Source organism: Corynebacterium poyangense, assembly GCF_014522205.1.
Taxonomy (GTDB): Bacteria; Actinomycetota; Actinomycetes; order Mycobacteriales; family Mycobacteriaceae; genus Corynebacterium; species Corynebacterium poyangense.
On the sequence record NZ_CP046884.1, the window covers coordinates 691,025 to 1,152,397 of the forward strand.

A 461,373-nucleotide genomic window follows, 5' to 3' on the forward strand; every position below is an offset into this window, starting at 1 on the left:
GAGCTGATGATCTTCAATATAAGAAAGGGTGGCGAGGGCTGCCGCGCAGGCGATGGGGTTACCGGCATAGGTGCCTCCTAGAGAACCGGGGCCTGGGGCGTCCATGACCTCTTTGGTTCCGGTGACGGCAGAAAGTGGCATTCCTCCACCCACACCCTTAGCAATGGTGATGAGATCAGGCTCGAGTTCCTCATGATTGGAGGCAAACCATTGCCCGGTTCGTGCAATGCCGGCCTGAATCTCATCAAGGATAAAGAGGACATCATTATCTTTGCACCATTTTTGGAGCGTCGGGAGGAAGCCGGGTGCAGGTACCACGAATCCGCCTTCGCCCTGGATAGGCTCGATGACAATGCAGGCGAGGTCTTCAGTGCCAATATTTTGTTCGATGTGGCGGATGGACTTTTCCGCAGCTTCTTCACCGCTTAATTGGTCACGCAAGGGGTAAGAACCGGCGATTCGATAAACATCGCCAGCAAGCCGGCCAAATCCTGCCTTATAGGGCTTGTGCTTTGCCGTCATGGACATGGTGAGATTGGTACGGCCATGGAATGCGCGGTCAAAAACCACTACCCGATTTTTGCCCGTGTAATTGCGGGCAATTTTAATGGCGTTTTCAATAGCCTCGGCCCCAGTGGAGAATAGGGCGCTATGCTTTTCCGATGCGCCGGGAGCAATAGCATTGAGTTTTTCGCACACGTCAACAAAGCCCTGGTAGGGAACGTTGAGGAAACAGGTGTGGGTGAAATGATCAGCCGCCTCCTTGATGGCTTTATTCACCTGAGGATTCCGGTTGCCCACATTGGTCACGCCAATGCCGGAGGCAAAATCAATCAGCTGATTGTCATCCGCGTCAACTAAGATGGCGCCATCGCCAGAAACAATATATGCGGGAAGGCCGGGCTTTAAGGCCTGAGCGCAATTGGCTTCTCGATGCTTCTCCAGTTCAAGGCTGTGAGGGCCTGGAATAGTAGTGCGGACTATCCGCTTCTGTTCAATGGGATTCTCTTGCGAATGCATAACTCTCCCTCTTCGGAATTCTGTGGCAAAGATCATTATTTGATAGAAGGTGACCTAAGTTATAGCGACATTGTGGTTAAATTTCTTCAGAGGAAACGACAGAATGGACCCTAGAGATGCGCTCACAATCCTTGGTAAAGCCCCAGTTCATGGACTCGGATCATGCAGCGGTGACTCTCAAGTGGTTAGCGAGTAGACGTGAATTGGGGATCACCATTCACCATGATGAAGGTCAAGAGTTTTCGGTCATTCATCCGTGTGAGCTTGAAGAGCCGGGGGAGTTTCTCGTTGGTGGATGCGTTGTCCTCTTTACCGGAATTGCTTACCGATCCAGGCCAGAGGCGCTGGCTGACCATGTTCGGAAACTCGCCCGTGCCGGGGTATCAGGTATCGGATTTGGGGTGGAGGTAGTTTTTCCCTCAGTTCCGGAATCAATGCGGGAAGCAGCTGCAGAGGAAGGTGTAGCGCTCTTCTCTATCTCTCTCGAAGTTCCTTTTATTAAGGTCCTTCATGAAGTCCAAGAGGAATTGTCCCGCCAGCGTAATCAGCGCCGAGAGCTTCTCCTTGAAGCCCAACGGCAGTTAAATACCGCAGCCAATAGCGGTGGTTTGGAGAACCTCCTCAAGGTAGGTGCCCAAAATCTTCATGCTCACCTGGTGCTGATGGACAATGACGGACGGGTTAGTGCTGAAGTCCGCAATAACCAGGTCCCGGAATTTTCTATGGATCAGCTTCGACACTGGATCCAAGAGTCGCCCGGGGATATGGCTAAACGCGTCGGACCTTTGACGGTAATAGGGCAGAAGATTGATGCCTTTGGAGAACGCTCACTCATGCTCATTGCAGTATCTACTCAGGCTTTTGCGACGGAAAGCCGTGCGCTATTGCGGCATTGTGCGGGACTAGCTGAGTTAATTGTGGCTCGGCCTCAACGGTATAGGGCAATTCACCAAGAGTTAAATTCCTTAGCGTTAGCCCTGCAACTGGGTTTCAATGTGGAGCCAGGGCAGGTGCGAACTAAGATTTTTCACAGTGTGGCCGATAGCGAGGGGAAGGTTAGGCCTGCACTTCTTAAGGGAAGATCCGCCCGAGGGGTGTCTCGAATCATGAAGACGGTAGATCAGTCCCTAGAGCGCGCCGGGCGGTTGCTGTTCTCCCTGGATATTGATGATTGTTCTGTCTTTATGATTTTCCGGGGGGATCGAACTCCTGAGGAGATCATTGATCTCTTTCAATCCGTATTAGGGGATGCGCGTTTAGCTGTGGGCGGGCAGCTGAATTGGGATGAATTGGAGATTGATGTTCTGCATCAATTAGAGCGCATTATTTTGAGGGCTCGAATAGGTGGGTGCATTGGTCCCAAGGAATCAGGTCTTGATTGGTTGCAGGAAAGGCCAGTTCAACATGCCATGAAAAAACGTAATGAAGAGACCTGGGGCAGGTTGGATGGTGCGGGGGAGGATTTGGGGTGCACCCTGGAGGCCTATTTGCGCAATGTTGGCAATCTTAGCCACACCGCGCGGGAATTGAAGATTCACCGACATACGGTGTCAAAGCGGTTGGCGAAGATTGAGGAGCTCATTGAGGTTGATTTAGAGGATCCAGTCACGCGTGCAGAATTGCTCATAGTGGCGCACTCCTGTGAGTGTGCTTAAGCCTATGTCTGGGGGGGGGTGATTTTTTTCGAGGATGGCACTCGACAATTTTACCTACGTTAGCGTAAGCTACCAAACCGTAAGCACATTTTCTTCTCATGTTTGAAAGGGGCTTTCGCCACCTATGAGCGCAAAAACTCGCGATGGATTAGCCCATGTCCGAGGGGTACTTCGTCGTTTTACCTCGCCCCTCTTGCCGGATGATTACACGCAATTACTCAATCCCTTATGGTCAAAACGGGAACTGCGGGGCCAGATAATCTCAGTTGATCGTGGACATGCCGATACCGTGCATCTGGTGATCAAGCCGGGGTGGGGCGTCCCGGTTGATTTTCATGCAGGACAATACATCGGAATTGGCGTTCCAGTAAATGGTCGATTCGTTTGGCGAAGTTATTCCTTGACCTCATCTCCAGAAACGGCCAAGGGGTTATTTGCTATCACCGTCCGAGCTGTGGAACGTGGAAAATTATCTAACCATTTAGTGAATTCGGTACGTCCGGGACAAGCTATCCGGCTTGCGGCTCCGGCTGGCGATTTCCACCTTAGTGATCCTCTTCCGGCCAAAATAGCTTTTATTACTGCTGGGTCCGGGGTGACCCCGGTGGTCTCTATGTTGCGTACTATCAAAGACCGGGGACTTCACTCTGATGTGGTGATTGTGCATTCAGCCCACAGTGCCGAGGATGTGCTCTTTGAGGATGTTCTTCATGACTGGGGTGCTACCATCCATATCACCGGTGAGCAGGGGCGATTATCGCCGGAGAGCATTCATGATCTCATTCCGGACTTAACCGAACGGGTTATCTACGCCTGTGGGCCGGAACAAATGCTGGTAGACCTGGAAAACTGGGCGAAAGCAGAGGGAGTTGAGATCAGGACCGAGCATTTCACCCTAAATAGAGAAAGCGATGCTGAAGGTGGGGAAATCACTTTCCTCAAAGGCGGAGCTGAAGAATGTGGCAGTATCAAGGTCGACGGTGCGACCACCTTATTGGAGGCAGGCGAGTCAGCCGGAGTGCAGATGCCATTTGGCTGCCGGATGGGGATTTGCCAAACCTGTGTCCGCCAAGTTCATGAAGGTACGGTCAGGAATCTCCGAACCGGTGAACATCATGGTGCTGGGGAAAGAATCAGGACGTGCGTCTGCGTAGCTGCGGGCGATGTCAGCATTGACGTATAGGGGAGAAATAGATAATGGCTATTGACAATATTCGAGCATATTCCCATTTAACCGATGACGATATTCGAGAAATCGGGAAGCGGTTGGATGAGATTGAGGCCGAGGTAAACGCTGATCTTGGTGAGCGCGACGCAAAATATATCCGGAACCTGATTAGGTTCCAACGAAGCTTAGAGATAGCAGGACGCATCAGTCTCCTTTTTTCTTCTAAGCGCCCAGCATGGATTGCGGGTGTCGGGCTACTGAGCTTCTCAAAGATTTTGGAAAACCTCGAAATTGGCCACAACGTCATGCACGGCCAATGGGATTGGATGAATGACCCGGAAATTCATTCCTCCACCTGGGAGTGGGATAATGTGTGTCCCTCGTCCCAGTGGATGCATACCCACAATTTCGTTCATCACAAATTCACCAACATCCTGGGAATGGATGATGACGTGGGATATGGGATTTTGCGGGTCACGAGAGATCGGAAATGGGCAAAATTCCATGCCCTCCAGCCGCTAACAAACGTCACTCTCGCGGCACTCTTCCAGTGGGCTGTGGGATTCTATGATGTCCAATTCGGTCGGTTCTTCACCGGCCGTGCGCAGTGGAAAGACATTTCACCGAAGTTCTTTGAAACGCTCTCTAAGGTAGGGCGCCAAACAGTGCGCGACTACGTCCTCTATCCCTTGCTTTCCGGGCCTAATTTCCGGCACACCATCACTGCTAACCTCACCGCCAACTTTATTCGCAGTGTTTGGGCATACTCGGTGATTTTCTGCGGACATTTCCCAGATGAGGCGGAGACTTTCACCAAGGAGCAGTATCAGGAAGAAACCCATGATGAGTGGTATTTGCGCCAGATGCTTGGTTCGGCGAACTTCACCGGTGGGAAGATCCTGACTATCCTCTCCGGAAATCTCAATTATCAGATTGAGCATCACCTTTACCCGGATATGCCGTCTAATCGCTTAGCTGAGGTGGCAAAAAAGGTGCAGGTCCTCTGTGCCGAGTATGACCTTCCTTATAATGTGGATTCCTTCCCGAAGCAGCTACTCAAAGTACAGCGGACACTGTTAAAACTCACTCTTCCTAACCGCTTCTTAGTAGCAGATCCGGATAATGCGCCGGAAGTGCGAACCAATCGAGCTTTTGAGAAGTTCGGGGTGGAGCCAAAGCTTCATATCGGTGCTGATGAGCATGGCGTACGAGCCGGCCTGAAAACCGGTTTGGGGATGTTGGCGAAACTTCGCCCCTCGGTCAAAGACGTGGTCTTGAACTTTTCTGGCCGAACTCCACAACGTCGGCTGGGGAACTAAACTCCATCGCGCATGAGGTGAACGACATCCCGGTGACCGCACTATCAGGTCATGGTGGGAGCAGAACTAATGTTCCCGCTCCCACTCCGGGGTGGAGCGAAGTGACACGAGGAGGCGTCGGACTGCGCGTACTCGCCGGCCGCTGGGCGAATCTGGATTGATGGTGTCGAGGCCACATTCTGGGTCCGCTGGTGGGCCGAGATGGCTGCAACCTCGAGGACACTGCTGAATCGCCTCATGGAGGTCATCAAAAACGCGGAGGACAACTTCTGCATCAACATGCGCTAGTCCGAAGGATCGGATACCGGGGGTGTCAATGATCCAACCATCATTAAAGGGGATGGCTACTGACTGTGTCGAGGTATGGCGTCCTTTGCCCACCCCGGAAACCTCTCCGGTAGCCCGGTGTGCGTCGGGGATAAGACGGTTAACCAGTGTAGATTTCCCTACTCCAGAATGGCCTATCAAGCAGCACACCTTCTGATGGGTAAGTTCCATAAGTGGTCCTAAATCATCCCCAATACCGCAGGTCACCACGGGGATAGCTAGGTCGTGAAACTCCCCGGCAAAATCTTGCGGATCAGCTAAGTCTGACTTAGTCAAACACAGCACTGGCTGAAGCCCGCCTACGAAAGCGGCGATGAGGGAGCGCTCAACAAATCCGGTTCGCGGCGGAGGATCGGCAACTGCACACACAATCAATAACGTGTCTGCATTGGCCACCACAATGCGCTCATAGGGGTCATTATCATCAGCTGTCCTACGTAGAACTGATCGCCGTTCCTGGACAATGACAATTCGCCCTAAGGTGCCAGGGCGCCCAGAAGTATCACCCACAATGCCAACTCGATCTCCTACTTCAATGGATGTTCTCCCCAGTTGGCGGGCGCGAACACACACCACTCGGTGATCGGCGGAGTCAGCTGAGTCTAAAACCACACCCCAACGGCCACGATCTTTTGTCACCACCATTCCAAATTTGGCGTCCTGGTAACGAGGCCGGTCCTTTGTGCGTGGGCGGGATCGTCCCCGAGCCCGGATTTTGACATCAGAGTCATCCCAGTGCCGACGTGCCCTAGCCACGAATCATCTGCTCCCACAAGTGAGCGAATCCGGGCAGAGTTTTAGCGGTGGTTTCGATGTTTTCTACCTTTACTCCGGGGGTAACAAGGCCTAGGATAGCCCCCGCCGTCGCCATCCGGTGATCGGCATAGGTGTGCCACACGCCGCCGTGGAGTTGGGCGGGTTTTATTACTAACCCGTCCTTTAGCTCTTCACACTGACCACCAAGTCGGGTAATTTCGGTGCTCAGTGCGGCTAGTCGGTCGGTTTCATGACCCCGGAGATGAGCAATCCCGGTGATTCTTGACTCGCTGCGAGCCAAAGCACACAAGGCGACCACGGTAGGTGCTAACTCGCCGATATCCGACATGTCGAGGTGAATGCCAGAAAGCCCCTGACTTGGGGGAGGTCCAGTGACCACCAAACGGTAATCTGCTCCAGTGGCTTCTAACTCCACGCGACAGCCCATGTGCTCGAGGATGCTTCGAATAACATCTCCAGGCTGAGTAGTTCTCAGCGGCCACTGAGGAATAGTGATTCTTCCCCCGGTGATAGCCGCTGCCGCCAGGAAGGGAGTGGCATTAGAGAGATCGGGTTCCACCCGCCAGGTGCGGCCTTCTAATTCGCCGGGCTCTACCCGCCATTGATGAGGTTCCACGTGTACTGTTGCCCCGGCTTGACACAGCATGTCAACAGTCATCTCAATATGCGGCATACTAGGTAATTTGGGTCCGACGTGCCGGACAGTCATGCCGTAGCGGAAGCGGGGGGCGGCAAGTAATAATCCAGAAACAAATTGGCTAGAAGCGCTTGCGTCGATACTCACCATGCCGCCGTCGGGTATGCCTTGGGCATAGACCGTAAAGGGAAGCTGTTCTCCAACCACGCTGGCACCGAGTTCGCGCAGAGCGTCCAGCATGGTGGACATTGGTCGGGTTCGAGCTTGAAGATCGCCATCAAACACCACGGTGCCCGTAGTCAAGCAGGCGACGGGTGGAACAAAGCGCATCACTGTTCCCGCAAGACCACAGTCGATCGTGGCGGAGTGAAAAGGCGCTGGCTTAACCCGGATATCCATCCCAGCAGCAGAGGACTCAGTGACATCAACGTGGGTTCCTAATTCTTGCAGAGCCCCTATCATTAACCGGGTGTCTCGGCTATCGAGTGCCCCATATATATGGCTTTCCCGGTTAGCTAGGGCTGAGAGAATCAAAGCCCGGTTCGTTATGGATTTGGAACCTGGGATCTCCTGGGTCCACGACAGCGGTCCCTGTGCTTGGGGAGCGTCCCATAACGAAATAGGGGTTGAGTCTGGTTGTTGAGTGGCGGGGGGTTGCTGCATATCCACACCCCTCATCATAGGTGGAGAACAGCAGGAATAATGGGAACCATGTGCGGTCGTTTCACTTTATTTCGTCCCGTTGAAAAGCTACGGGAAAGCGTGCTTTCAGTACCGGGGGTACGTGAGGTACTTTTCCCGGAGGGGCCACCGCCACCGCGATATAACTGTGCTCCTAGCTCAACTATTGCAGCAGTTGATTTAGGACAGTCTGGTCAAGCAGTAGTAGCTCCTGCTCGATGGGGTCTTATCCCGCCTTGGAAAAGAGACCTCCTAGGACCTCCGCTTTTTAATGCTCGGGCTGAAACAGTGCGCGAAAAGCCGTCGTTTCGTGAGGCCTTTGCAACCCAGCGTTGTGTCATCCCCATGGATGGCTATTACGAATGGAAAGATAAAAAGCCGTATTTCATTAGCTATGCAGATGGTGAGTTAATGTGGGCGGCGGCACTATTTTCTACCGCTCTCCAGCAACTATCGGTGACCATCATAACCACCGCCGCCATGCCACCCATGGAATGGCTACATCACCGTATGCCCCGCTTGTTGACGCAGGAGGAACTCTTGCCCTGGACCCAGGGGTCCGCCTCCGAAGCAACACAGATGTTGCACCCCAGTCCGGAAGGGTTAAGGGAAAAGATGGAGGCTCGACGCGTTTCTTCAGCGGTCGGGAAGGTTTCTCATGATGACCCCAGCCTTATTCAGCCTGTAAGTCACTAAACTGCGCGCCGAGGACGTGCGCTAAATCTTGGGGATTGACCGCAATATCTAGTCCTCTTTTCCCGCCCGATACCCAAATCTTTTCAGCCTTCGCCACCGAGCTATCGATGCGTGTTTCTACGGGATTCTTTTGTCCAAGAGGAGAAATCCCGCCTGGCACATATCCCGATGATCGCTGCGCAGCCGCTGGCGAAGCCATATCCGCTTTTGGCACCCCAAAGCTCCGGGCCGCTTTCTTCAAACTCAGCTTGGCGGTCACCGGAATACAACACACCCCCAAGTGCTTACCCGCCCGACGAGGATCAAGGTCCACCATGAGAGTCTTTAAAATCACAGCCGGATCACCGCCTAGTGCCTTAGCCGCCTGCTCCCCAAAATGCTCTGTCCCTCCGTCGAAAGTGTCAAGGTGATGCGCTATTTTCTGGTCGATAAGAATCTGAATCGCTGGAGTGGCGGCGGCCCTGTTCTTCTTTTTCGCCATGGCCAGGATTATCCCACAACAGCTCTGACAACTGCACTAAACTAAATGAGCATTGTCAGCAAAGAAAGGGTGTGGGAGGTACATGTCCGAAAAGACTGCTGCCGCTGAGCAAGGTGGGGTCGACGACGACTTAGCCCAACGCTTTGAGGAAGAAGCCTTACCGTTGCTTGACCAGCTCTATGGGGGAGCATTGCGGATGACGCGAAACCCGGCCGATGCCGAAGACTTGGTCCAAGAAACCTATATGAAAGCGTTTCAGGCTTTTCATAGTTTCAAGAAAGGCACCAATTTAAAGGCTTGGCTGTACCGGATTATGACGAATGCTTATATCAATTCTTATCGGAAAAAGCAGCGTCGGCCGGTGCATACCAGCGCGGAAGAGATTACCGATTATCAGTTGTATTCTTCTTCCTCGCATGATTCCACGGGCTTGCAATCTGCTGAAGTTGAAGCCTTAGAGCGGCTTCCTGATAAAGAAATTGCAGAAGCTATGAACCAGCTGGCCGAGGAATACCGGATGGTGGTTTATTATGCCGACGTTGAGGGAATGCCCTATAAGGAAATCGCTGACATCATGGGCACTCCCATTGGGACGGTGATGAGCCGGTTGCATCGGGGAAGAAAACAGCTGCGAGGTTTGTTGAAAGAAGTGGCTCAGGCGCATGGTATTGGCACGGATCAGGAAGGGAGTTAAGAATGAACCAGGATTGTGGGTGTAATGATTACACAGAATCACTCTGGGAATTACTTGACGCCGGCCGGAGTGAAAGCGAATGCCAGCGGTTAAGAGAGCATATTCAACAGTGTCCGGAATGCTATGCCCAATTGCTTACTGAAGAGCAGGTGAGGGAATTAGTGAGACGCTGTTGTTGCACACCAGCTCCGGTAGAGCTTCGACAACGAATAAGTATGCAGATCAGAGTGACGAGGATTAGTCGTCGACAATAAGAATTCCCCTAAGATGCTCCTGTTAGGGTAAGAGCACCTTAGGGGATTATTAGTTTCGCCGGTGGTGATCCGAAATCACAAAAGTTTCGAAGATCTTAGGCGTTTGGGCGACGGCCGTGGTTGGCCTTCTTCTTCCGGCGGTCCTTGCGCTTGCGGCCACGCTTACTCATAGCGTCTCCTCCCAGGATGGTCGATTACATTCCGGTTGATTTTACATTCTGCGATGTTGCTTAGGAAATTCAGGTCTGGTCGAGACTATTAAAGCTCGATCTACAGGTGGGATTAGACGCTAAGCCGAGACCGGGTACGGTTACGATTCTTGCGACGCTTCAGGGCCCGACGCTCATCCTCGCTCATTCCACCCCAGACGCCGGCATCTTGGCCGGTTTCGAGGGCCCAACGAAGGCACTGGGAGGTGACCGGGCAACGGTTACAGACGATCTTTGCTTTGGCAATTTGCGCTAGGGCGGGGCCGGAATTCCCAACCGGGAAGAATAACTCGGGATCTTCAGAACGGCAGACGGCCTCGTGACGCCAGTCCATATTTCTAGGTCTCCTTTTATTGAAGTCTATTCGCGGGCAGCATAGGGGTGCGACTAGCATGCCAAGGCCAACCCTAGGGTAGAGGGTTGATCAGGAAAGAAAAGCATTCAAACGCGGGCGGTTACCCCTCCGCAGAGGTGGAATGCTTCTAACGGCATGATCCAGCCGAGGATCGAGCGGTTGTCGATCTCTCTGTTACGAAAAGATCATGACACGTCTGCCAAAAGTTTTCTAGAGTTTTACCTAAAACTGAGATCTAATTCACAGGGCATGGATAATCGTAAGCCGTGCACGCTAGCTAAGCTTATCCTAATATTCTTGATATTTTTGAGAAGAAGAGTGACGTCACCAGCACTTATTCTCGGAGGCGCTGAGAACACGTTTGCCTAAGCCTGTCAAATTGGTGGCCGGTGTACTCCCTGGATCTTACACTTCTTATCCGGCGCCGATTAGGATAGGGGAACGTGAGCACCAACAATCTCCGTCCGCCTGCTCCCATCCGTTGGGCCGGGTTCATAGCGATCACTCAATCCTTGATCGGCATCGGTTATGCGGTGCTTCTTATCATCCGCCAAATTCTCGGCTATCGTGATCCCGCAATTGTGAGCGAACAAGGATCAGCGGCCTCCTGGGTAGGCACCGGCACCGCCATATACTTTCTCGTTATTTTCGGCATTGTCATAATCGCCGCAATCAGAATGATTCGCGGTCGCACCTGGGGGCGTGGTCTAGTGGTAATGCTCCAAATGATCTTGCTCCCCATCGCCTGGTACATGGGTAGTTCTCACGCCTTTATACTGTGCGCTGTCACCGGGTTATCCGCCATCGCTGGGCTGGTTTTGCTCTTCCACCCGGTATCGGTGAAGTGGGTGACAGAGAGGTATTAGCTACCCGCTGACCTGGAGCCCCACGAGGGTGCCACCACGTTGTTCAACCACAACATCCCCAGCAAGTTTGAGGGAGACAGGTCCGGTCCACCCCTGACGGTCAACTGGGATGATGCGATCAATATGGCCATCTTCCCACCGGGCAACAGCTAATCCTTGAGCAACGGGGTACACCAGACGTTGCCCAAGAGCAACACCGGTACCTAAGGCATCATCAAAATGTTGGGTTTCATGAAGGTTGGTAGGGTCAAAAAGTCTTAAGCTGTGGCCGTCGAACCACGTCATATGGTGGGGTAAATCAGCTGTTGCTAGCCGCACCGGGGCAGTAAAAACAGCGGGATCAACGTTGGGTATGGCTGCGCGTGATAACTCCTGGCCGGCGAAACTATAAGACTGGATAACCCCATCGTTATAAAGGGACAGAGATTTTTCCCCCAACGCCACAATCACCGGCTGAGGGCCGCCTACCTGAAAACTCTGTTGCACCTCCGGGGCGCGAGAATCCTTCGGAGTAGTTTTCATGACCCGAACCCAATATTGCTCATCAGGGCATTGCTCCACAATCACGAGGTTATTGGTGCGGGTCATAGCCGAGGTAGGGGTGCATTCCGGATGCGGCTGGAGATCTGGTTCTTGAGGAGCTGGAATGTCGCCATATTCGATGGTGCGAACTAAATCGCTGCGCCACAGCTCAACGCGTTGTGGGCCAATGACACCGACTCGGTCATTTGATTGCAGCAACCCGACCGGGTTTTCGGAGATAGCGCTTCGGCTGGCTCCATAAGTTCCCGTAGTAGGTTCAATCTGAATCACATCATCGCAGCCAAAACCAGCATCGAAAATAGCTGTCACCTTGGACCAGGTAGAAGCCACCGCGCATAGAGATTCGGCCCGATCATAGCGCCATAATTCTTCTCCGGTGCGCGGATCCACACCGTGGACTCCATGGTTGTTCGGAACAACAACCACACCTTGAGCAATTACCGGGGACGGAGAAATTGATTGCTGTCCGGGAGCTGGTTGGGCGTCGGGGATGGACCACAGTTGACGTACTGCCTGGGGAGTAACGTCCGGTACTGGTGCGGATTCAAAAACCTGGTGCGAAGAATCCAGGTGGCTGTGTCGGATAGGTGCCAGATACCAGGTCCCTAGAATAGCGGCTAGGCAGATAAGGCTGATAACTGCGGTTGCGATGAGATCGCCTTGAGTGCGACGTAGTGGTTTCACCGGCGTGTCCTACGGCGACTACGGGAGCGGGAAGATGAGCGTCGGGCTGGGCTGTGGCTACGGTCGGCAGGGGAGCGCCCGCCAAAAACGCGACGGGGGGCAGCTATTCGATCTTGAGCTCCTTCGGGGATGTTGAGTGCAGCAAAAAGCTCCGGTGAATTAGAGAACCATTGGGGAGGCTCTGGCATATTAAGATCCAGCTCAGAATTAATAGCTGACCATTTATTGAGCTCATCGTAGCCGACTAAGGTAATAGCTGTGCCAGAATGTCCAGCTCGCCCAGTGCGGCCAATCCGATGAACATAGGTCATGGGGTCTTCGGGGGTTTGATAGTTGATGACGTGTGTGACGTCGTCGATATCTATTCCTCGGGCCGCGACATCGGTAGCTACCAGGATATCGATGGTAGCTTCACGAAAGGCTTCCAAGGAACGTTCTCGGGCGGGTTGCCCCATATTGCCGTGCACCGCACCTACCCGGAAACCTCGAGTAGCTAGCCCCTCGGCAACTAATTGGGCGCTTCTCTTTGTCCGGGTAAACACAATGCAGCGCCCACGGCCTCGGCATTGCATAATCCGGGCTAGCACAGCTTCTTTATCCATCCTATGAGCCTGGAAAATTACCTGTTCAGTGGTGGTGTGAGTAGCTGCGGCATCGGGTTCTTCAGCCCGGATATGCACTGGCTTCGTTAAGAAACTTCGGGCAAGATTCACAATGGGGCCCGGCATGGTTGCGGAAAACAGCATTGTTTGGTGCGGGTGGGTGAGTGCTTCCAGAATGCTTTCAATATCTGGTAAGAAGCCTAGGTCAAGCATTTCATCAGCTTCGTCAAGAACAAGCACTGCTACGTGTTCGAGAACGAGGCACCCGCGCTGGTAGAGATCCAGGAGCCGACCGGGTGTTCCCACCACCACATCAATGCCAGATTCGAGGGCATTAATTTGCTCTTCGTAGGGGCGTCCGCCATAAATAGTCACGAGGCGGAGTGGCAGCTTTTTTGCAGCTTGGGTTAAATCTTCACCGACTTGGATCGCTAACTCGCGAGTGGGTACGACGACTAAAGCCCGAGGTGTTCCATCTATTTCAGCAACATCGGCTGAATCAAAAACGCGATCTAAAAGCGGGACACCGAATCCGAGTGTTTTCCCCATTCCGGTGCGTGCTTGGCCAATTATATCGGTGCCCTGGAGCGCCAGGGGTAAAGTGAGTTCTTGGATAGCGAAGGTTCGGGTGATGCCGCGCTCGGCGAGAGCCTCGGTGATTTCTACAGCAACACCCAGGTCAGCAAAGGTGGGGGATAAACTCGATGAAGACACATCTTAGATACTATCCATTCCCCGCTATGATGGGTCAAAGCTAGTAATGACTTAAGAATCACAGACACGTTAGGAGAGCTTCGGTGTCGGTAGATATCAAGATCGGGTTTGTTGGTAGCCAGCGAGAGCTAGCAATTGCCAGTCGCGAAGAGCGTGATGCCCTCAACAACAAGATCTCCGCCGCCCTGACAGCTGACGGGGAATCCGTTTTAGAACTTGATGACACCGTCGGGCATCGATATTTAATCCGCACTTCCCGCATTGCTTGGGTAGAGGTCGGGGAAGGCCACTCTCGACAAGTGGGCTTTATCGGTAATTAAGGGCACCGACAATCATGAGCCACCATCGTCCCTCCACCCCATCCCGCTTTCGCGGCGGGTCCCAGTGGCAACCGGGATCGGTGGGGATAGTGGCTCTGACCGTGGTACTCGGGGTACTAAGTATCGGGATTGTGGCCCAAGTTCTTCGTGAAACCTGGACCGGTCAGAGCTCCACGGAGACCACAGCTCAAGGTTCAGCTTCTGCTTTAGGCCCACAACCTGAAACTGGGCTTCAGCCTGAGCTTGATAGAGACGGGCGCAAACTGCCCCCGGGGGGACGCTATAGCGAAGCTGGAGACAAAACTTTCCGAGTGGTTGGGCAGCCAGGGCTTCGCGTCGGAGAGGGGAAAGAGCGCACCTATAAATACGTGGTCGAGATAGAAAATGGCGTCGATACTGCGTCTACCGGTGGCGATGATGCGTTCTCGGCCATCGTGGACGCTACCTTAAGTGATCCTCGTGGGTGGATTGCTGACCCTAAATATCGTTTTGAGCATGTCACCCCGGATGCCGACCCGGATCTCAGAATCCAACTTTCCTCCTTAGCCACCACCCATGAGGCCTGCGGTAATGAGCTGGAATTAGAAACCAGCTGCTTTACCTCCGATGGAAATCGAGTGGTAGTGAACCATTCTCGTTGGGTCCGAGGTACAAGCACCTATCAGGGAGATTTAGGGGCATACCGGCAATACGTGATTAATCATGAAGTTGGCCACGGGATTGGCTTTGCCCAGCACGAGGCGTGTCGAGGTACGGGACAATTAGCCCCTATTATGATGCAGCAGACTTTATCCCTAGGGAACGCGGAACTGCACCGGATTGATCCGCAGGAAGTCTATCCTGATAATGATGCCCACTGCATCGCGAACCCGTGGCCCTATCCTTTCCCGGAGAATCAACGATGAGTGAAACTTTCCCGGAACACGTCCAAGCGGCCTTCCACGCTGATCGTGGTCCTATTGAAAGGCTGGATGCGGCGTGGGGCTATGGCTGGCGAGTTGGCCAGGTGTGTGTATCGCGAGCTTTGGCTACCGATGCCGCAGGGTGGTCAGCGCGAGTGCGAGAAAAACTCAAAGTAGAGGGATTAAGAATAGCCCGGCCCCTACGCTCCACAGATGGTCGATATGTGGTGTCTGGCTGGCGAGCTTCTAGCTGGATTGAAGGTAAACCAGCGCGTCGGGTTGATGAAGCCGTGGCAGCGGCACTGCGCTTAGATGCTGAATTATCCACCCTTTCTGTGGCGCTTCCAGAAGCCAAGGGCAAAGGCACGGTTTTTGACCAAGCTGATCGCAGTGCCACGGCGGGCGAAGATCACGGCGACGCTTTAGCTGCCCGGCTCATTCGTAACACCCCCTTCTGTGATGCCCCAGACCAAATTTGCCACGCAGACATGCTGGGAACAACCATTTTCCATCAGGGCAACATCCCAGCTCTCACGGACATTGTTGGTACTCGACGCCCACGTGGCTACACCGCTGCGCTCTGCATGATTGACGGGCTCATTACCGGGGCTGTTGATCCAGGCATTATCCACCGCTGGCGGCATATCCCCCATCTTGAACATCTGCTCTTTTCCGCTCTGACCTACCGGGTGCTCGTGGAGGTTATCGATGAGCACCGAGATAGCGCCTTAGCTACAGATCTGCACCGGGTAGCCGATATCCTCTTGGCGGAAAAATAGCCCTTGTCCTCGGCGGATGCCGTTTGTTTCAGTCATGTCCACTGGAGATGACAGACTAGAGAACATGAACTCACCACAGGGCGCCCCAGCAACTGAACCTCAAGGGTGGTTTTATCTACCTAACCCGCAGGTCAAGCTCAGTCATCCGGATCGTGAACTCCGGCAGCGCCAGTGGGAGGGGAAAGCCTTAGAGTTACTTCACACCGGTAGCGGTGTGTGGCGCCTGAGCGGCACCGCAGGAAGTGGTGTGAGTTCGCTGTTGGTGGATACCGTGGTGCACCGGATTCAAACTGGCGTAGATCCCGCCAATATTATGGTGCTGACTGGCTCTAAAGAGTCAGCTCAACGGTTACGCAGGATGGTTTATGAGGCATTAGTTGATGATGAACAAACTGCTACTGATGCCACGTTGGTTCGGTCTATCCATTCCTTGGCTTTTGCGGTTCTTCACGCCACATCATCTGAGGCAATAGAACTTATTCCCGGTGCTGAACAAGACGCAGTATTTAGAGAACTCCTTGCCGGGCACGCTGAAGATGGCGGCGCCTATTGGCCACCTGAGTTTCACGACGCCCTCACCATGTTGGGTTTTGCCCGGCAACTTCGAGATTTTCTCCTCCGCGCAGTAGAACGTGGTCTCAGCCCTGAACGCCTACACGAACTCGGTCAGTTTTATCACCGACCCATGTGGACTGCCGCTGGACAATTTCTAGCAGAATACCGGCAGGTCATGGCGCTTAGACAGCATCCGGGTTATAGCGCTTCAGAGTTGCTAGGGGCAGCGCTACATGCCGTCGAGCATTGTCCTGAGGTGGTAGAACGCCCCCTTGAATTACTTGCAGTTGATGATGCTCAACTTCTTGATCCGATGGCTGGGAAACTCATTGATGCATTTATCCCCCACGCCAGGTTAACTATTTTGGCCGGAGATCCAGATCAAGCGGTGTTCGGATTCCGAGGAGCAGAGCCTGAGTATTTTCTGGGACATTCGGTTGACAAAGAGTTGGTTTTGTCCGAATCATTAAGGACACCGCGCCGGGAGATCGCTATTGTCAAGACACTGTCTCAGCAGTGGGAAAAAGTGACGGGGGATATTCGCCGTGCGCATCTTAGTGATGGTGTGCCCTGGGGTGATATGGCGGTGATTGTGCGTTCACAGGCGCAGCTCAATCCCACCCGCCGGGCGTTAATGTTGGCTGATATTCCAGTGCATGTTGATCCCACAGACGTGGTGCTTGCGCAGCAACCCATAGTGGCAGGGATCATTTTGGTGGTGCGAGCCTTATATGAACCGCTTAGTTCGAGTGAATGGGAAAGACTTTTGCTCGGCCCCTTTGGTGGCGCTGACCCAGTGACGCTGAGAAGACTGCTTCGGGGCCTGCGACGGTTCGATATGCAACAGCGAGCCATGGACACCTTAGCCTGGCTGGTTGATCCCCGAAACCGAGACGATGTGGCTGAAGAGGATACCGTCTTAAAAGGGCTGTTAACGAGTCGAGAATATGACGTTCTGCAGCGAGTCCAGTCAGTGCTATGGGCGGGATACCAATCCATTCAGCGTGGGGATTCCGTGGAATTAGTGTTGTGGGAATTGTGGGATGCTGCCGGCAAGGACCCAGCGGATCCGCAATCTAAAGGCCTCGCTGAACATCTCCAGACAACAGCTTTACGCGGCGGAACTCCAGGCTCTCAAGCTCACCGAGACTTAGATAGCATGATGGCTCTTTTCGACCTGGCTGGGGATCTTGTGGAGCGAATCCCGGAAGCGAGCATTCGTTCATTCATTGCCGAAATAGCTGAACAAGAGTTACCTACCGGGGTGCGGGATCGACGTAATCTTCGCCCTGAGGCAGTGAATCTCCTGACCGCTCATGGGGCCAGCGGACAGGAATGGTCCAGGGTCATTGTGGTGGGGGCGCAAGAGGGGACCTGGCCTGCGCTCGGGGAAATCGGAACAATTTTCGAACAGAATGACATGATTGACGCGGTAAGTCGAGGGATTTCTCCCGATCTCCCGATTTTGCGGACCCGGGAACAACTGCGAGAAGAGCGTCGGTTATTTCATCTAGCGACAACGCGCGCGACAGAACAGCTGCTGATCTGCGCGGTAGAAAACTCCGAGGGGGATGAGGAAATGGAGCCTTCCCGTTTCCTCGGGGAGTTTGCAGAACGTGTGCCCGGTATCCACGTCACGATAGCGGAACCCGGCACAATGGCGTCTGACTGTATCGAAGAAGCTGCGGGACAACGCTATACCTCGCTGAGCCCTAGCGATTTTATTGCTGAACTCCGGCGCTGTCTTAAGGACCCAGAAAGCTCTCACGATGACAAGAACCAAGCTCTTCGGCAAATAGTTCGGCTAGTGAAAGCTGGAGTTCCAGGGGCTGATCCGGAACTATGGTGGGATACCACGACACCCAGCACTGAAGCCCCAGTTGTTCAGCACCAGTCAGTGGCATTATCGCCCTCACGAATTGACAGTATTATCACCTGCCCACTACATGCGGTGTTATCTCGAATTGAAAATCCTGAGCAAGATACCACCGCTATGTTGGGCGGGACACTAATACACAATTTCGCTGAAGCCATAGTGAAGGGGGCGGATCCTCAGGAAGCGAAGGATCTTGTGTTAACGGCTTTAGTGGAATTTATTCCGGTTCCTCGGTGGCAAACAGAGACTCAACGAGAAGAGTGGAAGAAAACACTGGAGCAGGTTGTGGCTTGGGTGGCTAATGCCGGGGCGCAGGCAGAAGTCCTGGGAGCTGAGGTGGAGTTCGGGGTGGCACTTAATTCTGATCTGAGGTTGGCAGGAAGAATTGACTATTTGGCTCAGTTTCCGGATGGGAGCACCCGCATCGTTGATATAAAGACTAGCAACTCACCTGTCTCTGTGGCAGACGCCAAAGAACATCCTCAGCTCAAGGCATATCAATTAGCAGTGAGCCGAGGGGTGTGGGATCAAGGAAAAATTAGGGAAGCACGCGAGGGAGAAGAAGCGCTTCAGGTGGGCGAGGCGAAACTGTTCTACCCGAAGTCATCATCGCGAACCCCTTTTCGAGAACAGCCGGTTCTGGATGAACATCAACTCCAGGAGTTTGAAGATCAACTACCTGAGCTAGCTTCCCAGATCCGCGGTCCGGTATTCGTGGCGCGTGCGGGGAAACATTGTCAGTACTGTCAGCTACGCCAAATCTGTCCAGTCCAACCCGAGGGAAGGAGTACTTTGGATGTCTCCTCATAACCGAATCTCAGCAACGGACCTAGCTGCGGCACTTAGCCAGCATTTTCCCCCGACACCACAGCAGGCGGAAGTTATTGAAAGCCCCTTAGGTCCGACCTTGGTGGTGGCCGGGGCAGGGGCCGGGAAAACAGAAACGATGTCGGCTAGAGTGGTGTGGCTGGTGGCCAACGGATTAGTGGAACCGGACCAAGTTCTCGGGCTTACCTTTACCCGCAAAGCAGCCCAGCAGCTCAATCAGCGGATTCGGCGTCGCCTCCAAACGTTGGCGCAACCGGAGTTACTTCGCCAACTAGATCCCAGTGGGAAGTTGAAGAAAACTCTCGAAGCTATAGCTCCATCAATTTCCACCTATGATTCTTTTGCGGGGAATATCATCCGCGAGTTTGGGTTACTTGCCCCGGTGGAACCTGATGCCCGACTAATTAACACGAGTGAATACATTCAGTTAGCTCAGGAAGTTGTGGCTGACTATCACGGTGACTTACCGGATCAGGATTCCTTAGCCAGAGTAGTGAATAAGGTCATCACCTTAGATAGTGAATTGACCCAGCAGGTACTTAGCTGCGCAGAAGTGCGTGAAGAAAGTGAGAGTTTTCGTCGGATTATCGAGGAAGCGCCTAAAGCGGCACGTCAACGGGATAATCTCAATCAGACCATGCAGAAAGCCTACGACGCTCAACAGCATCGGGTGATGTACCTGGAGTTAGTGGAGCGGCTACGAGCAGAATTACATCGTCGACGTCTGAGTACTTTTGGGCTACAGATGGCGACTGCTGCAGATTTAGCGAAAAGATATCCGGTAGTCGGCACGACGTTGCGTCGACGCTATCGGGTTGTGATGCTCGATGAATATCAAGATACTAGCCACGCGCAGCGGGTACTGCTATCGCATCTTTTTGGGCAAGGACAAGATGAGGACTTGTCGGTAACTGCGGTGGGGGATCCCATGCAGGCTATTTATGGGTGGCGGGGAGCTACCGCCGCGAACTTGAACCAGTTCATTACTGATTTCCCTCACGGTGATGGTTCCGATGCGGAGAAAAAACAACTCACGGTGTCCTGGCGTAATCCTGGAAAGGTGCTTGAGCTCGCTAACCGAATATCTGATGATGTTTTTGCTAGCTCCCCGCAGGGGAGAACAGTCAACCGCCTAGAATCTGGGTCCGCAGAGGACGGGGGGCTGCAATTTGGTTTTTATCGAACGTTTGGGGAAGAGCGTGAAGCTGTTGCGGATTTCATGGAGGAGAAATATCGTGCTGCGCAACGCTGCGATAGTTCTTTTAGCGCAGCGGTTTTAGTGAGGAAAAACGCTCATATTGCGCCTATTGCCGATGTGTTGCGTCAGCGGGGAATTCCGGTTGAAGTGGTTGGTTTAGGTGGGTTGTTGAGTATCCCGGAAATTGAGGACCTGCTGGGATTAGCGAACTTGCTGGTAAATCCGGGGGATAGTCCGAGTGCGTTGAGGGTTTTAGCTGGACCCATGGTGGGGCTAGGGGCAGCAGATATCTTGGCGTTGTCACGTCGGGCGAAGAACCTCTCGGCGCGGGCGCAGGGAGAAACTGATTACTTGTCAAAACCGGAAGGTGATGGTGATGATTCCGCTATCAAGCGGCTAAGAGAAAATATCGAACACGCCAGACCAACAGATCCTATGCTCGCAGCCGGGCTCGGAGACGCCCTTGCCGACCTTGGAGAGAAGGAACGTTATAGCGAGGAAGGGTATCGACGCCTGGCGAAATTCTCCGCGCTTCTTCGACATCTTCGCAGCCGGGGATTGGGCCGCAACGTTACTGATATTTTTGCCGACATCATTCAATTAACCGGGCTAAGAACAGAACTCCTCAGCCGCGAAAATCCCCGAGCCGAAGGAGCAACCGGTACAGTGCACCTACAACGCTTCATGGACGAGGTGGGAAACTTCAGCGATATTCCCGGAGCTCATCTCGGATCATTCTTGAACTACTGCCGTCTGGCGAAGGAATATGACCGGGGTCTTAACCCAGGGGAGGTCATCTCTCGAAGCGATAGGGTTCAAATCCTCACAGTGCATAAAGCGAAAGGCTTAGAGTGGCACCATGTTGCGGTGCTTCATGCTGATAGCAGAAACTACGGTGTTAATCAGGTCTCAACGTGGGTGAAGGCTGCGGACAAGGTTCCCACTATTGAACGTCCAGGAGAGCCACTACCTAAAGGCACTCCGGTTTTGGGTGATACCAGCGGCAACCGCAAGGAGATTGAGGACGCCATCAATGCTTTTACCGACGAGGTCAAAGAAGCCGAACAACAAGAAAACGATCGGTTATTTTACGTCGCCGTCACGCGGGCGGAACAGAGCTTAAGTGTCAGCGCGGCGGCCTGGGACGAACATGCTAGACGTGCTAAACCTGGAACTCCACATCGATTTTTAGAGATCCTGCAACACCACTTCCCAGAAGCTCAAAAGAGTTGGTATCAGGGTGGTGAGCAGGAAAGCGAGGTAGAAACCCCTCCGGAACTTGTTGAGGAAGGGGTATTCCCCCAACTTCAGGTGGACGATTCTCATCAGAGGGTTTGGGCTGATGTCCGTGCTGCCCTTGAGGGGAATCTGCCAGAGCTCGGTTCCCAAGAACTTCATCGCCAGTGGGAAGCCGATGCTGAGGCACTCATCGAAGAATATCGGCAGCAGCAGCAACCAGTGGTGGATGTGCCCTTGAATATTGAGCTCACCGCCAGTGATTTGGTCAATATGCGTCGAAACTCAGAGTGGTTTGCCCGACGTCTACTTCGCCCTGTCCCCTTTAAACCGCAAAGTTTCGCCAAACGGGGAACTCAATTTCACCAGTGGATAGAGAATTTCTTCGGTTCTACCGCCTTAATCGATGAGACCGAATTACCTGGAGCAGATGAACTGATCGATGGTTCAACTTTTCCGGAACTACGCGACGCCTTTATCCACAGCCGGTGGGCATCACTCCAACCGGCCTATGTGGAACAGGCATTTGATCTCTACCTCGGTCAGCACATTATCCACGGCCGGATGGATGCAGTCTTTCACAACTCAGATGGTTCTTGGACAATAGTCGACTGGAAAACCGGGCATATTCCTCAAGGAGATGAGATGAAATCTGCATCCATCCAGCTTGCTGTCTATAAGCTTGCCTGGGAAGAAATATGTCAGCGCCGAGGTGAAAAGAACCCTGATGTCAGCGCTATTTTTCACTATGTCAAACCTAACCGCAGTATTGAGCCAGATCGTTTATATAGCCGGAGCGATCTAGAAAGAATGCTCGGTGACTAGGATCCTAGGCAAAGAATGAAACTATCCTTTGCCCCTCCCAAGAGATAGGACAACACCATGCCGAATCGCTTCCGGGAACGCTTCCGCAATTCCGGTGAGCTCACCACCTTGCCGGATCATGCGCTGCTGGGAGTGATTCGATTACCCGCCGGAGCAGTACTCAGTCCGTGGTGGCTGATTTTGCGTCGGGTTTTTTATGCTCTCATTCTGCTGTTCGGGGTAGCCGCGCTGGTGTATTTTGATACTGACGGCTACAGTGAGCCGCTCACCTTTGTCGATGCTTTCTACTACTCGGCGGTTTCCCTATCCACCACGGGCTATGGTGACATAACTCCGGTAACGCAATCAGCGCGACTGATTAACATTATTATTATCACCCCTATCCGGATCGCTTTCGTTATTCTCCTGGTTGGTACCACGTTGTCGGTTCTTACCGAAGAATCACGGCGATCTATCCTGATCAAACGCTGGAGGAAACGAGTGCGTAACCACACTATTGTCGTTGGCTATGGGACTAAGGGACGTTCCGCAGTAGCAGCGTTGCTTGCTGATGGGGTAGCCCCCGACAACATTGTGGTGGTGGATACTGATCGGGCAGCGTTGTCTGCGGCCGAAAATCAAGGGTTGGTCACAGTTCATGGATCGGCTACTAAAGCCGATGTGTTGAAAATTGCGGGGGTGACTAGAGCTAAGGCAGTAGTTGTGGCGCCTAATCTTGATGACACTGCGGTGTTAGTTACCCTTTCGGTTCGAGAAATTGCCCCTAGTGCCACGATCGTCGCTAGTGTCCGGGAATCTGAAAACCAGCATCTTTTAGAGCAATCGGGAGCAGACTCAGTAGTTATTTCCTCAGAAACTGCTGGCCGGATGCTTGGTCTTGCTACGGTAACCCCATCCGTGGTGGAGATGATGGAAGATCTCCTATCGCCGGATGAAGGGTTTTCTATTGCTGAACGTCCCGTGACCGAGGAAGAAGTTGGTGCTAATCCTCGACACCTTGCTGACATTGTGTTAGGGGTTGTGCGCTCCGGTGAGCTTTATCGGATTGATTCTCCAGAAGCAGAAAGCGTGGAGCCAGGTGACCGGCTGTTGTATGTGCGACGAGTGTTTAGCGAGGAGGTGCGACGTCCATGAAATACCTCTGCATTGATCCTCACGGTCGATTAGCCGCCCACACCACTAAGGATCACCGGGTTCGTCCGGTGGTGCTTGATGCCATCCCGGCAGGTGCTATTAGCAGTACTCGCGTTCAGATCGATGCGGATTTAAGTGCTCTTCGTGTTGATGAGCGCACCGTGATGACAGTGGCTAACCAGTATGAAGCTCAGGTTATTGGTCCGCGAGGATATGCCAACAACCCCCAACTAGCACGCGCTTTAGCATTAATCCGAAATCGGGAACGTCTCCGGTTTGATCCGGTTGATGGTTACCCCGTGGATTTTGATGACGCAGGGATTATTGGGCATGGTCTGAACGGTCCGATCTTTCCTCGCATTGATCCCGCAGTCATCGGCATCATCGAGTTGGTGGGGGAAGAAAAAATTCTGTTGGCTAAGAATTCTCAGCGTCCTGAGTATTATTCGCTGGTTGCGGGGTATGTGGAGGCTGGAGAAAGCTTTGAATCTGCTTTCATCCGGGAAGCCGCGGAGGAAACCGGCCGCACAGTTCACTCGTTGACGTATCAAGGAAGCCAGCCCTGGCCGGCGACAAGTTCATTGATGGTGGGTTTCCATGCTTTTACCGCTGAGGTTGAACCGAGCTTGCCCACTGACGGTGAGATTGCTCATACCGTGTGGTTGGGGGCTGAGGAAATCAGCCAGGTTCCCCTTCCTATGCCGGGATCAATTGCCTACCGGCTAATCGACGGTTGGGTTCGCACCCATAGGGGAGGACCACTTGGTTAGTCTCGGGGATCTTGATCCAGATCAGCAAGTTGCTGCTAGCGCTCCGCGAGGCCCGGTATGTATCTTAGCGGGAGCTGGCACCGGGAAAACCCGAACCATCACCTACCGAATAGCTCACCTGATAGAACGCGGATTTTTTAATCCCAACCGAGTGTTAGCAGTTACTTTCACTACGCGGGCAGCTCAAGAGATGCGAGTCCGGCTTGAATCCATGGGAATAGGCGGTGTTCATGCTCGGACTTTCCATTCTGCGGCCTACCGCCAACTGTCCTACTTTTGGCGGCAGGTTGCTGGAGACATGGAATGGGGCATTGTAGAAAAGAAATTCTCCTACGCTGCCCAAGCAATGAAGAAAGCGGGACTTCCTCAGAATCGCGAACGTGTTCGTGACATTCTGCATGAAATTGAGTGGGCCAAGGCGTCTCTGATAACCCCTGAGAAATATCCAGAGATCGTTTCTCAGATTCAACGTGATATTCCCGCTGAGGCGGAGCAGATTTCTAGTGTTTACCGCCTATATGAAGAGTTAAAATGCTCTCCGAGCAGGATGCTGCTGGATTATGATGACCTGATTTTGTATATGGCAGCAGCTATTGAAAATAATCCGGCGGTCGCTGCAGAGTTCCGCTCTCAATACCGTAGTTTTGTGGTTGATGAATACCAGGACGTCACCCCCTTGCAACAGCGACTTTTGGATGCCTGGTTAGGGGATCGGGACGATCTCACCGTCGTCGGAGATGCTAACCAGACTATTTATTCCTTTAATGGAGCTACGCCGCGGTATCTTCTTGATTTTTCACGAAAGTATCCACACGCCACCGTGGTGAAGTTGCAGCGAGATTATCGGTCCACGCCACAGATTGTAAAACTCGCGAATACTGTTATTTCACATGCTCGTGGTCGGGTAGCAGGTACTCGCCTGGAACTGCAAGGGATGCGAGCTCACGGTCCGCAACCCCAGTTCCGGGAATATGATGATGAGCCTGCGGAGGCTCGTGATATTGCTAAACACATTCGCGCTCTTCTTGCTTCTGGAACCCCGGCGCAGGACATCGCTATTTTGTACCGCATCAACGCCCAGTCTGAAAGCTATGAACGGGCGCTAAGCGAAGCCGGCATCCCCTACCATGTTCACGGCGGAGAGGGCTTTTTTCAGCGTCCAGAGATTAAAGAAGCTCTCCGCGCTCTCGTCAGAGCAAGTCAATCCGGTGACTTGCCGGAAGAACTGCACGGGGTAGGCTTAGCGCAACTTGTCCGGGAAATCCTAGCCCCGCTGGGCTACTCCAGCGTCGAACCAGAAGGTAGCGAATCCCGAGACCGTTGGTATTCCCTCAAAGCTTTGGTGGAGTTGACTGAAGAGTTGGGGCAAACTATCCCGGATTTGGATCTCGTGGGGCTGTTGCTCCGGCTCAAAGAACGCCAGCAATCTCAGCTTCCGCCCACGATGGAAGAAATAACCCTAGCTAGTATGCACGCCGCCAAAGGCCTGGAATGGGATGTGGTTTTCCTGGCCGGACTGAGCGATAACATGCTGCCGTTTCACTATGTTCACAATAAAGGCATAGAAAAAATTGAAGAGGAACGTCGACTCTTTTATGTGGGGATTACCAGGGCGCGAGAAGTATTGAATTGTTCTTGGGCTTTGGCTCGCCAGGAGGGCGGCAGAAAAAACCGGAAGCGATCTCGTTTTTTCGATGATCTTTTCCCGGAGGTTGAGCAGCGCACTATCCCGCCTCGATCCGGACGCTCCCATTGTTGTCGAGAGTGCGGCAAGAAATTATCGACCCCGCAGGAGCGGGTTCTTGGCCGGTGTTTACACTGCCCGAGTAACGCCCAACCGGGAGTTTTTGCGGCTCTGCGACAGTGGCGCAGTGATATTGCTCGAGAAAATAAAATTCCGGCCTATATTGTCTTTACTGATGCAACGTTATTGGCCATCGCGGAAAGTATGCCGAAAACTCCAGCTGATCTCTTAGATATTTCCGGTATTGGGCCGGTCAAGGTTGAGAACTACGGCGCGGATCTTCTCCGGATCTTAGCTGATTTTCGCGATTAGTATGCGACGTCGACTCTGCGTTGTCCTTTGCTAAACCCCTTAGGACAGGCGTTGAAAACAACTGGGACAGCCGTGGTGAACAGGGAGCATACGGTGATTGAGCTGTGGTGAGAATGGGTCGATGTGAAGAAATAATCCTGGTTCTGGTTGAAGGTGCGGAGTTGCTGGTCTAGGGCTAAGAAAAGCTGGTGGTTCGAGGAGTTGCCGGGTAAGGCCGAGGACCCGCGCCGCGGTGCTGGCGGCACTGAGAGGGTCATCTAAAAACCCCATGCGTGCTGCTTGTGCTCCTAGATGCGGCAGGTGTGGATCCCAGTGATGGAAATAGAGATCGGCGCACAGCGGACACGGGCCGGAACCGCGGATGTGCAGCGGGCCAATAAAACCTTGACCATCCCAGGTAGAAACCGGGATCCAGGTGCGACCGCGGGTTGCCCAATGGCGATGAAATTTTCGGGCTTGACCGATGGTATTTTCGAGAATGATGGGCACTTGTGCGGGCAGGTGCGCTAAAAATTGTTGCGGTGTTTCTTGGGATAGGGGGCGGTGCACCCGGTATCCGATCTCCAAGAACAAGGAAGTAAGTAGTTTCGATACTCGAGATTTCCCGAGCAGTGCGACGCGGTGAGTTTGCCCGCTCACCTGGGCTAGCACCTGGAACTCTTTGAGCTCAGCGATAATGGTGTTGCTAAATACGGGATCAAAACCGTGATCAATGAAGTCTTGAATGAGGTCACTTTCCAACCGTGGTGCCCGGGCGGTAAGCAGAAGACGGACGAGGACACGCGCCCGAGGATGTTCAATAACTCCGCAGTGCCGCGCATCCACACCGCATTGCAGTGAGCCGGCGTCTCTGAGGAAAATGTGGCTGGTAGGTCTAAGTTGGATATGACTCATAGCTGGTTAGACTGGGCGCACTATGGTTGTGGATCCCAAGGTTGAGATTATTCGATCACCGAAGCGCAAAAAAACTATTTCTGGCCGGTGGCAGGATGGTCGGATTGTCGTGCGCGTTCCGGCACGGCTAACAAGGTCCCAGGAAGATCGCCTCGTAGCGGACCTGGTGAACAAGATGAAAGCAAAAGCGCACCACGCTCAATCCTGGTCAGATGAGCACTTGGAGCGTCGTGCTCGGGCGCTTAACCAAACGTACCTGGAATCCCGCGCCCATTTCTCAGGCATCCGCTGGGCAGATAACCAGAAACATCGCTGGGGGTCCTGTACCCCCGATACCGGCAGCATTCGGATTAGTTCTCAGTTGAAAACTGTGCCGGGGTATGTACTAGACGCGGTGATTGTGCACGAGCTGGTCCATACGTTCATTCCGCATCATGGGCCTGAGTTTTATCAGTGGGCAAATAAAGTACCCCACGCCGAGCGGGCGCAGGGTTATTTGGAGGCGTACCAACAGTGGGGGATTAGGAATCAATCTCTTTAGGGGTATCGGTACGGCTGACCTGGATTTTGCGGGCCTTAGCGCGCTCTGCCAGGGGCAGGGTTAGGCGCAAAACACCATCGGCATACTCCGCAGATATCCGTTCCGTGTCTACGGAATCACTGAGCGTTAGTTGGCGTCGATATGACCCGGTGGCACGTTCATTGAGAACCCACTGAATATCATCATTTTCCGGTGACGTAGTGCGCTGGGCGGAAATAGTCAGCACACCGTTATCAATGTCAATGTCGATACTGTCTGGGTTCACTCCTGGAAGATCAGCACTCAAAATATAGGAGCTGTCCACCTTATACAGGTCCATGGGCATAAAGCGGGGAGCGCGGCCCTGACCGTTTCCAGCTCCAAAAAGCTGACGAGCCAAGGAATCGAATTGGGTGAAAGGATCGGTGTTGAAGGAACTCATGATGTCCTCTTTTCTCTGTCGTAGAAAGTTGCTTACACCAGACTCAACCCAAGAAGCCCAAACTTTATTCCACCAGACTCAACTTTATTTTTCTTCCTCCTCTTTCCCCTGTTCATCGCCCTCATTCTTTTCTCGCTCTAGGCGCTCGATCTCACCTATCGGATCAAACTCTACCCCATCGTTTTCGCCGAGAAGCCCATCAATAAACTCCGCAGAGTTCTCTAGATCTTCAGCGGAGGGCATGAAATCCGGGTGTTCCCACACGGCATCTCGCCTTTGAGTTCCGACGGCAACCTCAACCCGGCTCCACAGTTCCATGGCTTCAGCCACCTTGGGGGCATTAAATTCGATGCCGACGACTTTCGCGAAAGCTTGCTCCGCTGAACCACCTGTTGCTCGTCGACGTCGCCACGCTTCGTTTAAGGCCGCGGTGGCCGGAATGCGGTTCCCCATGGCTTGGGTAACTACAAACTCTACCCATCCTTCAACTAATGCCAGGAGCGTTTCGAGGCGTGATACCGCTGCGGCGTTTCGAGAGGTGATCTTAGGAGAAAGATCCATATTCTGCAGCTGTTGCATTGCTTCTTGGATCTGTGCGGGATCTCCTGATTCTAAGTTCAAGCCTCGCGCTGCTTCTTCAATATGCGAGGTATCAATAACCAAACCAGCAGCATATTCTTCTACTGAGGAGACGAGTCTTTCCACCAGCCACGGCACATGTCGGAACAGCCGTTGGCGAGCAGCTTCCCGGGCGCTGATATACACCATAACGTCGCGAGAATTAATTTCGAGATCGTTCGCTATTTTCTGGATATGCGCGGGCAGTAGTGCAATTACTCCCTCTGGCGCTACCGGTAACCCAAAATCAGAACCGGTCAACGCCTGAGTAGATATTTCACCGAGGGCATGCCCCAACTGCATCCCAAAGTTCATCCCGGACATGTGATTCATCATGGATAACATCGGGCCCATCATTTCGCGGGCTTCTTCCGGCAAAGACGCGAGCTGGGCCTCGTTCATATTCTTCGCCACCGGGGTCACCATGCGTTTCCACATCGGTAAGGTGCGCTCTAAATAGTCGGCAGCGTTCCATGCCTCGATACTGCCGCCAGAAGTCGGTAATTCGGTAAATTCATCCAGCCACAACTCCGCCAGACGCACAGAATCTTCCACCGCGGCTTTTTCCTGGGAATTTATTGAGGCAGCTTTCCCGGTTTGTTGCTTAGCTATTCGCTCAGCCATGTCATAGTTCACCGGCGGATTGGGTTCGCGAGAATTCATCGACGACCCCATCCCAGACAACATCTGCCCAAATTGATTAAGAATATCGCCTAACCCCCCGGCGCCCCCAGTGGAAAATCCGAACGCTCCGAAGGGATTCTGGTTCTGGTTTTCGCGATGCTCGCGGTCATCGTCGTCATCATTATTGCCAAAGGAGAATCCGAATCCATGGGTACTCATGCCTTTACAGTACCGACCAAAACATCAAAATAGCTATGGCGGCGGCTATGCTCTCAGCGAACAGCCGGGTAGTGTGATTGTTCGTGTCACGTCGATTGAGAACCATCATCTGTGGAGCCATCCCGGTAGTTGTGCTTGGTGCCCTCGTGGGAATGGATCATATTCCTGGGACAAATATTTCTTTAACCGTGCCCTATGCGGCGGAAGGGCCGGGCCCGAGTTTTAATACGCTGGGAGAAATTGAGGGGAAAGAAGTAGTGGAGATTGATGGGGAAAACACCGATCCCACTAGCGGGAATCTCAATATGACAACCGTGTCGGTGCGAACCGGGATGACCGTACCGCAGGTGGTGTCTCGGTGGGCTCAAGGCGACAGTATCGTCCCGCTCGATACCATTTTCCAACCCGGCGAGAGTCAAGAAGACGTCCAAGAGCGGAATAAGGCAGCTTTCGCAAATTCCGAGACAGCTGCCACGTTGGCGGCTATGAACTATTTGCATCGTAAGGTTGAGGTGCAGGTTGTTGAGGTCAAACCTGATTCTGCGGCAGAGGGGCAGCTAGTATCCGGGGACCGCATCATCAGCATCAACGGCACCCCAGTTGCCACTCCCGCAGAGGCGCAAGAACAAGTTTCGCACTACCAGCCGGGTGAGAAAATCACCCTGGATATTAAGCATCAAGATCAGAGCCGAGCTACGTTGACTCTGAACTTGGGAGAAAACCCTGACTCTCCGGGGAAGCCTTTACTGGGAATAACGATGGTGTCGGTTCCGGCCGATGGGGTGCGCATTCATTACAACCTTAATGAAGTAGGTGGGCCCAGTGCCGGGATGATGTTTTCCCTGGCAGTTGTGGATAAGCTCAGCCCGGGGTTACTTAATGGAGGAAAGTTTGTGGCCGGAACCGGAACGATTTCCGCAGATGGTTCCGTGGGGCCCATTGGGGGTATCACCCACAAGATGAAAGCAGCTGAGGATCTGGGGGCTGAACTTTTCTTGGCCCCGAAGGATAATTGTGCAGAGGCTATGAGCCAGGATCACGGCACCATGGTGGTAGCAGAAGTCACTAGTCTCAGCGATGCAATCCAGCAGATGAAAGCCTATTCCGAGGGAGGCGACGTCCGCACCTGCCAGAGTCGCTAACTCTTCGGCTCCGAGGGAGCGCTGCTGCGCTGTGACTTATCTGCGTTATGGGGTCTTAAGGTAGATGCATCCCCTTCTTTGACAAGACCTAATTCTTTGATCCTTGCCTCGGGGTCTACTTGATCGGAAGACACCATTTGCTGCATCACCAGGCCTTTATTGTTATCGACTACGGTGATAACTGCCGTGGTGCCCAAAGTGGACCATCCCACCACCCTGGAGCCACTATCTTCTACTACCCGAGAAGACCTCAACTCCGTTAAGAGTTGAGTGGTAGACGCGGCTTTAGCGGAGGACTTAAAAAACTGGAATTGCCCGATTTCCGGTCCCGAACACTGGAAAGATTCGTTGATTCCGCTGGCGCTGCAGCTTTCAAATTTGTCGAACACGCTCGCCGGGGCGAGGGAAGAAAAAACCTCGCGGACGTGTGATACCTGAGATTCAGCGTCAGAGGCGCTGCTGGTAGTGGTGCTAGGGGACGTGCTCGTCGATACTTGGCTAGTGGTGTTGGGTGAATCTTCTTGGGGGTTGTCTGGCCCGTGGGGGTCAGGACCTGCGTGGCAGGCGCTAAGTGCGAAAGCAGGTAGCACAGCAACAATCGCCGCTTTCCGCAAGGAATATAAGGTCCGACGGATACTAATGCGGCCGGGCGGCGACGTAGGCACAGGGACTCCTTCATTGGGGGTAGGGGAGGACCAATATCAATAATCTATAGTCAAGCTTAACTGCCGTGGGGTAGGGGGCAACAACTCCAATTAGCTGTCATCTCCGAAGTTGGGGTCTTGTTCCAAGCTATAGCGCAAAGCAGCAATAACTTCCGGGGCTATTTCTGAGCCACCTCGCAGTTCTACTTTGTCCTCGGCAAAAGGACCTTCGTTAGCTACCTCCTCCTCGGTGGGTTTTAGCTGCAACAAGGTAAGTTCTGGGCCGGACCGGAGAACTCCAGAGAAAAGCCGCGCCGGGCGAGGTTCGGTCATGGTGGCGTCGGACGCATCACGATAACGGATTTCTTGGGAAAGGATGATTCCTGAAATAGTTTTTGGCCACACGGTGCGGCTGAGGTAGTCAGCTAACTCGGGAGAGCTGTGGTTGATGTGGGACGGCAAGGCGTCTTGAACCACCAAACTCAGCGGTGAGACGTCATCGTCGGGATGATAAAAATCAGCGCCGAGCAACTCTGAGCGCACTAACGCAAAAAGCGTTGGGGTGGCAGCATCCCACCCTTCGGCGTGGATGAAGTCTACCGCCTCAAGCATCGCTCTATTTAAGGCTTGAGGAGAGTCGGCATCGCCGTGGGGGTTCATCCCGTTCACGTAATCCTCCTTAGTGAAAACAAAACTAGAAATAAGTTTCCCAATGCCCGTAAAGTAAGGAGAATACACCCGTTTCCTCGATAAAGGAGCCTGACGTTGGCGACAGAAATGCCGCAGCCGTCCCCCCGTCTCAAGCGTCCCCCTCGCATCTTGGCTTGGATCATCGGCGTTATCGCTGTGCTTTTGATTCTTGGCCCGGTTCTCATAGGCGCGTACACCGACTGGTTATGGTTCGGAGAAGTGGACTATCGCGAGGTGTTTACGAAAACACTCTTCACTCGCATAGCCCTCTTCTTCATCTTTGCCGTCGTATCCGGGGGTGTGATCTTCCTCGCGTGTTTGTTGACGTGGAAGGTTCGGCCGCGTGATATTAACCACCTTGATCCTCGGTCACCCATCCATCACTACCGAACCGCCATCGAGCGCAGTCTTCATTCCGTTCTCGTTGTGCTCCCAGCCTTAATTGGCTTTTTTGCCGGTTTTGTCGGACAAGCCCAATGGCGCACGGTATTGATGTTCCTAGAAGGTGGAGATTTCGGTACCACCGACGCTCAATTTGGCAACGACCTTGGTTTCTACGCCTTCCGTCTGCCGATGTGGCGCATTATCGTCGACGGTTTCTCGATGCTTCTCATCGTGGCTTTCTTGATCGCTTTAGTGGGGCACTACCTTACCGGTGGCATCCAAATCGGGAACAAAATGGCCGGAATCAACGGCTACGTTAGCCCCGCTGCCCGGATGCAATTAGCTCTAACCGGTGGGCTATGGATGCTGCTTCGGGTAGCTTCCTATTGGCTTGACCGCTATGACCTGCTCAACCGTAAGCATGACATCTTCACCGGAGCAGCCTACACCGATATTAATGCCGTACTCCCAGCAAAGATCATCATGATGATTATTGCGGCATTAGTAGCTGTAGCTTTCTTCAGCGCTATCGTGTTCCGCGATCTTCGTATCCCAGCTTTGGCAACAGTCCTGCTGGTTCTCAGCTCCCTGGTGGTGGGCTCAGCTTGGCCCATGTTGCTGGAGCGATTCTCGGTCAGCCCCAACCGCGCTGAAAAGGAATCGCAGTATATTGCCCGCAATATCGACGCGACGCGCCAGGCCTATGGGTTGACTGATGACAAAGTGGAATACCAAGACAATTGGGGTGCTAAGAGTAACTCCGCTCAAGAAAACCCGGATCAGGTGAAACGTGCGGTAGCTAATGATGTTGCAACGATCTCCAATATCCGGTTGCTCGATCCAGAGATTTTGACCCCAACCTTTACCCAGCAGCAACAGCTGCGAAACTTCTATGGTTTCCCGGATACTTTATCTATAGACCGTTACCAAGTTGATGGGCAGTTGCGGGACTTCGTGGTGGCTGCGAGGGAATTGGACCCGAACGCCTTGCAGGAGAACCAGTCTGGATGGATTAATCGCCACACGGTCTACACTCACGGGAACGGGTTTATTGCTGCCCCGGCTAACCAGGTAGATGAAGTGGCCCGAGATGTAGGATCCACCCGCGGCGGATACCCGGTTTACACAGTTTCTGATCTTCAATCAAATGAATCTGGTGCGCAGAGCCGTCAATCAGAACAATTGGGCATTAAGGTTGATCAGCCCCGAATCTACTATGGACCGGTTATTGCTGGTGCTAAGGACCGAGCCGACTATGCAGTTGTTGGCGGAGATACCCCAGTTGAGTACGACACCGATACATCTAACTACACCTACAGTGGGCGCGGTGGGGTAGACGTCGGCAACTTCTTTAATCGTGCGGTTTTTGCCATGAAGTATCAGGAACTCAACCTGATTTTGTCAGAACGAGTTCACTCTGATTCCAAGATCCTCTTTGACCGTGACCCCCGGCAGCGGGTGGAAAAAGTCGCGCCGTGGCTAACAACGGATTCTAAGACCTATCCGGCGGTTATTGACGGGCGAATTAAATGGATTGTGGATGGTTATACCACCCTGGATGCGTTGCCCTACTCGGAGCAAACGTCATTAACCCAGGCTACCGAGGATGCTCTCAACCCCGATGGCACCAACCAGAGGCTGATTACTGACAGTGTGGGATATATCCGAAACTCCGTGAAAGCCACCGTGGATGCCTACGACGGCACGGTAGAACTCTATGAGTTTGATACCGAAGATCCCGTGCTCAAGGCCTGGGAAGCAGTGTATCCCGGTACGGTCAAACCGGAATCTGAGATCTCTAAGGAGCTGAGGGAGCACCTACGCTACCCCGAAGATTTATTTAAAGTTCAGCGCAAACTCTTAGCCCGCTACCATGTCAATGATCCAGGGACATTCTTTACCAACGATGCATTCTGGTCAGTACCCGCAGACCCAACAGCCACAGACAACCGATCCCAGTTAGACCAACCCCCGTATTATGTGGTGGCCGCAGACCCGAAGACCGGGAAACCAAGCTTCCAGCTGATTACCCCCTTCCGTGGTTTGCAGCGCGACTTCCTCTCGGCACACATGGCGGTATCCTCCGATCCCGACAACTACGGCAAGATCACAGTTCGTGTGCTACCCACCAACACTCAGACCCAAGGCCCACGGCAAGCCCAGGACACCATGATGTCCTCGGACCAAATTGCCCGTGACCGAACACTCTGGGAAGGGACTAATCAGCTGCATAATGGTAATCTTCTGACGCTTCCCGTAGGGGACGGGCAAATCCTATATGTTGAGCCGGTGTACTCTCAGCGCGCCAACCAGCAGTCTGCTTTCCCGAAACTGTTGCGCGTCTTAGTGTCCTATAACGGGCAGGTGGGCTATGCCCCAACAATTTCCGAGGCGTTAAGCCAGGTGGGGTTAGATCCTAAAGCTGCCCAGGACATTAATGAAGTACCTGGTGGTGACGCTAATAAGGATAAGAACAAAGAAGAAACAAAGACGCAACAACCCAGCGCTCCGGCAACAGGAACGGGTGCTCAGGGACAAGCTATCGAGCGAATTAATACCGCACTCGATAATCTGGAAAAGGCGCGAAACGGCAGTTTCGAAGAGTATGGCAAAGCCCTTGATGAGTTAGACAAGGCAGTAGACGCGTACCGAGCCGCGGAAGGAAAATAGTTCCTCGCTTGAGGAGCGAGGGGTTCGATGTTATGTTGTCCACTATATGCCCCGTACCCTGCTGATTTGGTGTTAGTAGGGGAGGGGCGGTACAGTATCACCCGTTGCACCCAGTGATTCTGGAAAGAAACACAAGAGTGTGACTATGACCCACGGTCATACGACGCGGGGTGGAGCAGCTCGGTAGCTCGCTGGGCTCATAACCCAGAGGTCGTTGGTTCGAATCCAGCCCCCGCTACTAAGAAAGGCCCTGGCCGGCAGAAACACTGGTCAGGGTCTTTTGCTTTTCACACATCACATCGCTTTTGGGACTGAAATTGGGATTAAAGTCGTCACAAACTGTAGCCGTCGCCCACCCGTGGCCTGATGGCGCGGATGCTGGCGCACCCGCCCGCACCCCTAAGGAGAGACCCACAGGGCTCAATAAGCAAAGCCGTCGTGCTGCTTGTCCCGCATACCGAATCCGGTGGTGTGGTACCGAGCCGGCGCGACGCCGTGTCCAGTCAATCTGGCCAAGTGTGACGTTCTGCTCTGTGTGGTCCGTGATGATATTCGTGTTGCGTGCCACTTGCTTCGCCGACTACTTCGCGCCCACACTGCGCGCCGCCTCCTGAAGAAGTTTGCGGCGCGTATGCTTTCCAACGTCCCCGTGACACCAGTGGCGCACGTTGACTCCTGCCCTGCTCGCCGTATCAGTCATCTCTGCCTCCTGAAGCTTCTATCCGAGCGAGTAGAAGGGCTTTTAGCTAAGTAAACGTGGTCCTCACAAGCAAAATGTCTAGTGAGCCGCTGATTCGCGTGCAAATTAACTGCGTTCGGTAGGCCGGTTTTCTACTAGCATGACGTAGTCGGATTTTCGATTGCTGTAAAAAACAGACTGTGGAAAAGGCAAATGAAGATTGGTAGGGGGTAGTCAAATGATCTCCTCGGGAGTATAGTCCTGAAGAAATACCTTTGATAGGAAAATGATTTTCCGATCAAAGGTAGCTGTCGGTAAATATCCTAGAAAGGACCCGAGATGAGTGGGAGGAAACAATTTACTGGTACCGGCAGGACTAGCAGTCGGGGCTGCTCTCGGTAATGCTTCGACCGAGACGGCAGCGTCTGTGGGAGTACTCAGATACTTCATCTTTGCTATTGTCGTCTATTTCAAAGCGAATTTCCTAAAGCAAGCGTTTTGGGTCAATTGCCTTGGCATGACCGTTCTGAGCGGTGCGGTTCTCGCTCTTAATGTATCGGCGCTGTGTTGAGTTCGACATTGAAGATGAGGCGGAATTTTAGGCTCTACTTAAGCAACCCGTTTGACTCCGATTATCCCAGTAACGCACAGCTTTCTTAGCGGACTTGACTACAAGTTTACGGCTAAAGCGAAAATCGTCGATACAACGTAGATCTAGGAATAAAATGTCTAAAACAAGTTACTCGGAAAGAGAAGTTGAATCTCCATACATGGATGTTGCCCCTCAAAGGGCTTGTCCATTTTCCCCTCCAGCGGAGTTTATTGACGCGTCTAAAAATGCGCCTATTGTTCCATGGAACTTCCATGCAGGGCATCGAGGGTGGTTGGTCACCGGAAATATAGCTGCAAAGCAAATTCTAGCAGACAAACGATTTTCGGTGAGAGTGGATTTAGCCAATACGCCAGGCGCCCAAACGCTCCGGCACTTCGATGCACCCGGGCTATTCCATATGAAAGACGACCCGGACCATTCTAGATTGCGAAAGGCAGTGAACCGCGAATTTGCGCCGGCTCGAATTCGGGCATTCGAGCCGACAATGGAAGCCATCGCTGAAGAACGGTTGGAATGGCTTTTGGCAAGCGGATCTGGTTCAGATTTTATAACTTCAGTTTCCATTCCATACTCGATAGGTGTAGTTTGCAGTTATCTTGAGATCCCTGAATCAGTTAGCTCATTGCTTGTCCAGCACGCAGCGGTGGCTTTTCGCAAGCAGGAAAAAGATGATAAGCGTATCGCAGCTTTGCAACAGGTCTACGAAGTTCTTAGTGGTCTCGTTTCGGAACGGTATCAACTGCCGACTGGCGACATGATTTCGCGCTTACTGAAAGATGAGAGCATCAAAGCTGAAGAAGTGGTGGGCATTGTCGCTCAAGTGCTCATTGCCGGCTTTACAGTCCCCGCCGCGATGTTCGGGTTCGCTATGTACGCAATCATGGAACGTCCAAATGGAATCACTGAACTCATTGGAAAGGGAAAAACTGAGGCGACTGTCAATGAGCTCTTCAGGTATGTCAGTTTTGAAGCGCAGCCAAGAATCAGAGTTGCGACCGAGGATGTTGAAGTGTGCGGAATTACTATTCAAGAAGGGCAGCTTGTGGCCATCGCCATTGACGTGGCGAATCGTGATTCCTCTATCTACCAAGATCCCGATTGTCTGCTGCCAGAGCGGAGTGTTAAGTCACACCTCGCTTTCAGTTGGGGACCGCACCAGTGCTTGGGGCGAAGTTTAGCCGTCAGCGAATTAACAGTATTGCTGAACTCTATTACTAATAAGGTCCCTGCAATTCGTATCGCGGAGGGTACCACACCGATCGTGACTGACGATGGGATTGTCAGAGCAATAGTGAGGATGCAGGTCGAGTGGTAAGTAGCTCTGCTTTTCAAAATTTTAGTTCTCGGAGATTGGGAACCCTTTTTGGTGCATCTTGGCAGTTGGCACGTCCAAGAACTTGTTTAGTGGGTATACTTGCCTATGGCTTCGGTATCGAACTGCTCGGAACGCACTGGCGTCTAGCCATTATTGCGGGTTCAATGGCCATGTTTATCATGCCGGTGGTAGCCAACCTGCACAATTCCTACACCGACCTAGAGGAAGATGCTCGTAACCTTCCCGGACGTATCTCTCTTGTCTATGCGGTTGGTGTTAAGAATCTCAAGAGGATGGTCAGGTATGGGCTGGCATTGGTAGTTATATTGTGTGCGTCCATTGGGTGGCTTGCGTTCATCCTGGCTGTGGTGGGAGTACTGTTGTTGCTCTCTTACTCAGCGCCACCATTACGTTTGAAAGCGCGACCATTCTCTGGCTTATTGATCTTCTCCTTAGTTATCGCCTATCCGTTTCTCATTGCCGTGACCGCTGGCGAGACCTGGGCGAAATGGAACTCACCGCTAGAGGAGCACAGGTGGATTTGGCTTGCCTACCTTGTTCTTCTTTTTATGGCCAAGGGTTGTGTGAAAAACGTACCTGATTACGAGGGTGACATGATTGCCAGCATTCGTAACTCAGCTACAAGGTTTGGAAGCATCCAAAAGGCCTCAATGTTCGCCGTGTGCGCTACATGGATTTGCTATTCGCTCTTCCCTTTTGTTGTGTTCTTGACGCAGGCTCCGGCAAATCTCTACTTAGCTATCCCATGGGTATTGGTAGCCATGCTGCATGTTGCCAGGTTACTGAGAAGCGATTCTCCGGCGTATCTTAACTCAGTTCTGAAATGGGACATGGCTGTTTCAGTGGTATTTCTCGCGCACCTGGTGGTGCTTGTTGATCTCTCCACCAGCGGGTGGACGTTGGCGCTGTGCTGCATATTCATCATCATTTTCGCTGACGCGATTGGAGCCGATTCGCGCGCCAATAACCACCTTCCTCAACAAGCTGACGAAACACCGATTGACGACACTAGGTTAGGAAGGCACTGCAATGAAAGTTGAGCTTGATCCAGGAGGCTTCTTGGCAACCAGCTCCGAAGAGCTCAAGAGCGAACTCAGCAACATAAATCCGAAGCTTGAACAAAGCGCAGCGGTTCAATACGCGCTCACCCCGCACGGAAAACTGATTCGTCCGCTGACGCTCTTCGCTATCGCCAATGCACTTGGTCTAAGTGTGAGTAGAGCGCTAGTCACCATTGCTGCCAGCATCGAAAAGCTTCACATCGCGACGTTGGTTCATGACGACATTATCGACAACGATCAATGGCGCAGGGGGCGTCCTACCCTTCACACTCAATTTGATCTGGGTACGGCAATAGTCGTCGGAGACTCTCTTATTTTTGAAACCACAGCCTGGGTAAAAGATACTGTCAATCTAGGAATCGAGCCTCGCAGTGCGCTGGAAATTCTCAGCCAGTTTGCTACTGCTGGGCAGCAGCTGTGCTCTGGACAGCAACTGGAGTCGCAGATGACCTCGAGTTTGAACTTCAGCTACACAAGATACATCCAAATGATTGAGGGAAAAACCAGTTCGCTCTTCGAGCTCGCAGCTGTGTGTGGAGCAATCCTTGCGAATGCTAGTAGAGAGGAAAGGCAAAGATTCTTCACTGTCGGCCAGAAATTTGGCATCGCTTTTCAAATGCAGGATGATCTCTTGCCATTCTTCAGTGACCGAGAAGCAGCTGGCAAAGACCTTTTAAGCGATTTGAGAAACAGACGACCGAGCTTTCCTCTGGTTGTCGCAGTTGAGTTGCTCGAGGGAGTAAATCGGACAAACTTGCTCTCCTTTCTCGCATCTGATACACCAGCTGGTTCTGAATCATTCTCGATGCTTACAGAACTTCTTGTTAGTGCAGGGGTCCTGCAGAAATGTCAAGACTTGCTGCGCCAAACACTCGAAGAGGCAAAAGCGCTGTTAGAACCGTATCACGAAACTGAGGGTGGGAAGTTCCTGGTTCAACTCTTACACCAGTCAACAAGGAGGAAGCTATGAGTAAATCCAATCGGCCTCCTACACCCCAGTCGCTATTTACCCGCATTGCTCCCTGGTATGACTTTGTTAACTCGATCGCCAGCGCAGGTAACGTCGGCCGATGGCGGCGGGAAACTGCTGAACTAATTCCGCATAATGAAGTACAGAGCATTCTTGACATCGCCTGTGGAACCGGCGGGATGGGAGTTGCGCTTCGACGGTATCATCCTCGTGCTGAGATAGTTGGATTGGACTCGAATCAGGCAATGCTTGAAGTTGCACGAAAGCGAAGAAGCAGCATCTATGATCTTCTGATTCAAGGGGAAGTAGAAGCTCTCCCATTTGAGGACGCAAGCTTTGATGCTGTGGTGGTTGCATTCGCATTTCATGACTTTCACTGCTCTTTGCAATCGCTAACTGAGGTCTGCAGAATACTTCGTCCAAATGGAATATTCGCATGTATGGAACTTTCACTCCCAACTGATGCAACAACTCGTATTTGGTACAAACGATTCCTAAAAACGCTCGTAGCAGTACGCAACAGCCTGGGGTTACGGAATCAAGGTCACGTGCTCGACGAAATCCTTAACAGCCCTCATTCATCATATCTCGCCGATTTGGTCACCGCTAGCGACTTTGAAGCTTTATCGCAAAGCGAATTAAGTAAGGGGATCGTCACTAACTACTCGTTCCTAAAAGGAGGGGCAGAATGAAGCTTCGCAAAGCATTAACTGACGCCAGTGGCCCTGACACTTCTGAATGGGGCCGGTTCAGAAATGAGCTTGTTGGAGGTCGACGAGGAGCTGACTATGTTTTAGGAGCTTTAGCTCAAGACGGCGTTTCTGTGATGTTTGGTTTGCCTGCGGATTCCATTAACTCACTATTTGATGCTGCTCGGAAACACAGTGGGATACGGGTCGTTACATGTCACCACGAAACACATGGCACGCTGATGGCCTCTGCTTTTGGTAAACTATCTGGGACACCAGCCATTATGACGGCCACGAATGGACCTGGCGTAGGCCACCTACCAGTAGGTGCACGAGACGCCTTTCTTGACGAGGCTCCGCTGGTTTTGCTGCCCGGAACGGTCCCACATTCGATGGCTGGGATGCGTGGCTTCCAAGACCTCAATGGCGAAAAGTTGTTGGAACCCTGGGCTGATGGGATATTTCGTTGTGAAAGTATTGCGGGTCTAAGCCGAATCAAAGTGGTGGCTCCTCGCGCCAAGCACTCTAAGCGCCCAGTTGTTTTTATTTCGGCCCCCGACGTGCTAATGGATCCGTGCTCTATCGCCGTTGATCAAACTCCCACCCTGCATCCAGCCTCACAATGGTCGTCCAATTGTGCTGCTGTCGAACGTGCCGCTTCGATAATTGACGAGGCCGTAAGTAGCGTAATCCTTCTCGGAGACTCTAGAAATAGTCCAACTGAGCTCCCCGAGAGTGTTTACTCCATGGCATACATTTCCCCATCATCCTTGCAAGGATCAGGTTGGGGGAAAATTCCAACCTGTCGGAGAATTCTGCCGAGTGCCACCTATCTTCCTTGGTCTGGTGACGAAGTCGCAGTAATTGTAGTGGGTGACTGGCCTAATGAACTGGAAAATCAGCTTACCAATATCGCGGTAATCCACTTGACAAAGACCCCATCTTGGAGGGTTGAAACTGGGAAGTACATCAACCTTTGCGGTACTATCGCGTCCGACTTTCTAGAAAAGCACATGAAACAGGCAAAAGTGGAGTTCTCGCCTCCTGCTAGTAACGACTTGTTTAGCGATGTAGTTCCGTTGATTAATCGGGTGAGTGGGGAGGCTGACTTGATCTCCTGCGAACCCGGAACAGTTTTGGAGAGCGTATTCCTCCATTTGGAGGAACGCAACCGCACTTTCACGAGCTCTTTCGCCGCGGCAACTAAGGGATACGGTATTCCTGGAGCAATCGCTGGCGCGATTCTTGACAATACGAGGCTCAATATTGCCGTTGTCGACGAGGCAGGGTGGGTTGAGAGTCAGATTGAGGTGACAACTGCATTGAAACATGGTTGCCACATCGCTGTGATTTACTTAGCAATTGATGAGGAGGAAGTCCAGCGCTGTTGTTTGGAAGGTAAGGCACTCGGGCTGAATGTCCGAGTGATTGAAGGATTGCACACTCCGGACGAACTCCGCCCCTTTGAGATGCTGATTCTCAGGACTCATCGTTCCTCTTCGCGGTCCCCCGAGGAATTGCAGTTCTCCGGTCGACAACGGTGGCAATTAGCAAGCTCGTGCACTTCAACTTCTCGTCTTGAAAGCCAGGAATCTTTCGCGATGCAAGCTGTTGCTGCAGCAAAGACGCTTGGCGAAGTTAGTATTATTGAAGTGCGCGATGAGTGCACTTTGTTGCGAATCTTGAATCCTCTAGCAGATGCTGCTATGGACGGCGCGGCGGTCGTTCTCGTGGCTCATGAAGAAGCTTGGAATGTTAGTGCTGATCGCATTCTTCCTGAATTGGCACATTCAAACTTCTGTGGTTCGTTTGAAGAGCGTGAGACGCTGGTCGAGATGGCAAAGGTAGCGTCGAGCACATCTAGCACAGTAAGCCTCGTTCGTATTCAATCGGGCGCCACGGTATCACGAATAGAGAGACGGACTCACCGGACACAGAATTGCTCTCAGTTAGCGCTGCCTCAGCCCAGCTCGATTGAACAATGCAAAGCGATCCTCGAAAGCGCTCAGAATGCGGTCATTCTAGTTGGTGGAGGCGCTAAAGATAGGGAGCGAATCGCTTTACTTGCTACCAAACTAGATGCACCGATTCTAGCGACCATGGCGGGTGCGCAATTTGATTCACTTTCCTGCTTTGGTGGTTATGTCGGAAGTTCAGGGCAAAGGCACTCTAACACTTCGTTACGGGAAGCCGAGGTAGTGTTGATGTTGGGAGTTTCTAATCGAGGTGCTGCTTTCGAGCTTGTTGGTAATAGCAAGGTTGTGCTCGATGTCAATAGCGATTTGGAAACTCTAGCTTCTAGAAAATTTGATTCCTTAAGTATACATTCAGACTCATCCACGTTTGTCACCGCACTTTTGAAGAGCGAAATCAAGAAAGCAAGCGACAATTCTCATCAACTCAGCTACATGCGGAGCACCTGGTGGGATAACGCCGGGCAGGTCGACACTTTAGCAGGTAAGCTTCGACCCTCGTATGTGGTGCGGCAGCTCGATGAGAGCTTACCGGCTGACCGTGGATTCGCTTTCACCGGAGATGTGGGAATTAACACCCTGTGGCTGTTCCGCTTTCGCAAGCATCATGCATCGACTATTTGGTCCCGGAATTTCGCAACAATGGGCTTCGGACTACCAGCAGCTTTGGCTAGAGTAAAGTTTACGGGTCAGCCCACGGTTGCCGTCGTCGGAGATGGTGGCATGGGAATGTCTATTGGCGCGATTACTCCAGACTGTGAATCTCCAGTATTGTGTGTGGTCCTGAACAATCGCGGTCTTGCTGCAATCCGGTATGAGCAAGAATTCTTCGGATGGCCCGAATTTGAGTCCGGATACATTAACCCCGATTTTGCCGCATTTGCTCGCTCTCGCTCTTGGGATGGTCGCACAATTACCACGAAACAAGAGTTGCGAAAGGCCATAAACGATTTTGTCGTGGAACCATCTCCGATGCTGTTGGATGTCGTATGTACGGAAAACGAACCACCGATGCCTGCTCTGATCCCTAAACCCGTCCGCGTTGCTTCAGCGTTGTTTGCTTGGGCAAGACAAGGCAGAAAAGGGTTGGTATCTGCAAGGACGGCACTGAGCGCGATGATTTTCTTCCGTTAGAGACGTAGCCAAAAGAGATGAAAGAAATGAGTTAACAATGATTTATTGGTTTAATCAGGTAGGCGCGGAAGACATCGGCGTAGTCGGTGGCAAAGGCGCAAATCTAGGAGAGTGCTTCAATGCTGGGCTGCCAGTTCCTCCTGGCTTTGTGGTGGGAACAGAAGCTTACGTTCTTGCTTCGAAGGACGTGAGCGAAGCAGTCATTCGAGCTGCGGAGGCTAGAGATTATGGACAGGCGCAGAAAATAATTCGTTGTCTTGAAATTCCCGCAGACTTGATGATCGCGGTTGAGGCAGCCTATGCGGAACTCGGTGAACCTGTTGTAGCAGTACGTTCATCAGCCACTGCCGAGGACTTGGCACAAGCCAGCTTCGCCGGGCAGCAGGACAGCATTCTGGGAGTAAGTGGAATCAACGCACTTTGGTACGCAATTCGGGAATGTTGGGCTTCGCTATGGAATGAGCGAGCTATCGAGTACCGTGCTAAACAAGGCATTGAGAATAGTGGTCTCGCACTCGCTGTAGTGGTCCAGGAGATGGTCGACGCGGACATAGCCGGTGTGTTGTTCACACAAAATCCAATGACCAACGACGATCATATGCTCGTGAGTGCTTCATATGGTTTGGGCGAAAGCGTTGTCGCCGCTACCGTCACGCCGGACACGCTCGAGTTGTCGCGGGTAACTCATGAGATTGTTTCTTCGACCGTGGGGTCCAAAGAAACACGCATCGACATGGTGGCAGGTGGCACTGAAGTCTCCGATGTTCCCACCGAGCTTAGGGGACGGCTGTCACTTGACGACGATCAAATTGTCGTTCTGGCTGAGCTTGGACGTAAGGTTGAGCAATATTACGGATCACCGCAAGATATCGAGTGGGCTTTCAGCGGTGAAGAATTGTTCTTGCTCCAATCACGTCCGATCACTACTGTAGTGTCTAAGGTTAAGCCTCATTTTGACACGAAAAACCGCATGGAGAAGGTGCTTCAGGAGGATCTGATCGAGCATTACCCTGCCCCTTATCCAATTGATCTCGTGGCCGTGCACGTTTTGCAAAATGCAGTCCAGAGGATGATGAGGAAGCTAGGTCTAAAGGCTGCAACGGCTGAATCACTTATCCTTGGTGATACGGATGGCATCATCCGCGTGCATGCGGTCGCGCCAAAGATTACGCCCTCCCTTTTGATTAAGCTCCCTTTTATGTTCAGAAAGGGTATGTCTCACAACCCAGAAGCATGGGACGCCGAGGAAGCGGCGGCAGCCTCGAGAAGGAGTGAGCTGTTAGCACGGGCGAATCAATCTGCCGAGCTTGACAATGATGAGCTTGATGAACTACTGAGGGATATTCTTGCTGAAGCATCTACACTCATGTGTGATCGATTTCTGTACTACTTGGCACCAATGATAGTCTGGCGTGGAGTTGCTGAACGCCAGATCTGGCTCGCTAAGCTAAAAGGAACAATATCTGTAGAGGATCTTTATGAGGATCTGGACTATGTAACTGCTGATATCTCTTCTTCTATTTCTGTCTTAGCTGATTCTGCTCGTGACCAGGGGCTCGATGAGATCATTTCGGAGTCACCTCCGGAAGATGTCATCAGCACACTTATTTCTCACCCATCAGGTTCAGCGCTTGCATTCGAAATCCGGCAGTTTCTGGAGCGAAGAGGCGCTAGGACATCGAGGATGTACTTGCCGTTTTCTAATCAGTCGTGGCGCGAGAAGCCTGAGCAATTCCTCGAGCTACTTGCTGTCTCGCTCCGATCAGAGACCAATCCAAAAAAAGGTAAGGTCCCAGCTGATGCATTGGTGAGGGACTCGCTTCCTGGTCCTCTACGGTCCTTTTGGGGCAAGACCGTTCGAAAGCTTCGCGCTCTTCATGTGGGACGCGAAGGAACTCTGTACCAGATTGAGGAGCTGTTCGTTGTCGCACGAATAGTCATGAAAGAGATTTCTGGGAGACTGATCCGAAATGGCTCGATCAAGCGGTTAGCAGACACCCGATTCCTATACTACGAAGAGGTTCTCGAAGGTCTCAAGCATCCGGATCCTGCTTTGCAAGAAACAGTTGCTAAACGGTGCTCTAAGCGTGGTACTGCAGAAGCAGTTTGGTGGAGCCGAAAGGATGGCTTCACCGGAACTGAAACCGTCTCCGGCACTCCAGGGAGTCCCGGTCAGGTGGTGGGAACTGCTCGAGTGATTCACACACCAGCTGAGTTCTCAAGGTTGGAAAAGGGAGACATCCTGGTTTGTCCTTTCACCGATCCAACATGGACTCCACTTTTTAGTGTTGCTGGCGGTGTCGTGGCGGATATAGGCGGTCCGCTTTCTCACGCAGCAATCGTTGCAAGAGAGTATGGTATCCCGGCAGTTCTCGGTACTGGAAACGCAACGAGCCAGATTAAGGACGGAACGAGTATTCTAGTTGATGGTGAGCAGGGTCTGGTGAGCCCCGTTGACTAGAACCCGGCAATCGAGATGCGAGTCATGCGCAAGAGCCTAGCACTGGCCACCGTCTTATGTGGAACGATCGCCGCTGATCCAATGCAGACTCTACTGACGATGAATCTTCCAGAAATCTCATCTGAGATAAATGCAGGGCGATGGTACGGGTGGATTTCAGACGGAAACTCGGTCATCGGTGGGGGATGTTGAAGCTCGTTAAACGTGGCTGTTGCCTCGTTTAACGAGCTTCTGTTTCAGTTCCAATTCAGGGATTGAAGAAGGTGTCATCTTTTCGAGGGAGGGGAGCCCAGGGGGCAACCTCAACCCAATGTCACAAAAAATTTCTTTACTATTTATTTTATCGGACTCAACCTGTAACCTTGGGCTCCTAAAACTACTTCCATGAGTAACATCTCCTTAACTCGAAAGTCTAAATCCCAGCGCTCAGCTGTGCCCATCAAGCAGGCGTCGCCCCAAGTGTCACATTCCCAGCTCAACCGCGGATACGTGGTGGTGCTGATCGCGATCCTAGTCCTCATGGCCGCATTCACCTGGACTGAACAGGGTTTTTCGGCACGCTTCGCTAATCAGAACAGTGTTTTCGGGACTTTCTTCCAAACGTTCGGAGAGTTTCCGCCGGTCATCATTTCTGCAATTGCCCTAAATATACTCATCCATTATCTCTTCAGGAAGTCATCGCTATCTCCTCGGGGGATAACCCAGTTCTTCTCCTGGCTCGCTTGTCTCCTTCTCACCTGGGGCGCATTTCTCATCCTCTTGGACTGGTCAGAGCAAATGATGAACTACCTAAGGAGTTGGCGTAAAAACGCTGCAGAAGGTGTGGCCATCGGAGTGGCGAACAATGACTCAGGATCACAGCAGACTTGGGAACAGATTCTGCCTGCCGTCATGGTTGCTTTGGTGCTGACGGCTGTCGTCTGTTGCCTTACTCATCTGCTGCTCACGAAGATGTCCGACGCCACTCTGAAAGCCTTCACCATAGCGGCGATCTGTACCTTGATTGTGATCTGGCTAGGGCATGAAATCAACACGGGTATGAAGGATCTTTGGGGACGATTCCGGCCTTATGAAGTTGCCGCAGGTAAAGGCGAATTTACGCTCTGGTGGGATATTAATCTTCCCAACGGGCATCGTTCATTCCCCTCGGGGCATACGGAAGAAGGAACTATTCTGGCGGCGCTAGGAATACTTCTTCGGCCACTAGGTCAAAAAATTGCTTATAGTTTTTTGTGGATCGGCGCTGCGTATGGCGTCATTATGGGGATAAGCAGAGTGGCGGTAGCTGCGCACTATCCAACAGATACCATCGCAAGTTTTGGGCTTACATTTGCGATAATCGCCATAGGGTTATTCATCTATGAATCCCTTGTAGGTTCTGAAGAAGAACACCGGGTATTAGAGCAGCAATAGAGCAACTATCGGGGGAGGGGAATTGTCCCCTAGACTTCTCCACGAATCTTGGCACAATGACTTCTAGAAATTAAGCAATTATCTAGAAGCTAGGGGAACCTAAAATCCGATGAGTATATTAGAAATGATGGAGAAGTTTCCAGATAATAGATCTCCTCAATTAAAAGAGTTAGTTTATCAGTGGAGCTGTCAATATAGAGGTTTTAGTGCTGATACAATTGCCCACATTGTATCCCAAATACCTGATGAAGTTTTATCTTTAGGTAATAATAAAATTTTTGCCTATCCAGTAGAAGATTGTGAGATTTGGAACCTTAAAGTTCATCCGGATGCTCAAGTAATGAGGGCAGGAGGGAGAGAATTCTATGGTTCATGGGATATAGACACTAGTACAGTGCAATATTCCTGGAGAAATCTACGTTCTTCATACACTAGGAGGCGTGGGCCAAAATCAGAGGTGGCTGAAAAGGCCCCACAGCTCATCTTGTACTACAAGGATCTTTTTCCTGACTTTAATGAAGCTCAAATCCACTGCCTAGCCAACCTTTGGTTGTGTGGAGCAGTGGTAGTTAGTGGGGAATACTACTCATTTACTCAAGATGGAGTAGTAGGTGCTCCACGTCTGTACCTGGGGCCACGGATGGTGGAAGAACCAGATCCAACAGCATTAGGGCCCTTGAATTGTTGGTACCGATTTGAGCTTAACCCTAATTTCCTCAAATCAGAATATGCCTTCTTCTACATCATTGAATTCTTGGCAAACCTCCTTATGGATGACGGCTACACAGTGGTGTGGAATGAAAATTCTCAAGTTAATCAGATTTTTAATGCCTTAGTGGGAGATAGAGTTTCTGAAGAGACTTTTTACCTAGAATGTGAAGCTATATCTATTTTGGCGGCAAGCAGGCTGCCTTGTGATGCAGTTCCATCAGGTTTAAGTTTTGATGAAATGTCATGGGAAGAACTTGAAGAAAACACTTCCATTAACTGGGATAAAGTCTATTATCTTGCAGATAAAGTTGAAAACATTTTTATTGGTGACCACCCACCGATGGTGAGCAAAAGATGGTGGATTTCTAATAAAAGCTGATCTCTTACTTCTGAGAAAGAGATTTCATGGCAATAATAAATTTGTATAAAAAGTCTTTTATTTTTATAGGTAATTAACCATGAGAGGAAAAGATATGGACTAACCCTATAGAGGTGTACTTAAGTAGCATCTCGTTAACGCTATTGACATTATTTAAGAATATTGAGAATGCAAAAAGGGGTGCCAACTATGGCTTCTAATGAAAATTCTATAGCGAAGAGTAGTGGAGAATCTATCCAGAGTCTCTTGGAGGATATCCAGAATGGAAAACTTGTTCTTCCTGAGATGCAACGTGGATACGTATGGGATAAGGAAAGGATAATCAGTTTCCTAGACTCCCTGTATCGAGGTTATCCTATTGGCTCTTTGATGTTGTGGAAATTATCTGATGGAAATGATGGTGTAGCCTCCCGGCAAAGGGATTTTGCGGTAGAGATTGATCAGCCTGGCTCTGGAATGGCTGAGAGGATGCTTCTCGATGGTCAGCAACGCTTGACTTCTTTGATGCGAGTTCTTGAGGGTAAGGATCTAAAAGTAAAGGGCCGTGTCAGGCCTCTGAAGGTATTCTTTAATCTGGATCATGATAAAGACTCACAGGATGATGGTGCTGAAACAGATCTTCCTGACTCACTTTCTCAAAGAAAGAAGATATTTTCTATCGGGAGAGATAAGGATTTTCAAAATTCTCCACATTGGATTCCATTAAAAACTGCTTTAAATCCCGACGCAGCAATGGAATATATCGATGACAGTTTGCCTATCTCTGACTCTAATTCACGTCGTAGATATTATAAAAAAATCTTTGATCTGGATAAGTTACGTAAAACCGAGTTTAGCTGCATCGTTCTTGATAGCGGGCTGTCCTACGAAGAAGTCACCGAGATTTTTATTCGGGTAAATTCTGGTGGGTAAAGCTAAAAAGCGAGGATCTTGCATTGGCCCTGATCACTGCAAAATGGGGTAATTCTCTTGAGAAGTTTGAAGATCTTCAGGAGCAGCTAGTTACGAAAATTGAGGTTGACCTCAACCCTATCCTTCGGACAAAGACGGCGCTTATCACCGGTTCAGTGCACTATAAGAATCTGAACCACGTTTCCGGTAAGCAACTGGAAGAAACCTGGCCACGTGCGAAGAAGTATCTAGAGAAGGCGGTGGATCGCCTCTCTGGGTGGGGCTTCAGCGGCAAAAAGTGCATGTCATCTGACTATATAGTGGTCATTATGGCTTATTGCCATTACCTTGAGGAAGAAAAGAAAGCTTCCCTGGATTGGGGAAAGCTTAAGTACTGGGCTCGCATAGTCAACGCGAACGGTCATTTTGGAAGCGGTAGTAATACCGTCGCTGATCTTGATCTTAAGACTCTTAGAGACAACGGGGTCTCAGGACTATTTGATAGATTGGGGGATTTAAATAAGCTCCGGTATTCCAAAAAGGACATTATTGGTGTTCAGCGCAGCTCCGGGATTTACAAAACATTGTTCATGGCGCTACTCGAAGACAATATTGGTGATTGGGAAGGTAATGGGCGACGAATCATGTCAAGGACGCTTAATCGCGCCAATGAGATAGACGAACACCATATTTTCCCGAAAGCATTGCTAAAAGAAATGCGCCCTGATCTCAAGGATGATGAGATTAATCAAATAGCAAACATTGCTCCAATTCATAAGGATACCAATTTAGGGATTGGCAAAAAACGTCCTTCGGAGTATCGCCACGCCATGAGCGAAGCGGATTTGAAAGCCCACTTGGTGGACTTTTCTGATGGGAAAGATCTAGAAGAAAATTACGAACAGTTTATTGATGTTCGAGCACAAGCCATAGCTGACAGGCTTAATGCTTTCCTTGGCCTGGGGTCAGATAACTCTGATTCGCCATTGACCCCCTAGATCTGGCCCAAAGACATCGCCGCCCCACGGTATCGCCTAGGTGCATGGGGGCGGCTGCTTTTCTGCCATCCATGAGCATTTTCTCTCCCCAGGGAAAGGTCACGATCACGCCCATCCGTCGGACATTTTTCACCAAAAAGAGATTGTATATATGTTTTGGCAGTGTTGATATATGCTAGAGCTATGAGGTTGTTCAGGAAAAATTATCTTCACCACAGTTCTATCATCATGTTGGTGCAGATTCCTCTCCAGAATTTCCTCAGTTCGCCTACAAAGAGGACTGGATCAAAACACTGGTTGTGGTGTTGATCTTGCTCCAGGCCAAGAACGATTTGGCCGGAGAGAAAGCACGATCATTCCGGACCGTGTGGGGTAAGGAGTAGAAAGACAGTGCCCGACGCAATCTCATACACGGAAATCAACCCTGATAAGTCACCCACCATTGTGTTGCTGCATGCGCTCTGCCATTCGCGTCATGCGTGGGAGGAGGTCGTTCCGATCTTGAGGAAAGATTATCGACTGCTCGTAGTGGATTTACCAGGCCACGGGAAGTCTCCGATGTCGGATTTATCTCACCAGGATTATATTCAGGCTTTGGTTGATGATCTCGACAAGCTTATAGATCAGACCTGCGCTCAGGAATCACCCTGGGTGGTAGGGAATTCCTTGGGGGGGATTTTTAGCAATACAGTTGGCGCTGCAAGGTAAGGCGGCCGTTGCCATAAACCTTTAACCCAGGGGGATTCTTTAAAAACGGCCTTGATCTTCGCCGAATTGCATGGCAATTTCTTGCGATGCAAAGCCTCGCCAAAAGAATTGATCTATTACTACCGTGGTTATCTCGATCAAGTATCGGGCGAGTCTTAATGCTGGGTACTGTTTCCGCAAAACCGTGGCGAATTCCAGCAGAGGTGGCGTTAAGAGATGCAAGAGCGATGGCCGCCGTTGAGTGTGCGGAAGCAGCTCGTAAATCTCGATGGGAATTCACTAAGGATCTTTGTCACCATCCAATAATTTGCTTTTGGGGTACAAGGGACTTACCTCTAATATGCGGATGGAAGCAGCAGAAGAGTCTACTTCCTCAAGCAGAGTTGCGACTACTTCCTGGACTGGGTCATGTGCCTATGTTTGATAACCCTTCAACAGTGGCTCGGTGCATTATGGGTACTTTTGAACAAAAATAATGATTTAGCTGTTAAAGAGAAACTCGTTGCGGTAAAGGTTTAAGTATGCCTAATAGTCAGAATTCAGAACAGACATGGAACCCTGGAGATGCAACTTTTAATGGTGTAAGTTCTGGCGATGGGGCAGGTTTTTTACAAAGCGGTCCTTATTTTCAGCCGTCAATGCAGAATAATTCTAAAAACAATAATATCGTCATTGTTCTTCTGTGTTTAATAATTATATTGCTCACGATTATTGGTGTTAGCATATATTTTATTGGAAATAATAAAAAAGACACCGCATCTAGCGCGGAGTCTCACTCAACTATTGAATATATAAATTAGAATGGCGATTTATTAAAACCCTGTCAAGAAGGTCAAAAACCGCAGACGAGCGGGTGTGCTGCAACATCAAACCAAACCATTCCTGATGGAGTAGAGTCTGTTGCCCAAGGTTTGTCAGTTTCCAATATGAGCTGTGGGCAAGCAGACACGATGTGTTTTGATGTTACTCACGCTCTCATCGGCGATGTTGCGAAATATGCCGCTGCACATCCAGAGGAATCGGCTATCCCCAGGGAATTCAAGGACATTAAAGTTACCTATAAAGATGCTTCTCAAGGGGAGGATACGTACAACTGTCAGCTGGGTACCTACTCCACTCAGAGTTCCGACAGTTCCACTCAAACGTCGGGAGAACCCAGTATCTGGGAATGCCGCAGCCAGGAAAATCCCCGTCAGTTGTGGTGCGGCGGACACTGCTTTTCAGCCGCAGTTCCTAATAAAGGTACGGTTGTTCCACCTCAACAACAAATGAGCGCTAATGATCCCTATTGGAAAGAACGTGCTCAGATAGCGCAAGAAAAAATTGCTGCCACCTCGAATTGATAATAACGAGGCCGCGCATGTCCGACGTTTCTCCTTTTCTTAGAATCAGCCAGCATCTGGACGACTATGAGGTAGATATTCTGTTATACCTAGCCCCTACGGTTCAGGTGTATTTAGTGTGGAACACAATTCTGGACCGCTACGAGTGCCTCAAACTCCTTACTCCACAGGGACACTTGTCACTGGACCGAATGTGGGCGGAGGCTCGACAAGTTTCCCGTAGCGGTTTGCCAGGGGTTGTACCGGTCTACAGCAGTGGGTTCTATCACCACTCCGATTCTCGTTCCTACCCATGGTTCACCATGGCTTATGGTGAAATGGGTGATCTTGCCACCTTCGTCCGGCGGATGTCAGACAACGGCTGGTCCAGGGAAGAACAGCTCACGGTGCTCTGGGACCTCTTTCGCCAAGTAGGGCACACCCTTGATGAGCTTCATCATCGTAGTCCTCCCATCATTCACGGTGATATCAAGCCAGCGAACATCGTCGTATCTGGACTCGGGGCCGGAAAATACCGTGCCTTAATTTCTGATTTTGGGCTTGATCTCCGGAGCGGTCAGACGACGTCACCACGCGGCACACCGCACTATATGTCGCCGGAGTCTTTTGGCCCACATTCCGCCAACCCGGCACGTGACAGATACGTTTTCGCGGTCCTTGTTTTTGAATTTCTCAGTGGTTCCCGCCCTTTTCATCTCAATAAGAAGTTAAAAAATAGTAGTTCGCCGTTGGCGGAGTATCAGCGCATTCAGTCCTCGGAAGTTCGGCCGCAATTCTCCAGGGTATGTTCACTTCCAGGCGCACGAAATGCCGACAATGTGTTTTATCGCGCCCTAAGTGTAGACCCAGAGCGCAGATATAGCTCTAATGCAGAATTCCTGGATCAGCTAGAGAAGTGTCTTCAGCTTTTCAGAGCAGTCAAGACAACGGCGAACATGGTTGACGGTAGCAGGTGTCGTGGTTCTGCTCTCAGGGTTAACAGTTTTTCCTTATACCAAAAATCTCAAAATTCCCTTCCCGAGGGCTCCTTATCGCTACCTGGAGACTGTCCAAGCACGGAGGTTCTTTCTGCTCTGAACTCCGAGCAAAATGAATTTGGCACCTATAATTTTGCGGAATTCCCCGCCGAGGAATCATTTCCCGATGACATCTCCGTCGACGAAGGTTGTTCTCTTTCGATCAATCTGGAAAATCCAGGTCTTAATCAAGAAGATGGGATGCTTTATATCTTTAACCCGCCGGGATCAAGGGACAAAGCTCAGGTAACGCAAAACAAGTCTGAGGCACAGGAGAAGTTTCTCGGGAAAGGTTCATTTATTCGCGGAGAATATGTCTTAACTCCGGAAGTCACTCTTCAAATAACAATTACTCAGGACTATTGGGATAAAGCCAATAAAAGGTCGACGGTATGTTCTATCCAAGACAAAGCAAACAATGTCCTTATCTTGCAAGTAAATAGAGGAGCTACGCTAGAACAATTAAGTGGAACAGGAAGCGGAATTAGTTCGCTTCAACTTCGGTGTGGTGCCGGAATTGTATTACTCAGAAACTGGCAATCTTCATAAAGGGAACACAAGATAATGAGCACAGAGTCACGAAGGAATCTTCCGAAATTTGAGATTGGCACCGTGACGCAATTGCACGAGGTGCCCGATTCAGGTGTTTTTAGCATAGGCAGACTGGGAGATCTGGCAATTGGCGAAGATGATCGCCTCATGCATCGCACCTTATTAGAAATCACTGCAGTAGGAGACGATTGGCAAATCACAAATTGTTCACCGCATTACCGAGTGAACATCTTGGGAGATAATGACCTAGTTCTACATTCGCTCCTGCCGCAAACTGCTACCAGGGTCCGCTGGGAAGATTTTCTAATTTCAGTCAGCGTAGGCGGGAAAACCTATGTCATGGATGCGCATGTGGACTACTTGGATGTTGAGGACATCCCTGAGGACGAAGATGACGAATCCTCCCTCAGTCCGGTGGAGACCACAGACCTTGATCCGCTAGATGCTCCACAGCGAATGATCATCGCTGCCTTGGCTTCAAAGGTCTTTCAATCCGGGGATTATGGGCAGATTCTCAAAACCTCCGAAGCCTCACAGTTGCTGGGGTGGAGTGCTAACCCCAAGCGATTAGAACGGAAATTAGACCGGCTTTGTCATCATCTTCGGGATCTCGTTCCGGGATTAGTGGGCTCTAAAGAAAACCTTCCACGCAATCGGAAGGTTACCTTGGTTCAGTTTTGTTTAGACTCCAATTTAGTAACCATTGATGACCTGAAATTGGTGGAGGCGGAACGTAAATCCTGCATGGCGAATAAAAAAGATTCTTGATATCTCCCTTTGACTACCCGCAAAAGAGGGGAGAACGTATCATGGCGGTCTGCTTCTAGCTGTGCCAATTCAACTGTGACCAAATTGTAATTCTTCTCAGCCTTAGAATTACCTCCGTGAGCAGTGCTTTTCCTGGATGGTGCCGCTAGTTTCTATGCCAAGATAATTGATGTCAATTAATTTCTTCGCGGACACCGCAGTAGCCATCGGGAAAGTGTGAAACATGCGCTCAATAGTCAGGAAAACAGCAATTGCAATGATCGGTCTAGGGGTTGCTGGTCTCTTACCCGGACTACCGCTCCACCAAGCTTCTGCGAGTGAGCTGGATTCTTTATCAGCTCAGGCACAAAAGACACTTTCCACACCCGCGGTACAGCAGGCTGTTTCTGCCGCTATTCCCCAAGAATTCCGACCCCTGATTCCTGACTTTGTTCCGGAACTAGTGGAGGCACCGACACCCGCAGTAACCTCCCCAGCGCCACAACCTTTCAGCGCTCAGGCGCCCATGGCTCAACCTACGAATCCGGGTCCCCAGGACCGAAATTATCACTGGACGAATGACCTCCTGTCTCGTGTTTTGGCAGGCAAGCCTCTCGATCCTCTAGTGCTGCACCGGGTTAATGGAAGCTACTTTGATGCCCCCGATATTCCGCCAGAATCTCATGCCGCAGAGCAACAAGGTAAATCACTGTACGGGCCGGGAACCCCCATCTATGTGGGGAACTCTAACCTCTGCACGTTAACTGCAGCAGGCTATGACGCCCAAGGAAGGATGATCGGTATCACTGCGGGCCACTGTGGTAACCAGGGTGATTCAGTAAGCTCTGCAGATTCCTGGCGAGTTGGCCCCAGCGGCACAGTTGTTGCAAGTAACCCAGCTGCGAATTATTCCCTCATCCAGTTTCATGACAATGCTGAAGTTACCCGGAGCTATAACGGGTTAACGGTCAATACGGTTGGTGGTGCTCCTCACCCGGGGGAACAAGTTTGTAAAACCGGAGTTGCCACGGGGACCACCTGCGGGATCACACTCAACACAGACTCCGATGTGTTCCTCACTCAAGTGTGTGCCATGCAAGGTGATTCCGGGGCGCCGGTATGGCAAGGTGATCGGCTGGTGGGGTGGGTATCTGGCGGCGTGTACCCGGACTACAGTCTTGCCTGCCACACCCCACTTCAAGGAATGCTCTTCATGCCCACGGTGGTTCGCCGGGCTGATAGTGGCCTAGCAGACATCAACGGTCGTGGGGCAGCAGGGTCCGGGTTCCGCTTAGCAAATTAGATTGACATTCTTTCTGCCAGGGGCTTCTGGCAGAAAGCTCAGGGTTTTTAGTTGTCCTTGCGCAGTGTGCTCAACACTAGGTCATGGAGATGCCCATTGCTGGCGACGGCGTCGCCTCCGTGGGGTCCCTCTTCGCCAGCTAGGGATGTAAAACGTCCGCCGGCTTCGCTCACGAGGATAGAAAGGGCGGCTAAATCCCAGAGGGATACTTCCGGTTCACCGGCAATATCCACCGCTCCTTCGGCAACGAGACAGTAAGAGAAGAAATCCCCATAGCCGCGAAGTCGCCAGCATTTATCGCTGAGTGCTATAAATTCTTCGCGTAATTCGCGGTCTTTCCAGCCGCTGAGCGAGGAAAAGGATAGGGAGGCGTCGGCAATATCGGTGACGCCGGAAACCTCCAGGCGCTTGGGGGAACCTCCCTGGATGACGCGCCAGGAGCCGCCGCCTACGGCGCTGTACCACCGCCGCCCTAAAGCAGGGGCAGATACCACACCCACCACGGGTTTCCCGTTGTCCAAGAGAGAAATCAGGGTTGCCCACACAGGGACACCACGAACGAAATTCTTTGTTCCGTCAATGGGATCAATGACCCATTGGCGACCGTGAAACTCTACCTCGCCACCGAATTCTTCACCAATAACGGTGTCAAAGGGGCGAGCTTCCTTGATCCTTGAACGCAGGTCTTCTTCTACTGCCAAATCAGCATCAGATACCGGAGTCATATCTGGTTTTGAGTCCACTTTTAAATCGCTGGCTTCAAAACGGTCTAAGGTCAGTGAATCTGCGGCGTCTGCTAATTCCAAGGCAAAAGCAAGATCATCGGCATAGGAAGTCATGGTGCCGATTGTACGGTCTATGAGCTTTGCTAGCTGATCAGTAGGCGTGAGATATCAGAAACTACTCCTGAGGTTCCGGCGATTTTCCAGGTGACTCCGCCGGCCTCAACTGCGGCGGTTGTTCCACCGACACCACTGACCAAAGCCGCGCCGGGAAGCCAGTCCCAATCTTTAACGCTGTGTTGTAACCAACCGCCAAGGGTGCCCGACGCTAGCAAGGCGAGATCCACCGAGGCTGCCCCAAACATGCGGATAGTTGCTGGAACTTTGGCTACCGATAGCCAGGCTTTGAGCACCTCTTCGCGTTGCATCCAACTGGGGTGGAGATAAGTTCCCAAACTCACCTCAGCTAAGCCGGGAAGGGGAGCATCCGCGGTTGGATTCCCGTCCTGCGCAAGGGGGTTCAGCGGTGCGCCATTACAAGTGGTGGGGAGCTCAGGGCCGCCAATCCAGGTCTGATCTGTGGTGGGGCGATGAACTGCGCCAAGTTCAATGCGGTCAGGCGCAGAGGTGTCCCCGTGAACCAGCGCCACAGCGGAACACCAATAATCCGACCCAGAGGTGAAATTATAGGTTCCGTCTACCGGGTCAATGACCCATGTTCGCCCTGACTGACTAGCCCGTTGGGTGCCTTCTTCGCCCAGGATGCCGTCGTCGGGCCTTAATGCGGCGAGGGCCTTGGATACCAGGTTCTCTGCTGCTTTATCAGCGTCGGTGACCACATCAGAAATAGAGGTCTTGTACTCTGTGGTGATTCCTTCTTGGCGCATCTGCAACGCCAGTTGACCTGCTGTGCGGACTAAATCGTGGGCGATCTGAGCATCATCGGAGTGGCGGTGGGTATCGAGAAAAAGGCTGAGAGAGTCCTGCATGAGGCTATTGTGCCCTGCCTTGGTGTCGGGTGCTGAAGTGAACGGCTAAACTGCGAAGACATGCGACCGGAAATCAGCTCTTCAATTGATGATATTGGGACCACGTTGACCACCATTGAAAAGGTCATGAACCCAGGTGAGATGGCTGATCGGGTACGTGAATTAGAAGCCCAGGCAGCTGACCCAAGTTTGTGGGATGATCCTGATCACGCGCAACAAGTGACAACTGAGCTTTCCAATGTTCAAAGCCGGCTGAAGAAGCTGCGCAACCTCCGTCAGCGCTTGGATGATCTGCCCGTACTTTTTGAACTTGCTGAAGAAGAAGCCGAAGGCGAAGATCTGGCCCAGTCTGAATTGGCGGAACTTCGTGCTGAGGTGGAAGCCCTTGAAGTAAAAACGATGCTCTCCGGGGAGTATGACCAGCGTGAAGCGGTTCTTAATATTCGCTCTGGGGCTGGAGGCGTAGACGCCTCCGATTGGGCTGAAATGCTCATGCGCATGTATATCCGATGGGCAGAAAAGAACAACCACAAAGTAGATATTTATGACACCTCCTATGCCGAGGAGGCGGGAATTAAATCCGCCACGTTAGTGGTACACGGGGAATATATGTATGGCACGTTGTCGGTGGAACAAGGAGCACACCGACTTGTGCGCATTAGTCCTTTTGATAATCAGGCTCGACGTCAAACTTCCTTCGCTGAAGTTGAGGTGCTGCCGGTGGTTGAGCAGACAGATCACATTGATATTCCGGATTCAGAAATTAAAGTGGATGTCTTTCGTTCTTCCGGCCCTGGTGGTCAGTCAGTCAACACCACCGATTCAGCGGTGCGGATTACCCATGAGCCGACCGGGATTGTGGTGACGTGTCAGAATGAGAAGTCTCAGCTGCAAAATCGGGCCTCTGCGATGCGGGTGCTCCAAGCCCGTCTCTTAGAGCGCAAAAGAGCCGAGGAACGCGCTGAGCTTGACGCTTTGGGTGCAGGAGGTAATGCTTCCTGGGGGAATCAGATGCGATCATACGTCCTTCATCCTTATCAAATGGTCAAGGATCTGCGGACTAATTATGAGGTAGGGGACCCGCAAAAAGTGCTCGACGGTGATCTTGATGGCTTCTTAGAGGCGGGCATCCGGTGGCGGGTTGCTGAGCAGCGAAAGAACGAAACCTAAGTCACATCTGTTTCACCTGTCCCACTAGTCACGCTATGGTAGTGGGGTGATCACGTTTGACAAGGTAACCAAGACCTACCGCACTTCGACGCGGCCGGCGCTCGATGATATCTCGCTGACCATTGACAAAGGCGAGTTTGTCTTCTTAATCGGCCCCTCTGGATCAGGGAAGTCTACTTTCCTTCAATTATTGATCCGCGAGGAAAACGTCACATCCGGAGATGTGTGGATGTCCGATTTCCACGTCAACAAGCTTCGCGGCCGGCAGGTCAATAAACTGCGGCAGCGGATTGGCTATGTTTTCCAGGACTTCCGCCTTCTCCCCAAGCTCAATGTTTATGACAATGTTGCTTTTGCGCTGGAAGTCATCGGTAAGAAGAAGAACCAAATCAAATCTATTGTTCCAGAAACCCTGGAACTCGTCGGGCTAGAGGCAAAAGCTAACCGTTTGCCCCATGAGCTTTCCGGTGGTGAGCAACAGCGTGTTGCCATAGCCCGTGCCTTTGTGAACCGGCCGTTACTCCTCTTAGCTGATGAGCCTACGGGAAACTTAGATCCAGAGACCGCAGACGGAATTATGAACCTGCTCAGCCGAATTCACCGGACCGGAACCACAGTTATTATGTCTACGCATAATCAACGCGCGGTGGATGACATGAGAGAAAGAGTCATTGAACTGAATCTGGGACGCCTGGTCCGAGATGATGTCCGTGGCGTCTATGGGGAATCTCGCTAGCCGGGGAAGGAGTACTAGGCATGAAACTAAGTTTTATTCTCAGAGAGGCCTTCCGTGGCTTGGGCCGAAATATCACCATGACCATTGCTCTGGTGATTACTACGGCTATTTCCCTAGCTCTCTTGGCTACCGGTATCCTCGTGACAAAAATGTCCGAGGGGACAAAAGAGATTTACTTGGACCGCGTGGAAGTCATGGTGCAGCTCGATGAAGATATCTCCGCCAAGGACAAAGACTGTTCCTCCGATGCTTGCCGGGAAGTCATGGATAAACTCGACGGAGTAGACGGGATTGAAAGCCTCACTTACCGTTCTCGTGAAGCTAGTTGGAACCGTTTTGTGGAAATCTTCCAACACACTGATCCTCAGCTAGTGAAGGAAACGTCTCCGGATGCGCTTCCGGCGGCTATCCACGTACGGCTTAAAGATCCTCTTGATTCCTCACCTTTGGATCCGGTGCGGAATATGAAGCAAGTCAGTGCGGTTGTTGATCAAGGTGATGATCTACGCGGAGCGGTAGAGAACCTGGATGCTGTGCGTAACGCCACTTTCCTGATCGCGGCTATCCAGGCTGTGGCGGCGGTCTTCCTTATCGCAAATATGGTGCAAATCGCGGCTTTTAATAGGCGCAATGAAATGTCGATCATGCGAATGGTCGGTGCGTCGCGCTGGTACACCCAAGCACCGTTTGTTCTTGAAGCCGCGGTGGCTGCTCTTATTGGTGCGGTGTTTGCGGGTTTCGGGTTATTCCTAGGCAAACACTTTGTGGTAGATAAAGCCTTATCAGGGCTCTACGATTCCCGCCTTATTGCGCCTATTACCACCGGGCAAATTTGGGAAGTCATTCCCATTGTGCTGGTTATTGGTTTGGTGTTTGCGGCCGTCACCGCTCAAGTAACTCTGCGCGCTTATGTAAGGAAATAGCGTTTCCCGATCTGCCTCTACTGTGCCGAGGGGCTTCTTAACAAATGACCCAGAACTCGGTAGGGTAGGGGCATTATGGCTAAAAAGAAAAAGAAGAAAAGTCCTCCTGGTGGGGAAATTATCGCGAGTAATCGGCGGGCGCGGCACGACTATAATATTTTGGATACCTATGAATGCGGCATTGTTTTAGTAGGTCCGGAAATTAAGTCTCTTCGGGCGGGGAGAGCGTCCCTAGCAGAAGCCTTCGCCACCATTGATGAGGGCGAGGTGTGGCTACGGCAATTGCATATTCCCGAATATGCCATGGCATCCTGGACAAATCACTCACCACGGCGCACCCGGAAATTGTTATTACACCGGCGTGAAATCGACAGCCTTTATGGAAAAGTGCGCGACGGAAACCGCACTCTTGTCCCCTTGTCGCTATATCTGAAAAACGGCCGGGTCAAAGTGGAACTTGGATTGGCTCAAGGTAAGCAAGATTATGATAAGCGTAATGCCATTAAGCGTCGGACTGAAGAACGCGAAGTAGTTAAGGAGTTGGGGCGTCGGATTAAGGGCATGAGCGGATAAATCATGTTGTTATTGCCAAGAATCAAGGTTGTTAAAGTTCATGATTACCTCAAAGATCGCTCATTGGCTGAGGGGACAACAGTGCTGGTGGACCGGCTCTGGCCACGGGGAGTGAAAAAGAGTGAACTTCATCTTGATTGTTGGCTAAAAGAAGTTGCTCCGAGCCCCGAATTAAGAGCATGGTTTCACCACGACCCAGAGAAGTTTTCAGAATTTAGCCAGAAATACCGTGTAGAGTTAGCTGCTTTGGCTGATGGGGGAGACGACGATACCAGGATCCTTATGGAGCTAGTAGAAAAATCCCCAATTACTATGCTGTATGCTGCTCGGGATCGGAGTGTTAACCACGCTCACGTGTTGGCGCAGTGGTTAGCGGAGCAGTGCGCTCGATCGTAGCGGGCGTACCGTGACGTGGCAGAAAAGGTTGGGCGCACAGGCTCTCGTAGCTTCACAGACCCACTAGCGGGAATACATTCAAGTTTTTAAGAGTGCCGCGGGAATAGGGGACATGGAACGCGGGATCAGGCAGCGGATGCACTGAGCGTCCCACATCTATCCGAGCACTGTGGGGGATACGGTCAAGCTGTATCTAGAGGCGCTGAAGGAGAAGACGTTTCAGGCTAAAGCACTGTTTTGTGGTGGACACGATGAAGACAGCAGCAGGTTTGCATGATGAGCAATCAAAAGGTAAAGTAAATCCACCACGACAAAGGCACGTGCCCGTCGTGAATGTGTGATTCAGGGGCTGATGTGGTTTCGACTTCGCGCATTAAGCCAGGGGAAGCGTGCCGGTGCAGGCTAGAGACCACCGTAAGCGTCGTAGCAACTGATAAGCGCCGAGAAAACCTCTCAGCGTGACTACGCCCTCGCTGCCTAATTCAGCGACCGCGTGTCTGTCGGCCCCAGGATTGTTCCCGTTCTGGGCGCCGGCATCGACTTAGGGAACTAGCCTTTCCGCCGAGTTAGCGGGGCGGGAAGGGACTTCATACCGTTAACTGGGCTCATCATCTGGACACGTTCGCCTGATCCAGAGGGTCGAGGAAAGATAGCGCGCGAACTGCGCACGGAGAAGCCCTGGCAAGATGTCGGAGGACCCGGGTTCAATTCCCGGCAGCTCCACAAAGACGAAAAACACCCGGTCGGTTTGACCGGGTGTTTTCTCTTGCGTCGGACAAAACTAGAAAAGGTACCCACATTTCTCCTTGGAGAAAAAGTTTTGTTATACCGTTATGGCATTACTCGCTGGGCGAGGATGAGGCATAGCGCATCAGAAGGGTTGGTTGTCTTCTCTGGAAAGAGTGGGTGAGCAGGATGGATAGCGGTCTTGGCATGGTGAAACTAGCTGAGTTTCGGGAAATGGTGTCGGCGAGCGTGGTTCCTTTAGACATCTCCGCAATTCAGGAAGACACGTTTATGGGATCGGTAAAAGCCCACGACGTCGGGAGAATCAACTTCTTCCTCATCCAAGCTGCCCCTCACGCGGTACACCGAACCGAAGAGCTCATTGCCGCTTCCCACAGCCAAAAAATAAAAGTCACTCTTCTGCTGTATGGGCAGGCCGTCTTAAAGCAAGATGGGCGCACCGCCTTTTTCAACCAAGGCGATATTGCCATCTACGACACCTCACGCCCCTACCAACTGTTTTTCCCCGTCCCCTCAAAGATCCTAGTGCTCATGGTTCCGCGAGAAGATTGGAGTATGCCCATCGCGGTCCTCGATGATTTAACCGCGATAACTCTCACCAAAGAAAGAGCCTTAAGCTCAGTAGTGACCGCGTTTTTCCAGGAGTTGGCAAAGAACTTCGATGCGCTCAATACCCGCACAGGTAGTCAACTAGCGGAAATGTCGGTGGCGATTTTGCGACCGATTATCCTTGCGGCTGCTGAAGACGTCGGATATTCCCTCGACGGAAAAGCGCAGTTGGTGCGCAGTGCTAAAAAATTTATCGACGCTCACCTGGATGATCCGCATCTCAATCCGAGTGCCATCGCGAAGGCGCATTTTATTTCTTTGAGGCAGTTGTACTCGGCGTTTAGTGAGTCTGATCTGAGTGTGGCGGCGACGATTAAGCAGCGACGCCTGGACCGCGCCCATGTGATGATTAACGACCAAACTTGCGATGACTTGTCGATAGGTGCCATTGCTGCTCGCTGCGGATTACCCGATGCCGCCTATTTTTCTCGCGCATTTAAAAAGCGTTTCGGGGTTTCTCCACGCCAAGCGCGCAATGGTCGCTAGATACCGAAGACGAGGAAACCTGCATCGTGGGGCAAGTCCGCTGCATCAGCCGACAAAAATAAGTGAGATGCATCACCTAAGCTGGGCCAAAAAGGTGAGGAACATCACCTAGGAGTTATTTGGGAGGATACCAATGTCTCACGTTCGGTCAGATCAGCAGCTCTATATTGGCGGTTCATGGGTGGCAGGTGATGGTGCGGCAATCGCTACCATCAACCCGGCTACAGAAGACGTGATCCACGAGGTAAAAAGCGCGTCTGAACAGCAGGTTAATGATGCGGTAGCCGCCGCCCGTCAGGCGTTGAGCGCGCCAGAATGGGCTAATCTTCTTCCCGTTGAGCGAGCTAAAATCCTTTTTACTATTGCAGATCTCATTGAGCAGAATGCTGAGGAATTGGCGCAACTAGAAACGCTTGACCAAGGTCAACCGATCTCCGTGGCTCGCGGAGTCAGCGTGGCTGGCGCAGCCCAACACTTCCGCTACTTTGGGGGATTTGTCACCAAAATTCAGGGAACAACAAACCCCGTGAGTTTCCCTAACACCTTGCATTACACCCGACGTGAACCAGTTGGTGTCAACGCGCTCATTACCCCCTGGAACTTCCCGCTGATGATCCTTGCGTGGAAGTTGGCACCTGCTTTAGCTACGGGAAATACCGTAGTCATTAAGCCTTCAGAGGTAACACCCTTGACCTCGATTCGCCTGGTGGAACTGTGTGAACAAGCTGGAGTTCCCGCCGGCGTAGTAAATATCGTTACTGGTGGTGGGGATGTAGGAGCTATGCTTTCTTCTCATTCTGATATTGACCACCTGTCCTATACCGGCTCCACGGCGACCGGAAAGGTGATTACTCATGCTGCGGCGGATTCCAATTTGAAGCGTTTAACGCTGGAGCTTGGCGGCAAGGCCCCGTCGATTATTACTGCCACTGCCGACATTGATCAAGCGGTAGCCGGCAACGTGGGTGGAGCGCTACTTAACTCCGGCCAAGTATGCGCCGCTTACACCCGCTTTTACGTAGACGCCCAACGACATGACGAGTTTGTCGACAAGCTAGCAAAAGCGGTGACTTCGTTAAACGTCGGGGCAGGAGCTGAAGAAACGACCCAATTTACCCCCTTAGTGTCTGAGAAGCACCTCAATAGCGTCGCCCAATTTATTGATATTGGGCGTTCGGAGGCAGAACTGGTTACCGGAGGTGGGCGGATAGACCGCCCAGGCTATTTCCTTGAACCCACGATTTTCAGTGGCGTATCTGATGAGGCCACTTTGGCAAAAGAGGAACTATTTGGCCCGGTACTTAGCATTATGGCCTACGACGGCCAAGATGAACTGGATGAAGTTATCAAGCGTGCTAATGCTTCAGAATATGGGTTAGCTGCTTCGGTCTGGACCAAGGACATAGCTGAGAGTCAACGCATCGCCAATGGCCTACGGTCCGGTGCAGTTTTTGTCAATATGCTTCCGATTCCAGATATGGCAGCACCATGGGGTGGCTACAAGCAGTCTGGATGGGGTAGAGAAATGGGCCCCCAAGCCTTGGACTGCTACACCGAAACCAAAGCCGTATGGTTGCACTACGGTAGCTAGATATTGTCTTATCTGCAGGTCACAGCAAAGTAGGCGGGGGCGGATCCATACCTACTTTGCTGGAACAGCTACCGTGGGGGATTGTTACGCAGTAGGTAAATTCACGCCAGCGGCAACGGCGTCAATAATAAATTGCACCTTAGTTTCTAACTGGGCCTTCCCCACTTGATTAACCTCATCCGCATCGGGATGAGGATTCTTTTTGGCTAAGTCATAGCTATCCACGCTGCGCATATGAGTCGTGAATATATCAGTGGTGATGACCGTATCCCCGATGAGGTGAATAATAAAGTCCAGTGATTCTTCTTTACCCGGAAAACCGGTTTCCACAAGTTTGTCTTTAAGCTGGACAATGTAATGCTCTCCGTGAGCAGGCGCTCCAGGATGTTGAGCTAAGGCCAAACTTAAACCAGGGTATTGCTGCATGAGATCCCACAGCATCTCCGACATCCCCCAGATATAGGATTGCCACTCCGGCTCGCCCTTATGTTTTGTAACCGAAACAGGGGACGGTAGGAATTTTTGCTGGGAAATATGCCTTAAGCACAAGTCCACTAAATCTGCACGCGCATCGATGATTCGATACAGAGATGGGGTAGATACACCCAAATCGCGTGCTACCCCCGTCAAGGTGAACTTATCCAAACCGGCGTTTAAAGCGGACTCAATCAAATGTAGTTCATTAAATTGGGGCTTTGGGCCTCTTCTCCGTCCTTGATATGTGTTCATAGTCTAAACGTTACCGCCTTTCATCCCAGTAGGGGATTTTTTATGACTGACAAGGGCTATATTTGCGGACTTATGCAGTCTAGATTCGGGTTCAAAAGTGATGATAATTATGAAATTGAAACCCCTGTATGGGGGTAGTGAGAATGTGCTTTGTTGAAGTTCTAACAAAGTACTGAGTGATGCCTTAGATGTCGTGCCATCAATTAGCTGCAGAGATCCTCCATTTTGTTAAGTGAGGATTGCTTAACTAATGGAAGTTTGGTTATACTTAGCTTCCAAGCTTGATGGGCGGCATGTGGTGCCTTGTCCTCTTGCTGGCATCGAGCTTCGGTGGCAACGCAATTAATCCAGATGAAAAGGACGCCATGAATAAAAAGCGCCAATATCTTGCGGTACTATTCGCTTCTGTTGTTTTTACTCTTGGGGCTTGCTCCACGGGAGGAGAAGCGGGATCGGATCAATCCTCCGCCAGTTCAGCAGCTGAGGCTGCGCGCACAATCAGTATCGAAGACAACCACGGAACCCAAGAGGTTCCTGTGCCGCCGCAGCGGGTAGTAGTGACTGATAACCGCGCTTTTGAAATTCTGGACAATTGGGGAGTAAAGCTAGCAGCAGCCCCCAAAACCATTGTTCCTTTCACTGTTCCGGACTATAAGAACAACGATGATATCGTAGATATTGGCAGCCACCGAGAGCCTAATTTAGAGGCAATTGTGGCTGCACATCCGGATTTGATCATTAACGGGCAGCGTTTTTCCCGGCAGTATGATGCCATCAAGCAGCTCAACCCTGATGTGCCAATCGTCGAACTTGATCCTCGGGATGGTCAACCGCTAGATAGTGAGCTGAAGCGGCAAACTGCGGCGCTAGGGACGATCTTCGACAAAGAAGATGAAGCGCAGCAGCTTATTAAGGATTTCGATCAGGCAGTTGAGCGTGTGAAGAAGGCCTATGATCCAGCTAAGAAAGTCATGGCCATCAACGTGTCGGGAGGGGAAATCGGATATATCGCCCCCCATCAGGGACGAACCTATGGTGCGCTATTTGACCTCATTGGATTAACACCCGCTTTGGAGGTTGCTAACTCTTCAGACAATCACAAAGGTGATGACATTTCTGTTGAAGCTATCGCGCAATCCAATCCGGACATCATCTTGGTTATGGATAGGGATGCGGGAATCGGGCAGAAGGGGACCGAAGGGCATCCAGCCGCACAGCAGGTGGTTGAAGGAAATGATTTGTTGAGCAAGGTGAAAGCCGTGAGCAACAAAGCTGTTTACTATGCGCCGGATGATACCTACACCAATGAGAACATCATCACCTACACTGAGATTCTCAATGGGATGGCGGACCTTTTCGAAGCACAAAAATAAGTGCAGGTTATGACCTAGAAAACTCACCGGAGAGGCGCGATACACGCGCTACTCCGGTTTTGGCATTGCACATGATATTTATGGCTACACTCCTAAAAAATGCTCCGGTAGAACGCGACATAGATCGGGTTGCGACCCGCACACCATTATTCTCTTGGCCTCTCGTGCTGGGAATTGTTGGCGTCGTGACTCTCCTCGTGATTTCCCTCCTCAGCGGGGAATACGACATTTTTCATAACACCGATGGTTGGGACATGCTGCGTGACAGCCGAATACCCCGCACGATCGCACTAGTTCTTAGCGGTGCAGCTATGGCTATGTCGGGCTTAGTCATGCAATTGCTCACCCAAAATCGATTTGTCGAACCTACCACCACCGGCACCACCGAATGGGCCGGAATAGGTTTGCTCTTTGTCATGTTTTTCCTCCCCGGGGCCTCAATCCTCGGCAAAATGGTAGGAGCTGTAGTTTTTGCCTTCATCGGAACCATGGTGTTCTTTCTTTTCCTCAGGCAGGTGTCCCTCAAATCCTCTCTCATCGTGCCAATCATCGGCATTATGTTAGGAGCAGTAGTAAGCGCAATATCTACTTTCTTTGCTCTTAAAACGGACATGATGCAGAGCCTCGGAGTTTGGCTCCAAGGCAGTTTTACCTCTGTTTATAAGGGTCAGTATGAGGTTCTCTGGATAGTCCTCGGCGTTGTCGTCGTTGTTTTCCTAATAGCGGACCGCTTAACTGTAGCGGGATTAGGTCAAGACATTGCTACAAATGTTGGGCTCAATTACAACAAGATGGTTATTGTAGGGACAGGTCTAATAGCCATCGCTACCGGGGTAGTCACGGTCGTTGTCGGCAATCTTCCATTCCTGGGCTTAATAGTTCCCAATATTATCTCTATGTTTCGCGGCGATGATTTACGCTCTAATCTTCCCTGGGTTTGTTTATTAGGAATCGCCATCGTCACACTCTGTGATCTCTGTGCGCGCACCCTCATATCTCCCTTTGAGATTCCAGTATCAGTAGTCCTAGGAATTATTGGTGCGGTAGTGTTCATCTCCCTTATTATTCAGGGGCAGCGCCATGGTAAATAATGTTATTTCTCCGACGCTCTCGCCGTTGACCACAGGGTCTTTTAGAAACAGAACAGCCCGCCGTAAATACTGGATTCTCTTTCTCATATTCCTGGGCGCTTCACTGGTATTTAGCAGCGTCTTACTCACGTTCAACAACCCAGCTGAATTCGGAACTTCGAGTTTTTGGCTCATTGCACAGCGGCGACTCACCGCAGTCATCGCCATGGCAATCACAGCGGTATGTCAAGCAGTGGGCACCGTAGCCTTCCAAACTGTCACCAATAATCGGATTATCACACCCTCAATCATGGGGTTCGACGCCTTATATCGGGCTATTCACACCTCAACGGTTTTCTTTTTCGGGACCGCTGGCCTAGTGATCGCCGATAACATCCAAATGTTTGTTATTCAGCTCATCATCATGATTGGGTTTTCTCTACTCCTGTATGGGTGGTTATTAACCAGCAAAAACGCCAATTTGCACGCCATGCTGTTAATCGGCGTTGTCCTGGGTGGGGGACTGGGGTCAGTCTCAGCATTTATGCAGCGCTTATTAACGCCAACAGAATTTGATGTGTTGACCTCACGGTTATTCGGATCAGTCTCTAATGCAGACCCGCAATATTACCCAATTGCTATTCCACTAGTCCTAATAGTAGCGGTCTTCCTATTTATCGCCTCCCAAAATTTAAACATTATCGCCTTAGGACGAGACACCGCCTATACACTTGGAGTTAATCACCGTGCGATGTCCATCACGGTATTAATTAGTGTCTCAATATTGCTCGCGGTATCAACGGCATTGGTTGGGCCAATGGTCTTTCTGGGGTTTTTAGCTGCGACGCTGGCTTATCAATTCTGTGATACCTATGATCACCGATTTATCATCCCCATGGCGGCAATGATTGCGTTCGTTATTCTCAGTGGATCCTATTTTCTTATGAACTATGTTTTTTACGCCGAGGGGGTCGTATCGATCCTTATTGAGATGATCGGGGGATCTGTGTTCCTTATCGTGCTCTTGAGGAAAGGGAAGTTGTGATCAGCCTAAAAGACGTCAGGAAAAAGTACGGCGTAGATACGGAAATTGGGCCCCTTGATATCGAGATTCCTAGGGGTGGAATTACCGCGTTAATTGGACCCAATGGGGCTGGAAAATCAACCATGCTGACGATGGTGGGCCGGCTCTTGGAGCTCGATGGTGGAACGATATCCGTAGGTGGACATGACGTACAGCGAACAAAGTCGTCGGATCTGGCTAAGGTCGTGTCCATCCTCCGCCAAGAAAATCACTTCATTACTAAACTCACTGTTCGTCAACTCGTGGGATTCGGACGTTTCCCATATAGTCGCGGGCGACTAACCGCAGCAGATGAGGAAATAATTAGCCGATACATTTCTTTTTTGAACCTAGGCGAACTGCAGCACCGCTACCTCGATGAATTATCCGGGGGACAACGCCAACGAGCCTATGTAGCAATGGTGCTGAGCCAAGAGACGGATTACGTCTTGCTTGACGAACCCCTCAATAATCTTGATATTGCTCATTCAGTTCAGATGATGAAGCATCTCAAAACAGCGGCACAGGAATTTGGACGCACCATAGTTGTTGTCCTCCATGACATTAACTTCGCTGCCCGTTATGCCGATTATGTCTGCATGATGAAACAAGGAAAGGTGCAGCAATTCGGCTCAGTACCGGAGGTGATGTCCGATGAGATCTTGACCGAAGTCTTTGAAACCCCCATTACAGTTATCACTACCGATGATGGCTTAATGGCTTGCTATCACTAACCTAGCCCGGTTTTTTGTGGTGTGTGCTGGGGATTTGTGTGTTGTGTGGTGGGTGTGTAAGTTTAGTCGGGTCACCGCGTGGGGCTGTGTTGTGGTTTCGTGTGGGTGATGTGTGTTGTGTGAGAACTCAATAGTGTGCCAGTAGTATTTTTTTGTGATGGATTCACGCGTTATTGGTTGTGGCTTGTTGTGTGATGGGCCTCGTGGTGCTGTGGTGGGGTTGTGGCTATTCCTTGCTGTTGTGGTGTCACGGTGATCAATAATGTTTTTTTAATTTAGCTTTGGCTGTTGCTGGTGGTATGGTGTGTTGTCCTCGTCGGATGTGCTGTGTCATTGGTGATGGTTTTTTGTTTTTTTGGTTAGGTTTTGACTCTTTGTTGTGGAAGGGTTTTTTCCTTTTTTATGGAGAGTTTGATCCTGGCTCAGGACGAACGCTGGCGGCGTGCTTAACACATGCAAGTCGAACGGAAAGGCCTTGCTTGCAGGGTACTCGAGTGGCGAACGGGTGAGTAACACGTGGGTGATCTGCCTCATACTCTGGGATAAGCCTGGGAAACTGGGTCTAATACTGGATAGGACTGCATTGTAGGTGGTGTGGTGGAAAGTTTTTTCGGTATGAGATGAGCCCGCGGCCTATCAGCTTGTTGGTGGGGTAATGGCCTACCAAGGCGGCGACGGGTAGCCGGCCTGAGAGGGTGGACGGCCACATTGGGACTGAGATACGGCCCAGACTCCTACGGGAGGCAGCAGTGGGGAATATTGCACAATGGGCGCAAGCCTGATGCAGCGACGCCGCGTGAGGGATGACGGCCTTCGGGTTGTAAACCTCTTTCGCTAGGGACGAAGCTTTGGTGACGGTACCTAGATAAGAAGCACCGGCTAACTACGTGCCAGCAGCCGCGGTAATACGTAGGGTGCGAGCGTTGTCCGGAATTACTGGGCGTAAAGAGCTCGTAGGTGGTTTGTCGCGTCGTCTGTGAAATTCCGGGGCTTAACTTCGGGCGTGCAGGCGATACGGGCATAACTTGAGTGCTGTAGGGGAGACTGGAATTCCTGGTGTAGCGGTGAAATGCGCAGATATCAGGAGGAACACCGATGGCGAAGGCAGGTCTCTGGGCAGTAACTGACGCTGAGGAGCGAAAGCATGGGTAGCGAACAGGATTAGATACCCTGGTAGTCCATGCTGTAAACGGTGGGCGCTAGGTGTAGGGACTTTTTCACGGTTCCTGTGTCGTAGCTAACGCATTAAGCGCCCCGCCTGGGGAGTACGGCCGCAAGGCTAAAACTCAAAGGAATTGACGGGGGCCCGCACAAGCGGCGGAGCATGTGGATTAATTCGATGCAACGCGAAGAACCTTACCTGGGCTTGACATACACCAGATCGCTGCAGAGATGTAGTTTCCCTTGTGGTTGGTGTACAGGTGGTGCATGGTTGTCGTCAGCTCGTGTCGTGAGATGTTGGGTTAAGTCCCGCAACGAGCGCAACCCTTGTCTTATGTTGCCAGCACGTAGTGGTGGGGACTCATGAGAAACTGCCGGGGTTAACTCGGAGGAAGGTGGGGATGACGTCAAATCATCATGCCCCTTATGTCCAGGGCTTCACACATGCTACAATGGTCGGTACAGTAGGTTGCGATATCGTGAGGTGGAGCTAATCCTTGGAAAGCCGGTCGTAGTTCGGATTGGGGTCTGCAACTCGACCCCATGAAGTCGGAGTCGCTAGTAATCGCAGATCAGCAACGCTGCGGTGAATACGTTCCCGGGCCTTGTACACACCGCCCGTCACGTCATGAAAGTTGGTAACACCCGAAGCCAGTGGCCTAAACTCGTTAGGGAGCTGTCGAAGGTGGGATCGGCGATTGGGACGAAGTCGTAACAAGGTAGCCGTACCGGAAGGTGCGGCTGGATCACCTCCTTTCTAGGGAGTTTTGTTTTTTGTTTTTTTGGTTGTGAAACGTCATGCGTGGTCATGGTTGGTAGCGTGTGGGTTTGTTGTGGTGCTGCTGGTGGCTGTTGGGTGTCTGGGATGGCACAGTTAAGTGTTTTCCTTGTTGTCTGGCTGTGGTGTGCTGCTGCTTGTTTGTGGGTGGTGGTGTGCTGTGGTTGGTGTTGTGTGAGAACTGTATAGTGGACGCGAGCATCTTATTCTATTTTTCTGCAGCATGTTGTGTGTTGTGTAGGGCGTATAGTGGATGCCTGTGGTATATCGAGCCGATGAAGGACGTGAGAGGCTGCGTTAAGCCTCGGGGAGTTGTCAGCTAAGCGTTGATCCGAGGATGTCCGAATGGGGTAACCTGGCCATCGTTATGGGTGGTGACCACGTGGTGAATGTATAGCCATGGTGGGGGTAACGCGGGGAAGTGAAACATCTTAGTACCCGTAGGAAGAGAAAACAATTTGTGATTTCGTGAGTAGTGGCGAGCGAAAGCGGATGAGGCTAAACCTGGTGTGTGTGATACGTGGCAGTGGTTGCATGCTAGGGGTTGTGGGGTTTTTTGCGTAACAGTTCTGCCAGGCTGTTGATTGTTGTGGTTGCAAGAGCGGAAGTGGTGTGGGAGCACTCGTCGTAGAAGGTGATAGCCCTGTACGTGTACTTGTGATTGTGATGGTTTGTGAATTGTCCCCGAGTAGCAGCGGGCTCGTGGAATCTGCTGTGAATCTGCCGGGACCACTCGGTAAGCCTAAATACTTGATATGACCGATAGTGGATTAAGTACCGTGAGGGAATGGTGAAAAGTACCCCGGGAGGGGAGTGAAATAGTACCTGAAACTGTGCGCTAACAATCCGTCAGAGCCTCTGTGTGGGGTGATGGCGTGCCTTTTGAAGAATGAGCCTGCGAGTCAGCGGCATGTCGCTTGGGTTAACCTTTGGTGGGTAGCCGTAGCGAAAGCGAATCCTCATGGGGTGTGTGTGGCATGTCCTGGACCCGAAGCGGAGTGATCTACCCATGGCCAGTGTGAAGCAATTGTAAGAGGTTGTGGAGGCGCGAACCCACTTAGGTTGAAAACTGAGGGGATGAGTTGTGGGTAGGGGTGAAAGGCTAATCAAACTCCGTGATAGCTGGTTCTCCCCGAAATGCATTTAGGTGCAGCGTTGTGTGTGCTTGCTGGAGGTAGAGCTACTGGTTGGTTTAGCGGGACGATCATCTTAGCGATATCAGCCAAACTCCGAATGCCGGTAAGTGTGAGCATGGCAGTGAGACTGTGGGGGATAAGCTTCATAGTCGAGAGGGAAACAGCCCAGATCGCCGGCTAAGGCCCCTAAGGGTGTGCTAAGTGGAAAAGGATGTGGGATCGCGAAGACAGCCAGGAGGTTGGCTTAGAAGCAGCCATCCTTGAAAGAGTGCGTAATAGCTCACTGGTCGAGTGGTTCTGCGCCGACAATGTAGTGGGGCTTAAGTACACCGCCGAAGCCGCGGCAAGAACACATGTTTGTGTGTTGTTGGGTAGGGGAGCGTCGTGTATGTGGTGAAGTTGCCGGGTGACCGTGTGATGGAGTGTACGCGAGTGAGAATGCAGGCATGAGTAACGATTGATAAGTGAGAATCTTATCCGCCGTATGACTAAGGGTTCCTGGGTCAAGTTCGTCTTCCCAGGGTGAGTCGGGTCCTAAGGCGAGGCCGTCAGGCGTAGTCGATGGATAACGGGTTGATATTCCCGTACCTGTATGCATGCGACCATGATGAATCAGTGATACTAACTTTCGTGCTGTTGCATTATTGTGCTGCGCATCCTTTTGTGGGTGTGTGGTTGGTGTGATGGTGTTGGGAGGGCCTGATCTGGTAGTAGTCAAGTGATGGAGTGACGTAGTAGGGTAGCTAAGCCATCTGGTGGTTATGGTGGTGTAAGCGTGTGGCCTAAAGGCTAGGGAAATCCGGTCTTTGTTTGTAAAGGTGAGGCGTGATGCGTAGCCCTTTTTGTGGGTGATGTTAGTGATCCTGTGCTACCGAGAAAAGCTTCTAGCGATGTGTGTGTACGGCCCGTACCCGAAACCGACACAGGTAGTTGGGTAGAGCATACTAAGGCGTTCGGGTGAACTGTGGTTAAGGAACTCGGCAAAATGCCCCCGTAACTTCGGGAGAAGGGGGGCCGCTGGTGGTGCCCCATGTTGTCTGTGGTGGTGCTGTTGGTGGTCGCAGAGGATAGAGGGAAGCGACTGTTTATCAAAAACACAGGTCCGTGCGAAGACGGTTAAGTTGAGGTATACGGACTGACGCCTGCCCGGTGCTGGAAGGTTAAGAGGACCTGTTAAACCTGTTGTGGGTTGAAGCGGAGAATTTAAGCCCCAGTAAACGGCGGTGGTAACTATAACCATCCTAAGGTAGCGAAATTCCTTGTCGGGTAAGTTCCGACCTGCACGAATGGCGTAACGACTTCCCTGCTGTCTCAATCACAGGCCCGGTGAAATTGCAGTACGAGTAAAGATGCTCGTTACGCGCGGCAGGACGAAAAGACCCCGGGACCTTTACTATAGCTTGGTATTGGTGTTCGGTTCGGTTTGTGTAGGATAGGTGGGAGACTGTGAGGTTATCACGCTAGTGGTAGCGGAGTCGTTGGTGAAATACCACTCTGGCCGGATTGGATGTCTTAACCTTGGCCCATGATCTGGGTTGGGGACAGTGCCTGGTGGGTAGTTTAACTGGGGCGGTTGCCTCCTAAAAGGTAACGGAGGCGCCCAAAGGTTCCCTCAGCCTGGTTGGTAATCAGGTTTTAGAGTGTAAGTGCATAAGGGGGCTTGACTGTGAGACTGACAGGTCGAGCAGGAACGAAAGTTGGGACTAGTGATCCGGCATCTCATTGTGGTTTGGGTGTCGCTCAACGGATAAAAGGTACCCCGGGGATAACAGGCTGATCTTCCCCAAGAGTCCATATCGACGGGATGGTTTGGCACCTCGATGTCGGCTCGTCGCATCCTGGGGCTGGAGTAGGTCCCAAGGGTTGGGCTGTTCGCCCATTAAAGCGGCACGCGAGCTGGGTTCAGAACGTCGTGAGACAGTTCGGTCTCTATCCGCCGCGCGCGTGGAAACTTGATGAAAGGCTGTCCCTAGTACGAGAGGACCGGGACGGACGTACCTCTGGTGTGCCAGTTATTGTGCCTATGGTATGGCTGGTTAGCTACGTGCGGGAGGGATAACCGCTGAAAGCATCTAAGCGGGAAGCCTGTTTTAAGATAAGGTTTCTTTTGAGGTTCCCTAGAGATGATGGGGTTGATAGGCCGGGGTTGTAAGCCTTGTGAGGGGTTGAGATGACCGGTACTAATAGACCGATAACACACAAAAAATGAGTGTGTGTGGGATTGATAGTGTGTGTTTGCGTCTGCTGTATAGTGTCTGGCATGACACTGCCACCCCTTGGTGGGTGTGGTGGGTTGTGTTGGTGGGTGTGTTGGTGGTTGATGGTGGCAGGGTCACGCCCGGTCCCGTTCCGATCCCGGTAGCTAAGCCTGTTTACGCTGATGGTACTGCACTTGTGAGGGTGTGGGAGAGTAGGTTGCTGCCAACACGTGATAATTTGATTAATTCCCTGTGGGGTGGGGTGGTATGGTGTGATCCCGTACCACCCCACCCCACCTTTTTGTTATGCCCCTGCGGGGGGGTAGGGGTGGGGGAACACCGTAGGACGCACTCTCGTGCGTCGGGTAACTGAAGTGTATATCTGGGCGCTGTGAAGTGCCTCGGGTTTTGTTCCTAGGCTTGTGCCTTGATTTCTATTATTTCTTGGGAAGGGCTGCGGCTCCAAAACTCTGATTCAACATCCGCCGGCGCCCGGTAGCCCAGGCTCTGGTGGAGCCTTGACTCGTTCCACCAATTCACCCACTCAAACGTGGCAATCTCGACATCAACCACGTCGGTCCACAACCTGGTATGAATCAGCTCGTTTTTGTAGGAACCGTTGACGTTTTCAGCCAGTGCATTGTCATAAGAGTCACCAACAGTGCCGGTCGACGCGATAATTCCATGCTCAGTAAGATGCTCATTGTAGATAATGCTCACATATTGCGAGCCGTGATCCGAGTGGTGAACTAGACCGGTGGTCTTCTTGGCGCACACAATGGCTTGATTGAGTGCTTGCAACGGCAACGCTTCGGTGCGCATCGAGTCAGATAACGCCCAGCCGACGATCCTCCGGGAGAACACATCAGTCACGAAGGTGGCGTACACGAACCCTTTTCTGGTGCGCACATAGGTAATGTCTACCACCCATAGCCGATTGGGCCCACAGGCTCGAAACTCACGACCCACCAAGTCCGGGGCGAGTGTAGGGCCCCTTGGGCTTATGTGTCGTCACGGGAGACCGGCTTTTACCTTTGCCAGACACGCCTGCAAGGCGCATCAGACGCGCGGTCTGTTCACGTTCCAATGTCGATTCCTTCACGGCGCAGCGCGTGCCACATTTTGCGAATCCCGTAGACACCGTAGTTTTGTTTATGAACTTCGGTACTGCGCTCTACTAGTGCGGCGTCGCGAAGGCTACGGACACTTAATCCCCGAGCCTTAGATTGGTGGTACCCACGAGAGGTAAGGAAACCGCCAACACGGTGTGTGTTTAACGTCGTGCAGATGAACGCGACGGTGAAATGATTCCGGTGTTTATCGATGAACTGGATCATTTCCGACGTTTTGGGTCGAGTTCCGATGCGAAAAAAGCCGACGCGGCCTTTAACAGCTCGTTGGTGTCGCGAAGTTCTTGATTCTCACGCCGAAGCTTGGCTACCTCTGCCACGAGGTCTCCGGGCAACGGCTCGGCAATACGACCGTCGCGGCGAGCAGCTTGTGTCCACTGCCGGGCTGTATGCCATGAGACGCCTAGCTTCGGCGCCGCTGCCTGGCACGCGGCCTGCATCGACATATTCTCTGCCAGGATGCGATCCTCCACCAAGTGAACGACGCGGTCCTTCGCATCCTGATCAAATTTTCTTGGCATGTTCCAGATTTTCCCATCTACTCAGACGGAACAAAACCTGGGACACTTCACTGGCGGGGAAAATGTCGTCGGCTTGTACTCCCGGCGACAGTATTTAATTAACGGCCTTCTACACGATTCTTTTTCGCCCATTGAAGGATACGATTGCCTGCTTCATGAAGCACGTGATCCTGTTTGCAAAAGGCAAATCGCACTTTGGTTTTCCAGTTTTCGGGGTGATCACTAAATACTTGAATCGGGATAGCGGCTACTCCGCATTCCTCAATGAGTCGGAAACAGAATTCCACTCCATCATCACATCCGAGCGGTGATATATCGACAACAATAAAGTAGGTGCCTTCTGTGTGAGCGACGTGAAAACCTGCTTCATTGAGAACTGATGACAAGTATTCGCGCTTTTGAGCTAACTCGGACACCATGTTAGTGAGCCACTCGTTTTCGTTATTAAGTGCGTATGCCACCGCTGGTTGAAGTGGGGTAGCACCCACGTAGGAAAGGAATTGCTTTGCCTTAATAACACCGTCTAGGAGTGGTTGAGGTGCTAGAGCCCAACCAGTTTTCCAGCCTGTGACGTTATAAGATTTTGCCGCTGACGACACGGTGATGGTTCGCTCAAACATACCCGGCATAGAGGCAATGGGAATATGTTTTAAGGAATCAAAGAGTAAATTTTCATAGACTTCATCGGATAGCACTAAGAGATCGTGGCGGATACAGATTTCTGCGAATTTCTTCAGAGTATCGGCTGAAAAAACAGAACCTGTGGGGTTATGGGGGGAGTTGAGGATAACTAGTGACGTATGGTCGCTGATGGCGTCTTCGAAAGCTGCGACGTCTAAATCCCAGCTGTTATTTTCAGCTTTGAGCGGAACCGATACTCGTTTAGCATCAGCAAGCGCGATGGCAGCAGCATAGGCATCATAATAAGGCTCGAAAACGATGACCTCGCCTCCTGGTTCTACCAGGCCGAGGATAGTGGCAGCGATAGCTTCGGTAGCGCCAACGGTGACAAGAATATCTGTCTCAGGTTGATAATTTATCTCGTAATCGCGTGATCTTTGTTGGGAAATAGCTTGACGTAAAGCAAGTAATCCCCGCCCGTTACCATATTGGTTATCGCCATGAAGGATGGCTTCTGAGGCTTGTGAGAGCATTGCCTCGGGCCCATTAGTATCTGGAAATCCTTGGCCCAGATTAATAGCGTCGTGGTCTATTGCCTTCTGGGTCATGGTGGCGAAAACAGTTTCTTGGAATGGTCGTAATCTTTGTACTACTCGGTTCATAGCGTATAGACTACGTGATCCATATTCGCAACCTCATGAGAGGATCAATAAATTCCTTTTAGTCTGTTGGACGTCGGGCAATTTGTCTTTGTTCTTTTCCAATCTAGCCCACATATCCTGCGGAATCGCGTCGATGGCGCGATGGATGATGTCCTTGTCCATGGTGCCCCATGCAATAGGCATGGGAGTTATTTCATCCCAATGGTCTTGATGAGTTAAGGTTCGTCGGCCTGAAACAGCTGCGGTGGGGACACGTGTTCCGAAGATTCGGTCATGAGGTTCGATATTCGAGCATGTCCTTAATGCTAAACCCCAGCGCGGTGGCTTCGACGGGTCAACGTTAGTGTTTACCAATGCCAAAAGGACGACGTCACGTGGGTTAACTTCTGCCACAATGGCTGGCGCTAGGGGATAGGTGTCGTAGAGATGCTGAGCTGATCCTACCTGCGAGGGGATAGTGATAGCCACGATGATAAAAATAACAGCGAGAATTCCGAAAATTCCCAGAACGATCCAGCTCATGAGGGTCCACGACAGATACCATGCCACCGCGGTGCCCACAACCACGAGGAGGAGCGCTAAAAAAAGAGCAGAGAGCTGGAGCCGGCGTGTATCGCGTAGCAGTTCATTATGCTTCCTGGCATATTTTTCATTAACTGGGAATGAGAAGACCTTCATCGGGCTAATCTTTCTGTCGCTAAGCTTTAACTGCGTCGGACGCTATCCGATGCGGCGTGGCACTGAATTAGTATGCCAGTTCCGCTTCTCAGGGGTGAGCAGGTGTCAAACAATAGTTAGAAAATATCCCCCATCCAGGCGCGGATTTGCTTGTGGAGTTACATTTTGGCGTCGATTTTGACAGAATATAAATATGGCAAACATGGAGAAGAAAAAATACGTCGATCCGGGCTGGCCGCAACACATTCCCGGTGATGGGCACGCCGTTACAGAAATGATTTCTAAACTCGCCGGTGCTTCTAGCCCTTATGGGGATGATTTAGAGTTTCCGGTTCCTGCGGAGGAACTGCCGTATGTTCATCCCTATACCCGGATAAATCGTTAACAGAATCCTGACCAAAAAGAAATCCCTCCCCGAGGAAGCCGATGACTTCTAGGGAGGGATAATGTGTTGATTCTGGAGATCTTTGTCTCAGAGCCTTAGCGAGCTTGTGCTACGAGAGCGTCCACCTCAGCTTTGTGTTGGCTGTAGAACGCATCGAAGTGACCACGGTTAGCTTGGTACAAGGCATCGACGTCAGCAGGAACCGCAACGCCGCGTGCAGCTAAAGCTTCGCGGATTTGCTGGTAGGCAGAGTCAACGTTGGCGACGCCGGTAGCGACATCAGTGGTTTCTGCTGCTGCAGCATAGGGTGCAGCAGCCGGGGCTGCAGGGGCCGAACGGTCAGTGGGGGCCGAGTTCAGCCCGAGGGAAGCGGAGCATGCTGGCCATGCGCCCCAGCCCTGGGAAGCTAAAACCCGCTCAGCAACGACGATCTGCTGTTCACGAGTAGCCTGGTGAGCTTGTGGAGCGAATTCGCCACCACCATGAGCAGTCCAAGTAGACGGGGAGAACTGCAGGCCACCGGAATAACCATTACCGGTGTTGATGTGCCAATTTCCACCGGATTCGCACTGGGCTAAACGATCCCAGTCAGAATCTGGAGCCGCAGAAGCGGTCGGGGAAAATAGGACAGCCGCGGTGCCAAGGGCAGCCGTGGAAGCGGCGATCTTGACGAAGCTCTTGGACTTACGTGCGTGTCGGGCCATGTCTTTCAGGGATCCTCTCTGCGTGTAACCAACTGAGGATGAAATCACCACGTCAGTTGTGCCACGATGTTCGGCTCTTCTGTTCGGAATAGTCTTAACGCACCGTAATCTCAATCCGAGTCAGCAGCATCAACGCGCGACGCCACTTCGACGGTGCATGTCGGATAGAATAACTGTTGATAACGTTTATGTCACGTTCTGAGCGCGCATTGATGAAGAAAATTTTTAAAAAAATCAAAATCCCAGGTCATGGCGTTAAATTGTCGGTGTGAAATTTATCTCGGCGAAATCTAGTAACGCTGTTTTTCGGGTGTATAATCAAACATTCTGTTCTGTTTTAGTTGGAAGGCGGTGGCAACGGTGCCAGTCGGCAAAGTGAAGTGGTACGACCCCGAACGCGGTTTCGGGTTTGTTTCCCATCCCGGACATGAGGATGTCTTTGTCGCCCAGCAGGTTCTTCCCCAGGGAGTTAAGGAACTCCATGCTGGAGACCGAATTGAATTCGATTTTGCAGAAGGACGCCCAAGTCCTAAAGCATTACGGGTGGTGCTTTTAGAATCGGCTCGATCTCGTCGAAACAAAAAACGCCAGCATACTCCGGAAGAGTTGAATAGCATGATTGCGGATGTGATGACTCTGCTTGAGGGTATTCAGCCTGATTTACAGCGCGGTCATTACCCTGAGGGGAAAGAAGGCCACCAAATAGCGGGCATTTTGCGGGCAGTCGCACGGGAGTTAGATTCCTAACCCAAGATGCGGGGGGGGCTGCCGTAGATGGCCTTAGTTAGTGTTGAGCGCGGGGAATAGCGGCACAGGGAGTGAACAGGGAATTATTTGCCCAATGCGTCCGCTCCGCGGGCGTTTAATGACCACACCGTTTGGTACACCGTTTCTTCACCTTGGTCATTGTGGCCAATCATCATCGAGGTAATTTCGACGACTACTAAGCGAGGACGCTCCCCTCCCTTTTCCAACGGATCTTTAGATCCCTGGAGAGCGAGGGAGGTTGTGTCATAGGGGCCATGGTTGCTTTGGTCATTTGCGGCTGGATTGTCATAAATGGTGACTACGGACCAGTCGTGGTTATAAATGGCGCGAGGAATTTCGAGGGTCAGCTCCTCGTCGGGCCCTACTTCCAGGCTCGGAATATCACCTTCGGGGCAAGGGACCCCGGCTTCGCAAATTTGGTAGGGCGAAATCTCGATGCTTCGATCCCCAACCGTGGCGTTAATAGAGACGTCACGTGGTTCTGGATCTGGACGATTATTCCACCAGTTCTGAGCAACAATGACCGCCACAATCACAATCACTGCGGCTACCACTAAAGCCAGAACTTGGATGAGAGATTTCTTCTTTGCTTGCCGAGATCGGGCCATACCGTGAAAGTTTAGTTGGTGGCTTAGTTCTCTGGAGAAACGGGATCCATTCGGACTTCATAAAGCTGTGGCCATCGCTTGCCGCTGAGCAGAAAATGCCCGCTCTCGGGGAGGAACGCAATTCCATTAAGAACATTATTTGGGTCGGGATCAGCGTGGGAGAGTAAATTGCTAGCATCGACGCTGGCTGTTACCGCTCCGGTGTGGGAATCTATTCTGACTATGCGATGAGTGGGAAAGACATTTGCCCAGATGTCGTTGCCGACGCATTCCAACTCGTTAAGCCCCGGAACCGGCTGTCCTGCCTGGGTTACGTTCACCTGTTCTTCTACGGTGAGGGTATCTGGATTAAGCCGGCGCACAATAGAGCTGCCGTCGGAATAATAAATTCCGGACTCCTGGTGGCAGATACCCCAGCCCTCGGTAGGCAGTGGAAGCCGGCGGACCGGCATGAGGGTGTCCACGTCTCGTTGAATCAGCTGGTGGTCTTTCCACGTTAATTGCCAGATTGCGGAGTCGGTGCGGGTGATACCTTCGCCAAAAATCTCAGGATCAATAGGGCTGGATTGAAGCTCTTGTCCGGCTAGGGTGCTGCGATAAACCCGTGACTGACCCTTTTGTCCAGTGCCTATGAGCAGTGTGTCGGATGACTCTGCTTCTAGGCCTTGGGTGAAGCTACTCTTATCAAAGGGGAAAGACTGGATCACCGTGGGCTTGAGGAGCTCTACCGGTGGGGCTGAAGGGGGTGAGGGAGACACCTGGCAGGAGCTAAGGAGAAAGAGCGAAGCTAGGAGAACGCCACCGAAACCCCGGGTCGCGAAACGAGGGGTGGATTGTCGCATTCTCATATCCTTTGGCGAAAAATAGTGTCCTTTATCACAATAATGGCGTTCTTTTTGAGAATAATCTTAGCGGGTGCCAATCTTATCCTTGGCAATCCCCTGGTTGACTCTTCTTTAGTGAGAGGGGAGAAGCCGCTCCAAGATCGTGCCGCAAGAGAAGAGAATAGTAGATGAAAGCCGGCCTTGATAGGTATTTTCACATCACAGAACGTGGGTCCACCTTAGCTACCGAAATCCGGGCTGGGGTGGTGACATTCTTCGCTATGGCGTACATCGTCATCCTGAACCCACTGATTTTAGGAACAGTTCCAGACCACACCGGCTATCGCCTAGGGATTCCGCAAGTTGCTGCTGCTACCGCATTAGCCGCCGGAGTTATGACCATAGCTTTCGGTCTCATAGCTCGTTACCCCTTTGGTATTGCCGCCGGGCTCGGAATTAACACCATGCTGGCAGTCACCATGGTCAGCGGAGAAGGCCTAACCTGGCCTGAAGCCATGGGGTTGGTGGTCATCGACGGGGTGGTGATTGTCATTTTGGCGGTCACAGGTTTTAGAACAGCGGTATTCCAAGCTATTCCCTCCTCAATGAAAGCCGCGATCGGGGTAGGAATTGGTCTTTTTATCGCGATGATCGGACTGGTAGACAGCGGTTTTGTGCGACGTGTTCCTGATACCGCGAAAACCACAGTTCCGGTGAGTTTAGGTATTGATGGTTCAATTTCATCTTGGCCCACTCTTGTGTTCGTGTTGGGGCTTATTATTTGTGGCGCGTTGGTGGTGCGCAATGTCAAGGGTGGATTATTCATTGGCATAGTTCTCACCACAATCATCGCGATGATCGTCGAAGCCTTTACCCATGCCGGTCCCTCGGTGTTGCCCAACGGGGACCCCAATCCTCGTGGCTGGTCCCTGGCTATTCCCGGCATTCCGGATTCCTTAGGAGGAATTCCCGACCTATCTATTGTCGGACATGTCGATGTGGTTGGGGCTTTTCTCAGAGTGGGTGCATTAACCGCTACTCTTCTGGTTTTTACCCTGGTATTAGCGAATTTTTTTGACGCCATGGGAACGATGACTGCGCTGGGTAAACAAGGACGCCTAGTAGATGCTGAGGGAAATCTTCCGGACTTGAAAAAAGCACTGGTGGTAGAGGGGGCCGGTGCCATTGTTGGCGGTGCTGCTTCGGCAAGCTCCAACACTGTTTTCGCTGATTCCGCCGCCGGCGTGGGAGATGGTGCGCGCACTGGTTTAGCCAACGTGGTTACTGGAGTTCTTTTCCTATTGGCGATGTTTCTGACTCCGCTTTATGAGATTGTTCCCATCGAAGCTGCTGCCCCAGTGTTAGTCGTGGTCGGAGCGATGATGATAGCTCAGATCGGAGATATTGAATGGACTCGATTCGACATCGCTCTCCCCGCCTTTTTAACCATCGTGGTCATGCCTTTTACCTATTCCATCGCTAATGGAATAGGAGTAGGGTTTATCTCTTTTACCCTCATGTCCGTTGCAGCGGGAAAGGCGCGACACGTCCACTGGATCATGTGGCTAGTATCAGCGCTATTCGTCGTGTTTTTTGCGGCTGACCCGATTATGGACGTGCTGGGATAAATTAAATCTATGCCACTGCGACGTATAACCATCAGTGATCCAGCCGATCCTCGTTTGGATGACATTCGAAATTTGAATAGTTCGGATCGACGCCCAGATCTACCAGGTGGAAAGGGGCTAGTTATTGCCGAAGGACCTCTGGTTGTTGGGCGATTGCTGGAGTCCGCCTACCCGGTGCGTCAGCTGGTTGGTTTTCCTCATCGGCTTGATAGTTTCCTTGCTGAACATCCGCTATCCGGGGATCTGCCGATATATGAGGTGAGTCGCGAGGTCCTTGCCGAAGCTGCTGGCTTTGATATGCATCGCGGGCTTTTGGCAACGGCGGACCGGATTCCCTTGCCTTCGGTTTCTACAATTATTGATCATGCTCGTACCGTGGTGGTCCTTGAAGGGGTAGGGGACCATGAGAATATCGGTTCTATTTTTCGGAATTCCGCGGGTTTAGGAATTGACGGGGTGTTATTTGGAGCTGGTTGTGCCGATCCGCTTTATCGTCGATCAGTTCGGGTATCTATGGGGCATGTGTTGAGAGTTCCGTGGGCCAGATTGGAAGGCAAATCTACTACCTGGCAGCGAAGTCTTGATGTACTGCGAGATCGCGGTTTTCGTCTTATTTCCTTAACCCCTGATGAAGCAGCAGTCCCTCTTTCTCAGGCGATGGTCGATGATAATCATCAACCTTGGTCAAAAGTGGCTCTACTGGTCGGGGCAGAAGGGCCGGGGTTGAGCGAACATGCCATGCGCGCTACCGACATCAGAGCGCGGATTCCTATGGCCCCCAACACTGATTCACTCAATGTGGCCACCGCCGCCGCAGTAGCCTGTTGGGAAAGAGTAAGAACCAGATTCTAACGTTGTTAACTGCGGTCAATATGCCGTAGTTTTTCCTGCAGCCGGTGAACTACAGTGCGTACTCCGCGAACCGTGCTTTTGCCCAGGCGTCGGGCCACCACAGCCGAGGCCTCAGCAATCCGAGCAATATCATCACCTGTAGTGAGTTGGCGACGATGCTCTTCATAATCATCATATGCTGCGGGAAGATACTGCTTTTCTGCACTGTCTCCCGCAGATGTCGACGCATCGCCTTGCCCAGGTTTTGGCAAAATCCGGTGAGCCGAACCATCTACTCGAGGAGCAGGGCGACCATCAACCGCGAAAGCTGCCACCGGAATATCGGGACCTTCTGGGGTAATGGGAACACCGAGCCACTGGGTTTCAGCTTCGGCCACCAGGTCTTGAGGGTTAAAAGGTAGCGAAATGCCACCTAATTGTTCCGCGCGCTCACCGGCCCAAAATGGTGATTCAAATGGGTAGGGAAGTCCAACGTCTTCGAATAGTTCCTCGCGGGTGGCGCACAGACTGCGCTTGAGTTCTCCCTGTTCCCAACGGGCAAATCCGCCGAATTCTTCCCAGCGGCCAGTGCCACCACGAGCAACTGCGATGACTGTGTCGGCAGGAAGAGAGTTCAAGAGACGAGGGTCAATGTCAGACAGGTGGGAACAATTTTCCAGGAAAGTTTGAACCACGCTGACTCGACCATATCCGGCGATATAGAATTCGCCGCTGGAGGCTGGGACGGAACGGTTAAGTGGAAATTGCCCGATACTTGTCACCGGCCAGGATGGGTTAAGCTGCGCTAGATATTTGCGGCCAAATCCGCGGTCAGCCTGGGGTTCTTTCTCTAAAACTGCCGAGGGGTCAGCGGTAGAAAGAAACCACAAGGTCACGGTGGTGTTGACCGGTTGATGATATTCCTTGGACTTATCGGAGAGGTTGCTCATGCCGGGGAAGGTCATTGCCTATTTCCTTGGGCGTTTCGTATTTGCTCGAACCCCTAAGAGCACATCTTCCCAGTGAGGTGTGACTGCACGGCGGCGCCGTTTGGTGGGGTTATGCTCAGGGTCAGGATGTTGGAGGAGGTCCTCGCCTTCGGTGATCTCCTGGGAGTCTTTGACTGCCGGAATATCATCACGAGTTCGTTCGGTGGGGGAAAGGTCCTCGCTCTCCGCTTCAGAAGAATCCTCCTCGGGGGACTCCGCGTTTGTCACCATTGTCTCAGACGCAGCACGGTCATCGTCCCATCGACTAATGGGGGTCAAGGTCCTGACCGGTTGTACGAAATTCGGGTCAGTCAGATCCGCCGCTATCCCATTCCGGGCCACCGCAGTAGCCGACGAGGTGGTGTGATTATGCAAAGTCCACTCGGCGGTATTTTCGCTGAGGCCTGCCCGCCACGTCACCGTAACAACCCATTGGCCGGACGTTTCACGAAAAGCATCCCAGGTAGCTTCTGCTAAATCATGCCCGCGGGCTGCGAGAGCGGTAGCCAGAACCTCAAATAACGTGAGTTTAGCGGGGCCATCATCTCGGACGGGGTGGGACTGTTTAGCCATCTCGGCAATCCGTGAGCGCTCCTGTAAAACAGGGTAAGCAAAAGCTTCCACTCGCGATTCTGCCACTCCCATTGTCTCCGCTAATTCAGCAACGCTGGCCCCAGAGCGAATTCGTTCTTGAATCTCACGTGGACGCATTGTTAGTGGCGCAGAGAGTGCGGGATCAGGTTCCCGGCGACTAGGGACAGTGGTATGTAGTACGGTGGCGGAATCAGATGCCGATTTATCCTCTTTACTTGGACTTTTAGGCTCGACGCTCGGCTGGCTGCTGTCTTTCGTAGTGGCATCCGACTCGGGTTGGGGGCCTAACAGAATAGCGCGAAGATCGGGAGTGACTTCTAAGAAAAACTGAGTGCCAGAATTATCGTCGCTATCTGGTTCCGCCGGCCGGAAGACCAGCGAGGTGGGGGTAGATTCCTCGCGGACGAGGAAAAGCTCACGCATCTGATCTCCTTTTATTTGAAAGGCAGTTATATCAATTTTTACTTTAACGTAATCTGCCTTGGTGAAGCGCGAGCCACAACTAGGTGCGCGCACCACCTTGGTCTAAGACGTAATCAATCGATTGAGTCAGCTTCGCCACATCTTCTGGGTCAATAGCTGGGAACATTCCGATCCGAAGCTGGTTTCGGCCGAGTTTCCGATAGGGCTCGACGTCGAGGATCCCGTTGTTGCGGAGGATTTTTGCCAGAGCTGCCCCATCGATCGAGTCATCGAAGTCGATGGTGCCTACCACGAGGGAGCGGTTCTCCAGTTCGCGAACAAAGGGGGTAGTTTCGGGACGAGCGTCGGCCCATTGGTACAAGATGGTCGAGCTTTGGGTAGTCCGTTCGACCATGCCGGCCAGGCCGCCATGCTCATTCATCCATTGGATTTGGGCATCAAGCATCAAGAGGGTGGCAACGGCTGGGGTGTTATAAGTCTGGTTCTTACGAGAATTTTCCACCGCGGTTTGAAGATTTAAAAACGCTGGAATGAAGCGTTGAGAATCTGCATTGATGCTGGCGATTCTTTCCAGAGCAGCTGGGGACATGGCAGCCAGCCACAAACCACCGTCAGAGGCAAAGCATTTCTGAGGTGAGAAGTAGTAGACATCTGCCTGGTCCATCGTTACGGGAAGACCACCCGCGCCGGAGGTGGCGTCGATAACGACGAGGGTGTCATCTGTAGCCGAAGGACGCTGAACCGGAACCATCGCACCGGTTGAGGTTTCATTATGAGCCCACGCTAAAACATCTGTATCGGGGATAGCCTCAGGCTGAGGAGCGGATCCAGGAGCAGATTCAATAATGGTGGGATCTTCTAGCCAGGGTGCTTTCTTTGCGGCGGTGGCAAACTTTCCGGAGAATTCGCCATAAACTAAATGTCCAGAGCGCTTCTTGATGAGCCCAAAGGTTGCTGCGTCCCAAAAAGCGGTGGCCCCACCCAGGGATAATACAATTTCATAGCCATCCGGCAGTGAGAATAGATTAGATAATCCTTCGCGTACTGACCCCACCACGTTCTTGACGGCAGCCTGTCGATGTGATGTTCCGACAATAGAGGTAGCCCCAGCGGAAATCGCATTGATTTGCTCGGGGCGAACTTTTGACGGCCCGCACCCGAAACGTCCGTCGGCGGGCTGGAGATGAGAAGGGATAGTGAGGGTGATCTGTGAATCACTCATGATAAACCTACTGAACTTTCACTAGTGGTATGGTCAGTGCCTCTTTAGCTTAATAATTCCCCGAGACATTACCCCCGAGCAGGGATATCTCTGGGCTGCGTGGGGGTGGACAAGGGGGTAAAAGATGTCTGCGTCTGACCAGGTGGAGGGGAGCTCAAACATAAAGTAGTCACTATCACATAATTTGCTAAAATGTGTGCTGTCCCATTTGCTTGTCTCCGTTTAATAACTTCTGAGCAGGGCCGATGCCCAGAAGGGAAGAAGATGGCAAAGGATCATTCCGAACCGCAGAAGATGGCAAGGGTGTGAAGGTGGGCCAAAACTACCCTAAGTAAGCTCTTACCGCGGGCGGTCTGTATAGCCGCTACGGCTCAAGCGGTATACCGTAAACGGATAGCGTGAATGCTCGCCAATGACGGCCTGTCATTCACATTTCATACAACTGTTGGAAAGGTAAAACGTGGCTTCTGAGAATAAGGATAAGGCTGTACTTCATTACCCCGGTGGCGAGTTCGAGATGGACATCAAGAAGGCCACTGAGGGCAATGATGGTGTCGACCTAAGCAAGCTTCTAAACGAAACTGGACTAGTTACCTTTGATCCGGGATACGTCAGCACCGGTTCCACTGAATCCAAGATCACCTATATTGACGGTGCCAACGGAATTCTGCGTCACCGTGGTTACGACATTGCTGATTTGGCGGAAAACGCCACTTTCAACGAGGTTTCTTACCTGCTGATCAAGGGTGAGCTTCCGAATGCTGACGAACTCGCGGCGTTTAATAATGAAATCCGTCATCACACCCTGTTGGATGAAGATTTTAAATCTCAGTTCCGGGTGTTCCCGCGTAATGCTCACCCGATGTCGGTGTTGGCTTCTTCGGTGAATATTCTTTCCACCTATTACCAGGATCAATTAAATCCTTTGGACGAAGCTCAGCTAGATAAAGCTACGGTGCGTCTCATGGCCAAGGTGCCAATGTTGGCTGCTTATGCTTATCGGGCATCTAAGGGCGTTCCTTATATGTACCCGGATAACTCCCTGAATGCGCGGGAGAACTTTTTGCGGATGATGTTTGGTTATCCGACTGAGCCTTATGAAGTAGATCCGGTGATGGTGAAGGCACTTGATAAGTTGCTTATCCTTCACGCGGACCATGAGCAGAACTGCTCCACATCCACTGTACGGATGATTGGTTCTGCTCAAGCGAATATGTTTGTGGCTGTTGCCGGTGGTATTAACGCCTTGTCTGGTCCGCTGCACGGTGGAGCTAACCAGGCTGTTCTGGAAATGCTTCAGGAAATTCATGAAAATGGTGGCGACGCCACTGACTTCATGAATCGGGTGAAGAATAAGGAAAAGGGTGTCCGGCTCATGGGCTTCGGTCACCGGGTTTATAAGAATTACGATCCGCGTGCCGCCATTGTGAAAAAGACTGCTCACGAGGTTCTGGATCATTTGGGTGGGGATCACCTGCTGGATCTGGCTATGCAGCTGGAAGAAATTGCCTTGGCAGATGATTACTTCATCCAGCGCAAGCTCTACCCGAATGTTGATTTCTACACAGGTTTGATCTACCGAGCCATGGGCTTCCCGACGGACTTCTTTACCGTCTTGTTTGCTATTGGTCGTCTTCCGGGCTGGATTGCTCACTACCGCGAGCAACTGGAAATGAATACCAAGATCAACCGTCCTCGCCAGATTTACACGGGTGAAACCTTGCGGAGCATTACCCCGCGTGACCAGCGTTAATCTCCGGCGGGCTCGGAAAATAAGGGGAATTTTATAACCCTGAGGGTCAGATGAGAATAGGGCACTCTATAATGGAGTGCTGTCTTGTCTGGCCCTTTTCTCTGTGTGCTCTAAGAAGCAAGTAGAGAAGGGGCTAGGGAAAGTTGACAACAACCCCAATCCGAGGAGTATTTACCCGATGGAAAAGCCCCTTATTGATGTCCCGACTGGCCCCGCCCCTGAGGATTTGGTCATCGAGGATCTAGTACTAGGAGAGGGGGAGGAAGCTCAGCCCAATGACCAGGTGGAGGTTCACTATGTAGGAGTGGACTTTGAAACTGGACAGGAATTCGATTCTTCGTGGGATCGCGGACAAAGCATCAACTTCCCGCTCAATGGCCTAATTCAAGGATGGCAAGAAGGAATTCCGGGGATGAAAGTGGGAGGCCGACGTAAGTTGGTGATTCCGCCAGAAAAGGCCTATGGGCCCGCTAATGGAGCTCACCCGCTGGGTGGTCGAACTCTTATTTTCGTCATTGACCTGCTTAAAGTAGGATCATAACGTCCACGAAGGGCATAAACCTGATTTAAGGTGTTCAATGGGGTGTATGAGTTTAGAACTAGCACCCGCATTGACTCTCAACGATGGCACGGACATTCCACAACTTGGCTTAGGCACCTGGGCCTTACGCGGTGAGGAATGTGTAGCCACAATACGTTCGGCGATAGAGGTGGGCTATCGCCATTTCGATACGGCCGCTCGCTATGGCAATGAAGAAGCAGTAGGCCAAGCTATTAATGAGGCAATTGCCGCCGGCGATGTCTCCCGGGACGAGCTGTTTATTACCTCCAAAGTATGGAATGACCATCACGACGCCCAGGCTACTGCTGAGTCATTCCAGGAATCCCTCGCCAAGCTTGGCTTGGATTATCTGGACTTATTCTTAGTCCACTGGCCTTATCCACAACAGCAAAAATACGTCGAGTGTTTTGAGGCGATCGCGCGTCTTCAAGGTTTAGGGACGGTCCAAAGTATTGGGGTTGCTAATTTTTATGAAGATGTCCTCGATGACTTAATTACCCAAACAGGCATTGTGCCAGCGGTTAATCAAGTTGAGCTCCATCCTGGTTTTTCTCAGTCAACGCTTCGGGAGTACCACGACGCCCATGGCATCATCACCGAGGCGTGGTCACCCTTAGGGCGCGGTATCCTCCTCCAAAACCCGGTGATTGCTGATGTTGCCGATCAGGTGGGACGTTCCCCAGCCCAGGTCATTCTCCGCTGGGGAATACAGCTAGGTTGTATCACTATTCCGAAGTCTGCCAAGCTTGATCGTCTTAAGGAAAACCTGAATATTTTTGATTTCCAGCTTTCCGAAGAGCAGATGGACCGTATCAATGTTCTTGATGAACAACGCGGATTTGGACGCATCTTTGATGACCCCCATACGTGGCCGGACTCGCTGCACCGTGATGAATCTCAGGCATGAGGAAATTACCCTAATAGAGACGTAACGTTTTCTCAGATTTTCTCCTTCGGCAAGTCTGTGAAGTTGGTGAAGAATGTGATATGCGACTTTGCAAACTTTGCAAACTGCACCATCTTCGGGGGGAGGGGGTGCTAAGGTTTTCGGGAATTGCCAGGTAGGCAGTGGGTAATTTTGTTTTTCGGGGGTAATAATAGGGTGAGTTTACTTCGCTACTTTAACCTCGCAAAGTGAGTTAGGTAACTTGTGTAGGTGCACAATGTGACTGTGTACACAGTATTTCCTTAATTATTCCTGGGGGAATAGTTAGAGGAATGAGATAGAAAGCGAGTTGTGACAGCGATGAGCTCCACACCACCTGCGGCTACGCAGCGTCGGGCGCCTTCCAGTGAAGAATTTCAGGCCATGCAGCAAAGCCAGGAATTCCACGAACTGCGAAGCGCTTACCGCTCTTTTACTTTTCCTATGTCGGTGGCGTTCTTCCTCTGGTACGTCGCTTACGTGCTGCTTTCCATTTTCTTCCCAGCGCAAATGTCAATACCTTTTCTTGGGATGAATGTGGGATTGTGGTTAGGCGTCCTCCAGTTCGTGACGACGTTCATTATCACCTGGGCCTATATCAAATATGCCAATCAGAATATTGAGCCAAAAGCGGCTGCAATTAGAGAAAAGATGGAAGGCTAGGCGTTGTGACCATGATTAATAGCATGTATCTAGCAGAAGCCGCTGCCGAGGCGGGAACTGGAAATCCCTGGCTTAATATCGGCGTTTTCTTAGCCTTCATCGTGGTCACGATGACCGTAGTCATGAGGGCCGGTCGCACTACCAAAGAAGCAGCTGACTTTTATACCGGTGGCGCCTCGTTCACCGGTACTCAAAATGGTCTCGCTATTGCTGGCGACTATCTCTCTGCCGCATCATTCCTCGGAATTGTTGGTGCCATCGCGCTGAGCGGCTATGACGGATTCCTTTATTCCATCGGGTTCTTCGTCGCCTGGTTAGTAGCGCTGCTCCTTGTTGCTGAGCCACTCCGTAACGTAGGCCGATTCACCATGGCAGACGTTTTAAGTTTCCGCTTACGGCAAAAGCCGGTCCGGGTGGCGGCAGCATTCGGAACTCTTTTCGTGTCCTTGTTCTACCTCATTGCGCAGATGGCCGGGGCAGGTTCGCTGGTATCGGTTCTGCTTGATATCCACGACACGTTCGCCCAAGCAATTGTGGTCGCTGTCGTTGGCGTCATCATGATTATCTACGTGCTGGTCGGTGGCATGAAAGGCACTACCTACGTGCAGATGATTAAAGCTGTTCTTCTGGTAGGCGGCGTTATCATCATGACAATTTTGGTCTTTGTCATGGTCAAAGGCGGCATTGGAACCCTATTGAACTCCGCAGTGCAAACCCATGCGTCATCGGCGACTATCGCTAAAGAAGGCTATCAGGCAAGCGACATCCTTAATCCTGGGCTGAAATATGGAGGGACGTTCGCTAAAGACCTGGACTTCATTTCCCTAGGAATTTCTCTGGTCCTCGGTACCGCCGGATTGCCACACGTGCTCATGCGCTTTTACACCGTTCCCACGGCAACTGAAGCGCGCAAGTCTGTCACCTGGGCAATTGTTCTTATCGGTTCCTTCTATCTGATGACCTTGGTGCTTGGTTTCGGAGCTGCGGCCCTGGTGGGCCCAGACCGTATTCTCGGTGCTCCTGGTGGCGCCAATGCTGCTGCGCCACTCTTGGCTTTGGAACTGGGTGGCCCGATCTTCATGGCAGCCATTGCTGCAGTTGCTTTCGCTACTGTTCTTGCTGTGGTGGCAGGATTGGCTATTACCGCTTCAGCATCTGTCGCACACGATGTGTATGCCGCGGTTATCCGCAACGGGGAAGCTACTGAGGAAGAGCAGGTGAAAGTCTCACGAATCACCGTTGTTGTCATCGGCGTGGTTGCCATTATTCTCGGAATCCTCGCGATGAAGCAGAATGTGGCCTTCTTGGTATCCCTAGCTTTCGCGATTGCCGCTTCCGCGAATCTCCCCACCATTTTGTATTCGCTCTACTGGAAGCGCTTTAACACCGTAGGTGCGGTGTGCTCCATGTACGCAGGCCTAGGAAGTGCATTACTTCTGATCATTCTCTCCCCGGCGGTCTCGGGAGCTAAAACCTCAATGATTCCGAGCCTAGATTTCGCTATCTTCCCGCTCAGCAGCCCAGGAATTATCTCCATCCCCTTAGCATTCCTGGCTGGATACCTTGGTTCGGTCCTGTCTAAACCGGATAATTTGGATCATCTCCAAGCCGAGATGGAAGTTCGATCCCTCACCGGAGTTGGTGTGGAAGCCCCAGTTCAGCACTAGTCAGCTTTCTCACACTCGGTAACACTCCAAACTGCTGCCAGCCTTAGGGCTGGGAGGGTTTGGAGTTTTCTTTATTCATCATCCCGCGAATACCTCCGATAATGCCGGGGATGATGGAGATAAACACGATCAATAAGAAAATTGCTTCAATATTCTCCCGAACAAAGGTTATTTGCCCGAGAAGAGCGCCTAAAGCCACTACGCCGGCACCCCAAAGAACACCACCAATAATGTTATAGGTGATAAACGTGCGCCACTTCATGCCGGCCATACCAGCGACGAGTGGAGCGTAGGTGCGCACAATGGGGACAAAGCGACACAAAATGATGGTGAGGGGGCCGTATTTGTCGAAAAACTCCTCGGTGCGTCGGACATATTCTTGCTTGAAAATCCGGCCGTCGGGGCGATTACGCAAATGAGGGTGGAAACGGTTGCCGATCCAATATCCGACTTGGTCACCAAGAATAGCGGCGATGGGGCAGAGAATCATGACCAACCATAAGGGGGCGAAAGGATCTGGCTGGTTAGCTAATAACCCTGCGGTAAAAAGTAGTGAATCTCCAGGTAGGAGGGGGAATAAGAGACCCGATTCAATGAAAACGATGAGAAATAGCACCGGGAGAATAGCTCCACCAAAGGGGCCAGACCCGGATAGTAGGTACATCGGATCTAGCCACTGGGGGCCTAGCGCTACAGTCCACACGACGTCATTTGCCATAGGGCAAACATTACCCTCTGGGGTCCTAAAGTCCGCGTATTGTTCCCACCGCTGCGCAGTCCTAAGCTAAACCCGGTAAACCGAAACATGGTTTGAGATTGGAGAAAAGATGTCAGGGCACAAACTCGTCTTGATAGGTTTAGGCCACGTGGGGGATGCTGTTTTGGCTCACGCGATGTCCTCGAAGCTTTTCAGTGATATCGCGCTTATTGACGCCAATACCCAGCTTGCTGAGGGGCAAGCGCTGGATCAACACCAAGCTACGGCCTTGCCGGGTGTGGGGAATGTGCATGTTCATGTGGCCGATTATGATGCGTGCGCCGATGCTGATGTGATTATCTACACTGCCGGACCCTCGATTCGTCCCGACCAAGCAGGTGCTGAGTCTCGAAACCTGTTGGCCGCGAAGAACGCATCAATTGTTCGGGAAGTGATGGCAGAAATCACTCAGCGCACCCGAGACGCAATTATCGTGATGGTGTCCAATCCAGTAGATCTTTTGGTGCATATTGCAGCCACCGAGTTTGACTACCCCACAGAGAAGATCATGGGCACCGGCTTACTATTGGATTCCGCACGCCTTTGCCGAATTGTTGCAGACATGCTCGATATAGACCCGGACTTTGTTCATGCCGCCATGCTGGGTGAACATGGGGCAACCGGGTTTCCCTATATGTCAGGCATTTCCGTGGCTGGAGTTTCCTACCCGCAATTCCCCGAGGTTTTCGGTATTGACCAACTTCTCAGCGCTGAAGAACTCATGACTCGGACTAATTATGCCGGGATGGAAGTGCTAAAAACTAAGGGATGGACTTCCGCAGGCGTTGCAGCAAGCGCTATTACTTTAGCCCAATCAATTATGCTGAACTCTAAAATTGTGGTCCCGGTATCCACGCTGCTGTGTGGGGAATATGGTCAACACCAAGACGTGTCATTGTCGGTGCCGTGCATCATCGGAGAAAACGGTATTGAAAAGCGCATTGAGGTGCCGCTCGATGCATGGGAAGAAGAAAAAATGCAGCAATCGATAACGGCATTAAAGAAATTGATTGCCAGCGTTTCTAAAAAATAGCTTTAGCTTCTCTGGGAAAAGAGACTCGACGTCCAGCTAGGGCGAAAAACACCCCGTTAGCGTCCGTTATCACAGGATAGCGACGGGGTGGAGAAGGGAGTTTTGGAAAACCTCACAACCTCGATTAACTCGGTCCGGTTCCATGCTCGGTTCCGTCACAAATTCGATTTGGTTCCATTAGAGGTAGCTACCAGCGCCAATACAATGGGGAAGAAGCCTTGTGTTCCCGAGCGCTAATGCGGTGGCTAATCGCTCCGGTTAGATGCCAGTGCTTCCAGATACCCCTGAATTTCTTCTCCAAGCCTGAGCAGTCGAGTAGTCTTGTCGTTGAGGAGTTCCTGAAGGTTGGCTGTCTGCGTAGGCTCGCGGTACTTGAGAATTGAAAATGCAGCCCCGGCTAGCGCAAGCGCCATTTTCTGTGCAAAGTAGAGCGAGTCGACTTCCAGCACAGTCGGGTTCTCGTTAGCGGCTATGAATTGGTAAAAAGCCTTCCAGGTGTTGTGGTGCGTGTAGCTGCACAATTCACCGTAAAACTCGTCACCGACCAGTTCTCCTAACGTGAGTTCCACCAACTCCGTGTACTCAACTTTGTCGTGTTTGAGGTCGGGAATTTCGTTCTTTGTTGTGTACCGAGTAACTAGCTTGTTGAGATTGTCGTACAGGTCTTCCAGACCTTTGAGTTTATGAGCCTTGTCCCTGTTCATTCCCGCCCGAATTGCGCGCGCGGCGCGAACGGTACGAAACTCTGGCGACTCGTCGCGGGTGAGGAAGATCAAAAGCGCCGCGTTTTCGACAGCACTTCGGGCAATAGGAGCCACCGTCGCAGGAGGGGTGAACTCGTCCTGCATGAATCTGCCAATGGTATGAACGTGAGCGCCCGCGACCTGCAACACCGCCAGCGCCAATTCATCGGGGAGTCTCGCGGCGTTCGTCTCAGCGAAGCTAAAACGCGCGTTGACGGGTTGCGTGATGTCGGGTCCCCATGCAGGGAGGGCTTGCCCAATTTCGTTGGCTACGTTGGCAATACCGGTGCACAGCAAAAACATTTCGTGTTTGAACTGGGCGATAACGGGGTCGAGTTTGCTGTTTTCGTGAGCTGTCATCATGCTTCCAATATCGCAGCCGGGCGGAAATACGTTCGCTCAGTTGTCGTCGTGACCTCCAAGAGTTTGTCGCAATTCGTTCTGGAAGAAAAGTTACGGTTGTCGCAGCACCATTGAGGGCATTAACGCGCAACTGAAAACCGCCCGAGGTGTCGGCCACGGCGACCCTACTTCCAGGCTTATGCGTGGGTGGGCAGCTCAACTCGTTTCGGCTGCCGTGTCGCTCGTTGTGACGAATGTCCGACTCGTGGGCAATGCGGTGCTTAGGACGCCGCGTGCTCCTGAGCCAACACCGCCGACCACGCCGCCGACGAATGGACGTAAACGCCGCGAGCAGGTAGGCGCAGTCAGCCCTAACGCTCCGCCACGAGCTGCCTAAGTATGAGGTCGAGACCACTTGAGCTCCCGTTGTTCAAAGACACGAGACGCCAGTGGTCTACAGGTCGTGGGGGAGTGGACGAAAACGAGGTTCTCGAAGGGAATTTTGAGGCGTATTGGGCGAAAACGGCACGAAAATACCCCAGCTAAAATGTGGAACTAGCTGGGGTTAGTTAGGGCTTTGGGTTTTCCAAATAGATTGGAAAAGTTTTCCGGAAGTCCCGAGAAGAAAAAGCGCCCCAGATTGGATTCGAACCAACGACACCGGCTTTAGGAGAGCCGTGCTCTATCCCCTGAGCTACTGGGGCTGGAAGGGTACGGCCCCATAATTTACCGCATGGATGGCTCGGGGCGATAACCACCCTGGTTAAGTGCGGGGGTGAGAGCGATAAAAGCTTTGGAAGCGGTAACGGAGCGGGAGGTGGGCGTCGGGCTGAAGCCTAGGGAGTGTGAGCGCACCTTTGGCGGATTCTTGCCAGCCGCTATCAGTCTTGAGATGAAACTCCTGGGGGACGTGGGGTGCGAGGGTGGGGTGAGGCAGAAAATCACCGAGGTTGAGATCAATGAGGGTGATTTCAATGCGATCACAATAAGGCAGAAGCTGCTGGTAGACCATCCCGCCACCAATGACCCAGCTCTGGTCAAGGTCGCTGAGTTCAGTGGACGAGATGATCTCCGCCCCAGAGCTCCACGAACCTGGAGCCTGAGAACTTAAAATAAGATTTTGGCGATCAGGCAGGGGGCGAAATCGTGCCGGCAAGCTTTCCCAGGTGTGCCGGCCCATGACCACCGGATATCCCTGGGTGAGCTCTTTGAAATGGGCCAGATCCTCTGGAAGATACCAGGGCATAGTCGAACCGTCACCGATGATTCGGTCATGGCTTTGGGCCCAGATTGCAGATAACCCCATTTACACCGACACCTTCCCGCGGATAGTGGGGTGCGGGTTATAGCCTTCAAAGACCACATCATCGAAGTCATAGGAGAAAAGATCCGCGGCCTTATTTAACTTCAAGGTCGGATAGGGGCGCGGTTCACGGCTAAGTTGTTCTTTGACTTGCTCTTGGTGGTTGTCATAGATGTGACAGTCACCTCCGGTCCAAATAAAATCACCGACACCCAGGCCCACTTGTTGTGCCACCATGTGCGTCAGCAAAGAGTAGGAGGCAATATTAAAGGGCACCCCTAAAAACATATCTGCGCTGCGTTGATATAGCTGACAGCTGAGTTTGTTATCGGCTACATAAAACTGAAAAAGTAGATGACAGGGTGGAAGTGCCATATTTTTTATTTCGGCGACGTTCCAGGCACTGACGATATTACGACGAGAGTCAGGGTTGGTGCGTAGCAACTCTAAGGCTTGCGCTATTTGGTCAATATGCTCACCGGCCGGGGTGGGCCAACTGCGCCATTGCACCCCGTAGATTGGGCCTAACTCGCCGTTGTCGTCTGCCCACTCATTCCAGATTCGAATACCGTTTTCTTGGAGCCAGCGAACATTAGAATCACCCCGCAAAAACCACAGTAATTCCCCGACTACTGCGTGAATATGTATTTTTTTGGTGGTGAGAAGAGGGAATCCGGACTCTAAGTTATAGCGCAGTTGAGCGCCGAAAATGCTTGTTGTTCCCGTGCCGGTACGATCAGCTTTCGCTGTTCCATGTTCACAGATATGGCGGAGTAGGTCTTCATAGGGGGTAGAAATTGGCGCAGTCATGCTTCCAAACTCTACCCTCAATTACCGAGCTCCCATGTATGGACCGGGTCACCTCCGGCTTGATTCCTGAGGTATTGTTCCACCAGCTCGGCTAGGGCAGCACGACGATCATCTTCGCTAGGTTTAGCTGAAGATCGTAAAATCTTCCGGAAGGACCGTAGCTGCCACGTAGCCCCGTTTGCGCGGAGACGAGCCCGTTCTTCGATGACACCCAGGTAGCGCTCAATGAGATCCCGGTTGACGTCGAGCTGTTCTAGGCCACGGCGAGCCTGCGGCAGAAGATAAGTGCTGATCAAATCCGCCGCGTCAACTCTGCCTAAAGTAGGCCAGGAAAGCCGGGCATGGATTCCAGCACGTGCTGCGGCGAGGAAATTTTGCTCAGCTTGCTGGAAACTGAGTCGAGACCACACTGGACGGGTCTCTTTCGCCAGGGTGTTGACGATCCCGTAGTAAAAGGCAGCGTCTGCGACGGCGTCCACGACGCTGGGGGCAGCGGGCAGCAGCCTGTTTTCGACGCGCAAATGGGCGGGAACACCGTCTTTGCTGGCGGGAGCATAGATGGGTCGATTCCAGCGCCAGACCGTGCCATTATGCAAATTGAGATAGTGCAGTGCTGGTGTTCCGCCCTGGACTACCGGTGTGCCGGAGGCTTCTCGGGATTCCGGGAGAAGTGGGGAGAAATAGCGGACATTTTCCTCGAATAGGTCAAAAACACTGGTGATCCAGCGTTCGCCAAACCATACTCGGGGTCTTACTCCCTGATTTTGCAGTTCTGCGGTTCGGGTATCTATGGCTTGTTGAAACACCGGGATGCGGGATTCGTGCCACACTTGGTAGCCCAAGAAGAGTGGGGAATTTGCGGATAACGCAACTTGTACCGCGGCTACTGCTTGAGAAGCATTCCAGGCGGCGGTGAAATTTTGAGGTGATACTTGGAGGTGGAGCTGCATAGAGGTGCAGGACGCCTCGGGGCTGATGTCAGCGAAATCTCGACGAAACTGCTCCCGATCAGCGAGATCTATCCGGACTAATTCACCACGAGATTCCATGATGGCGTTGCTTAGCGCTCGATAGCGATTCTCTGGAGTCATCCAGTGGTCAGAATCAAGCAGTTCGGTGTTTAAGGTGGGGAGCGTACCGATCATGATGGGTCTGGCCCCATGGTGCGCAGCCGCTTCACGGACCGTAGCAAGGCGGGTAGCAACCCCGTCTTCCAGGGTGTGCAAGCCTTCACCGCTGACCTTCAATACTGGATGATTAAGCTCCACATTGAAGGCACCGATTTCGGATTGAAACTCCCCGCCGGTGCCGAGGGTCTCTAGCACTTGAGGTCCGACGGTCGCTGGCTGGGATTGGCTATCAACCAAGTTGAGTTCCAACTCCAAGCCGATGCTTCCGGAATCGTCGAATTCAGCTCGCTGTAGATGCCGGTCGAAGGTTTCTAAATCCTCGGCTAGGCGCTCCCGATAGCGGGTTCGTTGAAGCGGGCTGTAGCGTTCTGTTGAAACGGCGTCTCCCATGATGAATTTCCCTATGAGTCGTTGAAATCGCGGATAATGCCGAGAATCTCGTCTTTGAGTTCTGGGCGACAAATCAAAATATCCGGCAGATAGGTGTCTTTATGGTTATAGGTGAGCTCTGATCCATCTAAGCGAGAGCAATGAAGGCCAGCGGCAAGAGAGACTCCTACCGGTGCGGCAGAATCCCATTCATATTGGCCGCCGGCGTGGATATAGGCGTCATAGTCACCTAACAGGACGTGCATGGCTTTTGCGCCGGCAGAGCCAATGGCCTCAGTACTGAAACCCAGGGTATCGGCGACGTGCAGAGCAACCTCGGGCGGACGGTTATGGGAAATAGCGATTTTCTTAGCAAAAGGACCGCTGACCGCGCGAGCTTCCGCTGAATCAAAAACGACACCGAGGTCTGGAAGATTAACAGCTGCGTGGATAGGGTGACCATTCTCAACAAGGGCAATATGAACTGCCCAGTCCTGCCGGCCGGTGGCGAACTCCTTCGTGCCGTCGAGAGGATCAATAATCCATACCCGGTTTTTCCCTAGGCGTTCTGGATTATCAGCGGCCTCTTCGGAAAGGAAACCATCATCAGGACGGTGTTGCTCCAGGACTCGCGCAATCCAGTTTTGAGCCAAATCATCTCCGGCATCCCCCAGGTGGCGACCCCGGAGCAACCCCACTCCGCGGACTCCCTTGAGAATTTCCCCCGTGCCTTGAGCTAGAAGTTTAGTCAATCGGGCATCGTCAATTTGTGCAGTCATGCGGACAATTCTAATGCGTTGACTAGCATGTGGCATTATGACCGATTCTGTGCTTGATCGTTTCCGGCCACAGGTGTCTTCGTGGTTTCGGGAGGTTTTTGCTGAACCAACCCGCGTCCAGTACCAAGCATGGGAGAAAATCTCAGAAGGGAATAACGCACTGGTCATTGCCCCAACCGGCTCCGGGAAAACATTGGCGGCTTTTTTATGGGCGCTAAATTCCTTAGTGGAACCGGTTGTCCAAGGAGTGCTTCCGCTGCCAGAAACTACCGGCGCCCGGGCACAATCCTTAGGAAATCACGGCGTAAAAGTGCTCTATATCTCACCGCTTAAAGCATTGGGGGTGGATGTCGAAAATAACCTTCGGGCACCATTGAATGGGATTTCTCGTGTTGCCCAGCGCCTTGATCTTCCGATCCCGAGCATTTCCGTTGGGGTGCGTTCTGGGGATACCCCGGCGGCAGAACGCACCCGTCAGCTGAAGAAACCACCCGATATTTTAATCACGACCCCTGAGTCGGCGTATCTTATGCTGACTTCTCAAGCAGCCAGAATTCTTGATGAAGTTTCCACCGTAATTGTGGATGAAATCCATGCCTTAGCTGGAACTAAGCGTGGGGTGCATCTAGCGTTAACCCTGGAGCGTCTTTCCCGGTTGGTGGAGAAAAAGGGTGGGGAAGTCCAACGGATTGGGTTGTCTGCGACGGTGCGCCCGGTTGACGTGGTGGCCGCCTTTCTTGGTGGGGATCGACCAGTAGATATCATTCAGCCACCGGCGAAGAAAGAATGGGATCTAAGGCTTCGCGTTCCGGTCGAAGATATGTCCGACCTTCCGATAGTGGAACCAGGCTCCACTATTGGTGAGATCACCGTCACCGATAGCACTAACCTTTCCCGCGGCTCGGAACCTCCCACCGAATCAGCTCTACCTACGCAACGATCAATCTGGCCGTTTATTGAAGAGGAACTGTACCAAGCAGTGATGTCGGCGCGTTCGACGCTCGTTTTCGTTAATTCTCGACGCAGTGCCGAGCGAGTGACTTCACGGCTTAATGAATTATGGGCTCAAGAACATGACCCGGCAGCGCTAAGCCCACCTTTGCGTCGAGATCCAGCGCAACTCATGAAGTCTGTGGACCGGGCGGGGCAAGCCTTAACCATGATCGCTCGAGCACATCATGGTTCGGTGTCCAAAGAGGAACGGGCCACTACCGAAAGGATGCTGAAAGAGGGAACTATTCGAGCTGTGGTTGCTACCTCCTCCCTGGAACTAGGCATTGATATGGGGGCAGTAGATTTGGTGGTCCAGGTGGAATCACCACCATCGGTGGCATCTGGGGTGCAGCGGGTAGGCCGTGCAGGACACGGCGTCGGTGAAGTTTCTCACGGAATTTTCTTCCCGAAACACCGTGCTGACGTGGTGCAATCAGCGGTGATTGTGGAGCGGATGCAGGCTGGTGTTATTGAAAAAATCTCGGTTCCGGATAATCCGCTGGATGTTTTGGCGCAACAAACCATTGCTGCCGTGGCAGTAGAAAACCTTGATGTTGAACAGTGGTGGGTTACGGTGCGTCGAGCCTATCCGTACCGGAAGCTTCCTAGGGAAGCTTTTGATGCGGTCATGGATTTGGTGAGTGGGGTCTACCCCTCTACGGACTTTGCGGAGTTGCGGCCACGGGTGATTTTTGATCGAGTAACAGGTCAACTTATGGCTCGGCCTGGGGCTCAGAGAATAGCTGTGACCAGTGGAGGAACTATCCCTGATCGAGGCATGTTTGGGGTATATTTGGTGGGCTCGGAGGCGGAGAAAGAGCCCCGGCGGGTGGGGGAATTAGATGAAGAAATGGTGTATGAATCTCGAGCAGGGGATACTTTTACCTTGGGGGCCTCGAGCTGGAGAATTGAGGAGATCACAAAAGATCGAGTCTTAGTGAGTCCTGCCCCGGGGCATACTGGTAGGTTGCCGTTTTGGACTGGGGATGACGCTGGGCGTCCGGTGGAATTAGGCCGAGCGATAGGGGCGTTTCGACGTGAAGCCGCGGCCCGGCCTGAGCGAGTTTCCCAGCGTGATTGTGACGAGAATGCTCGCCGCAATATTCTTCATTTCCTGGCGGAACAACAGGCGGCAACTGGCCTCATTCCCGATGAAAAAACCCTGGTTCTGGAGAGGTTTCGGGATGAGATCGGGGATTGGAGACTTGTTCTTCATTCCCCATTTGGACGCGGAGTCAATGCGGCGTGGGCCTTGGCGGTGGGGTCGAGGATCAGCATCGATAGTGGTATCGACGCTCAGCCAGTGAGTGGTGATGACGGGATCGTGTTAAGACTTCCAGAAGGTGAGAACATTCCCTCTGCCGAATTGTTTTACTTTGATCCTGATGAGGCAAAAGATCTCATAATTTCCAAGGTTGGGGATTCTGCGCTTTTTGCTTCCCGATTTCGCGAGTGTGCAGCCCGAGCCTTGTTGTTGCCGCGAAAATACCCGGGGAAAAGAGCGCCGTTGTGGCAGCAGCGGCAACGTGCAGCTCAGCTATTAGATGTAGCTCGCCAGTACCCAAGTTTTCCGATCATTTTGGAAACGGTTCGGGAATGTCTCCAGGATGTCTATGATCTGGATGCGTTGTCCGAGGTTTTACGGGACCTGGCTCAGCGGCGGATTCGTATTGCCGATGTCACCGTGGACCAACCAAGTCCCTTTGCTTCTTCGCTACTTTTTAGCTACACCGGAGCATTTTTGTATGAGGGTGACAGCCCGCTAGCTGAAAAACGCGCCGCCGCTTTAGCTTTAGACCCGTCCTTATTGGCGAAACTCCTGGGAGATGTTGAGCTTAGAAACCTCTTAGACCCAGAGTTGGTGGAGCAAGTTCATGCGGAGCTACAGCACACCGCGCCGGGACGTCGGGCTAAAAATCCAGAGGAATTAGTTGACATTCTACGGATGACCGGGCCGATTCCGGTTGCTGAGGTAGCTCAGTATTGTGATTATCCTGGGTGCGATGATCCGGTTACTTTAAGTCAGGAGGTACTTCAGGGTCGGGTCATGACAATCCGTATTGCCCAACACGAGCATCTAGCGGTAGTCGAAGACGCCAGCGTATTACGCGACGGCCTGGGGATTCCCGTGCCGCCTGGAGTTAGTGCCCTAAGAGGCATGATCACAGACGCTCTGCGGCAACTGTTGTCACGTTTTGCTCGGTCCCGGGGACCATTTAGCACTCGAGAAGCTGCCGATACTTTTGGCCTAGGAGTGGCTAATACCCAAGAAATCCTTCAGTACCTCGTGCAGCGCGGTGACCTTGTTGAAGGTCACTTCCGGGCCGATTGCCCAGATCGAGAATACTGTGCCGCGCCGGTACTAAAGATTCTCCGATCCCGCGGGTTGGCGGCCGCTCGAGCTCACACCCGCCCCGTCTCTCATACCGCCCTCGCGCGTTTTTTAGTGCAGTGGCACCATGTCGCCCCTGTTGGGGGGCATAGTTCCCTAACCGGGGTAGACGGAACCTTTGCCGTCATCGAACAATTAGCAGGCCTTAGTTTGCCGGCTTCCGCCTGGGAAAGCATGATTTTACCGTCTCGAGTGGTGTCCTATCGTCCCGAATATCTAGATGAGCTTACGAATAATGCTGAAGTTGTCATTGTGGGGGACGGAACCGCTCGGAGTCAGGATCCGTGGGTGATGCTGTTGCCCGCCGATTACGCTGCCCAACTAGCTCCCGTGCGTGATAGTGAACCAACTCTCAGCCAGCTGCAGATGACTGTTCTAAAGATTTTAGAGCGCGGCGGCGCCTATCATTTTGGAGATTTATTGGCTGAGGTCGTGGGGACAGCGGAGGAGCTTCGGGCCGATCTATGGCAACTATTTGAGTGGGGTCTAGTATCTCCCGATGATTTTCAACCCTTAAGGAAACGGCTAGGGATGGGGGGAAAGCCTGGTAGTAAAGCACACCGGCAGCATCGTCGACCCCAGCGGTCTCGGTTGCGGATGGGAAGAACGAGCTTTTCTCAACAAACCCACGCGCAGCAACGAGACATTCCTCCGGACATGGTAGGGCGGTGGACATTGGCCTGTGCTGCCGATCCTGATCCCGCTGCCAGGTCACTCGCTCATGGAGAAGCCTGGCTCGACCGCTATGGAGTAGTAACCAGAGGAAGCGTGACGGCGGAAAACACTCCTGGTGGATTTAGCGCGGCCTATCGCGTTCTCAGCACCTTTGAAGATAATGGGCGAGCCCTCCGTGGCTATGTGGTTGCGGGTTTAGGAGCCGCACAGTTTTCTACCCCCGCTATTATTGATCGGCTCCGAGGTGTCGATGATTCCCCCGATATTTCCGGGTGGCCGTCAGGAACTCATGAGCCGGACATCGTGTGTCTTGCGGCAGTAGACCCTGCCAACCCCTATGGTGCTAGTATTCCGTGGCCGGTGAAAGGGCCGAACCGGGCAGCCGGGGCCATCGTCGTTTTAGCTGACGGAGTTTTCCTTGGTCATGTAAGCCGAGGCGGAAAGTCTTTGACTCTATGTCCTGAACAAGCCCCACTCCCGGTTACCCAGGCAGAAGCTCTAGCGATGGTCCTGGCGGGTGTGAGTGATGCGGTAGAACGTGGCTGGGTAGAAAGCCTCACGATTAGCAAAATCAATGGGGAGTCAGTATTTGATGCCAATCTGCGCTCCCTGCTCCATGAAGCGGGGGTGCGTCCTGGACCACGTGGTATTACGGTGAGAAAACACTCGACGTCAACAGCTGGTTCGCCACGGCGTGGTCGGCGGGTGAGTGAAGCACTAGAAACACTAAGTCAGGAAAGTCCCGGTGGCCCGGTGGGAGTTCCCCAGCCCAAACACCGTTGGACCAGAAGATGATACCCATGAACCACTAAAGGAGTTCGACATGCCTGAAGGAGATTCGGTGTATCAACTCTCCCAGCGCTTTCAGTTTCTCAGCGGACGTCTAATTCTCGGTTGTGATATTCGGGTCCCCTCTTTCGCCGTGACGGACTTTCGTGGCCGAAGGATAGAAGCAATTTGGCCCTACGGGAAGCATCTATTTATCCAGTGCGGGGATGACGTTTTGCATACCCATTTGAAGATGGAAGGCAGATGGGATATCCATTACCACGGTGAGCGGTGGGCCATGCCTGGCCACACCGCCCGGGTTGTCCTACAAGTATCGGGTGATCGTGCCCATAATCCGATTGAAGTGGTGGGACACAACTTAGGATTTGTGAGAGTGTTCCCGGCTAAAAACTACTATCGGGAAATTTCCCACTTGGGTCCCGATATCTTGGCTAAAGATTGGGAGGAAGGCGGAAGGGAAGAAGCAGTAGCTCGGGTGTTGTCTCACTCCGATGTTCCGATTGGCGTAGCGCTTTTAGATCAACGAAACCTAGCCGGCATCGGAAACGAGTATCGGGCTGAGATTTGCTTTATCTCTGGGGTGCATCCTGCCACGCTGGTTGGGGGCCTAGGGGATGAAAAAATACGGCAGATGATTTTGCTCAGCCATGACCTCATGATAGCTAATCGAGACGCAACGTTAAGGGTCACCACGGGGGTGCGTCGGGCCGGAGAATCCAGCTATGTCTTCGGTAGAAACCACCAACCCTGTCGCTGCTGCGGCACCCTGATCCGCAGCGGCTTTTTGGGGCCACAGGACTCTAGTTCACCCCAGGAGCGAGTGATCTGGTGGTGTCCTCACTGCCAGCCAGCCCCTTCCTCCTGGCGGTAGCAGACGGAAGCGAACACCCGGAGTTTTAGCAGCCTCGGTGCCCGCGGTACCAATCAATCAGAGAATCCGTAGAGCTATCCCCGGAATCAGGGGCGGTGCGTCCACTCACCGCTGGAGCTAAATCATTGGCTTGTTGTTTACCCAGCTCTACGCCCCATTGATCGAAGGAATTGATATCCCAGATCACCCCTTGGACAAAAACAATATGTTCATATAGAGCAATGAGTGCGCCAAGGGTGTGGGGGGTAAGTTGTTCTGCCAGAATCGTCGTGGTGGGTCGGTTACCCGGCATTAGCTTATGTGGGACAATGTCTTCAGCAACGCCTTCGGCTCGAATTTCTTCCGCGGTTTTCCCGAACGCTAAGACTTTGGTTTGGGCGAAGAAGTTCCCCATAAGGAGATCATGCATAGATCCAGTACCATCCGAGGTGGGAAGATCCTGGTGGGGGCGGGCGAAACCAATGAAATCAGCGGGAATGAGCCGAGTTCCTTGGTGCATGAGTTGGAAGAAGGCGTGTTGTCCGTTGGTCCCTGGTTCACCCCAGTAAATTTCACCGGTCCCGTGTTCCACGGGGGTGCCATCGAGGCGAACTGACTTTCCATTGGACTCCATCGTGAGCTGTTGGAGATAAGCCGGGAAGCGAGCCAGATCTTGAGAATAGGGCAAAACCGCGTGCGTTTGGGCTCCGAAGAAGTTGGAATACCACACTCCCAATAAAGCCATGAGTACCGGAATATTCTTTTCCCAAGGAGTTGTTCGGAAGTGCTCATCCATGGCATGGAAGCCAGCTAGGAAGCGCATAAAGTCTTGTGGTCCGATCACTGCCATCAGAGCCAGTCCGATAGCGGAATCTACGGAGTAGCGACCACCTACCCAATCCCAGAACCCGAACATATTGTGAGTGTCGATGCCGAACTCGGCAACTTTCTCAGCGTTGGTAGACACTGCAACAAAATGCCGAGCGATAGAGCTTTCGTCCCCGTCAAAGGCGTCTAGGAGCCACCGCTTAGCAGCGTGGGCATTAGCCAGGGTTTCTTGAGTGGTGAACGTCTTGGAAGCAACGATGAAGAGAGTTTCCCCGGGATTACAGTGCTCCAAGGTTGATGCCATATCAGCGGGATCAACGTTCGAAACAAATTCTGCGGTGATCCCAGCTGTGGCATAACTCCGAAGAGCCTGGGCGGCCATGGCAGGGCCTAAATCCGAACCGCCGATGCCAATATTGACAACTTTTTTGATGGTATGGCCGGTGTGCCCCAACCATGATCCGGAGCGCAGGGCGGTAGCGAAATCTCGCATACGGCCTAAGACCTCATGAACGTCAGCGGCCACATCTTGACCGTCAACGCTAAGGTCTGCTTCCACCGGTAACCGCAAAGCAGTGTGGAGCACTGCGCGATCCTCCGTGGAGTTAATATGGTCCCCCCGGAACATGGCTTCGATCTTTTCCGCCAGGCCGGATTCTTGCGCTAGGGCCAATAACCCATCGCGGATGTCGTCAGTGAGGATATTCTTAGATAAATCAACGTGCAGTCCGGCGCCGTCAAAGCTCCAGGTAGCTGCGCGGTCCGCATCGGCCGCGAAAAGCTCCCGCAACGTGGTGGCGCGGGAGTTTTCATAAAGCTGCTGCAGGTTATTCCAAGCAGTCATACGTTCTTGACATCTCCTGTCGAAAAAAATTGGTGCACTTCTCTTTTCCTAATGTAGTAGAGGAGAGCCGAAGAGATAATAGTTACGGCGAGCGCGCTACAACACGGTGCAATCTGTTAGTGCATTAAGACTCAAAAACTTTCCTAAAAATGCACAATTAGGGTAGACAGTACCCAAAACATTGTGATGAAAGGCATAGTAGGTACATGACTACAACATCTCCTCAGCTCACTGAATTGATTGACTCTTTACCCACCGGGCTTTTTATTGATGGGCAATTTCACGACGCGGAGGGCGGCAAGACACTCGACGTCATCAACCCCTCCGATGGCTCCGTTCTCGCGAAGATTGCAGCGGGTTCAGCTGCTGATGCGCGACGGGGCTTGGACTCTATTGTGAAAGCCCAAAAGAAGTGGGCAAAAACTCCGGCGCGGGAGCGTTCTGAGATTCTTCGCAAGGCTTTTGAGATTCTCGTTGAACGTTCGGAAGCGTTGGCACTGATTATGTCTGCGGAATTGGGTCGTGCGCTCCCGGACTCCCGCGGCGAAGCCGCCTATGGGGCAGAGTTTTTCCGCTGGTTTGCTGAAGAAGCGGTTCGTATTTCTGGCGACTATCGCCATAGCCCGAGTGGCAATGCCCGTATGATTGTTCATCATCAGCCAGTAGGGCCAGTCGTTGCAATTACGCCGTGGAATTTCCCGCTCGCCATGGGCGCCCGGAAAATTGCTCCAGCCATTGCCGCAGGCTGCACTATTATTGTGAAACCGGCCTCTAAAACGCCCCTCACCATGCTCTATCTAGCGCAGGTTCTAAAGGAAGCCGGTCTTCCTGACGGTGTTCTTGCGGTTGTCCCGACGGCAAGCGCCCGGGATTTCTCGGCTCTGCTAGATGACCCACGGGTTCGGAAACTTACTTTCACCGGTTCCACCGAAGTGGGGCAGATGCTAGCAGCCCAAGCTGCACAGCATTCGTTGAATGTGTCATTGGAACTGGGCGGAAACGCACCCTATGTAGTGATGGCGGATGCTGACCTTGATGTAGCTGCAGATGCGGTAGTTGCCGCAAAGATGCGTGGCGCTGGGCAAGTATGTATTGCACCTAACCGATTCCTGGTCGAAGAAAACGTCAAAGATGAATTCCTGGCCAAGGTAGAAGAGCGTCTGCAAAAATTTGTGGTCGGCCCTGGTACTGATCCAAAGTCGACCTATGGTCCGCTTTCCGGCGATGACCAGGTAGAAACTGTTCGCGAATTGGTTGATGATGCCGTAGTGCTCGGGGCAACAAAGAGCATGGGACAGTTGCCTGATGGCCTACCTGCCCAAGGTTCCTACTATCCGATTACCATTTTGAGTGATATTCCCGCTGAGGCGAAGATTCATAGCACGGAGATATTTGGCCCGGTCATTGCCGTTTCGACGTTTAGCACCGTTAAAGAGGCACTGGAGATAGCAAACGATACCCCCTTCGGCTTAGCTGCCTATGTCTTTAGCGAAAATCTGTCTACTGCCTTAGAACTGGCAGAAGGGATTGAAGCTGGAATGGTAGCTGTCAACAAAGGTGCGCTTTCTGATCCAGCAGCACCCTTTGGTGGAGTTAAAGAATCCGGAAACGGACGTGAAGGCGGTTTCGAGGGGATCGAGGAATACTTGGAGACCAAGTTCATCTCCTTGCCTCTGTGATCCCACTAATCAGCGCCGCCTGGTAGCGGCGCGGAAGTAGGGGAAGTAGATCGACGCCTAACCTAGCCTGCCCCGTCCCATTCTGAGCAAGATGGCGGCGAGGGCAGGTCCTTCTTGTCCCAACTCATCACGAAAATGATTGATAATGGCTACTTCCCTGGTATGGACAAGCCGAGTTCCACCACTACCCATCCGGGTTTTGCCGACTGCTTGAGAGATCTCGGTTCTTCGCTTTATAGCGGCGATAATTTCTGCGTCAAGCCGATTAATTTCTTCCCGATAGCGTTGAATCTCTGCATCAGATAACGGGTCATCTGTGCCCGAAGGCATTCTGATATCGAAGTTATGTTCGGAGGATTTGGAGGGATTAGCCATGTGAGTCATTGTGCCACGGTAGGTTATAGGTCATCATGGTTAACTCGGCTTCTCTCCTCGAACTTAATCCGCAGCAACGCCAAGCAGTTGAACATAGCGGGACGCCTCTGTTGATTGTTGCCGGTGCTGGATCCGGTAAAACCGCGGTGTTGACGCGAAGAATCGCGTACTTATTGCAATATCGGGGAGTCCACCCAGCGCAGATTCTTGCTATCACCTTTACCAATAAAGCAGCGGCAGAAATGCGAGAACGCGTTATTGATTTGGTAGGGCCGGTGGCTGAAACAATGTGGGTAGCCACCTTTCACTCGACCTGTGTCCGGATTCTGCGGCAACAGGCGCACCTGGTTCCTGATCTGAATAGTAACTTCAGTATTTACGATGCCGATGACTCCAAGCGATTGTTGTCGATGATTGCGAAGGATATGAGCCTGGATTTAAAGAGTTTTCACTCCCGGTTCTTAGCGAATGCTATATCGCACTACAAAAATGAATTGATTACTCCGGAATCGGCATTAAACGCCGCAGAATCGGAGCATGATCTTAATGCCACTGTTGTGGCTAAAGTCTATTCGGAATACCAAAGTCGGTTAAGGTCGTCAAACGCAGTCGATTTCGATGATCTGATTGGAGAAGTGGTATCGCTACTGCAGAATCATCCGGATATTGCTGAGTATTACCGACGGCGTTTTCGTCATATTTTGGTTGATGAGTACCAAGATACGAACCACGCCCAATATGTGCTCATCTCAGCATTAGTTGGGACACCCGGTGGGACGGTACCGCCGAGCGAGCTCTGTGTCGTCGGAGACTCTGATCAGTCTATTTATGCATTTCGTGGGGCTACTATCCGCAATATTGAAGAATTTGAGCGGGATTTTCCAGATGCAGAAACAATTCTGTTGGAGCAAAATTATCGTTCGACCAATACGATATTACAAGCTGCTAATGCAGTGATTGCTCGCAATAGCGACCGACGTCCGAAGAACTTGTGGACTGCCTTTGAAGGCGGAGAACTAATAACCGGGTATGTGGCTGATGATGAACACGATGAGTCTCGGTATGTAGCTCAAGAAATTGATCGATTGGTTGATAGCGGGAAGAATTATTCAGATATCGCGGTAATGTATCGGACTAATAGTAATTCCCGAGCTCTAGAAGAAATCTTTATGAGAAGCGGTATTCCTTATCGCGTCGTGGGGGGAACGCGATTTTATGAGCGAACAGAAATTCGAGACATTATCGCGTATTTGAGGGTTCTGAATAACCCAGAGGACACGGTGTCTTTACGTCGGATTATTAACACCCCACGCCGTGGAATCGGGGATCGCGCTATAGCTGCGTTATCGCTTTATGCCGACAACAATGGGGTGAGTTTTGGGACAGCGGTACGTCGGGCTGCTGCTGGAGAGGTGCCCCTCGTGGCGTCGCGCACGCGGAACTCTATTGCTCGGTTTGTGGAGATGATGGACGGGATTTCCCGGCAGCTTTCCGGGTTGGTTGATGAAAGCACTGGCTTACCGGATCTGGGGGAAGCGCTAAACCTGGTGCTTGATGCTACTGACTACCGAAAACAACTAGAAAACAGCAATGACCCACAAGACGGATCGCGGCTAGACAATCTCCACGAGTTGGTGTCTGTGGCAAGGGAATTTACCGCTGACACCGCCCGGGATATTGCGTATGCGGAAATGGACGGTGGCCAATTCACGACCGGGGAAGGAGAACCTGAACCGGGAAGTCTTCAGGCTTTCCTTGAAAAGGTTTCTCTAGTAGCAGACGCTGATCAAATTCCTGACAATGACCAAGGCGTTGTGACCTTAATGACGCTTCACACCGCCAAAGGCTTGGAGTTCCCCGTAGTCTTTTTGATCGGATGGGAAGACGGACAATTCCCCCATGTCAGGTCTTTAGCCGATGAGGGGAATTTAGCAGAGGAACGTCGTCTAGCCTATGTAGGAATCACCCGCGCTCGGGAGAAGCTTTATCTCACCCGAGCTATGCAACGCTCAACATGGGGTAATCCTCAGACCAATCCGGCCAGTCGATTTTTGGGTGAAATTCCCGACGACGTGGTGGAGTGGGAACGCGAAGAACCCGAGAACTCTGTCGGGTATGGCTGGGGTAGCTCCAGATATTTCTCGACGTCTTCTTCCTGGAACACTTCGTCTAGCCCACGGTCATCGACCCAGTGGGGGGACAAAACCCAGCAGTACGCCAGCCGTCGCTCCAGTGTCCCTCAGTCACGAACCCGCGGTTCTGGGAAACAGCTAAGATTAGCAGTAGGGGATCGAGTAAACCATGAAAAGTATGGTTTAGGCACCGTGCTGGAAGTCAGAGGAACCGGGCCCACCACCACCGTTAAAATTGATTTTCGTTCCTCAGGAACGATCAATCTCATGTTGATCGGTGGGCTTCCTATGGAAAAACTCTAGGGGCGTATCCTCAACCATCTGCTTAGTCCGGACGAACAACCAGAGGAGCAATTTTTCCCGTCGCTAACCACCCGATGCACCAAGCCAGTAGCGGAATAATAAAAAGTCCGGTGGCTTCGATAAGTAACGGGACAGAAGCTGATTGCAGCGTGCCCGGTTGGAGTAATTCCCCGTTGACATCGTACATAGCCGGACGGTAGTCAAAATGGAGGAAAAGAGATCCCACCGTCAGACCGAGCGCGGTAGCGATGAAAGCGATGATGGCGCTGTAAGCCGCGTTGATCTTTCGGGGCAGACGGGGCGGGGCACCAAGGGCATCGAGAAGTTGATACTCGCGCTGGAGATCTCTTCGTGCTAAAAGAAGGGTAAACGTACTAACCAGAGTCGCAATTAGAGTTGCTATCCCCAGGACTATGCAGGGATACCGAATAATAGCCAGAGAGTTGTTAACCCACGTTACTGTTGCCGATCCAGAGAGATTTTCAAGGCGCTCTCGAAGCTGCTGTATATCCTTTTCTCTGATCGGAGAAGGATTCCTTATTACCAGCTCCTCATTGGGATGCCAGGGGATATTCGATTCTTCGCGTTGATTGATCAAGATCGTTGAGGCCCGAGGAGGAAGAACAGCAACTGCCTGATATTCCCTCGTCAGGGTCGAGGGTTCAGCTGTATCTTGATCAGGTGCCTCGAAGGAAAGCGATATCTTTCCGCTGTTTCGGTCGAGATAGTGCTTCCAATCTTCCGAGACCAAAATATCGCCTCGGTTCAATGCTTCTACCGCTTGTGTTTGCGAGGTTGCTTCCAAGCGGAAAGATTGAAGAATACTGCTGTCAGCAAACACTACGTTATCTAATCCGCCCGTGGCTGTGTGGTGTCGATTCTGCGCTAAACAGGTGGCTGCCTGCTCCGAATCCATGTCACGAGGATCTTCAGGGGGGCACTCCTTATCTAAAGGAGTAATAACATCAAAGGAATAGAAATAGGAGAATCTGGTCACTGTGCTTGTTGGAAGAAGCTCATGAATGGTTTTTTCCACTTCTTCCGGAGTGCTATCGCGATACGAAATTGCAAGCTGGTCAGGGGTAAAAATATTTCTGTTTTCTGTTTGGATGTCAACCATCCCGGTGCTTGATACCAGGCCGATACCGAAGATGATGCCAAGAACAGCCGCGATGGCCGAGAGGACGCTGAGGGAACGGAAGGAATTCCTGAGGACATTGCGGTGTGCTAGCCGTAGTGAGGTGGTGCTGCGGGACAAAATTTTGTCGAATGCCCACACCACGATGGGGGCAGATAACGGTATCGAGATAATCCAGAGGAGTGCCGCAAAGGTCATCACCGAGGCATATTGGCTCACGAAACGTAAGGCGATGCCACAGAAGAAAAGGATGGGGCCAATGAGCATTCTCCAATGGAAATAACGCAGTCTATCAGGGGTTGCTCCGGCGATTCCTTGGCTAATTGCCATTCGGGCTACTAGAAAAGCCGGGATGGCGGCAAGAAGTGCGCTGCCGATAACGCAGGTCAGGAGCAGAATCGCCAGCATCGTCCAGGGGATAGTGGGCCACCACGTAGAGTTGTAGTGGAGCCACACTGCGCTTCCGAGGCACGTACCGAGAACTATTCCGCACAGCCCGCCAGCGATACCCAGTGCAGCGCCGAAAGAAACAATGCCGCTTCGGATCTGTCGAGGAGTAGCTCCCTGAGTAGCCATGAGGGAAAACATTCTCGCGTGTTTTGTTGCTAATACACTAAAAGCTGGAGAAATGAGAAGAAGAGTTACGGCCACAAGCAAGAGCATCCCAAATAGGAAACTAAGAAATAAATCGACATCGAGAAGATAATCTTGCTGCGTTTTTTCGCCAGTACTTTCTGGATAATCATTAAGCAGTTCTGATTTGAATGAGAACCCTTTTTCCTCTAATTTTGACAGGTTATCCGGATTTATTAGGGAACCTGAATTTTTATAATTGAAATACCATGTTACGCTTGAGTTGCGGGCATCTTCATAATTGAAACTATCTGTATTGATAATAGTTGGAGAAGAAACTAAGGCTTGGGACATTCCCGTTACAGATGAAACTCGCAGCTGCCTAGAGATGGAGCCTGATTGAAAATGCGCGGTTACCACGTCGCCGATTTTGAGCCCTAATTTCTCAGCAACCTCGGGCGAAACCATGATTTCACCGGGGCCGGGGAGATGGTCGCCAAGAGAAGACGGGCGGTAATTTCGTGGTTGGAGCTGTGGGTCAGATTGCAGAAAACCTATCGTTTCTATTTGAGAAAAAGAGTTTTCTAGACTCCCGGAAATATCGGTAGTTGAATATATGTCGCTTCCCTCAGGTAAAGCGTCTTTTAGGTCCCTATAGGGTATACTCTGCAAATCAGCTTTAGGTTTTTCAGCTAAACTTAGCCATGCTGAATCATAGTCAGAATGCAGGGAAGAGCGGGTAGCGTCTTCGGACTGCGAGTAGGTCAACAATCCGGCTATAAAAGATGAAATAAGGGTGATTAATACAAATATTATAAGAACAGTTTTTCTATTTCTCAGGAGAGGGCGGATAAGCGCACGCATTAGGCACCCTCTTCCCAGAGTTGGCCGTCGCGCATTCGGACGGTACGGTCTGCCCAGGCTGCCAGGCGCGGTTCATGAGTGACTAATAATCCGGCTGCTCCCTGATCTATTCGTTTCCTGAGGACGCGAAGGACTTCATCGCTCGTAGCAGTGTCAAGGGCACCGGTGGGTTCGTCAGCTAACAGCACTGTGCGTGGACCAATAAGCGCTCGTGCGATGGCTGCTCGTTGTACTTGGCCCCCAGAGACCTCATCCGGGTATCGTTCGCCTAAACCATCCAAACCCACTTCAGCTAATGCTTCTTCGGCTTGGCTTAAAGCCGCTCGGGTAGGGGAGCCGTCGAGTTCTAGGGGAAGTGCCACGTTTTCTCTCAGGGTGAGAGTATTGATCATGTTGTAGTGCTGAAAAACAAAACCGAGATGGGTTCTACGAAGCTCAGTGGCTTTGTTTTTGTTGAGATTTTCCGCAGCGATCCCCGCAATGAAAACATGTCCTGTGGTGGGCGGTAGTAAGAGACCAGCGACATTAAGAAGAGTGGATTTTCCGGAGCCAGATGGCCCCATAACAGCGACGAATTCCCCAAGCTCCACGGTCAAGTTCACCTGACTGAGTGCCTTGACTGTTCGTGCGCCACTTCCTAGCACGGCGCTGACATCCTGCAGGCGCAACGCAGCAGGCTTCGGCAATGTAGTCATAATCCTAATTCCTCCACGCGGTCAAGCCATCGCATTTCGGCCTCTAACTCAAAAATTCTTCTTTCCCTTTGCAGCTGGGTCGCAGACATGAAGGCGGGTTCCTCCCGCATGTGCCGATTTAATTGACGCAATTGCTTAATCACATGACTGCGTTGGCGATCCACGATGCTCAGCACGGAGACCTCAGCACTATTGATTGCGAGAATGATCTTGATAATCAGCTCGTCACGGTCCTGGTAGGAGCGTTCCACTGGATGTGCCCACCACTGATTTAGTTCGGTGCGGCCATCATCAGTGATCTGCCATTCAGTTGAGCTTCGCCCATTGGTCGCTCGTAGCTCACCATGAGCGATGATGTAGTTATCTCTTTCGAGCCTGATGAGAGCCTGAGAAACCTGTCCCATATTAAGTCGATCTAGGGTGGCAATCTCAGTTTCTAGTTGTCTTCGTATTGTTGACGGAGTTGCTGGACCTCTTGCCAACACGGCAAGGATTGAATGGGAAAATGACATCCTTGCACCTTCTTTCTCGAGCGATCCTCACCTCAATAGTTACCTAGTAACTATTGGAAGTCAATAGGTTGTTCGCGGAGGGAAGGGGCAAGAAAAACGCTAAGGGGAAACCTTAGCGTCTGGTGAGAAATGAGGCTCTAGGAGCTAATAAAAATTCCGTGTTCTTGGAACCAGGCAACAGGGTCGACGGCTGCTTGTCCGCCCGGATGAATTTCAAAGTGCAAATGTGGACCGGTGGAAAAACCGCGGTTACCCATGCCGGCGATCTTTTGGCCAGCGACGACGCGTTGTCCGACGGTGACGTCGATGGTCTCAATGTGTCCGTACACGGAGATGGAGCCGTCGTCGTGTTGTACTCGAATCCATTGGCCGAATCCAGAAGCGGGGCCGGCATCGATCACCGTACCGTCCATGACCGAGTAAATCGGAGTTCCGATGCTATTGGCTAGGTCAATGCCGGGGTGAAGAACGCCCCACCTCATGCCGAAAGGAGAGGTTAGGGTTCCAACTGTCGGAAGGACAACTCCTCCTGGCTTCTCGGAAATGTGCTTGGCTGCTTCGGCGGCAGCAGCAATGCGCTCGTCATTTTCAGCCTTAATCCGCTGAGCGTTGGACTCGATGGCTTTGGTGAGCTGCTCCTGGAGGTTAGCCATCGGTTGATTTTCAGTGATGGCTAGGATCTGCGGGGAAGTCCCCTGGTTAATATCGCTTGATTCAGCCACCATTTGGTAGTTGACGGCGGAGTGATTGCTGGACGCTTGGGCAGCGGCGGCGCCACCCATGCCGGCTGTAGAGACACCCGCAGCAGCGATTGTCATGACCGCGACGCGACTCTGAATTGACGAGGTAGTCGAAACCTTACGATGCTTACCGAAAGTGGCTCGCCGCGCCTGCTGTTGCGTCAATTTCGACTCCCCAATATCCGTTTGGTCACCAATTCGTGATCTTCTTGTTACTTACCTCGGGTAACGATAGCGCTTTGGCTAAGCTTCCTGCAAGCTCCACGCCGAAAATTTTTCAGCAATCTTTTCTTGGTTGCCGGATTGTCGTTTCCTCATTGGAGGCGAAGGCGTGGCACAGTGGTGATGATGAGTAATCAAGACAGCCCCCGCACCCGGCCAGGGAGTCGGCGTCCGCACACGATAAAAAGACGCGGCCTCCGTTTCGGTTCCACCAAGAAACGCAGGGAAAACACCGTTGTTCCGACGACTTTTAAGGCTCGGCTGCTTCATTACCTACCTACCGTCGCCATTCCAAATGTGACGATGGTGCTCATTATTATTGCAATTTCTTTATTAATTCTCATGCTGAGCGGAACTACATTGGTTGCGCTTCCAGCAACCATCGCCATCGGTTGGTTAGTGACTAATCTCATACCGGTGAGCGCGGGGGGTGTTAGTTTTGGAGTACTACCATTAGTCCCAGCATTAACATTTGTCACATTGCTGTCCCGTCAAATTCATCGGGCGGTCAAACATCGGGTGTCCATCGCCGATCTCGGTGTCATTACCGGCCTCGTTATTGTGGTGCCTTTGCTTCTCACGGGAATCGCGTCGCTCATGCTCTTAAGCGCATCAGCAGTGTTCGACGTCAACCTCCCCCCACTATTCCCGACTCTGAGCCGAGTGGTGGTGCTGCACTTATGCGCACTGATAATGGGAATGGGAACGAGGCTATGGCGGGCGCTCTTTCGTCGCTACGGCATCCCAGAAACCGTGGCAGATGATATTCGCACCGCGCGGCACTTCCTGGCTCGACTAGCCAGCATTGCGTTCCTTGTTTATCTCCTTTTCTTTATCCTCGGTTTGTCTCGTCAAACAGATATCCTGGCGGCCTATCACGAACCAGGTGCTCTCGATATTGCAGGCCTGGTAATTATCAGTCTGTGCTATCTCCCCCAAGCCGTCCTAGCTGTTGCAGCCGCTCTCGTGGGTGGGGAATACCACGTGGGAGATGCCTCCTTAAGTTTGTTTAATATCCACTTGGTGCCGCTTCCCCCGTTGCCCCTTTTCGGCGCCATGCCAAACACAGCGGCAAGCTGGGCGCCACTATTTCTCATCATCCCCGCCGGCCTCGCATTGCTCAGCGTATGGCGGCATCGGCCTACCTGGCGATCCGCCGTCATTTCCGGGAGCTGCGCCTTTATTATCGCCCTCATCGTCGGTTGGCTATCGAGCGGAAACCTCGCCGCTTATGGGCAGACCGGGCCACTTTTATTCCTGAGTGCAGGTTTGGTTTTCCTATGGCTCGGAGGCATTGGTTTACTTGGCGCTTTATTCTCTGGCATTCAGGATTGGTGGACACGGCGCCAACAACAGCAGTGGGTAGACCATGAGCCAGAACCTCAACCGGATATTCCTTCGGAAGAACCTGCAGGAAGCGTCGAACCTGAACCTCAAGCGGAAGAGGAACGAGGCAACCTCGATGAAGAGGATCTGGAAGAAGAAGATACGACGCCTGACCTTGATGTTGAAGAGACTTCAGCAGAAAAACAAACCCTGGCTGATACCGAAGCTGAAGCAGAGATAACAGGAGAAGATTCTAAGGAGCAGACTGCACCCAAGGATGAGTCCACGGAGTTGAACGACTAGCATTATCCAGGTGTCATCCTCGGAATCGATTAGTGTTGTTGTCCTTGTCTCAGGTAGCGGAACCTTGCTCCAAGCCATCTTGGATCATCAGGATGAAAGCTATCGGGTCAAGAAAGTCGTGGCAGATACGCCATGTCAAGCCCTAGACCGAGCATCCCAGGCTGGAATTACTACTGAAGTAGTAGCGTTAGGGAAAGACCGTGCGGAATGGAATATCCGGTTAGCTGAGGCTGTTGCCCAAGCTCAACCGGATATTGTTGTATCTGCCGGTTTTATGCGGATCCTGGGATCTGAATTTTTGGAACGCTATAGCGGGCGCATTATCAACACTCATCCTGCTTTACTGCCTAGTTTCCCCGGTGCTCACGGAGTACGTGACGCGTTGGCCTATGGAGTAAAGGTGACCGGTTCCACTGTTCACTTCGTTGATGAAGGGGTGGATACCGGCCCCATCATCGCCCAAGAGGCGGTCAGCATACAGCCCGATGACACCGAAGATTCGCTTCATGAGCGGATAAAGAAAGTTGAACGCCGACTTATCGTCTCACTACTGCGCCGCGCTCAGATTGACGGCCAAACTGGAGAGGTTCACTTCAAGAATGACGAAAAAAGCCATTAAACGAGCTCTGATTAGTGTTTATGACAAGACCGGCCTAGAGGAGCTAGCCTCGGCCTTAGCGGAAGCCGGCGTAGAGATTGTGTCTACCGGATCAACTGCCCAGCGCATTTCCGACGCAGGGGTTGCCGTGACACCGGTAGAAAACCTCACGGGATTCCCGGAGTGTCTAGAGGGCCGGGTCAAGACTCTTCATCCGAAGGTTCATGCGGGGATTTTGGCCGATACCAGGAAAGAAGATCACCTCACCCAGCTATCCGAGCTCGGGGTAGAACCTTTCCAACTCGTTGTTGTTAATCTCTATCCATTTAGTGAAACAGTTGCTTCGGGAGCAGATCGAGATGCTTGTATTGAGCAGATCGATATCGGAGGCCCCTCAATGGTGCGGGCGGCGGCAAAAAACCACCCCTCTGTGGCGGTGGTGGTGGACCCAGCTCGATATGGCGAAGTAATCGATGCCGTCAAGACGGGTGGCTTTAGTCTTGAGCAGCGCACCGAATTAGCTGTGGATGCTTTCCGGCACACGGCATCCTATGATGTAGCAGTTGCCTCGTGGCTTGGTGCATCACAGGAGGCAGAGTTTCCGGCTTGGATTGGGGCCACCTACCAACGAGCACAGACTTTAAGATATGGGGAAAACCCGCATCAGCGGGCAGCGTTATATGTCGACGAACACCGTACCGGTGGGGTAGCTCAGGCTCAACAATTCCACGGCAAGGACATGAGCTACAACAACTACACCGACACCGATGCCGCATGGCGGGCAGCGTGGGATCACGAACGCCCGTGTGTTGCCATCATTAAGCACGCTAATCCTTGTGGAATTGCCGTATCTGATGAGTCTATTGCTGCTGCCCACCGCAATGCCCACGCCTGTGACTCCACTTCAGCGTACGGGGGTGTTATTGCTGCGAACCGGGAAGTAAGTGTAGAGATGGCGGAGCAGGTTAAAGAAATCTTTACCGAGGTCATCATTGCTCCGGGGTACGAAGACGGCGCTATTGATCTTTTGTCTCAGAAGAAAAATATTCGCATCTTGCAGGCTATCCCTCCGCAGAGAGAGGGATGCGAGTATCGCGAAGTATCGGGAGGCATGTTACTTCAAGAAAAAGACACCCTTCATGCCAGCGGAGATGATCCGGCGCAGTGGCAGTTGGTGGCTGGCGAAGCTGCGGATGATCGCACCTTGCAGGATTTAGCCTTTGCGTGGACTACTATTCGTGCAGTTAAGTCCAACGCCATTTTGTTAGCTCGTGATGGCGCTACCGTAGGGGTAGGGATGGGGCAGGTTAATCGGGTAGATTCTGCTCGGCTAGCCGTTCAGCGCGCAGGGGCTGAGCGGGCGTCGGGTTCAGTTGCCGCTTCGGATGCCTTCTTCCCCTTTGCTGATGGTTTCGAGGTGCTGGCCAAAGCCGGCGTACGGGCGGTGGTCCAGCCGGGTGGCTCCATCCGAGACAATGAAGTAATTGAAGCCGCTAAAAAAGCAGGTGTCACCATGTATCTCACCGGGGCGCGACATTTTGCTCACTAGCCCCACTCAGGTGGAGTGCCGTGAATCGCCGATAAGATACTTTCCAAACCAATTTGCTATCTAGCTGTGATTCACGGAGGATCTGCTCAATGAGCAACCAAGATTGGGGTTATCAGCCCCAGCACACACAGCAATTTCCTCAAGGTCAATTCCAGGATCAATGGGATAACCAATGGAGTGAAGACGCAGAAGATACATCGTCGTCATCGAATCGGGGATTAATTATTGGTCTTGGGGTCATTGCTGTCCTGCTCTTTCTTTTTATTCTGGGTTCTGCAGCCTACTTATTTATGGGCACCTTCTCACAAAGCCAGGACAACGCTTCTTCTGCTAGCTCCAGCAGCACGAGTTCCACCAACAACGCATTGGAAACGGTAACAACCCAGAAGTCCACGGGCCGCCCCCAGCACCCTTCAATTCCGGCAGGATCCCGAGCAGTAAATGACGCCGCCCGGAATAATGAGCCAGCCGGGAATTTCAATAATGTTTATGCCGGTACTAATGTGACATCGGATCCTTTTGCGCTAGCAGTGAGAGATGCCTATGCCCAGAACTTTACTGAGCACCACCAATATGACGCTGTCCTCAACGTCAGGAGTTCAGTAACTGGAGTAACCTACCGAATGGATTGTCACGATAATGGCCAATACGTCACCTGCACGGGTGGCGACAATGCCGTGGTATATATCTCATGAATGTAAAAAATACGTTTTTAACTGGAGTTTTCTCCATAGTGGCGTTGACCGCCTGCACGATTCCAGGAACGATGGATAATCACGAAACTGAAAATTCCAACCCGTCCCCGACAATCAGCACAACAGCTAAAACTGAATCTGAATTTCCTCAACTTGATTTGAGATCCATCATGAGCAAGGTGCACTCTCGATATCCCGGTCAGGTTGGTATTGCGATATCAGATGGGCGTACCGATCAAGAAGCTGGTGCCACCGATGCTGTTCCTGCCTGGTCTACATCAAAAGTGCCCTTAGCGATAGCAGCACTACGGAAAGATCCGTCATTAAAGGACACAGTGACTGCGGCTATTACTCGCTCAGATAATTCTTCAGCAGAAAAACTGTGGAGCGCGCTGGGGACACCGCAGTCCGCAGCGACGGCTGTCTCCCAGGTATTAAGCGAAGGGGGAGTAACTGCCCTGGTACAAAGCTCGGTGGTTCGGCCAGGTTTTAGCAGCTTTGGCCAAACCATGCTCAGCCCAGCTCAGGAGGCACATTTTGCGGCAAATCTGCATTGCATCCAGGGGGCAGAGACGGTTATTGGGTTGATGGGCCAGGTCGAATCGGATCAAGCCTACGGGATGGGGACCCTAGCTGGCGCCAAATTCAAAGGGGGTTGGGGGCCTACTCCCGAGGGTGGATATGAAGCTCGGCAATTCGGCACCGTAGAAGTAGCCGGATCACCGGTTGCCCTAGCGTTATGGGTGCGCCCAGACGCTGGCGATTATGGCACAGCTCAACAAGCCCTGAACTTATTAGCTAAGGAATTAGAGCCGGTTCTTCAACAAGCACCACGGGTGTCCCAGAAGTGTTAAGACTCAAGCGAGTTCAAAAGCTCCAAGGTACGCTCTTCGCGATTCTCAGGCAGAGGCGCATGGAGCACCGCTAAGGCTGCATCTGCCAGCATAATAGCGGTCTCAGGAAGCTGTTGACCGAACTCTGGGGCAGGGGCAGTACCGTTGTTATCCCGCATTTCGATAACAGACATAGCAATGTGGAAAGGCAGTCGCGCCCGGGGATCATTCTCACCAACTATCTTCTCCGCCAAGTCACGGAAAATCGCTTCCAGATCACTACGTTGCTGGTGATATTCGGCGAACTCTGAAGAATGCGCTACCGGGAGTTGATAAAGCCGGCCCACATTCCACCGAGAAGCTAAAAGCTGGCTTGCCTCGGCGGCGACTAAGGACCATAACCGTTGCGCAGCGGATACGTCCGACTCACCCAAGGCTTCAGCAAGTTTCACTGATGGTTCAATAGTGGACTTCAGGAGGGTTAAGAAGATCTCCGTTTTGGAGGGAAAGTGGTAGTACAAGGAGGCTTGACGAATTCCCACGGCGTCCGCTATCTGGTGGGTAGATGTGGTAGCAAACCCTTGAGTGGTAAATAACTCTGAGGCTGCATCAAGGATTTCTTCTCGAGCATTGCGCCCGCGGCGGCGCGGACTGTGTTTGCGGGGTCGCCCCACTGCTCCTGCCACGTGTACTCTCCTGTCGATCAACCGAAATTATAAATTATTTTAACCAGGTTTCCTTGTTTAGGCCTGAACCGGGGAGGGTGAGAAACCTAAGAAAAACGGGAGTGGATAGCCCGAAAAATTTGGCTTAGATCACGTGATGCGGCACCAAATTCGGAACGCTGTAACGCAGGAAGCGTTTCTGCGGTGACTTCATGATCATAGACTCCGTCAAGCCAGCGCTGTAATTGCAGCCGCACACCGGAGTGGAAGCCTTGGATAAGAAGGGCAGCTTCGGGTTCTCGGAGCACTCCTGCTTGAGCTGCTGCACTGAGGCGACGTGGAGTTGAGAGTTCAGAAGAACCGGCTTCGGCGGCTGCCCACCTGGCAATCCGGACCACAGGTACGAGTAGATTCTTCCGGATGGAAACTACGGTTCCTCGGTCCGGTAAACCATTACTGACTTTGATAGCTGGTGGATGAAGGGCCAATGCCTCAGTCAGTAAATCCTGGCGCTGGTGCGGGCTCAGCGTCGATATCTGAGAAGGATGAGTAGTTATCGCCGCATCAAGAAGAAACCGCGGGTCTAGGTCGGATTTTTCAATCGGAACGTGGGTGCCGTGGAAAAGCTGAAAAATAGTTTCTGGGTGTTTAGCGCTGAGAGATCCGTTTTTCTCTAGCAGCCAGGAAATAGGAGAGTCCGGTAAGGCTTCACCTCGTCCCACCGCTCCACTAGGAACGATCCGATAGCCAGCAAGGCTCACCGCGGGACAACGAAGTAAGCTGGTGATGATGTCGGAATACCACGACGTTAGGGCTTCTGGTTTAACGTCGTGAGCTAAAGCATTGCGGAATAACTGGTGCGATTCCACTACGACGCCACGCGCGGTGGCTAGATCCTGACAGCGAGGGGCTTGCTCTGCCAATTCGATCAGGGAAGGGTGTAGCACGCCCGGTTTCCTTTCAGCTTGAGGGTTTACTGAGTGTTAAGCCTACTTCCTCAGGTGTGGTGAGATACAACAAGGCCCATCCCGGAGGGGATGGGCCTTAAACTTTTACCGTGTCACGAACTACAGCGGCAAAAGGGCGCTGTTGTGTTACCCGATTTAGCGGGTAGTGAACGGCAGGAGAGCCATTTCGCGTGCGTTCTTCACAGCGGTAGCAACTTCGCGCTGTTGCTTCGGAGTTAACCCGGTGACGCGACGGGAACGGATCTTGTGTCGATCAGAGATGAACAAACGAAGGGTTTTGATGTCCTTGTAGTCTACCTTCTCAATGCCCTCCATTTTGAGGGGGTTCTTCTTCGGGCGGTGGGATTGTTCCATCCGCGCCTTACGATGATTATTGCGCTTCATGAATTATCTCCCTTACCAGCTTGACTTCCGGACACCGGGCAGCTCACCACGGTGTGCCATCTCACGCATACGAACACGGGACAGGCCGAACTTACGCAGATAGCCGCGAGGGCGGCCATCGTGAGAGTCGCGGTTGCGCACCCGAATAGGGGAGGCGTCACGCGGCTGGCGGTTTAGTTCAAACTGTGCATCCAGACGCTCGTCATCGGTGCTGTTCGGGTTCTTGATAATAGCCTTGAGCTCGTTACGGCGCTCCGCATAGCGGGCGACGATTTCCTTACGCTGCTCATTCTTGGCGATCTTGGACTTCTTCGCCATACTTCTATCGCTCCTCGCGGAATTCGACGTGCTTGCGGACGACCGGATCATATTTCTTGATGGTGATCCGGTCAGGGGTATTGCGCTTGTTCTTGCGGGTGACATAGGTGTACCCAGTACCCGCAGTGGACTTCAGCTTGATAATTGGGCGTACGTCATTGCGAGCCATATTTAGATCTTCTCCCCACGTGCCCGGATGCGAGCCACGACAGCTTCAATTCCATCGCGGTCAATTACTTTCAGGCCCTTCGTCGAAACGTTCAGGGTGATAGTGCGCCCTTCAGAGGGCAGATAGAACCGACGGCGCTGAATGTTGGGATTCCAACGGCGCGACGTACGGCGGTGCGAGTGCGAGACAGACTTGCCGAAACCCGGCTTGCGTCCCGTTACCTGGCAAATAGCCGACATGGACTTCCTTCTCCTAGCCGCCCACGTACAACTTGGGGCGCGCCGCACCGAGCATATATGCAGGTCGGGGCGCAGCCGCTACCAGCTGACGGGGCGAAAACGAATATTTTCGACAACAGCAAGAGGGAATCATACTAGAAATATGGCTCAGTGCCTAATTCGCTCCACAGCTGACCGTCAGTAATCGATTCTTTTCCATATATATTAGAGCGTTAACCGTAGAATAAGGCGCAATTTTCAATTTCTTGGGGGATCGGGTACTGTGGTTCAAGTTGTCATCATTTGGGCAGGTTTAGACCTGCCTTGCTAAGAATGATGCCGCGCATAGTTCAAGTTTTACGAGCCCAACTCAGGCACGATCTTTAGCGGAACTCTGTCCGGTGAGCTGACATCCGGTGAGTTTCTGCTAAGGAACCGACCTGAAGTTCAACCCTGAGGGAATCGAGAATATATGAAGAAGGACATTCACCCGGATTACCATCCGGTCGTTTTCCAGGATGCGAGTACTGGGCATAAGTTCCTTACTCGCTCCACTGTGACTTCCCCTCGCACCATTGAGTGGGAGGATGGCAATGAGTACCCGTTGATCGTGGCTGATGTCACCAGCGAATCTCACCCGTTCTGGACTGGTGCCCAGCGTGTCATGGATACGGCTGGTCGGGTCGAGAAGTTCCAGCGTCGTTTCGGTGGGATGGCCCGCCGTAAGAAGAAGAACTCTTAAGGTTCAGAGGGGAGAGAAACCATGGCAGTACCAAAGCGCCGTATGTCCCGTGCGAACACCCGCACTCGTCGGTCCCAGTGGAAGGCTGATAATGTCGCCCTCCACGAGGTGAAGATCGACGGTCAAACCGTGCGGATCCCTCGCCGGTTGGTGAAGGCCGCCAAGCTTGGCCTCGTTGACGTTGAACAATTCTAAGCCTGTCCTCAAGGCGGAACCTGCAACGTTTGTCATTTAATAAACAGCCCCCGGAGCTCAACCCGGGGGCTGTTTTCTTGTCCCTATCGTGTTCGGGCCTATTCCTCTAGGTCCCCTTAATATTTAGCACCTGGTGGAGGGTATGCCGCACCTTGACTAGTTGTGCTGATGCGGCAATAACCTCATCAATGTCCTTGTAGGCATCAGGGATTTCATCTACAAATTCCTCCCCAGGGCGGTAGACAATACCACTCATTCGCGCATCAAGGTCTGCGGCATTAAACCGCTTCTTAGCTTCCCTGCGGCTAAGGAGCCGTCCAGCTCCATGCGGTGCAGAATGTAAAGCTGGCGGGTATCCTAAGCCTTCAACAACATAGGAAGCTGTTCCCATAGATCCCGGGATAAGAGCCGAAGTCCCAGCTTCTGCTCGGATGGCTCCTTTCCGGGTTATCCACACCTTCTTTCCATAGTGGACTTCTTTTGTTGTGTAGTTGTGGTGGCAGTTGATGCGCTCTTCTTCACGTACCGGGCTATCCATGAAGTCAGTTAATGCATCGGCAAAGCGGTCCATCATTTCTTCCCGGTTCATCCACGCGAAAGTCTGCGCCCAGTGGAGGTCCCGCAGATAGGCGTCGAATTCTTCGGTGCCCTCTACCAGGTAGGCCAAATCTCGATGAGGAAGATCGATATACCACTTTGCGCATAACCTTTGAGCTACAGCGATGTGCTTGCGGGCTATCTTATTTCCGACGCCACGAGAACCTGAATGCAGGAACATCCATACTCGCTCAGTTTCATCAAGACAGAGTTCGATGAAGTGGTTTCCTCCGCCCAAACTACCTAGTTGCTGCCGCCACTTGGGGGAGTGGGACAAATCCACCTCGGTGTCAAGTGCTAACTGATGCAGTTCTCGACAGCGGTGGTCCGCGCTTTCTCGCAGTTGCCATGAGTTGTAGTTTCCGGGGGATAACGGAATAGTGGCTTCGATGGCGCTTCTTAATTTCTCAAGGTTTCTTCCCTTGAGATCTGAGGCAGAAAAACCAGTTCGAACACCGATCATCCCGCACCCAATGTCTACTCCCACGGCACTGGGGATGACTGCTTGAAGCGTGCCAAACACGGTGCCGATAGAGGAACCTAACCCATAGTGAGCGTCGGGCATGAGGGCGACATGCGGATGGATGAAAGGCATAGCTTCCAGTTGTTTCGCCTGCTCAAGAACATTGTCGTCGAGCTTGGTGGCGAAGATTTCCATGATTCCTTTCCTTCGTATATTTGGCGGAGGTCTCGGGTTAGAGGAGCAGAACTCTTATTGCGGGTGCGCGCATAAAATATCCCGCGGCGTCTGGTCCCAACCAAAGACGTACCGCGGGTGTACAAAAAGCATTGCCTTAAGAGAAGCTGTGCAGTGTCCTCCTGCGGAGCGTCTTGATTTCGCGTTGCAGCTGCGCTGATTGATGTTTTTGGAACGCCAGATGTAACACGGAGACACTCCTTTCTCAACTTCTCGATCATCGGCAACCTAGGGTGCCGGAAACAATGCTTTATTTAACGTGCCATAGAATTCAGGTAAAAGCAACCGGTTGGGGCACAGTTATTCCCACAAGAGCAATTGAATTCACAGAATTCACACATCCGACAGACAGATAGTCTTTATCGCTATAGCGCATAATAGGTTTATGCGAATTCTTGTGGTTGATGATGAACAAGCTGTGCGAGAGTCTCTCCGACGCTCTCTGAGCTTTAATGGGTATGAAGTAAGTCTGGCTGAAGATGGGGTAGAGGCCCTACAAACAATCTCGCAACAGCATCCTGATTTGGTGATTTTGGATGTCATGATGCCGCGCATGGATGGATTGGAGGTATGCCGAACCCTCCGTAGCACCGGATATGATCGGCCTATTCTAATCCTCACCGCCCGTGACGGTGTGTCGGAACGCGTGGCGGGGCTGGATGCCGGTGCCGATGACTATTTGCCGAAGCCTTTCGCCCTGGAGGAGTTGCTGGCTCGGGTCCGCTCCTTGTTGCGTCGAGCCGCTGCTGATGCGGTCGAGGAAAATAAAGAAGAATTGGTTTTTGAGGACCTTCGACTCAATCCAGAAACCCGCGATGTTTTCCGGGGAGACCGAGCAATTAGTTTGACTCGAACTGAGTTCACTCTTTTAGAACTGCTTATGCAAAATCCCCGTCGAGTTCTGCCCCGTTCTACTCTTCTTGAGGAAGTCTGGGGGTATGATTTCCCGACGTCCGGTAATGCCCTTGAAGTTTATGTCGGATATCTGCGACGTAAAACCGAGGCTGAGAATGAATCCCGCCTTATTCATACCGTCCGCGGTGTAGGCTACGTGCTCAGGGAGAACGCTCTGTGATTCTCAGGAAGACGCTCCGGGTCCCTCACTCACTTTCTGAGGGGCCCTCAACTGTTGCTCAACAGCACCGGTGGGGTTCCCGGACTTCTTCTCTGCGGTGGCGACTGTCTATGTTGTCCGCGGCAATGGTTGCCGTAGCAGTCATTCTCATGACGTTAGTTGCCTTTTTAACGGTTTTTACTTCTCTATCAAGTACTGTTGATCGAGATTTAGATGAGCGTGCTACCTCTTTATTGGAAAACACTATGGATCCACTTTATGTTATGCGGCTCAATGAAGAGGTTAAACAATTTCGGATATATAATCCGGACACGAGAATTTCAATTTCACCACCTGGTTGGGCGGTGAGCGTTGGCGACCCCATCTATACGCGTTCTACTGCAAAAGGTGAGGAAAAAGATGGGGTAACGACGACAATCGAAACAGTCGGGCGAGAGCGGATTTTAACTAAAACTAACGCTTATAATGCGCGTGTCACTCTGGCTCGAGAAATGACGTCACCTCAGCAGGTTTTAAGCTCTTTAGCTGTGGTTTTGATTTCCATTTCGGCAATGGGGGTAGTGGTGTCTATTGGCGTCGGCATGATTATTGCCAATACCGGATTAAAGCCTTTGGCTCGGTTACAGAGAGCTGTAGAATATGTGACCCGAACAGATAAGCTAAAACCTATTGAAGTTTCTGGTCATGATGAGTTAGCCCATTTAACTCGAAGCTTTAATGACATGATGGAGGCTCTTCAGCGATCGAGAGTAAGGCAGACGCAATTAGTAGCAGATGCGGGGCATGAGTTAAAAACTCCATTGACCTCAATGCGCACCAATATAGAGCTATTGATGATGGTGAATCGGGCGGATTCTACGGCGACTATTCCCCCGGAAGATCGCGCTGCTTTAGAAAAAGATGTCTTAGCGCAAATGGAGGAACTTTCCACGTTGGTCGGAGACCTTGTGGACTTGGCGCGCGAAGATGCGCCGCAGCAAATGGTTGAGGATGCCGATCTGGCTGACATTATGGATACCTCTTTAGAGCGGGTCCGACGTCGTCGCCCCGATGTCACCTTTGATGCTCAGGTGGAATCCTGGATTGTCCAAGGTGATTCTTTTGCGTTGGGTCGCGCCATGCTTAACCTCCTGGATAATGCCGCTAAATGGTCTCCGGCAGAAGGCACTGTCAGAATAAGAATGACACGGGTTGATGAGCACACCCTAGGAATAACTATTGCTGATGAAGGGCCGGGGATTCCGCCTGAAGACCGGGAGCGCGTATTCGAGCGGTTCTACCGTTCCGCGGAGTCTCGGTCCATGCCAGGATCTGGTTTAGGATTAGCCATTGTTCGCCAAGTGATTGAACGCCACGGTGGCTCCATCGTGACGGATGAAGCTCCCAGCGGAGGCGCGATGATGAGAGTGACTTTACCGGGGAGAGCGAATTATGATGATGAATCTGACGTGCGGCCACCTCAGGACAGTGGGGAAGAAGCAGGTAAGGAACACCGTAAAGCTTTTGCCGAGCGGTGGTTTAAGCGCCGAAGCGAGTAGCGTGAGAGGATCCAGGTAATACACAGGAACTCTGGGAGGGATACCCAGACATTCGGCAGTTTGGTGTCAGGTAGAAAGACGATACTACAAAACATGAAAGAACAAGATCAGCAGCAGCCGGATCCCCGCTGGGGCCAAAACTATTTTGGGGTTCCGGCAGGGGATCGTCCCGCGAGCTTTGACCAAGAATTTGGCACCCACAGCCAGTCAGATAACGACCGACTCGCACAGCCAGAACAAGCAGCAAACGCGGCGGTAGAAACGCGTCGAGCCCCAAAAAAAATCGGTTTGGGAAGCGCCCTGGCATTGATGCTGGTGGGGTCGATTGTCACCGGCGGCGTCGTGGGAATTGGAGCTACTCAGCTAACAAAGAGTTCCAATGTTGTTAGCACTTTGGAGCAGCCGAGTGTCCCCAGCCAAAATAATGCTGATCAAGCTGGTTCAGTGGAGCATGTGGCAGCGGCGGTACTCCCGGCCGTGGTAAGTATTCAAACTGCTAACGCAGAAGGATCTGGTTCCATCATCTCCTCAGACGGCTTAGTGCTAACCAATCACCATGTGGCGGCGCCAGGAGAACGTTCAGGACTGCAGGTGACTTTGAATGACGGTTCCACCCATCCGGCCGATTTTGTCGCTTCAGATGCGGCAACCGACATTGCGATCATTAAGATTCGTGACGTCTCCAACCTGCCTGTGCTGGAATTTGGGGATTCTTCTTCCTTGGTTGTCGGGCAGGAAGTGGTAGCCGTAGGCGCGCCCCTAGGATTAAATTCCACCGTGACCAGCGGAATTGTCTCAGCGATGAACCGGCCGGTCCGGGCTTCCCAGGACGGAGGGGAATCCTCCTTGATTGATGGGATTCAGACTGACGCAGCAATTAACCCTGGTAACTCCGGCGGTCCTCTAGTAGATATGCAAGGACATTTGGTGGGGATGAATTCAGTTATTGCCTCACTTTCTCAAAATAGTTCTAGCCAATCTGGGTCCATCGGCTTGGGCTTTGCTATTCCTTCGAATTTCGCCAAGCGGGTAGCTGATCAATTGGTCAAGACCGGGAAAGCGTCACAGCCGATGCTTGCTGTCAGCGTGAGTTACCAGTCGCCCGTACAAGGTGCCCTTATTGCAGGAGTACAAAAGGGTGGCGCCGGAGATCGTGCGGGTCTGAAAGCCGGGGACGTGGTAACCCAACTGGATGATCGTCGGATCGACAGTGCCGACGCCTTGATCGCGGCGGTGCGGTCCCATAATTTTGGTGAAACCATTACCCTGAAAGTCACCGACGAACGCGGGCAAAATGAAAGAACAGTGGAGGCAACCCTGTCTAATGACTAAGTTAAGGACAGCAGGGTACAGGGCATCGCTTTAGGCGTGAACTAGCCTGAGGATCCTGACCCCGGACCAGACGAGTTAAGGAAGACGGTTTATATGCAGAATCCCCCCCAGCAACATAGTGATTTGCTTGATGTTTCTGAGCCGGACGCGGGTTACCTCATAGCTCGTGAACGTGAGGGGGAAAGCCCTGCTCGACGTCGAGCTTTAGTGGTGATGATCGAAGACCACCCGGAACGTCGTGATCCTGGACTTGAAAACCTGGTGGCAGAACTTTTAACCGAGGCTAATTTCCTGGTTGCTGGATCAGTGCAGGTTCCCTCGGAACAATCCCGGATCCGCGAGGCGATTGAAACCGCTGTGGTTGGCGGGGTAGATCTGGTGGTGACTGTGGGCGGTACCGGGGTTGGGCCTCGAGATGTTGCGCCAGATGCAACCGAACTTGTTTCTGATCGAGTTGTTCCAGGGATTGCAGAAACTATGCGCGCAGCTGGTTGCCGGGCACAGATTCCTGAAGCCGTCACCTCTCGGGGGTTTGCCGGAGTATCCGGTTCAACTGCGGTCATTAATGTGGCTGGAACTCGACCTGCCGTGCGGTGCAGTATTGCGGTGAGTGTTCCGCTCGTGCACCACCTTATTGATCAGCTGTCAGAGGAGCTTTAAGTGGAGCATGCAGCACCCCAGGGAAAACACCACCCCAATAACCCCCGGGTGCGACGTCGGGTAGTGCGGCTGAGCCCGGCTGAAGATTATGACCGAAAGGCGGATCAACCCACCCACGCTTTTCATGATGGTCACTACCATCATGATGCGGAGCGGGAAGTGCTATTAGACCTAGATTCTGAGGAATCTCTGAGTGGTGAGGACTTCTGGAAAGCAGAAAAGCCGCCACATTATGGCGGCTAGAGGGAAACCCTAGTTGTTTTGCTGGTGGGCTTTGAGTAGATCCCGAATTTCTTCGAGCAGGTGAGTTTCTAGCGAAGCGCTATCTTCTTCTTTCTTCTCCTCAATACCGCGGCGACGCTTTTGGATTTCCGAAAGCTTATTCATGGGCACGATCAAGACGAAGTACACCACTGCTGCAATAATGAGGAAGTTCAATATCGCAGTAATCACTGCGCCGAAGTTCATAAAAGTGTTGGGATTAGCAGCGACAATCTGGAATCCGAAGCCAGGGACCTCGGCTCCACCGATGGTGGCGATCAGCGGATCAATGAGGTTCTTGGTAAACGCAGTAATAATCGCGGTAAACGCGGAACCAATCACAAACGCAACCGCTAATTCAACAACATTGCCGCGGAGAATGAATTCTTTAAATCCTTGGAGCATGTTCAGCTTTTCGATATTTTCCTTTGGGAGATCAGACAACCTGACAAAGCATGCCATAAACCATCGGATTTGCCTATTTTCTCTTTCCCCCGCGCGGTCCTGTCACTATCACAGCTAGGGGAGAACGCAGAGCAGCGGTAGCTACCGCGGTGGCCTGTGAATCCTCTAAAGCTATCAATACGCTGGAAGAATGTTCATCCGGCGGAGTAGCTACCACCCGTGCTCCCTCAGCAACAACAACCGGTTTTTCATCGACTGTGTTTATCGTCACCACGGACACCGTGTCTCCCTGAACTAGTAAGCTAGCCAGATCCGGATCAGCTAATTTGAGTGGCACCATGGTCCCCCCTGGGCTCAGTGAGTTAATAAGCTCAGGGCCCACTAAAAGGTTGCTATGAAGAATCTCCCCAGCCACTCCCGAAGAAGCCAGTATTTTCCCTGCCACCTCGTCTTTGTCTGTTCCAAGAATGACTTTATCCGGGTGCTTATCTGAGCTAAGGCGGCGTATTCCTAGGTGTTCTGGTTCTAAAATAGTGCCAGCCGCTACCGGTTGATTAAGAACCACCACGGTGGGGTCCTGGTGGGTGAAGGAAAGTACCCCTAGAGTGCATGCCGCTAATCCTAGACCCGCAGCCAGCAAGCGACGTAGCAGCAACATGCGGCGCCATCCGGGGGCTCGGTGAAAAAGAGAAGTGAGACTCACATGTTAAACAGACTCGATTGGCATCGGGATGGTTCCCTTGGCCGTGAGAATGCACTGAACTGGCTGATCATGTGGCTCTATCGGGACCTTGGTGGAGATTTCCCCAGGGTGTAACAGGGCAACGGTGAGTGGCGGATGGGAACGCTGCGACAAATAACTAAGAGCGCGATCATAATAACCTGCTCCTTGGCCTAGTCGGACTCCCGTGGGATGGCACGCTAGAGCTGGAATGAAAAACACATCACAGTGCTGGAGCTGCTCAGTAGATATTCGAGGGCCAGTAGGTTCCATGATCCCTAATTTTCCGGGGCGTAGTAGCTCCGAGGGATCATAGTGGGCCCATTCCAAGACACCGCGAGGTTGTGAAATAGGTAACCAAATCTCCGAAACCTCATGACGCAAAAAATCTAAGAGTACGTCACCGCCGGGTTCTACGACAGTGGGGCTATAAGCTGCAACCGCCTTGCAGCGGTGATCATCAAGGAAGGATGCAAGCTGCTCGCACAGTTCTTTATTTAATTGTTCTAAAAGTTCTGGATGTGTAGAAAGCTCAATTCTTTTTTGCTGACATTGACGGCGTAACTGTTTTTTGGCCTCAGAGCTATTCATATCTCCTAAAGATAGTGAGATCCAGCCGGCCCCGCCTTGTCAAAGGAACAGAAGCCGGAAGGTAGGCTAGATGCCATGACTCAGCAGAGCAGGAGTAGTGTGCGGACTGTGATAGTCCCGGCAGCAGGTATGGGTACCCGTTTCTTACCCGCAACAAAGACGGTCCCAAAGGAATTGTTGCCAGTGGTTGATACTCCCGGTATCGAATTGATTGCCGAGGAAGCTGCTCAAGCTGGGGCTGAGAAATTAGCAGTTATTACTGCGCCCAATAAACAGGAGATTATGGAGTATTTCCAAAGTTTTCCTGGCCTGGAGAAAACTCTGGAAGAGCGTGGACGCTTTGAACAGTTGCACAAGGTGCGCCATGCGGCAGAACTCATTCACCCCGTCGCCATTGAACAGGATCAACCCCTGGGACTAGGCCATGCCGTAAGCCTGGCGGAACAAGCACTTGCTGAGGATGAAGAATTCTTCGGGGTCATGCTTCCGGATGATTTGGTGCTGCCTTCGGGAGTTATGGAAAGAATGTCACAGGTGCGTGCTCGCTATGGCGGCTCAGTGTTGTGTGCCTTTGAAGTTCCCGAGGATGAAGTAAGTAATTACGGGGTTTTTGATGTCTATGACCCTGAACCCGGCGACCCTGAGGATGTTCGACGTGTGAAGGGGATGGTAGAAAAACCAGAACCTGCTGAAGCTCCGTCGAATTTTGTTGCCACTGGAAGGTATCTACTGGACCGTGAGGTGTTCACCGCCTTGCGCAAGATCACTCCCGGAAAAGGGGGAGAACTGCAACTAACCGATGCTATTGAGTTGCTGATCCAGGAGGGACATCCGGTACATATTGTTATTCATAGGGGAAAACGCCATGACCTGGGAAACCCTGGCGGGTATATTCCAGCATGTGTGGATTTTGGGCTCAGCCACCCAGTCTACGGTCCGCTTCTGCGTCGAACCCTAAGTCGGATCCTTGCTGAGCACGAGTCCGATACTGCTTAGACTGAGATGGCTACCGAGTAACCCACCCTTGAGTTGAAGGGAGAAGTGAGGCCAGTCGTGCGTTCCGTTGAAGAGCAGCTCGCCCGAGTGACTGAAGCCGCCGTCACACCCAAGCCGGTGCGGATAGCAATTGCTGATGCGCTGGGTTTAATGTGTGCCGAAGAAGTTCAAGCAACTGATCCGCTGCCCGGCTTTCCTCAAGCCGTGGTCGATGGGTACGCGGTACGCGCTGTAGACGTGGGCGGGGAGCGAGGTTTAGGCCGAAGCGCGGCTACCCCTGAATCATCTTTACCTGTTGTGGGTGAAGTTCAGGCTGGATCTCAGCGCCCCTTGCGACTCCAGCCTAAGCAAGCCGTTCGAGTGTATGCCGGAGCTCCGCTTCCCACGCTGGCTGATGCCGTGCTTCCGCTGGAGTGGAGCAACCGTGGTAAAAAACGGGTGGTTGCGGAAAAATCAGTGCGGTCAGGTGATTTTGTCCGACGTCAAGGAGCCGACATTCACCCTGGCGATGTGGCAGTTAGCGAAGGCGCCGTTTTAGGGCCAGCACAGATCGGGCTTCTGGCGGCCGTCGGTCGCTCAAAAGTACTGGTGTATCCGAAACCCAGGCTGTCAATAATTTCTTTAGGGCGAGAGCTTGTCGATATTGACCGGGACCCAGGTCTAGGCCAGGTTTTTGACGTTAACTCCTACGCCCTGGCAGCAGCAGCGAAAGAAGCTGGTGCGGACGTGCACCGCCATGGAATAGCCGTGGGGGAACCGCGACGATTGAAAGACATCATCGAAGGGCAGATGATGCGTAATGAGATTATTGTTATCTCCGGCGCAGTGGGAGGAGCCGCAGGGGAGGGATTACGCAAAATTTTGGCTGAATTAGGCGGGGTAGATACTACCCGCGTAGCCATGCACCCAGGATCAGTCCAGGGGTTCGGACTCTTAGGTGAAGACCGCACACCAGTATTCTTGGTTCCCTCGAATACTGTGTCAGCCCTCGTGATTTTTGAAGTGTTTATTAGACCTCTAGTGCGGTTGAGTCTCGGGAAAAGAAACGCGAACCGACGTGTCATTCGGGCTCGGGCTCTTAACCATGTGAACTCCCGTGAAGGGCGACAAGGTTTTGTTCGGGCTCGCCTCATGCGCGATGTCGAAACTCAAGATTATTTGGTGGAAGGTATTGGTGGCGCAACCGGGGCGCCAGCTCATTTATTGGCTGGACTTTCAGAAGCTAATGCCATGATCAAGATTCCCGAAGCGGTTACTGAAATTCGTCCGGGAGATGTAGTGGAAGTATTGTTCCTTTCTCAAAACGGATAATGATTCTTCCTTTCACCCTGAGACATTCCTTCCCCAACCACCTCGGTTGGCCGGAACCTACGCCGACGGTGCAGCTGCCAGACGGCGGGAAAGTACGCCTGCGCCCGTTACGCTTCAACGATGCCACCGACTGGTGTCAACAGCGTCTTCTTGATGAAGCCCAGCTCAAACCAGTAGAAACCACAGTCCCAGAAGGCTGGGCCGAAGCACACAGCACCCACGCCTGGTGGACCATGTTCTTCCGGATCCGGAAACTAGCCCGCGCCGGAAGCGTTATCCCCCTAGTCATCGAAGTCGATGGGAAATTTGCCGGACAAACCACCCTCGGAGGAATCCAACACGGAACAAGTTCCGACTGCTGGATTGGGTACTGGGTGTTTTCTCAATACCAAAGACGCGGAGTTGCTACCGCAGCGTGTGCTCTAGGAACTGACCATGCCTTTTATCGAGTCGGGCTCCACCGGGTTGCGGCCACCTACCTGCCCTCGAATAAGGCCTCTGAGCGTGTTCTTCACAGTTGTGGTTTCCGCAAAGAGGGATATCTTCGCAGCAACCTCCACATTAACGGACAGTGGCGTGACCATTACCTTGTGGCACTCACCCATGGGGAACTCCGAGGAACTTGTGTTCGACGCCTCAAAGAACAAGGCAAATTACGTTAAGCGATTTACACATAGCTTTTCTTCCTCACCACGGCGCGCCGCCATCCTGTTACTCCTGTGACGACTTATCATCGGAAAGAACTTATCTATTTGCAATAATCCCGGTGAGGAAGGCGGACATTCCATGCCCGGTGGCGTCGCCATCATTTTGATGATCGTGCTCTGGCTGTTTGTGCTGGCACCACTACTATTGCGCGGCCAAAAACCCATTCGCAAAGCTGGCGAAGCCTTTGATGAGACGCGGGTGGTGTTTGAAGGGGATTCGGGAGAATTGCCAGCTACTCGGCGTCGCCCGCGCTTGAGTTCCTCCGATGTGCGAGTGCATCATGATGACCAGGATCAAGACCTAGAAGTGGTCGATTCTGAAGAAGTAGTTATTGAAGACTCCACTCCTAATTCCCGCATCGGCCGGCTGTTTAGCCAAGCCTTCCGACGTGGAGAGACCAGCGAGAACGCAGAACACACCGCAGAGTTAGAGCCAGAATATATCGACGGTGATGTGGTTCATGAGCTAGAACCTGCCGCCGATTCCCAGGAGGACGGACCGGCTGAGGAAGAAATCAGCCAGGTTGGCCTGGAAGAAGATCCAGAAGAATCCACCACCTACGCTTATGATGATGCCTACACCGGTCCGGCTGATCTCCTAGACCCGCGTGCTGCCGTGGACAACACTGAGGATCCGCATAGCGAAGAACTACCCGAAGAACACGAGACCACGAATGACGACCTCACTGCAGAAGAATTAGAGTTTGCGCAGCGTCGGGCTCGCCGAGGAGGTTGGGATCCAGAAGCCGCAGCACAAATCTCTGCCAGCCGCTACCAGCGTCGTCAACGCACCCTTATTGGTTTAGGAGTGTTACTGATCCTCGGGATTGTCGGAGGTATCGTCCTCGGTAGTTGGGTATGGGCACTTCCCCTGGTTATAGGTGCCATCGCTACAGCATACTTAGCAGCTTTAAGGAACCAGGTAAGAGCTGAAGAAGCATTGCGGGCTCGACGTATCCGGCAATTGCGGCGGGCACGATTGGGTGTGCGCAACACTGCAGACGATGATCTTCCCTTGCCTCGTCAATTGCGCAGGCCGGGAGCAGTGGTGCTGGAAGCTGATGATGAAAGCCCTGACTTTGTGCAATTGGACACCGTCTATGCGGAGGATATTCTCGGTCCTGAGCACGAAGACTCAGACTCTGCCCGGCCGCGTTTTCGAGTCCGTGATGGCTTAAAAGCCGGATAAAAACTCTCGCCAAGAGCTGGGGATTTTCCAAAATCCGCAAGGGAGGAGTAACCTCAGTGGCGACAGCGGGGCTATAGCTCAGTTGGTAGAGCGTCGCGTTCGCAATGCGAAGGTCAGGGGTTCGATTCCCCTTAGCTCCACAAAGTACCCGCTCATTCTGATAGACAGCCCGGCATGGTTGGGTGGTAGTCAGGATGGGCGTTTTGTTTGTTGGTGCAGGTTTCAGGGGGTTTGCCTGTGATTATGCCGCATAATCCCGGAGGGAATTGGCCGGCGATTGTGCCCCAACGGCGAGCGTTCAAACACGTCAACCTCACGAGCCTGGGGAGCGTATATTTCTTGTAAGGAGAGAAGGTTATGGGTAACCGGATTTCATTGATCAGACCATCTGCCTAAAACACGGGCATCACGATCCTTAGCTCCTGCAGGCCGGTCTGTGATCCGGCTACCTATCGGGGTGATAGACATACTTCAGTTGCAGGCGGGAGTCGTCGAATAAGGGTTACAGCCGGTGCGTGTTGACCGCAAGGTTGGGACAGTTGCTGTTTCGTAGCGAAATATCACACTGGACGTAGCCACCGCATAGCCTGTGCAGTCGCTTCGGTATGAGTTAAATTTGTGGCCTCCCCGAACGCGTCAGCACGCAAAATCTGGTCTGTCAAGACCCGCTTTTTATGGCCAAGAAGCTTGTCCTAGAGATCTTGGTAGGCAAGCGGTACCAGCGCGGATACGGTCGCGGCTTTCGACAATCGCATGGTTCCAAAAACGGGTGCACGCCACTCCTAAGCCACGAAGGCAGCTCAACTTGAGTGCATGTGAAACTGTGGTGAACTAGAAAGAGGACCATTAGCATAGTATTGATGCTAAAAACCGAAGGTAATATTACGGCCACGCCTAATATTGGCTCTGGCGTAATCTTATCAGTTAGACAAATGCGTAATTCGTCCAAGGGACTCGATTACTCTCTATTTAATCCTTTTTGGGGGTAGCATCTTTTATTTAATTCTGTTGAGAATAGCATGAAAGGCATTTCTCCGATGAACGAATTCTCCTCCAAAATCGGTGTAGGTGAATGTGGTGAGGCCCGACGGCCAATTATGATCTTGGCGGGAAGCCACCGCATAGGCTGGCACACCAGCGCGCTGGCTGCGGAAGCGGCAAGACAACTTAGAGAAAAAGGGCATAGTGTTGATTTTGTCGAGGTCAGTGCTTTAGATTTGCCGATGCACAATCCCGAAGATCACCAGAATCCCCACGCATCAGGCGACTCAAGAGTGCGTGGCTTCGCCGATCGAATTCAGGCTGCAAGCGCTTTCATATTTGTAACTCCGATATATCATGGATCCTATTCCTCTTGGCTAAAACGAGTGATCGACCACTTTACTATTTCCCTGGTGCACGATAAACCGATGGCGATCATGGTTCACGGGGGCGGTCGTTTCAGCGGTTCTGCCATTGAGCATCTTCGCTCTATTTGTGTCAACTTACATGGTCGTTTAATCAATACTGCCGTAGCGACAAACGTCGGAGACTTTTCTGCTGACAATGGAACTTTGAGGGTTTCAAACGATATTATTGTCGGCAGGGTGGAGCGGGTAGTCGAACAAATAAACGCCGAAAACATTCGATCCTGATGTATTCAGCAAGACTTTCTGAATATTCGGTTGCTAAGGAGAGAACGCCCGTTTTGGTCGCGGCGGTTCCAGAAGAACGGAATCAGATACCGTAGGTTTGATAGTACATATAGTTGAACATCTGCTTTGGAACCGGCTTGTTAACAGTAATTCTGGTATTAGCTTTAGTGGCCCTACCATCAAAAACCTAACCCTCTATGAGTGTGTTTGCCCTAGTGAGCAATTTCAGGACGATGAAAGCACCCTGAGGGAAGCTCTGTTAACGCCACTTTATTTCACGCAAAAAGAATTAGACTCGGGGTTGAGCGTGGTCCAGGTTGAACAGCACAGTCAAATTAGTTGTTCTTCTATTCTTAGAATGGTAGAAGGGAACCGATCTATAACCTCTGATGACATTTTAGTGTTTCATCAGACTTACTACGCGACTAGTAATATTCGCGTTTAAAGTCCCGGTCGCTACTAGCAGAACAGCTGATGAATGTTGTAATGAAGCAGAAGCGTATCGCATTTTTGCGGGGAGGGGGATGTTTTACCAGATTAAAAGGGTAACGAAACTAGTTTAGTTTTTCCAACCGGCAACTTCGGTCGCTGGCGTTGTCTTAATTCTTGACCTAGCTCGCCAGGTACATACCGGAATAGGATTAAGGTTTAATGTTCCTGTCAAGCAGCTATCGTATGTCGTTGGGACTGTGCAAGATGTTAACTCTAAGGTGCAAGTATTTGTTTATCGCGGTCGATTAGCTTATTTCATCGCTTTTACGCCAGAATCGTCTTGGCCAGTAATCGCCGAATGGCTTCGTTCACATCTAAAACACCGGTGTGCGTTCGATTGCTATCGGTTTCTAGATCTTGTTAAAGAGATCTGTTGGCAAGTGTTTTGGGAGGTTCTTATTAATGGAGGCTATAAGCAGTTGGACCTGGCGTTAAAGTCACGAAAGCTAGGCCGCTGGTGTGAATCAGATTTTCTCGATACCGATGGTTTACGATTATTAGGATACTGAAGTATTTGAATCGATCGTCATTTTACTTGATACCCTCGCTGGGTCCTTTTATGATATCCCTGCGGAAAACAATGATCCATGCGGAACTCTGGCTCTTGCTAGTTGATCCTCGATATGGATAATCTCGCACGCGCAACTTTTATACGGTTTTTCATCTGTCAGTGTCGATTCAAGAGTGGCTTTTAAGCGTGGAGTTCTTGGTGTAATCGCCGTTCCTCTAATAGAAGATGACCCTTGAATCTTTGACCGAGTTTGAAAGGCGTGCGTATTCCCTATCGACACCGATAGCCACATACGCATCTATGAAGATCGGCTTTTGCACGAGGCGTTGTTTTTGCCTCCGTTTGTTTCTGACGCAAGCGGTTCCGGGACCAGTTATCGCCGTAAGCGATAATTGGTTCTCTGTCGATTCTCTAACTATGGTGTTTGGTTCGTGGGAGCATCAAACTTCTAAAAGGACTTTCTAGAAAGTACTCTACGGCCGAACGTCCAATCTTTGGGTCAGCGTGATTGTTTTTGCCTCTCTAGTCAAGTTAGCATTTGGCTGTCCCCGCTCCTGTCAGAGACAATGAGTTTTACAGAAGCGCTTACTTGCATCGTATTTCTCTTCCGTTTCGCGTTCCCTCTCTATTTCTGCTTCGCGGGAAATATTCAGCAGTATATGGCGTCTCCTGTGGTTTTAGGTCTAAACTGGGTGCTGGTTGGCTCCATTGTGAGATAGTCGTTGATGTCGGTGGATGTCCGAGTCCGATTGTTCTTTTCCCAGATGAACTGAGACGTCTACGGAAATTCGAGATACCGGACAGTGACTTACATCGCTTGGTTTAATTAACCCTTGTTCGAATTATTTGATCCCTTTCGGATAACAGGGAGAGATGCACCAATGTCGTTTTCAGTGTGTTGTTTAAATTACCCTTGAATCAACACTTAACCATAGAGGATAGGTTTCGCTCTATCTCTGCTATCGATGTACAACCTGCGGCTAGTTGTTTCGATATCACCAGAATTGTTTCTGTTTTCCAGGACGTTGGAGGTGCCTAAAGATGGGAATACAACAGATCAGTGTACTGAAGCATAATGGATTCGGTTTGCTCGCGGGAAGCGCTCTGCTGTCGCGATTGGGCGATATCGTGGCTGGGCTCGGATTTATCTACCTCGCATATCGGCTCACGCAGTCTCAAACAGCGCCTACAGGGGTTGCCTTGGCGGAGGTTGTACCGTACCTCCTATTTGGTTTGATTGGTGGAATTATTAGTGATTCTCTTCCCAAACTTCGAGTCATGACCGTGGCCAACTGGTGTCGTGCTGCAGTAGAGGGAACCGTGGTAATTGCCCTGCTTCTTGACGTGTTTCCTGTGTGGATGTGATTGTAGCTCCATTTCTTTTGCAGCTCGGTGGGGTTATATATAACCCGTGCAGCCGCGCGACGATAGTGCATATCGTGGAGTCGGATCGCCGTGTAGCAGCCAATTCTGTCATGTCGCTAATTGAAAATGTTACGTCTATAATTGCACCTTTTCTTGCCAGCGCGATCTTGCTATTTGATGAGTTTCTGTGGATGTTCTTTGCTTTTGACGGGTTGAGTTTCGTTCTGAGCGCCGTTTTGTTATCCAGGTTGGGCAGTTCAGCGCGGTCGGATGAACTGCTAACTTCGCCCCCGGTAGCCGACGAGTCGTCGAGTGTGATAAGGACTGCGGTATTTCGAGTTAAGGTATTCTGGAGCGGTGTTGGAACCAGTAATACTCTAATTTTAATCTTCATCTCCACGTTCTTTGCTGTGCTTTGCGGAACGTGGGCCTGGCGCATGGGTACCCTGTTTATTAGTGTTCCTAATCCTGATAGTCCCACCTGGTTTTATTCTTTGTTGTTGGCTATATATGCAATAGCTGGAATACTCACCGGTTATTATCGTCCACTCCGACCGTGGCGGACAGTTCAAGTCCAATAGATACCTGCGCTTACCAAAAGATCACGGCCTGGTCGGATCCATGGAAAGAGTCGTGTCTACCGGTGACACCGCTGCGATGGAGTCGTTTTCCCTCCACTGCAACTTGGGTGTGCTCAACACCAAGAGATGGGCGAGTGGTGAGGAATTGGGTATTGCGGTCATCACCTGGGTCGAGCGTTGCGACCATCACCGTCGCTGACAAAAACACCTCGGTCAACACACCCCAATCGAATAGGTAGCAATCAATAAAGAGCAGCCCTCCATGCTGTATAGAACTGACACCTAGATCTGCAGAAGACTGCCCCAGTAGTGGTTAAGATCCGCGAAAACCACCAGGTACCCCGAGAGCGGTGGTCTGGAGCGCAAACAAAGTCCAGCCTACGCCTGCATCTCAACCGAAGCCGAAGAATAAGCCTCCTCCTACGAAGCGCAGATCAACTACTACACTGCCGATATTCACGGACGGGCTGAGTAGAAGTTCGCTGGCAGGTACGCAAATGGAGGCATCACTGGCACCTCCACGAAACACTATGAGGGATTCAAAACCATGATCGCCGGCGCTTTAGATGGAAAAACCGATCTTATCCTCATCAAAAGTGTCTCCCGTTTCGCTCGAAACACTGTCGACCCGCTCACGTATGTGCGCCAGTCAAAGATGCAGGCATCGAGGTGTACTTCGAAAAAAAGAAGACATCTGGATCCTGGACTTCAAACGCGAACTGCTCATTACCATCTTGAGCTCTCTGGCCCAAGAAGAATCGTGCTCTATCAGTGAAAACGTCACCTGAGGGCACCGCAAACGTTTCGCCGCTTGCAAGTTCATGGTGGCCTACACCTCACTGCTTGGATACAGCAGGGCAGAAGACGGCAATCTCGCTGTTGATCAAGGACAAGTCGTGATCGTGTGGCACGTATACGCTTGATTCTTCACAGACGCCACTCCACACACCATCGCCAATGAGCTCACCGCAGATGCCATCCCACCCCATGCACCCGCCACAGCTGTCCTGCATCCAAGAAGCGTCCCATGCAACCAAAATCTGCGTTGTATCAATATGAGCGTTTAAAAAACAATGTACCGACCAATTCTGATAGACAGACCGGCATGGTTGGGTGGCTGTCATGATGGGCGTTTTGTTTCTCAGGATGGGCGGTTTGCTTGTCAGTGCAGGTTTCAGGGGGTTCGCAGTTTTTGAACTCGCAGTTTGACGGGGGGCGAGCGAGGCAGCTCTGGGTGCTGCTATGAAGAGCCCACTAGCTGCCGAGGTGACCACTGGGGCGGTATCCGCTAAAAAATTCGGCAATCACATTAAAGATAAGAGGTTCATATCCAGTATCCGATTGGATACAAGTCTGTACGGGGTACTGCAATGACGACCGTGACGGGCATACCTAGCGCGAGAGAAACAGCCCCTTCAGAGTGCTTCGGAAGATAGTGTTTGCGGTCTGCAAGTGTTCCTATATTTGCGAGATTGTTAGCCGACTGTTGTGCCGCGGTGTGAGAATGGAGTGTGCTACCAGCACAATGTACACCCGCGATGTATCGCAAAATCCATTACGTAAATACCAAAGGATTGGTAGTGCATGGTCAGTGTAGCAGCTATTTTTCGTGTTATGACCCATAGCTAGGGGTCGTAACACATCAGTACGCCGGCACGAGGACAACGGCAGAAGATGTGGGAGCGAGCGCCGTCAGGCACCAGTGTCGCGTGCGACGAACGTTTATGAAAATGCACTGCAATAAATTTAAGTCTTGCGAGCCTGAAAGTCCTCGGATTACTATGTGACGTGAGACTAGTGAGGAGGGGAGAATGCAATTAGAGAACAATCTCAGTAAACATACCAACGCTTCGGTCAAGGGACAGTCGACAACTTCTGCCGTCATGGTCGTCGCAATAGTGCTTGGTCTGATCTTTATGGCTGTTGGCCTGCCACCCGTGGGGGGTGTGTGCTTTATAGTTGCGCTAATCTGCGCACTCACTATCGTGGTCAAAGCGTTAGATCAAAAGCTTCATAAATGAACCATCGCTGGAGCCTCAGAACCTGACTAAAGCCTTTGGCGGTTTTATTGCTAGGACCAGTTAATGTTGAATAACCTAAAGACAAAGCAACTGTTATTTTTGTTCTAAAAGGTGCAGGAAAAGGTACGCTAATCGCTCTTTTAATGGGGATAGCGGAAAAGATGAGGGTGAGGTGTTTAATAACCGCCTATTCACATGGGGTGGAGTATTCGAATAACCACTTTATCCTCCTCGCACTGGGGTTAAAGGTCAAAGTCGAGGCACTCCGTATTGTATCTAGCATAGCCCGTAATTCTGTGACTGAATTATTGATGAATACATTTTACATCAATGCTGCACTCATACATTTGCGAAGTTGTCAACCGGAAATAAACAGTACCTTTCGCTAGGTGAAGGTCAAAAGGGGTAAAACTCCGGAGTGAACCCATTGGGTATAAATGTGCTTTCCTGGATTTTGTGTGAGCATTTGAAGTATGGCGATTTACAAAATAGTCGGTTATCTATTGGATATCTCGCCTAGTATGTGAAACTCTAGTGATTATTTACGGATCACTATTTCTTATCTAAAGAGAATTTAGAGCGGATGACTTCTTAGTTCTTTGATGAGAGCCGTAAAATCACCTGGCTTGTTGATAATAATAGTTGGTGGGGAGTCGGGGTCTTTTGCCCATGATCTCATAGTTTTCCGGCGTCGGGAGAAAGTTGTGGCATGCCATAGCAAAATGGAATCGGGGGAGAAAAAGGTGCCATGAACGGTCTCGATATTTCCATTACAACATGGGGTGCGGTAAATAATCCTGCGCGTAGTTCTTGTGAGTAGTCGATAAAAAGATAATGCGCGGTGATAGTCCAACCCCACTATGACGTCGCACCTTTTGAGGACGTACGGTCTCCAACTGCTGTAGGCGCCGTCGATAATCCATCGAGGAGATTGGCAAATTTCTTGAGCAATAACTTGTTGCTCAGCTGGGGTGCGATTTCTCCAAGGGGCTTGATGGCGGGAACAAACCCGATTTCCTCATCCACATTGTGGACCGGAATCTTAAGAATTACTCCTAGCTGCTGGGCGGCGCTGGTTTTTCCGCACCCAGAAACCCCAAAAACCAGGATTCGATGGGCATCGCGAAGATGAGATATGTGTGCTTCCATGGTGCTGGTGTGCTCAGCCTGAGGTGGAGCTAGGGGATGCGCACCGTCAAACACTGAGCCATTACCCCAAAGGGCCCGTGTTTGTCGTGGAGGAAATTATGGGTTAGCCCTAAACCGGTGGGGCCGAAGTTAGCTCTAATATCGTGACCTAGCCAATCAGAGAATCCGTTTTCAACTTCATGAAAGTCAGGAACCCGAAAGAAGTGCGCGCTAAGGTCTACGTTGGGGAACATAACTTCTTTAGGGTTGGCTCTCAATGCCATGCCGTTGGCAATATCAAACATGCTGGCGGCGAGGGAAAAAGGGCTAGCTGGCTGGTCATCAACTAAAAGTGTGTTGGTGCGTACCCACATGTGGGCGCGGCCGGTGTCAAGTTCGGTGCGGAAACCTTCAAGAGTTTCTAAAAAGTCTCCTTGCCAATCTTGGACGGGGGCGAACGGTTGCATCTGGGAACGAGGGGTAATGGATTCTATAGCCGTCCCGGCAACTGCTTGGGTATCGCTGGACACCATAAACCAAATGTGAGCCTGAACAATTGTTCTTCCTTCGTGGAGTAACCGAACTTCCACGAGCTCAATGGTTTTACCTTTCCGAATGACCTCAACTTGGTAGTCATAAACATCAATAGGAACGACACCGTAGATTTCGTAAGTTACTCGGCCGATGCTGAGATGATCCGTCCGGCGGACCGCAAAATCTGTTTCGGCAATGTGGAGAATTAATCCTAAAGAAGGAGCTATATGCTGTTCTGACGTATTCCACGCCCCGGTTGTAGCCGAGGTAGCAGTGTATTGTTGAGCTCCTGTCCGGATGAAATAAGAATCCATGAGGACACTGTAATATGCTCGGGCCTTACTTGGGCAGCAATAAACTCATAATTCGCTTGTGCCTTGCCACAAAATTCCCCGCACCCCAGCTACCAACAGGGTCTGTGGTGAAGATAAAAAACGACGTCCACCTGGCAGTGACCACTCTCGGAAGGTGCGCCACCACCTGTGGCGTGTAATCTATAGGCCATGGATAAACCGGTGGTGAGAGATGCAGCCCTCCTCTTTTTTCGGGTAATTGTTGGACTCATCTTCATTGTCCACGGTTGGCACAAACTCATGATCAGTGGAATCACTAAAACCACAGGGCAGTTTTCTGCCTGGGGAGTGCCTCAGCCGAAACTGTCGGCCTGGGTTTCAGGATTAGCTGAAACCGTCGGCGGAGCCATGCTTGTCATCGGAATCTTGGCTACCTTTGCAGCTACTGGACTAGCTTTACTCATGGCAGCAGCAATTTACTTTGTGCACCTTGGTGCTGCCGGATTTACCCAACTGGGAGTGGAAGGCGGAAATAGTATTGAATTCCCCTTACTTCTCCTGATCAGCCTTGCCATGATTGTGGTTTTTGGTCCAGGCCGAGCTAGCGTTGACGGGGTGCTATCTCGTGCTTGATTGTGAGCAAATTCAGGCGGCAATCTCTGCCCGCTTAGACGGCGAACCCACCGGGATCCCAGACGATGTTATTGACGCACATGTTGCCGCTTGTCCGGAATGCCGTGCTTATCAGGAAAAAATTCTTCTATTGCATGAGAAATTCTCGTTTAAGGAAGATCCTGTGGCATTAGCGGTTTCCCAGGGGCCACGGCCCGACTTGGCGGACAGCATTCTTGCTGATGCAGAACCACAACTTCGGAAGCGGGCAACAACTCGAGCTTTAGGACTAGCACTGACTCGAGTGGCCTTATGTATTCTCGCCATCGCCTACGTGGGGTGGGCAGTCACCCTCTTGGCGCGTTCTACCAACTTGTCCCCAGAGGATCCCAACAATGCGTTTGTTGTTGAAGCAGCAGCGTTAAGAGTTGCGCTGGCCGTCGGACTCATCTTCGGAGCTTGGTGGCCTCGCCTTGTTGTTGGAATGCTTCCAGTTATCGGTACGTTTTTTATGTTCAGCGCTGGTCTAGGGATGAGGGACTTTGTGCTTGGCCAAGCCAGCGAGGAACAGTGGTTACAGCTAGTGATGCTGTTTATTAGTTTGCTGGTTTTGTTGTGGAGTTGGCTGAATAATTACGGGCTCGACGCTTTCCGACGCTACTGGCTCACACTAGGGTCCGGTAGTGCCGGCCCGTGATGATCATGAACGGGTTTTTAAGCAGTGCGTGGATCTATTGCCAGCTTGGAAGCCACATCAAAGATTGATACCACGAATTCGGGATAGGTAGTCCGTAGAGAATAGGGCTGAAATATATAAACATCGCTGCTACTAGCGCTAGATACAAAGCCACCGCTAAACCACCAGCGGTGAGAAATTGGGGGGAACCAGACTTATTGACCCCGTTGACTATCGCTGGGCCAGTGTGAGCCAGATGCCAGCATGCCAGTGCTATAAGACAGATTGTGAATGGTACTAGCGCGGTGGCGTAGAAGAAATACATCTGGCGATCATAAGCAGCTAGCCAGGGGAGAAATCCAGCAGCGAAGCCCATGAGCGGAACACCGTAGGAGCGTTGCCGTCGGATCAGGAAAAACCACAGTCCCCATAACAATGCTGGGACAGTAGCCCACCAGATAGCTGGCGTGCCGAACAGGAAAATTGCGTGGTGGCAGGCTTTTTCACCAGCCCAACAGTTTTGCTCTGAGGCTGAGGAGTAAAGAATCGGTCGCACGGCGGCTAGCCAGGCCCAGGGTTTCGAATCCCACGGGTGGTGGTGTCCTGAGGAACTTGTCAAGGAGCTATGGAATTCCAAAACGGACAAATGGTAATACAGCCAAGAACCAAGGGACTCCGGGAAATAGTGGAGCCAAGATTCTTCGGGAACTGTTCCATTACTGAGAGCGTGGCGGTAGACGGATGTCTCTGAGGAAAACCAGGCTCGCCAACTCCAGAGATACAGGGCGGCTGGAAGTACCACCAGGGAGGCCAAGGCAGCGGGAACATCACGGATTAAGGTTCCCGCTGTGGGGGCACTCACCCCGGCTTTGGCGCGAAGTCGAAGATCTCCGATAACACTCAGAAGTCCGAAGAATGCGATGTAGTAGAGGCCGGACCATTTTACTGAGAGGGAAAGACCTAGCATCACTCCAGCGAGAAAGCGCCACCAGCGAAATCCTAGACGTGGGCCGAAAAACCCCCACCGCACTGGAGGATGAGACCAGGCGTGGAAGATCCGGGCGGCGCATTGGCGGTGATCTTTCACTAATGCCCAGGCGGCAGTGACGATGAAGAAGACTTGGAAAATATCGAGCATGCCGAATCGGGAGCCAATTAGCAGCACGCCATCGCAGACAGCGAGGAAGCCGGCAATGGCTCCGACTTGCCATGAAGAACTTAATTGCCGGGCCAGTGCCATGGTGATGAGCACCGTCGCGCATCCAAAAAGTGCTACCATTACCCGCCAACCTGCGGGGGTGTAGCCGAATACTTCTTCGCCGAGGGCAATAAGTTGTTTAGCAAGGGGTGGGTGGACGACGAGTCCATACCCAGGGTTGGATTCAATTCCCCCGATAAGCGGATTGTGTTGGGATTCCACCATGTCCCAGGCTTGGGGGACATAGTGTTTCTCATCGAAAATCGGGGTTCCGGCGGACGTAGTTGCGGTAAGACCGGCGAAACGAGTGATAAATGCGAGAACACCAATGATGATGGTTGTTATCTGCTCTGGGCGCCCCCAAGGAGGAAGAGGAGTTAGGCGCACTGGACGATCAGGGACAGAAAAAGTTCTCACTCGGGTTATGCTACCGAACCGTGAGGAAGACTCGTGGCACACTAGAGGACATGGCTACGCTTCCTCATGGTGTATTAATTGCGGCAACGCCGTTGGGAAATCTTGCTGATGCCTCACCGCGACTGCGTGAAGCTTTGGAGAATGCCCAGGTAATTGCTTCTGAAGATACCCGCCGTACCCGCGCTTTGGCCCACGCTTTGGGGGTGGAGATACGAGGGAGGTTGGTGTCTCACTTTGATCACAATGAAAAATCTCGACTTCCTGGTTTATTGGAAGCGGCACGGACGTCGACTGTTTTGGTGGTAAGTGACGCGGGGATGCCGGTGGTGTCAGATCCAGGTTTATCGCTAGTAAATGCCGCCCATGAAGCGGGTATCCCAGTGAGTTGTCTGCCAGGCCCCTCAGCCGTTCCTACCGCCCTGGCACTGTCAGGCCTACGGGTGGGAAGGTTCATTTTTGATGGCTTTGCTCCGCGCAAGTCGGGGGCGCGTCGAGAATGGTTAGAATCCCTAAAAACTGAGCAGCGAGCTGTATGTTTCTTTGAATCTCCGCACCGTATTGCGGATACGTTAGCCGCTGCCCGTGAGGTGCTAGGGTCGCAGCGTCGCGCTGCTATTTGTCGTGAGCTTACGAAACTTCACGAAGAAGTTCGACGCGGCACCTTGGCGGAACTCAGCCAGTGGGCGTCTGCTGAACCGGTGCGAGGAGAAATCACGGTGGTCATTGACGGGGCGTCCCCTGAGCGTCAGGAAGTAACAGAGCTCGTGGCGCAGGTGCGAACTCGGGTTGATCAAGGAGAGCGGCAAAAGACGGTGTGTCGGGAATTGGCCGCACGCTACGGGGTTTCTAGCCGCGAGCTGTATGATGCGGTGCTTCAGTCTCAGCGATAAGTGGTGCTGAGGGGACAACCAGGCCCAACTGACGGTTAGTAATTCTCAGCTTGATATTAAGAAAAGTTTGTTACATGGTGTCCACCATGGCTACAAGTGACCATATTGGAGAACAGGAAAACTATTCAGCCACTGAAGAATTAGCTGGGATGCTTCAAGCTGAACCCGTTAAAGTTGAAGAAGAAAAGATTCGGCTTCAGTCAGATAACGAGGATGCTCGCCTTAACTGGCCCGTGGTGGCTCCAGCTGCGCTTATTGCCATAGCCTTCGTGGTGTGGGGACTCGCCGGGGGAGAGAGCTTCGCGCACTTCGCGAAACTAGCGCTACATTTTGTGGTGCAAAATTTTGGTTGGGCCTTTGTACTCTGCGGGACAATTTTTGTGATCTTTGTCCTCGTCATAGCGCTCTCTAAGTTCGGATCAATCAAGCTCGGGCATAGTGACGAAGGCCCGGAGTTCAACACCATCTCATGGATCTCCATGATGTTTGCCGCAGGCATGGGGATCGGTTTGATGTTCTATGGCGCTTCAGAACCTTTGACCTACTATCGGGACGGTATTCCCGGGCATTCTCCCTTAGAAGTGGGGACATCCATGTCCACCGCCTTATTTCACTGGACACTTCACCCCTGGGCGGTATATGCCATTGTTGGTCTTGCTATCGCTTATTCCACCTATCGGGTGGGGAGGCCGCAGCTTATTTCTTCGGCCTTCGTGCCGTTAATCGGAGAAAAAGGAAGCCGCGGTATCGTCGGTCGGATCATCGACATTCTTTCGATTATTGCCACCGTCTTCGGCACCGCATGTTCGCTTGGGCTCGGCGCGCTGCAAATCGGTGCTGGCTTGAAAGCCGCCGGAATCATCAACAACCCGAGTACATGGTTAATTATTGGGATTGTCTCAGTGCTTACCCTCGCTTTCGTTTTTTCGGCGCTCAGCGGGGTCGCTCGGGGTGTTCAATACTTGTCCAACGCCAATATGATCCTTGCCGCAGTGTTGGCCATTTTCGTCTTTGTCTTTGGCCCTACAGTATCTATTCTGAACTTGATCCCTGGGTCCATTGGCAACTACTTATCTAATTTCTTCGACATGGCGGCTCGTACCGCAGAATCGGCCAATGGAACTGCCGGTGAATGGCTAAGCACCTGGACTATCTTCTATTGGGCTTGGTGGATTTCCTGGAGCCCCTTTGTCGGGATGTTTATTGCTCGGATTTCTCGGGGACGAACCATCCGAGAATTCTGCCTAGGCGTCCTTCTTGCCCCAGCCGCCGTGTCAATACTCTGGTTCGCTATTTTTGGTGGCACCGCTATTAGCCTGGAACAACACGGTAAATCCATTTGGGGAAATGGAGATGCGGAAAGCCAGCTATTTGACCTTCTGCATACCCTACCGGCAGGCACAATTTTTGGGGTTGTAGCGATGGTCTTGTTGGCCACATTTTTTGTGACCTCGGCAGACTCTGCGTCAACGGTTATGGGTTCGCTGTCTCAACGAGGCCGCCAAAATGCAACCCCGTGGGTGTCTGCCACCTGGGGTATTATCACCGCCCTCATCGGACTGACTCTCTTGGTCTCCGGCGGCGACGAAGCATTAAGCAACCTACAGAATGTCACTATCATTGCTGCGAGCCCCTTTTTAATCGTGGTCTTTTGCTTGATGTTTGCGATTGTCAAAGACCTCAGAAATGACGTGATTTATCAGGATTACCGAGAACAGCAACGTTTTGCTGCCCGGCTGGCTCGCGAGCGCAGATTGTATAACCAACGGCGTCATCGAGAAGAGCTACGACGCCGTCGCGCGGAGCGAATTCATCGCGCAGAACATCACCATTAAGGGCGCCAGGACATTATGATTCCTCATCGATGAGGTGGTTAGTTCAGGCTTTGTGCAAGGTATCCGATATGGTAAGGAACATGCCCAAATCTGTGCTCGTCAACGTTGCTTGGCCGTATGCTAACGGCCCCCGTCACATCGGCCACGTCGCTGGTTTTGGAGTTCCCTCCGATGTTTTCGCTCGATACCAACGAATGTCCGGAAACACGGTGCTCATGGTCTCGGGCACTGACGAGCACGGCACTCCACTGTTGGTCCAAGCGGATAAAGAAGGCGTATCCGTCAAGGAGTTAGCTGACCGCTACAACCGTCAAATTGTGGAAGATCTGGCCGGGCTGGGATTATCCTATGACCTGTTTACTCGGACCACCACCCGAAACCACTATGCCGTAGTTCAAGAGTTGTTCCGGGGTCTCTATGACAACGGCTACATGATTAAACAGGTCACGAAGGGTGCGGTTTCCCCGTCTACCGGTCGGACTCTTCCGGACCGCTATATCGAAGGTATTTGTCCGATATGCGGTGCATCGGGCGCTCGAGGAGACCAGTGCGATAACTGCGGAAACCAACTTGATCCGGCAGATTTAATTAACCCAGTTAGCAAAATCAATGGGGAAACACCGGAATTTCGCGACACGGAACACTTCTTATTAGATCTCCCGGCGCTTGCTCAAGCATTAGGGGATTGGCTAAGAACGAGGGACTCCTGGCGACCCAATGTTTTAAAATTCTCTCTTAATCTTTTGGAAGATCTACGCCCCCGCGCGATGAGCCGTGATATTGATTGGGGTATCCCCATCCCGGTAGAAGGGTGGGAAGACAATAACGCGAAGAAATTATATGTCTGGTTTGACGCCGTCGTGGGTTATTTATCTGCTTCGATGGAGTGGGCTTATCGCCAGGGAGACCCGGAGGCATGGCGCGCATTTTGGACTGACCCTGACGTCGCATCTTATTACTTCATGGGGAAAGATAACATTACTTTCCACTCCCAGATATGGCCGGCTGAGCTATTAGGCTACGCCGGAGCCGGAACTAAGGGGGGTAGCGCCGGGGAATTAGGCACCCTAAATCTCCCGACAGAAGTGGTTTCCTCTGAATTCTTGACCATGTCTGGATCTAAGTTTTCCTCTTCTAAAGGCGTGGTTATCTATGTCAAGGACTTTTTGGCGGAGTTCGGGCCTGACCCCTTACGCTATTTCATCGCGGTAGCCGGGCCGGAAACCACAGACACGGACTTCACCTGGGATGAGTTTGTTCGACGCATCAATAATGAGTTGGCGAACGGGTGGGGTAATTTGGTGAACCGAACGGTTTCTATGGCCTATAAGAATTTTGGTGAAGTTCCTAGGCCTGGGAAGCTTCAAGAATCTGACGAGGCGTTATTGGGCTTAGCTCAGAAGACCTTTGAGGTGGTAGCGCAATCTATTGAAGCCTCTAAGTTCCGTAATGGAATTAATGCTGTTATGCACGTGGTGGGGGAGGCTAATGCGTATTTAGCTGAGCAAGAACCCTGGAAGTTGGCCAAAGAGGAAACACAGCGGGAGCGTCTAGCAACGGTGTTGTGGACTGCTCTACAGGTAGTGTCAGACTGCAACGTGATGCTGACTCCTTATTTGCCCCACATCGCTCAGCAGGTTCATGAAACCTTGGGTCGCGATGGTATCTGGGCTGCGCGTCCGCGCATCGTGGAAGTTCGTGATGAATCTCCTCGCGATCCGGTTGGGGTGGGTTTGCCAGAAAAGGGGCAGCGTTATCCGGTCATTATGGGTGACTATGAATCTCAGCAAGCTAAGTGGGCTCGGGTTGATGTTATCCCTGGTACGGTGTTAAAGAAACCGAAACCTTTGGTGCAAAAACTAGATCCTGATTTAGCGATCACTGGGCCAGAGTGGGCCCCGGTGCAGCCTCAGGAATAGGGTCTGTCCTAGCTATTTTTGGAAAGCAAGCACCCCTTGCGCGGATAAGAATATTCGACGCAAGTGGGTGCTCCCTTTACTCATGGAGAAAGATATTCGCGTGCCTCAGAAGAAAGTTGTTCCCGCAGCGTTAGCTTTTCTCGCTGTCTTTAGTGCTGCCATTAATCTACGAGCAGGTATCGCTTCGCTCGGCCCGGTTTTGAGTCAAACTCTATCCGCTTTCCATGCCTCCGGCTCTCTAGCCGGAGTACTGACCGCCATGCCAGGACTATTTTTCGCCCTCATGGGAATCCTGGCGGTGTCTCTAGCCTTCCGATTCGGTATATCACGAACCCTCACCTTCGGAATGGGGCTTACGCTTCTTGGCTTAGTAGTGCGTCCCCTGGTCGGCAGCATCAGCATCTTCTTAGTCATGACGGCCCTAGTCGTCAGCGGAATAGCCCTATCCAATGTGCTCCTACCTGCCTGGATTAAAGCCCACGGTGGGAGGAACGTCGTTGCCCTCATGACAATCCATGGTTCAGTACTTGGACTTTCCGGGGCATTGGGCCCACTAAGCGCACTGCTTTTCGAGTGGCAAGGCGCCCTCTTAGTATGGGCTTTACCCGCGTTACTTCAATTTCTAGTGTGGCTTTGGGTCCTCTTTTTCTCACCCCACGACTCACCCAAACACCAGACGGACTCCGCGTCGGACCACTCACCATCTTCTGGAGAAAACATCTCTCTCTGGCGTTCTCGCACCGCCGTCTTTTTGATGCTCTTTTTCGGACTCCAGTCCATGACCGCCTATATCCAGATGGGTTGGCTTCCACAAATGTACACCGACGCCGGAATCAGCGCTCAGCTAGCGAGCATAGCCATTGCCTTAGTCGGCGGCATGAACGTCATCGGCGGTTTGGTCATGCCAACCATCATCGATCGGGCCCCCACCTTAGCGCCATTGCCGCTTGCCTTCGGGATTTTCACAGCTCTCGGCTATCTGGGGATACTATTCGTTCCACAAACTGCCCCTTTGCTATGGGCTTTATTGCTCGGAATCGGTGGTTTCTGTTTCCCCACAGCACTAGCTTTAATTCCCGCTCGGACCCGCAGCCCCCTAGTGACGGCACGGCTGTCCGGCTTTGTACAACCCCTCGGTTACATCGTCGCAGCTCTCGGGCCATTATTGGTGGGGATTTTTTATCAACATGCCGGAACCTGGACAGGTATTCTGTGGGCCTTAATCCTATGCGCTGTGGCCATGAGCGCAGTGGGATTAAGAGCTAGCCGATCAGTGTATATCGACGATGAACTAGCTGCCGCCAAGCAAAAATTATTGGCTTAAAACATGCAAAATTCACTATAAGTTCCTAAGCTAGGGTGGATGATCGAGTTCCGCGATGTTTCGAAGCACTTTGGGGACACCAAAGTGGTTGACAACTTCAGCATAGAAATTCCCTCACACTCTTCCTTAGCTCTTGTTGGTTCTTCTGGTTGCGGAAAAACTACCTTGTTGCGCATGGTGAATAGGATGGTGGAGCCTGACTCTGGGAGTGTGTGCATCGACGGTGAAGATGTTGCCGGCGTCAACCCCGTCTTGCTGCGTCGCAGTATCGGCTACGTCATCCAGGGTGGGGGCCTACTTCCGCATCGCACCGTGCTCGATAATGTGGCAACTGTTGGCTACTTGTTGAAATGGGATCGGGGTAAAGCTCGACGTCGGGCCCGGTCGCTATTACAGAAAGTAGGTTTAGATAGCCAGTTGGAAGGAAGGTATCCAGCGGAGCTATCGGGAGGGCAGCAACAAAGAGTTGGAGTGGCCCGGGCGCTGTTGACTGATCCGAATATCTTATTGATGGATGAGCCTTTTGGGGCAGTCGATCCGATTGTTCGATATGAGCTCCAACGGAAGTTATTAGCGCTGCAACAGGATTTAGGGAAAACCATCATTCTGGTCACCCATGACATTGCTGAAGCATTTTATTTAGCAGATAAAGTTGCTGTTTTGGAACCGGGAGCACGTATCGCTCAATGGGGAACGCCTCAAGACATTAAACAAAACCCGCAGAGCGATTTCGTCCGTGCGATGATTCGCGCAGTTCAATTCGAGGACACCCATGACGTGGCTGATTAATAATTCTCCCTATTTCCTGCACGTCTTTCTTTATCATCTTGGTTTGGTCATTCCGGCGCTGATTATTAGTGCAGTGATTTCTCTCCCGCTGGGCTGGTTGGCCTATAAGTATCCCACGGGGGGAGCGGTGATCCTGCAAATTCTTCAACTTGCCTACGTTGTGCCGGTCCTCGCTCTTTTAGTGCTGTTTCCAGCAATTGTGGGATTACCCATGCGCTCCCCAATAACCTTGGTTCTCACACTGAGTATCTATGGTGTTGCCTTGTTATTGAGAAACACCACCTCAGCTTTCGCGTCGGTTGACAAAGAAAACCTTGACATTGCCCATGCGTGCGGATACTCACCCCAGCAGTGCTTTTTTCGGGTACACCTGCCTTTGGCTTTGCCAGTAATTCTGGCGGGATTCCGGGTTGCTGCTATGTCAACCATTGCGATGGCCTCCACGGGGGCCCTGGTGGGAATTCCTAGTCTGGGAAGCCTATTAACCGATGGTTTTCAACGCGGCCTAGTTGGTGAAGTACTCGTCGGTATCATCGCCATCCTCATTCTGGCTGTCGTCATTGATGTAGCGTTGTTCCTGGTGGGCTCACTTCTTCTACCGTGGAGCCGGGTGCAGAAAGCGAGTAGTCAACTATGAATTTCTTAGTGCGTGCTGCTCAGATCCTCAGCGATTCAGCGCAATGGGGTGGAGAAGGTGGATTTGCAATCCGAATCTTGGAGCACGGGCTGTTAAGCCTGTGTGCCGTAGTAGTTGCGGTTCTCGTCGGGCTACCCCTGGGAGTGATTTCTGCCCATATTCCCGGAGGCTCGCTTTTTGTGGGAACCTTAAGCGGGGCAGCCAGGGCCTTGCCGGTTCTTGGCCTCGTTGTCATTGCCGGTTTGTGGTTTGGCGTAGGTCTTCTGGCGCCGTGCGTAGTTTTGGTGGTGCTGGCTTTACCTTCCATCATTAACGCAGGGTATTCAGCCGTAGAAGCTACTCCCCGAGAGATTCGTTCCGCAGCCACCGCTATCGGATTTAGCCGACGTCAACTAATACTTCACGTGATCTTCCCCTATTCCGGAGGGATAATCTGGGGCGGAATCCGCACCGCATCCTTACAAGTATTTGCGACCGCCACCTTGGTTGCCTATACCGCCGATATCGGGCTTGGTTCTCCTATTTTTATGGGGTTAAAGACCAGAAACTACCCCTTAATGCTCGCGGCTGCGATTGTGATGATCCTACTTACTTGGGGCATTGATGTGGTTCTGGCGCATATCCAAAAACGCAATAGTTTTAGTAGTAGGGGGTGAGAGCCGGTGCGAAAACATCCTTTTCTTTCTGCTTTCTGCTTGTTGCTATCTCTTGTCTTGAGTAGCTGTTCTTCCGCTCATCCCTTTTCCGGGTCTGTCACTAATTCCAACGCTATCGTTGTCGGCTCCCAAGACTATTTCTCTAATGAGATTATCGCCGAAATTTTTGCTCAATCCTTGGAAAACGCTGGATATAGCGTTGATCGTGATTTCCGTATTGGTCAGCGGGAAGCCTACCTTCCGGAAATTGAAGCGGGAAATATCGATCTGTTTCCGGAATATAGTGGAAACCTTTTGCAATACTGGGATCCGACGGCCTCGGTCGGGGATGCACAAGAGGTCAATAATCAACTTCGTCGTCGAACTCCAGCGGGGATATCTATTTTGAATCAGGCTGAGGCTACCGATGAAGATGTCTATGTGATGACTCGACATCATGCCGAGGAACTTGGTGTGAAGAGTTTGGCTGATCTGGCGCGCCTTCCGCGGACCTGGCACCTAGGAGGCCCTTATGAGCTTAAAGAACGAGATTATGGCCCGCAGGGTTTAGCCAGTGTTTATCATGCTCAGGTGGAACTGAGTCCGATTGAGGATGCTGGTGGTCCGCTCACCATTAAAGCCCTCAGCGATGGAACGGTAGATATTGCCCGGATGTCCTCAAGCTCACCGGCAATTGCCGATAATGATCTTCTAGTTTTGGCAGATCCGGAGCGGTTACTTCCCGCTTCACATGTAGTTCCTTTAGTCTCGGACAAGGTTGATCCCCGAGCGCGAGAAATCATCAATGACCTGATGGCGCGTTTTCATCAAGAAGACATAGTGGCCTTAAACCGGGCTAGCGTGGAGCAACAAAAGGCGGCGGCTACCATCGCCCAACAATGGTTAGCTGGCCAGATTACCTCCGGTGCTGAGGAGAAGAACCGTACCTCTTAGAATGATCAGCTATGTCTTCGAAGAAGCCTCGTCCCGTTCCTCAGCCTGCTGATCTTATTCCCGGTCTTTGCGATGCCCATACTCATCTTCAGGCCACCAGCCATCATCGTGGTGCTCCGGATGCCCCGGCCACTGTGGCGGATTTAATAACTCGGGCACAGTCGGCAGGGGTAAATCAGATATGCACCGTGGGAGATGGTCTTGATGAGGCTGCGGAAGCGGTACGGATTGCTCAAACACATCCCCAGGTGTGGGCAGCCTGCGCCATTCATCCGACAAGGGCACATGAACTCGATGACAATGCTCGACGTGCACTTGTGGATTTAGTCCATAATCCTCGATGCGTTGCGGTCGGGGAAACGGGGATTGATACCTACTGGATTAGTCACGCTCCGGATCGCACTGCGTCTTTAGAGCAGCAGGAAGAGGCGTTTCGCTGGCACATTGATCTTGCCGTATCAAGCGGAAAAGCACTCATGATTCACAACCGCGATGCCGATGAACACGTGCTCCGCATCCTCGCTGATTCGCCCCGCCCCAAAGACGTGATCTTGCACTGTTTTTCTTCTCCCGCTCCGGTGGCCGAGGAAGCCCTGAACCGCGGCTATGTCCTTAGCTTTTGCGGTAACACCACCTTCAAGCGAAATTCAGAATCACGCGATATTGCCGCGAGAACACCGTCGGACCTCTATCTCATCGAAACCGACGCTCCCTACATGACTCCGGAACCTTATCGCGGCACGCGCAACGAGTCGGCCTTTATCGGACACACCGCCCGCTGCATAGCCGAGGCTCGAGGGGTGGATGTGGCGCGTGTGGCGCATGAAACGTCAGCGAATTTCCATCGAGTGTACGGGCTGGACAACTAGGGTTTGTTATCGTATCGTGACATGAGGATGAGATCGCGATAGCGCATACAACCCGGAGCAGAAAGTAAGGAAGTTTTTAGAGCATGGGTGGAGCTCCTCATATCAAGCGAATCAACAAGTCCGCATCTTTGCCGCTGCGCTTAGCTACGGGAGGCGTTTTAGGGTCAGTCCTAGCCGGTGGAGTTGTTGTTGCCGTAAACCAAAAAAATGTGACTATCGACGATGACGGCAATATCATCACCTTGGCAACAGTCTCAGGTGATGTAGCCGGTGCCCTCGATGCTGCCGGAATCAAGGTAGGTGCGGGGGCTATGGTCTCTCCAGCGCCGAGTCAGGCTCTTAAGGATGACGCTCATATCACGGTCCGTAGCCTTAAACAGGTCTCGGTGGTCATTGACGGGGTGCCTACCCAGCTGGAATCGACGGCTCTGACCGTTGAAGATTTACTTAATCAGGTGCCGGGTTTTGTTCCTGGTTCACAGATTTCTGAAGATCCTAACGCTATTGCGAATAATGGGATGGAAGTTGAGGTCACACGTCCGAAATTCATTTCCATTAATGATGGTGGCAATGTAGTGCGGACCTGGGTTGCAGCAAAAACTGTGAAAGAGGCCCTGGACCAGCGGGGAATCACCCTCGGTAAGGAAGATCGGCTGAGTCTTCCGGGAAACACTCCGCTAAAAAATAATCTCGATGTCAATATCGACCGGGTTAAGACGGAAGAAAAAACCACCACTGAAGATTTTGATGTTCCTGCTGAGTATAGCGATGATCCAGAACTCAAGAAGGGCGAAGAAAAGGTTCTGGAAGAAGGCACACCAGGGAAACGGGAAATTACCCGCAAGATTGTCACCGTTAATGGTAAAGAAAGCGAGGTGACTGTTCTCCACGAAAAGGAGCTGTCGCCTGCTAAAGCCGCCAAAATCGCCAGGGGAACAAAAGCCGACGCGCCTGCCGTTGCACACGGTGGGGTGTGGGACTCCATTGCGCAGTGTGAATCCGGCGGAAATTGGGCTACCAATACCGGAAACGGCTATTCCGGGGGGTTGCAATTTTCCCCGTCTACCTGGGCGGCCTACGGTGGAACCGCCTATGCCCCCAGCGCAGATCAGGCTTCTAGGGAACAACAAATCGCGGTGGCTGAGCGTGTTCAGGCCGCCCAAGGCTGGGGTGCTTGGCCAGCCTGCACTGCCTCACTAGGGATCCGGTAACATTTCAATATTGTTCCCTTGGTTCCCGAAGCCATGAAAAGGTAGTGAATTGAATATGGCTCAGCTATTAGGCCCCGCTGATATTCGTCGGCTAGCTGCGGAACTGGATATCTCACCTACTAAAAAGCTGGGTCAGAATTTTGTCCATGACCCAAATTCCGTACGCAGGATCGTCGCTGCAGCGGATGTTGGAAACCAGGACCATGTGCTTGAGGTTGGGCCGGGCCTTGGTTCCTTGACCCTTGGTCTATTAGGTGCGGTGGATTGTCTGAGCGCGGTGGAAATCGACCCTCGCTTAGCTTCTCGACTAACTGAGACAGTCACCGATTACGCTCCAGAGTTTATCTCTCGACTTCGCGTCATCAACAAAGATGCCCTGCACCTTGAGAGCGGTGATTTATCACCAACTGCCGTCGTCGCTAATCTTCCTTATAACGTGGCGGTACCGGTACTTCTTCATGTCCTCGCCACCTTCCCGACTATTCGACGCGTCCTGGTTATGGTTCAAGCGGAAGTTGCTGATCGGTTAGCAGCGCAACCTGGATCAAAGATCTACGGAGTCCCCAGCGTTAAAGCTTCCTACTACGGTCAGGTTCGTCGAGCTGGTTCCATCGGAAAGAATATTTTTTGGCCAGCTCCAAACGTTGATTCCGGGCTGGTGAGAATTGATTGTTATAGGAAAGACGAGGCTCCGTGGGAGATAAGTACCGCGCAGCGAAGCCAGCTCTTCCCGCTAATCGACGCAGCTTTTGCTCAGCGAAGAAAGACTCTCCGGGCAGCCTTAACTGGTTTCTTTGGTTCGGGGGCAGCTGCCGAGGAGGCGCTGAAGCTAGCCGGAATTGATCCAAAGGAACGCGGCGAGAAACTCACTGTTGCTGATTTTATTCGGCTCGCGGAGGTGAGTAAGTGAAGCTCCGAGCTCAGGCTTATTCCAAAGTAAATCTTTTCCTCGGCGTTGGTCCGCGCCGAGATGATGGATTTCATGAATTGAGCACCATTTTCCAATCGCTGAGCCTTAACGACGAGGTGACGTTGCGCACTGAGGGTTCGCAGCCCCACACCGGCGCGTGGGTAAAAGGCCTTAAGGTTCGCGGGCTAGCTCACAACGAGGTTCCAGAAGATCAGTCAAATCTGGCGTGGAAAGCGGTAACCGCCGTGGTCAACGCATACAGTTCAGAAGGATATGTCCCTCATCAGACAGTTCATTTGGACATCAGGAAAGGGATCCCCGTCGCCGGAGGTATGGCAGGTGGTTCGGCTGATGCTGCTGCTGCGCTTTTGCTTGCTGACCGGTGGTTAAGCACAGTTCACCAAGTACCTGGTTTAGGAGAAGAAAGATTACTCGCCATCGCTGCTGAGTTAGGTTCCGATGTGCCGTTTAGTCTCCTAGGTGGCACTCAGCGAGGGGAAGGACGAGGTGAAAAGCTCAGCGCTGTTGCAAATTCGACGCGCTGGTGGTGGGTCATTGCGCTATCCAGAATAGGACTATCTACCCCAAAGGTTTTTCATACGCTTGATCATTTGCGCGACACCCAACAGATAGCACCACCTCAACTAGATTGCTCAGGGATCATCGCTGCTTTAGCCAGCGGTGATCCTCTGAAGTTAGCCGCTGAACTGCATAATGATCTCGCGGCTCCGGCACTGGCCCTTCAGCCTGCTTTGCGTCGAACCCTCGAGGCTGGAACTGAGGCAGGGGCTCTAAGCGGGATCATCTCAGGATCCGGTCCTACCTGTGCATTTTTATGCCACGACCGAACCCACGCTGATGCTGTTGCTGCTCGTCTCCGTGATTCTCAAGTCGCCGATACGATAGTGACCGCCTATGGTCCAGCCGGTGGTGCTGAGATCCTCGAATGAACATGAACGCTGGGCTGAACTACAAGGAGATGATTGATGGCAACTCCACTGTTGGGTGCTGAAACTATTCGAGTCGAGTATCCCACGCGCGTGGTCTTTGATTCGGTGAGCGTGGCAGTAGAAGAAGGAGACCGCATTGGGGTGGTCGGACGCAACGGTGACGGTAAAACAACTCTCCTTGGTGTACTCGCCGGAACCGTTGATTACCAAGCGGGACGGGTAACTCAACGCAAAGACCTTCGATTCGGAGTCCTCAGTCAGCGTGATAATTTCCCAGATGATATGCCGGTTTCTACTGCTATTGTGGGGCAGCGAGAAGAATATGAGTGGGCCAGTGATCCAAAAATTCGAGACATTATCAGTGGCCTCGTTGCCGATATTTCCTGGGATAAGAAGATCGGAGAATTATCCGGCGGGCAACGTCGGCGAGTAGCTCTCGCTGCCCTCTTGATTGAGGAATGGGACCTGATAGCTCTTGATGAGCCAACTAATCACCTTGATGTGGAAGGGATCGCCTGGCTAGCTGACCACCTGAAGAAACGATGGGCACAGGGGCAGGGTGGTTTGGTGGTCATCACTCATGATCGGTGGTTCTTAGATGAAGTGTGCACTGAGACGTGGGAGGTTCATGATGGAGTCGTCGAACCTTTTGAAGGTGGCTATGCCGCTTATGTGCTGCAACGAGTAGAACGAGACAGGATTGCGGCTCAAGCGGAACAAAAACGGCAGAATCTTCTCCGGAAAGAGCTAGCATGGCTTCGGCGCGGAGCCCCGGCGCGCACCTCGAAACCGAAATTCCGAATTGAGGCCGCAAATAGGCTGATTGAGGATGTTCCTCCGGTTCGGAATACTCTTCAGCTGCAACGATTGGCGGTGGAGAGGTTAGGGAAGAAAGTTGTAGACCTAGAAAACGTAACCGTGCGTTACGGGCAGCGAGAGATCCTCAAGAATATTACGTGGCGGATCGCACCTGGCGAGCGGACTGCCATTTTGGGGGCAAACGGGGCGGGGAAATCAACCCTGTTGGGGTTGATTTGCGGCGCTATTACTCCTGACGAAGGGCACGTTAAACACGGGAAAACAGTGAAAATTGGTATCCTTGACCAACAATTTTCGCAGCTTTCGGCGATTGGAGATGACCGAGTCCGAGAAGTCCTGGGGCGGACAAAAACCACCTTTAACGTTGGAGGCAAAGAACTCACCCCGGCTCAGCTCTTGGAGCGACTGGGGTTCCTTCGGGAGCATCTTTCTGCCCGGGTCAATGACCTTTCTGGCGGACAGAAGCGTCGTTTGCAGTTACTCATGCTGCTTCTGAGCGAACCGAATGTGTTGGCTTTAGATGAGCCAACTAATGACGTTGATGCTGATATGCTCGCTGCCCTGGAGGATCTTTTAGATTCCTGGCCAGGAACGTTATTAGTCGTTAGTCATGATCGCTATTTGGTAGAACGAGTGACAGATCAGCAATACGCGATCTTTGATGGTACCTTGCGCCATGTTCCTGGTGGCGTCGATGAGTATCTGAGGTTGGCAAAGCAGAAACGCGATGACGCTGATGGTGAGGAGAGGAAGTCTCCGCAGCCGTCTCACCGTACTCAACTATCGGGTGCGCAGCGGCGGACAGTCGAGAAGGAAATGACTTCTCTCGAACGGCGACTCGACAAGTTGGGGGAGGCTGTAGCACGCATTCATCAGGATATGGCAGCGCATGATCCCAGTGATTACCAGGGGCTCCAGGAGAAGATGGAGGAGATCCGGCGGCTCGAGAATGAGGCCGCGGAGCTTGAGGAACGCTGGTTGGAATTAAGCGAAATAGTCTCTTAAGAAGAAATAGTCCCTTAAGAATTAGAAAAGGGAGCGGCGGTCCTCTGAGCGTCGGCGGTTTCCGCGCCGTGCTCGGAACCGCTCACGAAGTTCAGGACGCCACAGGCTATAGCCGATCCAAAACAATAAAGCGGCTGCTAACAGCAAAAGAATAGTTCCTATTTCCTGCCCAGCAATCCAGAGTCCAGCGCTTGCGAGCACGAAAAGCGAGGCCAGGGCCAAAAAGTGGCGACTACGCATCGGGAGAAATCCTTTCTCCTTCGAACTGGGGCGGGCGACAACTGCCTGTGAATAGATCACAGTCGGGACAAGCTCATGGTGGATCTTTATCTTTGATAACCGTCAGATTTTTGTATGTGGAAGTTTGTATGGCATCCACGTTGCCATAGGCGCCGTGAGTTCTTTGCACAGAGGTGACTTTTGTCTACCCCCATGTGGTGGAGAAAGTCTCCTGGTGCTGCCGGCGCACTGCTTCAAGACAAGGCCTAAGGAGCCAGGTATGGTGGTACGCATGATTTTGATTAACGTGCGTTTTCGTCCGAAACCGGAATATGTGGAGAATTTCCGAGAATTAATGGCCGAGTTTACCGAGACATCCCGTGCAGAAGCAGGGAATATTTTCTTTGAGTGGGCGCGGAATACTGATGATCCCCAGGAATATATTCTTCTAGAAGCTTTCCATGATGATGCCGCTGAGGCCCATGTCAATAGTGATCATTTCAAGAAGGCGACGGAAGAATTTCCGGCACTATTGACCGAAACCCCGCAAATTATCAACACTCTCATTGAAGGTAAAACTGAGTGGGACCGGATGGCCGAATTTAAAGTGGATTAATTCCACCCAGTCGGTGTTGAGCTAACCTACCTGCCGATTTTGGCACAGAGATTTATAGGGAGAACTCCACAGTCGTGATCCACGCAGCATCTTTTGCTCTCATTGATTCTGTCAATGTCCTCCTCATTGGAGTGGTCGTGGCGTTAGGGCTAATAATTCCGCCTCATGGCCCCTATCGAAAAACGGTCGCCTTATTAATCGGCGGCGACTGGTTCGGTGTTTTCCTTCTCGCGTTATTATCACTTCTTGTCTTTAATAATCTAGGTGGGCTGGTTATCTCTTTTACCGAATCAGTTGCCTTTGGAATAGTCATTATCCTGGCGGGGATACTCATCGCGGTGCTCACCGCACTCGGGGGAAGTAATGACGCCCTTATTCAAAGAATTCTGGTACCGCTGAAAAATCCTGGAATTCTCACGGTGCTAACCGGTACCATTCTGGGCTTGGCGCAATCCATCACCTCGGCGCCGTTCTTTTTGGGTCTCATTGAGCTTAGTGCAACCCCTTTAGCCCCGACCTGGAAGTACAGTTGGGTGATACTTTACGCAACCTTGGCCTTGAGTTTGCCCATGCTGAGCGCCGTCCTCGTTGGGATAGTGCGTCGCTATCCCAACAGCGTTGCCGGTCATTTTTTTGACTGGATGCGCCAGCGGCCGCAAGCCATGACTCTTTTCGCTGGCTATGGTGTGGGTATATTGCTCATCGTTATGGGAGTAGTTGAGTTGCTGACCTAAAGAAAGCCTCGAGCTTCACTGGGAGTTCAGCTCAAGGCCAGGGGCAGGAAACGCGATCTATAGAGAGAGATCAGCAAGTGATCCTGCAGCGCTGAGGGAACTCTCTAAGGTGTTCCACAGCAATTCAATTGCGTTGTCCCACCACCCAAACGTAATGGACAAAGCGAGGTCGGCCATTTCAATACTCCTTAATGCTAGCTATGACGGTAGCGATAATGACGATGAGTGGTTGGTAGTATTTATTCTAGTCTTATAGGTTCCTGAAGTTCCACTATGGGTCGTGTCACGGGGAGAGAAGATGAATAGCGAAGCGGTGGGTGGCTAGACTTTAAGCTATGGCTAAAAGTAACTCCCAGAAAACTGAGAATGCAGGTGGACGTCCACCGAAATTGGCAAAGAAGGCGTATGAAAAGGAGCTGCGTCGCCTTCAAGCTGAATTGGTGGACATGCAGCAGTGGGTAGTAGAGACCGGGGCTCGGGTGGTCATCATCATGGAAGGCCGAGATGCTGCCGGGAAGGGGTCGGCCATCAAACGGATAACCCAGTATCTCAATCCACGAACCTGTCGGATTGAAGCACTTCCGGCGCCGAACTCCCGTGAACAAGGGCAATGGTACTTCCAGCGCTATGTAGAACGGCTTCCTACGGCCGGAGAGATCGTGATTTTTGACCGGTCATGGTACAACCGCGCCGGGGTCGAAAGAGTCATGGGTTTTTGCACCTCTCAGGAATACCGTCGATTCCTCCACCAAGCCCCCATTTTTGAGCGTCTCTTGGTCGAGGACGGAATAATGCTGCGCAAATATTGGTTCTCGGTCTCTGATGAAGAACAAATCAATCGTTTTCGCTCTCGCCTTAATGATCCTTTGCGCCGATGGAAATTGTCGCCCATGGATTTACAGTCCATCACTCGGTGGGAGGACTATTCCCGCGCGAAAGATGAAATGTTTGTGCACACCGATATTCCGTCGGCACCGTGGTACACGGTGGAAAGCGAAGATAAGAAACGATCTCGCATTAATGTGATTAGCCATCTGCTTTCTACCATTCCCTATGAGAAGATTGATCGTCCGTTGCCGGAAATCCCGGAGCGGCCGGAGAGCACGGAAACGTATGAGCGCCCTCCACGAGAGGAGTTCCGTTATGTGCCGGATGTGGCTGAGAGCCTAGAGAAAAAGAGGGTAAAAGGCCATGGTCATAAGGGCAAAAAGAAGAAGAAAACTAAGTAGTTCGGGGCCGACGCTTATAGCCCATAGTGGTTTTCTAGCACAGTCATCACACCGTAGTCTCTATTGGACGGTGCGGTGTGATCAGCTATTTCATGGATCCGCGGGTGGGCGTTGGCCATAGCCCACGCTGTTCCAGCCTCGATGAGCAATTCATAGTCATTGAGATAATCACCGAAGGCGATGGTGTCAGATTGTGCTATGCCGAGCTGCTCGCGAAGTTGGTGTAGCCCACGGCCTTTATTGGCCTTCGGATTCATCACATCAATCCAATGTTTTCCGCTGACAACGGCATGAAAATCCCCGGACGAGGAAGCACCCGCTGCGGCAGCACGTCGGATCATATCAATATGTTTTTCTGCGTCATCCCGGGTATAGATCGCGACTTTAATAAGTTCGTGACTTATAGTCTCATGCAGATTATTACTAACACCCAAGCTATGATAATATTTTTTGATTTCTTTCTCGCCCGCAAGATTTTTCCGACTATGGATAAAAGCCTTATGCGGTAAACACACAACAATATCTAAATCATTTTTTCCAGACTCCCAGTGGTCCCCAATAGCACTTACCAAGGCATGTCCTACTGCCGGATTTAACGGAGTGGTAGAGATAATTTCTCCCTGGGAAAACACCACGGCGCCATTTTCTGCTAAACAGCTCAACTCCGGGCCCAGATCGCTAAACATATCGTGCAAGGTTGCTAATTGACGTCCACTCGCAGGGGTAAAAATAATTCCCTTGGCCTTGAGCCGTTGATGCAGATCCGGGAAACCGGGAGGTAAGTGTCCAGCAACATCCAACAGCGTGCCATCCATATCGCAGGAAATAAGGGCGGGATCCATATTCTCCTCAATCAACAATTGAATTTTAGCTTAGCTGACAGAAGTATTGAGCTTGTGCGATACTGGCATACATGAGTAATCACGATCACACAAAAGATGATTCCTTGGTTAAGGTATCCGTTGAAAACACTACCGGAATCTTGGAGTTGAATCGTCCTCGAGCACTCAATAGCCTCAATGACGAGATGATAAGGATTATTTTCGGAGCTTTAGAAAAGTGGAAAGACGACGATAATATTACTCAAGTCTTTATCTCTTCCACCCATGAAAAGGCATTTTGCGCCGGTGGAGATGTGCGTTTTGCTCGGGAAGGAATGGCCTCCAATAAAGCGTCGGAAATCTACACATTTTTTGCCGATGAATACCGTATGAATGCGTTGATCTCAGAGTATCCCAAGCCCTATATTTCTTTACTTGATGGGATAGCCATGGGAGGTGGACTAGGAGTTTCAGCTCATGGATCTCACCGAATAGTCACCGAAAAATTCCTAGCCGCGATGCCGGAAATGGCGATTGGCTACGTGACAGATGTAGGGATAAGTTGGTTTTTCCAACGCATGGTCGGGGCTCTTGGGCACCCCTCTCCGGCCCTGGCGGCGTTTCTAGGTCTCAGCGGCTATCGCCTTGACGCAGCAGACGCGATGTGGTCCGGGCTCGGTACTCACCTCATCTCTAGCGACAACACCGAGGCCTTCCGGAACCTGTTGATCTCCGACGGAGTAGACGCAGCTGTGGCGCAATACCAACTCAGCGACATCGGAGAAAGCACCTTGAGTCAGTGGTATCCCGCCATTGAACAGTGCTTTTCCTGTGGCAGCTGGGAGAAGATTTTTGAGGCGTTAAAAAATAGTGATAACGCAGAGTTTCGTGACCACACCATGGAATTGCTGGAATCAGCTAGCCCGACTTCACTTGTGGCAACCGCGGAAGTGTTTGTAGCCAATGAAGACGCAGCCGATATTCATCAGGGTTTGGCTCATGAGTGGACGGTAGGAAAAGAACTACTTAGTTCCCATGACTTTATGGAGGGAGTTAGGGCGGTGTTAGTGGATAAGGATCGACGACCGTCGTTTAGTCCCGCTTCTACAGCAGATGTCGACGTCCAGTATTGGCGAGAGAAACTACACAGCTAGTGTCTATAGTCTTCTGATAACCCCGAGCGCATTGTGAATCATGTATTCCCCAACCTCGGGGTCACGGGGGGCTGGCAATGATTCGTACCGCTGCAGCGCAAAGGCAATGGAGCGCGCCACAAGATGAACTGCCAGCACCAACTCATCTTTTTGGAACCCGAGAGTTGCTGCACGCGGTGCGAGGGCTTCGATAATGGGAGCCAAAATAATATCTGTATCCGACGCCCCGTAGCTTCGACCTGGTTCCTTCTCCCGCAACATTTCGCTCAACCGGAAAAGATGCGGCAAGCGGGCCGGACCATCTGCATCAAGAGTAATAATGGTGAGTTTTTCACTAATTTCGAGAAGCCCTAAGTTGGGCGGCAGATGTTGAACCTCATCCGCCAAAATTCGGACCTGCTCCACAATAAACTCCAGCAGCGCTTCTTCCCGCGAGGAGAAATAATTGTGAAAGGTTCGGGTAGAAACCCCAGCCCCGCTGGTAATTGCAGAAATAGTGAGGGCCGAGGTGCCGTGCTCTAAAGCAATTTCAGCTGCGGCAAGAGCCAGCGCGCTACGGGTTTTTGCTTTCCGCGCCTCCCTTAACCCAGGCATGGGCATAACTCCTTCCTCAGCCTTCTAGCTCACCACAAGTCCATATTTTTTAGACTAAAACGTACCATTAGTCGATGGTAGGAAAGAAACTAGCCCCACTTAGTATTTCATAAAAATAGGTGGAAACCCCTAGCGCTGAGAACCGCACTTTGGGTTAATCAGCAACCAAAGGTTCCAAGGTGAAATCTGGATTTTCTTTTTGGATAAACTGCAGCCGCCATTTATCACCAAAAAGGGCAATCAATTCCCCGTCAGTGCGGGTAAAAATTTCTACACCGCGTTGTCGGGCTAACTTCGGAGCAGTAGCCGCATCGGTTCGTCGGGCCACGGAATAAGGCACTGGATCGGTTTCGGTTTCTACGTTGTATTCATTAGCCATTCGAGCTTGCATCACCTCAAATTGCATGGGGCCAACGGCTGCCATGACTGGGTTTGCGTCACCTCGGGCATCATTACGAAGAATTTGAACGACTCCCTCGGAGTCTAGCTGCTCCAAGGCTTTGCGGAACTGCTTATATTTCCCCAGAGACGTAGTTCGAAGAGTGCGAAAATGCTCCGGGGCGAATTGAGGCATGGGGGCAAACTGCACTTTTTTCCCGCTAAAAATAGTATCTCCCGGGGCCAAAGAACCCGCGTTTACTAGACCGACAATATCGCCCGGGAACGCGGTTTCGACGGTGGAACGGTTTCGGCCAAAGACAGTGAGCGCGTATTTTGTCGAAAAACTACGACCAGACTGGGCGTGGGTAACCTGCATACCTCGGTCAAATTCGCCGGACACGACCCGCATGAATGCGAGAGTATCGCGGTGTTTTCGATCCATACCAGCTTGGACTTTGAAAACCACTCCGGAGAAATCATCGCCTGGGTTGCGTCGGGTATCTACCGCGCTAGTTGCCGTCTCGAGGACTGCTTTATCGCAGTCTCGGCCAGCGGGGGAGGGGGCGAGACGACATAGCGTGTCAAGGATTTGATGGACGCCGAAATTCAATATGGCGGAGGCGAAAATCACCGGGGAGGTTTCGCAGGCCTCAAAAAGCTCTTGATCGTGGAGGGCGCCATCGGCACTGAGTAGTTCAGTTTCTTCTACAGCGGTGTCCCAGGCCGCACCCTCTCGTTCGGCAGCTTGGTCAGGGGTGTAGTGCTCTTCGGGCGCAATAGTAGAGCCGCCAGCAGTACGAATGAAGTGGATATATTCATCAGTTTCGCCTTCTGTGTTTATCCGGGCTAAGCCTCGGAAATCTCCCGCCGGCCCTACCGGCCAGAATAGTGGAGTGGGCTGAAGGCCAATCTCGGAAACAATTTCATCAACTAGCTCCAAAGGCTCCCGGCCCGGCCGGTCCCACTTATTGATGACGGTGATGATGGGTAAACCTCGAGCCTTACACACCCGGAAGAGTTTCAGAGTTTGAGGTTCTAGGCCTTTGGCGGCATCAATCAACATCACCGCAGCATCCACAGCGGTCAAGACGCGATAGGTGTCCTCGGAAAAATCAGCGTGGCCAGGTGTGTCTACTAAATTAATGACATAGGGGTGGTCCTCATGCCCTGCTGGTGCGTACTCAAATTGCAAAGCTGATGACGCAATAGAGATACCCCGGTCTTTTTCCATTTCCATCCAGTCAGAAACGGTGGCTTTTCTTCCTGCTTTTCCGTGCACCGCCCCGGCCTCGGAAATCACGTGAGCATGCAGAGCTAAGGCCTCAGTGAGAGTTGATTTACCGGCATCTGGGTGGGCAATAACAGCGAAAGTACGGCGGCGTGCTGCTTCCTGGATGGTTGAGCTCATGGCTTACAGAATAAAGCCCTCACCCTATTTACTGTGAATCTGGTTCTGGGCTTGAACTAAACCCTGTTGCACGATGAGCCGTGCGGCTTCAGCAGCGGTGCTTATGAGGGCATCAAAATCGGGGCCAGTGTCGACGGGGCCAAGAACATGATCAACCACCGACGTTCCCGGATCAGGACGTCCAATTCCAATCCGGACCCTCAAATAATCACGGGTTCCTAGGGCCTGAGAGGTTGATTTTAAACCATTGTGTCCATTTTCATTTCCACCGTAGCGCAGCCGGATCTTGCCGGGTGCTAGATCTAATTCATCATGGAGAACCACTATCTGATCGGGAGAAATACCTAAGGCGTCGGCTACGGGAGCGATGGCGTCTCCAGAATTATTCATATATGTAGTAGGGCGCAGAATCATCACCGGTGTGTCACCCCACTGGACCAGGGCGCCGTGAGCTGGAACATTGCTTATGCGGGTCAGGATGTCACCGTTGTCTGCTAAAAGATCATCAACGGCCATATAACCGACGTTGTGTCGAGTAGCGGCATAGTCAGCTCCGGGGTTTCCCAATCCCACAATCAACCATTGTGCAGATATATCAGAAAGATCAAGGTTGGGTTCAGACGCATTTCCAGGTGTAGGGGCGTTTTCCCGTGGTCTTAACCCAATTGCGGCAAGGATAGATGTCAACAAAGAGCGATGGCGCATCTACTTATTGTGACATAGTGTGTCTTTTATGAGAGCTATTAAAGATTTGGCATACCACATTATCGCCGCCCCGATGGCCGGAGGCCCTTCTACTCCGGAACTTGCAGCTGCAGTTTCCCGCGCTGGTGGGTTAGGGTTTTTAGCTTTCGGCACCATGGCGTTGGACGCGGTCGAAGACTCGTTAACACGCATGGCTGAATTGGCTAGCGATGTGCCCTATGGGGTCAATCTGTTTGCTCCTCAACGACAAGAAATCCCAGCCGCGATGGCAGAACGTGTACGCGAGGAACTGAAAGCAGATTATGCCAGCTACGGGCTTGAGGTTCCTGATCTTCCAGACCCGGATTACAGCAATGGGTGGGAGGAAAAACTTCAGGCAGCACTGTCTGCTCCGCATCCTCCAGCGGTCATAAGTTCTACCTTTGGCTGCTTTTCTGCTGAGGAAATAGGGCGCATTCATGACCGCGGTATCTCCGCCTGGTGCACGGTGACCTCAGTGGAAGAAGCCCAGGCGGCGAACAACATTGGTGTTGACGCTCTGGTTGTTCAAGGCCCTGAGGCCGGTGGGCACCGGGGCACCTGGGATCTTCTTCGTCGTCCTGATACAGCTGAGTTAGCGAAGCTGCTCAGCCAGGTGCACCAGGCTTGCCCAGATCTTCCTCTAGTCGCTGCTGGCGGGCTAAGCACCCCTTCGGCGGTCGCCCAAGCTCAAGAATGGTCAGGAGTAGTAGCTGTGGCAGCAGGATCAGCTTTCCTGCTCACCCCAGAGGCGGGCACCTCTGAAGTTAACCGGGAATTTTTGGCCGAGGCAGCGAAAAAAGACGAGGCGACGCTGAGCACCCGCGCATTTTCCGGACGCTATGCCCGGGGCCTGAAGACGGCTTTTTGTCAGTCTCATCCTGATCCTGATTTCCCTCCCGTATACCCCTTTCTTAATCAGTTACTGGCCCCACTAAGAGCAGAGGCCGGACAGCACCGAGATTTTCGCTGGGCTTATTGTCTTGTCGGTCAAAATTGTGATGATCTCAAGCAGTGGCCAGCGGCAAAAGTTATGCGGTGGTTAGCGGGGGAGAATATCAACTAAGTGATTACCACCCCCGAAAGGTGGTTGGGAAGGCGGAGGCCACCAGAAAAATGTGGGGGCTGGGTTAGGCTAAGGGGTGGTTCCTTGTGCTGCCTAAAAGCCTTTACCAAAGGAGATTTTTCTCATGGCTCAGCCCACCTCAGATTGGAATGACAAACTCACCCTCGCGGAGGCCATGCTGCCGCTGATCAGCAAACTTCACCGCGAAAGAAACGTCGTCACCTCCATTTTTGGCCGGCTCCTCTTGGATGTCACCGCTATCGACATCATCAAATCCCACCGCTACGCTCGCCGCATCACTGACTCCCCGCTGCCCATTGATCAAACCCTCCCTATTGTGGAGGAATTAGCAACCATGGATCTGGGGACCGCCAGTATTGATATCGGGCGTTTAGCTACCAACTTTCACCGTAATCCTGAAGAGAAGGACTTACGCGCCTACTTGGAGCGGCAATTAGAGCCAGTCATCGGCCGGAATAAGGAAGTAGAGTCCACTGATGTTGTTCTCTATGGATTCGGCCGGATAGGCCGGCTCCTCGCCCGTATCCTCATCGCCCGCGAAGCCGCTTATGGTGGCGTGCGGCTTCGAGCTATTGTGGTGCGCAACAAAGGGGAGGGAGACCTCATCAAGCGGGCTTCGTTGTTGCGTCGGGATTCAATTCACGGTGCTTTTGAAGGGACAATCACCGTCGACGAAGAGAACAACACTATTTGGGCTAATGGCACACCCATCCGAGTGATTTATTCTGATGATCCGGGAAGTGTTGACTACACCTCATACGGGATTCATGACGCCATTGTGGTGGATAACACCGGGCGTTGGCGTGATCGAGAAGGACTAAGCCAACATCTGAAGTCTGCTGGGGTAGCTCGCGTAGTGCTCACAGCCCCCGGCAAGGGAGATCTGCGCAACGTTGTGTACGGAATCAATCACGGTGATATTACTGATGAAGACACCATCATTACGGCTGCTTCCTGCACGACCAACGGTATCACTCCAGTGCTGAAGGTGATTAATGATCGTTATGGGGTGCGTCATGGGCACGTTGAAACGGTTCACTCTTTTACCAATGACCAAAACCTTATTGATAATTTCCATAAGGGACCGCGCCGTGGCCGTGCTGCAGGGTTGAATATGGTGCTGACTGAAACTGGGGCAGCGAAGGCAGTATCCAAGGCTTTGCCGGAATTCGAAGGAAAACTCACGGGTAATGCCATTCGAGTCCCTACTCCGGATGTGTCGATGGCGGTATTAAACCTGGATCTTGAAACCAACGTTGAACGTGATGAAGTTAATAACTTCCTGCGTAAAGTTTCCCTCCATTCTGATCTGCGCCAGCAAATCAGCTATATAAATTCGCCCGACGTCGTCTCGACCGATTTCGTCGGATCTACTCACGCAGGTGTGGTTGATGGTTTAGCGACCATTGCTAGCGGCAACCACCTCATTCTTTATGTGTGGTACGACAATGAGTTTGGATACTCTAACCAGGTTATTCGGATTGTTGAGGAAGTAGCAGGAGCTCGACCTATGGTGTTGCCGCGCCGGGAAAGTCCCTCGGAGTTGTGAGTTCCTCACGGAAAAAGAGCAAGATCAAGGTGAAAGACAATCCCCTTGGTCTTAAGCTGAAAGCTACCTGTTGTCGTAAAAACCCGCGATGTATCAACTGCCCGGTGGTTTATCAGCGCTTAGCTCGAAGTGGTGCGTGGGAAAGAGACGATGCCACGTTGCCGCGTGAATTGAAGAGAGCACGGCGCTGGTAAAAGTGTGGGAGAGATATTAGAAAATATAGAGCTTACTGTGAATCTCTCCCTCATTAAGACACTTAGGCCTTAAGCTATGGCAATCTAGATTTGTGAAAGGCAATCAAGACTACTGTGAACTGACCGGAACAGAACAGCTACTGACCTTGAGATCTGTTCTCGATTTGCCTTTTGTTCATGAATATTCCCTGGATGCTATGGCTATTTGGCAAATCTCACAGCTTAGCCGCTTGGGGGATATGTCGGCTAAGAATGTTGTGGTTGTTGATACGCTCAAGACCTTGGCACATACCACCCCGGAAAAATTCTTTGGGCTTGATGATGTGGCCTGGTCATTGGCGCCAATGTTGCGTCAGGCGGCAAGCACTAGACAAGCGGTGTGGCTCTGCGATATCCCCAAGGGAGATTTGGGCCGAGTAACGGCAATTCTAGGTGAACACGTTGTTCACGAAGTGGGAATTGCCGAAGATCGTGAAGGGTCAGGAAATAATTTTATTCCCATCGCTTTATCGCCGATAGATTTAATAGCCCACTGGGCGCAAGGAACACCCGAACAACAATCTGCCTTACAGCAGTTAATGGAGGGTGCTGATACTTTAGTGATGAAAAGATCGGTTCTGGCCAATCTACGGGCTGTTGGGGCTAATATTATTGAGCGCAATATTGTTGGTAGAGTTCTTTCAAACCCTAAAGTCATTGCTTATCTCGTGGTGTTGATTTATTCCTCCTTGCGTGCTCTTCCCGTGGTTTTTGTCCCCGGATTTCACGGCAAGGTGTGGGTTTTGTGGACCATAGATATTGTGACGGCCATACCCTATACCTGGGGGATTATCGAGATGTTTGCCGGAAAAAATATTATCCGAAGATTGATAGGGCTAGTTGTTACAATTATTACATTTGTATCGCCCTATATTTATTTCTGGTTTAATGGTCGCGATTATCCCAGCTGGGTACATGTCTTCGTGGGAATGATGATTCTGGGCGCGATACTTATTGAATACCTTCGTTGGCTCCGAGATCGGATTATTGCGCGAGTGTTTTATCAACGTCCGCCCCGGTGAAAGTGCGACGGAAGCCAGGTAGTAAAAGCCAAGTGCCGGCAAGTACATTAATGCTGATGAGCCCGATAATGATGTAGTCCGGTGCCAGGAGTGGAGGCTGAGGTGGTGTGAGAGTAATGAGCACGCCAGTGGTAGCGATCCAAATAAAGGTGAGCGCGATATTAAGAGAACGGCTCCGTTTCACTCGGAACGGATGGGTGTAATGTAACGGAACCAGCGTCAAAATGCTGAGCAGAATTATGCTAATAATGCATACAGCCATGGGGGCCTGCCAAACCCACAGCAGCACTGCAACGATATTCCAGGCGGCGGGAAACCCGACGAAATAATGGTCTGTTGATTTCGCTAGTTCATTGGCATAGCAAAAACACGATGAGATCAAAATTAACACCGCAAAGGCGATAGCTATGGGGCGAGGACCGAGCGGGAGATGAAGTGCAATAAAAAATGCCGGAATTGCAGTCCAGGTAAGGAAGTCAACGACATGATCAACGATTGACCCATTAAACCACGGGATGATTTCTTTTACCCGGCATTTTCGGGCGAGAGAGCCGTCTACGCCATCCACGATCAGAGAAATGCCGAGCCATAACCACATCATTCTGATTTGGCCGTCGATCAGGGCGAACATGGCAAGGGTTGCCCATAAGAGACCACTAAGCGTTAAGGCGTGGACGCCCCACGCACGTAACCTCTCGTAACGGGTAGAGCTAGGCGACACAGTAACCACGGTGGTTCTTTCATCTCGGGGATTTGGTATGAAGGTGAATCTTACTAAACCGAGAGAAGGTGTAAAAGTCTATAGCTTCCTTAAGTGTTAGCCGTGACCGTGGAGAATTAGTGAATTAACAGGTAATTCTCACAAGAATCTCTTAAAAAACTATGAAAAAGTTTTGCACTGTATGAGCGCTGAGGAATCGTGGGTGTGGGGAGCTAGTCGAGGGGTAGTTCGGCGCGGGAGAAACTGTACAAGGAGGCGAAGATAAAGATGACAAGAAGGAGAAGGGAACTCACGATAGGAAGAAAGGAGGAATCGGTGGTGGTGTCTGTAGCGAGGTGATGGGCGATGTCGCTGAGCCCAAAGGGAGTGTGGGTCTTAGCCCATGTCCACATTCCGCCGAGTTGGAAGAGGAAATACAACCCGAGGCCGGTGATGATATTGAGTCCTAGGGAACGTTTTATTCCGGTGGCGCAGTAGATAGCAGCACTGATGAGGCTGAAAATGAATCCCCATAGCATCGTCGCGCCCATGATTGGGAGGAGGGGAGAATTATCGAAGAATAGTGTGGTGATGACCCCGGCTAGGAAAGCACCGATCAGAAAAATTATGAGAAAGGTGATGGTCGATACGAGGAAATGCGCGAGGGCAAAAGCAGGTCTGCTCAGGAAACGGCTCAGCAGAAAAGCTAAGGACCCGCTTCGGAAATCTCGTTGAGCGGATATCGATACCACAATCACGCCGCCGAGAACCAGTATTTGGTTGAGGTTTTTCACCCACGCCGTGTAGCTTTCTGGCCACGAAGCTGTGGGCATCTGATCGGAAAGTGTGCTTGCTAGGGTTGGGTCTACCAGTGCAGACATAATTTCTTGACGATAGACCGTGGTGAGCACAGCGCTTAATGCCATCAGGAGAGCACAGCCGAGGAAGACATAAGTGCTGAGAGACCGGATTTGTTGGACGGTGATTATTCGAATGATCCGGTAAAAACCTGCGAAACGAGAGGTAGGCACGCTAACTCCTGATGGTAGATGATGAAAGCTGGATTTGAGCTTCATAGACCTGTTCTAGATTCTGTGTCCGGTGAGAAATCTGTGCGTCGTAGCCGTGTTGGCGAAGAAGTGCGACGACTTCTGAAGCGCGGTGCGTATTGACGGTGGTTGTGACATGGGAGAGCTGCTGTGCGGAAGAATCGAGAATGTCGGGAAGACTGCCTTGGGTGAGAAGCCGCCCGTGATGGAGCATTCCGACGTGGGTGCATACTTGTTCGACATCCGATAAGAGGTGCGAAGAAAAAAGGATGGTTACTAATCCGTGTAGCTCGGAGATAACATCGAGAACCATTTTCCGTCCTAGGGGATCTAAGGCACTGGTTGGTTCGTCGAGGATGAGCAGATCTGGGCTATCGACCAGGACGGCGGCAATTCCTAACCGCTGCTTCATGCCTCGGGAAAAACCACCTACTCTGCCCTGGGCATGGCGGAGACCAACGAGATCGAGGAGATCATGGGCGCGTTGAGCGGCGAGATCGTGAGGGATACCGCTGATGCTGGCTAAGGTGATTAATGCGTCGAGAGGACGAAGCCAAGGAAAAAGCTCCGGCACATCGGGGAGGAATCCCAGCCCTTTAATGGGGGTTGCGGGCAAAGTTCCCCGTGCGGTTCCTAGAACTTCGGCGCTGCCACTGGTGGCTGATAAAAAGCCCAGCAAGATATTGATGGTGGTGGTCTTCCCAGATCCATTAGCGCCGATGAACCCATAAATGCTGTGTCGGGGGACTGTGAGATTAAGGTCGTCGAGTACACGGTGTTGTCCAAATTCTTTCATCAAGCCGGTTGTGCTAATGACAGGTTGATCCATTGCTAATCCTGGGGATACAGAGAAGAAATTGTCGTATGCGTGGAACGAGAGTGCTGATATTGCCCGGCGTGTTGCTCAAAAACCTGGTTAGCGGACTCGTTATGCCTGTGTCTTTTGAGGCATACGAGGAAAATGATGGGGCCGGGAATCTGGCCGCACAGAATAATGATGAACCACACCCCAGGCTGGAGGCCGAGGATATGATCGTCGCGATGGCGCCATAGCAGGATTAGGCTTAGGATCATCAGACCTAGTTGGATAACCACTAAAGCGATAAGCGGGATTTGTAGTTCTGGCGATATGTCACTGATGTGAACGTGCATTTTTTTGGTTCCTTAACTCACGATCAAGATGATGCAAAGCGGATTTCACGATCCCGACACACAAGGCAGTGCTAAGTACCGGAGCAAGGATTAAGCCCGCGGCAGCAGAGACGGGGCGTCGAGCTGAAGATGGTGGAATCCGGTAGCTAGCTAGCGCGTTGAGGATGAGCGCTAGCTGTAAACTAACGACCTCGGCGGATGACACTAATTCGGGGTAGGAACTTGTTTTTTCCGGTCCCGGAGCCGGAGAGGAAAAAGCATAAAATAACAGCGCCGAATTTGCGATGAGGGTGTGAAGCGCCATCTTGTTCCCGGAGGTGCGGTGTCGAGGCTTTCCACTGAGTCCCCAATTACTGATGACTTGAGGTTTCTGTGATAGTTTCCAGGCGCAGGCATGGATAATGCAAGTATTTAGCCACGGAGTTAGGTGGGCGGCGGTATAAATCTTTTGCGGAATATAGGTAGCAAGATCCGGAATGGAGTCATCGGGGCGAATCATGCCAAGTCGGACAGCTACTGCGCCTAGGTTAAGGTCCCATCCAACACCTAGCCGTCGAGGGATGAAAAAATGAGGATTTTCTGGTTCAAAGCTTCGTAATCTCGACTCTGAGGTAAGTCCCGACATACCTCCTACGGGAATACCTGCGATACGAAGAATGCCGTCGTCATGGCGTCGAATAATGTTCATATTGACTATTCCCTTCCTTCCGATTGGCGACGCGGGGCCTGCACCCAAGCCACCACGGCGCTCAGTTTTTCCCACTCGCTATAAAGTGCCTGAAGCCGAGCAACGCCAGCAGGAGTAATGTGATAAATCTTTCGCGGTGGACCAGAAGGGGACTCCTCCCAGTCAGTGCTCAGAAGTTTCGCCTTCTTTAGACGGCTGAGCAGGGGATAGAGAGTGCCGCTCGACACCTCTAAACCCGCCTCATGATTCATCCGAGCCACTAAAGCACCGCCATATGCTGACTGTTTTTCTAAAGTGCCTAAGACAATGAGCTCCAAGGCGCCTTTACGCAATTGAGATTCAGCCATCTTTTTCCTTTGTTTTAACAGGTAGCTTGTAATACATACTACCTGGCATAGTGAGTATGTCAACCTGGGCATCGAGCCCAGCTGGCTCAACCGGCGAGCTATCCTACTCGCACAGCGGACTTAGGCTTTTTCAAAACAGAAGCGGTGGGCAATTTCTCCAAGCCCATCAATCGTGATCCGCAATTGATCATTATGCGCAATGTATCGCTGAGGGGAGCGCGCATGGCCTACCCCGCCGGGAGTGCCGGTAGCGATGACATCTCCGGCGCGCAGAGGATAGAGGTGACTGATAAATTCAACCAACTTTTCTGGACTAAAAACCAGGTCATCAGTGGCGGCAGATTGCATTTCCGTCTCGTTAAGGAAGGTATGAAGTTGCCCCCCAGGAGACCAAGAATCAGTCGTGGTAAGCCAAGGACCAAAACCGGCACTACTTTCTAGGGATTTACCCTGGTGCCATTGCAAAGTACGATTTTGAAACTCTCGGTTTGTCGCGTCATTGATGACCGCGTACCCGGCGATATAGTCAGCGGCATTGTGTTCACGTACACGTCGAGCATCCTTAGCAATAATGACTGCTAGCTCGCCCTCCCAGTCTATGGTTGATTGAGCCCAGGGAGCGATGGAAATTTCGTCATAGGGCCCAGCCAATGCCTCGGCAAATTTTATAAAGAGAGTAGGGACATCGGGCAGATCATGCCCCATTTCCTGGATGTGATTGGCGTAATTGAGACCAACGCAAATAATCTTATCCGGATGCGGGATCACCGGTGCTAAATCAGTTTTATTGATTTTCAGTGGTTGACTATCTGCATTGGCGGCAATATCGCGCCACTTGTCCTCACGAAGTAGAGCTTTGACATCGGGATATTCAGGAAGAGGAGTAATAAGAAGGCGGTCGGGGTCCTCAACTCGGGCCGCTATAGTACCGTCGGACGTTCTGATAGTAGCTAGACGCATAGCACAATCTCCTCACTTTTCGGTTGTTGCTCGCAGATTACCGGAACTTAGTTCCTAACTGTGACCGTGAAGATAATCTTCTACGGCATCAACTGCGTTGGCGCAGATAATAGGTAACTCCGCGCGTTCGTTTTTATTAAAGGGTTGGAGCACAAATTTCGCCGGATCCATCCGTCCGGGTGGTCGGCCTATTCCTATAGAAACGCGAACATAATCGCGGCTTTTTAAGCTACGCGAAACTGACTTTAACCCGTTATGTCCGTGATCTCCGCCGCCTAGCCGAATTTTTATGTCGCCAAACGGTAATTCCAATTCATCGTGAATAATAACTAGGTGATTTAGAGGGATTTTAAAGAAATCTACTAATCCGGCTACCGGAGTTCCGGAAAGATTCATCGCAGTTCGAGTGCGTGCGATTATTGCCTTGGGGCCGCCAGGGGAGAGGAAAAAATCGGCAGTTTCGGTATTGGTCCGACGGTGAACTGACAAGTTCGTGCCTGGATGTCGTGATAGTAGCTCTGCGATGGAGAGGGCGCCAATGTTGTGGCGGGTAGAGACATAGCGAGGGCCGGGGTTCCCTAGCCCGACGATGAGGAAAGAAGAAAAATGCACCTCGGTATCTTCTCATAAAAATAGGGGAAAGCCCCAGGCCTCTTTCTGAAAGCAAAAGCGATCCTGGGGCGTGCGTCCTAGTGAGAGGACGAGAAGGATTAGGATTCCTCAGACTGGTCCGACTCCTCGGTGGCTTCCACCTCAGAGGCGTCAGTTTCTTCGGCTTCCTCAGCGGCTTCTTCTTCAGACTCCTCAGGCTCTTCTGGCTCAGGATAGGAGATAGACGCGATGATAGTTTCCGGATCAGCAACCAGAGTTACACCACCAGGCATTTGAACCTCGGAGGCATGAACCACGGTGTTGACTTCGAGTCCTTCAATGGAAACGGAAATTTCTTCCGGAATGTTAAGAACATCAGCTTCAACCAGAAGAACATCAGCATCCTGGATAGCGATGGTGCCGTCAGCAGGCTCGCCTTCCAGAACAATCGGAACCTCAACCTCAACCTTTTCGCCACGCTTAATGGCTAGGAGGTCAGCGTGATCAATATCAAGAGTGAGGACATTTTGGTCAATGTTCTTCACCATGGTCAGGTGCTTTTCACCCGCAACATCAATTTCCAGAACTGCGTTGACACCATTGTTACGAACAACAGCGGTGAACTCGAGAATATCCAGCGCAATGTGGATGGGGTCAGTTTCTGGCCCATAAATAACGGCAGGAATCTTCCAGGACCGACGAAGACGTCGGGCAGCGCCCTTGCCGAATTCAGTGCGCTCAGCAGCTTCCAAAGTAGGGTACTTAGCCATGGCTTTAAAACTCCTTGAACTAGCTTTGTCAGATTGATCGTTCGCAAGCCCAAGTGATAACAGCCGAAATAACACGAGCCTGCGGCCGACCCTCTCGTCGAGTCGTCGCAGGCTGAAGCATGAGACTACCATCGCGTCGATAACGGCTGTGCAGGATCACTAGGGAACACTATTGACAGCCCTCGCCGAGACGGAAAAATACTAGCATGCCGCTATGGAGATATTCAAGCTGCATAACGTTGTGTCATAACCGCCGTAGAGATGCCTCAGCGGGCGCACCCACTAGGAAAGAGCCTACTATATAAAGTAGGTGAGTCTGTGATTATTTACACGATAGTTAAATTTGTGAAATAGTGGTGGGGTGGTTGCCGCAGATTCCCGCTCCTATACTCGATCCAAAAAATATGCGCGTCGGCCGGATCCCAGGAGGCTGAGGAATCGAGTTGCTTTACATCAAGCAGCATTGACGTTGGCGGAAAAACACGGACTCGAGTTCACTATCGATGATGTTGCTGGTACTGCCGGCGTGTCTCGTCGTACTTTCTTTAATCACTTTGCCACCAAACTGGACGCAATCTTGAATTGTGGACTGAATGATAGCCATGTGTGTTATCAAGAGGCCTTTTTGGCTGGAGATTTTGCCCGCGAAGGGCGAAATGTTGTAGAAGAGTTGCTGATGATGGACCAGGAGCTGGATAAGCAACGCTGCCTTGGAAATGGGATAGGCTGGTCTACCAGAATTCATGACCTTGTCCTGCGGGAAGAAAAGCTGCGACAGCATCTGTGGAAAACTATCCAAGCTGAGCGAGCTAGCCGTATTCGGCTAGTTCGAGCCAGATACCCGGAACTTGACGAGGACACAGCGTGGCTAGCTGTTCGCCTGGCCGAATCCATCATCCTTTTTTCGCTAGAAAACCCAGGACCTAATCAAGACACCACGCATACTCTTCTGCCTCGACCGGAACGTCAGCGGTTTTTCTACGAGACCTGTACCGCCCTTCTTCAACCGCGGGCTCAATAAAAACTCGCCTTGGTGTTCCAGGGTGTACCTGAACCAAGGCGAGCGTTGTTTTCAACTATTCTTCAGCCACTTAGGCTTGGCCTTCGAAAAGGGTGGTGACAGAACCGTTTTCGAAGATTTCACTGATGGTGCGAGCTACTAGAGGTGCGATGGACAGCACCGTCAAGTTATCCCATCCTTCAGTATTTTGGGGCAGGGTGTTGGTGGTAATGACCTCTTCGGCTCCGCATTGGCTAAGACGTTCCCGGGCTGGGTCAGAAAACACACCGTGGGTGCAGGCGATAATGACGGAATTAGCTCCGGCTTCTTTGAGGATCTTACAAGCCCCGGCAATAGTTCCGCCGGTATCAATCATGTCATCTAGCAGGACACAATCTTTACCCGAGACATCGCCAACCACCCGGTTGGAAACAACTTCATTGGCGACATCAACACTACGGGTCTTGTGAACAAAGGCCATCGGTGCATCGTTGAGGGTATTTGCCCATTTCTCTGCTACTTTAACCCGGCCGGCATCAGGAGACACCACGCAAATATTATCGAGGGAATACTTCGACGTGATGTACTCGGTGAGAATAGGCATGGCGTGCATGTGATCGACCGGTCCATCAAAGAAACCCTGGATCTGGTCGGTGTGTAAATCAACCGAGACAATACGATCCGCACCTGCAGCGGCGAGCAAATCAGCAACAAGACGAGCGGAAATCGGCTCACGGCCTCGATGCTTCTTATCCTGACGGGCATAGGGATAAAACGGCAACACTGCCGTAATCCGCTTAGCTGAACCGCGCTTGAGGGCGTCGATCATAATGAGCTGTTCCATCAACCACTTATTCAACGGCTGCGTATGGGATTGGAGAACAAAACAGTCTGAACCGCGCACGGATTCTTCAAAGCGAACAAAGATCTCTCCGTTTGCGAAATCGCGGGCAGTGGTGGGCGTTAGCTCAATGCCAAGCTCTTTGGCCACGGCCTCACCTAGTTCCGGGTGAGCACGCCCGGAAAAGAGCATGAGATTTTTATGGGTTTGCTTCCAGTGGGCGGTCATGGCTGGGGTGTCTCGCCTTCCTGATCGGTAGATTCTCGTTGACTGGAATGTGCGGCTTCGGCCGCTTTAGCGGCTGGGGTTCCCGGACGTTTCCGAGTCACCCATCCCTCGATATTGCGCTGTCGTCCACCGGAGACAACGAGCGCACCCGGGGGGACGTCGTCCTTGATAACTGTACCTGCTCCCGAATAAGCACCATCACCCACGGTGACGGGTGCGATGAACATTGTGTCAGAACCCGTCCGGACATGGGATCCCACCGTTGTGTGGTGCTTGTTCACTCCGTCATAATTCACAAAGACTGAAGAAGCCCCAATGTTCGAGTATTCGCCGATGGTCGCATCACCAACATACGTCAAATGGGGAACCTTGGAGCCACGACCGATTTGCGCATTCTTCGCCTCGACAAAGCCGCCGAGTTTACCTTCTTCGCCCAGCTCAGTGCCGGGACGAAGATAAGTGAACGGACCGACGTGTGCGCGAGCCCCGATGATCGAATCGCTACCGTGGGTCCGAATCACATTAGCTGAGGCGCCCACCTTGACGTTACGCAATGTGGTATCTGGGCCGATTTCTGCCCCCGAACCAATCTCTGTCGTACCCCATAGCTGAGTGCTGGGGTGAATGGTGACATCTGATTCAATCTGAACATCTACCCCTATCCAGGTGGTCAGGGGATCAACCACGGTGACTCCATTGCGCATTGCCGCTTCCACAGTCCGCCGGTTTAACTCCCGTCCGGCAGCAGCTAGCTGCACTCGATCATTAACCCCAGCCAGTTCTCGGGGGTCAGCGGCACGGTGGGCCCGCACTGGGTGTCCGTCGGAGCGGGCGATCCCTAATACATCAGTGAGGTAGAGCTCTCCTTGAGCATTATTGGAGTCTAAGCGGGTAAGAGCTTCTCTTAAGATGGCAGCGTCGAAGGCAAAAACACCGGAGTTTACTTCCTGGATTGCTTGAGTTGCTGGATCGGCATCTTTTTGTTCCACAATGGCGGTGACCTCACCCTCATTGTTACGAACGATTCGGCCATATCCCGTTGGATCATCGACCACCATGGTTAATACCGTGACGGCGGTAGGGACCTCAGTGTGCGCCTGATAGAGCTGGTGCAAGGTCTGAGCTTGTAATAAGGGCACATCCGCATTGGTCACGATGACGGTGCCCTGAAAATCAGCTAAGGGTGTTAATCCGCATTGGACCGCGTGTCCAGTGCCATGCTGCTGTTCTTGAACCGCACTGAAGATCTCCCGGTCCAGTTCTTTCGCCACGGTCTCGACGGCCGGAATAACCTGATCCCGACCGTGTCCAACCACGGCGACAATATGCTCTGGATCAATACCGGCAGCGGCGTAGAGACTGTGCGACAGTAAAGAGCGCCCCCCAATTTCATGAAGAGTTTTAGGAAGCGCAGATTTCATCCGGGTTCCTTGGCCAGCGGCCAGGACCACGACGGCACAAGAATGAGCGGACTGCGGAGCCACAGTCTCGGACGATGGAGTGCTCACAGCTGGTGTCTACCTCCAAGGTAGGGGAATAGGTTCACCGCATCAGCATAACTAACCAGAACTTTGCGGCCTGCGCCGGATCATGTAAAACCCCGAAACCCCGAACCGAAAACTTTGCTTCCCCACCAGGACTCGAACCTAGAATGACGGTACCAAAAACCGTAGTGTTGCCGATTACACCATGGGGAACCACGCATGAACGCGTTTACATAGTGTAGCCGATAGCCCGCCGTAGATGAAATCCACTGGCAGGTTAGTCTTAAAGCTATGGTTCGACAGCGGATGACCGGTCGAGAACGCCGGGAACAACTCATAGCGATTGGCCGTAAAGTTTTTGCCGAGCGCGGATTCGAAGGTGCCAGTGTAGAAGAGATCGCCTCCCGTGCGGGGGTTTCTAAACCGGTTGTTTATGAGCACTTCGGTGGTAAAGAAGGGCTTTATGCTGTGATTATCGACCGAGAAATGCGCCACCTTGAAGGAGTGATTACCCAATCTCTGGCGGCTGGGCGCTCTCGGCAACGCATTGAGCAAGCCGTTTTAGCCTTATTGACTTACGTGGATGAAGAAACCGATGGATTTTTGCTTTTGGGGCGAGACATGGTTCCTGGACGAGATCGTTCCTATTCCACTATGTTGAATTCCGCGGTAGCGCAGGTATCACATATCCTTGCCCAAGCTTTTGAACGCCAAGGCTTAGAACCTTCGATGGCGGTGCTCTATGGGCAAGCCTTGGTGGGGATGGTGTCAATGACTGCCCAATGGTGGCTCGACGAACAAACCTTGGACAAGGAAACCGTAGCGGCGCATATCGTCAACTTGTGTTGGAATGGGCTTGCTGGAATGAAAAAAGAACCCACTCTGTATGCGATTAACCTGGACCAGGAGGAATCCTAACGGTGCCGACCACCCCGATGCTGGCTGGATTGCTGAAAACCGCGGCCACTGACCCCGGATTGAAGGGGATTACGCAATTACTGTCTGAAGACAGTGTTCATCTCACTGGGTTAGATCAAGTGCGCCCTTGGGCTATTGCAACTTTGGCGCAACGATCTGACCACCCGGTGCTCGTTGTGACCGCTACGGGACGCGAAGCTGAGGACTTAGCGGCGGAGCTACGGGCCATGTTGGGGGGTCGCGTGGCGTGGTTTCCCTCCTGGGAGACTCTTCCCCATGAGCGGATGAGTCCGGGGGTGGAAAGTGTTGGGCACCGCGCAGAAGTGATCGACCGGCTACAACGCGGCGACGTAGACGTCGTACTATCCGCTGCGCGTGGGGTGTGCCAACCCATGGTTGATGGGGCAGCGGGGACCTCCGTGATAGAGCTCCGTGAAGAGGAGGAATACCAGTTAGAACAGCTTCAGCAGGATCTAACCCTGCGTGGTTATCGACGAGTAGATATGGTGGCTCGGCGCGGTGAATATGCGGTACGAGGTGGGATTGTCGATATTTTTCCCACCACGCTCACTCACCCAGTTCGGATTGAATTTTGGGGCGACGAAATAAGCGAAATCCGGCAATTCGCGGTAGCTGACCAGCGTACTATTGCTGAACTGGAACTCAGTGACGTCCGAATCTATCCAGCGCGGGCATTGCCTATCACACCGGAGGTAGCTGAGCGCGCTGGGAAATTGTTAAGTCAACATACGGGGAACGCCACCTTAACGGAGATTCTGAGCAGAATCAGTGAGCATGTTCCTGTTGAAGGTATGGAGGCACTTATCCCAGTGCTGTCCGACACCCCGATGAAAACCTTGGTTGAGGAACTTCCTCAGGGCAGTCATGTAGTGGTGTGTAATCCCGAAAAGATTCGGACCAGGATCACTGACTTGTCAGCCACGGACCAAGAGTTCTTGGATGCTGGGTGGGAAGCTGCGGCGATGGGAGCCCGGGGGCCGGTAGCTGCTGAGGGGCTGGATCTGAGCGCCTCGTCCTATCGAAGCTATGAGTCACTGGAAAAAAGAGCAGCGCGTGGTGGGGTAGCGTGGTGGACTTTTACTCCGCCGGGGATGTTTGTGGGGGATGATTCCCATACCGTTCCGATGACTTATGAACCGGGGCCTACTCCACGCGGAGATGTCGCAGAAATTCAAGTCCTGATGGATATGCTGCGAGCCCACGTGCAGTCTGGTGGACGGGCTGCTTTTATTGCTCCCACCAGCGGTGCGATCACGAGAATGGTGGATCGTTTTGCAGAGCAGAGAATTCCCACCAAGGTGGCTACGCCTGGGTGGCAGCCAACGCCGGGCGAGGTCACGCTCTATCAGGCATTATCCCATGCAGGGTTAGTGTTTCCGAAAGTGCGTAAGCACCGCGAAGCGGAAGCACTTCCCCTGGTAGTCATTACCGAAACTGACCTGACTGGCAACCGGGTAGGTGACATCGCAGGTGCGAAACAGCGTCCCGCTAAGCGGCGGAATCGGGTTGATCCCTTAGCGCTGAAAACAGGTGACTATGTAGTCCATGAAACTCACGGCATAGGCCGATTTTTAAAGATGGCGGAGCGCACCTTAAAAACCGGAGATGCCACCTCACGGCGGGAATATATTGTCTTAGAATATGCCTCTGCCAAGCGTGGACAGCCTGCTGATCAGCTATGGGTTCCGATGGACAGCTTGGATTTACTCAGTCGCTACACCGGTGGCGAGGTGCCCAAATTATCGAAAATGGGCGGTTCAGATTGGAAAAACACCAAGCGTAAGGCGCGCGCAGCTGTGCGGGAGATTGCCGGGGAGCTGGTTGAGCTTTATGCCAAGCGGCAGTCCGCACCCGGGCATAGCTTTGCTCCAGATTCCCCGTGGCAACGGGAGATGGAAGATAATTTCCCCTTTGTTGAAACAGAAGACCAGATGCTGGCTATTGATGCCGTGAAGGCAGATATGGAAAAACCCATTCCTATGGATCGGGTCATTGTTGGCGACGTCGGTTACGGTAAAACCGAAGTAGCGGTGCGAGCAGCTTTTAAAGCGGTCCAAGATGGTCGTCAAGTGGCTGTGTTGGTTCCTACTACTCTGTTAGCTCAGCAGCATCTGGCAACTTTTAGCGAAAGGATGGAGGGTTTCCCGGTCACTTTGAAAGGGCTGTCGCGATTCAGCACAGCTCGAGAAGCTAAGGAAACCATCAGAGGGTTAGCCGACGGCAGCGTCGATATTGTGATCGGTACTCACCGTCTCCTACAGACGGGTATCCAGTGGAAGAATTTAGGCTTGGTCATTATCGATGAGGAACAGCGATTTGGGGTGGAGCACAAAGAACACATCAAGGCGCTGCGGACTCACGTCGATGTGTTGACGATGTCGGCGACCCCGATTCCGCGCACGCTCGAAATGTCTATGGCTGGGATTCGAGAGATGAGTCAAATTCTCACCCCGCCAGAGGACCGGCATCCGGTGTTGACATACGTCGGACCTCAAGAAGATAAGCAGGTTGTTGCTGCAATCCGGCGCGAGCTTCTTCGTGACGGCCAAGTGTTTTTCATCCACAACAAAGTTGCTGACATTGAGAAACGAGCCAGGCAGCTGCGGGATCTGATCCCCGAGGCCCGAATCGTGGTGGCTCATGGGCAGATGAGCGAAGAGGTTTTAGAAAACACCGTTCAAGGATTCTGGAACCGAGAATACGACGTCCTGGTGTGTACCACCATTGTGGAAACCGGCTTAGATATTGCCAATGCCAACACGTTAATTGTGGAGAATTCCCACCACATGGGTCTTAGTCAGTTACATCAGTTACGGGGACGAGTTGGTCGATCTCGTGAACGGGGGTATGCCTATTTCCTCTACCCGAAAGATGTGGTCTTAACTGAAACTTCTTATGACAGGCTGGCGACGATCGCCCAAAATAACGAATTGGGTGCGGGGTTGGCAGTCGCTCAAAAAGATCTAGAAATGCGTGGAGCAGGCAATGTTCTAGGCGCAGAACAGTCCGGACATATCGCAGGTGTGGGGTTTGACCTCTATGTACGTTTGGTGGGTGAAGCGGTAGAAACCTACCGAGCGTTGGCCCAGGGTGAGATTCTCGATGCGACGGAGCAGGGGCCGAAGGAAATCAGGATTGATTTGCCAGTTGATGCCCATATCCCGGAGAAATACATCAACTCTGAACGACTTCGCCTCGAAATTTACCGGAAACTAGCTGAAAGTCGAGAGGAACGAGATCTATGCCAAGTTGTCGAGGAAATGCAGGATCGGTACGGTGCGCTACCAGAGGAAGTGGAGCGACTCGTGCAGGTATCTCGCTTACGCCATGTGGCGAGGAAATTAGGAATTAGCGAAATCGGAGTTCAAGGTACACGGCTGAAAATTCATCCGGTAGAGCTACAAGATTCTGGTCAGGTCCGGCTGAAGCGACTATTCCCGGCTGCCACCTATCGGGCAGCAGCCAAGGTCGTGACCATACCCCAACCCAAAGCAGGACGCGGACATATTACTGATCCGTTGTTGCGCGATACCGACGTAGTCCAGTGGGTAGCCGATTTTATGGCCCAGCTTTTTAACGCTCAAGGAGTAGTGGTCACAACAGGTGAGAATAAGGTAATTGAGCAGCCATCTCGACCCCACGGCCAGAGACAAAGTACTCGACGTCGTAGTGGTAGAAGGATCATTTCTTTCTCCGAGTAGCAATCAGGTTTAGACCTGCTGGCTCAACCTCTCTACACTCACTAGCATGACGGTACTTCTCCTCGATCCCCGATGGCCTACCCAGATCCCCTTAGAGGGGTTAGCTGCTTTGCATGCTCCGCTCAGCTATACCGGAGAAGTTCCCATCGCTGTGCGGTGGCATTTAGCTGATGTTGTGGATCCCACGGAGCTGGGGAATGGAACTTTGGTGAGTACCGATCCTCATGATCCGGAGTTAGTGGACCGCGTGGCCCGGGGTGAGCGGCTCATAACCGCTCCTAGCGTGGAGGATCCGATTCGGGAAGCCCGGGAAGTTATGCACCGGGCCTGCACTCTAGGGGAGTGGGAAGCCCACCAGACCCACCGCAGTTTGCTTCCTTACCTTCAGGAAGAAAGCGATGAATTTCGCAAAGCAGTGGAAACTAACGCCAGTGACGAAGAACTCTGCCAGGAGCTCGGCGATCTCCTGCTCCAAGTGCTTTTTCACGCGGAACTCGCTAGCCGCCGAGGAGCTTTTAGCTTTGACCAGATTGCGTTGAGTTTCATCACCAAAATGCGTCGACGCTGCCCCTATCTTTTTGATGGAACTACTGTTCCCGTGTCAGAGGAAGAACAAATCAGGCTATGGCTCGCCGCTAAAAACCAAGAGGAATGATCCGGCTAGCGAAGCCACACGGGGTTTTTCTTTGCCCTACCCTAAGGCAAGTCCTGAAAATCTGCTGTGAGTTTCTCAGGAATTCGCTGGATCCCAGGTCGCACCGGGTTTCAGCGGATTTTTCATGATATTTTGTCGTTGTACCACAAGCCAGGGGGGCACTTTCATCATCTCTTTCTAAGGACGTGATATGCCGACGTATTCTGCACCTACCTTATCTAAGGTTTTCCTTGCCTTCCTGATCTAATCGCTGATCTTTAGCCTCGGGATCAGATTGCTTGTTCCCCGTTTCTCTGATGAAGGCCTAGGGCTCACGATTGTCACCGTTGTAGCTTTAATTCCTATTCTTCTTCTCATCAGCCGCTCGGAACTGACCTTAGATCTTCGCCCTGGCTGTCAAAGAATTGCCCCTAAAACTGTCATCCTTGTGGCCTGCTTGACTGCGGCAATCTTAGTCGTCGGTGGAGCAATGGCTGCTATGGTGGAAAAACTCTTTAGCACAATGGGGGTACACTTCGGAACGGGTCTAGGTCAAGAAAGAAACCTCAGTTTCTGGATAGTGCTGTGCAGTTGTGTTGTCGCCCCCATTGCCGAGGAAATCGCCTGGCGAGGTGTGATGCTTCGTGCTCTTGCCCCTTGGGGGAAAACCGCTGCCGTGTAGTTATTTGCCCTGGGTTTCGGGCTAACCCATCACGATGTTCTCCAAGGAATCTCAGCTATCTGCGCCGGGCTTCTTTTGGGATGGGTGGCATGGCACCACGGAGTAATCTACGCCAGTGTGGTCTATGTCTTCTTGAATTCATGGAATACCTTCGCCCGGTGGGCGGCGGCACCCGATTCCGACTCCCGGCAACTTCACGTAGGTAATACAATTGTTGCTCTGGTCACTCTCCTAGCCCTTGTTACCGCCATCTGTTGGCTGATTGCAAAGCTGTGGGCTCGACGCCGGGCTAGCCGTAACTACGCTGCTCGTGACCTTAAATCCAAGCATCCTCACCAGCTAGATCCTCAACCTGAGCCTCTCCGCTACTTTTGGAGACAACCGTTGTTGTGGTTACTCATCGCCCTCGAAACCGGATTAACTATTGTCGCCATGCTGGGGTCCTGAGAACGGAATCGGTAGGATCGTCTACCGTGGCTAGCAGAGGACTCAAACGTGCAATGGGATGTGGGTGTGGCACGATCTTGGCAATCATCACACTCATTTCCTTTGTAGGTTGGGCTTTATCCATGATGGATGGTTCCCCACCCATGAGGCAATATCAAGCGGTGCCAGATCATGTTCCACCAGATCCTGGGGCAGCGGTGCCACAAGTAGAGATCCATCAGGGGGGACGTCCGGCCAACGCTTTGGCGTGGTGGGCGGATCCCATTGCTGAACGTACTAATATTCCGCCTCAGGCTTTGCGTGCCTATGCGTATGCTGAACTATATGCTGCCGAAGCATGGCCAAATTGTCATCTGAAATGGAATACTCTCGCTGGGATCGGTCAAGTAGAAACTCGTCACGGAACCTATAGCGGCCGGATGTTCGGGACGGCCTCGTTGGATGAGAATGGGGTAGTGCATCCCCCGATAATCGGTGTTCCCTTGGATGGATCTCCGGGCTTTGCTCACATTCCAGATACTGATGGTGGGCAGCTTGATGGTGACCCCGTTTATGATCGGGCGGTAGGGCCGATGCAATTTATCCCGAGTTCCTGGCGTCAGTACGGTATGGATGGCAATGGTGATGGGGTAGCTGACCCCAACCAGATTGATGACGCTGCCTTGACTGCGGCACATTTGCTGTGTACTGAATCTGATTTAGCTACGGCGGACGGATGGACGTCGGCCATATCTTCTTATAATCAGTCGACAAAATATACTCGCGATGTCAGAGATGCGGCGAATTCCTATGCCTTGGAGCAGCCCGCGGTATAAGAAATTTCCGGTTGAGTCCGAATGTGACCGAATAGGCATGACGCGGGAAGCTAAAACATGGAACAATGATAAATAGAGGTGCTGCGCATCCGGCGTAGCGCTGAGACGTTCGCTCTCGAGAAAGTAACTGAGGAGAACACATGGCTGACATCATCCACATCTTTGCGCGTGAAATCATGGATTCCCGCGGAAATCCCACCGTTGAGGCAGAGGTCTTCCTCGATGATGGATCACATGGACAGGCCGGCGTGCCTTCTGGTGCGTCTACGGGCGTCCATGAGGCACATGAGCTGCGTGACGGTGGGGACCGCTACGCAGGCAAAGGTGTGCAGAAGGCTGTGAGCAATGTCAACGAAAAGATCGCTGATGAATTAGCTGGTATGGAAGCCGATGACCAGCGTCTCATCGACCAGGCAATGATTAAGCTTGACGGTTCTGCTAATAAGTCTGAACTAGGCGCTAACGCCATCTTGGGTGTGTCTATGGCTGTGGCCAAGGCTGCCGCTGACTCTGCGGGTCTGCCGCTTTATCGTTATATTGGCGGCCCCAACGCACACTTGCTGCCTGTTCCGATGATGAACATCCTCAACGGTGGCGCACATGCTGATTCCGGTGTTGACGTCCAAGAATTTATGATCGCTCCGATTGGTGCAGAAAGCTTCTCCGAGGCACTGCGCATGGGTGCTGAGGTCTATCACTCGTTGAAGTCCGTCATTAAGGCACAAGGGTTATCTACCGGATTGGGCGATGAGGGCGGGTTTGCGCCTTCGGTCGAATCTACCCGTGCCGCTTTGGATCTGATCGTTGAAGCAATTGAGAAAGCTGGGTTCACCCCTGGTAAGGATGTAGCGTTAGCTCTCGACGTGGCTTCTTCTGAGTTCTACGACGATGGCGTCTACAAATTTGAAGGCGGCGAACACAGTGCCGAAGAGATGGCCAAGGTATATGGTGAACTAATTGACAATTACCCCATTGTCTCCATCGAAGATCCGCTCCAAGAAGATGACTGGGATGGTTACACCAAGCTCACCGCAGAAATTGGTGACAAGGTACAAATTGTGGGCGATGACTTTTTTGTCACTAACCCAGCTAGGCTCCAAGAGGGGATCGAGAAGAAGGCAGCTAACGCGCTGCTGGTGAAGGTTAACCAAATCGGCACCTTGACTGAGACGTTCGACGCCGTCGAGCTAGCTCACCGCAATGGTTACCGCACCATGATGTCCCACCGTTCCGGAGAAACTGAAGATACCACTATCGCTGATCTGGCAGTAGCTCTAAACTGTGGACAAATCAAGACCGGTGCTCCGGCTCGCTCGGAACGCGTTGCTAAATACAACCAACTACTCCGGATTGAGCAAGAGTTAGGTGACGCCGCTGTTTATGCTGGACGTTCTGCCTTCCCCCGGTTCCAAGGTTAAAGCCTGAACTAAGGATTGCTTGTCGTTTTTACTCCCCGCGCCACGCGCTGTGGCCGGGGAGTAATTTTTTGGGATCGCCGGGGTAGGATCAAGACATCATGGAAAGCAGCAACACTCAGACGTCGAAATCTCTTCGGGGGCGCAGCACCGTCCCGGTGGCTAGCCGTGACCGTGCCCGGGAGCGGGAAAGAAGATCGGCCGAGGCTGCGAAGCAGGGGAAGAAACGACAACGCCAAAAGCAGCGGATTGGATTTCACCCCACGGTCATAGCTGCATTGGTTGTCGTCGTCATTATTATGCTGTTGCTAGTGGCGAAACCGTTGGAGAACTATTATCAACAGCGAAATGAAATAGCTCGGCTCCAAACTTCGATCAGCGCGAAGCAGCAAGAAAAAGCGCAGTTAGAAGAGGAAATCAAGCGATATGATGATCCGGATTATGTTCGGGAACAAGCACGAAACCGCTTGGGGGTTATTGAGCAAGGAGAAACTGCTTTTCGCGTGCTAGATCCGCGATTGCAGCGGGAATCCGCGGGGCAAATCAGTCAGCGAGAAGAGGAATCGAACCGAACCTGGTACTCAGTGTTGTGGGATTCGGTCACTGAGCCAGCCACTCCGGAAGAAGCCCAAGGAGAACCTCCAGCCGACGACACCGATACGCGTATGCCAATTCAGCCGGACCCGGCAGCCGTGCCACAATAGGGGACATGACTGTAAGTCCTGAAGATCTCATGGTGGTAGCTCAACAATTGGGACGGCAACCACGTGGTGTCCTCGATATTTCTTATCGGTGCCCGGATGGTGCTCCTGGTGTGGTCAAGACGGCGCCTCGACTACCAGATGGAACTCCATTTCCTACCCTTTATTATCTGACTGACCCTCGACTAACGGCAGAAGCATCGCGGCTAGAAGTAGCCCATGTTATGCCGTGGATGACTAAGCGTTTAGAACAAGAACCTGAGTTAGCAGAAGACTATCGTCGGGCCCACGAATTCTATTTGACTAAGCGTAACGCTATTGAAGACTTAGGAACTAACTTTTCTGGCGGTGGAATGCCGGATCGTGTGAAATGCTTACATGTTCTTATTGCATACGCCCTGGCGGAAGGCCCAGAACGAGTCCGCTTGGGAACTGAAGCTGTGGCTTTGGCGGCAGATCATGGAGGATTGCGAGGAACCGCAATACCGGAAACTTGGCCTCGGTGCGCAGATCTAGAGATAGATCCCTACATGTTTGACTACTCGGATGCTGGGCAAGGAGTTCTCTAAGTGACCAAATTAGCGGCAATTGACTGCGGGACCAATTCTATTCGGCTCCTCATCAGTGATATCTCTTCTGGATCACCTCAAGAACTCCACCGAGAAATGCGTATTGTCCGCTTAGGACAAGGGGTCGACGCTACCGGAGATATTGACCCTCAAGCGCTAGAACGTACCCGCCTCGCATTAGCGGAATACCTCGAACTGATGAAACAGGAAAATGTGTCAGCTGTGCGGATGGTGGCCACCTCAGCTATGCGCGACGCTTCGAACCGAAACGAGTTCTTTGCGATGACGGCCGAACTCTTGGGCCAGATCACTCCCGGAGCTCAGGCTGAAATAATCAGTGGTGAAGAAGAAGCACAGTTGTCTTTTCAGGGCGCAGTTGCTGATCTACCACCCGAGGATGGGCCCTTTTGCGTTATTGACTTAGGAGGGGGTTCTACCGAATTTGTGGTGGGCGAACATGACGGAGGCCTGAAAGCAGCACATTCTATTCAGGTGGGGTGCGTCCGTGTGACTGAACGGATTATGCGGACAGATCCGCCTACTGACATGGAACAAGAAATAGCTCGAGAATACGTTGATGAGCGGCTCCAACGCGTCGAGCTTTTAGTGCCTTTAGATCAGGCTCGCACGTTCGTGGGGTGCGCCGGGACATTTACCACCCTCTCGGCTCTTGCTCAGGGGCTGGAAAGCTATGACCCAGCGTTGATTCACTGTTCATCTTTACAGTTTGACGCGCTGAAGGTTTTGGTGCGTGACCTTATTGCGGAGAATGCAGCACAGCGAAGAAAACATCCTGTGGTGCACCCTGGGAGGGCCGATGTCTTGGGGGCTGGAGCACTGATAGTGTCTCGGATTGTGGCGATGATTCAGCGGTTGAGCAGCGTTGATCATTTTGTGGTGTCAGAAAAAGACATCCTTGATGGAATAATTCAGGGGCTGATGTCTAAGACGTAGAAGCCATCGATTACACTAATCGCGCGGATGAGGTTATGATTGTCCGCGGGCCCCCATAGCCCAATTGGCAGAGGCAGCAGACTTAAAATCTGCGTGTTGTCGGTTCGAGTCCGACTGGGGGTACTAAGGGAAGCTGGTTCTTAGAGTTTTATGCTGCTAAGAGCCAGTTTTTTCGTGGGGCGTGGGGCATAGACAACCAAGGTGACCGCGAAGCTGGAAAAATTTTCGAGCCGGGATGGAACTAAAACCGGGATCGTGGCGTTATAAAGGGTGAACCTAGAAACTTATTCTGACTCGAAAGGATCTGTGACCCACGTGCGTAGTAGCAACCCGGTCATGAAGACTCTTACCGCTCCACAGGGCCACGGTCGGCCAGATGCCTACCTCCAGGACCCTTATAGCCAGGCTTCTTATGGTCAGCAACAGGCGGGCACCTATGAGCGGCCCATGACTGTTGATGATGTTGTCACGAAAACGGGAATCACCCTCGGGGTGATTGTGGCTTTCGCCTTAGTCAATTTCGGTATTACTGTGGCCGGCTCCCCGCAAATCACCTATCTCTTAGCAATGGTTGGTGCCATTGGCGGTTTAATCACCGTTTTGGTGGCTACCTTCGGTCGTAAATTTGGCTCCGCAGCCGTCACGTTGATTTACGCCGGATTTGAAGGACTATTTGTCGGCGGGATTTCGGTGATTCTCAGCGGCTTCGGTTCCACCCGGGGTTTTGATGCGGGAGTCTTGATAGGTCAAGCAGTCTTGGGCACCATTGGTGTCTTCCTCGGTATGCTTTTCGCCTATAAGACCGGAGCAGTGAAAGTTACCCCGCGTTTTACCCGGATCTTAACGGCTTGTCTCATTGGAGTTGTGGTCCTGGCCCTCGGCAACGCTGTTCTCGCTATTTTCTTTGGCACCAACCCCTTAACCAATGGTGGACCATTAGCGATTATTTTCTCCCTAGTCTGCATTGGTCTCGCCGCCGCGAGCTTCCTGGTGGACTTTGATTCCGCCGATAAGATGATCCGAGCCGGTGCCCCCGCCAATTATGCTTGGGGAATTGCTCTAGGTTTAGCTGTCACCTTAGTCTGGCTCTACACCGAGATTCTGCGTCTGCTTAGCTATTTCCAGCAGCGCTAAATTCTCACTACCCTAAGGTGCCACACCTTTATAAAATCTCAAGCTCTCTTTGCAGGCCACGTCAAATAGTGGTGGTCTGAAAAGAGAGCTTTTGTGTGCGTCAGGCGCAGAACCTCAGACTATCTCGACTGTCCTTGAGCAGGTGGCTAGGAAGACTGCACCGAGGAGGGAAGCGGAGCTTGTTGGTTCTTCTCATCTGGTTCAGGCAATGCTGTACGAATCACCTTCCCTGTGGGTCCGCGTTCTAGTTCCTCAACAAAAATGATGTCTCGCGGAACGTGTGCATCGGACAGTTGACCTTTGATACGCTGACGAATCTCGTCAGGACTAATAGGGTGTTTGGTTGAGACAAAGGCTTGTAAAGCCTGTCCGGTCAGGGGATCTCCGACGCCACGCACGTGGGCGTCGGATATTCTGTCATCGCGAAGTAGCTCATCCTCTATTTCGATGGGATACACCTTCTCGGCGAACTGGGTAATTACCAGATCATCATCGCGTCCCTGAACATAGAGGCAATTTCCGATGCGATATCCTCGATCCCCCATGTAGTAGTAGCCATTTATCATATCGGCTTCAAAACGGGGATCGGTATAGCCATTGAATAAGTCAAAACACGACACAAGGATGGTGCCTTCTTGCCCATCGGGTAACTCGTTGCCGGCGTCATCAACGATTTTGATTTGTGCCCCGGGATAGATTTTTCCGGTCAGCTGGGGGTCATCAACAAGTTCTTGGGCGCCAGCGGCAGCTAAAGCGGAGGTTTCAGAGCTGCCGTACATACTGCACAACACAGGACCAAATTTCTCCGCAGACTGCTCAATCTCCACCGGCAACAAAGGACTCCCCGAATTCGTGATGAGTTTTAAGCCGTCATGGCGTTGGATGCCGTGATTATTCATGTGGGAAATTACGTTGCGGATGCGGGTGGCCGCAGAAACCCACATCGTCACGTCATAATCCCGGAAATCCTTCAACACCTGTTCCGGAGAAAAATGACGACGCGTAATCACCCGAGACTGAGTCAAAAACGAAAACCCCATATACGCCCACCCATACGCATGGAACAACACCGCCGTTAACAACACATCCATATTCCGCTCCAGCGGCATTGCTGCGACGACTGAAGCGAAGCCCTGTGGGGTAGGGACTTGACGTCGAACCACGCCCTTGGGAAGCCCGGTGGTGCCGGAAGTCATGACCACGTGCATACTCTTGTGGGGTTTCCGCGGAAGCTTTTCCTGAGGGTCAGCAGTGTCGATGACCTGTTGAAGGCTTTCAAAGATTCTTCCCTGGTAGGGGCCTGTTTCTACTGGTTCGGGTTCAAGATGCCCGAGAATGATTTCGCGTTGACGCGCGGTAGGAGTGATCCGGGGCAGGAATTCCTCGTCCACGATCAACACCTTGATGTCATGAAAATCAAGGTACTGCTCTATTTGAGTGGCTGACGCATTAGCGTTAATCATGAAGATGTTATAGCCAGCCATTTGACGGGCAGTCAGCGGTAAAATCGCGGCCCGCCCGTTTAACGCAAGAACCCCGACGTTAGCGCCTGAGTGATAACCGCGTTGATGGAAAGCCCGAGCTAGCCGGTCAGCTTGACGGAAAAATTCAAAATAAGTCAATTCTCCGTCATCATCAACCAGGGCCACCCGATCAGGAACCTGCCGGGCACCTCGCGCCATGATCGTGGCTTCCAACCCGCCCCACCGCCGAATATTAGCCAAATCCGCTTTAATGCTGCGCGGCCCATCAAAACTTATTAGTTTCCGTTGTAGAACTTTCCGGAGAAAAAACCATAATTGGCGGCTGATCTCTGACCGAGGGATGGCCCGTGGTACACGCGTGTTCATCGTATATTGGGTCATTTTCTCACCTTTGCTATGGACGTTTCTTCAGTGGGGGAAGCATTGTGTATTTAGTAAGACACATAAAACACCCGACGGCTGCCTGGCTGTTATTCACGATCTCGGGATGAGTAACGGCTCTCCTTCACAACTCTCCAAAAGATAAAACCTTGAAAGTGATCAGGTAGAGTCAGCTAAATTCGGGTGCCCACCGTGGTAGGAAGCTTAGCATGGGAATAGCAAATAATATTTATACCAAAATGGCAAAGCTCATTTACTATTAGGGGAGTAGTGGTGATAGGTCTTATAATAACGATATAAAGCGCCTTTATGGGTGCACGGGTAGACAAAAGCGCAGTTAGAAGAGGTGGCGAGATAGGTGCATAATTATTGCGAAATGTGCAAAAAAGAAGGGGTCATCTTCGCGTTGGAAGATGACCCCTAGATGTACTGCTGGTTAGCGCCCGCGCGGAATAATATTCTCGTAGTAGGTGCCTTTCAGCAGACGTCGTAATAACTTTTCTCCCGGAAGTTTTCCATCGCCCATAGCAGAGGCGGAATGGAGTAGTGAGCGGATGTCATACTGAGTCGGCCAAATCGGCTGGATATCGCGTTCCAAGCCTAACAAGCCATAGACTGCCATCTGAGCTGTTCTGGCTGAGCCCTCGGTCGTGAAGACACAATCATCGGGCGTTTCTACAAATTGTCCGGTAAAGCCCAAGTTCTTGGATCCCTCTGGGACCGGCCATGGGCGGTCGCCTTCACCGCGAGGGGTGAATTCGGAGGTGATGAAGGGCATCGTCGCGAGACGCACCTTGGACATAGAAATCACCTTGTCAACATCAGTGACACCAAAGTGATAGCAGAACTCCCTGAGCACCTCTTCTCCGGTGCACTCAAACATCGGCTTGTTCGTAACCGTGCCTTTTTCCCACCCCAATAAGCCATAGGCCCAAGCTACGCACAAGCCTTCTTGCTGGCCGGGGAATTGTGGCTGGCGGTGTACTGTTAACGAACACAGCCACGGAGAATCATCCGAGGTGATAATCCCTGCTGTCACGGTTTTTCCGCTAAATAGGTCACGCTGAGACAGCTCTCGGAGTTTCTGATTGAAGGGGTTATCGTACCCGCCATAAAAGTTGAAACTCACCGATTGCCACACAGTTTTCTCTGGGTCAGAACAAAAAACGTCTGGCTTGCCACAGTTAGGGACTTTTTTGGCGATGTTTTGCCACAGAGACCAGGCGGGTCCCGGGGTTTTCTTGAACTCCGCGGGGGTGTTCATGTCGCCATATCCGGTGGACTCGGTTAAAGAACCATTCGTGACAATGACAATATCCTGCGGACGAACCTCAATGCGATCTTTCTTTCCCTCGCGGGTCAGTTCTATTCCCTGAACTTCGAAGCTACGGCCAGAAACGAGAATGTCAAGGTCGTGAACGGTAGTGCGGTATTCAAAACGCACCCCCTTGTCCTTGAGATATTTCTCAAGCGGCTGAATAAAACTTGTGTATTGGTTGTACCGGCTGAAGCGCAGACAGGAAAAATCAGGGAAACCAGGAAGGTATTGTAGGAAACGGTGCATGTAGCGCTTCATTTCAGTCAATGATTGATAGTTCTGGAACGCGAACATGGAGCGCCACAGGGTGTAGAAGTTGGATTCGAAGAAATCCTTGTCGAACCAATCTTCAATTGTTTTGTAATAGGTCTTTTCTTCCTTAGCCATCAAGAGCTTAACTATTTTAAATTGAGATCGCTTAGACAAGCCCATAGACGGCCGGCCCTGGCGCTTGGTGGCCTGTTGAGAGATGATACGGCACAAGGAAACATTCGGGTCGTTTTCATTGTATTTACGAAATTCGTCCAGAACGCTATGGGGAGCGGGCATCTCAATAGCTGGAACATCTTTCATGATGTCCCAGAAACACTCAAAGTGTTGACCCATTTCACGCCCGCCGCGGGCGATGAAACCATCTTCATTATTTCCAGCACCATCGAAGGAGCCGCCTGATACATCACTTTGCTCTAAAAACGTTATGTTTTCACCAGGCATCTGAGCATCTCTAATAAGAAACGCAGCGCCGATTAAATTAGCTATTCCGCCGCCCACAAAATAGGCTTTTCTATTTTCGATATCTTTTGGAGCTTCGGGGGTTGAGTCTAGATACTTCCCCAAATCGTTTTGAACAAATTTATTTCCGAATTGATCCACTGGGAAAGTTCTTTGATAGTTATACATTGCAATCCTTTATTTCTCGATTGGGTGGAATAGTGAACTGGGTATTTAACCTTAATGCAACGGCGGTCTTCCAGGGTGTATATCGAGCAATGGTAGTGCTCAATGGCATTTTCAGGGTACACCGTGCAGCTGGAATGGTTGGTCTCCCTATATAGTTCTGTATAGAAACATTGGAGCTAAAAGTGATATCTGAAAATTCGGGTTGCTTCTAAAAAGAATAGACCTTAATAAAATGTCTAATTAAATAGTGATGTTTAATTTATGGCGTCACTATTTCTGTTTTTGCTATAAACGGGTTATGTAGTGTTCAGTATTATGTGTACCGATTATTTAAGAATGTCATTTTGTTCGCAAACTGAAAAATCGAATAACAGGCTGTTGAAAGTGAGACCATGGCTCAGTACACGTTGGGAACCCGGGTTGAACGCCGGATTCCAAAGTTGGAGGTTTATCGCCAACTGTGGTTCTTCCTGAAGAAGATGCGTGCCCGTAAACTCCTTGATTCTGGTGGAAAAGGAGAACTGAAGAAGGATTTGGCTAATATTCGGCGGTGGGGCGGGTTGGAAGCCACGATCATGGCGCGAGGTGCCCGGCAGGTTCCTGATCGGGTGGCCCTGGTTGATGATGACGGAGAATTGACTTATTTTGAATTTTTCCGTCAAGCTGACCGGCTAGCTCGGGCTTTCCATCAACGCGGTTATCACTCAGGCGCTAACGTCGGGGTTCTTGCGTTAAACGGGCGGGCCGCGATTTTACCGCTGACTGCCCGTCAAATGGCTGGCTATAACATCTTCATGATTAACGCTAATGCGTCAGCCACTCAAATAGAGCAGTACCTTGATTTTCATGACATCAAGGTGTTGATCGTGGACGAGGAATTCCTGCCCCGGATCACTCCTACCGCGCGTCAACGCGAAATCATTCTCGGGCATCTTGAACCCGAACCAGTAGAAACAGGCTCCCATGACGGTCGGGCATACGAATCTCTCGACCACGTGATTTACTGCGCCGATGTTTCGCTATCTCTTCCAGAGAAGCCGGCAAAAAGTATGCACGTGGTTATGACCTCAGGCACCACGGGAATGCCGAAAGGGGTAGTCCGCCGTCAATTGAACTCTCCTCAGGGCTTCGCCTCAGTAGCTGCCGCTATTCCGCTGGAGCGGAATATGGATGTGTTGTTAACGGCGGTGTTGTTCCATGCGTATGGGTGGGCGTATATGGGGTTTTCGTTTTTGACTCAGTCTCGGGTGATTACGCGTCGTCATTTTTCTCCGGAACAGGTGTTGAAGGATTTCCGGGATTATGACGTGACGATGTGGGTTTCTGCGGCCACCCGCATCCGCAACGTAATGAGCTATATGGACCAGATTGGTTGTAATCACCATGATGGGCTAAAAGTGATCACCAATTCGGGGAGTCCTTTGTTGCCGGTGGAGATTGAGCAGTCTGCGGAGAAATTTGGTCCTGTGTTGTGCAGTATGTACGGCAGCTCTGAAACTTCCGCAGTAGCTGTTGCTGGTGCTCAAGAACTTGTTGATGACCCTCAACTCACCGGACGGATATATCCGGGTTGCGTAGTGAAAATCTTCGATGAGCAGGGTCATGAACTTCCCGAAGGGGAAGAAGGAATCATCGCTATTTCCTGTTTTGATCTGTTCGCTGGTTACACTGATCCCTCTATTGAGGCAGATACTATTAATGGCTACTACTACATGGGTGATCGAGGTGTACGACGGGGGGATCGGCTCTATGTCCTAGGGCGGGCCGATGATCTAGTGATTACGCAATTCGCAGAAAAAATCTATCCGGTAGAGATTGAGGATGAGATTCTGCGTGATGAGCGGATAGCCGACGCCCACGTGCGTGGGGTGAAAGACCAGCAAACTGGGCAAGCATTGCGAGCCTATGTGCTGACCAAAGAATATGTGGAACCGGATGAAATTCGTCACCAAATACGGACGCGTCTTTCCCATGCACACGTTCCCCGGGACATAATTTATGTTTCGGACTTAGTGCGCGGTCCAACCGGGAAAGTTATTCCTCGTGAGTTGCCGGAACCTACGGAAGATAATCAACGTCCACTTCAGGTTAAGCCCTCTGCTTAACCCCCACACAGAATTCAAGGAGATATACCGTGCGTATTATGTCACGTTCTTTAGCAGCCTCAGCCGCTCTTGCTGTGGTCTGCGCTTTAGCTCAACCCATTGCTAGCGCGGATATTGTTAACCAGCCTTTTGCCTCTCCCGGTCGAGACGGCGTCACGATTGATACTCAAGCAGCGCTGAACCCGGATACATATCAAAATCCAGCCGAGCCTCAATCGGTTCAGCCAGGCAATATGGTGACGTTTGGTGACTCCATTATGGCGAATAGCACAGCAGGCGACGTGGTATTTTCCATGGCTACCAAGGGAGTAGCGAAGCAGGATCCGAAGAATCGTCAAATCATTAGTGAGATCAACCCCAACATTAATTCTCATGGTTGCGCCCAGGGTAGCCCGAGTATCCCGAAAGACGTCTCGGCTCAGCTGGGAGTACCACTAAATGACTATTCTTGTCCTGGGGCCGTGCTCTATACCGCTAATCAGGGCTTGATGACTATTTCTCAACAAGTCGATAATGCTATTAGCGATGGGGCATTAAATGACACCACTAAGTATGTCCTTATTCAAGGTGGATATAACGACATCTATAACAACTACTTGACCTTGACTGGTGAAGAAGCCAATGATGAGGCTATCGCGGCTGAAATTGGTCAGTCCACCCAGCGGGATCTTTTTGCGCGAGCAATCGATGATGTTATTAATCGCGTCAGGGTCAGTGCCCCTCATGCTAAGATTTCTTTGCTGGGGTACCACACCATCACCGATAACACCCCGGCTGGTTGGCAGTGCATTTACCATATCGGTGACGGCAGGGAAAACGAGAACGTATGGAATGCGAACGGAGCTTTCCCGGTGTTTTGGGATACTTTGGGTGAGGTCCATGTTCAAAAGTGGATGAGTGAAGCCGCGTCCCGAAATGGTGTGCAGTTTGTGGACCAGCGCGACTTCTCTGCTGGTCATGGCGAGTGTGCTGCTCCTCAGGATCGCTGGGTGGCGGGTATTTTGTTGGATACCACAACGGGTTCGCACAACTTGGCTCTGCACTTGACGGACACCGGTGTTCACGCTTTGAGTGGGCACATCGTTGAACAGATTAGATAGTTAAAAGTGGGGAAGTTCGACGTCTAAAGCGCTTTTCCCGATAACGAAGAACAGAAAGGAACCGTGATGGTTTTCTTTGATAACGTGCCTGCCCAATTCCAAGCACTTGCAGAGGCCTGGAATGCCGGAGTATTCAATGCTATGGCACAAATTGATGCGATTTCTGCTCATTTTCCTGCACAGTGGTCAGAGGTAATCCGGCAGCTTCATCAACTATGGGGTTAGTCGGAGATTAAACCCCACACCGGCAGGTAATCGTGCTGGTGAGGGGTTTTGAGTATTGCTATGAGTTCAGCGTCATCTAGTGGGTAGCCACACTGGCGTTGATGGCTTCACCATTAACTAGCAATTGCTGAAAAGCGCGTCCGTGGGAGTTTTGCTGGGGGTTAACCATTTCCACTGTGACATTCTTAGTGGTCTGGACCGCAGCTCCTGGCCGATCAGCAGTTTCCCGAGTGGCGGTTCCTGTAGCACCAGTATCCGTCCAGGACGTCCATTCGATGTCGACCAAGCGATCTGCGCCATCAGCACAGGTGAGGTATAACTCCTTAGGTTGGATCACGGTTTCACCGCCGCAGGTGGTGAAGACAGTGGTGCTGTTAGCTGAGTTCGTAGTTTCAGTAGTGCTGGTAGACCGTGAGGTAGTAGGTGCCGAAACGTGAGTTACCGTATCGATTTTCTGATCGGAGGGCTGTTGCTTTGGCGGGGAACAGGCGCTTAAGCTGAGCAATACAATGCTTGCGCCGACCACGATGGTCTTAGTGCTAAAACTGTGGGACATGGTGTTTGTTCCTTAGGGGTGGGAGGGGTAGAAAACTTTTAACGACTTCGAAGCGTAGCAGCCTTTTCGGAGTTATAAGGCTCGGCGGAAACAATAGTTACTGAAATGGTGTTGCCATTGGGGGCGGTGTATTCGCGTGTTTCTCCTTCATGAGCACCAAGGACAGCTGCACCCAGGGGAGAGTGCTCAGAGTAGGTTTCCAAATCCGGGTTATCAATGGCTGCAGCGCGGGTGCCAATGAGGAAAGTCTCTTTAGCACCTTTATCGCCGTTGTAATAGACGTGAACCACGGACCCAACGTGGGCGATACCTTCAGTGATGTTTTCACGTTCGGTCGTGGAGTTAGCGAGAATCTCAGAGATTTGCTTGATCCGGGCTTCTTCTTGATCCTGAAGCTCACGAGCTGCATCGTAGCCCGCATTTTCCTTCAGGTCGCCTTCTTCGCGACGCTCATTAATCTCAGCGGCAATCACCGGCCGGTTTTCAATTAAGGCATTCAGCTCAGCTTCCAGCTTGGCCTTAGTTTCCGGGGTAATGTACTGCTTCTGCTCATCTGCCATAGGTATGTAGACCTTCCGTGTTGCCAATGCTGGTCCCAGGAACCAGCAAGAACCTGGCACAAGATGACCCCGGGCAGTCCGGGGTTCTAGAGTGCAAGGTGAGGTGCAATTTTGTCAAAGATTCTAGCATGAAGCTTTGATTCCTTATCACGCACCTGTTCTCTACATTGTTCCTATTGCTGTAGGTGGGCAGGAAGAGACGTCGAGCATCCATAGACAGTACCGGAAACGGGGATGTCGTTACTGGGGATCTGAGTATGAATGCGTTGAGTTTTTTCTCCTCCGGAAGGAATAATCACCTCTCGTCGCCCCACCTCTGCGCGGTCATAGTTAAGAGCCGTCACAATGCAGTAGCTGGGGACATCCACATTCACCCGGGTTACGTCGATGTCCATGCTCAACAGGGAATCATTAACTCGTGAAAATCCCGCCATGCTTGCGGAGACATCGGCAGTCGTGTTTTTTTGCCGACTAAACCACAACACAGTCACCACGGAAAGGATCAATATGACGACGACCCCGATGACTAACCATTTTCCAGCAATGGTGCGGGATTGCGGCTGTGGATTCGGGGTCCCGTAGCGTTCGGGAGGAAGATTCCTGGTATCTCGAGGCATTGATCGTTGTCCTTCAGGAGGAGGGGTGCGTGAATATAAATGCGGCGTCCAAGGAGATATTTTAGCCTAGGCTTGACCAGCCCGATTAGACTGGATACTTATCGTGCCCGCTAGGGTAGGTGAACTGTCCACAATATGAGCACTGAACAATGTGGGGAATGAAAGATCTCGTGAGTAAGTATCGGATTTTAGCTGTCCATGCTCATCCAGATGATGAATCATCTAAAGGAGCTGCTACTTTAGCTCGTTATGCTGCCGAAGGGCATCGTTGCATGGTGGTAACCTGCACCGGCGGCGAACGAGGCGATATTTTAAACCCGGCGATGGATAAACCTGGAATTAAAGAAAATATGACCAAGGTTCGTCGCGAAGAAATGGCAGCTGCGGTGAATGCACTCGGGGTGGAACATCGTTGGTTAGGCTACGTGGATTCCGGCCTTCCCGAAGGAAATCCGCTGCCACCTTTACCTCAAGGCTGCTTCGCTTTAGAAGATAACGAGACAGTGTTACGAGACTTAGTGGGGATTTACCGGGAATTCCAACCTCACGTAATTATCACTTATGACGAAAATGGTGGATACCCCCATCCGGATCACCTCAAAGTCCACGAGGTTTCTATGCTGGCGTGGGAGGCTTCCGGGGATCCAGAGTATGCACCTGAACTTGGTGATCCGTGGACACCCTTGAAGCTGTACTACACCCATGGTTTTATTCGTCAGCGGATGCAGTTATTTCATGACTTATTGATTAAAGAGGGGAAAGCCAGCCCTTATGGGCCGATGCTAGAAAGATGGAAAGCTAATCGCGCTGACATCATGGCTCGAGTGACCACCCAAGTGCGCTGTGAGGACTATTTTGAGGCACGTGATGATGCTCTGCGAGCTCACGCCACTCAAATTGACCCTGCTGGGGCCTTCTTCGGAACCCCCGTTGAGGTGCAGCGTAAGCTATGGCCGACGGAAGAATTTGAATTAGCTCGTACCCGGGTGTCTACCGAATTGCCCGAGGATGACTTATTTGCCGGGATTGACTAAGGAGGAGCTCAAAGAATGCTTGATACGGCTATGGTTTTAGCGCAGCAAACGGAAAACGTTGGCCCGTTAGGGCCAGAGTTCGGCAAAGCATCACCCATCGGACTGTTGATCCTCGTGCTTCTGGCCGTCGCCGTCCTCTATATAGGATGGGCTTTCCACCGTCGCTTTTCGAGAATGAACCGCCGCCGTCTTTTTGCCGAGCAACACGGCATCGATCTTTTTGATGAAGATGCTTTAGATAAAGCCATGGAAGAAGCCGGGGTATTGGATCAACGGCGCAAACCGTGGTTCTAGACCTAGGAAGCTAAACTGAACCACTGTGAGGTTACTTTCCCGTTTGCTCTACCCGCTTTATGAAGCGCGTCTACGCCGAGAGCTGCGTGGTGCCCGGCAACCCCGTCACGTTGCGGTCATGTGCGATGGCAACCGGCGTTGGGCAAGAGAAGCTGGCTTTGATGATGTCAGCCATGGTCACCGGGTCGGTGCCCGGAAGATAGCTGAACTGGTGGAGTGGTGCCATGAAACTGATGTTGAGTTAGTCACTCTCTATTTGCTATCGACGGAGAATCTTCGCCGCGAATCCGCTGAGCTTAGCCTGCTTTTCGACATCATCGTAGATGTGGTATCGGAATTAGTAAGCGGTGAGAATAACTGTCGGGTCCGACTAGTAGGCGATTTATCCTTATTGCCCGAGAAGATTAGCACCCGACTCCAATCTGAAATTTCTAACACAGAGAACAACACGGGTGTTGCGGTAAATGTAGCTGTTGGCTATGGGGGGCGGAAAGAAATCGTTGACGCGGTCCATGCCGTCATTGACGAAGAAGTAGCATCGGGGACCGATATTCATGATTTAGCCGAAAAAATCACCGTGGATTCTATTTCTGCCCACCTATATACCCGCGGTCAACCTGATCCGGATTTAGTTATTCGCACCTCGGGAGAACAACGTCTGTCCGGGTTTTTAATATGGCAGGCAGCCTATTCAGAAATTTGGTTTACCGATACCTATTGGCCGGCTTTTCGTCGGATAGATTTTCTTCGTGCGTTACGGGAATATAGTGGTCGTTCTCGCAGATTCGGAAAGTAGCCCCCATGTCATTAGTCCTTCATCATTCGTGGTACGGGTCTACACGAGATTATGCTGCTGAATTTGCCCGCCGGATTGATGCTGAGGTGTTGCCTCTGTCCCACCTGCATCCCCAGCAACTCACTCAGAGATCTGATGGCAGTCCCATCGTGATTTTTAGTGCCATTCATGGGCCGACAATGCCCGCGATAGATTTTGTCCGACGCCATCCTGAGCTGGTCACCCTCCGTCCAGTAGCAATCGCCTGTGTGGGAATGACCTTGTTAACTGAAGCTCGTCAGAAGGATAAAATGGCTCGGAGTTTAGGCGAACTTGCGCAGAATGTAGCTCGGTTTTATCTTCCGGGTCGATTGTTATATTCAGAGTTATCCGCTAAGCACCGAATAATGATGACGGGTATAATTAGTGCGTTAAAGGCTAAACCATACCGTACTGACAATGAAAAAGCTATGATTGCCGGTTTCGGAAAGGATGTAGACCATACGGATTACGCAGAATTAGCCCCAATTGTAGAGTGGTATGACAGTAACTTCGGCTAGATTTTCCGCATCCTAACTTTTTGTACTAGATGATCGGAACCCTTTCTTAATACCAGTGATGCCCGAACTCGCGTAGGCAATATATTTTCCACCAGGTTCGGTAAGTTTATGGATTGCCAAATTTCTCTGGCTTCCATCGTAGCTATGGTGTCTTCCAGGTCTGCGTAGTGAGCGAAATGAGCGTCTGGTTCCCGGAACGCAGTATTCCGGAGTTTTAAGAAACGATCAATATACCATCGTTCGATATCCGCGGTTTTAGCGTCAACATACACCGAAAAATCGAATAAATCGGAAACCATGAGGGTTGGCCCAGTCTGTAAAACATTGAGGCCCTCCAAAATTAAAATATCAGGCTGGCGAATGGTTTGTACCGTATCGGGCAAACGATCATATCGGGTGTGGGAATAGACCGGAGCTTGGGCTTCTGGTTTTCCAGATTTCACTTCAGTGATAAATCGTAAGAGGGCTCGCTGGTCATAAGATTCCGGGAATCCTTTACGTTTCATAATCCCGCGCCGATTCAATTCAGCGGTGGGGTAGAGAAACCCGTCGGTGGTTACTAAATCAACCCGAGGGTGGGACTCCCAACGTTGAAGTAGCACTTGCAATAAGCGAGCGGTGGTTGATTTCCCAACAGCTACTGAGCCGGCGATGCCGATGATAAAAGGGACCCGTCCAGTAGGGGAACCAAGGAAGGTCTCAGTTGTTTCATTCAACTGCTGGTGGGCTGCTACCCGGAGGTGAATCAGACGACTGAGCGGCAGATAGACGTCGGATACCTCTTCCAAATTGATGTTTTCTCCGATCCCGCGGAGTTCGTAGACCTCTTCCTCAGTGAGAACCTGGGGCATAGACTGGCGTAGCCGACGCCACGATGCCCGATCAAAGTCAAGGTAAGGGGTAGATTCTGAGGATCGCGCCATTCTCCTATTGTGGCAGCTGTCTTGAAGGAGAGGACAACCGGGTATGATCACACATACCCAAAATGCACTCTCAGGAAGAAAGAAATAGAATGCCGGAGCAGTCCACCAGCACGGATGTAAGAAATCAACCCTTAGTCCAGTTAGACCCCGAGGTGGCGCAGGCCATCGATGGGGAATTGGCACGTCAACGAGATACCTTGGAAATGATCGCCTCGGAGAATTTCGTGCCGCGTGCTGTCCTCCAAGCCCAGGGTTCTGTGCTGACCAATAAATATGCCGAAGGGTACCCAGGCCGCCGCTATTACGGGGGCTGCGAAAACGTCGATATCATCGAAGACTTGGCTCGGGATCGGGCAAAAGAGCTTTTTGGTGCGGAATTCGCGAATGTTCAACCCCATTCCGGAGCCCAAGCCAACGCCGCCGTCCTCCACGCTCTCGCAAACGCCGGTGACAAGATCATGGGCCTGTCCTTAGACCATGGTGGACACCTCACCCACGGAATGAAGCTCAATTTCTCCGGGAAGCTCTACCAGGTAGTGGCATACGGGGTAGATGAAACCACGATGCGCCTGGATATGGACCAGGTTCGGGAACAAGCACTCAAAGAACGCCCGACCGTCCTTATTGCTGGGTGGTCAGCCTACCCGCGGCATCTGGATTTTGAAGCGTTTCGCTCCATTGCCGATGAGGTCGGTGCCAAATTATGGGTTGACATGGCGCACTTCGCTGGCTTAGTAGCCGCAGATTTGCACCCAAGCCCTATCCCCCATGCTGATGTAGTGTCCACGACGGTTCACAAGACCTTAGGTGGGCCGAGGTCCGGGATGATCCTGGCGCGGCAAGAATACGCCAAGAAACTTAATTCAGCGGTATTCCCTGGGCAGCAAGGCGGGCCGTTGATGCACGCAATTGCGGCTAAAGCAGTAGCCCTTAAGATTGCAGCTACCGATGATTTTAAGGATCGTCAAGCTCGGACTCTCGAAGGTGCACGAATACTGGCAGATCGCCTCACTCATACCGATGTTGCAGACACCGGAATTAGCGTTTTGACCGGGGGAACGGATGTTCACTTGGTGATGGTGGATCTACGAAATTCCGCCTTAGACGGACAGCAAGGTGAAGACCTCCTTCACGAGGTGGGGATAACTGTTAACCGCAACACGGTGCCATTTGATCCTCGTCCACCGATGGTGGGATCTGGACTGCGGATTGGTACCCCGGCTCTTGCTACCCGTGGTTTTGATGCAGCTGCCTTTAGCGAAGTGGCTGACATCATTGCCAGTGCTCTCGTGGGCGGAGCACAAGGCTCAGCTGATGTGACAGCACTGCGTCAGCGAGTGTCGGCATTGGCTGAACAGTATCCGCTTTATGAGGGACTCGAACAGTGGCCGCTTCACTGATTAAAGTGGGGGCGTGAGCTTTCTTCAACATTCCATCATTTGGCAGGTATATCCCCTCAGCGCTGATCTTCGGCAACTGAAGGCCGCTGCGGACAATCAGCCCACTGGTTCTTCACAGCCAGAGCGCTCAGGTGAAAATTCAAGCCAGGCTTTAACTCTGGCACGCTTAGAGCACTGGCTGGATTACCTGGTCAACCTGGGGTGTGACACTCTGCTTTTAGGGCCCATCTTTGACTCCGTGTCTCATGGTTATGACACGACGGATCACTATCGTATTGACCCGCGCCTTGGCACCGATCACGACATTGATTCTTTAATATCTCAATGCCACCGACGAGGTGTCCGGTTGATACTCGATGGTGTTTTTAACCATGTTGCTGCCTCTCACCCCATGGTCAACTACGATGGCCCCATTAAGCGTGATGACTCGGGAAACCCGGTGGGTTGGGAGGGCCACGATGAGTTGGTGGAATTAAATCACCAAGATCCACGCACTGAAGATTTCGTTGCTGAGATCATGGAATATTGGCTACAACGAGGTATCGACGGTTGGCGCCTCGATGTAGCCTATGCAGTGCCGCGAGAATTTTGGGCCGCAGTAGTAGATCGGGTGCGCCAACAGTATCCGCACGCGGTTTTTCTTGGGGAAATGATCCACGGGGACTACATCGAGCTTATTCACCAAGGGCATTTGGATTCGGCTACTCAGTATGAACTCTGGAAGGCAATATGGAGTTCAATTAAAGACCGCAATTTCTGGGAACTTGCTCACGCCCTGGAACGGCATCATGATTTTAGTCAACAAGCTATTCTCAATATTTTCGTTGGTAACCATGATGTCGATCGGATAGCCAGCATCGTCGGCGACGGCGGTGCTGCTCTAGCAGCCAGCATTCTCTTTTCTTTGCCCGGTTGCCCAAGTATCTACTACGGGGATGAACAAGCCTTCCGAGGACTTAAGGGGGAGGGTTTTGGGGCTGATGACCCTATCCGCCCGGCGTTGCCGGATTACCCAGAGCACTTAGCCCAGGAGGGCCAATGGCTATGGCAAGTTTATCATGATCTCATTGCGCTCCGACGGCGGCATTCTTGGTTGAGCACCGCATCTGTGGAGGTGAAAGATAAAGACAATGAGTCTATTTCCTACCGCCTCTCAGCTCCGGAAGGATTTTTAGATGTCCACATTGATATTCGGGATAAATTCCGGGCGGATTGGGAATTCAATGATGGGGAAGAACTCCATTATTCCTGGTGAGATTCTGGATCACGCTGTTGCGCCAGGGAGGTTCGGGCTTGACGTAACCACTCTGGTTGATCAGCAAGGAGAGCTTTGATTTCCTCAGTGGTCAGGGGTTGATCCATACCATTACGTTTCAACGCGCTCACCGTGATTCCTAATTTTCGGGCCACTTCTGGGCGCGGATGGGGACCGTGGAGCCTTAAATCTTTCAGCCACTGCGGAGGATTAGTATGTAATTCTCGAAACTCAGCATGGGTAATAGCGGAGTTTTGAAACTCTTCCGGTGTAGCAGGCAAATAAACCCCCAGTTTCTTGGCAGCAGTCTGAGGTTTCATCGCTGAGCCTGAAGGTTGGCGTCGTAATTCTTCACTCACCCTAGTCACGGTAGCATGCAAAACATGCTGTCCCTAGCTTTCGTCACCGGTACTCAGCCGGATAAATGGGTCCGACGCTATCGTGATCGGACCAGTCATGGTCCATTGAGTTATCACAGTGACGATGACCCCCTCGTACTGTTGACACAGCGAAAGGTCGACGCGGTGTTGTGTCGTCTCCCTGATTCTAGGATTAACCAGGACGAGTGTTTCGTCGTCGAGCTTTATGAAGAGCAACCCGGGGTAGCCGTCCCGAAGGATAGTGTTTTCGGGGAAGCAGCAGTGGCTGTCACAGATCACGATATTGCAGATGAGATCTGCCATTATCAGCCGGTTTCTGGACAACCAGTTGATATCGGGGCAATCCGTACGGGTCTCCAGATAGTCGCTGCGAATGTGGGGGTTGTCCTTGGTCCTCGTCCAGTACTGCAACTATTGTCGGGGAAAAAGATTGTGGACCTGGAATTCTGCGCTCCGTCGTGGCCAGCGACTCGAGTGGCTTTGGTGTGGTGGAAAGACAGAGACGCCCCCGATATCCAGGATTTAGTGGGCATTATGAAAGGTAGGCGTCCTAGTAGTAGTCGCCAGGAGGGGGCAAGCGGGAGAAAACCGAAAAAGAGTGCTCGTGAGAAAACGTTGGATAAGCAGCGTCGGCGTCAACGACGAGAGGGGTATCGGACGTCCAGCATGCAGAAAGGAAAAGGACGAAAGGGTAAGCGCGGCCGAAGATAACTCTGAAAGAAGTTATGGACTATGCCTTTGACCTGCGGGATAAGGGATGATCACTGCATGTTAACAGTTTGCTAACGGCCGGCCTCAAAATTGGCATAAAGCGGAATTAATAAGAATAATAACAAGCAGGATTTACTCCAGACACAAGAAAGGTTAACAATGCACATCTCTCGTCGTATTCTTGCTGGAACTGCAGCCCTTGCTTTGAGTGCTGGCCTGGTAGCTTGCTCCGCTCAGGAAGCAAAGGATAATGCTGCCTCGGCAACTTCTGCAGCCGGAGATGCCGCAGCCTCCGCTACCTCTGCTGCTGGAAATGCTGCTGGCTCTGCTACCTCTGCTGCCGGAGAGGCAGGAGCATCCGCCAGCTCTGCCGCAAAGGGCGCTGGAGATCTTCAACTGACCTCCGTGCCTTCTGCACAAGGTGACGTAGAAATTCCGTCCGCTGTGGCTACTGCTGCTGAAGAACACCAGCTAGGTGAGGCAATTTCCGTGACCAAGGGGTCTAAGGACTGGCAGTACATTGTAGAGTATTCTGACACCCGCTACATTGTCAATACCGAGGACAATGGTGGTGTCCTGGTCCAAGGTAAAATCGCTGAAACCTGGCTCCACAAGGGTGGCTATGATTCCGAGCTAGGACAGCCTGTGTCCCCGGAAAAGACCATCGATAAGGGCTGGACTCAGGAATTCACCAAGGGCAAGATTGATTGGGTGAGCGACACCGGCAAGCTCGCTGACTACCACGACATCATCGAGACCAAGTAATTTTTCTCTCCGGTTGCATTCTGGTGGGGTAATGATGAACAATCTGTCCCATGCCAGAATCGACATTCAGGATCCGTCCGCTTCGTCGCGAAGACTACCCGCATGTCCAAGCCATTTATGAACGTGGTTTGGACACCGGGCACGCAACCTTTGAGCGTCGAGCTCTCACCTGGGAACAATTTAGTAATTCAAAAATCATGGAAACCGTGTTTGTGGCGGTGGAAGCTGATGATGACGACCAGGTTTTAGGGTGGGTATCGGCTGCACCGATCTCCTCGCGCTCTGTGTTTCACGGAGTAGTAGAAGACTCCATCTATATTCATCCTGACGCTCGTGGACGAGGCATAGCTGGAGCGTTACTTGATAAATTGATTGAGGTTTGTCAGGAACTAGATAAATGGGCCATTCATTCCTGGATTTTCCCGGAGAATGAGGGGTCCGCCAATCTTCATAAATCTCGTGGTTTTGAGAAAGTAGCGACGTACAGTCATATCGCCAAAATGCCTTATGGGGAATTAGCGGGGCAGTGGCGTGACACCGATGTTTATGAAAAATTACTTCCCAAGCCTGATATCGAAGTATAGAAGGCAACTAGCTAGGTGATCTTACTTCCACGGATATAGGGTATAAGGCACCGTTATCCTCAAAAGGTCCGGAGCAGTAGCGCTCCGGACCTTTCGTGTGAGTCGTTTATTTTCGATTCACCCCGTCACTTTGTGATAACTCCGAAGGGGTAGGGGAATTTCTTATCCCCGTAACCATTAACTGACTGGGCTTACTGTTTCTTCTTCTTTCGCAAGTTCACGGTCGGTGTCCTGGGTAATGGTTTCTAGGCGATCACTCAATTTCTTCTCGCGGATGAAGATAAGAACAATAGCTGAGGCGAAAGCTAGCGGACAAAGTAGCAAGAATACTGGGGTGAGGGAATCGTTATAGGATAGCTGAATAGCGTCCGCAATTGCTTGTGGCATGGTGTGTAGAGCCGTGGGAGTGAGCCGAGAAAATCCCGTATCAGGATTGAAGTTTTGAGCAAATGCTGCGCCTTGCTGCCCACTATGCGCGATAGCGATGGGAAGATTATTTTGCAGTTGTTCAGTGAGCCTGCCGGTAAATAACCCGCCTACTAGCGCTGATCCTAAGCAACCACCCACTTGCCGGAAGAAATTATTTGTTCCGGTAGCAGTCCCGACCATAGCTAGCGGGAAAGAATTTTGGACAATCAGAACCAAAACCTGCATGGTACAACCCAGACCAAATCCGAAGACGAAGAAGTAGATTCCTACGACTAGGAGCGGAGTATCGGGATGCATGGTGCTCATCAGAATTAAGCCTGTGCCGGTAATTACCATGCCGATGATGGGGTAGAAGCGGTAGCGACCAGTTCGGGAAATCAGGTTTCCTACCACGATGGAGGTACCCATTAACCCCAGCATCATCGGAATCATCATGAGACCAGCTTTGGTGGGCGTCATCCCATGAACCATCTGTAGGTAGGTGGGCATATAGGCCAAGGTGCCGAACATGAATACCCCGACGGCCAACCCTGCTAATAAGGTCAGGTTGAAATTGCGGGTCTTAAACAAAATGAGCGGAATAAGGGGGTTGGAAACCTTACTTTCAATCACGATGAAAATGACCGCAAAGATAAGAGTGGCGATGATCAGGGAAATAATAAGCGGGGATGACCACTCATATTCATTGCCACCCCAGGTGACAAAAAGAACTAAACACGAGGTGGCGATAGCCATAGTTAAGGTTCCAAGCCAGTCGATCGTGAGATTCTTAGGACGCGAGGGTAATCGAAGGAAACGCACGATAGCCAGAACCGCTATGAAACCAAGAGGAATATTGAGCCATAGTCCCCAGCGCCAACCTGGGCCGTCGGTGAACCAACCGCCTAATACCGGTCCGAGTACGGAAGAGACACCAAATACTGAGCCCATAATGCCCATGTACTTGCCCCGTTCGCGAGCGGTAGTGACATCGGCGGTAATGGCCTGAGAAAGAATCATCAGCGAACCACCGGCAACTCCTTGCATGGTTCGGGCGGTGATAAGCATCATCATATTTTGGGACAAGCCACCTAAGAGTGATCCCGCCATAAAAAGCAGGATAGCGCCGATGAAAAGCCATTTCCGGCCGAGCTGATCGCCTAACTTTCCTAACAGTGGCATGGCGATGGTCTGTCCCAGCAAGAAAGCTGTAATCACCCAGGACATGTGATTAGCACCGCCAAGATCGCCGACGATGGTCGGTAGAGCGGCGGCGAAAATAGTTTGCCCTAAGGAGCTCATCAACATGGTGAGCATCAACGCGCCGATGATGAGATAGAGACTGCGTTGATCCCGTTCCACCGTGGATGAATTTATGTCCTTAGGAGACTCAGAAACTTTGGTAGTCATCGGGAAAGTCCTTGAAAATGGTCTTTAATTCAGAAAGAGCAGCGAGACAACAGTTTTCCAAGGCAGTATCACTGCCATCATTTTGCTCTAGCCAGATGTAATGCCCCAGTTGAATGGTGCCTAGAGTAATGGAAACTAAAGTAATGGCTTCATGTTTCGGGCTGGCTTCAAGTTTCTGCCGCCCCGGATAGAGCTGAAGATATTCGGTCACCAACTCTGTAAGAGCTTGAGAAACGACATGCATCCCAGCCTGTTGTTGAAAAGCTAAATTGGGATCTTGTTGGCGGATATGACGCCGCCGTCGCAAAATAGTTGCTCTTTGTTCCGGGGCGACAAATCTTACGGTTACTGCCAATTCAAAGGTAAGCCTGACTAAAGAACCCAAAATATTGGAGTGCTCAGCAGAAAGAAACTCCGCTTTTTCCTCTTCACTAGGAACTCGCGGTGGCGCCCCCAAAACGGCGGTTTCCTTCGAATCCACGTAGTTAAAGAAGGTCCTTTTTGAGATCCCCACGGCAGAACAAATATCTTCCACCGTAATGTTGTTGACACCATGCTTTTCGGCAAGTGCCGTCGCCTGATCTTCAATGGCAGCCCGAGTGGCCTGTCGCTTGGATTCACGCAAGGAAGGTTCACATTCGGCCATGAACATAAACTTAGTGCAATTTTGCACTAAGTGCAAAGATGCACACGGTGAAATTCGCCCCTCGGTAAACTTCTATGTGAAATCTCTCACGAGGTGCGAACAAATTGCACCACGTCACCGGGACATAATTGTCCGCTGCGATCGCACGCTCGTGATGTCAGCACTGCAATGACCGGATATCCCCCCGTGACCGGATAGTCTGGGCCAAAAACTACCGGTTGGCCATTTGGAGGTATTTGGATGCTTCCTCTGACCATGCCTTCGCTCATCATTTCTGAGGTGCGACGTCGTCTTAAGGGATTTTCACCATGTAGCCGCAATCCCACCCGGTTGGATTCCGAGCTCACGGTATAAGCCTGGGAGTAGAACAAAGTAAGTGCTTCAGGGCTAAACCACTCTTCTCGCGGTCCAGGAATGACTTTAAGTTTCTCGGTGGGAACCCTTCTCCACAGGACCGGGAGTGTGCGTAAGGCTGGCCACCAGGCTTCCTCTGCTATCGCGGTACCACGATGAAGAATATCGCCTGGTTGGAGCGGAGGTGGCCCTATCTGTGACAAGGTGTCAAAAGAACAACTGGACAGTTGAGGTTGAACCTCAAACCCGCCACGGATTCCCAGATAAGCGCGCATCCCATAGCTGGAATGATCAAGAAATATTCGATCTCCCGTCGCCACATCCATAATTGTGTTAGTAGCGGTGTCAATAACGCTTCCGTGGCTACGTTGGATGGCAACAGAGGCATCGGTGCCGGTAATTACCAGGCTTGTAGGAGACAGAGCCTCTAGCTCACAACCTCCGGAAAGAATCTCAATTACAGGTGCTGAAGGGTGATTACCTAAGGCATGGTTAGCCCGTGCTGCGGACAGACGATCAAAACTTCCGGAAGAACTGACTCCTAAACTGGCTAGACCTGGTCTACCGAGATCTTGGTAGAGCATCTGGGGGCCGGTGTGATGAATGCGGAAAACTGCGGAGGGAGAAGTCATGACCGCTCCTGTGGGTAGAAGTGAACACAATCTCCGGCGGTGAAACGCGCTGGAGACGGCTGGGTGATATCCCACATGGTGGTGGAAGTATGTCCGATAATTTGCCAGCCACCGGGTGAATCGCCAGGATAAATAGCGGAAAATTCAGCGGCTAGTCCTACTGATCCGCCGGGGATGAGGGTTCGGGGTGTGTTGCGCCGAGGAATATCGCCTAGACCCGGGCCCTGGGCGAGAGTGAGGTAGAAAAAACCAGGAGAAAACCCTCCGAAAGCTACTCTCCATAGAGAGGTGGTGTGACGGGTAACTACGTCGGTTTCTGAGCAGCCTAGTAGCTGGGCAACCGCGGTGAGATCTGGGCCGGAATAGTCAACTGGGATGCGGTGGGTATAGGGCGCCTGGGTTGAGGTAGATGTAGGGGAAGGGATTCCGATGGCTTGAACTAGAACACTAGCTTGTGATGGGGACAGGATAGCTGGGTCAAGGTGGATAAGAAGGGTGCAGGCTGCGGGGACGAGGTCAATAATGCCTGGGTGGGCGTCGGATTTTAAAGCAGAATGTAGTGCTAACACGGCGTCCACGATGCTGGGATGTCCACAAGGATCGCTGACATCGACTATCACAGCGCGGTCTCCGCAAGGGCTAATGCGCATGGGCTACCTCTATTCCATGGTGCTGAAAAAGCTGGTGAATTTGCCGAACGACGGCTAAGGCCGCCTCGTTATCGCCATGGACACAAATTGAGTCTGCATCAATAGAGACGGGTGTTCCTGCTGAGCTGAGAACCGGTTGTCCGAGGGCTAACTGCAATGCTTGATCAGCGGCTAACTCAGGATCGTGGTGAACAGCATCAGGGTATTTTCTGGATTTAAGGGTGCCATCGGGGGTGTAGACGCGATCAGCGAAGGCCTCCCGAATGACGTGAAGGCCAGCCTCGAGGGCTTGGTCTACGACTGGGGTGCCCGAAAGAACCATCAACGCCAAGCTGGGGTTCGTAGCCTGAATACCCTCGATGACGGCAGCAGCGTGATCTTCATCATGTGCCATGCGATTATATAAGGCACCATGGGGTTTGACATAGGTGACTTCAGCGCCGATGGAATGAGCGGCAGCTGTTATGGCCCCTATTTGATAAATTGTTTCCGCTCTTAGATCTTGAGGATCATAATCAATAAAACGACGCCCAAAACCTGGAAGATCTCGATACCCAATGTGAGCGCCAATCCTGACTCCATGGCGGTGAGCTGAGCTGCACGTGGCGATCATGACTACAGGGTCACCGGCATGGAAACCACAAGCAATGTTTGCACTACTAATAAGGGGCATTATTTGGTTATCATCGGCAATAGACCAACGCCCAAAACCCTCGCCTACGTCGCTATTGAGGTCAATTGTTTGTGAAGCTGGATTGACATCGTTCACGCTAAAATCCTTATTACCTGTCACCTGGGTTTTATTTGAGAAGAGCAAAAACACCGTCAAAGGAGCGCCAGGCCAAAAACCAACAGACTATAACGGCAGCAATTCCTAGAATAATCAGCCAGCGGGGATAGCGATACCCTTGAAGAATATCTTTGGAGCGAAATGCTGCGATATACAGAATAAGAGTAAATCCGATGAGAAGAACGAGCCCATTAAATGCGCCCGCAAAGACTAAAAGTTTTGCCGGAGCTTGGCCCATAACTAAAAAGAACATGCCGGAAAGCAGAATGAAAATGATGGTGACGTAGTTCTGCCTCGTTGCGTATTCCGGGCGGTGTGGGATAAGGAAACTAGCTGAGGTGTAGGAGCACCCAATGACCGAGCTAAGGGCAGCGCAGAAAAGAACGACGCCGAATATTCTTAAGCCGATTGTGCCGGCAGCAACTTCGAAAGCCTTGCCAGCTGGGTTTGATGCGTCGCTCAAATTCACTCCACCGGCAACTACCCCTAAGACAGCGAGGAATAGCACGGCACGCATGACGCCAGTGATGATGATGCCGCTCACTGAGGAACGGGATACTGTGGTGGCATGTTCCGGGCCAGTTTGTCCAGATTCCAGCATCCGGTGAGCGCCCGCGTAGGTAATGTAGCCGCCTACTGTGCCACCCACCAAGGTGGTGATGACGATGAGATCAATGGTGTCTGGATAAAAGGTGTTTCGGAGAGCTTCAGTCACTGGAGGGTGGGAGCGAACAGCGATGAACACGGTTAAGAGAATCATCAGTGCTCCTAGGAGAACTACGAGCTTATCTAGTGCTGCTCCGAGCCGTTTAATAAGGAAGCCAGCGATTGCGATGAGCGCGGTTATTAGGCCTCCCACTTTAGGGTCGAGTCCGAAAACGGCGTTGAGGCCTAGTCCGCCACCGGCGATATTCCCGATATTAAAGACCACGCTGCCGATGCCGATGAGGATGGAGAGTAACCATCCAAGGCCTGGAATCACCGAGTTTCCTAGTTCTTGGGCTCGTTGTCCTGAGATCCCAATGACTCGCCAGACATTCAGTTGCACGGCGATATCTATCAGGATGGAGCAAAGGATTGCGAAAGCGAACGCTGCTCCGAGCTTGTTGGTGAAGGTGGCTGTTTGGGTGAGAAAGCCAGGGCCAATGGCGCTGGTGGACATGAGGAAGATGGCGCCGAGGAGGGTGGAACGGCTAGTTGCTGAGGCTGCCGCTGCTTTGAGCTGTGGTGACATGCCTCACGATATTACCGGCAGATGAGGTTGCTGAAAGAAAAATGAGAGGAAACATGAAAAAGTCCCGCTCAGGGCCTTCAGGAAGGAGGCTGAGCGGGGGAAGAAAGGGGGGATTTAGTCTCGATCAGTGTTAGCCATGGCCAACACGTCAAGACGCTTGTCTAGCTCTTCTTCGGTGAGCTTGTCACCATCAACGAAACCAAGGTCAATAACCGTTTGTCGGATGGTTTTGCCTTCTTTCAAAGCGGTCTTGGCAACCTTGGCGGCGTTTTCATAGCCAATAGCGGAGTTAAGCGGGGTAACGATCGATGGCGAAGACTCGGCAAGGGTCTTCATTCGCTCAACATTTGGCTGAATGCCATCGACTAACTTAGTGGCAAAGACGCGCGCGGTATTGGCGAGAAGCACAGCCGATTCCAAGACGTTTCGGGCCATCATAGGAATGAAGACGTTGAGCTCAAAAGCGCCTTGAGCACCACCGAAAGCCACAGCTGCATCGTTACCGATAACCTGCGCCGCTACCTGGGTAGCGGTTTCACACAGCACCGGATTGACTTTGCCCGGCATGATAGAGGAACCCGGTTGGAGATCCGGAAGGTGGATTTCTCCTAACCCAGTTAGCGGGCCCGAACCCATCCAGCGAATATCATTGGCGATCTTATTCAAGGAGACGGCAATGGTGCGCATAGCTCCGGAAAATTCCACCAAGCCGTCTCTGTTGGCCTGGGCTTCAAAGTGATTGCGAGCCTCGCGCAATTCCTCCACGCCGGTGAGTTCACGTAGTGCTGCGGTAACTTTCTCGCCGAAGTCTGCGTCAGTATTCAGACCAGTACCAACGGCCGTACCACCAATGGGAAGTTCACCAAGCCGGGGGAGGGTAGCTTCAACTCTTTCAATGCCGGCTTCAATTTGCCGCGCATATCCAGCAAATTCCTGGCCCAGGGTCACGGGTACAGCGTCCATGAGGTGAGTGCGGCCGGACTTGACTACTTCTTTCCACTCTTCAGCCTTCTTAGCCAAAGACTCCTGGAGAACCTTCAACCCGGGGATAAGCTCCTTGACCGCTGCTTCAGTAGCGGCAACGTGAGTGGCGGTGGGGAACGTGTCATTAGAGGACTGCCCCATATTGACGTGATCATTCGGGTGAACGTCGACACCGTTGGCTTTGGCGATGGAAGCAATAACCTCGTTGGTGTTCATATTTGAGGACGTGCCCGACCCGGTTTGGAAGACGTCGATAGGGAACTCGCCGAAGTGCTTACCGTCAGCGATTTCCTTCGCTGCCGCAATAATGGCATCGGCTTGCTCCGGAGCAAGTAAACCTTTGTCCTTATTGACTTGGGCACACGCCGCCTTGAGCAGACCCATTGCGCGGATCTGATTAGGCTCTAGCGGACGCCCTGAAATGGGGAAGTTCTCTACCGCCCGCTGGGTTTGAGCCCGCCACAGCGCTTGTGCTGGGACTTTGACCTCACCCATGGTGTCATGTTCAATGCGGTATTCCTGGTCAGTCATCTAGGTCATCACCTTCAGAAGTTTCGGTTGTTAATCCAAGTCAAGTATGGCGGAAAACGCCCAGAGACGTTGCGGTTTCTTAGGCGTTTTTATTGTTTCTCTAGCGTCGTGCACCCTGCGTGTAATCCACGACCGAGTATTCCTGCAGCTTACTCAGCATGTGGCGGGACTCAATGAAACGAACCGTCCCAGAGCGGGACCTCATCACTAGAGACCGTGTCGTAGCTCCATTGGCGCGATAGCTAACTCCACGCAGCATGTCACCATTGGTCACCCCAGTGGCAGCAAAATAGCAATTATTGGACGCCACTAGATCATTAGTGGTAAGCACTCGCCCTAAATCATGCCCGGCTGCCCGAGCGCGCTCAGCTTCCTCATCATCCTTAGGCGCTAGAACACCTTGAATCTCGCCCTCCATGCACTTCATAGCGCACGCAGTGATAATGCCCTCCGGGGTGCCACCAACGCCCATCATGATGTCCACCGAATTAGTGTCCTGGGCGGCAGCAACGGCACCAGCCACATCGCCGTCGGAAATCAGGCGGACTTTCGCTCCGGCTTGCCGGATCTGGTTAATCAAATCTAGATGCCGTGGCCGGTCAAGGACCACAACAGTGACGTCAGAGGCATCAATTCCCTTAGCCTTCGCAACCACATTGATGTTGTGTTCCACGGGGGCTTCGATGTCGATTTTCCCAGCTGCTTCCGGGCCAACAGCGATCTTACGCATATAAAAAACCTCTTTAGGGTCATACATGCTTCCTGCCTCCGCTGCGGCAATCACCGCAATGGCATTGGGGCGACCCTCAGCCATCAAGGTGGTGCCATCAACCGGGTCCACCGCAATATCGACCTTCGGCCCATCACCGGTACCAACTTGTTCACCATTGAACAGCATGGGGGCTTCATCTTTTTCCCCCTCACCGATGATGACAGTGCCATCCATATTGACCGAATTAATAAGCTGCCGCATCGCATCAACCGCGGCACCATCTCCGGATTCCTTTTGACCGCGACCGACCCAGCGCCCAGAGGCTAGTGCTGCTGCCTCGGTGACGCGGACTAACTCCATAGCCAAGTTACGGTCGAGGCTTTCGCGGTGGTCTGTACTCATCTGTATTCCAGCCTCCTGGTATGCAAGAAATTCTGAGGGCGGTGGTGGGTTTTCCGCCACCACTCCCATTGTTCCAGTTAGTCCCGAAAGAAGGTGTTGTTTTTACACCCGAATGAGGGCAGTTTGGGGTAGATCGTGATGTGACGGGGGCACATGACATACTTGCTAACGTGGCTGAAAAACCGAGTATTTTTCAAGACGGCAGAGATATGGTGTTATCTCTTGCCGCAGTGGGTGTGGTGATGGTGGCTTCGGTAGCGTTTACCGGGCTGTGCTCTTTTAACCCGGACACTCCAGAACAAGGGCCAGTGCAGGCGGTTGATGATAAGACCACGCTGGAGCTGGAGTCTCGTTCTCTGAATTTCCCGATTCGGTATGTAGCTCCGCCTGACGGGTGGATTCCTAATAGTGTGCGACGAAGCAGCATCGCCGGGTTCCCCGCCCCTGTGGTGGGTTGGGTAACGGCACAGCAAGGCTATATCCAGCTAACTCAAACCGGAGTAGACCTACCTACCGCTACTGAAAGGTTCGACGGTAATCTGCGTGAGCCTGAAGCGTCGCGCACAATTGGTGGACGGGAAGTAAGGATCCTTCGAGCCAAGGACGATGATATTGATGACTTGTGGGCCGTGGACTTAGGGGATGTCCGCTTGCTGTTCAGTGGTAGAGCATCCGATGATGAATTTCGGCAGATCATCACCCAAGCCTTCGCTAGTGCGCCTTTCCCCGCAACGGTAGGTTAGGTTCCAGATCCAGGGCCCAAGCTTTCGCATCTGGATTTAGTGCTATTGTTCTCAGGCCTTACTGTGGTTCGTCATCCGGCGATGAGTGATTTTCAGATCTTTGCGCTAACGCCTCTTCGATCCGCCGAGATGCCCCAGCTAGGAGTTCTTCACAGCGATGAGCTAATTCTTCACCCCGTTCCCAATAATGAAGAGATTCATCTAAGCTCATCTGTCCCAACTCTAAAATCCGAACAGTTTCAATAAGTTCATCTCTGGCTTGTTCATAAGTAAGTTCACCGGCAGGAGGAAAAGCCTTGTCTCCGGCCTGACCTGTTCCAAACGCATCAGCAGTCATCAGTATCTCCTAGGATTACAATGTGTTTTCTCGGGATCCGTATCTAATCTGCAGGGTGAACCCCCATGCTAGCGGCCGTGATAGATCCATCACTTACCCGTATCCTGAGCTGGCTACCTGGAGGGCTTTGAGAAATTGAGGTCACCACTTCGTTATCTCCACCATTCCGAGGCCGAACTTGCACAACGGCATAACCACGGGCCAAGGTAGCCCCTGGTCCAAGAGTGGTGATCTGCGCCCTGAGTCCAGTTACGCGAGACTGCTCTTTGTCGATGAGGTGGATTATGTCTCGGCGCGCTTGGTTGGATGCCTGGATGATTTCGTCCCGACGGGCTCGTAGCGGGCTCAAGGGGTCAGCTAGTACCGGCCGAGATCGTGTTTGAGCTAACCCGGCCCGCTCTCGGTCAACCCACCCCCGCAAGGCAGCAGCTGTTCGCTTCCTGGCTTCACGGATGTTGGCGCGTTCTTGAAGGACATCGGGAACAATTCGTTTAGCCGCGTCGGTGGGAGTTGCTGCACGAATATCAGCAATGTCATCTAGTACTGGGTTATCAGGTTCGTGTCCAATCGCAGAAACTACGGGAGTACGTGTTTGAGCTACTGCTCGGAGGAGGGCTTCCTCGGAGAAGGGGAGGAGATCTTCTACTGAACCGCCGCCACGGGCGATGATAATGACATCGACGTCCGCAATTGCGTCGAGCTGCTTGAGGGCATCAATAATCTGAGGTACAGCTTCTACCCCCTGAACTGCGGTATTCACGATCTCAAAATGAACGTCTGGCCAGCGCTCTTTGCTCACCGCTAAGACATCTCTTTCCGCAGCGGAACCGCGTCCAGTAATGAGTCCGATTTTTCTTGGCAAGAAAGGAGGACGCTTCTTTCGTGCTGGATCGCTCAGCCCCTCGGCAGATAACTTACGGCGCAGCATATCTATTCGGGCTAATAATTCTCCCAAACCCACCGGCCGAATATGAGTTACCCATAAGGAATAAGAGCCACGGCCGACATAGAAGGCAGGTTTTCCGTACACCACCACTCGGTCTCCGTCGCGAAACGGGCGCGGAGCTTGAGTAATCAGTGCCGTTGGGCAGGTGATAGCCACACTGGCTTCAACTTCGGTATCGCGTAGGGTTAAGTAACTCATCCTCCAGGAGGGATTGGTCTTTACCTGCGTGAGTTGCCCCTCCACCCAAATATGGCCCAAGCGTTCAATCCAACCCTTGACCTTGGTATTGACCTCGTTGACTGACCAAGCACTGTCCGGCGTATTAACGCTAGTGACCATAAGCGCTCCCTCTCAAACTGGGTGTCTTGGTACCTGATGCACGGTGGTGGCTTTCTTCACGACACAACACGTTTATTAGTCTAAATGTCTCTGTGGACATCCCCGCGGTTGGTTCTTTAGAACCTGGATGGTTAGGGTTGGGGGCATGGATAGTCCCGCGAAGAAAATTCTTTTAGCAGCCCCGCGTGGGTATTGTGCTGGGGTAGATCGGGCAGTAGAAACAGTTGAACGTGCCCTAGAAAAGTATGGCGCTCCCATTTATGTCCGGAAGCAAATTGTCCACAATCGCTACGTCGTGGAAACCTTAGAAAGCCGCGGCGTGATTTTTGTTGACGACACTGATGAAGTCCCAGAGAATGCCCACCTTGTGTTTTCTGCTCACGGAGTCAGTCCAGCGGTGCGGGAAGATGCGAAAACTCTAAATCTCACGACTTTAGATGCGACGTGTCCGTTAGTCACGAAAGTCCATAATGAGGTCCGGAGATTCGCAAAACAGGGCTATCATATTTTGCTCATCGGGCATGATGGCCATGAGGAAGTTGAAGGAACCTCTGGTGAAGCTCCGGCCGTCACATACCTGGTTGATGGCCTGGACGGAGCGGACAACGTTCCCGAGGATTTTGCGGATAAAAAGCTTGTCTGGTTGTCTCAAACCACCCTCTCCGTTGATGAGACCATCGAGATTGTGGCTAGACTCAAGCAACGGTTTCCTCATTTAATTGATCCGCCGAGCGAGGATATTTGCTACGCCACCCAGAACCGACAAATGGCGGTCAAAGCTATTGCCGAGAAGTGCGACCTGGTGATTGTGGTCGGATCACAGAATTCTTCAAATTCCCGCCGGTTAGTGGAAGTGGCTTTGAACGCTGGAGCCGGAGCTGCGTACCTGGTTGACTACGCCCATCAGATTGATGATGCCTGGTTGTCAGGGGTGAACACTATTGGACTCAGCAGTGGTGCTTCGGTTCCAGAAATCCTGGTGAAGCAGGTAATTGAGCATTTGGCTCAGCGAGGATTTGCTGATGTTGAGGAAGTCACCACCACTCAGGAGACTATTACTTTTGCCTTGCCGCGGGATCTACGCCCGGCACGAAACGTGCAGACAAATAGTTAGCGGCGCAGATCACGGTCGCGATCGTCGCGTCTGATGTTTGACTCCCAGTGATCGCGATTGTCACGGGGATAATAGCGGCGATCTCGGCGCTCCCGGAACCCGTGATACTCAGATCCATAGCCTAGATAACGATCCCGGTTATTATCAGCCGAAGTAGGAGAATTCCGGCGCTCTTCTGGTCTGCGGTATCGCCGTTGCGAGCGCTCTGTTGATTCCGCGCCAGGTTTGCGTCGGGTGTAAATATCTTCGCTAGCGCTGCCAGGGGTACGTGGCCGAGAAGAGCGACGAACCAGCTCATCCACGGTGATTTGGCGAGAACGGGTTCGACGATTATCTGATCGACGAAGATGCGGCTGGGACTCCTGGTGGCGCTGGATTTTTCGATTAGGTGATTCTTCTCGAGCACTGGTCCGCTGTCGAGCAAGACGAACTGTTTCTTGATTACGGCGTTCTGCTTCCGCTGTGCGCTGTCTAGAGATTCGAGCTTTCTGCTCGCGATGTCGGTTATTCTTCTGCAAGAGCTTGAGCCGAACCACGGCTACGATCACCGCGATAAGGGTGATCAGAATAAGGGGCACGAAGAACTGCATCAACGGGAAAATGATGGTAATCAGCGTTGTTCGGCTCATTTTCAGCCAGTGGCCCGATAACTGAGAGGTAACAAGCCACGCTGCGACAGGGGTGAAGAACCCAAAGATAATTGGAGCGCTAACGACTGTGAGGTACAGACCTCGCGGGATGATGAGGAGAGACACCACGATGGTACTCAGCCCAAAACACACCAAGTAGGCTGTGCCCATTTCGCCGCTTACCAGGCTAAAGAGAAGACCAGTAATGAGTGCCGCGAAAATGATAGTGGGACCAGCCCATAGGGGGAGCCCGGTCCAGGTGGCACCAGAAGAACGTGCAGGTGATGACCCGCCGGATCGGTTGGGGCGAGAGCCTGCGCGTTGACGAGGTGGGTTCTGCTGGACATGTGACACGATTGACGATTCTAATGAACAAACCGAAAGTAAGCCGTTAAGCACCTCGGCAAGTCTTAAGCAAAGCTTTATTCTTTAGCGTCACCAGAATTATCGGGATCAGAAGAAGGTGGTTGCTTGTGGTGGAATTTATTGAGCCGGTTTCCTTGGGAATCCAAGATCTTGCCGAGGCTTTCCGTCGCTTCGGCAATGCGCGCAACCAAGGAGCTGGTGTGTTCCGCAGTGGAGTGTTCTTCCACAGGAGCAGCATCAGCCTCAGCGCTACTACTATGCGACGGCAAACTAATGGTGGATTCTCGAAACTCTTGTCGCATTCTTCGGCCTGCCTCCTCCGCATATAACCCAGTCCAGGCACCAGCATTAGTGGCGAAACTTACCTCTGAGGCTTTCTTTTCACCGGATCGAATAGCGGCCATGTCCTGGAGGAAGCGGAATCCCACGGCGATCATGGCGGCTGCAGGGACCGCTAAGAATGCGCCGACTATGCCAAAAAGGGCACCGCCTACTGTTACGGAAATCAAGACGATGACGGGGTGGAGATCCATGGCGCGGGATTGCAGGATCGGAGACAATACGTTGCCCTCTAATTGCTGGATCAACAAAATCAGTCCGAGTGTGATCAGTGCCTTGGTGAGACCTAAGGAGATGAGCGCGATGACAACTGATAATGCGCCTGCAGAAATAGCGCCGATATAGGGGATAAAACCAGCAGCGAAAGTAAGGACCGCCAAAGGTAGAGCTAGCGGAACACCAATCAGAGATAGACCAAGGCCAATGAAGATGGCGTCTACGAAAGACACAGCCGCTTGGGCACGAATAAAACCGCCGAGAGTGGACCACGCACGAGTTAGTACTTCAGTGAGATGCCAGCCTATTTTGCGGCCGGTTGCGCGTCGGACCCAGGGCAAGAAACGGTGACCATCTTTAAGGAAGAAGAAGGTGAGCACCAAAACCACAAATAGTGTCACCACAATGGAAGTCATGGTGGATAGGCCGGTGAAAATACCATTGGCAATATTGAACGATTGTCGCTGTAACCAACTCACCGCTTGGTTAACGGCTTCTCCTAAATCATCAGTATCCAAATTGAACGGAGGCGATTGGAGCCACAACTGGAGGCGCTGAACTCCCTCAAAAGCCTGGAAATAAAGGGTTTGAGATTCCCGGGCAACTTGGGGGAATACCAACCAAAACAAGACACCAGCAGAAGCGAAAGTGCTCAGGATAGTAATAGCTGCGGCGAGGGCGCCAGGAACTCCTTTATTTCGCATCCAGTTAGTAGGGGGTGCCAGGACGGTGCAGACGAGGAGCGCCAGGATGAGGGGGAGGATTCCTTTCCAGGTTTGACTCAAAACAAACCAGGAAGCAAAGACAAAAACTCCGATTATTAGAAGCCGAAGACACCACTGGGCAAGATCTTTGATACCGGAGCCGTAGATCACCGAGCGGTCAATATAATCACTCGATTGGCTCGGAAACTCCCGGTGAAGCTCACTAAAATCCACGTCATCTGGGAGATTGCCTCGACGAGAGCGCGCGTCAGAAGAATCCGGAGTAAGCGATTGGTCTTGTGGTTGTGGTGAATCCTGGTCAGTCACACCATCAATATTGCCCGATTTCAGGGTATCGCCGTGGAGTGGGGCTTCTTAGCGTTGCTAGGATAGGGCGCCGTGAGCCTTACTCTTGGAATCGTCGGACTGCCCAACGTTGGAAAATCTACGCTTTTTAATGCGCTGACTCGAAACGACGTATTGGCGGCTAATTACCCCTTTGCCACCATTGAACCCAACGTGGGGTTAGTTGAACTGCCCGACGCCCGGTTGCAGCGATTAGCAGAAATATTCCACTCGGAGCGGATCCTGCCGGCGACGGTTTCCTTTGTTGACATCGCCGGAATAGTGAAAGGTGCGTCAGAAGGCGAAGGGATGGGAAACGCCTTTCTAGCGAATATCCGCGAAGCCGACGCTATTTGCCAGGTAGTTCGTGCCTTTTCTGACGACAATGTCATTCACGTGGATGGCCGCGTAGATCCAGCAAGTGACATTGACGTCATTGAAACTGAGTTGATTTTGGCGGATCTGCAGACCATCGAAAAGGCGCTGCCGAGGTTAGAAAAGGATGCGCGGAAGAATAAAGATCTTGCTGACGTGGTGGCTGCTACGAAACAAGCGCAGGCCATTTTAGAAGACGGCCGGACTCTGTATAGCGCGGCAAAAAAGGGTGACATAGAAGTGGCGCTGCTTCGGGAGCTTCATCTGATGACCGCTAAACCATTTCTTTATGTCTTTAATTCCGATGAAGGGGTGCTCACGGATGAAGCAAAGAAACAAGAGCTTCGTGAATTAGTAGCCCCGGCGGACTGCGTATTTTTAGATGCCCGGACCGAAGCGGAATTACTGGAACTCGATGAAGAGGAAGCCCGCGAACTTCTTGAATCAGTAGGGCAGGAAGAACCGGGGCTGCATTCTCTAGCTAAGGCTGGCTTTGCCACCTTAGGTTTGCAGACGTATCTGACTGCTGGGCCTAAGGAATCTCGAGCGTGGACTATTCACCAAGGGGATACCGCTCCCAAAGCAGCCGGGGTGATTCACACAGATTTTGAACGAGGCTTTATTAAGGCGGAAATCGTCTCCTTTGAGGATTTAGATAAGGCTGGGTCTATGGCTGAGGCGCGAGCTGAGGGGAAAGTTCGTCAAGAGGGCAAGGACTATGTCATGCAGGATGGGGATGTTGTGGAGTTTAAGTTCAACGTGTAGTACCGCTTAAAACAGCGGTTACCGCGCTTTCTAGATTCACTCCTAGGAGTTCCGCAAAAAGTCTGTGGAATCCAACAGCCTCGCCTGCACCCGAATGAATCAAGGGATTAGGGTTCCGGAGGGTATGCCGGAGTTCGTTGATTATCCCCCCGGCGGGTAGCCGGTAACCCCATTGGGTTGGGTGATTGAGCTTGGCCCGGTGGGTTCTTTTTTGCTTTTTGGATGGCGGTAGATGTCCTAGTCATAATCGGTTGTCGGTGCTGTTACCTGAGTGTGAACCTGTGGGATGATATTGGGGAGTTAATTGGTAGCCACACCGGTGCGTGTGATTGCCAAGATGACGATTAGGAAGTAGAGTGCTGGTTATCAGCTTCCGCCGTTGACCCTCCACCGATCAGGAGTGTGCCGATGACGGGAGCTTTTTGAATATTTAGGATATGGATGAAGAACAAAAAGAGACGTGCAGTGACGCGACAACCCGGTAGACCTACTTATAAGGACAGTCACTTTAAGCGAACGAACACTAGTCGTCCAATTATTACCGCGATTTTAGTTGACGGAGGTTTTTATCGACGCAGGGCACGCAAGCTCTTCGGGGATAAGGAGCCTGAGGATCGCGCCAACGAGTTAGTAGCCTACTGTAAACGGCACGTTAAGGAATCCCAAGCTAGTCTCTACCGCATATTTTATTACGACTGTCTGCCATCAGATAGGGTCATTTATCATCCGTTATTGAAAGAGCAGGTTAACCTCGGTAAATCAGAAGAGTATGCCTGGAATACGCGGTTTCTCAAGGAATTAGTTAAACGTCGTAAAGTGGCATTAAGGCGTGGGGAGGAACTAGAGACCCAGAGTGGTTATCTGCTAAAGAGTGGGCCTCTTAAAAAGTTATGCCGTGGAGATTTGAAGGTAGGTGATCTCACTAAGGAGGATTTTTTCCTAGATATCACTCAAAAAGGTGTGGATATGAGGTTAGGTCTGGATATTGCAACCATGGCTCAGCATGGTCAAGTTAACCAGATGGTTATGATCTCAGGGGATAGTGACTTTGTGCCTGCTGCAAAACATGCTCGGCGATCAGGCATTGATTTCATACTTGACCCGCTTTGGTCGCGTGTATCCGACAAGCTTAACGAGCATGTTGATGGAGTTCGCGAGTGTGTTAACCGCCCACCCAACAATGAATCAGATCCTCTCCACGCGAACTCCCGGCATGGGAAGACGACGACGCAAGAAGAGGCCGACGAAGAGCTTTAGATAGCGGAAAATGCACTTGATTAGTGCTGTTTTCTGTCAAGTTTACTTGTTGTGAGAGCCATTGCACAGCAGCCGAGTAGTAGGACATGTTGATCATAGCTTAGGCCGAGGTACCTGGTACGTACCAGAAATTCTACGGATTCCATATGGATGCTTCCTTTCAATGAGGAAGTCCCGCTCACAGCGAGTAGCGAGGGGTTAGGTTGCAAAGTAGCGTGTCACTACTCATGTCTGGAGGCCTGGCACCGCACCTGCTGGAAGTTGTACTACGAGAAGGCGCAGACGCTGTGGGCTCCTGCTATGTTGTAGGCGACCTGGTTGCGGGTGCGCATGGGTGTTACAGCTGAGTGCTGCTTTCTGGACCCTGATGGGCCTTTATTTGGTTTTCTAGCGCAGCTCTGAGGGTGGAGGAACTCCCAAGAGCGCCGGGATAAGACTGAGAGCGCGCACTATTCTGGCTTAGGTAAAGCGTGTAATTGCGCTGTTCTTTCTCCGTGAAACCGCGTTCTGGCCTCTGTAGCAAGTGTGTGCATCCTCGGCGATGAAAAAGCTTTGCGCATCTTTCCGCATGAGAGAATATGCTGATCTACGAACTTCCTAGATCCAGCCAAACTCCTTAGCGTTGCGCGCCGCCTCGTAGCGATTACTCGCTCCGGTTTTCGCGATGATCGAGGACACGTGGTTACGCACGGTGCCTTGTGTGAGGTGGAGTTGTTTAGCAATTTCTCGGGTATCTGCACCTGTGCTAGCCACGCGAGCCACTTCTATTTCACGTTCTGTGAGAGGGGAGTCTGGAGTGAAAAGTGATTCTTCCGCCAAGGTGGGATCTATCACTCGGTGACCGACATGGACACGGCGCACTGTTTCAGCTAGTTGCTCTGGGGGAGTGTCTTTCACCACGAACCCCCTGGCGCCGGCTGTAAGAGCTTTTTTGAGATACCCTGGCCTCCCAAAAGTCGTGACAATGATGCTTCGGCATGCCAGACCTGCCGAAGTTAGTGCTCCAGCTGCTTCAATGCCTGACATCCCGGGCATGTCGATATCGAGCAAAGCTACGTGCACCTGCTGTGTGCGGACGAGTTCCACCACGTCGCTTCCGATCCCTGTTTCAGCGACCACTTCGATGTCACGCTCCGTGCTCAGTAGTGCAGCCAGCGCTCCCCGCACGAGGGATTGGTCGTCGGCTATGAGTACTCGGATGGTCGTCGTCTCAGTCATCGCCTAGCCGTTCCTTGTTCCCGCTCATCGTCACGAAGACACGAGTTCCCCCGCCGGGGGCTGCTTCGATGGCTACTGTGCCTCCTGCTGCCGCTACCCGCTCATTCATACTCGTTAATCCGTTGCCGCCTTTTCTTTCGTCATGATCGATGCCTACGCCGTCATCCGAAATTTGTAGCTTATCTGCCGTCACACGGATATCCACATGGCTGGCTTGCGCGTGGCGCACAATGTTCGTGGTTGCTTCCCTAAGAACCCATGAGAATAGGGCGCCGTTGGTTCCCACCACTGCTGGCTGGGTGGGAAGGCGGTAAGAAATAGCTGCTGCGTCTAATGCCTGCTTAGTGGCTTCGATTGCTTGAGAAAAGTCGGGTGAATGTAGTTGTGTGACGGTTGAACGTACCTCGGTCAATGCCTTGCGAGACAGGAGAATAATGTCTTCCAACTCTCTACGGGATGCCTGTAGATCAGTCTCGATGAGGTGCTTCAACAATTCAGATTTGAGGTTGATGACCGTGAGCGAATGCCCCAAAAGATCATGGACGTCCAAGGCGATCCGCTCGCGCTCTTTCACCATGTCCAATTGATGCTGTACCTCGGTCAGCTTCTCATCATGACGGGAAAATAGGGCGACGACCAGTACAAAGAGGCAAGAAAAGATGAACGGCCAGACGGATAAGGTTTGACTGGAATAAGAAATCCATGCAATACAACTAATGGTAGCGATGAGAAACAGTGTCCACGGTATAGCGAAACTTAATGGAGCGACAAAACAAGGCAAGGCGCAAAGGAACGGGGTGAAAGCAATAGCGTGAGCCCCCAAAGGCCACATGCTCAGTACCGATAGTGCAACGAGGATCCCCAGCAACAGAGGCCAGCGCTGCGTCGGAGACCACGTCTGTGAATACCTCACTCCAAAAGCGAAGAGGTAAACCGCTATAAATGCTGCGGTAATTGCAGCACCCACCACACGCAGCGAAAGTGGCGTGGATGGTTCTTGCAACCGCGACCATATAGGAATGAGGAGAAATGGTAGCCATATCCCAGCTAGCGCCATGTTAGACAGGTTAAAACTGCCATATGGTTTCCTTTGCGTCCTTACTCGCAAGTTCATCGACGACCCTTATCTCGTTTCCTCAGTAGAACACAGACAAAGATGAACACTAAGGTCCAGCAGATGATGTTAGCCATGATAAACCAGAAAGAATCGTTCATGACGTACGGTTCTGTTTGGGTTTCCTGGATGCCTTCGGTCAACGGCCAGCGTGCCAGGGCACCTAATCCGTACATCGGAGTGTAGCGCCCAATCTTCATGAGCCCTTCAGTCAAGGGCATGAAAACATTGCCAGCGAAAGCCAACAGAACGATCGATCCAGACGCAAGGGACACCGAATTTGCCGTTGGCATAAGCATTCCCCATGCTAGGCCGTAGAAACCGATAGGAACAGCTGTCAGAATCGTGAGGAAATACGATGCAATCCACGCTGCTGCTGGCATGCTCGCGCCGGTAAAGACTCCGGCAATATTGACTGCTGTGACGGGTAACGCCGCTCGAACAAGGATATTCAGCAAGTTAGATATGAGAATTTGTGGTTGTGTCAAGGGGGTGAGTGCTAGCTGCCGACCCCATCCAGTCTCGTGCTCCACCACAGAGTTCGCTACGGCGACGACGCTGCCCGTTGCGCCAGCATACAATGCCATGCCGATCATCACGTAGGCTGCGACATTACCGTTGCCGATCTGTTGGTTGGAGTAATCTTGATTCGCGCCAAACAACAGGTAGAAGAACACGGGCAAAGCCACGGAGAAAAAGAGAGTTGACCAATTTCGGGCAAGGCGGCTGAGGTCATAAACCGAAAATTGCAGGGTACGAATGAGGGTGCTCATTATTTATTCTCCTGTTGGGTGAGTTGGATGAATGTGTCTTCCAAACTGTTGGATGTGATGCGGAGATTCCTTGCCCCCGCCTTGGTGAGTAGAAAAAGAGCTAAGGCATCCGAGTCTTTGGTGCTCATTTTTATCGACTCGCCGAATCTTTCCACTGAGATAACTCCGGGGAAGTGCTTTGGTGGCATGGTTTCTGCAGGGAGGGTGCACTCAATGACGTGAGAGTCTGTCATTGAGCAAATCGAATTTGTGGAGCCGTCGGCAATAATCTGACCACCAGACATGAGCACAATACGATTAGCGAAGTCCTGTGCTTCCTCCAAGTAATGCGTGGCAAAAACAATAGTTTTCCCTCGTTCAGCTTGTACCTGCATTGCTTTCCAGAAGAGGCGACGGTTGCTGGGATCCATGCCAGTGGTTGGTTCGTCGAGGATTATGAGATCTGGGTTGCCTAGTAGAGCCAAAGCGAAACGCAGTCGTTGTTGCTCGCCACCCGAACACTTACCGACGCGCCGGGTACGGATTTCGGTCAGATTGGCTTGCTCAAGAATTTCTTCAATGGGTTCGGGGTGTTGATAGGTGTGGGCAATCATTCGGACTGTAGATTCCACGGTCATATCTGGGAGCAGCCCACCGGATTGCATGACCGCGCCAACGCGTGCGTCCTTCACTGCACTATGCGGGGAGGTTCCAAAGATGCTGACAGATCCTGATGTTGGGGTAGTCAATCCCAAGATAATGTCGATGAGTGTGGTTTTCCCTGCGCCATTGGGCCCAAGCAGACCAATGATCTCACCAGAATTGAAGCTCAGATCGATGCCACGGAGTGCGTGGATAGGGCTTTGGCCCGTAGCGGGGAAAACTTTGGTGAGTTCTTTTATTATCACCAACGGCGTGGCACTGTTGGGATGGGATGAATTGTTCATATTTGCAGTATTTCCAACGCGAGGGAAAACTCGAGAGAATAAAAGTCATTATTTAGCGATGACATTTGTCATGGGGTGTCCCCTATGAGTTTGTGGAGTGTGAAGAGATCACATCGCGAAGCGTTTTGACCGGTCAGATATGTTGTGTCTTAAGAACAAAGATTGACACGAACGCCGTGGTTACTATCAACAAGTGTGGACGTGGTATTTGTGAAGTCTCAACGGATCAGTGATGCCAATATGACGAGAGCGGTCGTTATGGTTCGGGATATAACGCGAGAATATTTCGGCGATCATTGACATCCGCTTGACGAAAATACAGCAGGAAACGGTGAAGAATAGTTGCCAAACTACGGAAAAACTAGTTGCCGAAGTGGGCAACTGTTGACATAAAGCTCCTACGACTAGTGGTAATGGAATTACGCACTATTCATGCAGAACATCAAAGTTCTACATGGACGGAGTTTCACACTACGAAGTAGGTGCCATTGCGTTCGTGGGTGGCATTTGTTGTAGCTCGTTAAGATAGTAGGAGCAATCTTTCACTTGAAACGCATGTACGCGGGTAACCCCAGCACTGTCCCTTATCAACGGCCAGCAGTAAGTTTCCTCTTTAAGCTGTTGATTGAACCAGATCTGCGTCGGACTTAACTGGGGAGCGATATTCTGTTTCCTTATTCCCCAAAATATTGGGTGAGGTTCTCTGTAAAAGGTAGGTGCTTGTCAATTGAGTAACAGAGGTGACATCACGGAGAAAACCGACGGGTTCTATGAATGCGGCGTAGAGCTTCGACGTTGAGTGACTTTGATTCTCTTATGCAAAATGACAAAGAACATGATGAAAGAGATAGTTAGCAAAATATGTCCGACGCCGGCAAGTCCAGACCATGCCGCAGACCAGGCATCACCATGGTTGGTGGCATGAACAATTCCGTTGATGAGCATGAAAGTGATGGTCCATCCCAAGGCAATATTGTGCAGAACAAACCATGCGGTGAACTGGCGATGGGAGCTCAAAGAAAAGGCATAGTCTAACCCCAGGCAAATGAGGAAGAACATCATACCTAGGGTCAAGAGGTGAGTATGGAGGATGTTGAGCTGGGTTTGTCCGCCATCTCCGGTATAGATTTTGGTGAATTCTCGATAGAAAACTCCGGCTAATAAACCCATCCCTAAGTAGGTACAAGCCGCCCAATAAAGCTTCTTCATAATTCTGAGACTAACAGCGCTGGAAGTCCAACCACCCGAAGGTATTGTTAGCGCACTTTCTTTGGTAGCTTGATCTGGTTTCGCCAAAGGAACATCCAGGCAGCACCAAATACGGCGAGACCGCCACAGCTAAGCACCCCGATATGTAGGGTGGCAAGGGCTACGAGCGCGGATATTAAAGACGGTCCGCCGAGTAACCCGACAGTGTTGAAGAGTGCCCAAACTCCGAGGAATTTCGCTCGCCCTTCGGTGGGGGAGAGGTCCGCACCAATAGTCATATTAATTCCGGTGCCGAGGCCATTTCCTAGTGCCATGATGAACATGGATAACCACAAACCAGAGGCGGTGGGGATAAGAACCATGGTGATTAATCCGAGGCCGAAGATACTCAAACAGGAGCATAGGGTAGTGGCGCGGCCCATGCGGTCTTTGATGAAAGCCCCAGGAATCATCAGACACAGTTCTACTGCTGCGCCTAAGGCGATGATGAGAGAGATAGTGGATTTATGCAGGCCTAGCTCTACTCCCCAAAGCTGAACTACCGCGGGCATAGCAGAGCGCGCTAGCCCCAATGTGATGACGCTGATTCCACTGAGAATGACGGCATTCCAGCGAATATCTAGTTGAGAAAGCGGCGGATGAGTGTCGCTCTTCTTATCGGCCGAGGAAGGTTTTTCTCGACCTATCCCAGCGACATCTTCAAACGCCCGTGCCGCCGGAAGTTGGAGGACAATAATCGCAGCCAGAGCGCAGAGTGCAGAGAAAACAAAGACTGACCAGACAGGCCAGATGTAGAGCAACCCAGCAGAGACCATGGGGCCGAGGAGATTTCCTACTCGCATTGTTCCACCAAGAGCGGTCATTCCTCGGCCGAGGTCCTCGGGAGGAAGGACGGTGGCCACAAAAGCTTGTCTGGCGAGGTTCCATAGATCTTGGATCGGGGCTCGCAAAAATAAACCTAAGGCGTACAGCGGTAGTGAGTGCAGCATCAGAGCCACGACGGTGATGCCGGTGACAACAATTGCGGCGAGAGAAGCAACCACCATGGCTCGGGCGTCACCTACTCGGTCGATGAAGTTGCCGGCGGGGACGGTACAGATCAAAGATGCCACGCCCATGAGCGCAACGATTGCGGCGGCTGTGGGTTGGGAGCCCCCGGCTTGGAGACCAGCGATAATGAGGATAGGGGTGGTTGTGCCAATGGCGATGGCAAAAAGAAGCGCGGGAACAATAACGGGCCACCAAATATCCTTCATAGGGGAATAGTGTAGAACCACCATGACCTTGTGATGCGGTTGGATGCGGTTTTGTGGGTGCGGTGGAAGGGAGGATCAGCGGAGACCGGAGCATAAAAACTATTCCAGACAAAGTGAAAAAGTAGACAGTCTTTCTTTACGGGAATACCTTTATTTATTTGCTATTAAATGCCAGGATTGAGGACATGATTAGCGATATTCTTTCTCTGCTTTCTTCGTCCGACAATCTCTCCAGCGTGCTCGACTGGTTTGCTTACGCTCCTGGAATTCTGCCCGCCACCCCATAGAGCACTACCCTAGAGGCCATGGAATTTCTCAATGGCCTGCGTCCCAGTTATGACCTCACCTACGAGGATGTCTTCATGGTGCCTTCGCGTTCTGCGATAGGCTCCCGAATGAACGTCGACCTTCATACTGGGGATGGTACGGGTACCACGATCCCGCTCATCGTGGCCAATATGACCGCCGTCGCTGGTCGCCGCATGGCTGAAACTGTGGCCCGGCGCGGCGGAATGGCTATTTTGCCCCAAGATGTTCCGGCAGATATTGCTGCCGACACAATTCACCAAGTTAAATCATCTCACCTATTTTTTGACACCCCCATCAAGGTTAAACCTCATCACACAGTGGGATATGTCAAACATCTCCTCCCTAAACGCGCTCATGGTGCAGCCATAGTCATCGACCCTGACTCTGATCGCCCGGTGGGGATTATCACCGAAAAAGATCTTCACGATGTGGATAATTTCGCCCAGGTCGGGCGCCTTATGTCCACGGAATTATTGACGTTGCCCGAGGGGATCGACCCTCGTGAAGCATTTGGGATCCTTAACAAGAATTCTCGAAAACTTGCTCCAGTAGTAAAGTCCGACGGACGCTTGGCTGGGATCCTTACCCGGAAAGGTGCGTTAAGAGCTAGTTTGTATGAACCGGCGGTGGACACCCACCACCACCTCCGAGTGGGAGCAGCTATTGGGATTAACGGGAATGTAGAAAGGCGAGCCCGCACTCTGCTCGAGGCTGGTGCGGACACTCTGGTGGTAGATACCGCCCACGGGCACCAAGAAACCATGCTGAAAGCTGTAGAGCGGGTTCGGGCTCTAGATCCCGGTGTCCCGGTAGTAGCTGGCAACGTGGTGACCGAACGCGCGGTCGAAGACCTCGTCAACGCTGGTGCCGATATCATCAAAGTAGGGGTGGGCCCTGGGGCAATGTGCACGACTCGAATGCAAACCGGAGTGGGTCGTCCCCAATTCTCCGCAGTTGTGGAGTGCGCAGAAAAGGCCCAGGAATTAGGAGCACATGTGTGGGCAGACGGAGGAATTCGGCACCCGCGTGATGTTGCCTTAGCCTTAGCTGCCGGCGCATCAAACGTCATGGTGGGGTCCTGGTTCGCTGGAACCTATGAGTCCCCCGGAGATGTTATGTGGGATGCAGATGGTCGGCAGTATAAGGAATCCTTCGGGATGGCTTCCCACCGTGCAGTAGAAAACCGCAACGCATCGACCGAAGCTTTTGAAAAGGCTCGCCGTGAGATGTTTGAAGAGGGAATCTCTAGCGCACGCATATATCTAGAACCAGAACGTGGGGGAGTGGAAGATTTAATTGACAGCATCGTCTCTGGCGTACGGTCATCCTTCACCTATGCTGGTGCCTCAAATATCGAGGAGTTCCGGGTTCGAGCAATAGTGGGAATCCAATCTGCGGCTGGTTTTGCCGAAGGCATGCCACGGTCCACTCGCTGACTTTTCACCTTGTGGCTAGAACATCATTTCTTTTCTAGCCGTGAAAAGGAAAACTCCGCGAGCATTCATTGCTATGATTTTGCCTATGAGTCGCCTTAGCCCGCTTAATTGGCCAGTGCTGCGCCAGCTGCGCACTGGCGATGCTTTTGGGCGTGATACCAATACACGATCTGTGCGAACTGAGGAAATCTCCGCTCGTATTAGTGAGGCTGATCGCGTAGTGAAAAGTGTCTGCCCCTACTGTGCGGTTGGTTGTGGACAACGTGTCTACGTCAAAGATGAGAAGGTCATTGGAATTGAGGGAGATCCTGATTCCCCGATCTCCCGTGGGCGGCTATGTCCTAAAGGGTCCGCTAGTGAGCAATTGGTGAACTCCTCTTCCCGGATCACCACCATTAAATATCGGGCTCCGGGGGCAACGGAATGGACTGAACTCGATCATGACACCGCCATGGACATGATCACTGACCGTTTCTTGGCTGCGCGTCGGCGTGGATGGCAAGATACGGATGATCAAGGGCGACGTCTGAATCGCACCATGGGTATCGCCGGTTTAGGCGGCGCTACTTTGGATAATGAAGAAAATTATCTCATTAAAAAGCTTTTCACGGCAGCCGGTGCAATTCAGATCGAAAACCAGGCGCGAATATGACACTCTGCCACGGTCCCCAGTTTGGGGTCCTCCTTCGGCCGCGGTGGCGCAACTCAGCCGCTGCAGGATATGGCGAACGCTGATTGCATTGTTATCCAAGGGTCAAATATGGCCGAGTGTCACCCGGTTGGTTTCCAATGGGTTATGGAAGCGAAGAAGCGCGGTGCCCGGATTATCCACGTAGATCCCCGATTTACGCGAACATCGGCGGTGGCGCATCGTCACATTTCCATTCGTGGTGGAACTGATGTTGTTCTGCTTGGTGCTTTGATCCGCTACGTCATTGAAAATGACAAGTGGTTCCATGACTATGTAGTCAATTACACCAATGCAGCCATGATCATTAACGATCATTTCGAGGACACCGAAGACCTCGATGGGCTGTTTTCTGGCTATGACCCCGAAACAGGGAAATACGACAATGAAAGTTGGGGCTACGAGCGCAGCCATAATGCCGAGGAAGGCGCACCCTCGTGGCATGTAGAATGCGATGACACCCTTCAGCATCCACGAAGCGTGTTCCAAATTCTCCGGCGTCATTATCAGCGCTATACCACGGAAATGGTGGAAACCGTCTGTGGTATATCTTCGGAAGATTTCCACTACCTTGCGGAAAGTATTTGCGCTAATTCCAACCGAGAACGCACTACCTGTTTTGCTTATGCGCTGGGATGGACCCAACATACCCTTGGGGCCCAGTTCATCCGCACCTGCGCAATTCTGCAGCTGCTACTGGGCAATGTTGGGCGTCCCGGTTCAGGCATCATGGCGCTTCGCGGACATGCCTCCATTCAAGGTTCCACCGACATCCCGACGCTATTCCATCTGCTTCCGGGATATCTCCCCATGCCTGCTGTCACCGAGCAAAATTGGGAGGAATATCTAGATAAGATCTCCAGCGCTGACCAAAAGGGTTTCTGGCAACGTCGCGACGCCTACGCAGTGAGCTTGATGAAGGCTTATTGGGGTGAGAACGCGACAGCCGAGAACAACTGGGGTCTGGACTTTATGCCGAGACTCAGCGGTGCTCATTCCACCTACCACACCCTTCAAGCGATGATGCGTGATGAAGTAGATGGATATCTGGTGTTTGGACAAAACCCTGCTGTTGCCCAATCACATGGTCGGCTGCAAAGGCTTGGCCTTTCTCACCTGAAGTGGATGGTGGTTCGCGACTTCCAAGAAATGGAAACCGCAACATTCTGGAAAGACTCGCCAGAGGTGAAAACCGGGGAGCTCAAGACCGAGGACATCCAAACCGAGGTATTCCTCATGCCAGCGGCAACGCATGTGGAAAAGTGCGGTACCTTTACTCAAACTCAACGCATGGTGCAGTGGCGGTTCCAAGCTCTTCATCCACCTGGCGATGCCACTAGCGAATTGCAGTTCTTCTATGAGCTTGGACGACGAATCAAGGAGAAGATTCAAGATTCTGATGATCCTCGTGATCTACCTTTGAAGTATTTGACCTGGGATTACCCGGTGGATGAGCACGGTGATCCCGATGCTGACGCTGTACTCAAGGAGATCAATGGCTACCACCTAAGTGGTGAAAAAGCCGGAGAGCTGCTCAGCAATTTCGGCGAGATGAAAGCAGATGGTTCCACTTCTGGCGGATGCTGGATTTATGCCGGTGTCTACGCTGGTGGGGTCAATCACGCTGCTAAGAAAACCCCAGGCCAGGAGCAAAATGAATTAGCTATGGATTGGGGCTGGGTCTGGCCGGCTAACCGTCGCCTCCTCTATAACCGGGCGTCGGCTGATCCAGATGGAAAGCCGTGGTCAGAGCGGAAGAAGTATATTTGGTGGGACGAGGACGCCGGCCGGTGGGTGGGCGATGACGTCCCCGACTTCCCGCCCACCTTAGCGCCTGGTCATCAACCTGATCCTGGAGCTGTTGGCCCTGCAGCGCTCTCCGGCAATGATGCTTTCATCATGCAACCAGATGGGAAAGGTTGGCTCTTTGCTCCGACCGGAATGGTTGATGGCCCATTGCCGACACACTATGAGCCGCATGAATCCCCGGTCCCGAATTTGCTGTACCACCAGCAGCAATCACCAACTCGGTTGATTTTCAAGAGTGTTGATAATCTTTCTGCTCCGAATGCCGGTGAACCGGGGTCCGAAGTGTACCCCTATCTATTCAATACTTACCGATTGACAGAGATGTACACCTCAGGTGCTATGACCCGGACTCTGCCTTATCTGGCTGAACTTCAACCTGAGTTATTCTGCGAGGTTTCTCCAGAACTGGCAGATCAGCTTGGTTTAGAACACGGCGGCTGGGCAACGATTATTTCTCCACGCTCTGCCATTGAGGCAAGAGTTCTTATCACCGACCGGATTGAAATGCTCACCGTCAACGGGAAGGATTTCCACCAGATAGGCTTGCCATACCACTATGGACAGTCCGATGCCGTGGGAGAAGTCCGCGGAGATAGCCCCAATGACCTCTTGGGAATCACATTGGACCCCAACGTCAATATTCAGGCCTCCAAGGTCAGTGCCTGCGCGGTCGTTGCTGGACGTCGTCCACGAGGAGCAGAACGAACAGCATTGGTGAAGGAATATCAACGTCGTGCTGGGCTCACACCCGACACCGGAAATGTTCGCGTGACGGCGTCCGAAAAAGCGGAAGCAGAATCAGCTTCTGTGGTAGGCAGGCATAATGCTCAAAGCGTAACTCCGCGCGGTAGCCAAGCAACCCCGTCCACCGAATCTCATCACGTTGAAGGCGGTCCAGCCGGTCAACGCCCCCAGGATCCGACCAAGAAAGAGGAGTAACTGTGGTGTTGCGCTTAAAAGAGTCCGAACACGATCCTGGCTATGACCCACGTCAACGCAAGGCGTTTTTCACCGATACCTCAGTATGCATCGGGTGTAAAGCTTGCGAGGTCGCCTGCAAAGAATGGAACCGTAATCCCGAAGACGGCTATCAGCTAACTGGTATGTCCTATGACAACACCGGTACTTTGTCGGCAAACACCTGGCGGCACGTGGCCTTTGTCGAACAAACTCAAGAGCGGATCACTGAAGCGCGAGAAAGCGGTCGTCAACTCATTGACCTTGGGGTTCCTCAGATGCCGGGGCAAACTAGATCAGCCCAACACCCAGTAGGGGGAGATACTACTCCGCCGGATACTCCAGACTTCCGCTGGCTCATGGCCTCTGACGTCTGTAAACACTGCACTAATGCAGGGTGTTTAGATGTGTGTCCTACCGGTGCATTATTTAGGACGGAGTTCGGGACAGTCGTGGTGCAGACGGATGTCTGTAATGGGTGCGGAACCTGCGTAGCCGGTTGTCCTTTTGGAGTCATCGAACGGCGCTCCGATGGGGTGGTAAAACTTCGGGAAGACCACGGATTCCGAGAAGGCCAAGATTGGGATGCGCCACTAGAAGACACCCGACAGCCTTTTGATATTCGACGCCTTCTTCCGCGGCGCCAACCCAAGGGAGAAGACTATACCCCTGGTCAGAAAGCTCCGATCCCCGATATTGGCGTCGCACGAAAATGCACAATGTGCTATGACCGGTTGAAAGCGGGCGAACAACCGGCGTGCTCGAAGACCTGTCCCACAGAATCTATCCAATTTGGGACACGAGAAGAAATGCTCGCGAAGGCTCGGGCTCGGGTGGCTGAACTTCATGCCCAGGGGATGACTGAGGCACGTCTCTATGGTGCGAATGATGCCGATGGTGTTGGTGGAACGGGATCTATTTTCCTGCTGTTGGACGAACCTGAGGTTTATGGGCTCCCGCCAGATCCGCAGGTGCCTACTGAAGATCTTCCAGGGATGGCGAAGAAAGCTACTCTTGCGGCAGCGGGGATGATCGGGGCAGTGGCCGTCTCGTTCTTGCTAGGAGGAACAAAGTGACCAATCCTTTTGACTCCTACCGGCCGCCTAGTGGCCCACAATTAAGCCGGGCGGAACGTCGTGCTGCGCGGCGCTCAGGGGACGGTGGCAGAGAAGAAAAGATGGTGCCAAAAGTAGAGTTTGAGTCTTACTATGGCACTCCGGTGGTGAAAGCTCCGCCGTGGGAATCCCCCATTGGAATTTATCTTTTCCTGGGCGGAGTAGCCGGAGGTTCGGCGCTTCTTGCCGCAGGTGCGCAGTTAAGCGGCAGAAAAGTTTTACGACGTAACTCTCGGCTTGCGGCGTTCGGGGCAGCGGGTGCTGGCTCTTTGGCGTTGATTGCTGACTTAGGAAGACCGGAACGTCTACTCAACATGTTCCGGGTGTTTAAACTTTCCTCCCCAATGAATATGGGTTCATGGATTTTGGGAGGGTTCGGTGCTACATCTGCTCTAGCTGCCGTAGCAGAGCTAGACACGATCAGTGGCGAAAAGCTACGCGTTCCGCGGTGGTTACGGAAGCTAGTTCACCAGCGTCTTGCCCCGGGTGCAGGGTTAGCTTCTGCGGCTTTGGGTGCTCCTCTGGCCGTGTACACCTCGGTTCTACTAGCTGACACCTCTAATCCGGTGTGGAATGAGCTGAAAAACACACTGCCTTTTGTGTTTGTCTCCTCTGCCTCGCTTGCCTCCGGTGGCTTGGCTTTGGTCATTACACCGCCTGAGGAAGCTCAGCCAGCACGGATCTTAGCCTGCCTTGGGGCACTGTCCGACCTCTATGCCACAAAGCAGATGGAGCATCAGGTTGACCCCACTATTAGAGAAGCTTTAGGCGAGGGTAAAGGTGGAATACTCCTAAACCTCAGCGAGAAGTTTGTGGCCGCTGGTCTGCTCGGCGCCTTATTTGGGGCCGGGAAGCACCGGAAAATAGCCATGGCCTCCGGCATCTCCTTGATGCTGGGTTCTGCCTTAACCCGATTTGGGATTTTGGAAACAGGTTTGCACTCGGTACATAACCCGAAGTACGTTATTGAACCTCAAAAGCGCCGATTAGCTCGACGCCAAGCTGAAGGTGCCATACACGACGGGATCAGTACCGCTGGCTAGGAGGAACTCTCCTTGGTGCAGCGCTAAACCACCTCAATAGTTGGGGCGTCATGATCAGCCGGCAGGAATTCACCGATAGGTGCATATCCCTCGATTTCTCCGGCTAGCAACAACCCTCCTGAGGTTTGGGCATCCGCAAGGAGCAGAAGATCATCGTCGCCAATGCCAGAACCTGTAGAAATATGTGGCCGTACCCAGTCCAAATTGCGGCGGCTACCACCAGGGATAAAGCCATCAGCTAATGCGGTTAATGCTTCGGTGAGAACAGGAACATCGGCGCGATGAATACGAGCCCGTACTCCGGAAGCCCGGCACATTTTATATAAGTGACCAAGAAGCCCGAAGCCGGTGACGTCGGTGGCAGCTTTGACACCAGCCGCCACAGCTTTTTCTGAGGCTTCCTTGTTGAGCGTGGTCATGGTGTCAATTGCCGCGGGGAAAAACTCTCCGGTGGCCTTATGTCGATTATTTAACAGTCCCACTCCTATGGGCTTAGTCAAGCTCAAGGGAAGACCAGCGGTGGCAGCATCATTACGCATGAGATGCTGGGGATCTACGATGCCGGTTGCAGCCATACCATAAACAGGTTCCGGGCCGGTGATGGAATGTCCTCCAGTAACGGGTGCCCCAGCTGCAGAACATGCGTCCAAGCCGCCGCGCAAGACTTCGCGAAGAACATCTAAGGGCAAAACCTCTCGAGGCCAGGTGACTAAATTAATAGCTGTAACGGGCGTGCCCCCCATGGCATAAACATCTGAGAGTGCATTGGTGGCGGCGATGCGTCCCCATTCGTAGGGGGAATCCACCACGGGAGTGAAGAAATCAGCGGTAGAAATAACGGCGAGATCCCCGCGGATTTGGATGGCGGCGGCATCATCGCCGTCATCAAGACCAACGAGTACTGAGGGAGCATCAATTCCGACTAAACCTTGAACCGCGTCTTCTAGTTCTCCCGGGGGAATTTTACAAGCGCAACCACCGCCGCTGGCTAAGGTTGTCAATCTAGGTAAGTTATCTGGGTAGGTAAAAGTTGTCGACATAAACATGAGGATAATCCTTCACGGCACAAGACGAGTTGCTAAAGTGTGCCGATGGAGGCGTTTGTGTCCTGGTGGGCATCCCGGTCTTCAAAACCGGCGAGGTCGAGTAGCTCGGTCTGGCGGGTTCGATTCCCGTCCGTCTCCGCCATATATCCCAGGTTATTGAGGTTGAGATGGCTGAAGGAACAGATCCGCGGCGCAGCATCCCAGGAACCGACAAAATGTTGCAGCATCCGGAGATTAAAAAGTTTCACGATCGGGTGCGGTTAAGTGCGATCCGAGACTGTATCCACCAGGTCCAGCACCAGGCACGAGAGGGAAAAATTGCTGTTGACGACGTTTATGACGCGGTGATGAAAAAGCTCCGTGAGCAGGTTGATTTCCCCGGCGGTTTAGTTCCTGTTATCAACGCCACCGGGGTGGTGGTACACACGAATTTGGGAAGAGCTCCATTAAGCCCTCGCGCTCAAGAAGCGGTGCGTCAAGCCAGTGGGTATGTGGACGTGGAAATGGATCTAGAATCTGGCCAAAGGTCTCAACATCGCGGTAGGGCAGCAACCGCAGCGTTGTGTGCAGCGTGCCCACCCGCAGAAGACGCCTTAGTGGTCAACAATGGTGCGAGTGCACTGTTGCTTACTACCGCAGCCTTGGCCGGACCGGGAGCGGAAATTCTTATTAGCCGCGGAGAACTGATCGAAATCGGCGCTGGTTTTCGTCTACCAGAACTAATTGAATCAACAGGGGTTAACCTCACTGAGGTTGGAGCCACAAATCGGACTCATCTTCATGATTATGTTCGAGAACTCGACAGGCCAGGTAACCGCATTAAGGCTATTTTGAAAGTTCATCCCTCAAATTATCGGGTTGTGGGTTTTCATTCTGAGGTGTCAATCAAAGAATTGCATCAGGTTGCTCAGCAGTATCACGTTCCAGTGATCATGGACGTGGGGTCAGGGCTGTTGACCGCGGACTCAGTTTTAGCGGATGAACCGGATTGCGCTGGGGCGTTACGGCAAGGGGCGGATCTGGTGATCGCCAGCGGTGACAAATTGCTGGGAGGCCCACAGGCCGGAATCATCTTGGGGAGAAAATCGCTTATTCGCCAGTGTTCTCGTCATCCTTTAGCTCGAGCTGTGCGCGTGAATAAACTTACGCTGGCAGCGTTGGCGGCTACGGTCAATGATTGTGAAGATAATGTTCCCGTCAGAGCAGCTATTCATGCGGACCCAGATGAATTGAAGAAGAGATGCCTGGCCGTTTATGAAGCCCTCAGCCCGTTTCATCACTGTCAAGTAGTTGCTCATGATGGTCGAGTAGGGGGTGGGGGAGCTCCAGGTGTGCCTCTATCAGGTTGGGCATTGGAACTGCCAGAACACTTTGGGCGGGCTTTGCGACTACACCGACCAGTGATCATGACCCGAATCCATGATGGGCGTTGTTTAGTGGACCTGCGTTGTGTGCCAGAAAACCAAGATCATGACATTATCGCTGCTATCCGCACGATCGCAGAGGTGTAGGGAATGACTGTTATTGCGACCGCCGGACACGTCGATCATGGGAAATCCACTTTAGTTAAAGCCCTTACCGGAATGGAGCCAGATCGTTGGGGTGAGGAAAAGCAACGCGGTTTGACTATTGACCTTGGGTTTGGGTGGACTCGTCTCCCCTCAGGAAGAGACCTCGCTTTTGTTGATGTTCCTGGTCATGAACGTTTTTTGAGCAATATGCTGGCGGGGGTGGGGCCCATCTCCGTGGTGTGCTTAGTCATCGCCGCAGATGAAGGCTGGCAGGAGCAGACCACAGATCATTGCGCTGCCTTAGAAGCATTAGGAATTCAACATGGGGTCATCGCCTTGACGCGATGTGATCGGGCCAGTCAGCCTCGCCAGAAAGAGGTGGTTCTTGAGGTTCGACGCCGGCTAGCGGGAACCTCGCTTGAGCACTTCCCCGTGGTTCCAGTGTCTGCCCAGGCCGGGGAGGGGTTGGATCAACTGCGTAGAGTGTTGGATTTAGTGATTGACCAAGCCGAAGAGTTTACGCGAGATCGAAAATCCATTGACCGTGTTCGATTTTGGGTGGATAGGTCCTTTAGCATCACCGGCGCTGGAACCGTCGTGACCGGGACGTTAACAGCTGGGAGTTTAAGCCTAGGTCAAGAACTTAGCTGGATAGACAGTGAGGGACGGCAGCAGCAACTCAGTATTCGTGGTCTGCATTCAGAGAATAAGGCTCAGCAGACCATCGTCCCGGAGACTCGCGCAGCTATTAATCTTCGCGGCGTAACCTCCACAGAAATTCACCGGGGTGATGTGCTGTTGAGTCCAGGGCAATGGCATTTAAGCTCTCAGATTGATGTGCGATGGGAACCATGCAAGCTGGCGGTGGGAACAGATTTTGAGGACACCCCGGGGACAATTATTGCTCATTGTGGAACACGTAGCGTTGAAACCTGGGTGCGGCCTTTGAATAACCACTATGCGCGACTAACTTTCCCCCAGGTGTTTCCCTGGAGCATAGGAGACCGAATCATCCTGCGGCTACCTGGTAACCATGCGGTCTGGGCTGGGGTGTCGGTCTTAGACATTGCCCCACCGGAGCTGCATCGTCGCGGAGAAGCTAAAGCCCGTGCTCGGTTCTTAGAAAGCCTGCCGCAGCAACCGCGGATAGAAAACTACCTATCCGTACAGGGAATCATGGCATGTGAAGACCTGAAGAAAATGGGTATTCATATTCCAGATCCGTTGCCGAGGGGTGTCGTTTCCTCAGGCGGGTATGTGCTTAGTGAACAAAAGATTGAGGAATGGGCACAGACCCTCAAGGAGATGATAAAAACACTTCCTCCTCTTAGTCCGGGAATTACTTTGGCTGCCGCCAGACATGCCTTAAGCGCTCCGGAAGATTCACAGGTTTTAGTAGCTGCAGCAGCGGCCGGGTTGGAATACCACGACGGTGTGATGAGAGAGCCGGGTCAACAAGTAGATCTAGGAGACGCTGAAGAAAGTATCCTCACTTTGGAACAATGGTTAACTCAGGATCCCTTTTTAGCGCCCGATGCCAAGGAACTAGCCGAACTCCGCCTGACTCCGAAGCATCTCGCGGCTGCAGAAAGAGCAGGAAGGATTATCAGACTCGGTGAGGATAAATCTGTCATCCTTCTGCCTACTGCTCCTGACCTTGCCGTGCGTAAATTGCGAGATTATGGTGAGAAGTTCACGCTTTCTCAGGCGCGCAGAATTTTGGATACTACCAGGCGGATAGCCGTTCCCCTATTGGAATACCTTGATTCACAAAAGCTCACCAGAAGGATTGATAATCAGCACCGAATAGTGTATTAGTGAGCTGGCGGGCGTCGGCCTTTTAGAATATGAAGATATGAAGGTGGAAGTTCAGCTAGGAGATATCACTTCTATTAGCGTTGATGCCATTGTTAATGCAGCTAACCCGGGGTTATTGGGGGGTGGTGGAGTTGATGGGGCTATCCACCGCGCTGGAGGTCCGAAAATCCTGGAAGAATGTCAGCGTATTCGAGAGCACCGCTATCCGGAGGGGTTGCCTCGCGGCTTGGCAGTAACCACAACTGCGGGTGATCTTCCCGCGACGTGGGTTATTCATACCGCCGGACCAATTTTTTCCCGGGGAGAAGATCGAAGCGCGATCCTGGCTAGTTGTTATCGGGAAAGTCTTAAGAAGCCGGTCGAGTTGGGGCGCGAACTATTGCTTTTCCAGCTATTTCCGCTGGGGTCTATGGCTGGCCTGTAGAAGACGCCACTGACATAGCGGTTCAGGCTGTGCTTCATTCACCGCCAGACGTGCAGGAAAAGATCCAAAAGGTTATTCTGGTGGCTTTTTCGCCGGAGGTGGAAAACGCCTGGAAGCAGGCGTTAAAAAATTCCAAGAGTTAGAAACGAGAAAGAATAAACAGAGTTGAAGCGAGGAGAATGAGCACCAAAATAGCTAAGAGCCACCACCAGGATCGAGAAGAACCCGAAGCTGATGAATCAGGTTGTGGCTCGGGATGGTTGTCCCGCTGCTGATAAGAACCGACGCCTACGACAGGCTGTTGCTTGGGCTGTGCCTGAAACATCGTGGTGGCTTCGGATGGGGCGGAAGACTCTGGAAGGCTAGGGGATTTCACCCTGATTTTTTCTTTATGCTCCCGGATCTGTTCCGGAGTGGGGGCAAAGAATCTGCTTGAGGGTAACCTTAAGCTCCAATTACCCTCGCTGTCCGGGGAAGACGCACCACCGTGCTCTGCGGCGTTGCTTTCCGTCCCGGTTGCGGAACTTTGAGGATAAGGAAGATCGGTGGTAGGAATCGGAGATACCGGGGGCTCTAGGACTGCTTCTGATATCTCCTCAGGCGCTAGTAGTTCCGCTGTTGCTGCGGTTCCATCCTCAGAAACATAGCAGCGGATCACACTTACTAACCCTAGAGTTTCATAATGAGTAACCAGTTCATGTAGTTCCGGGGCAAGTCCCTCAATTTTGCCTAGATACTCGCCCTCACACCACAAGGATAATGAGTGTGGATCGTCTCCACTGTGGGCTGGGCACAATATTTGGCGATCTGAATACGGGGCCAGTACGTCGGGGTTGGAAATGGATGGGATAGGGGTGTGCCGAACCTTCTGTGACTAATGTCCATGGTTGATCTGGAGGGTTATTGGCCGGAATAAGGAGGGAATTGTCCGCAACAAAAACATAGGCTCGAACTTTCCCCTCATGAAATTCCAATTTAGCCTGAGTTTGAGGGTTTTTCCCGGAAGCTAAAATAGCGTCAATAGAGGGGAACTGGTGGCGAAATTCCGCCGAAAGTGAACCGATAATGCCGTAATCCCACTTCACCTTTAATCCGCCGGTCCGAAAATCAGCCAATAACACTACCGGCACCATGAGGCCACCGGCCGGAACAATAGTGCGGTGAAGATGAGCAAATAAAACCGCCTGATGGGTATTGCTCAATTCCTCACTCATGGAGCGTTGACGAGCTTTAGCTGGGATGGGATAAGGGCTGATAGGCATGGTGACCTCAAGTAGTATTCAGGAGGGAAAGTTTAAGGTAAACGGTGAGTCCATTCTTCAGTCCCAAATTTAGTATCCACTAAATGCTGGGCTTCTTGAAGGTCGGATTCGGACAGCTCAACACTGCGAGCACTGTATCTTTCTTTGAAGGTATCAATCAACGTTGAAATAATGTCGGATCTTGTTGCCCCGGTTTGGCTACGCAGCGGATCCACGCGCTTTGAGGCGCTACGGATCCCTTTATCAGCAATCTTCACCTTGGCAATTCGCAGCACTTTCGTCATCATCTCCGCATCAATGTCATAAGACATCGTGACATGGTGCAACACCGCCTTCCCCGCCTCTTCTGGGCAGCACCTCCAATCTTCCCAGCCGAGGAAGTGATGTCATTAATCGGCATATACCAAGCATGCACACCATGTTTAGCTAAAGCTGCTAAGACCCATCGATCCAAATACTCATAGGAGTCTTCATAACTTAATCCAGCGACCAAGCTATCCGGCGCATAGAGGGAGTAGGTAATGCAATTTCCTCCCTCCATAAACATTGCTCCGCCGCCAGAGATGCGACGCACCACAGTGACATTGTTTTCGCGTACACCATCAGGATCTAGTTCATTGACATAGGACTGATAAGAGCCAATAACAGCGGCACGATCATTCCATTCCCACAATCTAAGCGTAGGGCCGCGTTGCCCAGCTGCTACTTGATTGAGGATAAGTTCATCAAGGGCGACGTTCATCGGGGTAGGGAGCACAGGAGAATGGATAATCTCCCAGGAGTGATCACTAAAATCCGTGGCATTATTAAGAGCTCGACGTACCACCTGGGCGATATCTCGGGTACTAAGTCCATGAAGTTCAACGTTGACTTTCGTTTCCGCGCTGACGGTGGACAAGGCGGCGTCGAGCCTTTTGATGAGGGAAGTTGTATCCTCCTGAACAGAGGCTGCTTCTAAGGCAGGTCCTAGGGCTTCGAATGCTTCCTCAGGTTCGAGAAAGAAATCCCCAGAGATTTGCACTGACTGCAGGTGAGAGGAAGTGGCGGTCACATCGGCGACCACTAATTTGCCACCGGGAACCTTGAGCGCAGAATGATAATGAGAAATCTCTTCAGTCATATTTTGAGCTTAATCGTTGGTGGTGGTGGCCTTTGCGGGGCGCATCTTCTTGACAAGTGATACGGCTGCGGTAATGATAGCTCCCCACAGGGCGCCGACAATAAGACTAATAGCAGTTTCTCCGCACCATCCGAAAAACCCGCCACCGGCACCATGATGGGCCTGGAGAGCAAGGTTATGAGGAAAATGCCAACCAAATTCAGCTAATCCGTAATCATAATATGGCCGCCCACCCACAACATCGCTAGCGTGCCAATGATATTCAACACTTTTAATACCGAAGGCATGGCTTGCACTAGAGCGCGGCCAACTTTTTGGAGACCACCTTTATAGGTCCGAATGAGCCGGAGTCCATAGTCATCCATTTTCACTAAAATGCTGACTACGCCATACACGAGGGCAGTCATAATGATGGCAATAACAACCAAAATAAGGGCCCGGTAGAGCAGAGGTTGGTCCGTGATGTCATTCAGCGAAATCACCATGATTTCAGCGGAGAGAATTAATCTGTCCGGATAGCCGAAGCTACTAATTGATCTTCAGATTCGACACCTTGGGAACTGGCCGGAATATGTTCTTCTCCACGGTGCTGAACCCAGTGAATAATTTTTTCAGCACCTTCAAAGCACAGATAACTCCCGCCCAGCATCAAAATGGGGGTCAGCGCCCAGGGTGCAATCCAGCTGAGAATCAACGCTACAGGAAGGATAATGAGCAATTTATTACGCAATGATCCTTTGGTAATCCGCCAAATCATCGGCAGCTCACGTGCTGGTGAAATGCCGGAAACATATTGTGGAGTCACCGCAGTGTCATCAACAACTACCCCAACAGCCTTTAAACTGGTTTTCCCCGCTGCAGCGGAAATATCGTCCACGCTGGACGCCGCAGTCCGGGCCAGGGCAGCCACGTCATCTAATAGCGCTGCAATTCCTCCGGGCATAGCTGGGATCCTTTCCTGCTGCTGTGGTTAACTACATAGGGCCGGTATATTCACAGAAAATATCTAACAACCTTGTAATACTTTACCCAGCAATGTACGCCAAGGGAATTCTTCCGGTCATCTAGCTGCAAGGTATTAGGGCATCACTTTTTCCTGAACACCTATGTGTTCTGTGGCAGTGGAGATCGTTTTGAGGATAGGGGAGGCAACTGCGTGGGGATAGAACTGTGGCACCATAGTCGCCATGACTATTATTGCGGCGGCAGATGGCTCAGCACTTGGTAATCCGGGGCCAGCCGGTTGGGCGTGGTATATCGACGCTGATACCTGGGCGGCAGGAGGCTGGCCCCAGGGAACTAATAATCAGGGAGAATTACAATCAGTGGCACATTTGCTGGAGTCCACTGCTGATGTTGAAGAAGATCTTCTGATTTATTGCGATAGCCAATATGTGATTAATTCGGTGACGAAGTGGATGCCGGGGTGGAAGCGTAAAGGTTGGCGAAAAAAAGACGGAAAACCGGTTTTGAATGTGGAATTACTTCAAGCCATTGACTCAGCCTTACATAATCGTTCCGGAAAAGTGGAATTCCGTTGGGTCAAAGGCCATGCGGGTCATGAGCTCAATGAGATCGTTGACCAAAAGGCTCGTGCTGCGGCTACCGCGTATTCTCGGAATCAGGAACCAGATCGCGGACCTGGTTTCGGGCCCAATACTCATCGTCCCAACACCGTATCCAACGTTTCAGCGACCGCCACGGAACCTACGCTCTTTGATCTTCCGGAACAATCCCCTGAAGAGAAAGCCGAACGCCGGGAACGGGACTTTCTTCAGGGGCAACCGCCATTACTCACCCGGATTACCAACTTATTGGACCTGCGCCGGACAATCCTCAGGTGATCGGAATAGAGGTCGTCTCCCCAGGGCCACGGACGCAACTTATTCGTACCCAGACAGATCGAGAGATCCGCACCTCGGTGTGGATTCTTCAGGGAAATAGATGGCTATTATGCCAGCACCAAGTTACGGGGCGGGAGTAAGTTCGACGTCCTGAGCCCACTGCAAGGGCATCCCAAGACTAGCTAACCAACGCATGGGGTCATCGCCGGCGCGGCATATCCCTTCCACTGCGGTGAGCGTGGCTTCGGTCGCTAATTCGCTGTCTTCTGGACTGATTAACCCTGCGGCTGTCGCCGCAGCTAATTCATCAATGTCAAGAACATCCAGTGGCTTATTACGATAGGTGACGATATCGACATAGAGATCTTTAGTTCTCCAGGTACTTTCGTCGAATTCTATTTTGGCTATATCAAAATAAAATACTTGTTCCTCGGTGCCTTTTGTTTCTGGTCGGAAATGGAAAATATTAGCCCTTAGAGAAATTTTCGGTAACAGCCAGCTTTCTAAGTATCCAAATTGGGGATGGTCAGCACCGCGGGCCATATAGAGCCCAAAATCCGTCCGTTGGTAAATATCAACCTGACGCTGAAAGCCTTTAGGGTCGATATTGATTTTGTCCTCAATCCGGAATTTTTCTTTTTTAATGGGATGTACGTCAACCATTATCAGCGACCATCAATAATTGCGGCAGTGGGTGAATAGTGACACTCGGCATCCTGAGTGAGAACCGAGCCGTCGAGGACTGCCAGGAGATAGCCGCGGCCAGTAGGTGCTACCCCCGAAACAGTTGCTGGTCCATTCGGGTTAATTCCGTGATTTGCCAGGGGAGTAGTGCCATAGTGCAAGGTATTGAGATTAATCCAATGAACCTTCATCGAATCCGCCTGGTTTGCCAAAGCAGCAGAAGTGCCTAAGGCAGTAAAGAGAAAGGCGGTGTCATGAGGCCCTGCTCCAGGGGCAGGAATATCGCTAGGTCCAACCACTGCCAACGCTGTTCCTAGGGAATCGGCCTGGCCGTTAATGCAATGCCCAGCTACCGACGGCCAACCAAATTGATGGATTACCGGACCTCCCGCCGGAATTTCTGGACCCCCACCCATGTTGCCAGAATAAAACGCCACTGCTGCGAGCATGGCGCTACGAAGCTGATCCGGAAGACCGGGAGTATTCGCCGCCTGAGAAATATGATTCAAGACATCAGGGGTGGGGCGTCCGAGGTGATCTACTGGAAGAACCACCTGTTGACTGTCGGACATGGTGATATGCTCAGGGGAGGTGAGGGAATTTTCCTCAGCTTGAGCAGAGCCAGTTCCACAGACAGCCCCGAAACACACCATGCCTATTCCTAGGGCGGTGGCGAGACGGCGAGCGGATCCAGGCACAGGGGACTCCTTTATCGGGATGTGGTTCAGGGTATAGGAGGATATATGAGGATTAGTGTACCTGGCTTGAGTGCATCACGATACCTGGGATCAAGGTGCATAAAGTGGGTGCTGGGGAGTACTCTAGTAACGCTATATCGCTAAACAATCGAGGAGTTTCCATCTCGTGAGTACTCACCCCGAGTTTCGTAATGTTGCCATTGTTGCCCATGTGGACCATGGCAAAACCACACTTGTAAATGCCATGCTGGAGCAATCTGGTGTGTTTAGCGAACATGAAGAAGTCGCTGATCGGATCATGGATTCCGGAGACTTGGAGAAAGAAAAAGGCATTACCATCTTGGCGAAGAACACCGCTATTCGGCGGCGTGGTGCCGGAAAAGATGGCAATGACTTGGTGATTAACGTTATTGATACCCCTGGTCACGCGGATTTTGGTGGCGAGGTGGAACGAGCTTTGTCCATGGTCGATGGGGTTGTGTTGCTGGTGGATGCCTCGGAAGGCCCACTACCTCAGACGCGTTTCGTGCTGGGGAAAGCCCTCGAAGCAAAAATGCCGGTCATTATCTGCGTGAATAAAACAGACCGTCCTGATGCGCGGATTGATGAGGTGGTGGAAGAATCCCAAGATTTACTTCTGGAATTAGCTTCGGCCCTTGATGATGCAGACGCAGCCGCTGCTGCGGAGCAACTATTGGATCTGCCAGTGCTTTATGCTTCCGGTCGTGAAGGGCGAGCAAGTACCACGAACCCGGGCAACGGCAGTGCTCCAGAAGCCGCTGATCTTCAGGAACTCTTTGACGTCTTATATGAAACGCTGCCAGAACCAACTGCCACCATTGACGCTCCACTCCAAGCTCATGTTACTAACTTGGACTCTTCGTCTTTCCTAGGCCGGATTGGTTTGGTGCGGGTACACTCCGGAGTGTTGCGCAAAGGCCAGCAAGTGGCTTGGATTCATTATGATGACGAAGGTAAAGAGCACGTCAAGATAGCAAAAATTGCAGAGTTGCTCTCGACCGTCGGGGTTACTCGGGTGCCGGCTCAGGAAATCATAGCCGGAGATATCGCAGCGGTGTCTGGAATTGACGACATTATGATCGGCGATACTTTAGCGGATCCAGAAAACCCGGTGGCTTTGCCTCGGATCACAGTTGATGAGCCGGCCATTTCTATGACCATTGGAGTTAATACCTCACCTCTGGCCGGTCGAGGAGGTGGAGACAAACTCACCGCTCGGATGGTGAAGGCACGGCTAGATCAAGAACTCATTGGTAACGTCTCTTTGCGAGTACTTCCTACTGAGCGGCCAGATGCTTGGGAAGTTCAAGGCCGTGGTGAAATGGCGCTATCGGTGTTGGTGGAAACGATGCGACGTGAAGGTTTTGAACTGACCGTTGGAAAGCCGCAGGTAGTTACCCATGAGATCGACGGAAAAGTCCACGAGCCTTTTGAACATCTCGTCATTGATATTCCCGCCGAGTATCAAGGCGCAGTTACTCAGTTGATGGCTTCTCGGAAAGGTCAAATGCTGAGCATGGATAATACCGGAGATAACTGGGTGCGGATGGAATATTCTGTTCCTGCACGTGGGTTGATCGGTTTCCGCACCACCTTCATGACTGAGACGCGCGGTACGGGTATAGCGAACCATTATTCCGAAGGTTTACAACCCTGGGCTGGAGAGATAAAGGATCGGGCTACCGGTTCGCTCGTCGCTGACCGGCCCGGTCAGATTACTGCCTATGCTTTGCAACAACTGGCTGACCGGGGGTCGTTCTTCGTGGAACCCGGTACAGAAGCCTATGAAGGCATGGTTGTGGGTGCAAATAACCGTGATGAAGATATTGATATCAATATCACCAGGGAAAAGAAGCTCACCAATATGCGCTCAGCAACGTCGGAAGCTACGGTCACGCTTGCTAAAGCTCGCACGCTTTCCCTTGATGAAGCGATGGAGTTTTGCGGCCAAGATGAGTGCGTAGAGGTCACGCCAGATATTCTGCGAGTAAGGAAAGTGATTCTATCTTCCACCGAGCGTGGTCGGGCTCGTGCCCGTGCCAAAGCGCGAAATAAATAATCTCCACTAGGGGAGCAGTTCGATGAGTAAAGTAGGGACCTTCCTGGGTACACGCCATATTACGGGGGTGATACTCAGCGCTGCTCTGGTACTAGGCGGTTGTGTGGCTAACCCAGGGCCGCCGCCAGTCGTTGACCCCCAGGCTGGGGATGACGCGCCAGCCCAGGAACAACCTGCACAACAAGATGCCTCATCGGGAGAGTCGGCTCGGACTGAAATTAATGTTGGGGTTGATCCACTTCGGAATGGATTAAACCCGCATCTCGTGGCTGATGAATCAGCGTTAGTGGAATCAGTTGCTGATTTGGTGTTGCCGAGCGCCTATGTCAATGGCCAGGTGAACTCTGATCTTTTGGCGTCAGTGACTGAGCAAACGCCTCCGGATGGAGTGTTAAAAACCTTGCGATACTCTATTCGTCCGGAAGCGCAATGGTCAGATGGTACCCCCATTACTGGGGCGGATTTTCGCTATTTATGGTTGGCAGTGACCACCACACCTGGTTCGATTGATGCGGCCGGGTATCGGGCCATTCGTGATATTAGGGTTTCTGATAATGGCCGAAAAGTAGACGTTGACTTCAACTCCGGATTGGTCGACACTCCGCGGCTTTTTCAGTATTTACTTCCCAGTCATCTGCTCGGAAACCCAAGCGGGTTTCATGATGCCTTGAAAACTAAAATTCCAGCTTCAGCAGGGCGTTTCCTGGTAGATAGCGTAGATCAACAGCGTGGCAGAATTATCCTGCATCGTAATGATCGCTTTTGGGGGCAAACTCCAGCGCAAGTTGAATGGCTCCGGCTCATCGAAATTAGAGACCAAGCCAGTGGAGTAGAGCAGTTACGCACCGGACAGATTTCTTATCTTGATCTCACCCCTACAGAAACGCTCAAAGACGTCATAGGTTTAGTGCCAGGGGTTCAAAACGCAGTGGTGGAAACTCCGCGTCAGTTGCGTTTGGTGTTTAATGTACGAGCCCCCAAAGCCCAACTAGGGGTTAACCGAGCTACTCTTGCTTCTTTGCTTGACCCTAACTTAGTGGCGGAGATTTCCGCAGGGAGGACCACGGAGCTTTCACTTCCACAAGGTAGGGAAGCAGCGAGTGTGACCACTGGTGTTACCTCTGAAGAGCGCGCCGCAGCTGAAAAAGCGTTGAAACAGCAATCTCTCGATAGTCCGGTGATTATTGGTGCGGACCCAGCTGATACCGCCGCACTGGCGGCAGCGAGGGCAGTCGTCGATACTCTTAATAACAAGGGAATTGAAGCCCAAACTAAGACGACAACAATAAGTGACTTTGCCCAGAATCTTTTACCCCAAGGCAAAGTTGATGCGATTTTAAGTTGGCGGGAAGTAAACGGGGATGCTATTGCCATTGCATCCCGATATCAGTGCCCCGAACAACTAAGTCCCACCGCTACCCAAGAGCAGAATCGCTCTAGCGCTAACCCAAGAATCAGTAACCTATCTGGTTTTTGTGATCGAGATGTGCAAAAGGAATTAGACGCTCTTTTAGCGCAACCTACTACGCGAGAAGAAGCCGCAGAATGGGCGTTAAGTTTAGAAGAAAAAGAGCATCTGAGTATGCCGCTGTATCGAGAGCGCCGAGTGCGAGCTTTAGGGCAGGGTATGGTAGGCCCCAGTTCGGATTTGAGTCAGTGGCCGGCTGGATTATCGAGTGCGGCGACGTGGCGAAGTGTTTCAGAATCTCGGACGTCTCAGGAAGTTAAATAGTGAGGAATTAGGGAGCTATGTCGGCTGAAAATCTACGCGGGTTGAGGGTCATGGCAGTCCACGCTCACCCCGATGATGAATCCATCACTATGGGCGGAACTCTGTCTCGCATGGCTCGCGCTGGGGCAGACGTTACCGTGGTGACTTGCACTCTTGGAGAACAAGGGGAAGTCATTGGGGACATCTGGAACAACCTCATTGCAGAGCACGCCGATCAGCTCGGAGGTTATCGGATAAGCGAGCTCAACCAGGCTTTAGCTGAGCTGGGAGTTCATGGGGAATTTCTCGGCGGTGCGGGACGCTACCGGGATTCTGGAATGGAGGGAGACCCCGCTAATAACCACCCCCGAGCTTTTATCCATTCCAGCTCCTCCGCCTTGGCTGAGTTAAAGAAACTCATCACTCGTCTCCAGCCTCACCTATTTTTCACCTATGGGCCAGAGGGAGGATACGGTCATCCCGACCACATCCAAGCCCATCAGCTTAGTGTTCGGGCTTTGGCGGACGTGGCCGAGGAAACTCAGTGGAAACCTGATCGGGTGCTGTACACCTATGTTGATACCGAGACTCAGCTTGCTGGTTTAGAGTCCATTCGGGTCGTCCCAGAAGGATGGCGGCGCGGAGAACCAGCAGAGTTGCCGAGCAATAGTGGTATGCAGTGTTGTGTGCCGCTGAGTGACGAGGACTTTGGGGCTAAAATTCGTGCCATGAAAGCCCATGCCACCCAAATCTGGATTGCCGATGGAGATAGCTCACGCACCAATCCACACCGGGCTTTTGCGGTGGTTGATGATTCCAGTTCCTGTGCGGCGGTATGGGCATTGTCCAACCTTATTGCTCAACCTCTTGCGAAACGAGAATTTTTTCACGTGGCTCAGGGAATCACAATACTCGACGACCTTAGCTTGCCATGGGAAGGCCTGGAGTGGACTAATGAAGACAACTGATCCCCAGCCATCACCTCGGTTTTCTCGCGGCGAAGTTATTGTTGCCCTGCTGTGGCTATCAGCCGCAGCATTGATTTCGTTGACCCTTGAAGTAGCCTATCTCTACGCAATTTTGCCCTTACCCGGTGGAATTCACCTGATTTTTCCCATCACGATTGTGCTGGCTGCACTATTTAACGGTGTGCTAACTAGAACCTCTCGATTATGGAGTCGTAACATGATAGTGGTTGCAACTCCGTTGATGGTGTGGGTTTTGGGGTACGCTTTGCTCACCATTTTCCCCACTTTCACGGGTAGTCAGCTTCTTGGCTCGACCCTGCGAAGTGTGTTGTTACTTCTAGCAGGAATAGCCGGGGGAGTGTGGCCCATACTGCGGCCTAGCTCTCCCACCCTCAACTAGACATTTGGTACTTACTGGAGTTCTGAGAGATCTGGAATGACCTACATTATTGCTCAGCCCTGTGTTGATGTGATGGACCGCTCCTGCGTGGAGGAATGTCCGGTCGATTGTATCTACGAAGGGAAGCGTTCCCTCTACATTCACCCCGATGAGTGTGTGGACTGTGGCGCGTGTGAACCCGCTTGTCCAGTGGAAGCAATTTTCTACGAAGATGATGTTCCCGACGAATGGGTAGATTATTACGACGCAAACGTCGCGTTTTTTGATACTTTGGGTTCACCCGGTGGCGCAGCACGCCTCGGGCCGCAAGACTTTGATCCGCCTTTCGTGGACGGACTACCCCCACAGAATCAGGACTAATTTATGCCTCGACAGCCGCTTCTCCACTCCCTTCCCGATTTTCCTTGGGACACTCTGACAGAGGCTCGACGTACAGCCGAGCAACACCCAGACGGAATAATTAACTTGTCCATCGGTACTCCTGTTGATGAGGTTGCCCCTGGGTTGCAGTTAGCCTTAAGTGAAGCAGCGGCAGAACCTGGTTATCCAGCAACCTCTGGCACGCTGGAATTGCGTGAGGCGCTAGCCGAGTCCTTAGCTCGGCGCTACGGGATAAGTGGTGTTGCGGAATCGGCAATCCTACCGGTGATTGGAACTAAAGAAGCTATCGCTTGGCTACCCACCTTGTTGGGGCTGGGGGCAGGCGATACCGTCGTTATTCCAGAATTGGCCTACCCAACCTATGAGGTAGGAGCACTACTAGCAGGCTGCCAGGTGCGTCGCACTGATGCGTTATTCAATCTGGGCCCTGAAACCCCGAGTTTGGTGTTTATCAACTCGCCCAGTAACCCGACCGGAAAAGTGTTGGGCATTGACCATCTCCGGAAAGTGGTGGAGTTTGCCCGGGAGCGTGACGTCATTATTGTGTCAGATGAGTGTTACCTGGGTCTTGGCTGGAATGATGAAGAACACCCGCCAATTTCTATATTGGACCCTCGAGTCTGTGAGGGAGATCATCGCAATCTGCTCGCGATCCACTCTTTTTCTAAGACGTCAAATCTGGCTGGTTACCGTTCCGGTTTCTTAGCTGGTGATCATGACCTAATTAGCGAGCTACTGGAGGTTCGTAAACACGCCGGCCTCATGATGCCCACCCCGGTGCAACATGCCACTCGTGCAGCCGCAGAAGATGATGCTCAAGAACAGCTCCAGAAATTGCGATACGCCGAGCGACGGGCACAGCTTCTTCCGGCGTTGATCAAGGCTGGTTTCCGCGTGGATGACTCCGACGCCGGATTGTACTTGTGGTCAACACGTCACGAAGACTGCTGGGACACCGTTAACTGGTTAGCACAACGCGGTATCTTAGTAGCACCCGGGGCTTTTTATGGCCCACGCGGTAAGCAGCATGTCCGGATTGCTTTAACCGGCACGGACAATGCCATAGCTGAAGCCGTTCAACGGCTACAATCATAGGGTTGCTTATACGCCAAAGGATGAGGAAGAGGCAAAGTACGTGTCTGCATCAGCCGCGGTCACTCGGGCCCGGGCCCGCGATAATCTGCAGCAGTTTATCAAGTTTGGCATTGTTGGCGGTTCCGGAACTCTAGTAAATATCGCGACGTTTGTGGTAGCGAAGAAAAGCTTTGGTTCTCTGGTAGGGATTTTTGCCGAAGACCCATTTCTTAACTTATTTGGCTCCCAATTCCATATTCGTTGGTACCACGTTTTTATGACGATTGCTTTCTTAGTCGCTAACCTGTGGAATTATCAGCTGAATCGTTGGTGGACTTTTCGTTCTCGTTATCGTCCATCATGGCTCAAAGGCTTTTTTGCCTTCCTCATGACTGGGATCGGGGCCTTCTTAGTGAGCTTGGTCGTAGCAACGCTCCTGATGAATCCCGAGTCCCCGCTAGCTCTTTCCCCTCGTATTTTTGATAATTCAACTGGTTTGCGAACTCCCTCGTACTGGGCAAATATTATTTCTATCGTGGTCGCTATGCCAGTAAATTTCATTCTCAATAAGCTCTGGGCATTTCGTAAACCAAAAGTTGCGGTTATTAGTAGCCAGGATCCACAATAAAGGCCTAATCTCCAGGGAATCAGCCCTCGAGATTAGGCCTAAAATTAGCCAATCATTGTCACATTAATTTGCGTGCAAGACGGCGTTGAGTTCCACAGCTTCAGTTTTCCACGGCACAGCCTCAACTGCTCCGGTGGTGGAATTGCGGCGATACAAAACGCCGCTAGCGCCAGATAGCTCTTTAGCTTTAATGGCAGAGCCGGATTCAACGTCCAAAGCTTCTGCCACGGCGTCGAGCACAGTGACTTTAGTTCCGGCGGTGACGTATAAACCAGCTTCTACGACGGAGTCATCTCCTAAAGAGATTCCTACCCCGGAGTTGGCTCCTAATAGACACCGCTTGCCAATACTGATAACAACTTTGCCTCCGCCGGACAGAGTCCCCATGATGGAAGCTCCGCCACCAATGTCTGAGCCATCGGCAACGACTACTCCCGCCGTAATACGACCTTCTACCATGGAGCTTCCCAGAGTTCCCGCATTGAAGTTCACAAATCCTTCATGCATAACCGTGGTGCCTTCTGCGAGATGGGCGCCTAAGCGGACGCGGTCAGCATCACCGATGCGTACTCCGCTGGGAGAAACATAATCGACCATGCGGGGGAATTTATCGATGGAGTAGACGGTCACGGGGCCGCGCTGTTGTAATTTCATGCGGGTGCGCTCAAATCCTTCTACTGCGCAGGGGCCGTGATTAGTCCACACAACATTGGTGAGCTTTCCGAAAATGCCGTCCATGTTGGCGTCGTGAGGCTTGATTATCCGCCAAGAGAGCAGATGGAGGCGCAAATAGGCGTCATAAGCATCGTGAGCTTTTTCCGAAAGATCAGAAATCACCGTTTCTATGGCAATACGTTCGACACCGCGGGCGTCATCTTTTCCGAGTAGTTGAGCAAGATCCTCCGGTAGGTCCTCTGCTGCGCGTCGGGATGTTCCAGATTCCACCGGCTCGTCAACGCGTTCTGGGTGAGGGAACCAAGCATCAAGGACGGTTCCTTCATCAGTGATTGTTGCTAATCCTAAGCCACGATAAGAAGTCATGCGCTTGAGATTACCCGATTAGCTGACGGCTTTAGCTTTGGACCGAGACAAGAACGACAATCCAACCAAGACCACCAGGATGACCGCAACAGAAGTGATTTCTGATCGGGCACTGTTGTCAAAGAGCATTAACACCACCAGGGAGCCCAGCATGACTAAAGAGAGGATGGGGATGAGCGGGAATGCAGGCAGATTGACAGTGGAAATTTCTCCAGTGCGTTGCAATTCTGGATGCAGCTTCAGATAACTCGTAGCGATAACGATCCAGATCACCACGAGACAGCCGCCGACTGCGTTGAGAAGGAAATCCAGCAGACCGGTAGGATTCCACCACTGCAGACCCACCGACACAAAAGCAAAAATCATGGACAGTAAGACGGCATTAGTGGGAACGCCGTGCCGGTTGGTGACTGCGAAAACTCGAGGGGAGTCGCCTTCAAGAGCGAGGGAGTGACACAGCCGGGAGGTGGCATAGATTTGCGCGTTGAAGGCAGAAAGAAGCGCCAAAACAATGACTGCTTCCATGAATCCCACGACGCCGGGAATGTTTGCCATGCCTAAGACGATGGTGAAGGGAGATTCTGCGGCGCTATCCGCCCCACCAATGGTGTCGTAGGGCATGAGGAAAGTAATGATGAGGACTGCGCCTAGATAAAAGACGGCGATGCGCCAGATGACTGACCGCACCGCGGTACGGATAGCTGCCGAGGGGTTCTCGGATTCCGCAGCAGCGATGGTGACGATTTCAATGCCGCCAAAAGCAAAGGCTACAGCTAATAAACCGGTGGCAACTCCGGAAAGTCCGTTGGGCATAAATCCCTGAGAGAGGAAGTTGGAAGTTCCGACGAAGGGGTGGCCGGGTAAAAGACCAAAAATGAGGAGTACGCCGATGATTAAGAAGAGCAGAATCACAGCGACTTTGATGAAGGCAAACCAAAACTCAAACTCTCCGAAACCCCGGACTTGGGCGAAATTGACGACTGCGAAGAAGATCACGCATACCAGGGCGGGAATCCACTGAGGGACGTTAAACCACGCTCCCATAATGGCGGCTGCGCCGGTCATTTCCGCACCGAGCACCATGATGAGCATGAACCAGTACAACCAGCCAAGGGTAAAGCCAGCCCAGTGCCCGTGTGCCTGACGAGCGTAGGTAGCAAATGACCCGGAGGCTGGGCGTGCTGCGGCAAGTTCTCCCAGCATTTGCATAACTAAAACCACAATGATGCCGGCAATAAGATATGCCACTAACACGGCAGGACCTGCGGCTCGAATACCAACCCCCGTGCCTAAGAACAGTCCGGCGCCAATGGCGGAGCCGAGACCCATCATGGTGAGGTGACGAGTTTTAAGACCGCGCCCTAGCTGGCCAGTCTGTTCCACTGAATGATTCATGAGAAATACCCTAGTCGGTACTGGGGTTATTTCTCTCCTAAATTGCTTAAGAAAGTCCTCGAACAACTGGTTCCGGATGCTCAGCTTCGGTATTAAGACTCCACCCCGAACGATTTTCCAGTTGAGAGCCGGGAATCAGCTGATCTCGCTCAACATCATAGATAGTTAAGTCTTTCTCAAGAATTACCTTAGTGCCGATGTGGCAGTCGTCGCCCACATTCATCCCAATGAGTCCAGAAGATACCCCAAAGGTGCAGTCTCTCCCCACCTGTAAGGGGCGCCGGGATCCATCTGCTTGTCGTTCCGCCATGATGATGGCGGATAAACCAACTTGGCAACCTTCTCCCAGGGTCACACCGGAGGATAACCGACCCTCAATTTTGCAGGGTCCTAGGGAACCTGAATTATGTGAGACGAAACCTTCTCGTTGAACAGTGGTGCCAGGCGCTAAGTGCGCACCCAGGCGGACACGTTCAGCCTCGGCTATTCGGACGTGATCGGGAACCACATAATCCACCATTCGGGGCAACCGATCAATCGCGTAGACGTGGATTAAACCTCGAGTGCGAAGCCGAGCTCGGACTAGTTCAAAGTTTTGTGGAGTAGAGGGGCCCTTATTAGTCCAGACCACGTCGGATAGAAGAGACATCGCCTGGCTCATATTAATCTGCCCCGGGGCGACGAGCCGGTGAGAAATTAAGTGGAGGCGCAGATAGACATCGTGGGCGTCGAGTGGGGGCGCCTGGAGATCTGCGATGCGCGTACGAACGGCAACCTGTTCGACCATCCGATCCTCATCTAGGGAGATCAGAGCAATCATCCGGGCAGACAATTCCCGACCCCAGAGACGTCGGGTGCCGTTATCAGGTTGCTTGTGATCCACCGAATCCGTCGTCGAATCAATTAACTGGGGGGCAGGGAACCACGTATCTAAAACGGTTCCATCCATGGCGATATTGGCAATGCCAGTAGCAACAGCTCCAAGGGTCGTCACGTAGGACTATTGTACGTCCTCAGTTTGCAGGCTCTCACGTTAGCCAGCCTAAACGGTCACAGTTCAGTAGGGTATGAAGAATGACAGGCGCAAAGAAGACCCTCAACCTAGAAACTGATCCAATTACCTTGACGGAAGAACTCGTTGATATTGCTAGCCCTTCCCATCACGAAAAAGATATTGCTGATGCAATTGAAGCGGCGTTAAAGCAGGTCGACGGGGTAGAGGTATGGCGCTTTAATAACAACGTCCTGGCGCGAACACAACGTGGATTAGGGCAGCGGGTGATTTTAGCCGGACACATGGACACCGTTCCGATTGCCGACAATGTTCCTTCGCACCGGGCTCAAGACAAAGACGGGCAGGACACCCTCTTCGGGTGTGGCAGTGTAGATATGAAATCTGGCTTAGCGGTGTATCTCCACGCCTTCGCAGTGTGTGCTAATGACCCCGCTCTTAAACGTGACATCACTCTGGTGGCTTATGAGGGAGAGGAGGTAGCCTCCGAATTCAATGGTTTAGGACACATTCAAGAGCAGCATCCCGAGTGGCTAGAAGGTGAAGTAGCCCTATTAGGAGAACCCTCGGGTGGAATCATTGAAGCTGGCTGTCAAGGTTCAATCCGGATCAAAGTCATTGCTGAAGGTGTTCGGGCGCACTCTGCCCGCTCGTGGCTGGGAATAAACGCCATGCACCGTTTAGCGCCAGTCTTAACTCGGATCATCGACTACCAACCGCGTGGGGTAGATATTGATGGTTGTGAATACCGGGAGGGCCTTAATGTGGTCCATGTTGAATCTGGGGTAGCCACCAACACTATTCCCGATGAAGCGTGGATGTTCGTGAATTTCAGATTCGCCCCTGACCGGAGCATTGATGAAGCAATAACCCATGTGCTCGACGTTCTCAACCTTGAAGATGATGAAGGGGTGAGCTACGAAGTTGATGATGCAGTGCCCGGCGCGCTTCCTGGTTTATCCCGACCCGCTGCAGCTGAATTAGTAGCTGCTACTGGAGGGAAATTCCGGGCAAAATATGGCTGGACCGATGTTTCTCGGTTTTCGGCTACAGGGATCCCCGCGGTGAACTTTGGGCCAGGAGACCCCTCTTTTGCGCATAAACGTGACGAGCAATGCCCGGTGTGGATGATTACTGAGGTAGCTAGCACATTGATCAATTGGCTTCGTTAAGCTTTCCTCAGCACGGCAGCAGGAATAACAAGAAAGGATTGCGGTGGCTGATACGCCAGGTAAGAAGAAACAGCGGATGTTGCGGGGACCGTTACTTCTCAGAAGCGATGAGCAGTCCCAGCAGCGCCAACGCTCGACGTATGACCAGCGTCTTTTTGAACTAGGATCCGACCATGATTGGCTGCATGCTGACCCTTGGCGAATACTGCGAATTCAGTCAGAATTTGTCACGGGATTTGACGCTTTAGCTAACCTCCCGGAAGCAGTCACTGTTTTTGGTTCTGCCCGAGTAACCCCTGACAACCCCTGGTATCAGAAGGGTATGCACCTGGGGCGGAGCTTAGCCGATGCTGGCTACGCAGTGGTGACCGGCGGGGGGCCGGGGTTGATGGAGGCGCCTAATCGTGGCGCTAGCGAAGCCGGCGGGCTATCGGTTGGTTTAGGTATTGAACTTCCCTTTGAGCAAAAGCTCAATCAGTGGGTAGATTTGGGGCTAAATTTCCGTTATTTCTTTGCCCGAAAAACAATGTTCTTGAAGTACTCTGAAGCCTTTGTGTGTCTACCCGGGGGCTTTGGTACTCTCGACGAACTTTTCGAGGTGCTCTGCATGGTGCAGACCGGAAAGGTCACTGATTTTCCTATTGTTTTACTCGGCGTAGAGTTTTGGGACGGTCTGGTTCGGTGGGTTAAGGAACGTCTGGTTAGTGAGGGGATGATTTCACCGGAGGATCCGGACTTATTCTTGCTCACTGATTCCGTAGAAGAGGCGGTAGACCACATTTTGATTCGGCGTGGGAAGTCATAGTGACAAAGAATAACTCCGGATTGCATCCGCTATTTAGCCCAGAACCTGCGGTGATGGCTATTGTGAACCGCACCCCGGACTCCTTTTATGACCAAGGCGCAACCTATGCTGAAGACGCTGCGGTGCGTCGTGCCCACCAGGTTATTGCTGAGGGGGCTCGAATTGTCGATATTGGTGGGGTCAAAGCCGGGCCCGGACCTGTGGTGGATATTGCTGAAGAAATTGACCGCGTTGTTCCCACGATCAGCGCCATTCATCAGCAATTTCCGGATGTCCTCATTTCGGTAGATACGTGGCGAGCGCCCGTTGCTGAAGCCGCCATCAAAGCGGGTGCGGGATTAGTCAATGACACGTGGGCTGGTTATGATCCGGAGCTTCTTGAGGTTGCTGGTCAGCATCGAGTGGGTTATGTGTGCTCTCATACCGGTGGGGTTGTCCCTCGCACCCGCCCACACCGGGTTCATTTTGATGACGTGGTTGAGGATGTCATTGCAGAGACAGTGTCTTTGGCGGAAAAGGCTATTTCGTGTGGATGTCCGGAAGAGTTGGTTCTTATTGACCCCACTCATGATTTCGGGAAAAACACTTTTCACGGATTAGAGTTGCTGCGCAGGGTAGATGAGATTGTTGCGACGGGGTGGCCGGTGTTGATGGCTTTGTCTAATAAGGACTTTATCGGGGAAACCTTGGATCGTGCGGTAGGTCAGCGGGTGTGGGGTACGTTGGCTGCAACAGCGTGGGCGACGGCCCATGGGGTGGCTGCTTTTCGCAGCCATGAGGTGGCCGAAACTGTGGATACCATTCGAATGATCTGTGCTATTTCAGGACAGATTCCGCCACTGAACACTGTGCGAGGTTTAGCGTGAGCAGTCATCGGTGTGCGAACGTGAGCGTCGTTATTCCAGCGTTAAATGAAGAACAAACTGTCGCTGGGGTGGTGGCGGCTGTGGCGGCTGATGAGCCGGGAGAAATCTTGGTTATTGATGCAGATTCGACGGATGCCACTGCGAAGGTGGCAGGTCAAGCTGGAGCGACGGTACTGAATTGGCGAGAGATTTTGCCGCAAATTCCGCCTCATCCCGGAAAAGGAGAATCGCTGTGGCGGGGGCTAGCTGCCGCCACCCACGAACTGGTGGTCTTCGTTGATGCAGATCTATTTTCGCCTTCGCCCGGTATGGTGTCTGCCTTGTCCGAACCTTTTCATGACTCATGCACTCAACTGGTCAAGGCACAGTATCGTCGTACCTTCCAGGGGAAACCGGAAGGTGGCGGTAGAGTCACCGAGTTATGTGCTAAACCAATTTTAAAGACGTGCTTTCCAGAGCTTGCTGCTATTCCTCAACCGCTCGCTGGGGAATACGCCTTGCGGCGGGAAACAGCGCTGCATCTCCCCTTCGTTTCAGGATATGGGGTAGAGGCTGGCTTATTGGTGGATATTTATCGACGCTTTGGGCTGCGCGCAATTCAGAGTGTGGATATAGGGACTAGAGCGCACCGGAACCGTCCTTTAGCGGACTTGGCTCCGATGGCCGATATTGTGGCTGCGACCTTGCTGGCCCGGGATACAGTTTCCCAGCGGCCACCCTTGGTTGAGGTGTTAGGAAAACAAACATGCTGAGTTGGATAATCTTAATTATTTCCCTGGCTCTTTTCGCGATGTTATTCATCTGGTTAATGGGCTCTGTCCTAGGACGGGGAGAACCTGAACCTCCGGATGATCCAGAACAAGTGATGGAGCGAAACTCGGAGGCTATCCGGGAGTGCCGGGTAGCGGACTTATCATTTGATCTGGCGTTTCGAGGGTATCGTGCAGATCAGGTAGATGCGGTGATTGTGCAGCTGCTAGAAAGAGTGGAGGAATTAGAAAGACGCCAGCAGACGCTCCAAAAACCGTAAGAGGGACTAAACTTAATCAAAGAAACTTGTTTTTTGACGTGAGGAGCCTGGTTCAAATGGCAGCAATGAAGCCGCGTACTGGTAGCGGACCTATGGAAGCGGTTGTGGAGAATCGCAAAATTGTGATGAGAATTCCTTCTGATGGGGGCGGGCGATTAGTCGTCGAGCTCAGCCATGAAGAAGCTGCCGAGTTAGGGGCTAAGCTCAGCGAAGCTGCCGAACAATAACGAGCAACATTTTTCTTGTGCTTGCTGGCTAAGCGGGGACGTATAACGCAAAACCACATTGAGCACCTAGTAGCATGGGGGCTATTCCTAATTACGAGAGGACGGGTGCGTACGTGCTCAGTGACATGATTGCGGTTTTGGCTGATCCGGAAGATGGCTCCCCGCTTCACAAAAGTGATGATCCATCGAGGTTGATCTCAGAGACAGGTCACCAGTTCAGCATTGACTCTTCCGGTTTTATCAATCTCACTGGCCAAGATAACCCCAGCGGTCATGGCGATGATCCAGCGATGATCGCCTCCCGGGAGGCATTCTTATCGGGAGGGTATTTTGCGCCCTTTGTTGAAGCAGTTACTGCCGCGGTATACGAGGCTTTGGATGACGCTGGAGTTCCTGATGAAGCCTCACCACTGATCTGCGAAGTGGGTGCGGGTACGGGCTATTATTTGGCACATTCTCTGGATGCAGTTGCCGGCTCACAAGGGGTGGGAATCGACGTTTCAACAGCGGCAGCCCAACACTTAGCCCAATGTCACCCCCGGGCAGTGGCGTTATTAGCCGACGCATGTTCTCGACTTCCTCTCCAAGATGAGTCCGTCGATGTTCTTAGCGTGGTGTTTGCGCCACGAAACGTCGCCGAATTTGCTCGGGTTCTAAAGCCGGGGGGACAGGTCGTTGTTTTAACCGCCGATACCGGGCATTTGGCGGAGCTCCGAGCCCCGCTAGGTATCCGTGATGTAGAACGTGGAAAAGTAGAGCAGCTCATCCAGCAATCACAAGGGCTCCTTCGTCCGGTGGGGCAGCCGCATTGCGTAGAATTTTCCATGCGCTTGGACCAGGAAGCAATTGCCGCCCAGATTGGGATGAGCCCCTCAGCGCAGCACATTGATCCCGATGACTTAGCCGAGCGGATTGAACTCCTGCCGGATTCTTTGAATGTCACTGCGCGTGCGGTTATTACCAGGTTGGGTTTGGCACAATGAGACTACAGTATGGAAGAAGGTGGGTTCCTTATCCACGACAGCAAAAGCACTGCTGGGTATTAACGGTTTGCTGCTTGTCGTTGTCTCGGTGGGCACGGGGGTGGTGCTTGGGTCAAAAAGTGCCCAGCAGAACAAAGCTCAAGAAACCCCCACCACTACGATGCACAGCACCGAGCGAGATGTTGAGTCTATTTCCACTACTAGTGAGGAAACATCGAGTGATACCCCTACGTCTACCTCGGCCGAACTCCACTGTGGTACGGATCTAGACGCTGAGGAGGTTCATCGGGCAGCAAACGAGGCAAGCAAAAAGTACGCCATTGAATTTGGGTGGATTTATTCCGGGCAGGGCAATTATGACCCCTGTAGGGATGTGAGTTATGTCCTTTTGGAGCAAAACTACAAGGGGAATAGTCAATTTCTTACCCTGACCCTGTTATTCCATAAGAGAGAGTATGTCGGGGTTGATTCGGACCGGCCGCAGCAGGTGCAGAAAGCTACTGCGGATCAGGATACTTTAACTATCACCTATCGGGATTGGGAATCCGGGATGGCTGATGGTGTTCCCAACGCTGGAATGGCTGCTTATACCAGCACCGTCACCTATTACTGGGATGGTAATAAAATTGCCCACCACGGCACTATTCCCAATGCTGGTTTGTCTCGGGTGGGGTCCTAGGCTTCCTGATCAAGGAAGCCTAGGCATTGTTGGGGATGGATTAGCGAACTAGGCCTTCGTCAATAGAATCATCTTCCCCCCACACATCTTCGTCTTCTGCCCAGAGATCCTCGATCGCAAAATCAGTGTCATCGAGATGAGCGAAAGCCTCCGAATAGTGATTTCGGGAACGACGTTCATAGGAGCGACGCAGTTCAGCATCGCCAGCCGTCGAAACCATGAACCCTGAGGCGCCTCCGTCGAAGTACACCCGACTACTGAGTGTAGCTACACCACCATCGGCAAAAACTTCTACCGTGGAGCCATCCACAATAATGGTTAAGGCGTCGGTGTCGCCTTCAATAAGTGGGGCTGAGGCCTGTGGATCACCCTTATGATGAGGATTCATTGAGCGGTCTAGCACCACGGAGTCCCCATGATGACTAATTCGGGCAGCTGGACGACCTTCACCGTCGAGGATATCTATCTGTAACTGTCCTCCGACGGGAATATCCGCAAGGCCTGTCCATGCTGCTGCAGAATCTGATTCTGCAATAGCGTCAATAAGACCTGCGGTGGGGGTTTGGTACAACACACCGCCTTGGAGTGTGACAACGCGCGGCAAACTTAAGCAATTTGCCCAGCCTTCTTCCTGCCAAGATAGGTGCTCTTCTGGTTTGTCCTGTCTTCCTGAACCATTCATCAAGCCAATGAGCACTGCCTGGTTGTAGCGCTCAGGATCAGCAAGAGTGCCAGGGGTGATGTTGGTATTACGCGGCCGGGTGAAATCATGGCCATAATCTAAGCGAGTAAACGGTGAAGTCACCCGGAACGTGGCGCCGTGAAGTTCACCCACGAGGTAGCCGGCAATTTCCTGGTCTTTCTGCTCAATGGTTACCAGTAAAATATCTCTGATTTCTTCATCAACTTCATCATGGAGGCGAATAATCCGGGGACTAACTACCGGTGTATCAGCGGGTAAACCGGTGGGGTTTTCAAAGGTTAGAGGTCCGAGGAGATGCCAATCCTGACCATCCGGCGAGGTCAATACCACCATGGTGGGGGTTTCGACTGGGCCAGTCAGAGCAAGCATCAGCCAGCCTTCATGACCTCCGGAGCGGTCTTCCTCGGTAAGCCACCCCGGGACGACACAGGGCGACCGGAAATCATGGAATTCTTCGGAGGCAGGCACGATTCGCCCAATCCTTTTGACCCCAGGATCGATAGTCGAACCTTCTTCGTCTACCTCAGTCATGCTCTCAAGGAGATTATTGAGTCTCGCTAGCTGAATTGTTGTTCCAGCATCTGTGACGGAGGTGAAATAAAGGTGGGCACCTGCACCGTGGGAGGTTACTGATCCGGCGCGAACTTTGAGTTCGCCGGCGCGAGGGGCAATGACATCATTGCAAATCTCCCAGTGAAAGGGGGTATGTTCCGCAATAACGTGAGCCCAGCGGGCAGGCTGATCCAATTTGGTCTGGAATTGATGGAATAGATGCCAATCCGACCCGTCGAGCAAGATTCCGGCTGGAGCGTTTAAAACCCCGATTTCGGCGGTGAGGTGAAGCTCAGGTCGATGGGTGGAAGTGGTCATAAACCGTGTCCTTTACTTGAAGATTCTTAACGGATTTCGCCCTAAATGACAGCCAGGATAGCGCTAACCCCCGGGTAGTGCAGTAGCTACACCCCGGAGGTGGTTGCCGACCTTAGATCAAAGAGCGGTAGACATCGACGGTTTCTTGGGCGATGCGTTCCCAGGAGAATTTCTCTTTAGCGCGGGTCAATCCTGCCGCCCCGAAGCCTCGGGCGCGTTGCTGATCTGTCGCGATCTGATTCACCGCAGAGGCAAGATCATGCTGAAAACTAGCTTCATCATGTTCATCCCAGTGCACTAATATGCCGGTTTCTCCATCAACCACAACCTCCGGGATGCCGCCCACATCAGAAGCAACTACCGCGGTAGAACACGCCATGGCCTCAAGATTCACAATGCCTAAGGGCTCATAAATGGAGGGGCACACAAACACATCGGCAGCACTTAGGATCTCTTGAAGTTTAGGCTTGGGCAACATTTCCTGAACCCAGTAAACCCCTTCACGCTCGGCTTGAAGTTCCTTGACTAAAGTACTGATTCGATCAGCAATAGCCGGGGTATCAGGAGCGCCGGCACACAGGACCAGCTGCACCCCATCATCAAATTCATGGGCGGCTTTCACTAAATGCTCTACCCCCTTTTGGTGGGTGATCCGTCCAACAAAGGCAACAATGGGCCGGTCTGGATCGACTCCAAGTTCGCAGAGCACTGAATTCTCAGCCTCCTCAAACGTGGGGCGAGGCTGCCAAAGCTCAGTATCTATGCCATTAAGAACGACGTGAATCCGGTTTTCGTCGATCCTGGGATACGCATCCAGAATGGCTTCTTTCATTTTTGCCGACACCGCGATGACTCCGTCGGCATACTCCATGGCATTTTTTTCCGACCACGAGGAAATGTCATACCCCCCGCCTAATTGCTCCCGCTTCCAGGGGCGGTGCGGTTCTAGTGAATGCGCTGTCGCTACATGGGGAATACCATGCAACCGGGCAGCTAGATGTCCACCTAACCCGGCGTACCAGGTGTGAGAGTGAACAACATCGACGTTGTTAGCGGCCTCAGCCATGCGAAGACCAGTAGAAAGAGTCTTGATTGCCGGATTGGCTTTTTCTAGGGCTGGGTCAACCCCATGAACAAAAACTCCTTCCTCATCTCTCGGAGCGCCCATGCAATGAACGTCAACCTCGACGATATTGCGCATAAAGCGCGTTAGCTCGGTAACGTGCACCCCAGCGCCGCCGTACACCTCTGGTGGATACTCTCTAGTCATCATTCCGACTCTCATAATCACGAGCCTAATCAGGTGTCCGCGAGGCTGCAGAGACGTGGTAAAGAACACCTTTGAAGCGCACAGTGAATTTTTCTAATAAGTTTGTATTTGTGAGGAGCCAACGCAACGTCCTAGCAATTGTTCTCGCCGGCGGCGAAGGAAAGCGGTTGTATCCACTCACCGCGGACCGTGCTAAGCCGGCCGTCCCTTTTGGCGGCACATATCGTCTGATTGACTTTGTGCTGTCAAACCTGGTCAATGCCGGATTCTTAAAAATTGCGGTATTGACTCAGTACAAGTCTCATTCCCTTGACCGGCATATTTCCCAAGCGTGGCAGCTATCTGGTCCAATTAGCCAATACATTGCCTCGGTACCTGCACAGCAGCGTCTGGGGAAGAGGTGGTTTACCGGTTCTGCCGATGCAATTTTGCAATCGATGAATCTCATCGACGATGAGAAACCAGAGTTTGTCATCGTCTTTGGCGCCGATCACGTCTATCGGATGGATCCGGGCCAGATGCTGGCTGAGCATATTGCCTCCGGGAAGAATTGTTCAGTCGCCGGAATTCGGGTTCCGCGCGAAGAAGCTACTGCTTTTGGGTGTATCCAAGCCAATGAGGATGGCACCATCACTGAATTCTTGGAGAAGCCAGCAGATCCACCCGGTACCCCGGATGATCCAAGTATGACCTATGCCAGCATGGGTAACTATATTTTCACTACTCAAGCATTGATTGATGCTTTGCGGGAAGATGAAGATGATGAGGATTCCAATCACGACATGGGCGGAGATATTATTCCCGCATTCGTAGCCAAGAACGATGCCCATGTCTATGACTTCACCAAGAATGAGGTTCCTGGGTCCACCGAGCGCGACCACGCCTATTGGCGCGACGTGGGTACGATTGATGCCTTCTATGAGGCACACATGGACCTGATTAGCGTGCACCCTGTGTTTAACCTGTACAACCATCGCTGGCCCATCCACTCCACTGACACCATGAATTTGCCACCCGCTAAGTTCGTTCAAGGCGGTATAGCGCAATCTTCCATGGTGGCAACCGGATGTATTATCTCTGGCGGAACGGTCCGAAATTCGGTGCTGTCTTCGGATGTTCATGTGGCTGAAGGCGCAACCGTCGAGGGTTCAGTGATTATGCCTGGGGTTCGGATCGGTAAGGGCGCGGTGGTTCGCCACGCCATCGTGGATAAGAACGTCAGAATCGGCGAAGAACAAATTATCGGAGTCGACCGCAGTAGAGATGAAGAACGGTTCACAGTTTCAGACGGTGGGGTAGTAGTTATTGGGAAGAACGCCGTGGTGGAATAGTCCCGACGCTGACACTGAAGTTCCACTGTCATAACCGAAAACCCAGAGCTGGATCGGGTTTTCGTGACTAAGCACCTAAGTCCTAACGTCGGGTAAGCAGCATCATTCCCGCGCCTAGGGGAAGTCGCGTAACTAGGGCTTGGTCATCTTCTTGAACACGTTCCCACAACTGCCGAGCTGCTTGCGTCGCCCGATCTTTTCGAGACTCATCAGCAACTGTTCCGTCAAGGAGGGCGTCGGCGAAAATCAAGACCCCACCGGTACTAAGGAGCGGCCACGCTGCTTCATAAATCGCAGGCAGATCTTCGGCCGGAACATCAGCATAAATTAGGTGATAGCTGCCAGTTGCCAGGCGCTTCATGACATCAAGGGGGCGGGCTGTCAAAAACCGGGCTTTGGTGCTGGAATACCCGGCGGCTCGAAAAGCATCGCGCGCCATTTTTTGGTGTTCCACCTCGGGGTCTATGCAGGTGAGAGTTTCCTTTTCGGACAACCCTCGCAAAATATGAAGCCCCACTGGTCCGAGGGCCGGGGTAATAGCCACCGCTCCGCCACCGCGTTCCTGGGTAGTTCGTGGTCCCAGGGAAGCAAGGGTTCCCAGGAGTTGGCCAGTTGCCTCATCGGGGGTATTTAAGCCATATTCTTCGGCGCCGCGCAACGCTTCACGCAACGCCGGCTGAGCCGGGGTGGATTCGGCAATATAGGCGCTCAAGGCATCAAATGCAGTATCACTCACACCGACTAGTGTACGTATCTCCCCAACCTTGGCGGGATTGACAGCATATTCTCAGCTTGACGGTTGGCTATTCGTCAGGCAAGCAGGGCACAATAACATTCATGATTTCCAGCGTGCCCGACCCGGAATCCACCAGGGACCTCGCCTCCTCGACGCCATACCCGACTGCAGGCACTGCCGCTTTTGATGCGGGAGAAGGCGAGATGCCAGAATGGGGAGATCTCGTCGCAGAACACGCTGATAGTGTTTATCGCCTGGCCTATCGCCTTTCCGGTAACCAACATGATGCCGAGGATTTAACCCAAGAGACGTTCATGCGGGTCTTTCGTTCGCTAAAAACCTACCGCCCCGGTTCCTTCAAAGGATGGCTGCACCGTATTACCACTAACCTCTTTTTGGACATGGTTCGGCACCGCAACCGCATCCGCATGGAAGCGCTGCCTGAAGATCAAGACCGTATCGCTGGCCGAACAGCTACCCCAGAAGAGGTGTACGACGACACTACGCTTGATCCCGCGTTGCAGTACGCATTAGATCACCTTGCTCCGGATTTCCGGGCAGCAGTAGTACTTTGCGATGTCATGGGATATTCCTATGAAGAGATTGCCAGCACCCTGGGCGTGAAAATGGGAACGGTGCGCTCTCGAATTCACCGCGGAAGAAGCCAAATCAGAGCGTGCCTAGAGGCTCGAGCCGAAGAAGATTCAGCTGCTCGTAGACTTATACCCGCCAGCTCCTAAAACTCTGGAGTATTCTAGGCCAGGTAAATTTTACTGTGACGAGTTTTTGCCTATTGATGCGGGTTGATGCGGGAGGCGGTGATGATATGGGATCACCCGGTAAACGGAGAGAATTTGCTTCAGTAGAGCACTTGGGTCCTGAGGCAATTGCCGCCTACGTTGATGGGGAAATGACTCCAGCCGCTAACCGGCGGGCAGAGTCTCATCTACGGCAATGCCCTGAGTGTCGGGCTGAGGTCCAGCAGCATCGTGGTACAGCGCATCGGGTGCGATGCAGTTCTGGGATGGGTGATGTTCATATCCCGCAGGCCTTGGTAGAGCGTCTCAACGATATCGCTGCGTGGTGTGCGCCGGGGCCGTCAGCTGAAGATACCCCGCATTGTCGGCCCGGGATTTGGGAACGGATTGACATGCTGCGCCGAGGTGCCTTGGGGAACGAAAACTCATCACAACAAATCAGCGGAACTCGGAGTCATTAGGCGAATCTCGTGTTTTCAATTGGCTCGATGGAAATTATCACCCTGCTGGTGCTGGGGCTTATCGTCATTGGTCCTGAGCGGTTACCCGGGGTTATTACTGATGTTCGAGCAGCAATCTATGCCGCCCGGAAAGCGATCAATAATGCTAAAGCCGAACTAGATGGAGAATTCCAAGGTATTGGGGAAGAATTCGAAGAATTTCGACAGCCTTTATCTCAGATCGCCCGGATTCAACGGATGGGGCCTAAAGCGGCAATTACGCGTGCTCTTTTTGAAGATGATGAGAATTTCTTGGATTCCTTTGATCCTAAGAAGGTGATGAAAGGCGAAACTCAGGGAGAGGCTTTCCGAAAACAACAATCCCCGACGCCGGAATCTGAGCAACGCCCCGTCAGAGATAGCGAAAAACCACCTCGGACGGGTGGTTTTTCGTGGGATGATATTACTTAGGATCCATGTACTCCCAGGTTAAGGCTGCGACCCAGTAAAGAGTCACGACGGACTTTAAGTTTGTGGGCAAGGTCTCGAACAGCGCGTCCAGCCGGGGACTCTGGCTCTGAAATTGCCACCGGTGTACCTTGATCCCCATGGATCCTCAGAGCTGGATCAAGTGGAATACTTCCCAGGAGAGATACATCATCCCCACTGAGCAGTCTTAGCCTTTCTACCACGTGTTCACCGCCTCCGGATCCGAAAATATCCATGGTGCTGCCGTCGGGCATAACCATGGCTGACATGTTTTCAATCACCCCAGCAATTCTTTGCTGAGTTTGTTGTGCAATTGAACCAGCGCGTTCAGCAACTTCAGCAGCAGCAGCTTGGGGGGTGGTCACAATTAACAACTCCGCATTGGGAACCAGTTGGGCCACGGAGATAGCAACATCTCCGGTTCCGGGAGGGAGATCAAGTAAAAGGACATCTAGATCTCCCCAGAAGACGTCAACGAGGAATTGCTGGATTGCTCGATGAAGCATGGGGCCACGCCACATGACTGGGGCATTGCCCTCAATAAAATGCCCTATCGATATGATCTTCACCCCGTGAGCAATCGGCGGCAGGATCATATCGTCCACCTGAGTGGGGCGGTCCTGGGAACCCATCATGTGGGGAATTGAGTGCCCATAAATATCGGCATCAATGATGCCCACCTTGAGTCCACTAGCAGCCAAGGCAGTAGCTAAATTAACGGTAACAGATGATTTCCCCACCCCGCCTTTACCGGAGGCCACCGCGAAAACGCGGGTAGTGGACTCTGGTTGAGCAAAGGGGATAGTAGGCTCTGCGTGGCTCCCACGGAGTTTATTCCTCAATTCTCGACGCTGGTCAGCGCTCATAACATCGAAAGTGACACTGACCTCACCGACACCGTCAATATCTTCCACTGCGGCTTTAGTGTTGTTCAGGAGAGTGCTTTTCATCGGGCACCCGGCAATGGTCAGATATATCTCCACCGCTACATCGGTGCCGGAAATGTCAATGGATTTAACCATCCCAAGCTCAGTAATAGGACGGCCGAGTTCAGGATCTTCGACTCGGGAAAGTGCTTCGTTAACGAGTGATTTATCAAGAGTAGACATCGCGGACTATCTTAACTCTCCAGGATTGAGGTGGTTGTGACCTGGAGTTGATGATTCTCCAATGACATCGCCTTGGGTGGGCTCACTGAGATGATGGTGGGCGTCTTGTTGGTCCGCAGAAACATCATCGAGTCGGGCTTCAATACGTTCCAACACGTTGTGGAGATCCTCAAGCTCATGTCGCAAATAATCACGTGACACCATGTCTCCAATGGCTAAGCGGACACCGGCAAGCTCTCGGGCGAGGAATTCAGTATCTGCCTTGGTTTGTTCTGAGCGATGCCGATCTTGCTGGAGGGCTAGTTTATCGCGATCTTCTTGACGGTTCTGGGCTAACAAAATTAACGGCGCCGCATAGGCTGCCTGGGTCGAGAAAGCCAGGTTGAGGAGGATGAAGGGGTAGGGGTCCCAATTCCATTTGTAACCACCGACGTTGAGGGCAATCCAGGCCACCACGATGACGGTTTGCCACATCAAATAGCTGCCCGTGCCGAAGAACCGGGCGACCTTTTCTGCGGCTGCTCCTACGGACTCATCGTCGATTTTGAATAGTCGACGCCGGGAGGCGGTTACCGGGGTGTCGAGATCATAAGAGTTAACCATGGGTTATGCCTCCGCTGTAGGGGTAGTGGATACCGACTCAAGGGTGGTGGCTCCGGGCTCCGGTTCTAGTCGCCAATCATCTTCGCGCCAGCCTTCCGGCAGGAGATGATCAAGAAGGTCGTCGATAGCAACAGCGCCTAATAAATGCTTGTCCTCATCAAGGACGGGACCACAGACCAGGTTATAGGTGGCGAAATATCGAGCTGCGGTTTCTTGAGAATCCGTGGCATAGAGTGGGGGAAGGTCAGGATCTAAAACTCCTGCCACTAGACTTGCGGGAGGTTCTCTTAACAGGCGTTGCAGATGGACGCATCCAAGATAACGGCCGGTGGGTGTAGCAGTGGGGGGTCGAACCACAAACACCATTGAAGACAATGAAGTAGGCAGATCAGGATCACGTGCTAAAGCCAGGGCTTCAGCAACCGTTGTTTGAGGCGTCAGAATCAAAGGCTCTGTGGTCATCAGCGCACCCACGGTATCTGGAGAGAAGCTCATGAGACGTCGAACGGGAGCCGATTCCTCTGGATCCATGAGACCGAGAAGTACCTCTGCGCGGGGCTCAGGAAGTTCGGCCAGGAGGTCAGCAGCGTCGTCAGGATCCATTTCTTCGAGGACGTCTGCGGCACGTTCGATCCCCAATGATTCTAACAACGCTGTTTGTTCATCTTCGGGCAACTCTTGGAGAATATCTGCTAGCCGTTGATCATTGAGTTCACGGGCTACTTGTTCCCGAGTTTGTTTCGGCAAATCAGACAAAATATTGGCGACGTCTGCAGGACGCAAATCATCAAATCCTGCGATCATTTCTACCGTGGCATTGGAGACGTCGTGGATCTCTGGGGCGATACCGTGAATATGCTGGAACGGGATAGTGGATAATGAGGGGGTACGGCCAAATTTAGGGCGCTCGCTGAAAACCGCGACGCGGCTGATGATCCAATCCCGAGAGCGAGTGCGTTCTAACTCAACGTCTGCGATTTCGAGGGGGCGGTCGTGCAAATCGGGAGAGTCTGGATCATCGGTGTGAACTTTGGTGCCAATAATATCGCCCAAAATTGTTGCTTCACCGGCTCGCGGGACAAAGGTGCGAAGGGACACCGACCCGGTGGTGAGGGTGATGTCACCTGGCTCGATAGAGGCGATACGGAGCATCGGGAGAAAAATTCGTCGTTTTGTGTTGAGTTCAACAACTAGACCAAGGGCGCGGGAGACGTGCCCTTGTGGTCTTAAGCCAGAAACAACATCACGTACCCGCCCAAAAGGCTCGCCGTCCGGGGTATGGATCACCATCCCTCGGAGACGACCAGCATAAACGCGGTTAATCAAACTCATACTTTGAGAGTTTAAAAGATGAGTATGAGGGAACCTAACTACAAGAAGGGCGATTCTTGGAACAAAAAGGGATGCTTATGCGTTATGTACACAGTGATGGTTATCCGCCAGGGAGAGGATGGAGAACAACGATGGTTCAGCCGGATCCACAACGTCGAAATAGTGCAGTGTTGCGGGAGCGGCGACGGCCCTCGGGATGGCCAGTAGGAAGCTTTAGTACCTATGAACAGGCCCAAGCTGCCGTAGATATGCTGTCCGATAAAGAATTCCCAGTCAATGAAATCAGCATTGTCGGGGTGGACTTGATTGAAGTGGAAAATGTTACCGGACGTTTGACGTGGGCTAAGGTTCTGCTCTCTGGAGCCGCCAGCGGTGCCTGGATGGGGGTGTTTATTGGTCTACTCCTGGGGATCTTTGGCGAAGGCTGGTTATCACCACTTCTCACCGGCATACTCATGGGCGTAATTTTTGGCACTATCATGGCTGCAGTACCTTATGCGGCATCCCAAGGGCGTCGAGACTTTACTTCCTCGACCACCATAGTTGCTGGTCGATATGATGTTATTTGCACTCCTCAGAGGGCTCGAGAGGCTCGGGATTTAATTGCGGCAAGCGGCATAGCTACCGCTCGTCATTTCACTGGTGAGGAAGGCGCATAACGATGCTTAACGGACAGCCATCTCCGGCTAAGGCCGTCATGCTTTCTGTGACGGTGGTGAGCATAGGGGCCGTGTTAGGGGCATGTGCCAAGGCTGAGCCTGGGGCCGCTCCGATTCAAGACGAGGATCAAGCCGTCGTTATTGGGGTTAACGTCAGCTCTATGGAAGAAATGCTCCTCGGGGAGCTGTTCAAACAAGCATTAGATGCCGAAGGTATCAAAGCCACCGTTCAGGTTGATAGTTCCTCTACTAATCAAACTCCGATAGCACTATTGAACAAAGGCCATGTGGATATGGCCTTTGGGTGTACCGGTGAGCTATTGGAGAGACTCCACCCCAGCGCTGTGGCGGACATTTCTCAGAAGGTCAGCGGCAAGGATGGGGGTGAGGCTCAGGCTAAAGCTCAAGAGGAAGTGTATAAAGCCGTGGCGGCAGCACTGCCTGCAATGTATTCTCTTACTGATCCTTCCACCGCTCAAGGATGTAGCGGAGAAGCACAGCAGACAGATGTGGATCAAAAGCTGCCGGAAAATATTGTTCTGGTCTTTAGAAAAACCTCGGTTAATCGCCGCACCTATGAAGTGATGAATACTGTGAATCGAACGATCACCACCGATGATCTTGAAGACATGCTCAAGGATGCGAAGCGTAACACCTCGATTTCGGAAACCGTGAGTGAATACTTGGCTACCCACAATTTAGGGGGTGGAGAAGACACCGGGAGATCAATCAAGAGCAAGGATGAGATGACCGACATATAACTTAACGTCAGCCCAACGTTTAGTGCCGAGCATTGGGCCATTTTATCGGGAAGCATTCGCGTTGCGGACATAAGAACTATGGTCTGGCCCTACGGGGGGGCGACGAACAGGGTTTTTACTATCTAATGAAAAACAGAGCACTGTCGGGATGTGCAAGGTTATGACTGCGGCGTCATTCACTATCGGGCCCGACGGCGTAAGGGAAAGGGGAGGGAACATTGTACAGGATGAAAAGCGCCTAAAAATATCTATACAGATGTTCGTGAACATGATTAACTAAAACAGTTATGAAATTGCTATATTCTTCTACCGTCTAAGGAATAGATGTTAGAACTGACTCATGGCTGTACGTTAAGAGGTTCATGTGAATACCGGTGTGCAACACTACAAAGTTCCGCAACCAATCTCAGATGCGGTATTGTGGCTTATTGCGGGTGCGATTGCGGGAACCTTGCAGTTCAGCCTCGGCGACGAGCCCCAACGCTGGATGAGTGCCTTGTTGTTTGGGGCGGTAGCCGCGGGATTTCATACACTCTTTAGTCTTAGCTTAAGGAAGCGTCGACATTCCTGCCTTGAAGGGTCATTTGAAGACTCTTTATTCATGTTGCTGATTGTTTGGGGCGGTGCATCGGCTAGCGTCTTCGTGGTCATCGCTCTTATACATATAAGGAGTCTTCCCACCTGGGAAATGCTTCTCAGTACGCCGCTTATGGCGGGACTATTAATGTTGGGATTAACAGCGTGGGAAAGATCTAAATATAACGATAGACACCATCCCGCCGGCGTTAAAGGCACAAAGGTACTTGTTGTTGGTGCAGGTGAAGCCGGTTATTGGTTGGTCCGTTCGCTAAGTGATATCCACGCCAGCCCGTATCAGGTGGTGGGGCTCATTGATGACGACCCTAAAAAACTGGGGACCCGACTGGGCGGGGCTGTGAAAGTGCTGGGTGGGCGTGAAGAGCTAGGCAACCTAGCTAAACGTCTTCACGTTGATACTGTTCTTTTTGCTATTCACAATATCTCTGATGAAGGGATTAGAGATTACGCGAAAACTTGCACTCAGCATGGATTGAAAATGCTGATTCTGCCGAGTATTGAGCAAATGTTTCACAGAGAACTTAATGTTCACCGAATTCGAGAAATCAAAATCGAAGATCTATTGGGGCGTCGTCAAATTACCACGGACCTTAGCCAGATCTCCGACTATATTTCGCAGCGGCGAGTACTAGTTACGGGAGCAGGTGGCTCAATTGGATCTGAAATCTGCCGGCAAGTACATCTATTGGAGCCTTCGGAACTTATAATGTTGGATCGCGATGAAAATGCGCTCCATGCGATCCAATTGGATATATATGGACAAGCACTTTTAAATACACCGGATATGGTGTTATGTGATATTAGGGACCAAGAAGCGTTATCCAAAATATTTAAAAAACATAAACCGCAGGTAATATTCCACGCTGCCGCTTTAAAACATCTACCTATGTTGGAATTATATCCAGAAGAAGGCTGGAAAACTAACACCCTGGGCAGTTATAACCTACTCAGATTAGCAGTAGAATATGGCGTTGAATGTTTTGTTAATATATCAACTGATAAAGCAGCCGATCCTACATCAACATTAGGAAGAACAAAAAGATTAGCGGAACAGCTGACTGCATATTTTGCGAAAATAACTAATAAGCCGTACGTATCAGTCAGATTTGGAAATGTATTAGGCTCCCAAGGATCAGTATTTCATACCTTCAAGCATCAAATTGAACATGGAGGACCGATAACTGTTACCCATCGAGACGTGGAAAGATATTTCATGACAATTCCAGAAGCTTGTCAATTAGTGATTCAAGCTGGGGCTATCGGGCGGCCGGGAGAAGTCATGGTACTTGATATGGGCGAGCCGGTAAAGATTTATGAAATGGCCAAGCGAATGATTGATATGAGCAAAAAAGATGTAGAAATAATTATCACCGGATTAAGACCAGGTGAGAAAATGAGCGAAATATTACTGTCAGCTACAGAGGATGCGGATAGACCGTACCACCCACTAATCTCGCATGTGCCGGTTACACCTGTAGACGCTGAAAAAATTTATGAAAAAAGAACATATGCAATAGCTGGATAGACGAGTTAATAACAAAAATTAAGATTAAAGGCAAGATTATGAGTAGAATTCCTTTTGCTAAGCCTGATATCACCGAAAAGGAAGTGCAAGCAGCTGCAGATGCAATTCGATCAGGTTGGGTTACGACAGGAGAAAATGCGGAGAAATTTGAAACAGAATTTGCACAATATCTTGGCAGTTCGGAATTACAATGTGTTGCAGTAAACTCCGCGACCGCTGCGTTGCATCTAGCGGTAGAGGCCTTAGGAATTGGCCCTGGGGATGAGGTGTTAGTACCAACATGGACTTTCACATCAACAGCTGAAGTAGTCCGCTATGTAGGGGCAGATCCAGTCTTAGTGGATAGCAATCCAAATACGTATTTAATGTCTCTTGAGGATGCGGAAACCAAGGTCAGTCCGATGACAAAAGCGATAATACCGGTCCATTTTGCAGGCCTACCGGTCAATCGTGACGCGCTTAATAAATTCGCTCATTCGCATCAACTAAAAGTCATTGAGGATGCCGCACATAGCCTACCAACGATGAGTGGTGGAAGAATGATTGGCGATATCCAGCCAGAAGATGCCACGGAAGCAGTGTGCTTCTCTTTCTATGCCACAAAAACTATGACTACCGGAGAAGGTGGCATGCTAGTCACGCGAAATAAGGCGCTGGCGCGACGGGCAAAGACCATGCGTTTGCATGGAATTTCCAGAGATGTTTTTGACCGATATTCATCGCTGGACGCTTCGTGGTTTTATGAGGTTATAGCTCCAGGATTTAAATATAATCTCGGCGATATCGCGGCTGCTATTGGCCGAGTTCAGCTAGGACGTCTTGATGAAATGACTGCTAGAAGAACGGAAATTGCTCGACGGCTGACAGTAGAATTAGATGGACTTCCAATAAAATTACCAGTACAAGAAAGCGAAGCAAGGGGACATAGCTGGCATCTTTATGCCATACAAATATTGTCAGATTCTAGAGTGGATCGTGACACTTTCATCCAGGTGATGCGGGAAAATGAAATAGGTTGCTCGGTCCACTTTATTCCTTTGCACAAGCATCCTTATTATAAACAACAATATAGTTATAAACCCGAGGAATTTCCTGTTGCGGAAGAATGTTTCCGTAAAACTGTTTCGTTGCCGATCTACAGCTCACTATCTGATGATGAGGTAACTCGTATCATTGAAACGATAAAAAAAATTGTTGTTTGAAAATCGCGATACAAGAAAATTCTGAAATTTGCTATGAACAGAAAATATGTTACCGCCTTATTGGCGATAATGCTATTAATTACATTAATAATATCGGTGATATTCAGTTATAGCTATATGAAGATCAACCGGCAAATTACACGGATTGATGTAGGAACAGTCGAAGATACCGGGCGTCCAGAAATTAATCAAAATTCAATGAACTTTTTGATTCTTGGAACAGATGCGCGCAATAGCGATCCGAATATATCCGAATGGGAGGAGAGAGGCCAACGCAGTGATACAATAATGATAATTCAAGTAGAAAAGATATCGCACAAAATAAATGTATTAGAATTGCAACGCGATACTTGGGTAGATATTCCAGGATACGGAAAGGGAAAACTTAATTGGGCATATAGTTATGGAGGAATGCCCTTAGCGATAAGAACCGTAGAGAATTTCAGCGGTATAAGAATTGATCATTGTGCAGTAGCTAACTTCAACGGATTTGTAAAACTTACTGATGCTGTAGGCGGCGTGGATATGAGCACGACCACTGAAGGTACAAAGCATTACGATGGAAAATCTGCATTGAATTTCGTGCGAGAACGATATCAATTGCCTAATGGGAACTTTGATCGGACACGGCGTCAAATGCTATGGATTCAAGCAATATATCAAACAATTCAAGAACAAGGAATTCTTAAAAACGCAGCCAAAATAAACAGTTTCATCGATATTTTATCAGAATCTATCGTCGTAGATAGAAATTTTGAATTTTCAGATGTCCGCCAATTAATGAAAAGCTTTTATAACATGGCTGATGATGATTTACTTTTTATATCAATGCCAAATAAGGGTGTGGGCACCGAAGGTGATCAATCTATTGTCATTGCTGACCCAGAAGCTATGAATCAGTTAGCTGATGCATGGCGTACCGATCAAGTGTCTCAATTTGTTCGCGATAATCCGAAGATATTAACTTTAGATAAAGGACAGGTTTTTTAATGCGTGGTGTGAAGAATAAAGATTGCAGTTACATTTTAATAAAAAATACTTTAGATTTATTATGCGCAATTTTATTGTTTCCCACATTGGTATTGACACTCATTATAGTTGGCCCTGCAATTTATTTAACTAGCGGTGGTCCCATAATTTATCGCTCTCTAAGAAGAGGGATGAATGGGCAGACGTTTGTTATATATAAATTCAGGACGATGATTAATAATGCTCCTGATATAAGGAAGCCGGATTACTCTACCGTCAATGGTGTGGAGGATCCACGAGTAACTAAAATAGGCGGCATATTAAGAAAAACCTCCATTGATGAGCTGCCTCAGCTTATTAATGTTCTCAAGGGGAATATGTCAATAATTGGTCCTAGGCCTGATATGTCGACAAGAAGTTATAAAGATTTGGGTGATCTAGAAAAGAAGCGGTTAGTAGTGAAACCTGGAATTACCGGTTTTACTCAAGCATATTACCGTAATTCCATTCCTGCGAGTGAAAAATATATCAAGGACTGTTATTATGTGGATAATATGAGTGTTTATCTTGACTTTAAAATATTGGTCCGAACTTTACTAGCAGTCGTATCAGCTAAGAATATCGTGAGTTAATAGGCCGGTATGTGGATATGCGAGAGAGTATTATTATATTAGGCGCATCTGTTCTTCAAATTCCATTAATTAAAAAAGCCGCAGATTTGGGTTACCGGACAGTCGTCTTAGATCGTAATTCCAACGCTGACGGTAGGTTTCTCTGTGATGAGTTCTTTGAGATATCGACTGTCGATAGGGTTGGGGTAGAGAAAGTAGCAGAACGAATTGATCCTGTTGCAATTATTACTGCAGCAACTGATTTACCGATTAACGTTATATCTTCTGTCTCTAAGAAACTTGGCCTGAAGTCAATTGGGCCCGATTGTGCGCGTCGGTGCACGAATAAAGCGGAGATGATGGGGGCGCTGAAAAGTGTAGATTTAGCGATACCACGATATACAGTCGTTAGTAGTTACGATGATTTTAGATCTGCGGCTTTTGAACTAGCTAGTATAGACTCATCATCCGACCTTGCTTCGATGAATGAATGCAAAGCAGCTTTTGATCCAGATATTTTGATTAAACCTGTGGATTGTTCTGGTTCTCGTGGGGTTGTGAAGATCGCTTCATTGAAAGATCAAGATCTGCGATTTGCATGGAAATACTCGACTGCAGCGTCGACCTATGGGAAATTTATTGTATCTGAATTCATGCATGGTCCAGAAGTGTCGGTTGAGATGTTCATGGAAGGCGGTCGGGTACGGTTTGCTGAGATCACAGACAAAGCTACGACTGGTTCTCCAGAATTCGTAGAAATTGGTCATAGTCAGCCTTGCATGCTTGCAGCAGATATTCAAGAAAATATTTTAACTTTAGCCGAGGACGCGGTTGATGTTCTTGGAATAGATGAAGGACCAGCGCATGTAGAGATTATTGTTGATAGAGAAGAAACTCCAAGAATTGTAGAAGTAGGTGCTCGGCTAGGTGGCGACTTTATAACGTCCCATCTTGTACCACTGTCTACTGGAGTCGATTTGTTGGCCGCCACAATTAACCACGCCTGTGGCAAGCGCGCAGATTTTCGCAGAACAAAGCAACAGGGAACAGCTATTCGGTACATTTTACCGTACTTTAATTCCGACAGATTTGCTAAGTGCGGAAACCACGTAGTTAAAGGCGTTGTCCATGCGCATTTGCCTGAGACCATTTCGGCTTTATCGGAAGGAAAATTGGATTCAGCTTCACGAATTGGTGAAGTGATATGTACTGGTAAAGATGTTAATGAGGCCCGTCAACGGTGTCTTCAATGGAGTGGGGAGAAAATATGGTGAACATCGAAGGCATTACCTTAAGAAATCACTCGATCGGTTCAGGATCTGGTCGTTATAAATTAGCCTTGTTGGGTGCAGGTCGCGCCAATCTAGGCCTAGCAAAATGCGCTAAACGAATGGGTATTCAGTTGAGTGTCTTGACTGAATACCGGGATGAAAAATACCCGTGCTTACTATATGCGGATAAGATCATAGAGTGTGATATAACTGACATTAATTGGGTCTTATCTTCCTTGCGGAAATATGATATAGACGGCGTGGTAAGTACCTGCTCTGATACTCCACTGCTGGCACAAGCGTATCTCGTAACCGAAAAAAATCTTATCGGGCCGTCTGTTTTTACTGCTGAAGCTTGCGTTTCTAAAAAACTATTAAAAGAAAAATTAAATGATCAGAAGGTAAATACGCCAAAAGCATTCATTATTGATGAAAATTCAACAGATCAGGACATAGTGAACAATTTGCAATTGCCGGTAATCGCTAAACCGATTGTTGGACAAGGGTCCGCCGGGGTTGAAATCTTAGACACGGTAGAAGAAATTAGCAATTGGAGGAATACGCACCCGTCTGAAAAATGGGTAGTGGAAGAATATTTAGACATATCCTATGAATTTGGGGCACAAGCATTTTTGGCTGACGGAGAGATAATATTTATTGAATTCCATAATGATGAGGTTCTCTCCAAGAATAATCCCATCCCTGTACTGCACAGTTTTCCATTTAAACATACAAGTATTATGGAAGATGCTAGAATCCAAGCAGTAAATGCGATTAATGCCCTAAAAATCACGACAGGAGCAGTAAATATCGATTTTGCCTATAGTAAAGGTGAGATTTATGTAATTGAGATCACAAATCGCGCCGGGGCTAACGGACTGGTCGAAAGTATCTCGAGTCGTTTTGGGATTGATTATAATGAACTAATTATCCGAGAAGCATTGGGGTTGGGTGTCGAGGAGTTATGGCGAAATAGGTGTGATCCTCAACCGGCAATAGCAGTCAGAATGTTGTATTCAAATGACAGGAAAAAAATAACTCGTGTCAGAGTAACTGGTGAAACGCCAAATTCTAATCTCACTTCCTTTCTTACAACCATGACGACAGTGTCAGCACCAACATCATCAAATGATTACGTTGGGCAACTTTTAGTGCATGGAGACACGCTAGAGGAAGTAGAAGCGGAATTGCAAGTGTTACTAGAAAAGGTTGAATACGAGTAGCGGATCTACCAATGAGAAAAATGATCATATTGGCAAACGCCTTTCCTTATGGAACATGGGAACCTTATCTGGCTACTGAACTGCGCTATTTGGTTCGTAAATATGATATCTATATCTATTCACTGATGCTCCGAAAAGAGCAACTCCGAACGTGCAGAACTATAGATCCTGGAATAAAGGTCGGCAAAATATTTCAGCGACATCCTGCCGTATATTTTTTGTGGATAATCAGGGTCCTTTTAGATGTACACTTTTATGAAGAAGTGATATATCTTTCACATGCCGGTAATCTCAATATGACCACGGTAAAGAACCTGTGTAAATTTCTGTCACGGGCACATTATGAAAAGCATCAGATTCTCAAAGATGTAAAAAAATCATGGCATCCAACTATTGATGAAGAATTAGTAATATATGCATATCGATCAGAATATCAACCATACGTCGCTAGAATGGTGGCAAACAAGTTTCCGAATAATAATATAAAAGTAATTTCCAGGGCGCATAGCAAAGATCTATATGAATATCGAAATCCAAAAAATTATTTGCCATGTCGTAAATTAACCTTTCAATCCGTAGATAGAGTATATTGCGTGTCAGACCACGGCTACCAATATTTGACCAATCGATTTTCGAAACACAAGAATAAATTTGTCGTAAGCCGTTTAGGGGTGAATAGGTCAGGTTATAATAATAGCCGATCCAGATCTAAAAACAGTCAACTCAAGATAGCCACATGTTCAGCACTGATTCCGGAAAAAAGAATTGAATTATTAGTTCAAGCATTAAAGCTTATTAAAAATATTGATATTGATTGCACTATTTTTGGTAGCGGTCCAGAAGCCCGAAATATCATAGCTGAAGTATCCCTATTGGGAAAAAATATTAATGTCCATGTTATGGGGAATACTGCTTGGGAAAAGATAATGAAATGGTATTCATCGGAAAGTTGTGACTTATTGGTCAATGTATCTACAATAGAAGGTGTTCCGGTTTCAATTATGGAGGCATTGAGTTTTGGGGTACCGGTTATGGCGACTGCTGTGGGCGGGAATGTAGAGATTGTAAATGATGATAACGGAATTTTGCTTCCAGCTAATCCAGGTCCTTCCCTAATAGCCGATGCATTAGAGAAATTTGCGTCATTAAATCATAAGGGAAAGGATTCTTACAGACGCAACGCTCTTAATTCCTGGGAAAAAAATTGGAATGCCGAGGTCAATTACTCAAAGTTTATATTAAATATTGAGGAATTGTTCGTGCAATCTCCGGGCATTTCAGTTTAACTGAGTGGGTAAAATATGGTTTGCTATCTAAAACTATCTAATAAAGTTGATTTGCCATTGCGTATACGGCTAATTGCTTTTATAGTGGCATTCTCCGTCCTATTTTTATTTTTAGCGTTCAACAGTGATGCGTTAATATTTGGTTTTGTGCTGGCCATATGGATTTCCTGGCTTGGGTATCTTATTAGTCTTGGTAAATCGGGTATGGTCTCTGTAATTTTCTACCTGTTTTTTGGCGCAGTATTATTGGGTAGGGAAACTATAGATCTTACCTTTAACTTACGTATAAATGATTTTCCTCAGCATGTAAATAAATGGGTTTATGTTGAGCTTGCAAGTTGCTTAATTGCGATGATTTTTTCCTACTCAATTTTGCAATACGCTGGTAAGGAAAAGCGAAAAGGTGGAAATTGTTATCATATAGTCCATGATTTCTTACGCTTCCGCAATAGAGATTTTGCAAGGTTTGAATTAAATTTAGGAAGGCTGAAGTATTTGTATCAGCTTGATATTAGATCATCCTTAGTTTATCTCTTTATTTTTTTGTTGATGGTATCCTACCTTAAAAAGAGTTATGAAATTAGCTATGTTTTACAAAATGGATACCTATCATTATATACGGAGTTTGCAAAGTCCTCCGCGGATCAACCTTGGCTGATTCTATTGACAAAATGTGAACAGATGTTGCAGCTAAGCTTCAGCAGTATTCTAGCGTTTAGCAAAGTCAATAAGAAATCTCTCTTATTAATTGGTGGTTATGTAATTTACTTAGCGTTAACCTTGTTAACGGGACAAAGGTTTAATGCGACTGTTGGGCTACTAATTCTAGTAATATTTTTTATATTGAAGTGTAACCATGTAATCATCAAATTTTTCCAACAGCGGACTTTTACTGCATGCTCACTGCTTGTGCTGGGGATTATTTCAGCTATACTGATCTTGGAGTTTGTTGAACACTCTAGGGGAACAGGACGTGATACCTTCACCTCACCTGTCCTAAATTTATTGTATCAGCAGGGTGTTTCTATTATGGTACTGAAGCGTGAGCTTTTGTATCATGACCATTTAAACCAGGATATCTATTATTCACTTTCATTTTTATACTATGGAATTTTTGCCCGGTTTCGTGGAATTCCAGTCCTGCATGGTAATACTGTAGAAAACGCTCTTAATGGCGCCAGCCTAAGCAGAGCGTTGACGTATGCCTTGGATAAACCTTTATATTTACGTGGGGGTGGCTACGGAAGCTCTTTTATAGCCGAAGCACATGCTGATTTTGGGCTAATTGGAGTCATAATCATCGCGTTTCTCTATGGAGCCTTATTATATTGGTTGGATGGTATAGGATGTTCGGCCCGGCAGGATATCCTACGTTATCTTTTAATTCCTCTAATTATCTGGGCCCCTCGAGGTGAAGCGACAGGATTCGTGACTACCTTATTTCAACCCGCGAATTTGCTTTTCATCGCGTTATTATTAGCTTTCGCTTTGGTGTCTAAGGTATCGCAATGGTTCACTTCGTTCATAGGTGCCACTATGAAAAAGCTACTTCTCTCAGTGGCTGTGAATTTTATCAGTTTGGTCACTATGGGATTGCTAACACTGGTACTCCCCGGAATTCTCGGGCATACGGAGTATTCATGGTGGCAGGTATATGTCATGTGGTCAATATATGGCGGTTATCTAACACTTGGCCTGACTGATGGAGCTTATCTTATGTACGGCGGTTTTTCCCAGGAGAACGTTCCTTCAAAGCTTATCAGTGTTCAACTGAAATCTCTTATTGGCTTCCACCTCATATTTTCGATTTTTGCTATTGCGATTATGATCTGGTGGAAGCCGTTAGATACGTGGTATTGGCTGGTTATATGTGTCGTATTTTCAAATTTATTTTATGTACCCAGATTGTTACTTACGGCAATGATGCAAACTACATCCAGTATTGTCGACTTTTCTAAAATTATTATCCTTGAAAAATTGGTTTACTTATTTGGGGCCGCGGCAATCCTAACTACGGGATATCGCGGGTTTATTGGCATAATATTTATGGACCTATTCTCGAAAGCAGTGGGCTTTAGTTATTCTCTTTATCTTTCTAAAGAGTTCCTATCTTGGTCTGATGTTTCTTTTAGTGAATTGAAAAGCGAGATATTCAAGTCCATGAGCATTGGCCTGTATGTGGTAGTAGCTAATTTCTGTTCATTATTAATCAATGGCATTGTTCGCATGGTGATTCATTATCACTGGGGGTTAGCAGCGTTTGGATATATTTCTTTTTCATTTACTATCGCGAATTTAGTTATTACTTTCGGCCAGGCAATATCAATTGTTATTTTCCCTTATCTTAAACGGTTTGATATTGAGAGTTATAGTCTTATCTATAATAAAATATCCGCTCCTTTGACTTTATTCCTTACCCTTTCGCTGCTTTGCTATTTCCCCTTGTCTTTATTTATTGGTTTGTATTTGCCGGAATATAAGTTTCCCGTTATAGTTTTAGGAATTCTTTTCCCAATGATGTTGTTTGAGGCTAGATACCGAGTCTTAGATATGACTTATTTAAAGGCTCTCAGGATGGAGAGATTTCTTATGGTTAATAATATTTTATCGGTTCTTATAGCATTGGCATTATCAACGTCTATCGCCTATTACTTTAATAATATAGTTTATACCGTCTTGGTGATTACAATAGTTACCGCCTGGCGTTGTCTTAGTTCGGAAATCGCTTTGAGGAGTAGGATAGACATTTATCCATACCGGGATTTGTTCATTAGTGTAATTGGATCCTCGCTTATGTGTATTGTGGTTTTGAAATTTCATTTCATTTCGGGTGGACTCCTAATGCTTTTGTATGTTATTGTAGTTCTTTTAATTCGTCCACGTATTGATGTTTCAAGGCCTTTGTTGATTTTTTCAAAAGGTGCTTAAATGTATAGTCAAAATATATCTGAAAATATAGAAGTTGGTAGGGACGTTTCTCCAGATGAAATAATGGCTGGAAGATTTAAATCCACCAAGGTGTGCTTATTTTTCCAATCTCGCTTCAATCGAGTTTTGCTTTTAGGCTTGGTGCTAGTTATTTGTTTATTTGCTTGGTCTACTCGAGGATATCTGTGGGATAAGGTGGGTGAGGTATCTGTTTCCTCGCCTGCGTATCGATCTTTTCTTGGTCGCTGGACTGATGTGGTCGGTGATGATTCGCCTTCTGGAATTAATTTAGGTGATCATAAATTAAAAAATCCGCATTTTGATTCTGTTCAAAATTTTATTGTAGATGGCAATCGGGTTTTTAGCGTTAAAGATTATCACGTGATTTTTAAGGGCTTCATTCTTCCTCCTGTTTCAGCCTCGGACAATCTAGTTAATGTTTTTGACGGCGTGGCAATGTATTCGTCCGGTAATAATGGCTATTTTGTTGACCTCAGTACTCGTAAAGTTTTTGCTTTACCCGAAGGGTTTAAGGCTATTCGTCCCTTGGGAATCTTTAGTAACAATTTAGTTGTAGGAACTGGTCTTGATACAGAGTCCGGATTGACGAAAACTATTGGTTTTGATTCAAATGGAAATATGAAATGGTCACATGATAGTACTTGTAAGGGTGGGATACAAAATGAGTCCCAATTGGTGTTGGTTGAGAATTGCGCTTCTTATGACGGTGAGCATGATAGTCGATTGCTGAGGAGAACTTTAGATGTCAAATCCGGTGTAGTTGCGGAGTTTCAGCTTTCGGCTAATGAATATCTTGACGTTATTGGTGATGATAGATATGTTATCGATGCAGTGTCCGGTGGAATTCGTAGGTTTGATGAGCATATGGCTCTGATTCCGGAAAAGACGGTCTCAACGAAGGCTTTAGGTGGTGCGAAAATTTCCTATAATGGTTATCATGTTATTTTCCGCACGTACGATTTATTTGAACGGACTCGTGGCCTAGAGCGTGTCGATGAAATGATTTCAAATGACCCTTATTCAACCAATACTTTTATGGTCTTGAATGGTGGTATGGCCGTCAGTATTGATTCTGATTTCCAGTGTTCAGATCCAGTCTTTATAGAAAATAATCAAAGATATATTTGTGGATTTGGTGAGCGCAATGGCTTACCGTTTTCCGCTGGGGCATACTCAGTGTATGACACGGAGTCTAGGCAATTGATTAATAGTGGTGTAGCAGAAGGGTTACTTATCCGCTTCAATGGTGGCTTGGCGTCGTTTTTGTTTAGGGAAAACGGTATTGGAAGTCAGTTATTTTTAGTCAGCTAACTCGCCGATTATATAAGAAAGGCTAGTGACTACTCTTTAATTTGCGGTCATTAGCCTTTCTTCTGCTAGGAAAGCTCTGGCATCCCGAGCTTCACGAAGCTATGAAAATGCTTCTTCTAGTAGCTGAGTTTGCTCAGCTTGGTGGACTTTCGCGATACCCGTGGAGGTAGAAGACTGCGAACGTCGAGAGATACGACGCAATGGCAACATATCTGGGATTAGGTTGGGAAGGTGCTCGTTATAGAACGGCCACGGTCCTTGATTGGCCGGTTCATCCTGTACAAAACGAATTTCCTCGGCATTCGGGAAGGCATCGAAGGCTTCCTTGAGGCGGTTGAAAGGAATAGGATGCAGCATCTCTACCCGGATGATAGCAACGTCATCACGCTTATCCTTAGCCCGCTTCTTTTCTAGGTCATAGTAAATCTTGCCGGAGCACAGCATGATGGTCTTTACTTTATCCACGTCGCCAACTACCTCATGGTGAGCGTTGACGAGGCGTGGATCGTTGATGACAGCCTGGAACTTCTTGGTTTCAGTGAAGTCCTCCACGCTGGACACAGCGGCTTTATTACGCAGCATGGACTTTGGAGTAAACACCACCAAGGGGCGACGAAGCCCACCAAGTGCATGACGGCGCAAGAGATGAAAGTGATTAGCAGGGGTGGAGGGCTGAGCTACGGTCATAGAACCTTCAGCGCATAGCTGTAAGAAACGCTCGATTCGGGCTGAAGAGTGGTCCGGCCCTTGGCCCTCATAACCATGAGGTAAGAGCAATATAACCGAGGACAGTTGTCCCCACTTAGCTTCACCGGAAGAGACATATTCATCAATGATGGTCTGCCCACCATTGGCAAAATCACCGAACTGAGCTTCCCACGCCACGACGGCATCAGGGTTTCCTACCGAATAGCCATACTCAAATCCCATACCAGCAAACTCCGTGAGAGCGGAGTTATAGACCAGGAATTTGCCCTCACCCTTGGATTGGGCAAGTTCGTGAAGGGCGTTGAATTCTTCACCAGTCTGGGGGTCATAAACCACAGCGTGTCGTTGAGTAAAGGTGCCGCGCCGGGAATCTTCGCCAGCTAGACGGACAAGTTTTCCAGCGTTAGCCAAGGAACCGAAGGCGATGAGCTCACCCCAGCCCCAATCAATTCCCCCTTCCGTGACTGACGCGAGGCGTTTCTTAGCTACTGGTTTGACTCGCGAGTGGAATTCGAAACCTTCTGGAAGGTTGGAATAAGCATTTCCAATCTCTACCAGTTCTTCTCGAGTGATATTGGTTTCTAAACCATGCGGAAGATCCTGAGAGCTGGTGATGCCCGTTTGCTCCTGGGGACCTTTCTTCTCCGCTTCTTTCACCTCGTTGAAGACGCTTTCCATCTGGTCATGGAAGTCGCGAGCAGCTTTTTCAGCATCCTCATTAGAAAGATCACCGCGTCCAACAAGATCCTCAGTGTAATGAGCACGAACCGATTCACGGTGGTTAATCAATTCATACATCTTTGGCTGAGTCATGGAGGGATCATCAGCTTCGTTATGTCCGCGTCGACGATAACAAACCAGGTCAATGAAGACATCTTTACCGAAGCGACGACGGTACTCAGTAGCTAGCTGGCCTACCCACACTACGGCTTCCGGATCATCACCATTGACGTGGAAGACTGGGCAACCGTAGGCCTTAGCAAGGTCGGTAGCGTAGTGGCAGGACCGTCCGGAATCTGGGGTAGTGGTAAAACCAATCTGGTTGTTGACGACGATGTGTACTGTTCCACCGACCGTGTAACCGCGAAGTTGAGCCAGATTGAGTGTTTCTTGAACTACTCCCAGGCCAGCGAAAGAGGCATCTCCATGCAGCATGAGCGGCATGACGGTGTAGCCTTCTTGACCTTTATCCAGAATGTCTTGGCGAGCACGAGCCAGACCCACCATCACCGGATCAACGGCTTCTAGGTGCGAGGGGTTCGCGGTCAAACTGACTTTAATTTCCCCGTCACCAAACATCTGAATGTGTTGACCTTCAGCGCCAAGGTGATATTTTACGTCGCCCGAACCGCCGGTCTGGGCTTGCTCCATGTTGCCTTCAAACTCGTTGAAGATGGTGGCCAGCGGTTTACCGACGATATTAAAGAGCACGTTGAGGCGCCCGCGGTGCGGCATCCCGATAACTACTTCGTCAAGACCTTGGCCCGCAGCGGTATCAATGGCGGAGTCCATCAGCGGGATGAGAGATTCGGCACCTTCCAGCGAGAAACGCTTTTGGCCAACATACTTGGTCTGGAGGAAGTTCTCAAAGGCCTCGGCTGCATTGAGCTTTTGAAGAATATACTTCTGCTCGGCATTGGTGGGCTTAGGCATCCCAGCTTCTAACCGGTCTTGGAGCCAAAGCCGTTCATCGCGATCCAGAATGTGGGAATATTCGCTTCCTACCTTCAGCGTGTAGGCGGAGCGCAGCCGGCTCAAAACCTCACGCAAAGTCATGGTTTCTTTACCGCCGAATCCACCCACGTTAAAGGTGCGGTCCAGATCCCAGAGACTTAGGCCGTGAGTGGCGATATCGAGATCGCGGTGATCGGGGATCGGAAGCCCTGGCTGATGCCAATTCAATGGGTTGGTGTCAGCAATGAGGTGACCCCGAGAACGATAGGCCTCAATGAGCTGCATGACCCTGGTGTTTTTATCGACACCAGTATTAGGAATGTCCTGAGCCCAACGCATCGGCGTATAAGGAACCTTCATGCATTCGAAGATTTCGTCCCAGAAGGCGTCATCAATGAGCAGTTGGCTCATGGTGCGCAGGAAGTCACCGGATTCGGCACCTTGAATGATGCGGTGGTCATACGTCGAGGTAATAGTGACAAGCTTTCCGACGCCTAGTTCAGCGAGACGGTCAGCAGAGGCACCGGCAAATTCAGCCGGGTAATCCATAGAACCGACACCAATAATCGTGCCCTGTCCCTTGGTAAGTCGGGGAACGGAATGTCGGGTACCTATTCCACCGGGGTTAGTTAGGGAAATAGTGACTCCCTGATAATCCTCCAGTGTGAGTTTTCCTACCCTAGAGCGGTTAACTATGTCTTCATAAGCGTCAACGAATTCAGAGAAATTCTTGGTTTCGCACTCTTTAATAGCGGCGACGACCAAGGCCCGAGTTCCGTCTTTTTGGGGAAGGTCAATTGCTAAACCGAGGTTGATATGCTCCGGCGTAACTACGGTAGGTTTCCCATCAATAACCTCGTAGCGCAGATTCATATCCGGGTGGGCCATAACGGCTTTGACCAGGGCATAACCAATAATATGGGTGAACGAGATTTTGCCGCCGCGGGTGCGCTTGAGTTGGTCATTAATCATGGCCCGGTTTTCAAACATCAACCGGGCAGGCATATCGCGCACTGAAGTAGCCGTCGGAATCTCTAAAGACTCATCCATGTTCTTTGCGATGGCTTTAAAAAGACCCTTGAGCGGTTTCTTTCCAGCCGAGGGCTGTTCCTTAACTTTATTTAACGGAGAATTCTCTCGTTTCTTTTGGGTGGCTTCCTTGCGGGCCTGCTCAACTTCGCGGGGGTTCGGAGCAGCCTGACGCGCCTTCTCAGCTATTTTCTCCGGTGGAGTGTCCTTAGCTTCAACCCCAAGTCCGGCGTCCGCCTTGCTCGTCTTGGCAGACTTGGTGTTCTTCTTAGTTGCTCCGGAAGCCGAAGCAGCGGCTGCGGAATCGGCTAATTTTTCTCCGGACTCGAATAGTTCCCGCCATTCCGGATCAACCGACTTCGGGTCATCCTGGAACTGCTGGTACATCATATCTACCAGCCACTGGTTCTGGCCGAATGTACTCGCGCTGCTCACAGCAGGTGCTCGCCTCACTTCTATAGTTGGTTTTATTGCTGCCACGGAGGTGACAGAAGTCTCTTCCAGGTACAGCGTACGCGTAGGAGTATGTGAGCGACACGTCGAGGGTCACTATTCACCCCCGTGTGTGTAAGATTTCCACTTTTAGTCCGAGATCGCTTTTTCCACGGACTCTAATTCCGGCTCAGTTACCTCCTCTTTTGATGGCGCTGGTTGCTCAAATTGGGCAGGCAGCACCCCGAGAGACTCACGGGAATTTTCAATGAATTTCTTAGCTAAACGGCGGTTGGTAATGAGGCCAATAACTGCACCAATTCCCAGCGGCATGACCTTTGCGATCCACGCCGCGCTCAATCGTTTACGAACCTGTTTTAGTGCGACGCGCAGCAGACGGTTATTAACCGTTTGCACCTTCGGTGCTGAAAGCCGGGCGAGCGAGGCAGCAGAAGGCAAACCGGCGAAGCCAGCAGTATCCCCGATGACCGTATCAACAATCGCGGTTCCTTGAGAACCTAAAAGCGCAAGAAGAATAAGTCCGCGCCGTTTTTCTGCATTGTGGATATCAACGCCGCGGATTTTCGCTGAAGCCATGACGTAGAAGGCTGCGGCATCGAGAAATAACATGGATTCCGCACTAATGGCGATAGCGCCGGTGATAAAACCAATCCCCGGCAGCGCGGCTGCGGCTCCGGCCGTTCCGCCAGAACCAGTGACGAGAGTCAGGAAATGCTTATCCAGCATTTTCTGAAGGTCAGAGGGGGTGGCTTCGGGATGGCGAGACCGCAGAAAATCTACATAGCGATTGATCGAACTGGATTGAATATCGGCTGCTCGATCCAGCGCCTTGATTAAGATTTTCCCAGCCGGACTCGCGTTTTTTTCTAGAGCTGCTGGGTCAGAACCCTGCCCATCAGTAACTGACTCGGGTACGGGCTCTCCAGATTGACGCGATTTCTTGCCGCGGAGCAGGCTTAATAACCCCACTGAATATCCTTCCGGTAGATAATTGAATATTTATAAGAATAGTAGAGTCTAGAGGCCAGTAGATGCGAATTCCTCGGCAGCCTGGATGTGTTCAGGAGAAAGCTCTACCCCGGTATAAAGCCGGAATTGTTCAGCTGCCTGACGAGAAATAACTTCGCCACCAGTAATAACGTGCTTATTTAAAGCTAGGGCGGTGTGGATGAGGGGAGTGTGGACCGGGTCTGCCACCACGTCAAAAACTATGGTGGCTCGGTTGATGTCCTCTTCTGAAAAAGAGTGAAGATCACTTTCTTCGCCGCGCATCCCCAAGGGTGTGACATTGACCAGTAACTCCGTGGCCTCGGGCACGACGGTGGAGTAATCCCAGCCGTACTTGTGAGCAAGACACGAGCCCGTATTGTGATTACGGGCAACGATGGTGCCTTGCATTCCGTGTTGGGCAAGAGCGGCGACGACAGCGTGGGCCATTCCGCCTGATCCGCGAACTGCCGTAGTGAGGCCTGGATCTACCTGGTGTTCGAGGAGGAGTTGGCGTACGGCGATAAAGTCGGTGTTGTACCCGCGGAGGAATCCGTCGTCGTTGACGATAGTGTTGACCGCATTAATGCGTGCAGCAGAGTCGTCGAGATCATCGAGTAACGGAATGACTTCTTGCTTATATGGCATGGAAACTCCGGCTCCCCGAATACCAAGCCCCCGGATACCAGCAACCGCAGCAGTAATATCCTCTGGCGCGAAGGCCTTATAGAGGTAATTGAGACCTAACTCCCGATATAACCAGTTATGGAAACGTACCCCGTGGTTCGAGGGACGGGCGGCAAGAGAAATGCACAATTTGGTATCTCGGTCAATGTGCTGAGTCATACTGTCCACCGTAGAGCATCAGAGGCCCAAGGCTTAAGTCCGCTCTAAGAGCAATCTTTAGCGAAGACAGCTAATCTAGGGGCAATCACTCCGCAATGGTGGATTGTTTTCCGAAAGTGCTCTAAGAAAGGTCCCCCTAGGTATGAGTTTTTTCGAAGATATCGCGGTGGTTTTAGATCAAGAAGGTCTGGAATCTCGTGTCCACGGTGACACTATGCTCATTCCCATCTCATCGGAGATTGAGATCCACCTGGTAGAGATTGATCCGATACTGCCAGCAGCGAACCTCTACATTACAGCTGCGGAAAGTGATGAAGATGAAGAAGGGGATGATGGTTCCCTGGTGGCAGTGGTGTTTAGCGTTGATGATGCTATTCGAGAGATCAGTACTCATGTTGCCACCGATCAAGTAGTCACCATTTTGCGTGATCTTCTCGAAGGCACCGATGAACGAATTGAAGATTTAGAGTTTCTTCATGATGGATTGATTCCGAACCTGGTAGTTGCGGAGGTCGCTGAAAATTCTGAACTCCAGGTGTTGGTTGAAACGGTAGAAGGAATACCCACTGCCACCGTGAGCATGGTCTCTTTCGGTGATCCGGAAGCAGAGGGAGATGACGCTGAGTATGAAGAGATTTTGAGTCTTGGTTCCTTCAGTGACGTTGACCGGCTATTTGATGTTCTTGCATTGGCGGCAGAACGAGCCGATGAGTGGGAAGAGCAGTTAATTCCACTGGACTGAATTTGGTCTAGGCTGCCTCAAGAAAATGGGAAAATAGCGAGGCGGGAGAGTGAACTGGTTCGAAGTTGGCGTCTATGAGCCAGCAATACATGGGGGTATGGCTGTCTGATAGTTCATGGACAGCTTCGGCTCGTCCCGCGCCCACCAGGGCTCGGATCCACCCCTTGGCCAAGGGGTGAGAAACTGCTTGAGCGTCGGGTCTACTCAACCTGAGAACCACGAGGTACGCGGGCACCCTTGCTTCCCCAAATCCGCGGACTCGTGCCCGAGTTTTAGGGCCCACCCGATACCGAGTGACAGTCGCCTGGAGGTCTGGATAGCCACGGGCGGCGAGTTGCAGGATAGGCGGACGCCATAGGGCGGTGGGGCGAGCAAGGGAACGAGGATGCCGAAGGATGGACGTGAATTTTTGGATGACTAATGGAGCAAGATCCGACAATTGCCCAGCTAACTGAAGCGGAGTGCTAGCCCGACAGATATTTTTCTCCTCTCGGTGAAGTTTCTGACGACGATGAGAACGGGAGAGTGAAGAAATAGTTTTCATGGCTGGAACACTACTCAGCCACCCGGACATATGTTCGGAAAAGTCCGCCACTTTTCGAACAAATTTTCTATTTTTGGCTGGGTATGGAACGGTGCCGGAAGAAATAAACCCCCGTCATAATTAGCGTGAATGCCACTCCCACTGCGAGCGCAGAATGATATTCCGGAAGCCACGCCATGATGCCGAAGGTAAAGACAATAAAAGCGATAGCGAAGTATTGGCCGAACGGCCACAGCGGAACTGGGAATTGGAGACGGCGAGCTTCGTCCGACGCCAGCTTGCGTCGAAAACCTACTTGCGACAGCAGAATCATCAACCAGACGAAAATGGTGGCAAATGTAGCAAGAGCAGCAATGATATTGAAAATCTTTTCCGGCAGGACGGCGTTGATGACAACCCCGACAATGAGCACCACGATAAGGGCAGCGGTCGTAAAAACAGGCACGCCCTGACTAGAGGTGGTAGCCATTTTCTGGGGAGCTAATCCTTTTCTCGCCATACCGGTGATGACCCGACCAGCGCCAAAGAGATCGGAATTAATTGCCGACAGGGCGGCGGTAATGACAACGACGTTAAGCAGTGCGGCCGCCCAGTTGACACCTAAAGCCGAGAAGATTTGAACGAAGGGGGACTCTTCGCCGGTGATCGTGCGCCAAGGATTAAGGGCTAGGATCACGAGGATTGCACCCACGTAGAAGAGAAGGATTCGAAAGGGCACTGTGTTAACGGCTTTAGGAATATCGCGTTCGGGGTGCTCAGCCTCAGATCCTGCGACGCCGATGATTTCAGTTCCGCCGAAAGCAAAGAGCACCAAGATAAAAGCAGCGATGATGCCAGGAATGCCGTGGGGGGCAAAGCCGCCGTCATCCCATAGATTTGAGAAACCGGTGGAATGAGGAGTAGCGGTATCAAGACCGAAAATCAGGATGGCGGCACCCGCAATAATCATGGCAATGACCGCCAGGACCTTGACAATTGTGAAAGCAAATTCTAGTTCACCGAACCAGCGAACACTGGTCAAATTCGCCGCGCCAACCACGAGAAGAGTCACTGCTACCCAGACCCATTGTGGAGTGGTGGGAAACCAGAGCCGCAGGTAAATGGCGATGGCGGTAAGATCCGCAAGGCAGACAATGATCATCTCAAAGGCATACATCCAGCCGGTGATGTAGCCGGCCCAATCACCTAAATGTGCCCTGGTATATTCCGCGAAAGAACCACTGACTGGATGGCTTACTGCCATTTCTCCTAAGGCACGGAGCATGAAATACACCACAGCTCCGCCTAAGAGGTAGACCAAGAGTACCGCCGGGCCAGCGGCTTGGATAGCCCCGGCAGAACCATAGAATAAACCGGTGCCGATGGCTGATCCCAGGGCAATAAAATGAATATGCCTGGCTTTTAGGCCATGAAGTTTGGGCTGTGGCAGGGTGGGGGAGGGCGAACTTGAGGGGGAAACGTTCACGGAGATATTCCTCTCGACCGCGGCATAAGTCTAATTTTGCAGTTTTTAAGATTACTCGCTGACTTACCGCAAATAATGAAGCGTACCGGCTAAATGGAGTTTTTGCCGTGGGTAGCGTAATCTGAGCGGGCAATGAGCATAACCGATAACGCCACCGGCGGCATGGATGAGCCGGATACTGAATTTTCGTCGGACTCTCAGGACAACTCGCAGGGTGATGCCCACCGGCAGGTCACCGGGGATGCGAAAGATTCTGGGACCGAATTCCCCGTAACTGATAACCCTGAAACCTCTGAATTGGCTGACACTCCCGACACTGAGGATGGCTTTGCCGGTTTAGGTTTACCTGAGGATGTGCTGACTGCGGTCCGCCGTGTCGGTTTTGAAACACCCTCTCCGATCCAAAGCGAAACTATTCCACTACTGATGCGCGGAATCGACGTGGTGGGATTAGCCCAAACAGGTACTGGAAAGACCGCGGCCTTTGCCCTGCCTATTTTGGCGCGTATTGATAAGGATGAACGTAGTCCCCAAGCCTTGGTTCTAGCTCCAACGCGTGAGCTTGCCCTGCAGGTGGCTGACTCTTTCCAGTCTTTTGCAGATCACTTGGGTCGGATTCATGTGCTTCCGATTTACGGAGGACAGGCCTATGGGATTCAACTTTCTGGTCTTCGTCGTGGAGCACAAATTATTGTTGGTACCCCCGGCCGCGTCATTGATCACTTAGAAAAGGGATCCCTGGATATTTCATCCTTGAAATTCCTGGTACTGGATGAAGCGGATGAAATGTTGCAAATGGGGTTCCAGGAGGACGTCGAACGGATCCTCGCTGACACCCCAGAGGACAAACAGGTCGCGTTGTTCTCTGCCACTATGCCGAATAGTATTCGCCGAATCTCGCAGCAGTATTTGCAGGATCCGGAAGAGATTTCGGTGCGTTCTGAAACCCGAACCAACACCAATATCACTCAGCGGTATCTGCATACGGCGCATCGCAACAAGCTAGATGCTTTGACTCGTATCCTTGAGGTAACTGAGTTTGAAGCGATGATTGTCTTTGTTCGCACCAAATTCGAGACTGAAGAATTAGCCGAGAAGCTGCGCGCACGCGGCTTTAATGCGGCTGCGATTAACGGAGATATTCCGCAAGTCCAGCGGGAACGAACAGTTGATCAGCTCAAAGATGGTCGTCTGGACATTCTGGTCGCTACCGATGTCGCAGCCCGAGGCTTGGATGTGGACCGAATCAGCCACGTGTTGAACTACGACATTCCACACGACACCGAAAGTTATGTGCACCGAATTGGGCGAACTGGGCGAGCCGGGCGCAGCGGGGAAGCAATACTTTTTGTGACGCCGCGAGAACGCCGTATGTTGCGCTCTATTGAGCGTGCCACTAATGCTGAGCTGGTGGAGATGGATTTGCCGACGGTTGACGAGGTCAACGCTACTCGGAAGGCGAAATTCGCTGATTCCATCACGGAATCTTTAGAAGATGCGCAGTTGGATCTGTTTCGTGGGTTAATTAAGCACTATGCCGAAGAACATGATGTCCCCTTGGAGGATGTTGCTGCTGCTTTGGCAACCCAAACTCAGGCTGGAGACGAGTTCTTAATGAAAGAACCTCCGCCGGAAAAGCAGCGTGATCGAGGGCGTAACCGGGATAGAGGGCGAGATTTCCGTCGTGAAGGAAGTCGTGATCGAGGTGAGCGCCACCAAAACTACGATCTTTATCGTTTAGATGTGGGGCGATGCCATCGAGTCAGGCCGGGAGCAATTGTGGGGGCCTTGGCTAATGAAGGTGGGCTCAACTCCAAAGACTTCGGCCGGATCACCATAGGCGCAGAACACAGTCTGGTGGAATTGCCTAAGAAACTCCCGAAGGATTTCTTTGATCGGCTCCGAGAAACCAGGATTTCTGGGCAGCTCATCAAGATCGAGCGTGATCATGGACGACCCCCTCGACGCAACGTAGATCGTCGAGGAGGACGACGAGATTCTTCTCGACAAGGACAACGTAGAGGAGACCGCGGAGATCGACGCCGTCAGTGGCGCAGCTAGCCGATCATGAAGAAAAGGGTGGTGTCTCGTAGCGAAAAAAAACGAGACACCACCCTTTGTGCGTCGGAACTTAGACAATCATCAAGATGGCGACGATGATCCAGAGCAAACTGAAAATACCGCCAAACATAGATAGTTGCTTTTTAGCCGAGTCCCAATTGGCGATTCTTGCTTCGCCTTCGGCTTCCGCTTCTTGTTGTTCCCCGTCCTCGAGGAGGTTTAAGGCACCTAGCATGCGCTTTTGACGTGGAATGATGAAAATTATCAGCAGCGCCCAGGCAATCACAGAGAGCAGGATCGATACGTGGAACCGACCTTGGGACCAATAGACTCCAGATTTCGTAAACATGAGTGCGAAACCAATGGCTGGAACAAGAACCGAAATGACGCCGTAGGTTTTGGTAATTGCGTGGAGTAACTGAGCAGTTCCCCGAGCTGATTCCTTGCCTTTACTGGCTTGATAAGCCTGCACATGGAAGGAGGACACAGCAACGGTCACCGGCCCAAGGAGCAGTATTGCTCCAATGACATGCAGTGCTAAAAGCAGGGTGTGCATGAAGAAATGGTCCCTTTCAAAAAATAGGAGATGGGTAGTCTGTTTCTTGATTTTAGGAGTAATGAAGAAAATCAGAAACTATGCATTGCCTTTTCATGGTGTTGGCGTCGTCATTGCTTAGGGATAATCCCCAGGTAAATGCTATAAAAGCAACTCGGCGAGAATAATCGCATCGAATTGTCTTATCTGGCGGTAACCAGTGCGCGGGAAGAAGATCAGACTTTTCTCGATTCCAAGCGGCAAAAGTAGGAACCAAATTGACAGGGTCATTAGCAAAGTCAATTCTTTTTTCCTTGCTCCAATCTGCTGCCCCCAGGTCCCACGCTGCAGCAAGAGGGAAAATATGGTCAATCTCGATCTGACGAACATTCACCGTATCTTCCTCCCCATGACCGATCCTTAATATCTCACCGGAATAGGGATCAAGAATTTCCCCTTCAGTCACTGTGCAATCCTGGTCGGGGACAGAAGAAGAGACCTCCCGCTGGGCGTCGAGCAGAATCAATTGTCGGGTACTACATGCCGCTCCGTTACCGGGAAGAAGGTGATGGCTCCACCCTTCGCCGAAGGCGCTGCGCTGGTAGCCAGGATTTGTGGGGCGTTCAGGAAGGATAGTGATAAGCGGAAGAGTTTCAGTGAGTGGAGGACTAGCTAAGAGATTATGAGATGGAGCTTGGAGAAAAGGAAGAGTAGTTATCCCACTGAGGATGACTGTTGAGCTGAGTAGTACGTAAAAAAAGAAGCGGCGCATATCTTCGTAGACTGCGCCGAAGGGGAGATAGGTTCCCGGTTGACTCTATATCTGCGAGGACTGCTGAGTGGCTAGAGCTTCTGCTTGGCGAAACTCCGAGGTTACTTCCTGATTTTCTCGATAAGTCATGAGGGAAACAACCACTAAAACGATGCTTGCTGCAATAAAACCGGGAACCATTTCATAGATGACATCGGATAGGCCGGTCATTCCCCACACCAATACCACGACAGTTCCGGTGATCATGCTAGAGATTGCTCCAGCGGTGCTTAAACGACGCCAATACAAACTAGCCAGCATGAGCGGGCCAAAAGCGCATCCAAAACCAGCCCAGGCAAAACTTACTAGTCCAAGGATTGAGTCTTGTGGATGAACCGCCATTAATCCGGCGATGACAGCTACTAGTACCACGGCGGTGCGAGAAAGATTAATCATCACATGCTCTGCGGGTAGTTTCTTTTGGAAAATCCGGAATAGATCTTCGATCAGAGAAGAAGAAACAACAAGAAGTTGAGATGACATCGTTGACATGATGGCTGCTAGAACCGCGGTGAGCACTAAACCAGCGATGAGGGGATGAAATAGAAGCCGCCCCATATCTAGGAAAATAGTTTCATATGCTTTTTGGTCAGTGATGGTGTAGTTGGGGTGTTGGGAGAAAAACACCGTCGCGGTTAGCGCCACGAAAACCGCGCCGAACATGGAAAGCCCCATCCAGCCAATTCCGTAGCGGCGGCCTGCTTTTGCCTCTTGGGGAGTTCTTAACGCCATGTAACGCACAACGACGTGGGGCTGTCCTAAATAACCGAGTCCCCAGGAAAGGTTACCGATGATGGTGAGGGCAGAAACTCCGGCAATCATATTGAAGTAGGAGGGATTTCCGGTTCCATCGGTGTAGGGGCCGTAATCGTGGTGGGTAGCCCAGGAAAAAATATCGCTTGGATGGTCGAGGGCGAAAAGTGCCATGACCGGGACGATGATGAGTGAGGCGAACATGATTAGACCTTGAACCATGTCGGTATAGGAGACTGCGAGGAATCCACCGACGAAGGTATAACCGACGGTGACGGCAGCGACTATAAGCATTCCGGTGAGGTAGTCTCCGCCGAACGTCGCCTCAAAGTAGCGTCCGCCAGACACCATTCCGGAAGATACGTAGAACGTGAAGAAAAGAATGATGATGAAAGCGGCGCAGATTCTTAGCGAGCGAGAGGAATCTTTAAGGCGGTTTTCGAAGAAGCTTGGGAGAGTAATGGAGTTGCTAGATACTTCAGAATAGGCACGGAGGCGAGGTGCCACCCATTTCCATGCGCACCAAGAACCGATAAGAAGTCCGATGGCGATCCACAATTCAGAGAGCCCAGAAACGAAAAGTGCACCGGGTAGTCCCATGAGGAGCCACCCAGACATATCTGAGGCGCCAGCGGATAGGGCCGCCGCAAAGGGGGGAAGACCGCGTCCGCCAAGGACATAATCATCATATTTATCTGTTTGCCGGTAACTCCAATAACCAATGGCCAGCATTAAAGCCATATACAAGACAATGGCTATGACAAACCAATTCTGTTGGGTCATATTTTCTCCCTTCCACAGGCTGCCCGTGGTCGCACGATAAAGAAAACAAGCAGCTCGTTATATTCGAGTGAGCGTAGCATTATAAATTTGGGAGATAAACGCATGGGTAGGGTTGGAATAGGTGAAAGAAACATCAGATCGGCGTCCTGGTAGAACTGATCCTATGGCCGATTACCTCCTGCATGGGTTATGGATCCGCGGGTCCGGACTTCATGTGTGGATCGAAAAGAAGCAAGGACACAAAATTGTTCTGCCTTCTGCCGTGCCTCAGAGAGTTTTTCCACCCGTAGTCACCGGGATTTTAGAGGACCGACGTTTTCGTCATCGCCTTCGCGCCACATTGAAAACCCCGAAGGGTAAAAATGTGGAGTTGATTATTCCCACCGCAGCCTATGGGGGGCCGGCGGCAGTGGAGCTCTTGAGCCAATTGAGTTTTCTTGATGATGCTTCTCCAGCAGCCACGCTTCCTCAACAAGAAAGCATTGCCCCAGACATGCGCTGGCTCATCAGGTTTTATCGGGGCTTAGAAAAGTTCGTTCGAGCTGGTCGTGTTGTTTTTGGCTTGCGGTACGAAGATCGGCAATGGTGGCCGCAGTGGCAATTATCCTCTGGTCTTGACGAACGAGGGTGGATAGCGGCGATGACTTCCTGTGCGCCTGGAATCCTTAAGGCTAATAACTCCTTATTATCCGACGACCTTGTCTCTACCCTTCCGCACTGGATTGCTGCAGATATTCTTGACAACGTTCTCAATACTCCAGGGGTTAAAGCTGACTATAAATGGCATGATTTTCCCCGTGCGTTGGTCAAATCGGAACCATTAAGACGCGGAGGGGCCCAAGTCCTCAATGCTATTAATGAATGGCGAACTTCCATCACCTTAGTGGATTTGCAATTAATGGTGATAGTGGAAGAACCTGAAACAGAAGGTTTTAGCGAAGAGCAATCTCAACCGTGGGTTATTCGCGTCAAGGTTCGATCCGGAACCGATGCACCTCGGGCGGTGAATTTTGAGAAGTTAGATCGAGCCACTAAAGAGCGACTCCAAAGTTTACACCGAACCCTTGTCCAAGTTTCCCCTCGACTTGATCCTGAACACAACGGTTTTTATGATCCGATGAACCCTGAACATGGTGATTGGGACGTCGCATTATCATCCGAGGATTTAGTGCATTTTATTCTTCATGATGCTGAAGCTCTCCAAGCAAATGGTTTCCAGGTGTTGCTCCCAAAGTCCTGGTCAACAGCCAAGGCTCATGCTACGTTACGAACCAAAGAACCCTCAGGGGACTTTGTCAAAAAGAATCAGGGTTTAGGGCTCAAAGAGCTAGTGCAGTATGACTGGCGGATCTCATTAGGCGGCACTGTGCTAAGCGATGAGGAAATGAAAACGTTGGTCGATTCTAAATCAGGATTGATCAATTTACGTGGCAAATGGGTTTTGGCCGACAGAAACTCTTTAACGAAGGTTTCTGAGTATGTTCAGGAGCTTGATCAGGCAGCAAAAAAGAGATTAGTTGCGGAGATAGAAAAACTCCGTATGGAATTACAGCTTGTTCCAGATCATAACGTCGATGAGCGAGAACGAATAGCTAGTGACATTGAGGTTCTTCAACAACAACTTGAGGACGGAGAGGCGGACACAGTTAGTGTTGAAGAATTACGAAAACTAGCGTTGGAAGCTAGTAGTTCAGAGCCGGTGGAATTTACCGGATCTCAATGGCACAGTTCTTTGTTGGGCGGCACTGAGCAGGTTGCTCCAGAAAGAATGGAGTTACCAGTCACGATTCATGCTGAATTGCGTGAATACCAGCGTCGAGGGGTGGACTGGCTATATTGGATGTCCCGTAATCAGGTTGGGGCAATTTTGGCCGATGATATGGGATTGGGGAAAACCCTTCAATTCCTCAGCCTATTGGCGGTAGAGCAGAAGACAGAGGAGAAAACCGGCCCGAGTCTGGTGGTTGCTCCCACCTCGGTGGTGGGAAATTGGGGCCGGGAAGCAGCACGATTTGTCCCTTCATTGCAGGTTTATGTTCACCATGGTTCCAACCGGCTCCATGATCAGGAGCTCCTTGCGAAAATTGAGCAGTCAGATCTAGTTATTAGCAGTTACGGCGTGGTAAGTCGGGATTTTGCTCCATTGAGTGAAATCACCTGGGATCATGTTGTGCTAGATGAAGCACAACAAGTTAAAAACCCACGAACCTTAGCTGCGAAAGCTGTCCGCGCAATACCGGCTCGGCATCGTATCGCACTAACCGGAACCCCGGTAGAAAACAGGCTCGCTGAAATGAGGTCCATTCTAGATTTCTGTAACCCAGGTGTATTAGGGTCGGCATCATTTTTTCACCATTACTTCGCGAAACCGATTGAGCGGGATAATGACCCAGCCTTAACTGAAAAACTCAGAAATCTTACGGCACCGTTTATTTTGCGGAGGCTAAAGACAGATCCAGGGATAGTTGATGATCTTCCAGACAAACAGGAACAAATTGTTACTGTAGCGCTTAGTGAAGAGCAAGCCTCTCTTTATACTGCGTTAGTTGATAATGTTCAGAAGTTATTAGAATCCACGAGGGCTGAAGATAAGATGGCTCGGCGTGGCATTGTGCTAGCTACCATTACGAAGATTAAGCAGATCTGCAACCATCCTGCACATTTTTTGGGGGACGGTTCTCCTGTTCTCTACCGTGGAAAACACCGATCTGGGAAAGTCGAAGAATTAATTCGTTTAGTAGATAGTAGTGTGGCTGCTGGTGAAAAGCTATTAATCTTTACCCAATATCGGGCTTTTGGAGATATTTTGCAGCCTTATTTATCTCGACATTTAGGAGAGAATATTCCTTTTCTCCACGGCGGTGTAAGCAAAGCCCAACGTGATGCGATGGTGGATAACTTTCAGTCGAGGAATGGCCCCTCGGCGATGCTGCTCTCTTTGAAAGCAGGGGGCACTGGGTTGAACTTGACCGCGGCTTCCGTCGTCATTCATATGGACCGCTGGTGGAACCCAGCGGTAGAAAACCAGGCTACTGATCGGGCATACCGTATTGGCCAAGATAAGAATGTCAGTGTTTATAAAATGCTTACAGCTGGGACCATGGAGGAATCAATCCAACGGGTTCTCGAGGGTAAGTTGCATCTAGCTACGGCCGTGGTCAATGAAGGTGAAGGATGGATAACTGAGCTTTCGCCGGAAGATTTTGCCGAATTGATGAGTTACCGAGATCGGGATGGTGGAAAATGAGCAACCACCGAAAGAGGAATTATCCTCACGTCGATAATGTTATCTATGCCAACTTTGGGAAAAAGAGAAATCAGGAACCCCCGTCAGAGAATCGACGTGATTTTCAACCCCCCGATAATCCTCGACAACCTCCGGGTTTAGGAGTCAGCCAGTTCCTAAGATCAGCCGTCGTTTCTCACACCGATAGCGGGAGGGTCTATCGAGGAAGGGATTACGCGTTTCACGGACATGTCGTCAACTTAGAGATTTCGCATGGTCGAGTCGACGCCCAGGTCGTTGGTTCACAGCCTCAACCTTTTTCTACTACCATGCTGGTTCCTTATCGCACTAGCGAGGAATTACGGCAGGTTGCGCACAAAATAGCTGCGGACTGCCAAGGCTTGCGTGATCTCAACAAAATTGTGTTAGGCCCAGAGATGCGCAGCATTCTTCTTGCTGAGCAGCCAGACGACCTCCGTTTTATCTGTGATTGTCCGGATCCGCAGCCTGTCTGCAAACATGTGGTGGCACTGGTAGAAGTTCTGATTCGAAGGTTGGAAGCCGACCCGTCGGAAATACTGCGGCTGCGTGGCATGGACCGGGCCTTCTTGCACATGATGGTGAGCGAAGAATCAGAACATAGGTCAACAGAAGCGAGCGCAGACAGCGGGGAGCGGTTTTGGGGGAACGGGGAAATGCCGGATTTGCCGGAACCAAAAACTCGCCCCGCAATCCATGATTCTGATATGGATTTACTGCATCGGGCTATGCGCATGGTGTCATATACCACGATTGATCAGTTAAGAGCAGTCAGCGACATCGAAGATCTTTATCATTACCTTACTGAAAAGCCTGATTTACCTGCAGATTAGTCTCTGTGTTCGGGAAGAACCACAGTCATGTCCAAGAGGCCTGATAAGAATAGGGGCATGATGACAAAAAATAACTCGGGTGTCACCTTTCTGCATACCTCCGATCTTCAGATAGGGATGGTCAGTAAGCAATTAGGGGACAGCGGCCAAACCAGGTTTAGTGACGACCGCATCGGTGTCATTTCTCAACTTGGCGATATAGCTCATCAGTATTCTTGCGAATTTATTCTCGTAGCAGGGGATGCATTTGAGCATCCTTCTTTATCGCCAGACACTGCCCATGCAGCTCTAGCTGCTCTCAATCAACTACCGGTCCCAGTGTTTTTATTAGCGGGAAACCATGATCCATTAATCGCTGGAAGTCTGATGGACCAGGCAGATAAGTTAGATAATATCCGGGTATTTCGTGATTCAAAACCGATTGAATTCTCTGACGGGGTGGAACTCGTAGGGGCACCCTTACTTAGCAAATACGTGGATGTAGATGTGGCCTCAGAAGCATTGGAAAATCTCACTCCCACACATAAGGTAAGGATCTTGATAGCGCACGGTCAGGTCAGCCAGCGTTCTTACGACACCCCAAGTGCAGTAATTGATTTATCCCGGCTCCAAGAATGCCTGGACCAGGGAATTATTGACTATGTTGCCTTAGGAGATACCCACTCAACGATGTCCTTAGAGCCCAAGGAAAGGATATGGTTTTCTGGAACCCCGGAAACTACAGATTTTTGTGATAAATCCACGGGCGTTGAAAGAAATGAAGTGAACTCCGGACATGCGCTAGTAGTTACAGTAGAGAAGCAACACCCCGATGATGCTACGGTTTCGGTTCACCAGGTAGATACCGGACGGTGGGTGTGGGAGGCCTTGCATTGGGAATTAGACAATCGGGAAAACATAGATTCCTTTCTGCATCAACTAGACAGTTATCCAGATAAGCAAAGAACAGTCATCAAATACAGTCTCTCAGGAACACTGAATGCGACGGATACTGCCTATCTCCAGCAAGAATTGCAGAAACGAGAAGAAATCTTTGTCTGCCTACGCCAGCGACAGCGATTAATGGAACTCTATCTCGAACCCAATGAGGATGAATTAGCTGATTTGGGGGTCACCGGGTTCAACGCCGCAGCTCTCAACGAGCTACAAAGTCTCAGCCAAGGAGAAGATCACCGCGCTCATACCGCACGAGAAGCCATCAACTTATTTTTCCGTCTAGCGCAACGGGTGGGGAGTGCATCCAAATGATTATTCATCGTCTTGAGATTGAAAACGTTAAAGGAGTTCGTCATGTGGAACTCAATGATCTTCCTTCCCGAGGGGTGATTATCCTCAGCGGAGATAACGAAGCAGGAAAATCGACGGTTCTTGATTGCCTCCGGGCAGTTTTGGAATTTAAGTCAACCAGTAAGGCCGAAGATATTCGAGCTCTTCAGCCAGTTGGCGAAGACGTGGGTTCTCAGGTGGAATTGGATGCTTCTTTTGGCACCTTGAGGATGCAGCTGAAGAAGCGCTGGCTGAAAAGCGCGGGAACTGAATTAACGCTCAGTGGTTATGAAGTTGGTAATTATAGCGGCAGGCAGGCTGAACAAAAGCTCGAATCTATCCTTAATGAGCATCTGGATCCTCAATTACGCGATGCCCTTTTTGTTCCACAAGGAGAATTAGAACACCACATTCACGCTCGCGGTATTCATCATCTAGAAGCTGCGTTACGTGGTGACTCGGATGAGTATAGTGCTCATGATGTTGCCTATAATTCCGAGTTTACTAAGGCTGTAGCCCAGGAATATGAGCGATATTTTTCGCTCAAAACAGGGAAAGAGAAACCCATCATCAGCCAGGCTCGTGAGAGGGTGGAACAAGCCCGGAAAATGTATCAATCCTGTGTTGAGAAAGTTGAGAGTTATGCGGATAGAGTGGAGCAATTCGAAAAGAAGAAGAATTTCCTGGCTGAAGAGCGTCGTCGAGTTCCTGAGTTAGCTGAACAACGAGAGCGTCTAAAGACTCAGTGTGAGGTGGCGGAGAAACAGGGAAAGCTGTGTGAAGAGGCGCGGAAGAACGAAAAATCCGCAGCTGAGCGGATGGGTGTTCTTGAGCTAGAGATCAAGAGACGGCAGGAAAAGAAAAACCGGATTGACGTTAAAGAAGGAGAGATCGAAGATCTAAAAAGTAAATTAGAGAAAGACGACGGCCGTTTTTCTGAGCTCAAGAAAAATCGCGAAAAACAAGAAAATGAGAAGACTGTTGTTGGGGAACGCCTGCAGAAATTAAAGACCAAATTAGGGCGTGCGGAGGCGGTAGAGGAATACCTTCACGAGAAGGAAGAATTAGACCGAGTACAAAACCGGCTGAGTGAGATTGCAGATATTCGAGATCGCATAGTTTCTCTTCGAGAAAGCATGCCACATCCCGAAGTGTCATGGGACCACGAGAAAGCAGTGAGTGAGGCTAGTACGGAGCTAGCAATTCAACGAAGAATATATGAAGAAAGCAGGGCGCATTTAGTTTTAGAAACTGAGAAGACCACTGTTATTCAGGTTGATGATCAACCTGTTGAAGTGAAAGATCGCTATAACGTGGAACTGCGTCAGGGAACGGTACTAAAAATCGGAGATATTACCGCCACCTATCAGGCGTCGAATAATGACGGTGATGATCTTCGTAGTCGCGTCGTGGAAGCGGAAGAAAAACTCAAGGCGCTGCTGGAGAAGGTTCGTTGTGCTGATGCAGCCGAAGTACGAGACAAAGCCCAGAAGTGTGAACATCAGTGCCATGAAATTGAGGCGCTAGAGCATAAACTCGCCACGATTCTAGGTGAGGAAACCATTGCTGAGGTAGAAGATAAATATCAGCTTCTTCGAAAGAAGAGTCTGGTATGGGATGAGGAGGTAAAAGATAGCGCCTGGACGCTGATGGAAACCCAGGAAAAGATCAAAGAACTTAAAGAGTCGCTACGTCATTGCGAAATTGATTATGACCAGATTAGTCAATTTTTAGAATCAGATGAATACGAAGACGCCAAAATCGAGAAGATTCGGTTAGAAACTACATTGGTGGCGCGAAAATCTGAGTTGCAAGAATTAATCGATGATCTACGTCATGAAGAAGAAAAGCAACCTTCAGAATTATTGGCGGAAGAACTCGGTAAAGCCAGGGATGATTATCAGCAATATGGTGCGGAACGAAGAAAACAGGAAGAAAGTTATCAGATTCTGAACGCTGATCTTCTTCGAGATGACTATTGCAATGCCGAGGCTGCGTATGAGTCAGCTCAGGCTAATATCATTGAGGCCGAAAAAGCCTTAGAAGGTTTGAAAACCTTTATTGAAGCGAGGCAAGGCGTAGAACAAGAACGAGATCACATAAAAGCCGAATATGAGCGGTTTGAAGGTGCCCTTGAAGAATTGCAACGTCGTGCCGAAGTGGCGTCGTTATTGCACTCTACTATTGAGAAACACCGTCAAGAATTTCATGAGCGACACAGTGAGCCATTTCGGCAAACACTGGGACGCATGGCTCAACGGATATTTGGGCCAAAAGTATCTTTTGACTTCGATGAACAACTCAACATAGCCAGTCGGACGTTGAATGGAAAAACAGTTGCGCAAAAATGGCTATCGGGTGGTGCTAAAGAACAAATGGCGCTTATCCATCGGCTGACAATTGCAGAGCTGATTCAGCATAGTGGGGAAGAACTGCCACCGATATTTTTGGATGATGTGTTGGGGCATAGTGATCCCACTCGGCTCGGACGGATCTCTCACATTATTCGCGACGCAGCAAAGAACAGTCAGGTTTTCGTCTTGACCTGCTACCCGCGCCGCTATGAAACAATCCGAGACAAGACAGTCATAGATATGGATTCACTGAAGGAGTAGATCTAGCCCAGAGTGAGAGTATGCGAGCATGTCTTTCTCAAAATGGTGAAGGACATGGCTCTGGTTCTTCCGCGTGTTAGGTGCTTCCCGATCTGTGAAAAATATACGCGGTTAGATGTAACGTTTGGCCACTGTTTTACGATGTCGAAAAATCGATAAGGCGGTGAGATGCCGGTGCAGGTCCAAGCTGTATCTTAAAAGACCAGTTCAAACCGTGTAAAAAATTTTCCGGTGGAGAGATTGTTGTGTTAGGTTGGTTCTCGTTATGCTGGACGCTATGACTGAACCCCGGTGGCTCAATGATGAAGAACAACAACTGTGGCGGCTCTTGCTCAGTGCTGTTCGGAAAATGACTCGATGCATGGATGTGACCTTGCAGGAGGAAAGTGGAATTTCAGCCTCAGAGTTTGCCGTCTTGGTGAACTTATCCGAAAGCGGGCCCGAGGGCATGCGTCTGCGAGATTTATGCCGTGGATTAGATTGGGACCGCAGCCGTACGTCGCATCAAATTACCCGAATGGAACGCCGCGGTCTGGTGGACAAGACTCGATGTGAGGGGGATGCTCGAGGAGTTTTGGTGACCATCACGGGGGATGGGATACGGCGCCTTGAGCAAGCTGCCCCTGAGCATGTGGAATCAGTTCGTCGATTGCTATTTGATAATTTATCCAAAGAACAAAGCACAGTTATTCATCAAGTTTTAGTGGATGTCCTCGCAGTGAAGAATGTTCCAGGGGCAGAGGAATCTGAGATAGAAGATTAAGGTAGCTCAAGGAAAAAACGGGGAGGGGAACCCGCCCGATAAATCAGGGTGAAACCCTGATGCTTGGGCTGCTTAACTTGGCGATAATGACAATATATCGATGCTAGATATACGCAAGTAAGGTGATGTTCCATGAGTTCTCAAGTGCAGAGGAAATTGCGACGTTCCTCCGTTCATCGGATCCTCGGCGGGGTCTGCGGCGGGTTGGGGCAAAGATTTGGTATCCCAATTGGATTGGTACGGCTCCTTTTTGTGTTGAGCATAATTTTGCCTGGTCCGCAATTCTTATACTATGTGATCGCCTGGGTCATTATTCCCCTGGATACGGCTGAATAGTTGATATCGTCACATAATTGATTGCCAAGGAACGCGGAGCCCAATTAACAACCTAATACGTGTGGGTGAAACTGCACAGGCTTATCAGATCTCAGACACGCCAAGGGCCTAGCCGGGATGTTCCGACTAGGCCTTTCAATGGTGTCCCCGACACGATTCGAACGTGCGACCTTTGGTACCGGAAACCAATGCTCTATCCACTGAGCTACGGAGACAAACCTTGTTGCCGTCAGGTCTTGACGACAACACGACTATGTTAGCACTCGAGCCGCCATGAATAAAAACGGGTTGTTTTCCCAGTTAGATGGCCTAATTAACGATGACTACTATCAAATCACGGGGGCCGTGAACTCCCTCTACCCGCTCCAACTCAATATCTGACGTTGCAGAGGGTCCAGAGATCATCGTCGTTGGTAGGCGTCGGTCTAATTTCTCAATCATCTGAGGAACCAGATGGACCACGCTATCCATGCGCACGAGGCAAATATGTCGATCAGGGACCAGGGTGAGTGCGCGTCGACCATTCGTGGGATTTGACTGCAAGCAAATAGTCCCGGTTTCCGCGCAGCTCACATGGGAATCTGTGACTACAGCATCAACCTTGTCTAAGTCACGGGGATCGCTGGATCGATCATCTGCCTCAGCGGTTCCACTAAAACCAGAGAACAATGACGGATCGAGCCCCTCGGCATAGCGGACAGTAGTGGAGTTCGTTTCTTCGAGGAGCGAGACCAACGTTTCCGCGAGTTCTGACTGATCGCAGGTTCGTACCGTGGCTTTGTAGTCCACGAGCCGATCAATGAGCAGCTCTTTGAGATCTTCGTGAGAGATATCGGAACTTCGCTGATAATTCCGAGTTACCTCATAACCGGAAGTATCAATTTTGGCCAGTTCCTGCGCAGTGCGAATTCGCGCCAAAATTTCCTTCTTCGCGGCGCTGGTATCAATAGCCATTAGGATTCTTCCTCCTCATCGCTAGGATGCAGTGGTCCGGCGGGCTCGGCAGCCGGCTGCTGAGGAACTCCTTGTTTTCGAGCTTCAGCAAGTAATCTATGCGCTTCGTCGCTTTCCCACCATTGCCGGAACGTTTGTTTAGGTGGCGTGACAACATCGCGGACATTAGTCCACCCAGCCAAGAAAGACGGCATATGTCGGATAGTGTGGTCGCGCCCGCCAAGAATTCGTCCCATAAACATCACGCGCATGAGTTTGTTCCACATGGCGGGCTTCCCCATAGCTAAGGCGGCTAAATTCATCAGAGATTTTTCGCCTTTGAGAGCGTGCTGGGTTACCTTCTGGTGTCTCATTTCCAGCAGAATGTCGGTGATCGGAATCTTCACGGGGCACACTTCATCACAGCGGCCGCACAGCGAGGAGGCGAAAGGTAGCGATGCGCTAGGATCCTTGGCTGAATCAATTCCGGTTAGCTGCGGGGTCAAAATGGCTCCAATGGGGCCGGGATAGGTGGATCCATACGCGTGCCCACCAGCTCGTTCATAGACTGGACAGACGTTCAAACAAGCAGAACAGCGGATGCACTTTAATGCTTCGCGGCCAATTTCATCTGCTAGAACAGCCGTTCTACCGTTGTCGAGGAGCACCACATGGAAGTTCTGGGGGCCGTCGCCCTCGGTAATACCGCTCCATAAGGAGGTGTACGGGTTCATCCTCTCGCCGGTGGAAGAGCGCGGCAGGAGCTGAAGAAATACCTCAAGGTCAGAGAACTTCGGCAGGAGCTTCTCAATGCCCATCACCGAAATCAATGTTTCCGGCAAGGTAAGGCACATCCGGCCGTTACCTTCGGACTCCACGATGGAAATAGTGCCAGTTTCTGCGACGCCGAAATTAGCTCCGGAGACCGCCACCTTGGCATCCATAAATTGTCGACGCAAAAACAGTCTGGAGGCTTCCGCTAATTCTGCCGGTTCGCTGGACAGTGTTTCATCGGTGTCCGGCATTTCGTTAATAAAAATATCTCTGATTTCAGCCCGGTTTCGGTGGATAGCCGGAACCAAGATATGAGAGGGGCGGTCATGGCCTAGTTGAACAATCAGCTCAGCCAGGTCGGTTTCTCGAGCGGAAATCCCGGCTTTCGCTAGCTCATCATTGAGAGCGATCTCCATGGTGGCCATGGATTTGATCTTGACGATATTCTTTTCGCCGGTTTCTTGAATCAGCTTAGTAACAATTTCGCAGGCTTCTCGAGAGTCCCGAGCCCAATGAACATGCCCACCATTTTTGGTGACTACTTCTTCAAATTGCTCTAAAAGCTCCGGCATCAGTGCTGCCACTTGCCGCTTAATGCCGCTTCCAGCTTCTCGAAGGTCTTGCCAGTCTTCACGCTCAGAAACCACGCGAGCGCGCTTGGCTCGAATAGAGGTAGTGGCCTTTTGAAGGTTTCTCCGCTGGGTGGCCTTGTTGAGTTCGGTGTGTGCTGCCTTGGTAAAGCCAACCTCGCCGCGAAGGTGAGCGGGTTCGTGCGGAGCCCGAGGTGGCATGGTCGGGTGGTTAAGATGGATGGTCACAGCATTGCCTCCCGGGTGTATGCGGCCTTCTCTGGGGTCCAAGGGTGCTCGACGGTGGATGCGAGAATTTCGGCAATGTGAATGGCCCGAATACCGGAGTGCTGGCGAGACATAGCGCCACCGATATTCATGAGGCAGGAAGAATCTCCAGCAGTGACATACTCTGCGCCGGTTTCTTTAATATGACGGATCTTATCCGCCACCATCGCTGCTGAGGTGTCTGCATTCTTCAAGGAGAACGTACCGCCGAAACCGCAGCATTCTTCGGAATTCGGCAAATCCACGAGCTCCAAGCCCTTAACTGCGCGGAGTAGATCATAGGGACGTTGCCCTACTTCGATGAATCGTAGGGAGTGGCAGGAAGAGTGATAGGTGACCCGGTGCGGGAAAAACGCTCCGACATCATGGGTTCCCATGATGTCGACGATGAACTCCGACAGGTCATAAGTCTTATGGACTGCTTTTTCGGCGCCGTCAACGAGGGCAGAATCCCCATATCGCTGAGCGATGCGGACATGTTGCTCGCGAACCGCGCCCACACAGGAACCGGAAGGAGCGACAACATAGTCGATAGAAGAATCTGCGAACGCGTCGGCATAGCTACGGATGATCGGCACCGCTTCTTTTTGGTAGCCGGTATTAATGTGCATCTGGCCGCAGCAGGTTTGTCCCATGGGGTAGACCACCTCGCATCCGAGGCGGGATAGCACTATCGCCGCGGCTTTGTGGGCATCGGGGAAAAGAGCGTCGCCTATGCAGGTGGAAAAGAGTGCTACTCGCACGTTCTGCTCCTGTCTTTTGGCTGGTAAGAGTTGATGGAGTACCCGCATCTCCAGTCGAAAAGTGAAATTAAACACAGATGCTAAAGCTGCGGGGTACGGTCTAGGGACATGATACGTCTTTTCTTGGGCAAGATATTGGGCTAAGTATGTCCTCACCTGCGAACTTTCAGCAACATTAGTGTTGCGAAAATTCCTAAAATTGCCGTTGGTTAGCTATTCGATCAAGGCTGATCCTCCTTCTTGATCGTGAAAGACATACCCCTGGAAGGGGGTAGTGTCAGGTCTCCAGGCTGCACTTATTTCCGTTGGCTTAGCAGTGAATCGACGGGAAGGTTCTGAGCGGGAAAGGTTAAGAGAGATATCTGTCTTTATTCCGTGTGATCTGAAAGGAGCGCGCTAGTGCTCTCGGATACCTTTACCGCCACCACAAACGCTGTGGGTGGCAGTGTTGCCTTATCGGCATTAGTAGGGATTGTGCCGCTGGCGGCTTTCTTCTTCCTACTCATGGGGGTGAAACTTAAAGCCCACTGGTCGGCAATCGGCGCTGCCGTGGTGGCGTTGATTCTGGCTGTCCTTGCTTATGCCATGCCCTTGAAGCTGGCTGCTTTATCACTATCTCAGGGAATCGCCTTCGGGTTATTCCCTATTGTTTTCATCATCTGGATGGCCGTATGGATCTATGATCTCACCGTAAAATCTGGCCGCTTTGAGGATCTCCGGACAATCTTTTCCCGCATCGGCCGTGGAGACATGCGAGTGCAGGCCATGCTCATCGCTTTTTGCTTCGGCGGTTTGCTTGAAGCTCTCGCCGGTTTCGGTGCGCCGGTCGCTATCATCGCGGCCATGCTCCTTGCCATCGGCATGAAGCCAATGAAAGCTGTGCTCACCACCTTGGTTGCTAACACAGCTCCAGTTGCCTTTGGGGCTATGGCTATCCCGGTCACCACGGCCGCAAACTTATCAGAGCTGCATCCAGAAACTTTAGCCTCTATGACTGGTCGGCAGGTTTCTCTTATCGCCATCGTGGTGCCTTTCGTGCTCTGCCTAATCATGGATGGGGTACGTGGGCTCAAACAAATTTGGCCAATGGCGTTGGTGGTAGGAATCTGCTTTGGCGGAGGCCAGTTCTTAGCATCGAATTTCTTCTCTTACGTCCTCACCGACGTCGTGGCTTGCTTGCTGTCTTTAGTGGTGGGTGTGGTTTTCCTACGAGTATGGGCGCCACATACGCCAGAAGATCAAGCCAGCCAGGTGGACACCTCTGGAGTACAGCTTTCACCCGAGAGAATAGTGTTGGCGTTATTCCCCTATGTATTAATCGTGGTTGTTTTCGCTTTCACAAGTTTGTGGCGAATCGGAGTTAATATCCCTGCTTCTCTTAAAGCTACCGATATTAAGGTGCCGTGGCCCGGCCTTCACGGACATCTCCTTAATGCAGCCGGAAAACCAGTAGGCAACACTATTTTTACCTTTAGTTGGTTATCAAATCCCGGCACAATTCTGTTTATCTGTGGGGTCATTACCCTCCTGGTCTATACCGCAAAGCATGATTCCGGGAAATTCCCCATGAGTATTCCTCATGGTTTTGCGGAATTATTCTCCGGACTGGTGCGGATGCGTTGGTCATACGTCACCATCGCCTCGGTCATGGGGTTGGCCTATGTCATGAACTTCTCCGGACAAACTGCGTCCATTGGCGCTCTTCTAGCTGCTACCGGCGGTTTCTTCCCCTTCATTTCCCCAGCTCTTGGTTGGCTCGGTACCGCGGTAACCGGATCGGCTACCTCCGCCAACGCACTTTTTGCTCAAATGCAGGCTTCAGCAGCTAATCAAATTGGTGCCTCGCAATACCTGATGGTGGGAGCCAACACCTCCGGCGCGGTTCTCGGAAAAATGCTCTCACCTCAAACCGCTGCGATTGCTGCGGCAGCTACCCAAATGGATAATGGCGAGGGCAAGATTTTAGGCCAGTCGTGGAAGTACAGCCTGGGACTTTTAGTCTTCCTTGGCATCGTGGTCTATTTGCAGTCAACCGGCGTTTTGGGCTGGATGGTCGTCGGCTAAGATAGCCCCTTATGACACCTGCCAATCTCGCTGATTTAATTAAGGGCATAGCCACCACGGTTTTGACTGATCGTGGTTTAGATGTTTCCGTGTTACCGGGCAAAATTACTGTTGAACGGCCCCGTAACCCAGAGCACGGGGACTATGCCACCAATGTGGCTTTGCAGTGTGCAAAAAAGGTAGGGCAAAACCCACGAGATTTAGCGCAGTGGATTGCTGATGCGCTAGCGGAGCATGAGGCGATCACCGAGGCCTCGGTTGCTGGGCCAGGTTTCTTGAATATCCGTTTGGCTGCAGCCGCCCAAGGGGTTGTAGCACGGAACATTTTGGCAGCTGGTGATAGGTATGGGCATTGTGATATTTATCAGGGTCAATCCTGGAACCTAGAATTTGTTTCCGCTAACCCCACTGGTCCTATTCACTTAGGTGGCACCCGGTGGGCGGCATTTGGAGATTCTTTAGGGCGCATCCTCACGGCTGCGGGTGCTCAGGTGACGCGGGAGTACTATTTCAATGACCATGGCACCCAAATTGATCGCTTCGTGGCCTCAGTTTTGGCGCGGGCTCGTTCCGAAGAGGTTCCAGAGGATGGCTATGGCGGAGACTATATCCAAGATATTGCAACAAAGGTTCTAGAATTACAGCCTGATCTCTTGGATTCCGAAAAGTATTCTGAAGACCAGATTAAAGAAAATGTTCGACGCATTGGCGTTGATTTGATGTTCTCCCATATCAAAGAAAGCCTCCATGAATTTGGAACTGATTTTGATGTGTTCTTCCATGAGAATTCCCTTTTTGAATCAGGTGCAGTTGATAAAGCCATTGCCACACTGAAAGAAAATGGGAATCTTTATAACCATGATGGTGCCTGGTGGCTGCGTTCTTCTAACTTTGGTGATGATAAAGATCGGGTGGTTATTAAAAGGGACGGCAATGCGGCCTATATTGCCGGCGATATTGCCTACTTGGTGGATAAGTTTGAGCGTGGTTTTGATCTCGCTATTTACATGCTCGGGGCTGATCACCACGGCTATATCGCAAGGCTGAAAGCGGCTGCTCAGGCTCTCGGCTATGATGCTGGCCGGGTAGAAGTGCTTATTGGGCAAATGGTTAATCTGGTTCGGGATGGGCAGGTGGTTCGGATGTCCAAGCGGGCGGGAACCGTCATCACTCTCGATGATTTAGTTGAGGCAATCGGCGTGGATGCTGCCCGCTATGCACTAGTTCGTTCCTCCGCCGACTCTTCTCTCGACATTGATCTAGGGTTGTGGGCTTCGCAGTCTAACGATAACCCCGTTTATTACGTCCAATATGGACATGCTCGGCTGTGTTCATTGGCTCGCAAAGCAGAAAGCGTTGGGATTTCTGCGGAGAATCCGGATTTCGGACTGTTGACCCATGAAAAAGAAGGCGACTTGATAAGGACCCTGGGTGAGTTTCCTTCGGTAGTGCAGACGGCAGCGACGTTGAGGGAGCCCCATCGGATTGCTCGATATGCGGAAGAACTCGCCGGAGTTTTCCACCGTTTTTATGACAGCTGTCAAATTTTGCCGAAGAGCGGAGAAGAGGAACAGCCAGTACACCACGCCCGTTTGGCTTTAGCTGCTGCTACTCGTCAAACCCTGTCTAACGCTTTAGGGTTATTGGGCGTTAACGCCCCGGAAAGGATGTAGATGTCCGCTCACTCCTCCGCAGCCGATGAATTTAACGCTCTTCCTCCGCATGTTTGGCCGCGTCATGCTCGACGTGAAGAAGATGGAGTTGTCACCATCGCGGGTGTTCCACTTCCGGATATTGCTGCTGAATTCGGTACACCAGTCTTAGTAGTAGACGAGGATGATTTTCGTTCGCGATGCCGAGATATGGTGCAGGCTTTCGGCGGCGATCAGAATGTTCATTATGCTGCTAAAGCCTTTATGACAACTCATCTAGTCACCTGGGTTGAAGAAGAAGGGTTGAATTTAGATGTAGCCTCCCACGGTGAGCTCGACGTAGCTCTCCGCGCTGACTTCCCGCCCGCGCGCATTACGGCACACGGAAACAATAAAAGCGATGATTTTCTTCGACGCTGCGTCAGCAGCGGTGTCGGTCATGTGGTGTTGGACTCCAACCAGGAGTTAGAGCGGCTGAACCGCATAGCCGGCGAGCTATCAGCAGTTCAAGATGTTCTCGTCAGAGTGAAACCGGGAATTGAAGCCCACACTCACGAGTTCATTGCTACGAGTCACGAAGATCAAAAATTCGGGTTTTCGCTTGCCTCCGGTTCGGCTTATGAAGCAGCGGTTCGCTGCGTCGAATCCGAAAATCTTAAACTGGTAGGCCTTCATTGCCATGTGGGTTCTCAGGTTTTCGACGCTGAGGGTTTTTCCTTGGCAGCCGAACGAGTCCTCACCTTGTATGAGCGGCTTATCCAAGAACTGGACCTCGATACCGAAGAATTCAATCTCCTGGATTTGGGCGGCGGATACGGTATCGCCTACACCAACGATGACCGGCCCTTAGATGTGCCCAAGGTAGCTCATGCTCTGCGCGCTAAGGTACAAGAACACGCCCAAGAATTAGGAATCGACCCGCCCATGATGGCTATTGAACCCGGTCGTGCTATCGCTGGCCCGTCCACAGTCACCATGTACACGGTGGGAACCGTAAAAGACGTGCATTATGAGGACCGAAAGACTCGTCGCTATATCTCAATAGACGGTGGTATTTCGGATAATATTCGCCCGGCTCTCTATGGGGCAGAATATGATGCCCGGCTCGTTAATCGATTTACTGACTCAGATGTCACCTTGTCTCGTTTAGTGGGTAGCCATTGTGAAGCAGGGGATATCTTGGTGCACAACGCGTACTATCCCAGTGATATTGAGCCTGGAGATCTTATTACTCTGGCAGCGACTGGTGCCTATTGCTGGTCTATGTCATCGCGCTATAATATGATGGGCCGTCCGGCCATCGTGGCGGTGCGCGGTGGGCAAGCCAGGTTGTTGGTGCGTCGGGAAACCGTCGATGACTTTTTAGCTCTCGAGGTTTAAGCGAAGCTATGTCGCTGTTTTTCCGCTTGACTTAGGGGGCCTCCACATCGCGATGCTGGACCACTTGGTCTAAAGTTGAGGCACACAAGTGTTGCACAAGATCCCTTCATACGTCAGGAGAACGATGTCCACGCAGAACTCGAATATCCCTTCCAGTGCTGGTAATTCTGGTAAAGCACCGGGGGAAGCTGTTGGTATCGCTATTCTCGGTCACGGGACTGTGGGTCGAGAAGTCCTCCGGCTCATGGAAGAACATCGCGATGCTTTAGAGCACCGCATTGGTGGACCTATTGAAGTTCGCGGAGTCGCGGTTTCGGATAAAGAAAAGCATCGAGGCTCGGTTCCAGAAGAGCTATTAACTGATGACGCTATGACCTTAATTCAGCGAGATGATATTGACCTCGTTGTTGAAGTCATTGGCGGGATAGATTACCCGCGGCGCCTGTTACTCACCGCTCTTCAAGCTGGCAAATCAGTCGTAACTGCAAATAAAGCCCTGGTAGCTGCCCATGCTGATGAACTTGCGGAAGCTGCTGACCGGGCCAATGTGGATCTCTATTTTGAGGCTGCGGTTGCTGCTGCTATCCCCGTGGTAGGTATGTTGCGACGCTCCTTAGCTGGGGATCAAATTGAATTAGTGTCTGGAATCGTCAACGGAACTACCAATTTCATTTTGGATGCCATGGACTCCACCGGAGCATCCTATGATGACATGCTTAAAGAAGCGATGGCTTTAGGCTATGCCGAAGCTGACCCCACGGCTGACGTCGAAGGGCATGATGCTGCGTCCAAGGCGGCGATTCTGGCCTCCTTGGCTTTCCATACTCGCGTCAACTATGACGATGTGTACTGTGAAGGCATTTCACACATCACCGCAGAAGATATCGCCGCTGCCAAAGCAGCTGGTCAAACCATCAAACTCTTAGCGATTTGTCAGCGTATTAGTGATGAGTCAGGGCAAGAGTATGTTTCTGCGCGAGTTCATCCCACCCTGATTAGCCGAGACCATCCTCTAGCGAGCGTAGATAAGTCTTATAATGCTGTGTTCGTTGAAGCGGAGGCAGCCGGGCGGTTGATGTTCTATGGTAACGGCGCCGGGGGAGACCCCACTGCGTCGGCAGTGCTCGGTGACATTGTGGGTGCCGCGCGCAATAAGGTTCATGGTGGGCGTGCCCCGGGAGAAAATACTTATGCTAATTTGCCGGTGGCTGATTTTGGTCAGGTGCCTACGCGCTACCACATTGACATGGAAGTGGTAGACAAAGTAGGTGTTTTGGCTGAACTGGCCACTTTCTTTGCGGAGCGGGGAATATCTTTGCGTACCGTGCGTCAAGAAGAACGCGGAGGTCATGCTCGGCTTATTGTGGTGACTCATACTGCCTTGGAAGCAGATTTAGCGCAATGCGTGGAACGGCTCAAGGAGTCCACATCGGTTAAGGCTGTGAAGAGCGTACTTCGGCTTTATAGCGAATAAATCCTCTGAGACCTTAAGGGAAATGGAGAGACGTGAGTACTGAGTTAGAGATAGGGCGACGTGTACGGGTCAAGGTGCCAGCTTCCTCGGCAAATTTGGGCCCCGGCTTTGACACCCTTGGTATAGCCCTGTCTCTCTACGACACCGTAGAAGTCGAGGTTATTGACCAGGGATTAGTGGTAGAGATTTATGGCGAAGGGGAAGATGTTTTACCCCGCGATGCTACTCATCTTGTCGTTAAAGCTATCTACTCCGGTTTGAAAGCTGCTGACGTCACTGCCCCTGGATTAAAAGTGACCTGTACGAATGCCATCCCGCAGTCTCGGGGATTGGGATCCTCAGCCTCTGCTGCTGTAGCCGGGATAGCTGCAGCCCAAGGACTAGCTGGTTTTCCCTTGACCCAACAGCAAGTGGTGCAACTATCCTCCGCCTTTGAGGGGCACCCCGATAATGCGGGTGCTTCTGCCTTGGGAAGCGGCGTAGTGTCGTGGACGGAAATCCCCGTCGATGGCCAATCTCAACCGGAATATCGAGCAGTCAGTATTCCCGTTCATCCAGATATTCACGCCACCGCTTTAGTTCCGGATTTTCATGCTTCAACCCAAGCGGTGCGTCGCGTATTGCCCAGTCATGTGACCCACATTGATGCGCGTTTTAACGTTTCTCGAACAGCCGTCATGACGGTAGCAATTCAACACCATCCAGAGTTGTTATGGGAGGGGACCAGGGATCGATTGCACCAACCCTATCGATCTGATGTGCTTCCGGTGACTGCCGAATGGGTCAATCGCCTGCGTAATCGCGGATACGCCGCCTATCTTTCCGGCGCTGGACCCACAATTATGGTGCTTTCAACCGAGCCGGTAGATCCAGAAATTCTTGAGGACGCCCAGGCTGCCGGGTTAAAAGTGTTAGAGCTTGATATAGCTGGTCCAGTCGGTATTGAAGTGCTCAATACCTAATATGTCATTAGCTCTCCGCAGCCGGTCGGGGTGTGGAGGCTACTGGTGTTATTTCCCATCAACTGTCAGATTGTTCTTTCCCACGATTCTTCAATGTGAGTTGCTGGGAATGATCATTAATACCCCGGGACAACCTTCTTAGAGATCCTCTCTTCCCGGCAGCGACCTCAACTCTTTAGAAAAGATACTTTATCTATCGGGGTTTTCCTTAGATCACCGCCGTCATATCAGCACGAATGTGATTGTGCTCCACCCCGGTACGACGTGGTACCAAGTTCCCTCTGAGAATGTATAGGACTTCAGATGTGTCAGTTTGATACCTTGGCATTAGAAAATGCGCTCGGCAAGAAGTTCGGGATCCAAGGGTGGTGGCCTGCTGAAACCACGTTTGAAATGATGCTGGGGGCAGTATTAGTGCAAAACACTCGCTGGGAGAACGTTGAGCAGTCTATTGCTCGCTTGCGCCGCTCCGGCCTGCTGAAGGGGCCAGAGATACTGAGTGAGGTTGATCCCGATATTCTTTTCCACCTCATTAGACCAAGCGGGTTTATGCGCAATAAAACAGCGGCTTGTCTGGGATTAACAACATGGTTATTAGAAAATAATCTGGATCCTGAGCACTTAGCTTCTGTTCCTATGGGCGATGAAGAGCTACACACACAACTATTAGGAATTCGAGGAATAGGCCCAGAAACCGCCGATGTCCTGATGCTATTTGGGTTTTCTCGGCCAGTTTTTGTGTGGAGCACCTATGCCCGACGCTTACTTTCCAAAATCATGAATCCGGATATTGAGAAACTTAGCTATGAACAATGTCGGCGTCGATTTCCCGTGACCCTTCCCCCAGATATCTCACGGGCACAGGAGCTTCATGCCTTAATAGTGGCGGCCGGAAAATGGGCCTATCGTCATGGTTGGGAAGAAATTATGACTGTCTATGATGACGCGGAAAAATCCGCACGCTGCTAGCTTTTGTCCGTGCAATTACTTCCGTGCCTTCCCTGATGTGGAGCTTTATGAGCGCTTGTTGGGTGATAGTGGCTTGAATTCCTAAGGGATCTAAGAAAAGAGTGACCAAGGTGGAGCCAGGGTGGGAATAGGTACTACTGACACGGCAGATCCAGTGATTACGAGGAGAATATCGTTTATCACCATGAGCTCTAAGGTCAGTAGAAATCATGACGGATTCCGGAGAGAAGATAGCAACCGCCTTGTGTCCTAAACCAAGATCCTCACCACTGTCGTTGATTCCAAACAGATCCAGGTTTTCGGTGACTATATGGCATAGATCCTGCTCAACTGAAGTTATTTCTCCTTCTATCCGGTTGAGTCCAGCAATACGTGCAGAGAAATCATCGGGTGGGTAGGTGAGAAGCTCGTTAGTGCTTCCTTGAGCAACACATTCTCCCTTGTCCAGTATGACCAGGTGTTGGGACAAGCTGGCAATATCAACGGGATTATGGCTGATGAGAATGGTTGTTCTATCTTCGGCGACTGCCCGGAGAAGGTGGCGCCATCGACTGGCTGAACGGTTGTCAACTGCGGCTAGTGGCTCATCTAAAATCAGCGCTTGAGGTCGGGTACTAAGTGCCCTCAACAGCGCCACTTGGGCAGCTTGCCCCCCAGACAACTCAGTGGTCAGCGTGGATGCTAAGTCCGATAAACCAGCCGCTGATAACAATTCTAAAGAGTATTTCTTATCTCTATTAACCATGGACAGCGTCGTGAGAACTGTTCTATGCGGGGGGAGACCGGGATTCTGACTCAACAGGATAATTCCGCGACGGTGTGAGGGCATCCGATCAATCCAGGTAAGTCGAGAATCTTGTCTTCGCACCCCTATTAGACGTTGACTATCCCGAATTCGGCCTGCAATGGTAGCTGCCAGAGTTGATTTCCCGGAACCGTTTTCTCCAATTACCGCTGATACCGCCTGACCGGGGAAAATAATGTCCCCGCAGTGGATTTCTGGTCCGGATTGACTGGGTTTGGAGAGGGTTCGCAGGCGATGAGCGTCAAGTTTGCCTAGGCGGTGGGGCCGTGGTTGAGATGGGCGTCGGATAACAAAAGGCAAAGATGCGATACACAGCACGATGACGGCGAGGGTGATGAGCAGGAATGCAAGAGCATAGGCCCGCTCTTGATTTGTTTCCCGCTCCAGATAGATGCCTAAGGGCAAGGTCCGCGTTACTCCGGGAAGTGAGCCAGCGAAGGTGAGAGTGGTTCCGAATTCTCCGAGTGAGCGGGCGAATGCTAAACCGGCGCCGGTGGCCACCGAACCAGAGATCGCAGGAAGGACAATGCGGCTGGTTATGCGGAAAGGAGACATGCCGAGTGTTGCCGCAGAGTACACAATCTCTTTGTCGAGTTGGCGTAGGGCGGCGTCGACGGTGACGATGACGAATGGCAAGGTAATGAAAACATGGGCCATGACGACGCCGGAAAAAGTAAAAGCGAAGTTGAGATGGAGGAATTGTAAGAGGGGAGAAAGAAGTCCGTGATATCCGGCGAAAGCACTCAGCGCAAGACCTGCGACGACGGGAGGCATAGCTAGGGGGAGGAGGACGAAAACTCGAACCATGTTGGCTCCTCGATGAAATCCCTGAAGCGCTACTGCCATAGGAACCCCCAGTATCACGGCAATGGCGGTTGATTGTGCTGCTGCAGCGAGACTGAGAAGGAGCATCTGTTGAGTCACTGGCTCAGCAACGATGCGGGTCAATTCGGCCCAAGGAACCCGTCCCAGCAGGGATACGATGGGCATGGTGATGAAGAGAAAAGACATCCCGGCAATAAATTGCGCTAGCTTCGGCGTGCGGGGAGGAAGATAGGAAAGAGAAGCCATATTTCGCAGAAACTATTCTTTAACCGGCGTGAAACCGTACTTTTCCCACAAAGAATCAGAATCATCGGAACTTAATAGATTCACCAGGTTTAAGGCTTCCTCTGGATGCTCGCTGTTATTTGTTGGGGCGACGAGAATTTCATTCGCATATTTTTCTGCCCCCGGTAATTCCACATAATCAAGACGGTCTTGGGCGGAGAGATAATCAGTCTTGTAGACAAAGGCAACGTCTGCATCTCCGGAGAGAACTTTACCCAGTGCGTCGGAAACGGAATGCTCTAGGGATACCGGGGCAATATCCAGATGGTTATGGGTGATTACTTGCTGGGCTACTGCGCCGCACGGTACTTGGGGATCACACAGCACTACCCGCATGTGCTGTAGCTGGGTCAGATCTTTGATCTTTTCTCCTGATCCTCGCGGCGTGACCGCAACCAAAACATTGGTGGCAGCCGGAACTAGGTCATGGACTACTTCACGGGCAATGGCATCATCCATGGTGCGGCGATCAGCTGTGATTAACACATCGCCAGGCGAACCATCAACCAGTTGTTGGACCAGAGTGGAGGAACCAGCATTAACAAAATTTAAGGTCAGCGGATGAGGGAGATGATTGACCTTATCATTGAGATCGTCATTCAAGACTCGGGTTGACGCAGCACCGAGCACCGTTAACGTCGTGGAATCTGGAGAACTAGCCTCGTTGTCTGACGGGGCACAGGCGCTTAAGGCAAGGCTTGATCCCAGCGCTAGAGCCGCCAATGCTGGTCTGCTGAATTTATTCATTTTTCCTACCTTCAGATAGTTAATTCCTCGCCATTGCTCTGAGTTTAGCCTAACCATAGACGCTGGTAGTGCTGACGGTACACCCAGAAATAGGTCTTGAGATGACTCGGGAGAAATAAAAGTATCCCTATACTGCTATCAACTTCCGCTTTGCTGTGCTTAAGTTATGTGTATGAGATCACAAAGGAATTTTACATTGAAACGCCCTGTGGCGGCTTTGATCTTGACTCTGGGAATGGGGTTGACCGCTTGTCAATCAGCTCCACCTCAGAATGAGGAGGGTACCCAAGCGTCAGAAAAGAACGCAGTTGCGATGGCCTCATGCGACAGTATCAATCCGGATAGTGCTCAATCAGGTGACGGACAGAAGAGTGAGGACCGGGACATAGGCGTCGCACCAGAGATTTCCACGGGATACCGCGAAGGAATGAAGGCTGCCCAAGCGAAAAGTTATGCGGTGGCTACCGCTAATCCTTTGGCCTCACGCGCAGCGTGCCAGGTTTTAGCGCAAGGAGGCTCAGCTGCGGATGCTGTTATTGCTGCTCAATTTGTTTTGGGGTTAAGCGAGCCACAATCCTCAGGGATCGGCGGGGGCGGGTATTTGCTTTATTATGATCATCAGTCTGGTGAGACCACGGCCATTGATGGTCGGGAAAAAGCCCCGAGTGCGGCGAAAAACGACTATCTTGTTGGCGCGCAGCCGGATGCACGTCGCTCCGGTCGTTCTATTGGGGTGCCGGGGATAGTGGCGGCCTTAGGAATAGCTCAGGATAAATTTGCTAGGCATAGTTGGGCTGAAAATCTAGAACCTGCTCGGGCGCTGGCCGCTGAGGGCTTTGTTGTCAGTCCGAGGTTGGCAGCCTCATTAAAGGATGCTGAGGCTGATTTAGCTGTAGATCCCGACGCCCACGCGTACTTCTCTCAAGCAAAAGAGGGGGAGAAGTTAGCAAACCCGGCCTATGCCGAAACAATTAAGAGCTTGCAAGAAAATGGTCCTCAGTCCTTTTATCAACCTGATGGTCCCATTGCCCAAGCGATAGTAAATAAAGCTCGTTCCGGGCGAGGCGGAGTAACCCCCAGCGAGATGACTACCGACGACATTGCCCATTATCAGCCTGTAGTCACTAAGGCTATGTGCGCCCCTTATCGAGATAAAAAGCTATGTGGGATGCCACCGTCGTCCTCGGGTGGAATTGCGGTTCTCGAGACAATGGGAATTTTGGATAACTTCAACCTTTCCCAACACCAACCAACCGAGGAAGGCATTCCCGACGCTCAAGCCGTACATCTCATTTCCGAAGCTGAGCGCCTCGCCTATGCGGATCGAGATGCCTATGCGGCAGATCCTGCTTGGGTAAACGTTCCCGAGCAATTACTCACTGGGGACCAAGATTATTACCGCCAACGATCTGCCAAGATTGACCCCGATAAAGCGATGGGTAAAGCCGAACCTGGACTTGGGGGCAGTGTTGCTAAACCGCTACCTGAGCACGGCACCAGTCATATTAGTGTCATTGATAAGGAAGGAAACGCGGCGAGCTTGACGACGTCGGTGGAGGCTGCTTTTGGATCCTTCCACATGACAAAGGGGTTTATTTTGAATAATCAGCTGACTGATTTTCAAGCTGACCCCACGCCCGCGCCTAATGTTCCTGATGGGAATAAACGCCCCCGGTCATCAATGAGCCCCATGTTGGTTTTCGATGATCAAGGCAAACTCAATATGGTGTTGGGTTCTCCAGGTGGTTCGTTGATTATCCAATACGTGGTGAAAACACTGGTCAACATGGTGGATTGGAAGCAGGATCCTCAGCAAGCTATCAACGCACCGAACTTCGGAGCGATGAATGGGAAACCCACCACACTTGGCTCAGAACATCCTGCTATCAAGAACAATCCCGACGTCGATGCGTTGATCAAAGCCTTGCAGGATAAAGGGCATGAGGTGAAAGAAGAAGACCAAACCAGTGGATTGTCAGTGTTGGTTGTCCAACCAGACGGCAGCATTCTTGGTGGAGCTGATCCGCGCCGAGAAGGCGTGGTTTTAGGAGACGGCTAATTATTCCATCTGGTGGTCTTCGTCGGGGAACTCGGCAAGGTCAGAGGGGGTGTCATAATCTTTCTCCTGGCCCGTTCCCTGGATAATGATGATCTCATTCCTGGCGGGCCACAATGCCTTCAGCGGTGCATGGGCAGTTTCGAGTTGGTCGAAAATCTCCCATAGCTTATCGGTACGCCATGCCGTACACAGTGGTTCTAGATGTCCTGATGGGGAAGAAATAGCGGCTACCTGGGCGTGAGGTGCGGCTGAGAGGGCAGTCAATAACTTCGGGATTAAGCGAGCTGACTGCGGGGCATCAACAGCCAACACCACGGTGGTGGCCGCTGCGTGGTCAGATAGGGCAACGACCCCGGCATGAAAAGCGGCCAGTGGTCCAGAAAAGGGGGGAGTTTCAGAAACCAAGGTGATGGTGGGATACAGTGGCAAGGGCCGAGAACTAACGACCACAATCTGGTGTACCTCCTTGATTCCGGCTAGATCTTCGAGGAGGCGGTCAAGAAACCGTTTGCCATTGATGGTGATAAGGGCTTTATCCTTACCCCCCATTCTTGTGCCTTGCCCTCCAGCAAGGATAACAACATCAACCCCAGGGTGCGCGATCTGTGCCATGGGTCAGGAGACCTAGTGCTGATCGACTTCACGAAGTTGAGGTAGCTGGCGTGACCAGTCACCACTGCGACCGCCGGTTTTAGCCACTATGCCGCAGCGGCGAATATAGGCGGAACGATCTACTCCTTTAACCATGTCAATGAGGGCTAGAGCAGCAATACTCACCGCGCTGAGAGCCTCCATTTCCACCCCGGTCCTATCCGCGGTGCGGACGGTAGCGCTAATAGCTACGTGGTCATCACCCACCTCAAGGTTGACCTCCGCACCATGCACCCCGATGGTGTGGGCAAGGGGAAGTAAATCAGGGACCTTCTTTGCCGCCTGGATCCCAGCAATGCGGGCTACCGCGAGGACATCTCCTTTCGGAACCGTGCCGGTTCGCAAAGCATCAATAATTTCCGAGGAGCACACAACCTCTCCGACGGCGGTGGCTTCCCGAACGGTCGGTGTTTTTGCCGTAACATCCACCATGCGAGCTTCGCCGCGGGAATCGACATGAGTAAATAGGGATCGTGACATCGAAATCCTTAAACCTCTTTCTAATGTTGACTTACTGCGCCGCTATGACCGTGAGGGATTCCCCATCGGCAACGCGTTCATCGGGTTGTAGCAGAGCAATTCCGTTGACTCCGCTGAGACTTCCTACCCGATGGCTTCCTTTCCCTGAAGTGGTAAAAGGCGTAGCGAGTACTCCAGAGGACGTCCAGGTCAGCACCACGGGTACGGCGAGGGGTTTTGAGGACGCGACGGGGAAGTCTCGGGTAGCGCGGGCGGGAAAATATCTTTGGCCGTTGGTTTCCGGCTGCGTGGCGTGAGGTTTAATCGCTTCGCCGTGGAGCACAGAAAGAGCAGGAAAGAGAAATAAGAGGGCACTTACATACGCTGCGACTGGGTTGCCGGGGAAAGCTAAGACCAAAGACTTGTCCCATATCCCGAGGCCTTGGGGTTTTCCGGGCTGGAGAGCCACCTGGCCGCACCAGGTTTCCTGCGCCTGGGGGACAGCGGGGGAGGTGAGGAGTTCTTTGACGACGTCAAAGGAACCGGCGGAAATTCCCCCGGTAGTGATGATGATGTCTGCCCAGGAACTGAGTTCATCAAGAAGGCGGATCAGAGCGGGGAGGGAATCAGAGATCCGCTGGCGTCGAACTTCCACCTGCGGGAACGCGGTGTGAATCAAGGCTTCTATCATGGGGCCGTTGGAGTCTGGGATAAGGGCAGAAGAGGGTTCTGGGCCCGTTGGTGTTAGTTCATCGCCGGAAGAAATTATTGCTAGACGCGGGGTAGAAAAAACCGAGACGTGGGATACGCCGGCGGAAATCGCTGCTGCTAAGGTACCTGCGTCCAAGATGGCATGGCGAGAGGCTAGGAGGTCCCCGGGGGATATATCTTCTGCTCTGCGTCGAATATGGCGCCGGTGAGGATCAGCGCGATGAATTTTCACCCTCGCCGGAAGGTTGGCATCCCCAATCCTGAGATTCGTGTCTTCCATTGGAATCACCTGTAGAGACTCGATGTCATCTTCAGCTATGGGTGCTCCCGTCATTATTCGCACCGCGGCAGCAGGCGGAACAGGGTGAGCCCCAGAACCTGCCGGGGTGTCAGCGACTAGGGGAAGTTCGACAGGAAAAGGAGCCTTAAGGTCGGCGGTTCGGACCAGCACCCCATCCATCGCTGAATTACTGAATGGGGGAATTGCCCTGGAGGCATGGAGATCCTGGGCAATTCTTAGCCCTAAGGCGTCGGCGACCGGACGTTTCTGGGTGAGGGAGCGGAGAGAAAAAACCTGATGTGCGAGGTGAAGGACGGTGTTGAGGTGATCTTCTAAGCTTCGTGACACGTCTTAGCCTCCAATTGCAGACATAGGGCGTTGGGGTTGCAGAAAATGTGGGTCATCTATTCCGTGGCCAGGCTTTTTGTGCCACATCGCAGTTGCCCAAGCCAGCATAATATCTTCATCGCTGCCGCCGTCGCGGAGAATATCTCGCAAGGATGTCTCTGATCGAGTGAATAAACAATTGCGGACAGCGCCATCAGCGGTCAGCCGAGTTCGGTCACAGTCAGCACAAAAGGACTGAGAAACTGAGGCAATAATCCCGATCTTTCCTGCGAGATCACGATCCCTATGATGCACATCCCACAACGCAGCTGGAGCCGATCCACGTTTTTCCACAGCAGGAGAAAGAACAAAACTCTCACTCAACCGTTGGATAATGTCACGGGCGCTGATCATTGTTGAGCGGTCCCAAGCTTCGTGGGGGCCTAAAGGCATTTGTTCAATAAAACGCAACTGCACTTCGCGCTGAAGACAAAACTCCGCAAGCGGAACAATGTCTTGTTCATTAAGACCAGGCATAATCACTGCATTGATTTTCACCGGAGTTAAGCCGGCCTGGACTGAGGCATCAATCGCATCAATTACATGATGGAGTCGGTCACGACGAGTCAACTGGTGATAGCGCTGGGGATCAATGGTGTCGAGGGAAATATTGACCCGGTCTAGGCCAGCTTTCGCTAACGATGCCGCGTGGTTGGCCAGTCCTACGCCGTTGGTCGTCATAGCGATTCTCGGCGGCACGTTTTCGTCGGTCATTAATTCTTTAGTCGTCCGGATAATCTGAGCAAGAGATTTTCTCAGCAAAGGTTCCCCACCGGTAAAGCGAACCTGGCGAATCCCTAGGCGGGTTATTGCGATCCGAAGAAGACGCTGGATTTCGTCATCATTTAAGGTTGACTCCTTGGCTAGCCAGGTCAACCCTTCTTCAGGCATACAGTAAGTGCATCGGAGATTGCAACGATCGGTCAAACTTACGCGCAGGTCACGCGCCACCCGGCCGAAGCGATCATAGAGTAGACGGTTACCGTGAGGAAGAGCTCTCGGTAAGTCGGTGGCTGCGGCAGTGGCGCTGACAACGGGATCAGACAAGGGAATGCGCATCGGCAACCATCTTAAAGCCTCGGGCCAGTAGGGGCATGACCTCCCAGTGCAGAGTAGCTGTCTCGATCCTGCGCTCCAGGACCCCGCAGGGAGATCACCTCAAACCGGCCAGCGCGCAGATGGGCTCGCAAATCTTTCTTATCGAATTTCGCGACCGAGGTTTTGTCGATGTCCTCGACAAAGGTCCAGTACTCGGGAAGCATCCAGCTTGGGAGGTGCTGCCGCAGCTCGTCTCGGAGCCGCTCTGCGGTTACTGCGTCCTTAGCCACCCCATCATGCAAAACCGTGACCGCCAGAGGACGCTCGCCCCATTTCTCATCCGGGTAGCCGATCACTGCGCATTCCACAACTTCTGGAGATTCCATAATGAAATTCTCCAAGACAGCTGAGTAAATCCACTCCCCACCGGAACGAATGACATCGCGCGCCCGGTCTTGAACAATCAGGTACCCATCAGAGGTCACCGTCCCGACATCTCCGGTCCGAAGCCACCCATCTGGGGTGAATTTCTCTAGTGCATCATCAACTTCTTCCCCACGAAACATGTGGGCCGTACCCTGTGATTCCTCAGCGGGAGAATGATAATAAGAACCCGTGACAAAGTTTCCCCGAACCTGAAGTTCACCATGATTACGGTCGGTGCTGGATACGATTTGCCCATCATTAACAACGCGATATTCCAGCGAGGCAGGGAACCGCCCTTGGCTAATCCGGTAATCTGTGCGCGCTGCTCCGGAGACTCCTCGTGGAGGGCGGGCGACGGTGGACGCCGTGGACGTTTCAGTCATGCCCCAGACTTGGACCACGTCCACGCCATAGTGTTCCTCCCACATTCGGATTAAGGCTGGCGGTGCAGGGGATCCGCCGACAAAGATTTCGGTTAAGCTCATGCGCTTTGGAGGGTGTTCGAGGTAATACACCATGAGTTGGATCCAGATTGTCGGTGCCCCGTGAGCTACCCGCGGATGGGTTAGTTCGATGAGTTTCTTGAGAACCGGGGGGGAAACGTCGGAATCTGGAAAAACTAGAGGAGCTCCGGCCATGAGAGCAGCGAAAGGAACTCCCCAGCTTAAGACGTGATAAATAGGAACGCAGCATAAGAAAGAATACCCATGCGAAATAGCAAGAGAATCTGTGGTGCGTAGATGCATCGATTGAAGGTAGATGGAGCGGTGTGAATAAATTACTCCTTTAGGGGCCCCGGTAGTTCCCGTGGAGTAACAAATAGCTGCAGCTGTTGTTTCCTCTAAAACTGGCCACGAATAGTGAGTAGGTTTTCCATCGAGTAACTGCTCATAGGAATAAACCAGCAGGTGATCGGGGATAAAGCTGGAGGGTTTGTGCTGTGGCCCAGTTCCGATAAAAACAATTGCTCTCACCCCTGGACAATCTTTTAAGACTTCACCTAGTTGCTCGGCAAGCCGAGGGTCAGCGATGATAATTTCATCATTCGCATGGTTAATGATATGGCTAATTTGGTCATTCATTAAATAGCGATTTAGTGGATTAAATACTGCGCCCATACAGGTAACCGCACACAAAGTTTCTAAATGCTCGGCGCAGTTATACATAAAAGTGCCTACCCGTTGGTCGCCATCAATGCCTAAATCATCCTTTAACGCATGAGCCAATGCCGAAGCCCGCGCTGCGATGCTGTGATAGGTACTGGTATGGATTTTTCCTTCGCTATAAGTAGTCACCGTGGTTTCTGAGTGCACCGTGCGGGCGTACTCCAGAATTCGTGAAATCGACAACGGGATTTCCTGCATGGTAGAGCGCATGATCACACTCTACAAAAGGGGAGAAAACTCAAGGTGCGAGACACTCTTGAGGGGTGGTTAGTGACCTCAGTGGGATTAATGCGCTACACTATCGCGCAGATCGACCAGAACACTTCGGGGAAGATGAGTTCCGCCCTCGGCTTGGATGTCACTAAGCAGATGAGGCGAACCCCTCTCGAAGCATCACCGGAACATCGGTCTGCTGATTCACCCACTTCCTCCCATGTGGATAGGGATATGTGAATTACGGGCATCTAAATTTCAAAAGGTCAGCAAATGAATACCCGTGTGCATGGAGTATTTTCGGCTTCCTGTAGACGATGAAAGGACACCTGTGACCGAGATGGACACAGCCGCCAATGGTGGCGACATGCAGAATCTGGCATCCTTGAGGATTCCGGAGCTGCGGAAACTAGCAGCCCAAAAGGGGATTAAAGGAATCTATGGGCTGCGCAAGGGGGAACTGATTGCGGCGATTGAAGGTCGTCTGCCCAATATTGATGTGCCTCGTGCTAATCAGGCTCGACGTCTTCCTCCGGTAGAAATCCAGGAAGATCAAACTAGCACCGATAACACTGACAAAGGTGAAGAAAAGGCTGAGGGCGAAGATAATTCCGCTACCCAGTCTCGGCGTCATGAGTCCCGCTCTGCGGCCCGACGGGCGCGGCGTAATCGCGCCCGACAATTTCAGCGGGAACAAGAAGACCGGGATAAGGATAACCCCACCCCCGATGAGGACGTGGTCGCTGAAACTACGTCGGACTCTCAACCCGAGCGTCCACAACACTCAGAGCGTTCCTCCGATGAAGAAGCCGCCGACAAGTCGGACTCCGGGGCGGAAGATCGAGACCAAAACGAAGAAGAAGACCGAGGACGACGCACTCGTCGCACCCGTCGGGTACGCCGCACCCGTGAGTATCGCGATAACCGAGAAGAGCGCGATAATCGTGAGAACCGTGAAGAACGAGAAGAACGCTCAGATCGGGGAAACCGGGAGGATCGTTCCGAGCGCAATGAGCGTAATGACAATGTCCAGGATGTAGCCGGCATCCTCGACATCGTCGATAACAATGTGGCGTTTGTACGGACCACCGGCTACCATGCGGCACCCACTGATGTTTATGTCAATAACCAGCTCATTCGACGCTGCGGATTGCGTGCCGGGGATGCTATCACCGGAAAGGTACGGATGAACCGGGGTGGTGGCTACCACGGTGGCAAGGGTGGCCGAAACCGGAACCGCTATAACAACCTCATCCACGTAGATACAGTCAACGGCATGAGCGTTGAGGAAGCCCGTCAGCGCCCACGCTTTTCTAAACTCACTCCGCTTTACCCCAACCAGCGGCTACGTTTGGAAACTGATCCGAAGATTTTAACGACCCGCGTCATTGACTTGATTATGCCGATTGGTAAGGGGCAACGCGCGCTGATTGTGTCCCCGCCTAAGGCTGGGAAAACCACGATTTTGCAAAATGTAGCTAATGCCATTGCTACTAATAATCCAGAGTGCTATCTCATGGTGGTTTTGGTTGATGAGCGGCCTGAAGAAGTCACCGACATGGAGCGCTCAGTCAAAGGTGAAGTTATTGCCTCAACCTTTGACCGCCCACCGAGCGAACATACCAATGTGGCGGAACTCGCAATTGAACGGGCAAAACGCCTGGTAGAGCAGGGGCAAGACGTGGTAGTTTTGCTTGACTCTATTACCCGACTGGGCCGAGCCTACAACAACTCCTCGCCAGCCTCTGGGCGGATCCTGTCTGGCGGTGTGGACTCCAATGCACTGTATCCTCCCAAGCGGTTCCTGGGTGCTGCGCGCAATATCGAAAACGGTGGCTCCCTGACCATCATCGCAACTGCGATGGTCGAAACCGGTTCGGCGGGCGATACCGTCATCTTTGAGGAATTCAAAGGAACCGGTAACGCGGAGCTGAAACTCGACCGAAAGATCTCTGAACGGCGAGTCTTCCCGGCAGTCGATGTGAATCCCTCTGGTACCCGCAAAGATGAGCTATTACTAGCGCCCGAGGAAGCTCGGGTCATGCACAAGCTACGTCGGATTCTTTCTGCTTTGGATAATCAGCAAGCCATTGATTTGCTCATCAAGCAACTCAAGAAGACGCGCTCTAATGGTGAGTTCCTGATGCAGATCGCTAAATCTGCACCGATGGCTGCTGCGATTGAGGAGGAGGATTACTCCTAATGCACGATCAGGTCTCTGCTGTTGACGATATCCGGGCCGAATATGAGGGATTAGAGGCTCAATTAGCCGATCCTTCTCTTCATGATGACCCAGCCGCGGCCCGCAAGGTAGCGAAACGCTATTCCGAGTTGCAGCCGGTGATCAATGTGCATAATGAGCTGACTCAGGTCACCGAGGACTTGGCAGATGCCCAGGAGATGGCTCATGAGGACCATGAGTTCCAGGCTGAAGCTGAGCGGTTAGATGCGCGCCGGGTGGAGCTAGAAGAAAAGCTCGCTGATTTGCTTGCACCGCGGGATCCACGCGATAGCGAGGATGTCTATCTAGAAATCAAAGCAGGTGCCGGTGGGGAAGAAGCCGCGCTCTTTGCTGGCGATTTACTTCGGATGTATCAGCGTTATTGCGATAAGCATGGCTTCGCCACGGAAATTCTTGGTTTGTCAGAAACGGACCTCGGTGGAGTCAAGGATATAACCTTGTCTATCCGCTCGAAGAAGCCTTCCCGTGATGGGGCGTGGAGTTTCTTCAAATTCGAAGGCGGGGTGCACCGGGTCCAGCGCGTTCCTGTGACAGAATCCCAAGGCAGGATCCAAACCTCGGCAGCTGGTGTTTTGGTTTACCCAGAACCAGAGGAGCTGGGTGAGGTAGAAATTGACGAAAAAGATATTCGGGTGGATGTCTATCGTTCCTCCGGTAAAGGTGGGCAGGGTGTTAACACCACGGACTCCGCGGTGCGGATTACTCACTTGCCTACTGGGATTGTGGTGACGTGCCAAAAGGAACGCTCACAGATCCAAAATAAAGCCAGAGCTCTTCAGGTGTTGGCGGCGCGTTTGGAGCAAATGGAACAGGAGAAAGCTGAGGCGGAAGCGGCTGAAGGTCGAGCTGCTCAGGTGCGAACCCTGGATCGCTCCGAGCGGATTAGGACATATAACTGGCCGGAAAATCGGATCAGCGATCACCGAATTGGTTTCAAAGCAAATAATCTCGACCAAGTCCTTAATGGGGACATGGATGCACTTTTTGATGCCCTCAAAACCGCCGAACGTGCAGAACGGCTGGAAACTGAGCAGATCTAAGTGAAACTTCGAGATTACCTAGCGGATAGTATCCGACGGCTCACCCAAGCAGGAGTTCCTTCGCCTCGGGTCGATGCCCAGGAGCTATCCGCTTATCTTTTGGATATTCCACGACAGCGGTTGATTCTTCATTCCCAAACAGAACTTAGCCCTGCCCAGATTTCTGGCCTGGATGAGCTTATTCAGCGACGCATCCAGCGTGAACCACTTCAATATATCGTGGGGACCGCTCCGTTTGGGCCACTGGACATACAAGTAGGTCCAGGGGTTTTTATCCCTCGTCCCGAAACTGAAGTTCTGGCTGAGTGGGCCGTGCAGTATCTTCGCCGCTTCGCCCAGAGCTATCAGCCTAAAGTAGTGGATTTATGTACCGGCTCTGGCGCTTTAGCAGCATATATAGCTGATCAGATACCTCACGCCCAGATTGTGGGCGTCGAACTTTCAGAAACAGCGCTGACCTGGGCCAGGCTTAATGTTCCTGCCCATGTCCAGTTAGTCCACGCCGATGCCCTTCGCCAGGACTGGGTAGGAGAAAAATGTCCGACGCTTGCTGGAGCCGTCGATCTTATTGTGTGCAATCCGCCCTATGTGCCGCGAACAGTAGCTTCCACCCTTGAACCGGAAGTTTTTTGTGATCCTAACAGGGCCGTGTTCTCAGGTGATGACGGTATGGAGTTTATTAATAAGCTCCCCGATACCGTGGATTATCTGCTAAAACCCGGGGGAGTGGTGGGGGTTGAGCATGATGATTCTATGGCTAGTCAATGCCGAGCTGTGTTTGCTGAGGATCCGCGGTGGACACAGGTCTCGTCCTTAGCAGACCTTACTGGTCGTTATCGTTTTGTGATGTCTAGTAAGATGTGACTGTTGTTCCACGCGAAATACATCATCTATGAAGGAGGCCATTCCGCGTGAGTGGAATTTGGAAGTGTACGGATGAAGCAGGGTTAGATCGGGCCCTCCGAGCCGTCACGGAATCTGCGCGGCGGGGCAACCTCATTGTCATGCCGACGGACACGGTGTACGGCATTGGGGCTGACGCCTTTAATAACGATGCTGTAGCTGGGATTTTGCGCGCCAAAGGTCGAGGCCCTGATATGCCAGTTCCGGTTCTCGTGGGAAGCTGGGAGACAGCAAAAGGTCTGGTGGCAGACTATTCCGAGGACTTAGATGCCCTGATTCGAGCATTTTGGCCCGGTGCATTGTCTATCGTTACCGCCCAGGCCCCCAGCCTGAATTGGAATCTCGGCGATACCCGCGGAACAGTGATGCTGCGTATGCCTAACCATCCGGTTGCGATAGCGGTGCTGAGAGCCGTAGGGCCGATGGCGGTATCGAGTGCTAATCTCACTGGACACCCGCCACCCACCACAGTGGTTGATGCCCAGCATCAATTGGGCTCTCAGGTTGATATGTACTTAGACGGTGGGGAATCAGAAGTGGGAACCCCATCGAGCATTATCGACCTTTCTCAGGCACAACCCCGACTTCTGCGTGAAGCTGCCTTGAGTGCTGAGGCTATAGCTGAGGTTCTCGGGTGTTCTGCTGACATTCTTCGAGGTGGCGCCTAGATGGGATCTGCTGGTGTGCCCCTGCGTGAATTAGGTTTAGTGCTGTTAAGCGCGGCGATTTTTACCTACATTACGACGGGGATTGTTCGTTCTGCGATGGTACGAAGTGGACGTATCGGAGAAATCCGGCAGCGCGATGTACACACCCAACCCACCCCGCGGATGGGTGGAATTGCTATGTTCACCGGCTTTATTGTCGCGGTATATTTAGCCCACCAGCTTCCCGCATTAACCCGGGGTTTTGCCCCGGTTACTCCCGAAATGAATGCCGTGATATGGGCTGGATTTGTGATCGTCACGGTGGGGGTTTTAGATGATCTATATGAATTAGATGCCATCACTAAATTAATCGGTCAGATCCTTGGTTCAGTTCTGCTGAGTGTTTTGGGTTTGAGCTGGACGATGCTGTATGTGCCGATTAACGAAGGCATGACACTGGTTCTGGATAATTTCCAAGCAACCATAGCAACAACTCTTTTCACCGTAGCGTTGATCAACGCGATCAACTTCGTCGATGGTCTCGATGGCTTAGCAGCAGGTTTAGGGATGATCGCTGGTTTAGCTATCCTCATTTTTTCCCTAACCGTGCTCCATGACCAGGGTGGAGCGGTCTCGGCCTATCCTCCAGCAATCATCGCCGCAGCTCTGGTGGGAATCTGTGCCGGATTTTTGCCGCACAACTTTGAACCCTCTCGGATCTTTATGGGAGATTCCGGCTCCATGCTTATTGGTCTCCTCTTAGCGGCAGCAGCCACTTCAGCGTCGGGAAAAATCACGATGAACCTCTATGGGGCAGCAGATATCGTTGCCTTGTTATCGCCGTTTTTAGTAGTTATGGCGGCAATTTTTGTCCCCATGCTGGACCTAGTCCTAGCAGTAGTCCGACGCCTAGCCCAGGGTAGGTCTCCCTTTGCCGCCGACAAAATGCACTTGCACCATCGGCTCCTTTCGTTGGGTCATTCTCAGCGCAAGGTGGTGTTGTTGCTGTACTTATGGGTTTCTGTGGTGGCCCTGGGTGCAGTCAGTTTCTCTATCATTCCAGCTAAGGTAGCGATTCTCGGAAGCGTGGTTGCGATTGTGTTGGCTGCTTTGACGACGTTTGTCCCCGTACTGGCGAGAAAGAGCACCGGCCGACATGCCCGGTAAAATACCCGACGTGAAGAAAAACCAGCAGATGTCTCAGATAGAAACTCCGACAGCCGATTTTGAGGATCCTCGAACTCCGCTTCGCCAAGCCTTGAAGTTTGGAGTTATGGGGTGGGTAGCAGTGACCGTGGTGTCCTTGGTGCTGTGGGGGTGGTTATATGAACTTCCGGGGATCTGGGGGGTTGTCATCGGCGCAGCGATCGGTGGTGGGTATGTATTACTAACGGTACTTAGTGTTCTGTCAACCGCGAATACCTCCCCGAACACCACGGCAGCAGTCATCCTTGGCGGGTGGCTGATCAAAGTGGTTCTGGTTCTCATCATTCTCATGGTGTTGAGGGGGATGGGATTCTTCCATCAATGGGCGATGTTGGTCACCCTTATCCTCAGTTTGCTGATAGTTCTGGTGGCCGAAACATGGGGAGTTTTAACTTCTCGAGCGCTTTACGTGAGCTGAAGCTGGAAACTGCCCTCTTTTGGGGGTGGTAATCTTGTTGTGGGACAGGTCACTTTTATAAAAATGGGGTACAACAGGTGATGTGGGTGCCTGGCAGGTCAGACAACCTGAAAATAGGTAAAGCTGCAGGTAATGAAGATGGGGCTGCTGAGTAGATAGAATTCCGGCGAAAGCCCTGGGGGTAATTTTCCGGATCTCGCGGAATTTTCACCTATTACTGAGATCTTAAGGTTCTTCTTGGCTACCTTAAATGGGGTGCTTCATGGGAATCCATCCCCTAGCCCTGATAGTGTGAAGTTTGGATCCTCTTGTTCGCGGAACAGGGAAGATCCCCTGCGGCTGTCCTGTTGATGTGCGACGGAGTCCGAGGTAGCCGCAGTGTAATGAACGATGTCCATCGCACCGCATGGGGACCGGGTCTTCCTGTGCGGCCCAGAACACGGGAGAGAACGCTGAGCGTTATAACACTGTCCTTAGAGGGGAGCTTCCATGCCCCCAATCTGGACGACGAATTATTCCCCGCGCAAATGCGTCATTACGATTTGCTCTTCCAAAATTTTGCTGGAGGGCTTTTCGCACTTGACCGTCTCATGTTGATCCGCATTTTGATGACGGTTATCCTCTGCGTCGTATTCGCTATAGGAATGCGTAAACCAAAGCTGGTTCCTAGTGGATTCCAGAACGTCGTTGAGTATTGTCTTGACTTTGTTCGGATCCACATTGCTGAGGAAATCCTAGGGAAGAAAGAGGGTACTCGGTATTTACCGATCATCTCGACGATCTTCTTCGCCGTCATTTTCATGAATGTTCCGACCTTGATTCCGGGTTTGAATATTTCCCCCAATGTTCGTATCGGATTCCCGATTGCGCTTGCCTTGCTCGGTTATTTCACGATGATCTACGCCGGTGTTAAGCGCTATGGGGCCGGCAAGTTCTTGAAGTCATCGGTAGTTATTCCTAACTTGCCACCTTTCCTTCACGTGCTTGCTGTACCGATCGAGTTCCTCTCGACATTCGTCATCCGTCCGGTAACTCTGGCTCTTCGTCTTATGGCGAACTTCCTGGCCGGACACCTCATTCTGGTGCTGCTATTTTCTGCCACGAACTTCTTCTTCTGGCAGTTCAATGGCTGGACCGCAATGGCTGGTGTAACGATTCTGGCATCCGTAGCTTTCTCGCTTTATGAATGCATCGTCATCTTCCTGCAGGCCTATATTTTCGCGCTGCTGGTTTCGGTGTATATCGAGCTTTCGCTACATGCGGATTCGCACTAGTGGAACGTCCTCGGGATCCGCGATCACTCGCGATCAACTGAATAACGCAATCACCACCCATCCCCGGTAAAAGGAACCGGGAACTTAGAAAGGGAACGACTTTCACATGAACGAGATTATCCTGGCTCAGGCTACTCAAGTTACCCCGCACCTTGGTGCTATTGGCTACGGCCTCGCAACCATTGGCCCGGGCATTGGTCTCGGTATTCTCATCGGTAAAGCACTGGAAGGCATGGCACGTCAGCCGGAGATGTCTGGACAGCTGCGCACCACCATGTTCATTGGTATCGCCTTCGTTGAGGCCCTCGCTTTGATCGGTCTGGCCGCCGGCTACATGTTCACCTCTCTCTAAAACACATCTGAGAGATCGGAACTACGAAGACTGGAGACCATATGACTAACGTCATTTATTTGCTTGCGGAAGCGGGTGAGCATGCTGAGCAGCCCTTACAGCAGGGCAACAACATTCTCGTCCCCAAGGCTTACGACGTCTTCTGGTCCCTCATTCCGCTCATCGTTATCCTTGCCCTCTTCGTGATTTTTGTTATCCCGAAGTTCAAGGAAGTGCTCAATGAGCGTCAAGACCGGATCAAGGGTGGCATTCAGCGTGCTGAAGCCGCTCAGGCCGAAGCGAAATCAGCCCTAGAGAAATACAACGCTCAGCTGGCCGAGGCTCGGGCCGAAGCAGCAGAGATTCGTGAGCAGGCTCGCGAGCGGGGCAAGCAAATTGAAGCGGATATGAAGGCGGAAGCCACCGCTGAGAGCAAGCGGATTATCGAATCTGGAGAAAAACATCTTGCCGCTCAGCGTGAGCAAGTGGTTGCGGAACTGCGTCGTGAAATGGGACAGCACTCCATCACCTTGGCAGAGCGTCTGCTAGGCGGAGAGCTTTCCGATTCCACCAAGCGCTCCGGAACCATTGATAACTTCCTGTCCGAACTCGACTCTGTCGCTCCGGCAGGAAAGTAGGCACCATGCACGCAGCAAGCCGCGATGCGCTAGCACAGGTTACCTCCCACCTTGACTCAGCGCTCAACAGTACTGAGGAGTCGGTTGCTACGGCAGCCCACCTTGGCACTGAGCTATTTGATGTCGTCGAGGTACTCGATGGTGACCGCGGTCTGCGTGTCGCTGTAGCAAATGCTTCAGCTACCGCTGAACAACGCACCCGACTCGTTTCGGAAGTTTTTGGCGGAAAAGTAAGCCAGGCGACGCTGGAGATCCTGAAGGATGCCGTGGAACAAACGTGGTCCACTCCTCGGGAGTTGCGTCAAGGATTAGTGGAAATTGGGCGTCGCTCCCTTTTCCGGGCTGCCGAGCAGCAAGGAATGTTGGAGAAAGTAGAAGATGAACTCTTCTGTCTCAGCCGAATCCTTGACCGAGAAGGCCGCCTGACTCAGCTACTGTCTGACCACACAGCCCAACCCGCAAAGAAGCGGGAGCTGTTGGCCAATGTTCTCTATGGCAAGGTTACATCCTTGACAGAGGCCTTGGCTTTGCAAGTAATTGGGCGCCCTGAGCGCAACCCTATTGACGACATGGCTGGGCTAGCTGATGCCGCAGCGGCATTGCGCAACCGCACTGTAGCTCACGTTGTTGCCGCCGGCGAACTAAATGAAACCCAGGAATCCGTGTTGGCTAAAAAATTGCAGCGGATTTATGGAAAAGAAATGTCCATTCACTCTGAGGTTGACACTGATCTCCTAGGAGGAATGGTCATCCGGGTCGGTGATGAAGTCATCGACGGAAGCACCTCAGGCAAGCTGCAGCGGCTAAGAGCGCATTTGGTCTAGGCGCGACCACCTTTGATAGATAATGCAGGAAGAAACTACCGAGAGCAGGAAGAACATGGCGGAGCTTACGATCTCCTCCGATGAGATCCGTGGCGCGATAGCTAATTACACCTCGAGCTACTCCGCGGAGGCCTCCCGCGAGGAGGTCGGCGTGGTTATTTCCACGGCTGACGGTATTGCCCAGGTTTCGGGCCTCCCGTCAGTAATGACCAACGAGCTGCTGGAGTTCCCGGGCGGCGTAATTGGCGTCGCACAAAACCTGGACACCGACTCCATCGGCGTTGTGGTCTTGGGTAACTACGAAAGCCTCAACGAGGGTGACGAGGTCAAACGGACCGGAGAAGTCCTTTCCATTCCGGTCGGGGATAATTTCCTTGGCCGAGTTATTAATCCCCTGGGTCAGCCCATCGACGGCCTAGGTGCAATCGAAGCCGAAGAGGACCGTGTCCTCGAGCTACAGGCACCTTCGGTGCTCCAGCGCCAGCCAGTGGAGGAGCCCCTCCAAACTGGTATCAAGGCTATCGATGCGATGACCCCGATTGGCCGTGGACAGCGTCAGCTAATCATCGGCGACCGCAAGACTGGTAAGACTGCGGTATGTATCGACACAATTTTGAACCAGAAGGCTAACTGGGAATCCGGCGACAAGAATAAGCAAGTTCGCTGTATTTACGTCGCAATCGGTCAAAAGGGTTCTACTATTGCCTCCGTTCGTCGGACCTTGGAAGAGCACGGTGCGTTGGAATACACCACCATCGTCGCAGCCCCGGCTTCTGACTCCGCTGGATTCAAGTGGCTGGCGCCGTTCTCCGGCGCAGCCCTGGGCCAGCACTGGATGTATCAGGGCAATCACGTTTTGATCATTTATGATGATCTGACTAAGCAGGCCGAGGCTTATCGCGCAATCTCCCTGTTGCTGCGTCGTCCTCCGGGCCGTGAGGCTTATCCTGGCGACGTGTTCTATCTCCACTCACGTCTATTGGAGCGTGCTGCGAAGCTCTCCGATGACATGGGTGCTGGATCCATGACCGCGTTGCCGATTATCGAAACCAAGGCAAATGACGTGTCGGCCTTTATTCCGACCAACGTTATTTCCATTACCGACGGACAGGTCTTCCTTGAATCGGATCTGTTTAACCAGGGTGTACGCCCGGCTATTAACGTTGGTATTTCGGTATCTCGTGTTGGTGGTGCCGCCCAGACCAAAGGTATGAAGAAAGTTGCTGGCTCCTTGCGTCTTGACCTCGCTGCATACCGTGATCTGGAAGCTTTCGCTGCTTTCGCCTCTGACTTGGATGCCTCTTCCAAGGCACAGCTTGAGCGTGGACAGCGTCTGGTAGAGCTGCTGAAGCAGCCGGAATCCTCCCCGCAAGCCGTAGACTTCCAGATGATCTCCATCTGGCTAGCTGGCGAGGGCGTCTTCGATGTCGTTCCCGTCGAGGACGTTCGTCGCTACGAATCTGAGCTGCACGAGTACCTTCACCAGAATGCTCCGGAGGTATACCAGCAGATCGACGGCGGGGCCGCCCTGTCCGATGAATCGAAGGAAACCTTGCTCAAAGCAAACGATGAATTTGCTAAAGGCTTCCGGACCACAGAAGGCCATACCGTTGTCAATGAGCCGGAAGTTGCTCCACTCGATGACTCCGAGGTGCAGAAGAACCAGCTTTCCGTCTCCCGTAAGTCGGCCAAGAAATAAGGCACCCTATGGCTAGTTTCCTGACCACTAAGGAGAAAGAAGGGAGGCACGTGAACCATGGCTAGTCTTCGCGACCTACGTGACCGCATCAGGTCCGTGAATTCGACGAAGAAGATCACCAAGGCTCAAGAGCTGATTGCGACCTCACGCATCACTAAGGCTCAGGCCCGCGTGGATGCTTCGATGCCCTATGCCCATGAGATGCAACATGTCATGGAGCGGCTGGCAGCTGCGAGCTCTCTTGATCACCCAATGCTGCATGAGCGTGAGGGCGGTAAGGTAGCTGCAATCCTCGTGGTCTCAAGTGACCGTGGTATGTGCGGTGGCTATAACAACAATGTTTTCAAGAAGGCTGCTGAACTCGAAGCAAACCTGAAGAATAAAGGCTATGAGGTTGTCCGGTATGTCACCGGCAACAAGGGCATCGGTTATTACAAGTTCCGCGAACTACCGGTAGCAGGTGCATGGTCTGGATTTTCTCAGGATCCAAGCTGGGATGCCACCCACGATGTTCGACGCCACCTCGTCGATGGTTTCATTGCCGGTTCTGAAGGAACCGCGAAGAGCCGAGAAGGTTTGAATGACCCCGACGGCAAGGGAGTTCGTGGCTTTGACCAGGTCCATGTGGTGTACACCGAGTTCGAATCGATGCTCAGTCAAACTCCACGGGCGCATCAGTTACTTCCCATTGAGCCTGTCATCGAGGAAGAAGAGCTTCACCTCGGTGAAAGTGCGCTTTCTGATGGGGACAAGGTGACCGCGGACATTGAATTTGAACCGGATGCAGATACCTTGTTAGATCAGCTGCTCCCGAAGTACATTTCGCGAAGCATCTTCGCAATGTTCCTCGAAGCATCTGCCTCGGAATCAGCGTCCCGGCGCAATGCTATGAAATCTGCAACCGATAATGCCACGGCTTTGGTTAAAGATCTCTCTCGTGTGGCCAACCAGGCACGTCAGGCGCAGATTACTCAGGAAATCACAGAGATCGTCGGTGGCGCTGGTGCGCTTGCCGAAAGCGGAGAAAGTGACTAATTATGACTACAGCTCTCAATGAGCAAACCGACCAGCAGACGGGAACCGTCGGCCGTGTCGTGCGTGTCATTGGCGCCGTCGTCGACGTGGAATTCCCGCGCGGCGAGCTCCCGGCCCTGTACAACGCGCTGACGGTTGAGGTGACCCTGGAAGCTGTTGCTAAGACCATTACTCTGGAAGTTGCTCAGCACTTGGGTGACAACCTTGTTCGTACCATCGCTATGGCACCGACCGACGGCTTGGTCCGTGGTGCTGACGTCAAAGACAGTGGCAAACCCATCTCGGTTCCCGTCGGCGATGTCGTGAAGGGCCATGTGTTCAACGCCCTCGGAGAGTGCTTGGATGAGCCAGGCCTTGGCCGCGATGGAGAGCAATGGGGCATCCACCGGGATCCGCCACCCTTCGATCAATTGGAGGGCAAGACCGAGATCCTCGAAACCGGCATTAAGGTCATCGACCTTTTGACCCCTTATGTTAAGGGCGGAAAGATTGGCCTCTTCGGTGGTGCCGGCGTGGGTAAGACCGTTTTGATCCAAGAGATGATTACCCGTATTGCTCGGGAGTTCTCGGGTACTTCGGTTTTCGCTGGCGTTGGTGAACGTACCCGTGAAGGTACCGACCTCTTCCTGGAAATGGAAGAAATGGGCGTGTTGCAAGATACCGCCTTGGTATTCGGTCAGATGGATGAGCCGCCGGGAGTTCGTATGCGGGTGGCTTTGTCAGGTTTGACCATGGCGGAGTATTTCCGCGATGTTCAGCACCAGGACGTGTTGTTGTTCATCGACAACATCTTCCGTTTCACCCAGGCTGGTTCCGAGGTTTCCACCCTTTTGGGTCGTATGCCTTCCGCGGTGGGTTATCAGCCCACCCTGGCTGATGAAATGGGTGTGCTCCAGGAGCGGATTACCTCCACCAAGGGTAAGTCCATTACCTCCTTGCAAGCCGTCTACGTTCCGGCGGATGACTACACGGACCCTGCTCCGGCTACCACCTTCGCGCACCTTGACGCCACGACAGAACTTGATCGTGGTATCGCTTCTAAGGGTATTTACCCGGCGGTGAACCCGCTGACTTCTACCTCTCGTATTCTCGAGCCGGGTATTGTTGGCGAGCGTCACTATGAGGTTGCTCAGCGCGTTATCGGTATCCTCCAGAAGAACAAAGAATTGCAGGATATCATCGCCATTCTTGGTATGGATGAGTTGTCCGAAGAAGACAAGATCACCGTGCAGCGAGCACGTCGGATTGAACGCTTCTTAGGTCAGAACTTCTTTGTTGCTGAGAAGTTCACCGGTTTGCCGGGATCCTATGTACCGTTGGCTGATACCATCGACGCTTTCGAGCGAATCTGCAATGGCGAATTCGATCACTACCCAGAGCAGGCTTTCAATGGCCTGGGTGGTCTCGATGACGTCGAGGAAGCCTACAAGAAGATGACCGAGAAGTAGGGGAGACGAGCACATGGCTGACATCACCGTAGAACTGGTCTCGGTGGAACGCATGCTGTGGTCTGGCCAGGCCACCATCGTTACGGCACAGACCATCGAGGGTGAGATAGGCGTGCTCCCCGGTCACGAGCCTATGCTTGGCCAACTGGTTGAGAATGGTGTTGTGACCATCCGTCCGGTAGACGGCGACCGCAAAGTTGCCGCTGTCCAAGGTGGATTCATCTCGGTCAGCACCGAGAAGGTCACCATCTTGGCTGATTTCGCAGTGTGGGCTGATGAAGTCAATCAAGCCCAAGCTGAGGAAGAAAGCACATCTGAAGATGAACTCATCCGGTCCCGTGCTGAGGCTGGTCTTCGTGCTTTGCGTCGGAGTCAGGAAAGCTAGTTCCTAGATTCGGAGCTAAGCCATGGGGCGACACGCCTCTCCCCATTAACACACCTTTCTAGCTGCCCCGCCAGGGGAGCTAGGAGGGTGTTTTCTTGTCTCTTAGGGAACTTAAATCCTGTGCAGAAAAGTGCTAAACTCAGCTCTAAATAATCACGTCACCATAGTTACCTTTGGATATTGTGGTGATAGTGCTAAAGCCGCGATGTTGTGTGGGAGGGCTAGCATGGGATATGTCACCTGGTGTATGGTGATCCTGCTCTTCGCGCTGTGTTCCTTGGGAATGTGGCGTTTTTTTATGCTTCGTTCCCGTGGCACCACCGTTGTTCTCCGCCGATTGCCAGCCGAAGGACTTCACGGTTGGCGTCACGGGATTCTTCATTATCGCCGTAATGATTTGGATTACTATAAACTACGGTCCTTATCACCCTTGGCAGATTTGGTTGTCCATCGCAGCGAAGTGGCCGTGATCGGGCGTCGAGCTACCTCCGAACCGGAGGCCTCTTTTCTTCCCCCGGATCTGCATATCCTGAAGCTGCAGATCAAAAACCATGGTTATGAACTTGCCATCAACACTCGTGGTGAAATGGCTTTAACCGCCTGGTTGGAATCCGCGCCAGATATTCGCCAAGAGCGGATGGACCCGAAATCTCTCCGCAAACATCTGCATCCTTGAATAATTCTTGTTGCCGCGGGGGTATCGTTTCCAGACTGAAGCGTAAACGCTAGCCTGTAAAGAATGCGTCTAGTCATTGCTCACTGCTCTGTTGATTATGTAGGGCGGTTATCTGCTCACCTTCCGATGGCGGATCGACTCATCATGATAAAAGCGGATGGCTCGGTGTCTATCCATGCTGATGACCGGGCATATAAGCCGCTTAATTGGATGACTCCGCCGTGCACGGTGAAGGAGATGACGCTTGATGAAGACGGAGATCAACAAACACCGCTAATTCTTTGGGTTGTCGAGAATCCTAAAGGGGAACAGCTAAGAATTACGATTCAAAAACTCCACCACGAGCTTTCCTGGGAACTCGGTGAGGATCCCGGTCTGGTCAAAGATGGTGTGGAAGCTCATCTCCAAGAACTATTGGCTGAACACATTGATACCTTAGGCGAGGGATATCGACTCATTAGAAGAGAATATCCGACGGCGATTGGCCCGGTGGATATTCTTTGCCGCGATGAAACCGGGGCAACGGTGGCGGTCGAAATTAAGCGTCGGGGTGGAATTGATGGAGTTGAACAGCTAACTCGATACCTTGAATTACTGAATCGCGATGATGTTCTTGCCCCTGTGCAAGGAATTTTTGCCGCCCAACAGATTAAACCTCAAGCTCGAACATTGGCTGAAGATCGAGGGATCCGGTGTGTGACCTTGGACTATGATGCCTTGCGGGGAATTGAGAGCGATGAATTGCGGTTGTTCTAATGCCAAGGCGTAACCGGCGCGAACGTCCTACCGGATATTCCCCTTTAGCCAGGGACGGGGCTAGATACCTGGGGGTTAGGGAAGAGCCAGGCCCGTCGTGGGCAAGGCAGGAAGTCTTTTTGGTTCGCCCTATGGGATCACATGCTGCCCAAAAGACCTATCGTTGCCCAGGATGCGAAAATCTCATTACCCCCGGCACCGCTCACATCGTAGCCTGGCCAAAAGAATGGGCTGGTAGGGAGGATGATCGTCGGCACTGGCATAGCTATTGTTGGCAGCGCCGCTAGGGGAGTTTTCCTCACCAGATATCCTCGACACCATGATTGTTGCTTTTTCAGTTGCTCCCACTCACACTCCCACTGCCGACGCAGAAATGTCCGAGGCGGTAGCGCGAGCAGTCCGAATTGTCCGTGCTTCTGGTCTACCGTGCGAAACAAACGCTATGTTCACCAATATCGAGGGGGAATGGGATGAAGTCATGGATGTGATCCGTCGGGCTACCGAGGTGGTCGCAGAGGTGTCGCCACGGGTATCCCTCGTCATTAAGGCAGATATTCGGGCCGGTTATAGCGGACAAATGCAGCAGAAAGTAGCGTCTCTTGAAAAACATCTTTCTGCTGAGGATAAGTAGTTCATCTCCAGGAGGGAATTAACGTTGACAACCCCAGATCGTTTTATATCCGGAGCCATCGATTTAGGGCAGATTAAAGCACGTGCTGATGCCCAAGCCCAGGCGCAGAAAAGCACCGATAGCGTAGGCGGTATCCCCAGCTCGATGACGGTGACCGTAGAAAATCTGGAAACAGAAGTAATTCGTCGCAGTCTCCAGGTTCCGGTGATTGTTCTCATTGGTACAAGTGCCAGCCCGGATTCAGAACAGTTACGCAATCAGTTAGTAGAGCTAGCTCAGAGATCCCACCGAGGTTTCATATTCGGCTACGTCGACGCTGACCACAGCCCTGATCTAGCCCAAGTTTTTGGTGTTCGAGGACTTCCAACGGTGTTAGTGATAGCTGCCGGCCGGCCAGTAACTAGTTTTGAAGGCGGCCAACCTGCCGAGGTCGTAGAACAGTGGGTTAAGGATATTGTGACTAAGCTGGGACCTCAACTGTCGGGGCTTCCCGCCGAAGATGAAGCAGAGCAGGTATCTGAACCACGGGACCCACGTTATGAGGCTGCAGAAGCTGCCTTGGCAGATGAAGATTATGAGACAGCGAAACGCTATTACGCTCAAGTTTTAGAGGAAGACCCCGATAATGAGGATGCTCGACGTGCCTATGAGCGCACTCGATTGCTAGAGCGGCTAGCAGCGGCAGATATTAGCGAGGATCCTGGAGCCGTGGCTGACTGTGACCCTCATGATTTTGAAAAGGCCTTGGTCGCCGTTGACGCCGATATTGCCCAGGGGCGGGTAGAGGAAGGCTTGAGCAGGATGATTTCTTTCTTGAAGGGTGATCATCGCGATGAAGCGCGGGCGCGGCTCCTGGAGCTCTTTAACCTATTTGAGCCACATGATAGCTGCGTAATTAGAGCGCGGACTGCCATGGCTAGTGCCTTATTTTAGGGTTCGTGGAGCATATCCAGGAATGCGGTTTTTCCGGTTTTAAACTTAATGGATTATAAGATTTCGCCCATCTAAATAATTGTTATCCATTGTAAATTATGCGATATGTACGAGCTATCTAAACAAGGCATAAAAAAGAATGGACCTTTTTGACAATACGTTTTAAGTTTTCACACTAAAACAGTTGAGAAGTTCTGTCTTATATGTGTATATTTTTCTCAGGTCTCGACAAGAAGGAGATCGAGACAGAGTTTTGAGAGAGAAAGATTCACATGGATTTCTTACTGCAGATTCAGGAGATCGTCGGCGGCCCAATCAAGGACCTCCTAGTTCACTTGACCACCGCTGCTCCGCAAATCAACGTCGCAACCCCGCCGCCAGTCAATGTCACCGCACCGGAGCACCTGGACTTGGGTTCTACCTTTGGTGACATCAACGCTGGATCCACCTTCGGTAACATCCTCGAGGGAACTGGTTCTACCACTGGCAATATCCTGGAGGGAACCGGTTCTACCACCGGTGACATTCTCGGTGGCGCAGGTTCCTCCAACTTCTTGAACCAAGCTGGTTCCTCAGGATTGACCCTTCCTGGCCTGGGCGGCAAATAAGTTCTCTTGCTGAAATACTGATCTCCCGTGATAGGTTTTCTCCTATCACGGGAGATTTTCATGTTGGGAATTAATAATGAACCAAGGCCGCCTTAGGTTAACTAAGGCGGCCAGTAGTGTGTTCTCATTAACGGCTGAGACGATAATATTGGGTACTCATAGCCGGAATATGAAGATGAAGAGAATGAGGTTGATTATCCCATCCCTGATCTGAGCTATGGAGGCTGCTCGCCAAATCATTTCCTGCACCCTGATACACCGCAGCGTCAGAATTAAGGATGAGGTCAAAGCGCCCGCCGACCGGTAAGCCAAGAACATAATCCGGTTGGGAAGTCCCGCCGAAATTATTCACCACCAAGATGGCGGAGCCGTCGGAACCCCAGCGAAGATAAGCCAGAATATTATTGGCCGAGTCATCGGCCTTGAGCCACTGGAAGCCAGAAGGCTCGAAATCCTGGGTATGCAAAGTTGGTTCCTCTCGGTGCAATCTATTGAGATCACGAACCAACAAGTGGATACCGGCATGGTACTCACCTTCCCACCCTTCAGCATCACCGAAGGGGAGAGTAGTGGCTTCCGACCATTCCGAAATCTGGCCAAATTCCTGGCCCTGGAAGAGCAGTTTTTTACCGGGGTGAGAATACATATAGCCGTAGAGTGCCCTTAATCCGGCAGCTTTATTCCAGGTGTCACCGGGCATCCGCCCCCATAAGGAGCCTTTACCGTGGACTACTTCATCATGGCTGAAGGGCAGAACATAGCGTTCTGAATAGGCGTACACCATGGAGAAAGTTATCTCATTGTGGTGATAGGAACGATGTACTGGATCTAAGGAGAAATACCGGAGAGTGTCATTCATCCAGCCCATATTCCACTTGAGGGAGAAACCTAAGCCATCAGCCCATGTTGGTGCAGTAACCCCCGGCCAGGAAGTAGATTCCTCAGCGATCGTTAATACACCGGGGTGGACTCGGTGAACAGTGGCATTGACTTCTTGAAGGAACTGGACGGCGTCGAGGTTTTCTCGTCCCCCAAATTCATTCGGGAGCCATTCTCCTTCATTGCGTGAATAGTCCAAATAAAGCATCGAGGCTACCGCATCAACCCGGAGGCCATCGACGTGGAATTCATCCATCCAGTACAAGGCATTAGCCACGAGGAAATTGCGGACTTCGCGACGCCCGAAATCAAAAACGTGGGTTCCCCAGTCACGTTGTTCACCGCGACGCCAATCTGGGTGCTCATAGAGAGCTGGACCGTCGAATCGGGCAAGTGCGAAATCATCTTTCGGGAAGTGGCCGGGAACCCAGTCGATAATGACCCCTATCCCTGCTTGATGGAAAGCATCGATGAGCGCTCGAAGATCATCTGGGGATCCCCAGCGAGCGGTGGGGGCATAGTAGCCGGAAATCTGATAACCCCAGCTTCCACCAAAGGGATGCTCGGCAACAGGCATGAACTCCACATGAGTAAAACCGTTGTCTACTACATAAGACACCAGTTCAGTTGCTAAGTCACGATAACTGAGTCCCTGACGCCAACTGCCTAGATGCACCTCGTAAATACTCATGGGAGATGTGGCGACGTCTTGATCTGCCCGTCGAGCTAGCCAGTCTGCGTCGTTCCACTCATAATGAGACTCACTGACTATAGATGCAGTTCCCGGCGGCACTTCGGTGGCTTTAGCGAGAGGATCAGCTTTTTCTTTCCGAGTCCCATCCTGGGTAAGAATGGCAAATTTATATCGCGCCCCAGGGGCTACATCGGGAAGAAAAATCTCCCACACCCCGGTTGAGCCTAGAGCCCTCATGGGGTGTTGAGCCGGGTTCCAACCATTAAAATCACCGATCAGGGCGATGGAACGGGCGTTGGGGGCCCAGACCGCAAACGAGGTTCCTGGAACCGATCCCATGGTGGTTTGATAGGTATGCACATTCGCGCCAAGCACCTCCCAGAGGCGCTCATGGCGACCTTCATTAATGAAATAGAGGTCTTGTTCTCCCAGGGTTGGCAGGAAGTGATAGGGGTCTGCAGAGACCACTGGGCTTTGGCCTGGCCACGTAATAGCGAAACGATAATCTGCAGATTCCCGGCGCTCGAGAGAAGCAATCCAGATGTCATCACCGACCGGCACCATATCGACCCCGGTGCCGTCAATGAGAAGCTCGACGTGTTCAGCACCGATTTGTCGAGTCCGGATGACGGATCCGTGTGGAGTGGAGTGCCAGCCATAAAAGTCGTGCGGAGCCCAATGACTGCAATTACGAAGCAGATCAAGGTCTGATTCGGGAATGAAATCCTCAGGGTAGAGGGAATTAACGTCGCTCATAAAACTATCCTGATCAGGTTGGAAGATAATAAAACTAGCAAGAAATTAGCACTTTTAGGGGCGATAGTCCGCAACCTTTCGATAAGCCAGTTCTTCACGATCTTCTAAGGCAACAGTGGGAAGTTGGAAAATATGGGCCACATCACGCATTGGGTCCAGCCGCACAAAGTTGGTGTCAGACCAGGTGTAGCGGGCGTCTGTTATGAGATCATGAACTTCATAGTCGCCGTGACCGCTTAATCCGAGGGCTTCGCGATCAACCCGAACAGTGGCCTCTTGCGCATTGCGCGGATCCAAATTCACCACCACGAGAACGGAGTTTCCGCTTAATGGATCCACCTTAGAGTAAGCAATGATGTTGTCGTTATCCACTGCGTGGAACCGTAGGGTGCGCAGCTGTTGCAGGGCTGGATTATGGCGTCGGATGTCGTTGAGAGCAGTGATATATGGCTCAAGCGAATCGCCGCGGGCAACCGCACTCTCGAAATCCCGGGGTTTGAGCTGGTACTTTTCCGAATCCAGATATTCTTCACTCCCGGGCTTCACTGCCCTGTGTTCATAGAGCTCATAGCCGGAATAGACACCCCACAAGGGAGAAAGGGTGGCAGCCAAAGCCGCCCGAATGGCGAACATTGCTCGTCCTCCATATTGGAGGGAGGCATGAAGAATATCTGGGGTATTGACAAAAAGATTGGGGCGGAAGACATCTGCCATCTCTACCATGTCAGTAGCAAACTCGGTGAGCTCCTCTTTAGTCACCTTCCATGTGAAGTAGGTATATGACTGGGAGAAACCTGATTTTGCCAGCCCATATAACCGGGCTGGGCGGGTGAAAGCTTCAGCCAGGAAGATTACTTCTGGATTGGTGCGATGAATTTCCTCAATGAGCCACGCCCAGAATTCAGCTGGCTTGGTGTGGGGATTATCCACCCGGAACGTCGTTACTCCTAGATCCACCCAGTGCCGTACTACTCGGAGAATCTCGTGGTAGATCTCCTGGGGAGCATTAAAGAAGTTCAGCGGATAAATATCTTGATATTTCTTCGGCGGATTTTCAGCAAACGCGATGGTGCCATCGGCCAAAATGGTGAAGAATTCGGGATGTTCCTGGGCCCAGGGGTGATCTGGAGCGGCCTGAAGAGCTAAATCCAAGGCAATTTCTAAGCCCAAATCTCGGGCATGGCTTAGCAAATCGAGGAAATCTTGTTCAGTACCAAGCTCTGGATGAATTGCATCGTGTCCGCCTTCTTTAGCGCCAATGGCCCACGGCGAACCGACATCACCAGGTTCTGGGGTTAACGTGTTATTGCGGCCCTTGCGGTTAATTCTTCCAATGGGGTGAATCGGTGGGAAGTAGACGGTATCAAAACCCATGGCGGCTACCCGATCAAGGGCGGCGGAAGTCGTCGCGAAAGTCCCGTGAACAGGTTGCCCGTTTTCATCCCATCCGCCAGTAGAGCGAGGGAAAAGCTCGTACCAAGAATTGACGAGTGCTTCTCGGCGTTCGACGGAAATCTTGTGCACAGTACCGTGGCGTACTTCCTCACGCAACGGGTGCACCTGCAGAATATTAATAGTCTTGTCGCTCATTGCTTCGGAGACGCGAGCATGAAGGTCTCCTTCATTGGCGAGGACGTTGGCAACCGCGCGGAGATGTTCTGCCTCCGGGCCGGTATGTTCAGCAGCAGCACGACGAAATAGCTCGACGCCATGTGCTAAATCATTGGCTAACTGAGATTCGGTTTGACCTGCTTCCAATTTCTTAGAAACAGCCCAGCGCCAGGTGGCCATGGGATCACACCAAGCGTCAATCCGGAATTGCCATAGGCCGGGGCGATCCGGGGTAATAACGGCATGGGCGCGATCCACGTTTTCCCGATCTTGAGTCATCGTGATAGCGCGCGGAGTGTGTTCTCCGGGGGGTACTACCATGAGGGTTGCTCCCACGGCATCATGCCCCTCGCGCCATACCAGCGCGGTGATCGGGACCATTTCTCCCACCACGGCTTTGGAAGCTAGGCGGGTGCCAGAGATTTCAGGGCGGACATCATCGATCTGTCCGGACATGTCATCACCTTCGTTATATCGCTATCTTCTTCGGTGTCTACCTTAAAAGAGTAATGGAGGAACGGCAGCAGCACGCGGTGGTGAGAAGTTATGGGGGTAGTGCGGGTGCACAGGCTGTGTCACACCACCCGCGTGCGCAATTTTCCGTCATGATGGAAGAGTGTCTGATTATGATCAAGATCTTTTAGTTGATTTTCGCGGCGTCAGTTTTATCCGCGGTGGGCGCACACTCGTAGGCCCGGTGGATTGGCAAGTGGAATTGGATGAGCGGTGGGTGATTATAGGCCCCAACGGTGCTGGCAAAACTACGTTAATCCGGATGGCTTCGGCAGAGGAGTTCCCTAGCTCTGGAGAGGCCATCATTATGGGTGAAAAAATTGGACGCACTGATATGCGTGACTTACGCGCCATGATTGGGGTGTCATCCTCAGCGATAGGGAACCGGATTCCCGTTACTGAAAAGGTCGGAGATTTAGTCATCTCGGCCGGGTACGCCATTTTAGGTCGTTGGCGCGAGGAATATGACACCTTTGATGAGGAGCGTTCCGAGGAACTTTTACGCCAGGTAGGAGCTTGGCATGTGAAGGATCGAACCTGGGGGACGTTATCTGAAGGTGAGCGCAAAAGGGTTCTTATTGCCCGAGCACTCATGACCAACCCAGAGCTAATGATCCTTGATGAGCCGGGTGCCGGCATGGACTTGGGTGGCCGAGAAGACCTCGTTGCTTATTTAGGGGAATTAGCTTTAGACCCTGATGCTCCAGCAATAGTCATGATCACCCATCATGTGGAAGAAATCCCAGAGGGCTTTACCCACGCCATGATTTTAGATGAGGGGAAAGTGATTGCCCAAGGTTTGATCGATGATGTGCTGAACTCTGACAATCTATCCCGCGCTTTCCACCAACCTATTCGAGTAGACCGAGTAGCTGGACGTTTCTTCGCGCGTCGGAATACCTCAGAGGTCGAAGGATGAAATTTTCACTACTAAGTACATCTGATTCCCCCTGCTTTTCACCCCCGGCTACAATTTAAAATACAGCCCTTGGCACCCTGTTTAGCCAGGGGCTATTAGCGGGAAGGAGCGTGATCGGTGTGGTCCAAGCCGGTCCACGCAGCGGTTATGGCGGTTCTAAATTGGCTGCCACTGTCCTTCTCATTCGTGATGGACACCACGGGCTTGAAGTGTGGGTGCAAGAACGAGTCAATACCATGCCTAATTATCCGGGCATCACTGTTTTCCCTGGAGGGGGAGTCGACCCCCGTGACTACCCCCCGAAAACCTGGGATTCCGGAGGTCTCTGGCTTGGCCCCTCGGCGATCTCAGTAGCCCGCACCATGGGCACCACCAAAGATAAAGCCCACGCCCTTGTTTTTGCCGCAGTTCGGGAAACCTTTGAAGAAACCGGAACCCTCTTAGCCGTCCATGGTGACGGCACCAAGGTGAGCGACGCGGCCCCTTTGCATTCGGATCGCTTAGCCCTAGAATCCCATCGCTTATCGTTAACGACAGTGTTGAAGAACAACAACCTCAAAGTAGATTCTCGCCTCATCCACCCCTTTGCCCGTTGGGTAGGGAAATCAGAAAGAGGTCAATGGTTTGACACTTTCTCCTTCTTAGCGTTGCAGCCGGAGGGGCAACATCCAGATAGCGACAACACGGAAACTGATTCCGCTGGGTGGTTTCCACCCCGGTTATTGCTCGACGGTTGGCGCAATGGTTTAGTGCGATTTGTGATTCCTACCTGGGCTCAGCTGCAACAATTGTCTCACTATCAGAGTGCCGACGAGGCCTTGGCTGATGCTCACAACGCCGATTTAGAACCACATATTGGAGATGTCTCCGATGATCCCCGATATGGTGAGTTTTATTCCCACGCCCCGGTTGACCGGATCTAGATCATTATGAGTTTTACACCCCAAGATATCTGTTTTCTTTCTTCTCATTACCAGGAGATCCTTGAGTTTGATACCACGCTAACTTTAGGTAAGAACACGATGCTGCAGGACAGCTCGGTGCTGCGGAAAAAGTTCGGTGACCGGGGTCGGGCGGTTAGTGAATTCTTGCTCGCCCGTCGATCAGGAGTATCCGGGGAGAAATTCCCTGACGACTGGCTAGCCTGTCAAGAATCTGCGCAACAAGCCACGGCAATGCCTGTGGCAAAAATCAGAGCTAACAGAATAAAAGAGTGGGCGGATGCCGGGTCGGTAGTTCATGATGTGACCTGCTCTATCGGTTCTGAGGGAGCCGCCTTAGCTGGCGTTGGATTGCCTTATCTCGGCTCGGATATCGATTACTCACGGTGTCTTATGGCCCGCTATAACCTGTCGACATGCTTTAATACACCACAGATCCTTCAAGCTGACGCTCTGTCTCCATGCTCGATGGCGAATATTATCGTGGCTGATCCAGCTCGACGTCAGAGTGGACGTAGAATCAACTCACCCGAAAATCTCATTCCACCGCTCCCGGAGCTTTTAAGCACCTACCCCGAGAAAGAGTTAGCAATCAAATGCGCTCCAGGTCTGGATTTTAGTTTTTGGGATGGGCTGGTGTCTCTGATCAGCCTTAACGGTGGAGTTAAAGAAGCTTGCTTGTACACCCAAGGTCTTAGTGGGGGAGTACGCCGAGAAGCAGTAGTCATCAGAAAGGGGAACATTGACCGCATAGATGACCGCTTAGCAGATAATCCGGAGGATAACCTCAGCGGGGAACCTGGAGCATGGATCATTGATCCTGATGGGGCCATTATCAGAGCCGGTTTAGTTCGGCATTACGCCGTTCGTGAGGGATTGTGGATGCTTGATGAACGGATTGCCTATTTAACCGGGGATGATCTTCCCGCCGGAGAATCCGGGTTTAGGTTTTTGACTCAGTGCCCCATAAAAAAGGTGCGTAGTGAATTGCAGCGTCGTGGGTGCGGCCGGGTAGAGATTCTATGCCGGGGCGTTGATATTAATCCCGACAGTTTTCGTCGCACCCTAAAACTATCGGGACCTCACGCTCTTAGCCTGATTCTCACCCGAATTGGAACACGCGCTGTGGCTCTCATTTGTGGTCCTCGCCAGTGGAAAACCGCACCCAGGGACCGTGAGGACAATTCCGGGCTAGAATGTTAGCTCACCAAAAGCATTGAAGAAGTGGGGAGGCACCTTATGCCCGCCATTGTGGTGTTGGTCAAAAGCGTTCCAGATACCTGGTCAGAAAGAACTCTCAGTGAGGATTTCACCCTTGATCGAGAGAACACAAGAAATGTGTTAGATGATATTAATCAGTACTCAGTAGAACAGGCGCTGCAAATAAAGGAAGCATATCCTGACCGAGGGTGGAAAGTCATTGTGTTAACTCTTGGCCCGGCTCACGCTGAAGAGGCATTGAGAAAAGCTATCGCTATGGGAGCCGATGATGCCATTTTAGTGAGCGCGGAAGAATTTTCTGGTTCTGATGTGATGGGCACTGGATGGGGGTTGAGTGCAGCACTACGGCAAATCCCTGAGGTGGAACTTGTCATGATGGGTACTCAATCCTCTGACGGAGCAACCGGTGTCCTAGCCGGCATTGTTTCTGAATTCACAAAGCTACCTGCATTAACTCATCTGAAAAGCGTAGAAATTTCCGGTAACACTATTCGAGGAACAAGAGCAACCAGGGCGGGAGAGTGGCAATTAGAGGCAAAGCTTCCCGCGCTTGTTTCCCTAAGCGATCAGGCTGGCATTCCGAGATCCCCGAATTTTCCAAGACCCCGGGCAGCGAAGAAAGCGACTATATATCACTGGGGACTAGATGGTTTGGGTATGGCTAAAAGTCAGGTTGGTTTGGCACACGCCGCTACGGCGGTGATCGACGCTCGTGAAAAACCTGCGCGCGGCCATGGCGAAATTTTCCGCGACAGCGACAGCGCGTCTACGGCGAAGAAGATTGCTGATTTTCTTGCTGACTGCAATTTCATTCCGGCCTCACAGGAGGGGAATGTCCGTTGAGCAACATTAATGTTTTTGTTGAACACTACGACGGGAAACTCAGTCCCTCGTGCGCCGAATTGTGCACTGTAGCGAGAGAACTCGGAGAGGTTAACGCTTATGTGTACGGCAGCAAGGAACAGGCCCAAGTATTCCAAGAAACACTGGCAGCCCTTGGCGTCCAACGCATATTTTGCTATGAGGACTATGAGAACCGAGAAGAAGACTGCACGTGCGATAGCTTGATCAGCCATCAAGCACAATTTCTTCAACGAATCATTTGCGTCTTCAGTATCGGCCCGGTGTTATTGAGCGCCACGGCAGAAGGAAATGAGATAGCTGGTCGACTAGCAGTACGTATGGGTTCAGGAGTCCTTACTGACGTCACCGGAATTGATACTGAAGGAATAGGTGAGCAATCTATTTTCGGCGACCGGATTATTACTCACTCCGCAGTTAAAGGGCTCAATCCGGTCTACACTCTGCGCCCCGGAGCCGTTTCTCCCCGTATCGCTGCCGTTCCTGGAGCCGCTGAACTATGCGAAGTGATGTTTATCCCCCGTGAACATCTCGGGGGACATGTGGTGTCTTTTACCCCCGCTCCTCCTACCGACCGACCTGAGCTTAGTCAAGTGAAAACAGTGGTAGCAGCAGGTCGAGGAATAGGTAAAGAACAGCACCTGCACGACCTCATTGAACCCTTGGCAGATAGCCTGGGTGCAGCGGTGGGGGTGACTCGTGATGTCGTGGACCTGGGGTGGTATCCGACGCAATATCAGATCGGTCACACCGGTGTGAGCATTTCGCCGGACCTCTACCTAGCTGTTGGTGTGTCTGGGGCTAATCACCATACCTCCGGCATACAAAGTTCCGGCACTATTATCGCTATTAACAACGATGAAGATGCCCCTATTTTCCAGATTGCTGATCTTGGTGTTATTGGGGATCTTTTCACTATTATTCCGGAGCTAACTAAAGAAATTCAGACCCGTCTATGAGTATCTATCTTGATCATGCAGCGACTACTCCGATCCGTGAGGTAGCACTTCGAGAGCTAGTGGACAAAGCGAGAATGCTGAATCCTGGGGGGCAATATGCCTCTGGCCGGGCAGCGCGCCGAGTACTTGATGACGCCCGCGAAAAAGTGGCGTTTTTGCTTGGCGCTGATCCTGCAGAGGTGATTTTTACTGCTTCCGGTACAGAATCAGACAATATTGCGGTACAAGGGTTGTATTTCGCCTCAGAGAACAATCGAGTGGTATCTACCCCCGTTGAACATTCCGCAGTTAAAGATACCGTTAGCCAACTTCCTGGAGCTCAGATTGATCTGATGCCGGTCGATAGCACCGGGCATATCAATGATGTATCCGCCGTCGAAACTCCAGCCGCCCTGGCGTGCTGTATGTGGGCTAATAATGAAACCGGGGCAGTGCAGCCGATCGCCCAGATTGCCCAGAAGGCAGCAGACAGCGGAACCCCAGTCCATATTGATGCGGTTCAAGTAGTAGGGAAATTCCCCATTGATTTCCATGAGCTGGGAATTACTACCCTAGCCGCCAGCGCCCACAAATTTGGTGGACCACGTGGAGTAGGAATACTGTTGGCGCGACGTTCCCCGGCGCCGAAGGCCATCATCCATGGGGGAGGGCAAGAGCGGGCACTGCGGCCAGGCACCGTCAATGTAGCCGGAGCTGCAGCCTTAGCCGCCGCCTTAGAGGAGTCTTTAGCTGAGCACGAGGTCGAAAACGCTCGCCAGGCGAGATTGAGAGATGAGCTCCGGGATGACATTGTGCACCAGATTCCAGACGTCGTTGTTCATACCCAAGAACCTGCGCTGCCCAGCCATCTTCATCTTTCTTTCCCCGGCGCAGCCGGAGACAGCTTGATCATGTTGCTTGACGCTGCCGGAGTTGAAGCGTCGACGGGATCAGCCTGCTCCCAAGGAGTCAACCGAGCTAGTCATGTATTAGAAGCTATGGGAGTTGCTACCGACACTGCCCGTGGGGCTTTACGGTTGACTCTGGGACGTACAACCACTGAGAACGATATTCGTACCGTGTCAGAGATCCTTCCACGGATTGTTGAGCAGGCGCGACACGCCGGCTTATCCTAGCGGCTGGTCACGTGTTGCGAACAATGCGATGGATAATGTCAAGGACTTCCACGTTACAGCGTGGTAGGTGTGAGTGCTTAACCTTATCCACCTCAGTGATGTCACCGAGGCGCGAAGACCAGCCAGGAACCACCTGATCTGTGGGAGAAACCACAGAAAAGATAGGAGTATCAGGCAATTGTGGTGGTTGTGGCCGGTGACGAACCAGTTGATGAAAAGCCGGACCTAGGAGCGGGAGTAAATAGCGTTTCATATTCCACCAGGGGTGCGGGGGGACACCTAGGTAGGCGGCGCCTAAACCAATGAGGCCGCTTATTCGTGACTGGAAATCCGGATGCCGAGCCAGGCGCAAACCTATGAGGCCGCCCAAGGAATGGCCGATAATGATAAATTCCTGACTACCTGGAAGCTGTCGCCGGATTTGGTGAGCTACGTCTCGGACACACAAGCTCAAATCCGCGGTGCCGAAGTGACCGTAGCTTAAGGGGTAAGCCTGATAGCCGTGGCGGTGAAGTTCTCGGACTAAAGATCGGAACACCCACGGCCCAGAAAGCGTGCCGTGTAGGAGAACAATCGACGGCGGCGGGGAATCGGGGATGCGCACAGGAACAATTCTCTTTCGTGAATCTGGCAAATTGCTGGGGGAAGACTGGTTAGGAATTGCCTAAAACTCTTGCCTCATCGCTGGTTACCTTAAAGATTTCTGTGAAACGAGTGCAGACTGCCTCATCACCTGGAAGCGAAAACGATTTGTGATTACTCTGAGTCGCTGTGGATAGAATCGGTTTGATTTCTTTGACGGACCATAAAGCGGCTTTTGCGATAGCTCTATTAGTAGGCATTCCTCTTGTTACTCTCTTTGTTATTGGTTTAAAAAAAGAGCGTCGGATGGTGTTTCTTGGGGTCATCGTTGCTGCTCTCTGCGGCGCTGTGGCGGTATGGGCGTTCATTGAAAAGGTTTGGCATCCGTTTCCAGATTCAATTCCCGTGCAAGTCTACGCCGGCGGGGCAGTAGCGCTGGCTATGTATCTTGGGGCGCTGGTGTTTAAACGTCGCCGCATTCTGTGCTTTTTCTTGGCCATCTGTGCCACGGGTGGGGCCTGGGGAATAGCGAACTTGCATTACCAAGAGTATCCGACTGCCAGGTCTTTGGATCCGCAGCCAATTAGTCGGAGGATGGATTTCGCTACGTTCCAAAAATTGGTTGCAGCGCCGACCTTAGATGGGCGTCAAGTGGGGGCCCTGGTGCAGGTTCCCTTGGCGGGGTATCCGGCCCAGGACGGGGGGTCTGGCTATCCTGCTCGAAATGCTTTTGCGTACATTCCGCCAGCGTACTGGACCCATCCGGCGATTAATCTCCCGGTGGTGGTGTTGTTGGCAGGGAATCCCGGAGAACCAGAACAGTGGTTTACCACTGCAGAAGGAGAAGCTACGGTTGATGAATTCCAAGCCAATCATGATGGAATTTCACCGATTGTCATTAGCGTTGATGGTACCGGGAGTTGGACGGGAAACCCTATTTGTGTCGATGGCCCGGATTTAAAGGTCCAGAGTTATTTGGCACGCGACGTACCGCGGCTGATTAAAGAAAGATTCCGTGTCAACCCCGACACTAAGACCTGGACCATCGGTGGTTTTAGTTATGGTGGCACCTGCTCCTTACAAGTGGTGACCAACGCTCCCGACGTCTACGGCAGCTTCCTTGATTTTTCCGGACAGGCAGAACCAACCCTGGGAGATCATAAACAAACCGTGGATACTTTCTTTGGCTCCAATGAGCAGGCCTATCAGGCAGTAAACCCAGAAACGTTGTTACGCAACGCTGAAGCGAAGAAAAGCTACTCTGGGATAGCAGGAAAGTTTATTGCTGGGGAAGATGACCATGAATCGGTGGCTGCCCTCCAGCACTTAAATGATTTGGCAGGAAAAGCCGGGATGGTGACTGAATTCCAAACCCTTCCAGGGGCACACTCCTTCAGAGTTTGGCGCGTGGCTCTGAGAGAAACTCTAGGGTGGGCGGCACAACGAGGAGGTTTATCAGCATGATCACCACTGTCCTAGGACAGTTAGCATCTGCCGTGAAGTGGGGATGTAAGCAACTTCTCCACACCCCGGTGAGCCTGGCTCTCATTGTGGTGATGTGGGGTTTGCACATAGTGTTTATCTCCTATCCCGAGGGTTTGGTTCCCTACCTTGGCCTTGGGATGCCGTATGAGATTGACAATTGGCACATCTTGATCTGCGGACTTACAACGTCGCAGCTTGGCAGCACAGCGATTGCTACGTTGGGAGTATTGGTTCTTGCTATTCCAGCAGAACGTATCCTAGGTAGCTTTAAGTTTGGCCTGACTGCGATCATTCTTCACCTTGTTGTCACCCCAGCGGCAATGATTAGTGCTCGCTCAGTAGAAGAAACCGGATTGAATTGGTGGGGAAATGATCTCTTAGACTCCACCTTGCTCTCTCCGGTCGGTTGGATTTTCGGTACCGCAGCTTTTGCCTCGGCGTGGATGAGTGTGCTCTGGCAGCGTCGCACCCGCATGGTGCTTTTGGCTTTGAGTCTGACCTTGGTGCTGTACTCAGGAACGCTATCTGACGCCGTGGCATTAACTGCAGCGATATTCGGTATCGCTTCCGGGATGGTCATTCATCCCAATTCAGTCCAGATGCGGCTGGCTGCGTCTCGACGGGAATCCCGGTTGCTACTTGCCGTCATGATGTTGTGCACCACCTTAGGGCCGGTACTTGCAGCACTGAACCCGCTTTCTTCTGGGCCCTTTTCCGCAGTGACGCAACTTATTTGGGAGCCAGAATATTCTCTGGACGAGGTCTACTGGTTATGCGAAAACAACACCGGTAGCCAAGAGTGCAGTGACGCCGTGCTCCAAGCAGCTCAAACTGGTGTAGGCGCAACCATCATTAACCTGGTCCCCTTAATCGTCTACGGGGTGCTTGCCCTTGGCTTGGCTAAGGGTCGACGCGCTGCCTGGTTAATGAGCATCGCCGCGCAAATTATCAGCATTGTGGTGATTGGGCTACAGCTATGGACCATTACCGATTTTGACGACACCAACTCAATTCTCCTAATCACCAACGGCATTTTTATGATCCTGCCCTGGCTCATCACACTGGTGATCTTGATTTTTAGTCACCGGTTATTCCGGGTAGAAATTCATCACCGTGCATTGAGTCAATTAATTCTAGGCGTTCTTACCGCAATTGGGGTATCTGCGGTCCTGTGGGTCTGCGGTGGATTGGTGTTAGCTGATCACTTCCACCCGCAAGCACGGTTAAGTGACTTGCTATTCGATATACCTGTCCATTATTTCCCACCAGTTCTAGGGGAGCTCTATAGCTACCAATTGGTGCCACACACGCAATGGGGATGGATGCTGGCTAATTGGACGGGTGTGGTGTTCTGGGGAATTTCCCTGGTGAGCTTGTACCGGGCACTCATGTCGGTTCCTGATCCTCGTGAGGAAGAGGCCCGTAATACCGCTCGCACGATATTGGTTAACGGTAGCGGAGATCACTTGTCTTGGATGACGTTGTGGCCAGGAAACCGCTATTGGTTTGCCCCTGCTGCGCCGGGAGAAAACCAACCCGCCGGTTACGTAGCCTACCGGGTGAATCGTGGCATTGCTGTCACGGTGGGAGAACCGGTGTTGGCGGCTAATAGCTCGGATCCGATGGTTCTTGCTACCCAATTTGAAGATTTCGCTACTGAAAACGGTTGGAAAACAGCCTGGTATTCGGTGTCTTCTGAATTTAGTGAGCGTCGGAAAGACAGTGGTTTCCGACGCCAGCACGTGGCTGAGGAGTCTCTGCTGTACTGCGATAATCTTGAATTCAAAGGAAAGAAGTTCCAGAATATTCGCACTGCGCGAAATAGGGCGGCTAAAGAAGGGATCTCCACCCTATGGGCCCGGTGGGAGGAACTAGATCCGGTTATCCGAGAATCCATTATTGCTCTTTCTGAAGAATGGGTGGCCGAAAAGGCTCTCCCGGAAATGGGATTTACGCTCGGTGGAGTCGAAGAATTAAAAGAACCTGGCACGCAATTGCTGATTGCTGTAGATGACGATCATAGGGTGCACGGAGTCACTAGTTGGTTGCCGGTTTATCAGAAAGGTTCTTTGGTGGGCTACACCCTGGACTTTATGCGTCGAGACTCCCACGGTTTCCGGACGGTTATGGAGTTCTTGCTCGCCGAGGGAGCACTTCACGCTAAAGAAGAAGGCTTGGAATGGGTATCTCTATCGGGGGCTCCGCTAGCGCGAAGTGAGGAAAACACCGAAGAATTTGGGATTTTAGACGCAGTATTAGAAAAGGTTGGAAGCTCCATGGAACCGCTCTATGGTTTCCGTTCGCTGGCATTTTCTAAGAATAAGTTCCACCCGGAGCACCGAGACTGGTATCTCTGCTACAACGATGAACTGGCCCTACCTGCTATTGGGCTTGCGATTACGTCCTGCTATGTGCCCGACATGAAGCTCAGTGACGCCATCAAAGCCGCAAAAGTGTGGGAAGAATCCCAGCAACCAGCAACCGGGGAAGAATCTGACGGGGTCAAGAAATAACGACAGGAGATTTTAGGGATCACGGCGTACGGAGCCTCCCCGAAGGCGGCGGGGTAATGCTGAATAGGACACATAGTGTGCTGGCACTGCGCCCCCAAGAAGTTTCGTACCGAGCTTTGCGGCCGCAGGAGAATGATCCTGGACAAGGGGACGATGTGAGGCTATAAGGACAAGATTGCCGTAGCGTCGACCTTTTAGCATCGGTGGATCAGCGATGACGGCTACTTCAGAGAAGACCGACGCCAGGGTGGCTATTTCATCGCGAGCTAGATGGAGATCACTATGATCGCCGCAGTTTGCTAGATAAAGCCCCTGCGGTGAAAGACTACGGGACACCTCTGAAACAAATTCTCGGGTAACGAAATGTGTTGGAGTATGCGCATGATCAAAAACGTCTCGGATGATGATGTCTCGGCTCGCTGGACGAGCAGACGTAATAACCTTTCGTGCCTCATCGGCCCGAATCTTGAGGTGAGGTGATCGAGGCAGATCAAAAAGCCTTCGCACCAGCTGGGCGAGTTGGGCGTCGAACTCAACTACGGTATTCCGGGATTGTGGCCACCGATCCACGCACCACCGGGCCATGCTGCATCCAGCTCCGCCGAGATGAGTAATTCTTAACGTGGTGGGGTCTAAATAAGTAGAGACAAAGCTCTCCATGGCATAAGCCATCCACCGCATATATTCGAAATCCAGATAAGAAGGATCCTCAAGGTGGAGATGAGAAGACGGTACGCCATTGACTTTAAGGAGCCAAGAATGAGAGATAAGGTCATCCCGGACCACTTCCAACGTCCCCGAATCAATGGGGTAGGTTCCGGCAACATCCGTGATGGGCGAGCCTGACGCCGAAGAGGTGTGGTGGCGACGACGCTGACGGTGCCCTGAGTGTTTTCTCGCCATAATAGGTAGTTAGCCTAGCCGGGATGATAGCGGGAGAGAAAAAGACTACACTGACACGGCGGTGAATAGAGTGTCCGAGGGACTTAAAAGTCCACGAGTGAGCAGCGTCCTCTGCATGGACTAGGTGAAAAAGAAGGGGAGTAACTAAGGATGCGAGTTCTAGCGGCGATGAGCGGCGGAGTCGATTCTTCGGTAGCCGCAGCGCGCGCAGTCGCGGCTGGGCATGATGTGGTGGGAGTCCATCTAGCCCTTTCTCGAGATCCCCAAGCGGTCAGAGAATCCGCGCGGGGATGCTGCTCCCTGGAAGACTCAGCGGACGCGCGTCGAGTCTGCGATAAGTTAGGAATCCCCTTTTATGTATGGGATTTTTCCGACCGTTTCCACGAGGAAGTGATTGAAGATTTCATCGACTCCTATGCGCGCGGTGAAACCCCCAATCCTTGTCTACGGTGCAATGAAAAAATAAAATTCGCTGCTCTTTTAGAGCGTGCCCTGGCGTTGGGTTTTGACGCCGTAGCTACGGGGCATTACGCCACGGTGGATGAGGATGGTTATCTGCGTAGATCCCCAGACGAGAAAAAAGATCAGTCCTATGTTCTTGGGGTTTTAAGCAGTAAAGAACTGCAGCACTGTCTTTTCCCGGTGGGGGATACCCCCAAACCCCAGATCCGCGAAGAAGCAGCTCAGTATGGTTTTTCCACTGCATCGAAACCGGATTCCTATGACATTTGTTTTATCCCCGACGGCAACACTCAAGCCTTTCTTGGGCGCACCATCGGGCTTCGTCCCGGCATGATTGTTGATCAACAAGGTCAAGAACTACGCCAGCACGACGGAGCTTTTCAGTACACCATAGGACAGCGTAAAGGGTTAGACATCAAAACCCCCGCCGATGATGGAAAGCCGAGGTATGTCACTGATATCGACGCCCGCACCGGAACAGTGACAGTGGGGCCGCGAGAGGCCTTAGCAGTGAGCCGAATCAAAGCTGATCGCTTGAAATTCCTACATCCGAAAATGGTGGGAGATATTGATTGCCAGGTGCAGGTTCGAGCACACGGTTCGGTCGCAGCATGCCGAGCACATATTCACCGCTCCGAGGATTGGATGGAGCTAGAACTTCAAGAACCACTGAGCGGGGTTGCCCGGGGACAAGCCGCAGTACTGTACCTTCCCATGCCCGACGGTTTAGGAGACGTGGTGTTAGGGTCTGGAACCATTTGCGAAACGACCAAATAAGAGGAGTTTTTGCATGGCTCAAGCGTATGCTGCCCCATCGGTGAAGGGCCCACCCTTCCGCACTATTGCCGATATTATTGCTGGAGAAACCGGTGACCTTCGGACCGTGCCCATTTTGCTGCAGGAGGGAATAACCGGCGATAGCGTAGCTCATACCGCTGCACTCCTCGACGGCATCTATATTGATCGAGGTCCCCGGTGCTGGCAACTAACTTCTCGCCCACGTTCTATGAGCCACGTCATCGCAGACTCTTGGGAACGGAAACTTGACTTCCTTGAGGAACAGTGGGGTACTGACCTCAACGGGTTGGTTATTCCTCTGCTCGGGCCGTGGACGTTCAGTACCCGAATAGAACACAGCGCTGGCCGGCGCGCTCTTGAAGATCAAGGATTCTTAGCTGCCCTTCATGACATCTATGTGGCATCACTAGAACAAGTCCACGACAACATCGCGCAACGCTTCGGAACCTCTCCCCACCTTGTGCTTGTGGAGCCAGATCTGTACCGGATCCAACACGGACTAATCCCGGGACCTACCGACTTCGATCTCATTCCCGAACGCTCCGCTGAAGACCTCGCGGACTACCTGGCTGAACTGTGCCACAACGAACGCGGCGGCACCCGGATCTTAAGTTTTTCTCATTCCCCCATCTGCTGGGACATTGCTCGCTTCAGTGGCGCGAGAGTGGTGGATTTTGACTTCGCCGCTATTCGTCATCACAGTGATCTTGACGGGCTGGGGGAACTTCTCAACTGCCACGTGACCCCCAGCGTGGCTGTTGATCCAACGGGCAAACAACCTAAGGATCTAGCAAAAGAAATTATTCGATTATCAACGACCGTGGGGTTCGCTCCTACGCTATGGGCAAAACAGGGTTTTCTTCGCATGGTCGATAGCTCAACGGATTCTGCGGTTCTTGAGGAATTAGCTTTTGCCCAGCAACTACGTACTGTTGCTCAGACGGCCGATATTCTTCATAGCGATGCCGGAAATCTCTAGCCCTCTACTGGCCAGGAGAGAGAAATGGTGGAACTATCCTGGCCTTTGGATTCACGCCAAGCTCTGAACTCAGATTGAATTTCATAGTATTGAACAGCCTGGTATTCCATTAGCTCCTCAAAGCTGAATTCTTTGAGTTTTGGCCAGTTATGAACTTGGCGCCAAGCAATCCGGGCAGCAGCTAGGGCATCAGCCGAAGAGTTATGGGCATTGTCTAAGTGGATTTGGTAATGCTCACACAGGGCAGACAGTGTTCGTTTACCTTTTCGGTAGCGGTCCAAGCAGCGGTCAATAAGCAAAGGATCAAAAACTGGACCATCGACGGTGAAAGACGGCTCTAAGGAGCGAAGTACGGTCAGGTCATAGGGGGCATTAAAGACAATAACTGCCATGTCTTCCTGCCAGGCATAGCGTAGGAGGCGGATGGTTTCCGCAAGGACCTCCTCGTGGGGTTGGCCATGTTCTTGGGCATAAGCTGTAGTGATTCCGTGTACTGCGGTTGCCTCGTCTGGGATATCTACGCCGGGATCAGCAAGGAGCTCTTTGGTATTGACCTGCGATCCCTCAATCCGGATCAGGGAAGAAGTAACGATTCTGGCAGCGTGGGGGTTAGTGCCAGTGGTCTCCAAATCAAAAGACAGCATCCGGGAGGCGTCGAAATGGTTCATGGCAGTCACTTTACTGAGTGACCCGGACATGAGCGGATGTCCGGGGTGGAGGATAGAATCAGCCGCGTGAGTCAAGAACAAAAAGACACTGATCTTCGGCGTGAGTGGGACCATCTGGCGGCAGAGGTTCGACGGCATCGTGACCTGTACTATAACCAGGAACCAGAGATTAGTGACGCCGAGTTCGACGCGTTATTTTTAGGGCTTCAACAGTTAGAAGAATCCCATCCGGAATTAGCGGTTCCCGATAGCCCAACCGCGGAGATTGGTGCTCCCGCTCGCGCTGGGTCGAGTTTCGCGAACGTTGAGCACCCGTCTGCGATGCTTAGTCTCGATAATGTTTTTGATGAAGCTGAGTTGCGGGACTGGCTTGCGAAAGTGCCGGCTCAGCGCTACGTTACCGAGCTAAAAATTGATGGTCTCTCCATCAACTTGATCTATCGCGAAGGCAAGCTGGTTCAGGCAGCAACCAGGGGTGATGGTCATGTTGGGGAGGACATCACCGAAAATGCACGGGTCATTGAGGACATTCCGCATCGATTATCCGTTGATTCTCCTTTCCCCGTCCCGGAGCTTCTTGAGGTCCGCGGCGAGGTGTTTATTGCCGTCGAAGATTTCTCGGCAGTCAATGAATTAAGGCAAAAGGCGGGGGGAAAGCCGTTTGCTAATCCTCGTAACGCAGCCGCCGGATCATTGCGTCAAAAAGATACCGCGGCAGTGAAAGCGCGTCGCCTCAGAATGATCTGCCACGGACTCGGCGCCAGTGAAGGGTTTTCTCCGGAGGAACAAGAGGATGTGTACCAGGCCTTAGTATCCTGGGGTTTGCCAGTATCCCCCTACAACCAGGTGGTTGATAGCGCCGACGCAGTCATCGAGCGAGTCCGTTATTGGGCGGATCACCGCCATGACGCACTCCACGAAATGGATGGAGTTGTCATCAAGGTGGATTCTCGCGCTGCGCAACGAACACTAGGAAACACCAGTCGTGCACCTCGATGGGCGGTGGCTTTTAAATATCCCCCCGAGGAAGTGCGAACTACCTTGTTAGACATTCAGGTGGGGGTGGGAAGAACCGGGCGTATTACTCCCTTTGCTGTGATGAAGCCGGTTCAGGTAGCTGGCTCATTGGTGGAAAAAGCGACACTTCATAATCAGACGGAGGTTCGACGCAAGGGGGTGCTGATTGGTGATGAAGTAGTTATCCGAAAAGCAGGTGAGGTTATTCCTGAGGTTCTTGGCCCAGTGGCGGATAAACGTGATGGGTCTGAGCGGCCTTTCGTCTTTCCCACACTGTGCCCTTCGTGCGGGACTCGGCTTGCCCCTCAAAAGGCGGGGGATGCGGATTGGCGTTGCCCTAATACCCGTTCTTGTCCGGCGCAGTTATCAAGCCGCTTGGAATCACTAGCTGGTCGAGGGGTTTTTGACATTGAAGCCCTAGGCAGCAAAGGAGCTCTGGACTTAATCCGACGCGGAATCCTTAAGGATGAATCTGAGCTTTTTGACCTTACTGAAGATGATCTCTCGAGCTCATCGGTCTACACCACCAGCCGGGGAGGGATAAACGCTGCTGGTAAGAAACTGCTTGACCACCTAAGGAAAGCAAAGACGACCGACTTATGGCGAGTTCTCGTAGCTCTTTCTATTCGGCATGTTGGTCCAACAGCTGCACGGGCGCTGGCTCAGCGCTATGGATCCATGTCAGCGATCCGTGAGGCAACAGTAGCCGATATGGCCGAGACTGAGGGCGTGGGGGAGACCATTGCCAAAAGCATCGCCGAGTGGTTTGAGGTGGAATGGCACCAGGAATTAGTCCGACGCTGGGAACACGCTGGGGTGACAATGACCGAGGATCGGACTGGGGCGCCAGCCCAAGTACTAGAAGGAATCACGGTGGTTGTTACCGGTAGCCTGGACGATTTTAGTCGGGACAGCGCCAAAGAAGCGATTATCTCTCGTGGAGGCAAAGCCGCAGGCAGCGTCTCAAAGAAAACAGATTTCGTCGTGGTCGGCGCTAATGCTGGTGCTAAGGAAACTAAAGCCAGGGATTTAGGGATCCGAATCCTCCGCGAGGAGCGATTTCACATCCTGCTGGATCAGGGACCAGCAGGGTTAGATTAAGAGGGCAGTGGTCTAGGAGCTGAGGATGGCGCCAATGATAGTGCCAAGATGACCAAGGTGATCTACCTCGCTGGAGAGGAAATCTGGCCCGCCTGTTCTCCCGATCACCAGAACCATCCCGGTTCCTTGTAGCGGGGCTGCAGCGAGGGCAGAGTCTAAGAGGGACCACGACTCCGGGATCCAGTCTTCGTGCTCTGGTTGCAAAACTCTAGCTTCGGTCACATTAATATGCGTAGGAGTTGATCCGTCATCTTCTGGGGCTGCTTGGGAGGCAGCCACTCGCGTGATAGGAATATCGGAGCACAGCACGATCGCCCAACTAGCGGTCATGGACTTCGGAAGCACCCGAACTAATTCGGCCATAGCAGCCGAAAGGTTTCTGCGATGTGCGGTCATGTCATGGAGCATCCGGATTTGGCCACGGCGATCAACAGTCCCGGTAAAAGGTCGAATGGAATCGACTTCCACCCCTTCAACTGTTTGAGCAGCGGTGATTAAGACGTCGGCCATTGAATCTTTCGGCAACGTGATGACGATATCGTCCACTACGATTCCTTGTGGATCTTGTTCTACCACGTCAACGGATTGGATATTGCCATCTACTAGTCCGAACGCATCAGCCAGTTGGCCCAGCGCGCCGGGGCTATCGGGCAATTGGACTCGAATCAAAAAAGACATATTGGACACGGCAGATTCCTCAACCAGTGGGTATCGCGTCTGGGGGACGATTTCCACCCACCTTATAGCTTCTGTTCGCTGACGCGTTAGATGCTACCGTGTTTATCCCCGCTAGGGCAGTGGGGTTTGCTAAATCGGGTGCAGTAGGATGGCGCACAGCGACTTTTTGATCTGAACTTGAGGAAGAAGGACTTGTGGCTGAGATCTCGCGTGATGAGGTAGCACACCTCGCGAAACTCTCTCGCTTGGCGCTCTCGGAAGAGGAGCTCGCCCAATTTGCGGGACAGATCGATGACATCATTGACCATGTCAAAGCAGTTCAGCAGGTAGATGCGGCTGGAGTGGAACCGATGAGTCATCCCCATAACATCCGTACCACTATGCGAGAAGACGTAGTGACCAAAACTCTCACTGCTGAGCAGGCCTTGGATCAGGCTCCCGAGGTGCAGGAACAACGGTTTGTGGTACCTCGGATCCTAGATGGGGAGGGTGAATAAAAATGAGTCAATCACAGAACAACTACATTGTTGATAGCTCTAGTTCTGAGTTGACCACGCTCAGCGCAGCGGAGTTGGCTCGACGCATTCACGGTGGGGAAGTCAGTTCACGAGAAGTCACCCAAGCTCATTTGGACCGTATCGCAGACACTGATGACGTTTTGCATTCTTTCCTGCATGTAGGTGCTGAGGCGGCGTTATCAGCTGCTGATTCCGTGGATGAAGCATTAGCCCGGGGAGAGCAGCCGGCATCACCTTTAGCTGGTGTTCCGCTTGCCCTGAAAGACGTGTTTACCACCACGGATGCTCCCACTACCGCGGCGTCGAAGATTCTTGAAGGGTATATGAGCCCCTATGATGCCACCGTGACGAAGAAGCTCCGCGAGGCTGGCATTCCGATTTTGGGGAAAACCAATTTAGATGAATTTGCAATGGGGTCCTCAACCGAGAACTCTGCCTATGGGCCTACCCATAATCCTTATGACGTTGAGCGCACGGCAGGTGGTTCCGGTGGTGGCTCGGCTGCAGCTCTAGCCTCGGGTCAAGCGCCTCTGGCCATTGGTACGGATACAGGCGGATCAATCCGGCAACCAGCAGCGTTAACGAATACGGTGGGGGTAAAACCCACCTATGGAACGGTGTCTCGTTATGGCCTTATTGCTTGTGCATCCTCTTTGGATCAAGGTGGACCTTGCGCCCGATCAGTTTTAGATACTGCTTTATTGCATAGCGTTATTGCTGGGCATGATCCTTTTGATGCGACCAGCGTGGATGAATCAGTTGCTCCGATTGCGCCAGTAATTGAGGCTGCGAAAGAAGGCGCTGAGGGTGATCTCCGAGGTTTGAAAGTGGGGGTGGTTCGTCAATTTGATCGCGAAGGGTATCAGCCGGGAGTGCTTGACGCCTTCCATCAAGCGGTAGCCCAACTGACAGCTCAAGGAGCAGAGGTCATCGAAGTCGATTGTCCGCACTTTGATGATGCCCTAGCTGCCTACTATTTGATCTTGCCCTGTGAGGTATCCAGTAACCTGGCTCGGTTTGATGGTATGCGTTATGGGTGTCGAGTAGGAGACGACGGACGTCATTCCGCGGAACAAGTGATGTCCCTAAGCCGAGCAGAGGGTTTTGGCCCAGAGGTGAAACGACGGATCATCCTAGGTACGTACGCTTTATCGGTGGGATATTATGATGCCTACTATTTGCAGGCCCAGCGTGTGCGTACATTAATTGCCCGCGACTTTGCTCGGGCTTTTGAGCAGGTTGATGTCTTGGTTTCCCCGACCACTCCGACGACAGCCTTTAAGCTGGGTGAAAAAGTTTCCGACCCCTTGGAAATGTATAACTTTGACCTGTGCACCCTGCCGCTGAACTTGGCGGGACTCTGTGGCATGTCAGTACCTTCGGGATTAGCCGCAGACACTGGTTTGCCGACTGGACTGCAGATCATGGCGCCTGCGTTCCAGGATGATCGTCTCTATCGAGTAGGCGCTGCCTTCGAAGTAGGTCGTCAATAGATTAGGGCAGAAAATTGGCCCCAGCAAGAGGGATGAATTTTTCGCCACCACTATTCCTTCCGGAATAAAGATCGGTTATGCTAGCCTGAGTTGAAAGATCAACAAAGAGCGTGCCCCTTCGCTGGGAACTGAATTTTCCGGGAGGTTTTCTATGCCAACGCCGAGGTCTAAGCGGGCAAAACTGAATGCTAAAGAAGCCCGCATCGAGTCCACCACCCGTATTTCCCCTCATCTCATCCGTCTGCGATGTCACAGTGACGCACTTATCGGAGCTGAGCTTCCGCATACAGACCACTACATCAAGCTTCTCTTTCTTCCGCCAGAAGCAGACTATTCCTGGCCTTTCGACCTAGCTCAGATTCGAGCCGAGAAACCACGGGAGATGTGGCCGGTTACTCGGACCTACACCTTAAGGACAATTGATCCCGAAACGGGAAAAATGGATATAGATTTTGTCCTTCATGGGGATCACGGCTTAGCAGCGCCGTGGGCTGCGCAAGCCAGCCCCGGTGATGTATTTGCCTACCTTGGTCCAGGTGGAGCATGGCACCCGGACCAGAGCTACCAACATTCAGTGTTTATTGGTGATGAGACCTCAGCTCCAGCTATCGCTCATGCATTAGAAAAGCTACCACCGGGGATGACCTCGCAAGTGCTCATCGAGGTTGCCGATCAGAATGCGGAGTTTCAGCTCTGCGATGTTGAGGGCGTAGAAGTTCAGTGGGTGCATCGTCATGGCGCCGTAGCCGGTACGGAATTAAGTAAAGCTGTTCGCCAGCTAGTTGTTCCTGACATTCGCACCACGTGGTTTGTCCATGGTGTTGCGGAGATGATTCGAGAGGTGCGTCGCTACCTTTTTGTGGAGCGTGAACTAGCGCGGGACGATGTGTCCATTTCCGGTTATTGGCGGCTGGGGATGACCGAGGATCAATGGCAGTCTTCGAAACGAGAGTTCAACGCCGAAAACGAGGCTGAAGAAGAGCGCCTCCGTCACGAACGATAAAAGGTTCAGTCACCTAACCTGGGCGCGGAGGCGTGGACGGTGGAGGGGATTAGAGTCGATCCGAGAAAGCCCAAGCAGCTCCAGCTGAAACTGCGGTGACGCTAAGGACGGCGGGCCACGAACCGATCTTCTTAGCTAGCGGATGAGATAAGCCAAAACCGGCGACGTATAAGCCACTCAACAGCACCGTAGTGGGGATAGAAGTCTTACGTGCCCAGGAACGAGCCGACCATGCACCTGCTGCAGCTAACAATGCTCCACCGAGGGGGCGGATTCCGGTTTCTCGGGCGGTGAGCCAGCCGCCAATAAGCCCCGTAGTGACGACCGCCGCAGTGTTGACATCTTCTGCCTTTTTCAACTCAATATTTGACATGCTCTAATTTTTACTCTCTTTTCCTCACGAGCGAAGAGAGTATCTGCAATCCGAGGAGTTTTATACTAAAATAATGACGTCCAAGTCCGCTGACTCAGCATCGCACTTGTCGCCAGATAATTGCGTCCTTCCCGAACCCCAGGCCTGGCGAGCTCTAATCGCTTTGTGTATCGGGTTTTTTATGATTCTGCTGGATCAGACCATCGTGGCGGTGGCCACCCCCAAGATAGAGGCTGATTTCCAAGCATCGATCAACCAAGTATTTTGGATTACCTCCATCTACCTGCTCTGTATTGTGGTGCCGTTATTATTCACCGGCCGCTTAGGGGATCGCTATGGTCAGCGAAACCTCTACCGCATCGGAATGAGTATCTTCGTCCTTTCCTCTGCAGCGTGTGGTTTTGCCAATCATGTTGAAACTCTCGTCATCGCGCGAGGGGTGCAAGGAATCGGTGCAGCGATTCTCATTCCGCAAACAATGAGCGTGATCAACAGGATTTTTGCGCCCTCCCGGCGCGGTGCGGCTCTAGGCCTATGGGGAGCGGTCGGCGGTTTAGCCGGAGTGGTTTCACCGCTACTCGGTGGGGTTCTCGTGGGAGGCCCGGGCTGGGAATGGATCTTTTTTATCAACATCCCGCTCGGGGTGTTGTCCCTCATCATGGTCACGCTTTGGGTCCCCACCATGCCCCGACATGCTCGAACCATCGACATCCCTAGTGTTGTGGTTTCCCTGTGCGCCATGTCATTAATTGTGTACTCCATTTTGAACGGGCCACAGATGGGTTGGTCGATCCGTTTGGTTGTCATGATCATCATCGGTCTTGGTGGAGTGGTCTGGTTTATTCGCCTTCAACAAACTGCATCGAGCCGTGGAACCGAGGCCCTGGTGCCCTTGGAGATATTCCACAACCGCAATTTCTCCATTGCGTCATTTTCCATCTCCACTATGGGTTTTACCGTTGCGTCGATGATGCTTCCGATTATGTTTCATCTTCAAGATGGCTTGGGTTTCACACCGCAGAAATCTGGATTAGTCATGGCGCCGATGGCGGCTATTACCGTTATTGGTTCTCCCATCGTCGGGCGACTTTCTGATCATTGTCACCCGCGCAACCTCTCCATGGTGGGTTTCGGGCTCACTGCCTTTTCCTTAGCGTGGATCGGAATCTCTATTTTGCGCGACGCAGGTCTGTGGTGGTTTCTTGCTGGGGTGTGTCTCATGGGGGTCGGAACCTGTTTTTCGTGGTCCCCAAACTCCGCTGCAGCTATGAGAACGATGAATCCTCGGTTTATGGGTGCCGCCTCAGGGGTATATAACACCACTCGTCAAACCGGATCAGTCCTAGGTTCGGCGGCAGTAGGAGCGGCGATGCAGATGGCTTTCGCCCATCAAAGTGGGGTTTCCGGATCTGCCGGTATAGCTCTGCTATTGCCGGCTGCGGCGCTTGCCTGTGGGTTTATCGCCGTATCTTTCTTCGAAGCGGATAAAATTTCCGAATAATCGGACAGATTCGGGCAGAATCCCGCATGGATGACTAAACTAGGTTGCATGCGAATTGCTACTCTGACCTCCGGTGGTGATTGCCCCGGTTTGAACGCAGTTATCCGCGGTATCGTGCGTACCTGTAGCGCGGAGTTTAACTCCACAGTTGTTGGTTACCAAGATGGTTGGGTCGGCTTAATGGAAGATAAGCGGAGTCAGCTTTATGATGATGAAAATATTGACCGAATCCTGCTTCGGGGCGGCACAATATTAGGTACCGGTCGCCTTCATCCTGATCGGTTTAAAGCCGGCTTAGATCAGATCCGCGCCAATTTAGAAGACGCCGGCATTGACGCTCTTATCCCGATTGGTGGGGAAGGGACCCTCAAGGGCGCAAAATGGTTATCTGATAATGGAATACCCGTGGTGGGGGTGCCCAAAACCATTGACAATGACGTTAATGGTACGGATTTTACCTTCGGTTTTGATACTGCTGTGTCGGTAGCAACGGATGCTATTGACCGGCTCCACACTACGGCTGAGTCTCATAATCGAGTGATGATTGTGGAAGTAATGGGGCGCCACGTTGGGTGGATTGCGCTTCATGCTGGAATGGCGGGCGGGGCTCACTACACAGTTATTCCAGAAGAGCCATTCGATATTGCTGAAATTTGCAAAGCCATGGAACGTCGATTCCAGATGGGAGAGAAGTACGGCATCATTTGTGTCGCTGAGGGTGCTCTACCAAAGGAAGGCACCATGGAGATGCGTGAGGGTGAAATTGACCAATTCGGGCATAAGACGTTTACCGGGATTGGTCAGCAAATAGCCGATGAAATTCACAATCGGTTGGGGCACGACGTCCGCACTACTGTCCTTGGACATATTCAGCGTGGCGGTACCCCTACCGCTTTTGATCGCGTCTTAGCAACCCGATATGGAGTCCATGCTGCTCGTGCTTGTCATTCCGGTGACTTTGGGAAATGTGTCGCTCTTCATGGGGAGCATATTGAGTTAATTGATCTCAATGAAGCTGTTGGCACGCTGAAAGCGGTGCCGCATGGGCGGTACGTCACAGCTAAAGCAATGTTTGGGTAAAAAGCTATCCATATACCCAGCTGCCGGGTGTTCATTCTGTGGAATTACAATATCACTCTATGGAACACTCGGATTGTCATGTTAACGCCACATCGTCCACTGCTGCCTCACCCCGTGAGGAACGAGCCGCATATATCGCATCACTTGGTTTCCCGCTCCTCGTCATCCTAGGTGGCCTCCTCGGATTCTTCTTTTCCTCGGAGGTCAAACAGGGGGCCAGTCTCGTTAACCCACTCCTCGGAATCGTCATGTTCGGAATGGGATTAAGCCTCAAACCCGTGGACTTCGCGCTTGTTTTTCGTCGCCCCTTCCCCGTCATCCTCGGGGTGGTCGCCCAATATATTCTCATGCCTACCGCCGCGCTCATCGTGGTCTGGATTCTGCGACTTCCCGCTGATATCGCCGCTGGAGTCATCTTGGTTGGTTGTGCACCAGGAGGAACAAGCTCCAATGTGGTGAGCTACCTAGCGCGTGGTGATGTTGCTTTGTCAGTTACCATGACCTCAATTTCCACCCTGCTCGCCCCCATTCTCACTCCCTTCCTCACCCTCTGGTTGGCTGGTCAATACATGCCTCTTAATGGCACTGCCATGGCACTTTCTATTGTTCAAGTGGTCTTAATCCCGGTGATCGCCGGACTAGTACTCCGCACCTTCATCCCTCGGATGATTGATCGCATCCTTCCTTTTCTACCGTGGATTTCGGTGGTTGCCATTGCCATGATTGTCTCCGTAGTGGTAGCAGGCGCCCGAGACAATATTCTTCGTGCTGGTCTCATCGTGGCTCTCGCTGTGATCCTGCACAATCTTTTAGGCTATGGCCTGGGCTACCTTTGTGGTCTGCTCACAAAGCAACCTGTTTCGGTACGTCGAACCATGTCTATTGAAGTGGGTATGCAAAACTCCGGTCTTGCAGCTGGGTTAGCCAGCCAATATATGAGTCCTCTATCCGCTCTTCCTGGGGCAATTTTTTCAGTCTGGCACAATCTCTCGGGTGCTCTCCTCGCGGCGCTATGCCGCAAGATTGATAACGCCTCTCAGCATGAAAGATAGACGGTGCCGCTCATAATGAGCCGGGCACTGCGCGCTAAGGCAACCCAAGAAACAACCCCATCCTGCACGTTCGCACTGACCTTCGCTTTCCCCTTGGGATGAAGGACAGTTGTGTGTTCCGCGGGCGGCAGATCAATTACCGGTGAACCCAAGGCCCGTGCCGCAGCCAGTGCCAATAGACCGGTGCCCGGTATCGCATGATGGACAACCCCCAGGGAAGTCATCCGAGCCTTAAGGCAGCCCTCGGGGTAGGACGGGGAAGAATAAGGTTCGACGATAGCAACCCGCGGAATGACAGCCGAAGGTTCCAAACCCATCAGTTTGCCAGCCGTGCGACGCAAGTTTTCCAGTGTGGATAATAAGGACTTATCACTGTTGAGCTGGTGCGGAGAAGCATCTATATCCATACCCACATCGTGCGCCCGGAAAATAGCAATAGGATTGGTGACATTGATCAGCGTGGTCGTCAATCCATCAATAGCGGTGTGGATAACTTCTTGCCGAGGAGCAAGGAAACGAAGATCAACTCTTGGGGCAGTTCCAGGGACTCCATCTAGTTGAAAATCACCGTGACGAGGGAAAGTGCCTTGTTCTACTGGGTGATGCAACTCCAGGTAGCTGTGGGTGTTGATGTTATATACCCGGCAGCTTGCGGACGTCGAACTGTGGGGGAAGGTGATCAGCCCCTCAGCTAGAGCGTAAGCGCTGATCGCCGACGAAATATTGCCACAATTTCCGCCCCAATCCACGGTGTTTTCCGTGGGGGATACTTGGGCAAAATAGCTGACAACATCTGTTTCCTGCTGAAGGACAAGGTCCGGAAAAGCCTCGTGGGCTTCTGTAGGGGTACCCACAAACATGACTTTGGAGTTGGATGAGACACCACCGCCGAGACCGTCACTTGCTATGGGATCTGGTGACCCGATAAGACGCAGGCACAGTTCATCGCGACGCGGCTGGCTGTGTGGGAGGTCGCGAAGACGAAGAAAGAGCGCTCGCGAGGTGCCGCCCCTGAGGATGGAAAGCTTCAGACTGTGAGGAAGTGGAGAGTTCATGGCCCCAGGTTAGGCGACAAGAGAAAGGAAGTAGACTAGCCCTCATGACTTCTGCGATGTATGACCTGATGGACTATGACGAGGTGCTGGAAAAGTATGACCCTGTTATGGGGTTAGAAGTCCACGTGGAGCTAGCAACGGAAACAAAGATGTTTTCTGCCAGCTCGGCGCACTTCGGCGCTGCCGCCAATGAGAACGTTGATCCAGTTTCCTTGGGGCTACCTGGTGCTTTGCCCGTAGTTAATGCGAAAGGCGTGGAGTGGGCCATTAAAATCGGTTTGGCCCTAAATTGTGACATCGCTGAGTTCTCTCGTTTCGCGCGGAAGAATTATTTCTATCCGGATCAGCCCAAGAATTACCAGATCTCTCAATATGATGAGCCCATCGCAAGCAATGGATATCTTGATGTAGTGCTTCCTGATGGGACGAAATGGCAGGTCGATATTGAACGCGCCCACATGGAAGAAGACACCGGGAAACTGACTCATATTGGGGGAGCTACCGGAAGAATCAGTGGGGCAACCAGCTCGCTGGTGGATTGTAACCGGGCCGGTATTCCCTTGATTGAGATCGTTACCAAGCCAATTGAAGGAGCTAGGGAGCGGGCACCGGAAGTAGCTCGGGCATATGTCGGTGCTCTGCGAGATTTGGTGAAGTCTCTTGGCGTTTCCGATGCCCGGATGGATCAAGGTTCTATGCGAGTAGACGCCAATGTTTCTCTACGGCCGCGTGGCACGGAGGAATATGGCACGCGAACGGAAACAAAGAATATTAATTCCTTGAAATCCGTTGAGCAGGCGGTGCGCTATGAGATGCAACGTCAAGCCGCATGTCTGGAGCGGGGGGAGGCGATTGTTCAAGAAACCCGCCATTATCAGGAAAGCGATGGTTCCACCTCAAAAGGACGACCGAAGGAAACCGCAGAAGACTATCGCTATTTCAATGACCCGGATTTGCCGCCGGTTATTGCCCCCCCGGAATGGGTCGAAGAAATTCGGGCGAGTCTTCCCGAGCTACCGTGGGTCCGCCGCGCTCGGATTCAGCAAGAATGGAAGTTGTCCGATGCTGAGATGCGGGATTTGATGAATGCTGGCGCCCTGGAGTTGATTATTGCCACCACCGAACAAGGGGCTACCGCTGATGAAGCCAGGGCTTGGTGGGTATCCTATCTGGCTGGTCAGGCTAATCAACAAGGGGTAGAACTCGAAGAACTAGCGATCACTCCCAGCCAAGTAGCGCGGATTATTCACTTGGTGAAAGAGGGTCGGCTCACCACGAAATTGGCTCGTCAAGCAGTAGACGGTGTGTTAGCTGGTGAGGGAGACGTCGATGAGGTGGTGAAAGCCCGTGGACTTGAAGTAGTCCGCGATGACAGCGCTATTGAAGCGGCGGTAGATGAAGCTTTGGCTGCGAACCCGGATATTGTGGAGAAGTATCGGGCTGGAAATAAGAAGGTAACCGGAGCGATTGTGGGTGCTGTGATGAAGGCCACTAAGGGGAAGGCTGATCCTCGGACGGTTAACCAGCTCATCGCTAAAAAATTGGCCTAAGATCGGCGGCAAAATTTACGCCAAATGCGGCCTGAAGCAACGAATCCGCAGCGCATGGATTCGTTGCTTTTGCTTATCTTCCGCTAATATGGCTCTTCGGTTCATAACTGCCGGGGGGTGGTTGTGATGGGGGAGTGTGGATTGAATAGTGAAACTTGTCAACCTAAGTGAGGAGCTTTAATTCAGGTGAATAGAACAGTTTCCATAGCTTTAGCCTTCGTGGGATTGCTCGTAGGTGCTGGTTTCGCCACCGGTCGAGAAATAATCCAATACTTCATTTCTTTCGGCACCGTGGGATTGTGGGGTGCAGTCCTCTCCGGGGTTTTCATGGCTCTTGCCGGAGCAGTGTTCCTACAACTAGGTAGTTATTTCTTAGCCAATGAACACAACCTCGTTTTCCGTAACTTATCTTTCGCCTGGCTGTCCTGGCTTCTTGACGTTATGGTGACGCTGACCCTTTTCGCCATCGGCTTCGTCATGTTGGCTGGTGCAGGTTCCAATTTGGAACAACAATTCGGCTGGCCCTCGTGGATCGGCTCGGGACTGATGTTGATTCTGGTGATTGTCACCGGGTTTTTTGACGTCGACAAAGTCAGCAACATTATTTCCTGGGTCACCCCGCTGATCATTGTGGCGGTTATCGTCGCCTTTATTTACACGCTTTTCCACATCCCGCAAGATACCGCCCACCTCAGTGAACTTGCTCAGCGTAAAGAGTCTCCAGTTAGCCCATGGTGGTTGGCGGCGCTCAACTACAACGGTTTGGCATTGCTGCTCGGGGTGTCTATGTCGATTGTGATCGGCGGCAACCACACTGACACCACTGCTGCAGCTCGCGGTGGATTAGCTGGCGGAGTGCTCTACACCGTGATGCTTTTGATGGCTGCGGTGACGCTATTTCTTTCCTTCGATCAAATAGCAGACGCCGATGTTCCCATGCTCACCATCATGGAAAACATTCACCCGGCACTGGCTTTGGTCATGGTGTGGATCATCTTCGCGATGATCTATAACACGTGCATTGGGATGTTTTATTCGCTCGGAAAGCGACTAACCGCTAAAAACGAAAAGCATTTCATCCCGGTATTCGTCGTGTTGTGTCTCATGGGATACGCTGTAAGTTTCGTTGGTTTTTCAGAACTCATGAGCAAGGTCTATCCCATCATCGGCTATGCCGGCATGTTTATGGTGGTGGTCCTGCTGGGATTCTGGATTCGCTCACGAGTAGAAATTAACCGTGAATCCCGGTTAAGAGATAAGATCCGACGTTTGGTTCGTCGCCGCGAAGATCCTACCAAGCGTTTTACCTCCAAGCAGGCTCGGGAATTGGAACATGCCTTGGCAGAATCCCAAGCTGAAGCCGAGCAGATTGAAGAAACCATTTCTGAAGAAGTGCGCGATGAACTGAATTTGGAATCTCCTTCCGATCAGGCTGAAGAGGAGAATACAAAGACCGCTGGGGCTTAGCGCGTGGGTTGAGAGGGAAGCGCTAGGGGCAGCTTGCTCGACAGTGCGGAAAGAATGAGGGAAACTGGGAGGCATGACATATCTCCCAGCTCCTGACCGTTATGACCAGATGATCTATCGGAGAGTAGGTCATTCCGGATTAAAATTGCCTGCCCTTTCTTTAGGGTTGTGGCATAACTTTGGGGATGATTATCCACTGGAGAATCAGCGGGCTATAGTTCATCGGGCCTTTGATCGGGGAATTACTCACTTTGATTTAGCTAATAATTATGGCCCGCCCGCCGGCAGCGCGGAGCGGAATTTCGGCAGAATTTTGCAGGATGATTTAGCTCATCACCGCGATGAGTTGATTATCTCCACGAAAGCCGGCTGGTATATGTGGGATGGCCCTTATGGCTTCGGCGGATCCCGAAAATACCTCATGAGCTCGTTGGATCAATCTTTGGATCGGCTAGGCGTTGACTATGTTGATATTTTCTATCATCATCGTCCAGATCCCGATACTCCTTTAGATGAAACCATGTATGCCTTAAGGGATATTGTGAGTTCAGGAAAGGCTCTATACGTCGGAATTTCTTCTTATGGCCCTGAGCTGACTGCCGAAGCCGCAGAGTTTATGTCCGAAGAGGGCTGTCCACTATTGATTCATCAACCTTCTTATTCCATTGTTAATCGGTGGGTGGAAGAACCCGGTGAGGACGAGGAAAGTTTATTAGAGTCTGCCGCTAATAACGGATTAGGCGTCATCGCCTTTTCTCCTTTGGCCCAAGGTTTGTTGACGAATCGCTATATAGACGGAGTTCCTGAAGGGTCTCGGGCAGCAGCCGGAAAGTCACTTCATAAGGGAATGCTGTCGGAAGAAAACCTAGCAATGGTGCGTCGCCTCAGTGATATCGCCGCGGAGCGGGATCAAACCTTAGCGCAGATGGCTATTGCCTGGGTATTGCGGGAACAGGGAGATTATGGGGAAGAAACCGTCACGAGCGCCCTAATCGGAGCTTCAAGTGTTGCTCAGCTGGATGAGAATATTGACGCTTTGCATAACCTGGAATTCTCTGAGGCAGAGCGGGCAGCGATAGATGAGGCATCCTCAGATGCCGGCATCAATATCTGGGCGGAAGCAACGAAGTCCAGGATTCACGGCGATGAGTAGATTAGGACGCCGTGATGAGTTTCATGGCTATCAGGCAGAGAATTCCGGCGATCACCCAGTTCAATACCCGCCATACTTGGGGGGAAGAAAGTGGGCGAGATAGCGCTCGCGCCCCGTAGCCAATCATCGGGAACCATACGGCGCTGGCTAATAAAGCTCCGAGCGTAAATAACCAGCGACCGGGATTGCCATATTGGTTGGCAATTCCACCGACCATGACGATGGTGTCCACATAGGCCCCAGGATTAAGCCAGGTTAAAGTAAGCGCTGCGAGCGCCGGTTGGACCCAAGTCCGCTGAGTGGTGTGCGTCTGCGTCTGCTGTCTGGTTTTAAGCGCGGTTCCTCCGCCGGGATAGTCAGGATCGATGACGCGTTGTGGCTCCTGAGAATCTATGACACTGACGCGCTTGGGATGTAAGGCATCCCGAATAGACATTGCTGCAAACCACAACAGATACAGAGCGCCTAGCCATCGAAGCACTAAGAGAATATGCGGAGATAACTGACTAATATGTCCGACGCTGAGCACGCCGATCGCATACAGCGCCATGTCAGAGCAAAAGCAAATAGCGATGACAAGAGTGATGTATTCGCGCCGGATGCCTTGTTTGATCATCAAGATATTTTGTGGACCAACAGCGACAATCAGCGATATTCCTAAAAAGAAACCAGACATTACTAAGGCCATGCTGCTTAGTGTGGTCCCCCACTGAGATGAAGTCCAATTGAAGTTTCTACATGTGGTTTAATTGAGCTTCATGAACACAGTGCATTTAGATACCCTCCTGACCATAGTGGATGAGGGCAGTTTCGAACACGCTGCTTTGGTGCTAGGGATCTCTCCTTCAGCGGTTAGTCAGCGCATCAAAGCCTTGGAAAATGAGACGGGGCGTGTCTTGTTGCACCGTACGACACCAGTCACAGCCACTGCGGCAGGCGAGGTATTGGTCCAAGGGGCACGAAGAATGGCATTGGTCGAAGCTGAAATCCAAGCCCAACTACGGGACCGGATGAGCCACGTGGCTTTAGCGGTAGCAGTCAACGCAGATAGCCTAGCTACATGGTTTCAAGGGGTTTTGGCTAAGGTGGCGCAATGGGATAATGCCGCCTTGCATCTCAGAACAGCCGATGAATCTCACACCAAAGCCTTATTGAGACGCGGAGATGTCTTAGGAGCGGTGACCACCAGTGCTGAGCCGGTATCTGGCTGTGTTGCCTATCCACTGGGTGAAATGAAATATCGAGCAACTGCATCCCCCCAGCTGAAAGAGCGCTTCACGAAAGAGAACGGCGACATTGATTGGGCGCGTATGCCGGTTCTGCGTTATGGCCCGAAAGATACTCTCCAAGATGATGATCTCACTGGGCGGATAGATCCTGCGGAGCGACGAGAACGTCGAGTATCTCGGATCCCCTCCTCGGAAGCCTTTCTTGAAGCTACCCGAGTTGGAGTGGGATGGGCTTTATTACCAGTTCAGCAAGCTGAACACTTGGTGGCCCGTGGGGACTTGGTGTACCTTGATGACCGTTTGCAAACAGTCCCGCTGTATTGGCAGCGTTGGCGGCTTCAATCAGCACTCTTAGAAAGGCTAACCGACGCCGTATTGGAAGCAGCCACCGAGTTAGCTAGCTAAGACACCTGGTAGGAAAAGTGGGGGAGAAATAATTAAGACCTGTCCGGTTCGCCGGCTTCAGAGGGGAAGACAGAACCGGGGAGAAACTCTCGCCCATGAGGTTGCAGAAGAGGGGAGAGGTCTGGGCCTTGGGGGATGATGCCGGTGGGATTAATGTCAGAATGCACACCATAATAATGTTGTTTGATTTGGTGAAAATCAGTGGTTTCTCCGAAAGCAGGTATCTGAAAAAGTTCTTTCAGATATCCCCATAGATGCGGCATTTCGCTTATTTTGTTTCGGTTGCATTTGAAATGGTTGTGGTATACGGCGTCAAATCTAATGAGTGTGCAATAGAGCCGGATGTCGGCTTCGCTGAGGAATGAGCCCATGAGGAAACGCTGCCGGCTGAGGCGGTCTTCAAGGACATCAAGAGCGCTCCAGAGTTGCTCATAGGCCGTGTCATAGGCGTGTTGAGATTGGGCAAAACCACACCGATACACCCCATTGTTGATGGTGTTGTAGATCCACTCCATCAATTCTCGCATTTCTTCGCAGCGATCCTTAGGCCAGAGCTGAGGTGCATTGTGATGATGAAACTTCCGCCACTGAAAAGAAAAATCCTCAGTAATGCTCTGAAAATTATTGGTGACGACTTTTCCGGTTGTCACATCAATGAGACAAGGGACGGTAATGCCCTGCGCATAGTCGGGGAAACGGCGTAGATAGGCGTCACGAAGAAAATGGATGCCGAGAACCGGGTCCTTGTGGTGTGGATCTAGATCAAAGGTCCATGAGCGAGAATCATGGAGGGGCCCTGCCAAGCCGAGGGAAATAACAGAGTCAAGGCCGAGGAGGCGTCGGGTGATAATGGCGCGATGAGCCCAGGGGCAAGCTCGAGCGCCGATAAGTCGATAGCGTCCGGATTCGACTGGCCACAAGTAATGACCGTCCGGGGTCAGCACCGGAGGAGAACCAGGTGGAAGATCAGAAACAATTCGGTCATTGATATAGCGGGTGTCTCGGTGAAATTCACCAGCGTGACTACTGTTTTCTGGCATGGCCCTTCTCTATTTATTGATGGATCAACTAAGTTAGGTTAGCAGCCTTAGCCACCGCAACGGCAACAGCGAGATCCTCCCATGACATGCCGGTGGTCTTGATGATATTGGGGCGATCATCGGCCCGATGAACCTCACCGCGAACTAATTGCGCCAGGGTGTGAAGGTGTCCATCGGGCAAGGGCTGATCGTGATGGGCCAGTACAATATCTCCCGCCTCCCGCCATGCCGTGGCTACATCTTCCACTATGACCAAAGAGCGATGGACCAGAGAACTGGGGAGTTCACGACGCTGTGGCGAGTGAGACCCCATGGCTACGACACAGGCGCCATCGGCAACGGCATCCGGAATGACCGGATCTTCCGCTGAGGTGGTGCAACAGATAATATCGGCCTGGCGCGTGGCGTCATCGACTTCTTCCCGGTCGAGCACCCGCACCTCGAATCCCTGTTCCCGAAGAGTGTGCGCAGCCTGCTGCGCCGATGCGGGGGTTAAAGAGTACAGAGCTATATCGGATAACTCGCGAATTGCTGCCATGGCATGAACATGGCCGATAGCTTGGGGGCCGGAACCTAAAACGAGCAGATTCGAGGCATCCACAGAGGCCAGCTTGTCGGCCGCTAATGCTGATACGGCAGGAGTACGCAGATTGGTAATTGACTCACCTTCCAGAATCAGCCGAGGAGACAAAGTTTCGGTATCGCAGAGGTGATATAGAGCCTGAATGCGCGGAAGTCCCCGCTCACTATTTTCTGGGGCGAGGGTGAGGATCTTCACTCCGGTCCAGTCCTTATTAGTGGAAGGCATGAGAAGTAATTCTCCGGTACCGGTGGGAATAGACACTCGTGCAGGGTCAGTTTCCGGATCAAAGCCGGCTAATAAAACCTCTGCGAGAGCTTGGCGTGCGGCAGTTGGACTGAGAAGTTGGTAAATTTCCTGGTCGCTGAGATAGGGCACCGGCATAAGATCTCCTTAGTGTGAGGATTGATTATCGGAAAAGTTCTTGTATCCCAGTATTAACAGGAAAAGGGTCCGGCTCGCCGGTATTCCAGCACAAAATTTCGGGTAGGATCCCTTAGGCTAAAAAGTTATGAGCGATACTTCCCAATCCAAACCAGACCGCGCCATAGAGGGTGTAGACGACGAGGTTCCGGCCTATCGACCCGATAAGACTACTCCTTTACCTCGAACGGAAGCCGCCGAGAATGATATTTATCAGCGCACGGGTCGGGTAGCCCCTCAGGTTATTAGGCCTGCCGAATCGGAGGAACAGCCGACAACGGCAATGGAGCGGCCAACTGACTCACTTCCCGAATCAGCAGAACCGACCGTAGTTGAAACATCTCAACCGACTACCGAATTAACGGCACAGCCGATAGAGCGTCAATATCAACCTTCTCCAGAGTCATCTTTTGATGACACCAGTGAGCCTCTTCAATCCTCGGAGAATGTTACGACGGCGACGACAGTTCATGATTATGGTGATGATCTACCGGAATACCGCCGTGGTACTACCGACCTAGGGTTGTTGATTCTCCGCGTACTCCTCGCTGCATGGCTGCTAGTGGATTCTTTGGGAGCATTTTTTGGCTTGGGCGGAGGCGGCATTGGGGCGCTTCAGGAAACCTTCTCGGCGTATCGTGAACCACACCTCCTTGCCATCATCATCCCTTCCTTAGAGCTTGCCGCCGGAGTATTTCTTCTGTTCGGTCTTGTTACTCCACTTTTTGCCGGCTTAGCTACCGTAGCAACTGTCTTTAGAGTGGTTCATGCCTACGCTCAAAATCCGCTAGGTTTTAACCCCTTCCATTGGGAAGCTCCGCTGATGTTGGCGGTGTTGTTAGCATCACTAGCGATTGCGCTGCAATTTACCGGACCGGGTTTGTATTCGCTCGACGGAGGGCGCTCCTGGGCCCGTCGTCCCTTAGCTTCTTCCTGGCTTTTCGTAGTTCTCGGGGTGGCAGCAGCAGTAGCTTTATGGTGGTTTGGGGCAGGCACAAACCCGTTTAATTAGCGACGCTGCGCTCTTTGCTGATGGTGGTTGGTTCATGACGAACCAGCCACCATAGTGCTATGAGCCAGGCTATGGCTAACCACACATAGTCAGAGACCAAGATGGTGGCGTACCAAGGGAGAGTAAAAACATCAATTCCATCGCCGAACCACCATTTAGGTGGCACAGTGAGGCACAGAACAAACCATAGTGTAGTGACGAGCGCTAGGGGACGGCTGTGGGCAGGGGTGCGGCAGATCCGGATAAGTGACACTGGCAGTAACAATGCTAACCACACCCAATGATGGGACCAGCTGATAGGGGAGATCAGCAACATGATGACGGCGTTGGTTAGCCAGGCTTCGGTGTCCCATCCACGCCGGAGTAGCTGGAGTATAAGCCAGGCGCCCAGGGCGATGGTGAGCAAAACGAGGATGACCCAGACCGTGTTTAGGATTGCAGTGCCTTCGGCAGACTCCAAATAGCTTCGACTAGGAAACCACCGCATAACCACCGCTTTGAGGGAGCTATTGGAGGTGTAAGTGGGGTCTACTCCTATTTCGCCGCCGAGACCAATGTTGGATAGCACGCTGAAGTATTCCTTGGCAATATTTGGGCGGAATATGGTTGCGAGAATAGTGGCGATGATGCCAGAGATCCCTGCGGTGATGATGGGGCGGAGGTCTTTTTTCAAGAGAAAAAAGAGAAGCATGGCCAGGGGGGAGATCTTGATGGCGGCTGCGATGCCGATGAGCCATCCCTGCGGAAGAGTGCGTTTCCGCGGCAAGATATCGAGCACAACGAGGGCCATGAGGATGACGTTGATTTGCCCAAAATGATTATTGAGGCGGATTGGTTCTAGGGCAAGACCTACAGCCCATGTGCCGGCGGTCATAAGGGCTATTGAGCGCGGGGGATAGTCGGAAAAAAGCTGACGGATAAGGATGTAGGTGCATATCAGCAGCAGCAAGGAAGTGAGGATCACTATGGTGTAGCCGGCCGCTGAGTCGCTTATCGGGAAGAACCCTAGTGGTGAAAGAAATAAGGCTCCGAAGGGCGGGTAGATGAAAGGTAAAGACACATCGCCGACCTGAATATAATTGCTATATAGCGGTGCGTCGTGGAGATAAGCAACCACCCCTCGCCGATAAATAGCCGCATCAAGAGCAATGCGGGTTAAAAACATCTCAGCGATGGTAATGGCCACTCCCACGGCAAAGAGGAGGACCCCCAGTTGAGTTAATCTTCGGTTCTGAAGGTCCTTGCGCAGGTCGGGGAGTATCACGCGCTTAACTGTAGCGGATCGCTAATCTACTTTACGCACTGCACCCTTGTCTGCACTGGTTGCTAGGGCCGCATAAGCTCTGAGTGCGGTGGTGACCGTGCGCTGTCGATCAACCGGTGTCCAGGGATTGTCCCGAGTTAACATTTTCTCTCGGCGTTGCTTTAACTCTTCATCGGAGATATTAAGATGCAGCAAGCGCTGGTGAACGTCAATGGTAATGAGGTCACCATTTTCCACCAGACCGATCGCGCCTCCGTGGGCTGCTTCGGGGGAGATATGGCCCACGGAGATTCCGGAGGAACCACCGGAGAAACGCCCGTCGGTGATCAAGGCACAGGCGCGGCCCAAACCGGCTCCTTTCAAAAAGGCTGTGGGATGAAGCATCTCTTGCATACCGGGACCGCCGGAAGGCCCCTCATAGCGGACTACTAAGACCTCTCCGGGTTGGATTTCCTTATTAAGGATGCACGAAACAGCTTGTTCTTGGCTCTCCACAACTCGCGCCGGCCCTTCAAAGTGCCACAGTCCTTCATCAATCCCAGCGGATTTAATAACGGCACCATCAACTGCCAGGTTTCCCCGTAGAACAACGAGGCCACCGTCAGCCGTGTAGGCGTGGTCAACATTATGGATACACCCATGTTCAGCATCCTTATCAAGCTCATCCCAGCGGGCTGATTGGGAAAATGCCTCGGTGGTGCGAATACCCCCAGGGGCAGCATGGAAAAGCTCGACGGCTTCTGCTGCCGGATTTTCACCACGGATATCCCACTTATCTAACCAACTGGCAAGATCCTTGGAATGAACAGTGTGGACATCCTCATGGAGTTTCCCAGCCCGACGCAACTCACCAAGAATCGCAGGGATACCTCCTGCGCGATGGACGTCCTCCATGTGATAATCCGAGTTCGGCGATACCTTGGCTAAGCAGGGAACGCGCGTGGATAGCTCATCAATATCCTCAAGAGTAAAGTCCACGCCACCTTCTTGAGCTGCCGCAAGGATGTGCAACACAGTGTTGGTGGAACCCCCCATAGCCATATCTAAGGCCATGGCATTTTCAAAAGCCTTCTTGGTAGCGATCTTCCGGGGCAGAACGGAGTCATCTTCATCGCCATAATAGCGTCGACACAACTCCACGATTGTTTTCCCGGCTTGCTCAAAAAGCGCTCGTCGAGCTGTGTGGGTGGCTAAGGTCGAGCCATTTCCGGGAAGGGAAAGGCCTAAGGCTTCGGTGAGACAATTCATGGAATTGGCGGTAAACATGCCGGAGCATGATCCGCAGGTAGGGCACGCGGAACTTTCGATGGTGTGCAGATCAGTCTCGGAAATGGCCTCATTAGCGGACGCGGAAATGGTGGTGATCAAGTCCGTGGGGGCGTGGGCAATTCCATCGACGACTACAGCTTTGCCGGCTTCCATCGGTCCCCCGGAAACAAAAACTGCCGGAATATTGAGGCGCATCGCCGCATTCAACATTCCTGGGGTGATTTTGTCGCAGTTGGAAATACACACCATAGCGTCAGCTGTGTGTGCGTTGACCATATATTCCACTGAGTCGGAAATAATCTCCCGGCTGGGCAAGGAGTACAGCATCCCTCCGTGGCCCATGGCAATGCCGTCATCAACCGCAATAGTGTTGAATTCTTTGGGTACCCCGCCCGCAGCTCGCACTGCTTCAGCAACGATGTCACCGACATCCTTGAGGTGAACATGGCCGGGAACAAATTGTGTATAGGAATTAACAATGGCAACGATCGGTTTGCCAAAATCTTCTTCTTGGGTTCCGGTGGCTCGCCACAGGGCCCGGGCTCCTGCAGCATTTCGTCCCACTGTTGTTACTGCGGATCGTAATGGGATCACGGCAGATCACTCCTGACACTTTGGGCTGGGTTTGATATGTGGTGAGGAATTTATCCTTAGTCCTGGGGGCGTCGAGCTTGTTGACACTGTTGATATTCCTCGTATTCTTCTTCGCTGAGTAACACCTGGTGGCCATCGCGGTGAACAACTCGAACTTTGGCATCAACGGCCTCACGTCCTTGAGTAAGGACGTCGGGAATTCGGCCACGGGATGCTTCCTGCAGTTGAGGAAGATTATTAAAACTCACCACGGGGACGGTAAATACCCCTTGATTAGTGGTGTGTAATAACGTCCGTGAACCTTTAAAGCTGACGCCTTTAATATCATCCCAGGAAAATTTCTGTGCCGACTTAAAAGCGTAAACCAGAGAAATTCCAGATTCTGAGACAGCGGTACGGGTGCGCAACGTCCACCAACAAAAGAGGGCCACAACGACGAGGAAAAGTGCCATCAAAATCCAACACCAGGGTGTCGGTGCGGAACCAGCAGCAAGAATACCTATAGCTGCCATGATGATGGCCCCGAGCAGATGGGTGCGCTCGGGGCGGAAAGTGACCTCAGGCGGTGATGCCGGTGTGGAACTCATGGTGGATATGGTAGCTGTTATCTCAATCTCGCTGGAAACAGCCCCTCCCCATCATGAACTCATCCCACAGGCGCGGTTGTTTGGGGCTCAGCGGATTTATGTTGAGCCGCCGCCCCCGTATGTGTTTCTGCCGCACCGCCACCTTGGTTAGCGTGTGGTTCGGGTGTATTCGCTGGGGCCGGCTGTCGCTGCGTAGTGGCCGTCGCGGACGGTGCTGGTTCTCGGCTAGGTTCCTGGGTATAGCTTGGTTGCGTTTCTTCCCGCGGGTAGGTACTCGTCGGCGCCTCAGACTCAGTGGTCGTCGGTTCCGAATGAGTAGTGGGTGTGGGGGTATTTGTCGAACTCATTGGTGGGGGTGCTAAAAACCCATCGCCGATTCCATCCGCAGTCTGGAGACTCATCATCTTCAACGCGAAAAGAACGATGAGAGATACTAACAAAATAGTGGTGGAAGGCCGGACCCAGCCGTGGAAAGTTAACCATTGGCGGCGTCGAGCAGGAGAACGGTGTTCCTTATTATCGTGATCTCCGCTTGCAGAATCCTTATCTGGATCAAGTGGATTAAGAACAGAGGTGTCTTGAATCGCGGGATCCTGCTCTAATTCTTCTTTGGTTTTTAAGTCGTGCTGCTGAGGAATTACCTCGGTGGTTGGTGCTTCAATGATTTCTGTGTCGGAACTAGAAACCGGCATAGCCTCGGTGCGTAATTCACCGGACGTTGTCGTCGCTGAACCATACTCATCCCAGAACTCATCCAAAATGCAGGTTCGAATAGCTCGTTCAATCATCCAATGATTACCGGCGGTTGACTGCACCATAAAGCGCATGGTCATCAGCCAAGGCATCCCCACAGTAGTGGGAGGGGTGATAGCTACGGCGGGTTGGACTACCAAGTCACCAAGTAATTCTGCTTTGACTTCTGGTTTGGTTAAGGCTCGACGCGCGGCTCGTTCAGAACGACTAATAGCTTCTTGAACATTCTCTGAGCCAAGAAGGGGGATAGGAATACTCACCACTGCCCGAGACCAATGATTTGAGGCGTTAATGCACACCCGAGCCGTGGAATTGGGGATAATAACGGTTTCTTCCGCCAGAGTTCTAATCTGGGTTGCTCGCATGGTCACCTGGATGACGGTGCCCTCAGCTTTAATGCCATTGCCTTCAAATTTCACCCAGTCGCCAACCCCGAATTGCTTTTCGGTCAGGATAAAGAACCCGGCTAAGAAGTCAGCGATGATGGATTGGGCACCAAGACCAATGGCTGCAGAAGCGACCGTCGCGGGGATAGCGGCACCGGTAAGCGAAAATCCCAGTGTTTGAAGCAAAAGCACCAGGAGAATAAACAGGGCGATGATTTGTCCGATATAGACAGCCACGCCGGCCAAAGCCAGTTGGGTTTTATCATCAGTGCTATCTGCTGGGGAATTGGTGGGGCGATTCTCTATTCTTCGATTCACCCAAAAGAGAACGAACCGGCCAATTCTGGGGACCAGGAAAATCAGCACCAGAATCAAGAACAGGTTGAGTCCGGTGTTGACGATCCAGCTCCAGATGTGAAGCAACACGTACTGGGTATATGACATGCCTTAGACATTAGATGCTCAACCCCTGCCTTTTCAGTTCTTAAAAGTTAACTAAAAACTCCCGAAAATAAGGGGTGATGTTGGATAATTCTTGAGGCTGTGTATGATGTCTGTCATGACAATTATTCGACTTGTACGACTTAGCACTCGGCGCCTGCCGTAGCGGCTTTGTCAGCGAGTCGTCCCGTCAAGCGCCCTCAAATACACTCCACCCAGTGTTTTGGAGGGCGCTTCGTCATTAGCGGGCCACCCGAACCGCGATTTCTTAACCGATACCAGTTCTAAGGAGACGAATTCCCGTGAACGCGGCAGCCACACAGCAGCCTTCCCCGGCCCAGCTGGCCTCACGTGACCGCAAATCTGGCACCAAGCCAGAACGGATGAGTGGGGCGCAGGCCATTGTGCGCTCTCTTGAGGAGCTAGGCGCTGAAACCGTATTTGGTCTACCCGGCGGTGCCGTCCTCCCGCTTTATGACCCGCTTTATTCTTCCACGAAGGTTCGCCACGTTCTTGTTCGTCATGAGCAGGGCGCTGGACATGCGGCCACTGGGTATGCCCAAGCTACCGGGAAGGTAGGGGTGTGTATTGCTACCTCTGGTCCCGGTGCTACTAACTTGGTGACTCCATTGGCGGATGCCATGTTGGATTCCGTTCCTATTGTTGCGATCACCGGCCAAGTAGGGCGTACCTTGCTAGGGACGGATGCCTTCCAAGAAGCTGACATCCGAGGTGTGACGATGCCAGTGACGAAGCATAATTTCATGGTTACTGAGGCAAAGGATATTCCTTGTGCCTTAGCGGAAGCTTTCCATATTGCGGCTACTGGTCGGCCAGGGCCGGTGTTGGTGGATATTCCCAAGGACGTACAATCTGCTGAGATTGAGTTTATGTGGCCTCCCAAAATTGATATGCCTGGGTATCGTCCAACAACGGTGCCTCACTCGCGGCAAATATCTCAGGCGGTTGAGCTTATTGCACAGTCACAGCGGCCGGTTCTTTATATCGGCGGCGGGGTCATTAAAGCGGATGCCGCAGCGGAGTTGAAGGCTTTTGCTGAGTTTACGGGTATCCCAGTTGTCACCACGTTGATGGCTTTGGGCGCGTTCCCAGATTCCCATCCCCTACATATGGGGATGCCGGGGATGCACGGCACTGTGCCTGCGGTCGGGGCTATGCAAAGAAGTGATGTTCTTATTGCGGTAGGTACTCGCTTTGATGACCGGGTAACAGGGGACGTTGATACCTTTGCCCCCTTGGCGAAGATTGTTCACGCGGACGTGGATCCGGCTGAAATTGGAAAAATTAAGCCAGTGGATGTTCCCATTGTTGGAGACGCTAAAGAGGTCTTGCGGTCTTTGCTTGATATATATCGACGCAAGAATCTCGCGGCGCCGGATACTGCTGAGTGGCATCGCTATCTTGGTGAATTAAAAGACCGCTTCCCCCGCGGTTATGACCAGCACGAGGGGTCTTTATCTCCCCAGTTTGTTCTGGAGAAGCTCTCTGAAACCGTCGGGCCGGATGCCATTTACTGTGCCGGTGTGGGCCAACACCAAATGTGGTCGGCGCAGTTTATTGACTTTGAAAAGCCGCGGACGTGGCTCAATTCCGGCGGGCTAGGAACCATGGGATATTCAGTCCCAGCTGCGATGGGAGCCAAAGCCGGAAAACCCGACACTGAGGTGTGGGCGATTGATGGGGACGGCTGTTTCCAGATGACCAACCAGGAGCTCGTCACTGCTGCTGTCGAAGGGTTCCCCATTAAAGTTGCCATTATTAATAACGGCAACTTGGGAATGGTGCGCCAGTGGCAGACCCTCTTCTATGAAGGCCGATATTCCAATACCCGCTTGCGTGGCGATGATGCCTATATTCCTGACTTCGTGGGGTTAGCTGAAGCCCTTGGTTGCGAGGCATTCCGGGTGACCAGCGAAGATGAGGTAGTGCCGACGATTGAAAAGGCCCGGCAGATTAATGACCGACCTGTAGTGATTGACTTTGTGGTCGGAGAGGATGCTCAGGTGTGGCCTATGGTGGCTGCTGGGCATTCCAATTCAGATATCCAATATGCTTTGGGTCTGCGTCCCTTCTTCGATGATGAAGATTCCGCTGCGGAGAGTCCCGCTGAAATTGACTCTGCTATCGATGCTAGTGCTACCCAGCAGCCACAGAACCAGAAGAAGGAGAACTAAGGTGAGCAGTGATAACACCGTCAGTCGGCATATTCTTTCCGTCCTGGTTCAAGATGTTGACGGGATTACCTCCCGTATTGCCGCGCTTTTTACCCGACGCGGTTACAACCTTGTTTCTATCGTGTCGGCTAAAACCGAGAATGAAGGTATTTCCCGTTTTACTATCGTTGTTGATGCTAGCGACGTCGTTATTGAGCAAATTACCAAACAACTTAATAAGCTCATCAATGTTTTGAAGGTGGTGCGTTTAGAGGAAGAATGTACCGTTTCGAGGGCCATTATGCTGGTCAAGGTGTCGGCAAATAATCACAACCGACCACAAATTGTGGATGCGGCAAATATTTTCCGAGCCCGAGTGGTGGATGTTGCACCTGATTCTGTGGTGATTGAGGCTACCGGGTCGCATTCCAAATTGCGCGCATTGCTCGACGTCCTTCAGCCTTTTGGGATTAGGGAACTGATTCGCTCAGGGCAAATTGCGTTGAATCGTGGGCCAAAGATCATGGCTCCGAACGTGCGCTAGCTGGAGTCCAACTAGTTACAACCATCAAAATCCATCCGGGAATATCTCACTAAATGAGACACTTTTAATTCTAATAAATACTGGTAAAAGGGGTAAAGGTGAGGCGTAGACCCCCTGCAACTGGGAAATTGTCTCATGCTGTGATACAACTGGGTGAAGAGGAATAATAAATTTTAGGAGAAAGGTAGGCCTCCATGTCCATTGAGGTTCTTTATGACAACGATGCTGATTTGTCAATTATCCAGGGCCGTAAGGTTGCGGTGATTGGTTATGGATCCCAGGGGCACGCTCACGCCCAGAACCTGCGCGAGTCTGGCGTCGAGGTGGTTATTGGTTTGCGTGACGGTTCTCGCTCTGCGAACAAGGCCAAAGAAGCTGGGTTTGAGGTCAAATCCAATGCGGATGCCGCTGCTTGGGCTGACGTCATCATGATCTTGGCTCCTGACACCTCTCAGGCTGAGATTTTCCATAACGATATTGAGCCCAACCTCAATGATGGAGATGCGCTGTTTTTTAGCCACGGGCTTAATATTCATTTCAAGCGAATCCAGCCGGCAGAAAATATTACGGTTGCTATGGTCGCCCCAAAGGGGCCCGGCCACCTGGTGCGTCGAACCTTCGTGGACGGCAAGGGTGTGCCGACCCTGATTGCCGTGGCTCAAGACCCCAAGGGTGAAGGACGCGACCTTGCGTTGTCCTATGCTGCTGCCATTGGTGGTGCTCGGGCCGGGGTTATTCCCACCACCTTCCGTGAAGAAACCGAAACTGACCTCTTTGGTGAGCAGGCTGTGTTGTGCGGTGGCTTGGAAAAACTGATTATGAGCGGTTTTGAAGTCCTCACCGAGGCTGGTTATGCCCCGGAGATGGCGTACTTCGAGTGCCTCCATGAGATGAAGCTCATCGTTGACCTCATCTACGAGGGTGGAATTGAAAACATGAACTATTCCATCTCAGAAACAGCTGAGTTGGGTGGCTATGTGGCTGGTCCTCGAGTCATTGATGACCACGTAAAAGACAATATGCGTGCGGTCTTAAAAGACATTCAGGATGGATCCTTCGTAGACAACATGTTCCAGGATGTTGCTGAAGGCCAACCTGAGATGAAGCGCTTCCGCAGTGAGTACGCCGAGCACCCCATTGAAACCACTGGTAAGAAGCTGCGTGATCTGATGAGCTGGGTCAAGGTCGATGCACGGGCTGAAACTGCCTAGAGCTTCTACCCCCAAAAACCACATTGCCTCACCCCTCAGGGTGAGGTTTTCTTCTTCTCACTTACCTTCCATAGCTGGTTTCTGATCGGCCGCGTAGAGTCTGACCTATGGGTTTCACGACACCAAGTTACGGGCTTCAAGATCTCTTTTCTCGGATTGACCAAGGCGAACTCCAACTACCTGATTTTCAGCGAAACTATAAGTGGAATGTGGACCAAATTCGCTCCCTGATTGTGACGGTGTTACGCGGATACCCCGCCGGGTGCCTCATGGCTTTAGATACCCGAAACGTCCCCGTTCGTTTTCGTTCCCGCCCCCTCCATGGCGCCCCTGAGCCACATCAAGCTCCTGGGCTGCTTCTTCTTGATGGCCAGCAGAGACTGACCACTCTCTACACCGCTATGAGGGGAGATGGCACCGTCAACAGCGTCGATTTTCGCAATAAGAAAGTAGTGCGACGTTTCTTCGTGAATCTTTCACGAGCAGTCGAAGATGACGTCATGCCCGATGATGCGGTGTTCAACGTTGATGGCGAAGGGATCGTCAAATCTCACTTCGCTCCCTCCATCCCAGCTGGGCTCAGTGATCGCGAAGCCGTGATAGAAGCAGGTGTTATTCCAGTATCTACCTTGTTGAGTGGTCAAGCGACAGATTTACTCTTTGATTTAGCCAAGGACGCCGACGACCACTTAAGAGAAAAAATCAAAACTTTTTACACTCGGATCGTGCGGCCTCTGGCTGCCTATCAGTTGCCTATGATTCGAATTGGTCGAGAAACCGCTCAGGCAGGCGTCGGATCAATATTTGCACAGGCAAACTCAGTTGGCCTTCAAATGGATGTTTTTGAGCTCTTTACCGCTGTCCTTGCGGCAGAGGACCCAGACTTCCATCTCGGCGAACAATGGGAGGAAATCTCCCACGAGTTATCTGAATATCCAGCCCTCAACGAAATTGGGCGCACTGAATTCCTCACCGCCGTGGCGCTAGTTTCCACCGCTCGGCGTGGTCACGCCTCGGGGCACCGAGAAGATATTTTGAAGCTGAATCTTGAGGAATACCAAGCGGCCGAAGCCGATGTACGCTATGGATTCCGGGAGGCAGCTTTATTTCTTGCTCAACGCTGCATCCTTAGCACCGAGCAAGTCCCCTTCGTGCAACAACTTATCCCGCTCGCAGCTATTTTCGCGCTCCTCAATGACACCCCTGATGCGCTAAGAACCACGCTGGGCTGGGACCGACTACACCGATGGTTCTGGTCAGGGGTATTTGGCGAACTCTATGGTTCTCCCGCCGTCACCATCCGCATGGGGCTGGATGTAGATCAAGTCACAGCCTGGATTAGAAGTGCAGCCAGCGGAGATCCAGCTGAAGAACCAAAGACAGTAAGGGATGCAACCTTTAATGAGTCCCGGCTCTTAAGCGTCACGGAAGACTCTGGTGTTTATCACGGACTATATGCCTTGTTAATGGGCAGAGGAGCTAGAGATTGGCGGACGGGTCAAGCATTTAATCGGTGGACCTATCCGGAGTTGAACCCCTCTTTTGCGCGAATATTTCCGGTGTCGTGGTGCGTTGAGCGCGGGGTGGACAAGGACCTTGCAGCCAGCTTAATTAACCGCACCCCCATGGGGAAGCGGACTGAGGTAGTCACGGAGGGTACAACCCCCGCTAGGTATTTAGCGAGAGTCCAATCTAAATCCCTCATGGATGATGAGGAATTCGATGCAGTCTTAGCCAGCCATGATGTGGATGTGGCTAGTCTCCACGCCGGCGACGCAGCTACGTTTCTTCAAGATCGCAAAGAAAGAATCATCGGGATCGTTGAATACGCCATGGATAAAGCAGTGATCCGGGACCTTGATACCACTAACCTTAGCGGTGGAGAAGAAGGCCCCGAAGCGTTTCTGAAATGAGCTTATGCATTTTAGGGAATTTAAATCTAGGATGGAGCAAGTATGCCTCAACGGTGGAAGGAAACTAGCTTGTCTTTATCTCTTAAAAGCCGAAAACGCTTAATGGCTTTGTGTGGAGTAACCATTTTAAGTGGATCCTTATTAGTGGGGTGTAGCTCCGATAACGGAAAAGGCGGTCCACATGTCAGTGTCGAGGATGCTGATGCCGGTCCCTTCGGGGAGGCAGCTGCTGCCAATATCAACCGGAATGTTTCCGATGATTATGAGGCAACCCCGCAAATTTTGGCTGATTCTGACGGTTCTGGATCAGAGGCCGTCGCGCGTTTTCATGACACTTCGGAAACGCTGATTATCTCTGATTCAAAGGATGCTTCACAATTGCGGGCAGCGTCTATTGCAGTTTTTACTCATACTCCCATGCTGATGTTGAGTGATAAAAACTCTAAATCCATTAAGGAGAGCATAAAACAGTTACAACCGGGAAAGGTTTTGTTGGTTGGTAATATTGACGAAAAGTCAGTGACACCAGACCCGGATCCAACTACTGACTCTCCGGATAAACCCGCAATTAACTTCATCCGAGATAATGGGACGGCTGAAGGGCTTGAGGCGTTGACTGCCACTCAGTTTACTGAGCAAGAAGTTGATCGCCCTGAGGACATGGTCAAAGCAGTGGTGGGGCTCAATGGCAAGGATGCGGTGTTGCTGAAGCCCACCTGGGAGCAATTTGTGCCTAGTCCTCAAGCCCAGGGAACACCCGAAGCTTTGCCAGCAGGAACAGCTGAGGATGGAAATTCCGCACCCATTACTATTGCCAGCCCACAAAGTGCGGTCGCAGCAGTGGGTACCGCCCGCGCCTATGGAGTAGAGGTCCGGTATATGGATTATCCGGACCCGCGGTTGAGCGATGACACGATGAAGATGGTTGCCGGGCTGTCGAATCGGCCGTTGTTGGCGTTGGGATACCAATTTGGAAGCGGCAAAACGTTAAGCGAGAAAATCGAGCGGGGTGAGCACGTTACCGCTGAATTGCCGGGTGGCGGCCGGCTTGTTTTCCCGGGACGACGCATGATTGCCCTCTATGGTCACCCCTCTGGTCCAGCACTCGGTGCGATGGGTGAACAAGATCCGGCTGCCTCGGTCAAGCGAGTGAAGGATTTAGTTGATCAATATCAGGGGATGTCAAAAGAACCGGTTATCCCGGCTTTTGAAGTCATCGCCTCCGTTGCTTCTGCTGATCCAGGCCCCGACGGAACCTACAGTAACGTCTTCCCCGAACAAGAGCTCCGACCTTATGTGGATGCCATCATCAATGCTGGCGGATATGCGGTCATCGACCTCCAGCCAGGTAAAGCCTCTTTGCTTGACCAGGCCAAGAAATATGAGAATCTCCTCAAGGAGCCCAACGTGGGCTTGGCATTAGATCCGGAGTGGAAATTAGAGCCGGGAGAGCTTCCGATGAGCCAGGTCGGGCATGTGGATGCGTCAGAGATTGACCAGGTTTCTGAGTGGTTATCAAAGCTAGTAGATGATAATAAGCTGCCACAAAAGGCTTTGGTTCTGCATCAATTCCAATTGCAGATGATTAGAAACCGAGAGTTATTAAACCTGGACCATCCTGAGCTGGCCTTTGTTCTTCACGCTGATGGGCACGGTAGCCGCGAGCAGAAGTTCGACACCTGGGATGCCATGCGAAGAGATCTAGATCCGCGGTTCTTTATGGCATGGAAGAACTTCTTCGATGAAGATCAACCCATGTTTACCCCGCAACAAACCTTCAATGACGTTGTTCCACGCCCCTGGTTTGTTTCTTATCAATAAGTCTCACAGTTCCGCTCATCGGGGTTCTGCTCCGGGATAGGTTTAGGCGCGAATGGGGGTAGTCCAGCTCTGTCTAATTTTCAGACAGGGCGGTCTAGGGTAGCGTCTAAAGGGTTGCACGTCAGGGTGAGAAGGCGTGAACTCGCTCGTAGTCGACGCGGTCGTGCCGGCTGCGGGCGGACGTATCTATCGCATCAGGAGTCCTACCTGTGAACCGTCCCGTTGTACTCATTGCAGATAAACTTGCTCAATCCACTGTTGATGCTCTGGGAGACGCCGTTGAGGTGCGTTGGGTTGATGGCCCGAACCGAGCTGAACTTTTGGCTGCCGTCGGGGAGGCCGACGCCTTATTAGTGCGTTCTGCTACTACGGTGGATCGTGAAGTGCTCGAGGCTGCGCCGAATTTAAAAATCGTTGGGCGTGCCGGGGTGGGTCTAGATAACGTCGATATTTCCGCCGCTACCGAACGCGGCGTCATGGTGGCTAATGCCCCCACCTCAAATATTCACTCCGCCTGCGAACACGCTATTTCCTTGCTGCTATCGACCGCACGGCAAATTCCCGATGCTGACGCCTCTCTTCGGAGCGGGGAATGGAAGCGTTCCGCTTTTCAAGGCGTCGAGATCTACGGCAAAACCATTGGTGTTGTTGGATTTGGGCACATCGGTCAGCTGTTCGCTCAGCGTTTAGCTGCCTTCGAAACTGAAATCATTGCCTATGATCCGTACGCAAATCCAGCTCGCGCAGCTCAACTAGGGGTAGAGCTCGTGGAGCTGGAAGAGTTGATGTCCCGGGCTGATTTCGTGACTATCCACCTGCCTAAGACTCCCGAAACTGCGGGAATGTTCAATGCTGAGCTGCTAGCGAAATCGAAGCCCGGGCAAATCATTATTAACGCGGCTCGGGGAGGTCTGGTAGATGAGCAGGCTCTCGCTGATGCGATTAATGACGGCAGAATCCGAGGCGCGGGTTTCGATGTCTATAGCACCGAACCGTGCACTGATTCGCCACTGTTCGGCATCAAGAACACCGTAGTAACCCCGCACTTAGGGGCTTCCACTCTCGAGGCGCAAGATCGTGCCGGTACTGATGTCGCCGATTCCGTGCTTCGCGCATTACATGGTGAGTTTGTGCCCGACGCCGTCAACGTCTCCGGTGGTCGCGTAGGCGAAGAAGTCTCTCTCTGGCTGGATTTGGCCCGCAAACTTGGTTTACTCGCCGGACGACTCCTCGATGCTGCTCCTACTGCTGTTGAAGTTGAGGCTCGCGGTGAACTGAGCACTGAAGATGTATCCGCCTTGGGGCTGTCAGCTCTTCGGGGAGTGTTCTCCGGAATCCTTGAAGAACCTGTCACCTTCGTCAACGCCCCCGCCATTGCAGAAGAACGCGGTGTGGAGGTAGACGTCAAAACCACCACCGAATCTGCTACTCACCGTTCTTCTTTGAAGATTACGGTCATTAGCGCAGACGGTCAGCACGCTGAAGTAGTAGGAGCGTTAACCGGGCTAGACCGGGTAGAAAAATTTGTCCAGATCAACAACCGTGGTTTTGATATGCGTGCCGAAGGGTTGAACCTCTTCTTGCGCTATACCGACGCCCCGGGCGCTTTGGGCAAAGCTGGCAGCGTTTTAGGTGACGCCGGCATCAATATTGAAGCAGCCGGGTTAACCCAGGCAGCAAAGGGTGATGGTGCCATCTTGGTGCTTCGCGTAGAGCGTGAAGTTCCCGAGGAGTTAGTAGCTGAGATCACTCAGGAGCTAGGGGCAGAAGCGTTCCAGTTGAATTTCAGCTAGCGACCTCGGCGTCGAGCTTCCTGGAGCCCTGCGGATTATTAATATCCGCGGGGCTTTTAGGATTCCGAGGACAGTTGGTCGTGAATGTCCTCCCGAACTGTTTGGCGTAACTGATCCTCGTCGATATTTGATTCGTTCAGCATGGTGCGGATTTCTGTGCGTTCCTTATGAGAAAGTCGACGGCCAGAGCGCGCTGAGCGGAGAAAGAGCGAACGCAACCGAACGCGTCTTTCTGTTTCTGCACTGATCTGCGGGCGATCCTTCAGATAGGAAGCCACCAGAATGAGGACCATCGCTACCCCTAAGTAGCCAAGAAGCGGATACACATAGTTCATGAGGGATTTAAATCCGACGAAGCTGATGGCGTAGCCCAGAAGACAAAGCACGAGGTAGCGGATTCGGAAGCGGGATTGATCCTGGGCGCTTATTCTGCGCCCCAGGGCATAGAACATGCCGATGCAGGTGTTAAAGATCATTCCGTAGACTACCCACACCACGACGTAGCTGGCCCAGGGGGAGATGTGGTCAAAGACTTTCAGCATCGGAACATCTGAGCCCTGGATGTCGTCCGTATTGGCAAAGAGGGTGATGGCGGACATGAGCATGAGAAGGGTAAAGACCACTCCGCCGAGGAGCCCGCCGCGTCCGGTGTCCCTGGGGTTGATATAGCTACCTCCGATGACTAAAACCATGGACACAGCGAGGATGAGATCAAGACCGGCGTAATTGATGGCAGAGAGCCACCAGGGGCTAACTGGGGAGTCGGCTTGTTGGGCTAGCTGATTGAGGTGGGAGAAGTCCGCGGGTAGGTGAGCCAGGGTGTAGCAAAAGGCCACAATGACGGCGATGATGACGAAAGGTGTAAGCCCACCAATAACTTTTGATACTCGTTCTACATCGAGCAATCCAGTGAGGATAATCAGGATCAGCATCACGGTAGATCCAATCCAGGTGGGCACATCAAATTGCTGGGAGATGGTTGATCCGGCCCCAGCTAGCATGACAAATCCCAGGGCAAAGAGGGTAACCATCACGGCGATATCAAGAGCCCAGGCTACCCAGGTGTAGGTAGCTGAGCGGAAAACCGATTGGTGTTCATCAGCTAGGTAATAACTTCCCAATTGCAAGATGACCACGCCGGCGATGGAGATGATGATTCCAGACAGGATGGTGCCCCAAATCCCGATGGAACCGAAAGAAATAAAATTTGAACCAGTTCTTGACCGGTGGCGAATCCAGCCCCGACGATAAGCCCAATAAATGCCAGTCCGATGGAAATGACATTCCTCATGGCTGAGAGAAACACTCCTTCAAAGCACTAGAGATGAAGTTATAACTTTTTTTATATTACTCAGCGGGGGCTTAGGGTTCATGAGCTCCATCGGGGAGTGGGGTAGCCTTAGATGGGTTAAGGCCCCAGGCGTCGGGCCGAAAGATTGATTGTTATAAGGAGCGTAGCATCGTGGAACCAAGCGCTATTGTTCGCGCTTTATCACAGATTTTCCAAGAGTTCGACGTGGTCCCGGCGAATGCGCGAAGCGGTGCTTTGCCCTTAGAGGTTAATTGCGGCGCGTTTCAGCTGAGCTGTGATTTAGTGCCAAACCGTCACGAGTTCATCGGGGCAACGGCAACGTGGCTAGGTCAGCTTCCGGCGCAGCTGTATGTGGAAGCCTTATCAGTAGCGAACTCCCTTAATAGAGAACACCCTTGGCCGGCTGTATCGCTAGTTCCTGAGCGCAACAAGGACCTTCTTGATGTGCTTCACGACGATGCAGGGGTGCTTAACGCTCAAGCGCAGATCGTTCATCCTCTGCCGGTCGATGAGGGGCAATGGCGTTCATTTGCCGCTAGTGCTGTAGCTAGCGGAGTGGTTTTATCCCAAGCATTTTCTGACGCATTCCCCGATTATGAATCTGGACAACCTCTTCATACGGTCATCACTCCTGGTCCTGTCTACTTTCCGGGGGTTACTCGGGACCGAGTGCGTCAATGGTTTTCCGAGCGTGGTTTCCCAGATATCCCCTTTAATGAAGAAGATGAATGTTTTAATCTCTCCCTCCACAACTCCCCGGTAGATATTGTGCTTCGCAACTCCGAGGTATTTGAGGTGAGAGTTGCTGCAGCCTTGCCCGGGCAGGGCAGTGGTTCTGGGGAGGCGGATCCGGCAACTGCTGTGCATGTGGCTAATCGGCTACACTCTCTGGCACCTCTAGCTCGCGCCAGCGTAGTGCAAGAAGATCATCGATGGTGGGTTGTGAGTAGCTGCGCAGTTCCGCTAGGGGCTGGGGTGAATGATTACCAACTAGATCTTCTTGTGCATCAAGGGATTATGCAGTCAGCCACCCTTTTGCGGGCGATCATGCACCGCGTGCAGTAGAACTGCTACCATAGCCGCAAAAGTTCATCAGGTGAGAGAAGGTGTCCACATTATGAAATTAGCTGTGATTCCTGGCGACGGTATCGGACCAGAAGTAATTGCGGAAGCATTGAAAGTTCTGCATGCGGTCCGTGATGATATTGACGCTACACATTTCAATCTTGGAGCTGATCACTACCTTGAAACCGGGGAAGTGCTCTCCGATGACACCCTCGCCGCATTAAAAGACTATGACGCAATCTTATTGGGAGCTATTGGTGCCCCGGGGAAAGTTCCCCCCGGAATCCTGGAACGTGGACTGCTCCTTAAACTTCGCTTTGCCCTCGACCATCACGTTAATCTCCGGCCAGCTAAGCTATATCCCACCTCTGAGTCCCCGCTGGCGAATCCGGGGCAGATAGATTTTGTTGTGGTTCGAGAAGGAACCGAAGGGCTTTATGCTGGCAATGGTGGCGGTCTTCGCGTAGGCACACCGCAGGAAGTAGCTAGTGAGGTTTCGCAGAACACCCGCTACGGTGTTGAGCGAGTAGTTCGTGATGCCTTTCACCGCGCTCAGGGGCGTCGGAAACACCTCACCTTAGTGCATAAAACCAATGTTCTGGTTAATGCCGGCAGCCTCTGGCAGCGCACGGTTGATGAGGTAGCTGAAGAATTCCCCGATGTTCAGGTGGATTACCACCATATCGATGCGGCCACCATCTACATGGTGACTGACCCCTCTCGTTATGACGTTATTGTCACAGATAACCTCTTTGGGGATATTCTGACGGATCTTGCTGGGGCTATCACCGGCGGAATAGGGCTCGCGGCCAGCGGCAATATTGATGCTTCAGGAACTAACCCCTCGATGTTTGAACCGGTCCACGGATCGGCCCCCGATATCGCCGGACAAGGAATTGCTGACCCTACTGCCGCTATTCTTTCTGCCGCATTACTCTTGCGTCACCTCGGTGATGAGGCTCATGCCCAGCAGATTGAAGACGTGGTAGCTCAAGACATTAGTCAGCGTGGACACGCCTCCTTATCGACTCAGGAAGTTGGGGACCGGATAGCGGAAGCCCTGGCGAATTCCTAGTGCAGAAATCCAACTAAAACCGCAGCGCACTGCCCTGAAAACCGATACACTCAGCAGCTATGAGCGTAGAGATTGAGGCAGTGCGTGATTTTATTGCCGAGGTCGAACCTTTTAGTCGGCTTCCTGAGTCTGTGCTTAATGACGTTGCACGGCACATCACCATGACGTATGTGCCCAAAGGCACTGAGGTCGTGGCTTATGGGCACAATAATGATCAGCTCTTCATTATTCGAACAGGCGCCGTTGATGTTCTCGATGAGCAAGGACTGTTACTAGATCGTCGGGATGCTGGTGGAAGCTTTGGCTATTCCTCTCTGATGGGGGAGCCCAACTTTAGATACCAGGTTATTACCGTTGAGGATAGCTTGCTGATGATCCTTAAGGAGTCTACGTTCAGTGAACTTGCTCAAGCGCATCCGGAATTCGAGCGTTTTTATTCCTCACAGAGCCGACGTATTGCTGCCGAAGCCGAGCAACTACGGCAGGGGCCAAGTAATGAATTACTGCGCACCACCATCAGCACCTTCATGGTCACTAATCCCTTGTGTATTCCGGCGACTACGAGCATCCAACACGCTGCGGTAGTCATGCGTGACCATGATAGTTCCTCGCTGTTAGTTACAGCTTCTGATGGGGAACTTCGCGGTATTCTTACCGACCGGGATTTGCGATCCCGAGTTCTTGCGGCAGGCCATGATCCGCAGCAACCAGTCAGCACCATTATGACGAGCAATTTACTGACAACATCGAGCACGGCGCCAGCTTTTGAAGTGATGCTCTTAATGGCTGAACACGGTATCCATCATATGCCCGTTGTTGATGATGGCGAGTTGCGAGGAATTCTCAGCTCAGCAGATGTCATCCGACTTCTCCACCAGGACCCTATTTACCTGACTGCTGACCTCTCCCGCCGGACCTTCGAGGATATGACTGATGCCTATCGTGATGCTGTTACCTTGGCGCTGCGGTTTATTGAAAAAGGATCACATCCTCAAGATGTTGCCGGACTTTTGACTATGGTGGCTGACTCTATTGCCCGACGCCTCATCACCTTAGCGGAGGAAGAACTTGGACCGGCCCCCATTCCTTGGGCTTTTGTGGCCTTAGGTTCCCAAGGTCGTAAAGAGATGGGATTAGCATCGGATCAAGATAATGCTCTGATCTTGGATAACAGCTACCGTGAGGATGAGCATGGAGAATATTTCCGTCGTTTTACGGAGATGATTTGTCAGGGGCTTCACCGGGCAGGGCAGATTCTTTGTCCTGGAGATATGATGGCCCAAAATCCGCAGTGGAGAATGACTTTAGCTCAATGGCAAGACACGTTCCACACATGGATTACGGCTCCTCAGCCGGAGGCTCTTCTTCATGCTCAGATCTTCTTTGATCTCAGAGGTATCGCAGGTGACCAGCATCTTGTTGATAGTCTCCATCGTGATGTTGTGGAAATGGCTCAGGGGGCGTCGCGCCTCCATGCCCACCTCGCCGCCCTGGCCGCCCGACGTGAACCACCGCTCGGATTTTTCCGTGGTTTTGTGGTGGATCGTTCCGGGGAATATGCCAATACCCTGGACGTCAAGAAAGGCGGAATAGCGGCCATTGTGCAAATGGCTCGGCTCTATGCCCTCCATGCAGGTTCGTTATCTCTATCAACGCGTTCTCGTCTCCAGGAGGCTGCCGCAGCTGGAACCTTATCTGACGATAGTTCCCGGAATCTTCAAGACGCCTTTGATGTTCTCAGCTCTCTTACCTTAAAGCATCAAGCTGACCAGGTTATTGCCGGCCATGATCCGGATTATCACCTCAATCCAGCTAATCTCAGCAAAATGGATCGGGAACACCTCAGGGATTCTTTTCAGTTAATTAAAAACCTCCAAACCGCCTTAGCCACGAAATATCCGGTGCGTAATATCTAAACAACCGAAAGGAAACACTTGGGAGTCTTCAGCGCCCTTTTCTCCCGGTCCACCACAGTGCCGCCGCAGTGGGAACACACTAGTTTCCCGCCTTCATCTCATCTGCTCCACGATCTACCCCTCCTCGCTGTCGATGTGGAAACAACCGGGCTTAATCCAAAAAAAGACGTCATGGTCTCCATAGGGTGGGTACCCATTAACGGAAGAACAATCGACCTAAGCCAAGCTGCTGAACTCATCATCCAAGGCGCGCCGGGTTTTTCTGTTGGTTCTTCCGCCACTATCCATTACTTCACCGATGAGCAACTCGCATCCGGGGTGAGTCTGGACAAAGCTATGGATGAACTATTAACTGCCCTGGCTGGTCGAGTTTTATTGGCTCACTTCTCGCATATTGAACAGCAATTTCTAGCGCGAGCATGTCAGAAGGTATATCGGGCTTCTTTTCAGCCTCCGGTGGTGGACACCTTCGCCTTAGAACGCCGACGTATGGAGCGGATGGGGACATACCCGCGTGGAGAAGATCTTCGCCTTCCTCGAGTCCGAGAGCGATATGGTTTACCGCGCTACCCCAATCACAGTGCCCTTCATGATGCCTTGGCTTGCGCTGAGCTCTATCTGGCGCAAACGGTAGATGCGAACAGTCGGGGAAAGGTATTAGGCGACCTGCGTCACTAGAGGTGATCCCCGGCACGCTAGGATACCCTTCATGCGTTTTGGAAGAATTGCTACTCCGGAAACAATGTGTTTTTGCGTGATCGAGGGCGAGGGAGAAGACTACGCCCAGCTCACCGCCAAAGAAATCGAAGGAACCCCTTTTACGGAGCCGCAGTTTACCGGCCGAGAGTGGCCGCTTTCTCAGGTTCGGCTATTAGCTCCCATGCTGCCCAGCAAAGTAGTTGCCATTGGACGTAACTATGCTGACCACGTGGCTGAAGTGTTTAAGAAATCTGCCGAATCTCTTCCCCCGACCCTGTTCATTAAACCCCCAACCGCAGTCATCGGGCCGGGTCAGCCTATCCGCATCCCGGATTTCGCAACGAACGTGGAGTTCGAAGGAGAACTCGCACTGATTATTGGACGTCCGTGCAAAAACATTAAAGCTGATGATTGGCGTCAGGTGGTGCGCGGTTACACCATCGTCAATGATGTTTCCTCCCGCGATCTGCAATTCTCAGATGGTCAGTGGGCTCGAGCTAAAGGAATTGATACTTTCTGCCCCCTGGGCCCCTGGATAGAAACTGATCTTGATGCCATTGATGTAACCAATTTGCCTATTAAGGCTCGGCTCACCCACGAGGGGCACACTGCAGTCAAGCAGGATTCTAACTCTAATCAAATGATTATGAGCATTGGCGAGATCATCGAATTCATTACCGCTTCGATGACGCTATTACCTGGAGATGTGATTTGCACTGGCTCCCCGGCCGGAACGGAAGAAATGGTGCCGGGGGATTCCATCGAAATTGACATCCCCGGTATCGGGAAACTCGCTAATCCAGTAGCTCGGGCGTAGTGGTCTGGGGAACGTCATCCCTTAACCCAAGAGCGCGCATAATCGTGCGCAGTTTCGCGGTGGTTTCCGCAAATTCTGTCTCTGGATCAGAATCCGCCACAATGCCACCGCCGGCCCACGCTCGGGCCTGGTAGCCGTCGGCACTGACCTCGGCACATCGGATCGCTACCATGTATTGCCCGTCACCATGACTATCGCACCAGCCCACGGCGCCAGCATAAAAACCTCGAGGGGATTCTAGATCGCTGATAAAGCGTTCCGCCGCTGTTGCCGGTGTGCCGCATATCGCTGGAGTGGGGTGAGTCAGCATCGCTAACTCTAAAGCCGATGGTGCCGGTTCGCGCAACTCTCCACGAATGGGTGTGGCTAAGTGCCATACTTCATTGGTTTTCATCAGCTCCGGCTGATCCGGAATGCTCAAAGAAAAACACAGCGGCGTCAACACCCTCCGCAAATGTTCGACGACATAAGCATGTTCCGATTGGTCTTTGGCGCTGGCTTGAAGGCGTTGAGCTATCTTGGCGTCGCATTGTGCATCAGTTTGCCGGGGAGCTGAACCGGCGAGGGGGAAAGCAGTCACCACCTGACCACGGCGTCGCACCAACACCTCCGGCGAAGAACCAACCAGCATTTTTCCGTGAAATTCTTCACCAGCCGGGGACAGATCAGCAATAAAAGCATCCCGTTGGGCGGAAAGTTCTATGAGGCGAGCGGCAACGAGTCGAGGATCAACCGCCGGATCAAAAGCAATATCAACCGCTCGGGCCAGCACGACCTTATCAAACTGCCTGCGCTGAATAGCGTCCACCGCGTGGGCAACACGTTTCCGGTGCTCCTGGGGGGAGGGGTCAACGCCAACTAAGTGCGCCTTAAGCTGTGCGCCGGGGCCGATCCGATAATAGGGGTGCGGTTCTAAAGCGTGATCTTCACGAATGATTTTTTCAGGAACAGTTAACGCGGCAGGTGCCCCCGGGTGAAATGGCAAAGCACCAACGATCATCTCAACGTTTCCGCTAGAAAGTAGTGAAATGGCCTGGTGAGGGTCGGAAAAAGTGATTTTAGCGCCCTGGGTGCGGACCGATCCATCGGCTCTGGAGAGTAAAAAATCTGGCGCAGTGGTAGGGCGTGAACACATGTGAAAACATTGTAGCTACCATATCCACCATGACTGACGTACGCGTTCGATTCTGTCCATCGCCAACGGGAACCCCCCATGTGGGAATGGTTCGCACCGCTTTATTCAACTGGGCTTACGCTCGGTACACCGGTGGAAAACTGATCTTCCGGATCGAAGACACCGATGCTGCCCGTGATTCTGAAGAGTCCTACCAGGCCATTATCGATTCATTGACGTGGCTGGGTTTGGATTGGGATGAAGGCGTGGTGAAAGGCGGGCCACACGAGCCTTATCGGCAAAGCCTGCGTGGTGACATCTACCGGGATGTTCTCAATAAGCTCATTGAGGCTGGTGAAGTATATCCCGCTTACTCCACGGCAGAGGAAGTAGAACAGCGCCATCGTGAAGCCGGACGAGACCCCAAGTTGGGATACGACAATTTTGATCGTGACCTCAGCGAGGAGCAGATTGCGGCTTTTGAGGCTGAGGGGCGCAAACCAGTGTGGCGGCTGAGGATGCCTGATAAAAACTGGTGCTGGCATGATCTGGTGCGCGGAGACATGGAATTTGTCAGCAGCACCCAGCCTGATTTTGTGGTGGCGCGTTCCAATGGGCAACCGCTTTATACCTTGGTCAACCCGGTGGATGATGCCCTCATGGGGATAACTCACGTTCTTCGTGGTGAGGACCTTCTCCCCTCAACCCCACGTCAGTTAGCCCTCTACGAAGCTCTGCAACGCATTGGGATTGCGAAGCGCACACCTATTTTCGGTCACCTTCCTTTTGTGATGGGGGAGGGGAATAAGAAATTGTCGAAGCGTGATCCTCAGTCCAATCTCTTTAATCACCGGGAAGCCGGAATTATCCCGGAAGGCATGATCAACTATCTTGCTCTCTTGGGCTGGTCACTAGCAAAGGACCGGGATATCTTCAGTGTTGAGGACTTAGTAGAGAATTTCGACGTAGCCGACGTCTTAGGCAATCCGGCCCGATTTGACCAAAAGAAGTTGGAGGCAATCAACGCAGACCATATCCGGCTCCTTGAACCAGCGGTATTTGAACAGCGACTTCGTGACTATCTGACTGAGTTCACCGATTTCCCGGTTGACTACCCGGCCGATAAGTTTAAGATTGCCGCTGACCTAGTTCAGACCCGGATTAAGACCTTAGGTGACGCCTATGGCTTAGTGAACTTCTTAGTGACCCCGGACGCTGAATTGGAGTTGGAGGAAAAGTCAGCGCGAAAGAACTTGAAGGAAGATGCCGTTCAGGCCCTCGATGAAGGAATCAAGGTGTTGTCTGCCCTCGATGAGTGGACCACGCCAGCCATTGAACAAGCCCTGAGCGGAGCTCTCATTGAGGGGTTAGGGCTTAAGCCTCGGAAAGCCTATGGCGCACTGCGAGTAGGGATTTCCGGTGCAGCCGTTTCACCGCCACTCTTTGAATCCATGGAATTGTTGGGTAAAGAATCAACTTTAGCTCGGTTGCGCGCCGCGCGGGAGCAGACACCGTGGCAGTCATCTGGACAATAGGGTAATGACCTGCTGGTTTGTTAGTTCAGAGGAATTGTGACTATATTAGATCCCGTTGCTTCGCACGGGGTCGGTCAATAGTGTTCGACCGCTGAGCTAGCAATAGTGGCCTATGGTGTAATTGGCAACACAACGGTTTCTGGTACCGTCATTCTAGGTTCGAGTCCTGGTAGGCCAGCTGCGGTTGTCCGCACGGTGAAGAAATTCACTCTTCGCCCCGTTCGTCTAGCGGCCTAGGACGCCGGCCTCTCACGCCGGTAACACGGGTTCAAATCCCGTACGGGGTACCACAAACTATAGCCAAGTTCTTATTGAGAGGACTTGGCTTTTTCGCAGTTGAGTAGTGTGTACTCGCGGATCAATCAGGTCGGGGGCATGGCCCAAAAGTGATCTTAAAGGAAACTGGGAATATCAGTCATGGTGCCAATCCGCTGTGGAATAGTAGCACCCCGAACGGCAGCACATAGATCCGGCCACATCATGTTAGTCCCCCACAATGGATCCACGACGGTGACGTACAAACAGGATTCTAATTGCTGGTCTAAGGTGGCATTCCCATTCTTTAGTCGCTCAATAGTATTTTCATCGACCCCGCCTACTGAGGTTGTGTGAGAGGGGTTACCAATAGTAACCCTCATGACGGAGTCCTGTGGTTCATGTGCCCCGCGGACTATGGTGACGTAATGGCTCGCGCTTAGCGCGGAGACCAGCCGATACACTGACTCCGCTGGAGACATAAGTTCTACATATGCCCGCTGCGCGTAGCCTTCCTCATCGAGGGGAACTCCCGGCTGAGAGCTGAGTGTTAAATACCCGAAATCATTATAGAAACAGAGGAAATTAGCAATAGGAGCAGTTTCTTCATCAATGGGCCCTAAGTATTCTGGGCTGGTATCTAATTCACCCTGAACATAACAGTCCGTCAAATACCGTAAATCAGCAAAGCTTTTAGCGTCACTCCAGTCCTCCGGGAGATCATCGGCAATAGAAAAAGAATTATCGGTGCTTATGGAAAATCCTTACTATCTTTCTGCTGTGGTTATTGACAAGTCTGAGAATAAGACAGTGAGCACCGGAATTCATGGGGAGAAATCCCCGGAGGTATAAAGAAAGCCTGCAGCCAGAAAGACGTCGCCCACCTCTCTACTCATAGTAACGAGGTGGGCAAGGGTATTTACCAGTTATGGACAGTACCGTCAGCTAGCCGGTTATAGGGCAGATATGCTTGTTCATAGGGGAATTTCTTCGCTGCTTCTGGATCAAACTCCACACCTAGTCCAGGGTTGTCTCCCGGGTGGAGGTAACCGTTTTCAAAGGTCAAGGATTCGTGGAATACTTCCTTCGTCAGCGTGGAGTGAGGCATATATTCCTGTAATCCATAATTATGGATGGAAAGACCCAAGTGAAGTTGAGCTGCAAATCCAATCGGAGATACATCGGTGGGACCGTGGAAACCAGATTTTACTTGGTACATTTCGGCAAGATTCATGACTTTCCTTAACGGGCTAATACCACCGAAATGGGTTGAGGCGCAGCGCACATAATCAATAAGCTGCTCGGAAATGAGGTCCTTAATGTCATAAATGGAGTTAAAAACCTCACCAATAGCTAGGGGCGTGGTGGTTTGCGACCGAACATAACGCAAAGCCTCCTGGTTTTCTGCCGGTGTGCAGTCCTCCAACCAGAACAAGTCATAGGGTTCAAGAGATTTACCCAACTGTGCAGCTTCCCGCGGAGTCATCCGGTGGTGACCGTCGTGGAGTAGAGGAAGCTCAGGGCCAAACTCATTGCGCACTGCCTCGAAAACTGTGGGTACGTGCCGCAAATAAGCTCTCGTATCCCAGTCCTCTTCCACCGGCCACGAGCCACGATTCGCCGGTTCAAAGTCGTAGCGCTCGCCGGTGGACTGCTCCTGAGCTGCGACCCCATAGAGTTTCTCGATTCCCGGCACCGAGGTTTGCACCCGGATACTGCGATACCCCAGCGACATTTCGTAGCGGATGGAGTCAAACAGAGATTCCAGATCAGTGCCGCTGGCGTGTCCATAGGCACGGCATCCTCGTCGGCTTGCACCACCGAGGAGCTGATACACGGGCATTCCTGCTGCTTTGCCCTTGATATCCCACAAGGCCATATCGACGGCCGCAATAGCTGCCATTGTGACCGGGCCGCGCCGCCAATACGCACTTCGATAGAGGAACTGCCAGGTATCCTCAATATTCCGGGCATCGCGCCCTACCATGAGCTGACACACGTGGTCTTTGAGATAACTTGCTACCGCCAATTCACGCCCATTGAGCGTGGCATCTCCCACGCCAACTATCCCATCCTCGGTGGTTAGCCGCAGAGTGACGAAATTGCGAGTAGGGGAGCACACAAAAACTTCAGCGTGCGCAATTTTCATTACTTCTTCTCCTTATCGTCGATATCTAAGGACACCACTTTTTCGGTATCATCAGCGAATTTCGCTGCCAAACTTGTTCGGTTTTTCTCAATGGAAGCCATGATTTCTCCGAAGCGCTTTTCAGTGAGTGGATAACTCCACATAATGAGGATCGCGAGGAGGAAGAACCCTCCGGCGAAGATGGCAAACCACAACCCCATCGCGTCGAGCGTGGCGGGGTCCTGAGCCAGATGGCTGATTCCTTGGGCTTTCTGCTCCGAGGTGGGTTGGACATAGCCCGAGAGCGCAAGAGCCCAGCTAGCGAGGGCCATACCTATTCCTTGCCCTACTTTTCGGGTAAAGGAGAATGCGGCGTAGGTGGCCCCTTCGGTACGAATACCTGTGCGGTATTCGCCGTATTCCACGGTATCGGCTTCCAAAGCCCACGTCATTGTGTTAAGAATGGCCATTCCGGCGCCGGTGACAAAAAGTCCGAGCAAGCTAATACTCAGGCTCTGGGTTACTGAGGAACCCGCCCAGAAGATAATGACGCCGATAATTGAGGCAATTCCAGCAACGAGGAATCCCCGTTTCTTCCCCAGTTTTCTAGTAAGGATTGGCCCAAATGGGGACATATACAGGACAGCGCCGGTGGTAATGATAGTGACCACCGTGGACTGCCAGTTACCGTCGGAAAACCTCCCCAGCAAGTCAATGGCGATATAAAGCGCCATGGCAGATACTACGTTTTGGCCGGTGAGATACATCAGGGAGGAACCGCACAGCCGCATCAGCGGACCGTTGCGACGGACTGTTGCCAGGGTTTCTTTAAGAGAGACTCGTTCAACTTCACGTTCCACCACCTCTTTGGCGGTGGCGAAGGTTGTCATGAAGAAAATTGATCCAACAATGAGGAAGGCAATAGCCGTAATGAGGAAGGTTTGTTGCAGGTTGGCAGCAGATTTAATGGCCGGTGCCAACAAAACTGCCAAGATCAAAATAGTGAAACCGGAACCTACCATGCGGGCAGCAGCCATTCGGGAGCGATCTACGGGATCTTGGCTCATAGCACCCGCAAGGGAACCGTAAGGGATGTTGACCATGGAGTAGAGCAACCCCATCAGGGCGTAAGAGACAGTAGCCCAGATGACTTTCATCCCATAATCGCTGACCGGGATCCAGAAACACAGCAGATTAGAGGCGAGAAGCGGAATGGAGTACCACAAGAGGAAGGGGCGGAATTTACCCCAGCGGGTCATGGTGGCATCTACTACGCGGCCGGCAAAAATATCAGCAAAAGCATCCCAGACCTTGATGAAAAGAAAGATAAGGCCAGAATGTTCGGGGCGAATTCCCACCACGTTGGTATAAAACACGAGGAGGAAAAGGCCGGTCATTTGGAACGCAATATTACATCCGGCATCACCTAGGCCATAGCCAACGAGCCGATGGACCGGGAGATGCGGTCCGCTGCTAACCACCGCAGCGGTTGGTGAAGAGTGAGTGGCCATAATGTGGCGCACCTCCTTGGTGAAGGAAAAGTTGAAAGATGAGGGAAGCTACCGAGTTGTCCACCGCTGGCGTAAATGGGTGGCCGCAGCTTTAGGGCGTCGGTCTCGGGTGAAAGCACCCTTACGGTTGCCATCAATACGGGCGATACCGAACTTGGTTTGAAAGTCAGCGAAATTCCACATCTGTTCCCCGATGACGGCAGGCACGGCATCAAAGACTTCTTCATAGGCTTTGAGGTAGGCGACCTGGAATTCCTCGGAAAAAGGGACATTGTGCACCGAATGCAAGCCGGCCACAGTATCAGCGCCGTATTCGGTCATAATGATGGGTTTATGGAGCATGTCTTGCCACTTTTCGAGTTCTTCGCGCAGAACCTCCTGTGCTTTCTTGAGATCAGCTATGTGGGCATACCAGCCGTAATAGCGGTTTAGCATCAAGACATCAAACAGATCAGAAACCGTATCAACCCCGGCCGGAGCAAACATGACATTGGTAAAACCGACTGGGCGCGTGGCATCTAGAGAACGGGTCCATTCAACCAGGGGAGCAAAGTACTCTCGAGCCTCTGGAACGGCGGTATCGGGTTCATTGGCGATAGACCACATCACCACCGACGGCCGGTTCTTATCTCGCTGAATGAGTTCCGCGATGTGGTCCTTATGAGTGGCTTGGGTTTTGTCATCCACGTGGCCCGGGGTGAAAGTGGCTCCTACCTCGTCACCGACGATTCCGCCAGCAATGGCCCAATTCAGCCCCACGGCTGCTGTTTCATCGATCACGACAATGCCGTGTTCATCGCAGTAATCCATGAACTCATCTGAGTAGGGGTAATGCGAGGTGCGCAGCGAGTTTGCGCCTATCCACGACAAGAGCTCGAAGTCCTGAAGCATGTGGGCGTCGGAATGCCCTTTCCCCAGAGTCTCATGGTCTTCGTGCATACCAAAACCGGTGAAATAGAAGGGCTCGCCATTAATAAGGAACTGCATTCCCTCTACGGCTACTTCCCGCACTCCAAAGGGTTCTCGATGGCAATCAAGAAGTTGCCCGGCTTCATCATAGGCTGAGATTTCGAGGTCATAGAGTCCTCCGATCCCCGGAGTCCATAGTCTGACGTGGGGAATCTCCACCTGCCCGGAAGATCCCTCGGATTCCGCGATCACTGAAACATCGCGGTGATCAAGCACTTTAATCTGGATTGACGCTGGCGCCTCAGAGAAGTCGGCGCTCCAGCTCACGACGCCAGTAGAACCAGAATACGAGGTGGTAATAGTGACATCGTGGAGATAGGTCCTGGGACGAGACCACAACGCGACACTGCGGTGCAGTCCGGCGTAGTTGAAGAAATCATGACGATAGTCCTGGCGCCAGGTACCGTCGTCTTGCTGAACTACCTCTCCCGGGGGAATGGAATCCTGGTAGAGGCGGTTATCGACGGCGATCGTGAGGCGGAAGACCTCTCCCGGCGTGACATGATCAGTGATATCAACCTCGACGGGAAGATATCCTCCCCGATGGTCGCCTACTTCCTGACCATTAACCCACACCCGGGCTTCATGAGTAGCAGAACCACAGCGAAGAATGACTGATTGATCCCACGTTCCGGGGACTAAAACCATCCGTTCGTAGAAATACAGTCCAACGTGATGACGGATCCTAGGATCAGTAAAGAGGTCATTGACCGAAGCCGGAACGGCACACTGCTGGGATCCAGGTAAGGCATCTCGCCAAATCTCCTCGGCTTCAGCGGTGTGGTCAAGATCCGGATAAAACCTCCACATCCCGTTAAGTATCCGACAATCTCTGGTTCGTGATTCACGCATTACTAACATTATTTCTCCTCACTCAAAGAGGAAACCGCAGCTAAGACATCTGGGTTGTGGCTTAGATCCTGATCCAGAACCGCAACTAAAGCCTGAACTGGATGTGCCTGATGGAGCGCCACGTCAATGTCCGAGGCGCGGGTGTCTTGGAAGTCGCCACCTTGAAGGAGCCACGTCACCCAGGCTTGGATGGGTGCCGCAGCACCGGGAATTAAGTCATTGCGACCGGCCTCAAGGCATCGCCGGATGACAGGGACAGAACGCATCCGGAGCTTCGTCGCACCATCAATACCGATTTGCGACAAGTAATGCTCAATGCGGGGATTATTGAATCTCTGGATGAGGGCCTCCCGGTAGTCCGGAACAGCCAGCTCAGGTTGATCCAAGAAAGTACTGGCTGCCTGCCAAAATTCCTCAACGCGGCTGCGTACTTCTGGGATGGCAATAGCTTGAGCTACTGTTTCTGCACCTGCGCTGCGGCCGGCATAGGCCATGAGCGAGTGGGAACCATTAAGCAGCCATAATTTGCGGCGTTCAAAAGCCTCGATGTCAGCAACGAATTCCACTCCGGCACGCTCCCAGTTCGGGCGTCCAACCGGGAATTCTCCGCGGATAATCCAATTGGCAAAGGGCTCAGTAACAACAGGAGCAGCATCCCGATAGCCACAGTTTTGTTCCACCACGGTCGCCAAAGAATCCTCAGTAGCTGGGGTTATCCGATCAATTGAGGTGGAAGGAAAAGTCACATTGCCGGAAATCCACTGGGCAAGTTCCGGATCCCATTCTTGGGCCATTCCGAGCACGGTGGCTTTGGTCGCGGCACCATTAGCGGAGATATTGTCACAACTCATGACAGCAAGACCGACGTCTGACTGTTGGCGTCGAGCGTGTAATGCGACAACAATCCGGGCAGCGGCTGTGCGTAGAGCGGAGAAATCTCTGCGACGCAAATCGGCTAAGTCCTCGTTGACTTGTGGATGGTGAAGATCAAGGTGACCTTGTTCATCCAGGTGATATCCAGCCTCGGTGATCGTGAGAGTAAGGACTGCAACATCGGCTGATGCTACGAGCTCAACTAGCCGGGAAATATTGTGTGCTGGGTTAGCCTCCACGAGGGAAGAGATCAGTTCGCACGAGTCCCCATCCTCAGATCGGGTGACTAAGGTATATAAGCCGCCTTGGGGGGACAGGACCTCCGACATTCTTGGGCTTCTGCCAGTGAAGGAAGCGTATCCCCATTCCGGCTGCTGTGGGTTGTTTTCGGCGTGCTGGGTGTACCACACCTGGTGGGCTCGATGAAAAGCACCTAGACCCAGGTGAACCAAGCGAATGGGAGGGGTTGGGGTATCTGAGGAACGAACTAGAGAAGTCATAGCTTAAAAACCCTTCGTGGTGAGGCATCGACCAAATCCACAATGATGTCGGCGGCACGCTCTTCGGAGAGACGATGTTCTGCCACCAGGCGGGAAAGGTAATTGGCTTCTACTCGGCGTGAGGTATTATGGCGCGCCGGGATAGAGCAGTAGGCGCGAGTATCATCAATGAATCCGGAGCTACGGGAGAACCCGGTGGTGCCGGTAATTGCGCTGCGGAAGCGGTTCATAGCGTCGATTTCGTCAATAAACCACCAGGGCGCCCCCACGTAACAGGCTGGATAGTATCCGGCTAAGGGGGCAAGTTCGCGGGAGTACACCGTTTCATCAATGGTAAATAGCACCAGGTGGAAGGCTGGGTTTTCGCCAAACTGAGACAGTAGTGGCTGTAAGCCGTTGGTGTATTCCATCCGGAACGGAATATCATGCCCCGTGTCAGGTCCAAAACGATGGAAAGCTGTAGTGGAGTGGTTGCGGTACACCCCAGGGTGCAAAGTCATGACCAATCCATCATCTTGGGACATTTCCGCGAAGCGATACGTCATATTGGCCTCAAAGGCAGCCGCTTCGTCCCGGGTAGCTTCCCCCTTGAGGCCCTTCTCAAAGATCCGAGCCGCAGTGGCATCATCTAAGGGGGTTGAATTAGCATCATGCGTACCATGATCAGCGCTGACCGCGCCGTTTTCCTTGAAGAACCACCGCCGGTTTTTGAGCGCTTCCAGATAGCCCTGGTATCCGGTTTTACCCTCTCCAGCACTGTCAATGAGCCGTGTCACATTATCCCGGAAATCCGGAAGATACATTTTGGTGTAGGCATCGGGCCGGAACGTGGGCAACACCCGGGGATGGAATTGTGAATCCTCGGCTAAAGCCCGGTGGTAGGAGAGATCATCAAGAGGATCATCGGTAGTGGCGAGCACCTCTAACCCAAAACGGGTGGCCAGTGCCCGGGGACGAAAGTCATCCTGAGCGATGACGTGGGATAGTTCATCATAAATATCATCCGCGGTGTCTTCTGAAATCCGGTCCGGATCTATCCCGAAGACATGATAAAACTCTTGTTCAAGCCAGTATCCTGAGGCTGTTCCGCTAAAGAGGGGCCAATGCTGGCAAAAGATTCTCCAGGCGGCGCGGGGGTCACATGACGTCCGTCCGACCCCTAACTCACCAAGATCAATTCCTGCTGAGCGCAGAACCCGGGTGACGTAATGATCCGGGCTGATCAACAGGGCAGTGGGATCCGGAAAAGCCTCATTATGGCAGAACATAGCGGGATCTAAATGCCCGTGCGGGGAAATAATAGGAAGGTTTTCAACTTCCGCAAGAAGGCGACGCGCGATCTCGCGGACCCCAGGGTCCGCTGGTAATAGTCGGTCTGGGTGGGCAACTCGTGGAGTAGACATACCCCCATTTAATTGTTGGGAAAACACCACTGGCAACGAGTTGCAAGAAGTTGCAGCCGGTTATTTTTCTCAACAAATATGTGGGGTTGGCACCCCGCTTGGGGGAGTTAGCAGTCAATCACCCGAAGCTTCATCCTTAGGCCGACTGGCGTCGAATCAACTTCGTCGGCAAAATGCGGGGTTGGAGTTGAGGTTTACGCAGCCCTTCAATATGAGACATCACCAGAGCAGCTCCGACGGACCCAATTAGCCGTAGAGGAGCAGCAGCGGTGGTCAATGAAGGAGTTACTATTTGGGCAAACTCGGTATTATCAAATCCCACTACCTTGACGTCTTCGGGAACTCGAAGTCCTAATTGCTGTGCCCCGTGCATAAATCCTACTGAAATCAGCTCGTTGAAACACAGCACGGCATCGGTAGGGCAGTCATACCAGCGTCGGACAAGCTGGTGTCCTCCGCGGATGGTGGGTTCAGTTGCCCTCATTTTGTGCACTTTTAGTTTCCCTATTGGAGTGGGAGGGTGAATCAACGTCAACGGCTTATCTGTGCTTGGTTCTCCTGCAGCATCTAATAAGCCTCTCCACCGTAGCCCGTCGGCAAAGGCATCCTCCGGCCCAGCCAAGTAGGTGATACTCCTGGTTCCGGTAGCAGCAAGGTATTCTGCGGCGGCAACAGCTGCAGCATAGTTATCTGCCATGACACTTGCCACGCCGGCGACTGGGCGGTTAAGGACAACGGTGTGCCGAGTTCGAGCAATTTTATGGATTTGTCCGGTGCTCAGCCTTGGGGAGGCGAGCAGAACACCGTCGACGAGGGGCAGCATCGCGTCTATTGCTTCTAAAAATCGTCGTTCTGATTCGGCGGCATTGGCTACGAGAAGTTGTCGATTTTGGGAGCGAGCCGCATGTTCTGCGCCCCGAACAATTTCTAGGAAAAAAGGATTGAGGAGGTCAGCGATGACTATTCCAATTACCCCGGTTCGGGGGGTGGAGGAGGAATCGGGCGGCGCGGTGGCATGTGTCCGATATCCTACTTTAGTGATTGCTTCCATCACCTTTTCAGCAGTTGCGGAACTGACCAGATCGGGACGGTTAAGTGCGCGGGAGACGGTTGCCGCAGAAACCCCGGCTATTCGGGCGACGTCGTAGATGCTGGTCACATTATCCAGGGTAATCGACGTCTTTCTACCTCGTCGTCGACATCGCTTCTGAACAGCTGATTTGTGAAATTATCCCGCGGTAGTTTAGTCTTCCATCTGGCTACCAAGCCCCGTTCGTCTAGCGGCCTAGGACGCCGGCCTCTCACGCCGGTAACACGGGTTCAAATCCCGTACGGGGTACGTCATAAAGGAAGGTCAGAGAAACTCTGGCCTTCTTTTTATCTCGTCACCAGAGTCTCATCCTAAAAATTTAGAATTCCTCGTAGCGTGTTCTGGAAATTGATTTAGTGTCTATGGGAGTAGTCTCCACGATAAGAACAATATGGTGATCATTAACACCATGAGTTCTTGCTGATACCGGAGTACCTATCACCCCAAGGAGGAAGTCGTGAAGGATAACCATTCGGGACTCCACGGTACGTCACAGCAGGGTTCCCATCTGGATCGTACCCTCCAGAACCGTCATATTCAGCTCATTGCCATAGGCGGAGCTATCGGTACCGGTCTTTTTATGGGATCCGGAAAAACCATCTCTTTAGCTGGCCCGTCAATACTTTTCGTCTACCTTTCCATAGGTCTTGTCCTCTATCTCTTTATGCGGCTGATGGGTGAGCTATTGCTTTCCAACTCCCGCTACGCTACTTTCGCGGATATCGCTCATGATCTCCTCGGGCCCGTCGCGGGTTTTCTTACCGGGTGGACCTACTGGTTTTGCTGGGTTGTAACAGCAGTCGCAGACCTGATCGCTATCGTGGGTTACACCCATTTCTGGTGGCCTCAGCTTCCTGCATGGATTCCCATCATCCTGGTCATCGGGTGCTTATATAGCTTAAATGCCCTCACCGTCAAAGCATTTGGGGAAATAGAATTCTGGTTTGCTCTCATTAAGATTTGCGCTATCTTAGCGCTTATTGTGGTGGGACTGTGGATGGTAGTAAGTCATGTTCCCAATGAATCTGGCGATCCTGCAGCCTTGAGTAACTTATGGTCTCATGGTGGATTATTCCCCTTGGGCTTCTATGGATTTTTAGCTGGATTTCCCATTGCGATTTTTGCTTTTATGGGAATCGAGTTGGTTGGCACCACTGTGGCAGAAACGAAAAATCCAGAGACTATGTTGCCAAAAGCTATTAATTCCATTCCGATGAGAATTATGCTTTTTTATATTGGCGCATTAGCTGTGATTATGATGGTGACCCCGTGGAATGAAGTTGATCCGGGCAAATCTCCTTTTGTGACGATGTTCGCATTAACGGGGTTAGCAGCGGCAGCGAGTATCGTCAACATTGTGGTGCTGAGCTCAGCTGCCTCTTCAGCGAACTCCGGGATTTATTCGACATCTCGAATGTTGTGGGGTTTGGCGCACCGCGGTGATGCACCTCAAGCATTTAAGGTGTTGTCTCGACGTCGAGTACCTCAGAATGCGTTATTCCTGACGTGCGTTTTATTGCTGAGCTCCATTGTCCTTATTTCCGCTGGGGAATCTGTCATTCAAGCTTTTACGATGATCACGGCAATGGCCTCAACGTTGGTGATGGCAGTTTGGGCCATTATTACTATGTCCTATCTCAAGTTCCGAAAAACCCACGATGATTTACACCGCAAGAGCGTCTTTCCGGCGCCTTTTGGGATACTAGCTGCGTGGGTCGTATTAGCTTTCTTTGCGGCAATGGTATGTGTGCTTGCTTTTGAATCAGATACCAGAATTGGCTTAATTGCCTCCGCGGTATGGATTATCGGGATGGGGACTGCTGCGAAGATCCGTCAGGGGCGTCAGCGCACCAGCGAAGCAGAGACTACCTTAGGTTAGCCACGTTCGGATCGTGTTCTTAAGCGCTTGAGCTGCAGATTGGGGATCTGCAGCTTGAGTGATGGCGCGAACCACCACTATTCGGCGAGCGCCTGCGCTGAGGACGTCGTGGACGTTATCTTGATCTATTCCGCCAATAGCCCACACGGTTTTGGGTGAGTCTTCTGCTGAAGTCTAGTGTTGTCGCTGAGTTGCGCGGCTGCGGAAATACCAGCTAAACCAACGGGTTTGCGTCCAGGTTTCGTCGGAGTTTTCCATACCGGGCCCATGACGGCGTAATCGATATCGGGGTCTGCTAAGGAATCGCGGAACATGTCGGTTTTTCGGTTGGAGCGGCCAATTAGCACATCCTGTCCCAAGAGTGATCGGACCTGGGCCGGTGTTAAATCTTCTTGACCCACATGAATGATGTCCGCCCCGATTAATGCTGCAATATCGGCGCGATCATTGACAGCGAAGAGTTTTCCATGGTGATGGGCTATGTCGGCAAGGATTTTGAGAGCATCGAGTTCATCACGAGCACTGATCTTTTTATCCCGCAACTGGATAATATCTACTCCACCTCGATAGGCGGCGTCGAGAAAATCAGCTAGGTCACCTCGGTCAGTGCGGGCGTCGGTGCAGACATACAGTTGGGCGGCATGTAACAGAGCTAAGCGTTCTTCACGGGTGCGGCTTCTCATAGTTCGGAAGTCTATTCCCTCGGTAGGGGCTACCCCCATCGGTGCAAAGGCTCCTATGATGTCAGATGTAGGAGTTCCGCGGGAGCCACGGTGTTATCCACAGCGTGGCTGAGAGGGCCATGGAGGCCGACCGCCAAACCTGATGCGGATCATGCCGCCGGAGGGAGGAATGCCCCATGTCATCAGCCGTTGTTGTGGGGGCCGGGATCATTGGTTTAGCTACCGCCTGGCAATTAAAACGCCGTGGGTGGGATATCACTGTGTGCGACCCCGCCCCTGTATCTGGGGCCACGCGCGCAGCCGCCGGTATGTTGGCTCCAGTTGCTGAGGTGGTGTGGGATCAACCCACGTTGTATCCGCTCATGGTGGCCTCAGGGGAGATGTTTCCCCGCTTTGTCTCAGAGATTGCTGCGGATTTAGGGCAGCACAAAGAAGAAATAGGGTATTTAGCAAACTCTACTTTTGTGCTTGCCGGCGATTCCGCTGATCGAACGGCACTATTTGAGTTGACCTCCTTGCAACATCGCCTCGACATGGATGTCCAACCCATCACTATTCGACACGCTCGACAATTAGAACCAGCACTGGGCCCAGGATGTGTGGGTGCAGTAGATATCCCCGGTGACCACCAAGTAGATCCGCGTAACTTATGTCAGGCGTTGCTCGACGTGATAGCAGATGACCTCATCGAAACCACGATAGAGAAAGTAATATTCGACGCCCAGCGGGCGGTTGGGGTGCACGCTGAAGATGGCCGAGATTTCTTGGCAGATAAGGTGATCGTGGCGACAGGCCTGGCAGCTGCTGACATTGGGGGCTTACCAAAAGCGCTGAATCTTCCGCTTCGTCCAGTTCACGGTGAGGTCATTCGCTTGCGGGTTCCTGAACATATCCGGCCGTTAGTGCGTCGAACTATTAGGGCAGTAGTTCATGGCCGGCCGGTGTATGTGGTACCGCGTGCCGATGGCACTGTCGTTGTGGGGGCGACTTCTCGTGAAGATTCTTTGGCTGGGGTGTCTGCAGAAGGGGTCTATCAACTGCTCAGAGATGCCGCGCACATTGTGCCAAGCATTCTGGAATGTGAAATTTACGAAATCATCTCAAAGGCGCGCCCAGGAACACCCGATGATGTTCCGTTAATAGGGGAAGTGGCGGAAAATCTTATTCTATCTACCGGCTATTTTCGGCACGGAATTCTCTTATCTGCATTAGGTTCGCATATTGGTGCGCTTATTGCCGTTGGGGAAGAAGATAAGATCTCGGCGGAATTTAGGAAAAGTATTGATCCTTGGCGTTTTAGTTTAGTGCCATATGAAAGTTTATAGGGAGTGACTATGACTGACAATCTTATTAATGGTGAAAAATTTGAACCTGTGGCTGGAGAAACAATTAAAGATCTTATTGAGAAGAGATTAGGGGTTAGCTTAACTGAGCAGGGTTACCGTGTTGAGGGTGAACCCCTCGCTATTGCGGTAGCTAAGAATTCGCAGGTCGTGCCGCGTAGTTCCTGGTGTCATACCTTGGCTGAAGGCACTATTGATATTGTGGGCGCGGTCCAAGGGGGATAGCGGTCATCGTGATTCAGAATGCCTCAAAATGTCTTGTTCCTCCGCTAACTATTGGGGATCTGACCATGACGTCACGATTGATCCTCGGGACCGGGGGAGCCAGTAGCCTCGATACCTTGGAACGAGCCCTCATTGCCTCTGAAACTGAGCTGACAACCGTGGCTTTGCGTCGATTCTCTCCATCCACACAAGAATCGGTTTTTGGAATTCTTCGGCGCAATAATATCGCTCCATTGCCTAATACCGCTGGCTGTTACACTGCCCGAGATGCGGTATTAACAGCGAAATTAGCACGAGAAGCCTTAGAGACTAATCTCATTAAATTAGAAGTGATTGCTGACGAGGAAACATTATTACCTAATGCGGTGGAATTGGTTGATGCTGCGGAGCAACTTATTAATGATGGGTTCGAAGTTATGGCTTATACCAATGATGATCCGGCGTTAGCGAAACACCTTGAACATCTGGGATGCGCCGCAGTGATGCCGGCTGGTGCTCCCATTGGGACAGGGTTGGGAGTCCTTAACCCGCACAATATTGAGCTTATTGCGGAGCGCGCCTCAGTTCCGATCATTTTGGATGCGGGGATCGGGACGGCTTCGGAAGCAGCCTTCGCTATGGAATTGGGGTGTGACGCAGTCCTTCTGGCGAGTGCGGTGACTCGAGCTCAAGACCCGGTAGCGATGGCTAAGGCCATGAAATATGCGGTCATTGCTGGTTTTCAGGCAAAGAACGCGGGCAGAATCCCTCAACGGCACCTAGCCCAACCCAGTTCGAGTTTCTCTGGGATGATCAGTCCGGTGAAACCCCAAAGTCGTGAGGAATATTTGTGATGGTGAACTCTCCTGATCCGGAAGCACTGAGCCCACACGAGCAGCAACGCTATGCTCGGCACTTAAGCCTTCCCGGTTTCAGCGTGCAATCCCAGCATATTCTGAGGGATTCTCGAGTGTTGGTGATTGGGGCCGGTGGTTTAGGTTCCTCCAGTTTGCTGTATTTAGCCGCAGCCGGAGTGGGGCACATCACCATCATTGATGATGACGTCGTGGACGAAAGTAATCTTCAACGTCAAATCATCCACACTGAGTCCCGGATTGGAAAGTCTAAAGTCGAATCATCACGCGAAACCTTATTGGCCTTGAACTCTCGTCTCCACGTCACTGCGATCAGTGAAGGGTTGCATCCTGACAATGCTGTAGCGCTTTTCCAGGAGCACGATGTTGTCCTAGACGGCAGTGATAATTTCCTCACCCGATATTTAGCGGCAGACGCATCAGAAATCTCTGGAACACCCTTGGTGTGGGCAACAATCTCTCAATTTTTCGCCCAGCTCTCTGTCTTTTGGCCAGACCGAGGTCCCGGCTTGAGAGATCTTTACCCGGAAATTCCAGACCCAGACTCTGTTCCGTCATGTGCTGAAGGCGGAGTTCTAGGAGCCTTGGTAGGCATGGTGGGATCATATATGGCAGCTGAGGCGATCAAAGTGCTCACGAAGATCGGGGAACCTGCTCTCGGCAAACTTATTGTGATGGATGTATTCGACGCCACCTTTCGCACGTTCAGCTTTGCCTCTGATCCGCAACGTAAGCCGGTGACCTCCTTGGCGGAAATCACCGCGCTATGGCGTGATCGGCCCAGTGTACACAGCTATTCCCCGGTTGTCGATGTGAAACCCGATGACGTTCGGACAATGGTGGATGACGGAGCAATCCTGGTTGATGTTCGGGATGCAAAGGAGCGATCCGAAGGTTTTATTCCTAGGTCTTATGGGGTTCCCTTAGCAGAAGTGTTGGAGCAAGGGTGGGACAGCCTCAAGGATGCCATGAGTGAGTGCCCTGAGCCGTCGGACATTATTCTGTATTGCCGTACTGGTGTGCGCTCGCGGCGCGCAATTGCACATTTGGTGCAACACAGGGAAGAAAGTCGGTGGGGTGATTCTCTCAGGCTGTTTAATGCAGCCGGAGGAATAGAGGCGTGGCGTGCTGTTTTTCCGGAAGATGTGGAGCGCTAAAGCATTATCCGAAACCCGATGGAGATCTAGCGAGAAAGCGAAAAACCACACCAATTTTTAAGTGTCTCACGGCACAACTAATGGGTCAATGTGTTATTTGTCTCTTCACAGGGGCTGCGATTGTAGTTAAACTAACGACCAACGAAGCAGCTAGCAACTTCGGAAAAGTAACAGATCCGCAATGTGGAAAGGGGACTATATGGCAGCAAGTTATTCATATCAGAACCCCAGACACCATGGTCAGCTTCCTTAAAAATATAAGCGGCATAGCCATAATCCAGACTTCCCATACCGCTATTTTCGCGTGAAGCAGGAGCTTATTTAAGGCATGATGATCATGATGTGTCCCCAAGAACTGCATAGCCCTAAGCGAAACTAGGCACGCTGGACCTTAGGCCCCTTCCGGGTCATGCGGACGCGATGAGAGGGAACACCGACCTCCGCCGCTTGATACTTCCGCCTCAACCACGACGTGCAACTTCAAGGCGAAGAGTTTCTACTTCAGTGGTTTCGTGGTTCGGTTTCCCGCTTGCTTTTGTAGGACGGAAAGCAAGCGGGTTTTCTTATGTGAACATCACCAACTGGGGGAAGTCCCTCTGAGGAGGCAAAATTCTAAGAATTCGAGGGAAGTCGGTCACCGATAATCTACCGTACATCTAGAGAGATTCGGAAAGCTTTTCTGCTGCAGCCACTAGTTCCTTCCTCCACTTTCGCCCAGGATGAGGCTTTAATCTATCGGCGGGTCCAGAAATTGACAGCACGGCAATAAAGAGCCCATTGCTGTTGAAAACAGGGGCAGACAAGCTGGCCAAACCGACTTCGCGTTCAGATACCGATTCTGACCAGCCTTGGCGTCGAACTTCCTCAAGGTCTTCAGCGGTGAAGCGCGCTTGTGGGAGAATAGCTTCCGCTAACCCGGGGGCAGAATAGGCGAGAAAGATTTTCGCGGCAGAGCCAGCGGTTAGCGCCATGCGAGAACCCACCGGCACGGTGTTTTGTAAACCTACCGGAGGTTCTTGAGCGGCGATGCAGGTCCGGGTGGTTCCGGTGAGTTGATAGAGCTGGACAGACTCCTGAGTAAGGTCCATCAATCCTGCCATTACGGGTGTGGCAGCATCGATGAGCTGGTCTTTACCGCCGACGCTTAAGGAGGATAAAGCCGGACCAACAGACCATCGTCCGTCATTTGTGCGGCTTAATAGGCGATGCACCTCCAGGGCGGTGGCTAGGCGGTGAGCGGTGGCGCGCGGCAGGTCGGTAGCTTCGCAAAGTTCTGCAAGTGAGCGTGGTTGTGCGGCAACGGCAGTCATGATTGACGCCGCTCGGTCTAACACCTTGATGCCCGAGTTGGCAGATACGCTATACTGTCCCATATAACGATACTAACATTCCATATTGTGAGAATCCATCTTTTCAGCCCGGGGGATTCTCCAATAAGCACGAAAAGAGGTGACTCAACCCGTGTCCGATAGTGAAAAACTAACCTTGGCCGAGAAAGTCTGGCGAGACCATGTGGTGAGTAAAGGGAACAACGGCGAACCTGATCTTATCTACATTGATCTTCAGCTCCTTCATGAGGTTACCTCTCCTCAGGCTTTTGACGGTCTAAGGATGGCGGGGCGTAAAATGCGGCATCCCGAACTCCACTTAGCAACAGAGGACCATAACGTCCCGACTGAGGGGATTATCGACGGTCATCTCCGAGAAATCGGCGACCCAACGTCCCGAACCCAAGTAGAAACGTTAAGAAAAAACTGTGCTGAATTCGGGGTCCGACTTCATCCCATGGGTGATGTCAAGCAGGGTATTGTCCATACGGTTGGTCCACAATTAGGAGCCACCCAGCCAGGCATGACTATCGTATGTGGCGACTCCCACACCTCTACTCATGGAGCTTTTGGCGCTATCGCCATGGGTATCGGTACCTCCGAAGTAGAACACGTCATGGCCACCCAGACATTATCTCTCAAACCATTTAAAACAATGGCCATCGAGGTGAGTGGAGAACTTGGCGAAGGGGTAAGCGCAAAAGACGTTATTTTAGCGATCATCGCCAAAATAGGGACCGGTGGTGGGCAAGGGTACATTATCGAATATCGGGGAGAAGTAATTTCCAAACTCAGCATGGAAGCCCGCATGACAATATGCAATATGTCTATTGAAGCTGGTGCGCGGGCTGGAATGATTGCTCCCGATGACACTACTTTTGATTATCTTCAGGGCAGGGAGTTTGCACCCACCGGAGAACAATGGGATCAGGCGGTAGCTTACTGGCGAACCTTAGCTACCGATGATGGAGCTGAATTTGACAAGGTTATTCACATTGATGGCTCTGCTTTGACTCCCTACGTTACGTGGGGAACCAACCCAGGGCAGGGGCTCCCATTGAGTGAATCAGTTCCAGATCCAGAGTCTTTTACCAACGATAATGACAAGGCAGCCGCGGAAAAAGCCTTGCGCTATATGGACCTGACCCCCGGAACTCCACTGCGAGACATCTCCATCGATACGGTTTTCTTAGGTTCGTGTACTAATGCTCGGATTGAAGATCTTCGTGCTGCTGCTGCGGTGGTCAAAGGACGGACAATAGCGTCGGGCACCCGAATGCTGGTAGTTCCGTCATCGACCATGGTGAAGCAACAAGCCGAGGCAGAAGGATTAGACAAGATTTTCCGGGAGTTTGGGGCTGAGTGGCGCACTGCTGGTTGCTCCATGTGCCTAGGAATGAATCCAGATCAACTGGCCCCTGGAGAGCGTTCTGCATCAACCTCAAATCGCAACTTTGAGGGCCGTCAAGGGCCAGGTGGACGCACTCACTTGGTGTCCCCGGAAGTTGCAGCAGCCACAGCAGTGGCAGGGCATTTAGCGAGCCCGGCTGACCTGTAAGGAGTCTTAGTTACCATGGAAAAATTTACTATTCACACCGGCGTGGGCGTCCCGCTGATGCGCTCCAATGTTGACACAGATCAAATTATTCCAGCGGTCTACTTAAAGCGAGTAAGCCGCAGCGGCTTTGAGGATGGTCTTTTTTCTCACTGGCGAAAAAATGACCCAGATTTTGTGTTAAACACTGAAGCCTATCGACACGGTTCAGTTCTGGTAGCCGGGCCGGATTTCGGAACGGGTTCTTCCCGTGAACATGCGGTATGGGCCCTCATGGATTATGGGTTCCGGGTAGTATTTTCGTCCCGCTTCGCCGATATTTTCCGCGGCAACGCCGGAAAAGCAGGTTTACTAGCTGCAGTGATGGATCAATCTGATATCGAGCTTCTTTGGAAGCAACTGGAACAAGAACCAGGCTTGGACATCACCGTTAACCTCAATGAACGCACCGCCACTGCGGGTGAAAATATTTATCGTTTTGAGGTGGATGATTATACCCAGTGGCGACTTATGGAGGGCCTCGATGACATTGGTTTAACTCTTCGGCAAGAAGATAAGATCGCCCAATTCGAGGCCGCGCGGCCGCAGTTCAAGCCCGTCATCACTGCCTAAGGTGGGGCTTTCACCTGGGGGCTGATTATTTCACCGGGAGCGGGCTAGCCAGGTAGTCCGCTCCGGTGAGTTCTCCATTGTGGAAACTGAGTACCCACACCGAGGCTTTTTTGGCTTTGATTTCTTCTTCTAGAGGTAATCGTCCTTGTGCCGCCAGCCAGGCGATCATATCGGGAATAATTAAACCTTGTGCCACCACGACGGAGACGCCTCCTTGAGCAATCACCTCAGTAAAACGCGCCTGGGCGCCAGTCATGTGGTGAAGCCAACCTTCATCTCCGAACAATTCATCAACCTCGACGTCTACACCTATCTCTTTCGCCAGCGGGGCGGCAGTAGCTTGGCACCGGTTAGGTAACGCAGAATAAATGGCGGTGGGCTGAAAGGGCCGCAACATTGATACCAGAGCCTCGGCTTGGCGCTGTCCTTTTTTATCCAGTGGCCGCAGGTTGTCATCTCCATCCCAATTCCGCCGCTGAAATGCGTGAGCATGGCGAACATAAAGGATCCGGCTGTGAGCAGGTAATTGGAACCGTTTCGCCGCCTTATCCAGAACATGAGCGTCAATATCATAGGAGAGAAGTGACCGCGCCTCCGGAATCGGCAGCCACTTGATGTCGTCGACTTCATTATTTGGGGTGAAAGATCCGCCAGTTACTTCAGCAGTCCAGTAGTACACCACTTTGGTGCGCTGCCCCACCGGATAGTGAACTCGTCCCAGGAGTTTCCCCAAGCAAACGCTATATCCAGTTTCTTCGGCAATTTCTCGGGCAGCGGTTTGAGCCAGGGATTCTCCAGAATCCACCTTCCCCTTGGCTAGTGACCAGTCGTCATAATGAGGCCGATGGATGACCGCGACCTTGATGCTTTCTGGTTGTTCAAGGTTTCCTCGCCACAACACCGCTCCGGCTGCCAAAGTGGTGCGCGGAAACTCCTTATGCGGTCGAGAGGGAATAGTTTGATACCGCCCTTTGATCTCAATGTCACCAGCTTGATCTTTATCATTTTCGTGCGGGTGTTTCGCCATGAAACTCACATCCTTCTCCGGGCTGGATTGTATTGATATCTATTATCTTCGCCTATGCCCACAAATCCCGCACCCTTAACCCGTAGAATGCGAAACAGCACTGCTTGTGAAGAAGATTTTTTGCAGGAGGAAAAATGGTTAATGTCTCGGTGATGGGTGCAGGGTCGTGGGGGACGACTTTGGCAAAGGTTTTTGCCGACGCCGGAAATAGCGTCACGCTGTGGGCACGACGTCCTCAGCTAGCTCAAACATTAAAAACCGAGCACCGCAATAATGACTATTTACCAGATATCCTGTTGCCTTCTTCACTTCATGCCACCGCTGATGCCGCTGAGGCGTTAACCGGCGCCGATATTGTTGTTCCTGCTGTTCCGTCCCAGACGATGCGTGACAACCTATCTGCTTGGCGCGACTATATCTCCGAGGACGCTAGTTTGCTGAGTATTTCCAAGGGGGTGGAAAAGGGAACTTTTCTTCGGATGAGTGAAGTTATTGCTGAGGTGAGCGGAGCTTCCAAAGACCGTATAGCCGTTCTTTCAGGTCCGAACTTGGCGAAAGAAATTGCCCAAGAACAACCGGCGGCCACCGTCATTGCGTGTCGAGATGAAAACCGCGCCAAATTTATTCAGGCAGCCTGTGCCACCCCGTATCTGCGGCCCTACACCAACACCGATGTCGTGGGGTGTGAGCTGGGAGGAGCTTGCAAAAACGTCATTGCCTTGGCCTGTGGCGTGGCCTCCGGAAAGGGTCTAGGAAATAACACCACCGCGTCGTTAATCACGAGGGGCCTTGCTGAAATCACACGTCTTGGTGTGGCTTTGGGCGCTCAATCTCGGACTTTTGCCGGATTAGCCGGATTAGGTGATCTGGTGGCGACGTGTTCATCAACCTTATCCAGAAATCGCACTTTCGGCGCTCGGCTCGGCGAAGGAGCCAGCCTAGAAGAAGCAAAGGAAGCAACCCACGGTCAAGTAGCGGAGGGAGTTATCTCATCGGCCTCAATCTCCGAGCTTGCTCAGCGTCATGATGTAGAAATGCCTATCACTCAGGCTGTTTATGCGGTATGTCACCACGGTTTAAGTGTTGATCAGATGGTTACTGAGCTCATGGGGCGCTCAAAGAAATCAGAATGAGTAAGAACAGCTAGACTTGCTAGCCATGAGTGATTCCTCGCAGCGCACAAAGGTTGCCATCGTTTATGGTGGCCGTAGTTCTGAGCACAACATTTCCTGTGTTTCGGCCGGGGCTATTATGTCTCACCTGGATTCCTCCCGCTTTGAGGTGATTCCAGTGGGGATTACTCAATCCGGGCGCTGGGTTCAGGGGGAGTCAGATCCCGAGCGGCTCCGCACCAATGACCGAGTTCTCCCCGAAGTTGATCCCGCCTCTCCGGAAATCACCTTATCCTTGAACCCGGAACGTCGTGGAGAATTCAGTTATGTCTCCGACGGTTCCCGTTATGCTCAAGTTGATGTCATCTTCCCGGTGCTCCATGGTCCTTTCGGTGAAGACGGGACTATCCAAGGATTATTTGAGCTTTCCGGGTTGCCATATGTGGGGCCTGGGGTTTTAGCTTCAGCATGTGGAATGGATAAAGAGTTCACCAAAAAAATCATGCGAGAAGCCGGCATTCCGACTTGCCGGGACATCGTCGTCGATCCTCGGACCCCACTTCGCGCAGAAGATAAGGAAACTCTCGGCCTACCAGTTTTCGTCAAACCGGCTCGCGGTGGTTCATCGATAGGGGTGTCGAAGGTCGATTCTTGGGACAACATTGATGAGGCCATTGCAAAGGCATCCCGCTATGATGCGAAAGTCCTCGTTGAAGCTGAGCTCGTGGGTGATGAAGTCGAGGTCGGAGTTCTTCAGTACCCGGACGGCGAGCTGAAAGTCTCAGTCCCCGCGAAACTGAATAACACCGAAGATTCAGCGGAAGGTTTCTACGGGTTTGAAACAAAATACCTCGATGATGTGGTGTCTCCGACAATTCCAGCCCCATATCCGCAAGAAACTCTAGAAGAGCTACAGCGTTTAGCACTCAAGGCCTATCAGGCGATTAGTGCTAAGGGCCTAGCCAGGATCGATTTCTTTCTCACCCCTCAAGGGCCCATCCTCAACGAGGTGAATACTCTCCCCGGTTTTACCCCCATTTCTATGTACCCCCAGGTTTTTCAGGCCAGCGGAGTTACCTACCAGGAACTTCTGAGTGTCTTGATCGACGAAGCTTTAGCCCGGTCGAGAAACTAGCCTCCCGTTCGGGCGGGGAGATCCCTAGCTCCTAGCGGCTGCCATTACTTGCCGTATGGTTGTCGATAGCTTCTCCCAGCTCAACCGAGGCGTTAGCAGCCACATCTTCTGGCATACTGACCGCGATGTAGACGTCTCGGCCCAAGGCATACCAAGTGCCAGCGGTTTGTCCAGGGGATACCTCAGTATCTACAAACCATGGGGTGTTGTTTACTTGTTGGAGCTGAACCCCAGGATGGTAATTCTTGGGTTCTTCTGTGCCACACCTGAGCACCACTGGTTCTAAACCTGGGGCAGTCCACGCGGCGTCGGTCGTATCCTCTAGGCCGGTATCAGTCACTGGGACTCGTCGATAGCCTCGATCACCCCCCAGCGTTTCAGGAAGATTCTTCAGCAAATCAGCGCATTGCTGCGAGACACCGGGCACCCTAGGAAGATCACTCAACGGGGCAGGATTAGGCTGCGACTTCTTCTCGGGCAGCTGCGAAACAGCGTTAGCGATGTCATCGGGCGGGGTATCGGCATCCGAGTCAGGTGCAGAAGCATCTTCGAGAGTCAGTGCTACCACGACAGATCGGTTGAGGGAATAAAAAGTGCGCATGGTAGATCCCGGGGTGGTGTCATTAACCATCAGCCACTGCGTGCCGCCAGATTCTGCTGGCGATGACAAGGTGGTGTATTGGGCGGGAAGGTCCACCCCGCACCTTAGACTCACAGCTCGTTGACCCAACTTGCCCCATACTGCAGCTCCTTGGGGAACCGGATCTGCTATTTCAGCGCGAGGATGTCCGTCGACCTTGTCTGGAAGTCGGGTTAGTAAGGAACGGCAATCTTCCGAATCCGACTGGGGAGCAGGCACGACAGACATCCCGATGGGTCGGTTTAATTCTTTTTGAAAGAGCAATCGTCCTGCACAAAGAACCCCAATTACGAAACTCAACGCAATAGCCAAAGCAATATAGACCAGGGTGCGGTTAAATGGGGACGGAGACTCAGCACGCATGATCTTTAGTGTATCCCGTGGCTTTGGTGGGAAAAGGGAGGACCCGTGAGCAAACAGATCAGGGACTTAACTATTAGTGATATCGGTGAGCGTAGAAGTATCGCCGAGATCCTGAAGATAGCTCCATCCCCACTCAATGGTGATGATGCTGCTGTTTTAGCTCATGCTTCTCCAAATTCTCGGGTGGTTGTTACCACGGACATGCTGATTGAGAATCGGCATTTTCGTCTTGATTGGTCTACCCCAGATCAAATTGGCCACAAAGCAATAGTTCAGAATTTTGCTGATATTCAAGCGATGGGTGCCCGCCCGATAGCCGCCTTGCTCGGTTTGGCGGCTCCTCCAGACACCCCGGTAAGTACGCTCCAAGGAATCGCCCGAGGGGTGGCCCTGCAGGTGGCAGATTATTCAGCGGAGTTGGTAGGAGGAGACCTAAGTTCTAGCGATAATTTAGTGATTTCCGTGACAGCCATCGGGCATTTAGGGGGTAATCTTCCGGAGCTTCGTCTTGATGGAGCACGTCCGGGCCAAAAGGTAGTTGCCTGCGGAAAGATCGGAGACAGTGCGGCTGGGTTAGCGCTCTTAGAACGTTATGGCCGAAATTTTCCGCGAAGATTTGCTGATTTGGTGGCTGCGCATCGGACCCCCACCTTGGTGCCGGGGAGAGGAATGATTGCCCGCTCCACCGGAGCTACTGCAATGACAGATAACTCCGATGGTTTAATTCAAGACCTAGGGTTAATGGCTCGACGCTCCCAAGTGCACATTGATCTTGACCCCGAGGCGATAGCCCCAAGCCCATTAATGCGCGAAGCTGCTGACCTGCTTGATGTAGATCCGTGGCAGTGGGTGCTCAGCGGGGGAGAAGACCATACCTTGCTGGCCACTACTTCCTTTGATGCCCCCAGTGGTTTTCGAGTAATAGGTGAAACAACCCGAGGTTCTGGAACCATGAGTGTGGGGGGCCAACCCCCGGCTTATCAGAAGGGCTGGGTAAGTTTCTAATAATCATGACTGATCATCTTCCTGTTCACCCCACCTGGCAACCAGTACTAGAACCGGTTGCCGAAAAAATCCATCAGCTCGGGGACTTTCTGCGAGCTGAACAGCGATCCGGTCGTGGCTTCCTTCCGGCGGGCCACGACGTTCTTAAAGCATTCCATTATCCATTCGATGACGTTAAAGTGCTTATTGTCGGCCAGGATCCCTATCCCACTCCAGGACATGCTATGGGTCTGAGTTTTTCTACCCAGCCAGGAGTTAGGCCCCTGCCCAAAAGCCTCATTAATATCTTCAAAGAATTATCAGATGACCTCGGCGTTCCTCAGCCCCAGGATGGAGATCTGAGACCGTGGTCACAGCAGGGAGTAGCGTTATTCAATCGGGTCTTAAGCGTTCAGCCTCGCAAGGCGGCAAGTCATCGAGGACGCGGCTGGGAAGACGTCACTGAGTGCGCTATCCGTGCTTTGGCTCAGCGTGGGACCCCATTCGTCGCAATTCTCTGGGGTAGAGATGCTCAGAACACCCAAGCGTTCTTGGGGGATACTCCGTGCTTATGCTCTCCGCACCCTTCTCCGTTATCAGCACACCGTGGGTTTTTTGGGTCCCGCCCCTTTAGCTCAGCCAACCGGATTTTGATGCAACAAGGTGCTGAACCCATAGACTGGCGTCTGCCCTGACCCTTCTGCCAAGGACCAATACACGATTATGACAGCGTCGAACGTCTTAAACGCCACCGTCCTCCACAATTGGATGGGCCGGGCCTTATCGGAACTCAACGCCCGGCGAGCTGAAATCAACCAGCTCAATGTTTTCCCGGTGCCAGATTCCGATACCGGTTCGAACATGGCACACACTATCGCTGCCGCTCACGCCAATCTCCCAGAGCATCCTGAGGATATCGCTGGGTCAGCAGCAGCTCTTGCTCAAGGAGCTGTCCGCGGGGCTCGTGGCAATTCTGGATTGGTGTTATCCCAGGTATTACGTGGTCTAGCTCAAGCCGCTAGCGATGGGGAGATTGACTCACATACCGTGAGCCAGGCATTAAACACCGCATTGGCGCTGGTGAATAAGGCCATTGCAGAACCCGTAGAAGGAACCGTCATCACCGTTCTTCGAGCAGCAGCTATTGCTGCTCAAGAAGCAACTGATCAGCATAGGTCCTTAGTGCAAACTGTTCGGGCGGCGAGAGACGCTGCTCGCACTGCCCTAGCAGCAACCCCGAGCCAGCTTGCGGTTCTGCAGGAAGCCGGGGTTGTGGACGCTGGCGGCCGAGGATTGGTTATTTTGCTAGAAACTCTTCTTGATGAGTTAAAAGGAACCCCGCTGCCATCCTTTCCTGCATCTGACGTCGAGGAATCGGTAGGAGCACCACCTGAAGCATCGACCGAAATCGAAGTGATGTTTCAGATCGTTGGTGCAGATGTTGATGAACTAGCCAGTCGTCTTAAACCTCTGGGAAACTCTCTTGTCATCGGAGAATCCCGGATCGATGATTCAGCGAAAAATTCCACCTACGACGCCCCAGCGACCGTTCATATTCATAGTGCAGAAGCTGGAAAAGTTATTGAATTGGCGTTTGCCGCCGGAAAAGTAAGTAACCTCAAGTTAGAAGTGTTGCCCGCGCACCGAGTCACAACCCCTCAGCGTCTCTTATTGGCCATTGCTCAAGCCAATACGGTAGGGGACCTGTACGCCGCTGCGGGGGCTGAAGTCATTGCCCCCTCCAAGGATGTGGCTAGCGATATTATTGCTACGGTCCGACGCCAAGGTGCAACTGAAGTGATTTTATTGCCCAACGGTTTACTGAGCCGGCGAGAACTTATCAGCGTGGAAAAAGCCGGCCACGCTTTTTCTCAAAGCATTTCGTTGATCCCCACCCGACACTTGGTTGAAGGAATCGCTGCCCTGGCTGTCCATGATCCCCAGGCTCCTCTGGGCGTAGCAACCTACAATATGACCGAGGCAGCCAGCTCAATGAAAACAGCCATTATCTCCAAAGCTGACCAGGCTGCACTCACCAATGCCGGGGCGGTTTCCCGGGGAGACTATCTAGCGAATTGTGGGGACGAGGTCATCGTCGTCGGGGAAGCCCTCTCGGAGGTCATTGCTCATACAGTTCGCGAATTGGCTTCCCAGACCGGAGGGGAACTACTGACCCTGCTCGCACACCCTTCGGTGCTCCATGCCAATTTCTTAACTGATCTCCGCTCCCATTTGGGAAGATATAGCGATATTGAAACTGTTCTCTATCCAGCTCATGGACTGAATTGTGTCGCTGAAGTAGGAGTGGAATAAATAATGTTGGGATGGCAGGATCCGCGAGAACTTATCGAGGTACTCCCGCACAAAGAGGCTCAGGCCATCCAGAAGAACTTAGGTTACCGAACAGTAGCTGAATTATTAGAACATTATCCCCGACGCTATTCCCGTCATGGTGATATTGGGGACCTAGAACATGCCACCGAAGGAGATACTATTACTTTCCTCGGTACTGTGACATCCGCTCAGGTGCTGAGGACAGGGCGCAAAACCAGATTGCAATTGCGCGTCGCCCATGAGACCCGCAGCCTCAGCGTGACGTATTTTCAATCATCCTATGCCCAACGAGTACTCAGCGAAGGTGCAGTAGTCATGTTCGCGGGTAGGCTCTCCTTTTTTCGACACGCTCCCCAGCTAGTGCAACCTAACTTTTATATTCTTCAACCGGGGCCACATTCCTCCGCTCGTGGAGGAGAAGGTACCGGCATTCTTAAGGCGATAGCAGCCTATGGAAGCAGTGCTTCTCATATCAAGCAACAACTACTTGATCGAGAGTACCTACCGATATATCCAGCTACGGCAAAACTAGCCTCCTGGCGCATTATGGCGGCCATCCATCATGTTTTAGAAAAGACCCCACCCATTCCCGAACCGTTGGGCACACCCCCGGCAGGGCTGCCGGAGTTCGACGCCGCGATTCGGGGGGTTCACGAGCCGGGGGAAGAAGGACCAGACCGATATATTGAGCGCCTCAAGTACCACGAAGCCTTGGCCTTAGCCCTGGTCATGGCTTTGCGGAGAGCTGATAATCAACGGCGACGTGCCCCCCAATGCCCGAGGAAAGATGGCGGCCGTCAAGAACAATTAGCGCAGCATTTACCGTTCGAGCTCACCCGTGGGCAACGAGATGTGGTGAGCGAGATTTCGACCGATCTGGCAACAGATACGCCCATGTCTCGCTTACTTCAAGGAGATGTTGGCTCCGGGAAAACTGTCGTCGCTTTATTAGCAATGCTGCAAGTGGTTGATTCCGGTCGCCAGTGTGCGCTCTTAGCGCCCACTGAAGTGCTGGCAACACAACATGCGCGATCTCTCCTAAGCTTGCTTAATCAATGCGGGGTAGCAGCAAGTGTTGTGGTCTTAAGCGGGTCCATGAGCACTGCGGCGAAAAGAGAATCACTCTTGGCGGTGATCTCGGGGCAAGCCGACATAGTGGTTGGTACTCACGCTCTTATCCAAGATGGAGTAGAGTTCTTTGATCTCGGACTGGTAGTTGTGGATGAACAGCACCGATTCGGGGTGGAACAACGCGATAGATTACGCAATCAGGGCCGAGATGACCTTATCCCTCACGTACTCGTCATGACGGCAACACCAATTCCACGCACCATCGCCATGACAGTTTTCGGGGATTTAAGTATTTCCAATCTCAGAGAACTTCCCCGAGGTCGCCAACTCATCCAAACAACAGTGGTTCCGGTGGAAAGAACCTCGTGGCTAGCGAGAGTCGATGAAAGAATTCGAGAAGAAGTAGCCGCCGGTCGGCAGGTTTATATTGTGTGTCCGAGAATTGACAATGACGGTGGGGTAGTAGATTACTACCACGCGGTTACTGGCCCCGGGGGTGTTTTTGCTGACCTGTCTGTGGGGTTACTTCACGGTCGACTCAGTGGTGAAGAAAAAGATCTGGTGATGCGACGTTTTCATCGCGGAGACCTCGATATTTTGATCGCCACTACGGTGATCGAAGTAGGAGTAGATGTTCCCAATGCCACCATGATGGTGATTAGGGAGGCGGAAAATTTCGGGATCAGCCAACTTCACCAGTTGCGAGGCCGGGTTGGGCGAGGCAGCCACGAGTCTTTGTGTCTGCTGCTCACCGAAGCAGAGGTAGGAAGCCCAGCTCATCAACGTCTCCTTGCCGTGCAATCCACCACAGATGGGTTTTTGCTAGCTGAAGAGGATCTTCGGTTTCGAGAGGAAGGCGATGTGCTAGGTACTCGCCAGTCCGGACATACCCGAAGTTTGAAGCTGTTGAGTTTGTTGAGCGATGTCCAGATCATCCAACGAACCCACAAGGATGCCGCCCGATTGGTGAAAGATGATAAATCGACGGCGCTGAGATTGGCGGCACAGGATTATCATCCCGATTATGGTTACTTAGATAAAAGTTAGGTGGGTTAGTCTTTATAGTATGAACATCTGTGCTCCCTTTGCCGGCATTGTGCGATATTCTGTGAGCTCCGGCCAGCACGTGAAAGCTGGCGAGACTCTTGCAGTTATTGAAGCGGTGAAATTAGAGGCCCCGGTTTATTCTCCTGCACCGGGAACAATAACCAACATTTGCCAGGATCAGTTTGGTGATGTTGCTGGGGGAGATGTGTTGTTGGAGTTGGAGGAGAATACATGGCACAGCCACGAATAATTGCCGGAATTGCGCGGGGACGAAAACTCAAAGTACCGCCAGAAGGAACCCGGCCGACCTCCGACCGAGCGAAAGAAGGTCTTTTTTCTTCGCTCCAAGTGCGGTTTGGGTTCGACGGAAAAACCGTGTTGGATTTATTCGCGGGTACCGGAGCTTTGGGGCTTGAAGCGCTAAGCCGGGGAGCAGAAGAAGTAGTGTTGGTTGAAAACCAGCGCAAAGCTCTGGACACTATCCGATCAAATATCGCCAAAGTTAATCTTCCTGGAGCTGAGGTGGTGGAAGCTAAAGCCTCCACCTATATGGCTAGTGCTCCGCGGGCTTATTTCGACATGGTGCTTGCTGATCCCCCCTATGATCTTTCCACCGAAGCTGTCGAAGAGATTCTTGAGGCTATTAAGCCACTGTTGAAAGATTCTGCGGTGGTGGTTATTGAACGTCACATTGATTCTCCGCAACCGCAGTGGCCAGCCGGCTATGAACCAACCACACAAAAATTAAAGAAACGCACCTATGGTATCGCCAGAATGGATATGGCGGTATTTTCTCGAGATGAGGAAGGGTAGGGGAATGAAGGTTGTGTGCCCGGGAAGCTTTGATCCCATTACCAATGGACATCTAGATATTATTCAGCGCTGCTCGGAGCAATTTGATGAAGTGGTGGTGTTGGTCACCGCCAACCCTAACAAAAGCTCTGGATTATTTAGCGTGGCAGAGCGCGTCGAACTTATTGAAAAGACGGTTCAAGAGTTAGACAACGTGACGGTGGAGTGGTGGTCACAGCTCCTGGTGGATTACACCACAGCACATCAGGTAGATGCCATTGTCAAAGGTCTCAGGAGTTCCCTTGATTATGAATATGAACTCCCCATGGCTCAGATGAACCGACGACTTTCAGGAATCGATACGCTGTTTTTCATGACTTCTCCGCAATGGGGATATATTTCCTCCACGCTGCTTAAAGAGGTCGCACGTTTCGGCGGAGATATTCACCACATGGTGCCTTCAGCAGTGTCTGAAGCCTTGAGTAAGAAATATCGGTCGTCCTAGTACTACCTTCACCCCGGAACATGCTGGGGTGAAATCGCAAGGTAGCTGAAATCGGAGCTCGCCTTACAACAGACTCGACAAGAACGCGCGGGTGCGTTCGTGTTGGGGATTGTCAATCACGTCCCGAGGTGCTCCGGACTCGACAATTACGCCACCGTCCATAAAAGCCACTGTGTCGGCTACTTCGCGGGCAAAACCGATCTCGTGGGTGACGACGAGCATGGTCATCCCCTGGGCAGCGAGTTCACGCATCACACGGAGAACTTCGCCGACCAGTTCTGGATCGAGCGCGGATGTCGGCTCATCAAATAGCATGAGCTTGGGCTCCATCGCTACGGCCCGGGCGATAGCCACCCGCTGTTGTTGACCGCCTGAAAGTTGAGCTGGGTATGCATCAGCCTTATGGGCGAGACCGACTTGGTCAAGGAGGCGTCGAGCTTGTTCCTCAGCTGCTTTCGGGTTGACCCCTTTAACATGCACCGGTGCTTCCATAACATTTTCCAACGCAGTGCGGTGTGGAAATAAATTAAAAGATTGGAACACCATTCCAATATCAGATCGCTGACGGGCAGCTTCCTTTTCCGAGATTTCATATAAAACGCCATCTCGTTCCTTATAGCCAATCAGTTCACCGTCGACGTACAAACGGCCCGCAGTAATCTTCTCCAAGTGATTAACACATCGCAAAAGAGTGGATTTACCCGACCCGGACGGGCCAATTAAGCACGTCACGCTACCTGGCGGAACCTCCAGATTGATTCCCTTGAGAACTTCTAGTTGTCCAAAGGATTTACACACTTGCTGGCAATCAATCATCAGTGTTGACATTTTCGCTATTTCCTTGGCGTTGGGGAATCAGAGACAACGGTAATATTGTGGGGAACATTTCCTTCGGCATCAGCTAGAGCAGCCAATTGCCGTCCAGTTAATGCTCGGCTAGAGCCACGGTCATAATATTTCTCTAAATAATGCTGTCCCACCATCAAAATAGACGTGATAATTAAATACCAGGTGGCGGCTACTAAAAGCATGGGGACTGGCTCAAAAAGCGCATTAGCGATATCGATGCTCCGGCCATACAGCTCTAGCGAATAAGGAACAGCCACGACTAATGACGTCGTTTTTAGCATAGAAATCAATTCATTTCCGGTGGGCGGAATAATAATGCGCATGGCCTGCGGCAAAATAGTTCGACGCATGGTAAGCCACCAACTCATCCCTAAAGCTTTTGATGCCTCGGTTTGTCCTTCTGGGATAGCTTGAACACCGGAGCGGACAATTTCAGCCATATAGGCGGCTTCATTAAGCCCCAAGCCAATAACAGCTAACAGAAACATATTGGACAAAAGCTCTTGTAAGTCAAGAGTGGTGAACCCTAAATTCAGACTTTGGTAAATTGAGCCCAACAGCCCCCAGAACACTAGTTGAACGTAGATGGGGGTACCTCGAAAAACCCAGAGAAACACCCACGACACAGAGGTAAGAACCGGGTTGGGGGACATCCTCATCACCGCTAGGAGCACGCCGAGGACCACACCGATGAGCATCGCTAACAGAGTAAGAGCGAGGGTATGCATGGCGGCGTTGGCGATGCGGGTATCGAAAAGATACGCGCGGTACGTAGCCCACCCATAGGCTTCATTATTGATCGCCGAAATAATAAACCAGCCAAGGAGGAAAAGAATGACCGCAGCGGCGATCCATCGCCCTGGGTGTTTAAGAGATTTCGCTTGAATAGGTGCAGGTTGTGGGTTCTGTGACATCGTTTTAACCTATTTCTTTTGGCTCACTGGTTTTTCATTAATGAGGGCGTGTTGAAGATAACCATCCTCGATATTCCATTGCTTCATTAACCGCTGATAATCTCCGGTGTCAATAAGATGCTGCATAGCTGCGGCCAAAGCCGGGCCTAGCGGTGAGCCTTTAGGAACAGCGAAACCGTAGGGGGCGGCTTGAAACATATCCCCAGTAGTTTCAATTTTTCCGCCTGCTCTTTCAATAGCCCAGGAGGTAACGGGTGAATCAGCCGATAATGCGTCGGCACGACCTAATGCTAATGCCGTGGCAGCATTATCGGAGGAATCATAAGCTAGAACTTCAATCGGTGCTTTGCCTTCGGCCAGGCACTTCTCTGCCTTAGGGCGGACATCATCGGTATCTGACACCGTTGTGCGCTGTACCGCAATAGTTAAGCCACAAGGATTGTTGGGATCAACGTGATCGCCTGTTTGTTGCGCCCACTGAACCCCGGCATAGAGGGAATTAACAAAGTCGTAACTGGCTCGTCTTTCCTCGGTATCAGTAAAACCGCTGCCACCAAAATCCAGAGTTCCGGCACTTACTGCCGGGAGGATCTTGGAAAAATCCTGCTCTACGGGGTGTAATTCCAGACCGAGCACGGAAGCGAGGGCATTCCCGAGATCAATTTCCAGGCCAATGATGTTTCCTTCTGAATCCTTAAATTCAAAAGGAGCAAAGGGAGGATTAGTTCCCATAGTGAGATAGCCCTTGGCGGCGATGTCCGGAGGCACTAAAGCTGCGATTTCGCTAACAGCGGCTGGTTTAATTTCCGTCCACCCCTCGGGGTTGCCGGTTTCATGATTTGTGACGCAACCACTCAAGAGCGTAGCGGACAATAAAATCCCTAGCACTGGGCGTGATAAGGGATGGATGACTCTCATGATGAAGAGTTTAATAGGATACTTTAGAAAAACTTAGCCAAGGGTCACGATGGTGATGACTGCGGTGCCGTGTCGCTGACGGTGCGACTTCCTCGATGACGACGTTGATTGATGTTTTCGGCGTATATGACAGCGGCCACAATCAGGGCCCCGCACAGAACAGCCAGGAGCGGAAGGAGAACCGGGGTGTGCGGGAAAAGCAAAGCCCCGTCGCTATTTTGCCAAGGCCACAACGCTCGTAGTGAACCCAACATAAGCCCAGCCATGGCCGCCAAGGTCAATGTTCGATGATGAGTCATGACGTAACCGAGAAAGCGAATAAAGACGACAATGCCGCACAGCGCACCTCCAGCAAACACCGCCATAACTAGTAGATTTTTCTCCGCTACCGCGCCAATAACGGGTGCATAGAGTCCTAAGGCCAACAAAAGAAGGGATCCGGAAACTCCAGGCAGCACTAAAGCACACACCGCTATCGCTGCGGCGAAGAAAATGACGATGAGCGAAGGGTTGTCCTGTGGGGTCGCAGTAAATGAGGTACCGATGAAAGCAAGCGCAGCGCAGCCAAGAAAAGTAGCGATGATCTTGCGTTTAAGGGATCGAGCTCGACGTCGATTCATCATTCCCAGGGGGACAAAAAGAGATACCGAAACCATCCCGAAGAATAGGCCGCGGGCAACTGTTGGATGGTTGCTGACAAATGCATGAAGTACGGAGGAGAAGAAGAAAACAGCGCAGAGCATGCCAATACCGACGCCGATTAATAAACTCCAATCCACTTTACGGAGGGATTCTGGAAGGCGAGAACGATTCTTAACAAACGCTTGAGCTACATCCAGTAAATGATTGCCGGTGGCTAAGGCACGCTCATAAATCCCTACCACGAGGGCAACCGTGCCCCCGGAAATTCCGGGAACAAGTTCTGTCATTCCAATAAGTGCTCCGCGCACGATATTAGCGATGAAACTTAGCGGAGTAGCTTTGGTTTGTTGTTCAGTCATCTCACTCTTTATCAAGGTATGCGGGTGGGAGCCGAACGCACTCGGGTGTTGCGCCTCGGGTGTAGGAAAGAAAAGATCAGAGTCGCAGTTGACGTTATCTGAGAAAAACCGCCGGGGGTGGATGCCCCGCCGGCGGTCTTAACGTATGAGTACTGATCGTGCCCCAGGTGAGACTCGAACTCACACTGGACGGGTTTTGAATCCGTTGCCTCTGCCAATTGGGCTACTGGGGCAGTGATGTTTAGCGAACAAGGAGGTGTTCCTTTAACGCACTCGCAACATCATAGCGCATCACGGAAAATTTTCCACATCGCCCCCGCGACCGGGTATTCCTCACCTAAACTCGATAGGCGTGACTGAACATAATTCTGCGCAACGCTTACTTCTTATTGATGGACACTCGATGGCATTTCGAGCTTTCTATGCTCTGAAACCGGAGAATTTCGCTACTTCAGGCGGACAGCACACTAATGCCGTATATGGGTTTTTATCCATGCTGGTCAATATCGTGTCCCAAGAACAACCAAGTCACATGGCCGTTGCGTTTGATGTCGGACGCAAGACTTTCCGCACTGAGAAATTCCCCGAGTATAAAGCGCAACGAGACGCTACCCCAGAGGAGTTTAAAGGCCAGGTATCGCTGATCAAGAAAATGCTCGACGCATTGGGCATTTCCTGGTTAGAGCGGGAGAATTATGAAGCTGATGACATTATTGCCACGTTGGCAACCAAGGCGCAGCCGGAGGGATTTGACATCCTGATTGTGACCGGTGACCGGGATTATCTTCAGTTGGTAAATGAGGACATTACTGTTCTTTATCCAATGTCTGGGATGTCAAAATTACATCGCTTTGATCCCGCGGCTGTGGCGGAGAAATACGGGGTAACTCCAGCGCAGTATCCTGATTTTGCTGCGTTAAGGGGAGATAGCTCAGATAATCTTCCAGGAATTCCTAAAGTTGGTGAAAAAACGGCCACAAAGTGGATTGTGCAGTATGACACTCTTGATAATCTCATTGCTCATGCTGAGGATATTAAGGGGGTAGTGGGCCAGAATTTCCGGGAGCGGATTGAGCAGGTCAAGCTCAATAGATATTTGACTCAGATGATTCGAGATATGGAGCTTCCACTTGGGCCGGAAGAGCTTGGTTTTAAGGGTGTAGACCTGGATAAATTAGCGGAAAACTTTGATGACCTGCAATTTGGTTCCCAGTTGAGGGAAAGAATTGTGAAGGTGATGGCGCCGGAGCAAAAGGAATTATCGGGTGAGTCTGAGGATCGGATTCCGCCGACAATAGCTGAGGGATCCTTGGTTGAGTATCTCCAGCAACATGAAGGCAAAGGGCTAGCTTTAGTTGTTGACGGCAACCCTACCCCTGAAGCAGAGGATGTGTACCGGATTGCGATAGTGGATGAAAAACGCAGCGGCGTCGTCGTTGACCTCGCGGAAGTTGACGTGACAGAAGAACAGGCACTGGTCCAATGGTTGGAATCAGAAGAACCAAAATTTGTTCACGATGCTAAAACAGCTATACACATGTTCCATGGTCGGGGCATTACCTTCCGCGGCTATCAACACGACACCTTATTAGCCGCGTATTTATTGCGGCCGGGTCAGCGAACTTATTCCCTCAAGGATGTCTATCAGCGGCATCTGCAGCGGCAATGGGCTTCCAGCTCTGAGTCCGAAGGTCAACTCTCTTTCCTTGACAGTATGTCTGATGCGACGGAGCTCTTAGGGCAAGCGGTAGCGGTCTTAGAACTGTCGGAGGCGTTAGTTAAGGAACTGCAAGATATTGACTCCTATGAGCTTTATGCGGATTTAGAGTTGCCGCTAGCGGGCATTTTAGCGCGCATGGAGATTACGGGAATCGCCATCAATAAAGATGTTTTAGAAGATCTTGGCAAGGAATATACCCACCAGGTTGACATTGAAGTAGATGAGGCGCGGAAACTGGTCAATGATCCGACCCTTAACTTGTCCAGCCCTCGTCAATTACAGACCGTACTTTTTGACCAACTGGGTCTTCCCAAGACGAAGAAGACCAAAACGGGGTATTCCACTGCAGCCAAGGAAATTGAGCAGTTAGCAGCTAAACACCCGCACCCCTTTTTGCAGCATCTCTTAGCTCATCGAGAATATTCGAAGATGAAAAGCACTATTGAGGGACTGATTAAAGCCATTAAGCCGGATGGTCGGATCCACACTACTTTTAATCAGACCATTACCAGTACCGGACGGCTTTCCTCGACAGAACCAAATCTGCAAAACATCCCGGTCCGGACCAGTGCCGGACGAAGAATTCGGTCAGCTTTTAAAGTAGGGGAGGGATATGAGTATCTTCTCACTGCTGATTACTCACAGATTGAAATGCGGGTTATGGCGCACCTCTCGGAAGATCCAGGTCTAATTAAGGCATATATTTCCGGTGAAGATCTCCACAATTACGTCGGCTCCCAGGTTTTTGATGTTCCGATTACCCAGGTCAATGCGGAACTGCGTCGTCGTGTGAAGGCTTTATCCTACGGTTTGGCTTATGGACTATCGGCTTATGGTCTATCCCAGCAATTAGATATCCCCGCTGGAGAAGCCAAAGCAATTATGGAAAGCTATTTCCAGCGGTTTGGTAGGGTGCAGCGGTATTTGCACGCCGTCGTGGACAAGGCGCGATACGACGGGTACACCAGCACCCTTTTCGGGCGTCGTCGCTATCTCCCGGAATTAACATCAACCAGCCGTTTAGCTCGAGAAAATGCTGAGCGGGCCGCACTGAATGCTCCTATTCAGGGAACAGCGGCGGATATTATCAAGGTTGCCATGATTAGGGTTGATCGGGCATTGATGGATCGGCAGTTGCAGTCCCGCGTTCTTCTTCAGGTCCATGATGAGTTAGTAGTGGAAGTTGCCGCCGGAGAGCTCGATACTGTTCGTGCCATCGTGGAAAAAGAAATGGACCAGGCAATTTCCCTACGAGTTCCCCTAGAGGTCTCGGTAGGGATAGGCGCCGACTGGGATGAAGCTGCCCACTAGTGGGGGTAGCAAAGGTGAATAATGACACACCTTCAGAATGATCTGTAGTTCCAGTTGAAATCCCAGGTGGAGATGGGTATGGTTAGGTCCACGTGTCTGTGTGAGGGTAGTCGCTCATCTTGATAGGGGGTGGGGGCTTACCCAAGCGAGATCAGAAAACTCGGGTTCACCTGGGGTTCTGAGAGACACACATTGTCCGCAACGATTTCCTATCCAACTCGGAGCACATATACATATGCCCACTTCCAATACCCCTCAGGTAGCCGTCAACGATATCGGTTCTGCTGAGGATTTCCTCGCCGCTGTCGACGCCACCATCAAATATTTCAATGACGGTGACATCGTCGAAGGCACCGTTGTCAAGGTTGATCACGATGAGGTTCTGCTTGACATCGGATATAAAACCGAGGGTGTTATTCCCTCCCGTGAGCTTTCCATCAAACATGATGTCGATCCCGAAGAAGTTGTCGAGGTTGGCGACGAGATCGACGCCTTGGTGTTGACCAAGGAAGATAAGGAAGGCCGCCTGATTCTTTCTAAGAAGCGCGCACAATATGAGCGTGCTTGGGGAGCTATTGAAGAACTGCAGGAGAAGGACGAACCGGTCACCGGCACCGTCATTGAGGTTGTCAAAGGCGGCCTGATCCTGGACATCGGTCTTCGTGGCTTCCTGCCCGCCTCTCTGGTAGAGATGCGGCGAGTCCGTGACCTTGAGCCCTACATCGGACAAGAGCTTGAAGCTAAGATCATCGAACTGGATAAGCACCGTAACAATGTTGTGCTTTCCCGTCGTGCTTGGTTGGAGCAGACCCAGTCCGAGGTTCGCTCCGACTTCCTGCACAAGCTGCAAAAGGGTCAGGTCCGCAAGGGCGTTGTTTCTTCCATTGTCAACTTCGGCGCCTTCGTGGATCTCGGCGGAGTTGACGGGCTGGTACACGTTTCTGAGTTGTCCTGGAAGCACATTGATCACCCGTCCGAGGTTGTCACTGTGGGTGACGAAGTGACCGTTGAGGTGCTCGACGTCGATCTCGATCGCGAGCGCGTATCCCTGTCTCTGAAAGCAACCCAGGAAGATCCGTGGCGCGTTTTCGCTCGGATCCATGCGGTGGGCCAGATCGTTCCTGGCAAGGTCACCAAGCTGGTGCCTTTCGGTGCTTTTGTCCGCGTCGAAGAGGGAATCGAAGGCCTGGTCCATATTTCCGAGCTGGCTCAGCGCCACGTGGACGTACCGGATCAGATCGTCAATGTCGGCGAAGAAGTTATGGTCAAGGTCATCGACATCGACCTCGAGCGTCGTCGTATCTCCCTCTCCCTGAAGCAGGCAGATGCCGACTTCAACGAGGACTTCGATCCGACCAAGTACGGTATGGCAGATTCCTACGACGAGCAGGGTAACTACATCTTCCCCGAAGGCTTCGATCCCGAGACCAATGAGTGGATGGAAGGCTACGAGGATGCTCAGCGCGAGTGGGAGACCCGCTACGCCGAGGCTGAAAGCCGTTACCAGCTGCACGTCGCACAAATTGAGCGTCACCGTGCCGCTGCTGCCGAAGCAGCCGAGAAGGAATCTGAGTATTCCTCTGAGGCAGAAGAAGCTCCCGCAACCTCTTATAATGAGGACGCACACTCTGGCACCCTGGCCAGTG

The 461,373-nt window shown here is 51.8% G+C and carries 410 protein-coding genes, 10 tRNA genes, 3 rRNA genes, 1 other RNA gene, 5 pseudogenes and 1 riboswitch (2 of these 430 only partly in view); of the genes and pseudogenes, 266 read left to right on the top strand and 163 right to left on the bottom strand.

What is annotated here, in order from left to right:
- Positions 1–1,020 carry the 5' portion of a 4-aminobutyrate--2-oxoglutarate transaminase gene (gene gabT / locus GP475_RS03275; RefSeq protein ID WP_187975231.1) on the bottom strand. 315 nt of this gene lie to the left of the window's left edge, so the window shows 1,020 of its 1,335 coding nt (coding positions 1–1,020); it begins with the start codon at positions 1,018–1,020; the stop codon falls past the left edge of the window.
- A gap of 149 nt (positions 1,021–1,169) precedes the next feature.
- Between gabT and GP475_RS03280 the strand changes: the two genes are divergently transcribed.
- The 3 genes from GP475_RS03280 (at position 1,170) to GP475_RS03290 (ending at position 5,162) form a co-directional block, all read left to right on the top strand.
- The gene (locus GP475_RS03280; protein WP_187975232.1) at positions 1,170–2,675 is read left to right on the top strand and encodes a PucR family transcriptional regulator; all 1,506 of its coding nucleotides are present in this window, start codon (positions 1,170–1,172) and stop codon (positions 2,673–2,675) included.
- Between the two features lie 124 nt (positions 2,676–2,799).
- Positions 2,800–3,858 carry a ferredoxin reductase gene (locus GP475_RS03285; protein ID WP_187975233.1) on the top strand — a complete coding sequence of 353 codons (1,059 nt, stop codon included), beginning with the start codon at positions 2,800–2,802 and terminating at the stop codon, positions 3,856–3,858.
- 14 nt (positions 3,859–3,872) lie between these two features.
- Positions 3,873–5,162 (top strand): fatty acid desaturase family protein, encoded by a 1,290-nt coding sequence (locus GP475_RS03290; RefSeq protein WP_187975234.1) that lies wholly within the window; start codon positions 3,873–3,875, stop codon positions 5,160–5,162.
- A gap of 66 nt (positions 5,163–5,228) precedes the next feature.
- Here the strand turns inward: GP475_RS03290 and rsgA are convergent, their stop codons facing one another.
- The gene (gene rsgA, locus GP475_RS03295) at positions 5,229–6,245 is read right to left on the bottom strand and encodes a ribosome small subunit-dependent GTPase A (RefSeq protein ID WP_187975235.1); all 1,017 of its coding nucleotides are present in this window, start codon (positions 6,243–6,245) and stop codon (positions 5,229–5,231) included.
- Positions 6,238–7,566 (bottom strand): 3-phosphoshikimate 1-carboxyvinyltransferase, encoded by a 1,329-nt coding sequence (aroA, locus tag GP475_RS03300; RefSeq protein WP_187975236.1) that lies wholly within the window; start codon positions 7,564–7,566, stop codon positions 6,238–6,240. Before aroA ends, rsgA begins: the two co-directional genes overlap by 8 nt.
- Positions 7,567–7,614: 48 nt before the next feature.
- Here aroA and GP475_RS03305 point away from each other — a divergent pair, with 48 nt between their 5' ends.
- A complete protein-coding gene (locus GP475_RS03305; protein ID WP_187975237.1) occupies positions 7,615–8,280 on the top strand; it encodes an SOS response-associated peptidase in 666 nt (221 codons plus the stop codon).
- On the opposite strand, the gene ybaK is transcribed toward GP475_RS03305, so the two are convergent.
- On the bottom strand, positions 8,258–8,761 hold the full coding sequence (gene ybaK, locus GP475_RS03310; protein ID WP_187975238.1) for a Cys-tRNA(Pro) deacylase: 504 nt from the start codon (positions 8,759–8,761) through the stop codon (positions 8,258–8,260). The genes GP475_RS03305 and ybaK overlap by 23 nt on opposite strands.
- Before the next feature lie 82 nt (positions 8,762–8,843).
- Between ybaK and GP475_RS03315 the strand changes: the two genes are divergently transcribed.
- Both GP475_RS03315 and rsrA read left to right on the top strand, forming a co-directional pair.
- Positions 8,844–9,455, top strand: coding sequence for a sigma-70 family RNA polymerase sigma factor (locus GP475_RS03315; protein ID WP_187975239.1), 612 nt, complete (start codon positions 8,844–8,846; stop codon positions 9,453–9,455).
- A gap of 2 nt (positions 9,456–9,457) precedes the next feature.
- The gene (rsrA, locus tag GP475_RS03320; protein WP_187975240.1) at positions 9,458–9,709 is read left to right on the top strand and encodes a mycothiol system anti-sigma-R factor; all 252 of its coding nucleotides are present in this window, start codon (positions 9,458–9,460) and stop codon (positions 9,707–9,709) included.
- Positions 9,710–9,804: 95 nt separating this feature from the next.
- On the opposite strand, the gene GP475_RS12635 is transcribed toward rsrA, so the two are convergent.
- Positions 9,805–9,879, bottom strand: a complete 75-nt coding sequence (locus GP475_RS12635) for a 50S ribosomal protein bL37 (RefSeq protein ID WP_374957137.1) — start codon at positions 9,877–9,879, stop codon at positions 9,805–9,807.
- Between the two features lie 112 nt (positions 9,880–9,991).
- On the bottom strand, positions 9,992–10,252 hold the full coding sequence (locus GP475_RS03325; protein ID WP_187975241.1) for a WhiB family transcriptional regulator: 261 nt from the start codon (positions 10,250–10,252) through the stop codon (positions 9,992–9,994).
- A 464-nt stretch (positions 10,253–10,716) separates the two neighbouring features.
- Here GP475_RS03325 and GP475_RS03330 point away from each other — a divergent pair, with 464 nt between their 5' ends.
- The gene (locus tag GP475_RS03330; protein WP_187975242.1) at positions 10,717–11,139 is read left to right on the top strand and encodes a hypothetical protein; all 423 of its coding nucleotides are present in this window, start codon (positions 10,717–10,719) and stop codon (positions 11,137–11,139) included.
- On the opposite strand, the gene GP475_RS03335 is transcribed toward GP475_RS03330, so the two are convergent.
- Both GP475_RS03335 and GP475_RS03340 read right to left on the bottom strand, forming a co-directional pair.
- On the bottom strand, positions 11,140–12,366 hold the full coding sequence (locus GP475_RS03335) for an Rv3212 family protein (protein WP_187975243.1): 1,227 nt from the start codon (positions 12,364–12,366) through the stop codon (positions 11,140–11,142).
- A complete protein-coding gene (locus GP475_RS03340; protein ID WP_187975244.1) occupies positions 12,363–13,682 on the bottom strand; it encodes a DEAD/DEAH box helicase in 1,320 nt (439 codons plus the stop codon). The genes GP475_RS03335 and GP475_RS03340 overlap by 4 nt, the downstream gene beginning before the upstream one ends.
- Before the next feature lie 83 nt (positions 13,683–13,765).
- On the opposite strand from GP475_RS03340, the gene GP475_RS03345 reads away from it, so the two are divergent.
- The 8 genes from GP475_RS03345 to GP475_RS03380 all read left to right on the top strand — a co-directional run bounded on the left by GP475_RS03345 (position 13,766) and on the right by GP475_RS03380 (position 26,161).
- On the top strand, positions 13,766–14,002 hold the full coding sequence (locus tag GP475_RS03345; RefSeq protein ID WP_187975245.1) for a DUF3107 domain-containing protein: 237 nt from the start codon (positions 13,766–13,768) through the stop codon (positions 14,000–14,002).
- 11 nt (positions 14,003–14,013) lie between these two features.
- Positions 14,014–14,907, top strand: a complete 894-nt coding sequence (locus tag GP475_RS03350; RefSeq protein ID WP_394367426.1) for a DUF3152 domain-containing protein — start codon at positions 14,014–14,016, stop codon at positions 14,905–14,907.
- Positions 14,904–15,683: a TIGR02569 family protein gene (locus GP475_RS03355; RefSeq protein WP_187975247.1), complete on the top strand. Its 780-nt coding sequence runs from the start codon at positions 14,904–14,906 to the stop codon at positions 15,681–15,683. The genes GP475_RS03350 and GP475_RS03355 overlap by 4 nt, the downstream gene beginning before the upstream one ends.
- A gap of 64 nt (positions 15,684–15,747) precedes the next feature.
- Positions 15,748–18,924 carry an ATP-dependent DNA helicase gene (locus GP475_RS03360; protein ID WP_187975248.1) on the top strand — a complete coding sequence of 1,059 codons (3,177 nt, stop codon included), beginning with the start codon at positions 15,748–15,750 and terminating at the stop codon, positions 18,922–18,924.
- Positions 18,911–22,201, top strand: coding sequence for a UvrD-helicase domain-containing protein (locus tag GP475_RS03365; RefSeq protein ID WP_187975249.1), 3,291 nt, complete (start codon positions 18,911–18,913; stop codon positions 22,199–22,201). The genes GP475_RS03360 and GP475_RS03365 overlap by 14 nt, the downstream gene beginning before the upstream one ends.
- Before the next feature lie 57 nt (positions 22,202–22,258).
- Positions 22,259–23,335, top strand: coding sequence for a potassium channel family protein (locus GP475_RS03370; RefSeq protein WP_187975250.1), 1,077 nt, complete (start codon positions 22,259–22,261; stop codon positions 23,333–23,335).
- Positions 23,332–24,105 carry an NAD(+) diphosphatase gene (locus GP475_RS03375; protein ID WP_187975251.1) on the top strand — a complete coding sequence of 258 codons (774 nt, stop codon included), beginning with the start codon at positions 23,332–23,334 and terminating at the stop codon, positions 24,103–24,105. The genes GP475_RS03370 and GP475_RS03375 overlap by 4 nt, the downstream gene beginning before the upstream one ends.
- Positions 24,098–26,161, top strand: a complete 2,064-nt coding sequence (locus GP475_RS03380) for an ATP-dependent DNA helicase UvrD2 (protein WP_187975252.1) — start codon at positions 24,098–24,100, stop codon at positions 26,159–26,161. The genes GP475_RS03375 and GP475_RS03380 overlap by 8 nt, the downstream gene beginning before the upstream one ends.
- A 39-nt stretch (positions 26,162–26,200) precedes the next feature.
- On the opposite strand, the gene GP475_RS03385 is transcribed toward GP475_RS03380, so the two are convergent.
- Positions 26,201–27,055 (bottom strand): hypothetical protein, encoded by an 855-nt coding sequence (locus GP475_RS03385; protein ID WP_187975253.1) that lies wholly within the window; start codon positions 27,053–27,055, stop codon positions 26,201–26,203.
- 22 nt (positions 27,056–27,077) lie between these two features.
- On the opposite strand from GP475_RS03385, the gene GP475_RS03390 reads away from it, so the two are divergent.
- Positions 27,078–27,596, top strand: coding sequence for a M48 metallopeptidase family protein (locus tag GP475_RS03390; RefSeq protein ID WP_187975254.1), 519 nt, complete (start codon positions 27,078–27,080; stop codon positions 27,594–27,596).
- On the opposite strand, the gene GP475_RS03395 is transcribed toward GP475_RS03390, so the two are convergent.
- Together GP475_RS03395 and GP475_RS03400 are read right to left on the bottom strand one after the other, a co-directional pair.
- Positions 27,577–28,017 (bottom strand): Hsp20/alpha crystallin family protein, encoded by a 441-nt coding sequence (locus GP475_RS03395; RefSeq protein WP_187975255.1) that lies wholly within the window; start codon positions 28,015–28,017, stop codon positions 27,577–27,579. The two genes, GP475_RS03390 and GP475_RS03395, sit on opposite strands and share 20 nt — an antisense overlap.
- Before the next feature lie 84 nt (positions 28,018–28,101).
- Positions 28,102–29,478: a zinc-dependent metalloprotease gene (locus GP475_RS03400; RefSeq protein ID WP_187975256.1), complete on the bottom strand. Its 1,377-nt coding sequence runs from the start codon at positions 29,476–29,478 to the stop codon at positions 28,102–28,104.
- Between the two features lie 83 nt (positions 29,479–29,561).
- Here GP475_RS03400 and GP475_RS03405 point away from each other — a divergent pair, with 83 nt between their 5' ends.
- Positions 29,562–30,620, top strand: a complete 1,059-nt coding sequence (locus tag GP475_RS03405; protein ID WP_187975257.1) for a YlbL family protein — start codon at positions 29,562–29,564, stop codon at positions 30,618–30,620.
- On the opposite strand, the gene GP475_RS03410 is transcribed toward GP475_RS03405, so the two are convergent.
- Together GP475_RS03410 and GP475_RS03415 are read right to left on the bottom strand one after the other, a co-directional pair.
- Positions 30,617–31,285 (bottom strand): hypothetical protein, encoded by a 669-nt coding sequence (locus GP475_RS03410; RefSeq protein WP_187975258.1) that lies wholly within the window; start codon positions 31,283–31,285, stop codon positions 30,617–30,619. The two genes, GP475_RS03405 and GP475_RS03410, sit on opposite strands and share 4 nt — an antisense overlap.
- 90 nt (positions 31,286–31,375) lie before the next feature.
- A complete protein-coding gene (locus GP475_RS03415; protein ID WP_187975763.1) occupies positions 31,376–31,924 on the bottom strand; it encodes a PPA1309 family protein in 549 nt (182 codons plus the stop codon).
- A 105-nt stretch (positions 31,925–32,029) separates the two neighbouring features.
- Here GP475_RS03415 and GP475_RS03420 point away from each other — a divergent pair, with 105 nt between their 5' ends.
- The 18 genes from GP475_RS03420 to GP475_RS03510 all read left to right on the top strand — a co-directional run bounded on the left by GP475_RS03420 (position 32,030) and on the right by GP475_RS03510 (position 55,985).
- A complete protein-coding gene (locus GP475_RS03420; RefSeq protein WP_187975259.1) occupies positions 32,030–35,008 on the top strand; it encodes a UPF0182 family protein in 2,979 nt (992 codons plus the stop codon).
- A gap of 164 nt (positions 35,009–35,172) precedes the next feature.
- Positions 35,173–35,246: transfer RNA gene (locus tag GP475_RS03425), tRNA-Met, on the top strand.
- A 1,166-nt stretch (positions 35,247–36,412) separates the two neighbouring features.
- Entirely contained in the window at positions 36,413–37,615 is a 1,203-nt protein-coding gene (locus GP475_RS03435; RefSeq protein ID WP_187975261.1) for a cytochrome P450, read from the top strand.
- A gap of 89 nt (positions 37,616–37,704) precedes the next feature.
- The gene (locus tag GP475_RS03440; RefSeq protein ID WP_187975262.1) at positions 37,705–38,676 is read left to right on the top strand and encodes a UbiA family prenyltransferase; all 972 of its coding nucleotides are present in this window, start codon (positions 37,705–37,707) and stop codon (positions 38,674–38,676) included.
- Positions 38,666–39,667, top strand: coding sequence for a polyprenyl synthetase family protein (locus GP475_RS03445; RefSeq protein WP_187975263.1), 1,002 nt, complete (start codon positions 38,666–38,668; stop codon positions 39,665–39,667). The genes GP475_RS03440 and GP475_RS03445 overlap by 11 nt, the downstream gene beginning before the upstream one ends.
- Positions 39,664–40,359: a class I SAM-dependent methyltransferase gene (locus GP475_RS03450; protein WP_187975264.1), complete on the top strand. Its 696-nt coding sequence runs from the start codon at positions 39,664–39,666 to the stop codon at positions 40,357–40,359. Before GP475_RS03445 ends, GP475_RS03450 begins: the two co-directional genes overlap by 4 nt.
- Positions 40,356–43,463 carry a thiamine pyrophosphate-dependent enzyme gene (locus tag GP475_RS03455; RefSeq protein WP_187975265.1) on the top strand — a complete coding sequence of 1,036 codons (3,108 nt, stop codon included), beginning with the start codon at positions 40,356–40,358 and terminating at the stop codon, positions 43,461–43,463. The genes GP475_RS03450 and GP475_RS03455 overlap by 4 nt, the downstream gene beginning before the upstream one ends.
- A gap of 37 nt (positions 43,464–43,500) precedes the next feature.
- A complete protein-coding gene (locus tag GP475_RS03460) occupies positions 43,501–45,924 on the top strand; it encodes a PEP/pyruvate-binding domain-containing protein (RefSeq protein WP_187975266.1) in 2,424 nt (807 codons plus the stop codon).
- A gap of 384 nt (positions 45,925–46,308) precedes the next feature.
- Complete coding sequence (locus tag GP475_RS03465; RefSeq protein ID WP_187975267.1) at positions 46,309–47,337, top strand: phosphatase PAP2 family protein; 1,029 nt, start codon at positions 46,309–46,311, stop codon at positions 47,335–47,337.
- A 109-nt stretch (positions 47,338–47,446) separates the two neighbouring features.
- A complete protein-coding gene (locus GP475_RS03470) occupies positions 47,447–48,427 on the top strand; it encodes a hypothetical protein (protein WP_187975268.1) in 981 nt (326 codons plus the stop codon).
- Positions 48,428–48,616: 189 nt separating this feature from the next.
- Positions 48,617–49,339, top strand: a complete 723-nt coding sequence (locus GP475_RS03475) for a DUF262 domain-containing protein (RefSeq protein ID WP_187975269.1) — start codon at positions 48,617–48,619, stop codon at positions 49,337–49,339.
- Positions 49,340–49,362: 23 nt separating this feature from the next.
- On the top strand, positions 49,363–50,316 hold the full coding sequence (locus tag GP475_RS03480; RefSeq protein ID WP_187975270.1) for a hypothetical protein: 954 nt from the start codon (positions 49,363–49,365) through the stop codon (positions 50,314–50,316).
- A gap of 390 nt (positions 50,317–50,706) precedes the next feature.
- The gene (locus GP475_RS03485) at positions 50,707–51,024 is read left to right on the top strand and encodes an alpha/beta fold hydrolase (protein ID WP_187975271.1); all 318 of its coding nucleotides are present in this window, start codon (positions 50,707–50,709) and stop codon (positions 51,022–51,024) included.
- 521 nt (positions 51,025–51,545) lie between these two features.
- Positions 51,546–51,824, top strand: coding sequence for a hypothetical protein (locus GP475_RS03490; RefSeq protein WP_187975272.1), 279 nt, complete (start codon positions 51,546–51,548; stop codon positions 51,822–51,824).
- 126 nt (positions 51,825–51,950) lie between these two features.
- A complete protein-coding gene (locus tag GP475_RS03495; RefSeq protein WP_187975273.1) occupies positions 51,951–52,367 on the top strand; it encodes a hypothetical protein in 417 nt (138 codons plus the stop codon).
- A gap of 17 nt (positions 52,368–52,384) precedes the next feature.
- Complete coding sequence (locus tag GP475_RS03500) at positions 52,385–53,932, top strand: serine/threonine protein kinase (protein WP_187975274.1); 1,548 nt, start codon at positions 52,385–52,387, stop codon at positions 53,930–53,932.
- A gap of 15 nt (positions 53,933–53,947) precedes the next feature.
- The gene (locus GP475_RS03505; protein WP_187975275.1) at positions 53,948–54,703 is read left to right on the top strand and encodes a hypothetical protein; all 756 of its coding nucleotides are present in this window, start codon (positions 53,948–53,950) and stop codon (positions 54,701–54,703) included.
- Positions 54,704–54,926: 223 nt separating this feature from the next.
- Positions 54,927–55,985, top strand: a complete 1,059-nt coding sequence (locus GP475_RS03510; protein WP_187975276.1) for a S1 family peptidase — start codon at positions 54,927–54,929, stop codon at positions 55,983–55,985.
- 47 nt (positions 55,986–56,032) lie between these two features.
- On the opposite strand, the gene hisN is transcribed toward GP475_RS03510, so the two are convergent.
- On the bottom strand, positions 56,033–56,824 hold the full coding sequence (gene hisN / locus GP475_RS03515; protein WP_187975277.1) for a histidinol-phosphatase: 792 nt from the start codon (positions 56,822–56,824) through the stop codon (positions 56,033–56,035).
- A gap of 29 nt (positions 56,825–56,853) precedes the next feature.
- On the bottom strand, positions 56,854–57,696 hold the full coding sequence (locus GP475_RS03520; RefSeq protein WP_187975278.1) for an inositol monophosphatase family protein: 843 nt from the start codon (positions 57,694–57,696) through the stop codon (positions 56,854–56,856).
- A 60-nt stretch (positions 57,697–57,756) separates the two neighbouring features.
- Between GP475_RS03520 and prfB the strand changes: the two genes are divergently transcribed.
- From prfB to GP475_RS03560, 8 genes are all read left to right on the top strand, one after another.
- On the top strand, positions 57,757–58,866 hold the full coding sequence (prfB, locus tag GP475_RS03525; RefSeq protein WP_187975279.1) for a peptide chain release factor 2: 1,110 nt from the start codon (positions 57,757–57,759) through the stop codon (positions 58,864–58,866).
- Positions 58,867–58,912: 46 nt separating this feature from the next.
- A complete protein-coding gene (gene ftsE, locus GP475_RS03530; RefSeq protein ID WP_187975280.1) occupies positions 58,913–59,602 on the top strand; it encodes a cell division ATP-binding protein FtsE in 690 nt (229 codons plus the stop codon).
- 20 nt (positions 59,603–59,622) lie between these two features.
- On the top strand, positions 59,623–60,525 hold the full coding sequence (gene ftsX, locus GP475_RS03535) for a permease-like cell division protein FtsX (RefSeq protein ID WP_187975281.1): 903 nt from the start codon (positions 59,623–59,625) through the stop codon (positions 60,523–60,525).
- 75 nt (positions 60,526–60,600) lie between these two features.
- Positions 60,601–61,098 (top strand): SsrA-binding protein SmpB, encoded by a 498-nt coding sequence (gene smpB / locus GP475_RS03540; RefSeq protein ID WP_187975282.1) that lies wholly within the window; start codon positions 60,601–60,603, stop codon positions 61,096–61,098.
- Between the two features lie 3 nt (positions 61,099–61,101).
- A complete protein-coding gene (locus GP475_RS03545; RefSeq protein ID WP_187975283.1) occupies positions 61,102–61,494 on the top strand; it encodes a DUF488 domain-containing protein in 393 nt (130 codons plus the stop codon).
- A 345-nt stretch (positions 61,495–61,839) separates the two neighbouring features.
- Positions 61,840–62,220: a transfer-messenger RNA gene (gene ssrA, locus GP475_RS03550) on the top strand.
- Between the two features lie 189 nt (positions 62,221–62,409).
- On the top strand, positions 62,410–63,336 hold the full coding sequence (locus GP475_RS03555; RefSeq protein ID WP_224399905.1) for an AraC-like ligand-binding domain-containing protein: 927 nt from the start codon (positions 62,410–62,412) through the stop codon (positions 63,334–63,336).
- Positions 63,337–63,469: 133 nt separating this feature from the next.
- Entirely contained in the window at positions 63,470–64,927 is a 1,458-nt protein-coding gene (locus tag GP475_RS03560) for an aldehyde dehydrogenase family protein (RefSeq protein ID WP_187975285.1), read from the top strand.
- An 84-nt stretch (positions 64,928–65,011) separates the two neighbouring features.
- On the opposite strand, the gene GP475_RS03565 is transcribed toward GP475_RS03560, so the two are convergent.
- Entirely contained in the window at positions 65,012–65,656 is a 645-nt protein-coding gene (locus tag GP475_RS03565) for a TetR/AcrR family transcriptional regulator (RefSeq protein WP_223144677.1), read from the bottom strand.
- A gap of 365 nt (positions 65,657–66,021) precedes the next feature.
- On the opposite strand from GP475_RS03565, the gene GP475_RS03570 reads away from it, so the two are divergent.
- The 7 genes from GP475_RS03570 (at position 66,022) to rrf (ending at position 75,398) form a co-directional block, all read left to right on the top strand.
- The gene (locus GP475_RS03570; protein ID WP_187975764.1) at positions 66,022–67,029 is read left to right on the top strand and encodes a siderophore ABC transporter substrate-binding protein; all 1,008 of its coding nucleotides are present in this window, start codon (positions 66,022–66,024) and stop codon (positions 67,027–67,029) included.
- An 80-nt stretch (positions 67,030–67,109) separates the two neighbouring features.
- Complete coding sequence (locus tag GP475_RS03575; RefSeq protein ID WP_187975287.1) at positions 67,110–68,120, top strand: ABC transporter permease; 1,011 nt, start codon at positions 67,110–67,112, stop codon at positions 68,118–68,120.
- Positions 68,110–69,144, top strand: coding sequence for an iron chelate uptake ABC transporter family permease subunit (locus GP475_RS03580; RefSeq protein ID WP_187975288.1), 1,035 nt, complete (start codon positions 68,110–68,112; stop codon positions 69,142–69,144). Before GP475_RS03575 ends, GP475_RS03580 begins: the two co-directional genes overlap by 11 nt.
- Entirely contained in the window at positions 69,141–69,896 is a 756-nt protein-coding gene (locus tag GP475_RS03585; RefSeq protein WP_187975289.1) for an iron ABC transporter ATP-binding protein, read from the top strand. Before GP475_RS03580 ends, GP475_RS03585 begins: the two co-directional genes overlap by 4 nt.
- Positions 69,897–70,295: 399 nt before the next feature.
- A 16S ribosomal RNA gene (locus GP475_RS03590) occupies positions 70,296–71,814 on the top strand.
- Between the two features lie 247 nt (positions 71,815–72,061).
- Positions 72,062–75,175: ribosomal RNA gene (locus GP475_RS03595) — 23S ribosomal RNA — on the top strand.
- 105 nt (positions 75,176–75,280) lie between these two features.
- Positions 75,281–75,398, top strand: a 5S ribosomal RNA gene (gene rrf, locus GP475_RS03600).
- Together the 16S, 23S and 5S rRNA genes form the textbook arrangement of a ribosomal RNA operon.
- A 185-nt stretch (positions 75,399–75,583) precedes the next feature.
- On the opposite strand, the gene GP475_RS12590 is transcribed toward rrf, so the two are convergent.
- The 5 genes and pseudogenes from GP475_RS12590 to GP475_RS03615 all read right to left on the bottom strand — a co-directional run bounded on the left by GP475_RS12590 (position 75,584) and on the right by GP475_RS03615 (position 78,781).
- On the bottom strand, positions 75,584–76,138 hold the full coding sequence (locus tag GP475_RS12590) for an IS3 family transposase (protein ID WP_316932482.1): 555 nt from the start codon (positions 76,136–76,138) through the stop codon (positions 75,584–75,586).
- A 107-nt stretch (positions 76,139–76,245) separates the two neighbouring features.
- Positions 76,246–76,506, bottom strand: coding sequence for an IS3 family transposase (locus GP475_RS12595; protein WP_316932483.1), 261 nt, complete (start codon positions 76,504–76,506; stop codon positions 76,246–76,248).
- A pseudogene (locus tag GP475_RS12640) lies at positions 76,503–76,866 on the bottom strand (transposase). Before GP475_RS12640 ends, GP475_RS12595 begins: the two are co-directional and overlap by 4 nt.
- Before the next feature lie 52 nt (positions 76,867–76,918).
- Positions 76,919–78,103 carry a pyridoxal phosphate-dependent aminotransferase gene (locus GP475_RS03610; protein ID WP_187975290.1) on the bottom strand — a complete coding sequence of 395 codons (1,185 nt, stop codon included), beginning with the start codon at positions 78,101–78,103 and terminating at the stop codon, positions 76,919–76,921.
- A 33-nt stretch (positions 78,104–78,136) separates the two neighbouring features.
- Entirely contained in the window at positions 78,137–78,781 is a 645-nt protein-coding gene (locus GP475_RS03615; RefSeq protein WP_187975291.1) for a DUF3239 domain-containing protein, read from the bottom strand.
- A 193-nt stretch (positions 78,782–78,974) separates the two neighbouring features.
- On the opposite strand from GP475_RS03615, the gene GP475_RS03620 reads away from it, so the two are divergent.
- A complete protein-coding gene (locus GP475_RS03620; protein ID WP_187975292.1) occupies positions 78,975–79,166 on the top strand; it encodes a hypothetical protein in 192 nt (63 codons plus the stop codon).
- Between the two features lie 95 nt (positions 79,167–79,261).
- Here the strand turns inward: GP475_RS03620 and GP475_RS03625 are convergent, their stop codons facing one another.
- A complete protein-coding gene (locus tag GP475_RS03625) occupies positions 79,262–79,870 on the bottom strand; it encodes a resuscitation-promoting factor Rpf1 domain-containing protein (protein ID WP_187975293.1) in 609 nt (202 codons plus the stop codon).
- Between the two features lie 360 nt (positions 79,871–80,230).
- On the opposite strand from GP475_RS03625, the gene GP475_RS03630 reads away from it, so the two are divergent.
- On the top strand, positions 80,231–80,617 hold the full coding sequence (locus tag GP475_RS03630) for a cold-shock protein (RefSeq protein WP_187975294.1): 387 nt from the start codon (positions 80,231–80,233) through the stop codon (positions 80,615–80,617).
- A gap of 83 nt (positions 80,618–80,700) precedes the next feature.
- Here GP475_RS03630 and GP475_RS03635 read toward each other — a convergent pair whose 3' ends face one another.
- Positions 80,701–81,246, bottom strand: a complete 546-nt coding sequence (locus tag GP475_RS03635) for a DUF2771 domain-containing protein (protein ID WP_187975295.1) — start codon at positions 81,244–81,246, stop codon at positions 80,701–80,703.
- 23 nt (positions 81,247–81,269) lie between these two features.
- Positions 81,270–82,088: a glutaminyl-peptide cyclotransferase gene (locus tag GP475_RS03640; RefSeq protein WP_187975296.1), complete on the bottom strand. Its 819-nt coding sequence runs from the start codon at positions 82,086–82,088 to the stop codon at positions 81,270–81,272.
- 170 nt (positions 82,089–82,258) lie between these two features.
- On the opposite strand from GP475_RS03640, the gene GP475_RS03645 reads away from it, so the two are divergent.
- Positions 82,259–83,698, top strand: a complete 1,440-nt coding sequence (locus GP475_RS03645; RefSeq protein ID WP_187975297.1) for an NCS2 family permease — start codon at positions 82,259–82,261, stop codon at positions 83,696–83,698.
- Positions 83,699–83,707: 9 nt separating this feature from the next.
- Positions 83,708–84,550: a TrmH family RNA methyltransferase gene (locus GP475_RS03650; RefSeq protein ID WP_187975298.1), complete on the top strand. Its 843-nt coding sequence runs from the start codon at positions 83,708–83,710 to the stop codon at positions 84,548–84,550.
- A gap of 5 nt (positions 84,551–84,555) precedes the next feature.
- Here the strand turns inward: GP475_RS03650 and GP475_RS03655 are convergent, their stop codons facing one another.
- From GP475_RS03655 to serC, 3 genes are all read right to left on the bottom strand, one after another.
- On the bottom strand, positions 84,556–85,494 hold the full coding sequence (locus GP475_RS03655) for a DUF6928 family protein (protein ID WP_394367405.1): 939 nt from the start codon (positions 85,492–85,494) through the stop codon (positions 84,556–84,558).
- A 3-nt stretch (positions 85,495–85,497) separates the two neighbouring features.
- Positions 85,498–86,535, bottom strand: a complete 1,038-nt coding sequence (gene sepH, locus GP475_RS03660; RefSeq protein WP_187975299.1) for a septation protein SepH — start codon at positions 86,533–86,535, stop codon at positions 85,498–85,500.
- A gap of 79 nt (positions 86,536–86,614) precedes the next feature.
- On the bottom strand, positions 86,615–87,757 hold the full coding sequence (gene serC, locus GP475_RS03665; protein ID WP_187975300.1) for a phosphoserine transaminase: 1,143 nt from the start codon (positions 87,755–87,757) through the stop codon (positions 86,615–86,617).
- A 460-nt stretch (positions 87,758–88,217) separates the two neighbouring features.
- Here serC and GP475_RS03670 point away from each other — a divergent pair, with 460 nt between their 5' ends.
- From GP475_RS03670 to GP475_RS03690, 5 genes are all read left to right on the top strand, one after another.
- A complete protein-coding gene (locus tag GP475_RS03670; RefSeq protein WP_187975301.1) occupies positions 88,218–89,510 on the top strand; it encodes a citrate synthase in 1,293 nt (430 codons plus the stop codon).
- Positions 89,511–89,688: 178 nt separating this feature from the next.
- Positions 89,689–90,051 carry an FKBP-type peptidyl-prolyl cis-trans isomerase gene (locus tag GP475_RS03675; RefSeq protein WP_187975302.1) on the top strand — a complete coding sequence of 121 codons (363 nt, stop codon included), beginning with the start codon at positions 89,689–89,691 and terminating at the stop codon, positions 90,049–90,051.
- Positions 90,052–90,097: 46 nt separating this feature from the next.
- A complete protein-coding gene (locus GP475_RS03680; RefSeq protein ID WP_187975303.1) occupies positions 90,098–90,979 on the top strand; it encodes an aldo/keto reductase in 882 nt (293 codons plus the stop codon).
- Positions 90,980–91,318: 339 nt separating this feature from the next.
- Positions 91,319–91,660, top strand: a complete 342-nt coding sequence (locus tag GP475_RS03685; protein WP_187975304.1) for a DUF485 domain-containing protein — start codon at positions 91,319–91,321, stop codon at positions 91,658–91,660.
- A 23-nt stretch (positions 91,661–91,683) separates the two neighbouring features.
- Positions 91,684–93,327: a solute symporter family protein gene (locus tag GP475_RS03690; protein ID WP_187975766.1), complete on the top strand. Its 1,644-nt coding sequence runs from the start codon at positions 91,684–91,686 to the stop codon at positions 93,325–93,327.
- Between the two features lie 43 nt (positions 93,328–93,370).
- Here the strand turns inward: GP475_RS03690 and GP475_RS03695 are convergent, their stop codons facing one another.
- A complete protein-coding gene (locus GP475_RS03695) occupies positions 93,371–94,045 on the bottom strand; it encodes a DedA family protein (RefSeq protein WP_187975305.1) in 675 nt (224 codons plus the stop codon).
- Between the two features lie 109 nt (positions 94,046–94,154).
- On the opposite strand from GP475_RS03695, the gene GP475_RS03700 reads away from it, so the two are divergent.
- Complete coding sequence (locus tag GP475_RS03700; protein WP_187975306.1) at positions 94,155–95,117, top strand: lactate/malate family dehydrogenase; 963 nt, start codon at positions 94,155–94,157, stop codon at positions 95,115–95,117.
- A gap of 245 nt (positions 95,118–95,362) precedes the next feature.
- On the opposite strand, the gene GP475_RS03705 is transcribed toward GP475_RS03700, so the two are convergent.
- The 6 genes from GP475_RS03705 to GP475_RS03730 all read right to left on the bottom strand — a co-directional run bounded on the left by GP475_RS03705 (position 95,363) and on the right by GP475_RS03730 (position 100,593).
- Positions 95,363–96,223: a hypothetical protein gene (locus GP475_RS03705; RefSeq protein WP_187975307.1), complete on the bottom strand. Its 861-nt coding sequence runs from the start codon at positions 96,221–96,223 to the stop codon at positions 95,363–95,365.
- Between the two features lie 610 nt (positions 96,224–96,833).
- Positions 96,834–96,906: transfer RNA gene (locus GP475_RS03710), tRNA-Arg, on the bottom strand.
- Positions 96,907–96,965: 59 nt separating this feature from the next.
- Positions 96,966–97,508: a dihydrofolate reductase gene (locus tag GP475_RS03715; RefSeq protein ID WP_187975308.1), complete on the bottom strand. Its 543-nt coding sequence runs from the start codon at positions 97,506–97,508 to the stop codon at positions 96,966–96,968.
- Entirely contained in the window at positions 97,509–98,315 is an 807-nt protein-coding gene (locus tag GP475_RS03720; RefSeq protein ID WP_187975309.1) for a thymidylate synthase, read from the bottom strand.
- 17 nt (positions 98,316–98,332) lie between these two features.
- A complete protein-coding gene (locus tag GP475_RS03725; protein WP_187975310.1) occupies positions 98,333–99,835 on the bottom strand; it encodes a glutamate-cysteine ligase family protein in 1,503 nt (500 codons plus the stop codon).
- An 11-nt stretch (positions 99,836–99,846) separates the two neighbouring features.
- Positions 99,847–100,593, bottom strand: a complete 747-nt coding sequence (locus GP475_RS03730) for a 3'(2'),5'-bisphosphate nucleotidase CysQ (protein WP_187975311.1) — start codon at positions 100,591–100,593, stop codon at positions 99,847–99,849.
- Between the two features lie 37 nt (positions 100,594–100,630).
- Here GP475_RS03730 and GP475_RS03735 point away from each other — a divergent pair, with 37 nt between their 5' ends.
- The gene (locus GP475_RS03735; protein WP_187975312.1) at positions 100,631–105,448 is read left to right on the top strand and encodes an ATP-dependent helicase; all 4,818 of its coding nucleotides are present in this window, start codon (positions 100,631–100,633) and stop codon (positions 105,446–105,448) included.
- 28 nt (positions 105,449–105,476) lie between these two features.
- Entirely contained in the window at positions 105,477–106,313 is an 837-nt protein-coding gene (locus tag GP475_RS03740; RefSeq protein WP_187975313.1) for an Fpg/Nei family DNA glycosylase, read from the top strand.
- Positions 106,314–106,338: 25 nt separating this feature from the next.
- Here the strand turns inward: GP475_RS03740 and pgi are convergent, their stop codons facing one another.
- Entirely contained in the window at positions 106,339–107,964 is a 1,626-nt protein-coding gene (gene pgi / locus GP475_RS03745) for a glucose-6-phosphate isomerase (protein WP_187975314.1), read from the bottom strand.
- Positions 107,965–108,170: 206 nt separating this feature from the next.
- Between pgi and GP475_RS03750 the strand changes: the two genes are divergently transcribed.
- The gene (locus GP475_RS03750) at positions 108,171–109,643 is read left to right on the top strand and encodes an NAD-dependent succinate-semialdehyde dehydrogenase (protein WP_187975315.1); all 1,473 of its coding nucleotides are present in this window, start codon (positions 108,171–108,173) and stop codon (positions 109,641–109,643) included.
- 57 nt (positions 109,644–109,700) lie between these two features.
- Here the strand turns inward: GP475_RS03750 and GP475_RS03755 are convergent, their stop codons facing one another.
- Positions 109,701–110,018, bottom strand: a complete 318-nt coding sequence (locus tag GP475_RS03755; protein ID WP_187975316.1) for a chorismate mutase — start codon at positions 110,016–110,018, stop codon at positions 109,701–109,703.
- Positions 110,019–110,053: 35 nt separating this feature from the next.
- On the opposite strand from GP475_RS03755, the gene pcrA reads away from it, so the two are divergent.
- Positions 110,054–112,453 carry a DNA helicase PcrA gene (gene pcrA / locus GP475_RS03760; RefSeq protein ID WP_187975317.1) on the top strand — a complete coding sequence of 800 codons (2,400 nt, stop codon included), beginning with the start codon at positions 110,054–110,056 and terminating at the stop codon, positions 112,451–112,453.
- Between the two features lie 22 nt (positions 112,454–112,475).
- On the opposite strand, the gene GP475_RS03765 is transcribed toward pcrA, so the two are convergent.
- The 4 genes from GP475_RS03765 to GP475_RS03780 form a co-directional block, all read right to left on the bottom strand.
- A complete protein-coding gene (locus tag GP475_RS03765) occupies positions 112,476–114,932 on the bottom strand; it encodes an ABC transporter permease (protein WP_187975318.1) in 2,457 nt (818 codons plus the stop codon).
- 95 nt (positions 114,933–115,027) lie between these two features.
- A complete protein-coding gene (locus GP475_RS03770; RefSeq protein WP_187975319.1) occupies positions 115,028–115,723 on the bottom strand; it encodes an ABC transporter ATP-binding protein in 696 nt (231 codons plus the stop codon).
- On the bottom strand, positions 115,720–116,235 hold the full coding sequence (locus tag GP475_RS03775; protein ID WP_187975320.1) for a PadR family transcriptional regulator: 516 nt from the start codon (positions 116,233–116,235) through the stop codon (positions 115,720–115,722). The genes GP475_RS03770 and GP475_RS03775 overlap by 4 nt, the downstream gene beginning before the upstream one ends.
- A 137-nt stretch (positions 116,236–116,372) precedes the next feature.
- Complete coding sequence (locus GP475_RS03780; protein ID WP_187975321.1) at positions 116,373–117,053, bottom strand: M23 family metallopeptidase; 681 nt, start codon at positions 117,051–117,053, stop codon at positions 116,373–116,375.
- 270 nt (positions 117,054–117,323) lie between these two features.
- Between GP475_RS03780 and GP475_RS03785 the strand changes: the two genes are divergently transcribed.
- The 5 genes from GP475_RS03785 (at position 117,324) to GP475_RS03805 (ending at position 122,522) form a co-directional block, all read left to right on the top strand.
- A complete protein-coding gene (locus tag GP475_RS03785) occupies positions 117,324–118,826 on the top strand; it encodes a cell division protein PerM (RefSeq protein ID WP_187975322.1) in 1,503 nt (500 codons plus the stop codon).
- 10 nt (positions 118,827–118,836) lie between these two features.
- Positions 118,837–119,445, top strand: coding sequence for a phosphoribosylglycinamide formyltransferase (gene purN / locus GP475_RS03790; protein ID WP_262485227.1), 609 nt, complete (start codon positions 118,837–118,839; stop codon positions 119,443–119,445).
- Positions 119,426–120,973 carry a bifunctional phosphoribosylaminoimidazolecarboxamide formyltransferase/IMP cyclohydrolase gene (gene purH / locus GP475_RS03795; RefSeq protein ID WP_187975323.1) on the top strand — a complete coding sequence of 516 codons (1,548 nt, stop codon included), beginning with the start codon at positions 119,426–119,428 and terminating at the stop codon, positions 120,971–120,973. The genes purN and purH overlap by 20 nt, the downstream gene beginning before the upstream one ends.
- 89 nt (positions 120,974–121,062) lie before the next feature.
- The gene (locus GP475_RS12470) at positions 121,063–121,668 is read left to right on the top strand and encodes a hypothetical protein (RefSeq protein WP_262485228.1); all 606 of its coding nucleotides are present in this window, start codon (positions 121,063–121,065) and stop codon (positions 121,666–121,668) included.
- Positions 121,665–122,522, top strand: a complete 858-nt coding sequence (locus GP475_RS03805; RefSeq protein ID WP_262485229.1) for a serine hydrolase — start codon at positions 121,665–121,667, stop codon at positions 122,520–122,522. The genes GP475_RS12470 and GP475_RS03805 overlap by 4 nt, the downstream gene beginning before the upstream one ends.
- On the opposite strand, the gene GP475_RS03810 is transcribed toward GP475_RS03805, so the two are convergent.
- The 6 genes from GP475_RS03810 to rpmB all read right to left on the bottom strand — a co-directional run bounded on the left by GP475_RS03810 (position 122,519) and on the right by rpmB (position 125,244).
- Positions 122,519–123,187 carry a TetR/AcrR family transcriptional regulator gene (locus GP475_RS03810; RefSeq protein ID WP_187975324.1) on the bottom strand — a complete coding sequence of 223 codons (669 nt, stop codon included), beginning with the start codon at positions 123,185–123,187 and terminating at the stop codon, positions 122,519–122,521. The genes GP475_RS03805 and GP475_RS03810 overlap by 4 nt on opposite strands.
- An 86-nt stretch (positions 123,188–123,273) precedes the next feature.
- Positions 123,274–124,113 (bottom strand): putative nucleotidyltransferase substrate binding domain-containing protein, encoded by an 840-nt coding sequence (locus GP475_RS03815; protein ID WP_187975325.1) that lies wholly within the window; start codon positions 124,111–124,113, stop codon positions 123,274–123,276.
- Positions 124,114–124,269: 156 nt separating this feature from the next.
- Complete coding sequence (gene rpsR / locus GP475_RS03820; protein ID WP_187975326.1) at positions 124,270–124,518, bottom strand: 30S ribosomal protein S18; 249 nt, start codon at positions 124,516–124,518, stop codon at positions 124,270–124,272.
- Positions 124,519–124,530: 12 nt separating this feature from the next.
- On the bottom strand, positions 124,531–124,836 hold the full coding sequence (rpsN, locus tag GP475_RS03825; RefSeq protein ID WP_187975327.1) for a 30S ribosomal protein S14: 306 nt from the start codon (positions 124,834–124,836) through the stop codon (positions 124,531–124,533).
- A gap of 4 nt (positions 124,837–124,840) precedes the next feature.
- On the bottom strand, positions 124,841–125,005 hold the full coding sequence (rpmG, locus tag GP475_RS03830) for a 50S ribosomal protein L33 (RefSeq protein ID WP_187975328.1): 165 nt from the start codon (positions 125,003–125,005) through the stop codon (positions 124,841–124,843).
- 2 nt (positions 125,006–125,007) lie between these two features.
- Positions 125,008–125,244, bottom strand: a complete 237-nt coding sequence (gene rpmB, locus GP475_RS03835; RefSeq protein ID WP_187975329.1) for a 50S ribosomal protein L28 — start codon at positions 125,242–125,244, stop codon at positions 125,008–125,010.
- Between the two features lie 451 nt (positions 125,245–125,695).
- Between rpmB and GP475_RS03840 the strand changes: the two genes are divergently transcribed.
- Positions 125,696–125,965 carry a type B 50S ribosomal protein L31 gene (locus tag GP475_RS03840; protein ID WP_187975330.1) on the top strand — a complete coding sequence of 90 codons (270 nt, stop codon included), beginning with the start codon at positions 125,696–125,698 and terminating at the stop codon, positions 125,963–125,965.
- Positions 125,966–125,986: 21 nt separating this feature from the next.
- The gene (rpmF, locus tag GP475_RS03845; RefSeq protein ID WP_187975331.1) at positions 125,987–126,160 is read left to right on the top strand and encodes a 50S ribosomal protein L32; all 174 of its coding nucleotides are present in this window, start codon (positions 125,987–125,989) and stop codon (positions 126,158–126,160) included.
- Positions 126,161–126,266: 106 nt separating this feature from the next.
- On the opposite strand, the gene GP475_RS03850 is transcribed toward rpmF, so the two are convergent.
- Complete coding sequence (locus GP475_RS03850) at positions 126,267–127,415, bottom strand: RtcB family protein (protein ID WP_187975332.1); 1,149 nt, start codon at positions 127,413–127,415, stop codon at positions 126,267–126,269.
- 424 nt (positions 127,416–127,839) lie between these two features.
- On the opposite strand from GP475_RS03850, the gene GP475_RS03855 reads away from it, so the two are divergent.
- From GP475_RS03855 to GP475_RS03875, 5 genes are all read left to right on the top strand, one after another.
- A complete protein-coding gene (locus tag GP475_RS03855) occupies positions 127,840–128,529 on the top strand; it encodes a response regulator transcription factor (protein WP_187975333.1) in 690 nt (229 codons plus the stop codon).
- Entirely contained in the window at positions 128,526–130,067 is a 1,542-nt protein-coding gene (locus GP475_RS03860) for a HAMP domain-containing sensor histidine kinase (protein WP_187975334.1), read from the top strand. The genes GP475_RS03855 and GP475_RS03860 overlap by 4 nt, the downstream gene beginning before the upstream one ends.
- Before the next feature lie 93 nt (positions 130,068–130,160).
- A complete protein-coding gene (locus tag GP475_RS03865) occupies positions 130,161–131,399 on the top strand; it encodes a S1C family serine protease (protein ID WP_187975335.1) in 1,239 nt (412 codons plus the stop codon).
- A gap of 93 nt (positions 131,400–131,492) precedes the next feature.
- A complete protein-coding gene (locus GP475_RS03870; protein ID WP_187975336.1) occupies positions 131,493–132,059 on the top strand; it encodes a MogA/MoaB family molybdenum cofactor biosynthesis protein in 567 nt (188 codons plus the stop codon).
- A complete protein-coding gene (locus tag GP475_RS03875; protein ID WP_187975337.1) occupies positions 132,060–132,302 on the top strand; it encodes a hypothetical protein in 243 nt (80 codons plus the stop codon).
- 9 nt (positions 132,303–132,311) lie between these two features.
- Here the strand turns inward: GP475_RS03875 and mscL are convergent, their stop codons facing one another.
- The 3 genes from mscL to GP475_RS03890 form a co-directional block, all read right to left on the bottom strand.
- Positions 132,312–132,725 (bottom strand): large conductance mechanosensitive channel protein MscL, encoded by a 414-nt coding sequence (gene mscL, locus GP475_RS03880; protein ID WP_187975770.1) that lies wholly within the window; start codon positions 132,723–132,725, stop codon positions 132,312–132,314.
- A gap of 73 nt (positions 132,726–132,798) precedes the next feature.
- Complete coding sequence (locus GP475_RS03885) at positions 132,799–133,428, bottom strand: SAF domain-containing protein (protein ID WP_187975338.1); 630 nt, start codon at positions 133,426–133,428, stop codon at positions 132,799–132,801.
- A 3-nt stretch (positions 133,429–133,431) separates the two neighbouring features.
- Positions 133,432–134,037, bottom strand: a complete 606-nt coding sequence (locus GP475_RS03890; protein ID WP_187975339.1) for a 5-formyltetrahydrofolate cyclo-ligase — start codon at positions 134,035–134,037, stop codon at positions 133,432–133,434.
- Positions 134,038–134,112: 75 nt separating this feature from the next.
- Between GP475_RS03890 and GP475_RS03895 the strand changes: the two genes are divergently transcribed.
- The 9 genes from GP475_RS03895 (at position 134,113) to GP475_RS03930 (ending at position 143,022) form a co-directional block, all read left to right on the top strand.
- The gene (locus GP475_RS03895) at positions 134,113–135,033 is read left to right on the top strand and encodes a UTP--glucose-1-phosphate uridylyltransferase (protein ID WP_187975340.1); all 921 of its coding nucleotides are present in this window, start codon (positions 134,113–134,115) and stop codon (positions 135,031–135,033) included.
- A gap of 57 nt (positions 135,034–135,090) precedes the next feature.
- Complete coding sequence (glp, locus tag GP475_RS03900) at positions 135,091–136,344, top strand: molybdotransferase-like divisome protein Glp (protein WP_187975341.1); 1,254 nt, start codon at positions 135,091–135,093, stop codon at positions 136,342–136,344.
- Complete coding sequence (locus GP475_RS03905) at positions 136,344–137,006, top strand: GNAT family N-acetyltransferase (protein ID WP_187975342.1); 663 nt, start codon at positions 136,344–136,346, stop codon at positions 137,004–137,006. Before glp ends, GP475_RS03905 begins: the two co-directional genes overlap by 1 nt.
- A 124-nt stretch (positions 137,007–137,130) precedes the next feature.
- Positions 137,131–138,240 (top strand): divisome protein SepX/GlpR, encoded by a 1,110-nt coding sequence (gene sepX / locus GP475_RS03910; protein ID WP_187975343.1) that lies wholly within the window; start codon positions 137,131–137,133, stop codon positions 138,238–138,240.
- A 67-nt stretch (positions 138,241–138,307) separates the two neighbouring features.
- Positions 138,308–138,380, top strand: a tRNA-Ala gene (locus GP475_RS03915).
- An 897-nt stretch (positions 138,381–139,277) separates the two neighbouring features.
- Positions 139,278–139,874 (top strand): NADPH-dependent FMN reductase, encoded by a 597-nt coding sequence (locus GP475_RS03920; protein ID WP_187975344.1) that lies wholly within the window; start codon positions 139,278–139,280, stop codon positions 139,872–139,874.
- Positions 139,875–141,918: 2,044 nt separating this feature from the next.
- Positions 141,919–142,242: an MFS transporter gene (locus GP475_RS03925; RefSeq protein ID WP_187975345.1), complete on the top strand. Its 324-nt coding sequence runs from the start codon at positions 141,919–141,921 to the stop codon at positions 142,240–142,242.
- The gene (locus GP475_RS12645; RefSeq protein ID WP_394367407.1) at positions 142,239–142,823 is read left to right on the top strand and encodes an MFS transporter; all 585 of its coding nucleotides are present in this window, start codon (positions 142,239–142,241) and stop codon (positions 142,821–142,823) included. The genes GP475_RS03925 and GP475_RS12645 overlap by 4 nt, the downstream gene beginning before the upstream one ends.
- A 52-nt stretch (positions 142,824–142,875) precedes the next feature.
- Positions 142,876–143,022, top strand: coding sequence for a hypothetical protein (locus GP475_RS03930; RefSeq protein ID WP_187975346.1), 147 nt, complete (start codon positions 142,876–142,878; stop codon positions 143,020–143,022).
- 2,680 nt (positions 143,023–145,702) lie between these two features.
- Here the strand turns inward: GP475_RS03930 and GP475_RS03940 are convergent.
- Positions 145,703–145,993, bottom strand: coding sequence for a hypothetical protein (locus tag GP475_RS03940; RefSeq protein ID WP_187975347.1), 291 nt, complete (start codon positions 145,991–145,993; stop codon positions 145,703–145,705).
- Positions 145,994–146,022: 29 nt separating this feature from the next.
- The gene (locus GP475_RS03945) at positions 146,023–146,820 is read right to left on the bottom strand and encodes a thioesterase family protein (protein ID WP_187975348.1); all 798 of its coding nucleotides are present in this window, start codon (positions 146,818–146,820) and stop codon (positions 146,023–146,025) included.
- Between the two features lie 189 nt (positions 146,821–147,009).
- On the opposite strand from GP475_RS03945, the gene GP475_RS03950 reads away from it, so the two are divergent.
- Both GP475_RS03950 and GP475_RS03955 read left to right on the top strand, forming a co-directional pair.
- Positions 147,010–147,432 carry a DoxX family protein gene (locus GP475_RS03950; RefSeq protein ID WP_187975349.1) on the top strand — a complete coding sequence of 141 codons (423 nt, stop codon included), beginning with the start codon at positions 147,010–147,012 and terminating at the stop codon, positions 147,430–147,432.
- The gene (locus GP475_RS03955; protein WP_187975350.1) at positions 147,425–148,108 is read left to right on the top strand and encodes a zf-HC2 domain-containing protein; all 684 of its coding nucleotides are present in this window, start codon (positions 147,425–147,427) and stop codon (positions 148,106–148,108) included. The genes GP475_RS03950 and GP475_RS03955 overlap by 8 nt, the downstream gene beginning before the upstream one ends.
- 34 nt (positions 148,109–148,142) lie before the next feature.
- Here GP475_RS03955 and GP475_RS03960 read toward each other — a convergent pair whose 3' ends face one another.
- On the bottom strand, positions 148,143–149,702 hold the full coding sequence (locus GP475_RS03960; protein ID WP_394367408.1) for a dolichyl-phosphate-mannose--protein mannosyltransferase: 1,560 nt from the start codon (positions 149,700–149,702) through the stop codon (positions 148,143–148,145).
- A gap of 50 nt (positions 149,703–149,752) precedes the next feature.
- On the opposite strand from GP475_RS03960, the gene rsmI reads away from it, so the two are divergent.
- From rsmI to GP475_RS04025, 13 genes are all read left to right on the top strand, one after another.
- On the top strand, positions 149,753–150,592 hold the full coding sequence (gene rsmI / locus GP475_RS03965; RefSeq protein WP_187975351.1) for a 16S rRNA (cytidine(1402)-2'-O)-methyltransferase: 840 nt from the start codon (positions 149,753–149,755) through the stop codon (positions 150,590–150,592).
- A gap of 86 nt (positions 150,593–150,678) precedes the next feature.
- Positions 150,679–152,427 carry a BCCT family transporter gene (locus tag GP475_RS03970; protein ID WP_224399549.1) on the top strand — a complete coding sequence of 583 codons (1,749 nt, stop codon included), beginning with the start codon at positions 150,679–150,681 and terminating at the stop codon, positions 152,425–152,427.
- A gap of 80 nt (positions 152,428–152,507) precedes the next feature.
- Positions 152,508–154,346 (top strand): methionine--tRNA ligase, encoded by a 1,839-nt coding sequence (gene metG / locus GP475_RS03975; RefSeq protein ID WP_187975353.1) that lies wholly within the window; start codon positions 152,508–152,510, stop codon positions 154,344–154,346.
- 82 nt (positions 154,347–154,428) lie between these two features.
- Entirely contained in the window at positions 154,429–155,670 is a 1,242-nt protein-coding gene (locus tag GP475_RS03980; RefSeq protein WP_187975354.1) for an MFS transporter, read from the top strand.
- Between the two features lie 39 nt (positions 155,671–155,709).
- The gene (locus GP475_RS03985; RefSeq protein ID WP_187975355.1) at positions 155,710–156,459 is read left to right on the top strand and encodes an ABC transporter ATP-binding protein; all 750 of its coding nucleotides are present in this window, start codon (positions 155,710–155,712) and stop codon (positions 156,457–156,459) included.
- Positions 156,443–157,096 carry an ABC transporter permease gene (locus tag GP475_RS03990; protein ID WP_187975356.1) on the top strand — a complete coding sequence of 218 codons (654 nt, stop codon included), beginning with the start codon at positions 156,443–156,445 and terminating at the stop codon, positions 157,094–157,096. Before GP475_RS03985 ends, GP475_RS03990 begins: the two co-directional genes overlap by 17 nt.
- Positions 157,093–157,752: an ABC transporter permease gene (locus tag GP475_RS03995; RefSeq protein ID WP_187975357.1), complete on the top strand. Its 660-nt coding sequence runs from the start codon at positions 157,093–157,095 to the stop codon at positions 157,750–157,752. The genes GP475_RS03990 and GP475_RS03995 overlap by 4 nt, the downstream gene beginning before the upstream one ends.
- Before the next feature lie 6 nt (positions 157,753–157,758).
- The gene (locus GP475_RS04000) at positions 157,759–158,685 is read left to right on the top strand and encodes an ABC transporter substrate-binding protein (protein WP_187975358.1); all 927 of its coding nucleotides are present in this window, start codon (positions 157,759–157,761) and stop codon (positions 158,683–158,685) included.
- Between the two features lie 11 nt (positions 158,686–158,696).
- A complete protein-coding gene (locus GP475_RS04005) occupies positions 158,697–159,554 on the top strand; it encodes a TatD family hydrolase (RefSeq protein ID WP_187975359.1) in 858 nt (285 codons plus the stop codon).
- Between the two features lie 83 nt (positions 159,555–159,637).
- Positions 159,638–160,765: a resuscitation-promoting factor gene (locus tag GP475_RS04010; protein ID WP_187975360.1), complete on the top strand. Its 1,128-nt coding sequence runs from the start codon at positions 159,638–159,640 to the stop codon at positions 160,763–160,765.
- A gap of 55 nt (positions 160,766–160,820) precedes the next feature.
- On the top strand, positions 160,821–161,675 hold the full coding sequence (gene rsmA, locus GP475_RS04015; RefSeq protein WP_187975361.1) for a 16S rRNA (adenine(1518)-N(6)/adenine(1519)-N(6))-dimethyltransferase RsmA: 855 nt from the start codon (positions 160,821–160,823) through the stop codon (positions 161,673–161,675).
- Positions 161,672–162,625, top strand: a complete 954-nt coding sequence (locus GP475_RS04020; protein WP_187975362.1) for a 4-(cytidine 5'-diphospho)-2-C-methyl-D-erythritol kinase — start codon at positions 161,672–161,674, stop codon at positions 162,623–162,625. Before rsmA ends, GP475_RS04020 begins: the two co-directional genes overlap by 4 nt.
- A 36-nt stretch (positions 162,626–162,661) precedes the next feature.
- Positions 162,662–164,449: an ABC-F family ATP-binding cassette domain-containing protein gene (locus tag GP475_RS04025; protein ID WP_187975363.1), complete on the top strand. Its 1,788-nt coding sequence runs from the start codon at positions 162,662–162,664 to the stop codon at positions 164,447–164,449.
- 21 nt (positions 164,450–164,470) lie between these two features.
- Here the strand turns inward: GP475_RS04025 and GP475_RS04030 are convergent, their stop codons facing one another.
- Entirely contained in the window at positions 164,471–164,689 is a 219-nt protein-coding gene (locus GP475_RS04030; RefSeq protein WP_187975364.1) for a hypothetical protein, read from the bottom strand.
- Positions 164,690–164,960: 271 nt separating this feature from the next.
- Here GP475_RS04030 and GP475_RS04035 point away from each other — a divergent pair, with 271 nt between their 5' ends.
- The 3 genes from GP475_RS04035 (at position 164,961) to ppk2 (ending at position 167,247) form a co-directional block, all read left to right on the top strand.
- Positions 164,961–165,284 carry a putative quinol monooxygenase gene (locus GP475_RS04035; protein WP_187975772.1) on the top strand — a complete coding sequence of 108 codons (324 nt, stop codon included), beginning with the start codon at positions 164,961–164,963 and terminating at the stop codon, positions 165,282–165,284.
- A gap of 74 nt (positions 165,285–165,358) precedes the next feature.
- Entirely contained in the window at positions 165,359–166,018 is a 660-nt protein-coding gene (locus GP475_RS04040) for a hypothetical protein (RefSeq protein ID WP_187975365.1), read from the top strand.
- A gap of 335 nt (positions 166,019–166,353) precedes the next feature.
- Positions 166,354–167,247 (top strand): polyphosphate kinase 2, encoded by an 894-nt coding sequence (ppk2, locus tag GP475_RS04045; RefSeq protein WP_187975366.1) that lies wholly within the window; start codon positions 166,354–166,356, stop codon positions 167,245–167,247.
- 14 nt (positions 167,248–167,261) lie between these two features.
- Here ppk2 and GP475_RS04050 read toward each other — a convergent pair whose 3' ends face one another.
- The gene (locus GP475_RS04050; RefSeq protein WP_262485231.1) at positions 167,262–168,104 is read right to left on the bottom strand and encodes a Cof-type HAD-IIB family hydrolase; all 843 of its coding nucleotides are present in this window, start codon (positions 168,102–168,104) and stop codon (positions 167,262–167,264) included.
- Between the two features lie 56 nt (positions 168,105–168,160).
- Here GP475_RS04050 and GP475_RS04055 point away from each other — a divergent pair, with 56 nt between their 5' ends.
- On the top strand, positions 168,161–169,222 hold the full coding sequence (locus tag GP475_RS04055) for an enoyl-CoA hydratase/isomerase family protein (RefSeq protein WP_187975367.1): 1,062 nt from the start codon (positions 168,161–168,163) through the stop codon (positions 169,220–169,222).
- A gap of 3 nt (positions 169,223–169,225) precedes the next feature.
- On the opposite strand, the gene GP475_RS04060 is transcribed toward GP475_RS04055, so the two are convergent.
- The 3 genes from GP475_RS04060 to pth (GP475_RS04070) all read right to left on the bottom strand — a co-directional run bounded on the left by GP475_RS04060 (position 169,226) and on the right by pth (GP475_RS04070) (position 172,310).
- Positions 169,226–169,816 carry a TetR/AcrR family transcriptional regulator gene (locus GP475_RS04060; protein ID WP_187975368.1) on the bottom strand — a complete coding sequence of 197 codons (591 nt, stop codon included), beginning with the start codon at positions 169,814–169,816 and terminating at the stop codon, positions 169,226–169,228.
- A gap of 154 nt (positions 169,817–169,970) precedes the next feature.
- Positions 169,971–171,605, bottom strand: a complete 1,635-nt coding sequence (locus GP475_RS04065) for a peptide chain release factor 3 (protein WP_187975369.1) — start codon at positions 171,603–171,605, stop codon at positions 169,971–169,973.
- Positions 171,606–171,629: 24 nt separating this feature from the next.
- A complete protein-coding gene (gene pth / locus GP475_RS04070; protein ID WP_187975370.1) occupies positions 171,630–172,310 on the bottom strand; it encodes an aminoacyl-tRNA hydrolase in 681 nt (226 codons plus the stop codon).
- A 28-nt stretch (positions 172,311–172,338) separates the two neighbouring features.
- On the opposite strand from pth (GP475_RS04070), the gene GP475_RS04075 reads away from it, so the two are divergent.
- From GP475_RS04075 to GP475_RS04085, 3 genes are all read left to right on the top strand, one after another.
- A complete protein-coding gene (locus tag GP475_RS04075) occupies positions 172,339–173,394 on the top strand; it encodes an NAD(P)H-dependent flavin oxidoreductase (protein ID WP_187975371.1) in 1,056 nt (351 codons plus the stop codon).
- Positions 173,395–173,518: 124 nt separating this feature from the next.
- Positions 173,519–174,964, top strand: coding sequence for a glyceraldehyde-3-phosphate dehydrogenase (locus tag GP475_RS04080; RefSeq protein ID WP_187975372.1), 1,446 nt, complete (start codon positions 173,519–173,521; stop codon positions 174,962–174,964).
- A 286-nt stretch (positions 174,965–175,250) separates the two neighbouring features.
- The gene (locus GP475_RS04085; protein ID WP_224399536.1) at positions 175,251–176,219 is read left to right on the top strand and encodes a hypothetical protein; all 969 of its coding nucleotides are present in this window, start codon (positions 175,251–175,253) and stop codon (positions 176,217–176,219) included.
- Here GP475_RS04085 and GP475_RS04090 read toward each other — a convergent pair.
- The 9 genes from GP475_RS04090 to GP475_RS04130 all read right to left on the bottom strand — a co-directional run bounded on the left by GP475_RS04090 (position 176,182) and on the right by GP475_RS04130 (position 182,476).
- A complete protein-coding gene (locus tag GP475_RS04090) occupies positions 176,182–176,949 on the bottom strand; it encodes a CDP-alcohol phosphatidyltransferase family protein (protein WP_262485232.1) in 768 nt (255 codons plus the stop codon). The genes GP475_RS04085 and GP475_RS04090 overlap by 38 nt on opposite strands.
- A 203-nt stretch (positions 176,950–177,152) precedes the next feature.
- On the bottom strand, positions 177,153–177,950 hold the full coding sequence (locus tag GP475_RS04095; protein WP_187975373.1) for a hypothetical protein: 798 nt from the start codon (positions 177,948–177,950) through the stop codon (positions 177,153–177,155).
- A 1-nt stretch (position 177,951) separates the two neighbouring features.
- Positions 177,952–178,797 (bottom strand): ABC transporter ATP-binding protein, encoded by an 846-nt coding sequence (locus GP475_RS04100; protein ID WP_187975374.1) that lies wholly within the window; start codon positions 178,795–178,797, stop codon positions 177,952–177,954.
- 2 nt (positions 178,798–178,799) lie between these two features.
- A complete protein-coding gene (locus tag GP475_RS04105; RefSeq protein WP_187975375.1) occupies positions 178,800–179,120 on the bottom strand; it encodes a hypothetical protein in 321 nt (106 codons plus the stop codon).
- The gene (locus GP475_RS04110) at positions 179,101–179,808 is read right to left on the bottom strand and encodes a DUF5808 domain-containing protein (protein ID WP_187975376.1); all 708 of its coding nucleotides are present in this window, start codon (positions 179,806–179,808) and stop codon (positions 179,101–179,103) included. Before GP475_RS04110 ends, GP475_RS04105 begins: the two co-directional genes overlap by 20 nt.
- 5 nt (positions 179,809–179,813) lie before the next feature.
- Positions 179,814–180,155: a PadR family transcriptional regulator gene (locus GP475_RS04115; RefSeq protein WP_187975377.1), complete on the bottom strand. Its 342-nt coding sequence runs from the start codon at positions 180,153–180,155 to the stop codon at positions 179,814–179,816.
- A 120-nt stretch (positions 180,156–180,275) separates the two neighbouring features.
- Complete coding sequence (locus tag GP475_RS04120; protein WP_187975378.1) at positions 180,276–181,115, bottom strand: fumarylacetoacetate hydrolase family protein; 840 nt, start codon at positions 181,113–181,115, stop codon at positions 180,276–180,278.
- A gap of 54 nt (positions 181,116–181,169) precedes the next feature.
- Positions 181,170–181,727 (bottom strand): aminoacyl-tRNA hydrolase, encoded by a 558-nt coding sequence (gene pth, locus GP475_RS04125; protein ID WP_187975379.1) that lies wholly within the window; start codon positions 181,725–181,727, stop codon positions 181,170–181,172.
- Positions 181,728–181,825: 98 nt separating this feature from the next.
- Positions 181,826–182,476, bottom strand: coding sequence for a 50S ribosomal protein L25/general stress protein Ctc (locus tag GP475_RS04130; RefSeq protein ID WP_187975380.1), 651 nt, complete (start codon positions 182,474–182,476; stop codon positions 181,826–181,828).
- Positions 182,477–182,837: 361 nt separating this feature from the next.
- Here GP475_RS04130 and GP475_RS04135 point away from each other — a divergent pair, with 361 nt between their 5' ends.
- A complete protein-coding gene (locus GP475_RS04135) occupies positions 182,838–183,497 on the top strand; it encodes a TetR/AcrR family transcriptional regulator (RefSeq protein WP_223144678.1) in 660 nt (219 codons plus the stop codon).
- Positions 183,498–183,567: 70 nt separating this feature from the next.
- Here the strand turns inward: GP475_RS04135 and GP475_RS04140 are convergent, their stop codons facing one another.
- Both GP475_RS04140 and glmU read right to left on the bottom strand, forming a co-directional pair.
- Positions 183,568–184,545: a ribose-phosphate diphosphokinase gene (locus GP475_RS04140; protein WP_187975381.1), complete on the bottom strand. Its 978-nt coding sequence runs from the start codon at positions 184,543–184,545 to the stop codon at positions 183,568–183,570.
- On the bottom strand, positions 184,542–186,029 hold the full coding sequence (gene glmU / locus GP475_RS04145; RefSeq protein ID WP_187975777.1) for a bifunctional UDP-N-acetylglucosamine diphosphorylase/glucosamine-1-phosphate N-acetyltransferase GlmU: 1,488 nt from the start codon (positions 186,027–186,029) through the stop codon (positions 184,542–184,544). Before glmU ends, GP475_RS04140 begins: the two co-directional genes overlap by 4 nt.
- A 291-nt stretch (positions 186,030–186,320) precedes the next feature.
- Here glmU and GP475_RS04150 point away from each other — a divergent pair, with 291 nt between their 5' ends.
- The 12 genes from GP475_RS04150 (at position 186,321) to GP475_RS04205 (ending at position 198,020) form a co-directional block, all read left to right on the top strand.
- Positions 186,321–186,947: a TetR/AcrR family transcriptional regulator gene (locus tag GP475_RS04150; protein ID WP_187975382.1), complete on the top strand. Its 627-nt coding sequence runs from the start codon at positions 186,321–186,323 to the stop codon at positions 186,945–186,947.
- Between the two features lie 17 nt (positions 186,948–186,964).
- A complete protein-coding gene (mfd, locus tag GP475_RS04155; protein ID WP_187975778.1) occupies positions 186,965–190,669 on the top strand; it encodes a transcription-repair coupling factor in 3,705 nt (1,234 codons plus the stop codon).
- Positions 190,670–190,715: 46 nt separating this feature from the next.
- Positions 190,716–191,324: a MazG nucleotide pyrophosphohydrolase domain-containing protein gene (locus GP475_RS04160; protein WP_187975383.1), complete on the top strand. Its 609-nt coding sequence runs from the start codon at positions 190,716–190,718 to the stop codon at positions 191,322–191,324.
- Between the two features lie 274 nt (positions 191,325–191,598).
- Positions 191,599–191,985 carry a CPBP family intramembrane glutamic endopeptidase gene (locus tag GP475_RS04165; protein ID WP_187975384.1) on the top strand — a complete coding sequence of 129 codons (387 nt, stop codon included), beginning with the start codon at positions 191,599–191,601 and terminating at the stop codon, positions 191,983–191,985.
- Between the two features lie 84 nt (positions 191,986–192,069).
- Positions 192,070–192,432, top strand: coding sequence for a hypothetical protein (locus GP475_RS04170; RefSeq protein ID WP_187975385.1), 363 nt, complete (start codon positions 192,070–192,072; stop codon positions 192,430–192,432).
- Between the two features lie 53 nt (positions 192,433–192,485).
- Complete coding sequence (locus tag GP475_RS04175; RefSeq protein WP_187975779.1) at positions 192,486–193,247, top strand: lytic transglycosylase domain-containing protein; 762 nt, start codon at positions 192,486–192,488, stop codon at positions 193,245–193,247.
- Positions 193,248–193,387: 140 nt separating this feature from the next.
- Complete coding sequence (gene eno / locus GP475_RS04180) at positions 193,388–194,665, top strand: phosphopyruvate hydratase (protein ID WP_187975386.1); 1,278 nt, start codon at positions 193,388–193,390, stop codon at positions 194,663–194,665.
- Between the two features lie 98 nt (positions 194,666–194,763).
- Entirely contained in the window at positions 194,764–195,366 is a 603-nt protein-coding gene (locus tag GP475_RS04185) for an FtsB family cell division protein (RefSeq protein WP_187975387.1), read from the top strand.
- A 5-nt stretch (positions 195,367–195,371) separates the two neighbouring features.
- A complete protein-coding gene (locus GP475_RS04190) occupies positions 195,372–195,932 on the top strand; it encodes a DUF501 domain-containing protein (RefSeq protein ID WP_187975388.1) in 561 nt (186 codons plus the stop codon).
- Positions 195,933–196,886: a Ppx/GppA phosphatase family protein gene (locus GP475_RS04195; protein ID WP_187975389.1), complete on the top strand. Its 954-nt coding sequence runs from the start codon at positions 195,933–195,935 to the stop codon at positions 196,884–196,886. It begins immediately after the preceding gene.
- A gap of 49 nt (positions 196,887–196,935) precedes the next feature.
- Positions 196,936–197,009, top strand: a tRNA-Leu gene (locus GP475_RS04200).
- Positions 197,010–197,201: 192 nt separating this feature from the next.
- On the top strand, positions 197,202–198,020 hold the full coding sequence (locus GP475_RS04205) for a Bax inhibitor-1/YccA family protein (protein ID WP_262485233.1): 819 nt from the start codon (positions 197,202–197,204) through the stop codon (positions 198,018–198,020).
- Between the two features lie 146 nt (positions 198,021–198,166).
- Here the strand turns inward: GP475_RS04205 and GP475_RS04210 are convergent, their stop codons facing one another.
- Positions 198,167–199,885, bottom strand: a complete 1,719-nt coding sequence (locus GP475_RS04210) for an AMP-binding protein (RefSeq protein ID WP_187975391.1) — start codon at positions 199,883–199,885, stop codon at positions 198,167–198,169.
- A 436-nt stretch (positions 199,886–200,321) separates the two neighbouring features.
- The gene (locus GP475_RS04215; RefSeq protein ID WP_187975392.1) at positions 200,322–202,103 is read right to left on the bottom strand and encodes an oleate hydratase; all 1,782 of its coding nucleotides are present in this window, start codon (positions 202,101–202,103) and stop codon (positions 200,322–200,324) included.
- Positions 202,104–202,495: 392 nt separating this feature from the next.
- On the opposite strand from GP475_RS04215, the gene GP475_RS04220 reads away from it, so the two are divergent.
- The 3 genes from GP475_RS04220 to GP475_RS04230 all read left to right on the top strand — a co-directional run bounded on the left by GP475_RS04220 (position 202,496) and on the right by GP475_RS04230 (position 205,533).
- The gene (locus tag GP475_RS04220; protein WP_187975393.1) at positions 202,496–204,208 is read left to right on the top strand and encodes an AMP-binding protein; all 1,713 of its coding nucleotides are present in this window, start codon (positions 202,496–202,498) and stop codon (positions 204,206–204,208) included.
- A 38-nt stretch (positions 204,209–204,246) separates the two neighbouring features.
- Positions 204,247–205,308: a GDSL-type esterase/lipase family protein gene (locus GP475_RS04225; RefSeq protein ID WP_224400044.1), complete on the top strand. Its 1,062-nt coding sequence runs from the start codon at positions 204,247–204,249 to the stop codon at positions 205,306–205,308.
- 66 nt (positions 205,309–205,374) lie between these two features.
- Positions 205,375–205,533, top strand: a complete 159-nt coding sequence (locus GP475_RS04230) for a hypothetical protein (RefSeq protein WP_187975395.1) — start codon at positions 205,375–205,377, stop codon at positions 205,531–205,533.
- Between the two features lie 76 nt (positions 205,534–205,609).
- On the opposite strand, the gene GP475_RS04235 is transcribed toward GP475_RS04230, so the two are convergent.
- From GP475_RS04235 to GP475_RS04245, 3 genes are all read right to left on the bottom strand, one after another.
- Positions 205,610–206,089 (bottom strand): hypothetical protein, encoded by a 480-nt coding sequence (locus tag GP475_RS04235; protein ID WP_187975396.1) that lies wholly within the window; start codon positions 206,087–206,089, stop codon positions 205,610–205,612.
- A gap of 38 nt (positions 206,090–206,127) precedes the next feature.
- Positions 206,128–206,649, bottom strand: a complete 522-nt coding sequence (gene greA / locus GP475_RS04240; protein ID WP_187975397.1) for a transcription elongation factor GreA — start codon at positions 206,647–206,649, stop codon at positions 206,128–206,130.
- Between the two features lie 173 nt (positions 206,650–206,822).
- Positions 206,823–207,266 (bottom strand): DUF4307 domain-containing protein, encoded by a 444-nt coding sequence (locus GP475_RS04245; protein ID WP_187975398.1) that lies wholly within the window; start codon positions 207,264–207,266, stop codon positions 206,823–206,825.
- Positions 207,267–207,424: 158 nt separating this feature from the next.
- On the opposite strand from GP475_RS04245, the gene mca reads away from it, so the two are divergent.
- From mca to GP475_RS04265, 4 genes are read left to right on the top strand one after another with little or no spacing between them, the layout of a single operon-like run.
- Positions 207,425–208,300, top strand: coding sequence for a mycothiol conjugate amidase Mca (gene mca / locus GP475_RS04250; protein ID WP_263479359.1), 876 nt, complete (start codon positions 207,425–207,427; stop codon positions 208,298–208,300).
- 15 nt (positions 208,301–208,315) lie between these two features.
- On the top strand, positions 208,316–208,594 hold the full coding sequence (locus tag GP475_RS04255; protein WP_187975399.1) for a hypothetical protein: 279 nt from the start codon (positions 208,316–208,318) through the stop codon (positions 208,592–208,594).
- Positions 208,595–208,619: 25 nt separating this feature from the next.
- Positions 208,620–209,390 (top strand): isoprenyl transferase, encoded by a 771-nt coding sequence (locus GP475_RS04260; protein WP_187975400.1) that lies wholly within the window; start codon positions 208,620–208,622, stop codon positions 209,388–209,390.
- Between the two features lie 5 nt (positions 209,391–209,395).
- A complete protein-coding gene (locus GP475_RS04265; protein ID WP_187975401.1) occupies positions 209,396–209,929 on the top strand; it encodes a flavodoxin domain-containing protein in 534 nt (177 codons plus the stop codon).
- On the opposite strand, the gene coaA is transcribed toward GP475_RS04265, so the two are convergent.
- Complete coding sequence (coaA, locus tag GP475_RS04270; protein ID WP_187975402.1) at positions 209,926–210,852, bottom strand: type I pantothenate kinase; 927 nt, start codon at positions 210,850–210,852, stop codon at positions 209,926–209,928. The two genes, GP475_RS04265 and coaA, sit on opposite strands and share 4 nt — an antisense overlap.
- Before the next feature lie 89 nt (positions 210,853–210,941).
- Between coaA and glyA the strand changes: the two genes are divergently transcribed.
- Positions 210,942–212,252, top strand: coding sequence for a serine hydroxymethyltransferase (gene glyA / locus GP475_RS04275; RefSeq protein ID WP_187975403.1), 1,311 nt, complete (start codon positions 210,942–210,944; stop codon positions 212,250–212,252).
- A gap of 13 nt (positions 212,253–212,265) precedes the next feature.
- Entirely contained in the window at positions 212,266–213,507 is a 1,242-nt protein-coding gene (locus GP475_RS04280; RefSeq protein WP_187975404.1) for an alpha-amylase family glycosyl hydrolase, read from the top strand.
- On the opposite strand, the gene GP475_RS04285 is transcribed toward GP475_RS04280, so the two are convergent.
- Entirely contained in the window at positions 213,495–213,827 is a 333-nt protein-coding gene (locus tag GP475_RS04285; protein WP_223144687.1) for a DUF5997 family protein, read from the bottom strand. The two genes, GP475_RS04280 and GP475_RS04285, sit on opposite strands and share 13 nt — an antisense overlap.
- A gap of 63 nt (positions 213,828–213,890) precedes the next feature.
- On the opposite strand from GP475_RS04285, the gene GP475_RS04290 reads away from it, so the two are divergent.
- From GP475_RS04290 to GP475_RS04300, 3 genes are all read left to right on the top strand, one after another.
- The gene (locus tag GP475_RS04290) at positions 213,891–214,598 is read left to right on the top strand and encodes a LysR family transcriptional regulator substrate-binding protein (RefSeq protein ID WP_187975406.1); all 708 of its coding nucleotides are present in this window, start codon (positions 213,891–213,893) and stop codon (positions 214,596–214,598) included.
- A gap of 159 nt (positions 214,599–214,757) precedes the next feature.
- The gene (locus GP475_RS04295) at positions 214,758–215,363 is read left to right on the top strand and encodes an LGFP repeat-containing protein (RefSeq protein ID WP_187975407.1); all 606 of its coding nucleotides are present in this window, start codon (positions 214,758–214,760) and stop codon (positions 215,361–215,363) included.
- A 50-nt stretch (positions 215,364–215,413) separates the two neighbouring features.
- A complete protein-coding gene (locus tag GP475_RS04300; protein ID WP_187975408.1) occupies positions 215,414–215,947 on the top strand; it encodes a GNAT family N-acetyltransferase in 534 nt (177 codons plus the stop codon).
- Between the two features lie 177 nt (positions 215,948–216,124).
- Here the strand turns inward: GP475_RS04300 and GP475_RS04305 are convergent, their stop codons facing one another.
- The 8 genes from GP475_RS04305 to glpX form a co-directional block, all read right to left on the bottom strand.
- Positions 216,125–217,765: an MDR family MFS transporter gene (locus GP475_RS04305; protein ID WP_187975409.1), complete on the bottom strand. Its 1,641-nt coding sequence runs from the start codon at positions 217,763–217,765 to the stop codon at positions 216,125–216,127.
- On the bottom strand, positions 217,746–218,411 hold the full coding sequence (locus tag GP475_RS04310; protein ID WP_187975410.1) for a TetR/AcrR family transcriptional regulator: 666 nt from the start codon (positions 218,409–218,411) through the stop codon (positions 217,746–217,748). Before GP475_RS04310 ends, GP475_RS04305 begins: the two co-directional genes overlap by 20 nt.
- Before the next feature lie 86 nt (positions 218,412–218,497).
- The gene (locus GP475_RS04315) at positions 218,498–219,397 is read right to left on the bottom strand and encodes a 5-oxoprolinase subunit C family protein (protein WP_187975411.1); all 900 of its coding nucleotides are present in this window, start codon (positions 219,395–219,397) and stop codon (positions 218,498–218,500) included.
- Positions 219,394–220,047: a 5-oxoprolinase subunit B family protein gene (locus GP475_RS04320; RefSeq protein ID WP_187975412.1), complete on the bottom strand. Its 654-nt coding sequence runs from the start codon at positions 220,045–220,047 to the stop codon at positions 219,394–219,396. Before GP475_RS04320 ends, GP475_RS04315 begins: the two co-directional genes overlap by 4 nt.
- Complete coding sequence (locus GP475_RS04325) at positions 220,037–220,816, bottom strand: LamB/YcsF family protein (RefSeq protein WP_187975413.1); 780 nt, start codon at positions 220,814–220,816, stop codon at positions 220,037–220,039. Before GP475_RS04325 ends, GP475_RS04320 begins: the two co-directional genes overlap by 11 nt.
- A 31-nt stretch (positions 220,817–220,847) precedes the next feature.
- Entirely contained in the window at positions 220,848–222,071 is a 1,224-nt protein-coding gene (locus tag GP475_RS04330) for an NRAMP family divalent metal transporter (protein ID WP_223144679.1), read from the bottom strand.
- Positions 222,072–222,185: 114 nt separating this feature from the next.
- Positions 222,186–223,586 carry a class II fumarate hydratase gene (locus GP475_RS04335; protein ID WP_187975414.1) on the bottom strand — a complete coding sequence of 467 codons (1,401 nt, stop codon included), beginning with the start codon at positions 223,584–223,586 and terminating at the stop codon, positions 222,186–222,188.
- A gap of 100 nt (positions 223,587–223,686) precedes the next feature.
- Positions 223,687–224,700: a class II fructose-bisphosphatase gene (glpX, locus tag GP475_RS04340; protein WP_187975415.1), complete on the bottom strand. Its 1,014-nt coding sequence runs from the start codon at positions 224,698–224,700 to the stop codon at positions 223,687–223,689.
- A gap of 170 nt (positions 224,701–224,870) precedes the next feature.
- On the opposite strand from glpX, the gene GP475_RS04345 reads away from it, so the two are divergent.
- Positions 224,871–225,443, top strand: coding sequence for a DUF4245 domain-containing protein (locus GP475_RS04345; RefSeq protein WP_262485234.1), 573 nt, complete (start codon positions 224,871–224,873; stop codon positions 225,441–225,443).
- A 58-nt stretch (positions 225,444–225,501) separates the two neighbouring features.
- Here GP475_RS04345 and GP475_RS04350 read toward each other — a convergent pair whose 3' ends face one another.
- Both GP475_RS04350 and xseA read right to left on the bottom strand, forming a co-directional pair.
- Complete coding sequence (locus GP475_RS04350) at positions 225,502–225,780, bottom strand: exodeoxyribonuclease VII small subunit (RefSeq protein WP_187975416.1); 279 nt, start codon at positions 225,778–225,780, stop codon at positions 225,502–225,504.
- 43 nt (positions 225,781–225,823) lie between these two features.
- Positions 225,824–227,065, bottom strand: coding sequence for an exodeoxyribonuclease VII large subunit (gene xseA, locus GP475_RS04355; protein ID WP_187975417.1), 1,242 nt, complete (start codon positions 227,063–227,065; stop codon positions 225,824–225,826).
- Positions 227,066–227,210: 145 nt separating this feature from the next.
- Here xseA and GP475_RS04360 point away from each other — a divergent pair, with 145 nt between their 5' ends.
- The gene (locus tag GP475_RS04360) at positions 227,211–228,179 is read left to right on the top strand and encodes a 4-hydroxy-3-methylbut-2-enyl diphosphate reductase (RefSeq protein ID WP_262485235.1); all 969 of its coding nucleotides are present in this window, start codon (positions 227,211–227,213) and stop codon (positions 228,177–228,179) included.
- On the opposite strand, the gene GP475_RS04365 is transcribed toward GP475_RS04360, so the two are convergent.
- Positions 228,176–229,162 carry a DUF6542 domain-containing protein gene (locus GP475_RS04365; protein ID WP_187975419.1) on the bottom strand — a complete coding sequence of 329 codons (987 nt, stop codon included), beginning with the start codon at positions 229,160–229,162 and terminating at the stop codon, positions 228,176–228,178. The two genes, GP475_RS04360 and GP475_RS04365, sit on opposite strands and share 4 nt — an antisense overlap.
- A gap of 68 nt (positions 229,163–229,230) precedes the next feature.
- A complete protein-coding gene (locus GP475_RS04370) occupies positions 229,231–230,760 on the bottom strand; it encodes an AI-2E family transporter (RefSeq protein WP_187975420.1) in 1,530 nt (509 codons plus the stop codon).
- Positions 230,761–230,832: 72 nt separating this feature from the next.
- Between GP475_RS04370 and ychF the strand changes: the two genes are divergently transcribed.
- Positions 230,833–231,918 (top strand): redox-regulated ATPase YchF, encoded by a 1,086-nt coding sequence (gene ychF, locus GP475_RS04375; RefSeq protein ID WP_187975421.1) that lies wholly within the window; start codon positions 230,833–230,835, stop codon positions 231,916–231,918.
- A gap of 441 nt (positions 231,919–232,359) precedes the next feature.
- The gene (locus GP475_RS04380) at positions 232,360–233,175 is read left to right on the top strand and encodes an NYN domain-containing protein (RefSeq protein WP_187975422.1); all 816 of its coding nucleotides are present in this window, start codon (positions 232,360–232,362) and stop codon (positions 233,173–233,175) included.
- A gap of 597 nt (positions 233,176–233,772) precedes the next feature.
- Here GP475_RS04380 and GP475_RS04385 read toward each other — a convergent pair.
- The 6 genes from GP475_RS04385 to GP475_RS04410 all read right to left on the bottom strand — a co-directional run bounded on the left by GP475_RS04385 (position 233,773) and on the right by GP475_RS04410 (position 239,671).
- Positions 233,773–234,393 carry a response regulator transcription factor gene (locus GP475_RS04385; protein ID WP_187975423.1) on the bottom strand — a complete coding sequence of 207 codons (621 nt, stop codon included), beginning with the start codon at positions 234,391–234,393 and terminating at the stop codon, positions 233,773–233,775.
- Positions 234,386–235,450: a sensor histidine kinase gene (locus GP475_RS04390; protein ID WP_187975424.1), complete on the bottom strand. Its 1,065-nt coding sequence runs from the start codon at positions 235,448–235,450 to the stop codon at positions 234,386–234,388. The genes GP475_RS04385 and GP475_RS04390 overlap by 8 nt, the downstream gene beginning before the upstream one ends.
- A 53-nt stretch (positions 235,451–235,503) precedes the next feature.
- Positions 235,504–236,280, bottom strand: coding sequence for an ABC transporter permease (locus tag GP475_RS04395; protein ID WP_187975425.1), 777 nt, complete (start codon positions 236,278–236,280; stop codon positions 235,504–235,506).
- Complete coding sequence (locus tag GP475_RS04400; RefSeq protein ID WP_187975426.1) at positions 236,280–237,206, bottom strand: ABC transporter ATP-binding protein; 927 nt, start codon at positions 237,204–237,206, stop codon at positions 236,280–236,282. The genes GP475_RS04395 and GP475_RS04400 overlap by 1 nt, the downstream gene beginning before the upstream one ends.
- A 768-nt stretch (positions 237,207–237,974) precedes the next feature.
- Complete coding sequence (locus tag GP475_RS04405; RefSeq protein ID WP_187975427.1) at positions 237,975–238,415, bottom strand: DUF2871 domain-containing protein; 441 nt, start codon at positions 238,413–238,415, stop codon at positions 237,975–237,977.
- A gap of 47 nt (positions 238,416–238,462) precedes the next feature.
- Complete coding sequence (locus tag GP475_RS04410; RefSeq protein WP_187975428.1) at positions 238,463–239,671, bottom strand: MFS transporter; 1,209 nt, start codon at positions 239,669–239,671, stop codon at positions 238,463–238,465.
- Between the two features lie 305 nt (positions 239,672–239,976).
- Here GP475_RS04410 and GP475_RS04415 point away from each other — a divergent pair, with 305 nt between their 5' ends.
- The 4 genes and pseudogenes from GP475_RS04415 to nrfD all read left to right on the top strand — a co-directional run bounded on the left by GP475_RS04415 (position 239,977) and on the right by nrfD (position 247,028).
- Positions 239,977–241,416, top strand: a complete 1,440-nt coding sequence (locus GP475_RS04415) for a GuaB1 family IMP dehydrogenase-related protein (protein WP_187975429.1) — start codon at positions 239,977–239,979, stop codon at positions 241,414–241,416.
- An 85-nt stretch (positions 241,417–241,501) separates the two neighbouring features.
- Positions 241,502–244,687: pseudogene (gene fdnG / locus GP475_RS04425) on the top strand (formate dehydrogenase-N subunit alpha); the annotation flags it as partial.
- Positions 244,688–244,854: 167 nt separating this feature from the next.
- Positions 244,855–245,946 (top strand): 4Fe-4S dicluster domain-containing protein, encoded by a 1,092-nt coding sequence (locus tag GP475_RS04430; RefSeq protein WP_223144680.1) that lies wholly within the window; start codon positions 244,855–244,857, stop codon positions 245,944–245,946.
- Positions 245,943–247,028 (top strand): NrfD/PsrC family molybdoenzyme membrane anchor subunit, encoded by a 1,086-nt coding sequence (gene nrfD / locus GP475_RS04435; protein ID WP_187975432.1) that lies wholly within the window; start codon positions 245,943–245,945, stop codon positions 247,026–247,028. Before GP475_RS04430 ends, nrfD begins: the two co-directional genes overlap by 4 nt.
- A 23-nt stretch (positions 247,029–247,051) precedes the next feature.
- Here the strand turns inward: nrfD and selD are convergent, their stop codons facing one another.
- Complete coding sequence (gene selD / locus GP475_RS04440; protein WP_187975433.1) at positions 247,052–248,068, bottom strand: selenide, water dikinase SelD; 1,017 nt, start codon at positions 248,066–248,068, stop codon at positions 247,052–247,054.
- Positions 248,069–248,121: 53 nt separating this feature from the next.
- Here selD and GP475_RS04445 point away from each other — a divergent pair.
- From GP475_RS04445 to GP475_RS04460, 4 genes and pseudogenes are all read left to right on the top strand, one after another.
- Positions 248,122–248,216: transfer RNA gene (locus GP475_RS04445), tRNA-Sec, on the top strand.
- Between the two features lie 25 nt (positions 248,217–248,241).
- Positions 248,242–249,585 carry an L-seryl-tRNA(Sec) selenium transferase gene (selA, locus tag GP475_RS04450; protein WP_187975434.1) on the top strand — a complete coding sequence of 448 codons (1,344 nt, stop codon included), beginning with the start codon at positions 248,242–248,244 and terminating at the stop codon, positions 249,583–249,585.
- Between the two features lie 3 nt (positions 249,586–249,588).
- Entirely contained in the window at positions 249,589–251,403 is a 1,815-nt protein-coding gene (gene selB, locus GP475_RS04455) for a selenocysteine-specific translation elongation factor (protein ID WP_187975435.1), read from the top strand.
- Between the two features lie 37 nt (positions 251,404–251,440).
- Positions 251,441–251,970 (top strand): annotated as a pseudogene (locus tag GP475_RS04460) (O-acetyl-ADP-ribose deacetylase).
- Here GP475_RS04460 and GP475_RS04465 read toward each other — a convergent pair.
- From GP475_RS04465 to GP475_RS04480, 4 genes and pseudogenes are all read right to left on the bottom strand, one after another.
- Positions 251,967–252,581, bottom strand: a complete 615-nt coding sequence (locus tag GP475_RS04465) for a hypothetical protein (protein ID WP_187975436.1) — start codon at positions 252,579–252,581, stop codon at positions 251,967–251,969. The pseudogene GP475_RS04460 and the gene GP475_RS04465 sit on opposite strands and share 4 nt — an antisense overlap.
- On the bottom strand, positions 252,571–253,089 hold the full coding sequence (locus tag GP475_RS04470) for a hypothetical protein (RefSeq protein ID WP_187975437.1): 519 nt from the start codon (positions 253,087–253,089) through the stop codon (positions 252,571–252,573). The genes GP475_RS04465 and GP475_RS04470 overlap by 11 nt, the downstream gene beginning before the upstream one ends.
- A 32-nt stretch (positions 253,090–253,121) precedes the next feature.
- Positions 253,122–254,209: pseudogene (locus tag GP475_RS04475) on the bottom strand (lipoyl protein ligase domain-containing protein).
- Between the two features lie 9 nt (positions 254,210–254,218).
- Positions 254,219–255,152: pseudogene (locus GP475_RS04480) on the bottom strand (DUF808 domain-containing protein).
- Between the two features lie 244 nt (positions 255,153–255,396).
- On the opposite strand from GP475_RS04480, the gene GP475_RS04485 reads away from it, so the two are divergent.
- The gene (locus GP475_RS04485) at positions 255,397–256,053 is read left to right on the top strand and encodes a ribonuclease H family protein (RefSeq protein WP_187975438.1); all 657 of its coding nucleotides are present in this window, start codon (positions 255,397–255,399) and stop codon (positions 256,051–256,053) included.
- Positions 256,054–256,176: 123 nt separating this feature from the next.
- Here GP475_RS04485 and GP475_RS04490 read toward each other — a convergent pair whose 3' ends face one another.
- Both GP475_RS04490 and GP475_RS04495 read right to left on the bottom strand, forming a co-directional pair.
- Complete coding sequence (locus tag GP475_RS04490; RefSeq protein ID WP_187975439.1) at positions 256,177–256,716, bottom strand: DUF402 domain-containing protein; 540 nt, start codon at positions 256,714–256,716, stop codon at positions 256,177–256,179.
- Positions 256,717–256,718: 2 nt separating this feature from the next.
- Positions 256,719–257,435 carry an Rv1157c family protein gene (locus tag GP475_RS04495; RefSeq protein ID WP_187975440.1) on the bottom strand — a complete coding sequence of 239 codons (717 nt, stop codon included), beginning with the start codon at positions 257,433–257,435 and terminating at the stop codon, positions 256,719–256,721.
- Positions 257,436–257,601: 166 nt separating this feature from the next.
- On the opposite strand from GP475_RS04495, the gene typA reads away from it, so the two are divergent.
- From typA to GP475_RS04530, 7 genes are read left to right on the top strand one after another with little or no spacing between them, the layout of a single operon-like run.
- Positions 257,602–259,515, top strand: coding sequence for a translational GTPase TypA (gene typA / locus GP475_RS04500; protein ID WP_187975441.1), 1,914 nt, complete (start codon positions 257,602–257,604; stop codon positions 259,513–259,515).
- Positions 259,516–259,537: 22 nt separating this feature from the next.
- Positions 259,538–261,247, top strand: coding sequence for an ABC transporter family substrate-binding protein (locus tag GP475_RS04505; RefSeq protein WP_187975442.1), 1,710 nt, complete (start codon positions 259,538–259,540; stop codon positions 261,245–261,247).
- Positions 261,248–261,264: 17 nt separating this feature from the next.
- Positions 261,265–262,194, top strand: coding sequence for an N-acetyl-1-D-myo-inositol-2-amino-2-deoxy-alpha-D-glucopyranoside deacetylase (gene mshB, locus GP475_RS04510; RefSeq protein ID WP_187975443.1), 930 nt, complete (start codon positions 261,265–261,267; stop codon positions 262,192–262,194).
- Positions 262,181–262,594, top strand: coding sequence for a hypothetical protein (locus GP475_RS04515; protein WP_187975444.1), 414 nt, complete (start codon positions 262,181–262,183; stop codon positions 262,592–262,594). The genes mshB and GP475_RS04515 overlap by 14 nt, the downstream gene beginning before the upstream one ends.
- Before the next feature lie 36 nt (positions 262,595–262,630).
- Positions 262,631–262,954 (top strand): ferredoxin, encoded by a 324-nt coding sequence (gene fdxA, locus GP475_RS04520; protein WP_187975445.1) that lies wholly within the window; start codon positions 262,631–262,633, stop codon positions 262,952–262,954.
- A gap of 3 nt (positions 262,955–262,957) precedes the next feature.
- Positions 262,958–264,070, top strand: coding sequence for a succinyldiaminopimelate transaminase (gene dapC, locus GP475_RS04525; protein ID WP_187975446.1), 1,113 nt, complete (start codon positions 262,958–262,960; stop codon positions 264,068–264,070).
- A 40-nt stretch (positions 264,071–264,110) separates the two neighbouring features.
- On the top strand, positions 264,111–264,677 hold the full coding sequence (locus GP475_RS04530) for a GtrA family protein (RefSeq protein WP_187975447.1): 567 nt from the start codon (positions 264,111–264,113) through the stop codon (positions 264,675–264,677).
- Positions 264,678–264,740: 63 nt separating this feature from the next.
- Here the strand turns inward: GP475_RS04530 and dapD are convergent, their stop codons facing one another.
- The 3 genes from dapD to GP475_RS04545 are packed head-to-tail and all read right to left on the bottom strand — an operon-like array spanning position 264,741 to position 268,062.
- Entirely contained in the window at positions 264,741–265,718 is a 978-nt protein-coding gene (gene dapD / locus GP475_RS04535) for a 2,3,4,5-tetrahydropyridine-2,6-dicarboxylate N-succinyltransferase (RefSeq protein WP_187975448.1), read from the bottom strand.
- Between the two features lie 18 nt (positions 265,719–265,736).
- On the bottom strand, positions 265,737–267,113 hold the full coding sequence (locus tag GP475_RS04540; protein ID WP_187975449.1) for an amino acid permease: 1,377 nt from the start codon (positions 267,111–267,113) through the stop codon (positions 265,737–265,739).
- A 46-nt stretch (positions 267,114–267,159) separates the two neighbouring features.
- Positions 267,160–268,062: a DapH/DapD/GlmU-related protein gene (locus GP475_RS04545; protein WP_187975784.1), complete on the bottom strand. Its 903-nt coding sequence runs from the start codon at positions 268,060–268,062 to the stop codon at positions 267,160–267,162.
- 125 nt (positions 268,063–268,187) lie between these two features.
- On the opposite strand from GP475_RS04545, the gene dapE reads away from it, so the two are divergent.
- The 8 genes from dapE (at position 268,188) to GP475_RS04585 (ending at position 273,887) form a co-directional block, all read left to right on the top strand.
- Positions 268,188–269,297: a succinyl-diaminopimelate desuccinylase gene (dapE, locus tag GP475_RS04550; RefSeq protein ID WP_187975450.1), complete on the top strand. Its 1,110-nt coding sequence runs from the start codon at positions 268,188–268,190 to the stop codon at positions 269,295–269,297.
- A 37-nt stretch (positions 269,298–269,334) separates the two neighbouring features.
- Entirely contained in the window at positions 269,335–270,102 is a 768-nt protein-coding gene (locus tag GP475_RS04555; protein ID WP_394367427.1) for an LOG family protein, read from the top strand.
- Positions 270,103–270,155: 53 nt separating this feature from the next.
- The gene (gene folP, locus GP475_RS04560) at positions 270,156–270,968 is read left to right on the top strand and encodes a dihydropteroate synthase (protein ID WP_187975786.1); all 813 of its coding nucleotides are present in this window, start codon (positions 270,156–270,158) and stop codon (positions 270,966–270,968) included.
- Positions 270,965–271,720 (top strand): glucosyl-3-phosphoglycerate synthase, encoded by a 756-nt coding sequence (locus tag GP475_RS04565; RefSeq protein ID WP_187975451.1) that lies wholly within the window; start codon positions 270,965–270,967, stop codon positions 271,718–271,720. Before folP ends, GP475_RS04565 begins: the two co-directional genes overlap by 4 nt.
- On the top strand, positions 271,714–271,998 hold the full coding sequence (locus tag GP475_RS04570) for a hypothetical protein (protein WP_187975452.1): 285 nt from the start codon (positions 271,714–271,716) through the stop codon (positions 271,996–271,998). The genes GP475_RS04565 and GP475_RS04570 overlap by 7 nt, the downstream gene beginning before the upstream one ends.
- Positions 271,999–272,054: 56 nt before the next feature.
- Positions 272,055–272,225, top strand: coding sequence for a DUF3117 domain-containing protein (locus tag GP475_RS04575; RefSeq protein WP_187975453.1), 171 nt, complete (start codon positions 272,055–272,057; stop codon positions 272,223–272,225).
- 113 nt (positions 272,226–272,338) lie between these two features.
- Complete coding sequence (locus GP475_RS04580; RefSeq protein WP_187975454.1) at positions 272,339–273,208, top strand: methyltransferase domain-containing protein; 870 nt, start codon at positions 272,339–272,341, stop codon at positions 273,206–273,208.
- Positions 273,209–273,227: 19 nt separating this feature from the next.
- Complete coding sequence (locus GP475_RS04585) at positions 273,228–273,887, top strand: LppP/LprE family lipoprotein (protein WP_187975455.1); 660 nt, start codon at positions 273,228–273,230, stop codon at positions 273,885–273,887.
- A gap of 40 nt (positions 273,888–273,927) precedes the next feature.
- On the opposite strand, the gene GP475_RS04590 is transcribed toward GP475_RS04585, so the two are convergent.
- Positions 273,928–275,460 carry a GH32 C-terminal domain-containing protein gene (locus tag GP475_RS04590; protein ID WP_187975456.1) on the bottom strand — a complete coding sequence of 511 codons (1,533 nt, stop codon included), beginning with the start codon at positions 275,458–275,460 and terminating at the stop codon, positions 273,928–273,930.
- A 112-nt stretch (positions 275,461–275,572) separates the two neighbouring features.
- A complete protein-coding gene (glgA, locus tag GP475_RS04595; protein ID WP_263479369.1) occupies positions 275,573–276,781 on the bottom strand; it encodes a glycogen synthase in 1,209 nt (402 codons plus the stop codon).
- Between the two features lie 59 nt (positions 276,782–276,840).
- Here glgA and glgC point away from each other — a divergent pair, with 59 nt between their 5' ends.
- Positions 276,841–278,061, top strand: a complete 1,221-nt coding sequence (glgC, locus tag GP475_RS04600) for a glucose-1-phosphate adenylyltransferase (RefSeq protein WP_187975458.1) — start codon at positions 276,841–276,843, stop codon at positions 278,059–278,061.
- Positions 278,062–278,143: 82 nt separating this feature from the next.
- Here the strand turns inward: glgC and GP475_RS04605 are convergent, their stop codons facing one another.
- Positions 278,144–278,797 carry an O-methyltransferase gene (locus GP475_RS04605; protein WP_187975459.1) on the bottom strand — a complete coding sequence of 218 codons (654 nt, stop codon included), beginning with the start codon at positions 278,795–278,797 and terminating at the stop codon, positions 278,144–278,146.
- Between the two features lie 101 nt (positions 278,798–278,898).
- Here GP475_RS04605 and sigE point away from each other — a divergent pair, with 101 nt between their 5' ends.
- The 3 genes from sigE to tatB are packed head-to-tail and all read left to right on the top strand — an operon-like array spanning position 278,899 to position 280,466.
- Complete coding sequence (sigE, locus tag GP475_RS04610) at positions 278,899–279,537, top strand: RNA polymerase sigma factor SigE (protein ID WP_187975460.1); 639 nt, start codon at positions 278,899–278,901, stop codon at positions 279,535–279,537.
- 35 nt (positions 279,538–279,572) lie between these two features.
- Positions 279,573–280,016, top strand: a complete 444-nt coding sequence (locus GP475_RS04615; RefSeq protein ID WP_187975461.1) for an anti-sigma factor family protein — start codon at positions 279,573–279,575, stop codon at positions 280,014–280,016.
- A gap of 27 nt (positions 280,017–280,043) precedes the next feature.
- Positions 280,044–280,466, top strand: a complete 423-nt coding sequence (tatB, locus tag GP475_RS04620; protein WP_187975462.1) for a Sec-independent protein translocase family protein — start codon at positions 280,044–280,046, stop codon at positions 280,464–280,466.
- Here tatB and GP475_RS04625 read toward each other — a convergent pair.
- From GP475_RS04625 to GP475_RS04635, 3 genes are read right to left on the bottom strand one after another with little or no spacing between them, the layout of a single operon-like run.
- Positions 280,463–281,593 carry an Mrp/NBP35 family ATP-binding protein gene (locus tag GP475_RS04625; RefSeq protein ID WP_187975463.1) on the bottom strand — a complete coding sequence of 377 codons (1,131 nt, stop codon included), beginning with the start codon at positions 281,591–281,593 and terminating at the stop codon, positions 280,463–280,465. The genes tatB and GP475_RS04625 overlap by 4 nt on opposite strands.
- 6 nt (positions 281,594–281,599) lie before the next feature.
- A complete protein-coding gene (locus tag GP475_RS04630) occupies positions 281,600–282,196 on the bottom strand; it encodes a DUF1003 domain-containing protein (protein WP_187975464.1) in 597 nt (198 codons plus the stop codon).
- A gap of 3 nt (positions 282,197–282,199) precedes the next feature.
- A complete protein-coding gene (locus GP475_RS04635; protein WP_187975465.1) occupies positions 282,200–283,528 on the bottom strand; it encodes a magnesium transporter MgtE N-terminal domain-containing protein in 1,329 nt (442 codons plus the stop codon).
- A gap of 131 nt (positions 283,529–283,659) precedes the next feature.
- On the opposite strand from GP475_RS04635, the gene GP475_RS04640 reads away from it, so the two are divergent.
- From GP475_RS04640 to GP475_RS04690, 11 genes are all read left to right on the top strand, one after another.
- A complete protein-coding gene (locus GP475_RS04640; protein ID WP_187975466.1) occupies positions 283,660–284,187 on the top strand; it encodes a general stress protein in 528 nt (175 codons plus the stop codon).
- Positions 284,188–284,189: 2 nt separating this feature from the next.
- Positions 284,190–284,948, top strand: a complete 759-nt coding sequence (locus tag GP475_RS04645) for a type 2 periplasmic-binding domain-containing protein (protein ID WP_187975467.1) — start codon at positions 284,190–284,192, stop codon at positions 284,946–284,948.
- Positions 284,949–285,312: 364 nt separating this feature from the next.
- Positions 285,313–287,070, top strand: a complete 1,758-nt coding sequence (locus GP475_RS04650; protein WP_187975468.1) for a polysaccharide biosynthesis protein — start codon at positions 285,313–285,315, stop codon at positions 287,068–287,070.
- Between the two features lie 38 nt (positions 287,071–287,108).
- Positions 287,109–288,272 (top strand): DegT/DnrJ/EryC1/StrS family aminotransferase, encoded by a 1,164-nt coding sequence (locus tag GP475_RS04655; protein WP_187975469.1) that lies wholly within the window; start codon positions 287,109–287,111, stop codon positions 288,270–288,272.
- Between the two features lie 117 nt (positions 288,273–288,389).
- Complete coding sequence (locus tag GP475_RS04660) at positions 288,390–289,262, top strand: LCP family protein (protein ID WP_187975470.1); 873 nt, start codon at positions 288,390–288,392, stop codon at positions 289,260–289,262.
- An 8-nt stretch (positions 289,263–289,270) separates the two neighbouring features.
- Positions 289,271–289,873, top strand: a complete 603-nt coding sequence (locus GP475_RS04665; RefSeq protein ID WP_262485236.1) for a sugar transferase — start codon at positions 289,271–289,273, stop codon at positions 289,871–289,873.
- 17 nt (positions 289,874–289,890) lie between these two features.
- Positions 289,891–291,126 carry an ATP-grasp domain-containing protein gene (locus GP475_RS04670; protein WP_187975472.1) on the top strand — a complete coding sequence of 412 codons (1,236 nt, stop codon included), beginning with the start codon at positions 289,891–289,893 and terminating at the stop codon, positions 291,124–291,126.
- Positions 291,120–292,346 (top strand): ATP-grasp domain-containing protein, encoded by a 1,227-nt coding sequence (locus tag GP475_RS04675; protein WP_187975473.1) that lies wholly within the window; start codon positions 291,120–291,122, stop codon positions 292,344–292,346. Before GP475_RS04670 ends, GP475_RS04675 begins: the two co-directional genes overlap by 7 nt.
- 29 nt (positions 292,347–292,375) lie before the next feature.
- Entirely contained in the window at positions 292,376–293,632 is a 1,257-nt protein-coding gene (locus tag GP475_RS04680) for a glycosyltransferase (protein WP_187975474.1), read from the top strand.
- 15 nt (positions 293,633–293,647) lie between these two features.
- Positions 293,648–296,560 carry an O-antigen polysaccharide polymerase Wzy gene (wzy, locus tag GP475_RS04685; protein WP_394367410.1) on the top strand — a complete coding sequence of 971 codons (2,913 nt, stop codon included), beginning with the start codon at positions 293,648–293,650 and terminating at the stop codon, positions 296,558–296,560.
- On the top strand, positions 296,561–297,892 hold the full coding sequence (locus GP475_RS04690) for a hypothetical protein (protein ID WP_187975476.1): 1,332 nt from the start codon (positions 296,561–296,563) through the stop codon (positions 297,890–297,892).
- Between the two features lie 99 nt (positions 297,893–297,991).
- On the opposite strand, the gene GP475_RS04695 is transcribed toward GP475_RS04690, so the two are convergent.
- From GP475_RS04695 to GP475_RS04705, 3 genes are all read right to left on the bottom strand, one after another.
- A complete protein-coding gene (locus GP475_RS04695) occupies positions 297,992–301,738 on the bottom strand; it encodes a multifunctional oxoglutarate decarboxylase/oxoglutarate dehydrogenase thiamine pyrophosphate-binding subunit/dihydrolipoyllysine-residue succinyltransferase subunit (protein ID WP_187975477.1) in 3,747 nt (1,248 codons plus the stop codon).
- A gap of 147 nt (positions 301,739–301,885) precedes the next feature.
- Positions 301,886–302,725 (bottom strand): hypothetical protein, encoded by an 840-nt coding sequence (locus GP475_RS04700; RefSeq protein ID WP_187975478.1) that lies wholly within the window; start codon positions 302,723–302,725, stop codon positions 301,886–301,888.
- A gap of 48 nt (positions 302,726–302,773) precedes the next feature.
- A complete protein-coding gene (locus GP475_RS04705) occupies positions 302,774–303,589 on the bottom strand; it encodes a shikimate 5-dehydrogenase (RefSeq protein ID WP_187975479.1) in 816 nt (271 codons plus the stop codon).
- Between the two features lie 142 nt (positions 303,590–303,731).
- On the opposite strand from GP475_RS04705, the gene GP475_RS04710 reads away from it, so the two are divergent.
- Positions 303,732–304,331: a hypothetical protein gene (locus tag GP475_RS04710; RefSeq protein ID WP_187975480.1), complete on the top strand. Its 600-nt coding sequence runs from the start codon at positions 303,732–303,734 to the stop codon at positions 304,329–304,331.
- A gap of 7 nt (positions 304,332–304,338) precedes the next feature.
- Here GP475_RS04710 and GP475_RS04715 read toward each other — a convergent pair whose 3' ends face one another.
- Together GP475_RS04715 and GP475_RS04720 are read right to left on the bottom strand one after the other, a co-directional pair.
- Positions 304,339–304,875, bottom strand: a complete 537-nt coding sequence (locus GP475_RS04715; RefSeq protein WP_224399962.1) for a hypothetical protein — start codon at positions 304,873–304,875, stop codon at positions 304,339–304,341.
- 67 nt (positions 304,876–304,942) lie between these two features.
- A complete protein-coding gene (locus tag GP475_RS04720) occupies positions 304,943–306,340 on the bottom strand; it encodes an amino acid permease (protein WP_262485237.1) in 1,398 nt (465 codons plus the stop codon).
- Positions 306,341–306,472: 132 nt separating this feature from the next.
- Between GP475_RS04720 and GP475_RS04725 the strand changes: the two genes are divergently transcribed.
- The gene (locus GP475_RS04725) at positions 306,473–308,401 is read left to right on the top strand and encodes a DEAD/DEAH box helicase (RefSeq protein ID WP_187975481.1); all 1,929 of its coding nucleotides are present in this window, start codon (positions 306,473–306,475) and stop codon (positions 308,399–308,401) included.
- Between the two features lie 70 nt (positions 308,402–308,471).
- Here GP475_RS04725 and GP475_RS04730 read toward each other — a convergent pair whose 3' ends face one another.
- From GP475_RS04730 to putP, 3 genes are read right to left on the bottom strand one after another with little or no spacing between them, the layout of a single operon-like run.
- Positions 308,472–308,957 (bottom strand): DUF2269 domain-containing protein, encoded by a 486-nt coding sequence (locus GP475_RS04730; RefSeq protein ID WP_187975482.1) that lies wholly within the window; start codon positions 308,955–308,957, stop codon positions 308,472–308,474.
- A 52-nt stretch (positions 308,958–309,009) separates the two neighbouring features.
- Positions 309,010–309,708: an HNH endonuclease family protein gene (locus GP475_RS04735; RefSeq protein ID WP_187975483.1), complete on the bottom strand. Its 699-nt coding sequence runs from the start codon at positions 309,706–309,708 to the stop codon at positions 309,010–309,012.
- A gap of 45 nt (positions 309,709–309,753) precedes the next feature.
- Positions 309,754–311,283, bottom strand: a complete 1,530-nt coding sequence (gene putP, locus GP475_RS04740; protein ID WP_187975484.1) for a sodium/proline symporter PutP — start codon at positions 311,281–311,283, stop codon at positions 309,754–309,756.
- A gap of 163 nt (positions 311,284–311,446) precedes the next feature.
- Here putP and GP475_RS04745 point away from each other — a divergent pair, with 163 nt between their 5' ends.
- From GP475_RS04745 to GP475_RS04770, 6 genes are all read left to right on the top strand, one after another.
- Positions 311,447–314,530, top strand: coding sequence for a DEAD/DEAH box helicase (locus tag GP475_RS04745; protein WP_187975485.1), 3,084 nt, complete (start codon positions 311,447–311,449; stop codon positions 314,528–314,530).
- Positions 314,527–315,381, top strand: coding sequence for an SWIM zinc finger family protein (locus GP475_RS04750; RefSeq protein ID WP_187975486.1), 855 nt, complete (start codon positions 314,527–314,529; stop codon positions 315,379–315,381). The genes GP475_RS04745 and GP475_RS04750 overlap by 4 nt, the downstream gene beginning before the upstream one ends.
- Before the next feature lie 57 nt (positions 315,382–315,438).
- Entirely contained in the window at positions 315,439–316,629 is a 1,191-nt protein-coding gene (locus GP475_RS04755; protein ID WP_224399967.1) for a metallophosphoesterase family protein, read from the top strand.
- Positions 316,626–319,262, top strand: coding sequence for an AAA family ATPase (locus GP475_RS04760; RefSeq protein WP_187975487.1), 2,637 nt, complete (start codon positions 316,626–316,628; stop codon positions 319,260–319,262). The genes GP475_RS04755 and GP475_RS04760 overlap by 4 nt, the downstream gene beginning before the upstream one ends.
- Positions 319,263–319,539: 277 nt before the next feature.
- On the top strand, positions 319,540–320,025 hold the full coding sequence (locus GP475_RS04765; RefSeq protein WP_187975488.1) for a MarR family winged helix-turn-helix transcriptional regulator: 486 nt from the start codon (positions 319,540–319,542) through the stop codon (positions 320,023–320,025).
- A gap of 132 nt (positions 320,026–320,157) precedes the next feature.
- On the top strand, positions 320,158–320,361 hold the full coding sequence (locus GP475_RS04770) for a PspC domain-containing protein (protein WP_187975489.1): 204 nt from the start codon (positions 320,158–320,160) through the stop codon (positions 320,359–320,361).
- Positions 320,362–320,500: 139 nt separating this feature from the next.
- Here GP475_RS04770 and GP475_RS04775 read toward each other — a convergent pair.
- The 4 genes from GP475_RS04775 to GP475_RS04790 all read right to left on the bottom strand — a co-directional run bounded on the left by GP475_RS04775 (position 320,501) and on the right by GP475_RS04790 (position 323,668).
- Positions 320,501–320,576 (bottom strand) — tRNA-Arg (locus GP475_RS04775).
- A gap of 94 nt (positions 320,577–320,670) precedes the next feature.
- Positions 320,671–321,315, bottom strand: coding sequence for a LutC/YkgG family protein (locus GP475_RS04780; RefSeq protein WP_187975490.1), 645 nt, complete (start codon positions 321,313–321,315; stop codon positions 320,671–320,673).
- A complete protein-coding gene (locus GP475_RS04785) occupies positions 321,315–322,886 on the bottom strand; it encodes a LutB/LldF family L-lactate oxidation iron-sulfur protein (protein WP_187975491.1) in 1,572 nt (523 codons plus the stop codon). Before GP475_RS04785 ends, GP475_RS04780 begins: the two co-directional genes overlap by 1 nt.
- Positions 322,883–323,668 (bottom strand): (Fe-S)-binding protein, encoded by a 786-nt coding sequence (locus GP475_RS04790; protein WP_187975492.1) that lies wholly within the window; start codon positions 323,666–323,668, stop codon positions 322,883–322,885. Before GP475_RS04790 ends, GP475_RS04785 begins: the two co-directional genes overlap by 4 nt.
- A 399-nt stretch (positions 323,669–324,067) precedes the next feature.
- Here GP475_RS04790 and GP475_RS04795 point away from each other — a divergent pair, with 399 nt between their 5' ends.
- From GP475_RS04795 to GP475_RS04820, 6 genes are all read left to right on the top strand, one after another.
- A complete protein-coding gene (locus GP475_RS04795) occupies positions 324,068–325,732 on the top strand; it encodes an L-lactate permease (RefSeq protein WP_187975493.1) in 1,665 nt (554 codons plus the stop codon).
- A gap of 11 nt (positions 325,733–325,743) precedes the next feature.
- Entirely contained in the window at positions 325,744–327,405 is a 1,662-nt protein-coding gene (gene argS / locus GP475_RS04800; protein ID WP_187975494.1) for an arginine--tRNA ligase, read from the top strand.
- The gene (lysA, locus tag GP475_RS04805) at positions 327,406–328,764 is read left to right on the top strand and encodes a diaminopimelate decarboxylase (protein ID WP_187975495.1); all 1,359 of its coding nucleotides are present in this window, start codon (positions 327,406–327,408) and stop codon (positions 328,762–328,764) included.
- Positions 328,765–328,888: 124 nt separating this feature from the next.
- On the top strand, positions 328,889–330,238 hold the full coding sequence (locus GP475_RS04810; RefSeq protein ID WP_187975496.1) for a homoserine dehydrogenase: 1,350 nt from the start codon (positions 328,889–328,891) through the stop codon (positions 330,236–330,238).
- A 32-nt stretch (positions 330,239–330,270) separates the two neighbouring features.
- Positions 330,271–331,200, top strand: a complete 930-nt coding sequence (gene thrB / locus GP475_RS04815; protein WP_187975497.1) for a homoserine kinase — start codon at positions 330,271–330,273, stop codon at positions 331,198–331,200.
- A gap of 303 nt (positions 331,201–331,503) precedes the next feature.
- Positions 331,504–332,169 (top strand): endonuclease III domain-containing protein, encoded by a 666-nt coding sequence (locus GP475_RS04820; RefSeq protein ID WP_187975498.1) that lies wholly within the window; start codon positions 331,504–331,506, stop codon positions 332,167–332,169.
- On the opposite strand, the gene GP475_RS04825 is transcribed toward GP475_RS04820, so the two are convergent.
- Both GP475_RS04825 and modA read right to left on the bottom strand, forming a co-directional pair.
- Positions 332,126–334,045 (bottom strand): ATP-binding cassette domain-containing protein, encoded by a 1,920-nt coding sequence (locus GP475_RS04825; RefSeq protein WP_187975499.1) that lies wholly within the window; start codon positions 334,043–334,045, stop codon positions 332,126–332,128. The two genes, GP475_RS04820 and GP475_RS04825, sit on opposite strands and share 44 nt — an antisense overlap.
- A gap of 12 nt (positions 334,046–334,057) precedes the next feature.
- Positions 334,058–334,831 (bottom strand): molybdate ABC transporter substrate-binding protein, encoded by a 774-nt coding sequence (gene modA, locus GP475_RS04830; RefSeq protein ID WP_187975500.1) that lies wholly within the window; start codon positions 334,829–334,831, stop codon positions 334,058–334,060.
- 172 nt (positions 334,832–335,003) lie between these two features.
- Between modA and ggt the strand changes: the two genes are divergently transcribed.
- Positions 335,004–336,890 (top strand): gamma-glutamyltransferase, encoded by a 1,887-nt coding sequence (ggt, locus tag GP475_RS04835; RefSeq protein ID WP_394367411.1) that lies wholly within the window; start codon positions 335,004–335,006, stop codon positions 336,888–336,890.
- Here ggt and mobA read toward each other — a convergent pair whose 3' ends face one another.
- The 5 genes from mobA to GP475_RS04860 are packed head-to-tail and all read right to left on the bottom strand — an operon-like array spanning position 336,891 to position 342,218.
- Positions 336,891–337,502 (bottom strand): molybdenum cofactor guanylyltransferase, encoded by a 612-nt coding sequence (gene mobA / locus GP475_RS04840; RefSeq protein WP_187975502.1) that lies wholly within the window; start codon positions 337,500–337,502, stop codon positions 336,891–336,893.
- Between the two features lie 12 nt (positions 337,503–337,514).
- On the bottom strand, positions 337,515–338,021 hold the full coding sequence (moaC, locus tag GP475_RS04845) for a cyclic pyranopterin monophosphate synthase MoaC (RefSeq protein ID WP_187975503.1): 507 nt from the start codon (positions 338,019–338,021) through the stop codon (positions 337,515–337,517).
- Positions 338,022–338,052: 31 nt separating this feature from the next.
- Positions 338,053–339,339, bottom strand: coding sequence for a molybdopterin molybdotransferase MoeA (locus tag GP475_RS04850; protein WP_187975504.1), 1,287 nt, complete (start codon positions 339,337–339,339; stop codon positions 338,053–338,055).
- 3 nt (positions 339,340–339,342) lie between these two features.
- On the bottom strand, positions 339,343–340,437 hold the full coding sequence (moaA, locus tag GP475_RS04855) for a GTP 3',8-cyclase MoaA (protein WP_187975505.1): 1,095 nt from the start codon (positions 340,435–340,437) through the stop codon (positions 339,343–339,345).
- 11 nt (positions 340,438–340,448) lie between these two features.
- Positions 340,449–342,218, bottom strand: coding sequence for a long-chain fatty-acid--CoA ligase (locus tag GP475_RS04860; RefSeq protein WP_187975506.1), 1,770 nt, complete (start codon positions 342,216–342,218; stop codon positions 340,449–340,451).
- Between the two features lie 33 nt (positions 342,219–342,251).
- Between GP475_RS04860 and GP475_RS04865 the strand changes: the two genes are divergently transcribed.
- The 21 genes from GP475_RS04865 (at position 342,252) to GP475_RS04965 (ending at position 359,915) form a co-directional block, all read left to right on the top strand.
- Complete coding sequence (locus GP475_RS04865; protein ID WP_187975507.1) at positions 342,252–342,461, top strand: hypothetical protein; 210 nt, start codon at positions 342,252–342,254, stop codon at positions 342,459–342,461.
- A gap of 91 nt (positions 342,462–342,552) precedes the next feature.
- Entirely contained in the window at positions 342,553–344,424 is a 1,872-nt protein-coding gene (gene rho / locus GP475_RS04870; protein ID WP_394367412.1) for a transcription termination factor Rho, read from the top strand.
- Positions 344,424–345,503 (top strand): peptide chain release factor 1, encoded by a 1,080-nt coding sequence (gene prfA, locus GP475_RS04875; RefSeq protein ID WP_187975508.1) that lies wholly within the window; start codon positions 344,424–344,426, stop codon positions 345,501–345,503. The genes rho and prfA overlap by 1 nt, the downstream gene beginning before the upstream one ends.
- Complete coding sequence (prmC, locus tag GP475_RS04880; protein WP_187975509.1) at positions 345,504–346,367, top strand: peptide chain release factor N(5)-glutamine methyltransferase; 864 nt, start codon at positions 345,504–345,506, stop codon at positions 346,365–346,367. It abuts the gene before it with no gap.
- 47 nt (positions 346,368–346,414) lie between these two features.
- Positions 346,415–347,074, top strand: a complete 660-nt coding sequence (locus GP475_RS04885) for an L-threonylcarbamoyladenylate synthase (protein ID WP_187975510.1) — start codon at positions 346,415–346,417, stop codon at positions 347,072–347,074.
- Positions 347,075–348,220, top strand: coding sequence for an MraY family glycosyltransferase (locus tag GP475_RS04890; RefSeq protein WP_187975511.1), 1,146 nt, complete (start codon positions 347,075–347,077; stop codon positions 348,218–348,220).
- A 28-nt stretch (positions 348,221–348,248) separates the two neighbouring features.
- Positions 348,249–348,677, top strand: coding sequence for a hypothetical protein (locus GP475_RS04895; protein ID WP_187975791.1), 429 nt, complete (start codon positions 348,249–348,251; stop codon positions 348,675–348,677).
- A gap of 527 nt (positions 348,678–349,204) precedes the next feature.
- Entirely contained in the window at positions 349,205–349,951 is a 747-nt protein-coding gene (atpB, locus tag GP475_RS04900) for a F0F1 ATP synthase subunit A (RefSeq protein ID WP_262485238.1), read from the top strand.
- Between the two features lie 106 nt (positions 349,952–350,057).
- On the top strand, positions 350,058–350,303 hold the full coding sequence (locus GP475_RS04905; RefSeq protein ID WP_187975513.1) for an ATP synthase F0 subunit C: 246 nt from the start codon (positions 350,058–350,060) through the stop codon (positions 350,301–350,303).
- Positions 350,304–350,344: 41 nt separating this feature from the next.
- Positions 350,345–350,920 carry a F0F1 ATP synthase subunit B gene (locus tag GP475_RS04910; RefSeq protein ID WP_187975514.1) on the top strand — a complete coding sequence of 192 codons (576 nt, stop codon included), beginning with the start codon at positions 350,345–350,347 and terminating at the stop codon, positions 350,918–350,920.
- Between the two features lie 5 nt (positions 350,921–350,925).
- Positions 350,926–351,744 carry a F0F1 ATP synthase subunit delta gene (locus GP475_RS04915; RefSeq protein ID WP_187975515.1) on the top strand — a complete coding sequence of 273 codons (819 nt, stop codon included), beginning with the start codon at positions 350,926–350,928 and terminating at the stop codon, positions 351,742–351,744.
- A 55-nt stretch (positions 351,745–351,799) separates the two neighbouring features.
- The gene (gene atpA, locus GP475_RS04920) at positions 351,800–353,443 is read left to right on the top strand and encodes a F0F1 ATP synthase subunit alpha (protein ID WP_187975516.1); all 1,644 of its coding nucleotides are present in this window, start codon (positions 351,800–351,802) and stop codon (positions 353,441–353,443) included.
- A 57-nt stretch (positions 353,444–353,500) separates the two neighbouring features.
- The gene (locus tag GP475_RS04925) at positions 353,501–354,478 is read left to right on the top strand and encodes a F0F1 ATP synthase subunit gamma (RefSeq protein WP_187975517.1); all 978 of its coding nucleotides are present in this window, start codon (positions 353,501–353,503) and stop codon (positions 354,476–354,478) included.
- Between the two features lie 2 nt (positions 354,479–354,480).
- A complete protein-coding gene (atpD, locus tag GP475_RS04930) occupies positions 354,481–355,926 on the top strand; it encodes a F0F1 ATP synthase subunit beta (protein WP_187975518.1) in 1,446 nt (481 codons plus the stop codon).
- Between the two features lie 13 nt (positions 355,927–355,939).
- Positions 355,940–356,311 carry a F0F1 ATP synthase subunit epsilon gene (locus GP475_RS04935; RefSeq protein WP_187975519.1) on the top strand — a complete coding sequence of 124 codons (372 nt, stop codon included), beginning with the start codon at positions 355,940–355,942 and terminating at the stop codon, positions 356,309–356,311.
- 226 nt (positions 356,312–356,537) lie between these two features.
- On the top strand, positions 356,538–356,987 hold the full coding sequence (locus GP475_RS04940) for a DUF2550 domain-containing protein (protein ID WP_187975520.1): 450 nt from the start codon (positions 356,538–356,540) through the stop codon (positions 356,985–356,987).
- A 63-nt stretch (positions 356,988–357,050) separates the two neighbouring features.
- Positions 357,051–357,743: an endonuclease NucS gene (gene nucS / locus GP475_RS04945; protein WP_187975521.1), complete on the top strand. Its 693-nt coding sequence runs from the start codon at positions 357,051–357,053 to the stop codon at positions 357,741–357,743.
- On the top strand, positions 357,743–358,030 hold the full coding sequence (locus tag GP475_RS04950; RefSeq protein WP_187975522.1) for a hypothetical protein: 288 nt from the start codon (positions 357,743–357,745) through the stop codon (positions 358,028–358,030). Before nucS ends, GP475_RS04950 begins: the two co-directional genes overlap by 1 nt.
- A 32-nt stretch (positions 358,031–358,062) precedes the next feature.
- A complete protein-coding gene (locus tag GP475_RS04955; RefSeq protein WP_187975523.1) occupies positions 358,063–358,374 on the top strand; it encodes a thiamine-binding protein in 312 nt (103 codons plus the stop codon).
- Between the two features lie 24 nt (positions 358,375–358,398).
- On the top strand, positions 358,399–359,307 hold the full coding sequence (locus GP475_RS04960; RefSeq protein ID WP_187975524.1) for a tetratricopeptide repeat protein: 909 nt from the start codon (positions 358,399–358,401) through the stop codon (positions 359,305–359,307).
- A gap of 272 nt (positions 359,308–359,579) precedes the next feature.
- Positions 359,580–359,915 (top strand): hypothetical protein, encoded by a 336-nt coding sequence (locus GP475_RS04965; RefSeq protein WP_187975525.1) that lies wholly within the window; start codon positions 359,580–359,582, stop codon positions 359,913–359,915.
- A gap of 127 nt (positions 359,916–360,042) precedes the next feature.
- Here the strand turns inward: GP475_RS04965 and glgB are convergent, their stop codons facing one another.
- Together glgB and GP475_RS04975 are read right to left on the bottom strand one after the other, a co-directional pair.
- Positions 360,043–362,244, bottom strand: coding sequence for a 1,4-alpha-glucan branching protein GlgB (gene glgB / locus GP475_RS04970; protein WP_187975526.1), 2,202 nt, complete (start codon positions 362,242–362,244; stop codon positions 360,043–360,045).
- Between the two features lie 54 nt (positions 362,245–362,298).
- Positions 362,299–364,311, bottom strand: coding sequence for an alpha-1,4-glucan--maltose-1-phosphate maltosyltransferase (locus GP475_RS04975; protein WP_187975527.1), 2,013 nt, complete (start codon positions 364,309–364,311; stop codon positions 362,299–362,301).
- Between the two features lie 160 nt (positions 364,312–364,471).
- On the opposite strand from GP475_RS04975, the gene GP475_RS04980 reads away from it, so the two are divergent.
- The 6 genes from GP475_RS04980 to GP475_RS05005 all read left to right on the top strand — a co-directional run bounded on the left by GP475_RS04980 (position 364,472) and on the right by GP475_RS05005 (position 370,384).
- On the top strand, positions 364,472–365,287 hold the full coding sequence (locus tag GP475_RS04980; protein WP_187975528.1) for an ABC transporter ATP-binding protein: 816 nt from the start codon (positions 364,472–364,474) through the stop codon (positions 365,285–365,287).
- Between the two features lie 110 nt (positions 365,288–365,397).
- Positions 365,398–366,210: an NUDIX hydrolase gene (locus tag GP475_RS04985; protein ID WP_187975529.1), complete on the top strand. Its 813-nt coding sequence runs from the start codon at positions 365,398–365,400 to the stop codon at positions 366,208–366,210.
- Positions 366,211–366,216: 6 nt separating this feature from the next.
- Positions 366,217–367,431 (top strand): THUMP-like domain-containing protein, encoded by a 1,215-nt coding sequence (locus tag GP475_RS04990; RefSeq protein WP_187975530.1) that lies wholly within the window; start codon positions 366,217–366,219, stop codon positions 367,429–367,431.
- Positions 367,432–367,467: 36 nt separating this feature from the next.
- Positions 367,468–368,292, top strand: coding sequence for an electron transfer flavoprotein subunit beta/FixA family protein (locus tag GP475_RS04995; RefSeq protein WP_187975531.1), 825 nt, complete (start codon positions 367,468–367,470; stop codon positions 368,290–368,292).
- Positions 368,289–369,269: an electron transfer flavoprotein subunit alpha/FixB family protein gene (locus GP475_RS05000; RefSeq protein ID WP_187975532.1), complete on the top strand. Its 981-nt coding sequence runs from the start codon at positions 368,289–368,291 to the stop codon at positions 369,267–369,269. The genes GP475_RS04995 and GP475_RS05000 overlap by 4 nt, the downstream gene beginning before the upstream one ends.
- A complete protein-coding gene (locus tag GP475_RS05005; RefSeq protein WP_187975533.1) occupies positions 369,266–370,384 on the top strand; it encodes a cysteine desulfurase family protein in 1,119 nt (372 codons plus the stop codon). The genes GP475_RS05000 and GP475_RS05005 overlap by 4 nt, the downstream gene beginning before the upstream one ends.
- A gap of 7 nt (positions 370,385–370,391) precedes the next feature.
- On the opposite strand, the gene GP475_RS05010 is transcribed toward GP475_RS05005, so the two are convergent.
- Entirely contained in the window at positions 370,392–370,988 is a 597-nt protein-coding gene (locus GP475_RS05010) for an esterase/lipase family protein (RefSeq protein ID WP_187975534.1), read from the bottom strand.
- A 167-nt stretch (positions 370,989–371,155) separates the two neighbouring features.
- Here GP475_RS05010 and GP475_RS05015 point away from each other — a divergent pair, with 167 nt between their 5' ends.
- Positions 371,156–372,430 (top strand): alpha/beta hydrolase, encoded by a 1,275-nt coding sequence (locus GP475_RS05015; protein WP_187975535.1) that lies wholly within the window; start codon positions 371,156–371,158, stop codon positions 372,428–372,430.
- Positions 372,427–374,964: a bifunctional lysylphosphatidylglycerol flippase/synthetase MprF gene (locus GP475_RS05020; protein ID WP_187975536.1), complete on the top strand. Its 2,538-nt coding sequence runs from the start codon at positions 372,427–372,429 to the stop codon at positions 374,962–374,964. The genes GP475_RS05015 and GP475_RS05020 overlap by 4 nt, the downstream gene beginning before the upstream one ends.
- A 12-nt stretch (positions 374,965–374,976) precedes the next feature.
- On the opposite strand, the gene GP475_RS05025 is transcribed toward GP475_RS05020, so the two are convergent.
- On the bottom strand, positions 374,977–375,867 hold the full coding sequence (locus GP475_RS05025; RefSeq protein ID WP_187975537.1) for a spermidine synthase: 891 nt from the start codon (positions 375,865–375,867) through the stop codon (positions 374,977–374,979).
- A gap of 150 nt (positions 375,868–376,017) precedes the next feature.
- On the opposite strand from GP475_RS05025, the gene mnmA reads away from it, so the two are divergent.
- Positions 376,018–377,106, top strand: coding sequence for a tRNA 2-thiouridine(34) synthase MnmA (gene mnmA, locus GP475_RS05030; RefSeq protein WP_187975538.1), 1,089 nt, complete (start codon positions 376,018–376,020; stop codon positions 377,104–377,106).
- Positions 377,107–377,119: 13 nt separating this feature from the next.
- On the top strand, positions 377,120–378,106 hold the full coding sequence (locus GP475_RS05035; protein ID WP_187975539.1) for a uroporphyrinogen decarboxylase/cobalamine-independent methonine synthase family protein: 987 nt from the start codon (positions 377,120–377,122) through the stop codon (positions 378,104–378,106).
- On the opposite strand, the gene GP475_RS05040 is transcribed toward GP475_RS05035, so the two are convergent.
- Positions 378,103–378,774 carry a 3'-5' exonuclease gene (locus GP475_RS05040; RefSeq protein WP_187975540.1) on the bottom strand — a complete coding sequence of 224 codons (672 nt, stop codon included), beginning with the start codon at positions 378,772–378,774 and terminating at the stop codon, positions 378,103–378,105. The genes GP475_RS05035 and GP475_RS05040 overlap by 4 nt on opposite strands.
- Positions 378,775–378,840: 66 nt before the next feature.
- On the opposite strand from GP475_RS05040, the gene ligA reads away from it, so the two are divergent.
- Positions 378,841–380,892 (top strand): NAD-dependent DNA ligase LigA, encoded by a 2,052-nt coding sequence (gene ligA, locus GP475_RS05045; protein ID WP_394367413.1) that lies wholly within the window; start codon positions 378,841–378,843, stop codon positions 380,890–380,892.
- Positions 380,893–380,904: 12 nt separating this feature from the next.
- On the opposite strand, the gene GP475_RS05050 is transcribed toward ligA, so the two are convergent.
- On the bottom strand, positions 380,905–381,570 hold the full coding sequence (locus tag GP475_RS05050) for an ACT domain-containing protein (protein WP_187975792.1): 666 nt from the start codon (positions 381,568–381,570) through the stop codon (positions 380,905–380,907).
- Positions 381,571–381,764: 194 nt separating this feature from the next.
- Here GP475_RS05050 and gatC point away from each other — a divergent pair, with 194 nt between their 5' ends.
- The 3 genes from gatC to GP475_RS05065 all read left to right on the top strand — a co-directional run bounded on the left by gatC (position 381,765) and on the right by GP475_RS05065 (position 384,584).
- Positions 381,765–382,067: an Asp-tRNA(Asn)/Glu-tRNA(Gln) amidotransferase subunit GatC gene (gene gatC / locus GP475_RS05055; protein WP_187975542.1), complete on the top strand. Its 303-nt coding sequence runs from the start codon at positions 381,765–381,767 to the stop codon at positions 382,065–382,067.
- A gap of 2 nt (positions 382,068–382,069) precedes the next feature.
- The gene (gene gatA, locus GP475_RS05060; RefSeq protein WP_187975543.1) at positions 382,070–383,581 is read left to right on the top strand and encodes an Asp-tRNA(Asn)/Glu-tRNA(Gln) amidotransferase subunit GatA; all 1,512 of its coding nucleotides are present in this window, start codon (positions 382,070–382,072) and stop codon (positions 383,579–383,581) included.
- Positions 383,582–383,732: 151 nt separating this feature from the next.
- Complete coding sequence (locus GP475_RS05065; RefSeq protein ID WP_187975544.1) at positions 383,733–384,584, top strand: siderophore-interacting protein; 852 nt, start codon at positions 383,733–383,735, stop codon at positions 384,582–384,584.
- Between the two features lie 49 nt (positions 384,585–384,633).
- Here GP475_RS05065 and GP475_RS05070 read toward each other — a convergent pair whose 3' ends face one another.
- Complete coding sequence (locus GP475_RS05070) at positions 384,634–384,957, bottom strand: hypothetical protein (protein ID WP_187975545.1); 324 nt, start codon at positions 384,955–384,957, stop codon at positions 384,634–384,636.
- 73 nt (positions 384,958–385,030) lie between these two features.
- Here GP475_RS05070 and GP475_RS05075 point away from each other — a divergent pair, with 73 nt between their 5' ends.
- Genes GP475_RS05075 through GP475_RS05085 form a run of 3 tightly spaced genes read left to right on the top strand, consistent with a single transcriptional unit; the run spans position 385,031 to position 388,590 of the window.
- Positions 385,031–386,458 (top strand): DHA2 family efflux MFS transporter permease subunit, encoded by a 1,428-nt coding sequence (locus GP475_RS05075; protein WP_187975546.1) that lies wholly within the window; start codon positions 385,031–385,033, stop codon positions 386,456–386,458.
- A gap of 48 nt (positions 386,459–386,506) precedes the next feature.
- Entirely contained in the window at positions 386,507–387,538 is a 1,032-nt protein-coding gene (locus GP475_RS05080) for a 6-phosphofructokinase (RefSeq protein ID WP_187975547.1), read from the top strand.
- Between the two features lie 59 nt (positions 387,539–387,597).
- Complete coding sequence (locus GP475_RS05085) at positions 387,598–388,590, top strand: bile acid:sodium symporter family protein (RefSeq protein WP_187975548.1); 993 nt, start codon at positions 387,598–387,600, stop codon at positions 388,588–388,590.
- Here the strand turns inward: GP475_RS05085 and GP475_RS05090 are convergent.
- Complete coding sequence (locus tag GP475_RS05090) at positions 388,575–389,645, bottom strand: PrpF domain-containing protein (RefSeq protein ID WP_187975549.1); 1,071 nt, start codon at positions 389,643–389,645, stop codon at positions 388,575–388,577. The genes GP475_RS05085 and GP475_RS05090 overlap by 16 nt on opposite strands.
- 44 nt (positions 389,646–389,689) lie before the next feature.
- Here GP475_RS05090 and gatB point away from each other — a divergent pair, with 44 nt between their 5' ends.
- The 3 genes from gatB to mgrA all read left to right on the top strand — a co-directional run bounded on the left by gatB (position 389,690) and on the right by mgrA (position 393,815).
- Positions 389,690–391,195, top strand: a complete 1,506-nt coding sequence (gatB, locus tag GP475_RS05095) for an Asp-tRNA(Asn)/Glu-tRNA(Gln) amidotransferase subunit GatB (protein ID WP_187975550.1) — start codon at positions 389,690–389,692, stop codon at positions 391,193–391,195.
- Positions 391,196–391,381: 186 nt separating this feature from the next.
- Positions 391,382–392,662: a YkvI family membrane protein gene (locus GP475_RS05100; RefSeq protein ID WP_187975551.1), complete on the top strand. Its 1,281-nt coding sequence runs from the start codon at positions 391,382–391,384 to the stop codon at positions 392,660–392,662.
- Positions 392,663–392,735: 73 nt separating this feature from the next.
- The gene (mgrA, locus tag GP475_RS05105; RefSeq protein ID WP_187975552.1) at positions 392,736–393,815 is read left to right on the top strand and encodes an L-glyceraldehyde 3-phosphate reductase; all 1,080 of its coding nucleotides are present in this window, start codon (positions 392,736–392,738) and stop codon (positions 393,813–393,815) included.
- 1 nt (position 393,816) lies between these two features.
- On the opposite strand, the gene GP475_RS05110 is transcribed toward mgrA, so the two are convergent.
- Positions 393,817–394,503, bottom strand: coding sequence for a LysE/ArgO family amino acid transporter (locus GP475_RS05110; protein ID WP_187975553.1), 687 nt, complete (start codon positions 394,501–394,503; stop codon positions 393,817–393,819).
- A gap of 70 nt (positions 394,504–394,573) precedes the next feature.
- Between GP475_RS05110 and GP475_RS05115 the strand changes: the two genes are divergently transcribed.
- A complete protein-coding gene (locus tag GP475_RS05115) occupies positions 394,574–395,449 on the top strand; it encodes a LysR family transcriptional regulator ArgP (protein WP_187975554.1) in 876 nt (291 codons plus the stop codon).
- Between the two features lie 32 nt (positions 395,450–395,481).
- Here GP475_RS05115 and GP475_RS05120 read toward each other — a convergent pair whose 3' ends face one another.
- Together GP475_RS05120 and GP475_RS05125 are read right to left on the bottom strand one after the other, a co-directional pair.
- Complete coding sequence (locus tag GP475_RS05120; RefSeq protein ID WP_187975555.1) at positions 395,482–396,489, bottom strand: glutathione S-transferase family protein; 1,008 nt, start codon at positions 396,487–396,489, stop codon at positions 395,482–395,484.
- Between the two features lie 28 nt (positions 396,490–396,517).
- A complete protein-coding gene (locus tag GP475_RS05125; RefSeq protein ID WP_187975556.1) occupies positions 396,518–397,453 on the bottom strand; it encodes an ornithine cyclodeaminase family protein in 936 nt (311 codons plus the stop codon).
- A gap of 127 nt (positions 397,454–397,580) precedes the next feature.
- Here GP475_RS05125 and GP475_RS05130 point away from each other — a divergent pair, with 127 nt between their 5' ends.
- A complete protein-coding gene (locus GP475_RS05130; RefSeq protein WP_187975557.1) occupies positions 397,581–398,504 on the top strand; it encodes a DoxX family protein in 924 nt (307 codons plus the stop codon).
- Here GP475_RS05130 and GP475_RS05135 read toward each other — a convergent pair.
- Genes GP475_RS05135 through GP475_RS05150 form a run of 4 tightly spaced genes read right to left on the bottom strand, consistent with a single transcriptional unit; the run spans position 398,497 to position 403,801 of the window.
- Complete coding sequence (locus GP475_RS05135) at positions 398,497–399,768, bottom strand: glycosyltransferase 87 family protein (RefSeq protein ID WP_187975558.1); 1,272 nt, start codon at positions 399,766–399,768, stop codon at positions 398,497–398,499. The genes GP475_RS05130 and GP475_RS05135 overlap by 8 nt on opposite strands.
- Before the next feature lie 21 nt (positions 399,769–399,789).
- Positions 399,790–401,631 (bottom strand): dihydroxy-acid dehydratase, encoded by a 1,842-nt coding sequence (gene ilvD, locus GP475_RS05140; protein ID WP_187975559.1) that lies wholly within the window; start codon positions 401,629–401,631, stop codon positions 399,790–399,792.
- A 56-nt stretch (positions 401,632–401,687) separates the two neighbouring features.
- Positions 401,688–402,218 carry a PH domain-containing protein gene (locus tag GP475_RS05145; RefSeq protein WP_187975560.1) on the bottom strand — a complete coding sequence of 177 codons (531 nt, stop codon included), beginning with the start codon at positions 402,216–402,218 and terminating at the stop codon, positions 401,688–401,690.
- Positions 402,219–402,277: 59 nt separating this feature from the next.
- Positions 402,278–403,801 (bottom strand): mechanosensitive ion channel family protein, encoded by a 1,524-nt coding sequence (locus GP475_RS05150; RefSeq protein ID WP_187975561.1) that lies wholly within the window; start codon positions 403,799–403,801, stop codon positions 402,278–402,280.
- Between the two features lie 299 nt (positions 403,802–404,100).
- On the opposite strand from GP475_RS05150, the gene GP475_RS05155 reads away from it, so the two are divergent.
- From GP475_RS05155 to serA, 6 genes are all read left to right on the top strand, one after another.
- The gene (locus GP475_RS05155; RefSeq protein WP_187975562.1) at positions 404,101–405,993 is read left to right on the top strand and encodes an acetolactate synthase large subunit; all 1,893 of its coding nucleotides are present in this window, start codon (positions 404,101–404,103) and stop codon (positions 405,991–405,993) included.
- Position 405,994: 1 nt separating this feature from the next.
- Positions 405,995–406,516 carry an acetolactate synthase small subunit gene (ilvN, locus tag GP475_RS05160; protein WP_224400008.1) on the top strand — a complete coding sequence of 174 codons (522 nt, stop codon included), beginning with the start codon at positions 405,995–405,997 and terminating at the stop codon, positions 406,514–406,516.
- A 194-nt stretch (positions 406,517–406,710) separates the two neighbouring features.
- The gene (gene ilvC / locus GP475_RS05165; protein WP_187975564.1) at positions 406,711–407,727 is read left to right on the top strand and encodes a ketol-acid reductoisomerase; all 1,017 of its coding nucleotides are present in this window, start codon (positions 406,711–406,713) and stop codon (positions 407,725–407,727) included.
- A gap of 107 nt (positions 407,728–407,834) precedes the next feature.
- On the top strand, positions 407,835–409,640 hold the full coding sequence (locus tag GP475_RS05170; RefSeq protein WP_187975565.1) for a GmrSD restriction endonuclease domain-containing protein: 1,806 nt from the start codon (positions 407,835–407,837) through the stop codon (positions 409,638–409,640).
- A gap of 102 nt (positions 409,641–409,742) precedes the next feature.
- Complete coding sequence (locus GP475_RS05175) at positions 409,743–411,461, top strand: MBL fold metallo-hydrolase (RefSeq protein WP_449506140.1); 1,719 nt, start codon at positions 409,743–409,745, stop codon at positions 411,459–411,461.
- 209 nt (positions 411,462–411,670) lie between these two features.
- Positions 411,671–413,254: a phosphoglycerate dehydrogenase gene (gene serA, locus GP475_RS05180; protein WP_187975566.1), complete on the top strand. Its 1,584-nt coding sequence runs from the start codon at positions 411,671–411,673 to the stop codon at positions 413,252–413,254.
- A 56-nt stretch (positions 413,255–413,310) separates the two neighbouring features.
- Here serA and GP475_RS05185 read toward each other — a convergent pair whose 3' ends face one another.
- Positions 413,311–414,390 (bottom strand): YkvI family membrane protein, encoded by a 1,080-nt coding sequence (locus GP475_RS05185; RefSeq protein WP_262485240.1) that lies wholly within the window; start codon positions 414,388–414,390, stop codon positions 413,311–413,313.
- Positions 414,391–414,716: 326 nt separating this feature from the next.
- Here GP475_RS05185 and GP475_RS05190 point away from each other — a divergent pair, with 326 nt between their 5' ends.
- From GP475_RS05190 to GP475_RS05210, 5 genes are read left to right on the top strand one after another with little or no spacing between them, the layout of a single operon-like run.
- On the top strand, positions 414,717–415,631 hold the full coding sequence (locus tag GP475_RS05190) for a hypothetical protein (protein ID WP_187975567.1): 915 nt from the start codon (positions 414,717–414,719) through the stop codon (positions 415,629–415,631).
- 52 nt (positions 415,632–415,683) lie between these two features.
- Complete coding sequence (locus tag GP475_RS05195; protein WP_187975568.1) at positions 415,684–416,706, top strand: 3-isopropylmalate dehydrogenase; 1,023 nt, start codon at positions 415,684–415,686, stop codon at positions 416,704–416,706.
- A 59-nt stretch (positions 416,707–416,765) separates the two neighbouring features.
- On the top strand, positions 416,766–418,622 hold the full coding sequence (locus GP475_RS05200; protein ID WP_187975569.1) for a DUF294 nucleotidyltransferase-like domain-containing protein: 1,857 nt from the start codon (positions 416,766–416,768) through the stop codon (positions 418,620–418,622).
- A gap of 18 nt (positions 418,623–418,640) precedes the next feature.
- Positions 418,641–419,300: an exonuclease domain-containing protein gene (locus GP475_RS05205; RefSeq protein WP_394367415.1), complete on the top strand. Its 660-nt coding sequence runs from the start codon at positions 418,641–418,643 to the stop codon at positions 419,298–419,300.
- 31 nt (positions 419,301–419,331) lie between these two features.
- Positions 419,332–420,138, top strand: coding sequence for a fumarylacetoacetate hydrolase family protein (locus tag GP475_RS05210; protein ID WP_187975570.1), 807 nt, complete (start codon positions 419,332–419,334; stop codon positions 420,136–420,138).
- On the opposite strand, the gene GP475_RS05215 is transcribed toward GP475_RS05210, so the two are convergent.
- Positions 420,116–421,273 carry an isochorismate synthase gene (locus GP475_RS05215; protein WP_187975571.1) on the bottom strand — a complete coding sequence of 386 codons (1,158 nt, stop codon included), beginning with the start codon at positions 421,271–421,273 and terminating at the stop codon, positions 420,116–420,118. The two genes, GP475_RS05210 and GP475_RS05215, sit on opposite strands and share 23 nt — an antisense overlap.
- 29 nt (positions 421,274–421,302) lie before the next feature.
- On the opposite strand from GP475_RS05215, the gene gltX reads away from it, so the two are divergent.
- The 3 genes from gltX (at position 421,303) to GP475_RS05230 (ending at position 423,077) form a co-directional block, all read left to right on the top strand.
- A complete protein-coding gene (gltX, locus tag GP475_RS05220) occupies positions 421,303–422,787 on the top strand; it encodes a glutamate--tRNA ligase (protein WP_187975572.1) in 1,485 nt (494 codons plus the stop codon).
- Between the two features lie 106 nt (positions 422,788–422,893).
- Positions 422,894–422,965 (top strand) — tRNA-Gln (locus tag GP475_RS05225).
- Positions 422,966–423,001: 36 nt separating this feature from the next.
- Positions 423,002–423,077, top strand: a tRNA-Glu gene (locus GP475_RS05230).
- A 102-nt stretch (positions 423,078–423,179) separates the two neighbouring features.
- Here GP475_RS05230 and GP475_RS05235 read toward each other — a convergent pair.
- From GP475_RS05235 to GP475_RS05265, 7 genes are all read right to left on the bottom strand, one after another.
- Positions 423,180–423,797, bottom strand: a complete 618-nt coding sequence (locus GP475_RS05235) for a DUF6919 domain-containing protein (protein ID WP_394367428.1) — start codon at positions 423,795–423,797, stop codon at positions 423,180–423,182.
- Between the two features lie 164 nt (positions 423,798–423,961).
- Positions 423,962–425,191, bottom strand: coding sequence for a D-mannonate dehydratase ManD (gene manD, locus GP475_RS05240; protein WP_187975574.1), 1,230 nt, complete (start codon positions 425,189–425,191; stop codon positions 423,962–423,964).
- A complete protein-coding gene (locus GP475_RS05245; RefSeq protein ID WP_187975575.1) occupies positions 425,191–426,681 on the bottom strand; it encodes a glycoside-pentoside-hexuronide (GPH):cation symporter in 1,491 nt (496 codons plus the stop codon). Before GP475_RS05245 ends, manD begins: the two co-directional genes overlap by 1 nt.
- A 48-nt stretch (positions 426,682–426,729) precedes the next feature.
- Positions 426,730–428,502 carry a beta-glucuronidase gene (gene uidA, locus GP475_RS05250; protein WP_224400016.1) on the bottom strand — a complete coding sequence of 591 codons (1,773 nt, stop codon included), beginning with the start codon at positions 428,500–428,502 and terminating at the stop codon, positions 426,730–426,732.
- Positions 428,503–428,510: 8 nt separating this feature from the next.
- Positions 428,511–429,875: a mannitol dehydrogenase family protein gene (locus GP475_RS05255; RefSeq protein ID WP_187975577.1), complete on the bottom strand. Its 1,365-nt coding sequence runs from the start codon at positions 429,873–429,875 to the stop codon at positions 428,511–428,513.
- Positions 429,872–431,278 (bottom strand): glucuronate isomerase, encoded by a 1,407-nt coding sequence (uxaC, locus tag GP475_RS05260; RefSeq protein WP_187975578.1) that lies wholly within the window; start codon positions 431,276–431,278, stop codon positions 429,872–429,874. The genes GP475_RS05255 and uxaC overlap by 4 nt, the downstream gene beginning before the upstream one ends.
- A gap of 136 nt (positions 431,279–431,414) precedes the next feature.
- Positions 431,415–432,437, bottom strand: a complete 1,023-nt coding sequence (locus tag GP475_RS05265; RefSeq protein WP_224400019.1) for a LacI family DNA-binding transcriptional regulator — start codon at positions 432,435–432,437, stop codon at positions 431,415–431,417.
- Positions 432,438–432,544: 107 nt separating this feature from the next.
- Between GP475_RS05265 and GP475_RS05270 the strand changes: the two genes are divergently transcribed.
- Both GP475_RS05270 and GP475_RS05275 read left to right on the top strand, forming a co-directional pair.
- Positions 432,545–432,617, top strand: a tRNA-Glu gene (locus GP475_RS05270).
- Positions 432,618–432,825: 208 nt separating this feature from the next.
- Positions 432,826–434,247 (top strand): amino acid permease, encoded by a 1,422-nt coding sequence (locus tag GP475_RS05275; protein WP_187975579.1) that lies wholly within the window; start codon positions 432,826–432,828, stop codon positions 434,245–434,247.
- Here the strand turns inward: GP475_RS05275 and GP475_RS12610 are convergent.
- Together GP475_RS12610 and GP475_RS05280 are read right to left on the bottom strand one after the other, a co-directional pair.
- A complete protein-coding gene (locus tag GP475_RS12610; RefSeq protein ID WP_316932485.1) occupies positions 434,239–434,394 on the bottom strand; it encodes a beta/alpha barrel domain-containing protein in 156 nt (51 codons plus the stop codon). The genes GP475_RS05275 and GP475_RS12610 overlap by 9 nt on opposite strands.
- Positions 434,373–434,930: a thiamine phosphate synthase gene (locus GP475_RS05280; protein WP_316932486.1), complete on the bottom strand. Its 558-nt coding sequence runs from the start codon at positions 434,928–434,930 to the stop codon at positions 434,373–434,375. Before GP475_RS05280 ends, GP475_RS12610 begins: the two co-directional genes overlap by 22 nt.
- Before the next feature lie 68 nt (positions 434,931–434,998).
- Positions 434,999–435,113: riboswitch (TPP riboswitch) on the top strand.
- Here GP475_RS05280 and thiO point away from each other — a divergent pair.
- The 4 genes from thiO (at position 435,107) to GP475_RS05300 (ending at position 438,509) form a co-directional block, all read left to right on the top strand.
- A complete protein-coding gene (thiO, locus tag GP475_RS05285; RefSeq protein WP_187975580.1) occupies positions 435,107–436,255 on the top strand; it encodes a glycine oxidase ThiO in 1,149 nt (382 codons plus the stop codon). It overlaps the preceding riboswitch by 7 nt.
- A gap of 9 nt (positions 436,256–436,264) precedes the next feature.
- Complete coding sequence (thiS, locus tag GP475_RS05290) at positions 436,265–436,498, top strand: sulfur carrier protein ThiS (RefSeq protein ID WP_187975581.1); 234 nt, start codon at positions 436,265–436,267, stop codon at positions 436,496–436,498.
- Between the two features lie 11 nt (positions 436,499–436,509).
- Complete coding sequence (locus GP475_RS05295) at positions 436,510–437,331, top strand: thiazole synthase (protein ID WP_318010359.1); 822 nt, start codon at positions 436,510–436,512, stop codon at positions 437,329–437,331.
- Positions 437,331–438,509: a ThiF family adenylyltransferase gene (locus tag GP475_RS05300; protein ID WP_187975583.1), complete on the top strand. Its 1,179-nt coding sequence runs from the start codon at positions 437,331–437,333 to the stop codon at positions 438,507–438,509. Before GP475_RS05295 ends, GP475_RS05300 begins: the two co-directional genes overlap by 1 nt.
- A gap of 656 nt (positions 438,510–439,165) precedes the next feature.
- Here GP475_RS05300 and GP475_RS05305 read toward each other — a convergent pair.
- Entirely contained in the window at positions 439,166–439,882 is a 717-nt protein-coding gene (locus GP475_RS05305) for an IclR family transcriptional regulator (RefSeq protein ID WP_187975584.1), read from the bottom strand.
- 76 nt (positions 439,883–439,958) lie between these two features.
- Here GP475_RS05305 and leuC point away from each other — a divergent pair, with 76 nt between their 5' ends.
- Together leuC and leuD are read left to right on the top strand one after the other, a co-directional pair.
- Complete coding sequence (gene leuC / locus GP475_RS05310; protein ID WP_187975585.1) at positions 439,959–441,395, top strand: 3-isopropylmalate dehydratase large subunit; 1,437 nt, start codon at positions 439,959–439,961, stop codon at positions 441,393–441,395.
- A 15-nt stretch (positions 441,396–441,410) separates the two neighbouring features.
- Positions 441,411–442,004, top strand: coding sequence for a 3-isopropylmalate dehydratase small subunit (gene leuD, locus GP475_RS05315; RefSeq protein WP_187975586.1), 594 nt, complete (start codon positions 441,411–441,413; stop codon positions 442,002–442,004).
- Between the two features lie 25 nt (positions 442,005–442,029).
- Here the strand turns inward: leuD and GP475_RS05320 are convergent, their stop codons facing one another.
- Positions 442,030–443,031 (bottom strand): NUDIX hydrolase, encoded by a 1,002-nt coding sequence (locus GP475_RS05320; RefSeq protein ID WP_187975587.1) that lies wholly within the window; start codon positions 443,029–443,031, stop codon positions 442,030–442,032.
- 134 nt (positions 443,032–443,165) lie between these two features.
- Between GP475_RS05320 and GP475_RS05325 the strand changes: the two genes are divergently transcribed.
- The gene (locus GP475_RS05325; RefSeq protein WP_187975588.1) at positions 443,166–444,164 is read left to right on the top strand and encodes an NAD(P)H-dependent glycerol-3-phosphate dehydrogenase; all 999 of its coding nucleotides are present in this window, start codon (positions 443,166–443,168) and stop codon (positions 444,162–444,164) included.
- Between the two features lie 25 nt (positions 444,165–444,189).
- Positions 444,190–445,278, top strand: coding sequence for a D-alanine--D-alanine ligase family protein (locus GP475_RS05330; RefSeq protein ID WP_187975589.1), 1,089 nt, complete (start codon positions 444,190–444,192; stop codon positions 445,276–445,278).
- 31 nt (positions 445,279–445,309) lie between these two features.
- Here the strand turns inward: GP475_RS05330 and GP475_RS05335 are convergent, their stop codons facing one another.
- Positions 445,310–446,281 (bottom strand): DUF3515 domain-containing protein, encoded by a 972-nt coding sequence (locus GP475_RS05335; protein ID WP_262485241.1) that lies wholly within the window; start codon positions 446,279–446,281, stop codon positions 445,310–445,312.
- Between the two features lie 45 nt (positions 446,282–446,326).
- On the opposite strand from GP475_RS05335, the gene GP475_RS05340 reads away from it, so the two are divergent.
- Genes GP475_RS05340 through coaD form a run of 7 tightly spaced genes read left to right on the top strand, consistent with a single transcriptional unit; the run spans position 446,327 to position 453,014 of the window.
- A complete protein-coding gene (locus tag GP475_RS05340) occupies positions 446,327–447,286 on the top strand; it encodes a thiamine-phosphate kinase (protein WP_187975590.1) in 960 nt (319 codons plus the stop codon).
- A gap of 5 nt (positions 447,287–447,291) precedes the next feature.
- Positions 447,292–447,960, top strand: coding sequence for a uracil-DNA glycosylase (locus tag GP475_RS05345; RefSeq protein ID WP_187975591.1), 669 nt, complete (start codon positions 447,292–447,294; stop codon positions 447,958–447,960).
- Positions 447,961–447,988: 28 nt separating this feature from the next.
- Positions 447,989–449,578 carry a DAK2 domain-containing protein gene (locus tag GP475_RS05350; RefSeq protein WP_187975592.1) on the top strand — a complete coding sequence of 530 codons (1,590 nt, stop codon included), beginning with the start codon at positions 447,989–447,991 and terminating at the stop codon, positions 449,576–449,578.
- Positions 449,579–449,581: 3 nt separating this feature from the next.
- Positions 449,582–451,717 (top strand): ATP-dependent DNA helicase RecG, encoded by a 2,136-nt coding sequence (locus tag GP475_RS05355; RefSeq protein WP_187975593.1) that lies wholly within the window; start codon positions 449,582–449,584, stop codon positions 451,715–451,717.
- Positions 451,718–451,736: 19 nt separating this feature from the next.
- On the top strand, positions 451,737–451,967 hold the full coding sequence (locus GP475_RS05360) for an acetyl-CoA carboxylase biotin carboxyl carrier protein subunit (RefSeq protein WP_187975594.1): 231 nt from the start codon (positions 451,737–451,739) through the stop codon (positions 451,965–451,967).
- Positions 451,949–452,530, top strand: a complete 582-nt coding sequence (rsmD, locus tag GP475_RS05365) for a 16S rRNA (guanine(966)-N(2))-methyltransferase RsmD (RefSeq protein ID WP_187975595.1) — start codon at positions 451,949–451,951, stop codon at positions 452,528–452,530. Before GP475_RS05360 ends, rsmD begins: the two co-directional genes overlap by 19 nt.
- A 4-nt stretch (positions 452,531–452,534) precedes the next feature.
- A complete protein-coding gene (gene coaD, locus GP475_RS05370) occupies positions 452,535–453,014 on the top strand; it encodes a pantetheine-phosphate adenylyltransferase (protein WP_187975596.1) in 480 nt (159 codons plus the stop codon).
- Between the two features lie 63 nt (positions 453,015–453,077).
- Here coaD and GP475_RS05375 read toward each other — a convergent pair whose 3' ends face one another.
- The 5 genes from GP475_RS05375 to GP475_RS05395 all read right to left on the bottom strand — a co-directional run bounded on the left by GP475_RS05375 (position 453,078) and on the right by GP475_RS05395 (position 456,929).
- On the bottom strand, positions 453,078–453,842 hold the full coding sequence (locus tag GP475_RS05375) for an amino acid ABC transporter ATP-binding protein (protein ID WP_316932487.1): 765 nt from the start codon (positions 453,840–453,842) through the stop codon (positions 453,078–453,080).
- A 5-nt stretch (positions 453,843–453,847) separates the two neighbouring features.
- On the bottom strand, positions 453,848–454,777 hold the full coding sequence (locus tag GP475_RS05380) for an amino acid ABC transporter permease (RefSeq protein ID WP_187975597.1): 930 nt from the start codon (positions 454,775–454,777) through the stop codon (positions 453,848–453,850).
- Positions 454,778–454,786: 9 nt separating this feature from the next.
- Positions 454,787–455,695: an ABC transporter substrate-binding protein gene (locus GP475_RS05385; RefSeq protein WP_187975598.1), complete on the bottom strand. Its 909-nt coding sequence runs from the start codon at positions 455,693–455,695 to the stop codon at positions 454,787–454,789.
- A gap of 44 nt (positions 455,696–455,739) precedes the next feature.
- Positions 455,740–456,696: a DUF368 domain-containing protein gene (locus GP475_RS05390; RefSeq protein ID WP_187975599.1), complete on the bottom strand. Its 957-nt coding sequence runs from the start codon at positions 456,694–456,696 to the stop codon at positions 455,740–455,742.
- Between the two features lie 159 nt (positions 456,697–456,855).
- Positions 456,856–456,929: transfer RNA gene (locus GP475_RS05395), tRNA-Leu, on the bottom strand.
- A 119-nt stretch (positions 456,930–457,048) separates the two neighbouring features.
- On the opposite strand from GP475_RS05395, the gene polA reads away from it, so the two are divergent.
- Both polA and rpsA read left to right on the top strand, forming a co-directional pair.
- Complete coding sequence (gene polA, locus GP475_RS05400) at positions 457,049–459,727, top strand: DNA polymerase I (protein ID WP_187975600.1); 2,679 nt, start codon at positions 457,049–457,051, stop codon at positions 459,725–459,727.
- Positions 459,728–459,962: 235 nt separating this feature from the next.
- Positions 459,963–461,373, top strand: the 5' portion of a protein-coding gene (gene rpsA, locus GP475_RS05405; RefSeq protein ID WP_187975798.1) for a 30S ribosomal protein S1. The gene runs 44 nt beyond the window's last position; only the first 1,411 of its 1,455 coding nucleotides appear in the window; it begins with the start codon at positions 459,963–459,965; its stop codon lies beyond the right edge, outside the window.

Excerpts from the sequence above, each read along its gene's own strand:
- GP475_RS03280 (WP_187975232.1), top strand. The coding sequence starts at position 1,170 with ATGGACTCGGATCATGCAGCGGTGACTCTCAAGTGGTTAGCGAGTAGA.
- GP475_RS03285 (WP_187975233.1), top strand. The coding sequence starts at position 2,800 with ATGAGCGCAAAAACTCGCGATGGATTAGCCCATGTCCGAGGGGTACTT.
- GP475_RS03290 (WP_187975234.1), top strand. The coding sequence starts at position 3,873 with ATGGCTATTGACAATATTCGAGCATATTCCCATTTAACCGATGACGAT.
- aroA (WP_187975236.1), bottom strand. The coding sequence starts at position 7,566 with ATGCAGCAACCCCCCGCCACTCAACAACCAGACTCAACCCCTATTTCG.
- GP475_RS03305 (WP_187975237.1), top strand. The coding sequence starts at position 7,615 with ATGTGCGGTCGTTTCACTTTATTTCGTCCCGTTGAAAAGCTACGGGAA.
- ybaK (WP_187975238.1), bottom strand. The coding sequence starts at position 8,761 with ATGGCGAAAAAGAAGAACAGGGCCGCCGCCACTCCAGCGATTCAGATT.
- GP475_RS03315 (WP_187975239.1), top strand. The coding sequence starts at position 8,844 with ATGTCCGAAAAGACTGCTGCCGCTGAGCAAGGTGGGGTCGACGACGAC.
- rsrA (WP_187975240.1), top strand. The coding sequence starts at position 9,458 with ATGAACCAGGATTGTGGGTGTAATGATTACACAGAATCACTCTGGGAA.
- GP475_RS03325 (WP_187975241.1), bottom strand. The coding sequence starts at position 10,252 with ATGGACTGGCGTCACGAGGCCGTCTGCCGTTCTGAAGATCCCGAGTTA.
- GP475_RS03355 (WP_187975247.1), top strand. The coding sequence starts at position 14,904 with ATGAGTGAAACTTTCCCGGAACACGTCCAAGCGGCCTTCCACGCTGAT.
- GP475_RS03360 (WP_187975248.1), top strand. The coding sequence starts at position 15,748 with ATGAACTCACCACAGGGCGCCCCAGCAACTGAACCTCAAGGGTGGTTT.
- GP475_RS03365 (WP_187975249.1), top strand. The coding sequence starts at position 18,911 with ATGTCTCCTCATAACCGAATCTCAGCAACGGACCTAGCTGCGGCACTT.
- GP475_RS03370 (WP_187975250.1), top strand. The coding sequence starts at position 22,259 with ATGCCGAATCGCTTCCGGGAACGCTTCCGCAATTCCGGTGAGCTCACC.
- GP475_RS03375 (WP_187975251.1), top strand. The coding sequence starts at position 23,332 with ATGAAATACCTCTGCATTGATCCTCACGGTCGATTAGCCGCCCACACC.
- GP475_RS03385 (WP_187975253.1), bottom strand. The coding sequence starts at position 27,055 with ATGAGTCATATCCAACTTAGACCTACCAGCCACATTTTCCTCAGAGAC.
- GP475_RS03390 (WP_187975254.1), top strand. The coding sequence starts at position 27,078 with ATGGTTGTGGATCCCAAGGTTGAGATTATTCGATCACCGAAGCGCAAA.
- GP475_RS03395 (WP_187975255.1), bottom strand. The coding sequence starts at position 28,017 with ATGAGTTCCTTCAACACCGATCCTTTCACCCAATTCGATTCCTTGGCT.
- GP475_RS03400 (WP_187975256.1), bottom strand. The coding sequence starts at position 29,478 with ATGAGTACCCATGGATTCGGATTCTCCTTTGGCAATAATGATGACGAC.
- GP475_RS03415 (WP_187975763.1), bottom strand. The coding sequence starts at position 31,924 with ATGAACCCCCACGGCGATGCCGACTCTCCTCAAGCCTTAAATAGAGCG.
- GP475_RS03435 (WP_187975261.1), top strand. The coding sequence starts at position 36,413 with ATGTCTAAAACAAGTTACTCGGAAAGAGAAGTTGAATCTCCATACATG.
- GP475_RS03445 (WP_187975263.1), top strand. The coding sequence starts at position 38,666 with ATGAAAGTTGAGCTTGATCCAGGAGGCTTCTTGGCAACCAGCTCCGAA.
- GP475_RS03450 (WP_187975264.1), top strand. The coding sequence starts at position 39,664 with ATGAGTAAATCCAATCGGCCTCCTACACCCCAGTCGCTATTTACCCGC.
- GP475_RS03455 (WP_187975265.1), top strand. The coding sequence starts at position 40,356 with ATGAAGCTTCGCAAAGCATTAACTGACGCCAGTGGCCCTGACACTTCT.
- GP475_RS03460 (WP_187975266.1), top strand. The coding sequence starts at position 43,501 with ATGATTTATTGGTTTAATCAGGTAGGCGCGGAAGACATCGGCGTAGTC.
- GP475_RS03465 (WP_187975267.1), top strand. The coding sequence starts at position 46,309 with ATGAGTAACATCTCCTTAACTCGAAAGTCTAAATCCCAGCGCTCAGCT.
- GP475_RS03470 (WP_187975268.1), top strand. The coding sequence starts at position 47,447 with ATGAGTATATTAGAAATGATGGAGAAGTTTCCAGATAATAGATCTCCT.
- GP475_RS03475 (WP_187975269.1), top strand. The coding sequence starts at position 48,617 with ATGGCTTCTAATGAAAATTCTATAGCGAAGAGTAGTGGAGAATCTATC.
- GP475_RS03490 (WP_187975272.1), top strand. The coding sequence starts at position 51,546 with ATGCCTAATAGTCAGAATTCAGAACAGACATGGAACCCTGGAGATGCA.
- GP475_RS03495 (WP_187975273.1), top strand. The coding sequence starts at position 51,951 with ATGAGCTGTGGGCAAGCAGACACGATGTGTTTTGATGTTACTCACGCT.
- GP475_RS03500 (WP_187975274.1), top strand. The coding sequence starts at position 52,385 with ATGTCCGACGTTTCTCCTTTTCTTAGAATCAGCCAGCATCTGGACGAC.
- GP475_RS03505 (WP_187975275.1), top strand. The coding sequence starts at position 53,948 with ATGAGCACAGAGTCACGAAGGAATCTTCCGAAATTTGAGATTGGCACC.
- GP475_RS03510 (WP_187975276.1), top strand. The coding sequence starts at position 54,927 with ATGCGCTCAATAGTCAGGAAAACAGCAATTGCAATGATCGGTCTAGGG.
- hisN (WP_187975277.1), bottom strand. The coding sequence starts at position 56,824 with ATGACTTCCTATGCCGATGATCTTGCTTTTGCCTTGGAATTAGCAGAC.
- GP475_RS03520 (WP_187975278.1), bottom strand. The coding sequence starts at position 57,696 with ATGCAGGACTCTCTCAGCCTTTTTCTCGATACCCACCGCCACTCCGAT.
- prfB (WP_187975279.1), top strand. The coding sequence starts at position 57,757 with ATGCGACCGGAAATCAGCTCTTCAATTGATGATATTGGGACCACGTTG.
- ftsX (WP_187975281.1), top strand. The coding sequence starts at position 59,623 with ATGAAACTAAGTTTTATTCTCAGAGAGGCCTTCCGTGGCTTGGGCCGA.
- smpB (WP_187975282.1), top strand. The coding sequence starts at position 60,601 with ATGGCTAAAAAGAAAAAGAAGAAAAGTCCTCCTGGTGGGGAAATTATC.
- GP475_RS03545 (WP_187975283.1), top strand. The coding sequence starts at position 61,102 with ATGTTGTTATTGCCAAGAATCAAGGTTGTTAAAGTTCATGATTACCTC.
- GP475_RS03555 (WP_224399905.1), top strand. The coding sequence starts at position 62,410 with ATGGATAGCGGTCTTGGCATGGTGAAACTAGCTGAGTTTCGGGAAATG.
- GP475_RS03560 (WP_187975285.1), top strand. The coding sequence starts at position 63,470 with ATGTCTCACGTTCGGTCAGATCAGCAGCTCTATATTGGCGGTTCATGG.
- GP475_RS03565 (WP_223144677.1), bottom strand. The coding sequence starts at position 65,656 with ATGAACACATATCAAGGACGGAGAAGAGGCCCAAAGCCCCAATTTAAT.
- GP475_RS03570 (WP_187975764.1), top strand. The coding sequence starts at position 66,022 with ATGAATAAAAAGCGCCAATATCTTGCGGTACTATTCGCTTCTGTTGTT.
- GP475_RS03575 (WP_187975287.1), top strand. The coding sequence starts at position 67,110 with ATGGCTACACTCCTAAAAAATGCTCCGGTAGAACGCGACATAGATCGG.
- GP475_RS03580 (WP_187975288.1), top strand. The coding sequence starts at position 68,110 with ATGGTAAATAATGTTATTTCTCCGACGCTCTCGCCGTTGACCACAGGG.
- GP475_RS12595 (WP_316932483.1), bottom strand. The coding sequence starts at position 76,506 with ATGATCCAGTTCATCGATAAACACCGGAATCATTTCACCGTCGCGTTC.
- GP475_RS03610 (WP_187975290.1), bottom strand. The coding sequence starts at position 78,103 with ATGAACCGAGTAGTACAAAGATTACGACCATTCCAAGAAACTGTTTTC.
- GP475_RS03615 (WP_187975291.1), bottom strand. The coding sequence starts at position 78,781 with ATGAAGGTCTTCTCATTCCCAGTTAATGAAAAATATGCCAGGAAGCAT.
- GP475_RS03620 (WP_187975292.1), top strand. The coding sequence starts at position 78,975 with ATGGCAAACATGGAGAAGAAAAAATACGTCGATCCGGGCTGGCCGCAA.
- GP475_RS03625 (WP_187975293.1), bottom strand. The coding sequence starts at position 79,870 with ATGGCCCGACACGCACGTAAGTCCAAGAGCTTCGTCAAGATCGCCGCT.
- GP475_RS03635 (WP_187975295.1), bottom strand. The coding sequence starts at position 81,246 with ATGGCCCGATCTCGGCAAGCAAAGAAGAAATCTCTCATCCAAGTTCTG.
- GP475_RS03640 (WP_187975296.1), bottom strand. The coding sequence starts at position 82,088 with ATGCGACAATCCACCCCTCGTTTCGCGACCCGGGGTTTCGGTGGCGTT.
- GP475_RS03645 (WP_187975297.1), top strand. The coding sequence starts at position 82,259 with ATGAAAGCCGGCCTTGATAGGTATTTTCACATCACAGAACGTGGGTCC.
- GP475_RS03650 (WP_187975298.1), top strand. The coding sequence starts at position 83,708 with ATGCCACTGCGACGTATAACCATCAGTGATCCAGCCGATCCTCGTTTG.
- GP475_RS03655 (WP_394367405.1), bottom strand. The coding sequence starts at position 85,494 with ATGACCTTCCCCGGCATGAGCAACCTCTCCGATAAGTCCAAGGAATAT.
- sepH (WP_187975299.1), bottom strand. The coding sequence starts at position 86,535 with ATGCGTGAGCTTTTCCTCGTCCGCGAGGAATCTACCCCCACCTCGCTG.
- serC (WP_187975300.1), bottom strand. The coding sequence starts at position 87,757 with ATGAGTGATTCACAGATCACCCTCACTATCCCTTCTCATCTCCAGCCC.
- GP475_RS03675 (WP_187975302.1), top strand. The coding sequence starts at position 89,689 with ATGGAAAAGCCCCTTATTGATGTCCCGACTGGCCCCGCCCCTGAGGAT.
- GP475_RS03680 (WP_187975303.1), top strand. The coding sequence starts at position 90,098 with ATGAGTTTAGAACTAGCACCCGCATTGACTCTCAACGATGGCACGGAC.
- GP475_RS03685 (WP_187975304.1), top strand. The coding sequence starts at position 91,319 with ATGAGCTCCACACCACCTGCGGCTACGCAGCGTCGGGCGCCTTCCAGT.
- GP475_RS03690 (WP_187975766.1), top strand. The coding sequence starts at position 91,684 with ATGTATCTAGCAGAAGCCGCTGCCGAGGCGGGAACTGGAAATCCCTGG.
- GP475_RS03695 (WP_187975305.1), bottom strand. The coding sequence starts at position 94,045 with ATGGCAAATGACGTCGTGTGGACTGTAGCGCTAGGCCCCCAGTGGCTA.
- GP475_RS03700 (WP_187975306.1), top strand. The coding sequence starts at position 94,155 with ATGTCAGGGCACAAACTCGTCTTGATAGGTTTAGGCCACGTGGGGGAT.
- GP475_RS03705 (WP_187975307.1), bottom strand. The coding sequence starts at position 96,223 with ATGATGACAGCTCACGAAAACAGCAAACTCGACCCCGTTATCGCCCAG.
- GP475_RS03715 (WP_187975308.1), bottom strand. The coding sequence starts at position 97,508 with ATGGGGTTATCTGCAATCTGGGCCCAAAGCCATGACCGAATCATCGGT.
- GP475_RS03720 (WP_187975309.1), bottom strand. The coding sequence starts at position 98,315 with ATGACTGCGCCAATTTCTACCCCCTATGAAGACCTACTCCGCCATATC.
- GP475_RS03725 (WP_187975310.1), bottom strand. The coding sequence starts at position 99,835 with ATGGGAGACGCCGTTTCAACAGAACGCTACAGCCCGCTTCAACGAACC.
- GP475_RS03730 (WP_187975311.1), bottom strand. The coding sequence starts at position 100,593 with ATGACTGCACAAATTGACGATGCCCGATTGACTAAACTTCTAGCTCAA.
- GP475_RS03735 (WP_187975312.1), top strand. The coding sequence starts at position 100,631 with ATGACCGATTCTGTGCTTGATCGTTTCCGGCCACAGGTGTCTTCGTGG.
- GP475_RS03740 (WP_187975313.1), top strand. The coding sequence starts at position 105,477 with ATGCCTGAAGGAGATTCGGTGTATCAACTCTCCCAGCGCTTTCAGTTT.
- pgi (WP_187975314.1), bottom strand. The coding sequence starts at position 107,964 with ATGACTGCTTGGAATAACCTGCAGCAGCTTTATGAAAACTCCCGCGCC.
- GP475_RS03750 (WP_187975315.1), top strand. The coding sequence starts at position 108,171 with ATGACTACAACATCTCCTCAGCTCACTGAATTGATTGACTCTTTACCC.
- GP475_RS03755 (WP_187975316.1), bottom strand. The coding sequence starts at position 110,018 with ATGGCTAATCCCTCCAAATCCTCCGAACATAACTTCGATATCAGAATG.
- pcrA (WP_187975317.1), top strand. The coding sequence starts at position 110,054 with ATGGTTAACTCGGCTTCTCTCCTCGAACTTAATCCGCAGCAACGCCAA.
- GP475_RS03770 (WP_187975319.1), bottom strand. The coding sequence starts at position 115,723 with ATGACTACATTGCCGAAGCCTGCTGCGTTGCGCCTGCAGGATGTCAGC.
- GP475_RS03775 (WP_187975320.1), bottom strand. The coding sequence starts at position 116,235 with ATGTCATTTTCCCATTCAATCCTTGCCGTGTTGGCAAGAGGTCCAGCA.
- GP475_RS03780 (WP_187975321.1), bottom strand. The coding sequence starts at position 117,053 with ATGACAATCGCTGCTGCGGGTGTCTCTACAGCCGGCATGGGTGGCGCC.
- GP475_RS03785 (WP_187975322.1), top strand. The coding sequence starts at position 117,324 with ATGAGTAATCAAGACAGCCCCCGCACCCGGCCAGGGAGTCGGCGTCCG.
- purH (WP_187975323.1), top strand. The coding sequence starts at position 119,426 with ATGACGAAAAAAGCCATTAAACGAGCTCTGATTAGTGTTTATGACAAG.
- GP475_RS12470 (WP_262485228.1), top strand. The coding sequence starts at position 121,063 with ATGAGCAACCAAGATTGGGGTTATCAGCCCCAGCACACACAGCAATTT.
- GP475_RS03805 (WP_262485229.1), top strand. The coding sequence starts at position 121,665 with ATGAATGTAAAAAATACGTTTTTAACTGGAGTTTTCTCCATAGTGGCG.
- rpsR (WP_187975326.1), bottom strand. The coding sequence starts at position 124,518 with ATGAAGCGCAATAATCATCGTAAGGCGCGGATGGAACAATCCCACCGC.
- rpsN (WP_187975327.1), bottom strand. The coding sequence starts at position 124,836 with ATGGCGAAGAAGTCCAAGATCGCCAAGAATGAGCAGCGTAAGGAAATC.
- rpmG (WP_187975328.1), bottom strand. The coding sequence starts at position 125,005 with ATGGCTCGCAATGACGTACGCCCAATTATCAAGCTGAAGTCCACTGCG.
- rpmB (WP_187975329.1), bottom strand. The coding sequence starts at position 125,244 with ATGTCGGCTATTTGCCAGGTAACGGGACGCAAGCCGGGTTTCGGCAAG.
- GP475_RS03840 (WP_187975330.1), top strand. The coding sequence starts at position 125,696 with ATGAAGAAGGACATTCACCCGGATTACCATCCGGTCGTTTTCCAGGAT.
- rpmF (WP_187975331.1), top strand. The coding sequence starts at position 125,987 with ATGGCAGTACCAAAGCGCCGTATGTCCCGTGCGAACACCCGCACTCGT.
- GP475_RS03850 (WP_187975332.1), bottom strand. The coding sequence starts at position 127,415 with ATGGAAATCTTCGCCACCAAGCTCGACGACAATGTTCTTGAGCAGGCG.
- GP475_RS03855 (WP_187975333.1), top strand. The coding sequence starts at position 127,840 with ATGCGAATTCTTGTGGTTGATGATGAACAAGCTGTGCGAGAGTCTCTC.
- GP475_RS03865 (WP_187975335.1), top strand. The coding sequence starts at position 130,161 with ATGAAAGAACAAGATCAGCAGCAGCCGGATCCCCGCTGGGGCCAAAAC.
- GP475_RS03870 (WP_187975336.1), top strand. The coding sequence starts at position 131,493 with ATGCAGAATCCCCCCCAGCAACATAGTGATTTGCTTGATGTTTCTGAG.
- mscL (WP_187975770.1), bottom strand. The coding sequence starts at position 132,725 with ATGCTCCAAGGATTTAAAGAATTCATTCTCCGCGGCAATGTTGTTGAA.
- GP475_RS03890 (WP_187975339.1), bottom strand. The coding sequence starts at position 134,037 with ATGAATAGCTCTGAGGCCAAAAAACAGTTACGCCGTCAATGTCAGCAA.
- GP475_RS03895 (WP_187975340.1), top strand. The coding sequence starts at position 134,113 with ATGACTCAGCAGAGCAGGAGTAGTGTGCGGACTGTGATAGTCCCGGCA.
- GP475_RS03905 (WP_187975342.1), top strand. The coding sequence starts at position 136,344 with ATGATTCTTCCTTTCACCCTGAGACATTCCTTCCCCAACCACCTCGGT.
- sepX (WP_187975343.1), top strand. The coding sequence starts at position 137,131 with ATGCCCGGTGGCGTCGCCATCATTTTGATGATCGTGCTCTGGCTGTTT.
- GP475_RS03920 (WP_187975344.1), top strand. The coding sequence starts at position 139,278 with ATGAACGAATTCTCCTCCAAAATCGGTGTAGGTGAATGTGGTGAGGCC.
- GP475_RS03925 (WP_187975345.1), top strand. The coding sequence starts at position 141,919 with ATGGGAATACAACAGATCAGTGTACTGAAGCATAATGGATTCGGTTTG.
- GP475_RS03940 (WP_187975347.1), bottom strand. The coding sequence starts at position 145,993 with ATGGAAGCACACATATCTCATCTTCGCGATGCCCATCGAATCCTGGTT.
- GP475_RS03945 (WP_187975348.1), bottom strand. The coding sequence starts at position 146,820 with ATGGATTCTTATTTCATCCGGACAGGAGCTCAACAATACACTGCTACC.
- GP475_RS03950 (WP_187975349.1), top strand. The coding sequence starts at position 147,010 with ATGGATAAACCGGTGGTGAGAGATGCAGCCCTCCTCTTTTTTCGGGTA.
- rsmI (WP_187975351.1), top strand. The coding sequence starts at position 149,753 with ATGGCTACGCTTCCTCATGGTGTATTAATTGCGGCAACGCCGTTGGGA.
- GP475_RS03970 (WP_224399549.1), top strand. The coding sequence starts at position 150,679 with ATGGCTACAAGTGACCATATTGGAGAACAGGAAAACTATTCAGCCACT.
- metG (WP_187975353.1), top strand. The coding sequence starts at position 152,508 with ATGCCCAAATCTGTGCTCGTCAACGTTGCTTGGCCGTATGCTAACGGC.
- GP475_RS03980 (WP_187975354.1), top strand. The coding sequence starts at position 154,429 with ATGGAGAAAGATATTCGCGTGCCTCAGAAGAAAGTTGTTCCCGCAGCG.
- GP475_RS03985 (WP_187975355.1), top strand. The coding sequence starts at position 155,710 with ATGATCGAGTTCCGCGATGTTTCGAAGCACTTTGGGGACACCAAAGTG.
- GP475_RS03990 (WP_187975356.1), top strand. The coding sequence starts at position 156,443 with ATGACGTGGCTGATTAATAATTCTCCCTATTTCCTGCACGTCTTTCTT.
- GP475_RS03995 (WP_187975357.1), top strand. The coding sequence starts at position 157,093 with ATGAATTTCTTAGTGCGTGCTGCTCAGATCCTCAGCGATTCAGCGCAA.
- GP475_RS04005 (WP_187975359.1), top strand. The coding sequence starts at position 158,697 with ATGTCTTCGAAGAAGCCTCGTCCCGTTCCTCAGCCTGCTGATCTTATT.
- GP475_RS04010 (WP_187975360.1), top strand. The coding sequence starts at position 159,638 with ATGGGTGGAGCTCCTCATATCAAGCGAATCAACAAGTCCGCATCTTTG.
- rsmA (WP_187975361.1), top strand. The coding sequence starts at position 160,821 with ATGGCTCAGCTATTAGGCCCCGCTGATATTCGTCGGCTAGCTGCGGAA.
- GP475_RS04025 (WP_187975363.1), top strand. The coding sequence starts at position 162,662 with ATGGCAACTCCACTGTTGGGTGCTGAAACTATTCGAGTCGAGTATCCC.
- GP475_RS04030 (WP_187975364.1), bottom strand. The coding sequence starts at position 164,689 with ATGCGTAGTCGCCACTTTTTGGCCCTGGCCTCGCTTTTCGTGCTCGCA.
- GP475_RS04035 (WP_187975772.1), top strand. The coding sequence starts at position 164,961 with ATGATTTTGATTAACGTGCGTTTTCGTCCGAAACCGGAATATGTGGAG.
- ppk2 (WP_187975366.1), top strand. The coding sequence starts at position 166,354 with ATGGCTAAAAGTAACTCCCAGAAAACTGAGAATGCAGGTGGACGTCCA.
- GP475_RS04055 (WP_187975367.1), top strand. The coding sequence starts at position 168,161 with ATGAGTAATCACGATCACACAAAAGATGATTCCTTGGTTAAGGTATCC.
- GP475_RS04060 (WP_187975368.1), bottom strand. The coding sequence starts at position 169,816 with ATGCCTGGGTTAAGGGAGGCGCGGAAAGCAAAAACCCGTAGCGCGCTG.
- GP475_RS04065 (WP_187975369.1), bottom strand. The coding sequence starts at position 171,605 with ATGAGCTCAACCATCCAGGAAGCAGCACGCCGCCGTACTTTCGCTGTT.
- pth (WP_187975370.1), bottom strand. The coding sequence starts at position 172,310 with ATGCGCCATCGCTCTTTGTTGACATCTATCCTTGCCGCAATTGGGTTA.
- GP475_RS04075 (WP_187975371.1), top strand. The coding sequence starts at position 172,339 with ATGAGAGCTATTAAAGATTTGGCATACCACATTATCGCCGCCCCGATG.
- GP475_RS04080 (WP_187975372.1), top strand. The coding sequence starts at position 173,519 with ATGGCTCAGCCCACCTCAGATTGGAATGACAAACTCACCCTCGCGGAG.
- GP475_RS04100 (WP_187975374.1), bottom strand. The coding sequence starts at position 178,797 with ATGGATCAACCTGTCATTAGCACAACCGGCTTGATGAAAGAATTTGGA.
- GP475_RS04105 (WP_187975375.1), bottom strand. The coding sequence starts at position 179,120 with ATGCACGTTCACATCAGTGACATATCGCCAGAACTACAAATCCCGCTT.
- GP475_RS04110 (WP_187975376.1), bottom strand. The coding sequence starts at position 179,808 with ATGAACATTATTCGACGCCATGACGACGGCATTCTTCGTATCGCAGGT.
- GP475_RS04115 (WP_187975377.1), bottom strand. The coding sequence starts at position 180,155 with ATGGCTGAATCTCAATTGCGTAAAGGCGCCTTGGAGCTCATTGTCTTA.
- GP475_RS04120 (WP_187975378.1), bottom strand. The coding sequence starts at position 181,115 with ATGCGTCTAGCTACTATCAGAACGTCCGACGGTACTATAGCGGCCCGA.
- GP475_RS04130 (WP_187975380.1), bottom strand. The coding sequence starts at position 182,476 with ATGGCTAAGTACCCTACTTTGGAAGCTGCTGAGCGCACTGAATTCGGC.
- GP475_RS04140 (WP_187975381.1), bottom strand. The coding sequence starts at position 184,545 with ATGACCGCCCACTGGAAGCAAACCCATAAAAATCTCATGCTCTTTTCC.
- GP475_RS04150 (WP_187975382.1), top strand. The coding sequence starts at position 186,321 with ATGGTTCGACAGCGGATGACCGGTCGAGAACGCCGGGAACAACTCATA.
- mfd (WP_187975778.1), top strand. The coding sequence starts at position 186,965 with ATGCTGGCTGGATTGCTGAAAACCGCGGCCACTGACCCCGGATTGAAG.
- GP475_RS04160 (WP_187975383.1), top strand. The coding sequence starts at position 190,716 with ATGACGGTACTTCTCCTCGATCCCCGATGGCCTACCCAGATCCCCTTA.
- GP475_RS04175 (WP_187975779.1), top strand. The coding sequence starts at position 192,486 with ATGGGATGTGGGTGTGGCACGATCTTGGCAATCATCACACTCATTTCC.
- eno (WP_187975386.1), top strand. The coding sequence starts at position 193,388 with ATGGCTGACATCATCCACATCTTTGCGCGTGAAATCATGGATTCCCGC.
- GP475_RS04185 (WP_187975387.1), top strand. The coding sequence starts at position 194,764 with ATGGAAAGCAGCAACACTCAGACGTCGAAATCTCTTCGGGGGCGCAGC.
- GP475_RS04190 (WP_187975388.1), top strand. The coding sequence starts at position 195,372 with ATGACTGTAAGTCCTGAAGATCTCATGGTGGTAGCTCAACAATTGGGA.
- GP475_RS04210 (WP_187975391.1), bottom strand. The coding sequence starts at position 199,885 with ATGACCCAATATACGATGAACACGCGTGTACCACGGGCCATCCCTCGG.
- GP475_RS04215 (WP_187975392.1), bottom strand. The coding sequence starts at position 202,103 with ATGTATAACTATCAAAGAACTTTCCCAGTGGATCAATTCGGAAATAAA.
- GP475_RS04220 (WP_187975393.1), top strand. The coding sequence starts at position 202,496 with ATGGCTCAGTACACGTTGGGAACCCGGGTTGAACGCCGGATTCCAAAG.
- GP475_RS04225 (WP_224400044.1), top strand. The coding sequence starts at position 204,247 with ATGTCACGTTCTTTAGCAGCCTCAGCCGCTCTTGCTGTGGTCTGCGCT.
- GP475_RS04230 (WP_187975395.1), top strand. The coding sequence starts at position 205,375 with ATGGTTTTCTTTGATAACGTGCCTGCCCAATTCCAAGCACTTGCAGAG.
- GP475_RS04235 (WP_187975396.1), bottom strand. The coding sequence starts at position 206,089 with ATGTCCCACAGTTTTAGCACTAAGACCATCGTGGTCGGCGCAAGCATT.
- greA (WP_187975397.1), bottom strand. The coding sequence starts at position 206,649 with ATGGCAGATGAGCAGAAGCAGTACATTACCCCGGAAACTAAGGCCAAG.
- GP475_RS04245 (WP_187975398.1), bottom strand. The coding sequence starts at position 207,266 with ATGCCTCGAGATACCAGGAATCTTCCTCCCGAACGCTACGGGACCCCG.
- mca (WP_263479359.1), top strand. The coding sequence starts at position 207,425 with ATGAAAGATCTCGTGAGTAAGTATCGGATTTTAGCTGTCCATGCTCAT.
- GP475_RS04255 (WP_187975399.1), top strand. The coding sequence starts at position 208,316 with ATGCTTGATACGGCTATGGTTTTAGCGCAGCAAACGGAAAACGTTGGC.
- GP475_RS04265 (WP_187975401.1), top strand. The coding sequence starts at position 209,396 with ATGTCATTAGTCCTTCATCATTCGTGGTACGGGTCTACACGAGATTAT.
- coaA (WP_187975402.1), bottom strand. The coding sequence starts at position 210,852 with ATGGCGCGATCCTCAGAATCTACCCCTTACCTTGACTTTGATCGGGCA.
- glyA (WP_187975403.1), top strand. The coding sequence starts at position 210,942 with ATGCCGGAGCAGTCCACCAGCACGGATGTAAGAAATCAACCCTTAGTC.
- GP475_RS04285 (WP_223144687.1), bottom strand. The coding sequence starts at position 213,827 with ATGAAACCTCAGACTGCTGCCAAGAAACTGGGGGTTTATTTGCCTGCT.
- GP475_RS04290 (WP_187975406.1), top strand. The coding sequence starts at position 213,891 with ATGCTGTCCCTAGCTTTCGTCACCGGTACTCAGCCGGATAAATGGGTC.
- GP475_RS04295 (WP_187975407.1), top strand. The coding sequence starts at position 214,758 with ATGCACATCTCTCGTCGTATTCTTGCTGGAACTGCAGCCCTTGCTTTG.
- GP475_RS04300 (WP_187975408.1), top strand. The coding sequence starts at position 215,414 with ATGCCAGAATCGACATTCAGGATCCGTCCGCTTCGTCGCGAAGACTAC.
- GP475_RS04305 (WP_187975409.1), bottom strand. The coding sequence starts at position 217,765 with ATGACTACCAAAGTTTCTGAGTCTCCTAAGGACATAAATTCATCCACG.
- GP475_RS04310 (WP_187975410.1), bottom strand. The coding sequence starts at position 218,411 with ATGGCCGAATGTGAACCTTCCTTGCGTGAATCCAAGCGACAGGCCACT.
- GP475_RS04315 (WP_187975411.1), bottom strand. The coding sequence starts at position 219,397 with ATGACTTCTCCCTCCGCAGTTTTCCGCATTCATCACACCGGCCCCCAG.
- GP475_RS04320 (WP_187975412.1), bottom strand. The coding sequence starts at position 220,047 with ATGCGCATTAGCCCTTGCGGAGACCGCGCTGTGATAGTCGATGTCAGC.
- GP475_RS04330 (WP_223144679.1), bottom strand. The coding sequence starts at position 222,071 with ATGTCACCACAGCTCAAAGCAGCGGCAGCCTCAGCAACTAGCCGTTCC.
- GP475_RS04335 (WP_187975414.1), bottom strand. The coding sequence starts at position 223,586 with ATGACTGACCAGGAATACCGCATTGAACATGACACCATGGGTGAGGTC.
- glpX (WP_187975415.1), bottom strand. The coding sequence starts at position 224,700 with ATGAGTACAGACCACCGCGAAAGCCTCGACCGTAACTTGGCTATGGAG.
- GP475_RS04350 (WP_187975416.1), bottom strand. The coding sequence starts at position 225,780 with ATGACTGCTGATGCGTTTGGAACAGGTCAGGCCGGAGACAAGGCTTTT.
- xseA (WP_187975417.1), bottom strand. The coding sequence starts at position 227,065 with ATGGTCACTAGCGTTAATACGCCGGACAGTGCTTGGTCAGTCAACGAG.
- GP475_RS04360 (WP_262485235.1), top strand. The coding sequence starts at position 227,211 with ATGGATAGTCCCGCGAAGAAAATTCTTTTAGCAGCCCCGCGTGGGTAT.
- GP475_RS04380 (WP_187975422.1), top strand. The coding sequence starts at position 232,360 with ATGAAGAACAAAAAGAGACGTGCAGTGACGCGACAACCCGGTAGACCT.
- GP475_RS04385 (WP_187975423.1), bottom strand. The coding sequence starts at position 234,393 with ATGACTGAGACGACGACCATCCGAGTACTCATAGCCGACGACCAATCC.
- GP475_RS04390 (WP_187975424.1), bottom strand. The coding sequence starts at position 235,450 with ATGGCGCTAGCTGGGATATGGCTACCATTTCTCCTCATTCCTATATGG.
- GP475_RS04395 (WP_187975425.1), bottom strand. The coding sequence starts at position 236,280 with ATGAGCACCCTCATTCGTACCCTGCAATTTTCGGTTTATGACCTCAGC.
- GP475_RS04400 (WP_187975426.1), bottom strand. The coding sequence starts at position 237,206 with ATGAACAATTCATCCCATCCCAACAGTGCCACGCCGTTGGTGATAATA.
- GP475_RS04405 (WP_187975427.1), bottom strand. The coding sequence starts at position 238,415 with ATGAAGAAGCTTTATTGGGCGGCTTGTACCTACTTAGGGATGGGTTTA.
- GP475_RS04410 (WP_187975428.1), bottom strand. The coding sequence starts at position 239,671 with ATGAAGGATATTTGGTGGCCCGTTATTGTTCCCGCGCTTCTTTTTGCC.
- GP475_RS04415 (WP_187975429.1), top strand. The coding sequence starts at position 239,977 with ATGGAATTTCTCAATGGCCTGCGTCCCAGTTATGACCTCACCTACGAG.
- selD (WP_187975433.1), bottom strand. The coding sequence starts at position 248,068 with ATGTCGACAACTTTTACCTACCCAGATAACTTACCTAGATTGACAACC.
- selA (WP_187975434.1), top strand. The coding sequence starts at position 248,242 with ATGGCTGAAGGAACAGATCCGCGGCGCAGCATCCCAGGAACCGACAAA.
- selB (WP_187975435.1), top strand. The coding sequence starts at position 249,589 with ATGACTGTTATTGCGACCGCCGGACACGTCGATCATGGGAAATCCACT.
- GP475_RS04470 (WP_187975437.1), bottom strand. The coding sequence starts at position 253,089 with ATGCCTATCAGCCCTTATCCCATCCCAGCTAAAGCTCGTCAACGCTCC.
- GP475_RS04485 (WP_187975438.1), top strand. The coding sequence starts at position 255,397 with ATGACTATTATTGCGGCGGCAGATGGCTCAGCACTTGGTAATCCGGGG.
- GP475_RS04490 (WP_187975439.1), bottom strand. The coding sequence starts at position 256,716 with ATGGTTGACGTACATCCCATTAAAAAAGAAAAATTCCGGATTGAGGAC.
- GP475_RS04505 (WP_187975442.1), top strand. The coding sequence starts at position 259,538 with ATGAGTAAAGTAGGGACCTTCCTGGGTACACGCCATATTACGGGGGTG.
- mshB (WP_187975443.1), top strand. The coding sequence starts at position 261,265 with ATGTCGGCTGAAAATCTACGCGGGTTGAGGGTCATGGCAGTCCACGCT.
- GP475_RS04515 (WP_187975444.1), top strand. The coding sequence starts at position 262,181 with ATGAAGACAACTGATCCCCAGCCATCACCTCGGTTTTCTCGCGGCGAA.
- fdxA (WP_187975445.1), top strand. The coding sequence starts at position 262,631 with ATGACCTACATTATTGCTCAGCCCTGTGTTGATGTGATGGACCGCTCC.
- dapC (WP_187975446.1), top strand. The coding sequence starts at position 262,958 with ATGCCTCGACAGCCGCTTCTCCACTCCCTTCCCGATTTTCCTTGGGAC.
- dapD (WP_187975448.1), bottom strand. The coding sequence starts at position 265,718 with ATGACTTCTTATCGTGGCTTAGGATTAGCAACAATCACTGATGAAGGA.
- GP475_RS04540 (WP_187975449.1), bottom strand. The coding sequence starts at position 267,113 with ATGAATCATTCAGTGGAACAGACTGGCCAGCTAGGGCGCGGTCTTAAA.
- GP475_RS04545 (WP_187975784.1), bottom strand. The coding sequence starts at position 268,062 with ATGGATGGAACCGTTTTAGATACGTGGTTCCCTGCCCCCCAGTTAATT.
- dapE (WP_187975450.1), top strand. The coding sequence starts at position 268,188 with ATGACAGGCGCAAAGAAGACCCTCAACCTAGAAACTGATCCAATTACC.
- folP (WP_187975786.1), top strand. The coding sequence starts at position 270,156 with ATGGCTATTGTGAACCGCACCCCGGACTCCTTTTATGACCAAGGCGCA.
- GP475_RS04570 (WP_187975452.1), top strand. The coding sequence starts at position 271,714 with ATGCTGAGTTGGATAATCTTAATTATTTCCCTGGCTCTTTTCGCGATG.
- GP475_RS04575 (WP_187975453.1), top strand. The coding sequence starts at position 272,055 with ATGGCAGCAATGAAGCCGCGTACTGGTAGCGGACCTATGGAAGCGGTT.
- GP475_RS04590 (WP_187975456.1), bottom strand. The coding sequence starts at position 275,460 with ATGACCACTTCCACCCATCGACCTGAGCTTCACCTCACCGCCGAAATC.
- sigE (WP_187975460.1), top strand. The coding sequence starts at position 278,899 with ATGATTTCCAGCGTGCCCGACCCGGAATCCACCAGGGACCTCGCCTCC.
- tatB (WP_187975462.1), top strand. The coding sequence starts at position 280,044 with ATGGAAATTATCACCCTGCTGGTGCTGGGGCTTATCGTCATTGGTCCT.
- GP475_RS04625 (WP_187975463.1), bottom strand. The coding sequence starts at position 281,593 with ATGTCTACTCTTGATAAATCACTCGTTAACGAAGCACTTTCCCGAGTC.
- GP475_RS04630 (WP_187975464.1), bottom strand. The coding sequence starts at position 282,196 with ATGGTTAACTCTTATGATCTCGACACCCCGGTAACCGCCTCCCGGCGT.
- GP475_RS04635 (WP_187975465.1), bottom strand. The coding sequence starts at position 283,528 with ATGAGTTTGATTAACCGCGTTTATGCTGGTCGTCTCCGAGGGATGGTG.
- GP475_RS04640 (WP_187975466.1), top strand. The coding sequence starts at position 283,660 with ATGGTTCAGCCGGATCCACAACGTCGAAATAGTGCAGTGTTGCGGGAG.
- GP475_RS04645 (WP_187975467.1), top strand. The coding sequence starts at position 284,190 with ATGCTTAACGGACAGCCATCTCCGGCTAAGGCCGTCATGCTTTCTGTG.
- GP475_RS04655 (WP_187975469.1), top strand. The coding sequence starts at position 287,109 with ATGAGTAGAATTCCTTTTGCTAAGCCTGATATCACCGAAAAGGAAGTG.
- GP475_RS04660 (WP_187975470.1), top strand. The coding sequence starts at position 288,390 with ATGAAGATCAACCGGCAAATTACACGGATTGATGTAGGAACAGTCGAA.
- GP475_RS04670 (WP_187975472.1), top strand. The coding sequence starts at position 289,891 with ATGCGAGAGAGTATTATTATATTAGGCGCATCTGTTCTTCAAATTCCA.
- GP475_RS04675 (WP_187975473.1), top strand. The coding sequence starts at position 291,120 with ATGGTGAACATCGAAGGCATTACCTTAAGAAATCACTCGATCGGTTCA.
- wzy (WP_394367410.1), top strand. The coding sequence starts at position 293,648 with ATGGTTTGCTATCTAAAACTATCTAATAAAGTTGATTTGCCATTGCGT.
- GP475_RS04690 (WP_187975476.1), top strand. The coding sequence starts at position 296,561 with ATGTATAGTCAAAATATATCTGAAAATATAGAAGTTGGTAGGGACGTT.
- GP475_RS04705 (WP_187975479.1), bottom strand. The coding sequence starts at position 303,589 with ATGACTCAGCACATTGACCGAGATACCAAATTGTGCATTTCTCTTGCC.
- GP475_RS04710 (WP_187975480.1), top strand. The coding sequence starts at position 303,732 with ATGAGTTTTTTCGAAGATATCGCGGTGGTTTTAGATCAAGAAGGTCTG.
- GP475_RS04715 (WP_224399962.1), bottom strand. The coding sequence starts at position 304,875 with ATGAAAACTATTTCTTCACTCTCCCGTTCTCATCGTCGTCAGAAACTT.
- GP475_RS04725 (WP_187975481.1), top strand. The coding sequence starts at position 306,473 with ATGAGCATAACCGATAACGCCACCGGCGGCATGGATGAGCCGGATACT.
- GP475_RS04730 (WP_187975482.1), bottom strand. The coding sequence starts at position 308,957 with ATGCACACCCTGCTTTTAGCACTGCATGTCATTGGAGCAATACTGCTC.
- GP475_RS04735 (WP_187975483.1), bottom strand. The coding sequence starts at position 309,708 with ATGCGCCGCTTCTTTTTTTACGTACTACTCAGCTCAACAGTCATCCTC.
- putP (WP_187975484.1), bottom strand. The coding sequence starts at position 311,283 with ATGACCCAACAGAATTGGTTTGTCATAGCCATTGTCTTGTATATGGCT.
- GP475_RS04745 (WP_187975485.1), top strand. The coding sequence starts at position 311,447 with ATGGCCGATTACCTCCTGCATGGGTTATGGATCCGCGGGTCCGGACTT.
- GP475_RS04750 (WP_187975486.1), top strand. The coding sequence starts at position 314,527 with ATGAGCAACCACCGAAAGAGGAATTATCCTCACGTCGATAATGTTATC.
- GP475_RS04755 (WP_224399967.1), top strand. The coding sequence starts at position 315,439 with ATGATGACAAAAAATAACTCGGGTGTCACCTTTCTGCATACCTCCGAT.
- GP475_RS04760 (WP_187975487.1), top strand. The coding sequence starts at position 316,626 with ATGATTATTCATCGTCTTGAGATTGAAAACGTTAAAGGAGTTCGTCAT.
- GP475_RS04765 (WP_187975488.1), top strand. The coding sequence starts at position 319,540 with ATGACTGAACCCCGGTGGCTCAATGATGAAGAACAACAACTGTGGCGG.
- GP475_RS04770 (WP_187975489.1), top strand. The coding sequence starts at position 320,158 with ATGAGTTCTCAAGTGCAGAGGAAATTGCGACGTTCCTCCGTTCATCGG.
- GP475_RS04780 (WP_187975490.1), bottom strand. The coding sequence starts at position 321,315 with ATGGCTATTGATACCAGCGCCGCGAAGAAGGAAATTTTGGCGCGAATT.
- argS (WP_187975494.1), top strand. The coding sequence starts at position 325,744 with ATGACACCTGCCAATCTCGCTGATTTAATTAAGGGCATAGCCACCACG.
- lysA (WP_187975495.1), top strand. The coding sequence starts at position 327,406 with ATGTCCGCTCACTCCTCCGCAGCCGATGAATTTAACGCTCTTCCTCCG.
- GP475_RS04810 (WP_187975496.1), top strand. The coding sequence starts at position 328,889 with ATGTCCACGCAGAACTCGAATATCCCTTCCAGTGCTGGTAATTCTGGT.
- GP475_RS04820 (WP_187975498.1), top strand. The coding sequence starts at position 331,504 with ATGTGTCAGTTTGATACCTTGGCATTAGAAAATGCGCTCGGCAAGAAG.
- GP475_RS04825 (WP_187975499.1), bottom strand. The coding sequence starts at position 334,045 with ATGGCTTCTCTTTCCTATCTTCCTCCCCGCACGCCGAAGCTAGCGCAA.
- modA (WP_187975500.1), bottom strand. The coding sequence starts at position 334,831 with ATGAATAAATTCAGCAGACCAGCATTGGCGGCTCTAGCGCTGGGATCA.
- ggt (WP_394367411.1), top strand. The coding sequence starts at position 335,004 with ATGAGATCACAAAGGAATTTTACATTGAAACGCCCTGTGGCGGCTTTG.
- mobA (WP_187975502.1), bottom strand. The coding sequence starts at position 337,502 with ATGGCACAGATCGCGCACCCTGGGGTTGATGTTGTTATCCTTGCTGGA.
- moaC (WP_187975503.1), bottom strand. The coding sequence starts at position 338,021 with ATGTCACGATCCCTATTTACTCATGTCGATTCCCGCGGCGAAGCTCGC.
- moaA (WP_187975505.1), bottom strand. The coding sequence starts at position 340,437 with ATGCGCATTCCCTTGTCTGATCCCGTTGTCAGCGCCACTGCCGCAGCC.
- GP475_RS04860 (WP_187975506.1), bottom strand. The coding sequence starts at position 342,218 with ATGCGCTCTACCATGCAGGAAATCCCGTTGTCGATTTCACGAATTCTG.
- prfA (WP_187975508.1), top strand. The coding sequence starts at position 344,424 with ATGCACGATCAGGTCTCTGCTGTTGACGATATCCGGGCCGAATATGAG.
- GP475_RS04890 (WP_187975511.1), top strand. The coding sequence starts at position 347,075 with ATGGGATCTGCTGGTGTGCCCCTGCGTGAATTAGGTTTAGTGCTGTTA.
- GP475_RS04895 (WP_187975791.1), top strand. The coding sequence starts at position 348,249 with ATGTCTCAGATAGAAACTCCGACAGCCGATTTTGAGGATCCTCGAACT.
- atpB (WP_262485238.1), top strand. The coding sequence starts at position 349,205 with ATGCGTCATTACGATTTGCTCTTCCAAAATTTTGCTGGAGGGCTTTTC.
- GP475_RS04905 (WP_187975513.1), top strand. The coding sequence starts at position 350,058 with ATGAACGAGATTATCCTGGCTCAGGCTACTCAAGTTACCCCGCACCTT.
- GP475_RS04910 (WP_187975514.1), top strand. The coding sequence starts at position 350,345 with ATGACTAACGTCATTTATTTGCTTGCGGAAGCGGGTGAGCATGCTGAG.
- GP475_RS04915 (WP_187975515.1), top strand. The coding sequence starts at position 350,926 with ATGCACGCAGCAAGCCGCGATGCGCTAGCACAGGTTACCTCCCACCTT.
- atpA (WP_187975516.1), top strand. The coding sequence starts at position 351,800 with ATGGCGGAGCTTACGATCTCCTCCGATGAGATCCGTGGCGCGATAGCT.
- GP475_RS04925 (WP_187975517.1), top strand. The coding sequence starts at position 353,501 with ATGGCTAGTCTTCGCGACCTACGTGACCGCATCAGGTCCGTGAATTCG.
- atpD (WP_187975518.1), top strand. The coding sequence starts at position 354,481 with ATGACTACAGCTCTCAATGAGCAAACCGACCAGCAGACGGGAACCGTC.
- GP475_RS04935 (WP_187975519.1), top strand. The coding sequence starts at position 355,940 with ATGGCTGACATCACCGTAGAACTGGTCTCGGTGGAACGCATGCTGTGG.
- GP475_RS04940 (WP_187975520.1), top strand. The coding sequence starts at position 356,538 with ATGGGATATGTCACCTGGTGTATGGTGATCCTGCTCTTCGCGCTGTGT.
- nucS (WP_187975521.1), top strand. The coding sequence starts at position 357,051 with ATGCGTCTAGTCATTGCTCACTGCTCTGTTGATTATGTAGGGCGGTTA.
- GP475_RS04950 (WP_187975522.1), top strand. The coding sequence starts at position 357,743 with ATGCCAAGGCGTAACCGGCGCGAACGTCCTACCGGATATTCCCCTTTA.
- GP475_RS04955 (WP_187975523.1), top strand. The coding sequence starts at position 358,063 with ATGATTGTTGCTTTTTCAGTTGCTCCCACTCACACTCCCACTGCCGAC.
- GP475_RS04965 (WP_187975525.1), top strand. The coding sequence starts at position 359,580 with ATGGATTTCTTACTGCAGATTCAGGAGATCGTCGGCGGCCCAATCAAG.
- glgB (WP_187975526.1), bottom strand. The coding sequence starts at position 362,244 with ATGAGCGACGTTAATTCCCTCTACCCTGAGGATTTCATTCCCGAATCA.
- GP475_RS04975 (WP_187975527.1), bottom strand. The coding sequence starts at position 364,311 with ATGTCCGGACAGATCGATGATGTCCGCCCTGAAATCTCTGGCACCCGC.
- GP475_RS04990 (WP_187975530.1), top strand. The coding sequence starts at position 366,217 with ATGAGTTTTACACCCCAAGATATCTGTTTTCTTTCTTCTCATTACCAG.
- GP475_RS04995 (WP_187975531.1), top strand. The coding sequence starts at position 367,468 with ATGCCCGCCATTGTGGTGTTGGTCAAAAGCGTTCCAGATACCTGGTCA.
- GP475_RS05005 (WP_187975533.1), top strand. The coding sequence starts at position 369,266 with ATGAGTATCTATCTTGATCATGCAGCGACTACTCCGATCCGTGAGGTA.
- GP475_RS05020 (WP_187975536.1), top strand. The coding sequence starts at position 372,427 with ATGATCACCACTGTCCTAGGACAGTTAGCATCTGCCGTGAAGTGGGGA.
- GP475_RS05025 (WP_187975537.1), bottom strand. The coding sequence starts at position 375,867 with ATGGCGAGAAAACACTCAGGGCACCGTCAGCGTCGTCGCCACCACACC.
- mnmA (WP_187975538.1), top strand. The coding sequence starts at position 376,018 with ATGCGAGTTCTAGCGGCGATGAGCGGCGGAGTCGATTCTTCGGTAGCC.
- GP475_RS05035 (WP_187975539.1), top strand. The coding sequence starts at position 377,120 with ATGGCTCAAGCGTATGCTGCCCCATCGGTGAAGGGCCCACCCTTCCGC.
- GP475_RS05040 (WP_187975540.1), bottom strand. The coding sequence starts at position 378,774 with ATGAACCATTTCGACGCCTCCCGGATGCTGTCTTTTGATTTGGAGACC.
- GP475_RS05050 (WP_187975792.1), bottom strand. The coding sequence starts at position 381,570 with ATGTCTTTTTTGATTCGAGTCCAATTGCCCGATAGCCCCGGCGCGCTG.
- gatA (WP_187975543.1), top strand. The coding sequence starts at position 382,070 with ATGAGTCAATCACAGAACAACTACATTGTTGATAGCTCTAGTTCTGAG.
- GP475_RS05065 (WP_187975544.1), top strand. The coding sequence starts at position 383,733 with ATGCCAACGCCGAGGTCTAAGCGGGCAAAACTGAATGCTAAAGAAGCC.
- GP475_RS05070 (WP_187975545.1), bottom strand. The coding sequence starts at position 384,957 with ATGTCAAATATTGAGTTGAAAAAGGCAGAAGATGTCAACACTGCGGCG.
- GP475_RS05075 (WP_187975546.1), top strand. The coding sequence starts at position 385,031 with ATGACGTCCAAGTCCGCTGACTCAGCATCGCACTTGTCGCCAGATAAT.
- GP475_RS05080 (WP_187975547.1), top strand. The coding sequence starts at position 386,507 with ATGCGAATTGCTACTCTGACCTCCGGTGGTGATTGCCCCGGTTTGAAC.
- GP475_RS05085 (WP_187975548.1), top strand. The coding sequence starts at position 387,598 with ATGGAACACTCGGATTGTCATGTTAACGCCACATCGTCCACTGCTGCC.
- GP475_RS05090 (WP_187975549.1), bottom strand. The coding sequence starts at position 389,645 with ATGAACTCTCCACTTCCTCACAGTCTGAAGCTTTCCATCCTCAGGGGC.
- gatB (WP_187975550.1), top strand. The coding sequence starts at position 389,690 with ATGACTTCTGCGATGTATGACCTGATGGACTATGACGAGGTGCTGGAA.
- mgrA (WP_187975552.1), top strand. The coding sequence starts at position 392,736 with ATGACATATCTCCCAGCTCCTGACCGTTATGACCAGATGATCTATCGG.
- GP475_RS05110 (WP_187975553.1), bottom strand. The coding sequence starts at position 394,503 with ATGGCCTTAGTAATGTCTGGTTTCTTTTTAGGAATATCGCTGATTGTC.
- GP475_RS05115 (WP_187975554.1), top strand. The coding sequence starts at position 394,574 with ATGAACACAGTGCATTTAGATACCCTCCTGACCATAGTGGATGAGGGC.
- GP475_RS05120 (WP_187975555.1), bottom strand. The coding sequence starts at position 396,489 with ATGCCAGAAAACAGTAGTCACGCTGGTGAATTTCACCGAGACACCCGC.
- GP475_RS05125 (WP_187975556.1), bottom strand. The coding sequence starts at position 397,453 with ATGCCGGTGCCCTATCTCAGCGACCAGGAAATTTACCAACTTCTCAGT.
- GP475_RS05130 (WP_187975557.1), top strand. The coding sequence starts at position 397,581 with ATGAGCGATACTTCCCAATCCAAACCAGACCGCGCCATAGAGGGTGTA.
- GP475_RS05145 (WP_187975560.1), bottom strand. The coding sequence starts at position 402,218 with ATGAGTTCCACACCGGCATCACCGCCTGAGGTCACTTTCCGCCCCGAG.
- GP475_RS05150 (WP_187975561.1), bottom strand. The coding sequence starts at position 403,801 with ATGTCATATACCCAGTACGTGTTGCTTCACATCTGGAGCTGGATCGTC.
- ilvC (WP_187975564.1), top strand. The coding sequence starts at position 406,711 with ATGTCCATTGAGGTTCTTTATGACAACGATGCTGATTTGTCAATTATC.
- GP475_RS05170 (WP_187975565.1), top strand. The coding sequence starts at position 407,835 with ATGGGTTTCACGACACCAAGTTACGGGCTTCAAGATCTCTTTTCTCGG.
- GP475_RS05175 (WP_449506140.1), top strand. The coding sequence starts at position 409,743 with ATGGCTTTGTGTGGAGTAACCATTTTAAGTGGATCCTTATTAGTGGGG.
- GP475_RS05195 (WP_187975568.1), top strand. The coding sequence starts at position 415,684 with ATGAAATTAGCTGTGATTCCTGGCGACGGTATCGGACCAGAAGTAATT.
- GP475_RS05200 (WP_187975569.1), top strand. The coding sequence starts at position 416,766 with ATGAGCGTAGAGATTGAGGCAGTGCGTGATTTTATTGCCGAGGTCGAA.
- GP475_RS05210 (WP_187975570.1), top strand. The coding sequence starts at position 419,332 with ATGCGTTTTGGAAGAATTGCTACTCCGGAAACAATGTGTTTTTGCGTG.
- GP475_RS05215 (WP_187975571.1), bottom strand. The coding sequence starts at position 421,273 with ATGTGTTCACGCCCTACCACTGCGCCAGATTTTTTACTCTCCAGAGCC.
- gltX (WP_187975572.1), top strand. The coding sequence starts at position 421,303 with ATGACTGACGTACGCGTTCGATTCTGTCCATCGCCAACGGGAACCCCC.
- manD (WP_187975574.1), bottom strand. The coding sequence starts at position 425,191 with ATGAAAATTGCGCACGCTGAAGTTTTTGTGTGCTCCCCTACTCGCAAT.
- GP475_RS05245 (WP_187975575.1), bottom strand. The coding sequence starts at position 426,681 with ATGGCCACTCACTCTTCACCAACCGCTGCGGTGGTTAGCAGCGGACCG.
- uidA (WP_224400016.1), bottom strand. The coding sequence starts at position 428,502 with ATGCGTGAATCACGAACCAGAGATTGTCGGATACTTAACGGGATGTGG.
- GP475_RS05255 (WP_187975577.1), bottom strand. The coding sequence starts at position 429,875 with ATGACTTCTCTAGTTCGTTCCTCAGATACCCCAACCCCTCCCATTCGC.
- uxaC (WP_187975578.1), bottom strand. The coding sequence starts at position 431,278 with ATGTCTACTCCACGAGTTGCCCACCCAGACCGACTATTACCAGCGGAC.
- GP475_RS05280 (WP_316932486.1), bottom strand. The coding sequence starts at position 434,930 with ATGAGAAGCCGCACCCGTGAAGAACGCTTAGCTCTGTTACATGCCGCC.
- thiO (WP_187975580.1), top strand. The coding sequence starts at position 435,107 with ATGTCATCAGCCGTTGTTGTGGGGGCCGGGATCATTGGTTTAGCTACC.
- thiS (WP_187975581.1), top strand. The coding sequence starts at position 436,265 with ATGACTGACAATCTTATTAATGGTGAAAAATTTGAACCTGTGGCTGGA.
- GP475_RS05300 (WP_187975583.1), top strand. The coding sequence starts at position 437,331 with ATGGTGAACTCTCCTGATCCGGAAGCACTGAGCCCACACGAGCAGCAA.
- GP475_RS05305 (WP_187975584.1), bottom strand. The coding sequence starts at position 439,882 with ATGGGACAGTATAGCGTATCTGCCAACTCGGGCATCAAGGTGTTAGAC.
- leuD (WP_187975586.1), top strand. The coding sequence starts at position 441,411 with ATGGAAAAATTTACTATTCACACCGGCGTGGGCGTCCCGCTGATGCGC.
- GP475_RS05320 (WP_187975587.1), bottom strand. The coding sequence starts at position 443,031 with ATGGCGAAACACCCGCACGAAAATGATAAAGATCAAGCTGGTGACATT.
- GP475_RS05325 (WP_187975588.1), top strand. The coding sequence starts at position 443,166 with ATGGTTAATGTCTCGGTGATGGGTGCAGGGTCGTGGGGGACGACTTTG.
- GP475_RS05330 (WP_187975589.1), top strand. The coding sequence starts at position 444,190 with ATGAGTGATTCCTCGCAGCGCACAAAGGTTGCCATCGTTTATGGTGGC.
- GP475_RS05335 (WP_262485241.1), bottom strand. The coding sequence starts at position 446,281 with ATGCGTGCTGAGTCTCCGTCCCCATTTAACCGCACCCTGGTCTATATT.
- GP475_RS05345 (WP_187975591.1), top strand. The coding sequence starts at position 447,292 with ATGACTGATCATCTTCCTGTTCACCCCACCTGGCAACCAGTACTAGAA.
- GP475_RS05350 (WP_187975592.1), top strand. The coding sequence starts at position 447,989 with ATGACAGCGTCGAACGTCTTAAACGCCACCGTCCTCCACAATTGGATG.
- GP475_RS05355 (WP_187975593.1), top strand. The coding sequence starts at position 449,582 with ATGTTGGGATGGCAGGATCCGCGAGAACTTATCGAGGTACTCCCGCAC.
- GP475_RS05360 (WP_187975594.1), top strand. The coding sequence starts at position 451,737 with ATGAACATCTGTGCTCCCTTTGCCGGCATTGTGCGATATTCTGTGAGC.
- rsmD (WP_187975595.1), top strand. The coding sequence starts at position 451,949 with ATGGCACAGCCACGAATAATTGCCGGAATTGCGCGGGGACGAAAACTC.
- coaD (WP_187975596.1), top strand. The coding sequence starts at position 452,535 with ATGAAGGTTGTGTGCCCGGGAAGCTTTGATCCCATTACCAATGGACAT.
- GP475_RS05375 (WP_316932487.1), bottom strand. The coding sequence starts at position 453,842 with ATGTCAACACTGATGATTGATTGCCAGCAAGTGTGTAAATCCTTTGGA.
- GP475_RS05380 (WP_187975597.1), bottom strand. The coding sequence starts at position 454,777 with ATGTCACAGAACCCACAACCTGCACCTATTCAAGCGAAATCTCTTAAA.
- GP475_RS05385 (WP_187975598.1), bottom strand. The coding sequence starts at position 455,695 with ATGAGAGTCATCCATCCCTTATCACGCCCAGTGCTAGGGATTTTATTG.
- GP475_RS05390 (WP_187975599.1), bottom strand. The coding sequence starts at position 456,696 with ATGACTGAACAACAAACCAAAGCTACTCCGCTAAGTTTCATCGCTAAT.